The sequence below is a fragment of the Microbacterium marinum genome (assembly GCF_014204835.1).
Lineage (GTDB): Bacteria > Actinomycetota > Actinomycetes > Actinomycetales > Microbacteriaceae > Microbacterium > Microbacterium marinum.
In genome coordinates this window covers 2,764,449-3,124,335 of record NZ_JACHMD010000001.1, presented here as the reverse complement: position 1 = coordinate 3,124,335, position 359,887 = coordinate 2,764,449, and the positions used below count along the sequence as shown (strand labels likewise).

At 69.6% G+C, this 359,887-nt stretch carries 342 protein-coding genes, 6 tRNA genes and 6 pseudogenes (1 of these 354 running past the window's edge); 210 read left to right on the top strand and 144 right to left on the bottom strand.

Annotated features, from left to right (window positions below):
- Positions 1-230 precede the first annotated feature (230 nt).
- From BKA24_RS15370 to BKA24_RS15360, 3 genes and pseudogenes are all read left to right on the top strand, one after another.
- A pseudogene (locus BKA24_RS15370) lies at positions 231-1,382 on the top strand (IS3 family transposase).
- Positions 1,383-1,596: 214 nt separating this feature from the next.
- Complete coding sequence (locus BKA24_RS15365) at positions 1,597-1,899, top strand: DUF1540 domain-containing protein (protein ID WP_184220232.1); 303 nt, start codon at positions 1,597-1,599, stop codon at positions 1,897-1,899.
- A gap of 33 nt (positions 1,900-1,932) precedes the next feature.
- A complete protein-coding gene (locus BKA24_RS15360) occupies positions 1,933-2,862 on the top strand; it encodes a methyltransferase family protein (RefSeq protein ID WP_184220227.1) in 930 nt (309 codons plus the stop codon).
- Positions 2,863-2,869: 7 nt separating this feature from the next.
- Here the strand turns inward: BKA24_RS15360 and BKA24_RS15355 are convergent, their stop codons facing one another.
- Together BKA24_RS15355 and BKA24_RS15350 are read right to left on the bottom strand one after the other, a co-directional pair.
- On the bottom strand, positions 2,870-3,667 hold the full coding sequence (locus tag BKA24_RS15355) for a hypothetical protein (protein ID WP_184220224.1): 798 nt from the start codon (positions 3,665-3,667) through the stop codon (positions 2,870-2,872).
- Positions 3,668-3,711: 44 nt separating this feature from the next.
- The gene (locus BKA24_RS15350) at positions 3,712-4,077 is read right to left on the bottom strand and encodes a hypothetical protein (protein WP_184220221.1); all 366 of its coding nucleotides are present in this window, start codon (positions 4,075-4,077) and stop codon (positions 3,712-3,714) included.
- A gap of 99 nt (positions 4,078-4,176) precedes the next feature.
- Between BKA24_RS15350 and BKA24_RS15345 the strand changes: the two genes are divergently transcribed.
- From BKA24_RS15345 to BKA24_RS15330, 4 genes are all read left to right on the top strand, one after another.
- Positions 4,177-4,716 (top strand): YaeQ family protein, encoded by a 540-nt coding sequence (locus BKA24_RS15345; RefSeq protein ID WP_184220217.1) that lies wholly within the window; start codon positions 4,177-4,179, stop codon positions 4,714-4,716.
- A gap of 61 nt (positions 4,717-4,777) precedes the next feature.
- Positions 4,778-5,263, top strand: coding sequence for a transporter substrate-binding domain-containing protein (locus tag BKA24_RS15340; RefSeq protein WP_184220214.1), 486 nt, complete (start codon positions 4,778-4,780; stop codon positions 5,261-5,263).
- Positions 5,260-6,243 carry a cation diffusion facilitator family transporter gene (locus BKA24_RS15335; RefSeq protein ID WP_184220211.1) on the top strand — a complete coding sequence of 328 codons (984 nt, stop codon included), beginning with the start codon at positions 5,260-5,262 and terminating at the stop codon, positions 6,241-6,243. Before BKA24_RS15340 ends, BKA24_RS15335 begins: the two co-directional genes overlap by 4 nt.
- A gap of 72 nt (positions 6,244-6,315) precedes the next feature.
- A complete protein-coding gene (locus BKA24_RS15330) occupies positions 6,316-7,524 on the top strand; it encodes a fatty acid desaturase family protein (protein WP_184220208.1) in 1,209 nt (402 codons plus the stop codon).
- Between the two features lie 45 nt (positions 7,525-7,569).
- Here BKA24_RS15330 and BKA24_RS15325 read toward each other — a convergent pair whose 3' ends face one another.
- Positions 7,570-8,145, bottom strand: a complete 576-nt coding sequence (locus tag BKA24_RS15325) for a nitroreductase family protein (protein ID WP_184220205.1) — start codon at positions 8,143-8,145, stop codon at positions 7,570-7,572.
- Positions 8,146-8,216: 71 nt separating this feature from the next.
- Here BKA24_RS15325 and BKA24_RS15320 point away from each other — a divergent pair, with 71 nt between their 5' ends.
- The 8 genes from BKA24_RS15320 to BKA24_RS15285 all read left to right on the top strand — a co-directional run bounded on the left by BKA24_RS15320 (position 8,217) and on the right by BKA24_RS15285 (position 15,742).
- Entirely contained in the window at positions 8,217-8,612 is a 396-nt protein-coding gene (locus tag BKA24_RS15320; protein WP_184220202.1) for an SRPBCC family protein, read from the top strand.
- A gap of 45 nt (positions 8,613-8,657) precedes the next feature.
- Positions 8,658-9,185 (top strand): gluconokinase, encoded by a 528-nt coding sequence (locus tag BKA24_RS15315; RefSeq protein WP_184220906.1) that lies wholly within the window; start codon positions 8,658-8,660, stop codon positions 9,183-9,185.
- Positions 9,182-10,183, top strand: coding sequence for a substrate-binding domain-containing protein (locus BKA24_RS15310; RefSeq protein WP_184220199.1), 1,002 nt, complete (start codon positions 9,182-9,184; stop codon positions 10,181-10,183). The genes BKA24_RS15315 and BKA24_RS15310 overlap by 4 nt, the downstream gene beginning before the upstream one ends.
- 118 nt (positions 10,184-10,301) lie before the next feature.
- A complete protein-coding gene (locus tag BKA24_RS15305) occupies positions 10,302-11,876 on the top strand; it encodes a carboxyl transferase domain-containing protein (protein ID WP_184220195.1) in 1,575 nt (524 codons plus the stop codon).
- 5 nt (positions 11,877-11,881) lie between these two features.
- Entirely contained in the window at positions 11,882-13,861 is a 1,980-nt protein-coding gene (locus tag BKA24_RS15300; RefSeq protein ID WP_184220191.1) for an acetyl-CoA carboxylase biotin carboxylase subunit, read from the top strand.
- Positions 13,858-14,364, top strand: coding sequence for a MaoC/PaaZ C-terminal domain-containing protein (locus tag BKA24_RS15295; protein WP_184220188.1), 507 nt, complete (start codon positions 13,858-13,860; stop codon positions 14,362-14,364). Before BKA24_RS15300 ends, BKA24_RS15295 begins: the two co-directional genes overlap by 4 nt.
- On the top strand, positions 14,361-15,155 hold the full coding sequence (locus tag BKA24_RS15290; protein ID WP_184220185.1) for an aldolase/citrate lyase family protein: 795 nt from the start codon (positions 14,361-14,363) through the stop codon (positions 15,153-15,155). Before BKA24_RS15295 ends, BKA24_RS15290 begins: the two co-directional genes overlap by 4 nt.
- Before the next feature lie 14 nt (positions 15,156-15,169).
- Positions 15,170-15,742, top strand: coding sequence for a TetR/AcrR family transcriptional regulator (locus tag BKA24_RS15285; RefSeq protein ID WP_184220183.1), 573 nt, complete (start codon positions 15,170-15,172; stop codon positions 15,740-15,742).
- Between the two features lie 128 nt (positions 15,743-15,870).
- Here the strand turns inward: BKA24_RS15285 and BKA24_RS15280 are convergent, their stop codons facing one another.
- Complete coding sequence (locus BKA24_RS15280; RefSeq protein ID WP_184220180.1) at positions 15,871-16,776, bottom strand: LysR family transcriptional regulator; 906 nt, start codon at positions 16,774-16,776, stop codon at positions 15,871-15,873.
- An 88-nt stretch (positions 16,777-16,864) separates the two neighbouring features.
- Here BKA24_RS15280 and BKA24_RS15275 point away from each other — a divergent pair, with 88 nt between their 5' ends.
- Complete coding sequence (locus BKA24_RS15275) at positions 16,865-17,926, top strand: YeiH family protein (RefSeq protein ID WP_184220177.1); 1,062 nt, start codon at positions 16,865-16,867, stop codon at positions 17,924-17,926.
- Positions 17,927-18,073: 147 nt separating this feature from the next.
- Here the strand turns inward: BKA24_RS15275 and BKA24_RS15270 are convergent, their stop codons facing one another.
- The 4 genes from BKA24_RS15270 to BKA24_RS15255 form a co-directional block, all read right to left on the bottom strand.
- Positions 18,074-18,676: a class I SAM-dependent methyltransferase gene (locus tag BKA24_RS15270; protein ID WP_343066145.1), complete on the bottom strand. Its 603-nt coding sequence runs from the start codon at positions 18,674-18,676 to the stop codon at positions 18,074-18,076.
- Positions 18,677-18,809: 133 nt separating this feature from the next.
- On the bottom strand, positions 18,810-19,430 hold the full coding sequence (locus tag BKA24_RS15265; RefSeq protein ID WP_246367117.1) for a DUF305 domain-containing protein: 621 nt from the start codon (positions 19,428-19,430) through the stop codon (positions 18,810-18,812).
- Positions 19,431-19,558: 128 nt separating this feature from the next.
- The gene (locus BKA24_RS15260) at positions 19,559-19,963 is read right to left on the bottom strand and encodes a four-helix bundle copper-binding protein (RefSeq protein ID WP_184220175.1); all 405 of its coding nucleotides are present in this window, start codon (positions 19,961-19,963) and stop codon (positions 19,559-19,561) included.
- Positions 19,964-20,062: 99 nt separating this feature from the next.
- A complete protein-coding gene (locus tag BKA24_RS15255) occupies positions 20,063-20,623 on the bottom strand; it encodes a WD40/YVTN/BNR-like repeat-containing protein (RefSeq protein WP_184220172.1) in 561 nt (186 codons plus the stop codon).
- Positions 20,624-20,704: 81 nt separating this feature from the next.
- On the opposite strand from BKA24_RS15255, the pseudogene BKA24_RS15250 reads away from it, so the two are divergent.
- The 3 genes and pseudogenes from BKA24_RS15250 to BKA24_RS15240 form a co-directional block, all read left to right on the top strand.
- Positions 20,705-22,345: pseudogene (locus BKA24_RS15250) on the top strand (heavy metal translocating P-type ATPase); the annotation flags it as partial.
- A gap of 140 nt (positions 22,346-22,485) precedes the next feature.
- A pseudogene (locus tag BKA24_RS15245) lies at positions 22,486-23,142 on the top strand (SDR family oxidoreductase); the annotation flags it as partial.
- A gap of 55 nt (positions 23,143-23,197) precedes the next feature.
- A complete protein-coding gene (locus BKA24_RS15240) occupies positions 23,198-23,893 on the top strand; it encodes an SDR family oxidoreductase (RefSeq protein WP_184220170.1) in 696 nt (231 codons plus the stop codon).
- A 16-nt stretch (positions 23,894-23,909) separates the two neighbouring features.
- Here BKA24_RS15240 and BKA24_RS15235 read toward each other — a convergent pair whose 3' ends face one another.
- From BKA24_RS15235 to BKA24_RS15215, 3 genes are all read right to left on the bottom strand, one after another.
- Positions 23,910-25,079, bottom strand: coding sequence for an ROK family protein (locus BKA24_RS15235; RefSeq protein WP_184220167.1), 1,170 nt, complete (start codon positions 25,077-25,079; stop codon positions 23,910-23,912).
- Between the two features lie 108 nt (positions 25,080-25,187).
- Complete coding sequence (locus tag BKA24_RS15425; RefSeq protein ID WP_343066144.1) at positions 25,188-29,534, bottom strand: endo-1,4-beta-xylanase; 4,347 nt, start codon at positions 29,532-29,534, stop codon at positions 25,188-25,190.
- A gap of 132 nt (positions 29,535-29,666) precedes the next feature.
- Positions 29,667-30,674 (bottom strand): LacI family DNA-binding transcriptional regulator, encoded by a 1,008-nt coding sequence (locus tag BKA24_RS15215; RefSeq protein WP_184220164.1) that lies wholly within the window; start codon positions 30,672-30,674, stop codon positions 29,667-29,669.
- A 133-nt stretch (positions 30,675-30,807) separates the two neighbouring features.
- Here BKA24_RS15215 and xylA point away from each other — a divergent pair, with 133 nt between their 5' ends.
- The 5 genes from xylA to arfA are packed head-to-tail and all read left to right on the top strand — an operon-like array spanning position 30,808 to position 36,746.
- Positions 30,808-31,995 (top strand): xylose isomerase, encoded by a 1,188-nt coding sequence (gene xylA, locus BKA24_RS15210; protein WP_184220161.1) that lies wholly within the window; start codon positions 30,808-30,810, stop codon positions 31,993-31,995.
- Positions 31,996-32,024: 29 nt separating this feature from the next.
- On the top strand, positions 32,025-33,425 hold the full coding sequence (locus BKA24_RS15205) for a xylulokinase (protein WP_184220158.1): 1,401 nt from the start codon (positions 32,025-32,027) through the stop codon (positions 33,423-33,425).
- Positions 33,422-34,123 (top strand): ThuA domain-containing protein, encoded by a 702-nt coding sequence (locus BKA24_RS15200; protein ID WP_246367451.1) that lies wholly within the window; start codon positions 33,422-33,424, stop codon positions 34,121-34,123. Before BKA24_RS15205 ends, BKA24_RS15200 begins: the two co-directional genes overlap by 4 nt.
- The gene (locus BKA24_RS15195) at positions 34,102-35,193 is read left to right on the top strand and encodes a Gfo/Idh/MocA family protein (RefSeq protein ID WP_184220152.1); all 1,092 of its coding nucleotides are present in this window, start codon (positions 34,102-34,104) and stop codon (positions 35,191-35,193) included. The genes BKA24_RS15200 and BKA24_RS15195 overlap by 22 nt, the downstream gene beginning before the upstream one ends.
- 41 nt (positions 35,194-35,234) lie before the next feature.
- Entirely contained in the window at positions 35,235-36,746 is a 1,512-nt protein-coding gene (gene arfA, locus BKA24_RS15190; RefSeq protein WP_184220149.1) for an arabinosylfuranosidase ArfA, read from the top strand.
- Between the two features lie 67 nt (positions 36,747-36,813).
- Here arfA and BKA24_RS15185 read toward each other — a convergent pair whose 3' ends face one another.
- Genes BKA24_RS15185 through BKA24_RS15170 form a run of 4 tightly spaced genes read right to left on the bottom strand, consistent with a single transcriptional unit; the run spans position 36,814 to position 42,308 of the window.
- On the bottom strand, positions 36,814-39,114 hold the full coding sequence (locus tag BKA24_RS15185) for a beta-xylosidase/alpha-l-arabinosidase (protein ID WP_184220146.1): 2,301 nt from the start codon (positions 39,112-39,114) through the stop codon (positions 36,814-36,816).
- A 1-nt stretch (position 39,115) separates the two neighbouring features.
- A complete protein-coding gene (locus BKA24_RS15180; RefSeq protein ID WP_184220143.1) occupies positions 39,116-39,991 on the bottom strand; it encodes a carbohydrate ABC transporter permease in 876 nt (291 codons plus the stop codon).
- 8 nt (positions 39,992-39,999) lie between these two features.
- Complete coding sequence (locus tag BKA24_RS15175) at positions 40,000-41,001, bottom strand: carbohydrate ABC transporter permease (protein WP_184220140.1); 1,002 nt, start codon at positions 40,999-41,001, stop codon at positions 40,000-40,002.
- A 17-nt stretch (positions 41,002-41,018) separates the two neighbouring features.
- Complete coding sequence (locus BKA24_RS15170) at positions 41,019-42,308, bottom strand: ABC transporter substrate-binding protein (protein ID WP_184220137.1); 1,290 nt, start codon at positions 42,306-42,308, stop codon at positions 41,019-41,021.
- 151 nt (positions 42,309-42,459) lie between these two features.
- On the opposite strand from BKA24_RS15170, the gene BKA24_RS15165 reads away from it, so the two are divergent.
- From BKA24_RS15165 to treZ, 6 genes are all read left to right on the top strand, one after another.
- Complete coding sequence (locus tag BKA24_RS15165; protein WP_184220134.1) at positions 42,460-43,473, top strand: LacI family DNA-binding transcriptional regulator; 1,014 nt, start codon at positions 42,460-42,462, stop codon at positions 43,471-43,473.
- Between the two features lie 23 nt (positions 43,474-43,496).
- Positions 43,497-44,201, top strand: a complete 705-nt coding sequence (locus tag BKA24_RS15160; protein WP_184220130.1) for a GTP pyrophosphokinase — start codon at positions 43,497-43,499, stop codon at positions 44,199-44,201.
- Between the two features lie 32 nt (positions 44,202-44,233).
- Complete coding sequence (locus tag BKA24_RS15155) at positions 44,234-44,707, top strand: glutaminase (protein ID WP_184220127.1); 474 nt, start codon at positions 44,234-44,236, stop codon at positions 44,705-44,707.
- 95 nt (positions 44,708-44,802) lie between these two features.
- The gene (gene glgX / locus BKA24_RS15150) at positions 44,803-47,013 is read left to right on the top strand and encodes a glycogen debranching protein GlgX (protein WP_184220124.1); all 2,211 of its coding nucleotides are present in this window, start codon (positions 44,803-44,805) and stop codon (positions 47,011-47,013) included.
- 33 nt (positions 47,014-47,046) lie between these two features.
- Positions 47,047-49,401, top strand: coding sequence for a malto-oligosyltrehalose synthase (treY, locus tag BKA24_RS15145; protein WP_184220121.1), 2,355 nt, complete (start codon positions 47,047-47,049; stop codon positions 49,399-49,401).
- Positions 49,398-51,116 carry a malto-oligosyltrehalose trehalohydrolase gene (gene treZ / locus BKA24_RS15140; RefSeq protein WP_184220118.1) on the top strand — a complete coding sequence of 573 codons (1,719 nt, stop codon included), beginning with the start codon at positions 49,398-49,400 and terminating at the stop codon, positions 51,114-51,116. The genes treY and treZ overlap by 4 nt, the downstream gene beginning before the upstream one ends.
- 13 nt (positions 51,117-51,129) lie before the next feature.
- Here treZ and BKA24_RS15135 read toward each other — a convergent pair whose 3' ends face one another.
- Entirely contained in the window at positions 51,130-52,506 is a 1,377-nt protein-coding gene (locus BKA24_RS15135) for an HNH endonuclease signature motif containing protein (protein WP_184220115.1), read from the bottom strand.
- Positions 52,507-52,698: 192 nt separating this feature from the next.
- Here BKA24_RS15135 and BKA24_RS15130 point away from each other — a divergent pair, with 192 nt between their 5' ends.
- Complete coding sequence (locus tag BKA24_RS15130; protein WP_184220895.1) at positions 52,699-53,514, top strand: tryptophan-rich sensory protein; 816 nt, start codon at positions 52,699-52,701, stop codon at positions 53,512-53,514.
- A gap of 11 nt (positions 53,515-53,525) precedes the next feature.
- Here BKA24_RS15130 and BKA24_RS15125 read toward each other — a convergent pair whose 3' ends face one another.
- The 4 genes from BKA24_RS15125 to BKA24_RS15110 are packed head-to-tail and all read right to left on the bottom strand — an operon-like array spanning position 53,526 to position 56,107.
- Positions 53,526-54,251, bottom strand: coding sequence for a glutamine amidotransferase-related protein (locus BKA24_RS15125; RefSeq protein WP_184220112.1), 726 nt, complete (start codon positions 54,249-54,251; stop codon positions 53,526-53,528).
- Positions 54,252-54,292: 41 nt separating this feature from the next.
- Complete coding sequence (locus tag BKA24_RS15120) at positions 54,293-55,048, bottom strand: LysR substrate-binding domain-containing protein (protein ID WP_184220109.1); 756 nt, start codon at positions 55,046-55,048, stop codon at positions 54,293-54,295.
- Positions 55,049-55,089: 41 nt separating this feature from the next.
- Positions 55,090-55,653: a thermonuclease family protein gene (locus BKA24_RS15115; protein ID WP_184220106.1), complete on the bottom strand. Its 564-nt coding sequence runs from the start codon at positions 55,651-55,653 to the stop codon at positions 55,090-55,092.
- A 46-nt stretch (positions 55,654-55,699) separates the two neighbouring features.
- Positions 55,700-56,107 (bottom strand): transferase, encoded by a 408-nt coding sequence (locus tag BKA24_RS15110; protein WP_184220103.1) that lies wholly within the window; start codon positions 56,105-56,107, stop codon positions 55,700-55,702.
- Positions 56,108-56,273: 166 nt separating this feature from the next.
- Here BKA24_RS15110 and BKA24_RS15105 point away from each other — a divergent pair, with 166 nt between their 5' ends.
- Both BKA24_RS15105 and BKA24_RS15100 read left to right on the top strand, forming a co-directional pair.
- A complete protein-coding gene (locus tag BKA24_RS15105) occupies positions 56,274-56,918 on the top strand; it encodes a YitT family protein (RefSeq protein WP_184220891.1) in 645 nt (214 codons plus the stop codon).
- Position 56,919: 1 nt separating this feature from the next.
- Positions 56,920-57,213 (top strand): putative quinol monooxygenase, encoded by a 294-nt coding sequence (locus BKA24_RS15100; protein ID WP_343066141.1) that lies wholly within the window; start codon positions 56,920-56,922, stop codon positions 57,211-57,213.
- 13 nt (positions 57,214-57,226) lie between these two features.
- On the opposite strand, the gene BKA24_RS15095 is transcribed toward BKA24_RS15100, so the two are convergent.
- From BKA24_RS15095 to codB, 5 genes are all read right to left on the bottom strand, one after another.
- Positions 57,227-58,000, bottom strand: a complete 774-nt coding sequence (locus BKA24_RS15095) for an Fpg/Nei family DNA glycosylase (RefSeq protein ID WP_184220100.1) — start codon at positions 57,998-58,000, stop codon at positions 57,227-57,229.
- Positions 57,993-62,801: an Lhr family ATP-dependent helicase gene (locus BKA24_RS15090; protein ID WP_184220097.1), complete on the bottom strand. Its 4,809-nt coding sequence runs from the start codon at positions 62,799-62,801 to the stop codon at positions 57,993-57,995. The genes BKA24_RS15095 and BKA24_RS15090 overlap by 8 nt, the downstream gene beginning before the upstream one ends.
- 68 nt (positions 62,802-62,869) lie before the next feature.
- Positions 62,870-64,534 (bottom strand): ABC-F family ATP-binding cassette domain-containing protein, encoded by a 1,665-nt coding sequence (locus tag BKA24_RS15085; protein WP_184220094.1) that lies wholly within the window; start codon positions 64,532-64,534, stop codon positions 62,870-62,872.
- A 327-nt stretch (positions 64,535-64,861) separates the two neighbouring features.
- Positions 64,862-66,397, bottom strand: coding sequence for an amidohydrolase family protein (locus BKA24_RS15080; protein WP_184220090.1), 1,536 nt, complete (start codon positions 66,395-66,397; stop codon positions 64,862-64,864).
- Entirely contained in the window at positions 66,394-67,737 is a 1,344-nt protein-coding gene (gene codB, locus BKA24_RS15075) for a cytosine permease (RefSeq protein ID WP_221417341.1), read from the bottom strand. Before codB ends, BKA24_RS15080 begins: the two co-directional genes overlap by 4 nt.
- A gap of 172 nt (positions 67,738-67,909) precedes the next feature.
- Here codB and BKA24_RS15980 point away from each other — a divergent pair, with 172 nt between their 5' ends.
- Entirely contained in the window at positions 67,910-69,004 is a 1,095-nt protein-coding gene (locus BKA24_RS15980) for a PucR family transcriptional regulator ligand-binding domain-containing protein (protein WP_184220087.1), read from the top strand.
- Here the strand turns inward: BKA24_RS15980 and BKA24_RS15065 are convergent.
- A complete protein-coding gene (locus tag BKA24_RS15065; protein ID WP_184220084.1) occupies positions 68,931-69,653 on the bottom strand; it encodes an alpha/beta hydrolase in 723 nt (240 codons plus the stop codon). The genes BKA24_RS15980 and BKA24_RS15065 overlap by 74 nt on opposite strands.
- A gap of 90 nt (positions 69,654-69,743) precedes the next feature.
- On the opposite strand from BKA24_RS15065, the gene BKA24_RS15060 reads away from it, so the two are divergent.
- Positions 69,744-70,412 (top strand): NUDIX hydrolase family protein, encoded by a 669-nt coding sequence (locus tag BKA24_RS15060; protein WP_184220081.1) that lies wholly within the window; start codon positions 69,744-69,746, stop codon positions 70,410-70,412.
- A gap of 3 nt (positions 70,413-70,415) precedes the next feature.
- Here the strand turns inward: BKA24_RS15060 and BKA24_RS15055 are convergent, their stop codons facing one another.
- The gene (locus tag BKA24_RS15055; RefSeq protein WP_184220077.1) at positions 70,416-71,492 is read right to left on the bottom strand and encodes a beta-eliminating lyase-related protein; all 1,077 of its coding nucleotides are present in this window, start codon (positions 71,490-71,492) and stop codon (positions 70,416-70,418) included.
- A 120-nt stretch (positions 71,493-71,612) separates the two neighbouring features.
- Between BKA24_RS15055 and BKA24_RS15050 the strand changes: the two genes are divergently transcribed.
- A complete protein-coding gene (locus tag BKA24_RS15050; RefSeq protein WP_281385756.1) occupies positions 71,613-73,043 on the top strand; it encodes an MFS transporter in 1,431 nt (476 codons plus the stop codon).
- 4 nt (positions 73,044-73,047) lie between these two features.
- Here BKA24_RS15050 and BKA24_RS15045 read toward each other — a convergent pair whose 3' ends face one another.
- Positions 73,048-74,460, bottom strand: a complete 1,413-nt coding sequence (locus BKA24_RS15045) for a DUF6421 family protein (protein ID WP_184220073.1) — start codon at positions 74,458-74,460, stop codon at positions 73,048-73,050.
- Positions 74,461-74,580: 120 nt separating this feature from the next.
- Between BKA24_RS15045 and BKA24_RS15040 the strand changes: the two genes are divergently transcribed.
- The 6 genes from BKA24_RS15040 (at position 74,581) to BKA24_RS15015 (ending at position 80,278) form a co-directional block, all read left to right on the top strand.
- Positions 74,581-75,060 carry an Lrp/AsnC ligand binding domain-containing protein gene (locus tag BKA24_RS15040; RefSeq protein ID WP_184220071.1) on the top strand — a complete coding sequence of 160 codons (480 nt, stop codon included), beginning with the start codon at positions 74,581-74,583 and terminating at the stop codon, positions 75,058-75,060.
- Between the two features lie 69 nt (positions 75,061-75,129).
- Positions 75,130-76,071, top strand: a complete 942-nt coding sequence (locus BKA24_RS15035; protein ID WP_184220068.1) for a diacylglycerol/lipid kinase family protein — start codon at positions 75,130-75,132, stop codon at positions 76,069-76,071.
- Positions 76,072-76,128: 57 nt separating this feature from the next.
- Complete coding sequence (locus tag BKA24_RS15030) at positions 76,129-77,325, top strand: histidine kinase (protein ID WP_184220066.1); 1,197 nt, start codon at positions 76,129-76,131, stop codon at positions 77,323-77,325.
- On the top strand, positions 77,322-77,963 hold the full coding sequence (locus BKA24_RS15025; protein WP_184220063.1) for a response regulator: 642 nt from the start codon (positions 77,322-77,324) through the stop codon (positions 77,961-77,963). Before BKA24_RS15030 ends, BKA24_RS15025 begins: the two co-directional genes overlap by 4 nt.
- A gap of 87 nt (positions 77,964-78,050) precedes the next feature.
- On the top strand, positions 78,051-78,812 hold the full coding sequence (locus tag BKA24_RS15020; RefSeq protein ID WP_184220060.1) for an ABC transporter ATP-binding protein: 762 nt from the start codon (positions 78,051-78,053) through the stop codon (positions 78,810-78,812).
- Positions 78,809-80,278, top strand: coding sequence for an ABC transporter permease (locus BKA24_RS15015; protein ID WP_425488715.1), 1,470 nt, complete (start codon positions 78,809-78,811; stop codon positions 80,276-80,278). The genes BKA24_RS15020 and BKA24_RS15015 overlap by 4 nt, the downstream gene beginning before the upstream one ends.
- A 3-nt stretch (positions 80,279-80,281) precedes the next feature.
- Here BKA24_RS15015 and BKA24_RS15010 read toward each other — a convergent pair whose 3' ends face one another.
- Complete coding sequence (locus BKA24_RS15010; protein ID WP_246367115.1) at positions 80,282-80,875, bottom strand: hypothetical protein; 594 nt, start codon at positions 80,873-80,875, stop codon at positions 80,282-80,284.
- 75 nt (positions 80,876-80,950) lie between these two features.
- On the opposite strand from BKA24_RS15010, the gene BKA24_RS15005 reads away from it, so the two are divergent.
- Together BKA24_RS15005 and BKA24_RS15000 are read left to right on the top strand one after the other, a co-directional pair.
- The gene (locus tag BKA24_RS15005; RefSeq protein ID WP_184220056.1) at positions 80,951-83,413 is read left to right on the top strand and encodes a beta-glucosidase; all 2,463 of its coding nucleotides are present in this window, start codon (positions 80,951-80,953) and stop codon (positions 83,411-83,413) included.
- On the top strand, positions 83,410-84,045 hold the full coding sequence (locus BKA24_RS15000; RefSeq protein WP_184220053.1) for a 2-phosphosulfolactate phosphatase: 636 nt from the start codon (positions 83,410-83,412) through the stop codon (positions 84,043-84,045). Before BKA24_RS15005 ends, BKA24_RS15000 begins: the two co-directional genes overlap by 4 nt.
- Positions 84,046-84,051: 6 nt before the next feature.
- On the opposite strand, the gene BKA24_RS14995 is transcribed toward BKA24_RS15000, so the two are convergent.
- The 4 genes from BKA24_RS14995 to BKA24_RS14980 all read right to left on the bottom strand — a co-directional run bounded on the left by BKA24_RS14995 (position 84,052) and on the right by BKA24_RS14980 (position 87,384).
- Positions 84,052-84,540 carry a SprT-like domain-containing protein gene (locus BKA24_RS14995; protein ID WP_184220049.1) on the bottom strand — a complete coding sequence of 163 codons (489 nt, stop codon included), beginning with the start codon at positions 84,538-84,540 and terminating at the stop codon, positions 84,052-84,054.
- 29 nt (positions 84,541-84,569) lie between these two features.
- Positions 84,570-85,097, bottom strand: coding sequence for a hypothetical protein (locus BKA24_RS14990; protein ID WP_184220047.1), 528 nt, complete (start codon positions 85,095-85,097; stop codon positions 84,570-84,572).
- 82 nt (positions 85,098-85,179) lie between these two features.
- A complete protein-coding gene (locus BKA24_RS14985) occupies positions 85,180-86,043 on the bottom strand; it encodes a spermidine synthase (protein WP_184220044.1) in 864 nt (287 codons plus the stop codon).
- A 21-nt stretch (positions 86,044-86,064) separates the two neighbouring features.
- Complete coding sequence (locus BKA24_RS14980) at positions 86,065-87,384, bottom strand: HNH endonuclease signature motif containing protein (RefSeq protein WP_184220041.1); 1,320 nt, start codon at positions 87,382-87,384, stop codon at positions 86,065-86,067.
- 265 nt (positions 87,385-87,649) lie between these two features.
- Here BKA24_RS14980 and BKA24_RS14975 point away from each other — a divergent pair, with 265 nt between their 5' ends.
- The 3 genes from BKA24_RS14975 (at position 87,650) to BKA24_RS14965 (ending at position 91,363) form a co-directional block, all read left to right on the top strand.
- Positions 87,650-89,323 carry an ABC transporter substrate-binding protein gene (locus tag BKA24_RS14975; RefSeq protein ID WP_184220038.1) on the top strand — a complete coding sequence of 558 codons (1,674 nt, stop codon included), beginning with the start codon at positions 87,650-87,652 and terminating at the stop codon, positions 89,321-89,323.
- Between the two features lie 82 nt (positions 89,324-89,405).
- Positions 89,406-90,410 carry an ABC transporter permease subunit gene (locus tag BKA24_RS14970; protein WP_184220035.1) on the top strand — a complete coding sequence of 335 codons (1,005 nt, stop codon included), beginning with the start codon at positions 89,406-89,408 and terminating at the stop codon, positions 90,408-90,410.
- Positions 90,407-91,363: an ABC transporter permease gene (locus BKA24_RS14965; RefSeq protein ID WP_184220031.1), complete on the top strand. Its 957-nt coding sequence runs from the start codon at positions 90,407-90,409 to the stop codon at positions 91,361-91,363. Before BKA24_RS14970 ends, BKA24_RS14965 begins: the two co-directional genes overlap by 4 nt.
- Before the next feature lie 200 nt (positions 91,364-91,563).
- Here the strand turns inward: BKA24_RS14965 and BKA24_RS14960 are convergent, their stop codons facing one another.
- From BKA24_RS14960 to galT, 3 genes are all read right to left on the bottom strand, one after another.
- On the bottom strand, positions 91,564-93,246 hold the full coding sequence (locus BKA24_RS14960) for an ABC transporter ATP-binding protein (RefSeq protein ID WP_184220027.1): 1,683 nt from the start codon (positions 93,244-93,246) through the stop codon (positions 91,564-91,566).
- A 74-nt stretch (positions 93,247-93,320) separates the two neighbouring features.
- Positions 93,321-94,499, bottom strand: a complete 1,179-nt coding sequence (galK, locus tag BKA24_RS14955; protein WP_184220023.1) for a galactokinase — start codon at positions 94,497-94,499, stop codon at positions 93,321-93,323.
- On the bottom strand, positions 94,496-95,677 hold the full coding sequence (gene galT / locus BKA24_RS14950; RefSeq protein WP_184220020.1) for a galactose-1-phosphate uridylyltransferase: 1,182 nt from the start codon (positions 95,675-95,677) through the stop codon (positions 94,496-94,498). Before galT ends, galK begins: the two co-directional genes overlap by 4 nt.
- Positions 95,678-95,780: 103 nt before the next feature.
- On the opposite strand from galT, the gene BKA24_RS14945 reads away from it, so the two are divergent.
- On the top strand, positions 95,781-96,719 hold the full coding sequence (locus BKA24_RS14945; protein ID WP_184220875.1) for a LacI family DNA-binding transcriptional regulator: 939 nt from the start codon (positions 95,781-95,783) through the stop codon (positions 96,717-96,719).
- A gap of 201 nt (positions 96,720-96,920) precedes the next feature.
- Here BKA24_RS14945 and galE read toward each other — a convergent pair whose 3' ends face one another.
- From galE to BKA24_RS14930, 3 genes are all read right to left on the bottom strand, one after another.
- Positions 96,921-97,898: a UDP-glucose 4-epimerase GalE gene (gene galE, locus BKA24_RS14940; RefSeq protein ID WP_184220017.1), complete on the bottom strand. Its 978-nt coding sequence runs from the start codon at positions 97,896-97,898 to the stop codon at positions 96,921-96,923.
- Positions 97,899-97,981: 83 nt separating this feature from the next.
- Positions 97,982-99,622 carry a phosphoglucomutase (alpha-D-glucose-1,6-bisphosphate-dependent) gene (gene pgm / locus BKA24_RS14935; protein WP_184220014.1) on the bottom strand — a complete coding sequence of 547 codons (1,641 nt, stop codon included), beginning with the start codon at positions 99,620-99,622 and terminating at the stop codon, positions 97,982-97,984.
- 102 nt (positions 99,623-99,724) lie between these two features.
- Complete coding sequence (locus BKA24_RS14930; RefSeq protein WP_184220011.1) at positions 99,725-100,642, bottom strand: LysR family transcriptional regulator; 918 nt, start codon at positions 100,640-100,642, stop codon at positions 99,725-99,727.
- 72 nt (positions 100,643-100,714) lie between these two features.
- Between BKA24_RS14930 and BKA24_RS14925 the strand changes: the two genes are divergently transcribed.
- Both BKA24_RS14925 and pheA read left to right on the top strand, forming a co-directional pair.
- Positions 100,715-101,641: an EamA family transporter gene (locus tag BKA24_RS14925; protein WP_184220008.1), complete on the top strand. Its 927-nt coding sequence runs from the start codon at positions 100,715-100,717 to the stop codon at positions 101,639-101,641.
- Positions 101,638-102,615: a prephenate dehydratase gene (gene pheA / locus BKA24_RS14920; RefSeq protein WP_184220005.1), complete on the top strand. Its 978-nt coding sequence runs from the start codon at positions 101,638-101,640 to the stop codon at positions 102,613-102,615. The genes BKA24_RS14925 and pheA overlap by 4 nt, the downstream gene beginning before the upstream one ends.
- A 22-nt stretch (positions 102,616-102,637) precedes the next feature.
- Here pheA and BKA24_RS14915 read toward each other — a convergent pair whose 3' ends face one another.
- The 3 genes from BKA24_RS14915 to BKA24_RS14905 all read right to left on the bottom strand — a co-directional run bounded on the left by BKA24_RS14915 (position 102,638) and on the right by BKA24_RS14905 (position 106,399).
- The gene (locus tag BKA24_RS14915) at positions 102,638-103,681 is read right to left on the bottom strand and encodes an LLM class flavin-dependent oxidoreductase (protein ID WP_184220002.1); all 1,044 of its coding nucleotides are present in this window, start codon (positions 103,679-103,681) and stop codon (positions 102,638-102,640) included.
- 128 nt (positions 103,682-103,809) lie between these two features.
- On the bottom strand, positions 103,810-105,180 hold the full coding sequence (locus BKA24_RS14910; RefSeq protein ID WP_184219999.1) for a cryptochrome/photolyase family protein: 1,371 nt from the start codon (positions 105,178-105,180) through the stop codon (positions 103,810-103,812).
- Positions 105,181-105,241: 61 nt separating this feature from the next.
- On the bottom strand, positions 105,242-106,399 hold the full coding sequence (locus BKA24_RS14905) for a diacylglycerol/lipid kinase family protein (RefSeq protein ID WP_184219996.1): 1,158 nt from the start codon (positions 106,397-106,399) through the stop codon (positions 105,242-105,244).
- Positions 106,400-106,507: 108 nt separating this feature from the next.
- Here BKA24_RS14905 and serS point away from each other — a divergent pair, with 108 nt between their 5' ends.
- The 7 genes from serS (at position 106,508) to BKA24_RS14870 (ending at position 112,280) form a co-directional block, all read left to right on the top strand.
- Positions 106,508-107,785 carry a serine--tRNA ligase gene (gene serS / locus BKA24_RS14900; RefSeq protein ID WP_184219992.1) on the top strand — a complete coding sequence of 426 codons (1,278 nt, stop codon included), beginning with the start codon at positions 106,508-106,510 and terminating at the stop codon, positions 107,783-107,785.
- Positions 107,786-107,859: 74 nt separating this feature from the next.
- Entirely contained in the window at positions 107,860-108,681 is an 822-nt protein-coding gene (locus BKA24_RS14895) for an HAD-IIB family hydrolase (protein ID WP_184220871.1), read from the top strand.
- 108 nt (positions 108,682-108,789) lie between these two features.
- Positions 108,790-108,874: transfer RNA gene (locus BKA24_RS14890), tRNA-Ser, on the top strand.
- A gap of 20 nt (positions 108,875-108,894) precedes the next feature.
- Positions 108,895-110,238 (top strand): LCP family glycopolymer transferase, encoded by a 1,344-nt coding sequence (locus BKA24_RS14885; RefSeq protein WP_184219989.1) that lies wholly within the window; start codon positions 108,895-108,897, stop codon positions 110,236-110,238.
- A 66-nt stretch (positions 110,239-110,304) separates the two neighbouring features.
- Positions 110,305-110,396 (top strand) — tRNA-Ser (locus tag BKA24_RS14880).
- A gap of 169 nt (positions 110,397-110,565) precedes the next feature.
- The gene (locus BKA24_RS14875) at positions 110,566-110,889 is read left to right on the top strand and encodes a transposase (protein ID WP_343066140.1); all 324 of its coding nucleotides are present in this window, start codon (positions 110,566-110,568) and stop codon (positions 110,887-110,889) included.
- 71 nt (positions 110,890-110,960) lie between these two features.
- Entirely contained in the window at positions 110,961-112,280 is a 1,320-nt protein-coding gene (locus BKA24_RS14870) for a DNA alkylation repair protein (protein WP_184219984.1), read from the top strand.
- Positions 112,281-112,337: 57 nt separating this feature from the next.
- Here BKA24_RS14870 and BKA24_RS14865 read toward each other — a convergent pair whose 3' ends face one another.
- Positions 112,338-113,537, bottom strand: coding sequence for an ROK family transcriptional regulator (locus tag BKA24_RS14865; protein WP_184219981.1), 1,200 nt, complete (start codon positions 113,535-113,537; stop codon positions 112,338-112,340).
- A 146-nt stretch (positions 113,538-113,683) separates the two neighbouring features.
- Here BKA24_RS14865 and BKA24_RS14860 point away from each other — a divergent pair, with 146 nt between their 5' ends.
- Positions 113,684-116,149, top strand: coding sequence for a glycoside hydrolase family 2 protein (locus BKA24_RS14860; protein ID WP_184219978.1), 2,466 nt, complete (start codon positions 113,684-113,686; stop codon positions 116,147-116,149).
- An 11-nt stretch (positions 116,150-116,160) separates the two neighbouring features.
- Positions 116,161-117,030 carry a LacI family DNA-binding transcriptional regulator gene (locus BKA24_RS14855; RefSeq protein ID WP_184219975.1) on the top strand — a complete coding sequence of 290 codons (870 nt, stop codon included), beginning with the start codon at positions 116,161-116,163 and terminating at the stop codon, positions 117,028-117,030.
- A gap of 143 nt (positions 117,031-117,173) precedes the next feature.
- Here the strand turns inward: BKA24_RS14855 and BKA24_RS14850 are convergent, their stop codons facing one another.
- Genes BKA24_RS14850 through BKA24_RS14830 form a run of 5 tightly spaced genes read right to left on the bottom strand, consistent with a single transcriptional unit; the run spans position 117,174 to position 122,573 of the window.
- Positions 117,174-118,331 carry an SGNH/GDSL hydrolase family protein gene (locus BKA24_RS14850; RefSeq protein WP_184219971.1) on the bottom strand — a complete coding sequence of 386 codons (1,158 nt, stop codon included), beginning with the start codon at positions 118,329-118,331 and terminating at the stop codon, positions 117,174-117,176.
- Positions 118,328-119,197: a carbohydrate ABC transporter permease gene (locus BKA24_RS14845; RefSeq protein WP_184219968.1), complete on the bottom strand. Its 870-nt coding sequence runs from the start codon at positions 119,195-119,197 to the stop codon at positions 118,328-118,330. Before BKA24_RS14845 ends, BKA24_RS14850 begins: the two co-directional genes overlap by 4 nt.
- 5 nt (positions 119,198-119,202) lie before the next feature.
- The gene (locus tag BKA24_RS14840; RefSeq protein WP_184219965.1) at positions 119,203-120,144 is read right to left on the bottom strand and encodes a carbohydrate ABC transporter permease; all 942 of its coding nucleotides are present in this window, start codon (positions 120,142-120,144) and stop codon (positions 119,203-119,205) included.
- Between the two features lie 2 nt (positions 120,145-120,146).
- Entirely contained in the window at positions 120,147-121,436 is a 1,290-nt protein-coding gene (locus BKA24_RS14835; protein WP_184219962.1) for an ABC transporter substrate-binding protein, read from the bottom strand.
- 45 nt (positions 121,437-121,481) lie between these two features.
- On the bottom strand, positions 121,482-122,573 hold the full coding sequence (locus BKA24_RS14830) for a zinc-dependent alcohol dehydrogenase (protein WP_221417340.1): 1,092 nt from the start codon (positions 122,571-122,573) through the stop codon (positions 121,482-121,484).
- A gap of 229 nt (positions 122,574-122,802) precedes the next feature.
- Here BKA24_RS14830 and BKA24_RS14825 point away from each other — a divergent pair, with 229 nt between their 5' ends.
- Together BKA24_RS14825 and BKA24_RS14820 are read left to right on the top strand one after the other, a co-directional pair.
- Positions 122,803-123,588, top strand: a complete 786-nt coding sequence (locus tag BKA24_RS14825) for an IclR family transcriptional regulator (RefSeq protein ID WP_184219959.1) — start codon at positions 122,803-122,805, stop codon at positions 123,586-123,588.
- Positions 123,569-126,070, top strand: a complete 2,502-nt coding sequence (locus BKA24_RS14820) for a hypothetical protein (RefSeq protein WP_184219956.1) — start codon at positions 123,569-123,571, stop codon at positions 126,068-126,070. The genes BKA24_RS14825 and BKA24_RS14820 overlap by 20 nt, the downstream gene beginning before the upstream one ends.
- A 108-nt stretch (positions 126,071-126,178) precedes the next feature.
- Here the strand turns inward: BKA24_RS14820 and BKA24_RS14815 are convergent, their stop codons facing one another.
- The 6 genes from BKA24_RS14815 to BKA24_RS14790 all read right to left on the bottom strand — a co-directional run bounded on the left by BKA24_RS14815 (position 126,179) and on the right by BKA24_RS14790 (position 133,696).
- Positions 126,179-127,033, bottom strand: a complete 855-nt coding sequence (locus tag BKA24_RS14815; protein ID WP_184219953.1) for a fumarylacetoacetate hydrolase family protein — start codon at positions 127,031-127,033, stop codon at positions 126,179-126,181.
- Positions 127,033-128,061: a Gfo/Idh/MocA family protein gene (locus BKA24_RS14810; protein WP_184219950.1), complete on the bottom strand. Its 1,029-nt coding sequence runs from the start codon at positions 128,059-128,061 to the stop codon at positions 127,033-127,035. Before BKA24_RS14810 ends, BKA24_RS14815 begins: the two co-directional genes overlap by 1 nt.
- A complete protein-coding gene (locus BKA24_RS14805; protein WP_184219947.1) occupies positions 128,058-128,870 on the bottom strand; it encodes an amidohydrolase family protein in 813 nt (270 codons plus the stop codon). Before BKA24_RS14805 ends, BKA24_RS14810 begins: the two co-directional genes overlap by 4 nt.
- The gene (locus BKA24_RS14800; protein ID WP_184219944.1) at positions 128,867-129,979 is read right to left on the bottom strand and encodes a mandelate racemase/muconate lactonizing enzyme family protein; all 1,113 of its coding nucleotides are present in this window, start codon (positions 129,977-129,979) and stop codon (positions 128,867-128,869) included. The genes BKA24_RS14805 and BKA24_RS14800 overlap by 4 nt, the downstream gene beginning before the upstream one ends.
- A 103-nt stretch (positions 129,980-130,082) precedes the next feature.
- Positions 130,083-132,701 (bottom strand): glycoside hydrolase family 5 protein, encoded by a 2,619-nt coding sequence (locus tag BKA24_RS14795; RefSeq protein WP_184219941.1) that lies wholly within the window; start codon positions 132,699-132,701, stop codon positions 130,083-130,085.
- A 326-nt stretch (positions 132,702-133,027) separates the two neighbouring features.
- Positions 133,028-133,696, bottom strand: coding sequence for a GntR family transcriptional regulator (locus BKA24_RS14790; RefSeq protein WP_184219938.1), 669 nt, complete (start codon positions 133,694-133,696; stop codon positions 133,028-133,030).
- Positions 133,697-133,770: 74 nt separating this feature from the next.
- On the opposite strand from BKA24_RS14790, the gene BKA24_RS14785 reads away from it, so the two are divergent.
- From BKA24_RS14785 to BKA24_RS14770, 4 genes are all read left to right on the top strand, one after another.
- Positions 133,771-136,605, top strand: coding sequence for an FAD-linked oxidase C-terminal domain-containing protein (locus BKA24_RS14785; protein WP_184219935.1), 2,835 nt, complete (start codon positions 133,771-133,773; stop codon positions 136,603-136,605).
- 330 nt (positions 136,606-136,935) lie between these two features.
- Complete coding sequence (locus tag BKA24_RS14780) at positions 136,936-137,322, top strand: DUF1304 domain-containing protein (RefSeq protein WP_184219932.1); 387 nt, start codon at positions 136,936-136,938, stop codon at positions 137,320-137,322.
- 4 nt (positions 137,323-137,326) lie between these two features.
- Complete coding sequence (locus BKA24_RS15665; protein WP_184219929.1) at positions 137,327-138,322, top strand: Gfo/Idh/MocA family oxidoreductase; 996 nt, start codon at positions 137,327-137,329, stop codon at positions 138,320-138,322.
- Positions 138,319-139,227 carry a DUF6807 domain-containing protein gene (locus BKA24_RS14770; RefSeq protein ID WP_184219926.1) on the top strand — a complete coding sequence of 303 codons (909 nt, stop codon included), beginning with the start codon at positions 138,319-138,321 and terminating at the stop codon, positions 139,225-139,227. The genes BKA24_RS15665 and BKA24_RS14770 overlap by 4 nt, the downstream gene beginning before the upstream one ends.
- Before the next feature lie 4 nt (positions 139,228-139,231).
- Here the strand turns inward: BKA24_RS14770 and BKA24_RS14765 are convergent, their stop codons facing one another.
- The gene (locus BKA24_RS14765; RefSeq protein ID WP_184219923.1) at positions 139,232-139,882 is read right to left on the bottom strand and encodes an alpha/beta hydrolase; all 651 of its coding nucleotides are present in this window, start codon (positions 139,880-139,882) and stop codon (positions 139,232-139,234) included.
- Positions 139,883-140,084: 202 nt separating this feature from the next.
- Between BKA24_RS14765 and BKA24_RS14760 the strand changes: the two genes are divergently transcribed.
- From BKA24_RS14760 to BKA24_RS14750, 3 genes are all read left to right on the top strand, one after another.
- The gene (locus BKA24_RS14760) at positions 140,085-141,230 is read left to right on the top strand and encodes a zinc-dependent alcohol dehydrogenase (RefSeq protein ID WP_184219920.1); all 1,146 of its coding nucleotides are present in this window, start codon (positions 140,085-140,087) and stop codon (positions 141,228-141,230) included.
- A 20-nt stretch (positions 141,231-141,250) separates the two neighbouring features.
- The gene (locus BKA24_RS14755; RefSeq protein ID WP_184219917.1) at positions 141,251-141,826 is read left to right on the top strand and encodes a hypothetical protein; all 576 of its coding nucleotides are present in this window, start codon (positions 141,251-141,253) and stop codon (positions 141,824-141,826) included.
- An 83-nt stretch (positions 141,827-141,909) separates the two neighbouring features.
- Positions 141,910-142,716 carry a lytic transglycosylase domain-containing protein gene (locus BKA24_RS14750; RefSeq protein WP_184219914.1) on the top strand — a complete coding sequence of 269 codons (807 nt, stop codon included), beginning with the start codon at positions 141,910-141,912 and terminating at the stop codon, positions 142,714-142,716.
- A 14-nt stretch (positions 142,717-142,730) separates the two neighbouring features.
- Here BKA24_RS14750 and BKA24_RS14745 read toward each other — a convergent pair whose 3' ends face one another.
- Positions 142,731-142,919: a hypothetical protein gene (locus BKA24_RS14745; RefSeq protein ID WP_184219911.1), complete on the bottom strand. Its 189-nt coding sequence runs from the start codon at positions 142,917-142,919 to the stop codon at positions 142,731-142,733.
- Between the two features lie 478 nt (positions 142,920-143,397).
- On the opposite strand from BKA24_RS14745, the gene BKA24_RS14740 reads away from it, so the two are divergent.
- The 3 genes from BKA24_RS14740 (at position 143,398) to BKA24_RS15660 (ending at position 144,422) form a co-directional block, all read left to right on the top strand.
- On the top strand, positions 143,398-143,610 hold the full coding sequence (locus BKA24_RS14740; RefSeq protein ID WP_184219908.1) for a hypothetical protein: 213 nt from the start codon (positions 143,398-143,400) through the stop codon (positions 143,608-143,610).
- Positions 143,611-143,720: 110 nt separating this feature from the next.
- Positions 143,721-144,023 carry a hypothetical protein gene (locus BKA24_RS14735; protein ID WP_184219904.1) on the top strand — a complete coding sequence of 101 codons (303 nt, stop codon included), beginning with the start codon at positions 143,721-143,723 and terminating at the stop codon, positions 144,021-144,023.
- 72 nt (positions 144,024-144,095) lie between these two features.
- A complete protein-coding gene (locus BKA24_RS15660) occupies positions 144,096-144,422 on the top strand; it encodes a hypothetical protein (protein ID WP_246367112.1) in 327 nt (108 codons plus the stop codon).
- 24 nt (positions 144,423-144,446) lie between these two features.
- Here the strand turns inward: BKA24_RS15660 and BKA24_RS14725 are convergent, their stop codons facing one another.
- From BKA24_RS14725 to BKA24_RS14715, 3 genes are read right to left on the bottom strand one after another with little or no spacing between them, the layout of a single operon-like run.
- Positions 144,447-145,187 carry a glycosyltransferase family 2 protein gene (locus tag BKA24_RS14725; protein ID WP_343066139.1) on the bottom strand — a complete coding sequence of 247 codons (741 nt, stop codon included), beginning with the start codon at positions 145,185-145,187 and terminating at the stop codon, positions 144,447-144,449.
- Entirely contained in the window at positions 145,184-146,500 is a 1,317-nt protein-coding gene (locus tag BKA24_RS14720; protein ID WP_184219901.1) for a PIG-L family deacetylase, read from the bottom strand. Before BKA24_RS14720 ends, BKA24_RS14725 begins: the two co-directional genes overlap by 4 nt.
- On the bottom strand, positions 146,497-147,525 hold the full coding sequence (locus BKA24_RS14715) for an acyl-CoA dehydrogenase family protein (protein WP_184219898.1): 1,029 nt from the start codon (positions 147,523-147,525) through the stop codon (positions 146,497-146,499). Before BKA24_RS14715 ends, BKA24_RS14720 begins: the two co-directional genes overlap by 4 nt.
- A gap of 182 nt (positions 147,526-147,707) precedes the next feature.
- Here BKA24_RS14715 and BKA24_RS14710 point away from each other — a divergent pair, with 182 nt between their 5' ends.
- Genes BKA24_RS14710 through BKA24_RS14700 form a run of 3 tightly spaced genes read left to right on the top strand, consistent with a single transcriptional unit; the run spans position 147,708 to position 148,854 of the window.
- A complete protein-coding gene (locus tag BKA24_RS14710) occupies positions 147,708-148,259 on the top strand; it encodes a ferritin-like domain-containing protein (protein WP_184219895.1) in 552 nt (183 codons plus the stop codon).
- Positions 148,260-148,267: 8 nt separating this feature from the next.
- Positions 148,268-148,600, top strand: coding sequence for a DUF7882 family protein (locus tag BKA24_RS14705; RefSeq protein ID WP_184219892.1), 333 nt, complete (start codon positions 148,268-148,270; stop codon positions 148,598-148,600).
- Positions 148,597-148,854 (top strand): hypothetical protein, encoded by a 258-nt coding sequence (locus BKA24_RS14700; protein ID WP_184219889.1) that lies wholly within the window; start codon positions 148,597-148,599, stop codon positions 148,852-148,854. The genes BKA24_RS14705 and BKA24_RS14700 overlap by 4 nt, the downstream gene beginning before the upstream one ends.
- On the opposite strand, the gene BKA24_RS14695 is transcribed toward BKA24_RS14700, so the two are convergent.
- Positions 148,841-149,167, bottom strand: a complete 327-nt coding sequence (locus BKA24_RS14695) for a DUF7882 family protein (protein ID WP_184219886.1) — start codon at positions 149,165-149,167, stop codon at positions 148,841-148,843. The two genes, BKA24_RS14700 and BKA24_RS14695, sit on opposite strands and share 14 nt — an antisense overlap.
- Before the next feature lie 57 nt (positions 149,168-149,224).
- Between BKA24_RS14695 and BKA24_RS14690 the strand changes: the two genes are divergently transcribed.
- A complete protein-coding gene (locus BKA24_RS14690) occupies positions 149,225-149,548 on the top strand; it encodes a DUF7882 family protein (RefSeq protein ID WP_184219883.1) in 324 nt (107 codons plus the stop codon).
- A gap of 218 nt (positions 149,549-149,766) precedes the next feature.
- Here the strand turns inward: BKA24_RS14690 and BKA24_RS14685 are convergent, their stop codons facing one another.
- Together BKA24_RS14685 and BKA24_RS14680 are read right to left on the bottom strand one after the other, a co-directional pair.
- A complete protein-coding gene (locus BKA24_RS14685) occupies positions 149,767-150,120 on the bottom strand; it encodes a DUF7882 family protein (protein WP_184219880.1) in 354 nt (117 codons plus the stop codon).
- A gap of 35 nt (positions 150,121-150,155) precedes the next feature.
- Entirely contained in the window at positions 150,156-150,296 is a 141-nt protein-coding gene (locus BKA24_RS14680; protein WP_184219877.1) for a hypothetical protein, read from the bottom strand.
- 116 nt (positions 150,297-150,412) lie between these two features.
- Between BKA24_RS14680 and BKA24_RS14675 the strand changes: the two genes are divergently transcribed.
- Both BKA24_RS14675 and BKA24_RS14670 read left to right on the top strand, forming a co-directional pair.
- A complete protein-coding gene (locus BKA24_RS14675) occupies positions 150,413-150,676 on the top strand; it encodes a hypothetical protein (RefSeq protein ID WP_221417337.1) in 264 nt (87 codons plus the stop codon).
- A gap of 1 nt (position 150,677) precedes the next feature.
- Positions 150,678-151,184: a MarR family winged helix-turn-helix transcriptional regulator gene (locus BKA24_RS14670; RefSeq protein ID WP_184219874.1), complete on the top strand. Its 507-nt coding sequence runs from the start codon at positions 150,678-150,680 to the stop codon at positions 151,182-151,184.
- A 70-nt stretch (positions 151,185-151,254) separates the two neighbouring features.
- On the opposite strand, the gene BKA24_RS14665 is transcribed toward BKA24_RS14670, so the two are convergent.
- Positions 151,255-151,818: a flavin reductase family protein gene (locus tag BKA24_RS14665; RefSeq protein ID WP_184219870.1), complete on the bottom strand. Its 564-nt coding sequence runs from the start codon at positions 151,816-151,818 to the stop codon at positions 151,255-151,257.
- Between the two features lie 171 nt (positions 151,819-151,989).
- On the opposite strand from BKA24_RS14665, the gene BKA24_RS14660 reads away from it, so the two are divergent.
- The 12 genes from BKA24_RS14660 to BKA24_RS14605 all read left to right on the top strand — a co-directional run bounded on the left by BKA24_RS14660 (position 151,990) and on the right by BKA24_RS14605 (position 165,154).
- Positions 151,990-153,354 (top strand): LLM class flavin-dependent oxidoreductase, encoded by a 1,365-nt coding sequence (locus BKA24_RS14660; protein WP_184219867.1) that lies wholly within the window; start codon positions 151,990-151,992, stop codon positions 153,352-153,354.
- Between the two features lie 36 nt (positions 153,355-153,390).
- The gene (locus tag BKA24_RS14655) at positions 153,391-154,932 is read left to right on the top strand and encodes an ABC transporter substrate-binding protein (protein WP_184219864.1); all 1,542 of its coding nucleotides are present in this window, start codon (positions 153,391-153,393) and stop codon (positions 154,930-154,932) included.
- A 7-nt stretch (positions 154,933-154,939) separates the two neighbouring features.
- Positions 154,940-155,983 carry an ABC transporter permease gene (locus BKA24_RS14650; RefSeq protein ID WP_184219861.1) on the top strand — a complete coding sequence of 348 codons (1,044 nt, stop codon included), beginning with the start codon at positions 154,940-154,942 and terminating at the stop codon, positions 155,981-155,983.
- Positions 155,980-156,864: an ABC transporter permease gene (locus BKA24_RS14645; protein WP_184219858.1), complete on the top strand. Its 885-nt coding sequence runs from the start codon at positions 155,980-155,982 to the stop codon at positions 156,862-156,864. Before BKA24_RS14650 ends, BKA24_RS14645 begins: the two co-directional genes overlap by 4 nt.
- Positions 156,861-157,682 (top strand): ABC transporter ATP-binding protein, encoded by an 822-nt coding sequence (locus BKA24_RS14640; protein ID WP_184219855.1) that lies wholly within the window; start codon positions 156,861-156,863, stop codon positions 157,680-157,682. Before BKA24_RS14645 ends, BKA24_RS14640 begins: the two co-directional genes overlap by 4 nt.
- On the top strand, positions 157,675-158,505 hold the full coding sequence (locus tag BKA24_RS15975) for an ATP-binding cassette domain-containing protein (RefSeq protein WP_184219852.1): 831 nt from the start codon (positions 157,675-157,677) through the stop codon (positions 158,503-158,505). The genes BKA24_RS14640 and BKA24_RS15975 overlap by 8 nt, the downstream gene beginning before the upstream one ends.
- A gap of 67 nt (positions 158,506-158,572) precedes the next feature.
- The gene (locus BKA24_RS14630) at positions 158,573-159,265 is read left to right on the top strand and encodes an alpha/beta fold hydrolase (protein ID WP_184219849.1); all 693 of its coding nucleotides are present in this window, start codon (positions 158,573-158,575) and stop codon (positions 159,263-159,265) included.
- Positions 159,262-160,575, top strand: coding sequence for an aminotransferase class I/II-fold pyridoxal phosphate-dependent enzyme (locus tag BKA24_RS14625; protein ID WP_184219846.1), 1,314 nt, complete (start codon positions 159,262-159,264; stop codon positions 160,573-160,575). The genes BKA24_RS14630 and BKA24_RS14625 overlap by 4 nt, the downstream gene beginning before the upstream one ends.
- Before the next feature lie 11 nt (positions 160,576-160,586).
- Positions 160,587-161,642 carry an LLM class flavin-dependent oxidoreductase gene (locus BKA24_RS14620; protein WP_221417336.1) on the top strand — a complete coding sequence of 352 codons (1,056 nt, stop codon included), beginning with the start codon at positions 160,587-160,589 and terminating at the stop codon, positions 161,640-161,642.
- Between the two features lie 153 nt (positions 161,643-161,795).
- A complete protein-coding gene (locus BKA24_RS14615; protein ID WP_184219843.1) occupies positions 161,796-162,785 on the top strand; it encodes a pyridoxal-phosphate dependent enzyme in 990 nt (329 codons plus the stop codon).
- Positions 162,782-163,939 (top strand): cystathionine gamma-synthase, encoded by a 1,158-nt coding sequence (locus BKA24_RS14610; RefSeq protein ID WP_184219840.1) that lies wholly within the window; start codon positions 162,782-162,784, stop codon positions 163,937-163,939. Before BKA24_RS14615 ends, BKA24_RS14610 begins: the two co-directional genes overlap by 4 nt.
- Positions 163,940-164,170: 231 nt before the next feature.
- A complete protein-coding gene (locus BKA24_RS14605) occupies positions 164,171-165,154 on the top strand; it encodes a Gfo/Idh/MocA family protein (RefSeq protein ID WP_184219837.1) in 984 nt (327 codons plus the stop codon).
- A 13-nt stretch (positions 165,155-165,167) separates the two neighbouring features.
- Here the strand turns inward: BKA24_RS14605 and BKA24_RS14600 are convergent, their stop codons facing one another.
- Positions 165,168-165,779: a DnaJ family domain-containing protein gene (locus BKA24_RS14600; RefSeq protein ID WP_184219834.1), complete on the bottom strand. Its 612-nt coding sequence runs from the start codon at positions 165,777-165,779 to the stop codon at positions 165,168-165,170.
- A gap of 92 nt (positions 165,780-165,871) precedes the next feature.
- Between BKA24_RS14600 and BKA24_RS14595 the strand changes: the two genes are divergently transcribed.
- The 12 genes from BKA24_RS14595 to BKA24_RS14540 all read left to right on the top strand — a co-directional run bounded on the left by BKA24_RS14595 (position 165,872) and on the right by BKA24_RS14540 (position 177,394).
- Positions 165,872-166,480 (top strand): PadR family transcriptional regulator, encoded by a 609-nt coding sequence (locus tag BKA24_RS14595; RefSeq protein ID WP_184219831.1) that lies wholly within the window; start codon positions 165,872-165,874, stop codon positions 166,478-166,480.
- Positions 166,477-167,193 carry an ABC transporter ATP-binding protein gene (locus tag BKA24_RS14590; RefSeq protein ID WP_184219828.1) on the top strand — a complete coding sequence of 239 codons (717 nt, stop codon included), beginning with the start codon at positions 166,477-166,479 and terminating at the stop codon, positions 167,191-167,193. Before BKA24_RS14595 ends, BKA24_RS14590 begins: the two co-directional genes overlap by 4 nt.
- 106 nt (positions 167,194-167,299) lie before the next feature.
- A complete protein-coding gene (locus tag BKA24_RS14585) occupies positions 167,300-170,203 on the top strand; it encodes an FtsX-like permease family protein (protein ID WP_184219825.1) in 2,904 nt (967 codons plus the stop codon).
- A 194-nt stretch (positions 170,204-170,397) separates the two neighbouring features.
- Entirely contained in the window at positions 170,398-170,958 is a 561-nt protein-coding gene (locus BKA24_RS14580) for a hypothetical protein (RefSeq protein WP_184219822.1), read from the top strand.
- Between the two features lie 110 nt (positions 170,959-171,068).
- The gene (locus tag BKA24_RS14575; protein ID WP_184219819.1) at positions 171,069-171,911 is read left to right on the top strand and encodes a sulfurtransferase; all 843 of its coding nucleotides are present in this window, start codon (positions 171,069-171,071) and stop codon (positions 171,909-171,911) included.
- A 26-nt stretch (positions 171,912-171,937) separates the two neighbouring features.
- Positions 171,938-172,972 carry a zinc-binding dehydrogenase gene (locus BKA24_RS14570; protein ID WP_184219815.1) on the top strand — a complete coding sequence of 345 codons (1,035 nt, stop codon included), beginning with the start codon at positions 171,938-171,940 and terminating at the stop codon, positions 172,970-172,972.
- Positions 172,969-173,925: an aldose epimerase family protein gene (locus BKA24_RS14565; RefSeq protein ID WP_184219812.1), complete on the top strand. Its 957-nt coding sequence runs from the start codon at positions 172,969-172,971 to the stop codon at positions 173,923-173,925. The genes BKA24_RS14570 and BKA24_RS14565 overlap by 4 nt, the downstream gene beginning before the upstream one ends.
- A gap of 34 nt (positions 173,926-173,959) precedes the next feature.
- Positions 173,960-175,426, top strand: a complete 1,467-nt coding sequence (locus BKA24_RS14560; RefSeq protein WP_184219809.1) for a serine hydrolase domain-containing protein — start codon at positions 173,960-173,962, stop codon at positions 175,424-175,426.
- Between the two features lie 169 nt (positions 175,427-175,595).
- Entirely contained in the window at positions 175,596-176,240 is a 645-nt protein-coding gene (locus BKA24_RS14555) for an asparagine synthase (protein WP_184219806.1), read from the top strand.
- A 66-nt stretch (positions 176,241-176,306) separates the two neighbouring features.
- Positions 176,307-176,379: transfer RNA gene (locus BKA24_RS14550), tRNA-Arg, on the top strand.
- 137 nt (positions 176,380-176,516) lie between these two features.
- Positions 176,517-176,957, top strand: a complete 441-nt coding sequence (locus BKA24_RS14545) for a MarR family winged helix-turn-helix transcriptional regulator (protein ID WP_246367111.1) — start codon at positions 176,517-176,519, stop codon at positions 176,955-176,957.
- A 14-nt stretch (positions 176,958-176,971) separates the two neighbouring features.
- Positions 176,972-177,394 (top strand): organic hydroperoxide resistance protein, encoded by a 423-nt coding sequence (locus BKA24_RS14540; RefSeq protein ID WP_184219803.1) that lies wholly within the window; start codon positions 176,972-176,974, stop codon positions 177,392-177,394.
- Position 177,395: 1 nt separating this feature from the next.
- Here the strand turns inward: BKA24_RS14540 and BKA24_RS14535 are convergent, their stop codons facing one another.
- Entirely contained in the window at positions 177,396-178,832 is a 1,437-nt protein-coding gene (locus BKA24_RS14535) for an alpha-amylase family protein (protein ID WP_184219800.1), read from the bottom strand.
- Positions 178,833-178,908: 76 nt separating this feature from the next.
- Between BKA24_RS14535 and BKA24_RS15815 the strand changes: the two genes are divergently transcribed.
- Positions 178,909-179,037: a hypothetical protein gene (locus BKA24_RS15815; protein WP_281385755.1), complete on the top strand. Its 129-nt coding sequence runs from the start codon at positions 178,909-178,911 to the stop codon at positions 179,035-179,037.
- Positions 179,038-179,042: 5 nt separating this feature from the next.
- On the opposite strand, the gene BKA24_RS15970 is transcribed toward BKA24_RS15815, so the two are convergent.
- Positions 179,043-181,097, bottom strand: coding sequence for a prolyl oligopeptidase family serine peptidase (locus BKA24_RS15970; protein WP_184219797.1), 2,055 nt, complete (start codon positions 181,095-181,097; stop codon positions 179,043-179,045).
- Between the two features lie 136 nt (positions 181,098-181,233).
- Here BKA24_RS15970 and BKA24_RS14525 point away from each other — a divergent pair, with 136 nt between their 5' ends.
- Entirely contained in the window at positions 181,234-181,686 is a 453-nt protein-coding gene (locus BKA24_RS14525) for an Hsp20/alpha crystallin family protein (protein ID WP_184219794.1), read from the top strand.
- Between the two features lie 78 nt (positions 181,687-181,764).
- Here BKA24_RS14525 and BKA24_RS14520 read toward each other — a convergent pair whose 3' ends face one another.
- Positions 181,765-182,193, bottom strand: a complete 429-nt coding sequence (locus BKA24_RS14520; RefSeq protein ID WP_184219792.1) for a MarR family winged helix-turn-helix transcriptional regulator — start codon at positions 182,191-182,193, stop codon at positions 181,765-181,767.
- 35 nt (positions 182,194-182,228) lie between these two features.
- Between BKA24_RS14520 and BKA24_RS14515 the strand changes: the two genes are divergently transcribed.
- From BKA24_RS14515 to BKA24_RS14505, 3 genes are all read left to right on the top strand, one after another.
- Positions 182,229-184,013 carry a DUF2207 family protein gene (locus tag BKA24_RS14515; protein ID WP_184219789.1) on the top strand — a complete coding sequence of 595 codons (1,785 nt, stop codon included), beginning with the start codon at positions 182,229-182,231 and terminating at the stop codon, positions 184,011-184,013.
- A 312-nt stretch (positions 184,014-184,325) separates the two neighbouring features.
- Positions 184,326-186,041 (top strand): long-chain-fatty-acid--CoA ligase, encoded by a 1,716-nt coding sequence (locus BKA24_RS14510; protein WP_184219786.1) that lies wholly within the window; start codon positions 184,326-184,328, stop codon positions 186,039-186,041.
- An 82-nt stretch (positions 186,042-186,123) separates the two neighbouring features.
- Positions 186,124-187,014, top strand: a complete 891-nt coding sequence (locus BKA24_RS14505; RefSeq protein WP_184219783.1) for an aldo/keto reductase — start codon at positions 186,124-186,126, stop codon at positions 187,012-187,014.
- A 10-nt stretch (positions 187,015-187,024) separates the two neighbouring features.
- On the opposite strand, the gene BKA24_RS14500 is transcribed toward BKA24_RS14505, so the two are convergent.
- From BKA24_RS14500 to BKA24_RS14485, 4 genes are all read right to left on the bottom strand, one after another.
- Positions 187,025-187,705, bottom strand: a complete 681-nt coding sequence (locus BKA24_RS14500; protein ID WP_184219780.1) for a PhzF family phenazine biosynthesis protein — start codon at positions 187,703-187,705, stop codon at positions 187,025-187,027.
- A gap of 94 nt (positions 187,706-187,799) precedes the next feature.
- The gene (locus BKA24_RS14495; protein ID WP_184219777.1) at positions 187,800-189,125 is read right to left on the bottom strand and encodes an HNH endonuclease; all 1,326 of its coding nucleotides are present in this window, start codon (positions 189,123-189,125) and stop codon (positions 187,800-187,802) included.
- Positions 189,126-189,209: 84 nt separating this feature from the next.
- Positions 189,210-190,829 (bottom strand): RecQ family ATP-dependent DNA helicase, encoded by a 1,620-nt coding sequence (locus tag BKA24_RS14490; protein WP_184219773.1) that lies wholly within the window; start codon positions 190,827-190,829, stop codon positions 189,210-189,212.
- The gene (locus BKA24_RS14485; protein ID WP_184219770.1) at positions 190,826-190,972 is read right to left on the bottom strand and encodes a hypothetical protein; all 147 of its coding nucleotides are present in this window, start codon (positions 190,970-190,972) and stop codon (positions 190,826-190,828) included. Before BKA24_RS14485 ends, BKA24_RS14490 begins: the two co-directional genes overlap by 4 nt.
- Before the next feature lie 49 nt (positions 190,973-191,021).
- Here BKA24_RS14485 and BKA24_RS15810 point away from each other — a divergent pair, with 49 nt between their 5' ends.
- Both BKA24_RS15810 and BKA24_RS14480 read left to right on the top strand, forming a co-directional pair.
- Complete coding sequence (locus tag BKA24_RS15810; RefSeq protein ID WP_281385754.1) at positions 191,022-191,150, top strand: hypothetical protein; 129 nt, start codon at positions 191,022-191,024, stop codon at positions 191,148-191,150.
- A 33-nt stretch (positions 191,151-191,183) separates the two neighbouring features.
- On the top strand, positions 191,184-193,268 hold the full coding sequence (locus tag BKA24_RS14480) for a S9 family peptidase (RefSeq protein WP_184219767.1): 2,085 nt from the start codon (positions 191,184-191,186) through the stop codon (positions 193,266-193,268).
- A gap of 80 nt (positions 193,269-193,348) precedes the next feature.
- Here the strand turns inward: BKA24_RS14480 and coaBC are convergent, their stop codons facing one another.
- Positions 193,349-194,569, bottom strand: coding sequence for a bifunctional phosphopantothenoylcysteine decarboxylase/phosphopantothenate--cysteine ligase CoaBC (gene coaBC / locus BKA24_RS14475; protein ID WP_184219764.1), 1,221 nt, complete (start codon positions 194,567-194,569; stop codon positions 193,349-193,351).
- A 42-nt stretch (positions 194,570-194,611) separates the two neighbouring features.
- Between coaBC and BKA24_RS14470 the strand changes: the two genes are divergently transcribed.
- Together BKA24_RS14470 and BKA24_RS14465 are read left to right on the top strand one after the other, a co-directional pair.
- Positions 194,612-195,316: an NRDE family protein gene (locus BKA24_RS14470; RefSeq protein WP_184219761.1), complete on the top strand. Its 705-nt coding sequence runs from the start codon at positions 194,612-194,614 to the stop codon at positions 195,314-195,316.
- Positions 195,317-195,349: 33 nt separating this feature from the next.
- Positions 195,350-195,988, top strand: a complete 639-nt coding sequence (locus BKA24_RS14465) for a YdeI/OmpD-associated family protein (protein WP_184219758.1) — start codon at positions 195,350-195,352, stop codon at positions 195,986-195,988.
- A gap of 3 nt (positions 195,989-195,991) precedes the next feature.
- Here BKA24_RS14465 and BKA24_RS14460 read toward each other — a convergent pair whose 3' ends face one another.
- On the bottom strand, positions 195,992-196,915 hold the full coding sequence (locus BKA24_RS14460; RefSeq protein WP_184219754.1) for an NAD(P)/FAD-dependent oxidoreductase: 924 nt from the start codon (positions 196,913-196,915) through the stop codon (positions 195,992-195,994).
- Positions 196,916-196,981: 66 nt separating this feature from the next.
- Between BKA24_RS14460 and BKA24_RS14455 the strand changes: the two genes are divergently transcribed.
- Entirely contained in the window at positions 196,982-197,533 is a 552-nt protein-coding gene (locus BKA24_RS14455; RefSeq protein WP_184219751.1) for a helix-turn-helix domain-containing protein, read from the top strand.
- Positions 197,534-197,565: 32 nt separating this feature from the next.
- Positions 197,566-198,144: a DinB family protein gene (locus BKA24_RS14450; RefSeq protein ID WP_184219748.1), complete on the top strand. Its 579-nt coding sequence runs from the start codon at positions 197,566-197,568 to the stop codon at positions 198,142-198,144.
- A gap of 56 nt (positions 198,145-198,200) precedes the next feature.
- Here BKA24_RS14450 and BKA24_RS14445 read toward each other — a convergent pair whose 3' ends face one another.
- The 7 genes from BKA24_RS14445 to cofE all read right to left on the bottom strand — a co-directional run bounded on the left by BKA24_RS14445 (position 198,201) and on the right by cofE (position 204,249).
- On the bottom strand, positions 198,201-198,551 hold the full coding sequence (locus BKA24_RS14445) for a hypothetical protein (protein WP_184219745.1): 351 nt from the start codon (positions 198,549-198,551) through the stop codon (positions 198,201-198,203).
- 50 nt (positions 198,552-198,601) lie between these two features.
- The gene (gene pgi / locus BKA24_RS14440; RefSeq protein ID WP_184219742.1) at positions 198,602-200,284 is read right to left on the bottom strand and encodes a glucose-6-phosphate isomerase; all 1,683 of its coding nucleotides are present in this window, start codon (positions 200,282-200,284) and stop codon (positions 198,602-198,604) included.
- A 42-nt stretch (positions 200,285-200,326) separates the two neighbouring features.
- On the bottom strand, positions 200,327-200,533 hold the full coding sequence (locus BKA24_RS14435) for a hypothetical protein (protein ID WP_184219739.1): 207 nt from the start codon (positions 200,531-200,533) through the stop codon (positions 200,327-200,329).
- Positions 200,534-200,606: 73 nt separating this feature from the next.
- Positions 200,607-201,464 (bottom strand): hypothetical protein, encoded by an 858-nt coding sequence (locus BKA24_RS14430; protein WP_184219736.1) that lies wholly within the window; start codon positions 201,462-201,464, stop codon positions 200,607-200,609.
- Positions 201,461-202,171, bottom strand: coding sequence for a LuxR C-terminal-related transcriptional regulator (locus BKA24_RS14425; RefSeq protein ID WP_184219734.1), 711 nt, complete (start codon positions 202,169-202,171; stop codon positions 201,461-201,463). Before BKA24_RS14425 ends, BKA24_RS14430 begins: the two co-directional genes overlap by 4 nt.
- Positions 202,159-203,427: a sensor histidine kinase gene (locus tag BKA24_RS14420; RefSeq protein WP_184219731.1), complete on the bottom strand. Its 1,269-nt coding sequence runs from the start codon at positions 203,425-203,427 to the stop codon at positions 202,159-202,161. The genes BKA24_RS14425 and BKA24_RS14420 overlap by 13 nt, the downstream gene beginning before the upstream one ends.
- Positions 203,428-203,490: 63 nt before the next feature.
- Positions 203,491-204,249, bottom strand: coding sequence for a coenzyme F420-0:L-glutamate ligase (cofE, locus tag BKA24_RS14415; RefSeq protein ID WP_184219727.1), 759 nt, complete (start codon positions 204,247-204,249; stop codon positions 203,491-203,493).
- Positions 204,250-204,281: 32 nt separating this feature from the next.
- Between cofE and cofD the strand changes: the two genes are divergently transcribed.
- On the top strand, positions 204,282-205,262 hold the full coding sequence (gene cofD, locus BKA24_RS14410; protein ID WP_184219724.1) for a 2-phospho-L-lactate transferase: 981 nt from the start codon (positions 204,282-204,284) through the stop codon (positions 205,260-205,262).
- Positions 205,263-205,844: 582 nt separating this feature from the next.
- On the opposite strand, the gene BKA24_RS14405 is transcribed toward cofD, so the two are convergent.
- From BKA24_RS14405 to BKA24_RS14380, 6 genes are all read right to left on the bottom strand, one after another.
- The gene (locus tag BKA24_RS14405) at positions 205,845-206,234 is read right to left on the bottom strand and encodes a heavy metal-responsive transcriptional regulator (protein ID WP_135948800.1); all 390 of its coding nucleotides are present in this window, start codon (positions 206,232-206,234) and stop codon (positions 205,845-205,847) included.
- A 50-nt stretch (positions 206,235-206,284) separates the two neighbouring features.
- Positions 206,285-207,724, bottom strand: coding sequence for a dihydrolipoyl dehydrogenase family protein (locus BKA24_RS14400; RefSeq protein ID WP_246367110.1), 1,440 nt, complete (start codon positions 207,722-207,724; stop codon positions 206,285-206,287).
- Between the two features lie 163 nt (positions 207,725-207,887).
- Positions 207,888-208,550 carry an organomercurial lyase MerB gene (gene merB, locus BKA24_RS14395; protein ID WP_135948798.1) on the bottom strand — a complete coding sequence of 221 codons (663 nt, stop codon included), beginning with the start codon at positions 208,548-208,550 and terminating at the stop codon, positions 207,888-207,890.
- Between the two features lie 59 nt (positions 208,551-208,609).
- Positions 208,610-210,046 carry a mercury(II) reductase gene (gene merA, locus BKA24_RS14390; RefSeq protein WP_184219721.1) on the bottom strand — a complete coding sequence of 479 codons (1,437 nt, stop codon included), beginning with the start codon at positions 210,044-210,046 and terminating at the stop codon, positions 208,610-208,612.
- A gap of 216 nt (positions 210,047-210,262) precedes the next feature.
- A complete protein-coding gene (locus BKA24_RS14385) occupies positions 210,263-210,811 on the bottom strand; it encodes a TlpA family protein disulfide reductase (RefSeq protein WP_184219717.1) in 549 nt (182 codons plus the stop codon).
- Positions 210,808-211,845 (bottom strand): cytochrome c biogenesis protein CcdA, encoded by a 1,038-nt coding sequence (locus BKA24_RS14380; RefSeq protein WP_184219712.1) that lies wholly within the window; start codon positions 211,843-211,845, stop codon positions 210,808-210,810. The genes BKA24_RS14385 and BKA24_RS14380 overlap by 4 nt, the downstream gene beginning before the upstream one ends.
- 296 nt (positions 211,846-212,141) lie before the next feature.
- On the opposite strand from BKA24_RS14380, the gene BKA24_RS14375 reads away from it, so the two are divergent.
- A protein-coding gene (locus BKA24_RS14375; protein WP_246367438.1) for an IS5 family transposase occupies positions 212,142-212,988 on the top strand; the annotation gives its coding sequence in 2 pieces (ribosomal slippage) (positions 212,142-212,447 and positions 212,449-212,988; 846 coding nt in all).
- Here BKA24_RS14375 and BKA24_RS14370 read toward each other — a convergent pair.
- Positions 212,969-213,358, bottom strand: a complete 390-nt coding sequence (locus BKA24_RS14370) for a hypothetical protein (protein ID WP_343066137.1) — start codon at positions 213,356-213,358, stop codon at positions 212,969-212,971. The genes BKA24_RS14375 and BKA24_RS14370 overlap by 20 nt on opposite strands.
- On the opposite strand from BKA24_RS14370, the gene BKA24_RS14365 reads away from it, so the two are divergent.
- The 3 genes from BKA24_RS14365 to BKA24_RS14355 are packed head-to-tail and all read left to right on the top strand — an operon-like array spanning position 213,336 to position 215,335.
- Positions 213,336-213,605 (top strand): recombinase family protein, encoded by a 270-nt coding sequence (locus BKA24_RS14365; protein WP_221417334.1) that lies wholly within the window; start codon positions 213,336-213,338, stop codon positions 213,603-213,605. The genes BKA24_RS14370 and BKA24_RS14365 overlap by 23 nt on opposite strands.
- Positions 213,606-213,652: 47 nt before the next feature.
- Positions 213,653-214,324 carry a DUF2188 domain-containing protein gene (locus BKA24_RS14360; RefSeq protein WP_184219706.1) on the top strand — a complete coding sequence of 224 codons (672 nt, stop codon included), beginning with the start codon at positions 213,653-213,655 and terminating at the stop codon, positions 214,322-214,324.
- Between the two features lie 30 nt (positions 214,325-214,354).
- Complete coding sequence (locus BKA24_RS14355) at positions 214,355-215,335, top strand: zeta toxin family protein (protein ID WP_184219703.1); 981 nt, start codon at positions 214,355-214,357, stop codon at positions 215,333-215,335.
- A 520-nt stretch (positions 215,336-215,855) separates the two neighbouring features.
- Here the strand turns inward: BKA24_RS14355 and BKA24_RS14350 are convergent.
- The 4 genes from BKA24_RS14350 to BKA24_RS14335 form a co-directional block, all read right to left on the bottom strand.
- The gene (locus BKA24_RS14350; RefSeq protein ID WP_184219700.1) at positions 215,856-216,854 is read right to left on the bottom strand and encodes a matrixin family metalloprotease; all 999 of its coding nucleotides are present in this window, start codon (positions 216,852-216,854) and stop codon (positions 215,856-215,858) included.
- A 141-nt stretch (positions 216,855-216,995) separates the two neighbouring features.
- Positions 216,996-217,190 carry a MerR family transcriptional regulator gene (locus tag BKA24_RS14345; RefSeq protein WP_184219697.1) on the bottom strand — a complete coding sequence of 65 codons (195 nt, stop codon included), beginning with the start codon at positions 217,188-217,190 and terminating at the stop codon, positions 216,996-216,998.
- 91 nt (positions 217,191-217,281) lie between these two features.
- Complete coding sequence (locus BKA24_RS14340; RefSeq protein WP_184219694.1) at positions 217,282-218,283, bottom strand: IS481 family transposase; 1,002 nt, start codon at positions 218,281-218,283, stop codon at positions 217,282-217,284.
- The gene (locus BKA24_RS14335; protein ID WP_019157638.1) at positions 218,280-219,461 is read right to left on the bottom strand and encodes a Cmx/CmrA family chloramphenicol efflux MFS transporter; all 1,182 of its coding nucleotides are present in this window, start codon (positions 219,459-219,461) and stop codon (positions 218,280-218,282) included. Before BKA24_RS14335 ends, BKA24_RS14340 begins: the two co-directional genes overlap by 4 nt.
- Positions 219,462-220,028: 567 nt before the next feature.
- Between BKA24_RS14335 and BKA24_RS14330 the strand changes: the two genes are divergently transcribed.
- Together BKA24_RS14330 and BKA24_RS14325 are read left to right on the top strand one after the other, a co-directional pair.
- Complete coding sequence (locus BKA24_RS14330; RefSeq protein WP_184219691.1) at positions 220,029-221,669, top strand: ABC-F family ATP-binding cassette domain-containing protein; 1,641 nt, start codon at positions 220,029-220,031, stop codon at positions 221,667-221,669.
- A complete protein-coding gene (locus BKA24_RS14325) occupies positions 221,666-222,931 on the top strand; it encodes an MFS transporter (protein WP_071329986.1) in 1,266 nt (421 codons plus the stop codon). Before BKA24_RS14330 ends, BKA24_RS14325 begins: the two co-directional genes overlap by 4 nt.
- A gap of 101 nt (positions 222,932-223,032) precedes the next feature.
- Here the strand turns inward: BKA24_RS14325 and BKA24_RS14320 are convergent, their stop codons facing one another.
- From BKA24_RS14320 to BKA24_RS14305, 4 genes are all read right to left on the bottom strand, one after another.
- The gene (locus BKA24_RS14320; protein ID WP_071329987.1) at positions 223,033-224,127 is read right to left on the bottom strand and encodes a hypothetical protein; all 1,095 of its coding nucleotides are present in this window, start codon (positions 224,125-224,127) and stop codon (positions 223,033-223,035) included.
- Positions 224,128-224,870: 743 nt separating this feature from the next.
- On the bottom strand, positions 224,871-225,146 hold the full coding sequence (locus tag BKA24_RS14315; protein ID WP_246367108.1) for a helix-turn-helix domain-containing protein: 276 nt from the start codon (positions 225,144-225,146) through the stop codon (positions 224,871-224,873).
- Between the two features lie 50 nt (positions 225,147-225,196).
- Complete coding sequence (locus tag BKA24_RS14310) at positions 225,197-226,339, bottom strand: tyrosine-type recombinase/integrase (RefSeq protein WP_071330019.1); 1,143 nt, start codon at positions 226,337-226,339, stop codon at positions 225,197-225,199.
- A 93-nt stretch (positions 226,340-226,432) separates the two neighbouring features.
- Positions 226,433-226,696: a glutaredoxin domain-containing protein gene (locus tag BKA24_RS14305; protein WP_343066136.1), complete on the bottom strand. Its 264-nt coding sequence runs from the start codon at positions 226,694-226,696 to the stop codon at positions 226,433-226,435.
- A 157-nt stretch (positions 226,697-226,853) separates the two neighbouring features.
- Here BKA24_RS14305 and BKA24_RS14300 point away from each other — a divergent pair, with 157 nt between their 5' ends.
- The 4 genes from BKA24_RS14300 to BKA24_RS14285 all read left to right on the top strand — a co-directional run bounded on the left by BKA24_RS14300 (position 226,854) and on the right by BKA24_RS14285 (position 228,750).
- Positions 226,854-227,474: a hypothetical protein gene (locus BKA24_RS14300; protein ID WP_184219688.1), complete on the top strand. Its 621-nt coding sequence runs from the start codon at positions 226,854-226,856 to the stop codon at positions 227,472-227,474.
- Positions 227,475-227,685: 211 nt separating this feature from the next.
- Complete coding sequence (locus BKA24_RS14295) at positions 227,686-228,303, top strand: hypothetical protein (RefSeq protein WP_184219685.1); 618 nt, start codon at positions 227,686-227,688, stop codon at positions 228,301-228,303.
- Between the two features lie 76 nt (positions 228,304-228,379).
- Positions 228,380-228,589 carry a hypothetical protein gene (locus BKA24_RS14290; RefSeq protein ID WP_184219683.1) on the top strand — a complete coding sequence of 70 codons (210 nt, stop codon included), beginning with the start codon at positions 228,380-228,382 and terminating at the stop codon, positions 228,587-228,589.
- The gene (locus tag BKA24_RS14285) at positions 228,586-228,750 is read left to right on the top strand and encodes a hypothetical protein (RefSeq protein ID WP_184219680.1); all 165 of its coding nucleotides are present in this window, start codon (positions 228,586-228,588) and stop codon (positions 228,748-228,750) included. Before BKA24_RS14290 ends, BKA24_RS14285 begins: the two co-directional genes overlap by 4 nt.
- 190 nt (positions 228,751-228,940) lie before the next feature.
- Here BKA24_RS14285 and BKA24_RS14280 read toward each other — a convergent pair whose 3' ends face one another.
- Complete coding sequence (locus BKA24_RS14280) at positions 228,941-229,246, bottom strand: hypothetical protein (protein ID WP_184219677.1); 306 nt, start codon at positions 229,244-229,246, stop codon at positions 228,941-228,943.
- A 166-nt stretch (positions 229,247-229,412) separates the two neighbouring features.
- Positions 229,413-229,637 (bottom strand): hypothetical protein, encoded by a 225-nt coding sequence (locus BKA24_RS14275; protein WP_184219674.1) that lies wholly within the window; start codon positions 229,635-229,637, stop codon positions 229,413-229,415.
- On the opposite strand from BKA24_RS14275, the gene BKA24_RS14270 reads away from it, so the two are divergent.
- The 3 genes from BKA24_RS14270 (at position 229,611) to BKA24_RS14260 (ending at position 231,248) form a co-directional block, all read left to right on the top strand.
- Positions 229,611-230,027, top strand: coding sequence for a hypothetical protein (locus BKA24_RS14270; protein ID WP_184219671.1), 417 nt, complete (start codon positions 229,611-229,613; stop codon positions 230,025-230,027). The two genes, BKA24_RS14275 and BKA24_RS14270, sit on opposite strands and share 27 nt — an antisense overlap.
- Before the next feature lie 47 nt (positions 230,028-230,074).
- The gene (locus tag BKA24_RS14265) at positions 230,075-230,401 is read left to right on the top strand and encodes a hypothetical protein (RefSeq protein ID WP_184219668.1); all 327 of its coding nucleotides are present in this window, start codon (positions 230,075-230,077) and stop codon (positions 230,399-230,401) included.
- Positions 230,402-230,699: 298 nt separating this feature from the next.
- Positions 230,700-231,248: a DUF6461 domain-containing protein gene (locus tag BKA24_RS14260; RefSeq protein WP_184219664.1), complete on the top strand. Its 549-nt coding sequence runs from the start codon at positions 230,700-230,702 to the stop codon at positions 231,246-231,248.
- 249 nt (positions 231,249-231,497) lie between these two features.
- Here BKA24_RS14260 and BKA24_RS14255 read toward each other — a convergent pair whose 3' ends face one another.
- On the bottom strand, positions 231,498-232,061 hold the full coding sequence (locus BKA24_RS14255) for a DUF305 domain-containing protein (protein WP_246367107.1): 564 nt from the start codon (positions 232,059-232,061) through the stop codon (positions 231,498-231,500).
- A complete protein-coding gene (locus BKA24_RS14250) occupies positions 232,013-232,414 on the bottom strand; it encodes a four-helix bundle copper-binding protein (protein ID WP_184219661.1) in 402 nt (133 codons plus the stop codon). The genes BKA24_RS14255 and BKA24_RS14250 overlap by 49 nt, the downstream gene beginning before the upstream one ends.
- Before the next feature lie 406 nt (positions 232,415-232,820).
- Here BKA24_RS14250 and BKA24_RS14245 point away from each other — a divergent pair, with 406 nt between their 5' ends.
- The 3 genes from BKA24_RS14245 (at position 232,821) to BKA24_RS14235 (ending at position 234,955) form a co-directional block, all read left to right on the top strand.
- Positions 232,821-233,105 (top strand): transposase, encoded by a 285-nt coding sequence (locus BKA24_RS14245; protein ID WP_184219658.1) that lies wholly within the window; start codon positions 232,821-232,823, stop codon positions 233,103-233,105.
- Between the two features lie 44 nt (positions 233,106-233,149).
- Positions 233,150-233,977, top strand: a complete 828-nt coding sequence (locus tag BKA24_RS14240; protein ID WP_343066135.1) for an IS3 family transposase — start codon at positions 233,150-233,152, stop codon at positions 233,975-233,977.
- 111 nt (positions 233,978-234,088) lie between these two features.
- A complete protein-coding gene (locus tag BKA24_RS14235) occupies positions 234,089-234,955 on the top strand; it encodes a F510_1955 family glycosylhydrolase (RefSeq protein ID WP_184219655.1) in 867 nt (288 codons plus the stop codon).
- A gap of 147 nt (positions 234,956-235,102) precedes the next feature.
- Here BKA24_RS14235 and BKA24_RS14230 read toward each other — a convergent pair whose 3' ends face one another.
- From BKA24_RS14230 to BKA24_RS14210, 5 genes are all read right to left on the bottom strand, one after another.
- Positions 235,103-235,702: a cadmium resistance transporter gene (locus BKA24_RS14230; protein WP_184219652.1), complete on the bottom strand. Its 600-nt coding sequence runs from the start codon at positions 235,700-235,702 to the stop codon at positions 235,103-235,105.
- Entirely contained in the window at positions 235,699-236,196 is a 498-nt protein-coding gene (locus BKA24_RS14225; RefSeq protein ID WP_343066134.1) for a signal peptidase II, read from the bottom strand. Before BKA24_RS14225 ends, BKA24_RS14230 begins: the two co-directional genes overlap by 4 nt.
- Before the next feature lie 44 nt (positions 236,197-236,240).
- The gene (locus tag BKA24_RS14220; RefSeq protein ID WP_343066133.1) at positions 236,241-238,151 is read right to left on the bottom strand and encodes a heavy metal translocating P-type ATPase; all 1,911 of its coding nucleotides are present in this window, start codon (positions 238,149-238,151) and stop codon (positions 236,241-236,243) included.
- Positions 238,148-238,507: a Cd(II)/Pb(II)-sensing metalloregulatory transcriptional regulator CmtR gene (cmtR, locus tag BKA24_RS14215; protein WP_184219644.1), complete on the bottom strand. Its 360-nt coding sequence runs from the start codon at positions 238,505-238,507 to the stop codon at positions 238,148-238,150. Before cmtR ends, BKA24_RS14220 begins: the two co-directional genes overlap by 4 nt.
- A 429-nt stretch (positions 238,508-238,936) precedes the next feature.
- Positions 238,937-240,283, bottom strand: a complete 1,347-nt coding sequence (locus tag BKA24_RS14210) for an aminotransferase class I/II-fold pyridoxal phosphate-dependent enzyme (RefSeq protein ID WP_184219641.1) — start codon at positions 240,281-240,283, stop codon at positions 238,937-238,939.
- 118 nt (positions 240,284-240,401) lie between these two features.
- On the opposite strand from BKA24_RS14210, the gene BKA24_RS14205 reads away from it, so the two are divergent.
- The 13 genes from BKA24_RS14205 (at position 240,402) to cofC (ending at position 255,683) form a co-directional block, all read left to right on the top strand.
- Positions 240,402-241,250 (top strand): nitrilase-related carbon-nitrogen hydrolase, encoded by an 849-nt coding sequence (locus tag BKA24_RS14205; protein ID WP_184219639.1) that lies wholly within the window; start codon positions 240,402-240,404, stop codon positions 241,248-241,250.
- 24 nt (positions 241,251-241,274) lie between these two features.
- A complete protein-coding gene (hydA, locus tag BKA24_RS14200; protein ID WP_184219636.1) occupies positions 241,275-242,711 on the top strand; it encodes a dihydropyrimidinase in 1,437 nt (478 codons plus the stop codon).
- Positions 242,712-242,735: 24 nt separating this feature from the next.
- A complete protein-coding gene (locus tag BKA24_RS14195; RefSeq protein ID WP_184219633.1) occupies positions 242,736-243,752 on the top strand; it encodes a TIGR03842 family LLM class F420-dependent oxidoreductase in 1,017 nt (338 codons plus the stop codon).
- Positions 243,749-244,630: an ABC transporter permease gene (locus tag BKA24_RS14190; protein ID WP_184219631.1), complete on the top strand. Its 882-nt coding sequence runs from the start codon at positions 243,749-243,751 to the stop codon at positions 244,628-244,630. Before BKA24_RS14195 ends, BKA24_RS14190 begins: the two co-directional genes overlap by 4 nt.
- 31 nt (positions 244,631-244,661) lie before the next feature.
- A complete protein-coding gene (locus BKA24_RS14185) occupies positions 244,662-245,456 on the top strand; it encodes an ABC transporter ATP-binding protein (protein WP_184219627.1) in 795 nt (264 codons plus the stop codon).
- A gap of 7 nt (positions 245,457-245,463) precedes the next feature.
- Positions 245,464-246,228 carry an ABC transporter permease gene (locus tag BKA24_RS14180; protein ID WP_246367105.1) on the top strand — a complete coding sequence of 255 codons (765 nt, stop codon included), beginning with the start codon at positions 245,464-245,466 and terminating at the stop codon, positions 246,226-246,228.
- A gap of 56 nt (positions 246,229-246,284) precedes the next feature.
- A complete protein-coding gene (locus BKA24_RS14175; protein WP_184219624.1) occupies positions 246,285-247,457 on the top strand; it encodes an ABC transporter substrate-binding protein in 1,173 nt (390 codons plus the stop codon).
- Positions 247,458-247,528: 71 nt separating this feature from the next.
- On the top strand, positions 247,529-248,833 hold the full coding sequence (locus BKA24_RS14170; protein WP_184219620.1) for an aspartate aminotransferase family protein: 1,305 nt from the start codon (positions 247,529-247,531) through the stop codon (positions 248,831-248,833).
- 24 nt (positions 248,834-248,857) lie between these two features.
- Complete coding sequence (locus BKA24_RS14165; RefSeq protein ID WP_184219616.1) at positions 248,858-250,366, top strand: CoA-acylating methylmalonate-semialdehyde dehydrogenase; 1,509 nt, start codon at positions 248,858-248,860, stop codon at positions 250,364-250,366.
- 10 nt (positions 250,367-250,376) lie between these two features.
- Complete coding sequence (gene cofG, locus BKA24_RS14160; protein ID WP_184219612.1) at positions 250,377-252,635, top strand: 7,8-didemethyl-8-hydroxy-5-deazariboflavin synthase CofG; 2,259 nt, start codon at positions 250,377-250,379, stop codon at positions 252,633-252,635.
- Complete coding sequence (locus BKA24_RS14155) at positions 252,632-254,086, top strand: FAD-dependent oxidoreductase (protein WP_184219610.1); 1,455 nt, start codon at positions 252,632-252,634, stop codon at positions 254,084-254,086. Before cofG ends, BKA24_RS14155 begins: the two co-directional genes overlap by 4 nt.
- Entirely contained in the window at positions 254,083-255,087 is a 1,005-nt protein-coding gene (fgd, locus tag BKA24_RS14150) for a glucose-6-phosphate dehydrogenase (coenzyme-F420) (RefSeq protein WP_184219607.1), read from the top strand. The genes BKA24_RS14155 and fgd overlap by 4 nt, the downstream gene beginning before the upstream one ends.
- Positions 255,084-255,683 carry a 2-phospho-L-lactate guanylyltransferase gene (gene cofC / locus BKA24_RS14145; protein ID WP_184219604.1) on the top strand — a complete coding sequence of 200 codons (600 nt, stop codon included), beginning with the start codon at positions 255,084-255,086 and terminating at the stop codon, positions 255,681-255,683. Before fgd ends, cofC begins: the two co-directional genes overlap by 4 nt.
- Before the next feature lie 30 nt (positions 255,684-255,713).
- On the opposite strand, the gene BKA24_RS14140 is transcribed toward cofC, so the two are convergent.
- Positions 255,714-257,072: an HNH endonuclease gene (locus BKA24_RS14140; RefSeq protein WP_184219601.1), complete on the bottom strand. Its 1,359-nt coding sequence runs from the start codon at positions 257,070-257,072 to the stop codon at positions 255,714-255,716.
- A 72-nt stretch (positions 257,073-257,144) separates the two neighbouring features.
- On the opposite strand from BKA24_RS14140, the gene BKA24_RS14135 reads away from it, so the two are divergent.
- Positions 257,145-257,975, top strand: a complete 831-nt coding sequence (locus BKA24_RS14135) for an aldo/keto reductase (protein WP_184219599.1) — start codon at positions 257,145-257,147, stop codon at positions 257,973-257,975.
- A gap of 14 nt (positions 257,976-257,989) precedes the next feature.
- Here the strand turns inward: BKA24_RS14135 and BKA24_RS14130 are convergent, their stop codons facing one another.
- Both BKA24_RS14130 and BKA24_RS14125 read right to left on the bottom strand, forming a co-directional pair.
- Positions 257,990-259,159 (bottom strand): RtcB family protein, encoded by a 1,170-nt coding sequence (locus BKA24_RS14130; protein ID WP_184219596.1) that lies wholly within the window; start codon positions 259,157-259,159, stop codon positions 257,990-257,992.
- Positions 259,160-259,446: 287 nt separating this feature from the next.
- Positions 259,447-260,235 carry a siderophore-interacting protein gene (locus BKA24_RS14125; protein WP_184219592.1) on the bottom strand — a complete coding sequence of 263 codons (789 nt, stop codon included), beginning with the start codon at positions 260,233-260,235 and terminating at the stop codon, positions 259,447-259,449.
- A gap of 108 nt (positions 260,236-260,343) precedes the next feature.
- On the opposite strand from BKA24_RS14125, the gene BKA24_RS14120 reads away from it, so the two are divergent.
- Genes BKA24_RS14120 through BKA24_RS14105 form a run of 4 tightly spaced genes read left to right on the top strand, consistent with a single transcriptional unit; the run spans position 260,344 to position 264,101 of the window.
- Positions 260,344-261,324 (top strand): siderophore ABC transporter substrate-binding protein, encoded by a 981-nt coding sequence (locus BKA24_RS14120; RefSeq protein ID WP_184219589.1) that lies wholly within the window; start codon positions 260,344-260,346, stop codon positions 261,322-261,324.
- Positions 261,324-262,316 (top strand): ABC transporter permease, encoded by a 993-nt coding sequence (locus BKA24_RS14115; protein WP_184219587.1) that lies wholly within the window; start codon positions 261,324-261,326, stop codon positions 262,314-262,316. The genes BKA24_RS14120 and BKA24_RS14115 overlap by 1 nt, the downstream gene beginning before the upstream one ends.
- On the top strand, positions 262,309-263,349 hold the full coding sequence (locus tag BKA24_RS14110; RefSeq protein WP_343066132.1) for an iron chelate uptake ABC transporter family permease subunit: 1,041 nt from the start codon (positions 262,309-262,311) through the stop codon (positions 263,347-263,349). Before BKA24_RS14115 ends, BKA24_RS14110 begins: the two co-directional genes overlap by 8 nt.
- Positions 263,346-264,101 (top strand): ATP-binding cassette domain-containing protein, encoded by a 756-nt coding sequence (locus BKA24_RS14105; protein WP_184219583.1) that lies wholly within the window; start codon positions 263,346-263,348, stop codon positions 264,099-264,101. The genes BKA24_RS14110 and BKA24_RS14105 overlap by 4 nt, the downstream gene beginning before the upstream one ends.
- On the opposite strand, the gene BKA24_RS14100 is transcribed toward BKA24_RS14105, so the two are convergent.
- Entirely contained in the window at positions 264,098-264,313 is a 216-nt protein-coding gene (locus BKA24_RS14100; protein ID WP_184219580.1) for a hypothetical protein, read from the bottom strand. The genes BKA24_RS14105 and BKA24_RS14100 overlap by 4 nt on opposite strands.
- Positions 264,314-264,364: 51 nt before the next feature.
- On the opposite strand from BKA24_RS14100, the gene BKA24_RS14095 reads away from it, so the two are divergent.
- Positions 264,365-265,192: an alpha/beta fold hydrolase gene (locus BKA24_RS14095; RefSeq protein WP_184219577.1), complete on the top strand. Its 828-nt coding sequence runs from the start codon at positions 264,365-264,367 to the stop codon at positions 265,190-265,192.
- 2 nt (positions 265,193-265,194) lie between these two features.
- Here BKA24_RS14095 and BKA24_RS14090 read toward each other — a convergent pair whose 3' ends face one another.
- Together BKA24_RS14090 and BKA24_RS14085 are read right to left on the bottom strand one after the other, a co-directional pair.
- Positions 265,195-266,130 carry a DNA-3-methyladenine glycosylase family protein gene (locus tag BKA24_RS14090; protein WP_184220831.1) on the bottom strand — a complete coding sequence of 312 codons (936 nt, stop codon included), beginning with the start codon at positions 266,128-266,130 and terminating at the stop codon, positions 265,195-265,197.
- Positions 266,131-266,191: 61 nt separating this feature from the next.
- Positions 266,192-266,908 carry a winged helix-turn-helix domain-containing protein gene (locus BKA24_RS14085; protein ID WP_184219574.1) on the bottom strand — a complete coding sequence of 239 codons (717 nt, stop codon included), beginning with the start codon at positions 266,906-266,908 and terminating at the stop codon, positions 266,192-266,194.
- Between the two features lie 431 nt (positions 266,909-267,339).
- Between BKA24_RS14085 and BKA24_RS14080 the strand changes: the two genes are divergently transcribed.
- The 5 genes from BKA24_RS14080 (at position 267,340) to BKA24_RS14060 (ending at position 273,755) form a co-directional block, all read left to right on the top strand.
- Entirely contained in the window at positions 267,340-267,639 is a 300-nt protein-coding gene (locus tag BKA24_RS14080; RefSeq protein ID WP_184219571.1) for a GNAT family N-acetyltransferase, read from the top strand.
- Positions 267,640-267,702: 63 nt separating this feature from the next.
- Positions 267,703-267,894: a hypothetical protein gene (locus BKA24_RS14075; protein WP_184220942.1), complete on the top strand. Its 192-nt coding sequence runs from the start codon at positions 267,703-267,705 to the stop codon at positions 267,892-267,894.
- A gap of 70 nt (positions 267,895-267,964) precedes the next feature.
- Positions 267,965-269,440 (top strand): MFS transporter, encoded by a 1,476-nt coding sequence (locus BKA24_RS14070; protein ID WP_184219568.1) that lies wholly within the window; start codon positions 267,965-267,967, stop codon positions 269,438-269,440.
- A gap of 170 nt (positions 269,441-269,610) precedes the next feature.
- Complete coding sequence (locus BKA24_RS14065; RefSeq protein WP_184219565.1) at positions 269,611-270,768, top strand: exonuclease SbcCD subunit D; 1,158 nt, start codon at positions 269,611-269,613, stop codon at positions 270,766-270,768.
- Positions 270,765-273,755 carry an AAA family ATPase gene (locus BKA24_RS14060; RefSeq protein WP_184219562.1) on the top strand — a complete coding sequence of 997 codons (2,991 nt, stop codon included), beginning with the start codon at positions 270,765-270,767 and terminating at the stop codon, positions 273,753-273,755. Before BKA24_RS14065 ends, BKA24_RS14060 begins: the two co-directional genes overlap by 4 nt.
- 7 nt (positions 273,756-273,762) lie before the next feature.
- On the opposite strand, the gene BKA24_RS14055 is transcribed toward BKA24_RS14060, so the two are convergent.
- Complete coding sequence (locus tag BKA24_RS14055) at positions 273,763-274,422, bottom strand: response regulator (protein ID WP_184219559.1); 660 nt, start codon at positions 274,420-274,422, stop codon at positions 273,763-273,765.
- A 1-nt stretch (position 274,423) separates the two neighbouring features.
- A complete protein-coding gene (locus BKA24_RS14050; protein ID WP_184219556.1) occupies positions 274,424-275,920 on the bottom strand; it encodes a sensor histidine kinase in 1,497 nt (498 codons plus the stop codon).
- Between the two features lie 90 nt (positions 275,921-276,010).
- Between BKA24_RS14050 and BKA24_RS14045 the strand changes: the two genes are divergently transcribed.
- The 3 genes from BKA24_RS14045 (at position 276,011) to BKA24_RS14035 (ending at position 277,965) form a co-directional block, all read left to right on the top strand.
- Entirely contained in the window at positions 276,011-277,180 is a 1,170-nt protein-coding gene (locus BKA24_RS14045) for a phosphotransferase (RefSeq protein WP_184219553.1), read from the top strand.
- Between the two features lie 46 nt (positions 277,181-277,226).
- Positions 277,227-277,709: a hypothetical protein gene (locus tag BKA24_RS14040; RefSeq protein ID WP_184219550.1), complete on the top strand. Its 483-nt coding sequence runs from the start codon at positions 277,227-277,229 to the stop codon at positions 277,707-277,709.
- A 76-nt stretch (positions 277,710-277,785) separates the two neighbouring features.
- Positions 277,786-277,965: a hypothetical protein gene (locus BKA24_RS14035; protein WP_184219547.1), complete on the top strand. Its 180-nt coding sequence runs from the start codon at positions 277,786-277,788 to the stop codon at positions 277,963-277,965.
- A gap of 38 nt (positions 277,966-278,003) precedes the next feature.
- Here BKA24_RS14035 and BKA24_RS14030 read toward each other — a convergent pair whose 3' ends face one another.
- Positions 278,004-278,561, bottom strand: a complete 558-nt coding sequence (locus BKA24_RS14030; protein ID WP_184219544.1) for a phosphorylase family protein — start codon at positions 278,559-278,561, stop codon at positions 278,004-278,006.
- A gap of 110 nt (positions 278,562-278,671) precedes the next feature.
- Between BKA24_RS14030 and BKA24_RS14025 the strand changes: the two genes are divergently transcribed.
- Positions 278,672-279,277, top strand: coding sequence for a 4'-phosphopantetheinyl transferase family protein (locus BKA24_RS14025; protein WP_184219541.1), 606 nt, complete (start codon positions 278,672-278,674; stop codon positions 279,275-279,277).
- On the opposite strand, the gene BKA24_RS14020 is transcribed toward BKA24_RS14025, so the two are convergent.
- Positions 279,274-281,352: an NAD(+) synthase gene (locus BKA24_RS14020; protein ID WP_184219538.1), complete on the bottom strand. Its 2,079-nt coding sequence runs from the start codon at positions 281,350-281,352 to the stop codon at positions 279,274-279,276. The genes BKA24_RS14025 and BKA24_RS14020 overlap by 4 nt on opposite strands.
- An 82-nt stretch (positions 281,353-281,434) precedes the next feature.
- Here BKA24_RS14020 and BKA24_RS14015 point away from each other — a divergent pair, with 82 nt between their 5' ends.
- Entirely contained in the window at positions 281,435-284,923 is a 3,489-nt protein-coding gene (locus tag BKA24_RS14015; RefSeq protein WP_184219535.1) for a TM0106 family RecB-like putative nuclease, read from the top strand.
- 58 nt (positions 284,924-284,981) lie between these two features.
- Here the strand turns inward: BKA24_RS14015 and upp are convergent, their stop codons facing one another.
- Positions 284,982-285,614 (bottom strand): uracil phosphoribosyltransferase, encoded by a 633-nt coding sequence (gene upp, locus BKA24_RS14010; protein WP_184219532.1) that lies wholly within the window; start codon positions 285,612-285,614, stop codon positions 284,982-284,984.
- A gap of 67 nt (positions 285,615-285,681) precedes the next feature.
- On the opposite strand from upp, the gene tadA reads away from it, so the two are divergent.
- A complete protein-coding gene (gene tadA, locus BKA24_RS14005; protein WP_184220828.1) occupies positions 285,682-286,119 on the top strand; it encodes a tRNA adenosine(34) deaminase TadA in 438 nt (145 codons plus the stop codon).
- Between the two features lie 6 nt (positions 286,120-286,125).
- On the opposite strand, the gene BKA24_RS14000 is transcribed toward tadA, so the two are convergent.
- Entirely contained in the window at positions 286,126-287,238 is a 1,113-nt protein-coding gene (locus BKA24_RS14000; protein WP_184219529.1) for an alpha/beta fold hydrolase, read from the bottom strand.
- A gap of 104 nt (positions 287,239-287,342) precedes the next feature.
- Between BKA24_RS14000 and proC the strand changes: the two genes are divergently transcribed.
- A complete protein-coding gene (gene proC / locus BKA24_RS13995; protein WP_184219526.1) occupies positions 287,343-288,179 on the top strand; it encodes a pyrroline-5-carboxylate reductase in 837 nt (278 codons plus the stop codon).
- A gap of 51 nt (positions 288,180-288,230) precedes the next feature.
- Here the strand turns inward: proC and BKA24_RS13990 are convergent, their stop codons facing one another.
- Both BKA24_RS13990 and BKA24_RS13985 read right to left on the bottom strand, forming a co-directional pair.
- Positions 288,231-288,902, bottom strand: a complete 672-nt coding sequence (locus tag BKA24_RS13990; protein WP_184219523.1) for a potassium channel family protein — start codon at positions 288,900-288,902, stop codon at positions 288,231-288,233.
- Complete coding sequence (locus BKA24_RS13985) at positions 288,895-290,337, bottom strand: TrkH family potassium uptake protein (protein WP_184219520.1); 1,443 nt, start codon at positions 290,335-290,337, stop codon at positions 288,895-288,897. The genes BKA24_RS13990 and BKA24_RS13985 overlap by 8 nt, the downstream gene beginning before the upstream one ends.
- Positions 290,338-290,405: 68 nt before the next feature.
- Here BKA24_RS13985 and BKA24_RS13980 point away from each other — a divergent pair, with 68 nt between their 5' ends.
- From BKA24_RS13980 to BKA24_RS13960, 5 genes are all read left to right on the top strand, one after another.
- Positions 290,406-290,813: an ArsR/SmtB family transcription factor gene (locus BKA24_RS13980; RefSeq protein WP_184219517.1), complete on the top strand. Its 408-nt coding sequence runs from the start codon at positions 290,406-290,408 to the stop codon at positions 290,811-290,813.
- Between the two features lie 95 nt (positions 290,814-290,908).
- On the top strand, positions 290,909-291,100 hold the full coding sequence (locus BKA24_RS13975; RefSeq protein ID WP_184219513.1) for a helix-turn-helix domain-containing protein: 192 nt from the start codon (positions 290,909-290,911) through the stop codon (positions 291,098-291,100).
- 82 nt (positions 291,101-291,182) lie between these two features.
- Positions 291,183-291,281, top strand: coding sequence for a 30S ribosomal protein bS22 (locus BKA24_RS13970; RefSeq protein ID WP_003792170.1), 99 nt, complete (start codon positions 291,183-291,185; stop codon positions 291,279-291,281).
- Positions 291,282-291,383: 102 nt separating this feature from the next.
- Positions 291,384-291,641, top strand: coding sequence for a glutaredoxin family protein (locus tag BKA24_RS13965; RefSeq protein ID WP_184219510.1), 258 nt, complete (start codon positions 291,384-291,386; stop codon positions 291,639-291,641).
- Positions 291,638-291,937, top strand: a complete 300-nt coding sequence (locus BKA24_RS13960; protein ID WP_184219507.1) for a Dabb family protein — start codon at positions 291,638-291,640, stop codon at positions 291,935-291,937. Before BKA24_RS13965 ends, BKA24_RS13960 begins: the two co-directional genes overlap by 4 nt.
- Before the next feature lie 9 nt (positions 291,938-291,946).
- On the opposite strand, the gene BKA24_RS13955 is transcribed toward BKA24_RS13960, so the two are convergent.
- The 6 genes from BKA24_RS13955 to aspS form a co-directional block, all read right to left on the bottom strand.
- Positions 291,947-293,059: an ABC transporter ATP-binding protein gene (locus BKA24_RS13955; protein ID WP_184219504.1), complete on the bottom strand. Its 1,113-nt coding sequence runs from the start codon at positions 293,057-293,059 to the stop codon at positions 291,947-291,949.
- On the bottom strand, positions 293,056-293,862 hold the full coding sequence (locus BKA24_RS13950) for an ABC transporter permease (RefSeq protein WP_184219501.1): 807 nt from the start codon (positions 293,860-293,862) through the stop codon (positions 293,056-293,058). Before BKA24_RS13950 ends, BKA24_RS13955 begins: the two co-directional genes overlap by 4 nt.
- Positions 293,850-294,809: an ABC transporter permease gene (locus tag BKA24_RS13945; RefSeq protein WP_184220825.1), complete on the bottom strand. Its 960-nt coding sequence runs from the start codon at positions 294,807-294,809 to the stop codon at positions 293,850-293,852. The genes BKA24_RS13950 and BKA24_RS13945 overlap by 13 nt, the downstream gene beginning before the upstream one ends.
- Entirely contained in the window at positions 294,788-295,927 is a 1,140-nt protein-coding gene (locus tag BKA24_RS13940; protein ID WP_184219498.1) for an ABC transporter substrate-binding protein, read from the bottom strand. The genes BKA24_RS13945 and BKA24_RS13940 overlap by 22 nt, the downstream gene beginning before the upstream one ends.
- A 138-nt stretch (positions 295,928-296,065) precedes the next feature.
- Entirely contained in the window at positions 296,066-297,223 is a 1,158-nt protein-coding gene (locus tag BKA24_RS13935; RefSeq protein WP_184219495.1) for a mechanosensitive ion channel family protein, read from the bottom strand.
- Positions 297,224-297,294: 71 nt separating this feature from the next.
- The gene (gene aspS, locus BKA24_RS13930) at positions 297,295-298,635 is read right to left on the bottom strand and encodes an aspartate--tRNA(Asn) ligase (protein ID WP_184219491.1); all 1,341 of its coding nucleotides are present in this window, start codon (positions 298,633-298,635) and stop codon (positions 297,295-297,297) included.
- Between the two features lie 161 nt (positions 298,636-298,796).
- On the opposite strand from aspS, the gene BKA24_RS13925 reads away from it, so the two are divergent.
- From BKA24_RS13925 to BKA24_RS13895, 7 genes are read left to right on the top strand one after another with little or no spacing between them, the layout of a single operon-like run.
- Positions 298,797-299,519, top strand: coding sequence for a DedA family protein (locus tag BKA24_RS13925; RefSeq protein WP_184219488.1), 723 nt, complete (start codon positions 298,797-298,799; stop codon positions 299,517-299,519).
- 23 nt (positions 299,520-299,542) lie between these two features.
- The gene (locus BKA24_RS13920; RefSeq protein ID WP_184219485.1) at positions 299,543-300,172 is read left to right on the top strand and encodes a histidine phosphatase family protein; all 630 of its coding nucleotides are present in this window, start codon (positions 299,543-299,545) and stop codon (positions 300,170-300,172) included.
- Positions 300,169-300,768 (top strand): TlpA family protein disulfide reductase, encoded by a 600-nt coding sequence (locus BKA24_RS13915; RefSeq protein ID WP_184219482.1) that lies wholly within the window; start codon positions 300,169-300,171, stop codon positions 300,766-300,768. The genes BKA24_RS13920 and BKA24_RS13915 overlap by 4 nt, the downstream gene beginning before the upstream one ends.
- Positions 300,765-301,568, top strand: a complete 804-nt coding sequence (locus BKA24_RS13910; protein ID WP_184219479.1) for a cytochrome c biogenesis protein CcdA — start codon at positions 300,765-300,767, stop codon at positions 301,566-301,568. The genes BKA24_RS13915 and BKA24_RS13910 overlap by 4 nt, the downstream gene beginning before the upstream one ends.
- Entirely contained in the window at positions 301,549-303,330 is a 1,782-nt protein-coding gene (resB, locus tag BKA24_RS13905; RefSeq protein WP_343066129.1) for a cytochrome c biogenesis protein ResB, read from the top strand. Before BKA24_RS13910 ends, resB begins: the two co-directional genes overlap by 20 nt.
- A gap of 27 nt (positions 303,331-303,357) precedes the next feature.
- On the top strand, positions 303,358-304,374 hold the full coding sequence (gene ccsB, locus BKA24_RS13900; protein ID WP_184219475.1) for a c-type cytochrome biogenesis protein CcsB: 1,017 nt from the start codon (positions 303,358-303,360) through the stop codon (positions 304,372-304,374).
- Between the two features lie 26 nt (positions 304,375-304,400).
- Positions 304,401-305,072 carry a GDSL-type esterase/lipase family protein gene (locus BKA24_RS13895; protein WP_184219472.1) on the top strand — a complete coding sequence of 224 codons (672 nt, stop codon included), beginning with the start codon at positions 304,401-304,403 and terminating at the stop codon, positions 305,070-305,072.
- Between the two features lie 73 nt (positions 305,073-305,145).
- On the opposite strand, the gene BKA24_RS13890 is transcribed toward BKA24_RS13895, so the two are convergent.
- Both BKA24_RS13890 and BKA24_RS13885 read right to left on the bottom strand, forming a co-directional pair.
- Positions 305,146-307,449, bottom strand: coding sequence for a YhgE/Pip domain-containing protein (locus tag BKA24_RS13890; protein WP_184219469.1), 2,304 nt, complete (start codon positions 307,447-307,449; stop codon positions 305,146-305,148).
- Complete coding sequence (locus BKA24_RS13885) at positions 307,446-310,310, bottom strand: MMPL family transporter (RefSeq protein ID WP_184219466.1); 2,865 nt, start codon at positions 310,308-310,310, stop codon at positions 307,446-307,448. Before BKA24_RS13885 ends, BKA24_RS13890 begins: the two co-directional genes overlap by 4 nt.
- Before the next feature lie 110 nt (positions 310,311-310,420).
- Between BKA24_RS13885 and BKA24_RS13880 the strand changes: the two genes are divergently transcribed.
- Positions 310,421-311,017 carry a TetR family transcriptional regulator gene (locus tag BKA24_RS13880; RefSeq protein ID WP_184219462.1) on the top strand — a complete coding sequence of 199 codons (597 nt, stop codon included), beginning with the start codon at positions 310,421-310,423 and terminating at the stop codon, positions 311,015-311,017.
- Positions 311,018-311,055: 38 nt separating this feature from the next.
- Here the strand turns inward: BKA24_RS13880 and BKA24_RS13875 are convergent, their stop codons facing one another.
- Together BKA24_RS13875 and BKA24_RS13870 are read right to left on the bottom strand one after the other, a co-directional pair.
- Complete coding sequence (locus tag BKA24_RS13875) at positions 311,056-312,048, bottom strand: o-succinylbenzoate synthase (protein ID WP_184219459.1); 993 nt, start codon at positions 312,046-312,048, stop codon at positions 311,056-311,058.
- A gap of 70 nt (positions 312,049-312,118) precedes the next feature.
- Entirely contained in the window at positions 312,119-312,535 is a 417-nt protein-coding gene (locus tag BKA24_RS13870; protein ID WP_184219456.1) for a hypothetical protein, read from the bottom strand.
- Between the two features lie 166 nt (positions 312,536-312,701).
- On the opposite strand from BKA24_RS13870, the pseudogene BKA24_RS15420 reads away from it, so the two are divergent.
- Positions 312,702-314,051: pseudogene (locus tag BKA24_RS15420) on the top strand (HNH endonuclease signature motif containing protein); the annotation flags it as partial.
- On the opposite strand, the gene BKA24_RS13860 reads toward BKA24_RS15420, so the two are convergent.
- Both BKA24_RS13860 and BKA24_RS13855 read right to left on the bottom strand, forming a co-directional pair.
- Positions 314,028-314,840 carry a DUF1206 domain-containing protein gene (locus tag BKA24_RS13860; protein WP_184219449.1) on the bottom strand — a complete coding sequence of 271 codons (813 nt, stop codon included), beginning with the start codon at positions 314,838-314,840 and terminating at the stop codon, positions 314,028-314,030. The pseudogene BKA24_RS15420 and the gene BKA24_RS13860 overlap by 24 nt on opposite strands.
- Before the next feature lie 87 nt (positions 314,841-314,927).
- Positions 314,928-315,344 (bottom strand): glucose-6-phosphate dehydrogenase, encoded by a 417-nt coding sequence (locus tag BKA24_RS13855; protein WP_184219446.1) that lies wholly within the window; start codon positions 315,342-315,344, stop codon positions 314,928-314,930.
- A 145-nt stretch (positions 315,345-315,489) separates the two neighbouring features.
- Here BKA24_RS13855 and BKA24_RS13850 point away from each other — a divergent pair, with 145 nt between their 5' ends.
- From BKA24_RS13850 to BKA24_RS13840, 3 genes are read left to right on the top strand one after another with little or no spacing between them, the layout of a single operon-like run.
- Positions 315,490-316,392 (top strand): 1,4-dihydroxy-2-naphthoyl-CoA synthase, encoded by a 903-nt coding sequence (locus BKA24_RS13850; protein WP_184219443.1) that lies wholly within the window; start codon positions 315,490-315,492, stop codon positions 316,390-316,392.
- A 7-nt stretch (positions 316,393-316,399) separates the two neighbouring features.
- Positions 316,400-317,575 (top strand): AMP-binding protein, encoded by a 1,176-nt coding sequence (locus tag BKA24_RS13845; protein WP_184219439.1) that lies wholly within the window; start codon positions 316,400-316,402, stop codon positions 317,573-317,575.
- 5 nt (positions 317,576-317,580) lie between these two features.
- Entirely contained in the window at positions 317,581-318,552 is a 972-nt protein-coding gene (locus BKA24_RS13840; RefSeq protein WP_221417742.1) for a 1,4-dihydroxy-2-naphthoate polyprenyltransferase, read from the top strand.
- Between the two features lie 9 nt (positions 318,553-318,561).
- On the opposite strand, the gene BKA24_RS13835 is transcribed toward BKA24_RS13840, so the two are convergent.
- A complete protein-coding gene (locus tag BKA24_RS13835) occupies positions 318,562-318,822 on the bottom strand; it encodes a DUF4229 domain-containing protein (RefSeq protein WP_184219433.1) in 261 nt (86 codons plus the stop codon).
- Positions 318,823-318,886: 64 nt separating this feature from the next.
- Between BKA24_RS13835 and BKA24_RS13830 the strand changes: the two genes are divergently transcribed.
- The 3 genes from BKA24_RS13830 (at position 318,887) to BKA24_RS13820 (ending at position 322,034) form a co-directional block, all read left to right on the top strand.
- Positions 318,887-319,285 carry a PLDc N-terminal domain-containing protein gene (locus BKA24_RS13830; RefSeq protein ID WP_184219431.1) on the top strand — a complete coding sequence of 133 codons (399 nt, stop codon included), beginning with the start codon at positions 318,887-318,889 and terminating at the stop codon, positions 319,283-319,285.
- Between the two features lies 1 nt (position 319,286).
- Positions 319,287-321,068 carry a 2-succinyl-5-enolpyruvyl-6-hydroxy-3-cyclohexene-1-carboxylic-acid synthase gene (gene menD, locus BKA24_RS13825; RefSeq protein ID WP_184219428.1) on the top strand — a complete coding sequence of 594 codons (1,782 nt, stop codon included), beginning with the start codon at positions 319,287-319,289 and terminating at the stop codon, positions 321,066-321,068.
- A gap of 102 nt (positions 321,069-321,170) precedes the next feature.
- Positions 321,171-322,034, top strand: coding sequence for a polyphosphate kinase 2 family protein (locus BKA24_RS13820; RefSeq protein WP_184219424.1), 864 nt, complete (start codon positions 321,171-321,173; stop codon positions 322,032-322,034).
- 14 nt (positions 322,035-322,048) lie between these two features.
- Here the strand turns inward: BKA24_RS13820 and BKA24_RS13815 are convergent, their stop codons facing one another.
- Positions 322,049-323,299 (bottom strand): isochorismate synthase, encoded by a 1,251-nt coding sequence (locus BKA24_RS13815; RefSeq protein ID WP_184219421.1) that lies wholly within the window; start codon positions 323,297-323,299, stop codon positions 322,049-322,051.
- A gap of 75 nt (positions 323,300-323,374) precedes the next feature.
- Here BKA24_RS13815 and BKA24_RS13810 point away from each other — a divergent pair, with 75 nt between their 5' ends.
- The 4 genes from BKA24_RS13810 to BKA24_RS13795 all read left to right on the top strand — a co-directional run bounded on the left by BKA24_RS13810 (position 323,375) and on the right by BKA24_RS13795 (position 327,677).
- Positions 323,375-324,151: a demethylmenaquinone methyltransferase gene (locus BKA24_RS13810; protein ID WP_184219418.1), complete on the top strand. Its 777-nt coding sequence runs from the start codon at positions 323,375-323,377 to the stop codon at positions 324,149-324,151.
- On the top strand, positions 324,148-325,209 hold the full coding sequence (locus tag BKA24_RS13805; RefSeq protein WP_184219414.1) for a polyprenyl synthetase family protein: 1,062 nt from the start codon (positions 324,148-324,150) through the stop codon (positions 325,207-325,209). Before BKA24_RS13810 ends, BKA24_RS13805 begins: the two co-directional genes overlap by 4 nt.
- 61 nt (positions 325,210-325,270) lie before the next feature.
- Positions 325,271-326,644, top strand: coding sequence for an FAD-dependent oxidoreductase (locus BKA24_RS13800; protein ID WP_184219411.1), 1,374 nt, complete (start codon positions 325,271-325,273; stop codon positions 326,642-326,644).
- A gap of 7 nt (positions 326,645-326,651) precedes the next feature.
- Positions 326,652-327,677, top strand: a complete 1,026-nt coding sequence (locus BKA24_RS13795; RefSeq protein ID WP_184219408.1) for an alpha/beta hydrolase — start codon at positions 326,652-326,654, stop codon at positions 327,675-327,677.
- Here BKA24_RS13795 and BKA24_RS13790 read toward each other — a convergent pair.
- Positions 327,619-328,830 (bottom strand): Bcr/CflA family efflux MFS transporter, encoded by a 1,212-nt coding sequence (locus BKA24_RS13790; protein WP_184219405.1) that lies wholly within the window; start codon positions 328,828-328,830, stop codon positions 327,619-327,621. The genes BKA24_RS13795 and BKA24_RS13790 overlap by 59 nt on opposite strands.
- 80 nt (positions 328,831-328,910) lie before the next feature.
- On the opposite strand from BKA24_RS13790, the gene BKA24_RS13785 reads away from it, so the two are divergent.
- Positions 328,911-329,102, top strand: coding sequence for a YegP family protein (locus BKA24_RS13785; RefSeq protein ID WP_184219402.1), 192 nt, complete (start codon positions 328,911-328,913; stop codon positions 329,100-329,102).
- 11 nt (positions 329,103-329,113) lie between these two features.
- Here BKA24_RS13785 and BKA24_RS13780 read toward each other — a convergent pair whose 3' ends face one another.
- Positions 329,114-329,713, bottom strand: a complete 600-nt coding sequence (locus tag BKA24_RS13780) for a TetR/AcrR family transcriptional regulator (RefSeq protein ID WP_184219399.1) — start codon at positions 329,711-329,713, stop codon at positions 329,114-329,116.
- Between the two features lie 101 nt (positions 329,714-329,814).
- On the opposite strand from BKA24_RS13780, the gene BKA24_RS13775 reads away from it, so the two are divergent.
- Both BKA24_RS13775 and BKA24_RS13770 read left to right on the top strand, forming a co-directional pair.
- Positions 329,815-330,639: a sugar phosphate isomerase/epimerase family protein gene (locus BKA24_RS13775; protein ID WP_184219396.1), complete on the top strand. Its 825-nt coding sequence runs from the start codon at positions 329,815-329,817 to the stop codon at positions 330,637-330,639.
- Positions 330,636-331,766 carry a Gfo/Idh/MocA family protein gene (locus BKA24_RS13770; protein ID WP_184219393.1) on the top strand — a complete coding sequence of 377 codons (1,131 nt, stop codon included), beginning with the start codon at positions 330,636-330,638 and terminating at the stop codon, positions 331,764-331,766. Before BKA24_RS13775 ends, BKA24_RS13770 begins: the two co-directional genes overlap by 4 nt.
- A gap of 63 nt (positions 331,767-331,829) precedes the next feature.
- On the opposite strand, the gene BKA24_RS13765 is transcribed toward BKA24_RS13770, so the two are convergent.
- The 3 genes from BKA24_RS13765 to BKA24_RS13755 form a co-directional block, all read right to left on the bottom strand.
- Positions 331,830-332,276: a BLUF domain-containing protein gene (locus tag BKA24_RS13765; RefSeq protein ID WP_184219390.1), complete on the bottom strand. Its 447-nt coding sequence runs from the start codon at positions 332,274-332,276 to the stop codon at positions 331,830-331,832.
- The gene (locus tag BKA24_RS13760) at positions 332,273-332,524 is read right to left on the bottom strand and encodes a hypothetical protein (protein WP_184219387.1); all 252 of its coding nucleotides are present in this window, start codon (positions 332,522-332,524) and stop codon (positions 332,273-332,275) included. Before BKA24_RS13760 ends, BKA24_RS13765 begins: the two co-directional genes overlap by 4 nt.
- Before the next feature lie 151 nt (positions 332,525-332,675).
- The gene (locus BKA24_RS13755) at positions 332,676-333,164 is read right to left on the bottom strand and encodes a YajQ family cyclic di-GMP-binding protein (RefSeq protein WP_184219384.1); all 489 of its coding nucleotides are present in this window, start codon (positions 333,162-333,164) and stop codon (positions 332,676-332,678) included.
- Between the two features lie 49 nt (positions 333,165-333,213).
- Here BKA24_RS13755 and BKA24_RS13750 point away from each other — a divergent pair, with 49 nt between their 5' ends.
- The 4 genes and pseudogenes from BKA24_RS13750 to BKA24_RS13735 form a co-directional block, all read left to right on the top strand.
- Complete coding sequence (locus BKA24_RS13750; RefSeq protein WP_184219381.1) at positions 333,214-333,534, top strand: hypothetical protein; 321 nt, start codon at positions 333,214-333,216, stop codon at positions 333,532-333,534.
- A gap of 49 nt (positions 333,535-333,583) precedes the next feature.
- Entirely contained in the window at positions 333,584-334,072 is a 489-nt protein-coding gene (locus BKA24_RS13745) for an FBP domain-containing protein (protein ID WP_184219378.1), read from the top strand.
- Between the two features lie 87 nt (positions 334,073-334,159).
- Positions 334,160-334,241 (top strand) — tRNA-Tyr (locus BKA24_RS13740).
- 169 nt (positions 334,242-334,410) lie between these two features.
- Positions 334,411-334,608, top strand: a pseudogene (locus BKA24_RS13735) (integrase core domain-containing protein); the annotation flags it as partial.
- Positions 334,609-334,897: 289 nt separating this feature from the next.
- On the opposite strand, the gene BKA24_RS13730 reads toward BKA24_RS13735, so the two are convergent.
- Complete coding sequence (locus BKA24_RS13730) at positions 334,898-335,209, bottom strand: putative quinol monooxygenase (RefSeq protein ID WP_033107114.1); 312 nt, start codon at positions 335,207-335,209, stop codon at positions 334,898-334,900.
- 107 nt (positions 335,210-335,316) lie between these two features.
- Between BKA24_RS13730 and BKA24_RS13725 the strand changes: the two genes are divergently transcribed.
- The 3 genes from BKA24_RS13725 to BKA24_RS13715 all read left to right on the top strand — a co-directional run bounded on the left by BKA24_RS13725 (position 335,317) and on the right by BKA24_RS13715 (position 338,713).
- Positions 335,317-336,276, top strand: coding sequence for a GlxA family transcriptional regulator (locus tag BKA24_RS13725; protein ID WP_184219375.1), 960 nt, complete (start codon positions 335,317-335,319; stop codon positions 336,274-336,276).
- Positions 336,277-336,662: 386 nt separating this feature from the next.
- Complete coding sequence (locus BKA24_RS13720) at positions 336,663-337,580, top strand: VOC family protein (RefSeq protein WP_184219371.1); 918 nt, start codon at positions 336,663-336,665, stop codon at positions 337,578-337,580.
- 125 nt (positions 337,581-337,705) lie between these two features.
- Positions 337,706-338,713 (top strand): hypothetical protein, encoded by a 1,008-nt coding sequence (locus tag BKA24_RS13715; protein ID WP_184219368.1) that lies wholly within the window; start codon positions 337,706-337,708, stop codon positions 338,711-338,713.
- Between the two features lie 6 nt (positions 338,714-338,719).
- Here BKA24_RS13715 and BKA24_RS13710 read toward each other — a convergent pair whose 3' ends face one another.
- The gene (locus BKA24_RS13710) at positions 338,720-340,291 is read right to left on the bottom strand and encodes a phytoene desaturase family protein (protein WP_184219365.1); all 1,572 of its coding nucleotides are present in this window, start codon (positions 340,289-340,291) and stop codon (positions 338,720-338,722) included.
- A gap of 34 nt (positions 340,292-340,325) precedes the next feature.
- Between BKA24_RS13710 and BKA24_RS13705 the strand changes: the two genes are divergently transcribed.
- The 5 genes from BKA24_RS13705 (at position 340,326) to BKA24_RS13685 (ending at position 343,302) form a co-directional block, all read left to right on the top strand.
- On the top strand, positions 340,326-341,114 hold the full coding sequence (locus tag BKA24_RS13705; protein WP_184219362.1) for an inositol monophosphatase family protein: 789 nt from the start codon (positions 340,326-340,328) through the stop codon (positions 341,112-341,114).
- A gap of 130 nt (positions 341,115-341,244) precedes the next feature.
- Complete coding sequence (locus BKA24_RS13700) at positions 341,245-342,486, top strand: peptidoglycan DD-metalloendopeptidase family protein (protein ID WP_184219359.1); 1,242 nt, start codon at positions 341,245-341,247, stop codon at positions 342,484-342,486.
- A 64-nt stretch (positions 342,487-342,550) separates the two neighbouring features.
- Positions 342,551-342,622 (top strand) — tRNA-Thr (locus tag BKA24_RS13695).
- 37 nt (positions 342,623-342,659) lie between these two features.
- A tRNA-Met gene (locus tag BKA24_RS13690) sits at positions 342,660-342,733 on the top strand.
- A 248-nt stretch (positions 342,734-342,981) separates the two neighbouring features.
- The gene (locus BKA24_RS13685) at positions 342,982-343,302 is read left to right on the top strand and encodes a hypothetical protein (RefSeq protein ID WP_184219356.1); all 321 of its coding nucleotides are present in this window, start codon (positions 342,982-342,984) and stop codon (positions 343,300-343,302) included.
- A gap of 56 nt (positions 343,303-343,358) precedes the next feature.
- Here BKA24_RS13685 and BKA24_RS13680 read toward each other — a convergent pair whose 3' ends face one another.
- Positions 343,359-344,015, bottom strand: coding sequence for a TetR family transcriptional regulator (locus BKA24_RS13680; RefSeq protein ID WP_343066128.1), 657 nt, complete (start codon positions 344,013-344,015; stop codon positions 343,359-343,361).
- Positions 344,016-344,071: 56 nt separating this feature from the next.
- Here BKA24_RS13680 and BKA24_RS13675 point away from each other — a divergent pair, with 56 nt between their 5' ends.
- The gene (locus BKA24_RS13675; RefSeq protein ID WP_184219350.1) at positions 344,072-345,550 is read left to right on the top strand and encodes a DHA2 family efflux MFS transporter permease subunit; all 1,479 of its coding nucleotides are present in this window, start codon (positions 344,072-344,074) and stop codon (positions 345,548-345,550) included.
- A 6-nt stretch (positions 345,551-345,556) separates the two neighbouring features.
- Here the strand turns inward: BKA24_RS13675 and BKA24_RS13670 are convergent, their stop codons facing one another.
- Entirely contained in the window at positions 345,557-346,564 is a 1,008-nt protein-coding gene (locus tag BKA24_RS13670) for a LacI family DNA-binding transcriptional regulator (protein WP_184219346.1), read from the bottom strand.
- 160 nt (positions 346,565-346,724) lie between these two features.
- Here BKA24_RS13670 and BKA24_RS13665 point away from each other — a divergent pair, with 160 nt between their 5' ends.
- Genes BKA24_RS13665 through rhaS form a run of 4 tightly spaced genes read left to right on the top strand, consistent with a single transcriptional unit; the run spans position 346,725 to position 351,444 of the window.
- Positions 346,725-348,251, top strand: coding sequence for an ATP-binding cassette domain-containing protein (locus tag BKA24_RS13665; protein WP_184219343.1), 1,527 nt, complete (start codon positions 346,725-346,727; stop codon positions 348,249-348,251).
- Positions 348,248-349,291: an ABC transporter permease gene (locus BKA24_RS13660; RefSeq protein ID WP_184219340.1), complete on the top strand. Its 1,044-nt coding sequence runs from the start codon at positions 348,248-348,250 to the stop codon at positions 349,289-349,291. The genes BKA24_RS13665 and BKA24_RS13660 overlap by 4 nt, the downstream gene beginning before the upstream one ends.
- On the top strand, positions 349,288-350,361 hold the full coding sequence (locus BKA24_RS13655) for an ABC transporter permease (protein ID WP_184219337.1): 1,074 nt from the start codon (positions 349,288-349,290) through the stop codon (positions 350,359-350,361). The genes BKA24_RS13660 and BKA24_RS13655 overlap by 4 nt, the downstream gene beginning before the upstream one ends.
- A 36-nt stretch (positions 350,362-350,397) precedes the next feature.
- Entirely contained in the window at positions 350,398-351,444 is a 1,047-nt protein-coding gene (gene rhaS, locus BKA24_RS13650) for a rhamnose ABC transporter substrate-binding protein (protein ID WP_184219334.1), read from the top strand.
- Between the two features lie 185 nt (positions 351,445-351,629).
- On the opposite strand, the gene BKA24_RS13645 is transcribed toward rhaS, so the two are convergent.
- Positions 351,630-351,890, bottom strand: a complete 261-nt coding sequence (locus BKA24_RS13645) for a hypothetical protein (RefSeq protein WP_184219331.1) — start codon at positions 351,888-351,890, stop codon at positions 351,630-351,632.
- 142 nt (positions 351,891-352,032) lie between these two features.
- On the opposite strand from BKA24_RS13645, the gene BKA24_RS13640 reads away from it, so the two are divergent.
- Positions 352,033-352,536 carry a metallophosphoesterase family protein gene (locus BKA24_RS13640; RefSeq protein ID WP_184219326.1) on the top strand — a complete coding sequence of 168 codons (504 nt, stop codon included), beginning with the start codon at positions 352,033-352,035 and terminating at the stop codon, positions 352,534-352,536.
- A 49-nt stretch (positions 352,537-352,585) separates the two neighbouring features.
- A complete protein-coding gene (locus tag BKA24_RS13635) occupies positions 352,586-353,866 on the top strand; it encodes a M18 family aminopeptidase (RefSeq protein WP_184219323.1) in 1,281 nt (426 codons plus the stop codon).
- A gap of 6 nt (positions 353,867-353,872) precedes the next feature.
- On the opposite strand, the gene BKA24_RS13630 is transcribed toward BKA24_RS13635, so the two are convergent.
- Positions 353,873-355,096 (bottom strand): DNA polymerase domain-containing protein, encoded by a 1,224-nt coding sequence (locus BKA24_RS13630; RefSeq protein WP_184219320.1) that lies wholly within the window; start codon positions 355,094-355,096, stop codon positions 353,873-353,875.
- 91 nt (positions 355,097-355,187) lie between these two features.
- Complete coding sequence (locus BKA24_RS13625) at positions 355,188-356,219, bottom strand: aggregation-promoting factor C-terminal-like domain-containing protein (RefSeq protein WP_184219317.1); 1,032 nt, start codon at positions 356,217-356,219, stop codon at positions 355,188-355,190.
- A gap of 230 nt (positions 356,220-356,449) precedes the next feature.
- Between BKA24_RS13625 and BKA24_RS13620 the strand changes: the two genes are divergently transcribed.
- The 4 genes and pseudogenes from BKA24_RS13620 to BKA24_RS13605 all read left to right on the top strand — a co-directional run.
- Positions 356,450-357,019 (top strand): PadR family transcriptional regulator, encoded by a 570-nt coding sequence (locus tag BKA24_RS13620; protein WP_184219314.1) that lies wholly within the window; start codon positions 356,450-356,452, stop codon positions 357,017-357,019.
- 6 nt (positions 357,020-357,025) lie between these two features.
- Positions 357,026-358,735 (top strand): AarF/UbiB family protein, encoded by a 1,710-nt coding sequence (locus BKA24_RS13615; RefSeq protein ID WP_184219311.1) that lies wholly within the window; start codon positions 357,026-357,028, stop codon positions 358,733-358,735.
- Positions 358,736-358,792: 57 nt separating this feature from the next.
- Entirely contained in the window at positions 358,793-359,350 is a 558-nt protein-coding gene (locus tag BKA24_RS13610; protein ID WP_184219307.1) for an NYN domain-containing protein, read from the top strand.
- 341 nt (positions 359,351-359,691) lie between these two features.
- Positions 359,692-359,887: pseudogene (locus tag BKA24_RS13605) on the top strand (IS3 family transposase); it runs 954 nt beyond the window's last position.

The following is a 359,887-nucleotide window of genomic DNA, read 5'->3' as shown; positions in this document are numbered from 1 at the left end:
CTCGGCTCAATGCCGGGGCTTTTGTCGTTCATCGGCGAGTAGCGTGAGATGGTGTCCGTCTCTCTTCACGTATCCGCACTCGATGCGATCCCCTCGACGACGCTCTACGAGATCCTGTGGCTGCGCGTCTCGGTCTTCGTCGTGGAGTGGGCTGACCCCGTTTCGTAGGTCCGGTGGTTCTGCGAGTCGTCCTGTCGCCCGGAGTCGCGGGCAGGGAGACTGGTCAGATCATGTCAAACAGCAGGAAGCGTCACACCCCGGAGCAGGTCGTCCGCAAGCTCGGGCAGGCCGACAGGATGCTCGCCGACGGGCAGGATGTCGCCGCGGTGTGTCGGGAGCTCGGCGTGTCCGAGCAGACGTACTACCGGTGGCGGAACCAGTACGGCGGCCTCAAGGCCGACGACGCAAAGCGCCTGAAGGAGCTGGAGAAGCAGAACGCCACCCTCAAGCGGCTACTCGCCGAAGCGGAGCTGGAGAAGGCGGCGCTGAAGGAGTTGGCTGAGGGAAACTTCTAGGCCCGGGCAGACGTCGCGCCGCCGTCTCGCAACTGCTCAGGACACTGCAGGTGAGCGAACCGGATGGCGTGCCGCCTGGCCGGGCTCTCACGCTCCGCATACCGGCGCCCGCTCAAGGGCGAAACCACCGACGATCCGGACATGGCGCTGCGGGACTGGCTGCGCGCCTGGGCGAAGAACCATCCCCGCTACGGGTATCGGCGGGCGTATCACGACGCCCGCGCCGAGGAGTGGGTGGTGAACCACAAGAAGATCCAACGGCTGTGGCGCGAGGAGGGACTGCGCGTCCCGCAGCGGCGTCGCCGCAAACGCGTCGGGTCCTCGACCGTCGACGCGCCGACGGCGGATGCGCCGAACGTGGTGTGGGCGGTGGACTTTCAGTTCGATGCCGACGATCACGGCCGACCGATCAAGATCTGCTCCATCGTCGACGAACACACCCGGGAGTGCATCGGCGGCCTCGTGGAGCGCTCGATTACCGCCGACCGACTCACCGCCCACCTCGAGGACCTCGTCGCTGCCCGGGGCGCCCCGGCGGTGCTCAGGTCGGACAACGGGCCGGAGTTCATCAGCGAGGCGATGGCCGACTGGGCCGGCACCCGCACCGGCTTGAGCTACATTCCTCCGGGCTCGCCGTGGCGCAACGGGTACGTCGAGTCGTTCAACAGCCGGATCCGCGACGAGTGCCTCAACATCAACAGCTTCTATTCGCTACTGCACGCGCAGGTTGTGATCGGCGACTGGAAGGACGAGTACAACCACCACCGCCGGCACTCCTCGCTCGGCTACCTACCCCCAGCTGAGTACGCTCGACAGTGCACCCATCAAATGGAAACCGACGACTCACAGAACGTCCGGACCGAATGAAGGGGGCGGCTCACGTGCATGACTCGATGATACCCCCTGGGGGTATACAACGGAGCGGTCGCCGCCATATTCCTGGGCCCCAGCGCGGCGATCAGGTGAGGCTAGCCTTTGTCAGAAAACGCCATTGATCGGGAAGAAATCCCGGACTTAGGCTGTCCAACCCCACGGGGGTGCGGCGTAGGGTCGGGTCCACGACGACTCTCTGGAGGCCATCATGAGCACCACCCTCGACGATCTGCCCCGTGTGTCCGAGTGTTCTGCGCTCGGCTGTTCGTACAACGACCACTCGCACTGCCACGCGGCAGCGGTCACCATCGGTGGCGCGCCGGGCGACGCCGAGTGCGCCACGTTCATCCCGCTCGGGACGAAGGGCGGCCTCGACAAGATCGTCAGTCACGTCGGCGCATGCCAGCGGGCGGAGTGCGTCCACAACGAATCACTCGAGTGCACCGCGACCGCCGTCCGCGTCGGGCCGGGCGCCGAATCGGCGGACTGCCTCACCTACGAGCACGCGTGATCTGACCGGCGCCGCGCCGTGTAGGTTCGGCGCATGGGGTGGGGACGCGCGTACTTCGCACTGCAGGCGTGCGCCGGTGCGCTGTGGTGGATCACGGTCTTCACGATCCCGGCCGTCCGCCACGCCACGCTCGGCGGACTCGATCCGTGGCTGGTCGCTGCCGCGGATGTCCCGCTCTTCGTCGTCGGCTCCGCCATCGCCGCGACCGGCAGCCGCGCCGCAGCGCTGATCACGACCAGCTGGACCGGTCTCGTCACCCTGGGCCTGGCCGTGTACGCGACCGCCACGACGCTCGCGGGGTGGGGCGCCGTGCTCATGATCGCGGCAACGGCGGCATCGGTTCTCGCTTCCCTCCTCGTCTGGCGCGAACGCATACCCACCGAGTGGCTCCTCGTCGGTCCGTTCCGGAGCAGAGAAGCGGATGCCGATGCCTCACCGGCCCGCAACGTTCTGGCGACCGCGATGCAGATCGTCGTCTTCTGGGGCGTCTGCCTCGGGATCATCCCGCTCGTCATCGCGGCTGCCGAGGAACGCTGGCGCCTGGAGCTGGGCGTGCCACCGGAGGTCCCGATCCTGGGGGTCGTGCTGTTCGTCGCCGCGAGCGCGCTGGGTCTCTGGTCAGCCGCGGCGATGTCGACCCTCGGCGGCGGAACTCCGCTGCCCATCGAGACGGCGCGGCGGCTCGTCGTGCGCGGACCGTACCGCTTCGTGCGCAATCCCATGGCGATGGCCGGCATCGCACAGGGTGTCGCGGTGGGGATGATGCTGTCTTCGTGGCTGGTGGTGGTGTACGCGCTCGCCGGTTCGTGGGTGTGGAATCACGCCATCCGCCCGCACGAGGAGCGAGACCTTGAACAGCGGTTCGGGGATGACTTCCGCACCTATCGGGCTGCGGTCCGGTGCTGGTGGCCGGCGTGGCATCCCGCCTCCGCCTCGATCGCGCCACGGGTGCCGTCGCGCTGACGTCGGCTCAGACTTCGGCCGGGGGTGGGGGATCGGCGGCGAACACGTCGACCGTGTCACCGTTCAGCACGAACTGCAGCGACGTTCCCCGCGGGAACCTGTCTTGGAGAGCCTGCGGAGATCCTTCGCTCACGACCATCGTGGCTGCCGGGGCGAATGCACCGGTCGAGCATCCCTGGGCGAACAGGCCGTCGTAGTCGGTCGGGTTGGGATCGTCGAGCACGTCGGACGCGATCACCATCACGCAGGTGGCATCGCTGTAGCGCTCCTCGTAGGTGAACGTGTAGGCCGTCACGCCTTCGAACGAGGCGAACACGATGGTGTCGAGGCCGTTGCCGAAGAACATCTCGGGGATCTCGCCGTTCTCGTCCACGTCGAGCGCCGTGAGGTACGAGATGCGCGGGTCGGCGGCGCCGCCGACGGCGGGCCATGCCGTCCGGGCGGTCATCGCGGCCGTGACACCGACGGCGATCGCCGCGACGGCGGCGAGTGAGCCCGCCCAGGTGAGCGCGCGGAGCGCGGTGCGAACACGGGGCGATCCCGCCGGCGGGTCTGAAGGCGGCGTGACAGTGAGGCTCGGTTGGGTGGGAGGCGGCTCCGCGGACGCCGGGGGAGGGACCGTCGCGGCCCGGGAAGGCGCTGGCGCCGCGGGCGTGGCCGGCTTCTTCGGCTCGCGATCGGCGCGCTGCTGCGCTTCGAGTTCGGCCAGGCGAGCCTGGGCGTGAGGGTCGGTGGCGATGTCGGCGTGGGCGCCGTACGCCCGCTCGCGCAGGCGGGTCAGCTCCGACGCCGCAGGATCATCCATGACTGCATCGTCGCACACGGCGTCCGGGCCGGGGAGAACCTCACTCAGGCGTCGAGCCGGGACTCGTATTCGAGCTCGGCCGCGACGGCGGCCTGGGACTTCGTCTGCAGGAAGGTGCACAGCGCCGAGACCATCGCGAGCTCCGTGGCGAGCTCGAGTGTGCGTCCGGCACCCATCTTGAGGTCCTCTTCGCGGGCCTCGAAGGTGATGCCCCAGTGGATGGACCCGAGCGGTTCGGGCTGGATATAGGTGAGCGTCAGGGAATCGAGCAGGTTCAGCGCGATGAGTCCGGTATCGAGACCGTCGGTCCCGTCCTGGGGCACGACCTTGACGCGCTGACTGATCGAGTACCCGAGATCGGCGAACTCGTCGAGCCAGAGCTCCAGCATCTCTTGGCTGTGGAACGGCATGCGAACGACCACCCTGTGTCGAGGACCGATGGCGACAGGACGTCGCCGGGTCCATTATGTCCTGTCCCGGCAGGAATCCGCCGCCCGTAAGCTCGAACCATGGCCATCGGATCCGTGATGCACACGTTCACTGTGGACCTCGCGGACGTCGATCGCGGTGTGTACGAGCAGCTGTCGCTGCGGGTGGCGCGGCATCCCTCGGAGACTGCCCCCAACGTGCTCCTGCGCGTCCTTGCCTACGCGCTCGAGTACGAGGAAGGCATCGCGCTCAGCGAGGGGATCGCCGCGACGGACGAACCGGCCGTGCTCGTCCGCGACCTCACCGGTCGGACCACCGCGTGGATCGAAGTCGGTGCGCCGGATGCCGCGCGGCTGCATACCGGCAGCAAGCTGGCCGACCGCGTCGCGGTGTACACCCATCGGGAGATCTCGCGGCTGCTGCCGATCTGGGCGGGGAAGACGATTCACCGTGCGGCTGAGATCCCGATCTACTCCTTCGGGCGCGGATTCCTCGACGACGCCGCGGGGGCGATCGAGCGACGCAACGCGCTCTCCGTGTCGGTCACCGAGCGGCAGCTCTACCTCGAGCTGGGCGGGCGCACCTTCAGCTCCGAGATCAGCGAGCACCGCCTCTCCTGATCCGTCAACCCCGCCTCGGCTTGTGCGCGGCCTGGCTAGGGTGGCGCCGGGAGGAACGACCATGTCACGGGATCCGCGGTGGGGTGTCGTTGCGGCATCCGCTCTGCTCATCGTTGTGTTGGCGGGGTGCACGCAGATCCCCGCTGACGTCGACGGCACCGTCGATCGTCTCGCGGAGGGCGGTTCGCTGCGCGTAGGCGTCACGGCCAATCCGCCGTGGACCGAGACCACCGGCGATGAGCCGTCCGGCACGGAGGTCGACCTCGTCGAGGCGTTCGCCGCGGAGCACGGGGCGGACATCGAGTGGTCCGAGGGCGCCGAAGCTGTGCTCGCCGAGGCGCTGCGCGCGGGTTCGCTCGATGTCGCCATCGGCGGATTCGTGGACACGTCGCCGTGGACCGACAAGGCCGCGTTCACAGATGTCTACACGGAGGTCACCGGCCCCGGAGGCGTCACGGAGAAGCACATCATGTTCACACGCCCCGGCGAGAACCGTCTGCTGGTCATGCTCGAGGTGTTCCTGCGAGAGAACGGCGCGGCTTCATGAGCGCGCGGGGCGCTCTGGCCTCCGACCTGCCCGCCGAGCAGCAGCGCGCGCTCCGACGGGCCGTCGGCTTCGAGTGGGGGACGATCGCCTTCCTCGCTGTCGCGATCCCCGCCGTCGGCATCGTCACGGGAAGTTCGCAGGCGATGCGTGCGGCCTGGATCGAAGACATGCTGTCACTGGCCCCGCCGCTGGCCTTCCTGGTCGCGGTGCGGGTCGTGTCGAAGCCGGCCACCCCGCGCTACCCGTACGGCTTCTTCCGCTCGGTGGGTGTCGCCCACCTCGTCGCGGGCGTCGCTCTCTTCACGATGGGGGCGTACCTGCTCGTCGACTCGGTCCTCACCCTCCTGCGGGGCGAGCGTCCCCCGATCGGCTCGGTGGAAGTGTTCGGCCAGAGCGTCTGGCTCGGCTGGCTGATGACGGGCGTGATGGCCCTGACCATCCCGCTCCCGATCTATTTCGGACGCCAGAAGATGAAGCTCGCGCGTCAGCTGCACAACAAGGTGCTGTACGCCGATGCCGACATGAACAAGGCGGACTGGATGACCGCCGTCGGCTCCATCGTCGGTGTCGGCGGGATCGGGCTGGGGCTGTGGTGGGCGGATGCCGCCGCCGCGATCTTCATCTCGGCGAGCATCCTCTGGGACGGGGTGAAGAACACGAAGGGATCCATCGCCGATCTCATGGACACCCGCGCGACCACGTTCGACGACGAGAAGCACCACCCCGACATCGACAAGGTCCACGACTATCTCGCCTCGCTGCGATGGGTGGACGGCGTGCGCACCCGCACGCGCGATCAGGGGCAGTTCTTCCACGTGGAGGCGTTCGTCACGCTCCGGCGCGGACGGATGCCACGGCTGGAAGACCTGACCCAGGCGCAGGAGGGCGCGCGGGCGCTGGACTGGAAGATCCACGACGTCGTCATCGTCCCGGTGGCGGAGTTCCCCGAGAACACCGAGGCGCGCTCTGACGAAGGCTGATCCCGACCATTGCGCACGGCTGGCAGTCCGCTGGCAAGGTCATCCGCATGGCCGGTGCATTCCCCTCGGGGGATGTCGGGGCGCGTACCGTTGCGATCAGCGATCGGCATCCGCCTGTGGCTCCCCGATCCGCCGACGCCTCGTCTCGGGTCACAACCCGAAGCAGGTGCTTTCATCGCCTCCACCGCCCTCGAGCCCCGGCTCGGTCCCGTCCGTCAGACCTACTCCGGGACGACGGAGTTCCCCCCGATGGCCCGCGCCTACACCGACGTGTCGCGCGTCGTGAAGGAGACCGGTCTCCTCGCCCGCACGCCCTGGTTCTACGCCTTCGTCGGAACGCTCCTCGTCCTCGGCTTCGGCGGTGCGATCACCGGATTCATCCTGCTCGGCGACAGCTGGTTCCAGCTGCTGATGGCGGCGGCGCTCGGCATCCTCCTGACCCAGGTCGCCTTCCTCGCGCACGAGGCGGCGCACCGCCAGGTGCTGACCTCGGGCCCCGCGAACGACCGGCTCGCCCGCTTCCTGGCCAGCGGCGTCGTCGGCATCAGCTACGCGTGGTGGACCGGCAAGCACACCCGTCACCACGCCAACCCGAACCGCGTCGGCAAGGATCCCGACATCGAGATCGACACGATCTCGTTCCTCGACACGGATGCCGCCTCCGCTCGCGGCCTGCGCCGGGCGATCACCAAGCGCCAGGGCTGGCTTTTCTTCCCGCTCCTCACGCTCGAGGGCCTCAACCTCCACTACCTGGGCTTGAAGCACCTCATGACGGACAAGGACGTGAAGGCGCGCTGGCTCGAGCTCGCCCTCATCCTCGTCCGCCTCGCCAGCTTCGCCGTTCCCGTCTTCCTGCTGTTGCCGCTCGGCATGGCATTCGCCTTCCTCGGTATCCAGCTCGCCGTCTTCGGTGTTTACATGGGGGCTGCTTTCGCCCCGAATCACAAGGGGATGCCGGTCATCGCGCCCGACGCGAAGCTCGACTTTTTCAGCAAGCAGGTGCGCACCTCCCGCAACATCCGCGGCGGCTGGTGGGCGACCTGGCTGATGGGAGGGCTCAACTACCAGGTCGAGCACCACCTCTTCCCGAACATGCCGCGCCCGCACCTCGCGCGCGCCCGCGGCATCGTCATGGACCAGTGCCGCACGCTCGGTGTGCCCTACACCGAGACGAGCCTGGGAAGGTCGTACGCGATCGTCATCGACTACCTCAACCGCGTCGGCCTCGCTGCACGCGATCCGTTCGACTGCCCGGTCGTCTCGACCTATCGCCGCGCGTGAGTGAACGAGAACGCCCCGCCTCGAGAGGCGGGGCGTTCCTCCGTTTCAGCGCGGCAGCGCGCCGAGGAAGGGCGTCGGGTCGAGGACCGGGCGGGGCGTGGCGCCCAGCCGCGCGCGCAGCTCGGAGTCGATGCTCCCGACGTAGAGCCACCCCATCAGCAGCTCGTGGTCCGCGAGGCCGTGCAGTTCTCTGACCTCGGCGGCGTTCACGGCCATCCCGGTGCGCCACATGACGCCCCATCCCGCGCGCCACAGAGCGAGCTCGAGCAGGTGGCCCGCGCCGGCGGCGGTCGCGTGCTGCTCCCACTCCGGCACGCCGGGGTGCGGACGCGGACTCGCGATGACCGCGATCAGCAGGTCCGCGCGGAACGGCTTCGTGTTGACCTCCCCGGGCTCCCGTTCCGTCCCGGCGGCGGCATCCAGGGCGGCGCCGAGGCGCCCGCGGTCCTCACCGCGAAGGGTGAGCAGCCGCCACGGTCGAAGGGCTTTGTGATCCGCGACCGGGGTCACCGCCGCGAGGAGATCGCGCAACTCGTCGTCACTGGGGGACCCGGGGCCGACCTTGGCGAGCGACCGCCGGGTCGCCATGGCGTGCAGCACGGGATCGGTGAAACGCGGCATCCCGCCATTGTCCCCCGCGAGCGCGCGGTGCGGGCGGGACGCGTGTCCACGGACCCCGGTAGCCTGCGGGCATGACCTGGACAGCCCGGCACATCTCCCGCTCCATCGATCGCGATCCCGCCGATGTCGCGGCGTTCGCCGGAGACCCGGCGAACCTCCCGCAGTGGGCCGCGGGTCTCAGCACCGGCATCCGCCGCGACGGCGACCGTTGGCTCGCGGAGTCCCCGATGGGGGACGTCGAGGTGTCCTTCCCTGGGCCGGTCGAGTTCGGCATCCTCGACCACGACGTGACCCTCCCCGACGGCACCCGGTTCCACAATCCGCTTCGCGTGCTGCGCAACGACCGCGGGAGCGAGGTCGTCTTCACGCTCTACCGCATGCCGGGTGTCAGCGATGAGGACTACGAGGCGGACGCCGCGCGCATCGAGGGCGACCTCGATGAGCTGGCCGCGATCCTCGAAGAGTGACGCCGGGCCCGTGACGCGGGCTGACAAGATGAAGCGGTGGAGTCGATGAGTGGTGGGCGCGCGCGTGCGATCGTCGTGATGGGCGTGTCCGCCGCCGGCAAGTCCACCATCGCCGCTCGTCTCGCCGGTGAACTCGGATGCCGCTGGATCGACGCGGACGACCTCCACCCGGCATCCAACGTGGCGAAGATGGCCGCGGGCGAGCCGCTCACCGACGACGATCGCTGGCCGTGGCTGGACGAGGTCGGTCGTCGATTGGCGAACGATGCGGGGCGCGGCATCGTCATCGCGTGCTCCGCACTGCGTCGGGCGTACCGCGACCGGATCCGTCGGCTCGCGCCGGAGGCGGTGTTCGTCCACCTGACGGCGGCCCCCGAGCTGCTCGAACGTCGCGCGGCTGCGCGCACCGGCCACTTCATGCCCGCATCTCTGCTCGCCTCTCAGATCGCACTCCTCGAGCACCTCGATGACGACGAGGTCGGGGTGGCGGTCGACGTCGCAGCGGACATCCCGGCCATCGTCGGGACGGCGCGGGACTGGATCCTCGCTCGCGAGCGTGGCGCGTCGTCGTGAGCGGGGAAGCAGAGGCTCCGCGACCCGCGGCGACGATCTACGACGTCGCGGCGCGCGCGGGCGTCAACCCCTCGACCGTGTCGCGGGCGCTGAGCAAGCCGGGGCGGGTCAGCGCGGCGACCGAGGCCCGCATCCGCCGCGCGGCGGAAGAGCTCGACTTCCGCGTCAATCCCATCGCCCGCGCGCTGCTGACCGGACGCACGCGCACGATCGGCCTGGTCGTCGCCGATGCGACCAACCCCGCCGTTTTCGGCATCGTTCGCGGCGCCGAGGAGGTCGCGAGCGCGCAGGACTACACCCTCGTCATCGCCGAGTCTCGGGGTGACCCCGATGCCGAAGTGGCCACAACCGACCGGCTGCTCCTCAGCGTCGACGGTCTGATCCTCGCCACCACCCGTCTGCCCGACGAGCGAATCCGTTCCCTCGCCGCCCGGAAGCCCGTCGTCCTCGTGAACCGCAGGCTCGACGGCGTCGATGCCGTCCTTCCCGACGTCGAATCGGGCGTCACGGCGCTGGTTGCGCATCTCGACGCCCTGGGCCATCGCTCCGTCGTCTACCTCGCAGGCGCGCACGGCTCGTGGATCAGCGAGCGCCGCTGGGGCGCCGTGCAGCGTGCGGCAGCCGCGCGCTCGATGTCCGTCGCGCAGTGGGGGCCTCACGCACCGACCATCGACGGTGGCCGGGCGCTCGCGCCCCGGATCCTCGACGAGTCGCATACGGCGGTGGTCGCCTTCAACGACCTCATGGCCATCGGCGCGATGCAGGCGGTGGTCCAGCGCGGCGGGGCGGTGCCGGGCGACGTCAGCATCGCCGGGTTCGACGACATCTTCGGGAGCGAGTTCATCGTCCCCGCACTCACCACCGTCCGCACGCCGTTCGAGGCGGCCGGCCGGAACGCCGCCGGGGCGCTCCTGCAACGGTTCGACGGCGTCTCGTGGGAGCCCGAGCTGCTCGGGACCGAGCTCATCGTGCGCGACTCCACGGGCCCGCGGCGCTGACGCGCTGCCCTCGATCAGCCCTTCCCCGCCGCACCGCACGGTGTTATCGTTCAGTCGAGTTATCGACCGATAACTCGACTCGAGCGCCCGCTCACGCACCACGGAGGTGCCGTCGACGATGACAGCCCCCACCCGCGCGCCCCTGCGCTACGCCGACCTGATCGACGATCTCCACCGGCGTCGCGAGCGCGCTGTCCGCGGCGGACCGGAACGCGCCCGCGAGCGTCACGTCGCACGCGGGAAACTCCTCCCGCGAGACCGGATCGACACCCTGCTCGACGACGGCAGCCCCTTCCTCGAGGTCGGCGCCCTCGCGGGCGACGGGCTCTACGACGACGAGTGCCCCGCCGGCGGGGTCGTCGCAGGGATCGGACTCGTGGCCGGCAGGCACGTCATGGTCGTCGCCAACGACGCGACCGTAAAGGGCGGAACCTACTACCCGATCACGGTGAAGAAGCACCTCCGCGCGCAGGAGATCGCCGCCGAGAACCGGCTTCCGTGCGTCTATCTCGTCGACTCGGGCGGTGCCTTCCTGCCGATGCAGGACGAGGTCTTCCCCGACCGCGACCACTTCGGGCGCATCTTCTACAACCAGGCGCGGATGTCGCGGGACGGCATCCCGCAGATCGCGGCGGTGCTCGGATCGTCGACCGCCGGCGGCGCCTACGTCCCCGCGATGAGCGACGAGACCGTGATCGTGCGGAACCAGGGGACGATCTTCCTCGGCGGACCGCCGCTCGTGAAGGCGGCGACCGGCGAAGTCGTCTCGGCGGAGGACCTCGGTGGCGGTGAGGTGCACACCCGCGTCTCGGGCGTCACCGACCATCTCGCGGAGAACGACGAACACGCGCTCGAGATCGTCCGGCGCATCGTCGCGACGCTCCCGGCTCCGACCCCGCTGCGTGAGGAACCTCTCGCCGTCGTCGCCCCCGTGGCCGACCCGACGACGCTCCCCGAGGTGGTGCCCGTCGAGCTCACCGTCCCCTACGACGCTCGGCAGATCATCGACCGCATCATCGACGCGGGCACGTTCTCCGAGTTCAAGCGGGAGTACGGCGAGACGCTCGTCACCGGCTTCGCCCGCCTTCATGGTCACCGCGTCGGCATCGTCGCGAACAACGGCGTGCTGTTCTCCGAATCCGCGCTCAAGGGCGCGCACTTCATCGAACTCTGCGATCAGCGCGGCATCCCGCTGCTGTTCCTGCAGAACATCACCGGCTTCATGGTCGGCCGCGAGTACGAGTCCGGCGGGATCGCGAAGCACGGCGCGAAGATGGTCAACGCCGTTGCCTGCGCTTCCGTCCCCAAGCTGACCGTCGTCGTCGGCGGATCGTTCGGCGCCGGCACTTACTCCATGTGCGGGCGGGCGTACTCGCCCCGGTTCCTGTGGCTCTGGCCCGGCGCGCGGGTCTCGGTCATGGGCGGCCCGCAGGCGGCATCCGTGCTGTCGACCGTGAGGCGGGAGCAGATCGAGGCGCGCGGCGAGCAGTGGTCGGCGGATGACGAAGCCGCCTTCCAGGCGCCGATCCGCGAACAGTACGAACAGCAGGGGAGTCCGTACTACTCATCGGCCCGCCTCTGGGACGACGGCGTCCTCGACCCGGCTGAGACGCGCGACGTGCTCGGGCTCGCGCTCGACGTCTGCCTCCGCGCCCCCTTCGATGCGCCGGGCTACGGCGTCTTCCGGATGTGATCCGTATGTTTTCCACCGTTCTGATAGCCAACCGCGGCGAGATCGCCTGCCGGGTCATCCGCACCCTCCGAGAGCAGGGCATCCGCTCGGTCGCGGTCTACAGCGACGCGGATGCCGGTGCGCGCCACGTCGCCCTCGCCGACACCGCCGTGCGGCTGGGGCCTGCTCCCGCCGCGCAGAGCTACCTCGACATCGACGCCGTCATTGCCGCGGCGCGGCAGACGGGCGCTGAGGCGATCCACCCCGGGTACGGCTTCCTCGCTGAGAACACCGCCTTCGCCGCCGCGTGCGAACAGGCGGGCATCGTCTTCATCGGTCCGTCGGCGGAGGCCATCCGCGTCATGGGCGACAAGATCACCGCCAAGCACGCCGTCGAAGCCCGAGGAGTGCCGACGGTGCCCGGGGTCGCGCGGGCCGGCATGACGGACGAAGAGCTGATCGCCGCGGCGGACGACGTCGGATATCCGCTCCTGATCAAGCCGTCCGCCGGTGGCGGCGGCAAGGGGATGCACGTCGTGACCGAACCCGAGCGCATGCCCGCCGCGCTCGCCGCCGCGAGACGTGAGGCGGCCGCCGGATTCGGAGACGACACCCTCTTCCTCGAGCGGTATCTCCAGAACCCGCGTCACATCGAGGTGCAGATCGTCGCGGATGCGCACGGCGCGACCGTGCATCTCGGCGAGCGGGAGTGCTCGCTGCAGCGTCGCCATCAGAAGGTCATCGAGGAGGCGCCGTCGCCCCTCCTCGATCCGCAGACCCGGGAGCGGATCGGGCAGGCCGCCTGCGAGACCGCGCGCAGCGTCGCCTACCGCGGGGCCGGCACGGTGGAGTTCATCGTGGCGGGCGACCGGCCCGATGAGTTCTTCTTCATGGAAATGAACACGCGCCTGCAGGTCGAGCACCCGGTCACCGAGGAGATCACCGGCATCGACCTCGTCGCCGAGCAGCTCCGCATCGCCGCGGGGGAGCCGCTCTCGTTCGACCAGGGCGATGTCCGCCTCCGCGGCCACAGCATCGAGGCGCGGGTGTACGCGGAGGACCCCTCCGCCGGATTCCTGCCGACCGGCGGCCGGATCCGCCGGGTGCGGCATCCCGAGGGGCGCGGCATCCGTGTCGACACGGCGATGGTCGACGGACTCGACGTGTCGGTGGACTACGACCCGATGCTGGCGAAGGTCATCGCCACCGCGCCGACGCGCGACGAGGCACGGCGGCGGCTGCTCGCAGCCCTGAGCGACACCGTCGTGCTCGGATTCGAGACGAACGTCGCCTTCCTTCGGGGGCTGCTCGAGGTGCCCGCGGTGGTGCGAGGCGATCTCGACACCGGTCTGATCGAGCGGGAGCTCGATTCCCTGATCGCCGTGGAGATCGACGACGACGTCTTCGCGCGCGCCGCCCTGCTGCTCGACGATGCGCTCGACCGCGCCGACGATCCGTGGCGACGGCGCGACGGGTGGCGGCTCGGACCTCCGGCGCCGCGCCGGTACGACCTGGAGTCGGGCGGTGAACGCCGTCTCATCGAGCTCCGCGGCACCGGTGGAACCCTGACGCTCTCGGTCGACGGCGCCGAACAGGCGGCCGCGGTGACCCCGGGGGCTGCCGGGGCGGTGAGCGTGCGCGTCGGCGACCGCACCGCGTCGGTGATCGCCGACGTGGGCGCCGACCGCGTGCGCCTGGCGTCGGACGGTGCCGTGCACGAGGTCCGGCGGCTGCGCGCGGACCACCGTCGCGGTGACGACGATGCCGTCGCCCCCGAACTGGTGTCTCCGATGCCGGGGGTCGTCATCCTCACCCCGGGCGCGGACGGCGCGACCGTCGCTGTCGGCGATCCGGTGGTGGTGGTGGAGGCGATGAAGATGGAACATGTGGTGCGGGCGGAGATCGCCGGCGTGGTCTCGCTGCGGGTCCGTCCCGGAGACAGCGTGACCCGTGGGCAGTCGCTCGCCGTCATCGCGCCCCCGACAGGTGAGGAGGACGGCGCGTGAACGACCAGAACGCCCGGCGTATCGTGCAGCGCGGGCTCTACTTCGACGAGCTCGACGAGGGCGCCGTGTACGTCCACAGCCCCGGTCGGACGGTGACCGAGGCCGACAACGTGCTGTTCACGACGCTCACGATGAACACGCAATCACTTCACCTGGATGCCGCCTGGGCCGAGCAGACCGAGTTCGGGGAGCGGCTGGTCAACAGCATGTTCACCCTCTCCACCCTCGTCGGCCTCTCGGTCGCGCAGCTCACCCAGGGGACCATCGTCGCCAACCTCGGATTCTCCGAGATCGCCTTCCCCGCGCCGGTGCGCCACGGCGACACCCTCTATGGCGAGACGCTCGTGGTGTCGAAGCGGCTCTCGTCGTCGCGGCCGGGGCAGGGCATCGTCGAGTTCGCGCACACCGCGCGCAACCAGCACGGCACGGTCGTCGCGACCGCGAGGCGTTCGACGCTCATGCGCTGCGCGCCCGCTGACCCGGCTCCCGGGGGCGCGTCGTGATCGCCGGGCCCGCCCTCCTGTTCTGCCCCGCCGACCGTCCCGACCGCTACGGTAAGGCGGCGGCGGCCGCCGACAGCGTCATCCTCGACCTCGAAGACGCCGTCGCCCCAGGAGACAAGGCCGCCGCCCGCACCCATCTGGCCGGTGCCGACCTCGACCCTGATCGCACGATCGTGCGGATCAACCCGGCGGAGACCGTCGAGTTCACCCTCGACCTCGATGCGCTCCGCGCGAGCCCGTTCCGCACCGTCATGCTCGCCAAGGCCGAGGATTCCGCCGCGCTCGACGCGCTCGGGGAGTACCGCGTGATCGCGCTCTGCGAGACGCCGGGCGGGGTGGAGAACGCGGGCGCCGTGGCGCGGCATCCGTCGGTCATCGGACTGATGTGGGGTGCGGAGGACCTGGTGGCGGGCATCGGCGGTCGCTCCAGCCGATTCGACGACGGCCGGTATCGGGACGTCGCACGCTATGCGCGGTCGCGGGTTCTGATCGCCGCCGCTGCCGCCGGCAAGGAGGCGATCGACGCCGTCCACCTCGACATCGCCGACATCGAGGGGCTCGCCCTCGAGGCGACGGATGCCGCGGCGTCGGGATTCGCGGCGACGGCGTGCATCCATCCCTCGCAGGTCGGGGTGATCCGCCAGGCGTACGCGCCGGCGGACGCCGACGTCGAGTGGGCGGAGGCCGTGCTGGCGGAGGCGGTCGGGCAGCCCGGGGTGTTCCGCTTCCGCGGTCGGATGATCGACGAACCCGTGCTGCGGCAGGCGCGGCGGACCCTGGCCGCGCGATGACCGACGAGGCGCCCATGACGTGGCGCGCGACGCAGAAGGCGAACCGTCGCGCCGAGCTCATGGCCGCAGCCGCCCGGCTGTTCGCCGAGCGGGGCTTCGGTGCCGTGTCGACGGCGGACCTCGGCGATGCCGTCGGGATGAGCGGGCCGGCGCTCTACCGGCACTTCGCGAGCAAAGAGGCGCTGCTGTGCGCACTGCTGCTCGACGCGAGCGGACGTCTGCTCAACGGGGGGCGGGCGCTGACCGCGACGATCGGCGATCCGCAGTGGGCGCTCACGGCGCTGATCGACTTCCATCTCGACTTCGCCACGACCGACGCCGATGTCATCCGGGTGCAGGACCGTGAGCTCGGCAATCTCCCTGCCGACGTCAACCAGCAGGTGCGCCGGCTGCAGCGCGAATACGTGCAGGAGTGGGATCGGCCCTTCGCCGTGCTCCGCCCGGATCTCGCCCCTGCGCAGCGGCAGACGAGGTTGTTGGCCACCTTCGGCCTGTTGAACTCGACCCCGCACTCCGCCGTGGCGAGCGCCGACGACACGAGGGGGATCCTCGCCGGCATGGCGGCGCGAGCGCTTCTGGGCGATTGACGGGGACCACCGGAAACGTCCCGATGGTGTTTCGGTGCGTCCCCGGTTTCGGTGGGGTTATCGGTGCGCCGGATGCGGGTGTGTCGGAGGGCTGAGGGCGCGTGCTGAACGGTCACCGAAAACCATCGTTACCGGTCAGTTCGCGCGATGACGTCCAGGAAGTCCCGTATGTGAGGGGGCGGAGTCGTCCCGGCCCAGATGGCGGTGAGCGGGCGGGTGATCTGGAGATTGTTGATCCGAACTCGCACGAGTCGGCCGGCGCGGGCGTCCTCGGACACGGCGAGGGAGCTCAACGCGCCGGGGGCTATGCCGGCCATAATCGCGCTGCGAACGCCGAGCGTGGTCGTCAGCACGGCTGCGGGCTCGGCTGCGAGGGGAAAGCCCGCCTCGGTGAGGGCGTTCTCGAGCGCTTGTCGGGTGCCGCTGCCGGTCTCGCGGAGCACCAACCCAGTGCCCGCCAGTTCACGGACGGACACCCGGCGGGTCTTCGCCCATCGGTGACCGTGCTGCACAACGACTTCGATGGTGTCGTAAGCAACAGTGACTGACCGGAGGCCGGCGGGAACGACAGGGGTCTCGATGAGCCCGAGGTCTGCGGTTCCCTCGCGTATGGCCTCGACGACCGTGCTGCTGTTGGCGGCTGTGAGCTGAACGACCGGGCCGTCATCGCCGTGAGAGATGCGCCACCGGGCGATCCATTCCGGTAGGAGGTGTTCTGCGATCGTGAGGCTCGCGGCGATGCGCATCATCTTCCCGCGATCCGTGCGGAGCGAATCGACAGCATCCGAGAACTCATCGGCCGCCGTCAGCAGCGTTGTTCCCCAGCCGACAATCAGCTCGCCCGCCGGAGTCAATCGCGAACCCCGTGCAGAACGCACCAGGAGTCGCACGCGCAAATCTTTTTCCAGTTTCCGGATGCGCAGAGACACCGCCTGCTGACTCACGCCCAACTGCGCGCTTGCCGCCGACATGCTGCTTTCCTTCGCGACGAGCGCCAAGACTCGCAGTGCCTCCAAGTCCGGCTCGTGGCGCATCTTCCGCCTCCCAGCCACAAGCATAACTTGTATAGCGGACCGTATCTGCCTCTACTCGCGCAAGCGAGTCCCAGGAAACGATGGATGCATGACCCATGCCCAGGACATTGCGACTGCCCGACCGGAACACACGCTGCTTGCCCGAGTCCGCGCGCTCCTGCCCGGGCTTGTCCTCTGCCTCGCCGCGGCCGGAGCATCGTACGGGGTCAGCCTGCTGCTGCCGGGAGTCAGCCCGCTCATTATCGCGATCGTGCTTGGCGTACTCCTGGCCAACGTCGTCCGGCTGCCAGCGGCAGCCTCCGACGGCATCGACTTCTCCGCGAAAAAGCTCCTGCGCGCCGGCATCGTCTTCCTCGGACTCCAACTGGTACTGACCGACATCCTCGACCTCGGAGCCCCGATGCTGGTCGTCGTCGTGTGCATTGTCGCCGGCGGACTGTTCGGCACCGTTCTCCTGGGGAAGCTGCTACGGGTTCCATCCGGGCTCTCGCTGCTCATTGCCTGCGGATTCTCCATCTGCGGCGCGGCAGCCGTGGCGGGCGCGGCAGGGGTCACCGATCCGGACGACGAGGCCGAGGAAGACACCATCACCGCGGTCGCCCTCGTGGTGATCTTCGGAACGCTGATGATTCCCCTCGTCCCACTGATCACGGACCTGCTTGGCCTGGGCTCCGAGACGGCCGGGATGTGGGCCGGGGGTTCCATCCATGAAATCGCGCAAGTCGTCGCCGCTGGAGGCATCATCGGCGGCGGAGCGCTCACGGTCGCGGTCATCGTCAAACTCGCCCGAGTGCTGCTGCTCGCCCCTGTCGTGGCCATCCTTAGCATCCGGCAGCGCCGTCTCAGCCGTACGGCAGGCGAACCCAGTCAACAGAGGTCGAGTTCGAAGCTGCCGCCCATCGTCCCGCTGTTCATCATCGGGTTCATCGCCATGGTGCTCCTGCGTTCCTTTATCCCTCTGCCGGACTTCGTGCTGACGACCGGCGGGCTGCTGCAGACAGGGTTGCTGGCTGCAGCGATGTTCGGACTCGGCTGCGGCGTCAAGATTCGGAACCTCATCAAGGTGGGCCTCAAGCCCTTCGCCCTGGCCGCGCTCTCCACCCTCCTCGTCGCCACCATCGCCTATTGCGGAGTCACCCTCGCCGGCTGAACATGGCTGGCACCAGGGCGTCACTACGCGCCGCAAACGATCGTTTGTGGGACATGCTCGCGTCCGTCGGCTGGATGCGTTCGCAAACCCGTGCCGTATCGAAACCCACTTATGGGACGTTTGGTTTCGGGTCACACTTTCGGACCATCAGGACGACGAGACCCGTCGTTCGCAGACGATCGCACCCACGGGCCGCTGGTCACGTGCTTCCCGGACGTGTGTTTCCAACACGTCGAATCCACCCTCCGCCAAGATCTGCCGCAGTTCTTGGGCCGGCCATCGAAAGGCCCGCACAACCGCGTGATCGAACGGCTCGAGGGAGTGCCCGCTGAAGAAGCCGAGGACGAGCTGCCCGCCCGGCCTGAGGACGCGTGCGAACTCAGCAATCGGCACCGCAATCGCGTCGGGTTCGTAGTGAATCGTGGAGAACCACGAGAGCACGCCGGCGAGGGTCCCATCGGCTTCGTCGATGGCGTCGATGCTTCGAACGTCGAACCGGATGCCCGGGTAGGTCGACCGGGCGTGATCGATGAACGAAGGCACGAGGTCGATGCCGCGCGCGTTGAGCCCGAGTTGAGTCAGGTGGTTGGTCCAGTGGCCCGGACCGCACCCCGCGTCCAGGACTCGTCCTCTGACGCGTTCGGCCCAGGAATCGATGATCTGTCGGTCTGAAGGGTGCACTGCTGACATCGAGCCGAGCAGCTCCGTGTACTCTGCAGCACGCGCGCCGTATGCCTCGGTCGTCGTCACCCGTTGAGGGTATCGATGGGGCGGTGTTGTAGGTTTCCGCAACCGCCCGAAACTGATCGTTTACGGCGCAGCCAACGTGGTGACGCTCGCTTCTAGGTCATCACCGCGCTCGGGTAATGCAGTTCGAGACCAGCTACTCGTTGGGGCATTCTCGCAGGGCTGTCTCATCGAACGTTGGGGCGGGACGGGCCTGCGCCTCTTCTGGGGTTTCAGCGATTCCGTTGCTCGCAATGTCGTCGATGAGCCAGTTCATTTCGAGGATTTCGTTGCGCTGTGCTGCACTGATTTCGGCGGCGAGTTCGCAGACACGGACGTCCTGGATCTGCGCACGCTCGGAGCGGGTGATGGCGAGGGAGTGGTGGGGGATCATCGCGTTCATCCACGCGGTGTCGTCCACGGTGATCTGACTGCGGTCAAGGGCGACTCCGCCGGCGAGCAGCAGGACGCTGGCGGTGGCGACGGCGATGTTCGCTTTGACGCTCTTGTACATGTTGAGCATCCACGCCAGCATCACCAACCCCATCGCACCGCCCATGGTCAGGGCCATAAAGACGCGGCTTTCGCTGAAGCGGACGTGGCTCCACTCCCAGGAGCCGACGAACATCACCCAGTACATGACAACCATCCCGGTGAGGATCATCGCCCCGAACCGGAGGTACATCTTCCAGGGCCTGGAATGACTCTGCTGGCTGTGATCGTCGGTCGCTGCGCTTTGGTCGTTCTGCTTGGGGTCGTGGTGGTCGTCCGCGGTCATGACGTCTCCTATTCGGTTGGGAAGGGGTGCGGCGACGCTGACGGGCGGGCGATTGCAGCATCGACCGTCCTGTCAGCGACCGCCAATGGCAGGTTGCGCTCACAGGGCGACTGCGAACCTGAGCCGACTTAGAGAGCGGCGAGAAGGTCGGTGCATGCCTGCTCGCAGCGGCGGCAGGATTCGGCGCACACGCGGCAGTGCGCGTGCATGTCTGCGTGCTGTTCGCACTCGGCGGCACAGGACGCGCAGGCGGTGCGGCAGGCTTCGAGCAGGGCGCGAACCGTCACAACATCCGGCGCGGTTTGGCGGGAAAGCACTGCACCGGTGGCGGCGCAGATATCTGCGCAGTCCGAGTTCTTCCGAATGCATGTAAAGAGCTCCGCGACCATGTCTTCTCCGAGGCATGCATCTGCGCAGGCGGTACATGCCTGGGTGCATTCGACGCACGCCTCGATACAGCGCAGAAGGGCGTCCTGTGCTGCGGCGAAACCGACTTTCGGGTGGGTGGCGAGCATCTGATCTGCAACAGTCATGGCTGCTTTCCTTCCTTCGGGGACCTTCCCCGCATGTGGTCACGCTAAAGCGAGGTCGAGGGTCGACGTAGGGGGTTGAGGTCTTTCGATGAATGGTGGTTAGGTGGAGGGCAGCAGGCTGAGTCCGCTGTCGTCGACGATGAGGATGTCGCCGGCGTCGGTGACGGTGATCGCTTGCGCGTTACCGTGCGCCGTGCCGATGTTTCGCCACGATGGATCGCGTGTCGTGCTGCTCCACAAGATGCCTTTGCTTCCCACGCCGATCAGTTGCTGGCCGTCCGGTGACACAGCGATGAGAGACATGATCGGGCTGTCTGGCAGCGGCACGAAGGTCGCCCCGTGGTCCGAGCTGACCTGGGGTCCGTCCGGCGTCGTAGCGATGATGCGTCCGGTGGCGTCGACGACGAGTGCAAAGGCGAGCAGGGTCGCCCCTGTGGAAGTCCATGTGGCGCCGAGGTCGGCGCTTGCCAGCATCTGGGCGCTGCCGGTTTCTTGTCCGTACAGCGTGCCGTCTGGTCCGGCGGTGAGCACGTGAAAGTCCTTCTCGCCGGTGAACGACACCGGCTCCCAGGTGGTTCCGCCGTCACGGCTACGGATGATGCCGAGGTTCCCCTCGCCGAGGTTCGACCTGAATGCCGGCGGTACGTCGCGCGTCACCATTCACAGCGCCGGGCCGATCGACTCTGACGCAGTGAAGGCCGCGGTCGAGGAGGCCGGCTACACCCTGGCAGGTAGCCCCGCATGAGCACGGTCGACGTCGAGCTCGATATCTCCGGGATGACGTGCGCATCGTGCGCCACCCGGATCGAACGCAAGCTGAACAAGCTTCCCGGTGTGGAAGCGACGGTGAACTACGCCACCGAAAAAGCACGCGTTCGCGGGAACGACGTCGACCCCGCCACCCTCATCGCCACGGTCGAATCCGCCGGTTACCAGGCAGCCCTACCCGCACCGCCGGCAAGCGATGACCACGCCGAGGAAGCGCGCAGCTCGGAGGGTGACGAGGTAGGGGCGCTGCGGCGCCGGCTGCTGATCAGCACTTCACTGTCGTTGCCGGTCGCGGTGCTGTCGATGGTCCCGGCGTTGCAGTTCGAGTACTGGCAGTGGCTGGCCCTCACACTCACCGCCCTGGTCGCGGTATGGGGGGCGTGGCCCTTTCACCGGGCCGCGGCGGTCAACGCCCGTCACGGCGCGGCGACCATGGACACCCTCATTAGCGTCGGCGTGATCGCCGCGTTCGGATGGTCCCTCTACGCACTGTTCTTCGGCGGGGCAGGCATGCCCGGGATGACGATGACCTTCACCCTCATCGGCACCCCGCAGGCCGGCGGCCACGAGATCTACCTGGAAGTCGCGGCGCTGGTCACCGTCTTCATCCTCGCCGGCCGGTACGCCGAAGCACGCGCGAAGAAGTCATCGTCGGAGGCGCTGCGGGCACTGCTGGAGATGGGCGCGAAGCACGCCACACAGCTCGTCGACGGTGCCGAACGGACGGTGCCGGTCGCGCAGCTTGCGGTAGGAGACACCGTGCTTGTCCGACCGGGGGAGAAGGTTCCCTCGGACGGGCTGGTGATCGATGGTTCCTCCGCGATCGACGCCAGCATGCTCACCGGAGAATCGGTGCCCGTCGAGGTCACTACTGGCTCCCGTGTCGTCGGCGCGACCGTGAACGTCGGCGGTCGCCTCACCGTAGAAATCACCCGGGTCGGCGCGGACACGGAGCTTGCCCGTATGCGCCGGCTGATGGAGGAAGCCCAGACCGGCAAGGCCAAGGTGCAGCGCATCGCTGACCGCGTGTCTGCCGTCTTCGTCCCCATCGTCATCGGACTGGCCGTGGCCGCGTTCCTCGGCTGGACAATCGCGGGAGCCTCGCTCGAGCTGGCCTTCACCGCGGCGGTTGCCACCCTGATCATCGCGTGCCCCTGCGCACTCGGGCTCGCCACCCCCACCGCGCTGCTGGTCGGGACCGGCCGCGGCTCCCAGCTGGGCATCCTGATCCGCGGACCGCAAGTGCTGGAGCAGACGCGCACCGTCGACACCATCGTGCTCGATAAGACCGGCACGGTCACCACCGGTCAGATGACCGTCACCGACATCCGCCCCGCCCCCGGCGTCACCCGCGACGAGCTGTTGCGCGTTGCCGCCGCGGTCGAGGCAGGGTCTGAGCACCCGGTCGCCCGCGCCGTCACCGCCACCGCCCCCACGGGCGCCTTCGCAGACAGCTTCGCGTCGCACGCCGGGTTCGGCGTCCAAGGGATCGTGGACGGATCCGCCGTCGTTGCGGGCCGGGCGTCCTGGCTGGCGCAGCAGTGGGGCATCCACCCGCCGGCCGAAGCCGCCGCCGAGGTGGGGGCTCTCGCGCCCGCTATCTCGTCGACTACCAGCTCGTCGAACGCCGTTCCGATGGCACCGAGTACTGCTTAACCGGGAGCGGACCGATCGTCGCTGTCGAGTAGGCCTCGTCGCCGACGAGTCGACGCGGGCAACTCGCGAGGTCGTGGCGGTGCCGTTACCCTCAACCCATGGCTCTCGCACTCGTGACCGGAGCTGCGCGTGCCGACAGCATCGCCGCCGGCATCGTTCCCCGCTTGGTGGCGGACGGGTGGGAGGTTGTGATCAGCGACCTGGGCAGCGGCGACTACCCGTGCGATCTGTCAGACCCGTCGGCCCCGACCGAGCTCATCGAACGGATCACGCGCGAGCGGGGTCCGCTGTCTGCCCTCGTCCTCAGCCATGCTCACGACGTGGAATCCGGCATTCTCGACACCACCGCCGCGAGCTTCGACATGCACGTCGCCGTCAATGCCCGGGCAACCCTGCTGCTCATCGCCGCGTTCGCTCGCGAAGTCGACGAGGGCGGTGGAGCGATCGTCGCATTCACCAGCGATCACACAACCGGCAACCTCCCGTACGGCGCATCCAAGGGCGCACTGGACCGGATCGTCATATCCGCTGCGCGTGAGCTCGGCGCAAAGGGCATTTCGGCCAATGTCGTGAACCCGGGTCCGATCGATACCGGCTGGATGGACGACGAGACGCGAACAGCGCTGACGGCGCACCACCCACTGGGCAGAGCCGGCACACCCAAGGACATCGCGGGCATCACCGCTTTCTTACTCTCTGACGAAGGGCGCTGGATCAGCGGTCAGCTCCTTCACACCGACGGCGGCTTCTCCGCGCGTTCTGAGGGCCAGCCCGAAGTCACGGGCACGTGGTGGATGGGAGGATGGGAGGATGCCGCACACCATCGTCGTCACCGGTGCCGGCTCGGGCATCGGCCGCCTCCTCGCAGAGCGCCTCGCCGCCCGCGGCGACCGACTCATCGTCACCGCCCGCAGCGCCGCTCGCGCCGAGGAGCTCACCGCCGCGCTGCCGGGATCCCGCGCCGTGATCGCCGACCTCGCGCAGCCTGAGCGGCTCGCAGCGGCGCTCGAGGCAGCCGACCTGCCCGAGCACATCGACGCGATCGTGCACGCCGCCGGCATCGTCGACCTCGGGCACGTCGCCGACCTGCCCGTCACGTCGTGGAACGAGCAGCTCGCCGTCAACCTCGTCGCGCCCGCCGAGCTCACCCGGCTCCTGCTGCTCCGCGTTCGTGCGGCGCGCGGCCAGATCGTCTTCGTGAACTCCGGCGCCGGGCTCACCGCGCATCCCGAGTGGGCGGCGTACGCGGCATCCAAGCACGGGTTGAAGGCGCTTGCCGATGCGCTGCGCGGCGAAGAGGCGCCGCACGGCGTGCGCGTCACGACGATCTACCCAGGCCGCACTGCGACCCCGATGCAGGCGAAAGTGCACGAGCAGGAAGGCGCCGCCTACGACCCCAGCGCCTGGATCGACCCGGCATCCGTCGTCACGGCCACCCTCACCGCCCTCGACCTGCCGCGTGATGCGGTGATCAGCGACCTCACGGTCCGTCCCGGACCGCGCTGATCCGAGCGAGACTCCGTCAGGCCGGCGACGGGTTCGCGAGCACCTCGGCGAAGACCGACTCGGCGGCACCGATGAGCAGTCGGTGCTCGGCGAGCTCCGCAGGGAGAATGCGCAGGTCCTCGCCGCACGCGGGCATCGCCTGAGCTCTCACGGCCTGAACCAGCGCGTCGTTGTCGAGCTCCGCGAGCACCGAAAGGAAGCCGCCCAGCACGATGGCTGACGGGTTGAGCACGTTCACCGCGTTCGACAGCGCGGTCGCGATGATGCGCCGTTGCCGATCGATCTCGCCGGCGACCGACGGCGTGCCCGCCGCTGATGTCAGAGCGGATGCCAGCTCTCGGTCGTCCGCCCGGGTGAGCCCGACGACGGCGAGGAGTCGGGCGCGGCTCACCTCGTCCTCGAGGACGCCGTCGCGGGCACGGCGATCGGCGAGGGTGGCGATGCCGGGACGGTTCTGGCCGAACTCGCCGGCGTAGCCGCCGGCGCCGAGCACCGGCATCCCGTTCACGATGATGCCGCCGCCGATACCGCTCGCACCGCCGTTGAGGTAGACGACCTGATCGATGCCGCGCGCGGCGCCGAACAGGTGCTCAGCGAGCGTGCCGAGGGTCGCGTCGTTGCCGACGACGACGGGGAGTCCGGTCGCCTGTGCGACGATGTCGCGGAGCGGCGTGTCGACCCAGCCGAGGTGCGGAGCGTCGCGGACGAGTCCGTCGTCGCTGCGGACCAGGCCCGGCACGGCGAGTCCGACGCCGAGAATGCGGGCGTCGGCCAGTTCGCTGGCACGCCAGGTGTCGACCTGCTCGGCGACGAGGCGAGCGGCGTCATCCGGGCTCAGCACGGCGTCCTGCGGCAGGACGACGACAGCGCGGATCTCGCGGTCGAGGCCGACGGCGGCGATCTCGAGGGCGTCCACTTCGGGGTTCACCGCGATCGCGACGACCCGCGGATGCACGGCGACCATGGGGGAGGGGCGGCCGACGCGGTGCGACGGATCCGGTGCGCGCTCCTCGACGAGGCCGAAGGTCACGAGCGTGCCCACCAAGTCGGCGATCGTCGACCGGTTGAGGCCGGTCGCTTCGGTCAGCGCGGCACGCGACTGCGGTCCCTCGCGGTGCACGATGCCGAGGATGCCGCCCAGGTTCGCTCGCCGCACGGACTCGATCGTTCGACCCTGCTCGCTCACGTGATCACCATAGCCAAGCGCTCCGCCCGCACCGAGGTTTGTTGCCCTCTGCGGCAAAATCGCGGAGGGAGCCCCGGCGTCCGGGACCCCCTCCGCGATGATCCGCGGTCAGGCGACGCGGCGCTTGCGGATCACCGACAGCAGACCGCCCGTCGTCACGAGGAGCGCGCCCAGCAGAGCGACGCCCCAGGGCAGCTGACTGCCGGTGGCGCCGAGCGCCCGCCCCGCCACCACCGTGATCGGAACGCGGATGTCCGCCAGCCCCGCGGAGGTCACGACGAGCGTGTGCGCGCCGAGCTCGAAGTCAGCCGGAATGGCCACCGTGAAGGCGATCTCGCCGTCCTCGTCTGCGGCGGGGATGCCGCGAACGACGATCGGGTCGCTGAACAGGGTCGCGCCGATCCGCTGCCCGGGCTCCAGGCCGCTCACGCGGACCTCGAGCTCGTCGCCGCGGGAGACCCGACCCGAGCCGACGTCGATCTGCGCCCACTCCTCGTCGGCCCCTGGTTCCTCCGGCTGACCGGGTTCGCCGGGTTCGCCGGGCTCGCTCGGCTGACCGGGTTCGCCGGGCTGACCAGGTTCGCCGGGCTCACCGGGCTCGCCAGGTTCGCCGGGTTCGCCGGGTTCGCCGGGCTGACCGGGTTCGCCGGACTCCGTCACGAGGTGCGCGACGCCCCAGCGGGCCGTGGTCTGGTAGCCCGTTCCGGTCGGCTCCGCCCAGGTGTGAACGGCGAAGCGGGAGCCGCCGCGTCCGTCGTTGACCTGGAAGTCGATGCCGTGGAACGTGTCTTCGCCACCGAGCGGCACGTCGCTCTGACCGCCGGACTGCCCGACGAGCGCGACCGCCGCCTCCACCACGTAGCCGTCGGCCGACCTGGCCGTCGCACTGTCGAGCAGGCGCGCCTGCTGCAGCGCGGCATCACCCGTGCCGAAAGAGACATCGTTGTCGGCAGTGATGCGGATCTGCGTGTCGTTCGGCCCGTAGGGGCCGTTCTTCGCGTTGCCGAGATCGAGGAAGATCTCCACGCCGTCGCGGTTCCACGGGTCGCTGTTGGACCCGTCGATCTCCGCGTCCGTCACCTCGAACAGGGCGTACAGCGTGTTGCCCCGCCACATCGTGCGCACGTCCGCCTGGGCGCCGTCGGCGCTGCCCTCGACGCGCGTCGCGGTGCGAGCCGTCGCGGCGTCCGCCCACGCGGGATCCACCTCGCCGTCGATCTCGACCTCGCCGCCCTGGGGGATCTCCAGGAACGATAGCGGCTCCAGGTAGGTGAGCCGGCCGGTCGCGCCCGCCTCGTTCCACGAGCCGACGACGTCGCCGCCGGCCACGATCCGCAGATCGAAGGCGGCCGTGGCGCCGACCGTCGGTGCGGTGTGCGGCAGGTGGATGACCGAGAGGAACTCCCCGTCGACCTCGGCCGTGCGTCCCTCGAGCGCGCCGTTCCCGCCGTAGCGGACCTCCTCGTCGCCGTACGTGAAGTCGATCCGGTCGGGCTCGACCTCGCTCCGCACCAACACCGTGAGGTGATCGTCGTTCCAGCGGGTCTGGAAGCCGCCACCGGCCGAGCCGATCAGCGTCTTCTCGGGCAGGTTCCGCCACGCGATCGACTCCGTGAAGTCGTCGTCGAGCGGGACGTCGCCGCCGAACACGTCCGCGGTCGTGACGAGGGCGGGGATGCCGTCCGCGTCGTCGATGGCGCCGTAGTACGCCGGCTTCGCCGCGAGGTCGCCCGTGAACAGCAGGGGCGCCTGCTCTGCGCGCCACGACCGGGTGTCCGTCAGACCCCAGACGGTGACGGCGAACAGCTTCTCGGCGGCGGGGGCCGCAGCGTGGTAACTGCGGAACAGCCGGAACGCGTCGCGGTAGTAATAGCCCTGCCGGATGATGTTCGGTTCGGTCGCCGGGTTGACGGTGACGTCGAGCTCGGTGACCTCCTGCGCGAGGCCCAGGCCCGCGAAGCGGTCGAGCGCACCCGCGAGTGCCGAGACGGGCGTGTTCACCGAGACATGGAACTGGTGCCCCACGCCGTCGATCGGGACGCCGTCATCCACCAGCCGGTTCACGAGCGCCGCGTACTGCGCGCCCTTGCGGTCCTGCTCGGTGTTGTAGTCGTTGATGAACAGCTTCACCGGGCGGTCGGTCCCGGGCGCGGCGTACCGGTCGTTGAAGGCCTCGTCGGCGAGCCGGAAGGCCAGACCGATGTACTCCTCGCCGAGCACATCGTGCCAGCGACTCGTGCGCAGGCCGTCCGGGGTCGCCTGGTCGGAGATGACCTCGTTGACGACGTCCCACGCCACGAGCGGGTTCGTCGGCGAGCCGAACAGTCCGTAGTCGTCCGCGATGGAGGCGGCGACATCATCGATGTGCGTCGCGAGACGGTCCCGCAGCAGCTCCTTGTCGGCGGCGGATGCCGTCAGCTCACGCCCGTCGGCATCCTGGAAGAACCAGGCCGGGGTCTGCGAGTGCCACAGCAGGACGTGCCCGTACAGCCGGAGGTCGTTCTGCTGCGCGTAGTCGAGCAGCGCGGTGGCCTGCGAGTGCCGCGTGAAGCGGCGATCCTCGTCGTACCAGGCCTCCACCTTCATGTGGTTCTCGGGGCTGATCTGGTCGAAGTGGTGCTCCAGGAGGTCAGCCGCCGACCCGGTCGTCTCGCGCTCGTCGATCGCGACGCCCACCGGGAAGTCGACGGTGTCCTTCAGCGGGACGAGGCTGAGGTCGATGTCGTTCTCCTCGGGCACCGCGACCGTGATCTGGTCGACGAGGAAGGTCGACGTGTTGCCGGAGTTGTAGCGCGCTTCGACGTACAGCTCGGCCGCGCTGTCGTAGCCGGGGATCGTGATGTCACCGCTCACGGTGGTCCACTCGCCGGCGGAGGCGCTGTCGGCCTGCAGCAGGTTCGTGAACGACACGGAGCCGCCGTTGACGGTGCGCATCGAGACGGTGAGGCCCTGTCCGCGGTCGGCACCCGGCGCGAAGCGCACCTGAGCGGAGAAGCGGTAGGTCTGGCCGGGGAGGAGCGTGTCGACGACGTCGAGCTGCATGCCGTCGCCCTCGTGCGTGCGGTCGGAGACCTGTGCCGCGTACGCCGTGCCCGCGGCGCCGCCCGCGACCGCCGAGACCGTCGGGTTCGAGTCGCCCGAGCCCGCGCGTGCGGTCCAGGCGCCGACGGTACCGTCGTCGAAGTCGTCGTCCACGAGGACGGTGCCGGGCGCCGGCGTGCCGGGCTCGGTGGGGTCGGTCGGGTCTGTGGGGGCGTCCGCACCGGGGGTCCCGGTGGGGAGCGTGAACTGCCATCCGGCGGCGAGACGCTCGTCGACGACGGTCCGGACGGCTTGCAGCGACGGGTCGCGGTCGCCGCCGCCGTCGTGGACGAGGACGACCTGCCCCGGCTTCATCGCGGTCCGCAGGTTGGCGGTGAGGACGTCCGCGTCGGTCTCCTCCCAGTCCGAGATCGTGTTCACGACGGCGAGGGGCTGCATGCCGAGCGAGACGGCGACGCCGGGCGTCGCGCCCCAGCTGCCGTTGGGAGCGCGGAAGAACGGCACGGCTGCGGTGGGGTCGCCCAGCGCGTCACGGATGATGCGCAGGTTCTCGACGAGATCGGTGCGGATGCGATCCGCGGACCACGAGCCCATGTCGGCGTACCCGGTCGTGTGGTTGCAGAGCGTGTGACCCTCGGCGACCATGCGCTTCAGCAGCGCGGCGCCCCCCTCGGCCTGGATGTTCTGACCGATGACGCAGAAGACGGCTGAGATGTCCTTCTCGCCGAGGTAGTCGAGCAGGGCCGCGGTCGTCGCGCCGTTCGGGCCGTCGTCGAAGGTGAGCGCGGCGACGTCTCCGGTGCCGAGAGCCGTCGCGACGGGAGTGGTGGTGGGATTCACCGCGCCGCCGGGGACGACGTCGGGATCGGGCCCGGGTTCGGTGGCGGCGGGGCCGGTGATCAGCACGTCGTCCACGAGAAAGGTATAGCCGCTCGTCCCGGCGATGTCGCCCGTGCCGAGGTAGATCTTCGTCTCGTCGGCGGCTGCCGCAGGGCTGGTCCAGGTGCCCGCGATCGTCGTCCAGGCATCCGCCGTCACGGCGCTGTTGCCGATCCAGCTGTAGCCGGGAAAGCCGACCCAGCGGGCGGACGTCGCCGGTGTGCCCGGCGCGAGCCGGACCTTCGCGCTGACGGTGTACTGCGTCTCCGGCTCGAGGACGCCGGGAGCGGTCTGGATGCCGACATAGTCGGCTGTCCGATCGTTGACGACGAGTGCGCCGTCGGCGAACGTCAGTGTCCCGGCGCCTCCGCCGCTCTGGGCGAGGCCGGCGCCGAGGGTGCCGTCGTCGAACGAGGCGGACACGATCGGTGGAGGCGGCTCGGCGGCCGCTGCGGCAGGGGCCAGGGGCGCGGCGATGAGGGCTGTTGCCGCGAGGACGGCGGAAACGGTCAGGCGTCGGGGGCGGGGGTTCACGAGCGCTCCTTTGCGCGGGTTATTTGTCGGCGCCGCAAACATATGCAGGTCCGCCGCCCGCAGGACCTGCCGAGACGGAACCGTTACGAAACCTGAGCCCCGAGTTTCGGACGGTTCGCGCGATCCGGTGCGTCAGGCGGCCACGGGTGCCGAACTGCCTCGGACGACCAGACGCGCGGGCAGGTCGATGCGCCGAGAATCGGCGACCCCGCCTTCCGCGAGATGGAGCACCATGCGCGCCGCCTCGGCCCCCATGCGTGCGAGTGGCTGGTGCACGGTGGTGAGCTGCGGGCTCATCCACCGAGCCAGGGCGATGTCGTCGTAGCCCACCACCGAGAGATCCGTTGGCACGGCCAGCCCTGTCGCGGTCGCGGCGGCGATCACCCCCAGCGCCTGCAGGTCGCTGCCGGCGAAGACGGCGGTGGGCCGGTCCCGCCGCGCCAGGAGCTCACGCGCGTGCACTTCGCCGCCTGCCGGGAGGAAGGTGCCGAAACGCACCCAGTCCGGGTCGACGGGAAGACGGGCGGCGGCCATGGCCTCCCGGTAGCCCTCGAGGCGGGCGACGGAGCACATCATGTCGCGCGGACCGGTGATCGCGGCGATCCGACGATGCCCCAGCTCGATGAGGTGACGCGTCGCCGCGAACGCGCCGTCGCGATTCGCTGAGCCCACCGAGGGGACCCCGGGCGAGGGATCGCCTGACGGGGCGATGATGGCGAACGGCATCCCCCGTGCCCGCAGCTTCTCTCGCTGCTCCCGGGGAAGGTCGGCGAACATGAGCACGACGCCCGCCGGGCGGCGCAGCAGCACGCCGTCGAGCCACTCGTCCGCGGGGGCATGACGATCTCCGCTCACGGTGAGGATCACGGAGAAGCCCGCCTCGTGCGCGGTGCGCTCGATCCCGCCGGTGACCTCGAGCGACCAGCCCGCGTCGAGATCGGACAGGACCACTTCGATCGTGCGGGAGGGGGATGCCGCGGGGCGGCGCCGGTAGCCGTGGCTCTGCAGCAGCCTCTCGAGGCGCGATCGCGTGCCTGCCGAGACATCGGTGCGGCCGTTGAGGACCTTCGACACGGTGGCTTTCGAGACGCCTGCTTCGGCGGCGATCATCGCGAGCGTGACGCGGGGGTGATCGGACATCGGCTTCCTCACGTCGACGGGAGATGGCGGACCCGATCATGCCACCTCGCGCCGGAGGAATGGAGGGTTGGCGCGCCGCCGGGGATGGGATACGTTGTTGTCAGCAACATTTACCGGCTCGCGAAGGAGCGTCATGCCCACCCCCACCCCCGCCGACAAGTTCAGCTTCGGTCTGTGGACCGTCGGTTACAACGGCGCCGACCCGTTCGGTGGCCCGACCCGCCCCGCTCTCGACGTCGTGCACGCGGTCGAGAAGCTCGCCGAGCTCGGCGCGTACGGCCTGACCTTCCACGACGACGACCTGTTCGCCTTCGGGTCCACCGACGCCGAACGTCAGACGCAGATCGACCGCCTCAAGGGTGCGCTCGATGCAACCGGACTCATCGTGCCGATGGTCACGACCAACCTGTTCAGCGCCCCCGTCTTCAAGGACGGCGGTTTCACCGCGAACGACCGCGACGTGCGCCGGTACGCCCTTCGCAAAGTGTTCCGTCAGCTCGACCTCGGTGCCGAGCTGGGCGCCAAGACGTTCGTGATGTGGGGTGGCCGCGAGGGCGCCGAATACGACTCCGCGAAGGACATCCGGCAGGCGCTCGAGCGCTACCGCGAGGCCGTCAACTTGCTCGGCGATTACGTCACCGACAAGGGTTACGACATCAAGTTCGCCATCGAGCCGAAGCCGAACGAGCCGCGCGGCGACATCCTGCTGCCCACGCTCGGTCACGCCATCGCCTTCATCGACTCGCTCGAGCGTCCCGAGCTCGTGGGCCTCAACCCCGAGGTCGGCCACGAGCAGATGGCGGGCCTGAACTTCGCCGCCGGCATCGCGCAGGCGCTGTACCACGGCAAGCTCTTCCACATCGACCTCAACGGTCAGCGCGGCATCAAGTACGACCAGGACCTCGTGTTCGGTCACGGCGACCTGCACAATGCGTTCGCGCTCGTCGACCTGCTCGAGAACGGCGGCCCCGGCGGCATCCCCGCGTACGAGGGCCCCCGCCACTTCGACTACAAGCCGAGCCGCACCGAGGACGAGACCGGCGTCTGGGAGTCCGCGGCGGCGAACATGCGCACCTACCTGCTGCTCAAGGAGCGGGCGGCGGCGTTCCGCGCCGACCCCGAGGTGCAAGAGGCGCTCGCCGCGGCCAAGGTGGACGAGCTGTCGACACCGACCCTGAACCCGGGCGAGACCTACGACGACTTCCTCGCCGACCGTTCGGCCTACGAGGACTTCGACCCGGCGGCCTACTTCGGCGGCAAGGGCGGCGGGTTCGTCCGACTGCAGCAGCTCGCGACCGAGCACCTGCTCGGCGCTCGCTGACCCGCCCCGCCCCGTCGGAGAGTGACCTGATGGTCCTGGTGATGGGCGTCGATTCGTCGACGCAGTCGTGCAAGGTCGTGATCGCGGATGCCGCGACCGGCGCCATTCTCCGGACGGGGCGGGCCACGCACCCGGACGGCACGTCCGTCGATCCCGAGGCGTGGTGGATCGCGCTCCAGGCGGCGATCGCGGACGCCGGCGGAATGGGGGACGTCGCCGCCTGGTCGATCGGCGGCCAGCAGCACGGCATGGTCGCGCTCGACGACGCGGGCCGCGTCGTGCGTGACGCGCTGCTGTGGAACGACACCCGTTCGGCGGGCGCGGCATCCGACCTCACGACCGAGCTCGGCGCCGAGCAGCTCGCGCAGCGCAGCGGGCTCGTCCCCGTGGCATCCTTCACGATCACGAAGCTGCGCTGGCTGCGGGATGCCGAACCGGACAACGCCGCGCGGGTGGCGGCCGTCGCGCTCCCGCACGATTGGCTCACATGGCGGCTGCGGGGCTTCGGGCCCGACCGTCCCGACCTCGCCGAGCTGATCACCGACCGCTCGGACGCATCGGGGACCGGGTACTGGGACCCGTCCAGCGGCGACTACGACCGCGACCTGCTCGTCGCCGCCCTCGGTCGCGACGCGATCCTGCCGCGCGTGCTGCCGGCCCTCGGTCATGTGGCCGACGCCGACGGTCGCCGCGTCGCCCCCGGCGCCGGCGACAACGCGGGCGCGGCGCTCGGCGTGGGCGCCCGCGCCGGCGACGTCGTCGTCTCGATCGGCACGTCGGGGACCGTCTTCGCCGTCAGCGAGACGCGCACCGTCGACCCGACCGGAACGGTCGCCGGATTCGCGGACGCGTCCGGCCGGTTCCTGCCGCTCGTCGCGACCCTCAACGCGGCGCGGGTGCTCGATGCGACCGCGCGGCTGCTGGGCGTCGACCACGACGGCCTCACCGACCTCGCCGCCGCCGCTGAGCCCGGTGCCGGCGGCGTCGTCCTCGTGCCGTGGTTCGAGGGCGAGCGGACGCCGAACCTGCCGCAGGCGCGTGCGTCGCTGTCCGGCCTCTCGCTGGAGAACACGACCCGCGAGAACCTGGCCCGCGCCGCCGTCGAGGGGATGCTCGCGGGTCTTGCGACCGGCCTCGACGCGATCCGGGCGCTCGGCGTGACCGCAGAGCGCGTCCTCCTCGTCGGCGGCGCCGCGCGCAATCCCGCCGTCGCGGCCGCGGCCGCGCAGGTCTTCGACGTTCCCGTCGCCGTCCCCGCCCCCGGCGAGTACGTCGCCCGCGGTGCCGCGCTGCAGGCCGCGGCCGTCCTCGCCGGCGCCTGGCCGGAATGGTCCGTCGACATGGATCGGGAGGCCGCATCCGACCCTCGCCCGCTCGTGCGCGAGCAGTACGATCGCGTCGCGCTGCGCCGCGCGGAGGAGGCCCGCTGACCGGGCGTCACGCGCTCGTCGTCCGCGGCGGGTGGGACGGGCACCACCCCGTCGAGGCGACCGAGCTGTTCCTGCCGTTCCTGCGGGAGCAGGGCTTCGAGGTGCGGGTCGAGGACAGCCCGGAGGTGTACGCCGACGGCGCCGCGATGGCGGACGTCGACCTCATCCTCCAGTGCGTGACGATGTCGACCATCTCGCGCGAGGCGAGCAAGGGGCTGCGCGACGCCGTCGCCGCGGGCGCCGGGTTCGCCGGCTGGCACGGCGGGATCGCCGATTCCTTCCGCAACGAGGCCGACTACCTCCAGCTCGTCGGCGGCCAGTTCGCGACGCACCCCGGGCGTCAGCCCGACGAACGCCCCGGCGACGAACGCGACAACTACCTCGACTACGTCGTCGAGATCACCGATCTCGGCCGCGCGCACCCGATCACCCAGGGGATCGGCGACTTCGCGCTGCACACCGAGCAGTACTGGGTGCTCCACGACGACCTCATCGACGTGCTGGCTACGACGACGCATCCGACGCAGAGCTACCACCCGTGGCATCGGCCGATCGTGAGCCCCGCCGTGTGGACGCGCGAGTGGGGCGCCGGGCGGATCTTCGTCGCCACGCCGGGCCACTCACCGGACGTCCTCCGCCACCCCGATGTCCGCACCATCATCGAGAGGGGCCTGCTGTGGGCCGGCCGCACGCCGTAGGCATCGTCGGGCTCGGGGTCATCTCGCGCCAGTACCTCGACACGTTCGCCGCCGGAAGTGCCGTGCGAATCGTGGCCGTTGCGGATCTGGATGCCGCGCGCGCGGCCGAGGCAGCGGCATCCCTTCCGCACGCCCGGGCGATGTCGGTCGATGACCTGATGGCCGGTGGCGAGGTGCAGACGGTGCTCAACCTGACGATCCCTGCTGCGCACGCGGACATCGCCCGCGCCGCGATCGCGGCCGGCAGGTCCGTCTACGGCGAGAAGCCGCTGACGATGACGGTCGCGGAGGGGCGGGATCTCGTGGCGGCCGCGGATGCCGCCGGCGTGCGGTTCGGCGGCGCCCCTGACACCGTCCTCGGCACCGGGGTGCAGACCGCCCGCCGGCTCATCGACGACGGCGCGCTCGGGCGGCCGGTCGCGGCGACCGCGACCTGGATCTCGCCGGGGCACGAGGCGTGGCATCCCGCCCCCGACTTCTACTACGCGCCCGGCGGCGGGCCGCTGTTCGACATGGGGCCGTACTATCTGACGAGTCTCGTCCATCTGCTCGGGCCGGTCGTCGCCGTCTCGGGCGCCGGGCGCCGCATGCGCGCCGAGCGGACGATCGCGACGGGCCCGCGCGCCGGCCGGACCGTGCCCGTCGAGGTCGACACGCATGTCAGCGGACTCCTGGAGCACGCGAGCGGAGCGGTCTCGACCATCGTGACGAGCTTCGACGGCGTCGCGACGTCCGCGCCGCCGATCGAGGTGCACGGTGATGCCGGATCGCTCATGGTCCCCGACCCGAACATGTTCGACGGCGACGTCCGCATCCGCAGACTCGGCGGGGTGGACTGGGAGACCGTCGCGCCGTCGGCGGGCTACGTCGGCGCCGGTCGCGGCGTCGGGCTCATCGACGCGTTCACGTCGCCGACGGGCCCCCGCGCCGACGCTCGCATGGCGCTGCACGTCCTCGACGTGATGGAGAGCCTGCTGCGGTCCTCGCGCGAGAACCGCCGGGTCGAGATCGACACGCGCGTCGACGTGCCGCCCCTCGTCCCGCTGACCCCGCCGGAGCGCTGGCGGTGACCGTCAGCGGGGCCCCGATCCCGTCCGAACGGAAGACCGGAATGACCACTGCACGCGTGACCCTCGACCCTCGCCTGTCTGTGGGAGAGGTGGACCGCCGACTCTTCGGCTCCTTCGTGGAGCACCTGGGACGCTGCGTGTACGACGGGCTGTACGAGCCCTCGCATCCCTCCGCCGACGAGGACGGCTTCCGCACCGACGTCATGGCCCTCGTGCGCGAGCTCGGCGTCACCACCGTGCGGTACCCGGGCGGCAACTTCGTCTCGGGCTACCGCTGGGAGGACGGTGTCGGTCCCCGGGAGGAGCGTCCCCGTCGCCTCGACCTCGCCTGGCACTCCACCGAGACGAACGAGATCGGCCTCGATGAGTTCGCTCGCTGGGCGCGCAAGACCGACACCGAGCTCATGTACGCCGTGAACCTCGGGACGCGTGGCGTGCTCGAGGCGCTCGACGTGCTCGAATACGCGAACGTCCCCGGCGGCTCGTTCTGGTCGGACCGCCGCGCCGCGAACGGCACGCCCCAGCCGCACGGTATCCGGATGTGGTGTCTCGGAAACGAGATGGACGGCCCCTGGCAGCTCGGCGCGAGCACGCCGGCCGAGTACGCCGAGATCGCATCGAAGACGGCGAAGGCGATGCGACAGGTCGACCCCGGCGTCGAGCTCGTGGTCTGCGGCAGCTCGGGCGCGCAGATGCCCACGTTCGGCGAGTGGGAGCGTGTCGTCCTCGAGCGCACGTACGAGGACGTCGACTTCATCTCGTGCCACGCGTACTACGAGCCGAAAGACGGCGATGACGGCAGCTTCCTGGCATCCGCGACCGACATGGACCGCTTCATCGAGAGCGTCGTCGCGACCGCCGACGCCGTGGGGGCGGCCCGCGGCAGCGACAAGCGGATCAACATCTCGTTCGACGAATGGAACGTCTGGTATCAGTCGCGGTTCACCGAGGTCGACAAGATCACCGAGATCGACCAGTGGCCCGTTGCGCCGCGTCTGCTGGAGGACAGCTATCGGGTGATGGATGCCGTCGTCGTGGGCAACCTGCTGATCTCCCTCCTGCGTCACGCCGACCGGGTCAAGGCGGCGAGCCTCGCCCAGCTCGTGAATGTGATCGCGCCGATCATGACCGAGCCCGGCGGTCCCGCCTGGCGTCAGACCACGTTCTTCCCCTTCGCGGAGTCCGCCCGTCTCTCGCGCGGCCGCGCACTCGACGTCCGGCTCGACTCGCCCGAGTACGACACGGCGCAGTACGGTCGCGTTCCGATTGTCGATGCGGTCGCCACGCACGACCCCGCCACGGGGTCGACGGCACTGTTCGCCGTCAATCGCAGCCTCGACGAAGAGGTGACGCTCGAGATCGACCTCACGCTGCTCGGAGAGGTGACCACGATGACCGCGCAGGTGCTCGCCGACGACGACATGCACGCGCGGAACACGCTCGAGGATCCGGAGCGTGTCGCGCTCCGCGAGCTCCACCTCGACCGGAGCGCCGACGGCGTCGTGAGGGTCGCACTGCCGCGGGTGTCGTGGGTCGTGGTCACGCTGCGGTGATCTGGTCCCCAGAAGCCAAGAGGGCCCCCGCCGTGCGAACGGCGGGGGCCCTTGTGGCTCTCGAGGACTATGCGGACGTCGCACCCACGAGCGTCACCACGTCGGCCGTCGCGATGCGGGGCTCGTCCGGATCGATGACATGCACGGGGCCGGTGAACTCCACCGACGCGACCGTCTCGCGGTCCGCGCTGGACGGCCCGACCCACAGGTCGACGCGTCCCGGCTCGACGGCGCGGCGGGCGTCGCGTCCGGCATAGGCGAATCGGGATGCCGGGACCTCGAACCGCACACGTGCGGATTCGCCGGCGCCGAGCGTGATGCGGTGGTACGCGAGGAGCTGCGCGACGGGCCGCGTCGTGCTGCCGACCACGTCGTGGCCGTAGAGCTGCACGACGTCGGCGCCGGCCACGCGGCCGGTGTTGCGCACCGTGACGGACACGGTGAGAGCGTCGGTCGTGGCGGACTGCTCTGCCACCTCGATGTCTTCGTGTGAGAACGTCGTGTAGCTGAGACCGAAGCCGAACGAACGGACCGGCGTCGGGTCGGCGCTCGTGATGTCACTGCGACCGCCCAGCTTCGGGTGGAGGTAGGTGAAGGGCTGGGCGCCGGCGGACCGCGGCAGCGATACCGGGAGGCGGCCCGAGGGGACGGTCCGGCCGGACACGATGCCGGCGATGGCGTCGGCGCCCTCTTCGCCGGGGAAGAAGGCCTGGAGCACGGCGGCCGGGCGCTCCACACCGTCGAGGGCCCACCCGATGGCGTACGGGCGGCCCGAGAGGACGACCATGACGACAGGAGTACCCGTCGCGATGACCTCCTCGACGAGCTGTCGCTGCACGCCGGGCAGCTCGAGGTCGTCGACGTCGTTGCCCTCGCCGACCGTGCCTCGGCCGAAGAGGCCTGCGCGGTCGCCGACGACGACGACGGCCAGCTCGGCTCCCCGGGCAGCGGCGACGGCCTCGGCGATGCCGGACGGGTCGTCGCCTTCGACGTCGCAGCCGGCGACAGTCTCGACAGCGGCATCCGGGTACTCCGCGCGCAGCGCGTCCTTCAGAGTCGGGATCTCGATGCCCGCGGGAGTGCCGGGGTGGTGGGCGAGCACATGGTTCACGAAGGAGTAGCAGCCCATGAGCGCGTCGGACGAGTCGGCGTTCGGACCGATGAGAGCGATGCGGCGGACGGGAGCAGCGGGCAGGGCCCCGTCGTTCGACAGCAGCACGACCGACTCCGCCGCGAGCCGCCGGGCGAGGTCGCGGTGGCGCGGAGCGTCGAGGTCGATCTCCGTCGGCGCCGTGTCGAAGGTCTCATCCAGCAGCCCGAGCCGCTCCTTCTGCTCCAGGACGCGCAGCACAGCGAGGTCCAGGACCGACTCGTCGAGGATCCCGTCGCGGACGCGCTGCAGCAGCGGGGCGGCGTAGGCGTCTCCCGTGGGGAGCTCGACGTCGATGCCGGCGCGCAGCGCCAGCTCCGCCGCCTCGCCGAGATCTGCGGCGACACCGTGGGTGGACTGCAGGAACGCGACGGAGAAGTAGTCCGAGACGACGGGGCCGGCGAACCCGAGCGAGCCGCGCAGGACGTCACCGAGGTAGTGGCCGCTCGCGGCGACCGGCTCGCCGTCGATCTCGGCGTAGGAGTTCATGACCGAGCGGGCTCCGCCGTCACGCAGAGCCATCTCGAACGGCGGCAGGAAGACGTCGGCGAGCTCGCGGGGACCGGCATGGACGGGCGCGTGGTTGCGCGCCGCCTGCGACGCCGAATATCCGACGAAGTGCTTCAACGTGGCATCCACCCCGCTCGACTGCAGGCCGCGGACATAGGCGGTGCCGACGGTGCCGACGAGGTACGGGTCTTCGCCGATGCACTCGTCGACGCGTCCCCACCGTGGATCGCGGATGACGTCGAGCACGGGGGCGAGGCCCTGGTGCACGCCGAGCTCGCGCATCGACGCGCCGATCGCCTCGGCCATCTCGGCGACCAGTTCGGGGTCGAATGACGCTCCCCATGCGAGCGGGGTGGGGAAGGTCGCCGCCTTCCACGCGGCGAGTCCGGTCAGGCATTCCTCGTGCACGATCGCGGGGATGCCGAGACGGGTCTCCGTCTTGAGGCGCCGCTGCTCCTGCCAGAGCCAGTCGGCGCGCTCGACCGGGTCGACCGGCCGGGTGCCGTAGACGCGGGTCAGGTGCCCCAGCCCGTGCGCGGTGGCATCGGCGTAACGGGTGGTCGTGACCATCTCGTCGGCGAGTGGGGCGACGACCTCGCCGCCCTGGTCGACCCAGTAGCCGACGAGCTGCGCGGCCTTCTCGTCGAGCGTCATCTGTGCGAGCAGGTCGCGCACGCGCGCGGAGCCCTGCGTCGGGGAATCGGTCATGTCAGCCCTTCACTGCGCCGGTGAGACCGCCGACGATGCGCCGCTCGAACAGGCTGAAGAAGACCAGAGCGGGGAGCATGGACAGCGACGTGAACGCCAACACGCGAGCGGTGTCGACGGAGTATTGCGAGGAGAACGCCTGCACACCCAGGGGGAGGGTGAACTGCGCCTCGTTGTTGAGGATGAACAGCGGCAGGAGGTAGGCGTTCCAGCTGCCGATGAAGGCGAGGATGCCGACCGTGATGACACCCGGGACGGCCAACGGCAGCACCATGCGCCAGAAGAACGACAGGCGTCCGCAGCCGTCGAGATAGGCGGCCTCCTGGATCTCGTCGGGGATGGCGCGGAGGAACGGGACCAGGATGATGATCGTCGTCGGCAGTGCGAACGCGATCTGCGGCAGGATGACCCCCGGAAGGGTGTTCATGAGTCCGAGCGAGCGCACCACGATGTACAGCGGCGTGATCGCGACGGTGATGGGGAACATCAGGCCGGCGGCGAAGAGCGCGTAGAGGACACCCCGGCCGCGGAAGCTGTACCGAGCGATGACGTAGCTGGCGGCCAGTCCGAGTGCCACGGCGCCGACCGTCGTCGCGAGGGCGACGAGCGTCGAGTTGCCGACCTGGCTCCAGAACTGTCCGCTGGTGATGACGCCGACGTAGTTGTCGATGTTCCACGGGTCGGGGAATCCGGCCGGGTCCACCGTGATCGCGGAGTTCGAGCGGAAGCCGCCGATGATGATGTAGATCACCGGTCCGAGCATGAGCGCGATGACGAGGAACGCGATGAAGTAGACGGCGGGGGAGCCCCACGGCAGCTTCGGACGCGGCGCGCGGCGCGGGGCGGCGCCTGCCGGTGGAGCCGTGGTCAAGGTCATGGTGGCGCTCACTGAACGCCCCTCTCTGTGATGGCACCGGCGGTGTCGCGGCGGAGGACGGAGCGCTGGTAGATCAGCGCGACGATGAGGGAGATCACGAAGATCACGACGGCGACGGCGTTTCCGTAGCCGAAGTTGCCGGCATTGCGGCCGGTCACGACCATGTAGATCGCCATCGTGTTGGTGCCAGCGACGGAGGAGACGTACTGCCCCCAGATGATGTAGACGAGGTCGAACAGCTGGAGTGCGCCGATGATCGACAGGAACGCCCAGATCCGCAGGGTCGGGGCGAGCAGCGGCAACGCGATGCGGCGCTGGATCTGCCAGTAGGAGGCGCCGTCGATGGCGGCCGCCTCGTAGAGCTCCTCGGGGATGCCCTGGAGCCCGGCGAGGAAGAGGATGACGGCGAACCCGACGTACTTCCACGTGAGGATCGCCATGAGTGTCCAGATAGCGATCGACGGGTCGGCGAGCCAGTCCTGCGCGAGGCCGCCCAGGCCCAGCTTCTCGAGCATCCCGTTGGCGGCGCCGTTGGTCGACAGCAGGAGGCTGAACCCGGTGCCGACGACGACCTCGGCGATGACGTAGGGGACGAAGATCAGGACGCGGATGACCGACTGGCCACGCATCTTCCGGTTCAGCAGCAGCGCCAGGAGGATGGCGATCGGTCCCTGCAGGACGATCGACATCAGGACGATGAAGCCGTTGTGGGCGAGCGCGCTCTGGAAGTTCGGGTCGCTGAAGATCGTGATGTAGTTCTGCAGACCGACGAATTCCGTCGCCGGGCCGAACCCGGACCAGCGGAAGAACCCGTAGTAGGCCGCCATGGCGACCGGCAGGATGACGAAGCCCAGGAAGAACACCACGGCGGGTCCGGCCAGCAGCAGCACCTCGAGGCGCCCCGCCCAGCCGAGACCGCGCGGCTTGCGGCGTACTCGCGGCACGGACGGGGGCGGCGTGATGCCGCCCCCGTCGTGCTGCGCGAGATCGGATGCGTCCGTGTCGGACATCTCGCGGGTGTCCATACTCAGCCTTGCGCGCCTGCCGCGGTCACGGCCTCGATGAACTTGCCCGAGTCGCTGTTGCCCGCGAGCAGGTCGACGACCGCCACGTTGAGCGCGTTGCCCACGTTCTGGCCGAGGACCGTGTCGAGCCACTGCGACACGAACGGAGCGTTGTTGTACGCCTCGAGGATCTGCTGCAGGTAGGGCTCGGTGACCTCTTCCTGTGCAACGGAGTTGACCGGCGGCGACTGGAAGGCCTGGTAGTACGCCTTCTGCTGCTCGGAGCTCGCGATGAAGTTGAGGAAGTCGGCGCACTCCTTCGGCGCCTGCGCGGCGCAGGAGTAGCCGTCGACGCCACCCATGATCGAGCCGGGCTCGCCATCACCGCCGTCGAGCTCGGGGAAGGGGAACCAGGCGAGGTCGGGGAGCGGCTTCTCGTCCGGAGTCAGCGACGCGATCACGCCGGGGTTCCAGGCGCCCATGAGCTCCATCGCGGCCTTGCGGTTGGCGATGAGGCCGGCCGAGCTGCCGGCGCCCTGCTGGGCGGCGGTGGTGAGGAAGCCCTCGTTGAACGGCTCCGTCTCCGCGAAGTCGATGAGGTCGTCCGCGGCCCGCGTCCAGCACTCGTCGCTGAAGTCCTTCGAGTCGCCGGTCTCTTCGATCACCTTCGGGCTGCACTCGCGGATCGCGAAGAAGTAGTACCAGTGCGCCGCCGGCCACGCATCCTTCGCGCCGAGGGCGATGGGCGCGATGCCGGTGCCCTTCAGCTCGCCGACCGCGTCCTTGAGGTCGTCGATCGTGGTGGGGTTCTCGGTGATGCCCGCCTCGTCGAAGGCGTCCTGGCTGTAGAAGAAGCCGCCGGGCAGGACCGACAGGGGCATCGCCCACACCTTGTCCTGATACGTCTCAGCGGCGAACGAACCCTCGGAGATCTCGCCCCGGATGTCATCCGAAATGAGGTCCGTGAGGTCCATCAGCTGGCCGGCGTTGACCATCGCGGTCATCTTGCCGCCGCCGCGCTGTAGGAAGATGTCGGGCGGATCGCCCGCGTTGAGCGCCGTCTGGAGCTTGCCGTCCATGTCTTCGTTCTGGACGGACTGCATCTTGATCGTGACGCCGTCGTTCTCCTCTTCGAATGCCGCGATGGCGTCCTTCCAGAACTGCTGGCCGGGGCCGGTCGTCGAGTTCTGCCACAGGGTCATCTCGACGTTGCCGTCGCTCCCCGTGTCGCCGCCCCCCGCGGCACATCCGCTCATCACGAGCGCTGCGGCGGCGAAGGCCGCGGCCCCCATTGCGAACCGTCTGGTCCTCATGTGATCACCATTCTCTTCGTTGAGTGCACGCTCGGTCATCGAGGTGCCGATGGCCCGACGGTGCATGTCGGGTACTTCGCCATTCTGAGAATTGTTGCCGCTGGCGTCAAACGTTTTCGAAAAGGTTTTCCATCGGGGTACGCTTCGGTCCATGAAGCGCCGTGCGACGATCCACGATGTCGCCGCCGCGGCGGGCGTGTCCGTGGCGACGGTGTCCAAAGCCGTCAACGGTCGGTACGGTGTGGCGCCCGACACCGTTCAGCGGGTCCTGACGGCGGTGGCCGACCTCGGGTATGAATCGAGCCTCGTCGCCAGCAGCATGCGCGCGCGGCAGACCGGCGTCGTCGGCGTCCTCGTCGCCGACTTCGAGCCGTTCTCGGCAGAAGTCCTCAAGGGCGTCGGTGCCGCCCTCCGCGACTCCCGGCTCGACCTGCTCGCCTACAGCGGGTCGCGGCAGGTGTCCAGCGAAGGGTGGGAACGCCGCTCGCTGAGCCGCCTCAGCGGCACGCTCGTCGACGGAGTCATCATGGTCACTCCCACGGTCGTCAACGTGTCCGCCGAGGTTCCGGTGGTCGCGATCGATCCCCACACCGGTCCCGCCGATCTGCCCACCGTAGAGTCCGACAGCTTCGCCGGAGCGCGGCACGCGGTCGCCTACCTGATCTCGCTCGGCCACCGCCGCATCGGGTTCGTCGCCGGCCGCCCCGACCTGCGGTCGTCGATGCTTCGGGAAGGCGGGTATCGCCGTGCACTCGACGACGCCCGCATTCCGTTCGACACCACCCTGGTGGGCGTCGGGAGCTACGACCAGGACATCTCCCGCGAAGCGGCGACACGGCTGCTCCGTCGCCACGACCGCCCCACGGCGGTGTTCGCCGCGAACGACGTGTCGGCCCTCACCGTCGTCCGCGTCGCGCACGAACACGGGCTGTCCGTCCCTCGCGACCTCTCCGTGGTCGGCTTCGACGATGTCCCCGACGCGTCGCAGGCGACCCCGGCCCTCACCACCGTGCGCCAGCCGATGCAGCGTCTCGGCGCCGAGGCCGTCACTCTGCTCCTCGAATTGATGGGCGGCGGCACGCCGGAGCAGACCCACTTGCGCCTGCCCACGGCGCTCGTTCCGCGCGCCACGACCGCGCCACCGCAGCTCACAGCACCCTCGTAGGCCGCCCCCGTACCGTCGGAGCCATGCCCACCCCGCTCGACGAGCAGCAGATCACCGTGTCGGCGGCATCCCTCCGGGCGATGCGCGACGAGTTCCAGCGTTTCCTCATGGAGTATCGCTTCGGGCTCCAGGAGGTGGAGACCAAGATCTCGATCCTCCGCGAGGAGTTCCACGAGATGCACGACTACAACCCGATCGAGCACGTCTCGAGTCGGGTGAAGACTCCCGACAGCCTCGTGGAGAAGATCCAGCGCAAAGGCATCGACCCCGACTTCGAGTCAATCCGCTCCGGCATCACCGACATCGCAGGCATCCGCATCACCTGCAGCTTCGTGACCGACGCCTACCGGCTGTTCGACCTCCTCACCGCGCAGGACGACATCCGTGTGCGCGAGGTCAAGGACTACATCGCGGTGCCGAAGGAGAACGGCTACAAGAGCCTGCACGTCATCGTCGAGGTGCCCGTGTTCCTCTCGACCGGTCGGGTCGACGTGCCGGTCGAGGTGCAGTTCCGGACGATCGCGATGGACTTCTGGGCCAGCCTCGAGCACAAGATCTACTACAAGTACGAACGCCAGGTTCCGGCCGATCTCCTGGCGGGGCTGAAGGATGCCGCGGACACCGCCGCCGAGCTCGATGCCCGAATGGAGCGGCTTCACCGCGAGATCCGCGGCGGGCAGCCGCCGCAGCCCGAGGGCGCGGGCGCGGGCGCAACGATCTTCGTCTGACAGTGCGGCTCGTGCGGGTCGACAATGGGACGATGACGGATGCCACGACCGATGCGATCCTGAACGCTGCACGCGAGCGGCTGGCCGGATCGCCGCGCGAGCGGCTGGGCGACTGGGCGGCATCCCGTCGATTGCTCGGCCTGGGTCGGGCGCCGCGCATCGTGCCCGTCACGGACGCCTGGCATGTCGGGGTGCTTCTGATCGGCGATGACCGGGTGTTCGCGACGGGGGAGATCCTGCGCGCGCGTCACGATGCGGTGCGCGGGTACACCGCCGAGTCGCAGCGTGCGCGCTCCGATCGTGCCGCCGCAGCACATCGGGGCGGTTTCGCGGAGGGGGAGGTCGTCCACCTCGGGTGGGAGGAGCTGGACCCCGCGGCGGTCGACCGAGGTGAACGCTCGGGAATCCTGTCCCTCGCGGCGGGCGTCCCGCAGGTGCGATGGAGCGCGTCCGGAGCGACGCGTGCTCTCGCGGAGTACCTCGACGATCTGCTGTCGTTGCGCTGAGTCGATCTCCTGCCTCGCGAGGACGTCGTGTCAAGGGCCCCAGCCCGGACACATAGCGTGGATAGTGTGGCCTTCCACCTAACTGGGGAGAACGCATGCAGGTATGGCCCGGATCCGCCTATCCGCTGGGAGCCACCTTCGACGGGAACGGGACGAACTTCGCCCTGTTCAGCGAGGGCGCCGAGAAGGTCGAGCTCTGCCTGTTCGACGAGAACGGTGAGGAGACGCGCGTCGAGCTGATCGACGTCGATGCCTTCGTCTGGCACGCCTACCTCCCGTCGGTGCAGCCGGGGCAGCGCTACGGCTACCGCGTCCACGGCCCGTACGACCCGGCGAACGGTCAGCGGTTCAACCCGAACAAGCTCCTGCTGGACCCGTACGCGAAGGCGGTCGACGGCCAGATCGAGTGGGACCAGTCGGTCTTCAGCTACACCTTCGGCGACCCCGACTCGACCAATGACGACGACTCGGCCGCGGCCATGATGAAGGGCGTCGTCGTCAACCCCTACTTCGACTGGCAGGGCGACCGCCAGCCGAAGACGCCGTACGCCGAGAGCGTCATCTACGAAGCCCACGTGAAGGGCCTCACGATGACGCACCCCGACATCCCCGAGGACATCCGCGGCACCTACAGCGCGATCGCGCATCCCGTGGTCATCGAGCATCTCAAGAAGATCGGTGTGACGGCGCTCGAGCTCATGCCGGTGCACCAATTCGTGAACGACTCGACGCTGCAGGAGAAGGAGCTCTCCAACTACTGGGGCTACAACACGATCGCGTTCCTCGCGCCGCAGAACACGTACTCCGCCGCGGGCGGCGTCGGCCAGCAGGTGCAGGAGTTCAAGGCGATGGTCCGTGCGCTGCACGCCGCGGGCATCGAGGTGATCCTCGACGTCGTCTACAACCACACCGCCGAGGGCAACCACATGGGCCCGACGCTCTCGATGCGCGGCATCGACAACGCGGCGTACTACCGCCTCGAAGACGACGACAAGCGGTACTACACCGACTACACCGGCACGGGCAACAGCCTCAACGTCGGCAACCCGCACACGCTGCAGCTCATCATGGACTCGCTGCGGTACTGGGTGCTCGAGATGCACGTCGACGGCTTCCGATTCGACCTCGCCTCCACGCTCGCTCGCGAGTTCTACGACGTCGACCGACTGTCGGCGTTCTTCGAACTCGTGCAGCAGGACCCGGTAGTGAGCCAGGTGAAGCTGATCGCGGAGCCCTGGGACATCGGCCCCGGCGGCTACCAGGTCGGCAATTTCCCGCCGCAGTGGACGGAATGGAACGGGAAGTACCGCGACACGGTTCGCGACTTCTGGCGTGGCGAGCCCTCCACCCTCGGCGAGTTCGCGCTGCGGCTCACCGGGTCGGCTGACCTGTACGAGCAGGACGGGCGTTGGCCGGTGGCATCCATCAACTTCGTCACCGCCCACGACGGATTCACGCTGCGCGACCTCGTCTCGTACAACGAGAAGCACAATGAGGCCAACGGCGAGGACAACAACGACGGAGAGTCCCACAACCGGTCGTTCAACCACGGCGTCGAAGGTGCCACGGACGATCCCGAAATCCTCACCGTGCGGGCGCGCCAGCAGCGCAACTTCCTCGCGACGCTCCTGCTCAGCCAGGGCGTGCCGATGATCTCGCACGGCGACGAGCTCGGCAGGACCCAGGGCGGCAACAACAACGGCTACGCGCAGGACAACGAGATCACCTGGATCGACTGGAGCTCCGTCGACCAGCCCCTGGTTGAGTTCACCTCGGTGCTCGCCCGGCTGCGGCGGGACCACCCGACGTTCCGACGCCGGCGCTTCTTCGACGGACGTCCGGTGCGTCGCGAAGAAGGCTCGCCGCTGCCCGACATCGCGTGGGTCCGCCCCGACGGCTCGGAGATGCAGCCGGAGGACTGGGACTCGGGCTTCGGCCGCGCCGTCGGCGTGTTCCTCAACGGTGACGGCATCCGCGAGCGTGACCGCCGTGGCGAGGAGATCCACGATCGTCACTTCTTCGTGTACTTCAACGCGGGCGATGAGGCCGTCGACTTCACCATCCCCACCGCGACGGCGAGCCCGCGCTGGGAGGTGCTGGTCGACACGGCCGGCGGGGCGGCGGACAGTCCCGTGATCGAACCCGGCGGTTCGGTGACGGTCGGGGCGAAGGCCCTCGTCGTCCTGCGCGACCACGAGGAGGAGATCGTCGAGTCCGACCCGTCGGTGGCGGCGTCGCTCGCAGCCCTCACGGGAACGATCGATGTGATCCCTGCGCAGGCGCCTCCGGCCGAACTGCCGCACTGACAGCCGACCCTCTCGACGGAACAGAAGGATGCCGTGACCCGCTCACCCCATCGCCCGGCGCCCGTATCGACCTACCGGCTGCAGATCCGGCGCGGATTCGACCTCAACTCCGCCGCCGAGCTGGCGGACTACCTCCGACAGCTCGGCGTGGACTGGGCGTACCTGTCGCCCCTACTCACGGCGACGAGCGGATCGGATCACGGCTACGACGTCGTCGATCCGACGACCATCGACCCCGAGCGGGGCGGCGCGGCGGGCCTCGATCGCTTCTCGGCAGCCGCGCGTGACGCGGGACTCGGCGTGCTCGTGGACATCGTGCCGAACCATCAGGGCGTCTCCGACCCGAGGCAGAACCCATGGTGGTGGGACGTGCTCCGGCAGGGGCAGGCGTCGCCGCACGCGGCGGCGTTCGACATCAACTGGGCGCTCGGCGGACGGGTTCGACTGCCCGTCCTCGGCAGTGAACTCGAGGTCGCCATCGACGCCGGCGAGATCACGATCGACACGGATGCCGGTGTCGTGCGCTACTTCGACCATGAGTTCCCGCTCGCGGACGGGACAGGGGAGGGGCCCGTTGCGGAGGTGCTCGAGCGGCAGCACTACGAGCTGCTGTTCTGGCGACGCGATGCCGAGCTGAACTACCGGCGGTTCTTCGCGGTGACGACGCTCGCCGGTGTCCGCGTCGAAGACCCCGCGGTCTTCGACGCGACCCACGTCGAGATCGTCCGCTGGATCCGCGAGGGACTCGCCGACGGCCTGCGGGTGGATCACCCCGACGGACTCGCCGACCCCGGCGGCTACCTCGACCTGCTGGCCGCCGCGACCGGCGATGCGTATGTGCTCGTCGAGAAGATCCTCGAGCACGGCGAAGACCTTCCCGCCTGGTGGGCGACCGACGGCACGACCGGGTACGACGCGATGGCCGCTCTCGACTGGGTGCTGACCGATCCGGCCGGTGAAGCGCGGCTGGCTCGTCTCGACGCGCACCTGCGCGGCCGCGATGAGCCGGACTACGACGATGTCGTCCATGAGGCGAAGCTCGCGTGGGCGACCGGCGGACTCCGGGCGGAGCTGCTGCGGCTGACGAACCTCGTCGCTCCCGCGGACCGGGGCGGCGCAACGGACGGGGGGTGGGAGGACGCGCTCGCCGAGATGCTGGCCGCGTTCCCGGTGTACCGCGCGTATCTCCCGGCGGGAGCGGATCACGTGGCGGACGCGGTGTTCACGGCGTCCGAACGTCGGCCCGATCTCGCGCCGGTGTTCCGGACGATCGCGGCGCGACTTGCCGTCTCCCCGGAGGGCGAGTTCACCCGCCGCTTCATGCAGCTCACGGGACCCGTCATGGCCAAGGGCGTCGAGGACACCACGTTCTACCGCTGGACGCGGCTCACCTCGCTGACCGAGGTGGGCGGCGACCCGCACCACTGGACCGCCGGAGTGGACGCGTTCCACGCGGCATCCGCTCGCCGCCAGTCGACGTGGCCGAAGGCGATGACGGCGCTGTCGACGCACGACACGAAGCGCAGCGAAGACGTGCGGGCCCGGCTCGCGGTGCTCTCGGAACTGCCGGAGCGCTGGGCCGAGGTGCTGGGCGAGCTGCGCGCCGTCGCGTCGACGGACGACGGCCCGCTCGACAACCTGCTCTGGCAGGCGATCGTCGGGGCGTGGCCCGCGAGCCGCGAGCGACTGCACGCGTACGCCGAGAAGGCGTCGCGCGAGGCGGGGTTGAGCACGACGTGGACCTCTCCCGATGAGGCGTTCGAGGAGCGGATGCATGCGATGGTGGATGCCGCGTTCGGCGACGCCCGTCGGATCGTGGAAGCGTTCGTCGAGGAGATCACCCCCCACGGTCGGTCGAACTCGCTGTCGATGAAGCTGCTGCAGATCGCCGGTCCCGGCGTCCCTGACGTGTATCAGGGCACGGAGCTCTGGGACCACAGCCTCGTCGATCCCGACAATCGCCGCGAGGTCGATTTCGAGGAGCGGCGGCGCCTGCTGGCCCGTCTCGACGAGGGATGGATGCCGGGGATCGACGCATCCGGCGCGGTCAAGCTCCTGGTGACCTCGAGGGCCCTGCGGCTGCGTCGAGACCAGCCCGAGCTGTTCACGCGGTACACGCCGATGACCGTCGTCGGTTCGGCCGAAGAGCATGCCGTCGCGTTCGACCGCGGCGGCGCGGTCGCCGTGGCCACCCGTCTGCCCGTGGGCCTCGCCGCCCGAGGCGGCTGGGGCGACACGCTGCTGCTGCGCCACTCGGGTCCCACGGTGGACGTCCTGACCGGACGTCGCTTCGAGGGCACCGCGGTGCGGCTGGCGGAGCTGTTGGAAACCTATCCGGTGGCCTTGCTCGTGCCGGTCGACGAGATCCAGGAAGGGAACGTCTCATGATCGAGGTGTGGGCTCCGCGTCAGGAGCGGGTGCGACTACGTCGCCCCGGGCGGGAGGACGTCGCCCTGCACGCGGCGGCGGACGGCTGGTGGCGCGCCGACGTCGAACTCGCGGACGGTGACGAGTACGGGTTCGTCCTGGGCGACGCCGAGAGCGTGCGACCCGACCCGCGCTCGCGGCGTCAGCCTCGGGGCGTGCACGAGGCGTCGGCCTGGTACGAGCCGGCATCCTTCCCCTGGACCGATGGCGACTGGACCGGCCGGCAGCTGGCGGGAGGGCTGATCTACGAACTCCACCTGGGCACGTTCACCCCGGAGGGGACGTTGGATGCCGCGATCGCCCGATTCGATCATCTCGTCGACATCGGGGTGACCCACATCGAGCTGCTGCCGGTGAACGCCTTCAACGGAACGCACAACTGGGGGTACGACGGTGTGCTCTGGTACGCCGTGCAGGAGACCTATGGCGGACCTGCGGCGTATCAGCGATTCGTGGATGCCGCGCATGCGGCGGGCCTCGCGGTGATCCAGGACGTCGTCTACAACCACCTCGGCCCGAGTGGCAACTACCTGCCGGAGTTCGGGCCGTACCTGCGCGACGGGTCGCGGAACACATGGGGCGACAGCCTGAACCTGGACGAGTCGGCGGTGCGCGAGTTCATTGTCGAGAACACGTTGATGTGGCTGCGGGATTATCACGTCGACGGTTTGCGGCTCGATGCCGTGCACGCCCTGCACGAGTCCGGCGAGCAACCGGTGCACATCCTGCAGGAGATCGCGGAGCGTGCCGATGCGCTGAGCGCGCACGTCGGGCGGCCGTTGACGTTGATCGCAGAGAGCGACCTGAACGATCCGGTGATGTTCCTGCCACGCGAGGCCGGCGGGTACGGTCTGGCGGCGCAGTGGTCGGACGACTGGCACCACGCCGTGCACGTCGCGCTCACCGGCGAGACGGTCGGGTATTACGAGGACTTCGCCGATCCCGAGGCGCTGCCGAAGGTGTGGACCGAGGGGTTCTTCCACAACGGGACCTACTCGTCGTTCCGTGAGCGGGATCACGGCAAGCCGGTGCCCGACGACGCGGCATCGTGGCGCCTCGTGACGTACGCGCAGGATCACGATCAGATCGGCAACCGTGCGGCGGGCGACCGTCTGACGGCGACGCTGTCGGCCGATCGGCTGGCGATCGCGGCGGTGCTGACGCTGACCGCGCCGGGCACGCCGATGCTGTTCATGGGCGAGGAGTGGGGCGCGTCGACGCCGTGGCAGTTCTTCACCTCGCACCCCGAGCCCGAGCTCGCCGAGGCGACGGCGAAGGGGCGGATCGCAGAGTTCGTGAAGATGGGGTGGGACGAGAGCATCGTGCCGCTGCCCAATGATCCGGCGACCTTCGAGCGGTCGAAGCTCGATTGGGACGAGCGGGAGAAGGGTGAGCACGGTCGTCTGCTCGACCTGTATCGGAGTCTGGCCCGGTTACGGCGCGAGCGGCCCCAGCTGACGGATCCCGGTCCGGGTGGCCGGGATGCGGAGGTCGAGGTGCGCGAATCGGGTCGGCGCTATGTGCTCCGGCGCCGGGATGTGCGCATCGTCGTGAACCTGACGGATGAGCCGTGGGAGGTTGCGGGCGGTGACGTGTGGATCGCGACGCGCGAGCCCGACGCCGCGGGCGAATCCCTCGTCATCGCGCCGGAGTCGGCGGTCGTCATCGGTCGGTGAGCGGGCGGCGGGCTCAATAGGGTGCTCGGCCGTCGTCGTGCGTGGGTGCGGCAGGGGTGAAGGCGACGGCCGGGGTGGGTGCGTCTTCGCGGTAGGTCCTGCCAAGGGGTGAAGTCCATTCGAGGACGCCACCCTTGAGTTGTCGGACCCTCCAGGCGGTGAACTGCTTCATCGAGTGGTGGCGTTGGCAGAGATGCGCGAGATTCGTCGTTTCCGTCGCCCCGCCGAGCGCCGCGTCGTGGGTGTGATCGACTTCGCAGCGGATCGCCGCGGTGCGGCATCCGGGGAATCGGCAGTGCTGGTCGCGGGCTTGCAGGTACCGGCGCATCGCACTGGGTACTCGGTACGAGTCCACGGCGAGCACGGTGCCGGTGATCGGGTCGGTGACGAGTCGTTCCCACGTGGGCGTCGACCCGGCGAGCAGCCGCGCGGTGGTCGGGTCGATGGGGGAGCGGCCGACGAGGTCGCACGCTTCGTCCGCACCCGCGAGCGCCAGGGCGGGGATGACGACCTGCACTCGTGCCCGGATCGCACCGAGCGGACCCGCGGTCGTGTCGCGCGTGTCGTCGAGGGCGGGCGTGCCCGCGAGGAGCAGGTCGGCGAACACATCGGCACGGACCTGGTCGGCGGACCGGGCGTCGGTCGTGATCGCCTCGTGCCGGTCGTGGGCGTCGATCCCCGCGTCGTCGACGGCACCCGCAGTGCGGTCGCCGCTTGCGGCATCGGCCCGCTCACCGCGGGTGTCGATGATCGCCCGCGCCATCTGTGTCAGCCGATCATGCACGCCCTCGACGATTGCCGTCGGAAGCGTCGCGACCAGATCGGACATCCCATCGCGCCCAGGGAGGACCCGTACGCACCGTCCCGCGGTCGCCTCCGCGTGGCGTTCGGTGAACGACCGCGGGTGCATCCGCTGCGCCAGGATCTCGAGCTCCGCTCGCACGCGGTTCGGTGTATCCCGCTCGCACCGGGTGATCGCCGCGGTCTCGAACTCGGCTCGCAGCTCCGGCGGAACGACCGACCCGGTCTCGACGATGACGAGCACGTGGCCTCGCGTGATGGCACCCGTCTCCCACGCGGCCAGGGCGCCCGGGAAGTCCTCCACGATCACGCGGGCATCGCTGATCCGGCGTTGCACGGTCCGGTCGGCGACCCGCATCACGCCGCCGAGTTCCGCCGCGATCGATCGGAGGATCATGTCGTGCTCTCGCACCCGACCCGGCGACCCCGCCGACTGGGTCTCCGCGAGCCGACCCGCCGCGGCGAGCACCCGGATCTCACGGATCTGCGCCGCCGCGACCTGCCGCCCGGCGGACTCGACCTCATGCACGAACCCAGCCAAAGACGCGAGGAACGCGTCCGATCCGGGAGTCTCCGCCGTGCTGGTCATACCCTCATTCTGGTGAGGGCCTCCGACATTCCCGCCCGCATTTCCACCACCCGAAACGCCCGATCAGATGAGAGATCGCTCATCTTCACGCGCGGCCCAGAGGCGGGCCGATCCGCCCCGTGGTAGGCCGATGCGCGCGTGTTGTCAACGATGCTGACCCATCCACGCTCCGCGCATACCGTGAACCGCATGATGAGTTCCGCCGCGGCATCCCGTTCCGACATCACCCGTCAGATCGTCGTCATCTCGGCAGTCGTCTTCATGATCATCGCGGCCATGTTCGGCGCCGGCGTGCTCGGGGGTACACCCGTGCAGGATCTGCAGGGCGGCGCGTTGTCAGCGAACGCCACAGTGCTCGCGCCGGCGAGTTCCGCGTTCTCCATCTGGAGCCTCATCTACCTGTTCATGATCGCGTACACCGTGTGGCAGGCCCTGCCCTCGCAGCGCGACAGCGAACGTCAGCGTCGCGCGGGCTACCCGATCGCCCTGACCGCCGTCCTCAACGGAGCGTGGCTCCTCGCCGCGCAGTTCACGACCCTGATCCTGACGGTCATCACGATCGTGCTGCTTCTCGCCGCGCTCGGGGCGACCATCCGGATCCTCGTGCGCACCCCGCCGCGGACGATCGCCGAGACCCTCTTCACCGACGTCACCGTCGGACTGCACCTCGGATGGGTGACGCTCGCCACGGTGGCCAATACGACCGCGTGGCTCACTGCAGAGGTCGCCCCGAGTTCATGGGCCGAAGTCGCCGACGCGTGGGGCATCGCGGTCCTCGTCGTGGTGGTGCTCATCGCCGGTGCCACCGCGATCGCCACGGGCGGACGACTCGCTCCGGCGCTGGCCTCGGCATGGGGGCTGCTCTGGATCGGTGTCGGTCGATTCTCGGGCGAACCCGAGTCGACTCCCGTGGCCATCGCTGCGTGGGTCGCGGCCGCCATCGTCGTGCTGGTCCCGCTCGTCATGTGGGCGACGGGTCGCCGGGGCGAGCTCGCCCTGCGCCGCTGACGCGCGCCGATTCAGAACGCTGTCGCGAAAGCGCGCAGAAGGCGCTGCGCTTCGAGGAGATCCGCGGCGAGCACGCGCTCGGCGACGAGGTCGTACTCGCTCGCGTCGAAGTATCCGTGGTTCCGGTAGATCGTCATGCGTTCGGTGAACGCGACGCCGGTCGGCTCGGGGTGGAACTGCGTTGCGTACAGGCGATCGCCGACACGGTAGGCCTGCACAGGACAGTCGTCGTTCCGGGCCAGCAGAACCGCGCCGTCCGGCAGCCGTGCCGTCCCCTCCTTGTGAGCGGTCAGGGCCGTGAAGGCCGGGGCGATGCCGCCGAAGAGGGCATCGACGCGTCCGTCATCGGTCAGCTCGATCGATGTGGGGCCCGTGCCCTCGGGATAGTCGCGCGTCACCTCGCCGCCCAGAGCACGCGTCGCGACGCCGATCCCGAAGCAGGTGAACAGCGCGGCAGTCCGGCCGGCAGCGGCCTCGAGTGCCACGGCCTCGAGCCCCGCCTCGATCTGACGCTGCGCCGCCGACTTCGCGGCGTCGTCGTCGGTGGTGTTGAACGGGCTGCCTCCCACGACGAACCCGCGCCAGCGGGTGAACACGTCGGCCGGGAGCGGCTCCTCGACCAGGTTCCAGCGCTCGAGACCGTCGGCGTCGAGCTGCATCGCCGCGGCGAACGACGCATACTCCCCATCCGCGGCATCCACCTGCGGGCGGACGCAGAGGTAGACGAGCGGAGCCATGGGTCGATTCTAAATCGCCCCCGGGGCCCGACCCGGCGGCGTCAGCGCGAGGAGTTCGCGGTCCGGCCGCGCACGATCCCCACGAAGGCGTCGACCAGGGGGGTCGTCGCATCGACCGGCCACGCGAGGGCGACCGACGAGGTCGGTGCGCCGACCAGCGGGCGGAACGTGACGTCTTTGCGGTGATGGAGCCGGGCCAACGACATCGGCACGACCACCACTCCGACGCCCGTCGCCACGGTCTCGATCGCCTCGCCGGTCGTGGCGGGGTTATCGAACCGAGGCGATGCGGTTCCCTCGAGACGGATGCCGAGGACGTCGTCGCCCGGCACGATCACGACCTCCCCCTCGAGGTCGGCCTCGGTGAGCTCGTCAGCGGCGGTCAGCGGGGAATCCACGTCGCAGACCACGACGGTGACCTCGTCGTAGAGCGGAATCACATGGAGACCGTCGGCGTCGAGGGGAAGCCGGACGATCGCCGCATCCACCTCTCCGCGGGCGAGAGCGGAGCGCTGATCCGCGACCGTGAGCGAGGTGAGGTCGAGGGCGACATGCGGCATCCGCTGCTTCCACGTGTCGATCCACTTGCCGGGGGTCGCTCCGGGGACGGCGCCGAGGCGGAACGGGCCCGCGGGCGTCGGTGTCGCCGGGGCCTCACGGTCGTTCCGCTTCGGGGTGCTCTTTCGGGCGGAGCCGCCGGACGGGCGGGCGCCTCCGCTCCGGGAGCCGCCTTTGCCGGCCGCTCCGCCTCGGCGTGGCGATCCACCCCGACTGGACGATCCACCGCGCGCTGCCATGGGCTCAGCGTAGCCGCGACGCCTCCGCATGCCGGTGTCGGTCAGCCGCAGGCGCTCCAGCCGCCGGTGCCGTCTCGCCGTGCGGCATCCTCCTCCGCAGCGAACAGCTCGGCGTGGGCGACGTTCGGCTCGATGCGGAGCGCGACGGCGTGCCCCTCGCGGACGAGCGTCGCGTTCACGAACTCGCCCTCCCGCGACCAGAGGTAGACCAGGAGGCGGTCGTAGCGATCGCGTGGCTCAGCATCCACGTCGATCCACACGCGGGATCCCTCGGGGAGCAGATCGCGCAGCCGGTCGCGGGCCGCCTCCGCCCCGCACTCGGGCGTCGGCGTGCCCTCGGGGGTGTCGATGCCGATCAGGCGCATCCGCACGGATTCCGTGGTCCCGGCGACCCGCCGCGCCCCGGCATCCACCGGTCTCGCCTCGATTGTGTCTCCGTCGAAGACGTACTCCACCGTGAACACGGATGCCGAGTCTGGCAGCGCCACGTTCTCCGTCGTCTCCGGTTGCGCCCGTCCGCCCTGACCCGTCAGGACGGCGAAGAGAACCAGCGTGAGAAGCAGAACGCCGGCCGCTCCGAGGAGCAGCCGGCGACGGGTGGACATGGGGCGATGCTAACGGCGTCTTCCGACGCCATCGGCTCAACGGCGGTCAGGCTGCGAGTCGCAGACCGCGTCGGTCGGTGGCGATCCGCTCGCCGTCGCCGACGCTCTCGTCGTCTCCGATGAGCGATTCACCGGCCACGCGGGCACCCGCGCCGATGAAGGTGCGGACGCCGATCTTCGCGCCGGGGCCGATCGCCGCGCCGGGGCCGATGTGCGCGTGGGGGGCGATCTCGGCGTTCGGGCCGATCACGGCATCCGGCTCGATCCAGACGCCGCGGCCGATGTGTGCGCCGGCGGCGATCTGGGCGCCGGGTTCGACGTAAGCCCCTGCTTCGACGAGCGCGCTCGGGTGCACCTTGGCGCCGTTCGCGATCAAGCCGCGTCCGTTGACGTGCTTGCGGTAGCGCAGCGTCTCGCCTCGGTCGTTCTCGATGTCGATGTAGTTCTTACCCACGGAACCTCCTTGCCGGGTACAACGCGCGTACGTACATTTCATTCCCTCAGATGGATGCGAAACACGGGGTTGACCGCGAGGTATATAGGGTGTTGCGGTGACCGACGCCCGAGACCCGCTCTCCGACCCCGCCGCAGCGGGGGATCTCTCCCCGGCGGGTGATGCCATCGACGTCGCCGCACCCGAAACGGGCCCGTCTCTCGTCTTCGAACAGAAGGCGGCGCCGCACACCCTGCTCGACGATGTGGTGGGCTTGCTGACGGGAACGTTCACCGTGTCGCTCGGGCTGTTCCTCCTCGACCTCAGCGTCGCCGTCACCGGGGGCACAGCGGGGCTCTCGCTCCTGCTCGGCCACGCGGTGGCATGGCCGTTCTGGGCCCTCTTCGCCGCGGTGAACCTGCCTTTCGCGGCGCTCGCCGTCTGGAAGCGGGGCTGGGCGTTCTCGCTGCGCACCGCCGTCTCCGTCGCGCTCGTCTCGGGCTTCTCTGTGGTGATCGAACGCCTCCTGCAGGTCGAATCGATAGACCCCGTCTTCGGCACCCTCGCCGGCAACCTCCTGGCGGGAATCGGCCTGCTGATCGTGTTCCGTCACGGGTCGAGCCTCGGCGGCATCAACGTGGTCGCTCTCGTGATCCACGACGCCACCGGCATCCGCGTCGGGTGGACGATGATGGTCTTCGATGTCCTCATCATCCTGCTCGCACTGCTCGTCGTCCCCTGGCCGAACGTGCTCATGTCCGCGGCCGGAGCCGTCGTGTTGAACATCGTCCTGGCACTCAACCACCGGCCCGGCCGCTACATCGGGCACTGACGTGGATATCGGCGGCGTGCGTCTGACCGGTCGGCTCATCTGCCGGTCGGAGGAGGAGGCCGACGTCGTCCGCCGCCACCTCGCCGAGCACATCGAGCTGACGCTCGCCGAACCCGGCTGCGTGCGATTCGAGATCACGCCGCTCGGCGGGGGCCGGGCGTGGTCGGTCGAGGAGCTCTTCGTCGATGAAGCCGCGTTCCGCGCGCATCAACGCCGCATGGCCGACAGCGAGTGGGGCAGGGCGACGGCGGGGCTGGAGCGCCGCTACCGCATCGTGGGTCTTTCGTCGGACTGAACTCCGAGAGGCGTCACGGCTGACAAACCGGACACCAGAAGATGATCCGCTCGCTCGTGGCGCGCGAGCCGAGTTCCGAACCGCGGATCAGCGTGCCGCAGCGCCGGCAGGGCTTGCCCTCGCGGCGGTAGACCCAGGTCTGCTGCCCCGGCCGGTTGTCGCCGGTGAAGGTGCGCCCCTGTCGATCGCGGTTCGCCTGGATCATGCGTGCGCCGGTCTCGATCAGCCCGGCGACGTCAACCTCTGCGGCCAGGGCGGTGGGACGGATGCCGCGCACGAAGAGGAGCTCGTTCGCGTACTCGTTGCCGAATCCCGCGACGTTGCGCTGATCGAGGAGGGCGACGTGGATGGCGCGCTGATCCGCCGCGACGCGTGCTGCCGCGTCTGAGGGATCCCAGTCAGCGGCGAGCGGATCGGGGCCGAGGTGCCCCACGACCCGAGCTTCTTCGGCCGTCGGGAGGACTTCGACCATCGCGAGCTCGAAACCGACCGCGTCGGCCGGCTTCGTGCCCACGATCGCGCGAGCCTGATACGCGGGCGCCCGCCAGCGTTGCCCCGGTCGGTAGACGTGCCAGCGGCCCTCCATCTTCAGATGGGAGTGCAGCGTCTGATCACCGATCCGCATCAGGAGGTGCTTACCGCGAGGGACGACGCCGTGGACGACCTCGCCCCGCAGGTCGGCGACGGCGCTGCGGGGCACGCGGATCTCGAAGCGCGTGACCTCGTGGCCTGCGAGCGCTTCGTCGAGCCGACGGGCCGCACGGAAGACGGTGTCGCCCTCAGGCATGCTGCGGTTCCCGTGACCCACGACGCAGCGTGAGGCCCTTCGGGGATTCGACGAAGCCTGCGTCGCGCAGCGCCCGACCCGCCGGGTGGGAGTAGACGAACGTGCCGCTCACCTGCTCGATGGTGAGTGTGTCGAGGCGGTGCGTCCTCACCGTCTCGACGAGGCTCCGCGCGGCGGCGGCAAGAACATCCTCGGCTTCGGTGAACACGAGGGCGGTGCGACCACCGCGCTCGAGGTACAGGACGAGCGCGCCGTCCACGAGGACGACGAGGCCTCCCGCCTTCCGGCCCGGTCGGTGCGTGACGCCCTCGAGCGAGGGCCAGTTCAGCGCCGCACCGTAGGGGTTCGCCGGATCGGTCGCCGCGAGCGTCCGCGCGGCGAGCGGTGCCGGCTCGGGCACCGAGGCGAACTCGCGCAGGCGATCGACGGTGGCCGAGGTCGCGAACTGCGCGGCGCCGAGCTTCTCCACGAAGTAGCCGCGTCGGCAGTGCCCGGCATCCTCGAATCCCGCCAGGATCCGGTACACCTGGGCGAACCCGCCGGGGACGCCCTCTGACTGCACCGATCCGCGGGTGACGACGCCGTAGCGTTCGAGCAGGAGTCCCGCCGTCGCGGTCGCGCGCAGCGTCGCGTCGTCGTCGGGTGTCGGGAGCAGCGACCAGCGTCCGCCGACGAGTGCGGGGCGCTGCGGCGCGGTCCTGCCGGTCGCCGCGAGGGGCGTGCCGCGGAACATCCGGGTGCGGGGCGTCCGCCGCGTGACCCGGTGGGCCTGAGCCCCGCCGCCGAGCAGGCTTCGCACCGGGGCGAAGGTGTCGTTGGTGACCCGCCCCGACCAGGTGAGGTTCCACAGTGCGTCGATGACGGTCTGTTCGTTCGGCGCCTCGACCATGCCGGCGAGTTGCACGGCGAAGTACGCGCCGCCGGCCGTCAGGGCGTCGAGGATCGACTGCTCGAAGGGGGTCACCTCGTCGGCCGACGGATCGAGGGTGAGTGTCGCCGCGTCGGCCGGGTGGAGGGCGATCCACCCGTCGCGCCCGGGCAGTGAGCCGTGCCCCGACCACAGCACCTCGCCGGTCGCGGTGAGCTCGTCGAGCAGAGCGGGGGAGTAGCCGCGCACCCGGGAAGGCAGGATCAGCGATTCCCACGCGCTCGCCGGCAGCGGGACCCCCGCCAGCTGCTCCACGACCGCCAAGACTCCGTCGACGCCCTCCAGCGGACGCGTCAGGTGCTGCCACACCGGCAGGAAGCGACCCAGAGCCTCGGGTGCGACAGGCTCGACACTGCCGCGGATCGCGGCGAGGGAGCGCATCCGGATCCGCCGGAGCACTTCGCTGTCGCACCACTCGAGATCGTCGGTGTGCGCGGAATCGGCGGGCAGGAAGAACCCGCTCGCGAGCCGCCCCTGCGCCTCGAGGCGTTGGAGCGTCTGCCGCGCCACGGCCCCGCCGATGCCGAGCCTCGTCGCGACCTCCGACGTCCGGAACGGACCGTGCGTCCGTGCGTACCGTGCGACGAGGTCGGCCAGCGGGTCGGGGAGCGGTTCGACGAAGGCGGTCGGGATGCCGACCGGCAGCGCCGCGCCGAGGGCGTCACGCAGTCGACCGGCATCCTCGATACCGGCGACGCGGACCTCGCCGCCGATCGTGACGCGGATGGCGCGCCGGGCGTCGACGAGTTCGGCGAGCAGACCGGCTGCTTCGGCCTCGGTTGCGGGCGCGCGCGTCGACGACGTGTCGGACTCGGCTTCCGCCGCGGGGGATGCCGCGGCATCCGATTCGCCCTCGAGGAGAGCGCCGGTAGGGCTCTCGAGCCTCTCGGCGACTTCCTTCGCGGAGAGTGGTCCCAGCAGCCGGAGGAGGTCGGCGACACCTTCCATCCCGCGGACGCGCCGGGTCGGATCGAGGCGCTGGAGCTCGCGCTCATACTGTGCAATCACGCCGGGATCGAGCAGCTCGCGCATCTCGATCTTGCCGAGGAGTTCGCTCAGCAGCGCCGGATCCACCGACAACGCGGCCGCGCGCCGTTCGGCCAAGGGGGAGTCGCCCTCGTACATGAACGCGCCGACATATCCGAACAGCAGGTCGCGTGCGTACGGTGACGGCGAGCTCGTCGTCGTCTCGACCAGTCGGATCCGGCGGTCGCCGATGCTCCGTGCGATGCGGAGCAGCGCCGGGAGGTCGTAGACATCCTGGAGCACTTCGCGCAGCGTCTCGAGGATGATCGGGAACGTCGGGTGTTCCTTGGCGACTTCGAGCAGCTGTGCCGATCGTTGCCGCTGCTGCCAGAGGGGCGAACGCTTGTTGGGGTTGAGGCGCGGCAGGAGCAGCGCGCGGGCGGCGCATTCGCGGAAGCGCGACGCGAAGAGCGCCGACCCTCCCACCTCGGACGTGACGAGCTGTTCGAGCTCGTCGGGATCGAAGACGAAGAGGTCGGCTCCGGGAGGTTCGGCGTCGGTGTCGGGAACGCGGGCGATGATGCCGTCGTCGCTCGCCACGGCGGCGCCTTCGACGCCGAGGCGCTCGCGGATGCGTGCATTCACGGCCAGCGCCCACGGCGCGTGCACATGCATGCCGTACGGGGAATGCAGGATGACGCGCCAGTCGCCGACCTCGTCGCGGGACCGCTCGACGGTCAGCGTCTTGTCGGTGGGCAGACTGCCGGTGGCCTCGCGCTGCTCGCCGATGTAGGCGAGCAGGTTGCCGATCGCATTGTCGTCGAGGCCGGACTCCCGGAGCCGCTCGGTGGCCTTCTCGGGCTTCGCTGTAGAGAGCTCGCGCGAGAACTTTCCGAGCGCCTCGCCCAGCTCGGCGGGCCTGCCGAGCCCGTCGCCGTGCCAGAACGGGAGCTTGCCCGGCTGGCCGTATGCGGGCAGCACGTTGACGCGGTCGTGGGTGATTTCGACGATCCGCCAGCTCGTCGTGCCGAGCGTGAACACGTCGCCGACACGCGACTCGTAAACCATCTCCTCGTCGAGCTCACCGACACGGGCATTGCGAGTCTCTCCGGAGATGAAGACGCCGAACAGGCCGCGGTCGGGGATGGTGCCGCCGCTGGTGACGGCGATGCGCTGCGCACCCGGCCGGCCGGTGACCGTTCCGGCATCCCGATCCCACACGACGCGGGGGCGCAGCTCGGCGAATGCGTCGGACGGATACCGTCCGGCCAGCAGGTCGAGCGTCGCCTCGTAGGCCGAGCGGGGAAGCGAACGGAAGGGAGCGGAGCGCTTGACGGTCTCGAACCAGCCCTCGACGTCGAGGGTGCCGACGGCGGACGCCGCGATCGTCTGCTGCGCGAGGATGTCGAGCGGGTTCTGAGGAACGGCGATCGCCTCGATCTGCCCGGCGAGCATGCGCTCGGTGACCACGGCGGTGTGGAGGACGTCGCCGCGATGCTTGGGGAAGAGCGCGGCGCGGCTGACCTCGCCGACTTGGTGGCCGGCGCGACCGACGCGCTGCAGACCGGATGCCGCGGACGGCGGTGCCTCCACCTGGATCACGAGATCCACGGCGCCCATGTCGATGCCGAGCTCGAGGCTGCTGGTCGCGACGACGCAGCGGAGCACCCCGGACTTGAGCTCGTCTTCGACCTGCGCGCGCTGCTCCTTCGAGACCGAGCCGTGGTGCGCCTTCGCGAGGATCGCCTCGACGCCCGCCGAAGCTCCGGCCTGCGCCGCCCTGACCGCTCCTCCAGACGGCGCATTCGCGCCGCCCGGAGCCTCTGCTACCGGGACCCTCATTGCGGCGGGCACCGTCTGGTCGGCGAAGTCGATGCCGACCCGCTCCGCGTAGATCTCGTTAAGCCGTCCCGTCAGTCGCTCGGCGAGCCGCCGGGAGTTGGAGAACACGATCGTGGAGCGGTGCGCGAGGATGCGGTCGACGATCGCTTCCTCGACATGCGGCCAGACCGATCCCGTCATCTCCGAGGACTGCGGGGGTGTGTACCAGTCGCCGCTGTCGCCGTCATCGTCGTCGGGGTCGACGCTCTCGCTCTCCGCCTCCGCCGCGTCGCCGGGCGGGGGCGGCGGGTTGGTCATGTCGCCGATGGGAACGACGACCGACAGATCGAAGGCCTTGCTCGCCTTGGGCGCGACGATCTCGACGGGCGCTGCGCCGCCGAGGAATCGCGCCACCTCGTCGATGGGCCGGACGGTCGCCGACAGGCCGATGCGCTGCGCCGGACGATCGAGCAGCGCGTCGAGCCGTTCGAGGCTCACCGCGAGGTGTGCTCCGCGCTTGGTGGCAGCGACCGCGTGGACCTCGTCGACGATGACGGTATGGATGCCGCGCAGCGTCTCCGCCGCCTGCGACGTCAGCATCAGGTAGAGCGACTCCGGTGTCGTGATGAGGATGTCCGGCGGGTCCGCGAGCAGCCGGCGCCGATCCGCCGACGGTGTGTCGCCCGACCGCACGCCGACGGATACGTCCGGCGCGGGCAGGCCGAGCCGCCGGGCCGACTGGCCGATGCCCACGAGCGGCGACCGGAGGTTGCGCTCGACGTCGACGCCGAGGGCTTTGAGGGGCGAGACGTAGAGGACCCGGGTGCGGGGGGCGCCGGCATCCGCCCGCTTCTTCTTCTTGTCTGACGCCGGGGCGGGCTCGTTCGCCTTGTCGCGGAAGATGCGGTCGAGCGCCCAGAGGAACGCGGAGAGGGTCTTGCCCGATCCGGTCGGCGCGACGACGAGAGCGTGCTTGCCCGCCGAGATCGTCTGCCAGGCGCCCGACTGCGCGTTCGTCGGCGCCGCGAAGGCGCTGCGGAACCAGTCCTGCGTGGCAGGGCTGAACCGTTCGAGCACGTCCGACATCCGACCATCATCGCGCGAACCTCCGACATCGCGGTGGGGGTTGCGGTGGGGCGTCACCGCGGCACCGCTCACACCTCGGTCATCACCCCGTCCCGCAACTCCAGGGTCAGGTTCGGGTCGATCCGCGCCAGAAAGGCGTCGTCGTGGCTGACGACCAGAACCGCACCCCGGTAGGCGGCGATGGCCTCGACGAGCTGGTCGACGGTGTCGAGGTCGAGGTTGTTCGTCGGCTCGTCGAGCACCAGCAGGTGCGGCGCCGGCTCCGCCAACAGCAGCTGCGCCAGAGCGACCCGGAAGCGCTCGCCCCCGGAGAGCGCCGACACGGGCCGGTGCACGGCGTCGCCGCGCACGAGGAACCTCGCCAGCCGATTCCGCAGCTCGACATCGCCCGCGCCCGGCGCCGCGGTGCGGATGTTCTCCAGGACGGATGCCGCTTCGTCGAGCCCGTCGACCCTCTGCGAGAGGTACCCGACCCGGTCGGTGTGCGCGACGGCGTGTGCTGAGTGCAGGGGAATCGCACGGTCGGGTCGCCCCGCGGCGGCCTCAGCACCGGCTGGACCTGCATTCGGCGCATCGTCCGCACCTCCCGCCGACGCGACGAGCCGCTCCAGCAGCGTCGTCTTGCCGGCCCCGTTCGGGCCGATCAGCGCGACGCGTTCCGGCCCCTGCAGCACCCACGACCGCTCGCCGTCGCCGAGGGTGGCGATGCGACGACCCGACCCGACCTCGGGGTCGGGCAGATCGATCCGCACCGCGTCATCGTCGCGCACCCGCCGACCGGCGGTGTCGACGGCTGCTCGCGCGGCATCCACCTTCTCATTCGCCTCCATGCGCAACCGCCCCGCGGTCACCTGCGCGGCGCGCTTCTTGGCGCCGAGCACGATGCGCGGCGCCGACCGCTCGAAGGCGGCCTTCTTGCCTTGCGCGTTCCGGGTCGAGATCGCGGACTCCACCTGCTGCCGATCGCGCTTCTCCCGTTTGAGGAGCTGTCGCGCGGCCGTCTCCGCCTGGGCGGCCGCGGCCTGCTCGGTGTCGAGCCAGGCGCGCCACTGCGAATAGGGACCGCCGAAGACCGACAGGTCGCTGCCGTACAGCTCGGCGGTGTCGTCGAGATCCTCCAGGAGCGCGGTGTCGTGGCTCACGACGATCAGCGTGCCGCGCCAGCCGCGCACCAGCTCGCGGACGCGTGCGCGGGCGTCGCGGTCGAGGTTGTTGGTCGGTTCGTCGAGTAGGGCGATCTCGGCGCCGCGCAGACGGATGCCGATGAGCGCGGTGAGCACAGCCTCCCCACCCGAGAGCTCACCGACGCGGCGGTCCAGCGCATCGGCCGGGAGGCCGACCTCCGCGAGTCCCGCGCGCGCCCGCGCCTCGACGTCCCAGTCGTCGCCGACCGCGTCGAAGTGACGCTCATCCGTGTCGCCGCGCTCGATCGCGCGGACCGCGTCGAGCGCACGTGCGACGCCGAGGAGCTCGGCGACGCGGCGCCCCGTGTCGAGGGTCAGCTGCTGCGGCAGCAGATCGACGCGCCCGCTCGTCGAGATGGTGCCCGACGTCGGTTGCAGTCCGCCGGCGATGAGGGCCAGCAGGGTGGACTTCCCCGATCCGTTGCGACCGACGAGGCCGGTGCGGCGCACGCCGAAGGCGCCGGACACGTCGCTGAGCGCGACGGACCCGTCGGGCCAGGTGAAGGACAGGCGGTCGAGGGTGACCGCAGAGGTGAGGGTATGGGGCATGAGCGCCTCCCGTGTTCAGGGGTGCGCAGACGCGTGTGCCCACGATCCGCGACGCAGCGCTCGATGCGTCCGGGCAGCACCGAGGTGCTGCGTCGAAGGGCGACGGTCCGCGCTGGTCGATGATCTGATCACCGGGCGGACCGTCGGATTCGTCCTCGAGGAGGGTCGACGGGTCAGCGCGGGATCACAGCGCGATCGCGTCGATTGCCTTCAACGGCTCTTCCTCACACTCGGGACAGGACGTCGACCATGGTAGCGACGACGGCGAACGGATGCCAGAGGTCGGCGCCTCCACTCGGCACCGACCCCTGGCATCCGACCCCATGGTCACACCGGTTGGTGCACCCAGGTCCGCTCGTCCCCCGTCCAGCGGTTGACTGCCGTGGGCATGCCGGACGCCTGCTCGTACATCCGTGAGAACGCCGGCGCGAAGGCGTCGTTCACTCGGTCCAGGCGGTCCTGCTCCTCGCGGATGCCGGGCATCTCGGCGCGGAACGACGCGATGACGGCGTCCTCGTCGATGAGCGTGAGACGGCCGTCGAGGACGGTGGTGACGCCGTCGACCATCACCCGGACAATGGAGGATCCGTTCTCGCTGTAGACCAGGTGATTCTCGAGCCGGTTCGTCGGCAGGAAGGCGAGCGTCTCGGTGTCGAACATGACGAGATCTGCGCGCTTACCGACCTCGATCGACCCGACCGAGCCGTCCAGGACGGCGCTGCGCGCACCGCCGATCGTCGCCGCACGCAGAACCTCGTCGACGGTCGACCAGCGGGTCAGGTCGGGTTCGGTCACTTTGTGCAGCAGAGCGGCCGTCTTCATGACCTCCATGAGCCGGGGGGTGTCGCTCGAACTGCACCCGTCTGTGCCGAGACCCAAGTTGACCCCCGCATCGTGGTAGCGCCGCCAGGGCAGCACACCGGAGCCGAGCTTCAGGTTCGAGATCGCATTGTGCGAGACCGACGTGCCGCGACGCGCGATGCGTTCGATGTCCTCGTCGGTGACCCAGATGCCGTGAGCGAACGTCGTCCGCTCGCTCATGGCGCCGATCCCATCGAGGTGTTCGACGAGGGTCTGTCCGCCGTAGAGCTCATCGCCGGTGACCGCCTGGGTCTTCGTCTCCAGGACGTGGATGTGCACCTCCGCGTCGTACTCCGCGGCCAACTCGGTCGCGCCGACCAGCAGGTCGTCGGTGCACCGCTGCGGCCCGGATGGCGCCAGCATGTACCGCACCCGTCCGCCGGCCGCCCCGTGGTGGCGCTCGAAGGCCGTCCGCGAGTAGTCGAGGTACTCGTCGGCCGACAGCACGGGTTGTGCCCGCACCTGACGCACGAGGTCGTCGGGGAGCCAGTCGGCCACGAAGGGCAGTGTGTCGACGAACGGCCGGTTGATGACGTGGCCCGACACGTTCGCCCGGATGCCGATGCTTTCGTACGCGCCGGCGACCGCGGCGAGCTGGTCGAGGTCCTGCCCCGGGGTTTCGAGGACGTCGTCGACGAGCGTGGTGACGCCGTTCTTCATGGATTCCATCGCGAACATGAGTGTCCGCAGGCGCACGATGTCGGGACTCGTCGGTGTCCCACCGAGGATCGGGTAGGCGTAGAGCATCCAGAGCTCGAGCGGCATGTTGTCGTAGCGACCTTTGTAGAGGTACTCCCACGAGTGCGTGTGCGCGTTGACGAACCCCGGCGTGACGAGCATCCCGGTGCCGTCGATGACCTCGTCGCCGACCTGGGCGGGGAGGTCCGTGCCGATCTCGGTGAAGACCCCCCCGTCGATCCGGATGTCCCGACTCACCGGGGTCGATCCTGTCGCGGCATCCATCGTGATGACCTGTGCGCCTCGGATGAGGGTGCCGGTCATGCGGACACCTCCGTTCCGACCGTGGTGGATGCCGCGTCGCCGACGACGGCGTCCGTCGGGGCCTTTCCGAAGCGACGCGCGAGGGCGTGGCAGACGGGAGCCGCGATGATCGCGACGACGATGCCCTGTACGGCGGGGCTGCCGATGCCGGTGAACGCGCCGAATGCGGCGGCCGCCGTGCCGAGCAGGTAGGCGACGATGCCGGGCCACACGAACATGCCCACCCTGGTCACGTCGGTGCCGGGGTCGCGTCGACGCCACACGAAGAGGTAGGTGCCGATGATGACGCCGCCGAGCGGCGGGATCACGGTGCCCAGGGTCACGAGGAAGCCGGTGAGAGCGTTCGCGACGCCCGTCACGGCGAGCGCGATTCCGACGATCACGCCGATGATGATGAACGGTCGCTTGTCGTTGCGGTTCGCGAGCTCGGCGCCGGCGACCCCGAAGGCGTAAGCGGTGTTGTCGTTCGTGGTCCAGAGGTTGAACGTCAGCAGCAGGACGCCCATGAGCGCGAGTCCCATCGTGAACAGGAGCGCCGTGAAGTCCGGTTCGCCGAAGGCGATCGCGCCGATCCCGCCGAAGACGAGCATCGCCGTCTCGATCACCAGGAGGACGCCGAGGCAGATGAGGAAGGCAGTGCGTGGGCTCTTCGCGAACCGAGTCCAGTTGCCTACCTGCGTGCCGCCCGAGATGAACGTGCCGATCATCATGGTGATCGCCAGGCCCGGCGACAACGTGCCGTCGCCGCTCGTGGCGAACATGGCACCCCATCCGCCGACCTCGTCGACGGAGACGACCGTGATCCAGATGCAGAGCGCGAACATGAGCGGGACCGACACCCAGGAGAGGATCTCGATGCCTTTGAATCCCCAGTACGCGGTCGTCGCCATCACCAGGCCGCCCACGATCGCCAGGGGCCACGAGACCTCCCAACCGATCGCGGACGCGAGGAGGTCGGCGAAGATGCCGACGGTGATGCCGTACCACCCGATCTGCGTGCCGCCCAGGACGATTGAGGCCCACTTGCCGCCGACCCGTCCGAGCGACAGTCGGGCGAGGAGGACCGTGGAAAGCCCCGTCGCGGCACTTGTCGCGCCGAGCGTGGCGATGTAGAGGGCGAGCACCACCGACGCGACGGCGGCGAGCCCGACGAACGCGGCGAACCCGAACGCACCGGCGACCTGGCCGCCGGTGACCATCGTCGGGGTGAAGAAGATGAAGCCGGCGACGACGACGAGGATGGCGAACCATCCTTGCCGGGCGCTGTGGGGGACGCGGCCGAGCGGGTAGTCGCGGTCGACGCGCTCCGGGGCGGCGGATGCCGCGGTGGTCGAGGTCATGAGCACTCCTTTCCGAGTGGTCACATCCCACGCGTCCTGTGTTTCGATCCCGTTGCACGGCGCAGAAGAGTGGATCCGGTGACAGCGGGCCGGGTCGGGGGGTGTGTGAATCTCCACCTGTCCGAAACGACGGTGTCATCGGAGGGAAATCGGCGGGTCGTACGGTGACGACGTGCTCCCGACCCAATCGCGCCTCGTCGCGGAGGTCGACGTGCTCCGGGTGGGCGATCTCCTTCGCTGGGGGCACCCGCGGATCGATCTCGTCGGCGAGTCGGTGGGTCTCGACCGCGCCGTGCGGTGGGGGTTGCCCACCGACCTGCTCGACCCATCGCCGTATCTGCGTGGCGGGGAGCTCGTCCTGACGTCAGGGATTTCGATTCGGGATGCCGCGTCTCAGCGTGCGTTCGTGCGGTCGGTCCGGCGCACTCGTCCCGCGGCCATCGGCTACGCCTTGGGAGTCGTGGAATCGGCGGTGCCTCCGGCGTTGATCTCAGCGGCGAACGCCGCGGGGTTGGCGGTGCTGTCGGTGCCTCCAGATGTGCCGTTCGTCGAGATCACCCGACGGATCGCCCACGAACAGCAGCGGCACGACGCCGAGGAGCTTGCGCGGGAATCGGTGGGAGCGATCTTCGACATGGTCCGCCGCGGCCACGCCAGCGCTGTCGTTCTTCGCGAGCGCCTCATCCACGTGCTTGGGGACGTCCCCGGGGTGTGGGTCCTGGCAGCAAGGGGGCGCGTGCTGCGCCCCCTTGACTCGGCTCTGGTGGGAACGACCGGCGGATTCTCCGTCGCTGTCGTGCCCGCGACGCAGCCAGGTCCGCCTACCGACGATCTGCTGGCGGGGGATGTGGGGTGGAGCGGCCCGGTCGATCCGGCCGCCCTCGCGGGAGCGTTGCGTGAGGCGATCGCGGCGGCGTCCCTCGCGGCACGGCACGGAGCGCCTCGGGGCCCCCGAGATCTCGCGACATGGGAGGGTCTCATCGAGCGACTCACTCCCGAGCAGCTCGCTCCATTCCGCGATCGCCTGCTCGCCCCTCTCATCGACTATGACGCACGTCACCGGACCACCCTTCTCGAGACGGTCGAGCGATTGTGTCAGCGAGACGGATCCGTCATCTCCGCGGCGAGCGATCTCTTCGTGCACGTGAACACGGTGCGCAAGCGGGTGGAGCGCATCGAAGCGTTGACCGGGCTCAACCCGCTGGAGACCCGGGGCCGGGCGGCCTTCCTCGTGGCGCTCGTCGCTCGAGGAGCCGGGGCCAGCTGATCGCCGCCAGCCGCTTCTCGAGGAACACGCGAACGTCGGCGAGTTCGTCCTCCGAGACGCTGTGGGCGAGGTCCGCGTAGACGCGACCGCTGAGATCGACGTGATCGGGAAGCCACTGCGCGGTGTGGGCGACGAGGTCCGCCGCGATCACCTCGTCCCGCGAGCCCCGGCCCCAGAACACGGGCGGCCGGGCCGCGGCGAGTTCCTCATCCCCGTCCACCGCGCCAGGCAGCGCGAACCCCGCGAGCACCACCGCGAAGGCTGCGGCGTCCGGGCGCGTGCGGAGCGCCTGAAGCGCCATCGCGCCGCCCTGCGAGAACCCGAGCAGACCCACCGGCGCGGCATCCCCCCGCACGTCGTCGAGCCACTCGAGTAGCCCGGTCACCGCGGCGGCGACCTGGTCGGGGTCGCGGCGCTGCGGCCCGTCGATCGGGAACCAGGAGTGCCCCGGCACGGGGAACGGCGGCGACAGCGGTGCGCGGACGGATGCCACGACGAAGGCGTCCGGCAGATAGGGGAGGAGCCCGAACAGGTCCTGCTCGTTCGAGCCGTACCCGTGCAGGAGCACGAGCAGCGGCCGCCCCGCGCGTTCGTGAGGCGGCGCAGACCAGAGCACGGCGTCGGGATCGAGGGAAGCGGCGGCGACCATGGCTCCATCCTGCCGCAGGGTCCCGGTCGCGTGGGTGGGCGCCCGGCCCGGCGTCGGGCGCCCCGGCATCCCCTCGGGTATACATGAGGCATGGCCGTCCGCACCCCCGATCCCGACCCCGACGAGCGCGACGACGACGGGTCGCAACGGGATCCGCTGCGTGATCTCGGGGCGGCATTCGGGCGGTCGGAGCGGCAGAGCGCCGACGCGTCCTTCGGAACGCCCGGCGGCGGAGCGGCGGGCAACCCCGCCTGGCTCACCGACGTCGAACTGGCCGAGGCGCGACGCCGGCTGCCGATGCTCTACGTCGAGGCGATCCCCGTCCGCACCGACGGGATGGGCGCCGTCACCGAGATCGGTGTGCTGCTGCGCGCGACGCCGATCGGCGAGATCACCCGCACCATCGTGTCGGGGCGGGTCCGCTACGGCGAGACGGTGCGCGATGCGCTGTTCCGTCACCTCGAGAACGACCTGGGGCCGATGGCCTTCCCGCTCCTGCCGCCTCAGCCGGTGCCGTTCACCGTTGCGGAGTACTTCCCGATCCCGGGCGTCAGCGCGTTCCACGACGACCGCCAGCACGCCGTCTCTCTCGCGTTCGTCGTTCCGGTGACCGGCACGTGCGAGCCGCGTCAGGACGCGCTCGAGGTCACCTGGATGACCCCCGAGGAGGCGTCCTCCGACGCGCTCGCCGCCGAGATGGAGGGCGGCCGGTCGACGCTGCTCCGTCTCGCGCTCGCCTCGGTCGGCGCGCTCCGGTAGGCCTCAGCCGCGCGCACCGCCGGTCAGCCGGGCGAGTTCCGCGATGAACGCGTCGACGTCGGATTCGGTGGTGTCGAACGAGCACATCCAGCGGACCTCGTTCTTCGCGGCATCCCAGTCGTAGAAACGGAACGTCTCGCGGAGCGCATCGGCGACACCGTCGGGGAGTGTCGCGAAGACACCGTTCGCCTGCGTCGGCTGGCTGAAGGCCACGCCGGTGATCGATCCGTCGGCGATCCCCGCCTCGACCGCCGCCCGCAGACGCGCCGCCATGGCGTTGGCGTGGCGCGCGTTGCGCAGGTACAGGTCGCCCTCGTACAGCGCGATCAGCTGCGCCGAGACGAAGCGCATCTTCGACGACAGCTGCATGTTGAGCTTGCGGAGATAGGGGAGGCCCTGGGATGCCGCGGGGTCGAGGACGACGATCGCCTCGGCCGCGAGCGCGCCGTTCTTCGTGCCGCCGGCGCTGACGAGGTCGACACCGGCATCCTTGGTGAAGGCGCGGATCGGCAGGTCGAGGGCGGCCGCGGCGTTGGACAGGCGCGCGCCGTCGAGGTGCAGGCGCATGCCGCGGGAGTGAGCGTGGTCGGCTAACGCCCGGATCTCGTCGGGGGTGTAAAGGGTGCCGAGTTCGGTGGACTGCGTGATCGACACGACGAGCGGCTGCGCGCGGTGCTCGTCGCCCCAACCCCACGCTTCCAGGTCGACGAGCTCGGGGGTGAGCTTGCCGTCGCCAGTCGGGACGTTCAGAATCTTGATGCCCGCGACCTTCTCGGGTGCGCCACCCTCGTCGACGTTGATGTGGGCGGTGGATGCCGCGACCACGGCGCCCCACCGGGGCAGCATCGACTGCAGGCCGGTGACGTTCGCCCCGGTGCCGTTGAAGACCGGGAACGCCTGCGCGTCTTCGCCGAAGTGGTGCGCGAAGACCTCCTGCAGCCGTGCGGTGTACACGTCTTCGCCGTAGGCGATCTGGTGGCCGTCGTTGGCGGCAGCGATGGCCGCGAGCACGTCGGGGTGGACCCCGGAGTAGTTGTCGCTGGCGAAGGAACGGACCGTGCGGTCGTGGATCGTCGTCACCGTCCCAGCCTAGATCGAGGCGGGCTGGCGTCGGCGGCGCGGTGCACTCCGGTGCCGCGCCGCCGTATGCGCGTGGATGGGTCATTGTCGATGTCGGAGCCGCGACCTACCCTCGGACCCATGACCGACGCTGAGTCGCGTTCTCCCACTCCGGCCCGCACCGTTCCCTCGAACGGAATGCGGACGTTCCTCCACGTGCTGGTGAACACCGCGGTGGCGAACGTCACGACGAGCTTCCTCTGGTTCGCGCTGACCTTCTGGGTCTATCTCGAGACGAAATCGGTGCTCGCGACGGGCATCATCGGCGGCGCGTACATGCTGCTCCTCGCCGTGTTCGGGATGGTGTTCGGCACCCTCGTCGACCGCTTCCGCAAACACTCCGTCATGGTGTTCTCGGCGGTGTTCACCCTGGCCGCGTTCCTCGCTGCCGGGGCCATCTACCTCGCGCAGCCCGAATCCGCGATCCTCGACCTGGGGCGTCCGTGGTTCTGGCTCTTCGCCGGCGTCATCCTCACCGGCGCGGTCGTCGAGAACCTCCGCAACATCGCCCTCTCGACGACCGTCACCCTCCTGGTGCCCACCGAACGCCACGCGAACGCGAACGGCCTCGTCGGGACGGTCCAAGGCATCGCCTTCATCGTCACGAGCGCGCTGTCGGGCCTGGCCGTGGGCATCGTCGGTATGGGCTGGACCCTGGTGATCGCACTCGGTCTGACCGCACTGCCGCTCGTGCACCTCCTGATGCTGCGCATCCCCGAGGAGCGCCCCGTCCCCGACCCGGGGTCGAAGATCCTCGACGTGCGCGGCGCCGCCGCGGCGATCCGCGCCGTGCCCGGCCTGTTCGCCCTGATCCTCTTCTCCACCTTCAACAACCTCGTGGGCGGTCTGTACATGGCCCTCATGGACCCGTACGGGCTCGAGCTCTTCGCGGTCGAGATCTGGGGCATCGTCTTGGCGGTGACCGCCACCGGCTTCCTCATCGGCGGGGGCATCGTCGCCGCGAAGGGGCTTGGTCGCAACCCGATCAGGACACTCTTGCTGGCGGTGGCGGGCATGGGCCTGCTGGGAGCGGTGTTCACCCTCCGGGAGTGGTGGTGGCTGTACGCCCTCGGCATCTGGGCGTACATGACGCTCGTGCCGATCATCGAGGCGGCAGAGCAGACCGTCATTCAGCGCGTCGTCCCGTTCGAACGTCAGGGTCGTGTCTTCGGCGCCGCGACGGCGCTGGAAGTCTCCACCGGCCCGATCACGTCGTTCGCGATCGCGCCCATCGCTGAGTTCTGGATCATCCCGTATCTGCGGACGGCCGAGGGGGAGCGCGCGTGGTCATGGCTGCTCGGCGAGGGCGAGGTGCGGGGGATCGCACTCATCTTCCTGGTCGGCGGGCTCGTGATGGTGGCGGCGGCCCTGGCCGCCTTCCTCACGCGCTCCTACCGGATCCTCTCCGCCGAGTACGCCACCGCACCGTCCACGGTCGCAGCCGAGGACGGCACGCCAGCGCACGCCCCACCCTCCTCCCGGCACGCCGCCGGAGGAGTGGCGGGCGACTGAGCGCTCAGTCGTCGGTGCCGCGGATGCCCGCCGTCGACGCGATCACAGGGCGCATCTTCTTCTCGAGCGCCTCGAAGAACATCGACAGCGGGAACTCGTCGTCGAGGACCGCGTCGGTGTAGCCCTTCGGCGGGCCGGCGAGCACGTCGTCGGACAGCCCTCGCGCCCACCGCGACGCGGGGTGCGGCGTCACCGTCGAACGCACGAGGTCGTAGGCGGCCAGCCAGTGCGCCACCTTGGGTCGGTCGATCGACTCCCAGTACAGCCGGTCGATCGCGTCCGCGAGCTCGATGACGGCATCGGGAACGCGCTCCCACTCGAACGCGAGCGACGTGTCGGTCCAGTGGAGAACGCCGCGGCGGTGCAGCCAGGCGAACAGCAGCTGCCCGCCCAGGCCGTCGTAGTTGCGCTCCCGCGTGCCCGTGATGGCGAAGCGGAAGATGCGGTCGAAGATCACGGCGAACTGCACGAGGCCCGCCTGGTCGAGCGTCTCGGCCTCGATGCTCGTCAGCTCGGATGCCGCGGAAAGGCGCCGTTCGATGGCGACGCACTCCCTGAAGGCGGTGAGGTCGCACCGGAGCTCTTCCAGTGAGTACAGGAAGTACGGCATCCGCTGCTTGATCATGAACGGGTCGAACGGCAGGTCGCCGCGCATGTGCGTCCGGTCGTGGATCAGGTCCCACATCACGAAGGTCTTCTCGGCGAGGGCCTGGTCGTCAAGGAGCCGAGCGGCGGCGTCGGGGAGATCGAGGCGGGTGATCTCCGCAGCGGCGCGGACCACCCGGCGGTAGCGAGCCGCTTCACGGTCCTGGAAGATCGCGCCCCACGTGAAGGTCGGAACCTCGCGCATCGCGACGGTCTCGGGGAAGAGCACCGCAGAGTTGGTGTCGTAGCCGGGTGTGAAGTCGAGGAGGCGGAGCGACACGAACAGCCGGTTCGTGTAGGTCGTCTCGACCTCGGCGATGAACTCGGGCCAGATGACCTCCACGAGCACCGCCTCGACGTGGCGCCGACGCGACCCGTTCTGCGTGTACATCGGGAAGACGACGAGGTGCCGCAAGCCGTCGACGCGGTGCTCCTGCGGCTGGAACGCCGTGAGCGAGTCGAGGAAGTCGGGAACGCCGAAGCCTTCGGCATCCCATCGCTCGAAATCGGCGACGCTCGCGCGGAGGTAATCGCCGTCGTGCGGGAAGGCCGGTGCGAGGGCACGGATGCCGGAGATGATGGCGTCGACGTGCGCGCGGGCCGATTCGTGGTCTTCCGGGCGGGGAACCGAGCCGTCGGCATCCTGCAGTGCCTGCAGAGCCGTGGCGGCGGACTTCAGGAGGCGCCACGCGTGGGAGTCGATGACGGCGCGGGGGTCTTCGACCACCTCGGGCATTCCGATGATCGTCGGGGTGGGGGTGACGGTGCTCATGTATGACCTCCTTACGGCATCGAGGGACGGTTTCAGCGCGATTCTACGGGAAGATTTACGGCGTATGCGACCTTTGTGCAGGAAGAAGCGCGCGTGGTTCGGGTGCGGTAACGTCGCACCGTGGCATCCGACGACCAGACATCCGCCCGCGCATTCGGCGACGACGCGGATGCCGCGATCCTCCGGGAGCTCGCCGTGAACGCGCGGGCCACCCTCGCCGACCTCTCCGCCGTCTCGAAGCTGTCGGTGTCGGCCACCCAGGCCCGGGTGCGTCGCCTTGAGGCGAAGGGGGCGATCACCGGGTACCGCGCGATCATCGACCCCGAGACGGTCGGCAAGCCGCTCGCCGCGTTCGTCGAGATCACGCCGTTGGATCCCGGTCAGCCCGACAACGCACCCGAGCTGATCGCCCACCTCGATGAGATCGAGGCGTGCCATTCCATCGCGGGGGATGCCGCATACATGCTGTTCGTGCGCGTCGCGACGCCACGCGATCTCGAGCGCCTCATCCGCGACATCCGTTCCGCGGCGTCGGTGAACACGCGCACGACGGTCGTGCTGCAGTCGTTCTTCGAGCATCGCCCGCTCGGTCCTGCCTGAGCCCGCCGGCGGGGTCGCCGTGCTGTCAAGAGGTGGCCACCCGAGCGACGGCCGGCTTAGCGTGACGGGATGAGCGAGAACCCGATCGGCGCTGAGGTCCTCGTGATCGCGAACTCGCGTTCGGGCGCCTCGCTCGGGCGCCCTGACCGGGTACCCGACGTCCGGCGCCGGCTGCCGGGCGCGACGGTGCACGAGCTGGGCGAGAACGAGACGCTCGACGACGTGGTGGCGAAGGCGGTCGCGGGGTCAGACGCGCCGCGTGTGCTGGCCATCCTCGGCGGGGACGGCTCGGTCTCCCGCGCCGCTCATCTCGCGCGCCGGCACGACCTCACCCTCCTCGTGCTGCCGAACGGAACCTTCAATCACTTCGCGCGCTCGGCCGGCATCGAAGACGTCGACGCCGGACTCGACGCGTACGAGCACGGCGCGGTCCGCAGCGTCGTCGTCGCCGAGGTGCGCATCGACGACCGAGATCCCGTCACTGTGCTCAACGCCGTCTCCCTCGGCGCATACCCCGAGCTCCTGGTAGAACGCGAGCGCCGCTCGAGTCTCGGCAAATGGTGGGGCGGTGCCGTGGCCGCGTGGCGGGCCCTGCACGACGCACACGCCGTCGGCATCGCTCGACGCGGACGACGAGCCTCGGTCTGGTCGGTGTTCATCGGTGTGGGGCGCAACGATCCCGAGCGCATCGCCATGATGCAGCGAGCGACGCTCGACGACGCCGTCGTCGACGTCCGCATCCACCACGCTCGCGGAACGCGCATGCGGGCGGTGGCATCGCTCGCGTTCGGCCGACGCTCGATCTCGGTGCTGCGCGCGGTCCGCCTCATGCCGCCGGCATCCGATCTCGAACGGATCGTGTCGGCAGACATCGACCTCGAGGTCCGCGCCGGGAGCGCCCCTGACATCTACGTGCACGACGGCGAGCTCGAGCAGGTCGGACAGGACGGGTTCCGCCTGCGCGTCTCGGCGATCGACCAGGGGCTGCGCGTCTACCTGCCCGGGCGCTGACGCACGATACATCGCTGGGTGGATGCCGCCTGGCGCGCCGCCGCGTAACGTCGAAGGGTGTTCCGCCAGCTCCGCCCCCTCCAGGTGGTCTTCGACGTCCTGGTCGCGCTCGGCTTCGCGCTCGTCGCGCTGCCGGCCGAACTCGTCACGTCGGCTGCCCCGGGGACGGAGTGGGTCGCCGTCGTCCTCGTGCTCATCATGGGCGCGGCGGTGGCGGTTCGCCGACTGTCGCCGGGGCTGTCGCTCGGCGTGGCGTGGACTGGCGCGCTGCTGCAGATGACGGCGGAGCGGAACCCCGGCTTCGTCGACATCGCGATCTTCGCGGTGCTGTACGTCACGGCGGCGTACGGCTCGCGCGTCGTGTTCTGGGCGGGCCTCGCCTCGGTCGGCGTCGGCTCGGCGGCGATCACGATCTACCTGTTCCGCTGGGGTCTCATCGGCCAGTTCTCGTGGTCCGACCTCCCCTCCGCCGTCGCCATTCTCATCGCGGCGCTGTTCGCGCTGGGGCTCGCGTGGACCAGCGGCGCCCTCGTGCGCAACGTCCTCCGTGGCCGCGCCACGCGAGCCGCACAGGTGCGCGCCGAAGCCGAGACAGCGGCGGAACAGGAGCGCACCCGGATCGCGCGGGACATGCACGACATCGTCGCCCACTCGCTCGCCGTGATCATCGCGCAGTCCGACGGCGCTCGCTACGCCGCCGCGGCCGATCCCGCCGCCCAGTCGGCGGCGCTCGGCACGATCTCGACGACGGCGCGGTCGGCGCTGTCGGATGTCCGCCTGCTGCTGACCCAGCTGCGTCACTCCCAGTCCGACGGCCCGCAGCCGACTCTCGCCGATCTCGAACAGCTGTACGCGCAGGTGCGCGCGGCCGGGGTCGAACTGCGTGTCGACGTCGATCCCGCACCGCGCGGGGAGGTGCCCGCGTCCGTGGAGCTCGCGGTCTACCGCATCCTCCAGGAGGCACTGACCAACGCCCTGCGCCACGGCAGTGGTGGACCCGTCGACGTATCGCTCGCCTGGTGGGGCGATCGCGTCGATCTGCGGGTGCGCAACGAGGCGGCATCCGAACCCGGCGCCGAGCGCCGGGTGCCCGGGCACGGCCTCATCGGCATGCGCGAGCGCGCGCAGCTGATCGGCGGCCGCCTCGATGCCGGTCCCGACGGCTCCGCGTTCGTCGTGTCCGCCACCCTTCCCGTTCGTGCGGACGATGGGCTGAGCGCCCCCGCCACTGATTCCCCGCGAGAGTTCTCATGACCGTGATCCGTGTCGTCCTGGTCGACGATCAGGCGCTTTTCCGTGCCGGCATCCGCATGGTGGTCTCGTCGCAGCCCGATCTCGAGGTGGTCGGCGAGGCGTCCGACGGCGCGCAGGCGCTCGAGGTGGTGCGCGCCACCCGCCCGGACGTCGTGCTGATGGACATCCGGATGCCGGTGATGGACGGCCTGACCGCGACGGCGACGCTGCTGGGCGACCCCGATCCGCCGAAGGTGGTCATGTTGACGACGTTCGACCTCGACGAGGCGGCGGCGCGAGCGATCCAGCAGGGGGCGAGCGGATTCCTCCTGAAGGATGCCGATCCGGAGTTCCTCCTCGCGGCGATCCGCACCGTGCACGCCGGTTCGTCGGTGATCGCCGCCGCCGCGACCCGACAGCTCTTCGCTTCCCTCGGGCAGCCCACGCGGGCCGTGCCTCCGGCGTACGCCGACCTCACCGATCGGGAGCGGGAGATCTTCGCGCTCGCCGCCCGCGGGCTGTCGAACGCCGAGATCGCCGCGCGCGAGTTCTTGTCGGAGGCGACGGTGAAGACACACGTGTCCCGCATCCTCGCGAAGCTCGCGCTGCGCGACCGCGTGCAGCTCGTCGTCTTCGCGTTCGAACACGGCCTCGCCTGACGCCGGAGGCGGATCATCCTCGCGATGTACGTGCGAGCGACGAGCGACCGACGCGAGGAGATGCGTGTCCTTCGTAGCGTCGAAGACATGCAGATCACCACCTCCGACATGGGCCTCGCCGCCCGCGTCCAGAACCTCACGAAGACCTTCGGCGCGGGCGAGTCGACCGTCCGCGCCCTCGACGACGTCACCGTCGGAATCCGTCGCGGCGAGTTCACCGCCATCATGGGCCCCTCCGGATCGGGCAAGTCCACGCTCATGCACATCATGGCGGGCCTCGACAACCCGACCGCGGGGCGCGTCTGGATCGGAGACACCGACATCACCGGCCTCTCTGACATCGACCTGACCATCCTGCGCCGCCGCCGTGTGGGCTTCGTGTTCCAGGCGTTCAACCTCGTGCCCACCCTCGACGCGATCGGCAACATCATGCTGCCGTTCGACCTCGACGGGCGCCGGCCCAGCGCGCTGGAGCGTTCGCGCATCGACGGTCTCGTGGAGACCCTCGGGCTGACCGCCCGTCTGCGCCACCGTCCGCATCAGCTCTCGGGCGGCCAGCAGCAACGCGTGGCCATCGCGCGAGCCCTCGCCACGTCGCCCGACCTGCTGTTCGCCGATGAGCCGACGGGGAACCTCGACTCGCGCTCGGGCCGAGAGGTGCTCGCGCTGATGGCGAACGCCAGCCGCGACCACGGCCAGTCGATCGCGATGGTCACCCACGATCCCGTCGCCGCCTCGTACGCCGACCGCGTGCTGTTCCTCGGTGACGGGCGGATCGTCGCGGACAAGCCCCGGCAGACCGCCGAGCAGATCTCCGCCCACATGCTCGCGGCGGAGGCCGCAGCGTGACCGCCACGACGACGGTGCCGGCGCGACCGGCCGCCCTGAGCGAGCCAGCGCCGAGCAGCCGATTCAGCTGGCTGCGCGAGCGCGGCATGGGGGCGACCGTCCTCGTCGCTGCGATCTCTACGGCCTTTGGAGTCGTCCTCCTCTCCGCCACGGGGTACATCGCCGCGGTCTTCCGGGCCAATGAGGAATACGGCGACTCCGGAACAATGGCGGCGGTCATCGGCATCCTCAGCATCATCCTGCTGGCGGTCGCCGTCTACGTGGCGGCGATCGTCACGGCGAACACCTTCGCGACGATCATCGCCGGCCGCACCCGGCGCATCGCGCTCCTGCGTCTGATCGGCGCGACGGCGCGGTCGCAGCGCACCGAGGTCGCTCGCCAGGGGTTCATCGTGGGCGCGATCGGCGCCATCGTCGGGCTCGTCGTGGCGACCGTGGGGACGGTCGTGGCGATCCCGTTCCTGGACCGGCTCGTGGGCGTCGCCACCGACTACGCGGTGCTCCAACCCGCTCTCCTCCTGCCGGCCGTCTCGGTGGCTCTCACGACCTGGGCCGCTGCGTGGGCGGGTTCGCGGCGCGTGCTGACCGTGACGCCGCTGCAGGCCCTCGGCGGATCCGTCGAGCAGACCCACGACGAGCTCGCTCACCGGCGCGGGCGCAACGGTGCGAGTCTCACGCTCGGGATCATCGGCGTCGCTCTGATGGTCGGCGGCATCCTCCTCGGCATGCTGTCGCCGATCGGTGTCGTCGTCGCCTTCTTCGGCGGACTCTTCTCGTTCACCGGGGTGACGCTCGGCGCGACGGCGATCATGCCGCGACTCCTCCACGCCACAGGGCGCCTGTTCGGAGACTCGGTCACGGCTCGCCTAGCCGCGCAGAACGCCATCCGCTACCCCGAGCGCTCCAGTCGGATGGCGATCGGCGTCGTCATGGGGGTCGCTCTCGTGGTCATGTTCGCCGTGGCGTCCGAGTCGGCGAAATCCCTCGTCACGGCCTCGGGCGGCGGGACCCCCGACGTCGCCTTCGAACAGATGATGGATTCGTTCTCGACGGTCATGATGAGCCTCGTCGCCGTCAGTGCCGTGATCGCGGCGGTCGGTCTCGTGAACCTCCTCACGATCGGGGTCGTGCAGCGCCGCCGCGAACTCGGCCTGCTGCGCGCGCTCGGGCTGACCTCGCCTCAGATCCGCCGCATGGTGCTCATCGAGGCGGCGCACGTCACCGTGACCTCCCTGGTCTTCGGGCTCGCGCTCGGAATCGCCTACGGCTGGGTCGCGGCGCAGTCGCTGCTCGGCTCGGTGGCCATGCCCCCGCTCTGGATGTCGCCGACGTTCGTCGCTCCGGCCATCCCGTGGCTACCGGTCGTGATCGTGATCGTCGCCACCGCCGCGCTCACCCTGGTGGCTGCGGTCGTGCCCACCCGCATCGCGACGCGCACGGCGCCGGTCGAGGCGCTCGCCGACTGATCGTCAGCGGTCTGCAGATCCGGGCCCGCCGTCCCCGTCCCGGGGTGCGGCGGGCTCGGTCGTTGCGGCGGTGTTTGCGGCTTCGGTGCTCGCGGCGTCCGGGGTCGGCTCCGGTTCGTACGACCAGGTCGGCGCGAGGGCGCGCAGGCGCATCGCTCGGTACTGCCACGTCGCCCACAGGAGAGGCCAGAGCGGTCCGGCGGCGATGCCGCCGATGACGAGACGATCGCGCCACAGTGTCTTGTCGGGGTGGCCGGGGACAGCGCTGACCGCCATCTGGTGATCCCAGACGTCGAGCTGGGAGAGGGGGCCCGTCAGCGGGATGCCGCTGTCGCGCAGGATGCGAACGGGGCCATGCGAGTCCTCCGTGTAGCGGTCCTCGACGTGGATGAGCTGGCGTCCAATGTCGAGGGCGCCGAGCGCGCGCAACTGGACGGGAACGTCGGCGCCCGACTCGAGCGAGGTCGCCGGCTGAGCCTCGAGCGGCACCATCTCGATGAGCGGGCCGTACAGCTCGGCGATGGCTCGGGAGGAGTGGAGGGCTCGCCAGGCGGCATCCGGTGTGCAGTCGAGTTCGAGCTTCAGAAGGATCCGCATGGGTCGAGTCTCGCATCGGACGGTTCGACGGAGTACTGTGGGAGCGCTCCCATCCTCATTTCCCGAAGGACCGCCATGCCGCTCGACCCCGCCATCGAATCGGGCGACCGCTCGCACACCCTCGCCCCCGTCGAATCGGTCGCACAGATCTCGACCCTCCTCCTCGACACGGATCCGACCCTCGACCCTGCGCTCGCGCGGACCGCGCGTCAGGCCGCCGCCGAGGGTGTCGTACTCCTCCGCAACGACGGCACGCTGCCGCTCGAGGGCCACCGGGTAGCCGTCTTCGGCCGTGTGCAGATCGACTGGTTCGCCGTCGGGTACGGCTCGGGTGGAGACGTGAAGGTCCCCTACATCTGGAACCTGCTCGCGGGCCTGCGCGACGCCGGCATCCAGGTCGACGGCGAACTCGCCGACCGGTACGCGTCGTGGGCGGCGACCCACCGGCCCACCTTCACCGCAACGTGGGGCCAGTGGCCGCACCACTTCCCCGAAATGCCGATCTCCGCAGGCGACGTCGCGGCGGCGGCCCTGCGCGCCGACACCGCCGTCGTCGCGATCGGTCGCGCGGCCGGAGAGGCGCGGGAGAGCGTGCTGGAACCCGGCAGCTACTACCTGACCGCCGACGAGCGTGCCCTGCTGGATGCCGTCACCGACGCATTCGCGCACACCGTCGTCGTGCTCGACGCCGGCAACGTCATGGACCTGTCGTGGCTGGCCGACTACGACCGGCGCATCGGCGCCGTGCTGTACGCGTGGCAGGGCGGGATGGAGGGCGCCCGCGCCGTGGCCGGTGTCCTCGCCGGAGAGCTCGCGCCCAGCGGGAAGCTGACCGACACGATCGCGCGGCGCTACACCGACTATCCGAGTGCGCCGAACTTCGGGCACCCGGACGCGAACGAGTACGTCGAGGACGTCTTCGTCGGATACCGCTACTTCGAGACGTTCGCCCCGGAGCGCGTCCTCTTCCCCTTCGGCTACGGCCTCGGTTACACGACCTTCGCCGTGACGGTGGTCGATCAGGAGAAGGATGCCGCGTCGCTCCGGCTGACGGTCGAGGTGACGAACACCGGGTCGCGGGCGGGCAAGGAAGTCGTCCAGGTCTACGCGGGTGGCCCCGACGGCGCGCTCGGCAAGCCGGCACGCGCGCTCGTTGCCTTCGCCAAGACGGCGCTCCTTCAGCCGGGCGAGCGTGAGCGGCTCGAGCTGACGGTCCGTCGCGACCACCTCGCCTCCTACGACGACGGCGGCGCGACCGGGCATCGCAGCTGCTGGGTGCTCGAGCCGGGTGAGTACCCGGTGTTCGTCGGCACCGACGTCCGCTCGGCGGCGCAGGTGGCGGCCTTCCACGTCGCGGATTTGCACGTCGTCCGGCGGCTGACAGAGGTCGCCGCGCCGGTCGTCCCCTTCGAACGTCTCACGCTCGGCCGTGAGGTCGACGGCTCGGCGGTGATCGCGCGTGAGCCGGTACCCACCGCGACCGCGTTGCGCCGTGATCGCATCACGGCAGGTCTCCCGCGGGAGATCACTCCGACCGGCGACCGGGGGATCGGGCTCGACGCGGTCGGGTCGGGCGCGGCATCCCTCGACGAGTTCATCGCCCAGCTGAGTGACGACGAGCTCGCGCTGCTCGCGCGCGGGGACGTGACGATGCACAGTCCGCTCGGCGCTCCGGGCAATGCGGGAGTGCTCGGCGGGGTGTCGGAGTCGCTGCGCGCCAAGGGTGTGCCGCCGATCACCACGACGGACGGACCGAGCGGGCTTCGGCTGTCGGCGTACGCATCGCTCCTGCCCTCGGGCACCGCGCTCGCCTCGACCTGGAACACCGATCTCGTGCGCGAGCTGGCGGCGCTGCACGGCGAGGAGATGCTCCGGAAGGGGTCGGACGTGCTCCTGAGCCCGGGGATGAACATCCACCGCGATCCGCTGTGCGGCCGCAACTTCGAGTACTTCAGCGAAGACCCGGTGGTCACCGGCTCGATCGCCGCGGCCGTCGTGGGCGGCGTGCAGTCGGTCGGGGTGTCGGCCTGCCCCAAGCACTTCGCCGCGAACAACCAGGAGACCAACCGCACCCGCAACGACTCGCGGGTGTCGGAGCGCGCCCTCCGGGAGATCTACCTGCGCGGTTTCGAGATCTGCATCCGCGAGGCGAAGCCGAAGACGCTGATGACCTCGTACAACCAGATCAACGGGGTCTGGGCGCACTACCACCACGACCTCGTCACGACCGTCCTGCGCGACGAGTGGGGCTACGAGGGCGTCGTCATCACCGACTGGTGGATGGAGGATGCCGTCGACCCCGACTTCCCGGCGCTTCGCGACAACGCGTACCGGGTGCGGGCGCAGGTGGACGTGCTCATGCCCGGAGGCGTGAAGACCGAGGCGGGACCCCAGTCGTACGCCGACGACACGATCCTGGAATCGCTGGCTGCGGACGACGGGCTCACGCGTGGTGAGCTGCAGCGGACCGCCGGAAACGTCCTGCGGCTGGCGCTCGCGCTGAAGCCGGTCGTCGCCGCTCGTACCCTGGAGGGATGACCGACTTCACCCAGTCCCGGTACCAGCTGCGTTTCGACTGGGGCGTCGCGGGCCTGCGGCGACTCGGCCCTTCCGATGTCGTCGTCGTGGTGGATGTGCTGCGCTTCTCGTCGACGGTGTCCGCCCGCGTCGCCGCCGGCGAGACGGTGCCGCACGACGAGAGCGCGCACGCCGTGTCGCTGAACGGTGCCGCAGTCGCCTCCGCGGCGGCGGAGCAGGGCGCCGTGGTGATGCTCGGCTCCCTCCGCAACGCTGCGGCGGTCGCGGCGGCGGTGCTCGTCGAGCAGAGCGCGCGCGGGGCCCGAACGAGCGTCAACATCGTCGCCGCCGGCGAGCTGTCGGGGCGCGAGCCCGGCGCCGAGCTGCGGTTCGCGGTGGAGGATCAGCTCGGCGCCGGTGCGGTACTCGCGGCGCTCGAGGCGCGGGGCGTCGACCATTCGTCGCCGGAGGCAGCCGCGGCATCCGAGGCCTTCCGCGGACTGCGGGGAGCGGTGCGGCACCTGTTGACCGCCTGCGGTTCGGGTCAGGAGCTGCTCGCCGAGGGCAAGCGCGATGAGGTCATCGCGGCAGCGACGATCGACGCCGACGATGCGGTGCCGGTGCTGCGGGATGGCGTGTGGTCGCGCGCGTGAGCGGGATCAGCGGGGAGCGAGTGCCGCTCGCCGTGTCGCCGCGCTGATCTCGCGACGACGCCAGCTGATGAGATGACGCTCGTCGAACGTCGGCGCGCAGATCGCGCACGACGTCGCTCGGGTCGCGCGCCGGTGGCGGTAGGCGATGTGGCCGGCGGGGCAGACGCCGACCCAGGGCGCCAACTCGGTGGCGGTCTCGCCGCGGTGCGTCACCCCTCCGGTGTAGCCGAGGCTGCGGGCGATGCGCTTCCAGTCCGCGCCGTGCCCGGCGGCGGGGCCGGCGAGGGCGTGCGCGATCTCGTGGAGGATCGTCTGCCGGTTCGTCTCGTCGTCGTAGCGGGCGGAGAGGTATCGCGACAGCGTGATGCGCTTGCGCAGGTAGTCGCAGGCTCCGGCCCGGCGCTTGGCGTTGTCGAAGGCGAACGACCACGAAGCGTCGAGGTGCGTCCGCAGGAGCTCCTCCGCCTCGCGGCGGACGTCGGTCGGGTCGGTCATGCGACGACGGTAGAGGAGGGGTGGGACACTCAGCTGGCGACCGAAGCGCCGGCGCGTCGCCGGTCGGCGGCCTCGATGGCGAGGAGGGTCGATTCGAGCTGCTCTTCGGGGGCGCCCGCTTCTTGGCGGAGGAACAGCGCCTTCTTGAAGTCGGCTCGCGCCGAGGGGTAGTCGCCGGCGTCGTACGAGGTCTTGCCGCGGTGCTGGCACGCGAAGGCCGCGAGCGCCGCCCAGCCCTGGCCCTCTGCTTCTTCGACGCACATGTTCAGTTCGTGGATGGCGGCGGCGTAGGCGCCGCGGAACTGCTGGATCGTGGCGTGGAGCACGCGGGCGCGCAGGAGGTCCTTGCGGGTGCCGGCCATGCGCGCGAGACGGACGGACTGCTCGGAGACGACCAGCGCGTCGTCGAGACGGTCGAGGACCTTCAGCAGCCAGACGCGCTCGAGCATGGCGGCGAGGCTGCGCTGCTCGCCGAGCTCGGCGAGGCGGTCCCGGCACTGGTCGAGGTCGACGATCTCGCGAAGGGTCTCCGGGTCGTATCCCTTGATGTAGCTCACGGCGACTCCTCCCGAACGCACCCGACGTGTCTGTCCAGTGTCGCCCGAGCGAGGCGGATGGGGCGAAGGGCGCGCCGCGCGCTCAGCGTTCGAAGACGGATGCCGCGGGCTTGGGCGACGGCTGCGCGTCGGCGTCGGTGACGATGCGGGCGCCGCGCGCGAAGGTGTCGAGCTCGTCGCCGTGCGCGACCTTGGCGGGGTGGGGGCCGGCGGCCATGAGGCGGGGGAGCCACTCCATCGGGAGTGGTGAGGCGGAGGCAGCGATGACGATGTTGCCGAATCGTCCGCTCTTGAGCGTGCGCACCTCGGCGAGGGCGACGACGTGCTCGAGGACGGAGCGCACGGTGGCGACCTGGCGGCGGGCGAACGCGAGACCGTTGCCGTCGGCGATGTTGATGAGGAGAATGCCGCTCGGGGCGAGGAGCCCGGCGAGGATGCGGTAGTACTCGACGGTCGTGATGTGGGCGGGTGTCTGGGCTCCGGCGAAGACGTCGGAGACGATGAGGTCGACGATGCCGGTGAGGCCGGCGGGGAGGCGGGCGGCGACGTCGCGGGCGTCTCCGATGCGGACGCGGAGCTGGCCTGTGCGGGGGAGGGGGAGGTGTTCGCGGACGAGGTCGACGAGCGCCTGTTCGAGTTCGATGACCTGCTGGCGGGAGCCCGGTCGGGTGTGCTCGACGTAGCGGGGGAGCGTCATGGCGCCGGCGCCGAGGTGCACCGCCGTGAGGGGCTGGCCGGGGAGCCCCAGCTGATCGATGACCGCGCCCATTCGGGCGACGTATTCGAAGTGCAGGTGGGACGGGTCGTCGAGGTCGACGTGCGACTGCGGTGTCGTCTCGACGACGAGTTCCCACCCGCCGGCGAAGCGACCGGGGATGATCCGCGCCGATCGGCCGTCGGAGAGTCGCACGCCCGGGACGTCGTCGGAGTCGCGCGTTCGGGCCATTGCTCCACGCTAGCCGGTCGCTCAGAAGGGTGCGGTGCCGGTGTCGATGTCTCGCGGGGGTGCGGCAGGGGTGAAGGCGACGGCCGGGGTGGGTGCGTCTTCGCGGTAGATCCTGCCGAGGGGTGAGGTCCATTCGAGGACGCCACCCTTGAGTTGTCGGACCCTCCAGGCGGTGAACTGCTTCATCGAGTGGTGCCGTTGGCAGAGATGGGCGAGGTTCGATGTCTTCGTCGCGCCGCCGAGCACCGCGTCGTGGGTGTGGTCCACTTCGCAGCGGATCGCCGCGGTGCGGCATCCGGGGAATCGGCAGTGCTGATCGCGAGCTTGCAGGTACCGGCGCATCGCCGACGGCACCCGATACGAGTCCACGGCGAGCACGGTCCCCGTGATCGGGTCGGTGACGAGTCGTTCCCAGGTCGGCGTCGACCCGGCGAGCAGCCGTGCGGTCGCGGGGTCGATGGGGGAGCGCCCGACGAGGTCGCACGCTTCGTCCGCACCCGCGAGCGCCAGGGCGGGGATGACGACCTGCACTCGTGCCCGGATCGCACCGAGCGGACCCGCGGTCGTGTCGCGGGTGTCGTCGAGCGCGGGCGTGCCCGCGAGCAGGAGGTCGGCGAACACATCGGCACGGACCTGGTCGGTGGAACGGGTGTCGGTGCCGATGACGTCGCCATCTGCCCGCTCACCACGGGTGTCGATGATCGCGCGCGCCATCTGGGTGAGCCGGTCGTGTACCCCTTCGACGATCGCCGTCGGGAGCGTCGCGACCAGGTCGGACATCCCGTCCCGCCCGGGCACTACCCGCACACCGCGCCCTGACGCGGCCTCCGCGTGCCGTTCGGTGAACGATCGCGGGTGCATCCGCTGGGCGAGGATCTCGAGTTCGGCGCGCACCCGGTTCGGGGTGTCCCGCTCGCACCGGGCGATCGCCGCGACTTCAAACTCGGCTCGCAGCTCCGGCGGAACGACCGACCCGGTCTCCACGATCACGAGGACGTGACCGCGGGTGATCGCACCGGACTCCCACGCCGCCAACGCGCCCGGGAAGTCCTCGACGATCGCGCGGGCATCGCTGATCCGGCGTTGCACGGTCCGGTCGGCGACCCGCATCACGCCGCCGAGTTCCGCCGCGATCGAGCGGAGGATCATGTCGTGCTCCCGCACCCGACCCGGCGACCCGGCCGCCTGGCTCTCCGCGAGCCGGCCCGCCGCAGCGAGAACCCGAAGTTCACGGACCTGCGCCGCCGCGACCTGTCGCCCGGCGGATTCGACCTCATGCACGAACCCGGCCAAGGACGCGAGGAACGCGTCCGATCCGGGAGTCTCCGCCGTGTGGGTCATACCCTCATTCTGGTGAGGGCCTCCGACATTCCCACCCGCGTTGTCGCCACTTCAACCCCAGGCCAGATGAGAGAATTCTCACCCGTGGCATCCTCTCGACCTCCGCGGGAAGACAGCGCGTGCGACCGTCGAGCGGAGCGTCAGAAACACGATTGAGACCCAGATGTAACCGCTACGGCGGGAACGGCGGGGTAGCGTCGGGCGCATCCCCTCGGCAGGCGTACAGTCGCGCCCGCCGACGAGCCTTACGGAAGGTGCACAGCACATGCTCTCCACTCACAGAAAGCGGGTGGTCGCGAGCGTCGCGACGCTCGCAATCGGTGCGCTCGCGCTCAGCGCGTGCGGCAGCCAGCGTGGTGGCGGCGACGACAACGCCGCCCCCGACGACGTCGACGGGACGTTCGTCTTCGCCGCGTCGGCCGACCCCGCCAGCCTCGACCCGGCATTCGCCCAGGACGGCGAGACCTTCCGCGTCTCGCGTCAGATCTTCGAGGGCCTCGTCGGAACCGAGCCCGGAACCGCCGACCCCGCACCGCTCCTCGCGGAATCGTGGGAGTCCAGCGAGGACGGTCTCACGCACACCTTCACCCTGAAGGAAGGCGTGACCTTCCACGACGGCACGCCGTTCAACGCCGAGGCCGTCTGCGCGAACTTCGACCGGTGGTTCAACTGGGAGGGCCTGGCCGCCAGCGAGGCGCTCGGCTACTACTACAACAAGCTCTTCAAGGGCTACGCGTCGAACGCCGCTGACGCCGTCTACAAGTCGTGCGCCGCCGACGGCGACGCCACGGCGACCATCACCCTCAACAAGCCGTTCGCCGGGTTCATCCCCGCGCTCTCGCTCCCCGCCTTCGCGATGCAGTCGCCGACGGCGCTCGAGGAGTACGCGGCCGACGAGGTCGGCGGCACCGCCGAAGCCCCGACCCTCAGCGAGTACGCGACCGCCCACCCGGTGGGCACCGGTCCGTACGAGTTCTCGGAGTGGGCCCCGGGCGAGCAGCTCACGCTCACCGCGTACGACGACTACTGGGGCGAGGCGGGACAGATCGACGAGATCATCTTCCGCGTGATCGACGACCCGACCGCCCGTCGCCAGGCACTCGAAGCCGGCTCCATCGACGGGTACGACCTCGTCGGGCCCGCCGACACGGCCGCGCTCGAGGAGGACGGCTTCACGATGGTCTCCCGTCCCCCGTTCACGATCCTCTACCTCGCCTTCAACCAGGCGATCGAAGAGCTCCAGGACCCGACCGTGCGCGAGGCGCTCTCGTACGCGATCGATAAGGACGCGCTCATCTCCCAGGTCCTCCCCGAGGGCACCGAGAAGGCGACGCAGTTCATCCCCGACAGTGTCAACGGATACAACCCCGACGTCACCACGTACGACTACGACCCCGAGAAGGCCAAGCAGCTCCTCGCCGAGGCCGGGTACGACGAGTCGAACCCGCTGACGCTCGAGTTCAACTACCCGGCGGACGTCTCGCGCCCCTACATGCCGGACCCGGAGCAGATCTTCACCGTGCTGTCGAAGCAGCTCGAAGAAGTCGGCGTCGTCACCGAGCCCGTCACCGACACGTGGAACCCGGATTACCTCGAGAAGATCACGGCTACCGCCGATCACGGCATCCATCTGCTGGGATGGACCGGTGACTACAACGACACCGACAACTTCGTCGGCGTCTTCTTCGGCCAGAAGTCCTCGGAGTGGGGCTTCGACAACCCGGAGCTGTTCGCAGCCCTCGATGAGGCCCGCGGCATCCCCGACCTCGAAGAGCAGTCCACGCTGTACCAGGACATCAACGAGATGGTCGCGGAGTTCATCCCCGGCGTCCCGCTCGCTCACCCGGCCCCGACCCTGGCCTTCGACCCCCGTGTCGAGAGCTACCCGGCCAGCCCCGTGAACGACGAGGTCTTCAGCGAGATCGTCCTCACCGAGTAAGACGTACCAGGCGGCATCCGTCGCCTGACCGGTGCGGGGCGGGGGTCATCCCCGTCCCGCACCGCCCATCGAAAGCGACACTGTGCTCCGAACCATCGGCAAACGGCTCCTGCTGCTGATCCCCACCCTGCTCGGCATGAGCATCCTGCTGTTTTGGTGGGTCCGCTCACTCAAAGGCGGGCCAGCCGTCGCCCTCCTCGGCGAGAAGGCGACCCCCGAGGCCATCGCCCGGGTCAACGAGCTCTACGGATTCGACCGACCCATCGTGGAGCAGTACTTCACGTGGATCGGGCGCCTCCTCACCGGCGACTTCGGCAACTCGATCCAGACCGGGCGACCGGTGCTCGAAGAATTCCTGCGCCGCTTCCCCGCGACGATCGAGCTCTCGGTCGCGGCGCTCATCATCGCGGTGGGCGTCGGCGTGCCCCTCGGGTACTGGGCAGCGCGACGGCACGGCAAGGTCGCCGATCACGCCGCCGTCGTCTTCAGCCTCATCGGCATCACCATCCCGGTCTTCTTCCTGGCGTTCATCCTGAAGTACTTCTTCGCCGTCCAGCTGGGATGGCTGCCGTCCGATGGCCGCCAGAACCCTCGCATCGACGCGACCCACTACACGAATTTCTACGTGCTCGACGGCCTGATCACCGGCGAATTCGATGCCGCGTGGGACGCGATCCTGCACCTCGTCCTGCCCGCCCTCGCCCTCGGCACGATCCCGCTCGCGATCATCGTGCGCATCACCCGCGCGTCGGTCCTCGAGGTGCAGAACGCCGACTACGTCCGCACCGGAAAGGCCAAGGGCATCCCGGGCGCGCTCCTGCGGAACCGCTTCATCCTCCGGAACTCGATGCTCCCTGTGGTGACGACCATCGGCCTGCAGGCGGGGCTCCTGCTCTCGGGCGCGATCCTCACCGAAACGGTCTTCGCCTTCCCGGGCATCGGCTCGTTCCTCGCGAGCGCCATCTTCAACCGCGACTTCCCGGTCCTCCAGGGGTTCATCATCTTCATCGCGATCGCGTACGCACTGATCAACCTGATCGTCGACGTCTCTTACAGCCTGATCGACCCGAGAGTGAGGGTCTCATGAGCGCCGTCCTTCCCCCCGCTGCCGACGGCAGCGCCGCCTCACAGGCGGGAGTCGACCTCGCCCCCGCCGCCGGCGGAGCTCCGCGCGGTGGCTTCTGGCACGACGTCTTCCGCCGCCTGCGCCGCAACCCGACCGCCTGGATCGGGGCCGTCATCGTGTTGCTGTTCGTGCTGGTCTCGCTGCTCGCGCCGCTCCTGGCGCCGTACGCCGAGACCGCCCTGCCGGGTGCGCGCCAGATCACACCCACCTCCATCCCGGGCCCCGGCGAAGTCGACGGGTTCCCCCTCGGACTCGACCGCTTCGGCGGCGACGTGCTCTCCAAGCTCATCTGGGGCGCGCAGTCGTCGCTCCTCATCGGTGTCGTCTCCACGGCGTACGGACTCATCGGCGGGATGCTGCTGGGCCTCATCGCCGGCACCTTCGGCGGCTGGGTCGACAACCTCATCATGCGACTCGTCGACATCCTGCTCTCGGTGCCGAGCCTGCTCCTCGCCGTCTCGATCGCGGCCATCCTCGGCCAGAACCAGAACTCGGTCATGATCGCGATCGGTGTCGCGCAGGTGCCGATCTTCGCGCGCCTGCTCCGCGCCTCGATGCTCCAGCAGCGCTCGGCGGACTACGTCCTCTCGGCGCAGACCCTGGGCCTCGGCCGCGGCCGCATCACGATGAGCCACGTCCTCCCCAACGCGGTGGGCCCGGTGATCGTGCAGGGAACCCTCTCCCTCGCGACCGCCGTCATCGACGCCGCAGCCCTGTCGTTCCTCGGCCTCGGCGGTGGACGGCCGGAAACCGCGGAATGGGGGCGCATGCTCACCTACGCGCAGGCCGAACTCGCGATCGCCCCGTGGCTCGCGTTCCTCCCCGGCATCTGCATCGCCGTCACCGCGCTCGGGTTCACACTGCTGGGTGAGGCGCTGCGTGAGGCCATGGATCCGCGGACGCGCGGGCGCTGATCCCTGGCGGCTGGTACCGCTCCGCGATCCCGCCGCGGTTGACGCCGCTTCGCGATCCCGGCGCGGTTGACGCCGCTTCGCGATCCCGGCGGGTCGGACAACAGGGCCCCTACCCCGACTGTCCGTCCCACCGGGATCGCTTCGCTGCCCGGACGGGCGATTGTCTGCGGGGCGCGTTCGCCGTGCGAGAGGAAGCGTCGTCAGACGGCGATGTCGAGTTCGTTGCCGGGGATCGAGGCGAGCAGGTTGCGCGTGTAGGGGTCGCGGGGGTTCGTGAAGATCTCTTCGCTGGATGCCGCTTCGACCAGCTGCCCGTCCTTCATGACGCACACGTAGTCGCTGATCAGCCGCACGACGGCGAGGTCGTGCGAGATGAAGAGGTAGCTGAGGCCGTACTCGTTCTGCAGGTCGCGGAGCAGCGTGAGGATCTGGTCCTGCACGAGCACGTCGAGCGCGGAGACCGGCTCGTCGCAGACGATCAGCTCGGGCGACAGGGCGAGCGCACGGGCGATCGCAACGCGCTGACGCTGCCCACCCGACAGCTCTGACGGGTATCGGCGGAGCGTCGACTCCGGCAGGGCCACATCGTCGAGGAGCTTCCGCACGCGCGCCGCACGCTCCTTCGCCGAACCGCGCTTGTAGAACTCGAGCGGCTCCGCGATGATCCGCTCGATCGTGAACATCGGATTCAGCGACGAGTACGGGTCCTGGAAGATCGGCTGCACCTTCTGGCGGAACTCGCGCAGCTCCCGCCCCTTCAGCGAAGCCACATCGACCCCGTCGAAGCGGATGATGCCGTTCGTCGGCTCGACGACCTTCAGCATCATGCGAGCGGTGGTCGTCTTGCCCGACCCCGACTCGCCCACGATGGCGACCGTCCGGCCGCGGGGAATCGCGAAGGAGACGTCCTTGACGGCAGCGAAGTCATCCTTCTGCCCGCGCACCTTGTAGAGCTTGGTGAGGTCTTCGACCTCGACGATGTTGTCGCGGGCGGATGCCGCGGGCGCCGAAGTCGCGGCATCCCCCGCCGAGGAGGGGGCGGCGAACGCCTCGGGGCGCAGTCGCGCGACCGCGACGGACGGCGCGGCCTGCACCAGCGACTGCGTGTACGGATGCTGCGGGCTCTCGAGGATCTGGCGGGCCGGTCCCTGCTCGACGATCCGTCCGCGGTGCATCACCACCACCCGCGACGCGCGCTCGGCGGCGAGACCGAGGTCGTGGGTGATCAGCAGCACCGACGTGCCGAGCTCGGTGGTCATGCGGCCGAGCTGGTCGAGGATCGTCTTCTGCACGGTCACGTCGAGCGCGCTCGTCGGCTCGTCGGCGATGAGCAGGCGCGGGTTGCACGCGAGGCCGATCGCGATGAGCGCGCGCTGGCGCATGCCGCCCGAGAACTCGTGCGGGTACTGCTTCGCCCGGTCCGCGGCATTCGGCAGACCCGCGGCGGCGAGGGTCTCGACGACCTTCTCGTCGACGTCCTTCTTCGTGGCGAGCCCGTGCGCGAGGAGGGTTTCGGCGACCTGGGTGCCGATCTTCGACGTCGGGTTGAGATTCGACATCGGGTCCTGCGGGACGAGGCCGATCTCGGCGCCGCGAACCGACCGCATCGTCGCCTCGGACGCTCCCACGAGCTCCTGGCCGTCCAGCCGGATGCTGCCCGCCGACACGCGACCGTTCCCGGCGAGGAGGCCGATGATGGCCATCGCCGTGGTCGACTTGCCCGACCCCGACTCGCCGACGATCGCGACGGTCTCGCCGGCGGCGATGTCGAGGTCGACGCCCTCGACGGCGTGAACCGTCCCGTCAATGGTCTCGAAGTCGACCGCCATGTCGCGGACCTGGAGGAGGGGGGCGCCGGCGCCGGGGGTCGTCTCGAGGGGCATGGGTTCCATCCTGCCCCGTGGCATCCGTTCCCGCACCGATTGGCGCGGGGCTTTACGGACTCGTAACGCCGCGATCAGCCGTCGCGGCGTGCACCGTCGGCGGGCTGCACCGTGAACACGTGCGGTTCGGCGTGACCTGCCGCGGCGAATGCCGCCACGACGGCCGCACCGACGCGCTCGACGTCGCCCCGCTCGACGAGGGCGATCGCCGCGCCACCGAACCCGCCGCCGGTCATGCGGGCGCCGAGTGCGCCGTGCGCCAGGGCGGTCTCGACGGCGAGGTCGAGTTCGGGGACCGAGATCTCGAAGTCGTCGCGCATCGATTCGTGCGACGCGTAGAGCAGGTCGCCGATCGCACGGGGGCCCTTCTCGCGGAGAGTGGCCACCGTGTCGAGGACGCGCTGGTTCTCGGTGACGATGTGGCGCACCCGCCGGTAGGTCACCTCGTCGACGAGCTCCGCCACGCGGGGCAGCTGATCGATCGTCACATCGCGCAGCGCGGGCACCCCCATCGCCGCCGCGCCGCGCTCGCACGCCGCGCGACGCTCGCCGTAGCCTCCGGTCGAGTGCGCGTGCGAGACGCGTGTGTCCATCACGAGGAGTTCGAGGCCCGCCCGGGTGAAGCCGAGGTCGATCACCTCGGCCTCGAGGCTGCGGCAGTCGAGGAAGGTGCCAGCGTCGGGCCGGCCCAGCATCGACGCCATCTGGTCCATGATTCCCGTCGGGGCGCCGACCGCCTCGTTCTCGGCGGTGCGTCCGGCGCGGGCGAGCGCCACCCGGTCGAGGCCGAGGCCCCACACGTCGTTCAGCGCGGAGGCCGTCGATCCCTCGATGGCCGCCGAAGACGAGAGCCCGGCACCGACGGGGACGTCGGAGGCGAACGCGAGGTCGACCCCGCTGACGGATGCCGCATCGACTCCGGCTGCGGTCAGCAGCGCCCACGCGACGCCGAGCGGGTATCGGGCCCACTCGACGATCTCGTCGCGGCGGGCGGGGAACAGGGCGTCGAGGTCTTCGAGGGCGACCTCGACGGGCACCGGGTCGAAAGTGGAGACGACCCGGATGCGCGCGTCGCCGCGGCGCCCGAGGGCGACGGAGGTGCGATGCGGGATCGCGAAGGGGAGCACGAATCCGTCGTTGTAGTCGGTGTGCTCACCGATGAGGTTCACGCGGCCCGGAGCCGACCAGAGGCCGAGCGGCTCGTCGCCGTTCAGGGAGGAGAAGAGGGCGTAGGCCTCGCCGGCAGCGGTCACAGCGTGATTCCTTCGATTGCAGTGCGGAGGCGTGCCGCGGCATCCTCCGGGGGGATGTCGCCGATCCAGGCGCCCATGGCGGCCTCGGATCCGGCGAGGAACTTGAGCTTGTCGACGGCGCGACGGGGGCTCGTGAGCTGGAGGCTCAGACGCACGGTGTCGCGTCCGACGCTGACGGGGGCCTGGTGCCACGCGGCGATGTAGGGCGTCGGCGTGCCGTAGAGCGCGTCGAGGCCGCGCAGCAGTCGCAGGTAGAGGGGCGCGAGTTCGTCCTTCTCAGCGTCGTCGAGCGCCGCGAAATCGGGCACGTGGCGGTGCGGCAGCATGTGGATCTCGATAGGCCACCGGGCCGCGAAGGGGACGAAAGCGGTCCAGTGCTCGCCGCGCAGCAGCACGCGCGGGCCAGCCTGCTCGAACTCGAGGATCCGCTGGAACATGTCGGGCGCCGTGCGGTCGATGGAGTCGAGCAGGCGTGTGGTGCGCGGGGTGACGTACGGGTACGCGTAGATCTGGCCGTGGGGGTGCTGGAGGGTCACGCCGATGGCTTCGCCGCGGTTCTCGAAGGGGAAGACCTGCTCGATTCCCGGGAGCGCCGACAAGGCGGCGGTGCGGTCTGCCCACGCCTCTATGACGGTGCGCGCGCGGGTGACGGTCTGCGTGCCGAACGACCCGGTGCGCTCGGGGGAGAAGCAGACGACCTCGGTGCGCCCGACGCTCGTGCGGGTGCGGCCGAGCCCCAGGTGGGCGAGGTCATCCAAGCCGCGCGGAGGGTCGACTGCTGCGGGGGCGTCCTCGGTCGCGTCGGCGAGGGCCGGTCCGAAGGAGGGCGACTTGTTCTCGAAGACGGCGACGTCGTAGACCGAGGGGATCTCCGAGGGGTTGGTGCTCGTCTGCGGCGCGAGCGGATCGAGCTCGGCGGGCGGCAGGAAGGCGCGGTTCTGTCGGGCTGCGGCGATCGACACCCAGTCGCCGGTGAGGATGTCCTGACGCATCGTCGCGGTGTCGGGCCGCGGCGCCAGGTCGCGCGCGTCGATGGCGCGCTCGGGTCCGAGGGTCGTGCCGGGGTCGTCGAAGTAGATCAGCTCGCGACCGTCGGCGAGGCGGGTGCTGCGCTTCACGACGCCCGCGCCGAGCGCGGTGGTCGTCGCGGGGGTGGGCTGCGACTCCGGAGTGTTCACGTCAACACGCTAGCCGAGGCGCTGTGTTATCGTCAACATCACGCGGATCTCCCGAGTCGTGTCCGGGCCGCGCCGGGAGGATGCCGTGCAGCGACGCGTCTCGATGGCCGACGTGGCCGCGACAGCCGGCGTGTCCGGCCAGACCGTCTCGCGCGTCGTCAACGGCAGTCCGCGCGTCGACCCCGAGACCCGCGCCCGCGTCGAAACGGCGATGGCCGACCTCGGCTATCGCCCGCACCGCGCCGCGCGCGCCCTGCGCACCGGGCGCTCCGGCACGATCGGCGTGATCGTCGCCACCCTCGCGACGGTCGGGAACTCCCGGATGCTCGAGGCCGTGGCATCCGCCGCCGCGCAGCGTGAGCTCGCGGTGACCCTCATTTCGCTCGCGGAACGGGCCGACATCGCCGCCGCCTTCGATCGTCTGCACGACCTCGGTGTCGACGGGGCGATCGTCCTTAACGAGGCGACCGCCATCGCGCAGGGCGTGGTGCCGCCAGAGGGTCTCGCGCTCGTCGCGGTCGACTCGCCGGGAGGGTCGTTCGCGACGGTCCACTCCGACCACGCGGGCGGCGCCGAGGAGGCGACGCGACGGTTGCGGGACGCCGGTCGTCAGGCGATCGCCCACGTCGCCGGCCCCGAGGGATCGTTCGCCGCAGCCGAGCGTGAGCGCGGCTGGCGCGCAGCGCACGACGGGGCGCCGGCGCCGGAGCCCGTGCGCGGCGACTGGGGCGCGGCATCCGGTCATGCCGCCGGAGTCACCCTCGCTGCGCACGCCGACGTGGACGCCGTCTTCGCCGCGAACGACCAGATGGCGCTCGGTGTCCTCCGCGCGCTCGCCGAGGCCGGACGCGACGACGTCGCCGTGATCGGATTCGATGACGTGGCGGATGCCGCGGACTACCGCCCGCCGCTGACCACCGTCCGGCAGGACTTCGCGGCGCTGGGTGAGGCCGCCGTCGCCGCGCTCGCGGCGACGCTCGACGGCGCGCCGCCCACCCGGACGGTCGTCCCCACGACGCTCATCGCCCGCGCCTCCGGCTGACGCGCCCGCGCGCCCCCTCTCGCGAGCGCACCGCGTCTCGCGCGAGCGAGGCCCGTTCGCTGCGCTCGAGAGCGCCCCTCCGCGCCGACAGCGCCCGGTATTGCCGCGCAAGAGGCGACGCGCTCGGCACAAACCGGCGCATTCGCGACCGGGCAGCGCGCGGCGACAGTCAGCGCGCGGCAGCGCCAGCCAGCGCGCCGGTCAGCGCGCGGCGCGGCGGGCGTCCCAGCCGGTGCGGACCATCTCGTCGAGCGTGTAGCGCATCTTCCAGTCGAGGTCGCGGGCGGCGAGTTCGCCGGTGGCGACGATGCGGTCGGGATCGCCGGCGCGACGCGGCGCGATCTCGGGCGTGAAGTCGATCCCGGTCACGCGCGCGACGGCATCCATGATCTCCCGCACCGAGAGGCCGTTCTGCGAGCCCAGGTTGTACGCCGGCTCGACGGAGCGCCCGTCGGCAAGGCGCTGCGCGGCCACGACGTGGGCCGAGGCGATGTCGGCGACGTGCACGTAGTCGCGCACGTTGGTGCCGTCGGGGGTGTCGTAGTCGTCGCCGTTGATGCGCGGCGTCTTCCCCTCCAGCAGCATCTCGAACACGATCGGGAAGAGGTTGTGCGGGCTGGTGTCGTAGACCGTCGGGTCGCCCGAGCCGACGACGTTGAAGTAACGCAGCGACGTGTGACGCAGGGGAGTATCGGATGCCGCGGTCGCGACGCCCTGCGCGGCGATCAGCCATTCGCCGATCAGCTTCGACTCGCCGTAGGGCGAGGCGGGGCGCTTGGGGAGGTCCTCGGTGACGAGGGGCACGTCGGGGGTGCCGTAGACGGCGGCGCTCGAGGAGAACACGAGGTTCGAGACGCCGGCATCCGCCATCGCCGCCAGGACCACACGGGTGCCCTCGACGTTCTGTTCGTACGTGTGCAGGGGACGCTGCACCGAAACGCCCGCGTACTTGAAGCCGGCGACGTGGATGACGCCCTCGGCGTCGTGCTCGCGCAGGGTGTCGGTGACCAGCTGCTGGTCGAGGATCGTGCCACGCACGAAGGGGACACCCTCGGGAATGAACGACTCGTGGCCACTCGAGACGTCGTCCAGGACGACGGGGTTCAGCCCCGCCTCGGCGAGCGCGCGGACGATGTGTGCGCCGATGTATCCGGCGCCTCCGGTGACGAGCCAACTCATGGTCCCGAGCCTACTGGGGTGACGAGCACGCTCCCGACGGATGCCGCGCGGTCAGGACCCCAGCCCGCTCAGGACCCCAGCGCTCAGGACCCCAGCGCGGCGGCGACCACGGCCCGGGCCTGCTCCTGCACCTCGGCGAGGTGCTCGGGACCCTTGAGGCTCTCGGCGTAGAGCTTGTAGACGTCCTCCGTGCCCGACGGGCGTGCGGCGAACCACGCGAACTCGGTCTGCACCTTCAGGCCGCCGATCGCCGCGCCGTTGCCGGGCGCGTGCGACAGCTTCGCCGTCACGGGGTCGCCGGCCAGCTCGCTCGCCGACACGGCGTCGCCCGACAGCTTCGAGAGCGCGGCCTTCTGCTCCGCCGATGCCGGGGCGTCGACACGCTGGTAGGCGGAGGAGCCGTACTCGGCCTCGAGCTCCGCGTACCGCTGCGAGGGGGTCTTGCCGGTGACGGCGAGGATCTCGGCGGCCAGCAGGCACAGCAGGATGCCGTCCTTGTCGGTGGTCCACACGGTGCCGTTCTTGCGGAGGAACGACGCACCAGCGGATTCCTCGCCGCCGAACGCGACCGAACCGTCGATGAGGCCGGGCACGAACCACTTGAAGCCGACCGGCACCTCGACGAGGGTGCGCCCGAGCGACGATGCGACACGGTCGATGATCATCGACGAGACGAGGGTCTTGCCGATCGCGGCATCCGCGGGCCACCCCTCGCGATGGCGGTACAGGTAGTCGATCGCGACGGCGAGGAAGTGGTTCGGGTTCATGAGACCCGCGTCGGGCGTGACGATGCCGTGCCGGTCGGCGTCGGCGTCGTTGCCGGTGAGGATGTCGAACTCATCGCGCCGCGAGACGAGCGAGGCCATGGCCGACGGGGACGACGGATCCATGCGGATCTTCTCGTCCCAGTCGAGGGTCATGAACTTCCAGGTCGGGTCGACCTCGGGGTTCACGACGGTCAGGTCGAGGCCGTAGCGCTCGCCGATCAGCGCCCAGTACTCCACCGAGGCGCCGCCGAGGGGGTCGGCGCCGATGCGCACGCCCGCCCGCGCGATCGCCTCGACGTCGATGATCGAGGCCAGGTCGGCGACGTATCCCTCGCGGAAGTCATAGTCGCCGAGCGCATCGGCGTCGATGTCGGCGTGGCGGACGCGCTTCACGTCGGCGAGCCCGCCTTCGATGAGGGCATTCGCGCGTTCGGCGATCCAGCCGGTGGCGTCGGTGTCGGCGGGCCCGCCGTGCGGCGGGTTGTACTTGAAGCCGCCGTCGCGAGGCGGGTTGTGCGAGGGGGTGACGACGATGCCGTCGGCGCGGCCCGGGTCGCCCTCGGCGCGACCGTGGTTGTACGCGAGGATCGCGTGGCTGAGCGCGGGGGTCGGCACCCACGCGTCGCGCGAGTCGACGCGGACGTCGACGCCGTTCGCGACGAGCACCTCGATCGCGGTGCGCTCGGCCGGCAGGGACAGCCCGTGGGTGTCGCGTCCGAGGAACAGGGGACCGGTGATCCCCTGCGCGGCGCGGTACTCGACGATCGCCTGCGTGGTGGCGAGGATGTGGTCCTCGTTGAAGCTCGTGGACAGCGACGAGCCGCGGTGTCCGCTCGTGCCGAACGCGACGCGCTGCGCCGGGACTGCGGCATCCGGCTTGCGATCGTAATAGGCGGCGATCAGCTCGTCGACATCGATCAGGTCAGAGGATTCGGCTGGCTGTCCGGCGCGGCTCATGCACTCAGTCTGCCAGGTGGTGGCCCGCACGGGTCGTTCGTGTCGGAGCTCTTGCGGTGATCACCAGCGTGTGCTCAGCCGGGCGGCGGATGCCGCGATCGCTCAGCCTGCGAGATCCGCCGCCCGCGCGACCACCGCGTCGAGCACGGCGCGGAGCGCGGGGGAGTCCGCCTGGGTGCGTCGGTGCACGGCGAGGATGTCGCGCGTCGACGCGGGCGCGACGGTGGGGATCGCGACGAGGTCGGGGCCGAGCTCGCCTCGCCCGAGCCGGGGGACGAGGGCGACGGCGACGCCGGCACGGGCGAGTTCGAGGTGGTTCTCGAACTCCATCGACTCGTGCACGATGCGCGGCGCTCCGGACACCCCGTCGAAGAGGCGGCGCAGCCATTGCCGGCAGATCGTCGCGTCGAACGTCGCGACCCACCGCTCGTCGCCGAGGTCTTCGGGGCGGAGCTCGGCGCGGCCCGCGAGCGGGTGGCTCCGGTGGAGGATCACGTCGGCCACGTCGGTGAACAGCGGCGTCGCGACGAGCGGTTCCGGCAGCGACAGCGCGACGCCGCCCCACTGGTGCACGATGCCGAGGTCGCGCTGGCCGGATGCGACGAGCGCGACCGTCTCCCACGGCTCGCTCTCGCGCAGCGGCAGGCGGAGGTCGGGGTGGGCGTCGGCGAGCTCGGCGAGCAGGGGAACGAGCATGCCGCGGACGACGGTCGAGAACGCGGCGAGCCGCACCTCGCCGGAGAGGCTCCCGTGCGCCTCGCCGGGTGCCTGCAGGTCTGCGCGAACGCGCTCCAGGTCGGCGAGGATCGGCGTCGACGCGACCACGAGCCGCGTGGCGGCCTCGGTGAGGACGACGCCGCGCCCGGCGCGTTCGAGGAGCGCGACCCCGATGTCGCGCTCAAGGCGTTTGACCTGCTGCGAGACCGCCGAGGGCGTGTATCCCAGGACGGATGCCGCAGCCGCGACGGATCCGCTGGTCGCGATGGTCCGCAGTGAGACGACCGCCTCGAGATCGATCATGCAGAGATGCTACCGAATCCAGCGCAGAAAGCATTGCTTGTGCTTCATTGTTAGACGGGATGGACTGACGCTGTGACCCGCCGAGACATGCTCCTCGCCGCCGCCGTGGCATCCCTGTGGGGATTCAACTTCGTCGTGATCGACTGGGGGATGGCGGGGATCCCGCCCCTCCTGTTCGTCGCGATCCGCTTTGCCGTGGTGTCGCTCGCGGTGCTGTTCGTCCCGCGGCCCCAAACCGGGTGGCGCGCGGTCGTCGGGGTGGGCCTGTTCATGAGCCTCGGCCAGTTCGGGCTGCTCTACACCTCGATGGCGCTCGGACTCAGCCCGGGGCTCGCCGCGCTGCTGCTGCAGGCGCAGGCGGTGCTCACGATCGTCATCGCCGCGTGCGCGCTTCGCGAACGTCCTACACCGCCGCAGGTCGTCGGCGTGGGGCTCGGCGTCGTCGGCCTCGCGATCGTCGCCTTCGGCCGCGGCGGTGACGCGCCCGCGATCGCCGTCGTCCTCTGCCTCGGCGGCGCACTGTCGTGGGCGATCGGCAACGTGATCGCGCGCCGGGCGGGAACGGTTCGCGGGGCCGGGCGGCTCGGATCGCTCTCCCTGACGGTCTGGTCGGCGCTCGTCGTGCCGGTTCCGGCGCTCGCGCTCTCGTTCGCGATCGAGGGCCCCGACCGGATCGGCTCGGGTCTCGCGGCCTTCGGGTGGTCCGCGACGCTGTCCACCCTGTATACGGCGGTGCTGTGCACGATCGTCGGCTACGCGATCTTCAACGAACTGCTCGGGCGCAACCCCTCAGCGGCGGTCGTTCCGTGGATACTCCTCGCACCGATCGTCGCGATGGCCTCGGCCGCCGTGCTGCTGGGCGAGGTGCCCACAGCGGCCGAATCTATCGGGGGAGTGATCCTCGTCGTGGGTGTGCTCGTCACCGGCATCCGTCCGCGTCCCGCGCCGCCGACGGCACGGATCGAGCGGGAGAGGCAGGCCACTAGGCTGTCCGCGTGACACCCGAGTCCCCCGCCGCCGACGTCGATGCTGCGCCCGTCCGGCGCACGTACAGCTTCCTCGGACCCGCCGGCACCTTCACAGAGGCGGCCCTCGCGCAGGTCCCCGAAGCCCGCGACCAGAACTGGCGCCCCGTCCGCAACGTCGGCGAAGCGCTCGCCGACGTCGTCGAGGGGCGATCGGATGCCGCCATGATCGCGATCGAGAACTCCGTCGACGGCGGCGTCTCGACGACCCAGGACGCCCTCGCGACCGTCCCCGGGCTGCGCATCGTCGGCGAGTACCTCGTCCCCGTCGAGTTCGTGCTCGTCGCGAATCGCGGCGTGCGGCTCGAAGACGTCTCGGTGATCGCCGCGCACCCCGTCGCCTACGCCCAATGCCTCGCGTGGCTCTCCGCGCAGCTGCCCGAGCACTCGCACATCCCGGCCACGAGCAACGTCGCCGCGGCCGTCGGGATCGTCGAAGGCGCGATCAACGCCGACGCGGCGATCGCGCCTCCCGGCATCCTGAAGCTCCACGACCTCGACCTGCTCGCCGAGAAGATCGGTGACAACCCTCATGCGGTCACCCGCTTCGTGCTCGTGAGCCGCACGGTCGCGCCGCCCGCCCCGACAGGCGCGGACAAGACGTCGCTGATCGTCGAACTCCCCGAGGACCACCCGGGCGCGCTGCTCGAACTGCTCGAGCAGTTCGCCACCCGCGGGATCAACCTGTCGCTTCTGGCCTCACGTCCGATCGGCGACGCCCTGGGCCGGTACCGGTTCGTCATCGATGCCGACGGTCACATCGAGGACGAGCGGATGGCCGACGCGCTGCTGGGGCTCCGCCGGTTCTCGCCGCGCGTGCTCTACCTCGGCTCTTACCCGCGCGCCGACCGCGCGATCGTCCGCTATCCCGACCGCTACTCCGACGACGTGTTCGTGGAGGCGCGGGACTGGCTGCGCGGATTGGTCTCGGGCGAGCCCGAGGCCTGACCACGCGCCTCGCCGGCCGCCGTCAGGCGGCCAGCAGCTCCAGCGTGCGGATCCGGGATGCCGCGGCATCCATCGGCTCGTCGTCGGTCGCGGCGGCGACCGGCGAGATCATGACCTCGTCCACGCCGTAGCGCGTCGCGAACTCGGCGAGACGGGTGCGGGTGTCGTCGGCGGTCCCCACGAATGAGCGCGAGAGCATTGTCTCGAGCACCGGCGCGGCGAGCCCGTCCACGGCTTCTGCAGCGGCGGCCTGCTCGACGGTCTCGAGGGCGACCAGCGGACGACCTCCCCGCAGCCGCGCCATCATGCGCGCCTGGGGGAGCATCTGCGCGCGGGCCTGCTCGTCGGTGTCGGCGACCACCGCGTTCGCGGTCAGGAAGGTGCGGGGAGCGGCCAGCGTTTCGGAGGGCTGGAACTGCGTACGGTACAGCTCGAGCGCGCGGTCCAGACCCTCGCCGGAGAAGTGGTTCGCGAAGACGTAGGGAAGCCCCATGCTCGCGGCCAGCTGCGCGGAGTAGTCGCTCGACCCGAGCAGCCACACTTCGGGCGCGGTCGTCGCCGCAGGGGTCGCGTGGACGTCGTAAGTTCCCCCCGAGGTGAACCGCAGCGACGCGCCTTCGGGGGAGACCAGCGAGTGGATGTCGCGGATGTGCTGGGGGAACCGCTCGACGTCGCTCGTCGTGCCCGACTGTCGCAGCAACTGCGTGATGACCGGATCGGACCCGGGCGCGCGACCGATGCCGAGGTCGATGCGACCCGGCGCCAGGGCCTCGAGAGCGGCGAACTGCTCCGCCACCACGAGCGGCGAGTGGTTGGGCAGCATCACGCCGCCCGAGCCGACCCGAATGCGGCGCGTGCGAGCGGCCGCGGCGGCGATGAGCACCGGCGGGGTGGTCGAGGCGACCGCGGGCATGTTGTGGTGCTCGGCGAACCAGTAGCGCCGGTAGCCAAGCTCATCGGCCCGCGCGGCCACCGCGAGAGACGCGGTCACCGCCTGCGCGCTGGTCTGTCCGGTGCGGACGGGGACGAGGTCGAGAACGGAGAGGGCCGGGGTCGCAGTGCTCATATCCTCCACTGCAACCCCGGCCCGGTGCGTCGCATTCCGCGCCGCACGGTCAGCTCACTTCTTGATCGCGACCGCCCGTCGTGGGAGTACCGCGGCCGCGGGTCGCGAGATGAAGGCGCCATCCGTCGTCAGGACGTGCGCGACCGGGACGCCTGCTTGACCTTCTCGTACGCGGCCAGCGCGTCCTTCCGGGTCGCGCCGAGGTCGACGATCGGCTGCGGAGGCTGCCCGTCCTCCGCGCGGTACTCCGGCGCCCACTCGCCGACGTAGTGTCCTTCGGCGTCGAACTTCTTCGCCTGCAGCTCGGGATTGAAGATCCGGAAATAGGGTGCCGCGTCGGCGCCCGACCCGGCGACCCACTGCCAGTTGAACGGGTTGTTCGCCGCGTCGGCGTCGACGAGGGTGTCCCAGAACCACTCCTCTCCGCGCCGCCAGTCGATCATGAGGTTCTTGATGAGGAAGGATGCCGTGATCATCCGCACCCGGTTGTGCATGTAGCCGGTGCGCCAGAGCTCCCGCATCCCGGCATCCACGATCGGGAAGCCCGTCCGGCCCCGTTGCCAGGCGCGGAGCGCGGCGGGGCTCAGCCGCGGCCACGGGAAGGCGTCGAACTCGCTGCGCAGGTTCTTCGTCGCGAGGTCGGGGAAGTGGAAGAGCGTGTGCCACGCGAACTCGCGCCAGCCGAGTTCGGAGAGGAACCCGCTGGAGTCGCCGGATTCGATGCTCGCGTGCCAGATCGTGTGCGGGCTGAGCTCACCCCAGCGCAGACGCGGGGAGAGCAGCGAGGTCGCCCCGGCGCTGGGGCGGTCGCGTGCCCGATCGTACGAGTCGACGTCATCTCGCAGGAACTCGCGGAGGCGGCGGCGAGCGGCCGGCTCCCCGGGCTCCCACGTCTCGCGCAAGCCTTCCGCCCAGTCGGGTTCGGTGGGCAGCAGGTCCCAATCGGCGAGGTCATCGGATGCCGGGGTCCGGCTTGGGCCCTGGATCTTGCGCGGCTCGGGGAGCGGTGAGCGCGGGGCGGGCTGGGCGAGGCAGGCCCGCCAGAACGGGCTGTAGACGGAGAAGTGGGTACCGGCTCCCGTCGTGATCGTCCACGGCTCGAACAGGAGCGAGCCCGCGAAGGAGCGGACCTCGATGCCGTCGTCTCGGAGCGACTGCTTCAGGCCGGCGTCGATGTCGCGCTCGGGCCCGCCGTATCGCCGGTTCCAGAAGACGGCGCCGGCGCCCAGGTCCGCGGCGGTCTCGCGGACGATCCGGTCTGCGGGACCTCGGCGGAGAATGAGGCGACCGCCGCGTTCGCGCAGCCGCTCCTCGAGCGAGGCGAGTGAGTGGTGGAGCCACCACCGGGCTGCCCCGCCGAGGGGACGGATGTCGCGGGACTCCTCGTCCAGGACGTACAGCCCGACGATCGGCTCGTCACGGTCGATCGCCGCGCGCAGCGCGGGGTGGTCGGCGAGCCGGAGGTCGTCGCGGAACCAGACGATCGAAGGAGACGGCATCCCCTCATCCTGGCCAGCGGCACCCGCTGGCGCCGCCCCTTGACGGATGCCGACGGATCGGTCAGGCGGTGATGCGGTGGCCGCGCGGCACGGCGAGGGTGAGGGCGCCGGCGGCGACACGGACGGCGACGTGGGTGGCCTCGCCGAACTCGTCGCCGTCGAGCTGGACCGGGTGGGCCTCTTCGGCAGCCAGGTCGATCCCTGTGCCCTTCGTGTAACGGACGGAGTTGTCGGCGGTGCGGAGCGAGAGGATCCGGCGCCCCGCGCGGAACTTGCGGAGCACGCTGTTGTCCCACGCCAGACGTCGCCACACGAGTAGCCACCCGAACGCGCTCCGCGGCTGCAGGATCGCGATGTCGAGTTCGCCGTCGGTGATCGAGGCTTCGGGGATCAGCTCCAGGCCCGCGGGCAGCGACCCGCAGTTCGCGAACAGCACGCTCTGCACATTCGCCCGGTGCAGACGATGCTGCGGCACCTGGTACATCACCGGGAAGGGCTTCGCCTGCGCGAGCGAGCGGGCGGCGCCGTCGACGTAGGCGACCCAGCCCACCTTCTTCTTCAGGTCGCTACGGGTGTTCGCGATCATCGCGGCATCCAGCCCCATCCCGCCCATGACGACGAACGCGTGCTCGCCCGTTTCGCCGTCGGGTCGGCGGATGCGGGCGAGGCCCACGTCGATCGCGATCGTGTCGCCGTCGAAGGTGGCCGCGACCATCGCCTCCGTGTCATCGAGGGGCAGGCGGAGGTTCCGGGCCAGCAGGTTGCCGGTTCCGCTCGGGACGATCGTCAGCGGCACCTTCTTCCCCGTCATCGCCTCGCTCACCGCACGCACGGTGCCGTCACCGCCGGCGACCAGCACCGCGTTCACTCCCTCGTCGAGGGCCTGGCGCGTGACGTCGTCACCGAGGTCGTCGACGGTGGTCTCGTAGAAGAGGGGCTCCGACCATCCGGCATCCTTCGCGAGGGATGCCACGAGCTCGCGCAGTTCGTCGCCGTCGACCTTGGTCGGGTTGTAGACCAGCGCCGCCTTCGGGTTCGGTCTGCCCGGCTCGTCGTCCATCGGCTCGGGCTGCCCCGACTCGTCGACCCGGCGGGCTTCGCCCGTCTCGCCGTCGGTGGTGTCGGGGGAGACGTCGCCCGGTTCGCGGATGACGTCGCCCTCCTCGGTCGGGTCGTGCTCGTCGTCGGGGCCGGTCGTCGTGCCCTGGTCGGTCGCCATGCGTACAGAGTAATGATCGCGATCGATCGGTCCGCGCCCCTTGCGCGACGGCGCGAGAGCGCCCATGGGTCTGAGAGTCCGTGCGGAGGCCGCGACTAGACTCGGGATGTGATCGATCTCGCTCTCCTCCGTGACGACCCCGCTCTCGTGAAGCGCTCGCAGGAGGCGCGCGGCGAATCCCCCGACACCGTCGACGCCGCCCTCGAAGCCGACCGCGAACGCCGTGCCGCGATCGCGTCGTTCGAAGAGCTTCGCGCGGCGCAGAACGCCCACGGCAAGACCGTCGCCAAGGCTCCCAAGGAGGAGAAGGCGGCCCTCGTCGCCCAGGCCAAGGAACTCAGTGATCGGGTGAAGGCGGCGCAGCAGGCAGTCGCTGCAGCCGAGGATGCCGCGACGGCTGCGCTCGCGAAGATCGAGAACATCGTGCTCGACGGTGTGCCCGCCGGCGGTGAGGCAGACTTCGTGACGCTTCGCACCCACGGCGAGCCGGTCGCGTTCGACTTCGAACCGCGCGATCACCTCGCGATCGGCGAACTGCTCGGAGCCATCGACATGGAGCGGGGTGCGAAGGTGTCGGGGGCGCGCTTCAGCTTCCTGACCGGAATCGGCGCACGACTCGAACTGGCGCTCATGAACCTCGGCATGGAGCGTGCGCTCGCCGCGGGCTTCATCCCGATGATCCCGCCGACCCTCGTGCGTCCGGAGGTCATGCGCGGCACCGGATTCCTCGGGCAGCACGCCGACGAGGTGTACCACCTCGACGACGACGACCTCTACCTCGTCGGGACCAGCGAGGTGCCCCTCGCCGGGTACCACATGGACGAGATCCTCGACCTCGAGGCGGGCGCGAAGCGCTACGCGGGCTGGTCGACCTGCTACCGGCGCGAAGCCGGCTCGCACGGCAAGGACACCCGCGGCATCATCCGGGTGCATCAGTTCAACAAGCTGGAGATGTTCGTCTACACGACGCCGGAAGACGCCGAAGCCGAACACGAGCGTCTCGTCGAGATGCAGGAGCGGATGCTGCAGGACCTCGGCCTCGCGTACCGCGTCATCGACGTGGCCGCCGGCGATCTGGGCTCCTCCGCAGCGCGGAAGTACGACGTCGAGGCGTGGGTCCCGACCCAGGGCGCCTACCGGGAGCTCACGTCGACCTCGAACTGCACCACCTATCAGGCGCGCCGTCTCGACATCCGTCACCGACCGGCGGTCGAGGGCGGGGGCGCCCGCACGGCTCCGGTCGCAACGCTCAACGGCACGCTCGCGACCACCCGCTGGATCGTCGCCCTCCTGGAGACCCACCAGCGCGCCGACGGCTCGGTCGTCATCCCCGAGGTCCTCCGCCCGTACCTGGGCGGCCTCGAGGTGGCGGAGCCCGTCGCGTGAGCCCGGAGACGGAGCCCGCCGCGGGCGAGGTCGAGGTCGTCGAGCCGGGTGAGGCCGCGGACGTCGTCGACGAGATGGCCGAGGATGCCGCGGCATCCCCTCGCGAACGACTCCTGATCGCGCTCGACATCGACGGCACCGTCCTCCTCGAAGACGAGTCGTACAGTCCCGGCGTGGTCGACGCGGTCGCCGACGCCCAGAACGCTGGTCACGAGGTCATGCTCGCGACGGGGCGCTCGTGGGAGGGCACCCGCCACATCCTCGCGCACCTCGCGATCACGCCCGAGTACGCCGTGTGCTCCAACGGCGCGGTGATCCTGAAGCGCGTGGGAGACGGCCCCGAGTACGAGCGCTTCCACACCGAGCAGTTCGACGCGACGGAGGTGCTGCGGCTGCTGCGTGACCACCTTCCCGACGCCCACTACATGGTCGAGCTGCCCGACGGCCGGCGCCTCTACACCGACCAGATGGACGACTGGAACCTCGCGCGCGCCGACCGCGTCCCGTTCGAGGAGCTGTCCGCGCAGCCGGTCTCGCGCGTGGTCGTCGTCTCCGAAGACGACACCGACCACGACTTCGTCGAGCTCGTCTCCCGCATCGGCCTCAACGAGGTCTCCTACGCCGTCGGGTGGTCGGCATGGCTCGACATCGCCCCGCAGGGCGTCGACAAGGCGACGGCCCTCGAGAAGGTGCGCGACTGGCTCGGGGTGCCCGCGGCATCCGTCATCGTCATCGGCGACGGTCGCAACGACATCGGCATGTTCCGCTGGGCCCGTGCGCACGGCGGCCGGGCGATCGCGATGGGGCAGGGGCCGGAAGAGGTCCGCATCGAGGCGTCCGAGTCGACAGCCTCGGTCACCGAAGGCGGCGTCACCGCGATCCTTCGCGGACTCTGACGCCCGGTTCGTCTTTCAGCGGCTGTCCAGGCGTTCCCGCGAGAATGGGTGCTGTTCTGGGGTCGGCTAGACTCGACGCCGTTCGTCGTGCGCCGTGAGGCGCCGTCGGGAGGGTTGTCCGAGCGGCCGAAGGATCCGGTCTTGAAAACCGGTGGGCAGCAATGTCCCGTGGGTTCGAATCCCACACCCTCCGCAGTGTCTGAAAGGTGATCCGTGAGCGCACAGCCCGAGGCGAAGGCGTCGAAGTTCCGACGCCAGCCCGTTGCCCGTCACGGTGTGCTGTCCTCGCCGAACCCGCTCGTGCAGGTGCTGACGATCCTCGGGGCGATGCTCGCCGTCGTGGTCGTCAGCGTCGGCGCGGTCGGCGCGTTCTATGTGTGGGATGCCGCGCGGGCCCTGGGTGACAGCGGTGTCTCGATCGGTGATGACGGCGAACTGCCGCCTCACATCGGCGAGATCGAGGGCGGCGTCAACATGCTCGTCGTCGGAACCGACTCGTGCGAGGGCCAGGACCTCAAGCTCTTCCCGCGCTGCGCCGACGACGACGGCGGTGAGCGTAACGACGTCACCATGCTCGTCCACATCAGTGACGAGCCCCGCCGTGTGACGGTCGTCTCCTTCCCCCGCGACATGATCGTGCCGATCCCGTCGTGCGAAGACCCCGAGACGGGCGGCTCGTATTCCGCGATGAGCGCCCAGATGATCAACGCGTCGTACATGTACGGCGGCCTCGGGTGCACCGTCTCGACCGTGGAAGAACTCACCCGGATCGACATCCAGTTCGCGGCATCCATTCGATGGACCGGTGTGATCAACATGTCCGACGCCATCGGCGGCGTCGACGTCTGCGTCAGCAGTGACATCTCCGACCGGCACACCGGCCTCTCGCTGAAGGCGGGCGAGAACACCCTGGTCGGTGCCGAAGCCCTGCAGTTCCTCCGCATCCGTCACGGAATCGGAGACGGATCCGACCTCGGCCGCATCTCGAACCAGCAGCAGTTCATGAGCTCCCTGGTGCGCAAGCTCCAGTCCGGCGAGGTGCTGTCGAACTACTCGACGCTCCTGAACCTCGCGAACACCGCCGTGCGCCAGGTGAACGAGAAGCAGCTCGTGCTCAGCGAATCGCTCACCAACCCGCAGCGGATGGTGCAGATCGCGATGGCAGTGGCCGATGTGCCCTACGAGGACATCGTGTTCGTGCAGTACCCGACCGTGTACGCGCCCGGTGGTGGCCGTGTGCTGCCGGTGACCTCGGCGGCGGACGTGCTCTTCACCGCACTCGAAGAGAACAAGCCGATCCGCGTGACCGGCAACGCGAGTGGCGGCAACGGTGTCGAGGTCGTCGGCGAGGCCGAGAAGCCGACGCCCACCGAGACCAGCACGCCGGCCCCCACGGAGAGCGCAGAGGCGCCGTCATCGGAGGCTCCGGACGCGGGTGAGACGCCCGACGCCGAGGAGACCCCCACGCCGACCGAGACGGGCGAGGCCGTCGACCTGCCGTCGGAGATCACGGGTCAGTCCGCCAACCAGGTCACCTGCACCGTCGCGGAGCAGTGATCGCCGGTTCGGCGTCACCGCGTCGAACGGTTATGCTTGCGGGGTGCATCCGCGCGTCGGATGCCTGGAGACGTCGCATAGTCAGGCCTAGTGCACCACCCTGCTAAGGTGGAGTCCCCTCACGGGGACCGAGGGTTCAAATCCCTCCGTCTCCGCCATTAATGCCCCGGCCCTCCCTTGGAAACACTGGGATCGCGGGCCATGGCTTTCGCATAGAGTTCGGTTTTGCGTAGGGATTGTGTAAGACCGTGGAGTCAGAGCTTTGTGCGAAGTCTCTGACTCGCCCCGGCGCGTCCGGAGACATGATTCCTTGGATGGATCTGTCTCATGGGACGTCCCTGTAAGTATCCGCGCGAGCTTCGTGAGCGCGCAGTCCGTATGGTCGCCGAGCTGCGGCCCGACTATCCGAGCGAGTACGCGGCGATGACCGCGACTGCGCAGATGCTCGGCATCGGGTCCCCGGAGACGATCCGGACCTGGATCCGCCGCAACCAGGTCGACGCCGGCGAACGGCCCGGCGTCACAACCGAGGCCGCGGAGGCGATCAAGCGACTCAAGCGGGAGAACGCCGAACTACGGCGCGCCAACGAGATTCTGAAGGCGGCCTCGGCTTTCTTCGCGGCCGAACTCGACCGGCCACAGAAGCGATAGTCACGTTCATCGAGGACCACAAGGACCGTCGCGACGGTGGTCTGCGGTGGGGTGTCGAGTCGATCTGCGACGTGCTCACGCAGCACGGCGTGAAGATCGCCCCATCGACCTACTACGACGCTCGCGGTTGCGGTCCGTCGCCTCGTGAGGTGTCGGATGAGCGGTGGAAGCCGATCATCCTCGGCACCTGGGAGAAGCAGCGGAAGGTGTTCGGCGCCCGCAAGCTCTGGCTCCGGTTGCGGCGCGACGGGCATGACATCGCCCGCTGCACGGTCGAACGGCTGATGCGGGAGCTCGGGATCGCGGGTGTGGTCCGCGGGAAACGCAAGCGTCCCGTCGACACGGCGCTTCGGGAGAGCAGGCCGGCTGACCTCGTCGCCCGCCACTTCTGGCGGTTCCGCACCTACCAGCTCTGGGTAGCCGATTTCACCTACGTCTGGACGTGGTCCGGATGGGTCTACGTCGCGTTCGTGTTCGACGCGCACTCCCGCCGCATCCTCGGCTGGCGCGCCGCCACGAGCATGACCACCCCGCTTGTGCTCGACTGCCTCGATATGGCGCTGTGGACCCGCCGTCGCGAGGGCGTCGCCGGGTTCGCGGGGCTCACGCACCACACCGACGCAGATGAGATCGTCGCGGCGCTACGGGCGCACGCGTCGCCGGTCGAAGCGGCGGGCCTGGCCAGGTACTTTAAGACAGGTCCGGGTGAGTACGGCGAGGGCGATCGATTCCTCGGCCTGCATCTGAGCACCGTGTCTGCGATCGCGAAGGAGAACCTCGGGCTGCCGGTGGCCGAGCTCGAGCGCCTGCTCGAGAGTCCCTATCACGAGGTGAGGACCACGGCTCTGAGCATCATGCATCAGGAGGCCTCCCGGGCGCGGACCGTCGAGGCCCGGCGTGCCGAGCTCTTCGAGCTGTATCTCCGACGCCATGACCGGATCAACAACTGGGACCTGGTCGATCTCGCCTGCCGATGGGTGGTCGGAGGGTACCTGATGGACAAGCCACGAGACATCCTGTACCGGCTGGCGCGCTCGGCGAATGTCTGGGAACGCCGAACAGCCATGGTGAGCTGCTGGGCCTTCATCCGGGCCGGCCAGGCCCACGACGCCGTGGCGATCGCCGAGATCCTGGTCGACGATCCGCACGACCTCATACGCAAAGCGACGGGCTGGATGCTGCGCTCGATCGGCGAGGTAGACCCGCCAGTCCTGGTGGCATTCCTCGACCGGCACGCTGCCTCGATGCCGCGCACGACTCTGCGCTACGCCATCGAGAAGTTTCCGCGTGACGAGCGCGCGCAGTGGATGAGCGTGAGAGCCAAGCATGCCGGGACGCCCAGAAGCGCGGCGAAAGCGAAGCCGCAACGCGACGCCGCTCCCCTCGTGTGACCGATCCGCAGCCGCGCGCTGTCCACGCCCTCGTCCTACCGGCAGCAGCAGCGTCTATCAGCGCGCCGCGACGATGCCCGGCGGCATGCCCACGCCGATCATCTCCTCGTGCAGCACAAGTGCTGCGGCGCCGAGCGCCGGAGCGTCGCGGACGCTGACGGACGCCTGGACGATCACCGGTGGCCTGCCCCGGCGGCGCGATCGCTCGTCGAGAGCAGTCTGGATGCCGGTGATGAACAGCGACATCGCGCTGCCGAATCCGGTACCGGCCAACACGATCCGCTCCAGATCCAGCATGTCGGTCATGCTCGCGGCCGCGGTTGCGAATGCATTCACCGATGGCGCGAGCGCGGACACCGCGACGGGATCGCCTGCCACTGCCGCAGCGTTGAGGCGTGCGGCACTAACCTGCCGGCCGACCGCGGAGCTGTAGCGGCGCAGTGAAGCAGCCGGTCCTGCCACCGCGACAAGGCACCCTCTGGCTCCGCACGTACAGGAGGGACCGGCGGGGTCGATGAGCATGTGACCGAGGTCGCCCGCGTGACCGTGCGCACCGCGCAGCGTGCGACCCTGCAGCACGGCGCCCACACCGATCGCATCTTCCATGAGGATGACGGCGAAAGCCTCCGAGTCGGCTACGGCCCCGCTCCACCGCTCGCCGATCGCCGCCGCGATCGCCTCGCACTCCGCGACGGCGTCCACGGCGGTGTACTCGACGAGCCGGTCCTGCAGGGGGAAGGATGCCCACGCTTCGAGAAGTTCCTGGGTGTCCGGCGACTGTCTGAACCCGTCGAACGAACCAGGCACGGCGACGCCCGCGCCAACGACGAGATCACGGTCCAGCCCCAGCGAGTCGATGAGGTCCAGAAGGCCTATGGCGAGGCGCTCGATGTACTCGTCAGGATGCGCCCGGCCGATGCCGGCCATGCGCGACCGGCCGACCACGGCTCCCCACATGTTCGACACCACGAGCACGGTCGAGCCGAATCCCAGCTGGATCCCGACGCCGAAGCGCGCGCCCGCGTCGACCTCCAGCAGCACGCGGCGCTTGCCGCCCGTCGATTCCCCCCTTCCGGTCTCGAGGACGAGGCCGTCCTCGAGCAGCCGGCGGACGACATTGGTCATCGTCGCAGCAGTGAGGCCCGTCGCCTCGGCCAGCTCGCCTCGGCTGATCGGGCCGCGTGTGCGGATCGCTTCAAGGATGAGTCCACGCGTGTTCGTACGTTGTGCGCGGACCGCATCGGACGCCTTGATCATGCACTTCCCTTCACGCCTGCCGACGGGGGGGCGACGCTCAGTGTATCGATCGCACACGGCGGTGAGCGCACTGCATGAGTGACTAATTTCACTTGCTTTATAAAGTCCACTAGAGTCGGCCCATATTCCCGACGAGGAGAACCACCATGCATCATGACCTGGCCACCGGCTGGACTGTCCGTCTCGTCACGGGCGAGGCACCGGATGACCTGGCGAGCCGCCTGGATGCCGTGCCGGCCGAAGTCCCCGGAGTGGTGCACACCGATCTGCTCGCGGCCGGGCTCATCACGGATCCTTTCGTCGACGACGCCGAGGCATCGCTGCGCTGGATCGGCGAGAGCGATTGGGAGTACCGCACGAGCTTCGACTGGTCCGACACGGGCGACACCCGCGTCGACCTCGTCGCAGAGGGTCTCGACACCGTCGCCCACGTCGAGCTCAACGGCGTCACCGTTGCTCGCACCGTCAACCAGCACCGCAGCTATCGGCTCCCCGTCGCAGAGCTGCTGCGCCCAGGCTGCAATGACATCGTGATCACGTTCCGCTCACCGTATGCCTACGCACGCGAGCAGGAGGATCTGCTCGGCAAGCGTCCGCACTCGTACGAGAACCCCTTCAACGCCATGCGCAAGGCCGCATGCAACTTCGGCTGGGACTGGGGTCCCGACCTCGCCTCGGTCGGGATCTGGAAGCCGATCGGCATCCACTCCTGGTCCGGCGCGCGGATCGCCGCGGTGCGTCCCCTTGTCGACGTCATCGACGGGGTGCCGACCGTGACCGTCCATGTCGACGTCGAGTGGGCTGACACCGAGCCCGCAGCCGGCGCGGAGCTCGCGGTCGAGGTGGCGGGTCAGACGGCGCTCGTGGCCCTCGGCCCCGGGCAGACCTCTGCATCCACAACGATCGACGCGCCCGGCGCCGCCCTGTGGTGGCCGCGTGGCTACGGCGAGCAGACCCGTCACGAGCTCGACGTGCGCCTGCTGAGCGAAACAGGCGACGAGCTGTCCCATTGGACCCGCCGGATCGGGTTCCGCAGCGTCGAGATCGACGTCGCGCCCGACGAGCAGGGCAGCGCGTTCCGCATCATCGTCAACGGTGAGGACGTCTACATCCGCGGCGCGAACTGGATCCCGGACGACGTGTTCTTCCCGCGCATCACTCGCGACACGCTGCAGAAGAGCATCACCGATGCCCTCGAGTCGAACATGAACATGCTGCGGGTCTGGGGAGGGGGCATCTACGAGTCGGAGGACTTCTACGATCTCTGCGACGAGAACGGCATCCTCGTCTGGCAGGACTTCCTGCTCGCCTGCGCAGCCTATGCGGAGGACGACGCGCTGTGGTCGGAGTTCGAAGCCGAGGCCGTCGAGGCCGTGACCCGACTCACCGCGCATCCGAGTCTCGTGGTGTGGAACGGCGGCAATGAGAACATCTGGGGCTACATCGATTGGAACTGGCGCTCGCAGCTGGGTGCCATGACCTGGGGCGAGGGGTATTACATCGATCTGTTTCCTCGCATCGTCCGGCAGCTCGCGCCGAACACGCCCTACTCCGAGGGCAGCCCGTTCTCGTTCAGCCGCTACGTGCACCCCAACGACGATGCGCACGGCACCATGCACATCTGGGACGTGTGGAACCGCGTCGACTACACCCACTATCGCGACTACCGGCCGCGGTTCGTGTCGGAGTTCGGCTTCCAGGGGCCGCCCGCCTGGTCAACCCTGGAGTACGCCGTACACGACGAGCCGCGCGATCCTTTCGGTCCGAACATGCTCGTGCATCAGAAGGCCGATGACGGCAACGGCAAGCTGCAGCGCGGCCTCGGCGAGCACCTGCCGCAGCCGGACTCTTACGAGGACTGGCACTGGACGATGCAGCTGAATCAGGCGCGGGCGGTGGCCTACGGTATCGAGCATTTCCGGTCGCTGTTCCCGTTGAACCGCGGATCGATCGTCTGGCAGCTGAACGACTGCTGGCCCGTCGTGTCCTGGGCGGCCGTCGACAGCATGCGCCATCGCAAGCCGCTCTGGCACGCGCTCCGACGCGTCTACGCCGACCGGCTGCTGACGATTCAGCCCCGCGAAGGGGCTCTGGTTGCGGTGCTGCACAACGACGCCGCGGAAGCCCTGTCGACGACCGTGACACTGACACGCCGCTCGCTCCTCGGCGAGATACTCGCCCAGGAGCGAATGCCCGTCGAGGTCGATGCCCGCAGCGCGACAGTGATCACCGTTCCCGCATCCATCGCATCCGTCGCCGACTCTTCCGCCGAGTTCGCCGCCGTGATCGCAGACAGTGGCGAGCGGGCATTCTGGTATTTCGCCGAAGACCCTGCACTCCTTCTGCAGTCGGACGCCGTCGCTGCGTCCGCGACAGAGGTGCCTGGCGGGTACGCGGTCCGCGTCGAGGCTCGGAGTCTGGTCAAGGATCTGACGGTCCTCGCCGACAAAGTGGATGCCGGGGCCCGGGCCCAAGACGGGCTGCTCACACTGCTGCCGGGCGAGGTCGCGGAGATCCGGGTTCAGGCCCGGCCCGGCCTGGAACCCGCGGCGTTCACGGATCCGAGGGTGCTGCGCTCGGCGAACGATCTCTGCGATCCGCGGAATGCGTGATACTGCTGAGCATGATCACGAGGACGAGGAGCGCCGCTGACCGGGAGCGGACGGCGGTCGGGCTCGTGCTGCGCCGGTCGGTGAGGACGCTGGGGATCGAGGCCTTCTACAACGACTTCATGGCAGGCCTCGAAGACGTGCTCACTGCGCACGACTGGGCACTCATCCTGCAGGTCGTGCCCGATATGTCATCTGAACTCGATGCCTATCACCGCTGGCACGAAAGCGGCCGGGTCAGCGCGGTCCTGCTGGTCGACGTGCTCGTCCCAGACGACCCGCGGCTGGAGCTCGTCGACGAACTCGGTTTCACAGCTCTGGCGCTTGCACATCCCGACGACGCCGGTGGCCATGCCGTGTTGTGGACTGACGAGTCTGCGGTGATTCAGGGGGCCGTCGACCACCTCGTCGCGCTTGGCCACCGGCGCATCGGCAGAGTCGCCGGTCCCGCCGGATTTTCGCATACCCAAAGAAGGACGGCGGCGTTTCTTTCAGCCGTGGTCGACGCGGGCGGCTCACCGTCGGTGGTCAGTGCCGACTTCTCGCGGGAGGGCGGTGCGGCCGCCGTCAACGAGTTGCTGGACGTCGACGGCGCCCCGACGGCGATCACGTTCGACAACGATGTGATGGCCGCAGGTGCCGTCGAGGGTCTCACCGCGCGCGGCGTACGCATCCCCGAAAATGTCGCCGTGCTGGCCGGCGACGATTCCGTGCTCTGCCGCATCACCCGCCCGCCGCTGACTGCCATGAGCCGTGACATCCATGCATTCGGCCAACTGTCTGCCCGGACCCTGCTGCGGCTCGCCGAAGGCGGAGCGCGCACCGTCATCGAGGCTGACCCCCCGGTGCTGATCGTCCGCGATTCCACCGCGGTACCGCGCTGATCGTCACCCGGATATGCGAGAGGGCGCACCTTCCGGGGGCCCTCTCGGACTCTGTGCGTCAGCCTTGGAAGGCGTCCTCCATCCGCTTCAGCAGATCCTCTGGACACGCGGGATCTTCTCGAGGACTTCTTCTCGAAGATCGGTCAGGTGAGCTGACGGCTCTCTTCGACGACCGCCGCCTCGAACACGAACTCGCGCGCCGCCTCGGCGATCGCCGCGTGACCCTCAGGGCTGGGGTGGACACCGTCCTCTGTGAGACGGGGCCGCCACAGCCCGGGCTCGGCCTCGACGGCTGCGGCGAGATCGAACACGGCGTCGAGCGGGGCGGGAACGGTCCGCAGCCAGTCGTTGATGATGAGGCGGGTGTCATTGCCGTGATCGAGCCGCTGCCCCTCGAGCGTGTGCCAGCCGTCGATGCTCGTCGTCGCGGGCGGCACCGTGGTCGCGATCAGGCGCGGCGCAACGGTGGCCAGCACGCCCCAGTGATTTAGCATCCGCTCTCGCACCTCCTCGACCCCCGGCCCCCCGCAACGGATGTCATTCGTGCCGAGCGCCGTGATCACGGCGGTCGGCAACGACCACTGCACCTGCGCCAGCCGCAGCGCCAGCTGCGCCGGTGTCATGCTGTTCTCGAGACGCGCGCCGCTGACCGAGATGTTCATCACATCGCTGCGTCCGTCGAACCGGCGGCGCACCCAGCCGAAGTGCTCGGCGCCGCCTCGGCGGTCGCCGAAGCCGACCCCGTTCGAGTCGCCCACCACGAGCAGCAGCGACCCTGCAGTCGGTCCCTCGGCGAGCAGCTGCCACGGCCCGTATCCGTAGACGGATGCCGTGGGCACGGCCCGGCCGCGAAGGTCTCCCACCGCGACCCCTTCCCCCGAGGAGGCGTCTGTGCTCGAACCGAGCGGGAACCGCCCGCCTCGCGCCACTGAGACGACCGTGCAGGTCGACAGTCGCATCCGATCCGTCCCCACACCGCCGTGCGGATCGAGCGGCACGGGGTCGGACAGCACGGTCTCTCCTGGTTCGATCCTGACGTGATCGCGTCCGTCGAACGTCACCGGCAGGATGCCGCCCGCCCGCACCTCGGCACGGACCCGGATCGGGTCGGTACCGGGCAGGCTGTCGCCGTCGGTGTCGTACCAGTTCGCGAAGACGAGCCGGATGCTGTCGGCGGGCCTCAGCAGCTCGTGCGTGAACAGCGTGCTGAGGGTCTGCGTCGTGCCGTCCGAGAGGTTGCGGCCGTCACCCACGCGCACCGGCTGGTGCGTCGTGGACGCGATGGGGACGAGCGCGCTCATCCCTTCAGTCCGCCGGCGAAGCCGTGGATGATGTGCCGCTGCAGGAAGAAGTAGACGATGAGCACCGGCAGCGCCGCGATCACCATGCCGGCGAAGATCAGGCCCCACTCACTGGCGAACTCGCCCTGGAACGAGAACACGGCGACAGGCAGCGTGCGGTTCGCCGAACCGGACACGTACAGCAGCGGAGTGAGGAAGTCGTTCCAGATGTTGATCGCGTTGACGATGATCACGGTGCCGGTGACCGGCCGCAGCAGCGGGAACACGACATGCCAGAACGAGCGCCACCAGCCGGCACCGTCGATGCGCGCCGCCTCTTCGTATGTCGACGACTGGGCCCGCAGGAACCCGGTGTACAGGAACACCGTCAGGGGCATCATCGACCCCGCGTAGAAAATGATCAGCGACCAATAGCTCTGCAGCAGACCGGCGTCGCGCATCAGGTTGTACAGCGGCACCATGCCGAGCTGGCCGGGGATCATCAGGCCGAGCATGAACAGCATCAGCTTCGGCGTGCTGGTGCGGCGGTTGCCGCGTGCGATGGCGTACCCCGCCATTGCGCCGACGATCACGACGAGGGTGATGCTGACGCTCGTGATGAGCGCGCTGTTCAGCAGCGCCCGGCCGAGGTTCGCCTGTGACCACGCCGTGGCGTAGTTGTCGAGGAACAGCCCCTTGGGCAGGGCGACCGACGACTCGGCGATCTCGACCGGCGTCTTGAACGACATCGTCAGCATGATGTACAGCGGGAACAGGTACGCCACGGTCACCAGGACCATGACCACTTCGAGCAGCGGACGACCGTAGCCGTGTCGGATCCGCCGTCTGCGGGGCGCAGCCTCGCTCTTCGGGACAGTGAGGGTCATGGTACTCAAGCCTCCTGCTCCCCTCGGCGGGTCATGCTCATCTGCACGAAGACGATGGCTGCGACGATCATGGTCAGTACGAGGGCGATGGCCGAGCCGTAGCCCTGCTTGCCGTACACGAACGCCTCCTGGTACATGATGAGCGACAGCGTCTGGGTCGATACCCCGGGGCCGCCGCCGGTCATCACGAAGATCTGATCGAACAGCTTGAGCGACGAAGTCATGGTGAGCACGGTGGCGATCGTGGTCGCCTGGCCCAGCAGCGGGCGGGTGATGCTCCAGAACCTGCGCATCGGCCCCGCGCCGTCGACAGCGGCGGCTTCGTAGAGCTCGTCGGGGATGCCCTGCAGTCCGGCGAGGTAGATCACCATCGACATGCCGACGTGATGCCAGATGACGCTGCCGATGATCGACCACAGGGCGATGTTCGCGTCACCGAGCCAGCTGGCCTTGAAATCACCCAATCCCAGGAAGTCCATCGCGGAGTCGAGCGGACCGTTCGGCGTGTAGATGTACTGCCACAGCAGACCGGTGATGATCGGGGGCAGCATCATCGGGGCGAAGAAGATGGTGCGCAGCAGGTTGCGTCCGCGGATGGCGCTGTTCAGCGCGACCGCCAGCAGCAGACCCAGCGTGGTCTGCACGATCGTGAGGGTGACGGCGATCGTGAGCGTGTTCAGCAGCGCGGCGCGAGCGGCCTCGTTCTGCAGGATGGTGACGAAGTTCTCGAAACCGACCCAGTCGCCGCCGCGCAGCGTTCTGGCGTCGGTGAAGGCGAGCACGCTGCCCGCGACGCTCGGGTACAGCACGACGACGATGTAGAAGATGAGGGCCGGCAGCAGAAACCACTGCGGCACCCGGTTGAGGCGGAACACCCGGTTCTGCTTGCGGGCAGGTCGCTCCGAGGAGCCCTGCGCCTCCGCAGGGCTCCTCGGGATGGCGGTCATCGTCAACGCTTGACTCCGGCATAGGCGGTGTCGAGGTCGGCGAGCAGCCCGTCGATGTCCTTATCGCCCTGGACGACCTGCTGCAAGCCTGCCATGAGCGCCGCGGCGACCTCTCCGCCGGGCCAGATGTGGTTGGCGAACGGCGTGGTGCGCTCCTCATCCAGGTAGACCTGGATGGCGGTGTTGAGCTGGTTGTCGACCGGCGTCGCGTTGGTCAGCGCGGGGATGGCGCCCTGCGCCTCGGCGAATGCCGCCGCGTTGTCGGGCTGGGAGATGTGGTCTAGGAACGCGAGAGCGGCATCCGGGTTCTCGGTCTTGCTGCTGACGACGAGGAAGTCGGGGCTGAACGGGATGAACGTGTCGTCAGCCGAGTTCGTGGCGGGAAAGGCGAAGATGCCCAGGTTGTCCCAGCCGCCCTCGGTCATCTTGGCGAGGTTCGGCGAGGCGCCCGAGGGCATGATGACGATCGCGGCATCGCCGTTGCCGACCGCCTGCATCGCCGGGTCACCAGGGGTGCCGAGCGGGTCGGCGGTGGTGTAGCCGTCGTCGATCAGGCTCACGATCTTCTCGAAGGTCTCGCGCCACCCGTCCGACTCCGCGAACGTGGTCTTGCCTGCGTCGAGCTCTTCGTAGAAGTCAGGCTCGGCGCCGTTGACCAGGGAGGCCGAGAGCGCGTAGGTGATGAACTGCGTCACGTAGTTGTCGGCGAAGCCGAGCGAGATCGGCACCTTGCCTGCGGCCTTGAGCTTGTCGGAGACCTCGATCAGCTCATCCCACGTGGTGGGCGGGGTGACGCCGACCTCCTCGAAGACGCTGATGTTGTAGAAGGCGAGGATGGCCTGCCCGAACGTGGGGTAGGCGTAGGTGCCACCCTCGTAGACCTGCAGCGAGTCGAACGCCTTCGGCACGTTCGCGGTCCAGTCCTCACCGGAGAGGTCGCGCACGGCGCCGATGGCGGCGAGGTTGAGCACCGAGGACGGTGCCGCCCAGCCCGGCGCGGAGCGGAAGATGTCGGGTGCGGTCCCGCCGTTGATCTGCAGCGAGAGCTGCTCGTTGAGCGCGCCCGCCTCGGCGAACGTGGTCTCGAAGCCGACCCCGGTCTCCTTCTCGAACGATTCGATGAGCGCGCCGATGCCGACGTCGCTCGTGGTGGCGATGCTCAGCTCCCCACTCACCTCACCGGTGCTGTTGGGCGCCTCCTCGCTCTGCGCGGAGCAGCCCGTGAGGGCCAGCGCCGCGACGAGTGACACCCCGGCGAGCCGGGTGAGACGACTCGACATGAACTGTGACATGCGATCCTCCATTGGATGATTGGTAACTCGGGTCGTGCAGGACGGTTAAGAGGAAGCCGGTGGTCCGGCGCTCTCGGGCTTCGCGGGGAACTCGATGATGATCTTCCCGGCGAGGCGTTCGGGGTCGGTGAGCTCTTCGAAGGCCGCAGGACCGTCGTCGAGCGGGACCGCTCGCTCGATCAGCCGATCGAGGGTCTCGGGCACCGTGGCCGCCCAGGCCGCCGTCTCGGCGAATTCCTCGGCGGTGTAGCAGAAGGCGCCGACGAGCGAGCGCTCCTGTGTGGTCAGGGGGTATGCCTGCAGTTCGACGGCGGGCGCATCCATCCCGACGAGCACGACCGTGCCACCGGGAGCTGTCAGTTCGAGCGCGGTGAGGATGGTCTCGCTCGCACCGACCGCGTCGATCGCGGCATCCGCTTCTCCGGCGCCGAGCGGGGCGCTCGCGGTGAACGGATCGAATGTCTCTGCGCCGATGTCCTCGAGCAGCCGCCGGCGCGCCTCGCGCGGTTCGCCGACGATCACGCGGGCGGCCCCCAGACGGATGCAGGCGAGCGCGGCGGCCTGACCGATCGGTCCTCCGCCGATGACGGCGACGGTGTCTCCAGCGCTCACGCCCGCGCGCCGGGCGGCGTGGTAGCCGACGGCCAGCGGCTCGACGAGTGCCCCGTGCAGCAGGATGCCGTCGAACGGGATGAGGTTGCGCTCGGGCACGACGAAGAACTCCGCGAAGGCACTGGACAGAGTCGGGTCGACACCGAGCACGCGCCGCTGCGGGCAGATGTGCTGCTGGCCGCGTGCGCACCAGTCGCACGCCTGGCAGGCAAGCGTCGGATTGACGACGACTCGCTCGCCCCCCGTGAAAGATGTCACGCCTGCGCCGACGGCATCCACGGTGCCGACCGCTTCGTGACCCATGACCTGCCCGGGAAAGCGCCGGCCGTTTGCGCCGGTGAAACCGTGCAGATCCGAGCCGCAGATGCCGACGCCGTGCACACGCACCCGCACCTCGCCATCGCCGACGACGGGGACCGGCCGCTGCGCCACGACCATGCGACCGTAGTCCTCGAGGACGAGCGCGCTCATCGTCGCCGCCGGGGCGGCGGCGTGCGTCGCGGTGGTGGGGAGGGGCAGAGACATTGTTCACCATTCTGTTCCACATCTGGAACCGGATTTTCATATGCTGTATCGTGCAGACTAAGCCCGAAAGCCGACGCGGCGCAAGCCGCACTCGCCGTAGCTATCCGGCAGGACCGCCGGGCGCTCGGTCGAGCAGCGGTTCGGTGGACATCGCCGATGGGTGCCCAGTAGGGTTCCCAGTACCGTTCAGCCAAAGCAACAGCCATTCGACATATCGAACGGAAGATGAATGCCAGACGACGCCTCCTCGAAAATCACCGCGCCGGCCGCAGACCGGGCCCTGCGCGTTCTCGAACTGCTCGCGGACGCCGAAGAGGGCCAGACCCTCACGACCATCGCGTCGAGCCTGGGACTGCCCAAGTCGAGCGTGCATCACGTGCTGGGAGCCCTCATCGATCGCGGCTGGGTGGAGCGCGACGCCGACCTGCGGCTGAGTCTGGGACTGCGCGCCTGGGAGGTCGGGCAGGCCTATGACCACGCGCAGACGCTCAGCCAGCGGGCACGAGGCTTCATGGACGAGGTGCGCGACCAGATCGACGAGACGGTCCGCCTGGCCGTGCTCTCCGGACAGGGGCAGGTGTGCATCGCCAAGAGCCCCGGTTCGCACACGCTCGTGTTCGACCAGCGCATCGGCGCGCGGCTTCCCGCGCACGCCACCGGACTCGGCAAGGCTCTGCTCAGCGGCCTCGACGAAGCCCAGCTCGACGCCCTCTACCCCCACGGCGAGCTGGAGCAGTTCACCGAGACGACCATGGCCGACCTGTCCGCGCTGAAGGCTGATCTGGTCCGCGTGCGGGAGCTCGGCTACGCCGAGGATCACGGCGAGTACATCCTCGGCATCCGCTGCGTCGCCGTGCCCGTGCTCTCCCGAGACGAGCAGATCGTCGCGGCCCTGTCGGTCAGCGGACCCGTCCACCGTTTCGACGACGAGCACATTCACGCCGCACTCACGGCTCTGCAGGACGCCGCACAGAAGCTCCGGAAGCGCATCAGCGATGACATCTCGCAGTCCTGAGCGCATTCCGGCCCGCGCGCGACGTCTCGCGTCGGAGCTGGCGACCGTCACCCTCGAGACCTCACTCAAGCCCTTCGACGCCTTCGACGACGCCTCGCTGCGCGCCGGCGTCGAGGAGATGTTCACGCAGTGGAGCACGCTGCTGGCCACCGCCGCCGAGTGCTCGCTGCTGCTGTGGATCTCGGACGGCAGCGAGATCCTCGACTGGGCGGGCGACCTCGACGCGCCCGTCGTATGGGCCGACACCATCGGCTTCAACAACGTTGACGCCGAGCCCTACGGCGAGCACAAGGAGCCCGAGCGGGTGGCGGTGCGCTACCGCGACGATCCGCCCGCGCTCGACTACGACCGCATCCGCTCGCTCGTGCGGATCATCCGCGAGACCGGCGAGCGCCGCGGCATCCCGACCCGCGTCGGCGCCACCTTCGACCCCGGGCCGGAGTTCGCGGCCTCGGCGTTCAAGTTCCGCCGGCATCCTGAGATCCTCGCCCGCGGCGCCGATGTCGGTATCGGGCCGATCATCGAGATGGTGCGCCATTTCTCGGTGCTCGACGGCGACGACCATCACTATGCCGCGTACCCCGACGGCATCCCCGCCGGCACCCGCTTCGGCGAGTTTCTCGGGCGGCAGGCCGAGGACTACCTCGCAGCGATGGGCTTCGACTACCTGTGGCTGTCGAACGGCTTCGGCTTCAGCGGCTACGCCTGGTCGGAGCTGGGCGAATCGTTCGACGGGGCGGAGTTCCACACCGACCGCACGGCTGGCCTGCGGGCGCGGGCGCTGGAGTTCTGGGACGACCTGCGCCGCGAGCTGTCCGTGCCCATCGAGGTGCGCGGCACGAATCAGAGCGCCGGCATCGACATCGGAGCCGACAGTGTGCCTGCCCTGGAGATCTACGAGCGCGGCCACATCGCCGGTCCGCCTCCGAACTCACCGTGGGGTCCGCTGAACGAGGACTTCGGCATCGAGATCTGCGGGTACCTGTCGCGCATCGCGATGCTGCCGAGGGGCTCAGAGGGGTACCGGTTCCGCTTCTACGCCAACGACCCGTGGTTCTGGCAGCAGCCGTGGTGGGACTTCTATCACCGCGAGACCTTCGACATCCACCTGCCGCTGAGCGTCGCCCGGGTGACCGGCGACGGCATGATCCAGCCGCCCCGCGAGGTGAACATCCTCTCGATCGACACCGCGCATGGCGTGCTCGACGAGCGGTGCGCGCGTGAGGTGGGCACCGCGATCGCCATCGACCTCGAGACCCGGCCCGACGCGGCCGGCCCGCTGGTCTGGGTGTATCCGTTCCGGGAGTACCACGAGGCCATGGCCGCCGACCCCGAGACGATCGCGCGGCCGTACGCGGAGGACTGGTACCTGTCCGCGGCGATCACCGCGGGACTGCCGCTGAACACGGTCGTCAGCACCGATGAGGTCGCCGGCGCGCAGAGGTCGGGTGCGCTCGCGAGCAGCATCCTCATCGTGCCCGCGGGCGCGCTCACCGCGCACGTCGTCGCCGCGCTGCACGCACACCGGGATGGTGGCGGTGACGTCGTCGTCTACGGATCGCTGCGTGGGGTGTCCGAGGAGGCGCTCGGGCTGCTCGGGCTGGACCGGGCGGATGCGGGCGATGCCGCGGCGGTCGTCGAGGGCGACCTCGCGCTGGTCACCGACCTCGTCGGCGACCGTCTGCCGGGCGGGCGCCGCGGGATGCTGCGGCACAACGCTCTGCTGTCCGACGGGCCGATCGATCTCGTTCATCCGGTCGACGGCGTTCGGCTGCTGGCCCGGGTGCGCATGCCTGCCGGGACCGAGGCGCCGTACGCGACCGTGCACGGCGGTGACGAGGGCACTGGAGCGCCGGGGGCGGCGATCTGGGTGCGCGGCTCGGCGCCGTTCGACTACTCCGAGGCCGATGAGCGCGGCGTGCGCCACCGCGTGCTCGTCGACCGCGCACGCTTCGACGACAGCGCGGCGCTGCTGCGCGATGCCGTGGCGACGCTCGGCGTCTCGGTCGCGCACGAGCTCCGCTCGGCGGACGCCGCGCGTGCTGTCCTCGGCATCCGTCGTCATGCCGGGGCCCACTGGCTGAGCGGGTACGTGCCGGATACGACTGTGCGGCTGCGCTTGTCGCTCGCGGACGGAGCGCCGCTGCTGACCCATGCCGAGGCGTGGTACGAAGACGGGGTGGCGACGTATCAGCTCGCGAAGTCCGTTCACGCCGAGTGTCGCGTGTTCGTCACCCAGGAGGCTTCGGGGATGATGCGCTGCCGCGAGATCGCCCCGTTCCCGGCGGACCGCACGCGCGGCCTGCGCGTCGAGGGACTGACGAACGCGCGCGTGATCATCGCTCTGCCCCCGGGTTCCGCCGCGGGAGCGCGCGTGGAGACGCCGCTGTCACCGGATGCTTTCGTGTTGCGGGTCGACGGCACGGACCGAATCGAGATCCGCCAGGTCTCCGGCCACCTCAGCGTGGCCTGGCAGGAGTGAGCTGCCGCGCACACGGTCGCCGGTGCTGATCACCGGGCACGCGGTCCGGCTCGAATGCGCGCACCGGCCCGGTGCCGGGGTGGTCAGCCTCGGCACCGGCGGCAGCGCTCATCGCTCGGCGACGATCTCCTGCCGCTGAGACCCGAGCCCATCGATGCCGAGTTCGACGACATCTCCGGTGCGGAGGTACGCGAAGCGGCCCGACAATGCGACTCCCTGCGGCGTTCCGGTGTTGATGAGGTCGCCGGGCTCCAGACGCATGTACTGCGAGAGGTGGTGGATCAGATGCGGGACATCGAAGATCATGTCTGCGGTCGACGAGTGCTGACGCGATTCGCCGTTCACACGCGACCACAGCGTGAGGGCATCGAGCGCGGGTGAGTCCTCGAGTGGCACGAGGTAGGGCCCGAGCGGGTTGAACGTGGGTGCGCACTTGCCCTTGCTCCATTGGCCACCCGATTCGGCGACCTGCCACGCCCTCTCGCTCACGTCGTGGCTCACCACCAGCCCCGCGATCACCGAGAGAGCCTCCGCGGCAGAGGCGAGACGGTGTGCCGGTCGCCCGATGACGACGCCCAGTTCCACCTCCCAGTCCAGCTTCGCGGCGCCCGTGGGCAGTTCGACATCGTCGTCCGGCCCGATGACGGTGTTCGGGTGCTTGAAGAAGATGATGGGCACTTCGGGTGGACTGTCGCCGGACTCGGCCGCGTGCGCGGCGTAGTTCTGACCGACGCACACGACGGCGGTCGGCCGGGCGATCGGCGCTCCGCGGCGCAGCGCGGCGTGGTCGAGCTCGGGCAGGGTGCGGGCGTCGAGTGCTGCTCGGACTCTGCTGATGCCGTCGGATGCGAGGAAGTCGCCGTCGATGTCATCCGTGATGTCACGCGCGTCGAAGACACGACCCTCGTCGTCCTCGACTGCGGGGATCTCGCGCCCCACCGGACCCAGTCGTAGCAGTTTCATCAATGATCTCCCTTGTCGCGGCTCATTGGCGCGGGCAGTGGACGGACGGATTCGAGTCGACCGGTGCGCGCCGCCGTCTGCAGCGCGTCGATGAAGGCGACCGTGGCTGCCGCGGGACGGACCGGGGACGGGTTGGGTCCACCCCCGAGGATGCTCACGAGCGTGGACACGGGGCCTGCAGCCGGGTACGGGGCTTCGTGATGCGATGGCGCGGCGCAGCGCATGCCGCCTTCGGTCGAAAGGGTCGCTCGGCCCCACAGCAGATCGTGGCTGATCGATCCCTGATCGCCGATGTAACGCACGACCTGACGCAACGCGGCCCCGTCGGCCAGGGCACCCGTGGACGTCCCCGCCCCCTTCGCGCCGCCGCTCAGCGCGAAGACGAAGGCGTCGTCGACATCGACCGCGGTGCCTCGGTTCGCCACGATCCCGGCGACCCGCGTCGCCTCCTGGCCGAGCGACGACAGCGCGGCGGCGACGGCGTGCGACAGCTGCGTCGCCGCCTGACCGCCGTTCTCGGCCGAGTAGGCGGATCGTGAGTCTTCCGCGTGCGCGCGGTACAGTCGGCCGGCACGGGAGCTGAACTCGATGGCGACGTGGAGCAGCTCACCGATCAGCCCCTCGTGGAACCACTCCCGCACCCGGGCCGCCGCGTTGCTGAACTGCGCGGTGTAGCCGACCAGCAGGGGGACTCCGGTGCGTTCCGCTGTCGCGACGAGAGCGAAGGCATCGTCGACCCGGGTCGCGAGGGGCTTCTCGACGAGGACGGCGATGCCCCGCTCGAGATACGCAGTCGTCAGCTCGGCATGCGTGGCGTGCGGGGTGGCGATGACCACCGCGTCGACGTCGGACATGTCGGGAGATGTTGACCACGATGCCGCGTCGAAGCGTGCGGCGGCCTGGGCTGCGCGCTCGCCGTCGATATCCACGATGCGTGCCAGTGCCACATCCGGGTGAGCCGCCAGGGCAGGAAGATGGTGCGCCTGCGCCCACTCGCCCGCGCCCAGGACAGCGATACGACGGATCATTCGGGCTCCTCGAAGAAGAGGCGGCGCGCGTTGTCGCCGAGGACGGCGCGCTGCTCGGCGGGGTCGAGCACGGCTGCGACCGCCTCGAGATGGACACGCGGATCGAAGCCGCGCCGCTGCGCGACGGGGTGATCCGACCCCCACAGCACGCGCAGCGGACCGAACAGGTCGACGGCGGCGCGGGTTCGCGCCGCCAGCGTCCGTGCGGAATCGGCAGCGGATGCGTAGTACGCGCCGGATGCCTTGACGTAGACGTTGTCGCAGGCCGCAAGCGCCCGCAGGTCGTCGACGTCGTCATGGCCGCTGAATGCGAGATGGTGCAGGACGATCGGCAACCCGGGGTGTCGGCGCGCGGCGCCGATGACGGCATCGCGCCAGCCCGGTGGCGCGTGAAGACTGAGCGGAGTGGCGTGCTCAGCGAGCAGAGCGAGCGCGACGTCGGTCGCGGGCTCACCGAACCAGCCGTCGTCGGCGTCACCGAGGTAGTGCGCGACCGCCTGCGGGCGCATCTCCCGCAGGATCGCGCCGAGACGGGCGTCCGCGTCCGGAGCGTGGTAGGTGGGGAGCCAGCGCGAGTCCCAATCCGCCGCGATGGCGAACACCCCGTCGAACGCCGGGGCCTGAGCGGTGAGCCATTCGTTGTTGTCGCTGTTGCCGGTCAACCGCGCCGCGACGACGAGTGCTGACGAGACGCCCCACGACACCAGTTCTCGCCACGCGCGCTGCAGCGACGCGTGCTCCTCCGGCTGGGCCACAGCGGGTTCGTAGGGCCAGGTGCGCCAGGCGTGGCAGTGGGAGTCGATGATCATGCGAGGCCGACCTGCGCGGGGTCGATCCCGACGCCCGGACCGTCGCGGACCGTGGGCACCTCTGCAGTGCCATCGACACCGACGAGCACCTCGAGCCATGCACCGGGCCCGAACGCGTTCACCAGGTGCGTAGCCCAGGGCTGCAGGCCTGCAGCGTGCGGTGCGAACAGCATCCCCGCGTCGACGGCCTGCCGACCCAGAGTCCGGGCGACTTCGAGTCCTCCGCACCACGTGACGTCGAACTGCGCGACATCCACGCAACCCGCCTCCACCAGGCGACGCCCTTCGCGCAGTGTGAAGACATGCTCGCCTGACGCCACTCGCGCCGGCAACGTCGTCCGCAGCATCCGATGCCCGTCGACGTCGAGCGGGTGCAGTGGCTCCTCGATCCAGTCCAGACCGAGATCCGAGGCACAGTGGACGACACGCCTGGCGAACTCGGCATCCCACGACATGAAGCAGTCGATGGAGAGCGGCACATGCTCAGGGACGCGCTCGCGCGTGGCCTCGAGGTCGGCGATCACGCGCGTGATCGCCGACCGGCCGTCGGCCGGGCCGAACCGGGCGGGGATCTTCACGGTTCGAGCCCTGGCGATCAGCTCGGGCTCGAGGACGTCGAACAGCGAGTGATCCGGGACCGTGAGGTAATAGGGAACATCCGATTCCGATCCGCCCAGCAGGCGCACGAGCGGGAGTCCCGCCGCCCGTGCGGCAAGGTCCCACAGCGCGAGCTCCACGGCGGCGATCCCCATCGAGGCGATGCCGCCGGCAGCATACGGCTGGGTGGCCCGGTCCAGCTCGGCCACTCGTTCCGAGATGGCCAGTGGATCCCGGCCATGCAGCAGGCCGGCGAGGTGTTCGAGGATCAGTGCCTCTGTGACACGACCACCGCGGGACTGTCCGATGCCCCAGACCTCGCTGTCATCCGTGCGCACGAGCACCCAGATGAGATCGGCGCCGGGGCCGCGCCATGACGACCGTCGTTCCGCATGGCGGGGGAACACTCCCATGGGCGTGGAGATGCGGGTGTCATCCAGGCTCGTTCCGCGGGTGAAGGGCGCGACGGCTGTGACGACCTTGGTGATGCGCATGCCGGCTCCCTGCTGCATCCGTGCTGACTCCTTGAATAGGACAACGTAGTGGGCTTTCTCGCCAGATTCAATCTGTGGATCCGCGATTCGGCATATCGAACCGCGGATCCACAGTTCGCGATCACTCGATCCGCAGGATCGCGCTGCGCCACTTCGGCAGGTCGATGGAGATGCCGCGGGTCCACAGCGTGTTCGCATCCCCCCGGTACCGCGTCTCGCCGGACTCATCCACGAGAGAGAACACCCCATCCCGGCGAACGCGGGGAAAGATGCGCTTCTTGCCACCGGCGCCGCTGCGGCGATAGACCACGAGGTGCTGAGGACCGTACACGAGCTGCAGGTGCGCGCTCGTCCGGCGATCCTCGGCGACTCCCGCCTTGCGGAGGAAGGAGCCCAAGGCGTTGGTGGTGAGGGCCTCCGCGTCGTTCAGCCAGAGGATGGGCCTGTCGAAGCCGTCCCGTTCGAGCACCTGCCGCACGCGCTGGTCGAGATTCCGGCGGTCCGCGACGACCGCCTTGTAGTCGAAGGCCGCGTCCATTCCCTCCACCTGTTCCAGTCCGGATGGCACTTGGGTGAGCAGCGTCTCGATGATCTCGTCGTCCGTCAGCAGATGCCAGATCGGCAGGTGCAGGTCGAGCGCACGGCGGACGAAGGGAACGACGGCGAAGTTGTGCCCGTTAGCGGGCGGCACTGCTGCGGGATTCTGGATGAATGCGACCTCGGCGCCAGACCAGTCGACAGGACCAGCCGAATATACGGCCGAGAAACGGCGATAGTGCTTTTCGAACAGATCCTCAAAGGGCACGAAGTCGTTGAGGTTGTGCCAGAGGCTCCAGTGCAGCTGCCCGGCGGCACCCGCTGCGTAGTACTGCACCAGGCCCGCCTCCATCATGTAGTCCGCCGCCTGGACGCGATCCATGTCGGGCAGGAAGGAGTCGAAGCCATAGTGACCGCCCTCACCGTTGTAGACCGGATGCTTCGACGTCGAGTACGGGGCGAACAGCGCTGGAATGGCGTAAGCGAAGGTCGCGTCGATGTCACGGGCCAGCCACGGCGAATGGCGCGTCGGGGCGTCGGGGCGCGTCGGCACCGGCGCATTGGGCAGATAGTGATGAGGCGCATTCGCGTCCACCACGTTCGAGAACTGCCACGTCGGCGCCGCGGTGGAGACGTCGTGCCCGTAGGCGGGAGGCATCGCGAAGGTCAGGCGATCTGGGTCGCCCGCCTTCACCGCCAAGGATGCTTGCTCCGTCAGTCGCCGCCAGTTCGACTGAATCGACATGTATGCCGCGTGCGGCTCGTTGTGCGGGACCTCGATACCGAGGACGTTCGGTGACCCCTTGTAGTGAGAAGCGATCCACGTGAGGGATTCGAACAGCACGGTGCGGTGCTCAGCATCCGCCAGGTCGAGTTCACCGCTCTGCGTGGACGAAGGAGCGAGGTAGGAGATGGCCGTCCCCGGCTTCCCTGTTCCGCGATCGGCGGGCGTGCCTCCCTGCCAGTAGTCGTAGGGGTCGGTGGGAAAGCGGTGCCAGTCGAAGATCACGCGGATGCCGTGCTCGCCGGCACGTGCGACGAAATGGTCAAGCATCTTGATGAACTCGGTGTTCAGCCCGCGTTTGCGCAACTCACCCGCCCACCCGACGTCGCCGGGGAAGACGCCCTTCGCCGGTTGCACCAGGCTCACGGCGAGTGGCACTCGGATGGCACCCAGTCCCCAGCTGGCCATGAGGCTGATGTCGGCATCGAGGCTCGACCACAGCGCACGACGCGGATAGCTGAGAAGGAACAGATCGTAGTTGAAGCCGGTGAACCCGAACGGAGAGTCGCGATCCCGGAACTTGCCGTCATGGATCGTTATCGGCGTCAGTTCGCGCGGCGCGCGGACCTCGACAAGGAACGCCTGTGAGACGCCGAGATGCTCGATGCGGATCTCGGCCCGCCCCGGGGCCACCGGCGCGAGGGTGCCGAACCTGTCGATCGTGATCACCGCGTTGTTCGAGGAGCTCAGTCTGGAGTGCTGTGTGACGTCACGCGCTTCGCGGTCGGGGTACGTGGCCCGCACCGTGAGGGGAACCGGGTCGGCGTCGCCCACCAGCAGCACCGGCAGACCCGAGGTCTCGAGGGATGCAGGCCTCTGCTCTTGCACGAGGTGATCGACCTGCACGTCGTCGACCCAGAGGTCACCCGTCGGGTCTGCGGCGTTGGCGAGGTGCTCCTTCCAGACTTGGATCTGGAGTGTGACCGCGTCGGAGAACCCGACGATGTTGTTCCACCTGTCCATCTCGACACCGACCCACGTTCCGGGCGTGGGCTGCACGGCGGCATACGCCTGCCTGAGGACTCGCCCTCCGCTGACGAGTCGGACGGCGACGCGAGTGACATTGCGAGCGGTGACCTTGAATCGGACCTTCGTGATATCCAGGTGGTCCAGTGACTTGATCAGCGCCACATACCGTCCGGATTCCGAGAAGTCCGCCGTAAGCCGCCCCGAGAAAGCGCCCTCGGCGGCACGCTCCTCATCTCGCACGAATCCACCTGCTGCGGTTCCGTACTCGGGGCCGAATGACACCGACCACGGCTCATGCCGGGACTCGAACCTGCCGACGATGTCGGTCCATGTCGTAGGGTCGGCGGCTGCAGCCGCCGACATGGGCGCTCCGAAGTTGCCGAGGACGGATGTCGTGACGACCGCTCCCATGCCGATGAGCAGGGTTCGTCTTGAGAAGTCGATGGCCATGCCGATCTCTCCATTGTGATCCGTGGTGCTGGACGGTTGTCGGCCTGAGCCTAGTGCGAAAGCACTCTATTGTTCAATAGGTTCAACGTGGGTTCCATATGTGGAACAACCCGACGAACGTCCCCTGTCTCTTCACCGGAGAGACGCGCGAACCGGAAGGCCCTTGCTGTGGTTGATCTCCGCGCGGGCCGCCGTCCACACGCGTCAAGGCACGCCAACGGGAGTCGAGCAATGCGGGTCGGAGCAGCATTGGCGCGGGGCGCGAAGGCAGCGTGGTCCGTGCCCGCGAGGCGGAGTTCGCGGAGATGGAAGGGAATCTCGAGCGCTTACGGGCCTGGTGTGGTCAGCGCGCTGATGAGGCTTTCCGCCGCCGAGTGCAGGTGCTCATCGAGCAGGCGGGCGGCGAGATCCGAATCGCCGACCTGCACGGCATCCAGGATCTCGGCATGCTGTCGGGCGATGACGGAGGCCCCGAGCAGCCGCCGCTCCTGCACTTGAGCCATGCACAGTCGGACCTCGTCGAGCACGCTGCGGTACATGCGGGCGGTGCGCTCGCTGCCGAGCGCGTCGATGAGCGCGGTGTGGAAGCGCAGGTCGGGGTCGACCGTCTCGGCGCTCGGCCCCGGGGGCATTGCCTGGATCTCGGCGTTCGCGGCGATCGCTGATGCCGGGATCGTGCGAGAGGCCGAGAGCTCACGCAGGGCCGCGCTCTCGAGCCGCGCCCGCGTGCGATACACATCGTGCACGGTCGCCGAATCGATGTCGACCACCCGCGCGGTGCGGTGCGCGATGCGCACGAGCAGTCCCGCCGCGACGAGCTGCTCGATCGCGGCCTTGGCGCTGGGGCGGGCGACTCCGTAGGCCTGGGACACCGCCGCCTCGGTGAGCGGTTCCCCCGAGCGGATCTCGCCCGCGAGGATGCGGGTCCGCAGCCGTGCGGTCACGGCGTCGACCACGCCGACGACGTCCAGTGCTGCCTCCGGGATCGCTGCCATGCGCTCAAGTCTAGCGATCGCCCGATCCAGCGGTATACTTGTCAGACAATTCACGTCGCCGTCGAGGAGGATCCGTGCGGACGTCGCTCACCTTCCCGCTGGATCGCGCACTCCTGTCGCCCTCGACCGAGGTGAAGGATCGGTCGATCGATCGGTTCGCGCAGGCTCATGACGCCTCGCACTACCTCCTGGTCCCTGACGCCGTGCTCTCGCCGTCCTCGGCATCCGATGTGGCGGATGTCTTCCGCGCGGTCCGCGCGGCCGGCCGTACGCTGACGTTCCGCTCGGGAGGCACGAGCCTGTCCGGCCAGGGGGTGAGCGGGGACATCCTCGTCGACACTCGCAGCGCGTTCCGGAACATCGCGGTCGAGGATGACGCGCGCATCGTCCGAGTCGGTCCGGGTGCGACCGTGCGCCAGGTCAACACGCGCCTCGCGCGTTTCGGTCGCAAGCTCGGTCCGGATCCGGCCAGCGAGATCGCCTGCACGATCGGCGGTGTGATCGCGAACAACTCCAGCGGCATGGCCTGCGGCACCGTGGAGAACTCCTACCGCACCGTCGAGTCGCTGCTACTCGTGCTGCCCAGCGGAACCGTCCTCGACACCGGTGCTCCCGACGCGATCGAGACGCTGACCGCCGTCGAGCCGGCGATCGCGGAGGGACTGCTCGCCCTGCGGGAGCGGCTGCTCGCCTCGCCGGAGCGCGTCGAGTTCGTGCGCCGGCAGTTCTCGATGAAGAACACGATGGGTTACGGCATCAACGCGCTGCTCGACTTCGACGACCCGGTGAAGATCCTTGAGCACCTCGTCATCGGCTCTGAGGGCACGCTAGCCTTCGTCGCAGAGGCGAGGTTCCGCACGATCGAGGTGCGCCCGGCGATCGCGACCGGTCTGCTCGTGTTCGAGACGCTGTCGGACGCCATGGCCGCCCTCCCCCGGCTCGTCGAGCTCGGGCTCGCAACGATCGAACTGCTGGATGCCGCCTCGCTGCGCGTCGCGCAGGGGCTCAGCGACGTGCCGCGCGCGATCGCCGACATCCCGGTGGATCAGCATGCGGCGCTCCTCGTCGAGGTGCACGCGGCGGACGCGGATGCTCTCGTGCACGGCGCCGACATCGTGCTGTCGCACATGCGCGCCCTTCCGCTGGTCGTCGAGGCCGGGCTCACGACGGATGCTGCGGAACGCGCGGCGCTCTGGCACGTCCGCAAGGGTCTTTATACGGCGGTCGCGGGTGCGCGCCCGTCCGGCACGACCGCGCTGCTGGAGGACATCGTCGTGCCGGTGGACCGTCTGCTGTTCACGTGCGAGCGGCTGATCGAGCTGTTCGAGGAGCACGGGTACGACGGCTCGGTGATCTTCGGACACGCCAAGGACGGCAACGTGCACTTCCTCCTGAACGAGCGCTTCGACGATGCCGACAGCATCGCGCGCTACCGGCGCTTCACGGACGACCTCGTCGAGCTCGTGCTCGGTCAGCAGGGGTCGCTCAAGGCAGAGCACGGCACCGGCCGCATCATGGCGCCGTTCGTGCGGCGCCAGTACGGCGACGAGCTCACCGACCTCATGTGGGGCATCAAGAAGCTGCTCGACCCCGACGGCATTCTGAATCCGGGAGTCGTGCTGTCGGAGGATCCGGAGTCGTACCTGAAGGACCTCAAGCGCGTGCCAACCGTCGAGAAGGAGGTCGACCGCTGCGTCGAATGCGGGTACTGCGAGCCGACCTGCCCCAGCAAGAGCCTCACGCTCACCCCGCGGCAGCGGATCGTGCTCCGCCGCGACATGGCCTGGGCGGAGGAGCAGGGTGACACTGAGCTCGTGAAGGAGCTCCGCGTCGATTACGACTACGACGGTGTGCAGACATGCGCGGTCGACGGCATGTGCGGTGTCGCTTGCCCCGTCGACATCAATACCGGTGACCTCGTGCGGCGGCTGCGCGCCGAGCAGGCGTCGTCCGTCGCGGACGGCCTCTGGGATGTCGCCGCCAAGGGGTGGAGAGCGGCCGCGCGCGCCGGCGGACTCGCGCTCACCGTGGCCGATGCGCTTCCTGCACCGCTCGTCACCGGGGTGACCAAGGTTGGACGCGCCGTGCTCGGTGCCGACATCGTTCCCCTGTATGACGCGGGGCTGCCGGGTGGCGGATCGAAGCCGCTTCGGGCGGACAGCCCGGCGGACGCCGAGGTCGTGCTGTTCGGCGCGTGCATCGGCACGATGTTCGGCCCGGAGGATCACGGAATCGGCTCGAGGGACGCCCTGCGCGAGCTACTGTCGCGCGCCGACATCCCTTTCGTCGTCCCGCAGGATGCTGGTGGGCTCTGCTGCGGGACGCCCTGGAAGTCGAAGGGGTACCTGTCCGGATATGACCGGATGACCGACCGCGTGCTCTCCTTGCTCTGGAGCGCCAGTCGTGGCGGCGAGCTCCCGGTCGTGTGCGATGCGGCATCCTGCACCGAGGGACTCCATGTCATGCTCGCCAAGGCCGCAGCCGCGCATCCGGAGTACGCGTCCCTGGTGATCGAAGACGCGACGACCTACGTGGCGCGCGAGGTGCTCCCGAAAGTGGAGGTATCGGCCAAGCTCGACCGCATCGCCGTGCACCCGACATGCTCGACCACCGCGCTCGGTGCCACCGGCGCGCTCACGGCGCTGGCGTATGCCGTGGCCGACACCGTCTTCGTCCCCGAAGGGTGGGGATGCTGCGCCTTCGCCGGCGACCGAGGGATGCTGCACCCCGAGCTCACCGCGAGTGCGACCGACGTGGAGGCGTTCGAGGTCGCGGCAGCGGCGGACGATCTCGGTGGCTTCGATGCGTACGTGTCGGCCAACCGCACGTGCGAGATCGGCATGAGCCGCGCGACCGACCGGCCATATGAGCACGTGATCGAAGTACTCGAGCGCCTCACGCGACGGTGAGTACCCGCAGGGCTCCACCCTGCCAGGTGGAGTCCCTGTAAGGGGACCGAGGGTTCAAATCCCGCCGTCTCCGCAGAACTTCTTGGCCCGGTATCCCCTGAAAACACTGGGAGACGAGAGCGCGAATCGTTGGACGGCGAGAACCTCGAGCGGGGACGAGTACCGAGCAGCGTTCTGATCTAAAAGAGTGGCGAAAGATGTTTGCGAGGCTTTTCCAACGCGGCGAGCGCGCAACGAAATGAGTATCTGAGATTGTGAGACTCATGAAGGCAGTTCAGCCGCGCGGAAAGCGAGGCGGCAGGCCACCGGGCGGAGTGGGATGATGACGGGATGATCATCGTCGGGCTCGTGCTGGCAGCCGTCGCCGCCGCCATCCACGTGTACATCTTCTTCCTCGAGTCGATCGCGTGGACCGGAAAGGCCGCGCAGAAGACCTTCGGCACCGATCAGCGAACCGCCGAGGTCACCAAGCCACTCGCGTTCAACCAGGGGTTCTACAACCTCTTCCTCGCGATCGAGATCGTGCTCGGCATCGTGTTCGTCGCGATCGGGTGGAAAGCGGTCGGCGCCACTCTGGTGTTCGTCGGCGCCGGGTCGATGGTCGCCGCCGGCCTCGTTCTGCTCCTCTCCGACCGCACGAAGACGAGCGCAGCCCTGAAGCAGCTGGTCCCGCCGCTCCTGGGCATCGTGGCGCTGGCCATCGGAATGGCGCTCTGAACCCGTGAAGCTCGCTGTCATCGGCGCCGGTCAGATCGTCGCCGACTTCCTCCCGCACGCATCGGCGGTCGAGGGGCTCACCGTCACCGCCATCCTCGGCACACCGCGCAGTCGCGAGAAACTCGATCGGCTGGCCGCCGAGTTCGGCATCCCCACCGCTCACACCGACTACGACGAGTGCCTCGCCGATCCCGAGGTGGACACCGTCTGGATCGCGCTGCCCAACGCGCTGCACTTCGATCACGCCCGACGGGCGCTCCTGGCCGGGAAGAACGTCATCTGCGAGAAGCCGTTCGTCCTGCGCGCGGCCGAGCTCGCCGAACTCCGACAGCTGGCGACGGAGCGCGACCTCATCCTCGTCGAGGCGATCAGCAATCAGTACCTCTCCAACGTCGAATGGATCCGCCAGAACGTGGGCAGGCTCGGCGATCTGCGCGTCGTCCAGTGCGAGTACTCGCAGTACTCGTCGCGATACGACGCGTTCCGGGAGGGAAAGGTTCTGCCCGCGTTCGATCCGGCGATGGGCGGCGGAGCGCTCCTCGATCTCGGCATCTACACGCTTCACATCGTGGTCGGGCTGCTCGGCTGTCCCGAGTCTGTGGACTACGCCGCGCACATGGAACGGGGCGTGGACACCTCGGGCGTCGTGACTCTCCGCTACGGCGACCTCACCGCGGTCTGCGTGTGCGCGAAGGATTCGCCGGGTCCGTCGCGAACGAAGATCCAAGGGACCGAGGGTTCGATCGTCGTCAACGGCGCTCCGAACGTCATCCCCACGGTCGAGCTGCACCTGCGCGGCGAAGAAGTCGAGATCATCGATCGGAACGCGCACGAGCATCGGATGGTCGAGGAATTCCGGGCCTTCACGCGCATGATCGGCGAGCACGACATCGTCGAGCGCGACCGCCGACTCGATCACAGCGCCGCAGTCCTCGATGTCGCACTCGCGGCGCTCGACTCCGCGGGCATCGCGTTCGCCGACCAGGAGAACCGCTCATGACCTCATCGCCTCGCCTCGACCTCGAGGTCGATGAGACCTCGGCATCCTTCCGGGCGGGGAATCTCGAACTCGGGCGGTACGTGATCGTCCCGGATTCCCCCCAACTCGAATCGCCGAAGCCGTACCTCGACCCGCTGCGGACCAGGGCGGGCCACGTCGTCACGCTGTTCCGCCCCTGGGATCACGTGTGGCACAAAGGGCTCGCCTGGTCGCTGCCCGTCGTGGGTGACGAGAACTTCTGGGGCGGGCCCACGTATCTCCGCGGCGAGGGCTACCGCCAGCTCCCGAACAACGGCGCCCAGGTCCACCGCGCGGTGAGCGAGGCGACGGTGGTCGACGGCGTGGCACGGTTCGGCCACACGCTCGACTGGACGGCCCAGGCCGGCGCGCGCCTCTTCACCGAGGACCGCACCCTCACGGCGCGACTGCTGGGCGGCGACGCGTGGGCCCTCACGATCGAGATCGGCATGACCAACGACACGGATGCCGCGATCGCGCTCGGCTCGCCCACGACGCGAGGTCGCGAGAACGCCGGGTACGGTGGGCTCTTCTGGCGCGGACCCCGCTCCTTCACCGACGGCGTTTTGGTCACGGCGACGGGAGAGGGGACGGGCGCGGAGTTCCGCGGCCGCCGCTCCGAGTGGATGGGTTTCGCCGGCCGGCACGACGTTATCGATGCGACGTCGCTCGTCGTCATGGTCGACGGTGCGGACAACCCGAACCACCCGCCGCAGTGGTTCGCCCGCTCGGAGGAATTCGCCGGACTGAATCCGGCACCGTTCTTCAGCGACGAACTCGAGATCCCCGTCGGCGGCACCGCGACCTTCCGGTACGCGATCGGCATCGCGGATGCCGGGTCGGAGCGCGCCGCATCGCTCGCCGACGAGCTACGCGCGATCCTGTGAGAAGTCAGTCGATCCAGCCGCGCGCCCGCAGCCACTGCTCGCACGCCGTGGTCCAGCCCTCGGCGGTGCCGGCGTCGGGTGCGAGACCGAGGCCGTGCACACCGCTCTCGTAGACGTGGAGCTCGTAGGGGACGCTCTGCGCCGACAGGGCTGAGGCGAGAAGCAGGGAGTGCGCGACCGGCACAGCCTCATCGTCGGCGGTGTGCCAGATGAAGAAGGGCGGCGTGTCCGCGGTGACGAGGCGGTCGGCGGAGGTCTGCGTGCGCAGGATCGGCGCGGCGTCATCGCCGAGCAGTTGGACGCGCGACCCTCGATGGGAGTCGAGCTCCATGGACACGACGGGGTACGCGGTGATCGCCAGGTCCACCCGCTCGTCGGGTGTCGCACCCGGCGCCACCGCCGCGAAGGCGGCCGCGTGCCCGCCCGCCGAGAAGCCGAGCAGTCCGACTCGGGTCGCGCCCTGCGACCGCGCGGCGGTGATCGCCCCGCGGATGGCGCGCAGCGGTTCGGGGTGGCGGGTGCGGACGGGGTAGGCGAAGACACTCGCGGTCAGCCCCAGGTCGCGCAGCCACTGCGCGACGGGCTCGCCCTCGTGGTCGGCGTGACGCTCGTACCCGCCTCCGGGAAGAACGATGATGTGGTCGCCGTGCGGCATCCTGCTCCCTCTCGACGTCGATGCGGTGCGTCCGAGCCTACGTGAGAAAACGTTCCCCCTCCCGGGTTCGTCCCGGGCCGTGTGGGGTATCGGTTCAAGTTGGGGCGACGACGTCCGCGACTGACACGTCGAAGACGCGGGCGCAAGCCCCTCCCTTCCTCCTGTCATCCCCGCGAGGCTCGCCGGGACCCCAGGAGGACTGATGAAGGCGATGACCTATCGCGGGCCCTACAAGATCCGCGTCGACAGCAAACCCGATCCCGTGATCGTCCACCCCAACGACGCGATCGTGAGGGTCGAGCTCGCATCGATCTGCGGCTCCGACCTGCACCTCTACCACGGCATGATGCCCGACACCCGGGTGGGCCACACGTTCGGCCACGAGTTCGTCGGCCGCGTCGAGCAGGTGGGCCCGTCCGTGCAGAACCTGTCGGTCGGGGACCGCGTCATGGTGCCGTTCAACATCTCCTGCGGGTCGTGTTTCTTCTGCGCGCGGGGGCTCTACTCGAACTGCCACAACGTGAACGCGAACGCCACCGCGATCGGCGGCATCTACGGCTACTCGCACTCGACGGGCGGATACGACGGTGGTCAGGCGGAGCTCGTCCGTGTGCCGTTCGCCGACGTGGGGCCCATGGTGATCCCCGGCGACATCGCTTCGGAGGACGCGCTCCTGCTGACCGATGCGTTCTCGACGGGATACTTCGGTTCACAGCTCGCCGACATCACGGAAGGCGACACGGTCGTGGTGCTGGGGGCGGGTCCCGTCGGCCTCGCGGCGGCGCGCTCGTGCTGGCTGATGGGTGCGGGCCGGGTCATCGTCGTGGACCACATCCCGGACCGCCTAGAGAAGGCCGCGGAGTTCGCCTTCGCCGAGACCGTGCACTTCGGCCGGGAATCCGACATCGTTCTGGCTCTCAAGAAGATGACCGACGGCCTCGGGGCAGACGCGGTGATCGACGCGGTCGGCGCGGAGGCGGACGGCCATGTGCTCCAGCACGTGACAGCCGCGAAGCTCAAGCTCCAGGGCGGATCGCCGGTGGCGCTGAACTGGGCCATCGATGCGGTCCGGAAGGGTGGGACCATCTCGGTGATGGGCGCCTACGGACCGCTGTTCAGCGCCATCAAGTTCGGCGACGCCATGAACAAGGGGCTCACGATACGGGCGAATCAGGCGCCGGTGAAGCGTCAATGGCCCCGGCTGCTGGAGCACATCCGGGCCGGCCACATCGCCCCGCGCGACCTCATCACGCACCGCTTCGAGCTCGACGACATCGCCGAGGGCTATCACGTCTTCTCGTCGAAGCTCGACGGGATCATCAAGCCGCTCGTCACATTCGGCGCCTGACCGGAGCAAGAGGAGGAGACATGCCTTACACCGCAGACAAGCCCGGTGCTGTTCCCGACCCCGAGGAGCTGCGTCGCCGCATCCCGGGCTGGGGTGCCGATCTCGACCCCGCCGACCGTCCCGCGTTCCCCCGCGAGCAGCCGGGCATCGACACGGGAGCGCGATGGACGCTTCCCGAGCAGCAGCCGCACGGCGCCGGACGTGAACGGTCCATCGAGCACGAGCGACTCACGCCCGTTTTCGGAACGGCGCAGCCGTTGCACGGGGTGTCCGGCGCGATCCGGCGGCTCGCTTACACGAGGTACAGCGAAGCTCAGACCGCGCACTGGATGCTCCTCGTCGCCGGCGACAGGGTGGAGGCGGCGGGCGCTCACCTCCGCTCTCTGTTCAGCCGTCGACCGGACGAACCGGTGACGCAGTCGGGCGTGCGGGGAGAACTCGGACGGCGTCCGGTGGCTTCTCGACTGGGTCAGGGTCGGGTCGATCTGAAGCACACCTGGCTCGACCCGGTGCTGGTGGTGGGCCCCTGGGTCGCCGCAGCGTATGTCGCGTTCCGGCTCGGGCGCGCGGTGTTCCTGCCTGCACAACGTCGCTAGGCGGCGCGGAGCGCGGTGGCGGCGCCCAGTCTTCCGACGCCTCCGCGGGGTACGCTGTGCCGTCGGTCGCAGAGGAAGGCAGCATGGCGCGCACACGGAGACGCTCCCGCTCACGCAGGCGGCGCTGGCGTTCCCTCACGCGTGGCGCGGCATTCATCGCCGCACTGTTGCCGCTGGCCGCGCTGACGATCCTTGCTGTGCACTATGCGGGCCTCGTGACCGACAACGAGGAGGTCGCTCCTGTGCGCGCGCCACTGCCCGCGCCTCCCGCGCAGGCCGCGTCCGGTGCAGCCGCGGGAGAGGGGGAGCCGTCGGACGAGCTCGCGGTTCGTGTGCCGGACCCGCAATGGGTCGAGCGGGTCGCCGAGGTCACCGGCATCCCGTCCCGCGCACTTCAGGCGTACGCGAGCGCCGACCTGACTCTCGCGGCGGAGCAGCCGGACTGCGGAATCGCCTGGAACACGCTCGCCGGCATCGGGTCGGTGGAGTCCGGGCACGGCAGTCACGGTTCGTCCGTCCTCGCCTCCGACGGATGGGTCAGCCCGCGCATCGTCGGGCCAGCGTTGAACGGCGACGGCGTCGCTGCGATCCCCGACACCGACGGTGGAGCGTGGGACGGCGACGATGTCTGGGATCGAGCGGTCGGTCCCCTGCAATTCATTCCGGAGACCTGGCGGCACTGGGGGGCAGACGGCAACCTCGACGGGGTCCGCGACCCCAATCACATCGACGACGCGGCACTCGCCGCCGCCCGGTACCTGTGTCAATCGGGCTCGATGGACGGGACCGAAGCATGGCGGGCAGCCATCCTGCGGTACAACCCGCTGACGGCCTACGTCGACTCGGTCGCCGCGCGCGCCACCGAATACGCGACACTCGCGCTGGAGTGACGCGCGCCGTTCGATCAGTCCTTGCGATTCAGGGCAGAACTCGAGTCGGCCGAGTCGGGATCGACACCCGGTTCGATGCCCTCGACGGGAACGCCTTCGTCATGCGCTGCAGCGTCTGACGCCGCCTCGATGGGGTCCTCATCGGGCAGTTCGCCCCCGGGAATCGGTTTGGTCGGATCATGCTGGTCGCGGTGGTCGGTCATGTCTCCTCCTTCTCACGGATGCCACGACGCTAAGCGCCGAGCTCATCGCCACGGAGGGGGTTGACCACCTGATGCGAACCGGACAAGGGAAGGCCCCGGCGATAAGCCCGATCGCCGGGGCCTGTTCATAAGCGTGGGAGTTGATCGGTGACCCGAACACCTTTCGTCTCGACCGTGCCGCCTACTTACCTTGCACGAACACGCTAAACGAGCATGGCGGTCAGGTGAGAGGCATTGACTTTCCGAGTTCGGCCCTGCTATATCTCCGGGGCGTGAACAGCCATGAAATGCGTTGTCAAGCCCCTCTGTGGTGGGCATCCGCCGACGGAGGGTGTGATGACACCGCGGTCATCGAGACGCTCACCGACGAGCGACTCCCGCGATATTCATGGAGGTCGTCACCATGCCCCCGGACCCGGCTGATCGCATCCGCATCCATCCCCTGGGCGAAGGTGCCTGGCGGGTGTGCGATACGTCGGTGTCACCGAACGACGCGGAGAGCGTCCTCGCATACGTCGAACGGAAAGGTGAGCGATACCGCGTGACCTGGGTGCGCGGTGGTCGCAGCGCCGTGAGCTTCGAAAGTCTCGACGACATCCTTCGCGCCGCAGCCGCTCGCGTGAACGCGGAGACATCACGGCGTCGCAAGCCGGTGACCATCGCCCATCGTCCGCCGCTCGCAGCCATCTGAGCGGGGTACTCGACGCGCATCCGGCTGTCAAGGACTTGGTGCATCGACGACTCTGGGCGATGTTGGTCAATCAAACCAGTGCACGCCGTAGCCCGACGGAGGCAGACCCGATGAAGCGCATCGACATCTCGTACGGTGGCCAGTGGTTCAGCATCGGCAACCGCTCCCTCGAGGATGTGCACGAAGAGATCCGGGCGGGAATCCTCGCCGGGCACCATTGGCTCGAGGTGAACGACGGCGAGGGTCAGCCCCGGCCCGCATATCTCTCCATCTCGCCCGGGGTGCCCATCGCCGTGGTCCCGACCCCCGAGCCGCACGATCCGCCGAGTGAGACCGCCGTCGACGTGCTCGACCCCGAGATCGCCGGTCCGCCGCCGGAGTGGACCGGTCCCACTCTCCGCCCCCGCAGCTGACGTGCGATAGACGCGGCATCGGCACAGGTCAAGGCCTTGTCGTGCCTGGCGGCCACGTCGCACAGTGATGTCATGGACGACGACCAGAAGGACATCACCCGCGAAACCCCCGCGCAGGCACGACCGGGCGACCACTACGGCCAGCATGAGCCGACGGATGCCATCTCGGTGAGCGACACGCAGTCCGACCGAGCCGGCGATCGGATGCAGGATCTGCCCGCCATGTCGCAGAACCGGGCGGACGTCTCCGAGAAGATCGAGGGCGTCCTGGTTCAGACACGAGCCGACGTCACTGGTCACGATGACGTCGACGCCCGTGCACTGCTGGCCGAGCGCCTCGGTCAGGCGGGCATCGCCCTCACCAGCGACGAGTTCGACGAGATCGCCCGGCGCCTCTGACTCGCACGAGTGCGGCGGCGTTGCCTACAGGAGAGAGATCTCCCGAGGGAGCTGCGCCTCGGCCGCCACAGCAGCGGTGAGGTCTTCGCGCAGGTAGCGTGCGTAACCCTCGGGGGCACGGCCCTGCGCGCGCCCGCTGGTTCGGACCCACGCGGCATCCGAGGCCACGACGCGTGCGCCCGCTGACCGCACGCGGTCCATGAGCCGCACGTCTTCGTGTGCGGGGATGCCGGGGAATCCACCGGCGCGCAGGAGGACGTCGGCGCGGAGGCCGAGGTTGGCACCGTGCACGTGGCCGTTCGCCGTCCCCGGGGTATGGGTCGCCCACCACGCCTCCGTCTGCTCGGGACTGAGGTCGTCGAAGTTCGGGCGGACCGTGCCGACCACCGCGTGCGCGCCGCGGCGTGCGAGGGCGAGCTGGTGGGTGAGCCAATGCGGCGGCACGGAGGAGTCCGCATCCGTGTGAGCCGTCCAGACGTGTCGGTGGCCGACGTCGACGAGCTCTCCGAGCCCGGCGGCGACGCCGGCCGCCCGTGCGACGCCGACACTCCGAGCGTCGGTCTCCACGACGCGCACCCCCGCCGCCCGCGCGATCTCCGCGGAATCGTCCGTGCAGGCGTCGAGGACGACCACCACCTCGATCCGCTCCACCACGCCGCGAGCGGCGAGTGTCGCGATCTCAAGCGAGGCGAGACACGACGCGAGGAGTTCCTCCTCGTTGTGCGCCGGCACCACGACCACGAGCGCATCGATCCGGCGGCTCACGCGAGGCCCTCCGCCGCGGCGACCGAGGGGACGCCGTAAGGGGTCCAGGCCTCGAGGATGAAATCCTCCTCGACGTGCCGGGCGAGGCGCTGCAGCCCGCTGCGCCCGATGGCCCGGTGCACCGCTGCGGCATCCAGCACGGCGTCGGGGATCGTGCGCCGCCAGTGGCACGCGATCACCACCCCGTCCTCCCGCAGCCCCTCGACGATGCGTTTCACCGCCGTCGTCAGATCGTCGTGAGACCAGTAGTAGCCGAGCTCCGACAGCACCACGAGATCCCATGTGCCCTCGGGCCAGTCTCCCGGGAGCACCCGCTCCTCGACGATCGCCTCGGGCACGCGGTCGCGCGCGCGGGCGACGGCTGTGGGGGAGGCGTCGACGGCCACGATCTCGTCGGAACGTGCCGCCAGTTCGGCCGTCAGCGCCCCCGTCGCGCACCCGAGTTCGAGGGTCCGGGAGAAGCGCCGCCTCGGGAGGGTCGCCGTGAGCAGGGCGCGCTTGCGCTGCTCGTACCAGCGTGAGTCGAATCCCCACGGATCGTCGTGCGTCCGGAAGTACTCCTCGAAGCGCTCGGGATCCACCGAGGGTTCCGGCGCCGCACTCCCCGCGTCGATGAAGAGCTCATGATCGCGTTGGAAGTGGGCGAGCATGCTGCCGTGCAGGATCGGGTCGTCACGATCGCCGCCCTGCTGCGAGGAGTGCTCCGCGATCGCAGCCGACTTCGCGGCGATCGCGCGCGGAGTCAGGGCGAGACGCTGCCAGGGACCGGGATCGGGGGATGCCGGGTCGCCCCAGTGCCAGTACCAGATCGGGATGCCGATGACGCGAGCACCGTGCGCGATCGAACGGACGGTCTCTCCCAGCACCCGATGATCGCGGTGACCGTCGCCCCACCACGTCACGGCGATGAGGGTGTCGTCGGGGTCGAACGTGGCGAGCTCGGCGGTGAGCAGGGAAATCAGCCGACGGGTGTTCTCCCGCAGGCCCCCGTCAGGGAGCGCGAGATGCCGGACGCGGGCGCGTGGCGCCAGTCGGTACAGGGCGGCGGTCAGCTCTCGACGTCGTTCCAGACCGGCTCCACGCCGCTCGGGATCGGCGGCCTCGCCGTCGGTCGCGACGATCACGGTGATGTCGAGGCCGGCTGCGGCTGCGGTCGCGAGGAGCCCGCCGGCGCCCAGGGTCTCATCGTCGGGGTGCGCGGCCACGACGACCAGACGCGACTGGGTGAGGCTGAGAGGCTCGGCGTCGATGTCGACGGAGCGCCACGACGTCTCGGGCGTCCCGGGGTCACGGTGATCGAACGCGACGCTCACGATCGCACCGCCGCAACTCCCAGTCGCGCCAGATCACGCTCGGCGTGATGCTGACGGAGGTAGATCCGGAGATCCGCGACGCGGCCGGCATGGGCGGCATCGGTCGTCAGCGGTGCCGGGCCGAGCGCGCGATCGGCCAGGGCGATGATCTCCTCCGCGGCGTCGGCCACGACGGCACGCACACGAGCCGCCAAGAGCTTCGATGCGGCCGGGTCGGCGCCGGCGTCGATCCGCGCCGCGGCGTGTTCGAGAGCGAGCCGGGCGGTCCACTGCGCGGCATCCGCCCGTCCGGCGTAGACGTGCGCGGCCTGATCGGCACGCTCGCTGCGTGCGGCATCCGCGATGGCCGTCACGAGCGGTGCCGCACCGCCCCACCAGATCGCGGCGACGCCGATGCCGCCCCAGCTGAAGCCGGGTCGGTGCAGGTACCACCCGATGTCGCCGATCGGCTGGACCGGTGCCGCGTCGAAGTCGACGGGTGCGCTGACGACGCGTTGCAGTCCGCGCGAGACCCACGGGCCGGTGCGGGGGCGCACGCCGGGGTCGCGGAGGTTCACGGCGAACAGCTGCCGGTGCTCGTCGTCGACCCAGGCCGTGACCAACGCGTGGCTGAGCGTTCCCGCGAGCGAGCACCACGGCTTGGTGCCGGACAGGCGCCAGCCGTCGGACTCCCGACGAGCCTGCAAGTGCACTCCCGCGCCCTCGGCGGCGAACACGCCCCAGGTCGCGGGAGAAGCGGCATCCGACATCCCGTCCAGCCGCCCGAGGTCGGCGCCGTCCGCACGGGCCTGGGCGAGGATCGCGATCGCATCGAGGTGCGGTTCCACGATGCGAGCGGCTTCGACGCTCCGTGCAGCGAGGCCGGCGAGGGCATCCCAGAGGACGAGCGTCTGACCGCGCCCGGGAAGCGGCAGTTCCCCGCTCGCGTGCGCGGCGACGCGGAGGATCTCGGCAACGTCGGCATCGACTGGGACGGAATCGAGCGGGGAGGCCTCGAGCGCGCTCGAGGCAGGGGTGTGCGGCATGGGTCCTCCACCGCACAGCTTCGCGTCCACCGGCGCGATCCGTGCGGGGCTTGACGCGCTCGCCCCGACTGGTTATCTGGCAGTTATCACCGGGCTCTGATGGGCGCAACCCCGATGCCGCCAACCCGCCGGGCGTCTAGCGTTCACATCACAAACACACACCTGTGAGAGAAGGGACCCCCGTGGCCACGACGACGCAGAAGAAGACCGACTCCACCCCGCGCAACAACCGACGCGCTTCCGGAGCCCGCCTGACCGACGAGCAGAACGCCGAACGCGGATTCTCCGCATCGCAGGCGCTCAGCGACAACCTCCAGAAGGTTCTGGTCGATCTGCTCGAACTCGCCTCGCAGGGCAAGCAGGCGCACTGGAACGTGGTCGGGAAGAACTTCCGCGACACCCACGTGCAGCTCGACGAGATCATCGACGCCGCGCGCGGCTTCAGCGACACCGTCGCCGAACGCATGCGAGCCCTCCACGCCGTGCCCGACGGGCGCAGCGACACCGTCGCCGAGCAGACGACGCTGCCGGAGTTCCCCCACGGCGAGGTGCTGACCACCGACGTCATCGACCTGATCACCGAACGCCTCGAGGCGACGATCGGGACCTGCCGCGACGTGCACGACGACGTCGACGAAGAAGACCCGACGAGTGCCGACATCCTCCACGAGATCCTCGAGACTCTCGAGCAGTACGCCTGGATGGTCAGCGCCGAGAACCGCACTCCGCGTTAAGAGCAGGCATGGGCAAGTTCATCTACGAGGGTGCCATCAAGGTCGATTTCGACGATCGCGAACTCGCCCATCTTCAGCTCGTGATCGGATCGAAGCTGGCGCGAGGGGAGTCCTTCCACTTCACGTGGAAGGACGACCCCTCGATCGGCGACGGGCGCACCAGCGTGTGGCTGCATCCTCGCTGCACGCTCGTTTTCAAGTTCTACCGGGCCGGACGGCCGCAGCTCAATCGAGCGTGGATCGAGGCCCTCGCCTCCAGCGCGAACTCGCCGACCGGTCTGACCCTCGTGCCCGAGCCCACCCGGGCCGCGGACGACGACCGAGAGGCGGCGCTGCTGTGAAACGAATAGACATCCACTACGGCGGGGAACTGTACAGCGTGGGCGACACGTCGTACGAGGAGCTCGTGGAGCAGATCCGCCAGGCTCTCGAGAACGGCCACGGCTGGATCGACGTCAACGATGGCGAGGGCGCTCCTCGCCCCGCGCATCTGCTGATCGCGCCGGGCGTACCGATCTCGCTGATTCCGATCCCGGAGCCTCCCGGCGATGAGCAGGGCGAGGTCGACCCGGCGGTACCGTTCAGTCCGAGCTGACGGCGGAGTCGTCCTCGAACATCTGAGGGTCGAGTTGGATGCCGCCGGATGAGTTGGCGGATGCCGCAAGTTCCTCAATCCACTGCCGGTTGAGCTCGGGCGGCTCCGGGTGGTCGAACACGAACCGCAGCGGGATCGATGGGTGGAGCCAGATGGTCGTGCGGCCGCGCGGGAAGTCGTCGGGGTGCTGCCAGGAGACGGTGAAACTCTCCGACCTCCGCAGCTTTGTGGAGATCACGATCTTCAGGTGAGCGAGTGCGCGGTCTTCAATGCGGATGGGCATCGCCGAGCCGCCGTAGTAGATCAAGCCCATGGCCCCACCATAATGGGAGAGCGCACGCGGCGGTGTCGCGGCGCAGAGAGGATTCCGGTGGGAAAGTTCATCTACGAGGATTCCATCAAGGTCGACTTCGAGGACCGCACGCTCGCACACCTGCAGCAGGTCATCGGCAACAAGCTGCGACGCGGGGAATCGTTCCACTTCACGTGGCGCGACGATAAGAGCATCGGGGAGGGGCGGACCTCCGTCTGGCTGCACCCGCACGCGTCGCTCGTATTCAAGTACTACGGCAGCCGCCAGTCTCGCATCAACCGTGCGTGGTCGGAGGCCCTGATGTACACGGCGAACTCGCCCGCGGGGCTGCACCTGGTCCCCGAGCCTGCCGACGTGGGAGAGGGTGAGCCCTCGGCCTGATCCAAGGCGACGCATTCCGGGTGGTAATCCTGGGTGCAAAAAAGTGCCGCAACGCGCTGTTCTGCTGGGGCTGGATCAGCGCGCTGCGGCACGGGCCGCCGGCGTGGGGGCGTGCCGGCGAAGTCAGACCAGGAGAGGCTTGGTGCCGAACGCGGCCGTGAACTCGGCGGCGAGAGCCTCTTCGTAGGCGTCGGCTTCGTCTCGCAGATCGCCGTCCATCAGGCCGCCACCTCGGTGCGGGCCTTCTGGGGGCGGGCTGCGGACAGCTCGGGGATGTCGATGTCGGCGTCGAGGACAAGCCCGCCGTTCGAGGTCGCCTGGTCCGCCATCTCGCGGAGGGTTGCGGGGTTCAGCGGCATCGCCTCTGCCTGGTCGTAGACGAAGCGCAGCGGGATGGCCGGCTGCAGCCACAGGGTTGTGCGTCCCTGACCATCGGACTCCGTGCCCTTCCATGAGACGACGAAGCTTTCACTGCGGCGCAGCTTCGTGGTCGCGACGGCGGCGAGGTGGGCGAGGACGCGGTCCGGCATGACGATCGGCTCGTCGACGTTTCCGTAGTACAGGCTTCCCATGACTTCCTCCTGGTGTGGTCTTGCGGTGCTGTTTGTCAAACGTGGGTGGAACGGCGGCGGCGGCGCAGCAGCCCGTCGAAGAGCCCGCCTCGCCACCAGTCCCGCTGTTCGGGGACGAGCGCGACGCCCAACTGAGCGAACGGTGCGTTCACGGGCTGGTAGATCGTCGTCATCATGTCTCTCATCCTAAATCACTAGCTAAGCAATACATCTAGTGGCTTTCACATCTCTTGTCTATCATCATTTCTGACAAAGCACGCAACTTTCACAGTTGCGAGATATGATGGGAAACATGCCGATGACCATGATCGATACCCCGAGGCCCGCACCCGCGACCGCCGGGCTCGTCGACGCCTCCCGCGGGACGGCGACGTGGCACGAAGTCGAGAAGGGCTTCTGGGTCGGCAACATCCCCGGCCGGTTCCTCGGAACGGTTGAACACGGCCACACCGGTTACATCGCCCGAGATGACACCGGTGCCAGGGTAGGTAGGTACTCGGACGCGGTGGAGGCTCGCGCTGCACTGAGTGAACGAGGGAAAGAGCCGAGGAGCTGACATGCCTCAGTCGATCGTTCGACACGAACATGTACATCTGTATGCGGCGCAGCCGCAGACCGACGCCGGCCGTGAGCTGAGCAACGCGATCCTGGAGCTTCGCCACGCGGAGCAGGTGCAGGCCGATCGCTCGCAGCGCATTTCCGGTCTCGGGGGGATCGACCTCTCCGCGTTGCGCTACCTGGTGCAGGCTCGGCGGGAGGATCGTGAGGTCAGTCCGAAGGATCTGATCGTCATGCTCGGCACGTCCAGCGCCACGGTCACGAACGTCATCGAGCGTCTCGTCGGCAAGGGATACGTTCTCCGCCAGCAACACCCGACCGACCGCCGCGCCCATTACCTGGTGCCTACGGATGCCGCGACGGCTCTCGTCGACGAGGTGTACGGCGGCCACCACGGCGCCGTCGTCTCCGTCATCGACGACCTCGACGAGGAAGCGGTGGTCACCGCCACCGCAGTGATCCGGCGCATCGCCGTCACGCTCGACGACCTCGCGAAGCGGTCCTGACCCGCACCCCCACCGTCACAACGACGAAGCCCGCACCCCCTCGAGGCGTGCGGGCTTCGTCGTTGCGGCCTCACAGGGCGCTGTGGGCGCCCAATCGGTGCCAGGTGCGGTTGTGATAGACGAGCGCGTCGCCGTGCTCGCCGCCCGCGACGTCGCGCGAGACCTGGGACTGGAGCGCGTGCGCGGCCACGACCGTGGAACCGCCGGCATCCATGCGGTCGATGACGGCGCACCGGACCCACGCGCGCACATCGTGGTAGACCGGCTCGCCGGTCACGAGGCGCGACCAGCGGTGGGTCTCGGCGAACCGATCCACGCCGCTGGTCGCGCCCAGTCGAGCGATGTCGATGTCGTGTGCGTCCAGGAGGTGGACGACCACGGTCTCCGCGCGGGCCAGCACCGCCGACGCTGACGACTGGGATGACACGGAGAAGATGAGCAGGGGAGGCTCCGCGCTCACCGACGACACCGAGGTCGCGGTCAGCGCGACCGGCCCGTCACCCGCGTCGGCGGTGATCACCGCGACACCGCCGGGATGACCGCGGAAGACGGCCTTGAACTCCTCCGGGCTCAGCGACGCGCCGAACGAACGCTCGCGGGCCTCGGGGGTGACGGCAGCAGAGGACTGACTCATGCTCCGCGACGTTAGCGACCGATGCGCGCCGATGCCGCCTCGGAGGTCGCCGCGACGTCATATGCCGACATGCGGGTACACACATCGACACAACGTCGCGCCGATGACGGGGAGCCGGTTTCATCGGTGATCACCCCACCCCCGCTGATCGGCAACGAACGGAGCGCACTCATGCCTCGGCACCTCACCTTCGGCGTCATCCTCACCGGTACCGGCGGGCCCGGCGAGCACAATCGCTGGCTTGACCCGGAGATCCCCGGCGATGCGAGCGTCGACCTCGACTGGTACACCGAGCAGGCACAGGCCGCCGAAGCGGCGGGCCTCGACCTCGTCTTCATCGTCGACAGCCAGTTCATCACCCCGGACTCGCCGCCCCACTATCTGAACCGGCTCGAGCCGCTCACCCTCCTCTCGGCGCTCGCCGCGCGCACGGAGCGTATCGGGCTCGTCGGCACCGCGACGACGTCGTACAACTCGCCGTACAACCTCGCCCGCCGCTTCGCGTCGCTGGACCTGATCAGTCGGGGCCGTGCTGGATGGAACGTCGTGACCAGCGGGGATGCCGGGACGGCAGGCAACTACGGACTCGACGAGCACTACGACTATGCGACCCGTTACGGCCGCGCGGCCGAGCACATCGAGGTGTCGCGGGCTCTCTGGGACTCCTACGAGGACGACGCCTTCCCCCGGGACCGGAGCACCGGCGTCTTCCTCGACCCGGACAAGCTGCACACGACCGACCACCGCGGAGAGCACTTCCGCGTCGCGGGTCCCCTGAACATCGAACGTTCGCCGCAGGGCCAGCCGGTGATCTTCCAGGCCGGCGACTCCGATGAGGGACGAGACCTGGGCGCGAAGTACGCCGACGGCATCTTCACCCACGCGGCATCCATCCCCGCCAACCGTGCCTTCGCCGACGACATCCGGGCTCGGGCCCGCGCTTTCGGGCGGAACCCCGAGCACGTCGTGATCCTGCCGGGAGCGAAGATCATCGTCGGCGACTCCGACGAGGAAGCCCGCGACGAGGAACTCGCCCAGCACCGGCTGTCGAACACGTTCGAGCAGGCCCTCGGCGAACTCGGGCGTCCCTTCGGCTGGCACGACTTCCGCCAGTACGACCTCGACGCACCGTTCCCCGACGTCCTCGTGCACGCCGAACGGAGCTTCCGCACGCAGGCGACGTCGATCGTGGAGCACGCCACCCGCGAGGGACTCACCCTCCGTCAGGTCGTCGAGCTGCACGCGGCGCCCCGGCGCTCGCCGTTCGTCGGCACCGCGACCACGGTCGCGGATGCGATCGAGGAATGGTTCCGGGCGGGAGCCGCCGACGGCTTCAACATCTACGTGTCCAAGCCCTCGCAGTTCCGCCGCTTCATCGACGAGGTCCTGCCGGTCCTCCGAGCGCGGGGTCTCGCCCGCGACGGCTACACGGGCACGACGCTGCGCGAGCACCTGGGGCTGCCCGTCCCGGCGAACCGCCACACCGCCGAGCGTGACACCGCCGCCGTCGCGGCGCGACAGCCGGCATCCGTCTGACCTTCCTCCCACCCCCCGACCCGCACGGAGACCTTCATGACCCGCACGACCCGACGACTCTCCTTCCTCGCCGCCACCGGCACGGCAGCGATGGTGCTGAGCGCCTGCGCCTCCGGGGGAGGCGGCGACCTCGCCGCGTCCGAGGGCGAGACCGAACTCACCCTCGCCCTCGCCCTGCCCACCTCGTGGGACCCGGTGACGAGCCGGACCGGCTACGACATCAACACGATCTCGCTGCCCTACGCGTCGCTCACCCGACTGGACGAGAACGGCGACGTCGAGCCCAGCCTCGCCGAGTCGTGGGAATACAACGAGGACGGCACGGAGGTCACGTTCACGCTCCGGGAGGGACTGACATTCAGTGACGGGGAGCCTGTGGACGCCGCCGCCGTCAAGGCGTTCTACGACCGAGGCACCTCGCAGGAGGACTCCCACCTCATCGACCAGCTCGCCGACCTCGAGGAGGTGACGGTCGACGACGACCTCGACGTCACCTTCCATCTCGCCGAGACCGACTATCAGATCCCGTACTTGGTCGCGGGTCGGACCGGCGCCATCGCCAGCCCCAAAGCCGGGGAGGACCCCGCTGAGCTCGCGATCTCGCCCGTGGGGGCCGGCCCGTTCATCCTCGAGGAGTTCGTCGCCGAGTCGCACGCCACCTTCGTGAAGAACCCCGACTACTGGGATGCCGAGAACATCCACATCGACAAGCTGGAGCTGAAGCCGCGTCTCGATGCATCGACCGTCGTGGCATCCATTCAATCCGGTGCGGTGGACGCCGCCGTCATCCCGGCGACGCAGGTGCAGGCCGCGGAAGCCGCCGGGATCACCGTGACCGTGGAGACGGCCCTGACCTCCAGCGACGCGTCGATCAATCTCAATCAGGCGCCCTTCGACGACCCCGCCGTGGTCGAGGCGCTCCGGTACACGTTCGACCGTCAGGCCTACGTGGATGCCGTGACGGCAGGCCTCGGCTCCGTCACCCATCAGCCGTTCCCCGAGGGATACCTCGCCTTCAACCCCGAGGTCGAGGACCTCTGGGACTACGACCCCGAGAAGGCGAAGCAGATCCTCGCCGATGCCGGCTACGGCGAGGGCGACCTGTCGATCACCATCACCGCTCAAGCCGGCGGGGAGGTCGCTGCGGAGCTGACCCAGGCGCAGCTGAAGGCGGTCGGGATCGCCAGCACCATCGAGGTCGTGCCGGCCGGGTCGACCACCTGGCAGGACGAGGTCTACGTGGCCAAGTCGCCCCAGCTCGCCCTGGACGGCACGATCGGTCGTGAGTCGCCCGTCGCGAACCTGCTCGCCACGTACGGGCCGGAGGGGATCATGAACCTCAGCGGGCCGCACGCGTCCGACGAGTTTCTTGAGGCGCTGGACGCGGTCCGAGCCACGCCGCTCGACGACCCGGACTACCAGAAGGTCCTGTGGGAGGCCGTCCGCATCGGCGTCGAGCAGTCGCCGACCAACTACCTCTACAACTCGCCGTGGATCTTCGCGACGAGCGACAAGGTGGGCGACCTCAACCTGCTGCCCTCCCAGGTCCGCTGGGAAGGCGTCGAGATCGACGGCTGATCCGATCATGTCGACCACCGACACCGCCACGGCGGTCGCCGCCCGACCCTCGCGCCCCCTCGGGCGTCTGCGGGCCGGGCGCGCGGCGCGCCGCGCACTCCTCATCGTCGGCCGAGCGCTCGGCATCGTCGTGCCGGTGTTCGTGCTCGCGACCATCGTGACGTTCGCGCTGGGGGCGGCGAGCGGACTGAGTCCCGCTGCGGCGCTGTCGGGCGACGAAGCCAGCCCGGAGCGCATCGCGGCGATCGAGGCGGAGCTGGGTCTCGATCAGCCGATCATCGTGCAGTACTTCGCGTGGATGAGAGGGCTGCTCACCGGCGATCTGGGGGTGAGCTGGTACAACCACTTCCCGGTCGCCGGACTGATCGGAGAGCGGTTCGCGATCACCGCCTCGATCGCCGGGCTCGCGCTCGTCCTCGCCATCGTGCTGGGTGTCGGGCTCGGCGTCCTCGCGATCGCCTTCCGCGGTCGTGCCGTCGACCGCGCCGTCACCGCCGTGTCGACCGGTCTGTCGACGCTGCCGCCGTTCGTCGTGTCGATCGGGCTCATCGTGCTGCTGAGCGTCTGGCTGCGGCTGCTCCCGTCATCGGGATATGTGCCGCCGACGGAGGACCCGGTGCTCTGGTTGAAACTCATCCTCATGCCGGCGATCGCGCTGAGCCTCGACCCGGCGGCCGAGATCGCCCGTCAGCTGCGGACCGGTGTCGTGCACGTGTACGAGCAGAACTACATCGTCGGCGCGCGCGTCCGCGGCCTCTCTCCCGCGCGCATCCTGTGGGTGCACGCGATCCGGAACGGTGCAGGGCCGACGGTGGCGATCCTCGGCATGAAGATCCCGACGCTGCTCGGCGGCGCCGTCGTGACCGAGACGATCTTCAGCATGCCCGGGTTCGGGATGCTCGCCGCCGACTCGGCGCTGCGCGGCGACGTTCCCGTCGTGCAGGGCACCCTCGTGGTCGCGGTCGTCCTGGTTCTCGCGTTCAGCCTGCTCGTGAACGGTCTGCTCGGCTCCCTCCAACCCGCCACCAGACGAGAGGCGCGTGACGCATGACCCGGCTGCTCCGATCGACGTCCGCGAAGGTCGCCGTTGCGATCCTCGCCCTCGTCACCGTCCTCGGCCTGTTCGGCCCCCTCCTCGCCCCGCACGACCCGCTCGCGCAGGACACGTCCCGGATCCTGCAAGGACCCTCGGCCGCGTCGTGGCTCGGCACCGACGCCCTCGGCCGCGACGTGCTCAGCAGGCTGCTCGAGGGGGCACCGATCTCGCTGACCGCGGCCCTGCTGGCTGTCGTCGTGGGCCTCGTGCTCGGCGTCGTTCCCGGCCTGCTGTCGGTGCACCTGGGTCGGGTCTTCGAGTGGACGACCCTCCGTCTCATGGACACCCTCATCGCTCTGCCGTTCCTCGTCTTCGCGATCGCGATGACGGCGCTGCTGGGCAACGGGGTCACGCAGGCGATGGTCGCCGTCGGCATCCTCATCTCCCCGGGCTTCTACCGCGTCACGCGAGCCGCGGCGCTCAGCGTCGCCCAGTCGCAGTACGTCGAGGCCGCCGTGCTGGTGGGGGCATCGACCGGGTGGATCCTCCGCCGCCACGTGTGGCGGCACGTCCTCCCGGCCGTCGCCGTCACGACGGCGAGCATGACCGGGGCCGCGCTCGTGATCGTCTCGTCGCTCACCTTCCTCGGCATCGGGGTCGTGCCGCCCACCCCCACCTGGGGCGGACTGCTCGCGACCGATCTGCAGTACCTGTACGCGCGGCCGTGGGGCCCGGTCGTCCCGGGCCTGCTGATCGTCCTCACCGTGTGGGCTCTCAACGCGCTCGCCGACGCGCTGCGCGACGCCTCGTCGGCGAAGGCGCGTCGCGACGACGCGGCATCCGAGGCGGACGAGACCACCCCCGCACCCGCACTCGTCCCGGAGGGAGCACGATGACCGCCACCACACCCCTGCTCGAGATCGCAGGGCTCCGCATCAGCGCGGCAGGCCGCCCCGTCGTGAACGGCGTCGACCTGGTCGTGGGCCGAGGCGAAAGCGTGGGGATCGTCGGCGAATCGGGCAGCGGCAAGTCGTTGACCTGCCGCGCCGCGCTCGGCATCGTGCCTGACACGCTCACCGTCAGCGCCGACCGCCTCGCCTTCGACGGCATCGACCTCGCGGGCCTCTCCGAGCGGCGATGGCGTGCCGTCCGCGGCGGACGGATCGGCGCCGTCTTCCAGGACCCCGCGTCGTACCTGAACCCCTCGCTCACCGTCGGTCGGCAGCTCGCCGAGGTGCTCCGCGTCAAGACGCAGCGCTCCCGGGCTGACGCGCGGCGCGAGGCGGTCGACGCGCTCGACCGCCTCGGCCTCCGCGACCCGGCCCGGGTCGCGACCCGATACCCGCACGAGCTGAGCGGCGGGATGCTGCAACGCGTGCTCATCGCCATCGCGATCATCGAGCAGCCCGACCTCCTCATCGCAGACGAGCCCACGACGGCGCTCGACGCGACCGTGCAGGCCGAGGTGCTCGACGTCCTCGCCGACCTCCGGCGGGACAGCGGTCTGGCGCTGCTGTTCGTCTCGCACGACCTCGCCGTGGTCGCCCAGGTGTGCGAGCGGATCCTCGTGATGAAGGACGGGGTCGTCGTCGAATCCGGCGCAACGGTCGACGTGCTCGCCGACCCGCGGCATCCGTATACGGCGTCGTTGATCGCAGCGCACCGCGAATACGGCCTCGACCGCATCCGACACGGGGAGGACGTCCGTGTCTGAGCCCATCGCACGCATCGCCGACGCGACGGTCGGCTACTCCCGTCGCACCCCGATCCTCCACGACGTCTCGCTGGAGATCGGGGCGGGGGAGGCCGTCGGTCTGATCGGCGAGACCGGATCGGGCAAGACCACGATCGCGAGGACCCTGCTCGGGCTGACATCGGTCATCTCCGGCACCGTCACCGTCGGCGGCCACGACCTCGCCGGTCTCCGCGGGCGAGCGCTGCGCGGGTTCCGCCGGCAGGGCGTCGTCCAGTACGTCTTCCAGGACCCGCAGCGGAGCCTCGACCCCGACCTGCCGGTCTCCGACTCGGTCGCCGAGGGCCTCGACGTTCGCGGTCGGATGCCCGCGGACCAGCGTGCCCGGCGCATCGCCGACGCGCTGACCCTCGTGGGCCTCGATCCCGCGCTGGCGCGGCGGGTGCCCGGCGACCTCTCGGGCGGGCAACGGCAGCGCATCGCTCTGGCCCGCGCGCTCGTCCTCGAGCCGCAGCTGCTGATCCTCGACGAACCGGTGAGCGCGCTCGACGCCGCGAACCGCGTGCACGTGCTCGATCTGCTCCGACTCTCCTCGGTAGAGCGCGGCTTCGCGCAACTGTTCATCTCGCACGACCTCGGCTCCGTCGCCGGCGTGACCGACCGTCTCGCCGTCGTCTATCACGGGCGCATCGTCGAGCAGGGTGCCACCACGGAGCTCATCGCCCGCCCGCGGCATCCGTACACGAGACTGCTCGTCGAATCGGCGCCCACCCTCGAGACCGCGGGCGCCGACCGGGAACGCCGCGCAGCACTGCGCGCGGAGGTCGCGGCGGGGCTCGACTGACCGCTGCGTCCGCAACAGTGCGCAACAACTCCGCGGCGCCCCTGTCGCCTCCGATGGAATGGACACCATGACCGCCACCTCCCTCGCCCCTGCCCTCTGGGAACCGCCCGCCGCCGTCCGCGTGCGGGGCGCCCTCGCCGTCATCGCGGGAGCCGGGGAAGGCGTGCGCGTCTACGAGCGCTTCGGCAAGCGGCTCAGCTCCGACGGGTACACCGTGGCCGTGTTCGAGACGGCGCAGGCGACGGATGCCGCGACATGGCTGGCCGGCGCGAGTGTCGAGCCGCGCGTGGTCGTCGGCTCCGACCTCGGGGCGGCGGCGGCGTTGCGCCTGGCCGCGGAGTCCCCGATCGACGGCGTCATCGTGGCGGGTCTCCCGTCGCCCGCCGGAGCGGCGGAGGACGCGGGCGCCCCGGAGGCGCGAACGGCCTGCCCCGTGCACCTCGGAGTACTGGGTGAGGCGGGCGCGCGAGCGACGACGCCCGCACCGCACATCGATCTGCCGGGCGCCGAGGAGTTGGCCGCCCTGACCTCGCCGGTCCTCGCGGTCCACGGCGGCGCCGACCCCCTGACGCCGCTGGCCACGGCGCGCGAGGCGCTCGCCGTCGTCCCGACGCTGGAGTTCGTCGAGACGGTCGGCGGGCTGCACGATGCGCTCAACGACCAGTCGCACCGCTCCGTCGCCGCGACGATCGTGCTGTGGCTCGAGCGTCTGCGGGGTGCCGGCGTCGAGGCTCCGATCGTGCGGGAGGTCGCCGCGTGAGTGACGGATTCGCCTCGATTCAGGTGCAGGCCGGCTACACGCCGGGCACCCCGCAGAACGCGGTCGCACCGCCGATCTACCAGACGACCGCGTACGAGTTCGCGTCGCTGCAGGATGCCGCGGACATCTTCGCCCTCCGGAAGGTCGGCAATCTTTACAGCCGGGCGGGGAACCCCACGCAGCTCGTCTTCGAGGAGCGGGTCGCCGCGCTGGAGGGCGGCCGCGCGGCTGTCGCGGTCGCGTCGGGCCAAGCGGCGGTCGCGATCACGCTGCTGGCGTTGGCCAAGTCGGGCGAGCACATCGTCGCGGCACGGCAGCTCTACGGCGGAACGGTCGATCTGCTGCAGGACACGTTCGCCGACTGGGGCATCGAGGTCGATTTCGTCGATCAGGACGATCTCGACGCGTGGCGGGCCGCGATCCGCCCGACGACCCGCGCGCTGTTCGCCGAGTCGGTGACCAATCCGACCGCCCAGGTGCTCGACGTCCGCGCGGTCGCCGACATCGCCCACGCCGCCGGTGTGCCGCTCGTGGTCGACAACACCGTGGCCACGCCGTTCCTGCAGCGACCGGGTGAGCACGGCGCCGATCTCGTCGTGCACTCGGCGACGAAGTACCTCGGCGGCCACGGCACGTCGATGGGCGGCGTCGTCGTCGACATCGGGTCCTTCGACTTCGGCGCCGAGCCGACGCGCTGGCCGCAGCTCACCCAGCCGTACGCGCGCGTCGGCGACGTCGTGCTCTGGGAACGCTTCGGCCCGTCGGGACAGGCGTTCGCGGCCCTCGTGAAGACGAAGTACGTCCACGACCTCGGTCCTTCGCTCTCGCCGTTCAACTCCTTCCAACTCCTTCAGGGACTCGAGACGCTCGATCTGCGGATCGCTCGTCACACGGCATCCGCGCTCGCCGTCGCACAGTTCCTCGCCGAGCACGCGTCGGTGAGCGCCGTGCACCACCCGGGGCTCGGGTCGAGTCCGTGGGCGGATGCCGCGGCCCGCTACCTCCCGCGCGGTGCCCCCGCCGTGTTCGCCTTCGACCTCGAGCCGTCGGGGGACACCGACGCTGATCGGTCGCGCGTGCACCGATTCGTCGACGGCCTCCGCCTCGTCAAGCTCGTCGCCAACATCGGCGACGCGCGCAGCCTCGTCGCGCATCCGGCATCCATGACCCACAGCCACCTGACGGACGAGCAGTTCGCCGAGGTCGGCATCTCGAAGACGACGATCCGGCTCTCGATCGGACTCGAAGACCCCGCCGACATCATCGCCGACATCGCTCAGGCGCTCGCGGCATCCGACCCCCACGCCTGAGGAGGCGGCACATGAGCATCGACCTCGGCTATTGGACACCCGTCTACGGCGGCTTCCTGCGCAACGTCACCGACGAGGAGGGGATGGCGGCGACCTGGCAGTCCATTCGCGACATCTCCGTCACCGCCGACCGACTCGGGTTCCACACCACCCTCGTGCCGGAGCTATACCTCAACGACCGCAAGGGCCTCGAGGCTCCGAGCCTCGAGGCATGGTCGCTCTCGTCCGCGATCCTCGCCGTCACCGACCAGCTGCGCGTCATGACGGCCGTCCGTCCCGGGTTCCACCTGCCCGCCGTCCTCGCCAAGACGGTGTCGACGCTCGACTCGATCGCTCCCGGCCGGATCGCGCTGAACGTGGTCGCCGCGTGGTGGGCCGAGGAGGCGAAGCAGTTCGGCGGACGCTTCACGACCCACGACGCCCGCTACGTGCAGGCGGAGGAGTTCGTGCAGGTGCTGCGCGGGCTCTGGGAGCGCACGCCATTCGACTACGACGGCGACTACTACCAGCTCGAGGGGACGATCGTCGAGCCGAAGCCGTCGTCGTCGCCGGTGATCTTCGCCGGCGGCGAGAGCGAGGCCGGCAAGGAATCGATCGCCCGCTTCTCGGACGCGTACGTCATGCACGGCGGCACCCTCGACGAGGTGCGCGCGAACGTCGCCGACATCAATGAGCGATCGCAGCGCATCCACGGGCGCGGCATCCGTGAGATCGGGATGCCGGCGTACGTCATCGTCCGCGACACCGAGGCCGAAGCGCAGCGCGAGCTGGAGCGCGTCACCACGGTCGACCCGAACTCCCCGGGGTACGCCTCGTTCGAGGAGTTCCAGCGGAACTCGAAACTCTCGCTCGAGCTCACCAAACGGGAGTATTCCGTCGGCACCCGCGGCCTGCGGCCGAACCTCGTCGGAACGGCCGAGCAGGTCGCGGAGCGGATCCACCAGTACGCGGATGCCGGGATCACCCTGCTGCTGATCCAGTCGTCGCCGCTGAAGGAAGAACTCGAGCGCATCGCCGAGCAGGTGTTCCCCCTCGTCCCGCAGAGATCCGCCGCCCTCGTCCGATGACGGGATCGACGGTCGCGGGCCTCCTCGGGTACGCTGGCGGTGTGCTGACCCGTCGTTGTTGTTGTCGCTGAGCGCCGTTCCCCGGCGCCTCCTCCGCGACCCCAACGACCTCCGCGCCTCTGCGTGCGCGGCACCCCGTCAGGAAGAAAACACGTGCGTTACGCCAGTCACATCGCCGATCTCGTCGGCAACACCCCCCTCGTTCGTCTGAACTCCGTCACCGAGGGCATCGCTGCCACCGTCCTCGCCAAGGTGGAGTACTTCAACCCGGGCAGCTCGGCCAAGGACCGCATCGCGCGGAACATCATCGACGCCGCTGAGCGCGACGGACTGCTCCAGCCCGGCGGCACCATCGTCGAACCCACGAGCGGCAACACCGGCGTCGGTCTCGCGCTCCTGGCTCAGCAGCGCGGCTACCGCATGATCTTCGTCGTCCCCGACAAGTTCGCGGGGGAGAAGGTCGCCGTGCTGAAGGCGTACGGCGCCGAGGTCGTCATGACCCCGACGAGTGTCCCGCCGGAGCACCCCGACTCGTACTACAGCGTCTCCGACCGCCTGGCCGCCGAGATCCCAGGGGCGTTCAAGCCCAACCAGTTCGCCAACCTCAACGGCCCGCGCGGTCACTACGAGACCACCGGCCCCGAGATCTGGCGCGACACCGAAGGTCAGGTGACGCACTTCGTCGCCGGCGTCGGCACCGGCGGCACCATCAGCGGCACCGGGCGCTTCCTCAAGGAAGCCACCGACGGCGAGGTCGTCGTCGTCGGCGCCGACCCGGAGGGCTCGATCTACTCCGGCGGAGACATCCACGGATACCTCGTCGAGGGCGTCGGCGAGGACTTCATGCCCGCCACCTTCGACCCCACCGTCGTCGACGGCTATGAGCGTGTCGGTGACGCGGAATCGTTCGCGATGACCCGTCGCCTCGCCCGCGAGGAGGGGCTGCTCGTCGGCGGCTCGTCGGGCATGGCCGTCGTCGCGGCGCTGCGGGTTGCCCGCGACCTGCCCGCCGACGCGGTCGTCGTGGTCCTGCTGCCCGACCACGGCCGCGGCTACCTCAGCAAGATCTACGACGACGACTGGATGCGCGAGCGCGGATTCGCCGTCACCACCGATTCCGAGACCACCGGGAGCCTCGCATGAGTGCACGATCCTCCGCCCGCGGCTTCGCGAGCCTCGCCGTCCACGCAGGTCAGGACCCCGACGCCGCAACCGGGGCAGTGATCCCGCCCGTCCACTTCTCGACGACGTACGCGCAGGACGGCATCGGCGGGCTTCGCGGCGGCTACGAATACGGCCGCAGCGGCAACCCCACCCGCACCGCGCTGCAGACCCAGCTCGCGGCGATCGAAGGCGGCGCGCACGCCCTGTCGTTCGCCTCGGGCCTCGCGGCGGAAGACGCGCTGCTGCGCACAGTACTCCGTCCCGGCGACGAGGTGCTGCTGGGGAACGACGTCTACGGCGGAACATTCCGTCTCATCTCCCGCGTCCTCGGTGACTGGGGAGTGGGTCTGCGTGTGGTCGACATGAGCGACCTCGACGCGGTCCGCGCGGCCGTCGCCGAGCGGGCGCCCCGCATCCTGTGGGTCGAGACCCCCTCCAACCCGCTGCTGCGCATCACCGACATCGCCGGGCTCGCCGCCGTCGGCCACGACGCCGGTGCGCTCGTCGTGGTGGACAACACCTTCGCGACCCCGGCACTGCAGCGTCCGCTCGCCTTCGGCGCCGACGTCGTCGTCCACTCCACCACCAAGTACCTCGGCGGCCACTCCGACGTCGTCGGCGGCGCCCTCGTGCTCAATGACGACGCGCTCGCCGAGAAGATCGGGTTCGTCCAGTTCGCCGTCGGCGCCGTGTCCGGCCCGCTCGACGCGTGGCTCACCACCCGCGGCATCAAGACGCTCGCGGTGCGGATGCGCCAGCACAGCGAGAACGGTCTCGCCGTGGCATCCTTCCTTCAGAACCACGAGCGCGTCGCCCGGGTGTACTACCCCGGACTCGACTCGCACCCGGGTCACGAGCTCGCCGCGCGGCAGATGTCGGGCTTCGGCGGCATCGTGTCGCTCGCCCTCGAGTCGGGCGAGGCGGCACGCCGCTTCGCGGAGTCGCTGCAGCTGTTCACCCTCGCCGAGTCGCTCGGCGGGGTGGAGTCGCTCGTGAACTACCCTGACGCGATGACGCACGCCTCCGTCCGCGGGACGGAGGCGGCTGTGCCCGTCGAGGTCGTGCGTCTCTCGGTCGGCATCGAGGATGCCGCCGACCTGCTCGCCGACATTGAGCAGGCCCTGCAGGCCTGACGTCGGCCGGTCCGTGGGGCGAGGTCCACGCCGGCAACGGCGGCTCGTCCGTGGGGGGAGGTCCGTGCACAACGGCGGACCGCGCCGTGCGACACGCCGCCAGGCGTCGGCGCTGGCGGCGTGGCATGGCAGCGGATCCGCCGTTGTGCACACCGGCCGGACGGGTGCCGCGTCGCGGCGTCGGATGACGGGTACGCCGGATGCCACGTCGCCGGCCGATAGCGTGGCGGCATGACGTACGCACAGTGGGCGGTCCTCGGGGCCGGCGCGATCAGCTCCGACTTCATCGAAGGGCTGCGGCACTCGAAAACGGGACGGCTTCACGCCGTCGCTGCCCGCGACGCCGAGCGCGCCCGCGAGTTCGCCGGCGTGCACGGGGCGGATGTCTCGGGAACCTACGACCAGATCCTTGCGCGCGACGACGTCGACGCGGTGTACGTCGGCACGGTGCACACGACGCACGTCGACCTCGTTCTCGCTGCCCTGGCCGCGGGCAAGGCGGTGCTGTGCGAGAAGCCGCTCGGCGTGGATGTCGAGCAGACGGATGCCGCGCTCGCGGCGGCCGCAGCGGCAGGACTCCCGCTCGTCGAAGCCTTCAAGTACCGGTTCGGTCCGTTCCCCGACCGGATGCGGGAGCTGGTGGCGACAGGCGCGCTCGGGGAGATCGGGCGGGTGGAGTCCTCGATCGGGTTCGACGCGCCCACCCGCAGCGGTCGGCTCTTCGACCCGGCGACGGCGGGAGGCGCGATCCTCGACGCGGGCTGCTATCCGGTCTCGCTCGCGGTGGGGGTCGCGGCCTGGGCGGGGGAGGACGTGGCATCCGCACGCATCGTGTCGGCCGAGGGGGCGATCGGTGCGACCGGAGTGGACGAGGTGGCGTCTGCGGTCATCGAGATCGGTGCCGTCACTGCACGCGTCCGCACCGCGATCACCGAACAGCTGCCGCGGGTCGCGACGATCATCGGGTCGTCGGCCGTGCTCGAGGTTCCGAACGTCTGGGGGAGCCGGATCGAGAGCACCGGCATTGCGACCCTGCACCGGACCGGCGGCGCCTCGGAACAGGTGGAGACACAGACGGTGCAGCCGATGGGCGCCGAGGCGGACGCGGTGATCCTGGCCCTGCGGGAGGGGCGAAGCGAGGTGCCCGAGATGCCGTGGGTTCAGACGCGAGCGACGGCTCGACTGCTCGCGCAGTGGCGGCGGGCGCTGGGCTGACGCGCCCGGCCGGTCACGACGACCGGCGGCGCCACCACCGTCGCGGCTGTGCGGGCGTCTCCGACGAGGTGGATGCCGCGGCCTGCTCCGTCGCGCGGGCAGTCCGCCGCTCCCGCCACCGTGTCACCTCGGTATCGGGGTCGCGGGTCGGGGTGACGACCGGGGGCCCGCCCTGCAGCTGTCGGCGCGCCTCGACGACGCGCCGGGAGAAGTCGAGCGTGTACTCGCGGACGTCGTCTTCGCGGGTCATGGTGTCGACGTGCGCGTCGAACTCGGCGTGCTCGATGCGCAGGCGAAGTGCCGGAGGGCCGAGGCCGGTGAGCTGCTCGGTGCGGATCTTCCGGCGGATCCACCAGTCGGGATCGTTGGTCGCACCGAGGCCTTCGATGGGTTTGCCGGCCCCGGGTGGGTCGTCGAACTCGCCGCGGCGGATGGCCTGCTGAATGACCGTCTCGACGTACAGGACGCGGTCGTGTGCGGTCGGGGTTCCCGCATGCCCGGTGCCGGAGTCGGCAGGCCGCTCGTCCGAAGGGTTCTCGTCGTCGGTTCCGCCCGAGTCCCGATCGGTGCGGTAGCGGGCCGCGGCAAGGCGGGGATCCTCGCTCCGTCCGCGGTCGTCGGCCATTCATCCAGCGTATGACGGGAGATGCTTGCGCTGGCGTTGCCCGGTATGCATATACTCAGAAAACACATACCCGGTATGCAGCGAGGAGCACGATGTCGGTTCGTTCGAGCCTCTTGGCCATCCTGGATCAGGGCGCCTGCTACGGCTATCAGCTCCGTGCCGAGTTCGACCGACGCACGGGGTCGACCTGGCCGCTGAACGTGGGGCAGATCTACAACACCCTCGAGCGACTGGAGCGCGACGGCCTCGTCGAGAAGGGCGACGTCGACGAGCAGGGGCACGTGTACTGGCAGATCACGGATGCCGGTTCCGCCGAGGTCCGCGAATGGCTGGCGGCTCCGGTCGAGCGAGCTCAGGGCACGCGTGACGAGCTGGCCATCAAGCTCGCCGTCGCGGCTACTCTGCCCGGCGTCGACCTGACGGCGGTGATCCAGACGCAGCGCCGCGCGTCGCTCCGCCAGCTCCAGGAGCTCAACCGGGCGAAGTACGCCGGGGCGAGCCCTGACGGCCCCGAGGAGCTGGCGTGGTCACTGGTCGTCGACTCGATGATCTTCGCGGCGGAGGCGGAGGCGCGCTGGCTCGACCACACCGAGCAGCGACTGGCCCAGCACCCGCGCCGCACGATGGGGCTGGAGCTGTCGACCGAGACACCCAAGCGTGGCCGACCCGCGCGGTCCGAGGCGACGGAGGCCGTGCGATGAGCGTTCCCGTCCTCCAGCTCGTGGGGGTCACCCAGCAGTACGGCGAGGGGGAGACCAGCGTCTCGGCCCTCTCGGGTGTCGACCTCTCCGTCGACAAGGGTGAACTCGTCGCGATCATGGGGGCGTCCGGTTCGGGCAAGTCGACGCTGCTGTCGATCTCGGGCGGTCTCCAGAAGCCCACCACGGGCGAGGTCATCGTCGAGGGGACGTATCTGTCCACGGCATCGGCCCGCGACCTCGCGCAGCTGCGGCGGCGCTCCCTGGGTTTCGTGTTCCAGGACTTCAATCTCATCCCGACCCTCACGGCTCTCGAGAACGTGACGCTGCCGCTGGAGCTCGACGGCTTCCGAGCCCGTGCGGCGCACCGTGCGGGTCGGGATGCTCTTGCCTCGGTGGGGCTCGAGGACAAGCTCGCCTCGTATCCCGACGACCTGTCCGGCGGCCAGCAGCAGCGCGTCGCGATCGCGCGCGCCGTCGTCGGCGGACGCCGCCTGATCCTCGCGGACGAGCCCACCGGGGCCCTCGATTCGGTGACGGGCGAGCAGGTCATGAAGATGCTCCGCGCGCGGGTGGACCAGGGCGCCGCCGGCATCCTCGTGACCCACGAAGCCCGGCACGCCGCGTGGGCGGACCGCATCGTGTTCTTGCGCGACGGCCGGATCGTCGACCAGTCGCAGCGCGCCGGCGCCGACGCGCTGCTGGCGGAGGCGTGATGACGACCTGCAGAACTCCACCGGATCGTGTCGTGGACGGCACATTCGGGCTGTGACGGACGCCGGGGGGGGACGAAGACGGTGGAGTTCTGCAGGGGGATGAGCGATGACTGAAGTGCAGGAGCGGCGTCGGACGGATGCCGCGACGCCAGCGACCCGCGTGAAGCCGCCGAAACGATCGCGCAGCGCGCGGCTGCGGGTGTCGGCACGTATCGCGCGGCGGCAGGTGCGACGCACCTGGGTGTCGTCGCTGCTGATCATGACCCTCATCGCGCTGCCGATCGCGGGCATGGCGGGCGTCGCGGTGTACGTCGACAGCATGATCGGGACTCCCGAGGAGCGGGCCGACGTCGAACTCGGTCGGATGCAGGCGTGGGTGGGGGCGGCCGGCGTCCCCGGTGAGGGCTTCTGGCAGGCGCCCGATCAGGTGTGGATGACCGGATACGGCTCGGACTTCTCCGGTGAGATCCCGGAGGGCGAGTTCCCGACCGATCCGACCTCCGCGCTTCCCGCCGGGACACGCACCGTGGCGATCTCGCAGGGCGAGATCCGGATCGAGACCGCCGAGGGGATGGGTCTGGTCACCGCATGGGGCGGCGCAATCTGGGACGACCGATTCGAGGGGAAGTTCGCGCTGGTCGACGGGCGTGCGCCTGCGGCATCCGACGAGGTCCTCGTCACCGCAGCGACGCTCGACAGGATCGATGGTCGGATCGGCGGAGAGATCGTCCTCGCGGAGTCAGGCGACGCGTACAAGATCACCGGCACGTTCGACGACGCCTCGATGCCGCACGATCGAAGCGGCGTCGCGTTCGTCGACGCCGACCGCTTCGGCACGCCCGCGTGGTACCTGCCCGAGCTCTCGCTCGACTGGCCGGCCGTGCAGGAGCTCAACGAGGCGGGCTTCGTGGCTTACTCGCGCGAGGTGGTCCTCGACCCGCCGGCCTTCTCGCTGCCCGACGGCAACATGTACGTCGACTCTGCGACGCAGCAGCTCTACAGCGTGCTCGCGCTCGCCGCGGGCCTGGGTGCCGGTGGTGTGGCCGCCGCCTACATGGTCGTCATGCTCGCGGGTGCCGCCTTCGCTGTCAGCGCCCGCAGGCAGCAGCGCGCGCTCGCCATCGCGGCCAGCGTCGGTGCGGATGCGAAGGATCTCAGACGCACGGTGCTCCTCCAGGGCACCGTGTTGGGGCTCATCGCCGGCGGCGTGGGGCTCGCCGCCGGCGTGGGGCTCGGAGCGCTCGTCATGGCCCTCACCGACAACGGCTCGGCGACGATGTTCTGGGGCTTCCACGTGCCGTGGCTCCTGCTGGTCGGCATCCTCGTCTTCGCTGTGCTCGTCGGCACCGCTTCGGCTCTCGTCCCGGCACGTGGCGTGGGAAGGTCCGACACGATCAGCGCCCTGCGCGGCGCTCGTCGTCCACAGAAGGTCACGGCGGCCCGCCCGTTGTGGGGATCGTTGCTGATCCTCGTGGGTGTCGCGATCACCGTCGTCTGCGGCATCGCGGCGGGCGCCGTCACGGCGAGCACGACCCTGGCCTACGACTCGCCGCTGCGGTGGCTGCCGTTCGTCGGCATCATCGGCGGACCGATCCTCGCCCAGATCGGGATCATCCTGTCGGGTCGGTGGCTGCTGTGGCTCGCGTCGCGCCTGCTGTCGCGACTCGGGATCGCGGCGCGCATGGCCTCGCGCGACGCCGTCGCCAACGGTGCGCGCACCGTGCCGGCCTTCGCGGCGATCGGCGCCACGGTCTTCGTCGGCGTGTTCGCGATCGGCCTGGGCGTGATGAGTGTCGAGCAGTCCGCGCGCAGCTACATGTACAGCGCGCCGATCGGCACGGCCATCACCACCCTCTACCCCGCCGGGGAAGCGCCCCTCGACGCGGCGACCGCCGGGACGGCCGCAGACGCCGCACGCGATGCGATGGTCGCCGCGGGCGTGGTCGAGACGACGACGGTGTCGCGTCAGGAGGAGTATTGGGCCGAAACCGCCTCGGAGATTCCAGCCGATGCCCTGCGCGCGACCGCGCTCATGCCCGAGCGGGTGTTGCGCGAGCGAGGCGAGGACGCCGCCGGTATGGGGTGGAGCTGGGGTGAGCTGAACGGTCCGCAGAACAACCTGACGGTCGTTCCTGCCGACGGACTCGAGACGGTCCTCGGTGTCCGCGTGAGCGCGGAGGAGCGAGCCGCCTACGAGGGCGGAGCCGCCTTCGTCCTCGACGCCGGGTACGTCACCGACGACACGATCGCCGTCGGCGCGTGGACGGAACGTCAGTGGGTCTTCGGCGGTGCCCCGGAGAACTATCCCATCGACCCTGCGACCCTCGCCAGGGACGACGGAACCGTCTTCGAACCCGAGCCCGCGGAAGACGCCGCCTGGGAGCGCCGGCTCGACGCGATCGTCGTCGACGCGCCGGAATCGGGAGTGACGGTCGCCATCTCGCCGGAGACGGCGGCGGACCTCGGGATCACCGTCGTCGAACGGCACCTCTTCGGACAGTTCGCGGAGCCGCCGACCCAGGACGACATGGACCGGCTCTACGCCCTCGTCGACGGCACCTCGACGGATGAGTACGGCGTCTCCTCCTGGGTCGAGACCGGCCCCTCGGGGGCCGAGAGCTGGCTCATCCCGCTGCTGATCGGCGTCGCCGTGCTCGTCGTCGGAGCGAGCGCCGTCGCCCTCGGCCTCGCCCGCTTCGAGCGTCGACCCGACGATGCGACCCTCGCCGCTGTCGGGGGAACGCGCGGCCTGCGTCGTCGCATCGGCTTCTGGCAGGGGCTCGTCATCGCGGGCTTCGGCACGTTCGCGGGTGCGACCGCCGGCATCCTCCCGCCCATTGGCTTCTGGCTGCAGTCTCAGACCGCGGGGCAGGGCGCGATGGACCTGGCCGACATCCCGTGGTGGCTGCTCGGCACGCTCGTCGTCGCCCTCCCGCTCGGGATCGCCGCCGTCAACTGGCTCGTGTCACCGCGCACCCCGGCACTGACCCGTCGCAACGTCATCGCCTGAGTCCGGCGTTCCGCCGCCGGATCGGCCGAGTCAGGGAACTGCCAGGAATCCGCGACATCCGTGTCAGGGCGGCGATCGCAGCACGCCCAGAAGAGCGGATGCCGCTGAACCGCGGCATCCGTCCAATCCGATCTCCCGCCCCTTCCGGACAACCCATCGTGCGAAAGCCGCACTGAAGGAAGGAAGACAGACTCATGCGTACCAACCTGAAGCGGAACCTCGTCATCGGCTCGACCGGCCTCGCCGCCGTCGCCCTCACCGCGGGCTTCGCCCTGCCGGCGAACGCTGCCGAAACCGAGAACACGACCACCGACACCACCACCGCGACCGAGGGCTTCACCGACTTCCTCGACGCCCAGGACACGCTCCAGACGTGGCTGAGCGACGTCGTCAGCGCGAACGGCAACAGCGGTGGCATCTCCACCGGCGACGTCAACCTCGGTGACGTCTCGACCGGCGACATCGGCTCCGGCAACGACGCACCGATCGGTTCGGGCAACGACGTGACCGCGCCTCTCGGCTCGGGCAACGACACCTCGGTCGACGCTCCCGTCGGCTCGGGCAACGAGGTCGGCTCCGGCAACGACGTCTCCTCGAACGTGGGCGACGTGGGCGCTGAGGTCGGCGACGTCACGAGCGACCTCGGCACGGAGACCGGCGACATCGTCACCGACGTGACGAGCGATGTCGACGACGCCGTGGGCGACGTCTCGTCCGACGTGAACGACCTGGTCGACGGCATCCTCGGCGACTGACCGCTCCAGGATCGGTTCCGATCCGACAGCTTCCCGCACAGCGCCGGAGTCCTCACAGGGCTCCGGCGCTGTCGCGTGAGCGGAACTCGCAGCCGCAATAGGGTCGCCTCATGATCGATGCCCGTCTCATCTCCCCGACCGACCTGACCGAACTCCGCGCGTCCGACGCGCCGCTGACCGTCCTCGACGTCCGCTGGCGGCTCGACCGGCCCGACGGACGGCCGGAGTACGAGGCGGGGCACATTCCCGGCGCGGTCTACGTCAGCCTCGACGACGAGCTCGCCGCCCACGGCGACGCGACCGACGGGCGGCATCCGTTGCCGGCGATCGCTGACCTGCAAACCGCCGCCCGCCGCTGGGGCATCGACAAGGGGGACACGGTCGTGGTCTACGACGACTGGCTCTCGTTCGGCGCGGCGCGCGCCTGGTGGGTGCTGACGGATGCCGGTGTCCCCGACGTCCGCTTGCTCGACGGCGGACTCGCCGCGTGGCGTCAGGCGGGGCTCCCCCTGGCAACGGGGGAGGAGTCGGCGGCACGCGGCGACATCGCGCTCACGCCCGGCCACCGGCGACGCCTCGACATCGACGAGGCCGCCGGTCTTCCCGAGCGCGGCGTGCTTCTGGACGTGCGCGCCCCGGAGCGCTACCGCGGCGAGAGCGAGCCGATCGACCCGCGTGCGGGACACATCCCCGGCGCGAGGAATCTGCCCGTCGGAGGCAACCTCGACGCCGACGGCCGATTCCTTCCCGCGGAGCAGCTGCGCGCGCGGTTCGCCGCGCAGGGCGTCGAAGACGACACCGAGCTGGGCCTGTACTGCGGGTCGGGGGTGTCGGCCGCGCAGGCGGTATTCGCCGCTCGGCTCGCCGGGTTGGCTCCGGCCCTGTACGTGGGATCGTGGAGCCAGTGGTCGAACCACGCGGATCGCCCCGTCGCGACCGGCGACAGCGCGTGACGCGGCATCCGTAGTTGAATCGGATCATGCGAGCTGCGTACATGTACGGTCCCGGCGACGTCCGGGTGATCGACGCCCCCGAACCGCGGATCGAGCAACCGACCGATGCGGTGCTCCGGACGATCGTCGCGTGCGTGTGCGGCAGTGACCTGCACCCGTACCACTCGATGAAGCCGAACACCGCCGGACGATCGATGGGGCACGAGATGGTCGCCGTCGTCGAGGAGATCGGAGCTGACGTGCGCACCGTCGCACCCGGAGACGTCGTCATCGTGCCGTTCGTCTTCTCGTGCGGGGTGTGCGACTTCTGTCGCGAAGGGCTGCAGACCTCGTGCCGGGTCGCCGGCCTGAGTGTCCCCACGGGTGCCGGCGGGGCGCAGGCGCAGTATCGCCGGGCGCCCTTCGCAGACGGGACCCTGTACCGCGTCGACGTGACCGAAGACGACGAGCGGATGCCGGGGCTCCTCACCCTGAGCGACGTGTACGGCACCGGCTGGCATGCCGCCGTGACCGGCGGGGTCCGGGCGGGGAAGGACGTCGTCGTGATCGGCGATGGCGCGGTCGGGCTGCTGGCCGTCCTCTCTGCGCGGCAGCTCGGCGCGGAGCGGATCGTCCTGATGGGTCGGCATCGCGCCCGGACCGACCTCGGTCGTCGCTTCGGTGCGACCGACGTCGTCGCCGAGCGCGGTGAGGACGGGGTCGCGGCGGTCCGCGATCTCACCGGCGGTGACGGCGCGCACGTCGTCGTCGACGCCGTCGGGCACCTGCCGGCGTACGAACAGGCCCTCGGTGTGGTCCGCGCCGGCGGAACCGTCACGCGGGTCGGCGTGCCGCAATACTCCGACGGACCCGTCGGGCGGGTGCAGTTCGAACGCAACGTCACGATCGCCGGCGGTGTGGCGCCGGTGCGTGCCTACATCGACGCCCTGCTGCCGGGGGTGCTGGACGGTACGGTCGATCCCGGGGCCGTGTTCGATCGCGAGCTCCCCCTCGACGACGCCGCCGAGGGCTACCGTCTGATGGACGACCGCGACGCCCTGAAAGTGATGCTCCGCCCGTGACCTCTGCCCCTCCGCCCGCCTCGGGCATCCAGTACTCGCTGCGCTCCGGCGCCTACGAGGCCGTCATCGCCTCGGTCGGCGCGTCGCTGCGCGTGCTGCGCCACGACGGGCGCGACCTCATCCTGTCCTTCGACGCCGACCGGGTGCGCCCCGACTACCGCGGCGCGACGCTCGCGCCGTGGCCGAACCGCATCGTCGGCGGCACCTACACGTTCGCCGGTACGGAGTACGTCACCGCGCTCACCGAGCCCGAACGGTCGCAGGCGCTCCACGGTCTGGCCGCGTGGCTCGACTACGGCGTCGTCGCGCAGAGCGATGACGCCGTCACCCTCGAAGCGGTCATCCAGCCACAGACCGGCTACCCGTGGCGTGTCCGCGTCGAGACGACGTACGCCCTCGGCGCCGACGGGCTGACCCAGACCGTCCGTGCCATCAACCAGAGCGCGACCGACGCCCCCTTCGGCACGGGCCCGCACCCCTACCTCGTCGCCGGACCTGCGCCGCTGGACGAATGGACGCTTCGCCTCCCGGCGGCATCCGTCCTCGAGGTCACCCCCGACCGGCTCAGCCCGGTCGCGCTGCACCCCGTCGCCGACCACGACCCGGAGCGCTTCGACCGCCGCGAGCCGCGTCCGCTGGGCGGGGTCCAGCTCGACCACGCGTTCACCGATCTCGAGACGGATGCCGCGGACGGCGCCGTCCTGCGCCTCACGGATCCGTCCGGCGTCGGCGTGGAGGTCGCCTGGGGTGCGGAGTGCCCGTGGGTGCAGGTGTACACGGGTGACAAGCCCGACGGCGCCGCGAACCCCGACCACCGCACCGGCGTCGCCGTGGAGCCGATGACCTCGGCCCCCGACGCGTTCAACGCCGACCGCTACCCCTACGACACCGGGCTCGTGACACTCGCGCCGGGTGTGGAGTTCGCGGCATCCTGGCGGATCTCGTCATTCTGAGCGGACGCCCGCGCCCGCTTCGTACGATGGGACGATGACGTCGTCGTCCGCTTCCCTGCCCCGGTCCGCTCCGTCCGCGCAGGGGGTGGATGCCGCCGGCGTCGACCGGTTGCTCGACGCGCTCGAGGCGAGCGACCACGAGCTCCACAGCCTCATGGTGCTCCGGCACGGACACGTGGTCGCCGAGGGGTGGTGGGCGCCGTACGCCGCCGACCTGAAGCACCTCGTGTACTCGCTGTCGAAGACATTCACGTCAGCGGCAGCCGGACTCGCGATCTCGGAGGGGCGATTCGGGCTCGACGACCGGATGGTCGACCACTTCCGGGAGCTCGTGCCCGACGGCGTCGACGAGAAGTACGACCGCTACCTCGTACGGCACGCGCTGTCGATGTCGAGCGGCCATGAGCAGGAGACGCTCGACCGCGCGGCGGCGGCATCGCAAGGTGATCTGCTGGCCGGCTTCTTCGCGGTACCGCCCGAACGCGAGCCGGGGACGCTGTTCTGCTACAACCAGCCCACGATCTACGGAGTCGGCCGGCTCGTCGCGAAGACGACGGGTGGCGGCATCCTCGATTATCTGCGTCCGCGATTGCTCGATCCCCTCGGCATCGACGAGGCGCAGTGGATGATGATCGGCGACGTCGAGATGGCGTTCTCCGGGATCCACGTGCGCACCGAATCCCTCGCCAAGACCGGACAGCTCGTGCTCGACCGTGGCCGGTTCGGCGACGCGCAGCTGCTGCCCGAGGCGTGGGTCGCGCAGGCGACGTCGCTGCAGACGGAGAACGACGCCGCGCACCGCGCGCCGGGCGCGGCCGATCCGGTGGACTGGCAGCAGGGGTACGGCTTCCAGTACTGGATGAACCGGCACGGATTCCGCGGCGACGGCGCCTACGGGCAGTTCATCATCGTGTGGCCCGAGCAGGATGCGGTCGTTGTGACCACGGCGGAGACGGTCGACATGCAGGGCCTTCTCGACCTCCTCACGACCCACCTGGTGCCGGCGATGTCCGGTGCCGGGACGACGGAAGCGGATGGCGCGCTCGCCGAGCGCCTCGCAGGGCTCGCGCTGCCGCTCCCCGGCGATGCCGGTGGCACGTTCGAGGGGGCGTTCGACGTCGAGGTCGGGGCGACCGTGCCGGGACCGTTCTCGAGCGGTGGTTCGGTTCCCGGTGCCGAGCGACTCGAGGTGTCGCCGATCGCGGACGGCTGGCTCGCGCGGCTCCGTGGCGACGGGGTCGACGTGACATTGCCGATCGGGCGCGGCGCCTGGGCTGCAGGGGAGTGGCCGGCTCCCGAGGCCGGACTCGATGCGGTGCCGTTTCGCAGCACCGCCGGCGTCGACGCCGACGGCTCGTGGCATGCCGAGCTCCGAATGATCCAGACCCCGCACACCCTGCTCGTCGACATCGAGCCGGGCGGGGTGGCCCGCCTCGCCTGGCGGTACCCGCCGCTACGCGGCGACGGACCGGCCGGGCACGCGCTGCCGCACCGGGCGTGAGCAAGCCAAAGGCCCCCGGGAGTCAGCTCACCGGGGGCCTTCGACGCCTGCCACGCTACGCGCGGGGAGCGTCTCGGCCCACGGCTTGTCGGGCGGGCCGACCGGTGCTAGGAGATGCGCCCTCGGTGCTCAGCCGCCTCCCGCGTAAGATCGATGCCGAGGGGTGAACGTGACGGACAATGAGCGGGTCAAGACCCGGGACGTCGTCGCCGAGGGGCTCTACATCGCGTCCGCGGCGACGCGATTGGCGTTGAAGAACCGCATCCTCGTGCACATCCTCGTCGACGGAGACGACTTCGACCCCGATGCCTTCCTGCCTGACGCCCGGGAAACGCTGCTCGGCTTGGCCGCTGAAGCCGAGGCGGATGCCGCGCGCACCGACCGCGAGCGGAAGGCGGCACGCAACCGCTACTCCGACTCGAGCGGCACGCACGACTACCGGCGTCGCGACGTACGCAACCTGCGTCGGCGCGTGAAGCAGTCGCAGCACGTCGCCCGGGAGCTGCGACTGCGCGCCGCCGACGACGCGGAGCTGCGCAAGCTCGTCGCGGACGCGCGCGAAGCGGCGTGGGGTGAGGTGTCGAAGAACATCGACCGCTCGCTGCGCATCTCGGCCGCGCGTCCCGACCTCGACGCCGACTACGAGCGCATGCGCGGCGCGCGGATGCAGGCCCTCCGCCTCGTCGATCTGCCGAAGCTCCGCGCGCATCGGCGGAGCGTCGCTAAGCAGCAGGCGCTGCGCGCGGAAGGGGTAGAGCCGCCGCCCGTGGAGACCGCCGACCGTGGCGCTGTCGACCTCAGCGAGCTCGAGTAGCCGCGCCGATTTCGGGTCGGGCCGTGCGTGGGGTACTCTGGTCCTCGGCCCTGAAACACGGGCCATGCGCCCGTAGCTCAATGGATAGAGCATCTGACTACGGATCAGAAGGTTAGGGGTTCGAGTCCCTTCGGGCGCACACTGTGTTGAGACAGTCCTGAAAAGCCCCGCTCCGGCGGGGCTTTTCCCGTTGACGCACGCGGGCGGGGAACTGTGGCGCTCGCGTCGTCGCCGTGACAGGTTGTGCGCAACTCAATTGCGTGCAACTCTAGGGGTATGAGCGTGATCGACGACATGGTCTGCTTCGGCATGTACTCGGCCAGCCACGCGTTCGGCCAGGCGTACCGCCGGGTGCTCGCGCCGTGGAAGCTGACCTACCCGCAGTACCTCGTCCTGGTCGCCCTGTGGGATGCCGAGCCTCGAACGGTCTCGGAGTTGGGGGAGCAGCTCTTCCTCGACTCGGGCACGCTGTCGCCGTTGCTGCGCCGCCTCGAGGCCCGTGACCTCGTCGCCCGCACCCGACGCCCCGAGGACGACCGCGTCGTGGAGATCACGCTGACCGCGGCGGGTCGGGAGATGCGCGCCGAGATGCGCGACGTCGGCGTCGAGATCGCCCGCTGCACGGGACTCACCGGCGACGGCGCACGCGCGGTGCTCGACGCCGTACACGCGCTCAACGCCGCCATCAGAGCCAACAACGAGGCCGCGGCCTCCTGAGGAAAGGAACAGTCATGGACGCCATCTACACCGCAGAGGCACTCGCGATCGGCGACGGCCGCAACGGCCACGTCAGCACGCGCGACGGACTGATCGACACCGATGTCCGCATCCCCACCGAGATGGGCGGGCCCGGCGGCGCTCCGAACCCCGAGCTGCTCTTCGCCGCGGGCTACGCGGCGTGCTTCCACAGCGCGCTGCAGTCCGTCGCCCGCGCCGAGAAGGTGAAGCTCGAGGACACGAGCGTCGGCGCCCGGGTGCACATCGGCTCGAACGGGCAGGGCGGGTTCGGCCTCGCCGTCGAGCTCGAGGTCGTCATCCCGCACCTCGACCCGGAGCAGGCGCAGCGGATCGCCGACGCCGCGCACCAGGTCTGCCCCTACTCCAACGCGACGCGCGGCAACATCGACGTCACCGTCCGGGTGGTCGAGGACTGAGTCAGCTCCGCGGGACCACGCGGAGCCAGCGCACCTCGTAGGGTGCGAGCTCCAGGTCCTCCGCGAGGTCGATGCGGATGCCGTCGACGAGGTCTTCGGCATCCGCATCGAATCCCGAGAAGGTCACGGCGGGGATGGATGCCGCGGCGGAGCCGACGTTGGCGATGACGAGGACCACCCCGTCATCGCCGGGGCGCTGGAAGGCCACGATCGATTCGGCGGGCACTTCGAAATCCACCAGGCAGGAGCCGTCGAATTCGGGTGTCGTGTGGCGCACGGCGATCAGCTTGGTGATCGTCTGGAAGACGCGCCCGGCGGCGGATCCGGTGTCGTGGCGAGCCGCGTAGAGGTCGCGAGGCTTCTGACCGCGGTGCAGCCATCGCGGATCGTCTCGCCGTTCCGGGTCGTCGCGGTGGCTGTCGTCGTTGAGCTGCCCGACCTCGTCGCCCAACCACAGCATCGGCACACCGGGAAGGCTCAGGGCGAGGGCGTGCGCCAGGGCGACGCGCGCTTCGGCGTGCGGGTCGTCGTCGCCGAGCCCGGCGAGAGACGCCGTGGTTCCCGCGAGCCCGCCGTCGGCGGCGACACCCCGCCCGGAGCGCTCGTAGAAGGCCGTCAGCGCGTCGCCGTCGCCGGCCCAGTGCACCGCGTCGGCGTCGCGGATCGAGGTGATCCCCGTCGCGCCCGAGCGCCACGACACGGCCCGGCGCAGCGCGGCCGCGTCACCGGTCGCGAGCGCTTCCCACAGCGGTGCCGAACTCTGTGAGGGTGCGAGGACCTGCACGCCGGGCGCGCCGATGGCGAGCACGGCAGACGCGAGCGCGGCGGCATCCGTATCGGAGATGACGAACACCTCGACGCCGCATCCGGCGAGATGCGACACGTCGCGGGCGAAGGTCACGGGGTCGTCGCCGCAGGTCACGTCGACAGCGAGCGAGATCCCGGCCAGGCGCAGGTCGGCGGCCAGGGCGGAGAGGCGGTCCATCGATCCCAGGCCGGGGTCGATGCGGGTGAGGTCGGGGCGACCGTCCGTGCCCGGTGCGAACGGCGAGAGGACGTGGAGGAGTGAGACCCCGAGATGCCGCAGGTACGGGATCTCGTCGCGAAGGCCCGCGAGGTTGCCGGCGTACCGGTCGGCATAGCAGGCCGCGCCCAGCGCGTACCGCGACGACAGCCGCTGCGGATCGGCCGCGCGCTGATCGCCGTGCACCTTGAGGTCGAGCGTGCGCGTGTGCCAGGCCTCGAGGGCGATCTCGACGAGGGCGTCGAGCCGCTCGGCGCCATCGGCTGCCCCGCCGAAGAGGCGCGACGCGGCGCGGTGCAGGTCGGAGAAATGCACCTCAAGCCGTGCGCGGGCCGGGTCACCCGGACGCGTGGCGCTTTCGGTCTGAGCGAGGACGCGGGCCAGATCGTCCTCGACGGTGCCGATGGTGCTCATGGCGGTGGATCCTCCCGAACCCCACACTAGAGGGGAGGCGTGCCGACGGTGGTGTCACGCCACGGAAGGAGCGGGCATGAGTCTCGCGCAGATCGCCCGCTTCGACGGTGCCGGGCTGCTGTTCTTCGACCTCGACGAGTGGCAGGCGTTCATCCGCGACAGCGAGGGCAACACGATCGGATTGATCGCGTTCCAGCGGCCCTGACCCGCTCAGGAGTCCTTGGCCACCGTCGCGTCGAGGAAGGCGTGGATCGTCGCGTGCAATGACGCGGTCGCGGCCGAGTCGATGGTCCCCGCGTGCCCTCCCTCGACCGGCTCGAGGTAGTGCACCTCGGCGTCGGTCTCGGCGTGGAGACGTGCGGCCATCTTCCGCGCCTGTGCCGGGCCCACCCGGTCGTCGCTCGCGGCGGCATAGATGAGGGATGCCGGGTACGCGCGGCCCGGCTCGATGAGGTGGTACGGCGAGAAGGACTGCACGAAACGCCAGTCGTCGGGGTCGTCGGGGTCGCCGTACTCGGCGATCCAGCTCGCACCGGCGGAGAGTCGCGTGTACCTGCGCATGTCCAGCAGCGGCACGCCGCAGACGATCGCGCCGAAGTCGTCGGGGTACAGCGTCAGCATGTTCCCCACCAGCAGCCCGCCGTTGCTGCGCCCGTGGCAGGCGACGCGGTCGGGGGTCGTGATGCCCCGCGCGACCAGGTCGCGCGCGACGGCGGCGAAGTCCTCGTACGCGCGGTGACGGTTCTCCCGGAGCGCCGCGAGATGCCACGCGGGCCCGAACTCGCCGCCCCCGCGGATGTTGGCGACGACGAAGACCCGGCCCTTCTCCAGCCACGCCGGGCCCACGATCGCGGGGTACTCGGGCGTGAGGGCGTGCTCGAACCCGCCGTAGCCGCTCATCAGGACGGGGAGGATGCCGGAGCGCTCACGGGGTCCGACCTCGAAATACGGGACGCGGGTGCCGTCGGCCGACACCGCCCAGTGCTGGCGCGCGACCAAACCGCTGGTGTCGAACGCGGCGCGGCCGCGTGCCACGACGCGTGGCGCGGGCGTCACGGCATCCGTCACGATCAGGGTGGCCGGGGTCAGGAATCCGCGTGCGACGATCCACAGTTCGTCGTCGATGTCGGCGTCGAGGGTGGCGATGCTCGCGCTGAACAGGTCGTCGGATCCGAGGCCCAGGTCGATCTCGAGGCGGTCGTCGCCGGCGGGATCGAGGGAGACGATGCGGCTCTGCACGTCGTCGAGGACGGTCAGGATCAGGCGCCGACGCGTCCAGGTCCAGGTGTCGAGCACCGTGCCCGCCGTAGGTGTGAACGCGACCCGCAGGTCCGAGCCGTCTCCCTCGGTGAGGGTCGTGACGGGGCCGATCAGCAGGGTTCCGGCGGCATGCGTCTGCCCGGCTACCTGCCAGGGCGTGGTCGTCCGCACGGCCGCGAGGTCGCCGTGGACGTCGACGACCGCGTCCTGAGGCGCCGCGAGGAGCGTCGCGGTTCCGTCGCGCCACGCCCACGTCTCGGAGGAGAAGAAGTCGTGCGCCACGACGATGAGCGGGGTGGCGTGCCCGTCGGTGTGGTCGACGTGCACGAACACGCCCACATCCGACGCCGCCCCCGAAAGGATCGGCGGGGCGTCGTCGAGGACGGTGCCCCGGTGCCAGACGCGCGCGGTGATCGGGTAGCCGGAGTCGGTCACACCGCCCCCGTGGAGGGCGGTGGCGACCAGGAGCGTGTCGCTGTCGATCCACGCGACACGGTGCTTGTGCGCGTCGAGTGAGAAGGGGCTGTCGTCGACGAAGCGAGCCGCCGCGAGGTCGTACTCGCGGACGACGGCGGCGTCACCGCCGTCGGGGCTCAGGCGGACGAGCGCACGATCCGATCCCGCTGGCGCGTGCGTCGCGCCGGCGAATGACCAGGTGCGCCCCTCCTCCCGCCCGAGCGCGTCGATGTCGAGCAGCACCTGCCACTCGGGCGACCCGGCGGCGAACGCGGCGCGCGAGGTGCGGCGCCACAATCCCCGCGGGTTGTCCGCGTCGCGCCACAGGTCGTACATCAGGTCCCCGTGTCGGCCAGGGACGACGAGGCGGTCGGGATCGTCGAGGATCCGCGTCAGGCGCTCCTCCAGTGCCGACCGGGTCGTGCCGGCGAACGTCTCGTTCGTGCGGTCGGTCTGATCGGCGGCCCACTCGAGCGCTCGCGGGCCCGAGACCTCCTCGAGCCAGAGGAACGGGTCGGCGGGTTCGGGGGCGATCTCGTGCGGCGTCACCCCGTCAGCCTAGGTCTCGACGGGGCGACGTTCGCCCTCGGAGAACCATTAGCACTCGCCGCCATCGAGTGCTAATCTGATCTCACTTGAGTCACACCGACTCAACTTTCGGACCAGATTGGACAAGGAGAGAATCATGGCCACGTACGACCCGTTCCGTGACATCGACCGCTTCGCGTCGACCCTCTTCGACCCGCGCCGCGGCCCGCGACGGATGCCGATGGACCTGTACCGCGACGGCGATCACTACGTCCTCACCGCGGACCTGCCCGGCATCGACCCCGGCTCGGTCGACATCGACGTCGATGGGCAGCTGCTGACCATCCGCGCCGAGCGGACGCTGTCCTCCGGCGACGGCGTGAAGTGGATCACCCGCGAGCGCGAGGCGGCCAGCTTCCTGCGTCAGCTGAACCTCGGTCAGGGCATCGACACCGAGGCGATCGCCGCGTCGTACAGCAACGGCGTGCTGAGTGTGACCATCCCGGTCAGCGAGAAGGCGAAGCCCCGCAAGATCGAGGTCGTCGCCGACGGCTCGCCGTCGACGATCACCGCGTCGGAGTCCGACCAGCCGCAGCCGATCGACCAGTGACCGCCCGGCGGCGTCCGCGCCGCCGAGCGACGAAGGCCCCGCATCCGAACCGGATGCGGGGCCTTCGCGCGTTCGAGGTCAGAGCCCTCGGAGTTTGGTGGTCAATGCCTTCAGCTGTGCGAGCTCTTCGTCGGAGAGGACAGCCATCCGATCCGCGATCGTGCGGCCGTGGACGGTGGCGACGCGACGGAACGCTCCCGCACCCTTCTCCGTCGCCGTGACGATCGCGCCGCGGCCGTCGGACGGGTCGGGGCACTTGGTGATGAGTCCGCGGCTGACCATGCGGTCGACGAGTCGCGAGACGCTGGGCTGGCTGATGAGCATGTTCGCCGTCACGTCGCGCAGTCGCGCGGACTGGTCCTCGCCGCGGGTGACCGTCAGGAGGACGTCGTATTCGGCCTGAGCGAGGTCGTCGCCGTCGAAATCCTGCTCGAAGTCGTTCATGAGCTCGTGCTGAGCACGGAACAGACTCTCCCACGCGGCGACGGCGAGGCGGCGGTCTGTCATGGCGTCCACTGTATCGCCGCTCATAGGGTGGCTGAGTGACGACTTCTCGGGGGCTCGGTCGGTTCGCGGCATCCGTGCTGCTGGTGGTGCTCGGTGTGATCGTGTCGGTGCCGGCATCGGCGGCCGATGTCGACGACTTCCGCTTCGCGAGTCTCGACGCCGAATACACGCTCACGCGCGACGACGACGGCGTCAGTCGCATGCGGGTGGTGGAGGATTTCGTCGCCGTCTTCCCCGATGCCGATCAGAACCACGGCATGCGGCGGGTGATCCCCGACGAGTACCGGGGTCGTCCGCTCCGCCCCGACGTCATCTCCGTCACGGACGGGAACGGCAGGGAGTGGGACGTCGAGACCGATGACGTCGACAACGGGATCGAGATCGTGGCGCGCGACGACGCCTTCCTGCGCGGTGAGCAGCGCTTCGTCTTCACCTACACCCTCGATGGGGTGGTGAACGACTTCCCCGACACCGGCCTCGAGCTCTACTGGGACGTGAACGGCGTGGACTGGAAGCAGTCGTTCGATCGTGTGACGTCGCGGCTCGTTGTCGGCCCGGAGCTCGCGGATGCCGTCGGTGTGAGCGCCTGCTACGCGGGCCGCCAGGGTGCGACGGACGCCTGCGAGAGCGTAGATCTCGTCGAGACGAACGACGGGGTGAGCGTGACGGCGACGGCGCGCGACCTCGGCCCGGGGGAGACGTTGACGATGGCGGTCGGCTTCGAGGAGGGGACGTTCGTCGCCCTCGACACCTCGTATACGGGGTCCCCGTGGAGTGGGGTGCAGCTTGCGGCTCTGCTCGCCCTGCTCGGCGTGCTCGGCTGGGCCCTCGCGCTCCTGCGTGGCGTCCTCCGCGACGCGCCGGGGCGCCCCACCGTCGTGGCCGAGTTCACACCTCCGGCGGGCGTCGACGCCCTGGAGTCGGCGGTGTTCCTCGCGAAACCCGGCAAGGCGATTCCCGCCGAGGTGCTGGAGCAGGCGGTCGCGGGGTCGATCCGCATCATGGCGGGGGAGAAGCCGCGCTGGGGGCAGTCGAAGCTGGTCGCCGAGCTGGTGGACCCGACGCGCGCCGACGGCGATGGGCGCCTGCTGCTCGAGGGGCTGTTCCCGACGGGCGTCATCGGCGAGACGTACGAGTTCGGCAGCCAGGACACCCGGCTCTCGAAGACCGCTCAGCGGATCCTCTCCGAGGCGAGCGCAGCGTTGAAGGCGCGAGGCCTGTACCGCCCGGTGCCGCTGTGGCGCCGCCTGGCACCCCAGATGTCGGGGTTCATCCTCGCCGGTGTCGTCGTCGTGTGCAGCATCGTCATGCTGGATGCCGCGGTCGATCCACTCTGGCCGGTCCTCGCACTGATCGTCTCGATCCTCCTCGCGATCGCGGTGCTGTTGCTGACGCTCCACACGCCGCTGACCGAGGCGGGTGCGGAGGTGCGCGACCACCTCGCCGGGCTGCGACGTTTCATCGAGTGGGCGGAGGCCGACCGGATCCGGACGCTGCAGTCGCCCGAGGGGGCGGAGCGGCGCCCGGTGGACGTCGGAGATGCGCGCGAGATGCTCCACCTCTACGAGACGCTGCTGCCCTACGCCGTCGTGTTCGGACAGGAGGCGGAATGGTCGCGCCGGCTCGCCGTGCTGTACGACTCGAACGGTCTCGCCGCGCCGACCTGGTACGCCGGCGCGACCGCTTTCAACGCCGCGTCGTTCTCCGCGGGTATCGGGTCGCTGTCGGCGGCCGCATCGTCGTCGTCATCGACGGGCGGCTCGGCGGGCGGCGGTGCGGCCGGGGGCGGCGGTGGTGGCGGGGGCGGCGGCGGAGTCTGACCCGCGGCCTTCGCCTGGCACGGGCGTCCCGGACAGAGTAAGGGCCGGTCGGAGAGGCATCCGACCGGCCCTTGTCCCTTGCACCAAGAGTGTCCTGCAATCACATGTCGGTAGCTGCCACAGCAAAACAACTACCGTGCTGACGACTGTATAACGACGAGGTAACGGTGACAAGGAATTCCCGTTATGAATTTGTAATGTTCCCGATCGGCGCCCGCTGAGCGCCCATCGAGGGGTTCCGGCGGCGCCGTCAACCCCAGCAGATCCAGAGGCGCCGCGCCCTACTCTGGCGTGACCGACGAAGGAGATCCCGTGCCTGAATCCGCCGACACCACGGCATCCGCTCTGCAGGGTCGTCCCTGGCTGCACGCGTACGCCGCTGGCGTCCCCCACGACATCGATCCCGTCGACGAAACGCTCGTCGCCCTGCTCGAGAACGCCGTCTCCCGCTACGGATCGAAGACGGCGCTCGAGTTCTTCGGAGCCGAGACGTCGTATGCGGAACTGGGTGAGCAGGTGTCCCGCGCAGCGAACGCCCTGCGAAAACTGGGGGTGGAGAAGGGGGACCGCGTCGCCCTGGTGCTGCCGAACTGCCCGCAGCACGTGGTGGCGTTCTACGCGGCGCTGCGGATCGGCGCGATCGTCGTCGAGCACAACCCCACGTACACGGCACGCGAGCTGCGTCACCAGTTCGAGGTGCACGAGGCCGTCGTCGCGATCGTCTGGGACAAGGTCGCCGACCTCGTCGCCGAGTTCCCGAAGGACGTCGCACCGTCGGCGATCGTCTCGGTGCGCATGACCGACGCGCTGCCGTGGGGCAAGCGCCTCGCGTTGCGTCTGCCGGTGCCCGCGGTGCGGGAACGGCGCGACGCGATGACCGAGAAGCCGACGGCCAAGGGCATCATCCGCTGGGATCAGTTCGCCGCCGCGCGCCGCCTCCCACGCAAGTGGCCGGCGCCCGCGCTCGACGACACCGCGCTGCTGCAGCTGACCAGCGGGACGACGGGAGTGCCGAAGGCGGCCATCCTCTCGCACCGCAACCTGCGCTCCAACGCCGCGCAGGGACGTGCGTGGGTACCGGGTCTGCGTGAAGGGGAGGAGACCTTCTATGCCGTCCTGCCGATGTTCCACGCGTACGGACTGACGCTCTGCCTCACCTTCGCCGTGTCGATCGGTGCGCGCATCGTCCTCTTCCCGAAGTTCGATGTCGACCTGGTGGTCGGGGCCCTCAAGAAGTCGCCGCCCACCTTCCTCCCGGGTGTTCCGCCGATCTACGACGCGCTGTCACGGGCGAGCAGCCGCAAGGATGTCGACCTCTCGAGCATCCGGTTCGCCATCTCGGGTGCGATGAGCCTGCCGATCCCGACGGTGACCCGGTGGGAGGAAGCGACCGGCGGCCTGCTCGTGGAGGGGTACGGCATGACCGAGACGTCGCCGGTCGCGCTCGGGAACCCGATCGGCCCCACCCGCCGGCCGGGCACGGTGGGCGTGCCGTTCCCGAGCACCGAGATCCGGGTGGTCGACCCCGACGACCCTGCCGTCGACCGCGACCTCGGTGAGGCCGGAGAGCTGCTCGTGCGCGGTCCGCAGGTGTTCCAGGGGTACTGGCGCCGCCCCGAGGAGACCTCCGCGGTGCTCCTCGAGGATGGATGGCTGCGCACCGGCGACATCGTGACCGTGTCGGAGGACGGTTTCGTCACGGTCGTCGACCGGGTCAAGGAGCTCATCATCACCGGAGGCTTCAACGTGAGCCCCAGCGAGGTCGAGCAGGTGCTGGCGCTGCACCCCGATGTGGAGGCGGCCGCCGTCGTCGGCGTGACCCGACCCTCGGGCGGCGAGGACGTGGTCGCCGCGGTCGTGGTGAAGCAGAACGCGGTGTTCGACGCCGCCGGCCTCAAGGACTTCGCGCGCACGCACCTCGCCGCGTACAAGGTGCCCAAGCGGGTCGTCCAGGTGGACGATCTGCCTCGATCTCAGATCGGCAAGGTGCTGCGCCGTCAGGTGCGTGAACGGCTCACGGTGCGCTGAGCGGCTGTCAAGCCCGGAGGAGGGTCGGCCCAGTGCTGGCAGGCTGGATGCCGATACGACACGCCACCGTCGAAGGAGACCCATGAAGCAGCGCACGCTCGGACCGTTCACTGTCTCGGCCATCGGACTCGGCGCCATGCCGGTGTCGATGAACAACGACAAGACCTACCCGTCGCACGAGGATGCCGTCGCGACCGTCCGGGCTGCTCTCGATGCCGGCGTGACGCTCGTCGACACGGCCGACATCTACGCCCCGAGCTGGGACACGATGGGCCACAACGAGAAGATCGTGGCCGACGCGCTCGGCGGGTGGGGCGGTGACCGCTCGTCGATCACCGTGGCCACCAAGGGCGGCATCACGCGGTCCGAGGGCGAGCAGTGGGGCCGTGACGGGTCGATCGCCTACCTGCGGTCGGCGGTGGAGAAGTCGCTCCGCAACCTGCAGGTCGACGTGATCGACCTGTACCAGTACCACCGCCCCGACCGCTGGATGGTCTACGGCGAGGTCATGGAGAACCTGAAGACGCTGCAGCAGGAGGGCAAGATCCGCGCCGTCGGCATCTCGAACGCGAGCGTCGAGGAGATCGAGATCGCCGAGCAGGTGCTCGGCGAGGGGAACCTCACGAGCGTGCAGAACGAGTTCTCGCCGCGGCATCCGGGCAGCTTCGACGAACTGCGGTACTGCGCGAAGCGTGGGATCGCCTTCCTCCCGTGGAGTCCGCTCGGCGGGACCGGTGGCGGTGCGCGCGCCGTCGGCTCTCGTTTCGCCGCGTTCGCGGAGATCGGCGAGGCGCACGGTGTCAGCCCTCAGCAGGTGGTGCTGGCGTGGGAGCTCTCGCTGAGCGACACCGTGATCCCCATCCCGGGCGCGAGCCGCGCGGCATCCATCACAGACTCGGCGAAGGCCGCCGATCTCGAGCTTTCCGCGGACGAGCTCGCACGGTGCTCGGCCGCCGTCGGCATCGAGGTCTGACTCAGCGAGGTCAGTGGACGGCGACGGTCCGTTCGCGGGCGATCCGTCCGCCGACCTCGACCTGTTGGCCGAGGTAGCGCCGGTGGGTGAAGATCTGCGATCCGGTGCCCTGCCGGATGTCGAGGTCGGCGCCGAGGGCCGCGGTCAGTCGGATCGCGGCGGCGCCGGTCGCTTCGTCCTCTCGGATGCCGAGAGCCGGTGCGAACATCCTCGAGCGGATGCGCCCTCGGTCGGGGGAGGACCACGCCCAGACGTAGTGCGCGCCGAAGGCGTAGGCGTCGGGGTCGACGGCATCCACGTCGGCGGGTGAGTCGAGCTGCTCGAGCTCGAAGGCCGGCGCCCAGTCGACCATGGCATTGACGAAGACGCGATCACCGTCCGGGCGCACGCGCGCAACGCCGGCGGGCACGATCACGGAGGTGATGTCGTCACCGGCGGAGCGCAGCCAAGAGGCGAGCCCGACCGTGGGGTGACCGGCGAACGGCAGCTCGGTCGTCGGCGTGAAGATGCGCGCCCGGACCTCATGTGCGTCGACGTCGTCGATGAAGACGGTTTCGCTGAAGCCGAGATCGGCGGCGATCTGCTGCTCCTGCCGGCGCGTGGATGCCGATGCCCAGATGATCCCGAGGGGATTGCCGTGGTTCCCCTCGGCGTCGCAGAACACGTTCACGACGGTCGCGGAGATTCCCATGGGAGGCATTGTCGCAGGGTCGAGGGGCGGTCCGACGTCGCGTCGAGGCGCATCGCTCCGCCTGCGCGAGCGCGTGAAGAGCGCGGCAGCGGGATCAGAAGGGTGCTCGGCCGGTGTCGTGCGGGGGTGCGGCAGGGGTGAAGGCGACGGCCGGTTGCGGTGCGTCTTCTCGGTAGGTCCTGCCGAGGGGTGAGGTCCATTCCAGGACGCCACCCGACTGTTGTCGGACCCTCCAGGCGGTGAACTGCTTCATCGAGTGATGCCGTTGGCAGAGATGGGCGAGGTTCGATGTCTTCGTCGCGCCGCCGAGCGCCGCGTCGTGGTTGTGGTCGACTTCGCAGCGGATCGCCGCGGTGCGGCATCCGGGGAATCGGCAGTGCTGGTCTCGGGCTTGCAGGTATCGGCGCATCGCGGACGGGACTCGGTAGGAGTCGACGGCGAGCACGGTGCCGGTGATCGGGTCGGTGACGAGCCTCTCCCACGTGGGCGTCGACCCGGCCAAGAGCCGTGCGGTCGCGGGGTCGATGGGGGAGCGCCCGACGAGATCGCACGCTTCGTCCGCACCCGCGAGCGCCAGGGCGGGGATGACGACCTGGACGCGGGCGCGGATCGCGCCGAGCGGACCTGCGGTCGTGTCGCGGGTGTCGTCGAGGGCGGGCGTGCCCGCGAGGAGCAGGTCGGCGAACACGTCCGCACGGACCTGGTCGGTGGAACGCGTGTCGGTGCCGATGACGTCAGCATCCGCTGCGGCATCCGCCCGCTCGCCGCGGGTGTCGATGATCGCCCGCGCCATCTGCGTGAGCCGGTCGTGCACCCCTTCGACGATCGCCGTCGGAAGCGTCGCGACGAGATCGGACATCCCATCCCGCCCAGGAACCACCCGCACACAGCGCCCCGCGGCTGCTTCCTCGTGGCGTTCGGTGAACGACCGCGGGTGCATCCGCTGCGCGAGGATCTCAAGCTCCGAGCGCACCCGGTTCGGCGTATCCCGCTCACACCGGACGATCGCCGCCGTCTCGAACTCGGCCCGCAGCTCCGGCGGAACCACGGAACCGGTCTCGACGATCACGAGCACGTGGCCGCGCGTGATCGCCCCGGTTTCCCACGCGGCCAGAGCGCCCGGGAAGTCCTCCACAATGACCCGTGCCTCGCTGATCCGGCGCTGCACGGTCCGGTCCGCGACCCGCATGACCCCGCCGAGTTCCGCCGCGATCGACCGGAAGATCATGTCGTGCTCCCTCACCCGACCCGGCGACCCGGCCGACTGCGTCTCCGCGAGCCGGCCCGCCGCAGCGAGAACCCGAAGTTCACGGATCTGGGCCGCTGCGGCCTGCCGCCCGGCGGACTCGACCTCATGCACGAACCCGGCCAAAGACGCGAGGAACGCGTCCGATCCGGGAGTCTCCGCCGTGCTGGTCATACCCCCATTCTGGTGAGGGCCTCCGACATTCCGACCCGCGTTTCCGCCTCCTGAAGACCAGATCAGATGAGAAAACCCTCACGATCACGCGACCGCTCGCAGCAACTCCTCCTGCTCGACGATCTCCTGTGACAGCAGCTTGTAACCCTCGCTGTCGAAGAAGACGCGCAACCGGTCATCCTCGACGGCGACGACCGTCCCGAGACCCCACTCGCGGTGCTCCACCTTGTCGTCCACCCGGAAGCCGGGCGACGACGCGGCATCCGACTCACCGAAGGTGAAAGCCGACCCGCTCGCGCAGGTGTCGCACGCACCGCAGGGCTCGGCGAGGTCCTGACCGAAGTAGCCGAGCAGCACCTGCCGACGACACCGACGGGTTTCGGCGTACTCGCGCATCGCATCGATCCGCGACCGGTCGATGCGCTCGCGCGCCTCGACGCGCTCGAGAGCCGCCGCCACGGCCGTACGCGTCTGAACATTGCTGCGAAGCGCAGCTCCGGTGCGATCGAGCCGGACCGAGCCGGTGTCGACGAGAAGCGACAGCAAGGCCGACACCCGTCGGGGCGACAGCTGCGCGGCACTCGCCAACTCCGCCTTCCGACGGATGCCGGACCGCAGCGCCTCCACGAGCGCGCGCAGTTCGTGCCCGTCGGGATTCTTCGTCGCGAAGTAGCGGCGCAGGGCCAGGTCTTCCTCCCGGTAGTGCAGGGTCGCCTGTGCCGGCTCGCCGTCCCGTCCCGCCCGACCGAGCTCCTGGTAATACGCGTCGACCGACTCGGGGATGTCGGCGTGGACGACGAACCTCACGTTCTCCTTGTCGATACCCATCCCGAACGCCGAGGTCGCGACGACCACGTCGAGGGAATCGTCGAGGAACGATTCGTGCACCTCCCTGCGCTCCGCGGCGCGGAGGCCGGCGTGGTAGGCGCGGCTGCGCAGACCCTTCTCGGCCAGCGCGTCCGCGTACTCTTCGGCCGCTCGCCGCGTGGCGACGTAGAGGAGCCCCGGTCCGGTCAACGAAGCGACGTCGGCGATCACGGCGTCCCGCTTCTCCCGATCCTCCGAATGGCGGCGGACGTCGAGACGGATGCCGGGCCGGTCCACGTCCCCCAAAAGGAGCGCGGGACCGCGCAGTCCGAGTCGCTCGACGATCTCCTCCCGAACCGGCGTCGACGCCGTTGCAGTCAGCGCGACGATCGGCGGGCGACCGAGGCGTTCGGCGACGGCTCCGAGACCGAGGTAGTCGGGCCGGAAGTCGTGCCCCCACGAGGCGATGCAATGAGCCTCGTCGACGACGAACAGCGAAACCTCGAGGGTCGCGAGGGCTTCGACCACCTCGTCGCGAGCGAGCTGTTCCGGCGCCAGCAGCACGTAGCCCGCCTCGCCGGAGCGGAGCCGATCCCACCCCGCCTCCCGGGCACGCGCGCTGCGCGCGGAGTTCATCGCCACCGCACCCGGTGCATCGGGCGCGTCCTTCAGCCGCGTCAGCTGATCCTCCTGCAGCGCGATCAGCGGCGACACCACGACGGTGACCCCGCCGCGCATCGCGCCGGCCACCTGGTAGACCGCGGACTTACCCGACCCGGTCGCCCACACCACGAGGGCGTCGCGGCCTTCCACGAGACCCTCCACCGCCGTCACCTGCTCGGGACGGAGCTCCGACCAGCCGAAGCGCTCTCGCGCGACCTGTTCGACGGCGCTCACGCGTCGGCCACCCGACCCCCGCCGGTCGCGCCACTCGTCCCGTCGGCTTCGACCTCACCGTCCTCCATCTCGTCGGTGAAGTCGGCGCCCTCCAGGGCGTTCTCCGGCGCGGCATCCGTGCGGTCAGCGTCTCGATCACTCATCACGACAGGATCACCGCCGCCACGGACCTGGCCGACACCCTTGACACGGATGCCGCACCCCTGCGTGACCGGCCCCGTCGGCATCCGCGTTCCCGCCGCGACCCTGGCATCCATCGCCGCCACCAATCTGCACGGAGGGATCGCGACCGTCGTGACCACGGCCGACCTGCTCGCCTGAGCCGCCCGCGCGCGCCCGGGTTAGCGTGGAGGCATGGCGCAGACTCCGTTCTCCTCCCTTGACGACTACATCGCCCTGCCCCGCGTCGACGCGGTGGTCCTCGCGCCCGACGGCACCCGTGCCGTCCTGACGGTGGCGACCCTCAACAAGGACAAGACCGGCTACGACCGGGCGCTGTGGGAGATCCCTACGACCGCCGGCGGCACCGCGCGTCGGCTCACCCGCTCCGCCAAGGGCGAGGCAGGCGCCGCCTTCACGGCGGCCGGCGACCTCCTCTTCGTGAGCGCCCGACCCGACGCCGACGGCGACGGTGATGAGGATGCCGCCCAGCTGTGGCTGCTCCCCGCCGGCGGCGGGGAAGCCCGCGCCATCACCCGCCTCGCGGGCGGCGTCTCGGCCATCGCGGCCGTCGCCGACGCGGCATCCGTCGTCGTGCTCTCAGCCGACCTGCTGCCCTCCGCCGACTCGATCGAATCCGACGCGAAGCTGCGCGCCGAGCGGAAGAAGCGCAAGCTGTCCGCCATCCTCCACACCACGTACCCGGTGCGCTACTGGGACCACGACCTCGGTCCCGCCGAACCGCACCTGTTCGCCCTCGACACCGGCGCCCTCAGCGACACGATCTCATCGCTCGCGGCATCCGACATCGCCGACGCGGAACCGGATGCCACGACCCCCTACCCCGCCTCCCTTCCGCGTCCGCGCGACCTGACGCCGGCGCCCGGTCGCACGGCCGACACCGCCGGTGCGGCGCTCACCCCCGACGGTCGCACCCTCATCGCGGCGATGCGCGTCGCGCAGGGACGGGCGGAGCGCTTCGCCCTCGTCTCGATCGACGTCGCGTCGGGCGAGCGCACCACCCTGCTCGGGGAGCGCTCGACGTATTTCGAGGCCCCGACGGTCAGCCACGACGGCCGCTCGATCGCCTACATCCGCGCGCGTTTCTCCGACCCGACCGGTCCGGCCGACCAGGAGCTCTGGGTGGCGGGCATCGACGGCTCGTCGCCGCGCCGGCTCGCCGAGGGATGGGACCGTTGGCCGACGAGCGTCGCCTTCGACCACGACGACGCCGCCCTCATCGTCACCGCTGATCAGGACGGCCGCGGACCCGTGTTCCGCGTGCCGCTCGACGGCGGGGCCCCGCAGCAGCTGACGACAGACGAGCACTCGTATTCGAACGTGTCCGTCGACCGCGCCACCGGCGCGCTCGTCGCGCTCCGCTCGTCGTGGATGGTGCCGCCGCATCCGGTCCGCATCGAGATCGACGGCACGGTCACCGTCCTCGCGACCCCTGCCCCGTCGCCGACGCCCGCCGGGACGATGACCGAGGTCGAGACGACGGCGGAGGATGGCGCGCGCGTGCGCGGCTGGCTGCTGCTGCCGGAGGGAGCCGACACGGCATCCCCCGCTCCCTTGCTGCTCTGGATCCACGGTGGTCCCCTGAACAGCTGGAACGCGTGGAGCTGGCGGTGGAGTCCGCAGCTCGCGCTCGCCCGAGGCTACGCCGTGCTGCTGCCCGATCCCGCTCTCTCGACGGGCTACGGCCTGGACTTCATCGCTCGCGGATGGAACAGCTGGGGTGGGAAGCCGTACACCGACCTGATGTCGATCACCGACGAGGTCGTCGCGAGGCCCGACATCGATGAGACGAAGACCGCCGCGATGGGCGGATCGTTCGGCGGGTACATGGCCAACTGGGTCGCCGGTCACACCGACCGGTTCCGCGCGATCGTGACGCACGCGAGCCTGTGGGCCCTCGACCAGTTCGCCGGGACGACGGACAGCTCGTCGTACTGGCAGGAGATCTTCACCCCCGAGGGGATGACCGAGAACTCCCCGCACCGATTCGTGAAGGACATCTCGACGCCGCTGCTCGTGATCCACGGCGACCGGGACTACCGTGTGCCGATCGGCGAGAGCCTGCGCCTGTGGTCGGAGCTCAACGAGCACTTCGGCGAGGACGACGGCACCACCGTGCATCGCTTCCTGTACTTCCCCGACGAGAACCACTGGGTGCTCAAGCCCCAGCACGCCGTCGTCTGGTACGAGACGGTGTTCGGCTTCCTGGGCGAGCACGTGCACGGCACGCCCGCGCCGAACGTCGCCGGGCTCGGCTAGGGCGAGGTACCGGGGACACGAGCCGACGGGCGGGATGCCGCGGGACGGCATCCCGCGTCCCTCGAGCCGGCGTGGGGTGGTCAGCGCAGTCGCAGCACCGCGTCCCACAGGGCGTCGGCGACTTCGCGCTTCGAGCCCGATGCGCGAGAGACGACCTCATCGGTTCCGTCGACGAACAGAACGGTGTTCTCGGTCGCCTCGAACCCCTCCTGCCAGCCGACGCGGTTCACGGCGAGCAGGTCCACGCCCTTTCGGGCGCGTTTACGGATGCCGCGCTCGCGGAGTTCGTCGTCGGTGTCGGCGGTCTCAGCGGCGAAACCCACGACGGTCTGCCCGGGGCGCCGAGCCTCGACGAGACCCACGAGGATGTCGGGGTTCTCGACGAGGTCGAGCGTGACGGTGCCGTCCTCCTTGCGGATCTTCACATCCGAGACCTCCGGCACGGAGAAATCCGCGACGGCCGCGGCCATCACGATCACGTCCGCTCGGTCGGCGGCGGCACGGACGGTCGTGTCCAGCTCGGCGGCGGTGCCCGCGCGTTGGATGTCGACGGCGGGATGCCGCTGCGCGTCGCCGAGGACACCGTCGTCGACGTGCGCAGCGACGAGCGTGACTCGGGCGCCGCGTTCGGCCGCCGCGACGGCGACGGCGACGCCTTGGCGTCCGCTCGAGCGGTTGCCGAGGTAGCGGACCGGGTCGATCGGCTCACGGGTGCCGCCGGTGGAGATGACCACCTGGAGCCCCGCGAGATCGCCCGTGGGAGAGGGGGTCGGCGCGGCATCCGCTGCCGCAAGGGCGGCAGCCACGATGTCGTCGGGCTCGACCATCCGACCGGGCCCACTGTCGCCGCCGGTCAGCGCACCGTCGGCGGGACCGACGATGTGGACGCCGCGGTCGCGAAGAGTCGCGATGTTCGCCTGCGTCGCGGCGTGATCCCACATCGCGGTGTGCATCGCGGGTGCCACGACGACCGGCGCGGTCGTGGCGAGGAGCGTCACGCCGAGGAGGTTGTCGGCGATGCCGGCGGCCATCTTCGCGAGGGTGTTGGCGGTGGCGGGCGCGACGATCACGAGGTCGGCTTTCGTGCCGAGGGCGACGTGGCGCACCTCGGCGACGTCGTCGTGCACGCTCGTCGTGACAGGATTGCGGCTGATCGCCTCCCAGGTGGCGGTCCCGACGAAGCGCAGAGCGTCGTCGGTGGGAACAACGTGCACCTCGTGCCCGTTGGTCACCAGCGCACGGATCACGTGCACGGTCTTGTAGGCGGCGATCCCGCCGGAGACTCCCACGACGACGAACATGGTCCGATCCTGCCACGGCGGCGGACCGGGAAGGCGGGAACGGTGTGCACAGTCATCGTCCACGTCCCCTCCGATGCCGGCGCGGCCGTCCGGCTGCTGGCCGTCCGCGACGAGGACCCTGCTCGCGCGTGGGATCCGCTGGGGGCGTGGTGGCCCGAGCGGCCCTCCCTCGTCGGGGTGCGTGACACCCGTGCCGGTGGTGCGTGGCTGGCGGCCGACCCCGGCGCCGCACGCCTCGCGGTGGTGCTGAACCGCGCCGACCTCCTGGACGATGCGGATGCCACCGGCTCCCGCGGCCACATCGTGCTCGATGCGGTCGCCGGTGAGCCGCTGCCCGCGTCGCCGCCCATGCACGGCTTCAATCTCGTCGAGGTGACGCCGGGGCGCGCCCGCGTGTCGATGTGGGACGGCGACAGCGTGCGCACCGTGGATCTGCCGCCGGGAGTGCACATGATCGCGCACGACGACGTCGACGACTCGCAGACCGCGCGCATCGTCGCGTGGCGGGATGTGTTCGGCGAGCCCGGCGACGGGGAGCGGTGGTGGGAGGGCTGGCTCGCGCAGCTCGCGGGGACCGCTGAACTCGAGCCCACAGACGACCGCGCGATCATCCGCGACAACCGTCCTTACGGGTACCCGACGCTGTCGCTGCTGGTGTGCGCGGCATCCGTGTCGACGGAGGGCGCGCAGGTCGTGTACGGCGAGCTCGACGAGCCGGGTCGCTGGAACGCGCTCGACCTCCGCTGACGCGTGTCGCCGGCCGCTGCTAGCGTCGCGGGCATGACGGCATCCGATCCGGTTCCGGTGTTCTTCGCATCGGCGGCGGAGTTCCGCGCGTGGCTCGAGGCGAACCACGAGAGTGCGACCGAGATCTGGACCGGCTTCTACCTGAAGGGCGATCCGCGTCGCGGGCTGACGTGGGCGGATGCCGTGCCTGAAGCGCTCTGCTTCGGGTGGATCGACTCGGTGTCGCGCCCCGCCGGGGACGGCGCTCGCATGCAGCGATGGACGCCGCGGAAAGCGGCATCCATCTGGAGTGCCGTGAACATCGCCCACGTCGAGCGGCTGCAGGCGGAGGGGCTCATGCGACCGGCGGGCATCGCCGCCTTCGAGCGTCGCACCGAGGACAAGTCGGGCATCTACTCGCACGAGCAGCGCAACGACCTCACCCCCGAACAGGCGGCTGCGCTCGCCGCGAATCCGGCGGCGCAGGCCTTCTGGGAGGCGGCGATCCCGTCATACCGGCGCGCCGTGGCGAACTGGCTGCAGAGCGCGAAGCGCGAGCAGACCCGCGCCGACCGCCTCGCCGCGACCGTCGCCGCGTGCGCCGCGGGCGAGCTCGTCTCGTTCCAGCAGTACGGCAAAGCCCCGGCCTGGCTCGCTCGCGCCGCGGCGGCAGCGGCGGCGGCGCGGGACTGAGGGTCAAGCCACGGCGTCGGCGGCGTCGGCCTGGACGAGCGCCGCGTTGATCGCGGCACCGGCCATCGATCCCTGGCCCATCGACAGCGGCACGTTGCCGTAGGGAGCGACGAGGTTCCCCGCTGCCCAGACCCGTGGATGGCTCGTCGCGCCGAGCACGTCGACCGCGAGCGGCGCTCCGGGCTGGTCGGCGCGCGCGAGCCCGAGTCCGTCGGCGAAGGCGAGCTGCAGCCGCGGCACGGGCGCCGTGAACAGCGCGTCGATCTCGTGGGCGACGCCGTCCGCGGTCTGTACCGCGACGAGGTTCCCGTTTCTCTCGATGAGCTCGTCGACGGGCGATGAGACCTGACGGATGCCGCGTGCGTCGAGCCGCGCGGCCACATCATCGTCGACCGGCCCGAGCTCCGCAGTGAAGGCGATCAGGTCGTCAGTCCACTGCCGGACGAGTTCGATCTGGTGGAGGCTGGCGGGCGAGGTCGCCATGACGCCGAGACGCCGCCCGGCGACTTCGAATCCGTGGCAGTACGGGCAGTGCAGCACCCCACGGCCCCACTGCTCGCGGATCCCGGCGACGGCGGGGAGGTCGTCGGCGACGCCGGTGGCGAGAAGCACGGCACGCGCGGTGTCGACGGCGCCGTCCGCACGTTCCACGACGAGCAGATCGCCGTCTTCGCGGACCGCGGCGACCGTGGCATCCGTGATCTCGACGCCGTAGGCGCGTGCCTCTGCGCGTCCAAGCTCGTACAGCTCGGCGGGGGAGCGGCCGTCGTGCCCGAGCACGCCGTGCATGTGCGCCGCGAAGCGGTTGCGCGGCGACCCGGCGTCGAGCACGAGCGTGCGGCGGCGGGCGCGGCCGAGCATCTGCGCGGCGGAGAGTCCGGCGGCGCCTCCGCCGATGATGATCGCGTCCCAGGGTGATGAAGTCATGTCTTCAGCCTGATCGGGGGTCACTGATTCGGCACGCTCTGTTGCGGAAATGGCAAACTGAAGCACATGGCCGCAGGCATCGAACACGTGGGGCCCCGACTCCGTGCCGCACGGCAGGGACGGGGCTGGACGCTCGCCGAGCTGGCAGAGCGGGCCGGCATGTCGACGAGCACGCTGTCACGGCTCGAGTCCGGGCAGCGACAGGCGAGCCTCGAGCTGCTCGTGCCGCTCACCGGGCTTCTCGGCGTGCGGATCGACGATCTCCTGCGGGAGCCGCCCGACCCGCGGGTCCGGCGCCGGGTGCAGCGTCGCGAGGGGATGACCGTCGCTCCGTTGACGCTCGAGCACTCGCCGGTGCAGACCTACAAGATCACCTTTCCCGCGGCATCCGTCAGCCCCGAGCCCCGCGTGCACGACGGCTCGGAATGGTTCTTCGTCCTGAGCGGCGTGATCAGGCTCGAACTCGACGGCGCCGAACACCTCATCGGCGCGGGCGAGGCTGCGGAGTTCGACACGAGGTTGCCGCACAGCATCAGCGCGACGGCCGCCGGCCCTGCCGAGGTGGTGAGCATCTTCAGCGCATCAGGAGAGCGGATCCACACGCGCGGCGCCGGGTGAGGATGTCCGCGACGCGGAGTACCGTCGGGCGCATGAAGATCGACGAGCTGTTCCTCCAGGCGGATGCCGCGTTGCGCTCCGTCATCGACCGCATCGACCCGGCAGATCTCGCGAAGCCCGCGCCGCCCGAGTGGACCACGCGCCCCGACCCCACCTATCGGGACATCGTCTTCGCGCATGCGCACGACGAGGTGTGGATCCCTGGCGTGCTCGCGGGGAAGGCCGCCGCCGACGATGACCCGTTCCGCGATGCCGATCTGCTCGGCGACGACCCGATCGCCGCGTATGACGAGATCAACGACACGGCGACCGCCGCCGTTCGATCCGGCGAGTGGACCGATACGTTCCGCTTCACCTACGGCGACTACTCTGCCGACGAGGGCTTCGCGCACCTCGCGACGTACCGGGCGTTCCAGGCGTGGCTCATCGCCAAGCACCTCGGCATCGCGTTCTCGCTCTCGCCCGAGCTCATCGCCGGTCTGAACGAGCACGTCGTGCCGCACGCCGACGAGTGGCGCCAGTTCGGCGTGTTCCCGCCCGCGATCGACCCGCCCGCAGATGCCGACGACGAGACGCGCCTGCTGTGCGCCGTGGGCTACTGGGAGCCCTGACGCTGGGCCCTCACGGCCGCGGTGACGTTGTCTACAGGATCGAACCGAGAGCGCGCTCAGTCCTCCACTTCCACCGTCACGATGAATCCGCCCTCCGACCGGTCGACGACGCGACCGGTGTGCAGCTCGATGATGTCACCGCGATCGCCCGAACCCATCTTTCGTAAGGAGGGTCCGCTCGGCAGGTGGGTGATCGGGATGCGGGATCCGTCCTCCTGGAGCGCCTCGAGCTCGACTACGGTGCCGGCCACGACGACCGTCTTGATTCCCGTGAGGTCGTGATGTGTCTCGGTCCACGGACCGTCGACTGCCGGGATGACCGTCCACCGCACCTCGGTGTGACGGCGGACTTCAGGGCCGCAGCAGTCGTGCTCCCAGTCGCCGACCTCGATTTCGATACGTTTCACTGAACGCTCCTCGCTTCGGTCATCCCCGCTTTGGGATGCCGCGGCCCCGCTCAGGCGCGGTGGTCGCGGTAGTACTCCAGGAGTGCTTTGGTCGAGGCGTCCTGCGACTCGAGCGCGGCACTGTCGCCCTCGATCGCCGGGGCGATCTGCAGCGCGAGCTGCTTGCCGAGCTCGACACCCCACTGGTCGAAGGAGTTGATGCCCCAGATGACGCCCTGCGTGAAGGTGATGTGCTCGTAGAGTGCGACGAGCTGGCCGAGCACGGCGGGCGTCAGCGACGGCGCGAAGATCGACGTCGTCGGACGGTTGCCCGGGAACGTCCGCGCAGCGACGAGCGCGCCGGTGGTGCCCTCGGCCTCGACCTCCTCAGCCGTCTTGCCGAACGCGAGCGCCTTCGTCTGGGCGAGGAAGTTCGCCAGGAACAGCCCGTGCACGTCGCGGCCGCCGTCGGCGAGCGGGTAGGCGGGGTTCGCGAACGCGATGAAGTCCGCCGGGATCAGCCGCGTGCCCTGGTGGATGAGCTGGTAGAACGCGTGCTGACCGTTGGTGCCGGGCTCGCCCCAGAAGACCTCGCCGGTGTCGCTCGTGACGGGCGTGCCGTCCCAGCGCACCGACTTGCCGTTCGACTCCATCGTCAGCTGCTGCAGGTACGCGGCGAACCGGCTCAGCTGCTGCGCGTAGGGGAGCACGGCGTGCGACTGCGCGCCGAGGAAGTTCGTGTACCAGACGTTGAGGAGGCCCATCAGGACGGGCACGTTCTGCGCGAGCGGCGTCGTGCGCACGTGCTCGTCGACGGCGTGGAATCCAGCGAGCAGCTCGCGGAACGTGTCGGCGCCGAACTCGATGACGAGCGACAGGCCGATCGCGGAGTCGACGGAGTATCGGCCGCCCACCCAGTCCCAGAAGCCGAACGCGTTGGCCGGGTCGATCCCGAAGTCGGCGACCTTGTCGAGCGCGGTCGAGACGGCGACGAAGTGGTGCGCGACGGCATCCTTCTTCTGTTCGTCGCTGCCGTCGATGGCGCCGGATGCCGCGAGCCCCTCCCACAGCCAGTCGCGGGCGAGCCGTGCGTTGGTGAGGGTCTCGAGCGTCGTGAACGTCTTCGACGCGACGATGAACAGCGTGGTCTCGGGGTCGAGGTCCTTCGTCTTCGACGCGATGTCGAACGGGTCGATGTTCGACACGAAGCGCGCGGAGATACCGGCATCCGCGTACGGCTCGAGCGCGGCGGAGATCATCACGGGGCCGAGGTCCGACCCGCCGATGCCGATGTTGACGACGGTCTCGACCTTCTTGCCGGTGATGCCCGTCCACTCACCCGAGCGCACGCGCCCGCCGAATTCGGCGAGAGCCGCGAGAACGTCCTGAACGTCGGTGTCGATGTCCTGTCCGTCCACGGTCAGGCTCGGCAGCGCGTCCTTCGGGCGGCGCAGCGCGGTGTGGAGGACCGCGCGGTCCTCGGTCGTGTTGATGTGCTCGCCGGCCAGCATCGCGGCGTAGCGCTCGGCGACGCCGGTCTGTTCGGCGAGGCGTACGAGGGCGGCGACGATCTCATCGTCGACGAGGTTCTTCGACAGGTCGACGTGCAGATCTGCGACATCGAGGGTGAGGCGATCGACGCGGCCGGGGTCGGCGGCGAACCATCCGCGCAGATCGGGCGTGAAGCCGGCCTTCAGGGCCTCGAGCTCGGCCCAGGCGGCGGTGGTGGTGGCGTCGATCGGTGCAGTGGTCACAAGGTCAACGGTAGCGCCGCACCTCAGCCGGTGGCGACGCGGTTACGCGTCGAGACTGCCGGGTGAGGGCGTGGCCAGGCGACCGTCGACGAGTCGGACGATCGCGCCGGCGTGACCCAGCTCGTCCACGTCGTGGGTGATCGTGATGACGGCGGCGCCGCGCGCGGCTCGCACGGCGAGGGCGCCGCGCAGAACGAGGCCGTGGTATTCGGCTCCTGACGACGCGGCATCCACTGCTCGACCCGACACGAATGGTCGCTTCCCGACGGGGGAAGCGACCATTCGTGTCGGCTCGGCGCAAGGGCGCCCGGGGTGCCGGGTATCAGGGCAGGGGGCGGAGGGTCGCGCTGCCGGCGGCCACCTGCACGTCGATGGTTCGCGGTGAGGTCGACGAGGTGGACAGCTCGTTGTCGAGCGCGCCGGCCGACACATCGGAGGTGACGTCGTACGACTCGTCGGGGAGGGTCGCCACCAGGGTGCCTGCGCTGACGTCGATGGTCAGGTCGCGTGGGGCGGCGCCGTCGAGCGTGGCGAAGATTTCGCCGGCGCCGATCGTCAGCGATCCCTCGTCGACACCCTCGACGGCGACATCCGCACGTCCGGCGCTCACGTCGACGCGGAGGGTGGATGCCGTTCCGGTCACGTTCGCCTCGCCGGCGCCGACGTGGATCTCGAGGTCACCGTACGTGCCGCCCGCCGTCACCGAGCCGGCGGACACCTCGAGGCGGCCGTCGAGCTGCGTGGTCTCGTACGCCTCGGGCAGCGTGAGGGTGGCGCGGTCGCTTTCCCAGTCGACCCGCCAGCCGACCCACCACGGGGAGCCGTTCTCGACGCGGAGCTCGTCGCCCCGGCGCTCGAGGCGCCAGTCGCGGCGGTCGCCGTCGACCTCGAGGGTCGCTTGGTCGACATCGGCGTAGACGACGGTGAGGTCGCCCGCCGACACGTCGACCGAGAGGGTCTGGATGCCGGTGGCATCCGCCACCCGCGATCCGGCACCGTCACGCCCGCCGGCCGCCCAGAAGGCGGAGGCCAGTCCCGAGACGACGGCGCCGAGGATCAGCGCCCCGCCGATGACGATCGCGAGGATCGCGATGACGCGGGCGGAGGTGCGGGGCGGTGCGGGAGGCGGCGGGGTGGCGCCGGGGGTCGCCGCGGTGGGCGGGTTCAGATCGATGCTCATCGGACTGCTCCGTTCGGGGGAGTGGGGATGTCGGTGCGGCCGGTGTCCGCGGAGGGGAGGCCGCCGTGTTCGAGGTGGACGAGCGCGGCGAGCACGCGGCGGTTGCCGTGATCGTCCTGCTCGAGGCCGAGCTTCTGGAAGAGGGACGTGATGTGCTTCTCGACGCTCGCCTCCGAGACGAAGAGGGTCGCGGCGATGGCGTGGTTGCTCTTGCCCTCGGCGATGAGCGCGAGGACGGATCGCTCCCGGTCGGTGAGGCGCGCCATCCGGTCGTCTCGCGATCGCCGTGTCAGCAGCTGCGCAACGACCTCGGGGTCGAGGACGGTGGCGCCGGCGGCGATCCGGTCGACGGACTCGAGGAAGTCCCGCACGTCGGCGACTCGGTCCTTCAGCAGGTAGCCGAGGGCGGCGTTCTGCCCGGTGATGAGATCGCTGGCGTAGCGCTCCTCCACATACTGGCTCAGGACGAGCACCGGGAGGGCGGGATGCTGGGTGCGCAGGTCGAGCGCGGCCCGGATGCCCTCGTCGGTGAACGTGGGAGGGAGCCGGACGTCGAGGATGCAGAGCTCGGGAACGGTCGTCGAGACTCGTTCGACGAGGTTCCGCGCGTCGGGCAGGGCGGCGACCACGGTGTGGCCGGCGTCTTCGAGCACGCGCACCAGGCCTTCGCGCAGCAGGGTGGAGTCTTCGCAGATCAGGATGCGCACGGGACGCTCACCTCCAGGGCGGTCGGGCCTCCGACGGGGCTGTCGAGGCGGGCGGTGCCGCCGGCGGCGACGATGCGGTTCATGATGCCGTCGAGTCCGCCGCCGGGCAGGACGGTGGCCCCGCCGATGCCGTTGTCCTCGACACGGGCCCAGAGGGTTCGGCCGTTCGCCTCGTCGCGGCTGCGGACGACGACGCGGACGTCGGTAGCCCGGGCGTGCTTGGCTGCGTTGGTGAGCGACTCCGCGATGACGAAGTAGACGGCCGCTTCGGTGGTGCTGCTGCAGCGGCCGTCGACGCGGACGTCGAGGGCGACGGGCACATGCGACCGGGCGGCGAGGGCAGACAGGGCGGCGTCGAGACCGCGGTCGTCGAGAACGGAGGCGTGGATGCCGCGGGCGAGCTGGCGCAGTTCGGTGATCGCGGCTTTCGTCGAGGTGTGCGCCTCGTCGATCAGCGCCCGAGCGGCCGCCGGATCGGTGTCGATCTTCTGCTGCGCCATGCCGAGTGTCATCCCCACCGAGACCAGTCGCGGCTGCACCCCGTCGTGGAGGTCGCGCTCGATGCGGGTGCGCTCCACCTCGCTGGCACGAACGGCGCCGGCGCGCTGCATGCCCGCGGTGCGGGCCTGCTCGGCGAGCATGGCCTCCTTCGAGGGAACGAGGACGGCGCGGGTGATGATCCCGTCGAGGAGGGCGACGCCGAACAGGATGCCGAGGGAGAGGAGCGCCCCGCCGATACCGCCGACGACGAGCCAGCCGTCGGTGACGGCGATGCCGGTGAAGGGGAGTCTGCCGGCCGACCGGTCGTAGAGGGGCGAGAGCGCGAGGCCGATGCTCGAGATCGTGCCCCACACCGCGCCGACCACGACCCAGCCGAGGACCGTGGCGATCGCCGCGCTGCCGATGCCCCGCCACATCGCGGCATCCGTGAACTGCACCCACAGGGTGCGGAGGAATCCGGTGAAGCCGGGCTGGCCGCTGGTGCGCGGCCGGAGCGGGGGCAGGCCGTAGCCGTAGAGACCTTCGACCCGTTCGTGTTCGATCCAGGATGCCGCCCACGCGATGTACAGGGAGGCGATGAGCAGGAGCGCCCCGAAGCCGAGCACGAGGAGGGTGCCGATGCCGGTGGAGAAGAGCGTGGCGATGATCGTCACGAAGGTGATGCCCAGGGGTGCGATCGCGGCCAGCTGGGCGAGGGCGCCGAGCCGCACGAGCACGCGGTGGCGCCGCACCAGCGGGGGAGTGTCGGAAGTCATGTCACCAACGTAGGACGGCGCACGAACCGTCACATCGGGGCGGTCCCGAGACCTCGTTTCGGGTTATCCCCCGGATCCGTCGGCGCGTCCACGGGCGTACGCCTCGCGAGTGCCCTCGCTGAAGAGGTCGCGTTCGGCGGGACGGACGATCGAGCGTGCCCCCGGCAGATCGAGGCCACCTACCAGGTCGGCGCGACCGCGGACGACGGCCACCGGCATCCCGCTGGTTTTGCGCTTCACGAGATCGCCGGCCGCGGCGAGCTCGTCGGCGACGCACGGCAGGGTCACCGCGAGAGGGCGGCCGGAGGCATCCGTTCCGCCGCGGAGGTCTTCCATCACGACGACTCCGGCGGCCCCGATCGCGCAGTCCGTCTGCCCCTCGCGCCATGCGCGCCCGAGCGTGTCCGAGACGATGACGCCGACGTGGGCGCCGGTGCGGGATCGGATGCCGCTCGCGAGCGCGCGGGCGGAGGCGTCGGGATCGACGGGCAGCAGCAGGATGAGCCCGTCGGGGGTGTTGCTCGCGTCGACGCCCGCCGCGGCGGCGACGATGCCGAGCCTGCTCTCGACGATGCGGACGGTTCCGGCCTCGTTCTCGGCGACGACACGTACGGTCTCCTCGGCGATCGCTGCGTCGCGGTCGGCGGCAGGGCGGTAACGTCCCTCGGCCTTCGAGACGATCTTGCTGGTGACGACGAGGATGTCGCCGTCGGCGAGGCGTCCGCGCGCAGCAGCGACGATGGTGCCGACCAGGTCGTCGCCCGCCTGAACCTCGCCGATGCCGCTCAGGGGCCAGATCGTGAGCGCATCGGAGTCGGGCATGGCGTCAGGATACGTCGCCCTACGCTGAGGAGATGACCACCGACGACCTCACCGTCAGCACCCGCGTCGTCCTGCTCGCCGGCGGCGTCGGCGGCTCCACCTTCGCGGGTGGTCTGCGCGACGAGGTGCGGGAGCGCGGCGGTGAGCTCACCGTCGTCTGCAACACCGGCGACGATCTGTGGCTGAGCGGCCTGCGCTTGCAGCCCGACGTCGACTCGATGCTGTACTCCCTCGCCGGGGTGAAGGACCTCCGTCAGGGGTGGGGTCGCGCGGGGGACTCCCGTCGCGTCGCTGATGAGCTCGCGGCGTGGGGTGTCGGGTGGGATTGGTTCCTCCTGGGCGACCTCGACCTCGGCGCGCACATCGCCCGCACCTCATGGCTCCGCGAGGGGCTGACCCCCAGTCAGGCGATCGCGCGCCTGCAGACCCGATGGGATCTCGGCGCGACGCTGCTTCCGATGACCGATACGGAGGTCGACACCCATGTCGTGCTGGATTCCGGGCGGATGCACTTTCAGGAGTGGTGGACCCGGCACCGCGCTCGGCTCGAACCGGTGCGCTTCGAGAATCCGGGGATCGCGGCATCCGTGCCCGCGCCGGGCGTGCTCGAGGCGATCGCGGGGGCGGACGCGATCCTCGTCGCTCCGTCGAACCCCGTCGTCTCTATCGGTCCGATCCTCGCCGTGCCGGGCCTTGCCGATGGGCTCCGAGCCGCGTCCGCGCGGGTCGTGGGCGTCTCGCCGATCATCGGCGACGCGCCCGTCCGCGGCATGGCCGACGTCTGTCTGCGCGTCGCGGGCGTCCCGTGCACAGCCGCCGGAGTCGCCGGGCACTACGGTGCGCGCGCTGACGGCGGAATCCTCGACGCATGGCTCATCGCGGAGGAGGACGCTGCGGCCGCGGCATCCGTTGCCGCTCTCGGGATCGCGTCGCACGTCGAGCCGTTGTGGATGTCGGATGCCGTCCGCACCCGCGCGCTGGCCGTCGCCGCGCTCCGAGCTGTGGGGCATTGACGCTCGGCACAAGACCGGTGAGGTCTGACAAGCGGGAGAGCGACCGCTTCTCAGTCTGGGGTGACCGATCGAATCACCCGGAGATTTGGTGCTGCATCGGTGAGGTATCGAGTCGCGCCGAAAACGCTCGCACCGACGTTTCGGCGGATGAGGTTTCGGCAGGGGTATTCGGTTGATCGATTCTCGGCGTGAATCGCAGCGCTAAATGGCGTGGTTTATGTAACGCTTTAAGGCCTGCTAATCAGGTGGGTGATCGGATCTGAGCTTCCGCAGACGACAGGTTCTACGTCCGGCTGACGGCGGGTTTCATAGGCACCCCTGGCGCAACAAACGTTTTGTCGTGAAATCCTAGACCCCGCCCTAGAGGGCCTGTGATTGAAGAGTCGGTCTTACGATGGACAATGGTCCAAACCAGCGACACCAGTGCGCACTGTTCGTGCTGTGGGCGGCGTCTGCCGTTGAGCAGGTTGCACGCGTTGGCGGATGGCGCGGCTTACGTCTGCCGGCGGTGCGGCTTATGGATTGCGGTCCGTCGTCGCTGAGTGATTCCGTTGAAACGTCTGGTTGTGGATGTGCCGATTATCAAAGGTAGCTACAGATGACTTCGGCATTGCACTGAGCGGGGTCGGCGGCCGCCGCGGTTCCGTGAAGGCCGGCAACGGTTTCTCTGAGCGCGGTGAGTTCGGCGATGTGCCTGTCCAGGTTCGTCAGGTGCTCGGCAAGCTGATCACGCACGTGGCCGCACGGCGCCGTGCCAGCATCCCGGATTTGGAGGATGTCGAGGATTTCGGCCAGAGTGAGGCCGGCAACTTGGCTGCGCCGGATGAATTCAAGCCTGACGATCGTGTCCTCTGGATAGTCGCGGTAGCCGTTGGTGGCTCGGTCGGCCTGCGGCAGGAGCCCTCGCTCCTCGTAAAACCTCAAGGCCTTGGTCGTCACGCCGGAGGCCGCCGCTACTTCACCGATACGCATGCTTCACCTCGTTCTCGAAAGACTCCGTAATCTTCCATTTTGCTGGAAGATCACGAAGGTGATGGGGGTCTTGTGGTGTGCCAATTCCTTCGTGCTCCCGCCTGTACGTTTCTCGACCCGGTTAGGGGGAGGTCGAGTTGTTCGAGGGCGACCTGGTAGGCCTCGTGGTAGGTCGGGAATTGGGCGACCTGGTCCAGGAGCGTGTCGATCGGCAGTTGCGTGCGGATGGCGAGGGAGGCGTGGTGGATCCACTCTCCGGCCATGGGGCCGACGGCCCAGGCTCCGATGAGGATCTTCCGGTCGGCGTCGGCGAGTAGGCCGAGGTGCCCGCGGGGGTCCTGCTCGTAGGTCCAGGGTCGGGCGATGGCGTCGGCGAGGTCCAGTTCCGTGGCGATGGTGCGGATGCCCTGCTTCGTTGCCTGTTCCTGGGTTAGTCCGGCGCCGGCGATTTCGGGGTCGGTGAATACGACACGCGGTATGCCGTCGTAGGTGGCCGGGTGGGGTCGGCCGAGGATGGCGTCGGCGGCGATCCGGCCTTGGTACTTCGCGACGTGGGTGAAAGGCATGATGCCGGTGACGTCGCCGATGGCCCACGTGTTTTCGCCGGCGCGGCAGTGGTCGTCGATCTGGATTTCTCCGTGGTCGCCGAGGGTTACGCCAGCGTGTTCGAAGCCGAGTCCTTCGGTGCGTGGTGTGCGGCCGGTACCGAAGATCACGACGTCTGCTGCCACCTCACCGGCTGGATCGCCGTCGCGTGTCTGAAGCTCGATGATGCTGTCGGCTCCCTCGCGCCGCGCCTGGACGGCGGAGGTGGCCAGCCGGATGTCGATGCCGGCCTCCTGCAGGTACTGGTGGGCAAGTTCCCCCACCCGGGGCCCTTCGCGGTCCAGTAACCTCTCGCCGCGGTGGATCAGGGTGATGGCCACTCCGAAGCGGGCCAGGAACGTCGCGGTTTCCACGCCGACGGCGCTGCCGCCGATGATGACCGCCCGCTCGGGGAGCGTGCTGGTGGTGTAGGTTTCACGGTTCGTCCAGGCCGTGATCTGGTCGATGCCGTCCAACGGTGGGATCACGGCGTCGGAGCCGGTGGCGATAATGATGTGCTCGGCTGTGATCTCGCGGTCTCCAGCCTGGATCCGGCCCGGTCCGGTAATCCGAGCTTCGTCCTTGATCACCACGGCGCCCTCTTTGATGTACCCGTCGACCTGTGCCTGGTCATCGAGGTTCCGGATCATGTAGTCCCGGTACTTTGCAGTGGCAGCCCAGTCCAGTTCGGCGCCGGAGACACCGGCGGCCCGTTGAACTTCCGTGCGCGCTTCCGGCGGCCGCAGGACGGTCTTGGAAGGGATACACGCCCAGTAGGCGCATTCCCCGCCGATTAGTTCCCGCTCGAAGACCACGACGTTCTTCCCGGCTTTCAGAAGCCGGTCGGCCGCGACCTCCCCGCCTGGGCCCAGACCGAGGACGGCAACATCGAAATGTTCACTCATGGGAATTTCTCCTTCAGATTCAGCGGATCTTTCCCGGCTCTTTCCGGTCCTTCGTCAACATCTCGCACCGGCCCCGGCCCGCCTCCTGCACCGGTACTGAACCCGTGCAAGCCCTCCAGTTGCCAGTGGTGGTCCGGCGGGTAGTGGTGGGTGGTCGGTTGGTTCAGCAGGCGCAGCTTTGGACGCCGTTGCTTACCTGGTCGGTGGCGGGCCCTGGTGTGTGGGTGAGCATCTTCTCAGCCATGGAGGATCCGAGTTCGTAGGCCTCTTTGACAGGCATGATGGTGCCGCCGGGGTGGGTTTCGAGCCAGGGCGCGGCTTCCTCGGGTGAGGCGAAGAAGTGGACCTGGTTGCAGAATGATGAGCGGACGGAGCTGATGTCCTCCGGGTTCACCAGGGACACCACGGCGGTGGCCGGCTCCACGCTGGTGACACCCATCGCTGTGACAGCCACCCGTACCGGGGTGCCTGTGGCCTGATGTGAGGATTCGATACGCGCGGATGCGCCCAGCAGGGTCGGGAAGATCAGGGTGTCCAGCGCGCACCAGGTGTAGAGTTGCTCACCGTTTACCTCGAACCGGTGCTGCGTGGGGCGCTGCGTCAGGCCCTGCCCGATGATCCGCCCGGACCCGTCGTACTCCGTGTCGCCCATCGCCTTGAGGGCAGTGCGGACTTCCTCCCCGGCACGGCCGGTCGCCGCGGCGAGGTCGCTCACGTCGACCGGGTCGCCCAGGGCGAGGAGTTTCAGTAGGGGCATCCACAGCCAGGGCTCCATCCCCGTCTCGTTGGACGCGAGCCGGTCAGTGACCTCGCTGATGCTGTTCATCGCAGTCTTTCCTTTCAATGCATGGTGTGTCAGTGCTTCTTGATGGGTGGTTCAGGTGTTCAGGCGGCGCAGCAGGAGAGTTTAGAGACATCCGTCCTGAAGGACTGGGCGACGATCTTGATGCCCTCGGCCATGGTCAGGTACGGGCTCCACAGGTTCGCGACCTGATCGACGGTCATCCCGGCCTGCAGGATGTACACGCCCGTTGCAGCGAGGTCACCGGCTTCCTTCGCGACAGCAGTGATACCGACGATCCTGCCGGTGTCGGCGTCCGCGACCATCTTGATGAATCCGCGGGTGTCCCGGTTCACCAGGGCGCGGGGTACATGTTCCAGCGGTACAACCCGGCATTCGCACCTGATCCCGGCGTCTCTTGCCTGCTTGTCGGTCATGCCGACAACCGCGAGGTTAGGGCTGGTGAACGTGACGCGGGGCAGGTGGCTGTAGTCCACGGCGCGGCCGGCGTCGCTGAAGGCGTTGTCGACCATCAGGGTGCCGTGGGATGCGGCGACGTACACGTATTCGGGGTGCCCGGTCACGTCCCCCGCAGCCCAAACGCGTGGGTTAGAGCTCACCAGGGTGTCCTCGACGACGACTTCCCCCTTGTCCCCGGTCTTCACGCTCACCCCGGCCAGGTTTAGCCCGTCGGTGACCGGGCGCCGACCCGTGGCGATGAGGACCTTGGAGGCCCGGAGGGTTTCGCGCCCGCCGGCGATGTCGGCCTGGGCGGCAATGCCGCCGTCCGTGTCCTGGGTGATGGAGGAGACGGTGGAGCGGCGGATGACCCGGATGCCCTCGTCGGCGAAGACGCTCATCAATGCCCTGGATGCTTCGGGTTCCTCACCCGATGCCAGGCGAGAGCGCACCAGCATGGTGACCTTCGAGCCGAGGCGGGCGAAGAGTTGGGCCTGTTCCAGGGCGACGTACCCGCCGCCGATGACCAGCAAGGACTCGGGTACCTCGTCGAGTTCCATGGCCGTGGTCGATGTCAGGTAATCGACCGTGTCCAGACCATTGATCGGTGCGGCCCACGGGGTGGAGCCGGTCGCGACCAGATAGTGGGCGGCCGTGATCGTCTCCCTGGTCCCGTCCTGCGCGGTGACCTCCAGCGCAGGGTCCGCGGCGGTGCCGGTGAATACAGCATTGCCGTGGCGCAGCTCCCACCCGTAGTCCGCGACGAGGTCCACGTACTTATCGGAGCGCACGTTCTCCACCAAGGCGCGCTTTCCCGCGATGAGTGCTTCCATGTCCACGGGTCCCGCGGTGGCGGTGAGGCCGGGGAACCTGCCGGCGTCCTGGGCGGTGTGGCGTGCCTCGGCTGCGGCGAGCAGAGCCTTGGAGGGGATGCATCCGGTGTTCACGCAGGTCCCGCCCACGGCCCCGCGTTCGATCATGACGACCCGTTTGTCGAGGTTCGTTGCCCTGATCGCGGCAGCGAACGCGCCACCACCGGAACCGATGATCGCCAGATCGAAATGCGGTACTGCCTCGCTCATGCGAATCTCCCTACACTGCCATCGGGCACCGGTTCATTGCGTGACGGCAGAAGCTGATGGCTGGTTTTCCAGTGGTTGATCTTCAGTCTGCACCTTCCCCTACGGGGGAAGGTCAAGGGTTCTCTGAACGGACGACGGGCAGCGGGCCGTGGTTGACTCACCCCCTTGGAACTGCATTGCCTCTCACCGGAGGGTTCCCTGGTGGTGGTCCTGCGGTCAGGGCAGAGTCTCCTCGAGGAACGTCTGCAGGGCCTCGGTCCTCATCGGTTGCGCATCAGCACGGGCAAGGACTTCACTGTCCGGGGCGATGACCACGGTCGAGTCCAGCGAAATAATCTCGTACTTCTTGGACAGCTGGCCGGTCTGATCGACGACATAGGGGTGCTCGGGGAATCCTGCCAGTTCACGGAAAGCGTCGACCTCGGCTTTCGTGTTCTCAGGTGTCACGTCGACGGCCACGAACTGTGCCCGGTCGGCGTACTCGGCTTCCAGCTCCTTCATGCTTTCTGCTTGAGGGACACAGGTGAAGCACCAGCTCGCCATGAAGTACAGGACTGTGGGTCGTTCCCCGGGCACGGCGACGGGTTCGCCCTCCGTGGAGGTCGTCTCAATCCTCTCCACACCGTTTCCACTGGCTCCGCCTGTAGTCGTGCCAGCTCCGGCCCCCCGGTTCAGCGCCGTGAGGGCGAGGACCACCACGAGAATCGCGACCGCCATCAGCGCCGTGATGCTGAGGATGGTCCGGCGATTCCTGGTGACTGTCATGGGGTTCCTTGCTGTTGGCTGCGGTCGATGACCGGATCAGTGATTGCAGGGGCACAGCACGCATCCGTACCGGCATCGGCGATAATGTGACCGGCTGCCGACCCGCCGTCGAAGCGGCCGTTAAGTTCGGGGTTGAGACTCGTATTGGTGTCGGCGCTTCGGGTTCTTGTGGTGCTGCGGCGGCGCAGGGACACAACGGCCACGGCGAGGATGGCGAGCACGGCCGCGATTGTGATGACCGGCCACGTGTCCGTGATGAACCCGGACAATCCTGCGCTGGCCGCGGTGACGGCCGGGCTTAGGAGCCCGCCGGCCCGCCCTCCGCTGAGAGCCGGAACCCAGTAGAGCAGCAGGTAGATTCCGGCCAGGATCAATGCCACCCCGCCGAGGCGGTTGATGTAGGGCAGCAGCCGGCGCACATGGCGGGCCACTGCGTCGCGCGCCACCGCAGCGCCCAAGGAGAGAAGAATCAGCACGACCGATGAACCCGCGGCGTAGGCGGCGAACACGGCCAGCAGCCCGAGCAGACTCCCCGTGGACACAGCTTGCGCCACGACAGCGAGCAACAGGGCCAGACTGCACGAAAGCGCAGCTACCGCGTAAGCCACACCGTAGCTGAAGACCCCTTTGAGTCCCGAGCCGGTCCCGGCTGCCCTGAGGAATCGGTTCAAATTCACGCGCGTCCCGGGCAGCTGCCAACCCAACAGCATGCCGAGACCGGCAATGACGATCACGGCGCCCATGAGTGCTGCGGCCCATGGCAGGGCGAAGGCAATGGACCGTAGTCCGACCGCCATGAGCAGACCGGCGGTCACAAATACCAGGGCAAATCCGCCGCTCAGCGCAACGCCTGCCCAAAGCCCCGCCAGCAGGGGCCGCTTGGGCCCGGCACCTTTACCAGTATCAGGACCGCCAGGGTCGCTGGTGCCGGAGCTGATGAAGTACGCCAGATAGGTCGGAAGCATCGCGAATCCGCACGGATTCACAGTCGCGAGCATTCCGGTGACAAAGGCCAGACCCAACGCCCCGGTCACGTACCTGACCCCCCGGCGGAGGTAGCCGGTGCCACAGGTGCCATAGGTGCCAAGGAGGCATCCGCGCGTGAAGAGGGGCCTTGGTTGATGTCAGGCGTGCAGCAGTCACCGGTCGTCTTCGTGCTGCCGGTGCTGCGCCTCCGCAACACCCACAGCAAGAAGCCCGCGGCGGCGATTCCTGCAGTCATGGGCATCCACGAACCACCTAGGGCGTGTTGATCAAGAGGTTCCGCTCCTCGGTGGGTGAGTCTTGAACGGTGACGCGACAGGAGATCTCTGACGAGGTGTGGGCCGTGATGGAGCCGTTGATGCCGACGGTGACCGGTCGGTCGCGGCCGTGGACGGATCACCGGCTCGCTATCGAGGGGATGGCGTGGAAGTACCGGACCGGTGCGCCGTGGCGTGACGTTCCGGAACGGTTCGGGAAGTGGAACTCGATCTACAAGCGGTTCAACCGGTGGGCCGGGGACGGCACCTGGCAGAAGCTGCTCACCGAGGTGCAGAAGCAGGCCGACGCCGCTGGGGAAATCGACTGGGTCGTCTCGATCGACTCCACGATCGCGCGCGTGCATCAGCACGGCGCGACCCTCGCCCGGGACACAGGGGGCTGTGCCGAATCACAAGAATCCGTGGTCCGAGCCGCCTGATCACGGGATCGGACGCTCCCGCGGCGGGCTGACGACCAAGCTGCACCTGGTCTGCGACGGCCGCGGCCGGCCGCTGAGCATGATGATCACCGCCGGGAACATCAACGACACCACGATGATGAGCGCGGTGCTGGAGAACATCCGCGTTCCCCGCGACGGGAAGGGCCGCCCCCGCACCCGCCCCGACCGGGTGCTCGCCGACAAGGGGTACCCCTCAAGGGCGAACCGCGCCTGGCTCCGCGACCGGAGGATCGCGGCGACCATCCCCGAGCGGGACGACCAGATCGCGCACCGCCGCAAGAAGCCGGGCCGGCCGATCGCTTTCGGCGACAAGCAGAAGGAACGCTACAAGGGACGCAACGTCGTAGAACGCCGCTTCAACCGTCTCAAGCAGTGGCGCGGCATCGCGATGCGCTCGGAGAAACTCGCCCGCAACTACCGAGCCGCCGTCAGCCTCGCCGCGGCGCTGATCTGGATCAAGACCGATCTCCGCTGAGCGCTTCGCGCTCCTGCAGCGTGCGCTCAAGCTGTCCCACCGTCGGCGCACCCGCAAAGCCGCGCTCGGTCAGATAGACCCTGCACGCCAAGTCGGCAGTGTTCCCCTGGGACGGGAACAAGTCCTGACCGTCCAGAAGAATCGTGGGCGAGCCCGCGAAACCAGAGCTCACCGCCTCAGCCTCGGTGCGGATCAACACGAACTCCACCGGAACATCGCCCCGTCCGATCGAGTCGAGCACCAGCCGTACTCGATCGCCCGCCTCCTGCCAATTCGGGCAATCCTCGATATGCAGCACCTGGATCCTCGACGCACGCCAGGTGAACATCGTCAGCCTTACCGAGCCCATGATCGACACCACCACGCCCATGGGCCGCGCCCTCTACGGAATCGTCGCCGTCTTCGCGCAGCTCCGCGTCGACACGATCCGAGACAACACGACACGCGGCCTCGACTACGCCCGCAGCCAGGGCCGCGTCGGCGGCCGCCCGAGCGTCATGACGCCCGAACGGATCGCGACCGCCGAGCGCATGCGTGCAGAGCAGCAGAGTTGGGCGAGTATCGCCCGCGTTCTCGGAGTCGGAGCCACCAGCGTGCGACGAGCTCTTGACCGATAGCGCTACCTATCACCCCCTGATAGAATGTTCTATAGGAGGTGGTCGCCATGACGATCGCAGAGATTCCCGCCGAGGCGCGCGCGGCAGTTCTCGCACGCCGCCGGAAGGAAATCGACGAGCTGGACTACCGACGCGAACTGCGACGCCTCGAGCAGTGCGGATACAGCCAGCGCGACATCGCCAGGTGGCTCGGGATCGCGCAGCCGTCCGTGCTCAGCGCGCTCCGCACCGCATCGAAGGTGACGATGCCGCTCGACGGATTCTCCGGTGCCACTCCCTACGAGATTTGCCAGCGCTACGCCGCCGGCTTCATCGACCGCGCAAAGCTCGTCGACGAGCTCACTCGGTTCCCCTACGTGAAGGGCGGGCAGACGGACGGGTACGACTCGTTGATCGTCGACCCCGCCGGCACGTGGTCGGAGGTCAGTGACGCCGCACGCCGCGGACTCATCGAGGACGACGTCTACGAAGAGGTGTTCAACCGCCGGCACGGCATCGAGCCTGATGTTGCGTCGAGTCACGTAACCCAGGCCGCTGCCGTCCAACGAGGCCGGGAGGTAGCCGGCAAGAACGGCGGGGGAGAGCTTTCCGTGCACGGAAGGAACGGCCTCACGGCCAGCATGGGCGGGACGAACAACGTGTCCAGTGTGCACGGGAAGGATGCGACTACTGGTCGCATCTTGAAGACCGGCGATACCCGCCGCGCACGGAGGCCATAGCGCGTGGCTTCTGACGCAGTTACTCGCCACATGGAGACGGTGCGCGAGCTGTCTAAGCCTGGGCAGGCACTCGCGCCGAACGCCCCCACGGCAACGACGAACAACCCCGCGTGGTGGATCGACGGCGAACCGACTCCCTCGCGCCTGCGGCTGCACACGCGATTGCTCCAGGAGACTCGCGACGCCGCTCCCGACGTCGAGCAGCAGCGCCGCGCGATCGTGCTCGCCGGGCCTCCGGGCGCCGGCAAGAGCACCGTCCTCGAGCACGTGCTCGGAGAGTACCGCGGAAAGTACCTCGTGATCGACGCGGACGAGTTCAAACGATCGCTTCTGAGTGAGGCGCAGGCGGATGGGAGCTACGACCAGTGGCTCGTACCTGATGCCATCCGGGAACGCGAGGCGGAGAGGGAGAGGTTCTATCCGCTCGAGCTGGCATCCCTCGTACACGAGGAGTCATCCCACCTCGCCAAGAGCTTGCGCACTGATGCGATCGCCGCGGGCGACAACATCGTCATCGACACCGTCCTCAGCAACGAGTCCGACGCGCTCGCGCTCGGGCAGCGCCTCCACGCGGCCGGCTACGACGTTCGCGTGATCGACGTCGAGGTGCCCTATGAGCTCTCGGAAGAGCGGATCCGCGCGCGGTGGGAGTACGCGTACACAGCAGCCTTGGACGGAGGCGATTCGTTGGGCGGGCGATGGGTTCCCAGCGAGTACGCGCGAGACGTGTTCGACGGCCCAGGCGGCAGGTCGAAGCCCGAAGCCGCGGCCCGCGCTCTCGCTGAGGCGACCCCCGCCGTCAGCCGCTACCGCGTCTACCGGACGACAACCGAAGAGGCTCGCAAGGCCGAGGCGGAGGGGCGCCGCGCAGAGCCGTCGCTGGCCGTCGATATGACTCGCGTTGGTGCGGAGCGAACCCTCGTGCCGACAGCGTCTGTGCAGGCACTGAGACGGACGCCCAGTCGCGGAGCACGTCAGGGTCGTACTGACGACGCCACCCTAGAGCGCTGACGGCGAAGAGGTGGACCGACCGGGCTAAGCCCGGTCGAGGCAAATGTCGCGTCTTCCTCGGGAGCTCGGGTCGCCGCCTCCACCACTTGGCCTAGATTCTCGCTTGGATTGTGGTCGGCGTGGTGCGCCGATTCGTCCTCGGACTCTATCCAGCCATGGACGGACTGATCGAGACATGGGAGGTCTTCATCGGCGCTCTCGCCGCGGTCGGTCCGTGCGGAAGCCACAATTGGGGTTCTGGAGAGAGGAGCGCCTCGCCGGATTCGTCGCGCCCGCGACATGCAGCGAGGGAAGCCCAGGGCCGACGTGACGAAAGGTGGACCTTGGCCGGAGGCCCACGTCGCCGGAGTCAGGACACGTTGACTCGCAACGCCCACAGGAAGACGCTATACGGGATACGATCGCTGGTCGTTCGTTCAGGGCACTATCCGGTTGCCCAGGTTGCCCGTCACGTAAAGCGCAACGAGTGCTGCGACAACGACTACGACAACGATTCCGAGCACTATTGCCACTCGTTTACTCACGGGTATCTCGCCTTCATTCCGGCCAGGTCTCCGTTGCCGAGCTTGCGCTGTGAAGTGAGGCAGGTGGGTGACTCAGGCATCATGACCTGCTGGGTCGCTAGAGCTACATGGTTCAGGCCGAAAAAGTGACCGGCTTCGTGGGTCATCACTCCCTGCAGGTCGTAGGCGCCGGAGCATCCTGTGACTGACGAACCGGTGTACCAAGAGCGGCTGGAAGTGTCGATTCTGATATCTGCGTTGATGATTTGGCCGGATGTGCGCCATGTGCATGTGCCCGCGAGTGTCCCGCTGGAAAGCGGGCCGCCATCGAGGACGTTCTTGAGGTCGTTAGCAAGGCAGAGTGAATCGTTGATGTTGGCTGACGTGCTCGTGGTGCCTTGATATGCGTGCGCGGCGCTGTTTGGCTTGTTTTGACCGCATGCTCCGATGCCGTCTGCCATGGCAGTGAACGCGCCCGCAACTCGCGCCTGGCCGCCGAAGCTGGGAGTTTTGTACCACCACTTTGCTGTGGAGAGCCAGCGTTCATTTGAGATTGAGTACGCGTAGCTGTCGCATTTCGGGCTGGTTGCCAATGGAGTCACCACGGGGTCGAAGACAGGGTTCTCGGCCAGCGAAAACTCCGCGGCTACCGAGGGTGAACCCTGGATCTCGACGGCGTCATGCGTCATCGAGAGCGTGGCGATCTCTCCGTCTTCAGATTGAGCGACCGTGAATTCGGGGACTTCCACCCCCGGCTCTGCCGATGTGGCGCTGTAAGTGACCGAAGTCCCCCTTTCCGGAAGCACAGCGCCGACACCCGAGGCATCGTCTCGGATGATCAGGTCGCCTAGATCGGTGCAATTAGCTACCTCATCCAGCTCGCTAGCCCAAATCTGCCCGGATTCCACAGCCTCATCACATGCGAACGTCTCAGCGGCGGCTGGCGTTGGCAGAAGAAAGAACGAGGCTGCGATCGCGGCGACGCCTAGTTGTACACCAAGTCTTGATGATGTCATGTTCCCCCCCAGGAAGCCGTCCTAATGGCGGCCGTCGTCTGGGACTCTAGGGGAGCTCATGGTTCCCTGTCGACACTCAGTTGGATGAATGAGGTAATCCTCCCCATGTCGCCGTCCAAGTGATGCAGTAGAGGCCGTCGATCAATCCGACTCACTCATCGCTGCCACCACGCTCTCCCGCACGTACCGGATGAGCCCTCGCCCGACGTCGTAGAAGTCGGGTCCCGCGCCAGCTGCTCGCATCGTCCGAAGTTCGGACAGGTCGACTCGCAGCGCCTCCGCGGCCTCCGCCGGCGTGAGCAGCAGCGGACCGTCGGCGACCGCCCCCGCCCTCATCGAGCAGCTCGCTTCTTGACCGGCGGAGAGTCAATATTGAGGGTTGCGCTATTCGCAAGCACGTCGATCCGCTCATGCCTTTGAGCGACAGCTAGCTGTATGAGGCCAGCACGTTGTTGACGTGCGTCGGCGTCGCCAGTGCGGGTGGTTGTCCGTCGTGTGCGCCGTGGGGTCGGTGGTAGTTGTAGTGCTGGTTCCAGACATCGAGTGCTGCGGCGCGTTCGTGTTCTGAGCGCCAGGTGCGTGCGTAGAGGAACTCCTCGGCGAGGATGCGGTTGTAGCGTTCGATCTTTCCGTTGTGTCGCGGCGTGTAGGGCGTGATGCGCTGGTGTCGGCTCTCGCCCATGGCAGCAGCGAATGCGCTGGCCCGGTAGCAGGCGCCATTGTCGGTCACGATGCGCTCAATGTGGGTGATGCCGTGCGCGGCGAACCATGCTCTCGCGCGATCGAGGAACGCAACTGCGGTCACTGCTTTCTCATCGGACAGTGCTTCCGTGTAGGCGAGTCGGGAGTATCCGTCGATCGCAGAGTGGAGAAACACGTATCCAGTCTTGGCACCTCTCTTCTTCGTCCGCGCGACCTTCTTTGCTTCGATGCTGCCCTTGCCGTGCACGCGCCAGCCGCCGCCGTCCGGGATGCGTCCTGTCTTCTTCACGTCGATGTGCATCATGTGTCCGGGGCGCTCAGCGACGATCTTCTGCGGTTCTCGGTTCGTTGCACCGGTCGGGTCGATGATCTTCCGGCGATTCAGCCCGAGGTGTGCGAGTAGGCGCGTGACCGTGCGGCGGCTGACGGAAATGCCACGCTGATCCAGCTCGAACGCGATACGTGAGGCTGACCACTTGTGATGGCGTCGCATGGCTTCGATCATCACCACGACTTCGTTCCGCGTTGCCGTTGGCTGACGGATTGGGGTAGACGCACGATCATGCAAGCCGACCTCACCGAATCGGCGGTATCGTCCGACCCATTTGGATGCGGTGGCTCGGGAGATGCCCATCTCGGCGGCGACATGCGCGAGGGGTCGAGTCCGACAGCGTTCGATAAGTCGGCGACGACCCTCGACCGTCAATGGCGAGTTCGCATGCGTCACTTGACCACTTCTCTCTCGGCGGGTGCGACCAGTCGAAGAACGGGAATTGCGAGCAGCAATGCGGCTGCGGTTACGATGACGGCCACCCACACCGGCCCGAGCGCGCCGGGCATTACACCGAGTGCGGCAGCGGCGAGGACTGGACCTGCTGCTGCACCGACGTTGAGTGCCGCGGTCGCATACGAACCCGCCATGGTGGGCGCACTCGCCGCCGCATAGAGCACTCGCGTGATCAGCGTGCTCCCGACAGCGAACCCCAACACCCCCTGAGCGAATACGAGCCCGAGCAGGGCAACGGGGTTCGTCGCGAAGAGCGCCAACGCGACCCACCCGAGCACAAGAACGCTTCCACCGCCCACGATGACGATTCCGGGTCGGGCATCCGACAGGCGTCCCGCAACGGTGACTCCGATGAAGGAGCCGACGCCGAAGAGCACAAGCGCTACCGACACCCACCACTGGCTCATGCCGGCGGTATCCGTAACAATCGGCGCAAGGAAGGTCAGCGTCGCGAAGGTTCCGGCGTTCACCAGGGCAGCCAGCAGCATCGTCAGAAGGAGGCGCGGGGAGGCAAGCTGGGCTAGCTCCACCCGCAGCGAGGTCGAGAACGACTCCTCCCTTGGCGAGTCGTCAGCTTGAGCGGTGAAGCCCGCGGCGATGCCGATCGCAGCGGGGACGCAGAGAAGAGCGATCGCCCAGAACGTCGACTGCCAGCCGAGTGCCGTACCAAGCAGAGTACCCGCGGGCACGCCGGCGACGGTTGCGACGGTGGTGCCCGCCAGCAGAATCGCCACGGCCCGACCTTTGGCGTCGGGTGCCACGAGTTTCGTCGCCGCACCCAGCGCGACCGCCAAGAAGCCTGCGTTGACGACCGCCGCGATCACACGCGTGATGAACAGAACAGTGAAGTCCGGTGTGAGTGCCCCGACGACATGGGACAGCGCGAACACGATCACACAACCCAAGAGTGTCGCTTTCACGGGGAGGCGACGAGTGAGCGCGGCCATCGCAGGTGCGCCGATCACCATCCCTGCCGCGAACGCCGATGTCAGGAGACCAGCTGTCCCCACGGAAACGGCGAAGTATGCGGAGATGTCCGGCACGAGGCCGGCGAGCATGAATTCGGAAGTACCCATGGCGAAGACCACCAGGGCAAGAAGATAGAGAGCAAAAGGCATCGAGATAGCTCCGAAGCGAGAGTACGAACAAGAGAACGTCTCGTCACCACGGTCAGCGCCCAAAGGACACCCGAATGTCGTGCTGCGCGCAGCACTGAACGGCAGAGAGCTAGGGGCTCAGCGGAGGTGAGGGGCTGACGGCGTGACCGAAAGCCCCTGAGTGTCCGATTCAGGGCTCGACATACGCCTCATCGTAGCCGTCTGCGTCGCCACCCCCAAAGAACGTCAACAACCTCATGGCCAGCAACAGCTAGCAGATCGTCGTCCGCCGAGTGTGGTGGGCTTGTACCTCTCCTCTGTTGCGGAGATCTCCGGGCAGGCGCGTCCCGCTGACGAGAGCCACAAACTCCAGGCGGAGTCTCTTCGGTGGTTGCTCTGATCACGTCGTTCGATACACTCGGAATGTGCATTTGTACTTCCTGTGACGGCTGAGTAAGGCCTACCGCGCTCGTTGAGTCATCCGAGCCTGCGGCGGCCGCTCGTTCTCGACCCTGCACGGGTCGCCGTCACCTTGCGCACCCTCGCACGCTTCATAGCCGTGCGGTGCGTCGTTTCCGAAGGATACGAATGCTCTCCCTCAACACCCCTCTACCAGCGCGCCATCGCGCGCAGCTCATCGCCTCCGACGTCTCCGTAACGCGCGGAGCCACCCCCGTCCTCAGCCACGTCGACCTCACGGTCACGGCCACCTCGCGAGTAGCGATCGTGGGCGAGAACGGCCGGGGGAAGTCGACGCTCCTGCACGTCCTCAGCGGCGCTCTCACCCCGGACAGCGGAGTAGTGCAGCGACTCGGGACGGTCGGCATAGCCGAACAAGAGATGCCGACCGGCGGCAACCGCACAGTGGGCCAGGCGGTCGCGGAAGCGATCGCGCAGCCGCTCGCCGCCGTTGCGGCCCTCGATTCGGCCGCGGTGTCACTCGCCGCAGGCGTCCCCGGCGCCGAAGAACGATACGCCGCCGCATTGGAACACGCCGAAGTCCTCGATGCGTGGGATGCCGAACGGCGGGTGCAGATCGCGTTGGAAGCACTCGACGCCGAAACGGAGCCATCCCGGCGCCTGGACGACCTCTCCGTCGGGCAGCGCTATCGAGTCCGTCTGGCGTGCCTGCTCGGCGCCGACGACGATTTCCTGCTCCTCGACGAACCCACAAATCACCTCGATCGAAGCGGCCTCGAGTTTCTGACCACGCAACTGCGGTCGCGAAACGGCGGCGTGGTCGTCGTCACCCATGATCGCGCGCTGCTCTCCGACGTCGCGGAGACGATCGTGGACCTCGACCCGACCCCGGATGACCGGGTGCGCGTGTACGGCAACGGTTATGCCGGCTACCGCGAGGGCCGGCGCGCCGAGCGCGAACGGTGGGAGCACGAATTCGAGCGACAGCAGACCGAGCTCGCGCGGCTGCAGGACAGTCTCAGCTCGGCGCAGAACCGACTCGTCTCGGGGTGGCGACCAGAGAAGGGAACCAACAAGCACGGACGGGCCACGCGCGCGGGCGGGCTCGTGCAGAGCGTGCATCGCCGGCAGGAGCAACTCGAAGCGCACGCGGTGACTGTTCCCGAGCCGCCGCAAGTGTTTCGCTTCCCGGAGCTTGCGACCCGAACCGGAGCGGTGCTGTTGAGCGTGGAGGACGTGACCGTGACCGGCAGGCTTACGCGCCCGGCGGCGTTCTCTCTGTCACACCGCGGGCGTCTCGTAGTGACCGGACCCAACGGGGCCGGCAAGTCCACACTGCTGAGCGTCGCAGCGGGAGACCTCCGCCCGGACACCGGCACCGTTCGTCGCCCGCAGAACGTGCGGCTCGCTTTTCTGCGCCAAGAGTCGGAGCTGCCGCTGGATCGTCGCGCGAGCGAGTTCTACGCAGCCCACGTCGACGCGCTCGTTCCATCGCGTGAGGCAGTCGGTCTCTCGCAGCTCGGGCTCCTGCGCGCCCGCGAATCGAGCAAGCGGATAGGTGAGCTGTCGATGGGCCAGCAACGGCGCCTCGAGCTGGCCCTGGTGCTCGCCACCAAGCCGCACGTGCTCTTGCTCGACGAACCGACCAACCACCTATCGATCGCGCTCGTCGACGAACTGACCGACGCGCTCAACGCCACCCAAGCGGCTGTTGTCGTATCCACCCACGACCGGCAGCTTCTCCGCGACGTCGAAGGCTGGCCGGCACTGCAACTGGAAGCTACGACCGAAAGCGAGGCGCTCGTATGACCCGCGAGACTCCCGACCGGCTGCGGGCGCTGCGCCCTCTCGCTACCCGCGACTACCGGCTGCTGTTCGCGGCCGTCGGTATCGAAGTCTTCGGCACCGGCATGTGGACCATCGTCATGGTGTTTCAGGTGCTCGCACTCGACGACAGCCCCCTTGCCCTGTCAGCCGTCGCTACCGGGCTCAGCCTCGGCCTCTTCGCTTTCTCGGTCCTCGGCGGGGTGGTAGCCGATCGCTTCTCGAAGCGGCGGATCATCATCACCGTGCAGGGACTCACCGCGGCGGTCATGGCCGCCGTCGCGGTGCTGTCCCTCACGGGCGCGATCGAGTTGTGGCATGTCGGGCTCGCCTCGTTCGCCATGGGCGCGGGTAGTGCGTTCTTCTACCCGGCCTACAGCGCCTACCTCCCCCAAGTACTACCGCCCGAACAACTGCTCGCCGCAAACGGGCTCGAAGGGGCTCTCCGGCCCTCGATGGGGCAGGGCCTCGGACCCGCCCTCGGAGGGATCATCGTCGGGGCGTTCTTCCCCGCCATCGGAGCGGTCATCGTCGCCGCGTCCTACGCAGTCGCGTTCGTCATCACACTGTTCCTCAGCCGCCGGGAGGAAACCACCGAACCGGAACAGTCGCAGCAACGCACGAGCGTGTGGGGCGACCTCAAAGCCGGGGTCCGCTACGTCGCCCGCACCCGCTGGCTGCTATGGACCCTGATCTTCGGATCATCCCTCGCGCTCATCATCCAGGGCCCAATCGAGGTACTTCTCCCCTTCCTCACCCGCGACCGATTCGACGACGCCGAAGCAACGTTCGGACTACTACTCGCCGCCTACGGAATCGGAGGCGCCATCGGATCGCTCATCGTGTCGTCACTCAAACTGCCCCGGCGATACCTGACACTGATGATCGGCCTCTGGGGCGGCGGAACCCTCCCGCTCGTGCTCATCGGCCTCGCCAACAACCTAATAGTGATGCTCGCCACACTGTTCGCGGTCGGAGCTGCCACAGGAGCCGGCGTGGTGATCTGGGGCACACTGCTTCAACGCCTCGTGCCACCCGAAATGATCGGCCGTGTCGCCAGTCTCGACTTCTTTGTCTCCATCGCGTTCATGCCCGTCTCGATCGCCATCGCCGGGCCCCTATCGCTGATCGTGCCGATACCAGCCATCTTCATCGTGGCCGGCGTCGCGCCGACGCTGCTCGCCATCGTCGCGCTTCTAGCCGGACGCATGCGGGACGTCGAGACGAGACACCCCCTGGACACTTGACCCAGCGCCGCACTGCGTCCCTGATTGTTAGCGTCCTGGAAGGAATTGACTCGGCTTGGAGTTCTCGGGCCGCGGCTGCCTGAACCCACTCCGATGTGCCCTCAGCGGGGGAGGAAATCTGCTCTCGCGGCGACGAACTCGGAATTGTCGCGTTGCGAGAACTGCGACCATCGGCTCGCTGTCTGCGGCGTGATTCCCATCTGAACGGCCACGATAGCGGCGGGGAGGTCGCTAGCGAGGGCGAGCATGGCGTAGTTCCGGGCGATCCGCGGGCTGACCCCGGCCCGCGCTATCCACCGTCCGAGGGTCGTGGGATGGATCGGCTCGTGGTGTCGTCGGGGAGATGGGAATAGATACGATCCCTCACCGGCTCGCCGAGTCGCCCCCGGATTCTGCTCAGCTTCTTTCACGAGCTGCGCGAAGAGTTGAGCGACCGAGTTCGGGATCTCGATGGGTTCTGTCGATAGCGCGAGATACGTTCGTCCTCCGGCTGTACTGGTGTCGACAGTGGTGAGCCGGTGGATGCGGTCGGTTCGAGCTCCGTAAAGGAGCACGAGCAGCGCGGCAACCCTGGTCGCGAGGCTCACCGTGTCGTCCGACCCGGCGATAAACGTGCGGACCAGAGCGTGATGCTCGTCCTCCCCGCTGACCTCGCTCGGCCTGGCCTGCTGTCCGCGCTCGACGCGGAGTCCCGGATACTGGCCGGTGGACCTGAGCCACGAGATGAACGGTGCGATGTCGCCGGTGCGGGCTGCGTTGCCGCCGACCCACCGGTCTAGGACCTCCTGTGTCAGCGCGGAGAAGCCCGCCCCTTCTTGCTCGACGTGCTGCAGGAGTCGCGCGGCCGCGCGGATCCGTTCACGCGCGGAATCTGCGACACCGACCGTGGTACGGCGGCGTCCTGCCCGCCGCCGCACAGTCCGCAGCACCTTCCATTGTGCATAGGGAGTGATCTCGGCGGCATGGTGTGAAGGAAGCTGGATCAGGTACTCGTCGACCCATGTTTCGAGCCGCTCAGTCTGCTCATCTCGTACCGGGAGAACGCCGACGTCGACCAGGAGCGCACGGAGATGATGTCGCGCCTGCCCAGGCGGACACGCGTCAACGCGCGCATGCGTGATCGACTCTTCCGACCCGATCGCTCGGAGCAGAGCTCTCGGGGTGGGCTTGAGCAGCCATCTCATGGTCGAGTCCACGCGACCTCGATAAACGAGCGCGTCCGGGAGCCCGGCCAAACGCCCGGGGATCACCCCCGTCGCGGACGCGAGGAGGTCGCCGGCGGCTCGAACGACGGAGCAGCGGATGCAGGTGTTCTCGAAGTGCTGCTCACCCGGGGCGCCACACGTGGCACAGACGTAGTCGCGCGTCGACCCTGCACACGGCCCGCAAACGCGCTCCCCTCGGTCATCGCGACCGATGAGCGCTTTCACCTGCCCACAAGACCCGCAGCCGTCGGGGTGGCGGAGCTCGCGTCGATAGCACACGCCGCATATAGACCCGAGGGGCCAGGTCGTATGAACCGCGCGCTTCTCACCGCAGATGGCGCACTCGGCGATGGGGGTGCGGTAGCAGCTGTGGCACAGATCTGCTACGCCATTCTGGTGGCGGGTTGCGACGCGTCGCTCCCGTCCGCATTGTCCGCACGCTCTGACCGGTGCGGAGTAGCAGCGCTGGCAGAGATCCTGACCGTCCACGATGGCGGTGACGTGATCGACACGGCCGCATCCCGCACACGCCCGCTTAGGGCGCGCGCAGTGCCCGCAGAGTGGTGCGCCGTCCTCGGCTCGAGCGCTGGGCGCACGGATGCGACCACAGCGCGAGCACTCCATACGTCGGCTGACGTTGTAGCACGGTCGGCAGAGCCCTCCACCGTCGGGGAGTCGTTTCACCCGCGGGGCGCGGCTTCCGCACTCGGAGCAAGGATGCTCCGGCACCACGGTCATTTCGAATGCCCGGGCCGATTGATCGTCGTTCGGCGGGCGGATACTCGGCTCTTCCGCGGGATGACTTCCCCGGAAGCCTTCCTGGCGGACGCCTCGACGATGCGGGGTTCGATGAGGTCGTTGGGTGTGCACTCAAGGATGTCGCACAGCGCGATCAGCGTAACCATGCTCAGGCGCTGCGGCTGACCCGTCACCAGCCGGTAGGTCTGCTCCCGGGAGAGCGCGACACCACGCTCAGCGAGCAGCGGCTGCAGGTCCGTCGTGGCGAACATTCCACGCTCCGCCATCTTCGCTCGCAGATGCCAGACGTAGTCCATCTCTTTCACCGTGCTGCCTCCTCGAAGTCGGCGCCGTAGCGGGTGTGAATAGCTTGGGTGAGCAGCCGGTTCCGGTACTCGTTAGAGACGCCGACGTAGATCGCGGTCGTCGAGGAAAACGAGTGCCCCACCTGCTCCTGAATGAACCGCTCCGGGTAGTCGAACTCCACCAGGTGCGTCACGTACGAGTGCCGCAACGAATGCAGATCCAACGAAGAGTCGATCCCCGCGGCATCACGAGCTGTACAGAACGCTTCGTTCGCCGCACGCCTGCTCAGCCTCGTGCCCCGTTCGGTCACCCACAGAGCAGGCGACGAACTCGACGATGACGACAACGCCGGCCGAACCTCATCGAGGTAGTGCGCCAGCGTCTCCGCGATCCAGCCCATCTCCGGAACGGTGAGCACCGTGCGCCGCTTCGACGGGCCCCCGCGGCTCGCTTTGCCATGGCGCACCGACAGTGCACCGAATCGGTCTAGGTGCGGCAGCTTCGCGTTGCGGCGGAGATCCACGAGATCAAGCATGACCGCCTCACGTCTTCGCAACCCGAACGCATAGACGCACTTGAGAAGCGCGGCGTCCCGCACGGCCTGAACCGCACCCTTTCGCCGTCGCGACAGGATCCGTGCGGCGAGCCCGTCGGCCGCATCGAACAGCGCCTGGACTTCGTCGAATGTCAACGGTCGCCGCGCGGCATCGCCCTCGTACTCGCTGACATGCACAATCGAGTTGTCCTCATGGAACACCTGTCTGGGTGCAGCGCCAAAACGCGCTTCACACTCGGACAGCCAGGGATATCGAGGATCAGTGATGTACTCGCAGAACATCTTGATGTCGATCTCGTATCCACGCAGCGTCGATAGCCGCAACGGCTTCACGCCCGAGCGCAGCTCACTGATCCACGCCTCCGCCTCCGCCGGCGTCCATTGCCACGGGTACATACCCGTGAAGTCCACGAACCGGCGCACGAGCCGCTCTCTCGCCGCAATCGTCGGAGCCTTCAAGAAGCGAGCAATCTGCTGGGCTCGCCACCCATTCAACATCCCGTCGAGCACGGCTCCCTCAGGGTCAAGATGAATGACATTCCGCGCGGAGACGAGCCGCTGCGCAGACGATGGATCAACTTCCAGCACATCCTCATGATGCATCCAATACAACATTGATGCAAATGAAGTACTCTGGGTGATCAAGAGTGGCGCAGAGACCCCCGGCCCCCTCGACATCCTTCTTGAGCTCAGGCTCTACCGCGCGGGCGATCGCGCTTCGCGCGTTGCATCGGATGGCAATATTGCTCGTTTGGCGACGTCGTCGATCTTGTCGGGACGGAACCCCGACCATGACTGATCGACCGTTTCCACGACGGGCGCCTGCAGGAACCCGGCTGCCTTGAGCCTCGCCAGCGCCTCGGGATCGGTTGACAGGTCGACGACCTCGCACTCGATCCCGGCGGCTTCGAGTGCGCGCATCGTGGCCGTGCACTGCACACACCCCTCGTTCGAGTACACGGTGAGCGGTTCACACGCCCATTCTCCCGCGCAACTCGCGGCGGCTGGCCACCCCGCACCTTCTTGATCAACACGCCCTAGCGGCCGGTCAATAAAAGTGGTGGAGATTCTCCCAAGTCGCCTCTATGGCAGAGGTGCATGTATTGGGGGGATTTCAATGAAGAAAAGAACGGCCGCAACCACATTCGCTGTCATTGCGGCGCTCGCGATCGGGCCATCAACGGCCGCGATCGCTGACGACGGCTCTACACCAACCAACGATGAGAGCAGCTACAGCTACACGGCACCCCTGGACATCGTGGCCTACGATGCGGAGGTCGCTGAAGCCCACGGGTATCGCATTGAGACCGACGAGAACGGCGAGCAGTACTCGGTGCCGGTCACGCCGGAGGCCATCGCGGAGCAGGAGCGCGACGAGGCGGCAGCCGAGTCGATGGTGCAAGCCCGCGGAACGGTCTACGGCAACTGCGGCACTTCCTCCCTTACAGGGTTCAAGAGCCGCAACGACACCGTGACGTTCAGCACGAGCTTCGCCATCTCTGGTTCTGTCGCAGAGTACGACTGGCGGGTGAACGTATACGGGTTCATCAGCAACAACTACTGGAGCACTTCGGGCTTTGGCCCCCTCGCCGGCGGCACGAAGTCGTGGACTGGTGCCATCCCTGGAGTTGTCGGGCCGGGAACCGCGAGGGTTCCAGCCAACTCTGCACAGGCAGCGGTGATCAAGACCAACGGTGCTGTGTGCTGGTCGGGAGGGCCTTCATTCGGCTTCGATTGACATCGACATCACGCACAGAGGGGTTCGGCATGCCGAGCCCCTCTGTTTCGTCATTGGGGATCATTCCGGCTCACTCAACCGCGGGCAAGCCGAAAACGTCCGCCAGAACCCGGTAACGGGTGGCGTTTGCGGCGCGCCATATTGAGAGCGTCGCGAGAGATCGCCAGAAACGATCGTTTCCGGCCGACGCGCCTTGCGCAATGATGATCGCGTGAGATCGCAGCGAGAGATTGCCGGGACGTGGTCTTGGCGCGCTCGCCTCCCGCTCGTAGTGTCGGTCGCGCTCCTGACTGGAATCGTCGTTGGTTGCGCCGCAGATCCGACAGACGCTGGCCTGCAGAAAGGCATCATCTACTCCGTTGACACGCTTATCGACGATGCGAGGTCGGAACTCGCGATTGGGCGGTTCGGCGACGTGGATGAGTTCGTCCGCGCTAATGGGATCAGCCTTGACGACGCGTCAGCGAATAGGGACTCCACTGGTCTGCCCTGGCTACTCGCGCAGAATGTCGACGCCGCGGAACTCGAGGCGCGTTTCGCTGCCTTCCCTGCCTCGGGCGTCCGCGACCCGATCGTGCTCGGCGTCGCCGCCGGGAGGGCTAGCGGCACTGTGCACCTGTTCGTGCGGATGGGCACTACAGACAGTGTGGGATTTGGTTCATATCTGTACGTCTACTTTGTCTGCGTCGACGTGGACATCGATCTCGATAGCAAAACTGCAAACGGTCACCGAGTAGGTTGCCCTGCGTTGCCGGCGGCTCTGACAAAAGATGCGAAGGAGCTCCCAAATGAGGCCGCAATCCTCGGTCAGGATTGGCCGCAACAATAGGCCTCGACACCGCCCGCGGACTGGCTCGACGATTGTGACGGGATCGCTACGCCTGTATACCTGCCATCATCGTCCAATGACCCTACGGTTAATTGTCATCCTCCTGCTCCTCATTGGCGGAGGAGGCGTCGGCGTGGGCTTCGGCCTGGCGATCGTGTTTGACCTTCCGTGGGGATGGCTGCTCGTCGCCGGGGGCGCGATCGCCCTGATTCCGGGGTTCATTCTCTTCGTGCGACTGAGACAGCGTGACGCGCCGCAGACGACTCCCGGAGACCACCGACCGTGACCGGTTCACAGAAGTGGGGCGGATTGGTGATGGGGATTCTCTTCGCGCTGATCGGCCTGCTTCTCGGATCCTCATTCGCGGGATTGGTTCTGATCATTGGCGGTGCGATCATCGCCGCCGTTCACGCGGGGTTGCTCCTCCTCGCTCGTCGCAAAAGGTGAGCGGCACAGCTGGCCGTCTTCGCCAGCCCGCACTGTTATAGCCGCGCCAGAAGCGTCGGCCAGGACCCAGTAGCGGTTGCCGTTTGCGGCGCCCCGAGTTCACCATCTCGAGAGCATCCGCCGAAAACGATCGTTTCTGGCGACCGCTTTCGCGATATCGGTCGTGCGCATGGTTCGTTCCGAGGCACTCTCACAAGTTGCACCATGAAAGGCGGCTGACCACCCACGGGGCGGTCACGGCAGACCGTTCTGCTTCCTCACCCCGCTCGAGGGTCTCTATGTCCCCGACTGCGGGATTCCATTCGAGAACGTGGCCCCAGCCGACGACGAACCAGGACTCGGACGACTGTTCGTGATCGTCACCACCGCAGGCGGCGATCCAGTCGCCGTCATACTCCCGGATGACGAGAAGGACAGGGCGAGAGCGATCGAGAACGTGCGAGCAGACGTAGGAGGCCAGATCAGCCGCCTGTGCGCTGGGAGCTTCAGCACTCATGCCCCGATCCTCCTACGGTTCGCTACGTTAGGTGCACTTCGACGACGTGCGCGTCTGCCCGAGCGTTAGAGCCGACCAGCCTGAGGGACTGCAAGGAAAACGATCGTTCGCACCGATGTGTCCCGGACACTGTGGATCTGTGTCGGAGGCACGCTGCCAATAGGTCTCATCTCAGGTTCAGGCAGCGGCCGGTAGCTTCATCGGTCAGGATGATGCCGTGCGCAAAAAGAACATTCGCCGCAAGCTCCGCGAAGCTGTCCGCGGGTCCAATCTCGTCAGGATTGATCGCGTCTCTCGCCCATCGCAGACGGTCGAAGGATTCATCGTCAGCGTCGGCAAGCGCTGGGTGCTTATCCAACAAACAATGGATGGCGGCTTCTTCGACGGACACGTCGCGATCCGAATCGACGAGATCCAGCGCGTGCGCGAAGACTCGAGCTTCGAGTCCGCATTCGCACGCACACAACCGGAGTGGCCGCCCGCGCAACCCCACGGCTCGCGAGACCTGGACCTCGACACGACGCCCGGCCTGCTCGCATCACTGACCAGCTCAGGGCAGTTGTTCGGCATTGAGCGGAGCAAAAAGTACGACGCAACGTGGATCGGCGTCCTCGACGAAGTCTCCCCGCCCTGGCTCTACATGCTCGAAGTGCGACCGGACGCCACGTGGCACGACGTTCCCTACGGGTACCGTCTCCGGACAATCACCCTCGTCTTCGTGGGAACGCACTACCTACGCGGCCTCTCGGCGGTCGCCGAACCGGCCCCAATCACTTCCTGACATCCATCGACACTCCGGACAAGGTCGGACTCGATCTGCCGCGCGCGATGTCAGACATTGCCGGGGCCGGTCGGAGACACAAGACTCGAACGACGCGAATCGAGTGGATCGAGAATCCGCAGTCGCTGCGCATCGGCGACGGTTCTGTCCTGACGCGCAAGCATCGGCTCACGGGTTCCAGGGCACGTCAGCTCAGCGGGTCGCGGCGCGTGGTCACAAGCGACTTCCCTCACCTGGAAGATGTCACTGACGACCGCGACCGGATCCAAGCGATGCTCAGCGATTACGCGGAGGAGTCGGAATTGTCCACCTACACCGCCTCCCTCTACTCGGGCGACGGGAAGGTGATTGTCGTCTTCGACTATGCCCACTGACTCATGGCCAGGTTCCGTCCGGCGTCACCGCCGACAGAGTCCGAGAGACCTCACCAGAAACGATCGTTTTCGGCGGCGCAGCTTCCATCGACACGGCTGCCCGCGTTGATACCAGGCAACTTCAGCTGAGATCGCGGTGGATCTCGGCAGTCGCGGTTGTCGCGGGCCGAGCAGGAGGGAGAGAACCCGCCTTGTCGCCCGGCTGAACGCCGCGTGTGCCGTTGTCATCAGCCAGAATGAGGAGGAGCCATCGATGAGAACGGCATGATCGCGCGGCATTGCACAACGGAGGATCTCGATGTCTGACTACCCATGGGCTGACAACGGCGAACTCGTCGCATGCATCTCCGTCGCTGTAGCGCCCTCGACTGAAGACGCTATCTGTGCCCTCCAGCCGGACCCCGTGGAGGTGATGAGCTACGACGAAGCACGAGACGTTGCGTGGAACGGGAGCGAAACGGACGTCGTGAACGCCATCACAATCGAATCGGGACGCCACGTCATCATCTGGGAAGAGAACGGATACCTTGGGTCGACCGAAGAACCGTTCCAACGTCTCGCCGAGCCCGGTCCTGCCGGCAGCCTGTTCGTGAACGTCAACGCTGTCTCACGACTGATGCTCGGCCGTGGAGGCAGGATCGAAAGAGAGTTTGGCCCGCTGTTCCGACGCGACAGCGACGAGGGCGAGGGTGCCCCCCTCGCCGCCGAGGCATCCCTCGACTGGAGCATGGGCCACTACCTCTCCTCCTCCCTACGTCTGATAGCCAGCTACACCGGCCTCGATGAGCCGTTCGACCCCGAATGGTTGGACTCTTCCCGGGCCCGCCACTGGCTCCTGCGATACTGACCGGGTCGCTTCTCGGAACGACTCAGCACGCGCCCTGAACCTTCTCGAGTCGGCCGGAAACGTCCGCCGAAACATGGTTGCGATCATGGTTTCCGGCGCGATAGTCCAACCAGACACGGCACCCATACCGAAAACGATCGTTTACGGCGGTCTCGCCAAACCTCCACGCGTACCGCGTGCGGGGTCAACCTGGACACCGCTGGACCCGCGGCGGGTCCGGAGTCCGAGCGCGCCCCCTCTGACAACTGACTAGTTGTTGAGCCGCTCGAGGATGTCGTTCATCTGGTCGATCTCTTCTTGTTGTGAAGAGATGATCTTCTTGCACAGGTCTTGGATTTCCGTGTCGCTGATGTCTGACTGCTCACATACCAGAATCGCTCGCGAATGGTGCGGGATCATGGAGCGGAGGAACTGGTCGTCACCGACGAAGGCTTCTGCGCGGCCCATGAAGAACGCGACGAGAAATAGTGCGGCGAAGCCTACGAGCAGCCCGACGTTCACTGCCTTGTTCGGGAACATCTTCCACATGACGATGAGCATGATGATGCCCATGGGGAACACCATCATCAGAGCCATGTATAGGTTGCTGATGTTGAGGAAGAGGTCATCGAGGACGTTGATCATCGCGAACGTGAGGAAGTACATCACGACGAAGCTGAGCGTCAGGGAGATGGCGAGTTTGAGGTAGCCCGACATCCCGCCGTGGTCTTGTTCGTGCGATTCCGGTACGGGCGGGCGTGCACCGTTGTCGGCGTGGTGTTGTGTCATAGCGTCTCCAGCAGAGCGGTGCAGGCTTGTTCGCAGCGCCGGCATGCCTCGGCGCAGATGATGCAGTGCTCGTGCATGGTGTGCTGTTCGCACTCGTTGACGCAGCTCGTACAGGCCGTTCGACAGGCTTCGAGCGCGGCGCGGGTGAGGTTGGCGTCGTACCCGGTGTGACGGGAGAGGATGCGGGCTGTGGCGTCGCAAAGGTCTGCGCAGTCCAGGTTTGTGCGGATGCATTTGGTCAGGTCAGCGACCATGTCCTCGCTGAGGCAGGCGTCGGCACACGCGGTGCATGCTTGCGCGCATTCCAGACACGCGTCGATGCACTCAGCGAGCTTCTCCTGATCGATTCCGCCTAGGTCTTTCGGGTAGGTGCGGAGCATTTCCTCGGTAGTAGACATGAGGGGGTCCTTTCGTGAGCCACGAGTTTCGTGAGCCACGAAGCTACGCTCGCGTCCTCCACTCATTGAGGCCCTTGAGTACCCCGCCGGGGCGTGGTAGCTGTGGCGGGCCGCGTTCGCGAGTCTCCGCCGCGACTCCGGATACTCGGGACAGTACGGCCGACGAATCGCGTGGCGCAGCGTGAGTGACGTGCAGACAAGTACTCACGTCGGGAATGGAACCGGAACCACTTGAGTTGCATACCCCCAGGGGGTATCTTCGAATCATGAACGGGTGTGACGGAAACAAGGACGATCTGCGCAAGCGGTTGAACCGTGTCGAGGGTCAGGTGCGAGGGATGGAGCCTGACCCGCTTTTCCGGACGCCTGAGTTGAGGCGATGATCGTCTCGGAAGGAGTCCGTGAGATGCCTGCTGCCCACCCGCCGGAGTTCCGGCGTCGAGCCCTGGATCTGGTCGCCCAGGGAAGTCCCGTCGCGCAGACCGCGCGTGATCTCGGGATCAGCGAGTCCTGTCTGCGGAACTGGATGAATCGGGACGCGGTCGACTCTGGCCGCAAGCCCGGCATGACCAGCGATGAGCACCGTGAGCTTGTCGAGTTGCGGCGCCGGAACCGTGTGCTGGAGATGGAGATTGAGATCCTCAAGCGCGCGTCGGCCTACTTCGCGAGGGAGAACGCGCTCCCAAAATAGGGTTCCGGCTGGTCCAGGAGCTCGCCGCGGACGGTGTTCCCGTCGTGGTGGCCTGCCGGTTCCTGAACGTCTCGAAGTCTGGCTTCTACGAGTGGGTGCGTCGACCGCCATCACCGCGGGCTCTCGCGGATGCGGAGCTGACGATGACGATCCGTCGCATTCACGCTGATTCCCGCGAAACCTATGGTGCTCCTCGCGTGCTGGCGGAGTTGCGACTCGGGCTCGGCGTTCACGTCGGCCGGAAGCGCGTCGCGAGGCTGATGCGGCGGGAGGGGCTGGTCGGTGTCTCGCATCGCCGCAAGCGGCGCGGCTGGAAGCCGGACACCGCCACGCACGAGGACCTCGTGAAGCGGCAGTTCCGCGCCGACGCGCCGAACCGGCTCTGGTTCTGCGACATCACGCAGCACCGCGCGAGGGACGGATGGGTTTACTGCGCCGCCGTGATCGACGCGTTCAGCCGCCGGATCGTGGGCTGGTCGATCTCGGATCGGATCACTGCAGAGATCGTTGTTGACGCGCTCGAAATGGCCCGGTGGCGCCGCCGCCCCGAGCCCGGAACCGTGGTCCACGCGGATCGAGGAGCGCAATACACCTCGTGGCTCTTCGGGCACCGACTCCGCCAAGCGGGTCTCCTCGGCTCGATGGGCAGAGTCGCCTCAAGCGTCGATAACGCCCTCATCGAGAGCTTCTGGTCAACGATGCAGCGCGAGCTACTGGATCGCACGTCCTGGGACTCAAGGACGCAACTCGCGTCGGCCATGTTCGAGGGGATCGAGGGGTTCTACAACCCTCGCCGCCGGCACACCAGCCTCGGCAACCTCAGCCCCGCCGAATACGAAGCCCTTCACACCGCCGCCGAAATCGCGGCATGATCAACACACAAGAACCGTCCGGGAAACCGGGTCAGGCTCCCAACCCTGTGATCCATGAGGTGGGGTGCGGGACTCCCGCACCCCACCCAGTGATCTGTTGCGCACACCATCATGCGAACCCTCACGAACTCTCCCCTGCCCACTATCCGTCGACCACGCCGTGCAACGCTAACGATCGCGACCACACTCGCGGCCAGCATCGCGCTGGCCGGGTGCACAGCGCCCGCCGAGCCCACCACCGGACACGACCACGCCACCACCATCGAACACGTCCACGCGATCGTGCCTGACCCCGCCGGAGACGGCTACCTCATCGGCGCCCATGACGGGATCTACACCGCCACACTCGACGGCGAAATCGGCGACCGCGTCCCGAACACCGACTTTGACGCGATGGGCCTCACCGCCATCGGGGATACCCTCATCGCGTCTGGACACCCCGGGCGAACAACGGCCCCCGAACTCGGCTCCCCCAACCTCGGAATCATCCAAAGCGACGACAGCGTCCGATCCTGGTCGCCGGTCTCGCTCACCGGCGAGAAGGACTTCCACGTCCTCGCCGCCGGCCCGGACAACACCCTGTACGGGCTTGCGTCAGACTCCATCGAACTACTCCGCAGCGACGACACCGGACAGACATGGTCGCCAGCCGGGGAAGTCGTCGCGGTCAGCCTCGCCATCGACGCCACCGGGCAACTGTTCGCCGCCACCCCAGACGGGCTGCAGGTCAGCACCGATGAGGGTGCCACGTTCACTACCCTGAACGATGCACCGCTGCTCTACCTCCTCGCCGCCTCCCCCGATAGCAAGCGCCTCGTCGGTGTCGGCAACGGTGGACAAATCTGGGTCAGACCCGCAGCAAACGCGGAGTGGGCACCCGCCGGCACCACCCACGGTGCCGCACAGGCGATCACCATCACGAACGACGGTGACATCTTGGTCTTCGATCAGAGCGGACTCACCGCGCTGCCCCGCTGAGCACGATGGTTCACCGAAACTGCCTGCCGAAACAGGATTCCGGCAAACAGTAGCGGCAAGCTCCCGAGCGCCCAGGGACTGCACCGACCAGAATCGATCGTTTACGGGGCACCGCAGGCGGCAAGCTCAATGTCGTTGCGCGTGGTCTCAGAGCCCGAATGCTCCCCCGCTGATCAGGATGAAGACGCCAAGCCCGATGAGGACGAGCGGGAACAGGATGTGTTCCCAGCGCTCCAAAATCTCGGCGATCGGACGTCGTGTGGCGATGAACTTGGCGACGATGACGAGCACAGCGACGAGCGCGAGGAACACGACGCAGTATGCGACTACAGCCGCGGGTCCGACGTTGAGGAATACGGGGACGTAGACGCCGATGTTGTCACCGCCGTTAGCGAAGGTGACCCCGGCCACGGCCCAGATCGCGACCTTCTTGCCTTCGATCTTTCCCTCGTCGTCATCGTCATCGTGCCGGCGACGCCATGCTTGCCACGCTGCCCATAACCCCAACGCCAGCGGGATGAGGCCGAAGTATGGAATGACTTCGGGGGGCAGGAAGGCTCCGGCGCCGAGAGCGACGAGTACGGCAGCACCGAGAATACCGACGAATCCCAGGTACTGACCCACCAGGATTCGAACCGTCGTGCCGCGTTGCCCCGCGCCGCGGGCGAAGAAAAGGGACAGCACGATGATGTCGTCGATGTTTGTGGCGAGGAACAAGCCGATCGCTTGGAGGATAGAGAGAATCATGTGTTCGCTTTCCGGAGGTAGAGCAGCAGGCCAAGCCCCACGCCAACGCCGAGGATGACGTCGGCTAGGTTGCCGATGAAGAGGTTGCCGTAGGCCAGGAAGTCTGTGACGTGGCCGCGGCCGAATCCGGGCGGGGCGAGAAGCCGGTCTAGGAGGTTGCCGACTGCGCCTCCCCACAGCAGTCCGATCGCGACCGCCCATCCTGCGGTGCGGGCGCGTGTGGCAGCGATGAGCAGGGCAATGGTTGCCGCAGCCGCGATGAGGGTGATCAGCCAGGTCGAGCCGGATCCCAAGGACATGACGGTGCCGGGGTTGAAGGCGAGTTGTAGGCCGAGCCAGTCTCCGAGGAGCGGGACACGGTCTTGCTCGCTGAGCTCTGCGAGAGCGAGTGCTTTGGTGCCTTGGTCGATGAGCACCGCACCTGCGGCGACGGCGACCGCGAGCAGGAACAGTCGGGGTCGCACATGCGGGCTGAGAGGGCCCGCGGAACTCACCGAGGCATCCGCCGTTTCCGAGGCAGGGCCATCAACGTGCCCGGTCATGCTCTTGTGCGTCGTGCTGCGCGGAGGCCGTTGAGGATCACGATGACCTCGGCGACCTCGTGGACGAGCACGACGGCGGCGAGCCCGAGCATGCCGGTGATCGCCAGCGGCAGCAGGACAGCGATGATCGCGATGGAGAGCACGACGTTCTGGTTGATGATGCTGCGGCCGCGGCGGGCGTGAGCGAGGGCCTGCGGGATGAGACGCAGGTCATGTCCGGTGAATGCGACGTCGGCTGACTCGATCGCGGCATCCGCGCCCTTGGCCCCCATCGCGATTCCTAGGTCGGCGGCTGCGAGAGCGGGGGCGTCGTTGATGCCGTCTCCGATCATGGCGGTGGGCTGCGACTTCGACAGTTTCGTGACAGCGGCAGCCTTGTCCTCGGGACGCAGTTCGGCGCGCACGTCGCTGATGCCGGCTTGGGCAGCCAGAGCTGCGGCGGTGCGGGTGTTATCACCGGTGAGCATCGTCACTCCAACTCCACGACGATTCAGTGTGGCGATGACCTCAGGCACTTCGGGACGCAGTTCGTCCCGCACCCCGATCGCACCGACTGGTTTGTCGCCGCGATGCAGGATGACGACGGTCATCCCCTCGGATTCCATTGCCTGAACGTCGGTGGCCATCGTACCCGCGTGCAGCCACCGCGGGCTTCCCACGGCGAGACGTGCGCCGTCAAGGGTGCCGGCAATGCCGTGCCCGGCGGTCTCGACGACGTCTGCGGCGGCCCGTGCGCCGGGAACCGCACTGGTGATCGCTGCGGCCAGGGGGTGCGTGCTGTGGCCCTCCAGGCTCGCCGCCCACGCGAGTACATCAGCCTCAGTCGCCCCCGCGACAGTGACGACGCGCGCCACGGTGGGCTCGTTGCGGGTCAGGGTGCCGGTCTTGTCGACGGCGAGATGGCGGATGCCACCGAACCGCTCGAACGCGGCCCCAGACTTTACGACCACGCCGAACTTGGAGGCCGCACCGATCGCGGATACGACGGTCACCGGGACAGCGATCGCCAGAGCGCACGGCGAGGCTGCGACCAGCACGACCAGAGCGCGGGTGATCCACAGCTCAGGGTCGCCGCTCAGCAGCGACCCGAGCACCCCGACCAGCACGGCGAGGATCATCACGCCGGGAACGAGAGGGCGGGCGATCCGGTCGGCCAGGCGGGCACGGTCGCCCTTCTCAGCTTGGGCCTGCTCGACCAGATCGACGATCGTGGTGAGCGAGTTGTCGGTACCGGCGGCGGTAGCCTCAACCTCGAGGACGCCAGTGGTGTTGATCGATCCGGCCGACACGTCGGTGCCGGGATCGACCTCGACCGGGATCGACTCGCCGGTGATTGCGGACGTGTCCAGGCTGCTTCGACCGGCGCGCACGATGCCGTCCGTGGCGATCCGCTCACCCGGCCGGACCACGAGCACGTCACCGACCTGCAGCTCCTTCGCCTCGACCTCCGCCGTGACGTCGCCGCGCTTGACGAGTGCAGTGTCGGGCACGAGCTTCAACAACGCCCGCAACCCTGCGCGGGCGCGGTCCATCGCTTTGTCTTCCAACGCTTCCGCGATGGAGTACAGGAACGCCAGCGCGGCAGCCTCCTCGACATAGCCGAGGATCACCGCGCCGGTCGCGCTGATCGTCATCAGCAGCCCGATGCCGACCTTGCCCTTGGTGAACAGCTTGCGCAGCGCGCCCGGCACGAACGTGTAGGCGCCCAGCAGCAGACCGATCCAGAACAGCACCAGCCCCGCGGTCTCCGCGCCGGTCCACTCGCACACCAGACCGGCGACGAACGCGACGCCAGAAGCGATCGGGATCAGAACACTGGCGCTCCGATACCACGGCCTGTCATCATCATCATCATCATCATCGTCGAGATCGACGTGCTCGACCTGCGAGCCCGTGACCGCGCTCACGCCCGCACTTCCCCGACGACGCAGCCCTCAACCCCGCAGTTTGGGTCCATGCACGGCACGCTCTCGTCAACCGCGAGCGTCACGTCAACCAGCGCCGTCAGCCCGCGGGCAAGGTGCGGATCTGCGACCTCGTAACGGGTCTGCCGTCCCTCGGGCTCGGCCACCACGATCCCGCACCCCCGCAGACACGTCAGATGGTTCGACACGTTCGAGCGCGACAACCCCAACTCCCGCGACAACACGGCCGGGTAGCTCGGGCCGGACAGAAGGCTGAGGAGGATGCGAGAACGAGTCGGGTCGGCCATCGCCCGTCCCAGTCGGTTCATCACGTCAAGGCGATCTGCAATAGTCAGCATGTGATGACTATACACTGTGCAATGAACCGTTTGGGCATCCCCTCACCGCATCAAACGGTCTTCACCGGCTCGAGAAGCTCACCTTGCCCGACAGGATCGACTCACAGTGACGGAAGACTGTCGTGGTCTTGATGAAACCGGGACTCACGCTGCCGTCCACTCCCGCGGAGAGGTCCTGGGATGGTCATTCCGGACCCTGAGCCCCGAGTCCTGGGACGCCGACGCAGTGCGTCCGCTGCGCGAGGCCGTCTCCGAGAAGATCCAGACCGCGCTCCTCAACCGTTGAGCTGACTGGAGCGGAGCGCCAGAGCTCGATGCGCCCACCGAATACGCCTGCCCAAACCCGCTTACGGCGCACGTTCTGGACCCCTGCTCGGCGCTGTACGAGTCACCTCGCCGCAAACGATCGTTTTCGGCAGGCCCCTGCTCTCAGCCGACCGCCGGGGCCTCCGCGGCCTCGGCGAGCGCCTCGGCGACCAGCCGCACGTTCTCCGTGACGACGCCGGCGGTCACGCGCACGTGGGGCGTCGCCGACGCATCGCCCGGCGCGCGGTACGGGATTCCGGCTGACACCGCGATCCCCGAGGTGGCCAGTCGCATCCGCGCCGCACGCTCGTCGGCCACCGGCAGCCACAAGTTGATGCCATCGGGATCGCCGACATCGACGCCCAGTTTGCGGAGCGCCGTCGCCATCCGGTCGAGGCGATCGCGGTAGATGAGCCGCGCGGTCCGCACGCGCGCGACCGATCCGGGATCGGTCAGGAGCCCGAAGAGCACGGTCTGCAGCAGTCGTGACGTCCAGCCAGGGCCCAGCATCCTGCGCGCGATGAGGCGTTCGACGACGCGGGCGGGTCCGCCGAGGGCGGCGATCCGGAGGTCGGGGCCGTGCGACTTCGAGAAGCTGCGGACATGCACCACTTGGCCTGGGATCCATCGGGCGAGGGTCACGTCCGGTGCCGAGCAGATGAGCGCCGAGTGGTCGTCTTCCACCACGGTCACGCGGCGACCGTCGGGAGAATGCATGATGAGCTGCGCGAGCACGCGCGCGCGCTCGACGGTCATCGAGATGCCGGTCGGATTCTGCGCGCGTGGCTGCAGGACGATCGCCGCGGGCTTGCGGGCGAGTGCACGCGAGAGCGAGCCGGGGGTCACGCCATCCCGATCGAGTGTGAGGGGGATGGGCTCCGCGCCGAGCGCCTCGAGCAGATCGAAGAAGTAGGGGAACCCCGGGGACTCGATCGCCACGCGGTCCCCGAAGCGGACGACCTGCTCGAGCGTCCGGGAGATGCCGTCGAGGGCGCCGTCGACGACGGTGAAGGTCTCGACGCCCGGGGCGGGCCAGGTCTCGGCGATGTGGTCGTGCAGTTCGGGGAGCACGGGGAGGTCGTGGTAGCGGCCGGTGTCGGCGCGAGGGGCGACCCGTGAGAACGCGCCTTCGAGTGCGGGCAGCATCGCCGGGTCGGGAGTTCCGTGCGAGAGATCCAATCGCACCGGCTGCGAGGTTCCCGCCAGCCCCTGCACCCGTGGACTCAGCCACTCCCGCGGCTCAGCACGCACGAAGCTCCCGGCCCGGCCGCGCGAGACGATCGTGCCGGCGTCCGACAGGGCCCGCCACGCGGCGGCGACAGTCCCCGCCGAGACGCCGAGCGCGGCCGACATCTCCCGCACGGTCGGCAGGCGCTCGCCCGGTTCGAGCGAGCCGTCGGCCACGAGCCGGGCGATCTCGCCCGCCATGCCCAGGGGCGTGCGGCTCTCCAGCGCTTCGGGGCGCAGCATCCGTCCTCCTGCTCGCCGAATCGAAGGTGTCCAGAGGATTAACGGCCCCGACACATCCGGAAACTGTCGAGAAATGTTCAAGCAGGACAGTAACAGAACCGAGGGAAGGAAGGCCGAGATGGCAACGGTGAGGGCGGCGATCACGCAGACGACGTGGACCGGCGACAAGGAGTCGATGCTCGACAAGCACGAGCAATTCGCGCGGGAGGCCGCAGCGCAGGGCGCCCAGGTGATCTGCTTCCAGGAGCTGTTCTACGGTCCCTACTTCGGCATCACGCAGGAGAAGAAGTACTACCGGTACGCCGAGCCCGTCGACGGCCCCATCGTGCAGCGCTTCGCGGCGCTCGCGAAGGAGCTCGGCATGGTCATGGTCCTCCCCATCTACGAAGAGGCGCAGACGGGCATCTACTACAACACGGCGGTGGTGGTGGATGCCGACGGCACGATCCTCGGCTCTTACCGCAAGCACCACATCCCTCACGTGGAGAAGTTCTGGGAGAAGTTCTACTTCCGTCCGGGCAACATCGGCTACCCCGTCTTCGACACCGCCGTCGGGAAGGTGGGTGTCATCATCTGCTACGACCGGCACTTCCCCGAGGCGTGGCGCGAGCTCGGACTGAACGGCGCCCACCTCGCCTTCAACCCGAACGCCACCAAGCCGGGCCTGTCGAACCGCCTCTGGGAGGTCGAGCAGCCGGCCGCGGCCGTCGCCAACGGGTACTTCGTCCTGGCGCCGAACCGCGTCGGCCGGGAGGACAACGAGTACGGCGACGACGCGGTCACCTTCTACGGCACGAGCCAGATCGTCGACCCGCGCGGCAACTACGTCGGCGAGCTCGGGTCGGGCACCGACGAGGAGATCCTCATCCGCGACCTCGACATGGACCTCGTCCGCGAGATGCGCGACGACTGGCAGTTCTACCGCGACCGCCGCCCCGACTCGTACGCCGAGATCGTCGCCCCGTAACCTCGCCCGCACCCCGGAGGACACATGCCCACCACCCTCATCACCGGCGGTACCGTCGTCTCCTCGACCGGTCGCGGCCCCGCCGATGTCCTGATCGACGGCGAGACGATCGTCGCCGTGCTGACGCCCGGTTCCACCCTGCTCGGGCACGATCTGGCGGCATCCGTCGACAGTGTCATCGACGCGACGGGAAAATACGTGATCCCCGGCGGCATCGACGCGCACACGCACATGCAGCTGCCCTTCGGCGGCACGAGTGCGTCGGACACCTTCGAGACGGGCACCCGCGCCGCCGCATGGGGCGGCACGACCACCATCGTCGACTTCGCGGTGCAGCGACAGGGCGAGCGAGTCGAAGACGGGCTCGCGGCCTGGCATGCCCTCGCGGCGGGGGAGTGCGCCGTCGACTACGGCTTCCACCAGATCATCGGCGGTGTCGACGAGCACTCGCTCGCGGCGCTCCCCACGCTGATCGACGAGGGCATCACGAGTTTCAAGATGTTCATGGCCTACCCGGGGGTGTTCTACGCCGACGACGCGCAGATCCTCAAGGCGATGCAGGTCTCGGCCGACACCGGCCTCTTGACGATGATGCACGCCGAGAACGGGCCCGTCATCGACGTGCTCGCCGAGCAGCTCGTGAAGGCCGGCAACACCGACCCCTTCTTCCACGGCAAGGCCCGCGTGTGGCAGGCCGAGGAGGAGGCGACCCATCGCGCGATCATGCTCTCGAACATCACCGGTGCCCCGCTGTACGTCGTGCACGTCAGCGCGAAGCAGGCCGTCGAGCAGCTCGCCTGGGCGCGCGACAAGGGCCAGAACGTCTTCGGCGAGACCTGCCCGCAGTACCTCTACCTGTCGCTCGAGGAGCACCTCGGGGCGAAGAGCGAGGAGTGGGGATCGTTCGAGGGCGCGAAGTACGTGTGCTCGACCCCGCTGCGCTCCCGCGCCGAGGGCCACCAGGACCACATGTGGCAGGCGCTGCGCACGAACGACCTGCAGATGGTCTCCACCGACCACTGCCCGTTCTGCATGAAGGACCAGAAGGAGCTCGGCCGGGGCGACTTCCGTGCGATCCCCAACGGCATCGGATCGGTGGAGCACCGTCTCGACCTCATGTACCAGGGCGTCGTGACGGGCGAGATCACCCTCGAGCGCTGGGTCGAGCTCACCAGCACGACTCCGGCGCGCATGTTCGGCATGTACGGCAAGAAGGGGGTCATCGCCCCGGGTGCCGATGCGGACGTGGTCATCTACGACCCGAACGGGCACACCTCGATCGGGTACGAGAAGACCCACCACATGAACATGGACCACTCCGCCTGGGAGGGATTCGAGATCGACGGGCACGTCGACACCGTGCTCTCGCGCGGCAAGGTCATCGTCGACGACGGCGCCTACCTCGGTCGAAAGGGCGACGGCCGCTTCGTCAAGCGCGGTCTCAGCCAGTACCTCATCTGACCCGAACCCCGAAAGAGAGCATCCATGGACTTCGGCGTCGTCCTGCAGACCAACCCGCCCGCCTCGCGCACCGTGCAGCTGTCCGCGCTCGCCGAGGCCCACGGCTTCAGCCACGTCTGGACCTTCGACTCGCACCTCCTCTGGGAGGAGCCCTACGTCGTCCACTCGGCGATCCTCAACGCCACCAAGCGCATCACTGTCGGGCCCTTCGTCACGAACCCCGCCACCCGAGACTGGACGGTCACGGCATCCGTCTTCGCGACGCTCAACGAGATGTACGGCAACCGCACGATCTGCGGCATCGGACGCGGTGACTCGGCGGTGCGGGTCACCAACGGCAAGCCCGTCACCATGCGGGAGCTGCGCGAATCGATCCACGTCATCCGGGAGCTCGGGAATTCCCGGCCGGTGGAGTACAAGGGTGCGACGCTGCAGTTCCCGTGGAGCCGCGGCTCCGAACTCGACGTCTGGGTCGCCGCGTACGGCCCCATGGCGCTCAAGCTCACCGGCGAGGTCGGGGACGGGTTCATCCTCCAGCTCGCCGACGTCGACATCGCCGCGTGGATGATCAAGGTCGTGCGGGATGCCGCGGAGGCGGCCGGTCGCGACCCCGACTCCATCGCCTTCTGCGTCGCCGCCCCGATGTACATCGGCGACGATTGGGAGCACATGCGCGAGCAGTGCCGGTGGTTCGGTGGCATGGTCGGCAACCACGTCGCCGACATCGTGTCGAAGTACGGCACCGAGGGCGATGTGCCGCAGGCACTCACCGACTACATCGCCGGTCGCACCGGCTACGACTACAACTCGCACGGCAAGAGCGACAACGACCACGTCGACTTCGTCCCCGACGAGATCGTCGACCGCTTCTGCCTGCTCGGCACCGCTGAGGACCACATCGCCAAGCTCGAGCAGCTTCGCGCCCTCGGCGTCACCCAGTTCGCCGGCTACCTCCAGCACGACAACAAGGAGGAGACGATGCGCGTGTACGGCGAGAGCGTGATCCCCGCCCTCTCCGAGCACATCACGGCCAAATCATGACCCGTCGCTCCGCAGCCGCATGGGGGTGGGGTGCGCTGGGCGTGCTCGCCCTCGTCGCGCTGTGGGAGGCGTACAAGTGGCTGGGTCCGGTCGACGGTGTCGTGATCGGCGGCGACGGCGGCCTGCGCATCCTGCCCCGCACGCACGACCGTGCGATGCCGCACGTCACCGACATGATCGCGCGGCTGTTCGACCCCACGAGCGGCGCCGACACCCCGCCGCTGTGGGCGACGGTCGCGGGGGCGGGGCTGGTCACGCTCGGCATCGCGCTCGTCGGCTGGATCATCGGCGTCGTGGTCGGCGTGGCCTTCGCACTGCTGATGCAGCGCTGGCGCATCGTCGAGCGCGGTCTCCTGCCCTGGATCGTCGTATCGCAGACGGTGCCGCTCATCGCGTTCGCGCCGCTTGTCGCGCGGATCGGATCGCAGATCGATCGCGCTGGTCTCCCGTGGCCGGAATGGCTCTCGGTCGCCGTCATCGCCTCCTACCTCGCGTTCTTCCCCGTCTCGATCGGCGCGCTGAAGGGCCTGTCGTCTCCCGACGCGATCCATCTCGACCTCATGCGCAGTTACGCGGCCGGCTACGGACAGACGCTCCGACGCCTGCGGTTCCCGTCCGCTGTCCCGTATCTGATTCCTGCCGTCCGTCTCGCGGCCGCGAACGCCGTCGTCGGCGCCATCGTCGCCGAGGTGTCGATCGGCCTGCGTGGAGGACTGGGACGGATGCTGCTGCAGACCGCCCAGTCCGCGTCGGCCGATCCCGCCTTGCCGTGGGGCCCGCTCTTCGGCGCGGTCCTGCTCGGTCTGGTCGTGGCGGGAGTGGTCGCGCTTACGGCGTCGGGTCTGCGCCGGTACCGCCGCGGCGAGGCATCCGCATGATCTTCCGAGCCCTACCGAGAGGAATTCCCGCATGAGCGAGATCGCCGTCCGCGCCGCAGGCGTCGGTCGCACCTTCGGCGGCCGCCGCACGACGGAGGTGCACGCCCTCACGGGGGTCGATCTCGAGATCGCCGCCGGCGAGTTCGTGTCGCTGATCGGGCCGTCCGGGTGCGGCAAGTCGACCCTTATGCGGTTGATCGCCGACCTCGACCAGCCCACCGCAGGCTCGCTGGAGGTCTTCGGCAAGACACCCAAGAAGGCTCGCCTCGACCAGGACTACGGCATCGCCTTCCAGCAGGCGGGGCTGCTGCCCTGGCGGACCGTCCTCGAGAACATCGTGCTGCCCCTCGAGCTGCACGGAGTCGGCGGCGCGGAGCGACGGGCCCGCGCCGCGGACCTCGCCGAGATGGTCGGCCTCACCGACTTCGGGCGGCGCTACCCCGACGAGCTGTCCGGCGGGATGCAGCAGCGCGTCGCGATCGCTCGTGCGCTCGCGTCGCAGCCCAAGCTCCTGCTCATGGACGAGCCGTTCGGCGCGCTGGACGAGATGACGCGCGAGCGGATGCAGACCGAGCTCACCCGCATCACCGCAGAGACGGGGGCCGCCGTCGTGTTCGTGACGCACTCCATCCCCGAGGCCGTCTACCTCTCCGATCGGGTCGTCGTGATGTCGCCTCGCCCGGGACGCATCACCGATCTCGTGTCGATCCCGTTCGGCGGCGACCGTCCAGACTCGCTCCGCGAATCGCCCGAGTTCTTCCAGAAGGTGACCGAGGTGCGCGAAGCGCTCCACGGGGCACCCGTCGCCCGCGCGAACGAGCGGTGAGCGCGCGATGACGATGACCGAGCGGGTCGCCCGCATCGCCGCGCCGGTGGCCACCGGCATCCTGCTGCTTCTTGTGTGGCAAGTGCTGTCGGGGGTCAAGATCGGGCGGCTGGCGCTGATCCCCGCACCCGCCGACGTCGCCGAGACTGCGACGCGCATCGGTGGTGTCGTCGCGGAGGATGCGCTCGTCACGGGCGGGAACACGCTCGTCGGACTGGCTACGGGGACGGCCCTGGGCGTCGCGCTTGCGGCACTCGCCGCGTGGCTGCGGCCGGCTGATGGCATGCTCGCGCCCGTGGTCGCGGCCATCGCGGTGGTACCGATCGTCGCGCTCACCCCGCTGCTGAACACGATGTTCGGCGCGTCGGCCCAGACCGGTCGGCAGATGGTCGCCGGAATCGCCGCATTCGTCCCTGTCTTCGTAAACGTGTTGCGAGGACTCCGACAGTCGCGCCCCGTCCAGCGCGACCTGTTCCTCGCCTACGCCGCAACGCCCGGTCAGCAGTTCCGGGGGCTCACACTGCCCGTGGCACTGCCCTACCTCGTCACCGGCATCCGTATCGCCAGCTCGGTCGCCGTCATCTCCGCCCTCGTCGCGGAGTACTTCGGCGGACCGACCGACGGCCTCGGCACCGCGATCGCCAGCTACGCCAAGACCGGCAACGCCGCCGTCGCCTGGACTTACGTCGGCGCCGCGATCGCCGTCGGTCTCGTCTTCTTCCTCGTCACCGTGCTCATCGAGCACCTCGTGACCAGGCGGAGGCCGGTCTGACGCCCGTCTGACCGGCCGGCTCCACCCGCACCATCCGAACTCCCGAAAGGAACACCATGCGACACAGCACCCGACGCCGGTTCGCGGTCGTCACGACCGTGACCGCCGGCGCACTCGCCCTGTCCGCGTGCGCGGGCACCACCAGCACCACCCCCGCCGGCAGCGACGACGACTTCGAGCCGCTCACCGAGATCAGTCTGCAGCTGCAATGGCTGCCGCAGGCGCAGTTCGCCGGCTACTACGTGGCCCAGGAGATGGGCTACTTCGAGGAGGAGGGCTTCGACAGCGTCGACATCGTGCCCTCGGGCGGCGATATCGTCCCGCAGGACGCCCTCGCCGCGGGCGACGTCGACTTCGCCGTCGCGTGGGTCCCGAAGGTCCTCGGCACCATCGAGACCTCGGGCGTCGAGCTCACCGACATCGCTCAGGTCTTCCAGCGCTCGGGGACCACGCAGGTGTCGTGGAAGGGCGACGGCATCACCTCGGTCGGCGACTTCGAGGGCAAGCGCATCGGGTCGTGGGGCTTCGGCAACGAGTGGGAGATCTTCGCCGCGATGGCTGCCGACGGCGTCGACGCTTCCACCGTCTCCATCACGACGCAGGACTTCTCGATGAACGCCCTGCTCGACGGTGATGTGGATGCCGCGCAGGCGATGACGTACAACGAGCTCGCCCAGGTGCTCGAGACCGTGAACCCCGAGACAGGGGAGCTCTACACGCTCGACGACCTCGACGTGGTCTCGTACGAGGACACCAAGGGCGCCATGCTCCAGGACGCGATCTGGGCCGACACCCAGCGCCTCGAGGAGGACCCGGCCTACGCCGACGCCGCCGTGCGCTTCCTCAAGGCCGTCACAAAGGGCTGGCTCTACGCCCGTGACAACGTCGAAGAGTCCGCGGAGCTCGTGTGGGACGTCGCCTCGAACGCCGAAGCCGCCTTCCCGGTCGGCCCGGTGCACCAGCTGTGGCAGCTCAACGAGGTCAACAAGCTCATCTGGACCGACGCACCGTTCGGGACGATCGAGCAGGACAAGTGGGATCAGACCGTCGACGGCGCCCTCGCGGCAGTCAACCAGGACGACATGAACCTCATCACCGAAGAGCCCCCGGCATCCGCCTTCTCGAACGAGTACATCGAGAAAGCGCTCGCGGAGCTCGAGGATGAGGGTGTCGCCCTCGACGGCGAGTACGCGCCGATCGAGGTCGCCCTCACCGAGGGCGGACAGTAACCGCATCACCACGACGGTCCCGGGGCGTGCGTCCCGCGCCCCGGGACCGTCCCCTACCCCTGGAGCATCCGATGGCTACCGATGACCTCGACACCCGCACCCGCGAGCTCGACCGTGCGCACGTCTTCCACTCCTGGTCCGCGCAGGCCCTCATCGACCCCTTCCCAATCGCGGGCGGGTCGGGGACCACCGTGTGGGATCACGCCGGCACCCGCCTGCTCGACTTCTCGAGCCAACTCGTCAACGTCAACATCGGGCACCAGCATCCGGCTGTCGTCGACGCCATCACGGCGCAGGCCGAGCTGCTGACGACCATCGCGCCCTCGACCGCGAACCTCGCCCGTGGCGAGGCCGCGAAGCGGATCGTGGACCTCGCGCCCGACGGGTTTTCGAAGGTGTTCTTCACCAACGGTGGCGCGGATGCGAACGAGAACGCGATCCGGATGGCGCGCCTGCACACCGGGCGGGACAAGGTGCTCTCGCGCTATCGCAGCTATCACGGCAACACCGGCGCCGCGATCGCGGCCACCGGCGACTGGCGCCGCATCCCCAACGAGTACGCCCGCGGCCACGTGCACTTCTTCGGCCCCTACCTGTACCGGTCCGAGTTCTGGGCGACGACCCCCGAGGAAGAGTGCGAGCGGGCGCTGCACCACCTGCGCCGGGTGATCGAGGCGGAGGGGCCGGCGACCATCGCTGCCATCCTGCTCGAGTCCATCCCCGGCACGGCGGGCATCATGGTCCCGCCTCCCGGCTACCTCGCCGGTGTCCGCCGGCTCGCCGACGAGTACGGCATCCTGCTCATCCTCGACGAGGTGATGAGCGGGTTCGGGCGCACCGGACGCTGGTTCGCCTTCGAGGGGCACGACGTCGTGCCCGATCTCATCACCTTCGCCAAAGGCGTGAACTCGGGGTACGTCCCCATCGGCGGTGTCATCATCTCGGATGCCATTGCGGCCACCTTCGACGAGCGGGTGTTCCCCGGCGGCTTGACCTACTCCGGGCACCCGCTGGCGGCGGCATCGATCGTCGGAGCCCTCGACGCCATGCAGGACGAAGGAATCGTCGAGAACGCCCGCCGCATCGGCGAGGACGTCCTCGGGCCGGGCCTGCGGGCGCTCGCCGAGCGGCATCCCGTCATCGGCGAAGTCCGCGGCGAGGGTGTCTTCTGGGCACTCGAGCTCGTCGCCGACCCGGTCACGCGCGAGCCGGTTGCACCTGCCGTCATCGGTGCGCTGAAGAAGGACCTGATGGCACGGGGTCTGCTGCCCTTCGCCGCCGACAACCGCATCCACGTCGTCCCGCCCTGCGTCGTCACCGACGACGAGGTGCGACGCGCCCTCGACATCTACGACGCGGCCTTCGCCGCGCTCTGACCCGCACCGCATTCCGGAGGAATCATGACCGACCAGACTTCCACGCCCGTGCTCGAGCACTGGGTCGACGGCGCCCCGTGGAGCGGCGACTCGGGCCGCACCGGCCCGATCCACAACCCCGCGACCGGCCGCGTGAGCGGGCAGGTCCGCCTGGCGACCAGCGCCGACGTCGGCGTCGCCGTCGAACGGGCCGCCACAGCCCTCGCCGGCTGGCGCGACGCGAGCATCGCCAAGCGGCAGGGCGTCATGTTCTCGTTCCGCGAGATCCTGAACGCCCGCAAGCAGGAGCTCGCCGAGATCCTCACCGCCGAGCACGGCAAGGTCCTCTCCGACGCGCTCGGTGAGATCGCCCGCGGCCTCGAGGTCGTCGAGTTCGCCTGCGGATCGGGGCACCTCCTCAAGGGCGAGTACTCCGACAGCGTCTCGACCGGTGTCGACGTCTACACCCTGAAGCAGCCGGTCGGGGTCGTCGGGGTCATCAGCCCGTTCAACTTCCCGGCGATGGTGCCGCTCTGGTTCCTGCCGATCGCGCTCGTCGCGGGCAACACGGTCGTGCTCAAGCCGAGCGAGAAGGACCCCACCGCGTCGGACTGGATCGCGCGCGCGTTCGCCGACGCGGGGCTGCCGGGCGGTGTGCTGAACGTCGTCCACGGCGACAAGGAGGCCGTCGACGCCATCCTCGACCACCCCACGGTCGGCGCGGTCTCCTTCGTCGGATCGACGCCGATCGCTCGCTACATCTACGAGCGGGCGAGCGCGAAGGGCAAGCGCGTGCAGGCTTTGGGCGGCGCGAAGAACCACATGCTGGTGCTGCCGGATGCCGACCTCGACCTCGCCGCCGACGCCGCCGTGAACGCCGGATTCGGTTCGGCGGGAGAGCGGTGCATGGCCGTCTCGGTGCTGCTCGCGACCGAGTCGATCGCCGACGCACTGGTCGGCAAGATCGCGGAGCGCGTCGCGACGCTCCGCACTGGCGACGGCACACGCGGCTGCGACATGGGGCCGCTCATCACCCGAGAGCACCGGGACAAGGTCGCCGGGTATCTCGGTGTGGCCGAAGCCGACGGCGCCGAGATCGTCGTCGACGGCCGCGACGTGGTGCCGGATGCCGACGGCGACGGCTTCTGGCTCGGCCCGACACTCATCGACAAGGTGCCCACCTCGTCGGCCGTCTACACCGACGAGATCTTCGGCCCGGTGCTGTCGGTCGTGCGGGTCGCCGGCTACGAGGAGGGTCTCGCGCTCATCGAGGCGAGCCCGTACGGAAACGGCACCGCGATCTTCACGAACGACGGCGGCGCCGCCCGTCGCTTCCAGCGCGAGGTGAGTGTCGGCATGGTCGGCGTGAACGTGCCGATCCCCGTTCCCGTCGCGTACCACTCCTTCGGCGGCTGGAAGGCGTCGCTGTTCGGCGACGCCAAAGCGTACGGACCGCAGGGCTTCGCGTTCTTCACCCGGGAGAAGGCGGTGACCTCGCGCTGGCTCGACCCGTCGCACGGCGGCCTCAACCTGGGCTTCCCACAGCACGACTGAGAGATCCGCCATGCCCCACCTCGACGACACCCTCACCGAGCCGGACGAGGCCGAGCGCCTGCTCGCCGTGACCGGACGGGAGCTCGACGCGCTCATGATGCGCGCCGCAGCCGTGCGCGACACCGGCCTCGCGGCGGCGGGGCGGCCCGGCATCGTGACATACTCCCGCAAGGTCTTCCTGCCGCTGACGACGCTGTGCCGCGACCGGTGCCACTACTGCGCCTTCGTCGACACACCCGCGCAGCTTCTGCGGAAGAAGGCGCCGGCGTATCTCGACGACGCGCAGATCCTGCGTATCGCGCGGGCGGGGGCGGCGCAGGGGTGCAACGAGGCGCTGCTGACCCTCGGCGACCGTCCCGAGGAGCGCTGGCCGGAGGCGCGGGCATGGCTCGATGCCCACGGCTTCGCGTCGACGATCGACTATGTCGCGCACGCTGCGCGGCTCGTGACGGCCGAGACCGGCATGCTCGCCCACGCGAACCCCGGCGTCATGACGCCGGCCGAGCTGGCGACGCTCCGTCCCGTCGCGCCGTCGATGGGCATGATGCTCGAGACGACGTCCCGCGCCCTGTTCGAGACGCCCGGTGCCGCGCACTACGGTTCGCCCGACAAAGACCCGGCACTCCGATTGCAGGTGATCGAGGATGCCGGTGCGGCACGCGTGCCGTTCACGTCCGGCATCCTCGTGGGCATCGGGGAGACGCTCGCCGATCGCGCGGCGTCGCTGTTCGCGCTGCGCGACGCGCACGCCCGTCACGGTCACCTGCAGGAGGTGATCGTGCAGAACTTCCGGGCCAAGCCCCGCACCGCGATGCACGACGCACCCGATGCCGACCGCGACGCGTATCTCGCGGCCGTCGCGGTCGCCCGCCTCGTGCTCGGCCCGGCGATGCGCATCCAGGCGCCGCCGAACCTCAGCGACACCGCCGAGCTCGCGCTGCTGCTTCGTGCCGGGGTCGATGACTGGGGTGGTGTCTCGCCGCTCACCGCCGACCATGTCAATCCGGAGCGGCCGTGGCCTCACCTCGATGACCTTGCGGCGCACACGGCCGCCGCAGGCTTCACGCTCACCGAGCGGCTCACCGCCCACCCCGAGTTCGTGCGGGATGCGCGCGAGTGGATCGACCCTGCGCTGCACCGAGCGGTCACGCGTCTCGCCGACCCGGGGACCGGGCTCGCCGCGACCGATCGGCCTCGGTCGTCCGGTCGACGCCGCGCCGACGACCTGCTCGATCGCGCGGCCACCGCCCCGCGCGACCTCGACGCCGCCGAGTGGGAGCGGTTGCTCGTCGCCGAGGGGCAGGGCCTGGAGCACCTCATCGCCGTCGCCGACGAGGTGCGCCGTCTCACGGTGGGCGACACCGTCAGCATCGTCGTGAACCGGAACCTCACGTCGTCGGGGCTTCGGACTGCGGCATCCGGACTCGGGGAGTTCACCCTCGACGACGCTGCCGACATCGCCCGCGACGCCGCCGCGCTCGGGGCGACCGAGCTGTGCATCCAGGGTCGGATGGAGGCCGCGCTCCCGCCGTCCGCCTACCTCGACCTCGTCCGCACCGTGCGGTCCGCGACCCCCGAGCTGCACCTCCACGCCTACCGGCCGCAGGACATCGCCGACCTCGTCGACCGTGGCGGGATGCCGCTCGCTGAAGCGCTGCGGCAGCTCCTCGCCGCCGGCATCGACACGTTCCCCGGGACCGGCGTGAAGGTGCTCGACGACGATGTGCGTCGCCGCGTCGCGCCGGACGACCTCGACGTCGACCGCTGGCTCGAGATCGTCCGCGCCGCCCACGGCGCGGGACTCCGTTCCACATCGGTGCTGTTCTACGGGCACGTCGAGACCGCGGCGCAGCGCGTCGCGCACCTCCTGACACTGCGTGGCATCCACGACGAGACCGGCGGCTTCAGCGAGTTCGTTCCGATCCCGCTGCCGGGTCACGGGGCGGCGCTCGCCGACCGTGCGCCCCTCGACGAGCACCGCGCGATGGTGGCGGTGTCGCGGCTGCTGCTGAACGACGGCATCCGACACGTCCAGATCCCGTGGACGCGCCACGGTGCCGCGACCGCCGCAGAACTGCTCCGCGCCGGTGGCGACGACCTGGGCGGCACGCTCCTCGATGGCCGGGTGCGCCCCGACACCGGCATCGAGCAGGGGCTCGAGCTGCCGCTGCACGCGGCGGAGCGGCTCGTGTCGGGACTGTTCCGGCGCCTTCGGATGCGGACGACCGACTATGGCACGCCCACCGCGACCCGTGAGCGGGCCGCGTGACCGGGCACGTCGACGCGGTCGTCGTCGGGGCGGGGTTCGCGGGCGTCCTCGCCGCGATCGAGCTGCGCGAGGCCGGGCGCGAGGTCGTCGTCGTCGAACGCGCCGACCGGGTCGGCGGCACGTGGCGCGACAACGTCTACCCGGGGGTGGCGTGTGACGTGCCGGCGCATCTGTACAGCCTCGAACGGCACCCCAACCCCGACTGGACGGCCGAGTTCGCTCCGGGGGCCGAGATCGCCGCCTACCTCGAGCGGGTCGTCGACGACAGCGGCATCCGGGCATCGATCCGATTCGGGAGTGCGCTGACGGATGCCGCGTGGGACGAGACCGCGCAGCATTGGCGGCTGGCGTTATCAGGAGGTGGGCCGCAGACGGCAGATGTGCTCGTTCTCGCCTGCGGCCGTCTCGCCGAACCGCACGTGCCCGACATCCCCGGCCTCGCGGGCTTCCGCGGAACCGTCATGCACACGGCCCGATGGGATGCCTCGGAGCCGGTCGCGGGCACCAGGATCGCCGTCGTCGGCACCGGGTCCAGTGCGGCGCAGCTCGTGCCCGAGCTCGTCGCGGCGGGTGCCGAGGTCGTGCTGTTCCAGCGCTCACCCGCGTGGATCCTGCCTCGCGGCGGGCGCCGCTATGACGCGGCCGACCGCGCCGCGTTCGCCGCCGACCCCGGCCGCATCGCGGCGCTGCGCGCCGAAGCTCTCGGTGGAGATGACGAGCGCTTCTCGGCGCGGGCAGGCGAGACCGCGGCATCCGCTCGTGCCGTGCGCACGGCGCAGGCGCACCTCTCGGGACAGGTGCGCAGCCGAGGGCTGCGCCGACGGCTGACCCCGACCGACCCGTTCGGGTGCAAGCGGGTCGTTCTGTCCGACACGTTCTACCCTGCGGTCGCGTCGCGCGCCGTGACGCTCGAGGCATCGGCGCTGGCCGCGGTGCACGGCGACACGCTCGTGGGTTCGTCGGGCGTTCGCCACCGGGGAATCGACCGCATCGTGCTGGCGACCGGGTTCGAGACGAGCGAGCAGCCGTTTGCCGCTCTCGTACGCGGTGAGGGCGGCGTGACCCTCGCCGAGCACTGGGCGCACGGCATGACCGCCGTCGGCACGGTGGCGGTCGCGGGCTTTCCGAACCTGTTCGTGGTGAACGGTCCGAACGCGGCGTTGCCGCACTCGTCGTCGCTGCTCGTGCTCGAACGGCAGGCGGCGCTCGTGCGGGAGCTGACGGCAGCCGGCGGCGTCGTTCGCGCGCGGCCCGAGGCGGAGCGTGCCGCCACGGCGGCGATCGCCGACCGTGTCGAGGGCACGCCGTGGGTCGCCGGATGCCGCAGCTGGTATCGCGACGCACGCTCGGGCCGGGTCACGCTGCTGTGGCCGGGCACGACCGACGACCTCGACTCCGCGATGCGCGCCGCCGTGCGCGACGCGTTCACCGTGACGGAAGGAGCCCGATGACCATCCGCTTCGGCTACAAGGCGTCGGCTGAGCAGTTCGGCCCGGCGAAGCTGCTCGAGTACGCGGTCGCCGCCGAGCAGGCGGGCTTCGACAGCGTCTACATCTCCGACCACTTCCAGCCGTGGATGCACGACGGCGGGCATGCGCCCGCAGCGCTGCCCTGGCTCGGTGCTCTCGGTGCGCGCACCTCCCGCATCGTCATGGGCACGTCTGTGCTGACGCCCACGTTCCGGTATCACCCGGCCGTCGTCGCGCAGTCGGTGGCGACGCTCGCCGTGCTTTATCCCGGCCGCGTCGTCCTCGGGGTGGGGACGGGAGAGGCGCTCAACGAGGTGACCCTCGGGCTCGACTGGCCCGAGGGGCCGGAGCGGTTCCAGCGGCTCAAGGAGTCGATCGGTCTGATGCGCGAGCTGTGGGAGCGTGAGCGCGTCACCTTCGACGGCTCCTTCTACCGGGTATCGGATGCCACGGTCTACGACCGCCCGGACGAGCCGATCCCCGTGTACATCGGCGCCGCCGGTCCCGCCGCCGCGCGGCTGGCGGGGCGGATCGGCGAGGGGTTCATCACGACGAGCGGCAAGGATCCCGCTCTCTACACCGAGACGCTCCTGCCCGCGGTGGACGACGGCATCGCGAAGGCGGGACGGGCGTCGAGCGAGGTGGACAGGATGATCGAGGTGAAGGTGTCGTATCACCCCGACCTCGAGGCGGCGCGTGAGCGCACCCGGTTCTGGGCACCGCTCGCGCTGTCGCAGGAAGAGAAGATGGGCATCCACGATCCGCGCGAGATGCAGCGTCGCGCCGCCTCGCTGCCGATCGAACGCGCGGCATCCCGCTTCATCGTCTCGGACGATCCGGACGAGCACGTCGAGCGCATCGCCGCGTACGTCGAAATGGGGTTCCGGCAGCTCGTCTTCCACGATCCGGGCGACGACCAGCTCGCCTTCCTGCAGCGGTATGCCGACGACATCCTGCCGCGGCTGCGGAAGAGGTTCGCGTGAGCGGGGCGTGGACGGTGATGATCCCGGTGAAGCCGTTCGCCGAGGCGAAGTCCCGGCTCGGGGTGGTCGGTGAGGCGCGCTCCGACCTTGCCCGGGCGCTCGCGCTCGACACGATCGAGGTCGCCGCGCGGACGTCGGGCGTGGAACGCGTCGTCGTGGTGACGGCAGACGACGGCATCGCGCGGCTTCTGCCCGCGGGCGTCGTGCTCGTGCGGGAGCGCGAGGCGAGCGGCATCGACGCGGCACTGGAACTCGCGGCGTCGCGCATCGGGCTCCGTCGCCACCGCGCGGCGCTCCCGGCCGACCTGGCCGCGCTCGCACCGGCCGAACTGGCCTCCGCGCTCGCGATCGCCGCCGCGGTGCCGCGGGCAGTGGTGGCGGATGCCACGGGCGCCGGGTCCACCCTCGTCACCGCGCGGGCGGGGACAGTGTGGGCGTCGGCGTACGGTTCCGACTCCTTCGCGCGCCATCGTGAACTGGGATGCCAGCCCTTGCCGGTGCGCGCGACGTCCGGGCTGCGGCGAGACCTCGACACCCCAGACGACCTCACCGAACTCCTGCCGCGTGCCGGCGTCCGGCTGCGCGGCGTCGCGTAGCCGTTGCGCTCGCGCTCCGGAGTCGACGTGTCAGAACGGTGCGGCTTCGGTGGATCGAGTGTCGGCAGGAGTGAAGGCGACGGCCGGGGTGGGTGCGTCTTCTCTGTAGATCCTGCCGAGGGGTGAGGTCCATTCGAGGACGCCACCCGTGAGTTGTCGGACCCTCCAGCAGGTGAACTGCTTCATCGAGTGATGTCGCTGGCACAGGTGGCAGAGGTTGCCGCAGTCGGTCTTGCCGCCGAGGGCGCGGTCGTGGTTGTGGTCGATCTCGCACCGGACCGCCGCCTGCCGGCATCCCGGGAACCGGCAGTGCTGGTCGCGGGCTTGGAGGTACCGGCGCATCTTCTCGGGAACCCGGTACGAGTCGACCGCGAGCACCGCACCGGTGACGGGGTGGGTGACGAGGCGCTCCCACTGGGTGTTCCCTGCCGCGAGTACACGGGCGGTGGCTGGGTCGATGGGGGAGCGTCCTACGAGGTCGCAGGCGTCGTGGTCGTCCCCCGCGAGCGAGTGCGCGGGGATGACGACCTGGATGCGGGCGCGGATCTTCCCAAGGGGACCTGCGGAGGTGTCCTTCGTGTCGTCGAGCGCGGGTGTGCCCGCGAGGAGGAGGTCGGCGAAGAGATCCGCACGGACCTGGTCCATCGTGCGGGCATCGGTGGCGACGATCTCCGCGCGCGATGCGTCGTCGTCATCGCACCCGACACCGAGGCCCGCCGCAGCGGCGCGCTCTCCGCGGGTGTCGATGACCGCCCTACCCATTCGGGTGAGGCGGTCGTGGATGCCTTCCGCGATCGCCGTCGGCATCCTCGCGATCAGCTCCGACATCCCGTCGCCGCCGGGCACGATCCGCACGCACCGACCTGCCGAGGCTTCCTCGTGGCGTTCCGAGAACGACCGCGGGTGCAGGTGTTGCGCCAGCATCTCCAGCGCCGGGCGGACCCGGTTGGGGGTGTCGCGTTCGCACTTCGGGATCGCAGCGTCCGCGAACTGGCCGCGCAGGTCGGGCGGGAGAACCGAGCCGGCGGCGACGATCGCGAGGACGTGGCCGCGGACGATGCGGCCCGCTTCCCATGCCTCGAGCACGGTCGGGTAGTCCTCCACGATCGTGCGGGCCTCGTCGATGCGGCGTTGCATGGTCCGGTCGGCGACCCGCATGATCGCGCCGAGTTCAGCTGAGATCGACCGGAGCACCATATCCTGTTCGCGGACCCGTGCGGGTGAGCCGGCGGCCGTCTTCTCGGCCAGCGCAGCCGCGGCGGCGAGCAATCGCATTTCGCGAATCTGCACGGCTGCGGAATCCTGAGCCAGGCCCGCCATCCCGTGAGCGAGCCCGGCGAGAGATGCCGTGAAGGCGTCCGATCCGGGTGTCTCTGCGGGGCTGCTCATACCTCCATTGTGGTGAGGGGTTCCGACATTGAGTGGGCTGATTCAAGCCCCCACCGGGCGTAGCGTGAGGGCATGGTCACGATTCCCACCGTCTCGCTGAACGACGGCACCGCATTCCCCCAGCTCGGCCTCGGCACCTACAACCTCCGGGGCGGGGAGGGCACGCAGGCGATCGTCTCGGCGATCGAGGGCGGCTACCGTCTGCTCGATTCCGCGGTCAACTACGAGAACGAGCGCGAGGTCGGCGAGGCGGTCCGGCGCAGCGGCATCCGTGACGAACTGCTCGTGACCACCAAGGTGCCCGGCCGGGACCACGGCTACGACGAGACGATCGCCAGCGCCCGCGGCTCGCTCGAGCGCCTCGGACTGGACCGCATCGACCTGTACCTCATCCACTGGCCGAACCCGAGCGTCGACAAATTCGTCGACACGTACCGGGCGATGATCGACCTGCAGAAGGACGGTCTCGTCGGGTCGGTGGGCGTCTCGAACTTCACCGAGCCGATGCTCGCCCGCATCATCGAGGCGACCGGCGTCGTGCCCGCGGTGAACCAGGTCGAACTGCACCCCTACTTCCCGCAGGCGCATCTGCGGGCGTTCCATGCTTCGCAGGGCATCCGCACCGAGAGCTGGAGCCCGCTCGCCCGTCGGTCCGAGCTGCTGAGTGAGGAGGTCGTGATCGAGACGGCCGCCGCGCACGGCGTGACTCCGACGCAGGTCGTGCTCCGCTGGCACGTGCAGCTGGGCAGCACTCCCATCCCGAAGTCGGCGGACCCCGTACGGCAGGCCGAGAACGCGGACGTCTTCGGCTTCTCGTTGACGGATGCCGAGGTCGCGGCGATCTCCGCACTCGAGCGCGGTCGCCTGTGGGACGGCGACCCCGACACCCACGAGGAGATGTAGGGGCCGCCGCCCGCTCAGTCGCCCTTCACGTTGACGAGCTGGCGCAGCGTGTGCCGGATCTCGACCAGGTCGGCGGCATCCGCCATGACCCGGTCGATCGGCTTGTACGCCTGCGGGATCTCGTCGATGAAGGCGTCCGTGTCACGGAACTCGATGCCGACCATCGCCTCTCGCAGCTGGTCGTGCGTGAACGTGCGCCGTGCCGCCGACCGGGAGTACTCGCGCCCCGCGCCGTGCGGGGAGGAGTTCAGCGAGAGCGGGTTGCCCAGCCCCGACACGACGTAGGACGCGGTGCCCATCGAGCCCGGGATGAGTCCGGGTCGACCTGCGTCCGCCTGGATCGCGCCCTTCCTCGACACCCACACCTGCTTCCCGAAGTGCTGCTCGCTCTCGGTGAAGTTGTGGTGGCAGTTGATCCGCTCGTGCTCGATCACGTCCTCACCCATCACCTCGGACAGCTGGCACGAGACCCGGTCCATCATCTCCTCCCTGTTCAGGAGCGCGAAGTGCTGGGCCCAGCGCAGCTGCCGGATGTAGTCCCGGAACTCCGCGGTCCCCTCGACGAGGTACGCGAGGTCGCGGTCGGGCAGGTCGATCCACCACTGCTTCGCCAGGCGCTGCGCGATGGCGATGTGGTGCGTGGCGATCTTGTTGCCGACACCGCGGGACCCCGAGTGCAGGAACATCCACACCGCGTCGGTCTCATCGACCGAGATCTCGATGAAGTGGTTCCCCGACCCGAGCGACCCGAGCTGGTTGCGCCAGTGTCCCGCGTGAGACGCGGGGTCGAACTCGTTCTTCGCGGCGAGCTCCTCCAGCTCGGCGATCCGCGGCTCGGCGGTCGCGACGATCTTCCGGTTGTCGCGACCTGCCGACAGCGGGACGGCCCGCTCGATCTGCTCGCGCAGCGCCACGAGGTCGCGCTCGACGAGCTGCGACTTCGTGAACTGGGTGCGGACGGCGATCATCCCGCATCCGATGTCGACGCCGACGGCGGCCGGCATGATCGCGCCCAGCGTCGGGATGACCGATCCGACGGTCGCACCCTTTCCGAGGTGCGCGTCGGGCATGAGCGCCAGGTGCGGGTGGATGAACGGCATGCGTGACGAGGTCCGAGCCTGCTCGACGGTCTTCTCGTCGATGATGCTCGCCCACGACAGCAGCCTGTTCGAGAGCTTCTCCATGGTTCCTTTCCTTCGTGGAGTGGCCGGGATGTCCACGCGCGGAGAGGAACACGCGAAAAACGCCCCGGACCTTGACGGTGCGGGGCGTCTGACGGTGATGGCGTCAGGCGTCGCGCGCCGGAGGGTACGACTCGTACCGGAACGGGCGGTTGCCCTCGTTCCGCTGGAGCAGATCACGCGAGTGCGCGGTCATGAGTCGTCCTCCGGGTTTCGCCACGCCGGTCGGCGCAGCCCTGCAACGTTAGCGGCCCGGGCGTGTCGGCGTCAACGACACGCCCGGGCGTCGCTCAATGCGGGGCGTGGTACTCCGCCTCGCCCGACTTCCAGTAGCCCTTGGCGACGAACTCGTCCGTCGACAGCCCCCACCGGTCGACGAGCAGAGCGCGCGCGGGCTTCACGATCGCCTGTTCCGCAGCGACGAACGCGAAAACCGAGCCTGATGGTCGATCCGCCGCACCGATTCCACCGAGCGTCGCGGCCAGCGCGGTGCCGGGGAAGGCGTCGCCGCGGTGCACCTGCGTGACCGTCACGTCGACCGGTGCGGCGATTGCCAGCTCGTGCGCGGCATCCGTCGTCTCGATGAGCACGCGCCCGACGGCGTCGTCGCCCATGAGCCCAACGAACCGGCGGATCGCGGGGACCGCGGTCTCGTCGCCGGCGAGGAACCACGCGTCGGGCCGCCCCTCGAGCACCATTGACCCGCGCGGCCCGCCGACAGCGACCGAAGCGCCGATCGGTGCGGATGCCGCCCAGGGAGCCGCGACGCCCTCGTCGCCGTGCACCGCGAACTCGACGTCGAGCCACCCTTCCGCGGCGTCCCACGCCAGCGGCGTGTACTCGCGGTTCGGTGCCGCGCGCACGGCCTCGAGGTCAGCGGCGTCCGCGTCGGCGAAGAACAGCCGCATGTGGTCGTCGCTCCCGGGGGAATCGAACCCGATCAGGTCTTCTCCGGTGAGTCGGACGCGCACGTAGGTCGGGGTCTCCCAGGTGCGTGCGGCCAGTGTCGCCCGGCGGAACCGCAGGTCGAGCGGGCGACGCTCCAGCCGGAAGGAGGGGGTGGATTTGACGGAGCTCATGAAGGTAAGGCTACCCTCAGTTGTTCGGCATTCGTCCGGCATCCACCTTTCCGACAGACCGCCGGCGTGCTGATACACGCATGGGCATCTGAGCTGAGGAGCACCTGCATGCGCACATCCCGTCCCCTCGTCGCCGCCTCGATCGGCCTCGTCGCCGCCATCGCCCTCGCGGGCTGCGCGTCGACGACCGAGCCCGCCGCGAACGACGAAGACGCCACGACGATCACCGTCACCGACAACCACGGCGAGCAGACCGTGACCACCCCGCCGCAGCGCGTCGTCGCCACCGACAACCGCACGATCACGCTCCTCGACAGCTGGGGTGTCGAGATCGTCGCCGCGCCGCTCGACATCTTCCCCGAGGGCCTCTCGTACAAGGAAGAGGGCTCCGAGGTCATCAACCTCGGCAACCACAGCGAGCCCGACCTCGAGGCCGTCGTCGCAGGCGACCCCGACCTGATCGTCAACGGCCAGCGCTTCTCGGGCTACTACGCCGACTTCGGGACCCTGGTCCCGGATGCCACGATCGTCGAGCTCGACCCGCGCGAGGGCGAGCCCTTCGACGAGGAGCTCAAGCGTCAGGTCACCGTCCTCGGCGAGATCTTCAACAAGCAGGACGAGGCCGCCGCGCTCGTCGCCGACTTCGACGCATCGATCGAGCGCGTCATCGCCGCGTACGACGCGTCGGAGACCGTCATGGGCGCGATCACCTCGGGCGGCGAGATCAACTACGCCGCGCCGACGACCGGCCGCACCCTCGGCCCGGTGTACGACATCCTCGGCCTCACCCCGGCGCTCGAGTCCGACGGCTCGACCGACCACCAGGGCGACGACATCTCGGTCGAGGCCGTGGCCTCGTCGAACCCCGACTGGCTGCTGGTGATGGATCGGGATGCCGCGGTGAGCGTCAACACCGATGAGGCGTACACGCCCGCGAACGACCTCATCGGCTCGTCCGAGGCACTGCAGAACGTGACCGCGGTCGCCGAGGGTCACGTCGTCTACATGCCCGCGGGCACATACCTCAACGAGGGCATCGAGACGTACACGCAGTTCTTCAACGACTTCGCGGACGCGCTCGAGTCCTGATGTCGACCACGGTCCAGGCGCCCGTCGGGAGCCGACGCTCTCGCGGGCGCCTGTTCACGTGGCCGTTGCTCATCGGCGTCGTCCTCGTCGGTGGACTCGTCGTCCTTTCGCTGTTCGTCGGCGTGTACGACGTCTTCGGCGCACCGGACGGCGCCGAGATGTTCGCGATCACGCGGATCCCCCGCACGGTGGGCCTCATCCTCGCGGGCGCCGCGATGGCGATGTGCGGCCTCGTCATGCAGCTGCTCACGCAGAACCGGTTCGTCGAGCCGACGACCACCGGCACGACCGAGTGGGCGGGTCTCGGCCTGCTCCTGGTGATGCTGCTGTTCCCCGACGCGCCGCTGATGGTGCGGATGCTTGGTGCCGTGGCCGCAGCCTTCATCGGCACCATGCTGTTCTTCCTCTTCTTGCGTCGCGTGATGCTGACGTCCTCGATCATCGTCCCGATCGTCGGCATGATGCTCGGCGCCATTGTCGGCGCGGTCTCGACCTTCATCGCGCTGTCCACGAACATGCTGCAGAGCATGGCGATCTGGTTCACCGGCTCGTTCACGTCGGTGCTGCGGGGCCAGTACGAGCCGCTCTGGATCGTCCTCATCGTGGTCGTGGCGGTCTTCATCGCGGCCGACCGCTTCACGATCGCCGGGCTCGGACAGGACATCGCCACGAACGTCGGCGTGAACTACGCCCGCGTCGTTCTGGTCGGGACGACGCTCATCGCGATCGCCGCCGGCGTCGTCACCGTCGTGGTCGGCAATCTCCCCTTCCTCGGGCTCATCGTCCCGAACGTCGTCTCGATGATCCGAGGTGACGACCTCCGATCGAACCTGCCGTGGGTGGCGCTCGGCGGCATCGCGCTCATCACCGCGTGCGACATCCTCGCCCGCGTCGTGAACATGCCCTTCGAGGTCCCGGTGTCGCTCATCCTCGCGATGATCGGGTCGGTCGTGTTCATCACCCTTCTCCTCCGGCAGCGCCGCCGTGGTTGACGTCTCCGTGAGGCGGGATGCCGCGCCCCGCACCGCCCGCTCGGGCGCCTTCCCGACAGCGGATGCCGCCCGCCGGTACCGCCTGCTCATCGCGGTGTTCGCCGTCGCGGCGGTGCTCGTCGCCGCCGGCATCCTGTGGTGGGACAACCCGGCGCCGGTCGGCACATCGGGGTTCTGGCGGATCGTCGAGCTGCGGGTCTCGAGCGTCGCCGTGATCACGGTCGTGGCGACCTGTCAGGGCATCGCGACGATCACCTTCCAGACGGTCACCGCCAATCGCATCGTCACCCCGTCGCTCATGGGATTCGAGTCGCTCTATACGGCGATCTCGACGGCGGCGATCTTCTTCTTCGGCGCAGCCGGCGCGATCGCACTGCAGGGCGCCGGCCCGTACCTCCTGCAGATCGTCGTGATGCTGGTGTTCTCGGGCATCCTCTACGGCTGGCTGCTGTCGGGGCGGTACGCGAACGTCCAGATCATGCTGCTCGTCGGGATCATCCTCGGCGGCGCGCTCGCCGCGTTCTCGACGTTCCTGCAGCGGCTGCTCACTCCGACCGAGTTCGACCTGCTGACCGCGCGCCTCATCGGCAGCGTCGCGAACGCCGACGTCACGTACTTACCGATCGCCGTTCCACTGCTCGCCGTCGCGGTCGCGGCGCTGTGGATCGGCGGTGGGCGGTTGAACCTGCTCGGCCTGGGTCGTCCGGTCGCGCTCAGCCTCGGGTCGTCGCACCGCCGCGACTCGATCCTGGCGCTCCTGATGGTGTCGATCCTCATGGCGGTCTCGACCTCGCTCATCGGCCCGATGACGTTCTTCGGCTTCCTCGTCGCGATGCTCACCTACCAGCTGGCTGACACCTTCGACCACCGCAGGATGTTCGCGATGTCGGCGCTCGTCGGGTTCGTCGTGCTGGGCGGAGCGTACGTCGTGCTCAAGCACGCCTTCTACGCCGCCGGCTCGGTCGGCATCATCGTCGAGATCGTCGGCGGCACCGCCTTCCTCATCCACCTGCTCCGAAAGGGACGCTTGTGATCTCGCTCACCGCCGTAGAGAAGCGCTACAGCACCGACGTCGCGATCGGTCCGGTGACGCTCGATCTCCCCGCGGGTGGCGTCACTGCGCTCATCGGGCCGAACGGTGCCGGCAAGTCGACGCTCCTCACGATGATCGGGCGGCTGCTCCCCACGGACGGTGGCACGATCTCGGTCGGCGGGCACGACGTCGCCCACACGAAGTCGCGCGAGCTCGCGAAGGTCGTTGCGATCCTGCGGCAGGAGAACCACTTCGTCACCCGACTCACCGTCCGTCAACTCGTCGGGTTCGGCCGCTATCCCCACTCGCAGGGGCGCCTCACGGCGGCGGACGAAGCGGTCATCGACCGCTCCATCGACTTCCTCGGCCTCGAAGGGCTCGAGGGGCGCTACCTCGACGAGCTCTCCGGCGGGCAGCGGCAGCGCGCGTACGTCGCGATGGTCCTCGCGCAGGACACCGACTACGTGCTCCTCGACGAGCCGCTGAACAACCTCGACATCCAGCACGCCGTGCAGATGATGCGGCACCTGCACCGCGCGGCATCCGAGCTCGGGCGGACGATCGTCGTCGTCCTGCACGACATCAACTTCGCGGGTCACTACGCCGACCGGATCTGCGCCATGAAGGACGGCCGTGTGGTCGCACTCGGCGGTCCCGAAGAGATCATGCGCCCAGATGTCCTCTCGGACATCTTCGACACCCCGGTCGATGTCGTCGACGGTCCGCGCGGTCGCGTGGCCGTCTATTACTAGAGTTGCGCCCCGTCGTCGTCGCGGTCGTAGATACCCTCGTTGCGCCCGCGCCGCGATTCGTAGGCGATCAGCCAGCCGATGGAGATCGCCGCGGCGAGGACGAGGCCGACCCAGACGTTCTGCAAGGCGAGCCCGAACAGGATGCCGCCGGCGAACAGCAGCACGGTGCCGAGCGCCCAGAACCCGCGGCCTCGGGGTCGTCGCTGTGCCATGTCGACCAGCCTAGGTCGCGCCGCAGGCGCCGGGGCGTTAGCGTGGCGCGGATGAGGCTCGATCTTCCGGAGGTCCCCGACCACGTCGTCCACGCGAGCGTCGATCGCCCCGGCGCCGGCAGGCCCGTCCTGTTGTGGCATCACGGCTCCCCGCAGACGGGAGCCGTCCTGCCTCCCGTGCAGGCCGCAGCGGATGCCGCGGGTCTCGACGTCGTCTCGGTCGCCCGCCCGGCGTACGGCGGGGCCGCGCGGAGCCTCGGTCGCACGGTCCGCGACGTCGCCGTCGGTCTCGCGCGTGTTCTCGAGGCCCTCGACCTCCGCGACGTCGTCTCCGTCGGCGCCTCGGGCGGGGGACCGCACGCGCTCGCCGTCGCCGCCGTCTCACCCCGCCGGGTCGCCGGTGTCGTGACGCTCGCCTCGATTGCGCCATATCGTCCGGGCGACGACGCATGGTTCGAGGGGATGGCGGATCCCTCGGGGCTCCGCGCCGCCATCGACGGGCTCGGCGCCCGCACCGCCCACGTCGAGGTGGACGAGTTCGACCCGACCAGTTTCGTCGAGGCCGACTACCGTGCGCTCGAGACCACCTGGGCTTCGCTCGGCACCGACGTCGCGGCATCCGATCAGTGGGGACCCGACGGGCTCGTCGACGACGACCTCGCGTTCACCCGGCCCTGGGGATTCGACCTCGCGGAGGTCGAGGTACCCGTGATCGTCGTGCAGGGCGGGCTCGACCGCGTGATCCCGCCCGCGCACGCGACGGCGATCGCCGAGGCCCTGCCGCACGCGCTCCTCCAGCGCATCCCCGACGCCGGGCACATCGCCGTCCTCGATCACCTGCCCGCGGCGCTCGCCGCCCTCGCGGATCTGCGGCGCTGACCTCAGCGGTTCCGGTGATCCTCCGGGTGCAGTCGCGGGCCGCGCCGCGGCTCGACAACGCCGCTCGCGCCGATCAGCCTGATGACGCGCTGCCGATGTCCACGCCACGGCTCCAGGAGCTCCCGCATCCCGTCGTCGTCAACCCGTGAACCGGTGAGCGCGTAACCGACCTGGTGGGCGACGTGGTAGTCGCCGAAGCTGACGGCATCCGGGTCGCCGAAGGCGCGGATGCGGGTCTCCGCACTCGTCCAGACGCCCACGCCCGGCAGGCTCGTCAGCACGCGGTCGCGATCGTCTCCGGTGGTCGCCTCAGCCGCCGCACGTTCGATCGAGGCGCGGCGCCGGGCCGCGGCGACGACGGTGCGGGACTGCGGAGGCTCGAGACCGGCGCGATGCCAGGCCCAGCTCGGGATCATCCGCCATTCAGCCGGAGTCGCGTACATCGGCTTCGGGGTCGGGCCGGGAGCGGGCTCGCCGTAGTGTGTGACGATCCACCGCCATGCACCGAAGGCCTGGAGCCCCGTCACCTTCTGCTCGAAGACGCTGCTGGCGAGCGCGTCGAACACGAGGTCGGTGGCGCCGATGCGCAGGTCGGGCCGGCGTCGGTGCACCTCATCGATGAGCGGATGCCGCGACGCGTCGAACCCCTCCGGGTCGTCGTCCGACCCGCAGAGCCGCGGCAGCTGGTCGAGCGCCCACGCTGCGCCCGCGCCCCACGCTGCCGCGCGGACGGTGCGCAGCCCTGGGCGGATCGCGATCGTCGCGATCCCCTCCGGTGAGCGGACCGCGCGCCACACGACGCCGTCGGCTGTGGTCTGCGTGGGGTCGTGCGCACCGCGCTGCTGGTAGCGGATCGCGCCGAGGACGTCGGTGGGCTGCCGAGGTCGGTACTCGGCCTCGAGGGGTCGGAGCGTGCGGGACGGCGCAGGATGCGGCATCCGTTCGCGCAGTCCCGACCTCATGCCGACACCCTACGTCGGGGTGCTGACAGCGGGAGCGTCAGAAGCGGTCGGGCGAGGGGGTGCCGTGGCCGTAGCGGATGACGACGTCGGCGTGCCGGTCGAACCGGTAGCCGATGCCGCGAACGGTACGGACGATGTCTTCGTACCGGCCGAGCTTCGACCGCAGGCGGCGGACGTGCACATCGATGGTGCGCTCGCCGGGTGCGTCGTCACCGTCGCTGTGGCTCCACAGCGACGAGACGAGCTCGGTGCGCTCGATCGTGCGGCCCTCACGGAGCACGAGGTACTGCAGCAGCTCGAACTCCTTGAACGTCAGCGCGGCGGTCTCGCCGTCGATGTGCACGCGGCGACGGGAGATGTCGATCGTGACGCCTCCTGGGACGTGCTCGTCGAGCGGCTCCTCCGGCTTGGTGCGGGCGACGGCGGCGGGCTCGTGGAGGGCGAGGCGCACCACGTCGACATCGCGTCCCCCCGCGCTCGCCGGAGCGAGAGCGACCGTCGCGTGGGTCTCGGCGGAGGGTGCCAGCTCGGCGATCGTGCGGCGGAGCGCGTCGACGAGCACGGACAGGCTGACACCGTCGGTGGCGGCCTTGACCTCGTCGAGGCCGACGTAGAGGGCGAACCCGCGCGGTGACGTGCCGGCGGGCAGGCCCGTCGGTGCGGGAGCGGCAGGAGCGGCGGCGGGAGTGATGTCCTCGACGGCGCGGAGGTGACGGGCGGTGGCGGGGTGGGTGAGAAGAGCGGAGGTCGACATGGCGATGTCCTTCAGAGGAGGAACCCGGGAATCGTCGGGTTCAGTGGTGTTGCGCGGTGGCCCCCTTCGAGGCCGATGTGCGAGACACCCGGCATCCGCGTCGTGTGCGGAACGGCCGGAGCCTCGGGGGTCTGCGCGACGTCGTCTACAGATACGACGGGCGACCCGACGGGATTACCGTGTCAGCGGCACATTCGGCAACACATGACAGCACGCTGCGGCATCATGATGCCGGCAGTTCCGTTCGCCTCCAGGGCGGACAGAGTGCGTGCGAAGTCAGTCATGTGGCCGATTATGACGAATCGCGTCGCAACGTGTCAAACCGCCCGGTGTTCGAGCGGCGATCGTGACGGAATGTGACAGATTGCTCAGTCCTGCGGCATCCCGACCTGATCGACGCCGATGTCCCTCGACGGGCGTAGCGTGAGGGGATGGGCGATCTTCGGTTCACCGATGAGAAGGATGCCGCGCGGTACACGCTCCACCGCGGCGATGACCTGGTGAGCGTGCTCGACTACAACGACGATGGGCGCTCGGTCGCCCTGACCCGCGCGTACACGATCCCGACCTTCCGAGGCCACGGGTACGCGGGAGAACTCGTCGGGCGGGCCGTCGCCGACCTGGAAGCGCGGGGTGACCGCACCGTCATCCCGGTCTGCTGGTACGTGTCGGACTGGTTCGCCGAGCACCCCGAGCATGCCGGGATGCTGCACGCGCGCGGCACCGTCTAGACCGGCGACACCGAGCGGGTCAAGCCCGTCGCCGATGGCGGCCGCGCGGCGCAGACTCGAACCATGGACGACCGCGAGCACGCACCGCAGACCGACGATGAGAAGGAGCGCGCCGACGCCCCCGACCGGGGCCGCGTCGTCGCGGATCCACCGACCGACCAGGATGAGGCATCCGACGCATTCGTGGAGAGCGCGGAGATCCAGCAGGGGCTCGACCCCGACGTCCTCACCGACGAGCAGGCCGACCGCCGCTGAGCGCGCGCGGCATCCTGAGGCCTCGTCGGCCGACCCGGTGCACCGTGACGCGGACTAGCCTGGGGAGGCTATGACAGACGCCACCACCGCCAGCATCCCCCTCTCCTCTTCTCACCGCTGGCGGGCGTTCTGGGTCTGCGTGTCAGTCGCGGCGTTCACGATCCTCGACCTCAGCAAGATCAACGTCGGCCTGCCCGCCATCGAGGAGTCGCTGGGTGCGTCGTCGACGCAGCTGCAGCTCGTGGTGTCGGGCTACATCCTCACGTTCGGTCTGGCGCTCGTACCCTTCGGGCGGCTGGGCGACCAGCGCTCCCGCAAGGTGCTGTTCATCCTCGGACTCAGCCTGTTCACCATCGCCAGCGCCCTCTGCGCCCTCGCGCCGACCGTCGAGATGCTGCTGGCGGCACGACTGCTCCAGGGCATCGCCGCCGGCATCCAGATGCCCCAGGTGATGGGGACGATCCAGCAGCTGTTCGTCGGCAAGGAGCGCGGCCGCGCTTTCGGGCTCTTCGGGGCGACGATCGGCATCGCCACCGCCTTCGGACCCACACTCGGCGGACTCATGGTCGCCGCAGGCGGCTGGCGCTGGATCTTCTGGTTCAACGTTCCGCTGTGCCTCGTCGTCCTCGCCGGCGTCATCTGGCTGCTGCCGCAGACCCGGCGCGCGACACCCGGGAAGCTCCAGCTCGACCCGGTGGGTATCGTCCTGTTCGCGCTCACGATCCTCGCCCTCATGTGGCCGTTCCTGTTCACCACCGGATCACCGGAGGACGATCCGAACCGCTGGTGGCTCCTCAGCGCGTTCGCCGTGTTCGCCGCCCTCTTCTTCTGGTGGGAGCGTCGGTACGCGGCATCCGGCAAACAGCCGCTGATTCCGTTCGCGATGTTCCGCATCCCCTCGTTCCGCAACGGAACGCTCGTGATCATCGCCTACTTCACCGCGATCCCGCCCATGTTCCTGCTGACCACCCTCTTCCTGCAGACGGGAGTCGGGATCTCGCCCGTCTTCGCCGGCATGGTCTCCATCGGATTCGCGGTCGCGAGCGCCGCCACCTCCTACTACGGCGGACTCCTCGTGACGCGATTCGGCCGACCGCTCGTCACCGCCGGCCTCGGCGTGGTGCTGGTGAGCGTGGTCGCTCTGGCCGTCGTCGCCTACACGCTCCCGCCCGAGGTGGTGCCGTACGGCATGGCCGCAGTGCTCCTGGTCGCCGGCGCCGGTGGCGGCCTCGTGATCGCCCCCAACCAGACCATCACCCTGTCGGAGATCCCGGTGCGCGAAGGCGGCCTCGCGGGTTCCGTCGGGCAGTTGGGCCAGCGCGTGGGCACGTCGGTGGGCACGGCGATCGGCCTGTCGCTGTTCTACGCGACGATCTTCCAGGAATCCGACTCCGGCCTTTCCTCGCTCGCGGTCTACCACGACGCGTACGCCTACGGCATGGCGGCCGTCGGGGCGTTCCTCGCCCTCGCGTTCCTCATCTCGGTGATCGACCTCGTATCGACCCGCCGGCGACGCGCTGGCGACGTGCCGCAGGCCGCGAGCTGACGGCACTGCTGCTTCAGGTGGCAGTTCTCGAACGCGGCGGTCGTGCAGGTGGCAGTTCTCGTCGGTATGGATGCCGCGTAGCGGCGTGTCCTGCCACCTGAGCGGCGCCGTCTCGGCCGGCGGCGGCACGCCTCGCGAGCGATGTCGGAGGCCCGATCTACCGTGAGGGCATGCGCATCCTGCACACCTCGGACTGGCACATCGGGCGGACCTTCCACGGTCACAGCACCCTCGATGCGCTTCGTGGTGTCCTCGATGCGCTGACCGATCGCGTGCGCGAGCTGGGCGTCGACGTCGTCATCGTCGCCGGCGACGTCTTCGACTCGGCGACCCCTGCGGCCGCCTGCTACACACTGCTTTCCGACAGTCTCCGAGCGATCGCCGATGCCGGTGCGACGGTCGTGGTGACCAGCGGCAACCACGACTCCGCGGCACGGCTGGGCTTCCAGGCAGGACTGCTGCGCGACGGCATCCACGTCCTGACGGATCCGGATGCCGTGGGGACGCCGCTCACTCTCACGGACGACCACGGTCCGGTGCACATCTACGGCATCCCGTACCTGGAGCCCGCGCTCCTGCGGCATCGCGACGACGGGTGGGCGGGCGTGCGGACGCAGGCGGAGGTGCTGGGGCACGCGATGGACCGCATCCGGGGCGATCTTGCCGCCCGCGGTGGACGCTCCGTCGCGATCGCGCACTCCTTCGCGGCGGGCGTCGAGCCCACCCCGCAGCTCGAGCGCGACATCCAGCAGGGCGGACTCGACATCGTTCCGGTGTCCACGTTCGACGGCGTCGACTACATGGCACTCGGGCACATCCACGGCCGCCAGCGGGTCTCGGATCACGTGCGCTACGCCGGAGCCCCGCTCCACTACAGCTTCGGCGAGGGCGACAAGCCTCGGGGTGCGTGGATCGTCGACCTGGATGCCGCGGGTCTTTCCGCCGTCGAGTGGGTGGACCTCCCGATTCCGCGGCGCCTGGTCACCCTTCGCGGCGCTTTCGCCGACATCCTCTCCGATGAGGCGTACGCGGAGCACCGCGAGGCCTGGGTGTGCGTGGAGTACACCGACGACCTGCCCGAGCCCGACCCGCTGCGTCGCCTGCAGGAGCGGTTCCCGTTCTGTGCCCGCGTGGCGCACACGCCCGCTGCGGCGCGGGAGGAAGCCCGCACGACGTACGTCGAGCGGGTGCGCGCTGCGCGCACCGACCGCGAGCTCGTCGAGGCCTTCCTCGTCCACGTCCGCGAGGGGGAGGGGGCGTCGGATCGCGAGGACGCCCTCTTGGAGGACGTGCTCGAGCAGCGGGTGCGCGCGGAGGCCCTCGCGTGAAGCTGCATCGTCTCGACCTGACGGGGTTCGGTCCCTTCCGCGAGACGCAGACGGTCGACTTCGATGCGTTCGACGGCGACGGGCTGTTCCTGATCACGGGCCGGACCGGCGCCGGCAAGTCGAGCATCCTCGACGGGGTGAGCTTCGCGCTCTACGGGTCGGTTCCGCGGTACGACGGCGGCGACCGCCGGCTGCGCAGCGATCACAGCTTCCTCACCGATCCGACCGAGGTGCGCCTGGAATTCACCGTCGGCGGAGCGCGGTGGCGGGTCACGAGGGCGCCCGAATACGAGCGGCCCGCCAAGCGCGGCGGCGGCATGACGGTCGAGCCCGCGCGAGCCGAACTCGACGAGTGGGTCGACGGGCGATGGGTGGGGCGCGCGGCGAAGCTCCGCGACGTCGGTCAGCTTCTCGATGAGGTGCTGGGCCTGACCGCCACCCAGTTCCAGCAGGTGATCCTCCTCGCCCAGAACAAGTTCTCCCGCTTCCTCCTCGCGGGCAACACCGAACGACAGCAGCTGCTCCGGACCCTTTTCGGGACCCGTCGGTTCGAGGAGTATAAGGACGCTCTCGACGAGCGTCGGCGTGACGCCCGCTCCCGACTGGATGAGGGTGGGGCACGCGCGCGCACCCTCCTCGACGTCGCCGAACAGGCTGTCGCGGCGGCCGCGCTCGGAACCGACGATGCGCCTCCGGCCGAAGACGACATCGCGACCCGTGGCGCCCTCCTCGAGCGCGCGGTCGACCGCGCCGCCTACCGCGTGGAGGCGCGCGGTCACGAACGGGATGCCGCGGTCGCAGCGGCGGAGGCGGCTGCCACGCGACATGCGCAGCTCACCGAACGGGCCGCACTGCTGGCCGAACTCGGTGCCGCACGCGCTGAACTCGCCGCGCGCGAGACAGAGGCTCCTGCCGTCGATCTCCTTCGGGCGCGGCTCAAGGAGGCCCGGCGCGCCGAGGACGTGCGCGCGGCGCTCGACGCGGTCGACCGTGCGGCGACAGCGCTCGCGACGGCAGAGCGGGAGCACACGGCAGCCCTCGGCGACTGGATAGAGCACGGGGGCGATCCGGAAGACGACCTCGACGCCCGGATCGAGACGCTCACCGCGGACATCACCCGTTCGCAGGCAGCGGCCGATGCGGAGCGTCGGCTGCGCGACCTCGACGAGACCGCCGCCCAGCGCGCTGCGGAGCTCGCGGCCATGGTGGCGGCGCTCGCCGAGATCGAAGCCCAGATCGCCGCAGTGCCGCCGCGGAGGTCCGCCGTCACCGAGGAGCTCGCCGCATCCCGCGTCGCCGCGTCCCGGGTCGACGACCTCGCGGCAACGCGCGCGGCGCTGGCGTCACGCCTCGAGTCCGCCCGGACCCTCGAACGTCTCACCCCCGAAGCTGCCGCCGCAGAAGCGGCGTACGCCGAGGCGAGCGCGGCATCCGAGGCGGCGGTCCGACGAGTGAGGGATCTGCTCCAGCGGCGCCTCCGGGGGTACGCGGGGGAGCTCGCGGCATCCCTCGATCCCGGTGAGCCGTGTCCGGTCTGCGGCGCCGTCGAGCACCCCGCCCCGGCCGTCCACGCTGACGAACCGGTGAGCGACGACGACCTCACGGCGGCCGAAGCGGCGCGTGACGCCGCGACCGCGGCCGAGCGCGTCGCGGGGTCGGCCGCCGGGGCCGCACGTGAGGCTCTCGCCGTCGCGGCGGCGACCGCGGCCGGTCACAGCGTCGCGGCCGTCTCGACCGAATTGGCAGCACGGGAGAGCGACCTCGCCGACGCCACGGCGGCCGCCGGCCGTCTCGAGGCGCTCGCGACCTCGTTGGCAGGGCTCGACGAGCTCGAGACCGCCGCGCGCGGTGAAGCCGCCGCTCTGACAGAGCGACTGTCGTCGGCCCGCGAGGAGCAGGCCGTCGCCGATGCCGAGCGCACCGCGATCCGCCGCGACGTGGAGTCGGCGCGCGGCGCCCACCCCTCTGTGCGTGACAGGATCGCGGCCGACGACGCGCACCGCGCCCGCGCCCGCGCTCTGATCGACGCGAGACGATCCGCCGCGGAGCGTCGCCGCGGACACCGCGAAGCCGCCGCCGACCTCGACGCACGTCTGGCCGCCGCGTCGTTCGCCGATGCCGACGCGGCACGCGAGGCGATGTTGAGCGCCGACGAGCGCGACGCGCTGGACGCACGCCTCGCAGACCACGCCGCCGCCCTCGCCGCCGCGCGGTCGCGAGCCCTCGAGCTCGAACTGCAGACGGTCGACATGACGGTCGGTGACGGCGAGATCGCAGCCTCCGCCGCAGCCGTCGCAGAGGCCGAAGCGGTGCGCGACGCCGCGATCGCCGCTGCCGCATCCGCGGCGTCGGCGGCGTCGGGCCTGCGCGACCTCCTCCTCCGCATCGACGAGGCGACGGCCGCGATCGCCGGCCTCGCCGACGAAGCGGCGGCCACCCTGAGGCTGGCCGACACCGTCGCGGGACGCGCGCCGAACACCATGAAGATGGACCTCGAAACCTTCGTCCTCGCCGCCGAGCTCGAGGAGATCGTCTGCGCGGCGAACCTGCGGCTCCAGGAGATGTCGTCGGGCCGGTACACCCTGCATCACTCCGATGCCCGCCAGGCCAGGGGCGCCGCATCGGGCCTCGGCATCGAGGTCCGCGACGCGCACACCGGACGGCAGCGATCGCCGCAGTCCCTCTCCGGAGGCGAGACGTTCCTCGCATCGTTGGCTCTGGCGCTCGGGCTCGCCGAGGTCGTCACCTCCCGCGCCGGCGGCATCCGACTGGACACGCTCTTCATCGACGAAGGCTTCGGATCGCTCGACCCCGAGACCCTCGACCTGGCCATGCGGACGCTCGACGAACTGCGCGCCGGCGGTCGCGTGGTCGGCGTCATCAGTCACGTCGAGACGATGAAGGAGCAGATCCCCGCGCAGATCGTCGTGGCGGCATCGTCCGATGGGCCGAGCCGCATCCTCCAGGACGCGGTCGTCGCGGGCTGAGCGAACGTCAGGTCAGCCGGTACCCGACGCCGCGCACGGTCTCGATGCGGTCCTGCCCGAGCTTCTGACGCAGGTATCCCACGTACACATCGGCGACGTTGGACCCGGGGTCGAAATCGTAACCCCAGACCCGACTCAACAGCTGCTCACGGCTGAGCACCTGGCCGTGGTTGCGGACGAACTCTTCGGCGAGGGCGAACTCCCGCGCCGACAGCTCCACCCGTCGGTCGCCGACGCGCGCCTCGCGCGTGCGGATGTCGAGTGTCAGATCACGGTGCGACAACGTCGGCATCGCTCCGGTGTCGTCGTCCTTGCGCATCCGCAGACGGATGCGGGCCAGCAGCTCGTCGAAGCGGAACGGCTTCCCGAGATAGTCGTCCGCACCACCCTCGAGTCCCGCGACGGTGTCCTTCACATCGACCCTCGCGGTGAGCATGATGACGGGCATTCGCGACCCGCTCCCGCGGAGCTGTTCGAGCACCTCGAAGCCGTCCATCCCGGGCAGGTTCACATCGAGGACCAGGAGGTCGAACTCGTCGGTCTGCGCGAGGTGAAGCGCCATCGTGCCATCCGGGGCGATACGCGTCGCGAAACCGGCGGCACGCAGCCCCTTCTCGACGAACCCGGAGATCCGGGCTTCGTCCTCGGCGATCAACACGGAGGCCACGTCACGCATCCTCTCGGACCAGCGGGGGGAGCGGTGGCGCCGGTGCCACCGCGGGGAGCGCGGCGTCGGTCGGGACGGGTTCTGCGCCCTCGTGCGGGATCGCGATGAGGAAGACCGCACCGCCTCCCGCCGCATCTGCGACCCGCGCATTTCCACCGTGGGCACGCGCGATGACCTGCACGATGTTCAGCCCGAGGCCGCTGCCACCGTTCTCGTCGCCTCGATGGAACCGTTCGAACACGAGCGGCTTCGCCTCGTCGGGAACACCGGCGCCATGGTCGCGGACCCAGAATTCCACGGCGCCCGGCACGACGCGGCTGCCGATCACGATGTCGCCGCGGCCGTGCGTCACAGCGTTCTGCGCCAGCTGCAGCAGCGCCTGCGTCAACCGATCGGCATCCGCTTCGATCACGACGTCGGCGATACTCCCAGGGATGACCGACGCTCCCGCGAGCGACGACGCCTTTCGAACGACCTGCTGCACGAGGTCCCCGGCGTCCACCGGCATCGTCTTGATCGGTGAGGGACCATGCAGGGATGCCGCGCTCGCGAGGTCCTGCACGAGCCCTGCCATGCGATCGAGCTCGTCGACGGCGAGGTCGCGTGAGGACACGGCATCCGCGGGGTCGTTCGGATCCATGACCTCCAGGTTGCCGCGAACGATCGTGATCGGCGTTTTCAGTTCGTGTCCGACGTCGTTCAGCAGCTGCCGCTGCGAGTCGAGCGCCGCATCGAGGCGGTCGAGCATGGCGTTGATCGTCTCGGCGAGATCGGCCACATCGTCGCGGCCGTCGATGGGAAGCCGCTCATCGAGCGATTGGCCCGACACGCGTTCGGCCGTCTCACGCATGCGTCGCAGCGGGCGCAGGAGACGGGTCGACACGATGAAGGCGACGGCGGTGACCACCAGCAGTGCGCCACCGGCTGCCCAGAGGTAGGCCTGGCCGGCATGACCGAGCTCAGCCAGTTCCGCGTCGATGTCGTAGGCGAGGACGAACACCGTCTCTTCGGCGGCGGTAGCGCCATCGACCGCGATAGGGGCGGCCAGATAGCGCCACGCGACGCCGTCCGCGAGATACGACCCGATGATGGGATCGCCTTCTGCGACGGCCCCGGCGGCGTCCGCTGCGAACCCCGGCGCGGACGTCAGGTCCACATCGAGTCGGATACCCGGCTTCATCACCGCGCGCCCGCCGATGAGGCCGAGCGCGCCCGTATTGTCATCGGGGCTCATCCGCTGCACGACGTCGTAGAGGGCGGAGTCTGCGGCGTCCCAGGTACCGCGGCCGTCCGCCCCGTTCTCGACGATGAAGCGGGCGGAGTCGAGGTTGTCGTGCAGGCGATCGTCGATGTTGCGGAGGATGTTGGCCCGCTCGACGAAGAACACGGTGATGCCCACCGACGCCAGCCCGAGGGCCGCGACAAGCGTGATCGCCGTCACGATGCGCGTCCGTACCGACACGGCGAAGCGCCGGCGGTGGTGTGCGGGCTGATCCATGTCTTCAGTATCACGAGTCCGGGCGCGCGCCCGGTGGAGTCTAAGAGAGGTCTCACACCGCCCTTGCCCGGCGCGTGGTGGGATCGAGGTGTGTCCGATGTCCGCGATTGCGAAGCCGACCTCCTCGGCGATGCGCTCGACCTCGACCCCACCACGCTCACAGTGATCAGCCGCGAGCCGCTGGGTCGCGGCGTCGTGGCGGGCTACCGGATTCCCGCAGAGTCGGAGGCGATCGCCTACGTCGACACCTCGCTCCTCGACGTCGCCGCCGAAACCGGGCTCGCGCTCGAGGGTGTCGCCCGTGTCTGGATGCATCCGGCCGATCCTCATCTGCCTGCGCTGGTGCCCGCGGCCTTCGGGCATGCAGCGCAGGAACTGCTCGCGCGCATCGGCATCGCGGCGACGGGGTCGCCGGAGATGATCGCGTATCGCCCCGGCCGTCGAGCAGTTCTGCGGGTCGCTGGGCCCGCGGGCGACCATGCGTGGGTCAAGGTGGTCCGCCCGTCGCGCGTGGAGCGCATCGTCGAGGTGCACGCCGCTCTCCGCACAGCGGGCCTTCCCGTGCCCGCCGTTCGCGGGTGGTCACCCGAGGGGCTGCTGGTGCTCGATGGCGCCGAGGGTATCGCCGCGACCGACGCCCCGTGGCATCCGCTCGCGCTCCTCGACCAGATTGATGAGCTCCGTGAGCGACTGGCCGTCGCAGAGCTGCCCGGGAGGGCGCGCACCTCCCTCCTCTCCCGGCGGGACTGGTACGCCGAGCGGCTTGTGCGGGCACTTCCAGAGCACGCGGACGATATCGTCTCGATCGCCGCGTCGATCGGAGACGATGCGCCGGATGCCGCGCGGGTCGTCATCCATGGTGACCTGCATCTCGGGCAGCTCTTCCTCGAAGCCGGCACCGGACGGATCAGTGGGCTCATCGATGTCGACACCGCCGGCCGGGGCGACCCCGTCGACGACCTCGCGGCCTTTCTCGGCCACATCGTCGCCAGCGCGACCCTCACCGCGCACCTGCGTGATGCCGGTCACGTGTGGGCATTGGCGGACGCGGCATGGGAGCGGTGGGGCCACGAGTCGCGCGCGGGTGCACTGTCGGCGGTGCACCTGCTGGGCCACGCTCTCGCCGCGACCCAGCTGGGTGACGGCGACCGTGCGTTCGGTCTGCTCGCTGTCGCGCGCACGCTCCTGGTGGACGTCGACCAACCTAAGGTCCCTCTCATCGGCGCCTTCGAGGCGGCTTACGACCGCCGAGCACGCTGAATGCAGCGCGGTCGTACGATCGCGGCCCCCACACGGAGGAGACATCATGAAGAATAAGAAATGGGTCGTATACGGCGTGACCGGAATCGTCGGGATCGGCATCCTCGCCGGTGGCGCCGGCGCTGCCGCGGCAGCCATGGATCTGCGCGCCGCAGACGGCACGACCATTCCCGGTGGTGGACTCACCGGAAAGAACGGAACCCTGCTCGAACGTCCCACCATCCAGCTGAGCGTCACCGGCTCGGCGGTCACCGTGGTCTCGGCTCCCTCGCCCACACCTGTGGCGAGCGCCGTGTCCCCGGCCACGCCTGCGTCGCCGGTCTCGGCTGCCTCGCCGGCCACGCCCGCGTCGCCGGTCTCGGCTGCGTCGCCCGTGTCCGCCGCGTCGCCAGTCTCCGTCGCGTCGCCGGTCTCGGCTGCGTCGCCCGTGTCGGCGCCGAGCCCCGCGACGCCGCCGTCAGCCGCATCCCCCGCCAGCCCCGTCTCGGCAGCGAGTGCGGGCTCGGTGGCGTCCGCCGGGTCGAACTGACGAACGTCGTCAGCCACGACGCCCTCCGCTCTCGAGCCGAGGGCGTCGTGCCGTCCACATTCCGTAGGCTGGGGGCATGAACAGAGGCCTGCTGTGGACCATCCTCGGAGTGATCGCGGCGATCGTGATCGCGTGGTTCATCGTCGACATCGCGCTGAAGGCCGTCTTCTTCATCGCGAAGCTCGCGGTCGTCGCCGTCGTCGCGCTGATCGTCTTCCTGCTGCTGCGGTGGGTGTTCCGCCGCCGCGACGCCTGAGGGCGGGGCCTGACCGCGACGCCTGACGGCGAGGCGCCTCACACGTCGTAGAGGTCCCCGACCCGCTGCCGCAACTGCACGCTGCACGCGGCCACGGCGGCGCGCCAGTCGGTGATCGCATCGTCCTGCGCGTTGTCCGAGACCGCCTTCAGCACACGGATCGGGATGCCGAACTGCTGCGCCACCCAGATGTAGGCGTACGTCTCCATATCGACGAGCGAGCCGCCCAACTCGCGGATCGCGGCCACCGTCGCGGCATCGTCGACGAAGTGATCGCCGGTCGCGATCGTCGCCCCCTCGCGGCCCGCGATCGTCACGATCGGAGGAAGCGACACGTGCTGACCCGCGATGCCGTCGACGTCGGAGACATCGTGCTGGATGGCGGCCGTCACATCGTGCACGCCCACCGTCGCGGCATCCACTGCGCCGGCGGTGCCGACGACCAGGATCTCGTCATACACGTCGGCATCGAGGGCACGCGTGAGCGCATAGGTCGCCTGCAGCTTGCCCGGCCCGGTCACCAGTCGCGCGAACCCTTCGAGTTCGGCGGGGAACGCGACGAGTTCGGATTCGAGGGCAGCGACCAGGAGCTTCACCCCACCATTGTCCCACCCGTCGATTTCCCCCGGCCCGCGGGGTGCCGCGACCTCGCCCCGGTCGGACAGGATGGGAAGGCGCGGAGATGTCCGTGCGGGATGGAGACGACATGACGTTCAGCTCGGTCGACCTGCAGGCGCCGGACGGCATCTCAGCCCGGCTCGGATGGGACCCGCGGACGAGCGTGCACGACCGGCGGCGCCTGCTGGCCCGGGAACTCGTGGCCGCGCGGCTGGGATGCGACCCCGCTGAGGTGCGGGTCGACCGCGAGGCGCCGCGGGGATTCGGCTACCACCGCCGTCTCATCGCCACCCGCGACGGCGTCGACCTGCCGCTCACCATCATGACCGCGAGTCACCGTGCGGCGACCGTCGTCGCCGTGTGCGAACCCGACGTGCGCATCGGCCTCGATCTTCGCGACGCCACCCCCGACGCCCGCGAGCTGTCCATCATGCGTCGGCACAGTCACCTCTTCGACGAGTCGAACGTCCTCGATCTGCTGGACCATTGGACGCGGGTCCAGGCCGTCCTCGAAGCCGACGGCCGCGGCACGAGGGTGCTGCCGGAGCGGGTCAAGCTCGGGACGGGTCGCCACACCGGCTGGATCCCCGACCGCGACGCGGTCTACACCGTCACCGACCTCTCCCGGGACGGCTGGGTGGTCACGATCGCCCACGCGGCTCCCGAGGCGCCGCGCCGACGGCTGTTCGGCTAGGCCGACGCCGCTCCCGGCGCGGCGAGGGCCGCGTCGAGCTCGGCGAGCCACGCGCGGGCGTTCCCGTCCGAGGGGGCACGCCAGTCCCCACGCGGCGACAGCGACCCGGCGGGGGAGACCTTCGGCGCGTTCGGGACGGCGCTGCGCTTGAACTGGGCGAACCCGAAGTACCGCTGCAGGAAGACTCGCAGCCACCGCACGACGGTCTCGCGGTCGTAGGCGTAGCGAACGTCGCTCGGGAAACCGGCCGGCCACGCGCCCGCATCCGCATCGTGCCACGCCTGCTCGGCCAGGAACGCGATCTTCGACGGCCGCAGGCCGTAGCGGAGCACGTGGAAGAGCGTGAAGTCGTGCAGCGCGTAGGGTCCGATGGTCGCTTCGGTGGACTGCACCTCGCCGTCTTCGCCGGCCGGCACCAGCTCGGGGCTGATCTCGGTGTCGAGCACGGCCTGGAGGACCTCTTTGGCGCGATCGGTGAGGGTCGTGCCCGACTCGTCGCTGTGGGCGATGACCCAGCGGATGAGGTGCTGGATGAGGGTCTTGGGGACGCCGGCGTTGACCCCGTAGTGCGCCATGTGGTCGCCCACGCCGTAGGTCGCCCATCCGAGGGCGAGCTCGGACAGGTCGGACGTGCCGATCACGATGCCGCCACGCTGGTTCGCGAGCCGGAACAGGAAGTCGGTGCGCGCACCGGCCTGCACGTTCTCGAACGTGACGTCGTACACGGGCTCGCCGCGACCGAAGGGGTGATCGATCCCCTTGAGGATCTCGGTGGCCATCGGGCGGATGTCGATCGTCTCGATCGTGGCGCCGATGGCCTCGGCCAGCGCGATGGCATTCGATTTGGTGTGGTCGCCGGTGGCGAACCCGGGCATCGTGTAGGCGAGGATGTCGCTGCGCGGGCGGCCCATCCGGTCCATCGCCCGCGCGACGACCAGCAGCGCGTGCGTCGAGTCGAGTCCGCCGGACACGCCGATCACGGGCTTCGGCTGCCCGATGGCGCGCAGACGCTGCTCCAGTCCCGACACCTGGATGTTGAACGCTTCGTAGCAGTCGAGGTCGAGGCGGGCGGGGTCGTCGGGCACGAAGGGGAAGCGGTCGAGCGGGCGACGAAGACCGGTGACGGATGCCGCGGGCTCGAGGGTGAACTCGATCACGTCGGGCCACGTGCCCACCTCACGCCTGTTGTCGTCGAAGGTGCCCTGACGGAGGCGGTCCTGTCGGAGCCGATCGAGGTCGATGTCGGCGACGGCGATCCGCGGGCCGTCGGGGAAGCGCTCCGTCTCGGCAAGGAGGGTGCCGCCCTCGTAGATCATCGTCTGCCCGTCCCACGACACGTCGTTCGTGGACTCGCCCTGACCGGCGGCGGCGAAGACGTACGCCGCGAGACAGCGCTGAGACTGGGACTGGACGAGGGCGCGGCGGTCCTCGGCACGCGCGATCGTGATGGGGCTTCCGGAGAGGTTGAGGAGCACGGTGGCGCCGGCGAGGGCTGCGCGGGAGGACGGCGGCACCGGCACCCACATGTCTTCGCAGATCTCGGCGTGGACGACGAGCCCCGGGACGTCCGTCGCGCGGAACAGCAGGTTCGCACCGAACGGAACGGGCGTGCCGAGGAGCTCGATCGCGTCGGGCGCGTTGTCACCGCCGCGCGCATACCAGCGCGCCTCGTAGAACTCCCGGTAGGTGGGCAGGTGCGATTTCGGCGCGACGCCGAGGATGCTCCCGCGATGGATCACCACGGCGCAGTTGTAGAGCCGGGACTCGACGTGGAGGGGCGCACCGACGACGAGGACGGGGGCGAGGTCGGCGGATGCCGCGACGATCCGCTCGATGGCCGTGAGCGTGGCATCCAGGACGGGGTCCTGCATGACGAGGTCTTCGATCGCGTAGCCGGTGAGGCAGAGCTCGGGGAACACCGCGACGGCGACTCCCTCGGCGTCGCACTCGGCGGCGGCGGCGAGCACGGCGTCGGCGTTGCTCAGCGGGTCGGCGATCGCGACTGGGACGGTGCAGGCCGCCACGCGCGCATAGCCGTGCCGGTACGGGTTCTCGAAGGGCAGGTCCTCGCTCACCGCCCCAGTCTCGCAGGTGCCCGAGTCGAGCGGGCAAGGGGGTGTCGGAGGCGGCGATTAGGGTCTAGAGCGGAAGGGTGACATGCGATACATCGACGACGACGGCCGGATCGTCTGGAGCGCGAGCGACCTCAAGGCGGCAGCCGAGTGCGAGTTCGCGTGGCTCCGAGCGATCGACGCGAAGCTCGGCAGACTTCCGGCGGTCGATGACCCCGAAGACCTGACCCTCGCTCGAGCGGGGCGCCTGGGCACCCAGCACGAACTCCGGGTCTTGGAGGAGTACCGCGCACGCTTCCCCGGCCGGGTCGTGGAGATCCCCGAGACGCGTTCGTCGGATGCCGCAGCCCTCGCCGCCGCGGTCGCCGCCACGGATGCGGCCCTCGCCGACCCCGATGTCGCCGTCGTCTACCAGGCGGCGTTCGCGACCGACGAGTTCGTGGGATTCGCCGACTTCCTGGTGCGCGATGACGACGGCAGCTGGATCGTGCAGGACACCAAGCTCGCCCGCCGCGCGAGAGTCACCGCGCTCATGCAGCTGGCCGCATACGTCGATCAGCTCGACCGACTCGGCGTCCCGCGCTCCGACCGGGTGCAGCTGCTCCTCGGCGACGGCTCCGTGTCGGAGCACGCCGTGCGCGACCTGCTGCCGGTGTTCGGGCTGCGTCGCGATCGACTTCGGGCACTCATCGCCGACCGCGATGTCCCCGCGGGCGCGGCGGGCGCCTCGCTCGCCTGGGGTGACGAGCGCGGCGCACTCCGCGTCGTCGCGTGTGGGCGCTGCGCCACGTGCGACCTCGAGGTCATCGCGCAGCGCGACCTCCTCCTCGTCGCCGGCATGCGGCCGGTGCAGCGCGATCGGCTGCGGGCGGCCGGTGTCGTCACGATCGACGCGCTCGCCGCCGCGCGCGAGGCGCCGCCGCGCATGTCGTGGGACACCTTCGCGGGCCTCCGCACCCAAGCCCGACTGCAGCTCGAGAGCCCGGCGGGCGGGGTCGCGCCGGTGGCATCCGGCGTCCCGGTCGCGGTGCCGACCTTCGAGGTGGTCTTCCCGAAGGCGCTCGGAGCACTGCCGCGGCCGTCGCGTGGCGACCTGTTCTTCGACTTCGAGGGCGACCCGCTCTACACGGAGGGTGCCGGCGCGAACGGCGTCACGAACTGGGGCATCGACTACCTCTTCGGATGGGTCGACCTCGACGAGCAGTATTCGGCGCTGTGGGCGCACTCGTTCGCCGAGGAGAAGGCCGCGCTGGAGCAGTTCCTCGACTTCGTCGCCTTGCGTCGGCAGACCCACCCGGATCTGCACATCTATCACTACGCACCGTACGAGCCGTCCCATCTGCTCGCGATGGCGGCGCGCCACGGCGTCGGCGAGGCGGCTGTCGACCGGCTGCTCGCCGAGGGTGTCTTCGTCGACCTGTACCCGATCGTGCGGCGCGCGCTGCGGGTCGGATCGCGGTCGTACTCGATCAAGAAGCTCGAACCGCTCTACATGGGTGACGAGGTGCGCACGAGCGACGTGCAGCGCGGCGACGACTCGATCGTCCGCTACGTGGAGGCCCGCACCCTGCAGGATGCCGGCGACGCGGCATCCGCGCAGGAGATCTTCGACGATCTCGCCGACTACAACCGGTACGACTGCGTGTCGACGCGGCGGCTGCGCGACTGGCTCGTCGACCGCGCGCGGGAGGCGAATCTCGTGCCGTCGCGCGAGCCCGACGCGGGGGAGGTCGTCTACGAACCGTCGCACCGCGCCGAGGCGCTGTCACGGCTCGCCGCCGACGCGGGCGACGAGACCGCCGCCGAAGCGCTGCGGCTCGGAGCCGCGGCGATCGACTACTACCCGCGCGAGTCGAAGACCTTCTGGGCGACGCACTTCCTGCGGCTTCGGGAGCCGGTGTCGGTCTGGGAGGACACCCGCGACGTCGTGGTGGTCGACCGCGACCGCTGCCGTGTCGTCACCGACTGGCACCTGCCCGAGGGTGCCCGCGTGCACCGCCGCATCGTCGAGATTCGCGGCGACCTCGCCCCCGGGACGCGGCTCGTCGAGGGGCAGAGCCCGTACGCCGTCTACGAGGTTCCGGCACCGTTCCCGATCGAGACGAGCCCGCGCTGGATCCACGCCGCGCGGACGGTGAAGGTCGTCGACGTGCTGGACGACGGCGTGGTGATCGAGGAGAACGCGTACCAGGGGTTCACGTGGCAGGAGCTGCCCGTCGCGCTCACGCCGCAGGCGCCGCCGATGGCCGGGAGCCAGCAGGCAGCGATCGACGAGTGGGCGGACGCCGTGCTCGCGGCGGGCGGCGATCTGCCGGCCGACCCCGCGAGCGACCTGCTGCTGCGTCGGCCACCGCGTCTCGCCGGTGGTGCTGCGCTCCCGCGCACGGGCGACGACATCGACGACATCGCCGCTGCCCTCGTCGCGCTGCAGGACAGCGCGCTGTCGGTGCAGGGGCCTCCGGGAACGGGGAAGACGTATGTCGGCTCGCACGTCGTCGCGCGGCTCGTCCGCGAGCGCGGCTTCCGGGTCGGGGTCGTGGCGCAGTCTCACAACGTCGTTGAGCACATGCTCGATCGGATCGTGGATGCCGGTGTGCCGAAGGCGCAGGTCGCGAAGGCGCCGAAGGGCCCGGCGACCGGCGCCGAGTCGTTCACCGTCATCGCGAAGAACGGCATGGCACCGTACATCGCCGAGCAGCAGGCGGGTTTCGTGGTCGGCGGCACCGCGTGGGACCTCACTCACGCCGGCCGGATCGGCCGTCGCAGCCTCGACCTGCTCGTGATCGACGAGGCCGGGCAGTTCTCGCTCGCATCGACCATCGCGGTGTCGATGGCAGCCTCACGGGTGCTCCTGCTCGGCGACCCGCAGCAGCTCCCGCAGGTGAGTCAGGGCACGCATCCCGAGCCGGTCGACACGTCGGCGCTCGGGTGGGTGATGGACGGTGCCTCGGTGATCCCGCCGGAGCGCGGTTACTTCCTCGCGCAGACCCGGCGGATGCGTCCCGAAGTCGCCGGACCCGTCTCCGAGCTGTCGTACGCCGGACGCCTCGCGGCACACCCCGACACCTCGGTGCGGACGCTCGACGGCGTGGCATCCGGGGTCATCACCGTACCGATGGCGCACACGCGAAATGCGACGCAATCGCCCGAAGAGGCCGAGCGGGTCGTCGAACTCGTCCGCGGGCTGCGCGGCCGGGCGTGGAACGACGGGACGGGGGTGCGGCCGCTCGAGGACCGCGACATCATCGTGGTGACCCCGTACAACGCGCAGCAGGTGCTCGTCGAGGAAGCCCTCGCCGCAGCCGGCTTCGCCGACGCTCCCGTCGGGACGGTCGACCGTTTCCAGGGCCAGGAAGCCGCGGTCGTGATCGTGTCGCTCGCGGCGTCATCCGGTCGCGATGCGCCGCGCGGGCTCGAGTTCCTGCTGCTGCAGAACCGGATCAACGTGGCGGTGAGCCGCGCGATGCACACCGCGTACGTCGTCTACAGCACCGGGCTGCTCGACGACCTGCCACGCACCCCAGAAGGCGTCGCCCGCCTCAGCGCGTTCGCCCGGCTCGTCGGCGCCGCCTGACCGTTGGATCCGTTGCCATCGATCACGCCGCACGGATGCCGCGCCGCGCGGCGTCGCGTCAGACGGTGCCGTACAGGCGGTCGCCCGCGTCGCCGAGCCCGGGCACGATGTAGCCCTTCTCGTTGAGGCGCTCGTCGAGGGATCCGAGGACGAGGGTCACGTCGCGGTCGCCGACCTGCTTCTCGATCGCTGCGAGGCCTTCCGGAGCCGCGAGGATGCAGACTGCGGTGACGTCCTGCGCGCCGCGGGCGAACAGGAAGTCGATGGCCGCACCGAGGGAGCCTCCGGTCGCCAGCATCGGGTCGAGGACGAAGCACTGACGATCGCTGAGGTCGTCGGGCAGGCGCTCGGCGTAGGTGTAGGGCTCGAACGTCTCCTCGTTGCGGGCCATCCCGAGGAAGCCGACCTCGGCGGTGGGGAGGAGCTTCGTCATCCCCTCGAGCATTCCCAGCCCGGCCCGGAGGATGGGGACGACGAGCGGACGCGGCTCGCTGATCTTGACGCCCGTCGTGCGGGTCACGGGGGTGTCGATCTCGATCTCCTCGACGCGGACGTTCCGCGTCGCCTCGTAGGCGAGGAGGGTGATGAGCTCTTCCGTCAGCTGGCGGAACACCGGCGACGAGGTGCGCTTGTCGCGCAGCACCGTCAGCTTGTGGGTGATGAGGGGGTGGTCGGCGACGTGCACACGCATGCGACCAGGCTACCCGGGCTACGCTGACGGCGTGAGTCTGCCTGTCCGCCCCGCCGACGACGCGGCCATGCGGCGGGCGCTGGCGCTCGCCGACGAGGCCGCGCACCACGCGGACGTCCCGGTCGGGGCGGTCGTCATCGCCGAAGACGGTGCCGTCCTCGGGGAGGGGCGGAACCTCCGCGAGCGCGACGGCGATCCGCTCGCGCACGCCGAGATCGTGGCGCTGCGGGCCGCGGCATCCGCTCTCGGATCCTGGAACCTGGAGCACTGCACCCTCGTCGTGACGCTCGAGCCGTGCGTCATGTGTGCGGGGGCGATCCTGCAGGCGCGGGTGGGCCGCGTCGTGTTCGGCGCGTGGGACGAGAAGGCCGGCGCCGCCGGGTCGATGCACGACCTGCTGCGCGATCGCCGTCTGCCGCACCGCGCCGAAGTCGTGGGCGGACTGCGAGCGGAAGAGGCCGCGGCACGACTCACCTCATTCTTCGAGGCGCGCAGGCGCCCCTGAGCGGAGTCAGTCCGAGGAGCTGAGGATGATCGCCTCGGTCGGCGGCGCTGGATGCTGCGGAGCGCCGATGTAGCCGATCAGCTCGAGCAGCGCGCGACGGAACTCGACGGGGCGCTCGAGGTGGGGTGCGTGGCCGACGCCCTCGAGCGCGAGCTCGCTCACCTGTCCGCCCGCGTTCGCATAGGCCTGCAGCACGTCGCGCGTCTGCGACACCATCGGCTGCGCCGGTGCGATCTCCTCGCCGGGCCAGTCCGGGACGATGCCGAGTGCGCCGAGATGGTTGATGTCGGAGAACGATGCGTCCGAGACGACCGCATCGGCGTCGCCGTGCACCCACAGGATCGGAGGCTTCTCCTCGAGGTCGACGATCGACGACACGTTGAAGTACTTCGGCGCGAGGGTGTTTCCGACGCCGATCCGACCCGGGGCGAAGCCGGGCCAGTGCTCGCTCGCCGCAGAGTCGCCCGGGAAGTTGCCGGTCGCCGTGGAGGTCGAGAGCATCGACTCGACCCAGATGTCCTCGTGCTCCGTCGTGTACCCCGGCGCGACGAAGCCGTTCCGGAAGATGTTCCGCGGCGACGTGGGGGCCTCGTCGCTCGCGTCGCGCTGGTTCAGCCGTTCGACGAAGTCGGGGTTGGTGCCGCCCGCGCCGCACCCCGCGTCGTCGTCGGTCAGGCGGCTGCCGTCCCGGCGGGTGCCGCCGAAGCCGTAGGGGGAGGCGGGCGCCTGCAGGGTGAGCGAGCGCACCGGGTGCTCGAGCGCGTACTGCATGATGACGGCCCCGCCGAGGCTCCAGCCGACGAGGTGGGCCGACTCGATGCCGAGTTCGGTCAGGGTCGCGTGCAGGTCGTCGCTGAAATCGCGGACGCCGCGGGTGGCGTCCACGGGCATGTGCTCGGTGTCGCCGAAGCCGCGCAGGTCGACCGCCAGCACGCGGAGCTCGGCAGGCAGATCCTGCATGAGCTCCTGCCAGAACAGGCTCGACGCGACGTTGCCGTGGATGAAGACGATCGTCGATTCGTCGGCGGTTTCGGGGCTGTCGCCGGTGCGCTCGAGGATGTTGACGCTCAGGCGGTCCGTGTCGATCAATCGGGACGTGATTCCGTCGAGGAGGGTCATGCCCCGATGATAGGCCCGCTTCTTTTGCGCTCCCAGGCTCTTGCGTCGGGCGGGAGAGTGCGTCAGGCAGGCAGCTCGCGGGCGGCGGATGCCAGGATGGAAGCATGACGCACCACCCCCTCCCGACCGTCGCCATCCTCGGAGCAGGCTCGATGGGCGGTGCGATCGCCCAGGGCATCGCGCGCTCGGGAGGTGGGATCGCGGTGACGGTGACGAACCGTTCCACGGCGAAGGCCGCCGAACTCGAGGGCCTCGCCGGTGTGACGAGCCTCGCCCTCGCCGACGTGCCGACCGCGAACACCGATGCCGCGGCATCGGCCGACATCGTCCTCATCGGCGTGAAGCCGGCGATGGTGCCCGACCTCCTCCGTGAGATCGAGGGTCACCTCCGGCCCGGCACGCTCATCGTGAGCCTCGCCGCAGGGGTGACGATCGCGACGTTCGAGTCGATCGTCGGAGACGCCATCCCCGTCGTGCGCTCGATGCCGAACACTCCCGCCGTGGTGGGGAAGGCCGTCACCGGCATCGCGGGTGGGACGACCGCGACGCCCGAGCACCTCGCGTCGGTGCGCCGTCTGTTCGAGACGTGCGGCGTCGTCATCGAGGTGCCGGAGGAGAAGATCGACGCGCTCTCGACGATCTCGGGTTCCGGCCCGGCCTACGTGTTCCTCCTCGTCGAGGCGCTCACCGAGGCCGCCCGCGGAAAGGGCTTCGACGAGGCCGACGCCCGCGTGATGGCGGAGCAGACCTTCATCGGCGCGGCAGCGCTGCTGGCGGCCTCGGGCGAGGACCCCGCGGAGCTCCGCCGCCGCGTCACGAGCCCGAAGGGCACGACCGAGCGCGCGATCGGCGTCCTGCAGACCGGCAACCTCGACGGGCTCTTCGCCCAGGCGACGGATGCCGCTCTCGCCCGCGCCCGGGAGCTCGCCGCCGGCGCGTGAGCGTGGCGAAGCGATCCGCAGTCCTCAGCCTTCGCTGAGCGTGGGTGACGATCAGCGGTCGAGCGAGGCGAACCGCTCGATGTCGGAGTTGGTGCCCGAAACGATGATCAGGTCGTGGTTGGTGACGACGGTGTTCGCCTCGGCATAGCGGAACGGCTTGCCCGGGCTTTTCACGCCGACGACCGTCACGTTGTACTTCGACCGCACGCCCGACTCGTTCAGGCCGACGCCCCGGATGAAGCGCGGCGGGTACATCTTGGCCAGCACGAAGTCGTCGTCGAACCGGATGAAGTCCAGCATCCGGCCGCTGACGAGGTGCGCGACGCGCTCGCCGGCCTCGCGCTCCGGATAGATCACGTGGTTCGCGCCCACGCGGGACAGGATCTTGCCGTGCGACTGCGAGACGGCCTTCGCCCAGATCTGCGGCACCTTCAGATCGACGAGGTTGGCCGTGATCAGCACCGACGCCTCGATCGACGATCCGACGGCGACCACGGCCACCTGGAAGTCCTGCGCACCGATCTGCTTCAGCGCCTCGATGTTGCGCGCGTCGGCCTGCACCGCGTGAGTGACCCGCTCCGACCACTTCTGCACGAGGTCGAGGTTCCCGTCGATGGCGAGGACGTCGCGATCGAGGCGGTCCAGCTCGCCCGCACAGGCGGCTCCGAATCGGCCGAGACCGATCACCAGGACGGGGGCGTCGCTGCGCAGCTGCTCAACCAACGATGGGCCTTTCGACGGGCAGCGAGTAGAGCTGCGAACGACTGGTCGCGGCCACGGCCGCGGCGAGAGTCACTGTACCAACGCGCCCCATGAACATCGTGGCGGCCATGACGTAGACGGCCGGGTCGGGGAGTTCCGCGGTGAGGCCGGTCGACAGGCCCACTGTTGCGAATCCGGAGATGACGTCGAAGAGGACGTCCTCGACGGGCGCACCAGTCATGCGGGTGATGACGATCGTCGAGAGCGCGACGATCGTGGCGCCCCAGGCGACAACCGAGAGCGCAACGCGCTGGACGTCGCTGGGGATGCGGCGGCCGAACGCCGAGACGCTCTGGCGGCCTTTCGCCTCGGACCATACCGCGAGGGCGAGGACCGCGAGTGTCGTCACCTTGATGCCACCGGCGGTGGATGCCGAGCCGCCGCCGACGAACATGAGCATGCAACCGACGACGAGCGACGCGCCGCCGAGCGACCCCACATCGACGACCGCGAAGCCACCGGATCGGGTCATCGCGGAGAGGAAGAACGCCTGGAACGTGGTATCCCACGCGTCCATCGACCCGAAGGTCTTCGGGTTGTCGTACTCGAGGATGAGGAACGCGGCGGCGCCGACGACGAACAGCACCGTGGTTGTGATGACGGTGAGCTTCGCGTGGAGCGTCCAGCGGCGCAGGTGCCAGCGTTGCCGCGCGAGGGCGAAGATCACCGGGAAGCCGATCGAACCGAGGAACACACCGGTCATGAGCAGTGTCATGAACAGGTAGTTCTGCTCGAAGGGGATGAGCCCCTCGGCGTTCGGGGTGAAACCCGTGTTCGTGAACGCCATCGCCGAGTAGAACGGTGCTTCCCACAGTGCAGTGAGCGGGTCGATCCCGCTCGCGAGCATCGTCGGATAGATCAGGATCGCGAGGGCGGCCTCGATGACGAGCGTCGAGAGGGCGACCGTCGACAACAGCGCACCCACCTCACCCAGGCGGACCGTCTGCCCCTCGTTGACGGGTCCGCCGTGCGCGCGCAGGGGGTTGCTGTCGCCCGCGGCGAGGAGCTTCGCGCGCAGGCCGAGGCGCTTCGCGATGACGAGACCGAGGATCGACGCGAGGGTCAGCACACCCATCGCCCCGACGTTCACGCCGATGTAGACGAGCACGTGACCGAAGGGCGACCAGTGCGTGCTCATGTCGACGGTCGACAGGCCCGTCACGCAGATCGTGGACACGGCCGTGAACAGGGCGTCCGCCAGCGGAGTGGGCCGGCCGTCCGCAGCCGCGATGGGCAGCGAGAACAGGGCCGTGAACAGCAGGATGAGGGCCGAGAAAATGAGGACGGCGAAACGGGACGGCGAGGCGGTGGCCAGATCCTTCAGCGCGGAGAACACGCGTCGATGCCAAGCCGGGCCGCCCCGGGGGGCGCGCGCATCGACGGTCGTTCCCGCCATCTGGCGCCCCTTCCTCGTTCGGATGGTTGTCATGGTACTCCGGCGCTCGCGCGGGCTAACCTAACGTCATGGCGGACATCTTCGACGTGATCGCCGACGGCACCCGTCGGGACATCCTTCAGCTGCTGCGTGAACGCGGGGAGTCCGGGCAGGACGGGACGAGCGTCTCGCAGATCGTGTCGACCCTCGGTGTCAGCCAGCCGACCGTCTCCAAGCACCTCAAGGTGCTTCGGGAGGCCTCCCTGGTCTCGGTGCGCGAGGTCGGGCAGCACCGCTACTACAGCCTCTCGCCCGCCCCGCTCGACGAGGTCGACGACTGGCTCCTGCCCTTCCTCACCACCGGCGAAGACGGCGTCGGGTATGCCCCCGTGCCCCTGCCGGAGAGTGCCGCACACGCGGCGGAGGTCGTCGGGCGCGCCGCGGCATCCGCCAAGCACGCCGTCACCAGCGTGTTCAGCAAGCTGCCCGGGCGCTGAACCGGCGGATCACAGCCGTCACATCGGTTTACACCGGTCACACGCAGGCCCTACTGTTAGGTGATTCATCACAGGGGACTCATAAGGGGACACAGATGTCGGGCATCTCGGATGTGCGCTTTCTCACCGTTGCGGAGGTGGCGGACCTCATGCGCGTGTCGAAGATGACCGTCTACCGCCTCGTCCACTCCGGAGAGCTCCCCGCAGTGCGCTTCGGTCGCAGCTATCGGGTTCCCGAAACGGCGGTCACCGAGGCACTGCAACGGCCTATCGCCGACGTCGGCTAGACTGATCCGAGGCATTTTTTCCGTTGTGCCGTTCCCGGACGCGAACACCGCGCGTCCAGACCCCGATCTAGTGAGGTTTCCCGTGGGTTCAGTCATCAAGAAGCGCCGCAAGCGCATGGCGAAGAAGAAGCACCGCAAGCTGCTTCGCAAGACTCGCCACCAGCGCCGCAACAAGAAGTAACGCGGCACCGCAACACCAAGCGCCCCCGATCGGTCCGCCGATCGCCGGGGCGCTTCGTGTTTCCTGCGCTCGCCGGTGCGTGCGCAGGGGAGAATGGATGCCGTGACCTCGCTGACCCTCATCTCGAAACCCGACTGCCATCTCTGCGACGTCGCTCGCGAGATCGTCGAGACTGTTGTCGCCGATCTGCCCGAGGGCCGGGTCGCGATCGAGGAGCTCTCGATCGCGGACGACCCCGCGCTGTACGCGCAGTGGTGGGAGAAGATCCCCGTCGTCCTCGTCGACGGTGAGCTGCACGCGCACTGGCGCGTGTCGGCCGACCGTCTGCGCGCCGCCCTCGCCGAAGGAGTCTCCGCATGATCCGTCACGTCGTCGTCTGGGCCATGGCCGCCGAGGATGCCGCTGTCCGCACCGAGCATGCGACCGAGGTGGCGCGCCTGCTGCGCGGGCTCGTCGGCGTCGTCCCCGCGATCCGGTCGCTGTCGGTGGGCGTCAACGACCCCGCCGTCGCCGGCAACGCCGATGTCGCCGTCGTGATCGACCTCGACGACCTCGCCGCGCTGGAGGCGTATCAGACGCACCCGGCGCACCAGGCGGTCGTGGGTTACATCCGCAGTGTCACCGGCGGCCGGATGGCGGTCGACTTCACCCTCTGATCGGGCGCATCAGTCTGCGGCACGCACCGTCACCGGCACGGGTGCGAGGGCGATCCGCACCCGCTGACCGAACTCGAGGCGTTCGCCGGCGGGATGCTGCAGTCGCACGAGCGTTCCGTCGTCGGTGCGCACGAGGGTGCGCCGGATGCTGCCGAGGAACGTGCTCTCCTCCACGACGGCCGCGACACCCTGACCCTCGCCGACGAGACGGACGTTCTCGGGTCGCACCAGCACCTCCACGTCACCGGTGGCGGCTTCGCCCTGCACCGGCAGCACCGAGCCCCACACGGTGACCGCGTTCCCCCCTCCGACACCGGCGACCGCGCTCGACAGCCCCACGAACGCCGCGACCCGGGCGGAAGCGGGCCTCAGGTAGAGGTCCTCGGGCGTGCCGATCTGCTCGATGCGCCCGGCATCCATCACCGCGATGCGGTCGGAGACGGCGAGAGCTTCCTCCTGGTCGTGCGTGACGAACACGGTCGTCGTCCCGAGTCGCAGCTGGATGCGGCGGATCTCATCGCGCAGCTGCACGCGGACCTTCGCGTCGAGGGCGGACAGCGGCTCGTCCAGGAGAAGCACGCGCGGCTCGGTCACCAGTGCCCGGGCGAGGGCGACGCGCTGCTGCTGACCACCGGACAGCTGATGGGGATAGCGGTCGGCGAGGTGCCCGAGGCCGACCAGATCGAGCGCCTCGCCGGACCGGCGGCGTGCCGAGGCGGCATCCACTCGTCGGCGGCGCAGGCCGAAGGCGACGTTCTCGATCACCCGGAGGTGGGGGAACAGCGAGTACGCCTGGAAGACCATGCCGATGTCGCGTTTGTTGGTGGCGACGCGGGAGACGTCGGTGCCGGCGAACGCGACCGAGCCCGCTGTCGCGCGTTCCAGTCCCGAGATCACCCGCAGCGCCGTCGTCTTTCCGCAGCCCGACGGGCCGAGGAGCGACACGAATTCGCCCGGGGCGATGTCGAGGTCGACGCCGTGCAGCACCCGGGTCGTGCCGTAGTCCTTGACGATGCCGCGCAGTTCGACCCGCGTGCCTTCTCCGGCTCCCGCCAGCAGGGCGTTGTCCGCGGTGCGCGGCAGGGGCCGGCCCGCGTCCGTGGCGGTGGTCGTGTCGGTCATGGGTTCTTCCTTCCGGCGCCGACGCGTCCCGCGCGGCCGATGATGAGCAGCAGGAGGAACGCGAAGGCCAGCGCCAGGAGCGTGAAGATCGCGGACGCCCAGGCATCCTGCTTGTTGATGACGACGAGACCCGTCTGCAGCACCTGGCGGTTCAGCAGCGACGCGATCGTAAACTCGCCGAGGACGACGGCGACCGAGATGAGGGATGCCGCGAGCAGGCCCTGGCGGAGGTTCGGCGCGATGATCCTCAGGAGCACCGACGGCCATCCGGCGCCCAGGGTGCGAGCCGCCTCCGACAGGGTGCGCAGGTCGATCGCGTCGATCGATGCCTGGATCGAACGATAGGCGAAGGGGAGCACGAGCACGCCGTAGGCGAAGGCCAGCGTCCAGGCGCCCGTCCCGAACGTGCGACCGATCTGCAGGTAGATGGGCGCGAGACCCACGACCAGGACGATCGCCGGGATCGTGATCGGCAGGAGAGCCAGGAACTCGAACGCACGGCGCAGGCGCGGGAAGCGAAGGGAGACGAGCACCATCGTGGGGGCGAAGAGGAACAGCACGATCGCGACGGTGACCAGGGCGAGGGTGAGGGAGTTCACGAGCCCCGTCCAGACCGGGCGGTACTTCGACGCCAGCTCCGGGTCGAACAGGGCCGCCCAGCGGCTCAGTGTCCAGCCGTCGGGGGAGGAGATCGTGTAGAGCACCGTGGCCACGAACGGCACCGCGAAGACGCCGCCGACCACGACCCCGATGATCCACCGCGTCGCGCGCGAGGGCGCGAGCAGGCCGCTCACGACTGCCACCGCGCGGCCCGGCGCTGGATGAGCGCGTAGACGGCCATCACCACACCCACCACGAGGATCATGCCGAGCGCCAGCGCACCCGCCAGGTTCTCGCGTCCGAGGACGGTCTCACTGGTGAGGGCGGTGCGGATCTGCAGCGGGACGATCTGCGACCCCTGGCTGGCCAGCGCCGCCGCCGTGGCGTACGAGCTGAAGGCGTTCGCGAACAGCAGCAGGAAGCTCGCGAGGAACGAGGGGGCGAGCACGGGGAAACCGATCGTGGGCCAGAACGAGGCCCTCGTCCCGCCCAGCGTCAGGTGCGCCTCGACCCACTGCGGCTTCAGGGCGGCCAGCGCCGGCATGAAGGTGATGACCATCAGCGGCACCTGGAACACGACGTAGGCGGGGATGAGCCCCGGCAGGGCGTAGATCCATGCGCCCCCGGCGAAGATGTCGAGGCCGAACACATCGTCCAGCAGACGCGTCACCACGCCCTGCGTGCCGATCGTCGCGACGAGCACGAAGGCCAGCATGACGCCGCCGAACTGAGCGAGCACCCCCGACGCGGCATCCACCGTCGTGCGGACGAATCCGGTCTCGGGCAGCCCCAGCATCGCGAAGCAGACGAGCGCACCTGTGGCGGCGCCGATGGCGGCGGTGAGGAGGGAGACCCACGTCGAGTTGCCGAAGGTGGCGAGCACCACGGGGTCGACGAGGGCGGCGATGTTGTCGCCGGTCAGCGCGCCGTCGCCGTCGAAGAGGCCGGTCATCAGCGCGAGCACCGTCGGGAGCACGAGGAACGCGCCGAGGTACGCCGCAAACGGCACGAGCCCCAGCCACGCCCCGCCTGGGCGCCGTGCCGCCCGAGGGGCGGGAGCGGTGTGCTCCCGTCCCTCGGGAGAGGGGGTCGGGGAACCCGCGAGCGGGTTCCCCGACGTCAGCGTCGTCACTGGACCGCGGCGGCCCAGTTCGCGCCGAGCAGCTCACCGGCGGCGGTGGACTGCTCCTCGGTCGGGACGACCGTCTCGGCGGGGGCCTCGGGCAGTGCCGCGGCGAGGTCCTCGTCGATGGTGCCGGCCTCGATCATGGCTTCCATCCGCACGGGGCGGGCGCCGCCCTTCAGCCACAGGTTCTGGACCTCGTCGCTGTAGAGGAACTCCTGCCACAGGCGCGCGGCGGCCGGGTTGGGCGCGTCGACGTTGATGGCCTGGTTGTAGTAGCCCGCGTAGCCGGTGCCGTCGAAGACGACCGTCTCCCAGGTGGGGACGTCGGCCTTGTGGGCGGCGTTCAGGTAGTCCCAGTCGAAGACGACCGGCGTCTCGCCGCTGGCGACCGTGGCGCTGGTCACGTCGAGCTTCAGCATGTTGCCGGCCGCGTTGAGCTCGGAGAAGAAGTCGATGCCGGGCTGGAAGTCGTCGAGCGAGCCACCGGACTGGACCGAGGCCAGGCCGACGGCCGCGAAGGCTGCGCCCGCCGCGGTCGGGTCGCCGTTGATGGCCACGGCGCCGCGGTAGTCGTCCCCGAGCAGGTCGGCGAGCTCCGCGGGTGCCTCGAACTTCGCGGAGTCGTAGCCGACCGACATGTACCCGCCGTAGTCGCCGACGAACAGGCCGGTGGGCTCCTTGAGCGCGTCGGGGATGTCATCCCAGTTCTCGACCTGATACGGGGCGAAGTGATCGGTGCTCTGGAGGGCGACGGTCAGGCCCAGGTCGAAGACGTCGGGAGCGGTGTCGAGACCCTTGTTGGTCTCGGCGGCGGTGATCTCCTCGGCGCTCGAGACGTCGGGGGACTGCTCGTTGATCGTGATCTCGGGGTAACGCTCGGCGAAGAGGTCGAGAATCTCGCCGTAGTTCGCCCAGTCGCGCGGCAGCGCGATGACGTTGAGGTTGCCCTCGGCCTTCGCTGCGGCTTCGAGCTCTTCGAAGCTGCCGAAGTCGGCGACGCTGGTCGCTGTGGATGCTGTGGACTCGTCGCCGGCGGCGGCGTTCTCGGTGTCGGGGGAGCCGGCGCACGCGGCGAGCGAGAGCGCGGCGATCGTGGTGAGTGCGAGCGCAGCGTACGCGCGGCGCGGGTGGTTGCGGGACATCGTTTTCCTCTCGGGTGATCCGGCGCCGCTCGGGAGGGCGACGTCGGAGGGGACGAGGGGAAGCTACGGCGCGCGGGTGACCCGGGCGGGCCGCTGCGGTGAACGATCGGTGACGCCCGGGTGGCGAGACGCCGCGGCTCAACGCGGGTCGGTGTCCACCGTGGGGATGGCGTTCGTGAAGGTCTGCGCGCGGCGTTCCGCGTCGGCATTGCCGGTGAACAGGCCGTCGGCGGCCGGCGCGGCATCCGTGTCGTGGGTCGAGGTGGGCGCGGGTTCGGTGACCATCACGCGCTGCACCGGGAGGGCCGCCGGCATGGTCTGCTGCACCCACACCACCATGGCCTCCCGCACGAGGCACCGTAGGTCGAACAGGGTGGGTGCGTCTTTCGCGGTGACGAGGATGCGGACCCGCACCGCGCCGCCGGTGGCCTCGGTCACCTGGAGGACGGACGCGCGGCCGTCCCACAGGTCGGTCTGCGCGAGCACGGCGCCCAGATGCTCGCGCATCAGCGCGGGCGACACGCGCCAGTCGAGGTCGAACTCCACCGCTCCCAGCAGCTCCGATCCCTTCCGGGTCCAGTTCTGGAACGGCGTCGTCGTGAAGTACGTGCACGGCAGCACGAGTCGTCGGTCGTCCCACAGATCGAGCACGACGTAGCTGAGGGTGATCTCGCCCACGCGCCCCCACTCGCCCTCGGCGACGACGACGTCGTCGACGCGGAGCGCGTCGCTGAAGACGAGCTGCAGCCCCGCGAAGACGTTCGCGAGGACCGACTGCGCGGCGAGCCCCGCGACCACCGAGGCGATGCCGGCGGATGCCAGGACGCTCGCGCCCACCGCGCGGACGGCGTCGAAGGTGAGGAGCACCGCACCGAGGGCGATGACGACCACCAGGACGATCGCGAGACGCCGGACGATCAGCATCTGCGTGCGGATGCGGCGCGCGACCCGGTTGTCGGGCACGTCGATGCGGTACCGGCCGAGGGCGACGTCGGTGACGACGACCACGAGAGAACCGAGCAGCCAGGCGCTCGCTGCGATGGCCGCAATGGTGAGGACGTGGACGAGGGTGGGGAGCAGTTCGCGGTGCGGGAAGGCGATCTGCGTCGCCGCCCACAGGCCCGCTATCAGGAGGATCGTGCGGAACGGATGCCGCGCGTGCCGGACGAGGACCCCGGCCCATTCACGACGACGAGCGATGATCCGCACGGTCAGCGACACGAGTGCCGCGACGATGACCGCGGCGACGATCGCGATGGCGACGGCGATGCCGTACGTCAGCCAGTTCTCCCACATGACACGTGGCTCCCTCCGGGTCGGAGGGAGCCACGTTACGGAATGCGTGTTTCCGTCTGCAAAGCCTTGCGTTACGGGGCGAGCCGTGTCGGTCCGCGGAAGAGGTACGTGACCTCGCGGATCGACGATTCGCCGAGCAGCAGCATGAGCACGCGCGCGAGGCCCATGCCGAAGCCACCGTGCGGCGGGGCGCCGTAGCGGAAGAAGTCGAGGTAGAAGTCGAGGTGCTCGGGGTCGAGACCCTTCTCCTTCGCCTGCTCGATCAGCACGTCGACGCGGTGCTCGCGCTGCGCGCCCGTGGTGATCTCGACACCGTTGAACAGCAGGTCGTACGACTTGGTGAGCCCCGTCTCCTCGTCGCGCATGTGGTAGAACGCGCGGATCTCGGGGTGGTAGTCGGTGATGAAGACGAACTGGTGGCCGTACGTTTCGGCGACGTGCGCCGAAATCTGGCGCTCGCCCTCGGGGTCGAGATCGCCGTCGGTGCGGGGGATCTCGTAGCCACGGGCCGCGACGATCTCGCGCGCCTCGGCCAGAGGGATGCGCGGGAACGGGGTGGCAGGCACCTGCACGTCGACACCGAACAGCTCGGCGATCTCGGCGCCGTGCTTGTCCTTCACCGCCTGGAACGCGAACTGCAGGAGCTCTTCCTGCATCGCGGCGACGTCTTCGTGCGAGTCGATCCAGCTGATCTCCGCGTCGATCGAGGTGAACTCGGTCGCGTGGCGCGATGTGAACGACGGGTCGGCGCGGAACACGTCTCCGATCTCGAAGATCTTGCCGAAGCCGGCCGACTGCGCCATCTGCTTGAAGAACTGCGGGCTCTGCGCGAGGTAGGCCGTCTTGTCCTCGAAGTAGGGCACCTCGAACAGCTCGGCGGCGGACTCCGACGCCGAGGCCATGAGCTTGGGGGAGTGGATCTCGATGTAGTCGCGCTCGATCCAGTAGGTGCGCATCGCGTGCTCGAGGGTCGTCTGCACACGGAAGATGAGGTTGTTGCGACGCTGACGCAGGTCGAGGAAGCGCCAGTCCATCCGCTTGTCGAGACCGGAGTCGGCCGCGATCGGGGTCTCCGGCAGAGCGGATGCCGCGATCTCGAGCCCCGCGAGCTTGATCTCGACGCCGCCGAGCTTGACGCGCTCGTCGTGCTTGAGCTCGCCGGTCGCCGTCAGGAAGGTGCCGGTGCTCAGTTCGGAGATGAGAGAGGTGAGCGCGAGCGCTGCGGCATCCTGTTCGGTGCCGTCCTCCGTCGGGCGAATGGCGGGATTCACCAGCTGCACGGCGCCGGTCTCATCGCGCAGGATGACGAACTGCACCTTCTTCTGATCACGGACGGTCTCCACCCATCCGGAGACGGAGACGAGGCCGTCTTCACGGGACTGCAGCTGCTGGACGAGAACGCGTTCACTCACGAGGGACGAGTCTACGCGGGGCGCCGGTTCGGGAAGCCCTCCCGGTGTCGTACGGCCATCCCCCAGGTGCGGCAGGGGAGGCCCGCATAGCCTGGAGGTTCAGGGGGACCGGTCTTCGACAGAGGACGGGCATCCGATCACCGAGCGCGAGAAGGCACCCGATGACCGAACAGATGCAGGCGGCGACGATTCGCGCGGCGGCACAATCCGACGGATCGTGGCTGTCCGCGCTCGCCGACTGGGTGGTGTCGCTGATGGAGATCATCGGCCCGCCGGGAGCCGCGGTCGCCGTCGGCCTCGACAACCTCTTCCCGCCGATCCCGAGCGAGGTCGTGCTGCCGATGGCGGGTCTGGCCGCCAGCCGGGGTTCCTTCACGCTCTTCGAAGCGATCGCCTGGACGACGTTCGGGTCGGTGTTCGGCGCCTACATCCTGTACTTCCTCGGCCGGTGGCTCGGAGCCGAGCGTCTCGCGCGCATCGCCGATCGCCTCCCGCTGGTCAGCGGCGAAGACGTCGAGAAGTCCGTCGCGTGGTTCGAGCGCCACGGCTCCGTCGCGGTGTTCTTCGGGCGCATGGTTCCGCTGTTCCGCAGTCTCATCTCGATACCCGCAGGCGTCGCGAAGATGCACTGGTGGAAGTTCGGCCTCCTGACGACGGCCGGAAGCCTCATCTGGAACTCGATCTTCGTGCTCGCAGGCTTCCTCCTCGGTGAGAACTGGCACATCGTCGAGCAGTATGCCGAGATCTTCCAGATGATCGTCATCGTCGTCGTGGTGGTCGCGATCGTCTGGTTCGTCGTGGTCCGCGTTCGGGCGGTCATCCGCGACCGCCGCGAGAGGGATGCCGACGCGAGCGGTGCCTCCGACGATTCAGGCTCCTCATAGGCGCTCCCTCGTAAACTTGCAGGGTGCCTGCAGCCCGACTCCACCTCGTGCGCCACGGAGAGGTCCACAACCCCGACCGTGTGCTCTACGGACGGCTGCCGGAGTTCCATCTGAGCGATGACGGCCATCGCATGGCCCGCGCCGCCGCAGAGCACGTGAAGAGCTCCGGCCGGCCCGTCCGCTCGCTCGTCTGCTCCCCGCTGGAGCGCACGCGCGAGTCTGCGGCCCCGTTCGCGGAGCTGTTCGGAGTGAAGCCTGTCGTCGATGCGCGAGTCATCGAGCCGACGAACGTCTTCGAAGGCCGCCGGATGCAGCGTGCGCTGCGCAACCCGATCAACTGGTGGCACCTGCGCACCCCTGCCCTCCCCAGCTGGGGCGAGCCCTACCTCGACGTCGTCGACCGCATGCAGGCGGCGATGCGGGACGCCTGGAACCGAACGCCGTCGGGTGACGCCGTCATCGTGTCCCACCAACTACCGATCTGGATCACCCACCTCTCCGTCGCCGGGCTCTCGCTGCGACACGACCCTCGCCGGCGCCGCTGCGATCTCTCCAGCATCACGAGCTTCGAGCTCGTCGGCGACGTGTGGCGTGAGGTCGATTACGCCGAGCCCGCGTCGACGGCGGGAGCGGTGGACGTAGGAGCCGTATGACCCGCCGCATTCTCGCCGCCATCGGCGTCCTCGCCCTGGCCGTCGGCCTCGCGGCCTGCACGGGGCAGAACGACGACCTCGCGGACACGTACCGTGAAGGCCGCAACCAGGGCTTCATCTCCGGCGACGGCCGTATCACCGAGATCCCGCTCGACGAGCGCGGCGACGCGGTGGAGTTCACCGGCACCGCTGTCGACGGGTCGACGATCTCGAGCGCTGACTATGCCGGAGAGGTCCTGGTCCTGAACTTCTGGTACGCCCAGTGCGGTCCGTGCCGCGCCGAGGCGCCCTTCCTTCAGTCCGCCTACACCGATACGCAGTCGGACGGGGCAGAGTTCCTCGGGATCAACATCTACGACGGGCCCGAGCAGGCGGCATCCTTCGACGAGACGTACGACATCACCTACCCGTCGATCCTCGCCCGGGGAGACGTCGATCTGAAGCTCGCGTTCGCCGACTGGACCTCCCTCCAGGCTGCGCCGACGACACTGGTGCTCGACCGCGAGGGCCGGGTGGCGGCCAGCCTGTTCGGACAGCTCGAGAGCGCCTCCATTTTGAAGACCCTCGTCGAGGACACCCTCGCGGAGGGGCAGTGAACCCCGGCGCCATCGTCGCCGACGGTGCACTCTGGATCGCCATCCCCCTGGCGGCACTGGCGGGACTCGTGTCGTTCCTCTCGCCGTGCGTGCTGCCGCTCGTCCCCGGTTACCTCGGCTTCCTCGGCGGCGCGGTCGCTCCGCGCGACGCGCGCCGGGAAGCGGCGGCCTCGGGCGGTGCCTCGACGGCTGTCGCCACAGCATCGCGCACGCGCGCCCCGGGGAGAGGGCGCCTGCTGTTCGGCGTCCTCCTCTTCATCGCGGGCTTCACCGTCGTCTTCCTCGCGATGGGGGTCTTCGCGGGCGCGATGGGTCGGGTCTTCATCGAGTACCAGGACGTCATCACGCGCGTCCTCGGCGCCGTCGTCATCGTGTTGGGCCTCGTCTTCGTGGGCGTGTTCGGTTTCGCGCAGCGCATCTACCGACCCCAGCTCCGCCAGAACCTCGGGCTCGTCGGCGCGCCCCTGCTGGGCGTTGCGATGGGCATCGGCTGGGCGCCGTGCATCGGCCCGACGCTCGCGACGATCCTGAGCATGGCGTACACGCAGGCCGATCCCGCGCGCGCGGGCGTCCTGGCCGTGGCCTACTCGCTCGGACTCGGCGTGCCCTTCATCCTGCTCGCCCTGGGCGCGACCTGGGCCACACGATCGGTGGCGTTCGTCCGACGCCACATCCGCGTCGTGAACATCGTCGGCGGCGTCCTGCTGATCGCCCTCGGCATCCTCATGGTGACCGGGGTCTGGACCGCGGTCATGTCCGCTTTCGCAGGGATGGTGAGCGGTGTCCCGACCTTCCTCTGACCGACCCGTCGACGGCCCGCTGCGTCCCAGCGACCACCTCGACCACGGGGACCGCCTCGAGAACAGTGATCGCCTCGCCGCCACCGGCGGCTCGTCGTCCGACGGTGCCCCGACGCAGCCCCAGCTCGGCATCGTGGGGTGGCTGCGCTGGGGATGGCGTCAGCTCACGAGCATGCGCACCGCGCTGGTGCTCCTGCTGCTGCTGGCCATCGCCGCGATCCCGGGTTCGCTCGTGCCGCAGCGCAGCGCCGATCCGAACGGCGTCTCGCAGTGGCGGGTGAACAACCCCGACCTCGTCGACCTCTTCGAGGCGCTGCAGCTGTTCGACGTGTACACGTCGGTGTGGTTCTCGTCGATCTACATCCTGCTGTTCATCTCGCTGATCGGCTGCGTGCTGCCGCGCACGAAGCATCACTGGAAGGCGCTGCGCCAGCGGCCGCCGCGCACGCCCGCGAGGCTCTCCCGACTCGACGATCACCTCGAGACGACCGCTGAGGTCCCCGAGGGTGAGGATGCCGCGTCGCACGCGTCGCACGCGATCGACCTCGCCCAGGCGCAGCTGCGCTCGGCGCGATACCGGGTCGAACGGTACGACCGCGACGGCGTGGCCTCGGTCTCGGCCGAGCGCGGATACATCCGCGAGACGGGCAACCTGCTCTTCCACGGCGCCCTCGTCGGCATCCTGATCTCCGTCGGGATCGGCGGCGGCTTCACCTACACCGGGCAGACCGTGATCACCGAGGGCGACGGCTTCGTGAACTCCCTGGGGCTCGGGTACACCTCGTTCAACCCCGGCCGGTTCGTCGACCGCGAGAACGGGCTGACGCCGTACTCCATCTCGCTCGACCGGTTCGATGTGACCTACACGCCGATCGGCGAAGCCGGCCAGGGGCAGTCGGGCGACTTCCAGGCGCACGTCACGACGCGCTTCCCGGGTGAGGCGCCGAAGACCGACGTCATCCGGGTGAACCATCCGATCACGATGGCCGGCGACCGCATCTATCTGATGGGCAACGGGTACGCGCCTACCATCACCGTCCGCAACGCCGAGGGCGAGGTCGTCTTCGGTGAGTCGGTGCCCTTCCTCCCGCAGGACGGCAACATGACCTCGCAGGGCGTCGTGAAGGTCGCGGACGGCATCGTGGGCGCCGACGGCTCCGCGGAGCAGCTGGGCCTCGTCGGCTTCTTCTACCCGACTGCGGGAAGCCTCGACACCGGCGCGCTCACCTCCATGTACGGCGACCTCCTCAATCCGCGGATGACCTTCTGGGTCTACGCGGGCGACCTGGGCATCGACGACGGCACGCCTCGGTCGGTGTACGCCCTCGATCCGACGGGGATGGAACAGCTCGCCGGCGGCGATTCCGGCCTGGCCTCCCTCGAGCTCGTCCCCGGTGAGACGGTCGACCTGCCGAACGGTCTCGGCACGATCACCTTCGAGGACGCGACCGCCGAAGGCGCTCCCGAGGCGGTCAAGCGCTACATCTCCCTCTCGGTGCACAACAACTCCGGGGCCATCTGGGTCCTCGTGTTCGCGATCCTCGCCCTCGTCGGACTCTTCGCCGCCCTCTTCGTGCCCCGTCGTCGGATGTGGGTCAAGGCGACCGCGGACGGTGACACCGTCCGACTCGAGTACGCGGGGCTCGCGCGCGGTGAGGACCCCGCCATCGCGCTCGCCGTCGCCGACCTCGAACGCGAGCATCGTGCCGCTCTGCAGGGCGAGACCGCAGCGGCCCGTGACCGTCAGGCGAACGTAAAATGAACGAACCCCACCCTTCGGAGGACCTCCATGTCTCTCGATGATCTGTCGGTGCTGCTGCTGTGGACCGCTGTCGCGATCTACACCCTCGGCTTCATCGCCTTCACCGTCGACCTCGCCCGCCGCTCTGAGCTGGCGATCCAGGCGCAGGACGCGCGGGTCAAGGAGCGCACCCTGGTGGCCGCCGGGGGCCAGACGATCGATGAGATCCGGGCCGAGGAGGCTGCCGCGAAGGTCGCGCTCGAGGCCCGACCGTCCGAGCGCGGCCGCTTCCTCTTCGCGCGACTGGGCGTCGTGATGACGGTCGTCGCCTTCCTCTTCCACGTGGGGGCCGACGTGACCCGTGGCATCGCCGCGGGCCGCGTGCCGTGGTCGAACAACTACGAGTTCGCCCTGACCGGCACGATGCTGGTCGTCGCCGTGTTCCTCGGCGTCCTCGTGAAATACGACCTGCGCTTCCTCGGCGCCTTCGTCAACGGTCTCATCGTCGTGCTGCTGGGTGGCGCGGCGCTCGCGTACTACGTCGAGGTCGTCCCGCTCTCCGACCCGCTCAAGAGCATCTGGCTCGTCATCCACGTCTTCGTCGCCTCGCTCGCGTCGGCCTTCTTCGCCATCGCGTTCGCCCTCTCGGTGGTGCAGCTCCTGCAGTCCCGCCGTGAGCGGCTCGCACTGGCCGCTGTGGGGTCGGATGCCGCACCTCGCACGCGAATGCCCTTCCTCCGCACCCTGCCGAGTGCCGAGGTCCTCGAATCGCTCGCGTACCGCTTCGCGATCATCGGCTTCGTCCTGTGGACGTTCACCCTCATCGCGGGGGCGATCTGGGCGAACGACGCGTGGGGCCGGTACTGGGGCTTCGACACGAAGGAGGTCTGGACCTTCGTGATCTGGGTGCTGTACGCCGGGTACATCCACGCCCGAGCCACGCGCGGGTGGCGCGGCACCCGGTCGGCCTGGCTCTCGATCGTCGGCTTCTGCGCGGTCCTGTTCAACTTCACGATCGTGAACCAGTTCTTCAAGGGCCTCCACTCGTACAGCGGTCTCAGCTGAGCGGCCGTCTGCGCGCACGCTGGGTTGTGGCCGCCGCGGTCGCGGTCGTCGCGGCCGGTGTCGCCGTGACCGCGGTGGTGATCGCGCGCCCGGGCGAGCCGCCGGGGTGCGACGACATCCGCGCGTATCAGCAGCAGTACGGCGAGATCGAGACCCTCGGCTCCGGCCCCGACGGCGTGACGGTGCTCGGCGACTCGTACTCAGCGGGCGACACGCTCGATGATCGCGGCCACCGCTGGACGGACGTCCTCGTCGAACTGGACCCGGAGGTGACGGTCACGCTCGACGCGGTCCCCTTCACGGGATACGCGAATCGGGGCGCCTGCGGGCCGAACTCGTTCGTGGATCGCATCGCTCGCGCAGCATCCGAGGGGGAGACGCTGATCATCCAGGGCGGGCTCAACGACGTCTTCGCCCGTGCCACGACCCTCGAGGCGGCCGTGGACGAGGTCTTCGGTGCGGCCGATGTCGCCGACGCAGTCGTCGTCATCGGGCCCCTGGACGTTCCGGCGAGGGACGGGGAAGTGCAGGTGGATGCCGCGCTGCGCACGGCCGCCGAGGAGCACGGCTTCGTCTACGTGTCGGCGCTGGAGTGGGAGATCCCGATCGCCGAGGACGGCGTTCATCCGACCGAAGCGGGGGACCGGCGGTACGCCGAGCGCGTCCGCGACGAGCTCGCGGACGCGCGGCTGCCCTGACCTCTGCCGCCTGACCCCGCGGAGACGACGATGCCCCCGTCCAAGAGGACGGGGGCATCGCGCGTGGAGGCGCTCAGGCGGGCTGCGTGAGGACCGCGCGGGCCGACGTCGACCGGTGCCGGGTGACGGCCAGGACGGAGCCGAGGATCGCGAGCACAGCCCAGATGACGAGGCCCACCGCGCCGGTGGCCGCGCCGTCGGACTCGGTCAGCGCCGCGAGCATGGCGTGATACGCGGGTGCGGTGGGGAGCAGTCCCGCGATGTCGGCGAGGGCGCCGGGAACCGTCGAGACGATTCCGGTCGCGATGACGAGGACGCCGACGAGCGCGGCGATCCAGCGTCCCACCCCACCGGCGAGGGCGACGAGGGCATGGTTGACGGCGGCGAAGGCGACCCCGGCGACGACACAGAGGGCGGCGAACACCGACCACGCGCCGACCTCGTACCCGGCGGCGAGCTGCACGACGACGGCGACCAGCAGGCCCTGCGCGGCGCCGAGAGCCGCGCCGGGAGCGAGCGCGCGCAGCGCGAGCACGGCCGACGGGCGCCGCGAGCCGAGCGCGGCGCGCGGCACGGCCTGCAGGACGAGGAACGACGCGAGGCCGCCGAACCAGAGCGCGAGCGTCGCCAGCAGGGGCACGGCCGACGCGCCGAAGAACGAGGTGCTGGTGCCGTCGGCGACGACCGGGTTCGCGACCACGGCGGCGAGGTCCTTCGCCTCGCTGTCCGTGTAGGTCGGCACACCGTCGACGGCCTGACCGAGGCCGTCGGCGAGCTCGTCCGTGCCGTCGGCGAGCTGCGTGACCCCGCCGGAGAGCTCACCGGCACCGTCCGAGAGCGCTCCGATGCCGTTCGCGAGTTCGTCGGTGCCGGATGCCGCGGTGCCGGCGCCTGCGGCGAAGGTCTGCGCTCCGGTGGCGAGCTGTGCCGCGCCCGAGGCCAGGCCGTCGGCGCCGGTGGCGATCTCCGCTGCGCCGTCAGCGAGGCGGCCGACACCGGTCGCCGCTTCGTCGGCGCCCGAAGAGAGGTCGGCGGCACCGCCGGCGAGACCGCTCGCCCCGCCGGCGAGGCGGTCGGCGCCGTCAGCGAGGCCGTCCATGCCCGCCGCCAGACGCTGCGCGGCCTTTGCGTACTCGGAGAGACCTGCACTCAGGGTCGGGCCGAACTGGGCAAGCTGGTCGATGTCGGCGGCGAGCTGCTCGGAGTCGCTGACGGCCTCCTGCAGGCCGGGAAGCGCGGCCTCCGCGTCGTCTGCGGCATCGGTCAGCGAGGCGCACAGATCAGCGCTGCCGCCTTCGGCGAGGCAGGAGTCCGCGGCATCGCGAAGCGCCTGCACGGCGGTGCCCACGGCGGCACTGTTCTGCTGACCGTCGGAGGTGAGGGCTTTCAGCCCGGCGACGACCGAGTCGGGGATGGCCGGGATGGCTGCGGTCTGCCCGGCGGCCGCGGCCAGACCGTCGGCCAACTGCTGTGTGCCGTCGGCCACGGGGCGCGCGCTGGCGGCCCAGGTCTCGAGACCGTCTGCGGTCGCGGCGGCGCCGGAGGAGAGCTGCGCCGCTCCGTCTGCGAGCTGGCCGAGGCCGCCCGCGGCGGCGTTGGCGCCGGTGGCCAGCTGATCGGCGCCGCCGGCGAGAGCGGCGGAGCCGGTGCCGAGTGCCTGGATGCCGCTGGAGAGGCCCTGCGCACCGCCGGCGAGCTCCCGGATGCCGTCGGCCAGAGAGTAGCCGCCGGTTGCGGCGGTGCTGGCGCCGTCGGCGAGCTGGGTGGCGCCGTCGGCGGCCTCACTCGCGCCGTCGGCGAGCTGGGTGGCGCCGTCGGAGGCCTCGCCCAGCTGCTCGCCGAGGGTGGTGAAGCCGAGCAGCACGTTTTCGAGGTAGGTCTCGGTGAGCTGCTCGCCGAGGACCGATGCCGCGGTCTGGGTCACCTGGGTCGTGATGGCGTCGTCCACGATCTTGCTGTCGGGCGGGGTCGTCAGTGAGATGGTCGCCTTCTCGGGGCTGCCGCCCGGAGCCGTCGAAGTCGCGGCGGCGGAGAAGTTCTCGGGGATGGTGACGATGGCGTCATAGGTGCCGTCCGCGAGACCTTCTTCGGCATCCTCGGTGTTGCTGATCGTCCAGGTGAGGTTGCTGTCGAGGTCGTCGGAGCCCTCGACGAGCCCGGCGGTGAGCAGGCGGCCGAGCGGCGTCGTCTGCCCGTTCACCTCGACCGGCTCGTCGTCGTTCACGATGGCGGTGTTCATCGCGTCCAGACGTTCGGTCGGGTTGTACAGGGCGGCGACGAGGATGCCGCCGATGATCGCCGGCAGCAGGAGCACGCCGAGCAGCGTGAGCCAGGTCACCGGGCGTCGGTTCTGTGAGCGTTCGAACGAGAGGGTCATGAGGGGATCACCTGGGTGTCGGCGGCGGCGGGAGCAGGGGTGCGGGTCTCGAGGACCAGCGTGTCGGTGGGAGTGCGGTGCGCGTCGGCGAGCACACTCCGTGCGGAGGCGAGGTCGCGGGCGGAGGCCACGATCGTGAGTGCGTGACCCCGTGCGGTCACCCCGGCGGCGGCGTCGCGGATGAGCGCGGCGGCCTGATCGCGGTCGCTGCCGCTGAGGGTGTCGAGACCGGCGATCGCGACGAAGCGGGTGCGACCGGCGAGGGCGCGACGCTGCTCGGTCAGGGGAGCGTCCGAGCCGGAGAGCTCCGCGACGCCGACGTGGGCTCGCACCCACGCGGCTCGGCCCGGCAGCAGATGCCCCGATACCCGCAGGAGTCCCTCCGTGGGCGCGACGCGTCCGGCGACGGCGAGGAGGAAGGCGCGCGCACTGTGGGGGTCGTCGGCGGTCACCAGGAGCGTGCCGCCGTCGGCGAGGCGCACCGAGGCATCGCGGAACAGCACGATGTCGCTGCCGCCCGGTCCTTCGGCGCGGACCTCCAGACCGTCCGCGGCGAGGGCGCCGGTGTAGTCGGGCTCGGGCCAGTGGGCATGGGCGCGCTCGTGCTCGACCGCCTCGCCCTCGATGTCGACGTGGGGGAGCAGCCGCTCGAGCCAGCGCGGCATCCACCATGCCTTCTCTCCGAGGAGAGCCATGACGGCCGGGACCAGGGTCATACGCACGAGGAAGGCGTCGACGGCGATGCCCACCGCGAGCCCCAGCGCGATCGGTTTGATGGAGCTGTCGCCTTCGGGGACGAAGGCCGCGAACACGGCGAACATGATCACCGCCGCGGCGACGACGACGCGGGCCGAGGCGGTGAAGCCGCTGCGCACCGCGGCGATGGCCGTGGCCCGGTCGCCGCGCCCGCCGCGGGCGCGCCGGCCGTGGACGAAGTCCTCGCGCATGCGCGAGACGAGGAACACCTCGTAGTCCATGGCGAGGCCGAACAGGACGCCCATCAGGATGATCGGCATGAAGCTGATCACCGGGCCCGTGCGGGTGACGTGCAGCGCCTCGGCCAGCCAGCCCCATTCGAAGACGGCGGCGACCGCACCGAACGCGGCGAGGATCGACAGCAGGTAGCCGAGGGTCGCCTTCAGCGGCACCCAGATCGACCGGAAGACGATCATCAGCAGCACGAACGACAGGCCCACCACGAAGATGCCGAAGGGCAGCAGCGCGGCGCCGAGCCGGTCGGAGATGTCGATGCCGACGGCGGTGAAGCCGGTGACCTTCAGGTCGACACCGTATTCGTCGAGCCACTCGTCGTGGTGCGAGCGGAGCTCGCGCACGAGGTCGGCGGTGGCGGGGTCGTCGGGCGCAGTGGTGGGGACGATCTGGATCAGCCCGGTGTCGGCCGTCTCGTTGGGGGTGGCGAGGGCGACGCGCTCGACGCCGGGGATGTCCTCGACCTCGGCTTTGAGATCCTCCATGAGACCCAGCGGGTCGGTGCTCGTCACGATCGTGCCGGCCATCACCAGCGCGCCGTTCGACCCGGCGCCGAAGTACTCCGCGTTCAGGTCGTAAGCCTGCCGCGCCTCGCTCGAGGTCGGCTGGACGCCGGCGTTGGGCAGCGCGAGGTGCAGGCTCGCCGACGGGATGGCCATGATGCCGAGTCCGACCACGACGGCGACCGTCGTGATGATCGGATGCCGCGTCACGAGCATCACCCAGCGGTTGGGGCGCATGGGGGTCGCCTTCGGAGCGGGCTCGGGAGCTTCGGCGTCGGCGTTCGCGGCATCCGTCGAGCGAGCGCGGCGACGGGTCGGGAAGCCGCGCTGGAGAGTGCGGCCGCCCCATCCCGCGACGCGTCCCTTGGCGAAGCCGAGGAGTGCGGGGGTGAGGCTCACCGAGACCACGACCGCGATCGCGACGGCGACGGCGGCCGCGATACCCATGGTCGACAGGAAGGGGATGCCGGCCAGGCTCAGCCCCACGAGGGCGATCATGACGGTCACCCCGGCGAAGACGACGGCGGAGCCGGCGGTGCCGGTCGCGCGTGCGGCGGACTCCTCGGGATCCATGCCGGCGCGCACCTGGTCTTGATGTCGCGACACGATGAACAGCGAGTAGTCGATGCCGACCGCGAGTCCGAGCATGACGGCGAGCATCGGGGTGGTCGAGGAGATCGTCGTGACGGCGGTCGAGACGTAGATGAGGGCGACGGCCAGGCCGACGCCGATCAGCGCGCTGATGAGCGGGAACCACGCCACCGCGAAGGAGCGGAACGTGACGATGAGCACGAACAGGGCGATGAGGACGCCGACGGCCTCGATGATCGAGAGCGCCGGGACGGAGGTGGCGAACAGATCGCCGCCGAGCGCCGACGTGGTCCCCTCCGGTGCGTCGACTCGGAAGTCGGCGACCAGCTGTTCGACGTCGGCGATCGTGTCATCCGACACGTCCATCGCCTGACCATCGAACTGGAGCTGAACGAGGCCTGCGCGTCCGTCGTCGGAGATGAGACCGTCGACCATCTCGTCGTAGGGAACGGTGACGTTCGAGACCCCGTCGACGTCGGCCAGGCCGTCCGCGAGGGTTTCGACCTCGTCGCGCAGGGGCGCGTCATCGACGCGGCTGCCCTCGGGGGCGACGACGACGAACTGCGCGCTCGCGCCGCTCGCCTGCGGGAACGTGCGGTTGAGGAGCTCGATTCCCTCCTGGGCCTCGGTCCCCGGGATGGAGAAGGAGTTGTCGGTGCCCTTCATGAGCAGCGCGACGCTGCCTCCGACGAGACCGAGCAGAAGGATCCAGGCGATGAGCACGCGCCAGGCGTGCCGGTACGACCAGCGGCCGAGCGAGAACAGCAGAGTGGACACGGGGCGCTCCCAAGAAGAGGATTCAGACGAGTTCGATACAGCGCTGTATCCGATACACAGGTGTATCCTAATCCCGTTCGTGGCGTTCGAGTCTGGGGAGTGGGTGTGAAGTGGCACGCAGCCGTGAGAACACGAGAGCGCGTCTGTTGGAGGCCGCCCACGACGTCTTCGCCGAGGTAGGACTGGGGGCGGCGTCGGTCGAGGCGGTCTGCGAGCGTGCCGGGTTCACGCGCGGGGCGTTCTACTCGAACTTCGAGACGAAGGACGAGCTGTTCCTCGCCCTGATCACCCAGCTCGCCGAGGACAAGCTCGACGAGGTCGCGGTGCGGGTGCGCACCCTGTCGGGGCGTGACGATCCCGTCGACCTCGTGCGACAGATCGCCGACATCTCCCTCGCCGAGCGGATGGAGCCTCAGCTGCTGAGCGAGATCCGCACCCAGGCGCTCCGCGACGACAATCTGGCGGCCGCCTTCCTCGCCTGGCGGGAGCAGATGCGCGTGCGCGTCGAGGCGATCATCACCGACGTGACCTCGGCACACGGCATCCGACTCCGGATGCCGTTGCCCGACGCCGCGCAGCTGCTGCTCGATGTGTCGGAGGAGTGCTCGATCCGCTCCTCGCTCGAGCGGAAGTCCAAGCGCAGCGCGAACGAGGCGCTGCAGTCGCGCCTGCAGCAACTGGTCGCGCTGCTCGTCGAGGCGGCCTGAGCGCTCTGCTGGGCGAGGCGGACTGACGGCTCCGCTGGTCAGTCCTCGCGGGCGGACAGCACCGCGTGGCAGCGCGAGAGACGATCGAGCCACCACTCGCGACGCTCGCGGTCGGCGGCGTGGCGCGCGAGCAGATCGGGTTCCGCGGAGACTCGCCTCACCGGAACGGAGCCGCCCTGGGGGCGCAGCGGGTCGCTCGTCACGTCGGCCGCGAGCAGCGATGCCGTGCCCAGCCCGCAGTCGACGTCGAGGTCCGGCAGGGATGCCGCGAGGGCGACGCCCATCGCGAGGCCGACGGACGTGTCGAGGGCGCTGGAGACGACGGCGGGCAGCCCCGCCTCGGCCACGATGCGCAGCGCGCGCTCGACGCCTCCGAGCGGCTGCGCCTTCACGACGAGGAGGTCGGCTGCGCCCGCGCGAGCGACAGCGAGCGGGTCGCTCGCCTTGCGGACCGATTCGTCCGCGGCGATAGGGATGCCCATGTAGGTGACGCGGCGGCGCACCTCCGCGAGCTCGTCCACCTCGGCGCACGGCTGCTCAACGTACTCGAGGTCGTAGGCGGCAAGCGCGTGGATCGCGTGCTCGGCCTCGTCCATGTTCCAACCCCCGTTCGCGTCCACTCGGATGCGGCCTTCCGGTCCCATCTGCTCGCGCACCGCGCGCACCCGAGCGACGTCGTCGTCGAGTCGCTGCCCGCGTTCGGCGACCTTGACCTTCGCGGTGCGGCATCCGTCGAAGCGAGACAGCACATGCGGCACCGACGCCGCGGACACCGCGGGCACCGTGGCGTTCACTGGGATCTCCGAGCGCTCAGCGCGAGGTGAGGGGTGCCAGCCGAAGTCGATTGCCCCCGCGAGCCAGGTGGCGGCCTCCTCGTCGGCGTACTCCGTGAACGGGGAGAACTCGGTCCATCCCTCGGGTCCCTCAAGCAGCAGAGCCTCGCGGAGGTCGACTCCGCGGAACCGCGTCACGAGGGGAAGCGCGACGACCCGCGCGGTGTCGAGCAGATCGGACAGCGGCGGGAGCGTCATGCTCACATCCTGCCGCGCGGCTGCGCCGGCGGCATCCTTTCGGCGCCGCGTGGTGCGCGTCGAGCGGGTGTCAGGGTCGCCAGCGGACGGGATCATCACAGAGGGTGGTGGTGCGTGCGTCCGTGTCGAGACACGCCCCGTCGACAAGGATCCGTTCGCCCAGCGATTCGCCGAGGGAGACGTTCAGGGCCACGCCGTTGTTGCCCTGGCATTCGCCGTCGTCCGTACCGTTGTCGGCGACCGGAGTGGTCACGACGACCCGATCGCGTTCAGATCGGACGAGCGGGTTGAGCACCTCCCCGGTGACGCCGCTCGCACATTCAAGCCGCGAGACGACGATGTCGATCGACGTGCTGTCGCGGCTCGGTTCTGACTGCAGCTGCCACACGCCGGTCTCGCCGGACGGACGGGAGTCGACTGTTCGCGCGCATCCGGGCACAGACACGGTGAGCAAGATGACCGCCAGGAGGACGCCGATGGTTTTCACGTCTGAGGAGTGTCGCACTGCGCCCGTTCGTCTCGGAGGGTGCTGCTCGCCGAGAGACGACTTCGGACGGAAGGTTCGTTGAAGATGAGGCTTTTCTCATCTGGTCTGGGGTTCAGGTGGCGACAACGCGGGTGGGAATGTCGGAGGCCCTCACCAGGATGGGGGTATGACCAGCACGGCGGAGACTCCCGGATCGGACGCGTTCCTCGCGTCTTTGGCCGGGTTGGTGCATGAGGTCGAGTCCGCCGGGCGGCAGGTCGCGGCGGCGCAGGTACGTGAACTTCGGGTTCTCGCTGCGGCGGGCCGTCTCGCGGAGAGCCAGGCGGCGGGGTTGCCGGGTCGGGTGCGGGAGCACGACATGATCCTCCGCTCGATGGCGGCGGAACTCGGCGGGGTGATGCGGGTCGCCGACCGGACCGTGCAGCGCCGGATCAGTGAGGCGCGCGTGATCGTCGAGGACTTCCCGGGAGCGTTGGCCGCGTGGGAGACGGGGGCGATCACGCGAGGCCACGTGCTCGTCATCGTCGAGACCGGGTCGGTCGTTCCGCCGGAGCTGCGGGCCGAGTTCGAAGCCGCGGCGATCGCCCGGTGTGAGCGGGACACCCCGAACCGGGTCCGGGCCGAGCTCGAGATCCTCGCGCAACGGATGCACCCGCGTTCCTTCACGGAACGGCACACCGAGGCCGCGGCAGGGCGCTGCGTGCGAGTGCTGCCGGGCCGGGATGGGATGTCGGACCTCGTCGCGACACTGCCCACCGCGATCGTCGAGGGCGTGCACGACCGGCTCACGCAGATGGCGCGGGCGATCATCGACAGCCGCGGCGAGCGGGCGGATGGCTTCACCGTCGCGGATGGCGCGAGAACGGACGGAGTTGGTAGCGCCGAGGTCGACGGCGGCGACCGGCACGACGTGATCGGCACCGACACCCGTTCCACCGACCAGGTCCGCGCCGACGTTCTCGCCGACCCCCTCCTCGCGGGCACGCCCGCCCTCGACGACACCCGCGACACGACCGCAGGTCCGCTCGGCACGATCCGGGCACGAGTGCAGATCGTCATCCCCGCCCTCGCCCTCACCGGTGCCGACGAAGCGTGCGACCTCGTCGGCCGCTCACCCATCGACCCGACCACCGCGCGGCTCCTGGCCGGGTCGACACCGACCTGGGAGCGGCTCGTCACCGACCCGATCACCGGGACCGTGCTCGCCGTCGACTCCTACCGAGTCCCGTCGGCGATGCGCCGATACCTGCAAGCCCGAGACCAGCACTGCCGATTCCCCGGATGCCGCACCGCGGCGATCCGCTGCGAAGTCGACCACACCCACCCCGGCCGTCGCCTTCACCCCTGCCGCACCCACCCACGACACCGGCCGAGCACCCTTCTGAGGTCGCCGAGGCCTGACAGCGCGTCACTCCGTACCACGAGCCCTGGGCCCGCGGCATCCGTGCGGGAGCAGCACGCGCCGCAGCCCGGACTCCGCCGCACGCTCCTGTCAGAGCCGGGCGAACCGCGCCCGGAAGAACGCGTACACGCCGTAGGCGATCCACCCCGCACCGATGAGGATGAGCACCACCACTCCCGCCGGCAGGTCGATGAACGAGCGCAGCGCACCGTCGAGCCCCGTCGACTTCTCGGGATCATTGGTGATCGCGCCGACCAAGAAGAGCACCCCCACCCCAGCCAGAGCCAATCCGCGGGCGACATAGCCGACCGTCCCGAGGACGCGAACAGCGCGGCCAGCGGCACCACCCGGCACCCGAAGATCGCGCTCGAACCGGCGGGTCACACCCTTGAACACGAGATATCCGGCGATCCCGATCATGACCAGACCGATCGCCACGACGAGGAACACCCCACCCGGCACAGCCAGAAGATCGGCGGTCAGCGAACTCGTCGAACTCGACGAATTCGCCGAACCCCCGGCGGCGAACACGCCCGCGGAGAACGCGATCGCGAGATACACGATCCCCTTCGCGCCGTTCTTCACCATGTGCTTCGCGCGATCGGCACCCGACGACACGGACTGGTCGAGGAACGCGCTGAGCAGATGCCACACCCCGAGGGCGGCAAGGCTCACGGCCGCCGCCCACAGCAGGAACACCCCGCCCGGGGCACTCGCCAGCTGCTGCAACGCACCGGACTGGTCGGCCTGCTCCCCGCCCGACCCTCCCGTCGCGAGCGAGATGGCGATGATGCCGATCAGCACGTGCACGACACCGCTGGCAGCGAAGCCCGCACGGGCCACCGCCCGGAAGGCGCTGCTGTTCTTCGTCGCGTGTGCTGCTCTGTCGGCGGAGGGCGTCATCGCGCCAGCCTAATGACGGCTATCCGCGGCGATCACGCCGATGCGCCGCCACCCACCGATGGTGTAGGGACAGCCTGCCGCGACCGGTCAGACGACCTTCTGCCCGCACATCCCGCACACGCCCGTCGCGGACACCTCGACGAAGCAGTCGGGGCACATCGCGCGGACCACATCCAGCGACGGCGCCGGGCGCTTGGGCGCCGTGGTGCGCTCCGGACGAGCAGCCTTCGGTGCCGACCCGCGGGGCTTGCCCGGGTTCGCGACCGACGCCGCGGGCGGGGGCGGGGACGACGGCTTGTGCTCCGCACAGTAGTAACGGACGAAGCCGGCGTGATTGTTCGGATGCCGGTGCTTCACGACCCACAGCTCCGACCGGTCACGCGGCTCGGACGACGCCGGGCAGCCGACACAGCGGGTCGCTTCGCCGGGGACGGCATCGGCTGCGAGCAGCGGCACCTCGAAGGGAAGAGCGTCCCGCCAGTCGGATGATCTCGTGATCTTCATGGCGGTCCTTCCGCGGCATCCGTCGGGTGAAAGCCGCTCTACAAGCTTCGCACGGTCACGGCACCGCGGTCGCCGGTCGTCGGGTGAACAGTTCCCGGCGAACGATGCCCGAGGGCGCGACCTGCCCCGAGCGTAGGCTGGCGGGGTGACCGTCTCCGAGCTCTTCGACCCGTCGGAATGGACCGTCGCGCCCGGCGCCGACGACTACACCGACATCACCGCGCACGTCTCCCTCGACGGGCGCATCGCCCGCATCGCGTTCGACCGCCCCGAGGTGCGCAACGCCTTCCGGCCGCACACCGTCGACGAGCTGTACCGCGCCCTCGACATCGCGCGGCAGGACCCGAAGATCGGGGTCGTCCTCCTCACCGGCAACGGCCCGAGCGCGAAGGACGGCGGGTGGGCGTTCTGCTCCGGCGGCGATCAGCGCATCCGCGGTCGCGACGGCTACACCTACGCCGCTGATGACGCGACGACCCCAGACCCGGCGCGCGCCGGACGCCTGCACATCCTCGAGGTGCAGCGTCTCATCCGCTTCATGCCCAAGGTCGTCATCGCCGTCATTCCAGGCTGGGCCGCCGGCGGTGGGCACTCCCTCCACATCGTCTGCGACCTGTCGATCGCGAGCGCCGAGCACGGCAGGTTCAAGCAGACGGATGCCGATGTCGGATCGTTCGACGCCGGTTATGGCTCCGCGTACATGGCGCGTCAGGTCGGCCAGAAGATCGCGCGCGAGGTGTTCTTCCTCGCGGAGGAGTACTCCGCGCAGCGCGCCTATGAGATGGGCGCCGTGAACCGCGTCGTGCCGCACGCCGACCTGGAGCGCGAGGCCATCTCGATGGCCCGCACCATCCTCGGCAAGTCGCCGACCGCGATCCGCATGCTGAAGTTCGCGTTCAACGCCATCGACGACGGCATGGTGGGCCAGCAGGTGTTCGCCGGCGAGGCGACCCGTCTCGCCTACGGCACCGACGAGGCCGTCGAGGGGCGCGACGCGTTCCTCGAGAAGCGCGACCCCGACTGGTCGCCCTACCCGTACCACTACTGAGCGGGCGATGCGCGACCTCATCACCGTCGGCGCCGAGCCGCGCGACGTCCTGCGCGGCCTGCGGGCGACGCTCGACGGCGCGGGCCCGGCGCTCGCGCTCGGCGACACCGAGCCGCCGCTGCGGCACGTGCCCGGAGGCACCGCGCTCGTCATCGCGACGTCCGGGTCGAGCGGCATCCCCAAACGCGTCGTCCTGAGCCGCTCTGCGCTCATCGCGAGCGCGACGGCGACCGCGGCGCGCATCGGCGAGGGGGCGTGGCTGCTCGCGCTGCCGCCGACCTACATCGCCGGGGCACAGGTGCTCGTGCGCAGCCTCCTCGCCGGGCACGAGCCGTCACTGCTGGCGGGCGCATTCTCGGTGGGGGCGTTCACGGCCGTCGCGGCCTCGATGCGTTCGAGCGTGGGCGGCGCTCCCGTGCCCCGCTTCACCTCGCTCGTGCCGACCCAGCTGTCCGACCTCGTCACGGCGGGCGAAGCGGATGCCGGCGTCGCAGCAGAGCTGCGCGGCTTCGAAGCGATCCTCGTGGGTGGGCAGGCGCTTGCACCGTCGCTGGCCGAGCGGGCCGCCGCATTGGATGTCCGCGTGGTCCGCACCTACGGGTCGAGCGAGACCAGCGGCGGCTGCGTCTACGACGGCGTCCCGCTCGACGGCGTCGGCATCCGCATCGTCGAAGGCGAGGTGCAGCTGACCGGACCGATGCTCGCCGACGGCTACCTCGGCGAGACCGACCGAACCGACGACGTCTTCGTCCGAGACGGCGGCGGCACGCGCTGGTACCGCACCGGCGACGCCGGCACGTTCGAGGGGGGCATCGTGCGGGTGACCGGACGCCTCGACAACGTCATCGTCTCGGGTGGGGTGAATGTGTCGCTGGATCGCGTGGAGGGCATCGTGCGCATCCAGCCCGGGCTGGATGCCGCGGTCGTCATCCCGATCGAGGATGCGCGGTGGGGTCAGGCATCCGCCGTCGCGATCACCCGTGATGCACTCGCGGGTCGGCACGTGTCGGACGTCCTCGCGGAGCTCCGCGACGCTGTCGGCGAGGCCGCGGGCGCGCCGGCTCGTCCGCGAGCCCTGCTGGTGCTCGACGAGGTCCCCCTGCTGCCCAGCGGCAAGCCCGACCGGGGCGCGCTCCGCGTCCTGTGGGGCGACCGCGAGGGCGCACATCGACACGGGCAATAGGATCACTGCTCGTGGCATCCCGAAAGCGCACCCCCTCACGTCCCGCTCGCCGCTCCGGCAACCCGGCGAAGCCGAAAGCGACGGCCGCCCCGCAGAAGCTCGCGCCGGTGACCGCGCGCGACTGGATCGGCGCCGCACGGCTGCGCACGCTCCCGCTCGCGGTGAGCCCGATCCTGGCCGGAACCGGAGCGGCTGTCGTGGTCGACGGGCTCTTCCACTGGGTGCTGGCGCTGTCCTGCCTGCTGGTCGCGGTCGCGCTCCAGGTCGGCGTGAACTTCGCGAACGACTACAGCGACGGCATCCGAGGCACGGACGACCACCGCGTCGGGCCCGCCCGCCTGACCGCGTCGGGCCGGGTCTCGCCGCGCGCCGTCCTCACCGCCGCGCTCCTGTCCTTCGCGGTCGCCGCGATCGTGGGGATCGCGGTGGTCGTGCGCACCCAGCACTGGTGGATGCTCGCCGTCGGCGCCCTCTGCATCGTCGCGGCCTGGTTCTACACCGGCGGCAAGCGCCCCTACGGGTACTCCGGCCTCGGCGAGGTGTTCGTCTTCGTCTTCTTCGGTCTCGTCGCCACCACCGGAACGACCTTCGTCCAGGTGAGCGCCGTGCCGTGGGAGTCGTGGCTCTCCGCGATCGCCGTGGGCTTCCTCGCGTGCGGTGTGCTGGTGACGAACAACCTCCGGGACATCGCTCAGGATGCCGTGGCCGGCAAGCGGACGCTGAGCGTGCGCATCGGCCGACGCGGATCGCAGGTGCTCTTCACCGTCTTCATGCTGCTGCCGTTCGTCATCGCCGTCCTCATCGCGCAGCTCTACCCGATCGCGTGGGTGAGCCTCCTGGCGCTGCTCGCCTCGCTGTCGGCGACCCTCATCGTCTGGACCTACCGCACACCGCGCGAGCTGATCACCGCGCTGCAGCTGAGCTCGCTGACCTCGGTGGCCTACAGCGCCGTGCTGCTGTGGGCCTTCATCGGCTGAGCCGGGAGCTCAGTCGGTCGCGGCGTCCTCGACGGATTCGTCTCTGGCGTTGCGGCGGCGCTCCTCACGCCGCTCGGAGAGCCCGGTCGACACCTCGTCGAGAGGCCGACGCAGGAAGAGCATCGACAGGCTGAGGCCGATCAGCGCCGCGAAGATCGCGGCGAGCCAGTAGTGCTCCCGCAGGATCGGGAACAGCATCATGACGCCGAACGGCACGAAGAAGGCGAGCAGCCGCAGCAGCGAGTAGACGAAAGCGGAGCGGGCGCGCATGCTCCCATTCTACGACCGCACGGGTGAGCGCCCTCCGCGAGCGCGCCCCGCTTAGGATGGAGTCATGGCGCGCGTGTACCTCGTTCTGGCGCTGCTGCTGACCGCGTTCTGGGTCTACAGCATCGTCGACTGCGCGCTCCAGCCGCCGACCCGTCACCGCGGCGTGAGCAAGCCGATCTGGCTCCTCATCGTCGTGCTGCTTCCGGTCGTCGGCGGCGTCCTCTGGTTCCTGATCGGCCGCACCCGCCGTTCCAGCGCGCCCCGTTTCCAGGCACCCGACGACAACCCGGAGTTCCTCGGTCGGATCTCCACGGTCAGCGATCAGGACGAGCGCATCCGGCGCCTCGAAGAGGAGCTGGCCGCGCTCGACTCCGAAGCCGACGACCCGCGCGATCGCGGCCACGTCGACCCGCCCTCGACCGACGACGACTCGGGCGAGCAGACGCGCGGCGGCCGTTCCTGAGATGACCGCGCCCGACACGGGAGGGCGCGCGCCCGCCGCCGACGCCGCTGCCGCGCTCCTGCGCCGCCTCGTTTGGCGCGGTGTCCGCCATCTCGTCGTCGCCCCCGGCTCCCGCTCCCAGGCGCTCGCCCTCGTCGCCGCGGAACTCGAACGACGTGGCCGAGCCGATGTGCACGTGCGGATCGATGAGCGCGTCGCAGGCTTCACCGCTCTCGGTGTCGGCCGCGAGACACGCGTGCCCGCGGTCGTGATCTGTACGTCCGGCACCGCCGTCGCGAATCTCCTGCCCGCGGTGCTCGAAGCCCACCACGCCGGCGTTCCCCTTCTGCTGCTGACGGCTGACCGTCCGCCCGAACTGCGCGGGGTCGGGGCCAACCAGGCGACGCGGCAGCCGGGCATGTTCAGCGCGTACGTGCGGTTCGAAGCCGACCTCCCCGTTCCCGAGCTCGTCGACGACGTCGACGGTGAGCAGTCGGCCGCTCTCGCGGCGGTCGCCGATGCGGCCTTCGGCGCGGCGATGGGGGCGGGCAATCGGGCCGCCGGCCCCGTGCACCTGAACCTGCCCTACCGCGAGCCGCTCTCCGGCGTGCTTCCCGACTGGCTGACGGATGCCGCGGCATCCGTCGTCGGCGCCGAGGTCACCGCGGAAGCGCCCGACGAGATGTGGGGCGCGCACTACCAGGGTGGAGGCGGGATCGGAGCCGCCGACCTTCCCGACGATCCGGCGGTGGCGACGCCGCTGCCGCGCGGACCGCGCACCGTGGTGATCGCAGGAGCCGATGCCGGCGCCGGTGCCGAGGAGCTCGCCCATGTCGGCGGCTTCCCGCTCATCGCCGAGATCGTGAGCGGAGCCCGCTTCGGGCGCCACCTCGTCCACGGCTATCGGCACCTCCTGTCGGACGACGCCCTCGGCGGCCGCATCGAGCGGGCCGTCGTGTTCGGGCACCCGACGCTCAGCCGCGAGGTGACTCGGCTGCTCAGCCGATCCGATGTCGAGGTCTGGGCGATCCGTGGCCCCGGCGAGCCCCTCAATCTGAACGGCTCCACCACCGCGGTGGACGCGGTGTCCGTCCCGGCGGGTGACGCCGACCGCGAATGGCTCGGAGCGTGGATGCGCGCCTCACGGGAGCACGCGGTCGATCTCAGTCCGGCCGCCCCCGACGCGGACGCGTTGGCGTCGACCGTTCCCGCCGAGCGCATGAGCGCGCTCTCCGCCGAGCTGGGCGCCATCCGAACGCCGTTGGATCGGGCAGGCCTGGTCGACGCCGTGTGGCGAGCGAGCTGGCCGCACGACCGTCTGCTCTTCGGCTCCTCGCGCCTGGTCCGCGTCGCCGATCAGCTGCTCGGCGGCAAGAAGGTGCCCGTCCACGCCAACCGCGGCCTCGCCGGCATCGACGGCACGATCGCCACAGGAATGGGCATCGCGGTGGCGGCCCAGCGCGGGTCGTCTCCCGGGGTGACACGGGTGCTGCTGGGCGATCTCGCCTTCCTCCACGACGTCGGAGCCCTCCTGCTCCCCCCTGCCGAGGGTGAGCCGCGGATCCAGGTCATCGTCGGCAACGACGGCGGTGGCACGATCTTCGACGGACTCGAGGTGCATGACGTGGCGTCGCCCGACGCCTTCGACCGGGTGTTCTTCACGCCGCAGACGGCGCGCCTCGAGGAGCTCGCCCGCGCGTACGGGTGGGAGTACACCCGCGTCGCCACGCGCGGTGCCCTCGACCAGGCGCTCACCGCACCGGTCGGAGGTCGGCAGATCATCGAGGTCCCCCTCGCCCGCTGAATTCCTGGCTCGCTGAATTCCACTTGCCCGCTGATCGCAGAGCCGTGGCATCCGCCCCGTCAACGGGGTGCGTGACGGCACCGTCATCGCCATGATGAGGGGATGACAGCGACGAGTCAGAAGAACTGGACCGGCGACCCCGCGCAGCTGTTGCGAGTGGGGGAGGGATTCCGACTGCACGACGTCGACCCCGCGGCCACCCCCGGCTACGAGGGCGGCAAGAGCGCCGCGAAGGCCGACCTCGCGGACGGCGCCGAGCAGTTCGACGAACTGCAGGAACGGCTCTTCGCGCAGAGTCGCCTCGACGACGGAGCACCGTCACTGCTGCTCGTACTCCAGGCGATGGACTCGGCAGGCAAGGGCGGCATCGTCCGTCACGTCATCGGTGCGACCGACCCGCAAGGGGTGCACCTCAAAGCCTTCAAGAAGCCCACCCCCGAAGAGCTCGCCCACGACTTCCTGTGGCGCATCGAGCGCGAGGTGCCCGAGGCGGGGTACATCGGCGTCTTCGACCGCTCGCACTACGAAGACGTGCTGATCGGTCGTGTGCGTCAGCTCGCTCCGCCCGACGAGATCGAGCGCCGCTACGAGGCCATCGTCGATTTCGAGCAGCGCCTCACCGATCGGGGCGTCCACATCGTCAAGGTCATGCTGCACATCTCATCCGACGAGCAGAAGGCGCGGCTCGGCGAACGGCTGGAGCGTCCCGACAAGCACTGGAAGTACAACCCGGGCGACGTCGACGAGCGTCAACTCTGGCCCGCCTACATGGACGCCTACCAGACGGTGTTCGATCGCACCTCCACGGCGAACGCACCGTGGTTCGTCGTTCCCGCGAACGCGAAATGGTACGCCCGCCTCGCGGTGCAGGCGTTGCTGCTCGACGCGCTCGAGCGCATCGACCCGCAGTGGCCCGCGGCCGACTTCGACGTCGAGGCCGAGAAGGCGCGACTCGCGGCGACCTGAGGGCGCCGGCGCGGTCAGGCCAGCGCGTCGACGATCGGTCGGAACTTGACCCGCGTCTCGAGCATCTCGGTCTCGGGGTCGCTGCCGGCGACGATGCCCGCGCCGGCATGTGCGACGAACGGGATGCCGTCGTCGGACGCCCCGTTCACGTCGAACTGCGCGCAGCGCAGCGCGATGGCCCACTCGCCGTCGCCCTGCGCATCGATCCAGCCGACGGGTCCGGCATAGCGGCCCCGATCGAACGGCTCGATCCGGCGGATGGCCTCGAGCGCTGCCTGCGTCGGTGTGCCGGCGACGGCCGCCGTCGGGTGCAGCACCGCGACGAGGTCGAGCGAGGACGCCCGCCCCGACAGGCTGCCCTCGACATCCGTCGCGAGGTGCCAGACATTCGGCAGCTTCAGCATGAACGGTTCGGGCTCGGCGACCAGTGCGGTCGTGTGCTCGCGCAACGCCGTCAGCACACTCTGCACGGCGTACCGGTGTTCGTCGAGGTCCTTGGGGCTCGTCGCGAGGGCGACGGATGCCGCGGTGTCGGCGTCCGCATCGGCGCCGCGGGCGGCGGTTCCCGCCAGGACCCGTGCGGTGACGGTGCCTCCCGACACGGTCACGAGGGTCTCGGGGCTCGCCCCGATGGTGCCGTCGACGGCGAAGGTCCACGTGTCGGGGTACGCCGATGCCAGCGCACGGACGAGCCGGCGCAGGTCGGAGCCGGCGGGAACGGTGCCCACCAGGTCGCGGGCGAGGACGACCTTCGCGACCTCGCCGGACGCGATCGCCTCGAGGCCGGCGCGCACCTCGCCCTGGTAGCCGTCGGGCGTGCAGGCCCCGGGGCCGACGGTGGCCGACCAGTGCGGGCCGAACGCGATCGCCTGAGGCTCGTCGCGTTCCGGTTCGCCTTCGACGAAGACGTGGGTGACCCAGCTCGTGTCCCCGCGGCGCCCGATGATCATGCGCGGCACGGCGAGGGCGGCGCTCGCCGAGCTGTTCGCCGGGTCGAAGGGCAGCGTGCCGAAGGCGACGAGGCCCGACCCGGCGAGGCGGACCTTGTCGTCGATCTCCGATGCGGCGGTGACCTCGCGCCACCACTGCGCGGCGGCTGCGCCGGCGGGGAGTTCGGCCGCGCGCCCGACGCCGATGAGAAGGTCACCGCGGCGCGACCACACGGTGGGATCTTCGGGGGAGGCGTAGATCAGCGGTTCATCGACCGGTTCGATCCGCCGGGTGACGGCACGCAGCCGCGGGATGCCGAGCGCAGACGAGGTCACTCCTTCAGCCTAATCCGGCTGGTCAGCCGAGCCGCGGCGGGCCCCGGGCAAGCCCGCCCCGATTAGGCTCGGTACGTGACCGACGAACCGACCCGCGCCGCCTCCACCCGTGCCGATCTCGGCAAGGATCCGTCGCGCGTGAGCGGCATGTTCGACGAGGTCGCCGCCGGGTACGACCGCACCAACACCGTCCTCAGCCTCGGCAACGACAAGCTGTGGCGGGTCGCGGCGACGCGTGCCATCGCGCCCCGGCCGGGCCAGCGGATCCTCGACCTCGCCGCGGGGACCGGTGCGAGCTCTGTCGCGCTCGCCCGTTCGGGCGCCGACGTGGTCGCCGCGGACTTCTCCGCCGGCATGATCGCCGAGGGGCGGCGTCGCCACGGCGGCATCCCGAACCTGAGCTTCACCGAAGCGGATGCCACGGCTCTGCCGTTCGCCGACGACGAGTTCGACACCGTGACGATCTCGTTCGGCCTTCGCAACGTCAATGACCCCGACAAGGCCCTGGGCGAGATGCTCCGCGTGACGAAGCCCGGCGGGACGCTCGTCGTGTGCGAGTTCTCGCACCCGCAGGCTCCACTCATGCGGACCCTCTACTCGTTCTACAACGATCGGGTCCTGCCGATCGTCGCGAAGGCCGTCAGCACGAACGCCGACGCCTACGACTACCTCAACGAATCGATCCGCGATTGGCCCGACCAGGCCGCGCTCGCCGCGCGCATCCGAGGGGCGGGCTGGGACTCGGTCGAGTATCGCGATCTGACCTTCGGCATCGTGGCGCTTCACCGCGCACGCAAGGGGGAGTCTGCGGGCGACCGGGCCGAGGGCCGGACGGGTACGCTGGAGGAATGACTCCCCGTCCCGCGACTCCGGGTTCGCAGTTCGCGAGCCGCCTCGGTGTCACCGAGCGGATCTTCGCGGGCCCGCGGCTGCGCAAACTGCTCACGACCGTCGAGGTCGGACTCGACCAGGTCGAGGAGCGCCTCGCTGGTGAGCTCACGGTGGGGGATTCCCTCGCCGACGTCACGTCGCGCTACCTGTACGAGGCCGGTGGCAAGCGTCTGCGGCCGATGCTCTCGATCCTGACGGCTCAGCTCGGCTCCGGCGTGACCGACCACGTCATCGCCGGTGCGGTGGCCCTCGAGATGACCCACCTCGGTTCGCTGTACCACGACGACGTCATGGACGAGGCGGACCGCCGTCGCGGCGTTCCCAGCGCCCACGCCGTCTGGGGCAACAGCGTCGCGATCCTCACGGGCGACCTGCTCTTCTCCCGGGCGAGCCAGCTGATGGCGACGATCGGCGAGCGGGCGATCCGCATGCAGGCCGACACCTTCGAGCGCCTCGTCCTCGGGCAGATGCACGAGACGGTCGGCGCGCAGGCGGGGGATGACCCGGTCGATTTCTACCTGCAGGTGCTCAGCGACAAGACCGGCTCCCTCATCGCCGCGGCGGCTGAGGCCGGCGTCGTCTTCTCCGACGCCCCCGACGAGTACGCCGCACCGGTGCGCGAGTTCGGTGAGCGCGTGGGTGTTGCGTTCCAGCTCCTCGACGACGTCATCGACCTCTCCGCAGACGCGGAGGAGACCGGCAAGGTGCCCGGCACCGACCTGCGTGCGGGCGTCCCGACGATGCCGTACCTGCTGCTCGGCCGCGCCGGCGACCCCTCGTCGCAGGCGCTCAAGGCGACCATCGACGACGGGGTGGCGCGTATCGCCGACGGAGCGGACCCCGCCATCCTCGACGCGCCGCTCGCCTCCCTCCGCGAGCACCCGGTCACCGAAGCGACGCGGACCCTCGCGCACCAGTGGGCCGACCGCGCGGTCGCCGCGCTGGCGCCGCTGCCCGACGGTGTCGTCCGCGAGTCGCTGACCCGGTTCTCCCAGGTCATGGTCGACCGCTCCAGCTGATCTTCCGGCGCACCGGCGCCCTTCGTCACGCCCGTCCCGCGGGCTCTCGGAAAGGACACCCATGACCAAGCTTCGGCTGGCCATCGTCGGCGCAGGACCCGCCGGCATCTACGCGGCGGACATCCTCCTCAAGGCGGAGCGCAAGTTCGACGTGTCGATCGACCTCTTCGACCACCTCCCGGCGCCCTACGGTCTCGTCCGCTACGGCGTCGCCCCCGACCACCCGCGCATCAAGGGCATCATCAATGCCCTCCGCGACGTGCTCGACCGCGGTGACATCCGCATCTTCGGCAATGTCCGCTTCGGTACGGACATCACCCTCGCCGACCTGAAGAAGCACTACAACGCCGTCATCTTCAGCACCGGTGCGATCAAGGACGCCGACCTCGACATCCCCGGCATCGACGCCGAAGGGTCGTTCGGCGCCGCCGACTTCGTGAGCTGGTACGACGGTCACCCCGACTTCCCCCGCGAATGGCCGCTGGATGCGGCATCCGTGGCGGTCCTCGGCAACGGCAACGTCGCCTTGGATGCCGCGCGCATGCTCGCCAAGCACGCCGACGACCTGCTGCCCACCGAGATCCCCGCGAACGTCTACGACGGGCTCAAGGCGTCGCCGGTCACCGACGTCCACGTCTTCGGTCGTCGGGGACCCGCTCAGGTGAAGTTCACCCCACTCGAACTGCGCGAGCTCGGCGAGCTGAACGACGTCGACATGGTCGTCTACGACGAGGACTTCGACTACGACGAGGCGTCGAAGACCGCCATCGCGTCGAACAAGCAGGTCATGGTCATCGACCGCGTGCTGCAGTCGTGGCGTCAGCGTCCCAGCGTCAACAACGCCGGGGGAGAGGCAAGCCGTCGCCTGCATCTGCACTTCTACGCCCGTCCCGTCGAGATCGTGAAGGATGAGGCCGGCCATGTGGCCGCCATCCGCTACGAGCGCACGCGGCCCGACGGCTCCGGTGGTGTCGAAGGCACCGGCGAAATCCGAGAGGTCGCCGTCGGCCAGGTCTACCGCGCGATCGGCTACTTCGGTTCCCCGCTGCCCGACGTGCCGTTCGACAAGCGCCACGGCGTGATCCCGAACCACGAGGGTCAGGTCATCGAGAAGGGCTCCAACGAGCGCGTGCCTGGCGTGTACGCCACCGGGTGGATCAAGCGCGGTCCGGTGGGTCTGATCGGCCACACCAAGTCCGACGCGATGGAGACCGTCCGCCACGTCATCAACGACCAGGCGTCGTGGTGGGCGCCCGAGCAGCCCGAGGAAGAGGCGGTCGTCGCCCTTCTCGCCGAGCGGCAGGTCGCGTGGACCGACCTCGACGGCTGGCACCGGCTCGACGAGCACGAGGTCGGCCTGGGCGCACCGCATGGGCGCGAGCGGATCAAGGTCGTCGACCGCGACGAGATGGTGCGGGTCTCACGCGGGGAGTGAGGCTCCGATGAGCGGCGAGTGGGAGACGGACGTCCTCGGGCGTCCGTTCCAGTCCCTGACGCTGCCCCTCGGCACCGACCAGGAGGGCGAGATCGTCGCGACGCTCGTCCGCCTCGAGCCGCCGATGATCGCGCGGCTCACGGGGCCGCTGCGCGACGTCGACGTCCTCTATCTGCACGGCTGGTCCGACTACTTCTTCCAGGTCGAGCTCGGCCGCTTCTGGACGTCGCACGGAGCGCGCTTCCACGCGCTCGATCTGCGCAAGTACGGCCGCAGCCTGCGCCCCGGGCAGACGCCCGGTTTCGTGACGTCGCTCGAGGTGTACGACGCCGACATCGCCACGGCCCTCGACGCGATGGGCCACGGCCTCGACGGTGCGCCGTCGCGGCGTCGGCTCGTGATGATGGGGCACTCGACGGGCGGCCTCACCGCCACGCTCTGGGCATCGCGGCACCACGGGCGCCTCGCGGGGCTCGTCCTCAACAGCCCGTGGCTCGAGCTGCAGATCGGCACCCTCGGTCGCCAGGCGCTGTCGCCCCTCGTGCAGATGCGGGCGCGCGTCGATCCGTTGGGTGCGCACCCCGTCGTCGACCTCGGCTTCTACACCCGCGCGCAGACGGAGGTCGGCGCGCTGCCCGTCCGCGGCTACCGGCGCGAGTGGCGGCCCGAGCGCGGATTCCCGACGCACCCGGGCTGGCTCGCCGCGATCGTCGAGGGGCACCGTCGGGTGGCAGCGGGCATCGACGTGGGCGTTCCGACCCTCGTGATGCTGTCGACCGCATCGACGAATCCGTTCGCGTGGAATGCCGAGATGACCGGCAGCGACTCGGTGCTCGTCGTCGACGACATCGCCCGCGCCGCCACCCGGATCGGGCGCGACATCACGCTCGCGCGGATCGAGGGCGGCATCCACGACCTCTTCCTGTCGCGTCCGGGTCCTCGCGAGCAGGCCTACCGTGCGCTCGAGCGGTGGCTCACGACGGGTGCGATCGGGCGCTCGCGCGGTTCGAGGCGATCCCGAGCGTCAGGCTGAGCAGCGCGCCGACGAGCATGACGCACGCCATCGGCACCGCGGTCTCCTCGCCCCACAGGCCCACCACGGGGGTGATGAGCGCGCCGGTCGCGAACTGGCACGCGCCCATGAGGGCCGCGCCCGCGCCGCGGTTGCGGGGCGTCGCCCGGGCGAGGCCGAGCGCGTTCGCATTGCCGAACGTGAGACCCGCCGCCCCCATGGTGGCGAAGGCGCAGCCGAGGAAGAGCGTGATCGACAGGATGCCGGTGGCCGCCGAGACCGTCATGACCGTCGCGGACGCGACGCCGAGCGCGGCGCCGACCACCAGCATCCGTTCCGGTCCGATGCGCGGTGCGTAGGTCGCGTTGATCAGATTCGCGACGAGCAGCGCGACCCCGCCCCCGGCGAAGCCGAGGCCGTAGAGGAAGGGCGGCATCCCGAGGATCACCTGGGCGACGAAGGGAGATGCCGCGACGTAGGCGAACAGGCCCGCGAACCCGGCGACGTACGCACCGGTGTAGCCGAGGTAGATCGGGTCCCGCACGAAGTGGGCGAACGACGATCGCATGGCGCGCAGCCCGCCGGTGTGGCGGAGCTCGCGAGGCAGTGACTCCGGCACGACGAGCCAGGCGAGCACGAGCATCAGGACGGCGATGACCGCGAGGGCCGTGAGCACCCCGCGCCACCCCGAGAACGAGGCGACCAGTCCACCGATCGGGGGAGCGACGAGGGGGCCGAGGCCGCCGACCGTCGCGATCAGACTGAGGGCCCGGACCGCGGTGCGGCCCGTGCTGAGGTCGACGGCGATGGCGCGGGCGATCACGACGCCGGCCGCTCCCGCCAGTCCCTGCACGAGCCGCAGGGCGATGAACACCTCGATGGTCGGCGCCGCGATGAGGGCGATGCTCGTGAGGGTGAAAGCGCTCGTCGCGAGCAGGAGCACCCGTCGACGTCCCCACATGTCCGAGAGCGGTCCGAGCAGCAGCTGGCCGACACCGAGGCCCAAGAGGAACGCCGTCAGCGTCAGCTGCACCGTCGCGGGCGCGGCGTCGAGCTCGCGGGCGATCTGCGGCAGCGACGCGAGGTACATGTCGATCGCGAACGGGCCGACGGCCGAAAGGAAGCCCAGGACGACGACGAGTCCGCGTGTGAGCCGCGGGGCGGAGCCGGTCACGGGCGATCGCCCCGCGGTGCGTGCGCCGCGAACGCCGCCGCCGCTAGCATGGGCCGCACACGGGGACGAGGGGTGCACTCATGGTGGAGCGCATTGTGTACGAGCGCGGCGACGGCCGGTGGGGCTGGGTGCTGCGCGACAAGGATCAGGTCATCGCGTCGGACGGCAGTGCCGGTTACCTCAGCGAGGCGTACGCGCGCCAGATGTCCGACCGCGTGCTGTCCGGCTCGTATGCCGCGGCGCGGGTGTCGGTGCGGCGCATGCACCACTGAGCGGATGCCGCTCATGCCGGTGGCCGCAGCAGGGCGCCGAGCGTCCGCAGAGTAGATTCGAGCCCGACGGAGGGTTCGAGGAGCCACTGGATCTGAAGACCGTCCGACGCGGCGATGATGAGGGCCGCGAGATGCTCGGCCGGCACGTCGTCACGCACCGTGCCCTCGGCCTGCTGGGCCCGCAGGCTCGCGGTCAGTTCGGCGCGCAGGCGCTCGAAGCGGGTGGCGAAGAACTCCCGGCCGACTTCGCTGCGGCTCTCCAGCGACGCGGCGAGGAGCGTCGAGTACAGCGTGACCAGCCCCGGCACCTCGACGTTGCGGGTTGCGGCATCGATCATCGTGTCGATGCCCGGAACGAGGGCGGCGGGCTTGTCGCGTCGCGCCTCGGCGTGCGCGTAGACGGCCACCAGCAGCTGTTCCCGCGAGTCGAAGTAGTGGAGCAACGCCGCGTGCGAGACGCCGATCTCCTCGGCGATCTTGCGCAGCGACGTGCCGTCCGCCCCACGCGCGCGGAACACCTCGATCGCGCGGTCCAGGATCTCCTGGCGGCGCGCGACGCCCTTGGGCTGCGATCCGCGGCGGCCGATGACCGCGTCGTCTGCGTCTGCCATGCGATCAGCGTACGACAAAAACCTCCACGTGGAGGTTTTGGTGGTATCGTCAGGGCCACGCCGCGCTGCGGCATCCGACAACGACGTACGAAGGAAGACCCATGGCTCTGCCACTCGCTTCGGTCCAGCTGTACTCCCTTGCGAAGGAGTTCAGCGCCGACATGTCCGGTTCGCTCGACAAGCTGGCTGCGATCGGCCTTCGCAACGTCGAAGCGTTCGATTTCGTGAGCCGTCCCGCCGAGATCCGCGCGGCGCTCGATGCCAGCGGCCTCGTCTCGCCCACCGGGCACGCCCCGCTCCTCTCCGACGAGCTGTGGACGCCGGACGGCGCGATCCCGACGCCCGCCCCCGAGGTCGTCTTCGAGGCGGCAGCCACGATCGGCATCAAGACGGTCATCGACCCGTTCGTCGCGCCGGAGCGCTGGCTCACCGAAGACGGCGTCGCCGACATCGCCGAGCGCCTCAACCGCGCCGCCGACAAGGCAGCCGAGTTCGGCCTGGCCGTCGGGTACCACAACCACGCGCAGGAGTTCGTCGCCGACTTCGACGGACAGAGCGCCTACGCGCGATTCATCGAACTCACCGACGACCGCGTCGAGATCGAGCTCGACCTGTTCTGGGCGCTCACCGGCGGGCAGGACGTCCCCGCCCTGGTGAAGAGCCTCGGCTCGCGCCTGGTCGCCGTGCACGTCAAGGACGGCGTCGTCCCCACGTCCAACCCGTGGGCCCCCGGCGCCGGGAGCTTCGGCTCCGACACCCTCGACCAGCGCCGCGCCGGCACGGGCGACGTGCCCCTCGCCGAGTCGCTGAAGGCCAACGGCGAGATCCGTTTCGCCGTCATCGAGTACGACAAGGCGCCCGGCGACGTGTTCGAAGACATCGCCGCCTCGTACGCCTTCCTGCGCGACGGCGGGTTCATCGCATGACCGGCCCCGTCGGAATCGGCGTCGTCGGCGCCGGTGTCATCAGCCAGACCTACCTCGAGAACCTCACCTCGTTCCCCGACGTGAAGGTCGTCGCGATCGGCGACATCATCCCCGAGCGCGCCCAGGCCAAGGCGCAGGAGCACGGCGTGCCCGCGTGGGGCACCCTGGAGGAGGTCCTCGCCAACCCCGAGGTCGAGCTCGTCGTCAACCTGACCATCCCGCAGGTGCACATCGAGGTCTCCTCGGCCGCGATCGCTGCAGGCAAGCACGTCTGGACCGAGAAGCCCCTCGGCCTCGACCGCGAGGGTGCGCGCCGACTGCTCAGCGACGCTGCGGCGAAGGGCGTGCGCGTCGGTTCGGCTCCCGACACGATCCTCGGCCCCGGCTTCCAGACCGCCAAGCGCGCCATCTCGGAAGGCGTCATCGGGACGCCGCTGTTCGTGCAGACCGCGTTCCAGACGCAGGGCCCCGACCTGTGGCATCCCGAACCCGCCTTCCTGTTCGCGAACGGTGCCGGCCCCCTGCTCGACATGGGCCCGTACTACTTCTCCGCGCTCGTGAGCCTGCTGGGCCCGATCGCCGGTGTCGCGGCACGCGGCTCGAGGTTCCGCACGGAGCGTCAGATCCACACCGGTCCCCGCGCGGGCGAGACCTTCCCGGTCGAGGTTCCCTCCTCGGTCCAGGTCGTCTCGACCTTCGAGGGTGGTCAGCACGGAACGCACCTGCTGAGCTTCGACTCGGCGCTCGAGCGGCACGGGGTCGTGGAGATCCACGGCACCGAGGGCTCCATGGTGCTGCCCGACCCGAACCGCTTCGACGGCCGCACGGCGTATGTGAAGCCCCTCGGTGTCTTCCGCGACGGGATGAAGACCGACCAGGAGTGGATCGAGGTCGAGCAGCAGGGCACGGTCGTCGGCCGCGGCCTCGGCGTGCTCGACATGGTCCGCGCCATCGCGGAGGACCGGCCGCACGTCGCCACCGGCGACCTCGGCTTCCACGTACTCGATGTGCTGCTGTCGGCGCAGGCCTCGGCGGAGACCGGCGCCTACCTCGAGATCGACAGCACGGTCGCGCCCGTGCCTGCGGTTCCGGTCGACTTCGACCCGTTCGCTCAGACGCTGGTCTGATCTTCTCGCGACGACGACGCCCCCGGCCGATCCGGTCCGGGGGCGTCGTCGTTCGTTGGGGCGTCAGCTGCGGTGCCTCGCGCGGACGCGGAACCACAGGCTCAACTCGCGTGCGGCGCGGAGCGTGACCGACGCGTCACCGCGCTCGAGGTCGTCGAACGTGTCGCGGAAGCCGTCGGGCGCCTGCTCGTGCGGTTCGGTGATCTGCTCGTAGCCCATCGTCCAGTCGGCGAAGTTGCGATGCTCGACGAACTCGTCGATCAGGACACGGATGCCGGTGTGGCGGTCATCCGCCTCGATCGTCTCGAGGAGATCGCGCACCGCCTGCTCGGGGCCTTCGAGGATCTGGACGAAGCGTCCGCCTCGGTACAGGAGCATGCCGGTCACTCCGCGGTGCTCGTTCGCCGCTCGGCTCTGCGCCAGCAGTTCGCGCAGCCGCCCCTCGTCGAACCGATCCCGCGCATGGCTGGAATAGACGACAGACAGCAATGCCTCGTCGTGGTCGGTCATCGCGTCTCCCGGATCGTGAAGATGCCCGCCGCGGCCTGCGAGAGTGCGGGAGCAGCCGCCACGGCGCGCATCGCGGCCACGAGGTCGGCGAACTGCCCGATGGCCTCGGAGCGCATGTTGAACGCGAGGAAGCGCCCGTCGCGCTGACGGTCGATGTATCCGAGGAAGTTCCCGTCGCGGCTGGCGACATGGAAGCCGTCTTCCACTCGCGACCACACGGTTCCGGCGTCGGCCTTCCGGTCAGGCACGAGTGGCCGATCGTCGACTTTCTGATCGGGCTCGGTGGGGCATGAGGATCCTGTTCGTCGCGTGCCCGCCCCGGGTCGAGCGGTGCACGCCAGTCACGGTACCCGCGAGGCCCGACACGAACTCGGCCCTTGACGAGGGCGCCCCGATGCCTCAGCGGTAGTTGACGAACTGCAGGTCGACGTCGAGGTCGGCGGCCTTGAGGAGGCGCTGCACTTCCTGGAGGTCGTCGCGGGACTTCGACTGCACGCGCAGCTCGTCGCCCTGGATCTGCGACTTGACGGACTTGGGACCCTCGTCGCGGATGAGCTTGCTCACCTTCTTCGCGTCCTCCGAGGAGATGCCCTCCTTGAGGGTGGTGACGAGGCGGTACTCCTTGCCCGATGCCACCGGCTCACCCGAGTCGAGGCTCTTCAGAGAGATACCGCGCTTGATCACCTTGGACTGGAACACGTCGAGGACCGCTTTGGCGCGCTCCTCGCTGTTCGCCTTGATGAGCACCGACTCGCCGCTCCACTCGATCGAGGCTCCGGTGCCTTTGAAGTCGTAGCGCTGCTCGACCTCTTTGCGAGCCTGGTTGAGGGCGTTGTCGGCCTCCTGGCGATCGATCTTGGAAACGATGTCGAATGAGCTGTCGGCCATGCGCCGAGTCTAACGAGGTGGCATCCGGGTCGGCCCTATGCTGGCGCGTGTGAGCAGTGCGCAGCCCGTTTCTCTGACCGCTCAGCGCGCCTGGGGGATCGGCGGCGTGGTGATCGAGGTCATCTCGATCGTTCCCCCCGTGCTGTCGTTCATCCTCGCCGTGACCGTCAACCCCGATTACGGCTGGATCATGCTCATCAGCCTCGCGGCGACGGTGGCGGGCGGGGTCATCGGGATGCTCGCGGGAATCGTCGGGCTCGTCTACGCGGGTATACGGCGTCGTGGGTTCGTGTGGCCGATCGTCGCTGTCGTCCTCGGCATCGCCGTCGTCGCCACCGTGTCTCTCGTCTTCGGCGTCGCGCGCGTCTGACCACGTCGTCGCGGCCCGGTCACGCGCTGCGCGTTCGTAGACTTGCCGCATGCGGCCGCTGACAGAAGACCAGCTGCGCGACGTGCTCGTCAACGCGACGCAGGACGAGCGCGAACGCCTGGAACTGCCCCACGACTTCGCCCTCCTCGAGTGGGACCACCTCGACTTCCTCGCCTGGCGCGACCCCACCACCCGCAGCCGCGGATACGTCGTGGCGGAACTCGGCGGCGAACCCACCGGAATCGTGTTGCGTGCTGCGAGCGGCTCCTCGCAGGGGCGGTCGTCGATGTGCAACATCTGCCACACGATGCAGCCGGGCAACCAGGTCACCATGTTCACAGCGCGCAAGACGGGGGATGCCGGTGATCGCGGCGACAGCGTGGGCACCTACGTCTGCGCCGATCTGACCTGCCACGAGAACGTGCGCATCGCGGGTCCTCTCGCGCCGAGCGAGATCCGCGCGAGTGTGGACCGGCGGATCGACGGCACTCGGCACCGTCTCGAGTCGTTCGTCGAGCGGGTGGCAACAGCGGCCTGAAGCCGTGGTTTTCGGTGGCTCCGATCGGAGGGTAAGATAGGTGATCGCGCCTCCGGTCGACTGCACAAGCCGGGCGGGTGCGCACCTGGCGAGTTACCCAAGCGGCCAAAGGGATCTGACTGTAAATCAGACTGCATTGCATTCGGGGGTTCGAATCCCTCACTCGCCACCCGACCGAGAGAGGCCCGGAATCACGCAGAACGTCGTGAGTCCGGGCCTCTGTCATTGAGTGGGGGGGGCGACGCGATCCCCTCCGCGTGGCGCGGGAAGGCTCAGCTTCCGGCGGTCGATAGCATCACCAAGCGCCTCATATTGATGACTGCGAGCATCATGGTGGCAACGCCCTCGCCGAGATGGTGAACGGCTACTACAAGACCGAACTCGTCCGCGGACCCGCACGCTCAGGACCGTTGAAGACAGTCGAGGACCTCGAGCTCGCGACCCTCGGATGGGTGCACCGGCACAACACGCAGCGCCTCCACGGATACCTCGGTGACGTCCCGCCCGTCGAGTTCGACAACGCGTTCTATGCGTTGTCCCCAACGCTGCGACGCGCAACGCGTCTCCCGTCACGGCAACGGATCGCAACCAAGACCCGCCCACAACGCCTCGCGGGACGGAGGGCAAGTTGCCACAGTTGCGCTGCCATGGAGCCGCGCTGGCTCTCTCGATGACCACCGGTGAACCAGTGCCGCTCCAGGCTTGCGCCTGGTGTTGCCTGGCCTCACCGTGATCGGCCCGTCGGGGACCGTCGACATGGTACGGGTGTCGAGGCGGTCGGGTCCGACGGCTCGGCGGGGCGCGATCGTCTCGTGCGTTGGCGGACTACGGGAGCTTGGACGCGAGGACGTCGGCCGCCAGGATCTCGGGTGCTGCGCCGAGGAGGTGCTGGTTGGCCATCAGGGCTGCGACGATGGCGCCGTTGGCGTGGGCGTCGCGAGCGGCCTCGTCGGGGAATGCATCGAAGATCCAGAAGGTGTCGGCGTGGGTCCTGACCGCGAACCAGACAATCGTTCCTACTTCTTCGTTGGCGAGTGCGACAGCGCCGGCGAGCAGATCGGCGACCGCGTCGTGCTGTCCATCGGCCGCGACGATCTTGGCGACGAAGGCATACGGAAGTGATGCGGGTGTGGACATGAGGGACTCTCCTTGCAGTCGGGGTTCTTCGTGGGACGAGTTCAGCGTATGACGAGCGAGGGCCGGTGGGCAGTGGCGTATACGGCAGTATTGCTATCGTTTACGTCATGCGTATCGGACTGATCGCGATCGACGGCTGCTTCGGTTCGGCTATCGCGTCGATCATCGACATCGTGCGGGTGGCCGAGGGTGCCCGCCGCGATGTCGACCCGCGGATCGACCCGATCGAACTCGCCATCCTCGGACCGAAACGGCGAGTGACCACGACGGCATCGATGACACTGTCGGTGGACCACCCGCTGTCGGAGTCCGGAGAGTTCGACGTGGTCGTCGTCCCTGCGCTTGGAACCCTTACGGCCGCCGCTACCAACGACGTCCTCCAGAGCCGAGATGCTCGTTCGGTCATCGCCTCGCTCGGGCGCCTCGACGAGGCGACCACCCGGATCGCCGCGGCGTGCACCGGCGTGTTCGCCGTCGCCGAGACCGGACGGATGCATCATCGGCGGGCGACGACCAGCTGGTTCCTGGGGCCGGAGTTCCTGAGGCGCTATCCGACCGTCGCCCTCGATCTCGACACCATGGTCGTGGTCGACGGGAACCTCGTCACCGCCGGCGCCGCCTTCGCCCACATCGATCTCGCGCTCTCACTCGTGCGATCGATCAGCCCCGACCTGGCCCAACATGTCGCCAAGCTCCTCATCATCGACGAGCGCCCGTCGCAGGCGGCCTTCGTCGCCTACGAACATCTCCGGCACGAGGACCCGATCGTCGTCGAGTTCGAACGCTTCGTGCGCGCCCGCCTGGACGAACCGTTCAACATCACCTTCGTCGCGCAGTCGCTCGGCACCAGCCGGCGCACCCTCGAACGACGAGTCCGTGCGGCGCTCAACCTCACTCCGCTCGGCTTCGTCCAACGGCTTCGCATCGAACGAGCTCGGCACCTCTTAGCAACCACGGACCTCACCTCCGCCGAGATCGCGCTACGGGTCGGCTACGCGAACGCCGAGACCCTGCGCTCCCTCCTGCGCAGGGAGCGGCGCCGTTCCCGACCTATCGCCATGCCTTAGAACCACCTCTCAGCACGTCGCGTCGACGCTCCCGCGTCGCGGGCGGTGCGCGAGCGGTCGAAGCCGGGGCAAGCACTCGCGCCGAACGCCCCCACGGCGACCACAAGGAACCCCGCGTGATGGATAGACGGCGAGGCGACCCCGTCGCGTCTACGGCTGCACACGCGATTGCTCGAGTAGGCCTGGGACGCCGCCCCCCGACGTTGGTCAGCAGCGCCGCTCGTCCCGTGATCTCTCGGGGGAGCCCGCGCTCGTCTTGCCCGTGTCAGACATGGTCACCTGCAGCGAGGTCGAGGGACGCTCGCCCACGGTGAAGTGCACACCGGGAATGAACGGTGCCAGGCGGTCGTTGTACCTGCAACTACCTACCCTCCGGAGATGCGACCATGGCAACGCCTGCCGTCCACGACAAGACCCTCAACCCCAACACGGGGATGGATGCCGTCACGCTGCGCGTCGGTGATCTCGAGACCATGTCCTCCTACTACGCGGGCGCCCTCGCATTGGAACCGATCGAGGAGCGGTCACGCGGCACCGAGGTGCATCGCGTGCTCGGCCGCGGACGCACCCCGATGGTCCGCCTCATCGGCACCCCCGGACTCCCGGCTGTCGACCCGCGGCAGGCCGGACTCTTCCACACGGCGTTCCTCTTCGACGACGCGCCCGCGCTGGCCGCGACGGTGTACCGGGCCGCCCAGGATCCGCGCAGTCGCTTCACCGGCTCGAGTGACCACCTCGTCAGCGAGGCGTTCTACTTCACCGACCCGGAGGGAAACGGCATCGAGCTCTACGTCGACCGCGCTCGGGACCAGTGGCGGTATGCGGCAGGCGAGCTGCAGATGTCCACCCTCTATCTCGACCCGAACGCGTACCTGCGCGAGCACCTCACCGAGGATGCCCTGTCCGGCGTGGCCGACGCGGACGGAAGAGTGGGCCACGTCCACCTGCAGGTCGGTGACATCGCGGCCGCCCGCGCGTTCTACGTCGACGCTCTCGGCTTCGAGACCACCGTCGCAAGCTACCCCGGCGCGTTGTTCGCCTCAGCCGGCGGATACCACCACCACGTCGCCATGAACACGTGGAACAGCGGCGGAGCGGGCCCCCGGGCGGCCGGCCTCGGACTCGGGGACGTCGCGATCACCGTGCCCTCGAGAGAAGACCTCGACGCCCTGGCATCCCGTCTCGTCGATCGCCATCAGCCCTTCGCGGACAGCGGGCGCGACATCGTCGTGGCCGACCCGTGGGGCACGCAGGTGACCGTGGGACTCCCCGACCGGGGCGTCGACGACCTGCTCGATCGGTGACGCCGGCCGCCGCTGGATCGGCGGCGAGAGCGCGCTCACCACGGCCTGTGGATGACATCCGTCGTGCCGCTCGCGTCTGACAGGATGGGGGCAATTGCGGGCGCCGCCCGCCGAAGGGAACGACGATGAGCGAACCGATCACCGCCCCCGGATCGACGAAGATCTTCCGTGCCGCCATCTGGGTCGCGATCGGCGCCCTGATCGCCGCAGCGCTCGTGTGCGTCGTGTGGGTCCTCATCGGCGACTCCAACGGCATCGTCGGTCAGGCGTTCCTGACGATCCTGCTGCTGGCGGGATTCGCCGGCATCGCGATCCTCGAGTCCGCGCTCGCGGCGCGCCGCCAGGCATGGTTCACCCTCGCCAGCATGCTGTCGTGGGTGCTCGCGCTCCTGGTGGGCGCCTTCATGATCTGGATGCCGGAGGCTCCCGGCGCCTACGCGGTCGGCATCGAACGCTTCTTCAAGTTCCTGCTGATCCTGTTGATCCTGCAGGGCGCCCTCCTGCACATCCGGCTGTTCACCAAGGCCTTCGCGCGCTACCAGACGACCTTCACGAGCGTCGTCGCGTACGTGACCATGGGTCTGCTGGTGATCCTCGGGATCATGCTGATCCTGCCGCTCATGCTCGCCGAGTTCTTCGACTTCCTCCCGATCTACTGGCGGGTCGTCGTCGCCCTCGCGATCCTGGTCGCTGTCGGGACGGCGCTCGTGCCTCTCGTGAATGCTCTCTTCGCGCCGAAGAAGCCTCGCCCCGTCGACCAGGCACCCGCGGGCCAGTACGCCTACGGTTCCGCCTACGCCGCGTCCGCCACCCCGCAGGCACCGGAGGCTGCGCCGCAGCCGCAGGCCTGGCCGACGTACGCCGACGGGCGCACGCCCCTGCCGGTGCTCCCCGACGGCAGCCCCGACTGGAACGCCTACTACACGGGATGGCCCACCTACCCGCAGCCGCAGGCTGTCGCGCCGACCGAGCCCGTCGCGGCGGATGCGCCGCCGCAGCAGCCTCAGTCGCCTCAGCCTCCGGCTCCGCAGCCGAACACCGCGGCTCCGGCCTACCAGCCCGCGCCTCCCGTGCCGAACCAGCCCGACTACCCGGCCGCACCGCCGGCACCGCCGGCGCCGCCGCAGCAGTGAGCTCCGTCAGCGGCTGAGGATCTCCAGGGCGGCCATGGCCGCGTTGTGGCCGCCGATGCCGCTGACGGCGCCGCCTCGTCGCGCGCCCGACCCGCAGACGAGCACCCGATCATGCGCCGTGGCGACGCCCCATCGCTGTGCCGGGGTGTCGAGCGGTGCGTCGTCGGGTGCCCACGGCCACGACAGGTCACCGTGGAAGATGTCGCCACCGGCCATGCCGAGTGCATCCTCGAGGTCGGCGGTCGTGCGCGCCTCGATGCACGGGGAGCCGTCGGGCGCTTCGTAGACGACATCGGAGATCGGCTCGGCGAGCACGGAGTCGAGCGAGCGCTGAGCCGCCTGCAACAGCGACGCCCGATCGGCGACGCCGTCGGCGACGAGACGGTGCGGAACCTGCAGTCCGAACAGCGTCAGCGTCTGCGCGCCCTCGTCGCGAAGCTCGGCACCGAGGATGCTCGGGTCGGTCAGTGAGTGGCAGTAGATCTCGGCGGGGAGGGGATCGGGGATGCCGCCGCTCGCGGCTCGCGCGTGCGCGGCATCCAATTGGGTCAGCGTCTCATTGATGTGGAAGGTGCCGGCGAAGGCGGCGCGGGGATCAACGGTCGCGTCGTGGAGGCGGGGGAGGCGCCGGAGCAGCATGTTGACCTTCACCTGGGCGCCCTCGGGACGCGGGGGTTCCGCGCTCGGGGTCGCGGCGCCGCCGGAAGCCAGCAGCCGGTCGAGGACCGCGAGGCCGACGCCGCTGAGGACGAGCGTCGCGTGCAGGGTGGAGCCGTCGTCGAGGGTCACCTCACCGTCGGGGGTCACCGATACGACGGTGGACCCGGTCCGGATCTCGGCGCCGGCGGCGCGTGCGGCGCGCTCGAGGGCGCCGCTCACACTCCCCATCCCGCCGATCGGCACGTCCCAGTCCCCGGTGCCGCCGCCGATGACGTGGTACAGGAAGCAGCGGTTCTGCCGGAGCGAGGGGTCGTCCGCCGTCGCGAACGTCCCGATGAGCCCGTCGGTGAACGCGATGCCCCTCGTGACGTCAACGGTGAGGGCGTCGCGGATGAGCTCGCCGAGGGGGCGCTCGGTGACCGCCTCCCAGAGGTCGTCGTCGCCGAGAGCCGCCCGGGCGTCGGCTGCGCGCACGAGGGGAGAGGTCACCGTGGGGAAGAGTGTGGTCGCCAGGGGACGCAGGCGGTCGTAGAAGTCGGCGAAACGCTCCGCCTCGCGCGGGTCTCCCGTGGCGCGCGCGAAGCTCGCCATCGTCGCTGCCTCATCGCCACCGTCGACGAGGACGCCGCGACCGGGGTCGCCCGGGAGCGGTGTGTACGAGGAGTAGCGACGCCGCTTCAGTCGGATGTCGAGCCCCAGGTCTCGGATGATCGAGGAGGGCAGCAGGCTGACGAGGTAGGAGTACCTCGACAGGCGCGCATCGACGCCTTCCCACGGCTGCTCCGACACGGCCGCCCCGCCCACGTGCGAGAGGCGTTCGAGCACGGTCACGCTCCGTCCGGCGCGGGCGAGGTAAGCGGCGGCGACGAGGGCGTTGTGCCCGCCGCCGACGATGATGACGTCACGGGTGCTGGCCATGATGCTCACCGTAGTGCGAGATAGCGTGGGACCCATGGATGCCGCCGCGCTCGCCGATCTCGCCCTCGACATCGCCCGCGAGGCCGGTGACCTGGCTCGCCGTCGACGTGAGGAGGGGGTCGCGATCGCCGCGACGAAGTCGGCGCTCGCCGACATCGTCACGGAGGCCGACCGCGAGGTGGAGCTTCTGATCCGTGCGCGCCTGGACGAGGCACGTCCGGACGACGGCTTCTTGGGGGAGGAGTCGGGGGCGGAGCGAGGTGTTTCCGGAATCACCTGGGTCGTGGATCCGATCGACGGCACGGTGAACTACGCCTACGGGATGCCGCACTACGCCGTCAGTATCGCGGCGGTCGAAGGCGAGCCCGACCCCGTGACCTGGTCGGCATTGGCGGGCGTCGTCCACAACCCCGCGACGGGCGAGATGTTCTCTGCGGTGCGCGGCGGCGGCTCATTCCTAGGCTCGCGGCGGCTCGCGGTGAGCGAGGTCGGAGAGGCCGGCGGGCTCGTCGCGACCGGCTTCGGGTACGACCCGGCGACCCATGCCGGCGACCTCGCGCGCGTCGCGACAGTGATGCCCCTGCTTCGCGACCTTCGGCGGGCGGGCGCGGCATCGCTCGATCTCGCGTACGTGGCATCCGGTCGCCTGGACGGCTACTTCGAACGAGGGCTGCACCCGTGGGATCACGCCGCCGGCGCGCTGCTCGTCGAGGAGGCCGGCGGCGTGGTCACCGGGGCGCCGGGCGGACGGCCGGGGCGGGCCATGACGGTGGCCGCCGGAGCGACCCTCCATGCCCGCCTGGTCGAGGCGATCGGACTGTGACCTACGCACATGCCTTTTTCAGCGCCGTCGTGTAGCGTGGTTACCTGATCGTTACCTTCGCTGCCCGAGCGGAGAGATCCTGAAGCCCGAAGCCGCGGCGCCAGCCGCATGATTCCGAGAGCCTGCGCGTTTGACCCTCGACACCCCCGCGACCGACGCCTCCGGCGCCCGTCGTGACCGGCGACCCGCCGTGTCCGGCGGCGGTTCGCTGACTCGTGCCGAGTACCGTCGCATCGCGGCGGAAGCCGAGGCCGCCCGGCTCGAGGCGGAGCTCGCGGCGACCATCGAAAGCCCCGTCGCGTCGACGCCCGCGCAGATCGTCGTCGACACGGTCGCCGCAGCGCTTCCGCTGCGCCGTCGCGTCCGCGCTGCGCAGGAGGTTCCGCCCGTTCCGGCCCCGGCCTCTCACGCGCCGGAGTTCCTCGACGAGACGGTGATCCTGCCCTCGGCGACGTCGACGCACCTTGCCGCCGAGCAGCCGGGTCCGCGCATCGACGACGAGTTCGAGCTCGCCGCCCGCGTCTTCTCCTTCACCGGCGAGACGCCGATCCAGGTGGCCCGCGCGGCCGTCGACGCACAGGAGACGCCGGTCGCCCGCGTGCGCACCGGGGGAGCGCCGAAGGCCCGACGCGCCAAGGTCGCCTTCGGGCGCCTCGCTGCGGCATCCTTCTCCGTCTCCGTCGTCGGCATCGTCGGCGCCTTCGCCGTCGTCACGACCACTCCCGTCTCGGTCGTCAGCGCGTTCGGCCCCGCGGCATCCGCTGACATCTCGCTCGTTGCGCCCGAGAAGGCCAGTGCGAAGACCGAGATCCAGGCGTACGTCGCCGCTTCCGACGCCAAGTCGAGCGACCTGGCCCGCTCCGACCAGTACGACATCGAGTCGATGGCGGATGTGGCGGCGGATTCCGGTGTCACCCAGTTCGCCGGTACATGGGTGAACGATTCGGAGTCGAACATCCAGTGGCCGTTCCCGGTCGGTGTGCCGATCTCGGCCGCGTTCGGGTCGTCGTCGTACCTCTCCAAGTTCGCGACGCCGCACCGCGGTGTCGACCTGACGCCCGGCCAGGGTGCCGAGATCCACGCGGTCGCTGCGGGCACCGTGCGTATCGCGACGGAGAGCGGCGGTGACTACGGTGTGACGGTCGTCATCGACCACATCATCGACGGTCAGCTCGTCTCCACCCGCTACGGGCACATGGAGTCCGGCTCCCTGCGCGTGTCGGCGGGCGAGACCGTCGAGGTCGGCGACGTGATCGGCACCGTCGGGTCGACGGGCAAGTCCACCGGCCCGCACCTCCACCTCGAGGTGCTCCTCGGCGGGACCCAGCGGGTCGACCCGATGGCGTGGATGTACGAGCATACTGCGGAGTGATCCGCGTTCGGGAGGATGCCGCGGCTCTGGTATCCTCTTCTAGTTGCCTGCTCGCAGGCAGCACGCCCCGATAGCTCAGTGGCAGAGCACTTCCATGGTAAGGAAGGGGTCGTCAGTTCAATCCTGACTCGGGGCTCGCAGCACCGGAGGGTCCGCCCTCCGGAAAGCTCTGCGGCGGGGTAGCTCAGTTGGTGAGAGCGCACGACTCATAATCGTGAGGTCGCGGGTTCAAGCCCCGCTCCCGCTACGCAAAACCCCCGGCTCCACCCGGGGGTTTTGTCATTCCAACCAGCTGAGCGGTCCCCAACCCCCGAGGGTTCCGGTGCGGCTCGCTCTCTCTCGAGCGCCGAGGCGATTGTCGTCGGGCTGTCTGTGCACCTTCTTCGCGGTCTGCCGTGTGCTCCTGACTCCTCGCATCCTCGAGGAACGGCGCCTGCGCTGAACCAGTGTCGGCGCGACCTGGCATCCTCAGCCGGAGAAGAGGAACGACGGTCGATGGGCACGAACAGGCGATACGCCGGCGCGGTGGACGCGAAGGCGAACGAACGCATTCTGCAGACCGTGGCCCGTGACCAGCAGCTCCAGTCGCTGACACCGGTCGAACTGCGTCTGGACGAGGTGCCCCTCACCGTGGACCCGCGGCCGCGCAGGCAGGTGAAAGCATGGGTCCGATTCGGGGAGACCCCGGTCCGGGTCGACGCTGTCGCCGCACGCTGGACGCCGGATGCCGTGGGGATCGTGTTCCGGGTCGATGATGTCGAGCATCGGTGCTGGGTATGGGTCGGCGCCGTGGATGAGGTCAAGCGAACATCGTGACCTCGAATCGAGTGCCAGGACATCGCAGTGTGCCCTTGAGCCTCCCGCGGCGCGGCTCAGTGGGGAGCGGGGTCGTTCAGCTGTTCGGCCAGGGATGCCACGCCGCGGCGCAGCTCGAGGTAGATCGCGTGCACGCTGGCCGCGGTTCCCGCTTCGGCACGCCCGGCCCACTCGTCGAAGGCGAGGCGGACGATCAGCGCGACGGCGGCGATCGCTGCCCGCGTGGTGAGGACGTCGGCGTCCGCGCCCGCGGCGTCGACGGCGGCGTCGGTCAGCCGATCCGTCTGCTCCGCTTCGTTGCGGAGCGCCAGCGCAAGAAGGGTGGGCTCGGCTCCGACCAGCCGTCGGAAGCGGAGAGCCCGCCGGTGCTCGCCGGGGTGCGCGTCGAAGTCGGCGAGCAGACGTAGCCAACTGTGCTCGATCGCGCGGATGAGCGTCTCGCCGCGGGCGATCGCATCGGTCATCGCGCGGACGAGCTCGGCGGCATCCTCCGAACTCGGGAACACCGCCGCCTCCTTCGTCGGGAAGTAGCGGAAGAACGTGCGGGGAGAGGTGCCGGCGCGCGCCGCGATGTCGTCGACGGTCGTTCCGTGAACGCCGTGCTGCTCGAAGAGCTCGAGGGCCGCGTCCGACAGCTCCCGCAGCGTCTCGCGTCGGCGGCGCTCGCGGAGGCCGGGCGTCGCAGCGTCGTCGGTGATCGAATCGGGAGCCACGGATGAATTCTTGCACAACGCGCCAAACTGGCAGTGACTGCCAGTTAAGATGAACCGTGACTTTGAGCGCTTCCCGTCCTGAAACGGCATCCGTACCCACGGCCCCGGAGGCCTCGCCCCGCACCGGACCCGTCATCGCCCTCCTCGTGGCGGCGGCGTTCGTCGTGATCCTCAACGAGACGATCATGGGCGTGGCGCTTCCCCGGCTCATGGCCGACCTCGACATCACGGCCGCCACCGCGCAGTGGCTGACGACCGGCTTCCTGCTGACGATGGCCGTCGTCATCCCGCTGACGGGCTACCTCCTGGCTCGCTTCCCCCTGCGCGGCGTCTTCCTCACGGCGATGACGCTGTTCGCGGCGGGAACCCTGATCGCGGCGCTCGCTCCCGGCTTCGGCGTGCTGCTGGCCGGACGCGTCGTGCAGGCCTCGGGCACGGCGATCATGATGCCGCTGCTCATGACGACGGTCCTCAACGTCGTCCCCGCCTCGCACCGCGGCCGGATGATGGGAGTGATCAGCATCGTGATCGCCGTGGCGCCTGCCGTGGGCCCGACGGTGTCGGGCCTCATCCTCTCCGTGCTCGACTGGCGCTGGATGTTCTGGCTCGTGCTGCCGATCGCCCTGCTCGCCCTCGCCCTTGGCGCACTGTGGGTGCGCAACGTCACCGAGACGCGGGAAGCCCGCTTCGACGTGCTCTCGGTCATCCTCTCGGCGCTCGGATTCGGTGGCCTCATCTTCGGGCTCAGCTCGATCGGTGAATCGGCGTCGGGCCACGCGCCCGTCCCGGTGTGGATCCCGCTCGTCGTGGGCGCGGCGTCGCTGGTGGCTTTCGTTGCCCGGCAGCTGGTGCTGCAGCGCACCGACGCTGCCCTGCTCGACCTGCGGGTGTTCCGCTCACGTGCGTTCCGGCTCGCGGTCGTCCTCGTGGTCGTCGTGATGGCGGCGCTGTTCGGCTCGCTCATCCTCCTGCCGATCTACCTCCAGCAGGTCCTCGGTCTCGACACCCTCGCGGTGGGCCTCATGCTCCTGCCCGGCGGCATCCTGATGGGTCTCATCGCTCCCGTCGTCGGCGGCCTCTTCGACCGCTTCGGCCCGACCCCGCTCGTGATCCCCGGCATGATCGTCGCCGCCGCGGCGCTGTGGAGGATGACGACCTTCGACAGCGCGACAACCGTGGGCTGGGTGATCACTGTGCACGTGACGCTGAACCTCGGCCTCGGCTGCGTCTTCACCCCGTTGCTCACCTCGGCGCTGGGCTCGCTGCCGCACGCGCTGTACTCGCACGGCAGCGCCACCGTCGGCACCCTGCAGCAGGTCGCCGGCGCCGCCGGAACCGCCCTGTTCGTCACGCTGATGTCGGTGGGCGCGGCATCCGCTCTGCAGAACGGGGTGGATGCCGTCCAGGCGACAGCCGCGGGCGTGCACACGGCGTTCGTGGTCGGCGCGATCGTCGCCAGTGCGGCGGTGATCCTCGCCTTCTTCGTCCGGAAGCCGTCGGAGATCGCGCCGGGGGAGGCCGTCCTGGCCCACTGAGACCGCTCAGCCCGCGGTCGAGGCCCTCACGATCAGCTCGGGGGGGAATACGGTCTGCCGCGGGATGCTGTCGGGATCGTCGGCCTCTTCGAGGACGATGCGCAGCGCGGTGCGTCCGATCATGCGACTCGGCTGCCGGATCGAGGAGAGCGGGACGGCCGCCGCGCCCGCGAAGGGGATGTCGTCGAAACCGATGATGGCGATGTCGTCGGGAACGCGGGCGCGTCCGTCGACGACCAGCGCCTGAAGCAGCCCCAGCGCGAGAAGGTCGTTCGCAGCGAAGAGGGCGTCGGGCCACTCGCGCCGCGAGCGGGCGAGCAGACGCGCGCCCGCGGCGGCGCCCTCGTCGACGGTCATGGCGCCCGTCGCGATCACTTCGAGGTCGACGTGCGAACCGGCGTTCTCCGCGGCGGCGCGGGCTCCGGCGAGACGGTCATTGACCTGCCGGATGTCGAACGGGCCGCCGACGAAGGCGATGCGTCGTCTGCCCGTATCGATGAGGTGGTCGACGGCGAGTCGTCCTCCTGCGACGCTGTCGACGGAGACCGAGGAGAACCGGCCGTCGCCGCTGAAACGGTCGACGAGGACGGCGGCGATGCCGCTCGCCCGGAGTCGCTGGAGTCGTGCGGTCACATCGCCGTAGGGGGCGATGAGGAGTCCCCGCACCTGCTGCTCCTGGAACAGGTCGAGGTACATGCGCTCACGCGAGACGTCCTCGTCGGTGTTGCCGTACAGGATCGCGATGCCGTGACGTGTCGCCTCGTCTTCCGCGCCGCGCACGACGTCGTTGTAGAACGGGTTCTGCCCGTCGAGGACGACGAATCCGACCGTCGTCGAGACTCCTGCTCGCAGCTTGCGTGCGGCGTCGTTGCGGATGTAGCCGAGCTCTTCGATCGCTCGCGTGACCCGTTCGACGGAATCGGACGAGACTTCCTCCGGGCGATTGAGCACGTTCGAGACGGTGCCCACGGAGACGCCGGCGCGTTCGGCGACATCCCTGATGCGGACCGGCATGGCACCTCCTCGTTCCACCGGGTCACGATTCGGTCACTCTGGGCGGGTGACTTGACCGTTGCTGTTGCTTTCCATACAGTAGCGTGAAATCACCCTGAATCGATTCAGGCAATGATCAACCACTTTCACCCGAAGAGCAACCCTCGATGAGGAGGCACCTGTGGTCCTCGATGCCGACCCGCAGACCGGAGCAGTCGCGCTCGAACTCACGCGCGTCGTGAAGTCGTTCGGCCCGGTCGTCGCACTGCGCTCGGGAAGCCTGCGCCTGCGCTCCGGCTCCATTCACGCCCTCATCGGCGAGAACGGTGCCGGCAAGTCCACGCTTGTGAAGATCATCGCCGGGCTCTACCGACGGGACTCCGGCGACTTCCTCCTGGAAGGCGAGTCCGTCGACTTCACCAGCACCGCGCAGTCCAAGGCCGCGGGCATCGCGGTGATCTATCAGGAGCCGACCCTGTTCCCCGACCTCTCGGTCACCGAGAACATCTTCATGGGTCGGCAGCCGACGGGGCGCCTCGGCCGCATCGACCGCAAGGCGATGCGCGACGAGGCCGCGCAGATCTTCCAGCGTCTCGGCGTGGGGCTCGATCCCGAGCGCATCACCGAAGGGCTCTCGATCGCCGACCAGCAGATCATCGAGATCGCGAAGGCGATCTCGCTGGACGCGAGAGTGCTCATCATGGATGAGCCCACCGCCGCCCTCTCCGGGGTCGAGGTGGAACGCCTCTTCGCCGTCGCGCGCAGCCTCCGCGATGAGGGTCGCGCGCTGCTGTTCATCTCCCACCGCTTCGACGAGGTCTTCGCCCTCTGCGACACCGTGACCGTCATGCGCGACGGGGCATACGTCGAGACGACGCCGCTCGCCGAGACCACCGTGGACGACCTCGTGCGCCAGATGGTGGGCCGCGACGTGACCGAGCTGTACCCGAAGCTGCCGTCCGACGTCGGTGAGGTGGTCCTCTCCGTCGAGGGCCTCACTCGCCGTGGCGTGTTCAGTGACGTGTCCTTCGACCTGCGGGCCGGGGAGATCGTCGGGCTCGCGGGTCTCGTCGGTGCCGGCCGCAGTGAAGTCGCCCGCGCCATCTTCGGCGTCGACTCGTACGAGTCCGGGTCGGTCATCCTCCACGGAGCGTCGCTCCCCAAGGGCAACCCGCAGAAGGCGACCGCCCGCGGAATCGCCCTCGTCCCCGAGGACCGGCGCCGGCAGGGCCTCGTGCTCGACGACGGGGTGTCCCGCAACGTCACGCTCGCCATCCGCTCCAAACTCGCGAAGTGGGGGCTGATCTGGAACGGCCTCGAGAACGCCGCGGCGCGGGTGTGGGCGAGCCGGCTCGAAGTCAAGACTGCTGCACTGGATGCCGAGACGGGCACGCTCTCGGGTGGCAACCAGCAGAAGGTCGTCATCGGCAAGTGGCTGGCGACCGAGCCCACGGTCCTCATCGTGGATGAGCCGACCCGTGGCATCGACGTCGGAACGAAGTCCGAGGTCCACCGCCTCCTCAGCGAGCTCGCCCAGCAGGGCCTCGCGATCCTCATGATCTCGTCGGAGCTCCCGGAGGTGCTCGGCATGGCCGACCGGGTCCTCGTGATGAGAGAGGGCCGCCTGACCGGCCAGTTCACCCGGGCGGAAGCGACACCCGAAGCAGTGATGTTCGCAGCGACGGCGGACGCGGAGGACGCAGCATGACCACCACCACCACTCCACGTCAGACCGCGCCCGGATCGAGCGGCGCCGCGAAAGCCGTGCGCCACCTCGCGACAGCACGCGAGACCGGGATCGCCGTCGCCCTGATCCTTGTGGTCGTGGCGGCCACGGCATCCAATCCGAGCTTCCTCTTCTCGCCGGACGGCTTCCGCGACCTGCTGCTGACGCCGTCGCTCCTGCTCCTCGTCGCCGTCGGACAGGCGATCGTCATCATCACGAGGAGCGTCGACCTCTCCGTAGGTTCGGTCGTCGGGCTCACGGCCTACCTGACCGGACGCCTCTTCATCGACCTCGAAGGGATCTCTCCCCTCGTCGTCTTCGTCGCCGGTGTCGTCCTCGGTGCGCTGCTCGGAGCCGTGAACGGGTTGCTCGTCGCGTGGGCCAAGGTGCCCGCCCTCGTCATCACCCTCGGCACGATGTATGTCTACCGCGGCATCAATGTGGCGTGGGCCGGGAGCGACCGGATCAACGCGTCCGACCTGCCCCGCGACTTTCGGGGCCTCGGCACCGATCAGCTCCTCGGAGTGCCGATCCTGACGATCATCGCGGTCGTCGTGCTGCTGGCCGCCGCCTGGTACCTGCGCAACATGCGCAGCGGGCGCGAGTTCTACGCCATCGGTTCCGACCCGGCAGCCGCGCACCTCTACGGCTTGAAGGTCACCCGACGGATCGTCACGGCGTTCGTCGTCTCGGGAGCCCTCGCGGGTCTCGCCGGTGTGCTCTACGCGGCCCGGTACGGAACCGTCAGCTCGGCGGCCGGCACCGGCTGGGAGCTGCAGGCGATCGGTGCGGCCGTGATCGGCGGGGTGGCGATCTCGGGCGGTGTCGGAACGGTGTGGGGCGCCGCGATCGGCGCCTTCCTCCTCCTCACCATCAACCGTGCCCTGCCCATCCTCGGCATCGACGACTTCTGGCAGCGCGCCGTCGTCGGCGTGCTCATCCTCGGGTCCATCGTCCTCGACCGCGTCCTCGCGGTGAGGCAGCATCGACGACTCATCGCTCAACGGGAGGACAGCCGATGACCGCGGTCACCACCGACACCGTCGCGCCGCGCACCTATCAGGACCACGGGCGGCCCCTGTGGCGGCGTGCTCTGCTCACCCGCGAGGCGGCGATCATCGGCATCCTCGTGCTGGTCGTCGTCGTCGCCCTCGGCACGGTGCGCAACTTCGACAGCCCGCTCACCGTCACCTACCTGCTCCGCGACATCGCGCCGATCCTGCTGATCGCGCTCCCGATGACGCTCATCATCATCACCGAGGAGATCGACCTCTCGGTGGCGAGCATCGTCGGGCTGTCGAGCGTGATGACCGGCATCCTCACGCAGGCGGGTCTGCCGTTCCCGGCCGCTGCCGTCGTCGCGATCCTCGTCGGCGCGATGGCCGGAGTCGTCAACGGCTTCCTCGTGACCGTGGTGGGGCTCCCCTCCCTCGCGGTGACCATCGGCACGCTCGCCCTCTTCCGCGGGATCGCGGTCGGTCTGCTCGGGACGACGGCGATCACCGACTTCCCGGAGGAGTGGACCGATCTCGCCAAGGCGAACATCCCGGGCACGCCCATCCCGCTGATCGTCGTCCCGTTCGTGGTCCTCGCCCTCGTGTTCGCGATCCTGCTGCACTTCACGCCTTTCGGCCGGTCGCTGTACGCGATCGGGCTCAACAAGGAAGCGGCGCACTTCTCCGGCATCGACGTCGGGCGCACGAAGTTCACGCTGTTCGTGCTCTCCGGAGCGGTCTCGGGTTTCGCCGGCGTCTACTTCACCCTGCTCTACTCGAACGCGCGCGGCGACAACGCCATGGGAATGGAGCTGCAGATCATCGCGGCGGTCCTCCTCGGAGGCGTGTCCATCTTCGGCGGCCGCGGTGCCCTGCACGGCGTGATCGCCGGCGTGCTCCTCATCGGCACGCTCGGCAGCGCGCTCCGCCTCGCCGGCGTCACCAGCGACATCATCAACGTCATCACGGGCGTGCTCCTCATCGTCTCCGTGGTGTCCGCAAGCCTCCTCGCCTGGCTGCACCGGAGCAGATCCGCAGCCATCGGACGGAGAAAGGGACGACGCAGCGCCGCCGGCGCCGCCGCCCCGACCCGATAACCACGCGAACCCATCGCACCAAGGAAGGAAACAAAGATGTTCGGATTCACGCGCACGCGGCGTGCAGGCGTCGTCGCCGCGATCGCCGTCGGTGCCACCCTCGTGATCTCAGGCTGCACGGCCGGAGGCGGCAACGCACCCGGCGGCGACGGCGGAGATGGTGACGGAGGCGACGTCTCGATCACGATGCTGCCGAAGAACCTCGGCAACCCCTACTTCGACACCTCCAGCTCGGGTGCCGAGGAGGCGGTCGAGGAGTTCGGTGGCAGCTTCGAGGAGGTCGGTCCCTCCGAGGCCAGCCCCACCTCGCAGGTGCAGTACATCCAGACCGCCGCGCAGCAGGGTGCCAGCGCCCTCATCGTGTCGGCGAACGACCCCGAAGCCATCTGCGACGCTCTCGACGAGGCGCGTTCGGCCGATGTGAAGGTCGTCACGTTCGACTCCGACACCAACCCGGAGTGCCGCGACCTGTTCATCAACCAGGCGACCTCCGAGGGCATCGCCAAGGTGCAGGTCGACCTCATCGCCGAGCAGATCGGCGACGCCGGGCAGATCGCCGTGCTGTCGGCATCCGCGAACGCCACGAACCAGAACGCCTGGATCGAGCTGATGGAGGCCGAGCTCGCCGCGAGCCACCCCGACATCGAGCTCGTCGAGGTCGTCTACGGCGACGACGACGACCAGACCTCGTTCGACAAGACCGCGGCGCTCCTGCAGACCTACCCCGACCTGAAGGGCATCGTCTCGCCGACGACCGTCGGGATCGCGGCTGCCGCGCGCTACCTCTCGACCTCCGACTTCAAGGGCAAGGTCGCGCTGACCGGTCTCGGCACGCCGAACCAGATGCGCGAGTACGTCGAGGACGGCACGGTCACGGCATTCGCGCTGTGGAACCCGGCCGACCTGGGCTACCTCGCGGCCTTCGCCGCGCAGGCGCTGGTCTCCGGTGACATCACCGGCGCAGAGGGCGATTCGTTCGAGGCCGGCAAGCTCGGCTCGTACGAGGTCGGTGCCGACGGCGCCGTGCTCCTCGGCGACCCGTACGTGTTCGACGCGGAGAACATCGGCGACTTCGACTTCTGAGAAGCCGTCGCTCCAGAGGGGTCCCGTGCGCAGGCACGGGGCCCCTCGTCGTCTCAGGGGAAGAGCAGCCCCCGTGCGAGACGACGGGCACGATGCAACTCCGCCGGTCTGCCGGCCGCGTTCTTCGCCGCGGCGCTGATCGGCGCGGCGGGCGTCGTCCTGCCCCCGCCGCGCCGCCTCGGCGGTCAGATGTCTTCGGGGGAGAGGTCGCCTTCGCCGTCCTCGCCCAGTTCGGCGACGACGGGGTCCTCGCCCTGAGATTCGGGCTGAACCTGCGACGCGGGGTAGCTCTCGTCGTCAATCGGTTCGGCTGTGGCCAGGCCGTCGAACTCCGCGTCCGCCGCCGCCGTGTCTCCGACGGTTGTGTCGCCGAGGGGCGCATCGTCGGGATCGAGGACGATGCCGTCCGGGTTCGCGTTGGAGGTGGTGTCGTCGATTCCGCTCATGGTGTCTCCTTCGTGGGCTGCCTCGACGGGGCCCGCTCGGTGTGGGGTCGCCGCTCCGGCTCCCGTCCACGAGTGTGCGCGCTCGCGCGGACCCCGTTCAGGGGGTGTCGTCGCTCGGGGCTTGCCGCTACCCTGACGAGCCATGCCCACCCGCCTGCTCCTCGTTGCCGACACCCACATCCCGGGTCGCGCTCGGCACCTGCCCGCTGCCCTCCTGCGCGCGGCCGATGCCGCCGATCTCATCGTGCATGCCGGTGACTGGGTGTCGGAGGCGGTGCTGGACGAGCTGCTCGGGCACGGCGAGGTGATCGGGGTCTACGGCAACAACGACGGCGATGATCTGCGGGCGCGTCTGCCGGAGGTGGCGCGTCGCGTCGTCGAGGGCGTGCGGCTCGCCGTGGTGCACGAGACGGGACCGGCGCCGCGACGTGAGCAGAGGATGGATGCCGCGTTCCCCGACACCGACCTGCTGGTGTTCGGGCACAGCCACATCCCCTGGGACTCCACGACGCCCGCCGGTCTCCGGCTGCTGAACCCGGGGTCTCCGACGGACCGGCGGCGGCAGCCGCACCGGACCCACATGATCGTCGACCTCGCTGAGGGCGCGGTGACCGCGGTGGAGCTGGTGGCGATCGATCCGGAGTGACGCGCCGAACTACGATCGAGGGGTTCGCCCGTTCCGTCCTGGAGGCCGCATGCCCGCCGACGCCCTCGCCCACGCCGATGATCTCGCGGACTTCGTCGCCGCGTCGCCGTCGAGCTTCCACGCCGCCGCGGAGGTCGCCCGTCGCCTTATCGATGCGGGTTTCCGGCAGCTCTCGGAGAGTGAGGCCTGGCCGGCGCAGGCCGGTGGCCGGTTCCTCGTCGTCCGCGACGGCGCCGTCCTCGCCTGGGTGGTGCCGAAGGATGCCGGTGCCGCTACCGGCGCACGCATCTTCGGGGCGCACAGCGATTCGCCGGCGTTCAAGCTGAAGCCGCGGCCGACTACGGGCTCGCACGGGTGGTTGCAGGCGGGCGTGGAGATCTACGGCGGTCCTCTGCTCAACTCGTGGCTCGATCGCGAGCTGCGGCTGGCGGGCCGGCTCGTGCTCGACGACGGCACGAGTGTGCTCGCGGCGACGGGGGCGCTGCTGCGGCTGCCGCAGCTGGCGATCCACCTCGACCGTGAGGTCAACGACGGCCTCGCCCTGGATCGGCAGCGTCAGACGCAGCCGGTCTGGGGCCTCGGCGAGTCCGACTCCGCCGATCTCCTCGGGGAGCTCGCCGCGACGGCCGGCGTCGACGCGGCGCGCATCCGCGGGTACGACATCGTGACGGCGGACGCCGCCCGCGGCGCCGTCTTCGGGCACGACGACGTGTTCTTCGCGTCGGGCCGTCTCGACGATCTGGCATCCGTTCACGCCGGCGTCGTCGCGCTGGAGCGTGCCGCCGACGGATTCGACGCGCCGCACATCGCGATGCTCGCCGTCTTCGACCACGAGGAGGTCGGCTCCGCCACCCGGTCCGGTGCCGCCGGGCCGTTCCTCGCGGATGTGCTCGAACGGGTGCAGCTCTCGCTCGGCGCGGACCGCGAGCAGCAGCTGCGCTCGCTGGCGTCGTCGTGGTGCGTCTCGAGCGATGTCGGCCACGCCGTGCACCCGAACTACCCCGACAAGCACGACCCGGTCGTGCAGCCCCGCCTCGGGTCGGGCCCGATCCTCAAGATCAACGCGAACCAGCGCTACGCCACCGACGGCGCAGGCGCCGCGGCGTGGAACGGCTGGTGCGCAGCCGCCGGGGTCGGCAGCCAGGAGTTCGTGTCGAACAACGCCGTCCCGTGCGGCTCGACGATCGGACCGATCACGGCGACGCGGCTGGGCATCGCGACGGTCGACGTCGGCATCCCGATCCTGTCGATGCACTCGGCACGCGAGCTCGCCGGGGTCAGCGACCTTGCCGACCTGGCCCGCGTCGCCGAGGTGTTCTTCACCGCCTGAGCCGGATCAGCGCGAGCGGCCCTGCCACGGGTCGTAGTCGACCTCGAGCGGCTCCTGCGCGGGGCGCTCCGCCTCGGGGACGTGCTGCAGGTTCACCCGCACGCGGTACCAGAGTGAACTCGACCCGCGCATCCCGTCGACCATGACGTCGGCGGGGGAGAGCTGCGGGACGACGGACGGATGCCGCTCCTTCCACGTCTCGAGGCCGGCGAGGGCCTCCTCCTTCGTCGCGGCGCGGGAAATCTCGATGAGCGGCATCGTCGACTGCCGCCGCCCCGATCCGTCACCCGACCGCGGCGCCTTCTCGGCCGGGCCCATCTTCTCGGCCAGTGCGAGCATTCGGTCGAGGGAGCCCGGGGCGTCGTCGATGCCCGCGTGCGGGTCGCCGCGCTCCGCGAATCGCTCCCGCACGGTTGCGACGGTGAACTGCTCGGGCCGGATGGTGCGCAGCTCGTCCCAGTCGACGGGCGTCGAGACGCGGGCGTCGGGGAGTGGGCGCACCGAGTAGGCGGACGCGACGGTGCGGTCTTTCGCGTTCTGGTTGAAGTCGACGAAGACACTCTCGCCGCGCTCCTCCTTCCACCACTGCGCGGTCGCGAGCCCCGGCGCACGGTCCTGCACCTCACGGGCGAAAGTCTGTGCGGCGAGACGCACGTCGGGATACTCCCAGTGCGGGTCGAGGCGGACGAGGATGTGGATGCCGCGCGACCCCGATGTCTTCGGCCATCCGACGAGGCCCATGTCGTCCAGCACGTCGCGGGCGACGAACGCGACGTCGACGATCTGCGACCAGTCGACGCCGGGCATCGGGTCGAGGTCGATGCGCAGCTCGTCGGGGTGGTCGAGGTCGGCCGCGCGCACCGGATGCGGGTTCAGGTCGAGGCAGCCCAGGCCCACGAGCCAGGCGAGGCCGGCGGCATCCGTGATCACGGACTCTTCCGCGCTCGTGCCGGACGCGTAGTGAAGAGTGGCCGAGGAGACGAAGTCGGGCCGGTTCTCGGGCACGCGCTTCTGAAAGAACGCCTCGTGGTCGATGCCCTTCACGAACCGCTTCAGCACCATGGGGCGGTCGCCCGCGCCGCGCAGGGCGCCGTCGGCGACGGCGACGTAGTACTCGACGAGGTCGAGCTTCGTCAGCCCGGGCTCAGGGAAGACCACCTTGCCGGGGCTCGAGATCCGCACCTCGTGACCGTCGATGTCGAGCGTGACCGCGTCGTCCTTCTTCGCCATGGTGCCGGTCTACTCCGGTGGAACGACGGATGCCACGGGGTTGCGTCCGCCGAAGCGGTCCGCAACCCCGTGGCATCCGAGGTGTTCTGGCTCAGTACCAGCCGTTGGACTGGGAGTGGCCCCACGCGCCGCACGGGCTGCCGTAGCGGCCGTCGATGTAGCCGAGACCCCACGCGATCTGCGTCGCGGGGTTGGTCTGCCAATCGGACCCGGCCGTCGACATCTTGCTGCCGGGGAGGGCCTGGGGGATTCCGTAGGCGCCGCTGGAGGGGTTCGAGGCCTGGTAGTTCCAGCCGGACTCCTTGTTCCACAGCGACACGAGGCAGGAGAACTGGTCGTCGCCCCAGCCGTAGTTGCCGAGCATCGCGCGTGCGGTCGCCTGCGCCTCGCCGGCGGAGGTGCCGCTGGCGGCCACGCTGACCGACGGTGCGGAGGTGTCGGCGCTGGTCTCGGATGCCGCAGCCTCCTCGGCAGCGGCCGCCTCTTCAGCGGCGGCTGCCTCTTCGGCGGCCTTCGCCTCGGCCTCGGCCTTCGCCTTGGCTTCAGCCTTCGCCTTGGCTTCGGCCTTGCGCTTGGCTTCGGCCTTGCGCTCCTTCTCCTTCTCGATCGCCGCGTCGAGCTGACCGCGCAGGGCGCTGGTCTCCTCGGCGACGTCCGCCGTCTCGGCGACGACGTCACCGGTCGCGCCGGCGATGTCGAGGAGCGGAATCTGCTCGACGGTCTCGAGGTGCTCGACCGCCGCCTCGAGGTCGGAGGTGTCGACCGTCGTGTCGTCGGCGGCGACCTCGAGCTTCGATGCCGCGATGTCCTTCGTGACATCGCTCGACGCGGCGATGGCGGCGTCGGCCTCGGCGATGGCCGTTTCGACGGTGGTCGCGAGCTTCGTGTCGGCGCTGCCGCCGAGGGTCTGGGGGAGTGCCGTGCTGAATGACGCGAGCGCGAAGGTGACCTGCGGCTCATCGGCGTGGGCTGTGCCGGGCGCCGGTGCCATCGCGGTGGCGGTCGCCGCGATCGCGAGGGACGCGGTCAGAGTCGAGGCGACGAGGAAGGGGCGGCGCCGCAGGCGGCGGACGGCCTGGCGGGTGGTTCGGCGGGCAGGGGTTGCGTGGGAATCAGTAAGCATGCAGTGGAGCGTTTCGTTTCGGGAAAGCACGTCAGAACGACGTGTGCACCCGTTCGGGCGGGCACAAGTCAGCGAGTCTGGCTCACCTTTCTGGGCGTTACCCGAACGTTACCTGGACGGCCCCCGACCGGACCTCGTCGAAAAAGTCCTGATCCGGGGCAGCAGGCCCCTTCCGAAACGTCGTCGAGCGATATATCGTTCAGTATCGGTCACGATACGAAGGAGCTGTCATGAGCACGTCATTCGGTGGAACCGGGTTCGGCAAAGGCACCGGACCGTTCGGGCTGGGAGACCTCGGCGCGGGCGTCTGGGAGGCCCTCGATCAGATGCGCACGGCGTTCGAGCCGCGCCCCTCATCCCCGCGTATGAAGAGCGGCGACGTGCGCGCCGCCGTCCTCACGCTGCTGGCCGAGAAGCCCATGCACGGATACCAGATCATCCAGGAGATCGACGAGCGCAGCGGCGGCAGCTGGAAGCCCAGCGCCGGCAGCGTCTACCCGACCCTGCAGCTGCTCGCCGATGAGGGTCTCATCACAGCCGAGGAGGCGGGCGGCCGCAAGACCTACTCGCTGACGGAGGCGGGACGGATCGACGCGGATGCCGCTTCGCAGAGCTCTGCGCCGTGGGAGAGCACCTCGCGGGAGAGCGGCCGCAAGACCGCGCTGCCCAAGGCCGGTGTCGAGCTCGCCCAGGCGGCGGCGCAGGTCGCGCGCACCGGAACGCCGGAGCAGGTGCAGCAGGCGGTGGAGATCATCGACGACGCGCGTCGTCGGCTCTACGCGCTGCTCGCCCAGGGCTGATCCGGGGTGGCCTCGGATCGTCCCGCGCGCTCGGCGGTGCCGGACGAGCGGGCGGCGAAGGCGCGGTATCGCCGCATCCTGCGGTTCGCGGGGGTGGCGCTCGCCGTCACGTGGTGGTTCGAGCTGTTCCTGCCGCGCATCGGCTTGGGAGCGCTCGCCGCGCGCGGGCGCACCGCCCGGCTGCAGCGCATTGCGCGGCGGTTCCACGCGCTCGCGGTCGACCTCGGCGGCCTGATGATCAAGGTGGGGCAGTTCATGTCGTCGCGCCTCGACGTGCTGCCGCCCGAGATCACCTCCGAACTGGAGGGGCTGCAGGACGAGGTGCCGGCGGTGCCGCTCGCCGGCATCCGATCGGTCGCGGAAGCGGAGCTGCAGGTGCCGCTGCCCGTGGCGTTCGCGTCGTTCGAGCCCGAGCCGGTCGCTGCGGCGTCGCTGGGGCAGGCGCACCGCGCCGTGCTGTCGGCGGAGGACGCCGAGCTCGCCGGGCTGTCGACGGTGGTCGTGAAGGTGCAACGCCCCGGCATCCAGCTCATCGTCGACACCGACCTGGCGGCGCTGCGCCGGGTGGGGCGGTGGCTGAGCCGGGTGAAGGTGGTGTCGAGCCGGGTGGATGCGCCCGCGCTCGTGGAGGAGTTCGCGGCGACGAGCCTCGAGGAGATCGACTACCTGCACGAGGCCGCCAACGGCGAGCGGTTCGCCGAGAACTTCGCCGGCGACGAGCGGGTCGCGGTTCCCGCGGTGGTGTGGGAGCGGACGTCGCGGCGCACGCTGACGCTCGAGGATGTCACGGCGATCAAGATCACCGATCACGAGACGCTGCGGGCGGCGGGCATCGACCCTGCCGAGGTGGCATCGGTGTTCGCGTCGGTGATGTTCGACCAGGTGTTCACGCACGGGTTCTTCCACGCCGATCCGCACCCGGGCAACATCTTCGTGACTCCGTTTTCGACACTGGACGCCACGGGGCCCGGCTGGACGCTCACGTTCATCGACTTCGGGATGATGGGCGAGGTGCCGCCGTCGCTGCGCCGGGGCCTGCGGCGGCTGATGGTCGCGACGGCCGCGCGGGATGGGGCGGCGCTGGTCGCCGCGGTGCGCGAGGTGGGCGTGCTGCTGCCGTCGGCCGACACGACCGAGCTCGAGCGGGCGATGACGCAACTGTTCGCCCGGTTCGGCGGGATGGGGTTCGCGCAGCTGCGCGAGGTCGATCCGCGCGAGTTCCGCGCGTTCGCGATCGAGTTCCAAGACGTCGTGCGGGCGCTGCCGTTCCAGCTGCCCGAGAACTTCCTGCTGATCGTGCGGGCGATGTCGCTGACGTCGGGTGTGTGCAGTGCGCTCGATCCGGATTTCAATCTGTGGGATGCCGTGGAGCCGTACGCCGCTCAGCTGGTGCGCGACGAGGGCGGCAACGCCGTGCGCGACGTGCTGGAGCGTGGCGCCGCGATCGCCGGAACGCTCGCGCGCATGCCGGGGCGCCTCGAGAAGCTCGTCGCGCGGGTGGAGGAGGGGCAGGTGTCGTTCACCGATCCGCGGCTGGAGCGGCGCGTGGGCCGGTTGGAGCAGGTGGGGCGGCGGCTGCCGTCGTCGATCATGTTCGCGGGGCTTGTCGTCGGGGGAGCGTTGGTGCGCCCGGAGGACGGGGTGCTCGGGGGCGTGTTGCTCGTGGCATCCGTCGTGCCGCTGCTGCACGCGGTGTTCGCGGGGCGCGGGCGGTAGCGGGGCGGGCGCCTCGTAGGATGAGGCGGACGCGCTTCGCGCGTGGAGGAGGATGCCGTGGCGGCTGACCGCAAGACCTGGGTGCTCATCGACGGCGAGAACATCGACGCGACGCTCGGCGGCTCGATTCTCGGGCGGCGCCCGCAGTCCGATGAGCGTCCGCGGTGGGACCGGATTCTGACCTTCCTCGCGCGGGAGTGGAACCAGGAGGTGCAGGGCCTCTTCTTCTTGAACGCGTCGACGAACCTGCCGATGTCGTTCGTGCAGGCGCTGCTCGCGCTCGGCTACACGCCGGTGCCGCTGTCGGGCGATGCGGACGAGAAGGTCGTCGACATCGCCATCCAGCGCACGCTCCGCGCTTTGCGGGACCGTTCGGACGATGTGGTGCTCGTGAGCCACGACGGCGACTTCGTCGACGACGTCGGCGCGCTCGCCGATGGGTCGCGCCGTCTCGGCGTGCTGGCGTTCGAGGAGTTCCGCAACGCCGGCTTCGCGCAGATCCCCGGACTGCGGTTCTTCGACCTTGAGTTCGACGCCGGCGCCTTCGACGCGCAGCTGCCGCGCGTCCGCATAATTCCGATCGACGAGTTCGACCCGGGGATGTTCCTGCGGTAGGCGTCTGCGGCTTTGCTGTGAGCATCCCGCTCGCGTCCGGGAGCGGGCTGTGCGGGGACTCGCTGGCGCTCAGGGCCTCGGTACTTAGGCGTCCGATGTCGGTCATTCAAGTTGGTCGACCGCGCGGCGCCCCGCCGTCAGGGCAAGCCGATCCGTCGGTAGCCATTCGACCAGAGGCAGCTCGTTCGGCCGCGGCCAACGGATCTCGTCATGGTCCTCGCCGAGGACAGGGGCCTCCGCGATCAGGGTTGCCAGGAATGGGCTGACCCCGTTTCGTAGGTCCGGTGGTTCTGAGAGTTGTCCTGTCGCGCGGAGTCGCGGGCAGGGAGACTGGTCAGATCATGTCGAACAGCAGGAAGCGTCACACCCCGGAGCAGGTCGTCCGCAAGCTCGGGCAGGCCGACAGGATGCTCGCCGACGGGCAGGATGTCGCCGCGGTGTGTCGGGAGCTCGGCGTGTCCGAGCAGACGTACTACCGGTGGCGGAACCAGTACGGCGGCCTCAAGGCCGACGACGCAAAGCGCCTGAAGGAGCTGG

Excerpts from the sequence above, each read along its gene's own strand:
- BKA24_RS15365 (WP_184220232.1), top strand. The coding sequence starts at position 1,597 with ATGAGCACCACCCTCGACGATCTGCCCCGTGTGTCCGAGTGTTCTGCG.
- BKA24_RS15360 (WP_184220227.1), top strand. The coding sequence starts at position 1,933 with ATGGGGTGGGGACGCGCGTACTTCGCACTGCAGGCGTGCGCCGGTGCG.
- BKA24_RS15355 (WP_184220224.1), bottom strand. The coding sequence starts at position 3,667 with ATGGATGATCCTGCGGCGTCGGAGCTGACCCGCCTGCGCGAGCGGGCG.
- BKA24_RS15350 (WP_184220221.1), bottom strand. The coding sequence starts at position 4,077 with ATGCCGTTCCACAGCCAAGAGATGCTGGAGCTCTGGCTCGACGAGTTC.
- BKA24_RS15345 (WP_184220217.1), top strand. The coding sequence starts at position 4,177 with ATGGCCATCGGATCCGTGATGCACACGTTCACTGTGGACCTCGCGGAC.
- BKA24_RS15340 (WP_184220214.1), top strand. The coding sequence starts at position 4,778 with ATGTCACGGGATCCGCGGTGGGGTGTCGTTGCGGCATCCGCTCTGCTC.
- BKA24_RS15335 (WP_184220211.1), top strand. The coding sequence starts at position 5,260 with ATGAGCGCGCGGGGCGCTCTGGCCTCCGACCTGCCCGCCGAGCAGCAG.
- BKA24_RS15330 (WP_184220208.1), top strand. The coding sequence starts at position 6,316 with ATGTCGGGGCGCGTACCGTTGCGATCAGCGATCGGCATCCGCCTGTGG.
- BKA24_RS15325 (WP_184220205.1), bottom strand. The coding sequence starts at position 8,145 with ATGCCGCGTTTCACCGATCCCGTGCTGCACGCCATGGCGACCCGGCGG.
- BKA24_RS15320 (WP_184220202.1), top strand. The coding sequence starts at position 8,217 with ATGACCTGGACAGCCCGGCACATCTCCCGCTCCATCGATCGCGATCCC.
- BKA24_RS15315 (WP_184220906.1), top strand. The coding sequence starts at position 8,658 with ATGAGTGGTGGGCGCGCGCGTGCGATCGTCGTGATGGGCGTGTCCGCC.
- BKA24_RS15305 (WP_184220195.1), top strand. The coding sequence starts at position 10,302 with ATGACAGCCCCCACCCGCGCGCCCCTGCGCTACGCCGACCTGATCGAC.
- BKA24_RS15300 (WP_184220191.1), top strand. The coding sequence starts at position 11,882 with ATGTTTTCCACCGTTCTGATAGCCAACCGCGGCGAGATCGCCTGCCGG.
- BKA24_RS15285 (WP_184220183.1), top strand. The coding sequence starts at position 15,170 with ATGACGTGGCGCGCGACGCAGAAGGCGAACCGTCGCGCCGAGCTCATG.
- BKA24_RS15280 (WP_184220180.1), bottom strand. The coding sequence starts at position 16,776 with ATGCGCCACGAGCCGGACTTGGAGGCACTGCGAGTCTTGGCGCTCGTC.
- BKA24_RS15275 (WP_184220177.1), top strand. The coding sequence starts at position 16,865 with ATGACCCATGCCCAGGACATTGCGACTGCCCGACCGGAACACACGCTG.
- BKA24_RS15265 (WP_246367117.1), bottom strand. The coding sequence starts at position 19,430 with ATGACCGCGGACGACCACCACGACCCCAAGCAGAACGACCAAAGCGCA.
- BKA24_RS15260 (WP_184220175.1), bottom strand. The coding sequence starts at position 19,963 with ATGACTGTTGCAGATCAGATGCTCGCCACCCACCCGAAAGTCGGTTTC.
- BKA24_RS15255 (WP_184220172.1), bottom strand. The coding sequence starts at position 20,623 with ATGGTGACGCGCGACGTACCGCCGGCATTCAGGTCGAACCTCGGCGAG.
- BKA24_RS15240 (WP_184220170.1), top strand. The coding sequence starts at position 23,198 with ATGCCGCACACCATCGTCGTCACCGGTGCCGGCTCGGGCATCGGCCGC.
- BKA24_RS15215 (WP_184220164.1), bottom strand. The coding sequence starts at position 30,674 with ATGTCCGATCACCCCCGCGTCACGCTCGCGATGATCGCCGCCGAAGCA.
- xylA (WP_184220161.1), top strand. The coding sequence starts at position 30,808 with ATGCCCACCCCCACCCCCGCCGACAAGTTCAGCTTCGGTCTGTGGACC.
- BKA24_RS15205 (WP_184220158.1), top strand. The coding sequence starts at position 32,025 with ATGGTCCTGGTGATGGGCGTCGATTCGTCGACGCAGTCGTGCAAGGTC.
- arfA (WP_184220149.1), top strand. The coding sequence starts at position 35,235 with ATGACCACTGCACGCGTGACCCTCGACCCTCGCCTGTCTGTGGGAGAG.
- BKA24_RS15185 (WP_184220146.1), bottom strand. The coding sequence starts at position 39,114 with ATGACCGATTCCCCGACGCAGGGCTCCGCGCGCGTGCGCGACCTGCTC.
- BKA24_RS15180 (WP_184220143.1), bottom strand. The coding sequence starts at position 39,991 with ATGACCTTGACCACGGCTCCACCGGCAGGCGCCGCCCCGCGCCGCGCG.
- BKA24_RS15175 (WP_184220140.1), bottom strand. The coding sequence starts at position 41,001 with ATGTCCGACACGGACGCATCCGATCTCGCGCAGCACGACGGGGGCGGC.
- BKA24_RS15170 (WP_184220137.1), bottom strand. The coding sequence starts at position 42,308 with ATGAGGACCAGACGGTTCGCAATGGGGGCCGCGGCCTTCGCCGCCGCA.
- BKA24_RS15165 (WP_184220134.1), top strand. The coding sequence starts at position 42,460 with ATGAAGCGCCGTGCGACGATCCACGATGTCGCCGCCGCGGCGGGCGTG.
- BKA24_RS15160 (WP_184220130.1), top strand. The coding sequence starts at position 43,497 with ATGCCCACCCCGCTCGACGAGCAGCAGATCACCGTGTCGGCGGCATCC.
- BKA24_RS15155 (WP_184220127.1), top strand. The coding sequence starts at position 44,234 with ATGACGGATGCCACGACCGATGCGATCCTGAACGCTGCACGCGAGCGG.
- glgX (WP_184220124.1), top strand. The coding sequence starts at position 44,803 with ATGCAGGTATGGCCCGGATCCGCCTATCCGCTGGGAGCCACCTTCGAC.
- treZ (WP_184220118.1), top strand. The coding sequence starts at position 49,398 with ATGATCGAGGTGTGGGCTCCGCGTCAGGAGCGGGTGCGACTACGTCGC.
- BKA24_RS15135 (WP_184220115.1), bottom strand. The coding sequence starts at position 52,506 with ATGACCAGCACGGCGGAGACTCCCGGATCGGACGCGTTCCTCGCGTCT.
- BKA24_RS15130 (WP_184220895.1), top strand. The coding sequence starts at position 52,699 with ATGAGTTCCGCCGCGGCATCCCGTTCCGACATCACCCGTCAGATCGTC.
- BKA24_RS15125 (WP_184220112.1), bottom strand. The coding sequence starts at position 54,251 with ATGGCTCCGCTCGTCTACCTCTGCGTCCGCCCGCAGGTGGATGCCGCG.
- BKA24_RS15120 (WP_184220109.1), bottom strand. The coding sequence starts at position 55,048 with ATGGCAGCGCGCGGTGGATCGTCCAGTCGGGGTGGATCGCCACGCCGA.
- BKA24_RS15115 (WP_184220106.1), bottom strand. The coding sequence starts at position 55,653 with ATGTCCACCCGTCGCCGGCTGCTCCTCGGAGCGGCCGGCGTTCTGCTT.
- BKA24_RS15095 (WP_184220100.1), bottom strand. The coding sequence starts at position 58,000 with ATGCCTGAGGGCGACACCGTCTTCCGTGCGGCCCGTCGGCTCGACGAA.
- BKA24_RS15090 (WP_184220097.1), bottom strand. The coding sequence starts at position 62,801 with ATGTCGGACGTGCTCGAACGGTTCAGCCCTGCCACGCAGGACTGGTTC.
- BKA24_RS15085 (WP_184220094.1), bottom strand. The coding sequence starts at position 64,534 with ATGCCCCATACCCTCACCTCTGCGGTCACCCTCGACCGCCTGTCCTTC.
- BKA24_RS15080 (WP_184220090.1), bottom strand. The coding sequence starts at position 66,397 with ATGACCGGCACCCTCATCCGAGGCGCACAGGTCATCACGATGGATGCC.
- codB (WP_221417341.1), bottom strand. The coding sequence starts at position 67,737 with ATGACCTCGACCACCGCGGCATCCGCCGCCCCGGAGCGCGTCGACCGC.
- BKA24_RS15065 (WP_184220084.1), bottom strand. The coding sequence starts at position 69,653 with ATGGTCGCCGCCGCTTCCCTCGATCCCGACGCCGTGCTCTGGTCTGCG.
- BKA24_RS15060 (WP_184220081.1), top strand. The coding sequence starts at position 69,744 with ATGGCCGTCCGCACCCCCGATCCCGACCCCGACGAGCGCGACGACGAC.
- BKA24_RS15050 (WP_281385756.1), top strand. The coding sequence starts at position 71,613 with ATGACCGACGCTGAGTCGCGTTCTCCCACTCCGGCCCGCACCGTTCCC.
- BKA24_RS15045 (WP_184220073.1), bottom strand. The coding sequence starts at position 74,460 with ATGAGCACCGTCACCCCCACCCCGACGATCATCGGAATGCCCGAGGTG.
- BKA24_RS15035 (WP_184220068.1), top strand. The coding sequence starts at position 75,130 with ATGAGCGAGAACCCGATCGGCGCTGAGGTCCTCGTGATCGCGAACTCG.
- BKA24_RS15025 (WP_184220063.1), top strand. The coding sequence starts at position 77,322 with ATGACCGTGATCCGTGTCGTCCTGGTCGACGATCAGGCGCTTTTCCGT.
- BKA24_RS15020 (WP_184220060.1), top strand. The coding sequence starts at position 78,051 with ATGCAGATCACCACCTCCGACATGGGCCTCGCCGCCCGCGTCCAGAAC.
- BKA24_RS15010 (WP_246367115.1), bottom strand. The coding sequence starts at position 80,875 with ATGCGGATCCTTCTGAAGCTCGAACTCGACTGCACACCGGATGCCGCC.
- BKA24_RS15005 (WP_184220056.1), top strand. The coding sequence starts at position 80,951 with ATGCCGCTCGACCCCGCCATCGAATCGGGCGACCGCTCGCACACCCTC.
- BKA24_RS15000 (WP_184220053.1), top strand. The coding sequence starts at position 83,410 with ATGACCGACTTCACCCAGTCCCGGTACCAGCTGCGTTTCGACTGGGGC.
- BKA24_RS14995 (WP_184220049.1), bottom strand. The coding sequence starts at position 84,540 with ATGACCGACCCGACCGACGTCCGCCGCGAGGCGGAGGAGCTCCTGCGG.
- BKA24_RS14985 (WP_184220044.1), bottom strand. The coding sequence starts at position 86,043 with ATGGCCCGAACGCGCGACTCCGACGACGTCCCGGGCGTGCGACTCTCC.
- BKA24_RS14980 (WP_184220041.1), bottom strand. The coding sequence starts at position 87,384 with ATGACCCACACGGCGGAGACTCCCGGATCGGACGCGTTCCTCGCGTCC.
- BKA24_RS14975 (WP_184220038.1), top strand. The coding sequence starts at position 87,650 with ATGCTCTCCACTCACAGAAAGCGGGTGGTCGCGAGCGTCGCGACGCTC.
- BKA24_RS14965 (WP_184220031.1), top strand. The coding sequence starts at position 90,407 with ATGAGCGCCGTCCTTCCCCCCGCTGCCGACGGCAGCGCCGCCTCACAG.
- BKA24_RS14960 (WP_184220027.1), bottom strand. The coding sequence starts at position 93,246 with ATGCCCCTCGAGACGACCCCCGGCGCCGGCGCCCCCCTCCTCCAGGTC.
- BKA24_RS14945 (WP_184220875.1), top strand. The coding sequence starts at position 95,781 with ATGGCCGACGTGGCCGCGACAGCCGGCGTGTCCGGCCAGACCGTCTCG.
- galE (WP_184220017.1), bottom strand. The coding sequence starts at position 97,898 with ATGAGTTGGCTCGTCACCGGAGGCGCCGGATACATCGGCGCACACATC.
- pgm (WP_184220014.1), bottom strand. The coding sequence starts at position 99,622 with ATGAGCCGCGCCGGACAGCCAGCCGAATCCTCTGACCTGATCGATGTC.
- BKA24_RS14930 (WP_184220011.1), bottom strand. The coding sequence starts at position 100,642 with ATGATCGATCTCGAGGCGGTCGTCTCACTGCGGACCATCGCGACCAGC.
- BKA24_RS14915 (WP_184220002.1), bottom strand. The coding sequence starts at position 103,681 with ATGAGCACTGCGACCCCGGCCCTCTCCGTTCTCGACCTCGTCCCCGTC.
- BKA24_RS14910 (WP_184219999.1), bottom strand. The coding sequence starts at position 105,180 with ATGCCGTCTCCTTCGATCGTCTGGTTCCGCGACGACCTCCGGCTCGCC.
- BKA24_RS14905 (WP_184219996.1), bottom strand. The coding sequence starts at position 106,399 with ATGGCGACCGACCAGGGCACGACGACCGGCCCCGACGACGAGCACGAC.
- BKA24_RS14895 (WP_184220871.1), top strand. The coding sequence starts at position 107,860 with ATGGCCGAGGATGCCGCGGCATCCCCTCGCGAACGACTCCTGATCGCG.
- BKA24_RS14875 (WP_343066140.1), top strand. The coding sequence starts at position 110,566 with ATGGGACGTCCCTGTAAGTATCCGCGCGAGCTTCGTGAGCGCGCAGTC.
- BKA24_RS14865 (WP_184219981.1), bottom strand. The coding sequence starts at position 113,537 with ATGATCAAGGCGTCCGATGCGGTCCGCGCACAACGTACGAACACGCGT.
- BKA24_RS14860 (WP_184219978.1), top strand. The coding sequence starts at position 113,684 with ATGCATCATGACCTGGCCACCGGCTGGACTGTCCGTCTCGTCACGGGC.
- BKA24_RS14855 (WP_184219975.1), top strand. The coding sequence starts at position 116,161 with ATGATCACGAGGACGAGGAGCGCCGCTGACCGGGAGCGGACGGCGGTC.
- BKA24_RS14850 (WP_184219971.1), bottom strand. The coding sequence starts at position 118,331 with ATGAGCGCGCTCGTCCCCATCGCGTCCACGACGCACCAGCCGGTGCGC.
- BKA24_RS14845 (WP_184219968.1), bottom strand. The coding sequence starts at position 119,197 with ATGACCCTCACTGTCCCGAAGAGCGAGGCTGCGCCCCGCAGACGGCGG.
- BKA24_RS14840 (WP_184219965.1), bottom strand. The coding sequence starts at position 120,144 with ATGACCGCCATCCCGAGGAGCCCTGCGGAGGCGCAGGGCTCCTCGGAG.
- BKA24_RS14835 (WP_184219962.1), bottom strand. The coding sequence starts at position 121,436 with ATGTCACAGTTCATGTCGAGTCGTCTCACCCGGCTCGCCGGGGTGTCA.
- BKA24_RS14830 (WP_221417340.1), bottom strand. The coding sequence starts at position 122,573 with ATGTCTCTGCCCCTCCCCACCACCGCGACGCACGCCGCCGCCCCGGCG.
- BKA24_RS14825 (WP_184219959.1), top strand. The coding sequence starts at position 122,803 with ATGCCAGACGACGCCTCCTCGAAAATCACCGCGCCGGCCGCAGACCGG.
- BKA24_RS14820 (WP_184219956.1), top strand. The coding sequence starts at position 123,569 with ATGACATCTCGCAGTCCTGAGCGCATTCCGGCCCGCGCGCGACGTCTC.
- BKA24_RS14815 (WP_184219953.1), bottom strand. The coding sequence starts at position 127,033 with ATGAAACTGCTACGACTGGGTCCGGTGGGGCGCGAGATCCCCGCAGTC.
- BKA24_RS14810 (WP_184219950.1), bottom strand. The coding sequence starts at position 128,061 with ATGATCCGTCGTATCGCTGTCCTGGGCGCGGGCGAGTGGGCGCAGGCG.
- BKA24_RS14805 (WP_184219947.1), bottom strand. The coding sequence starts at position 128,870 with ATGATCATCGACTCCCACTGCCACGCCTGGCGCACCTGGCCCTACGAA.
- BKA24_RS14800 (WP_184219944.1), bottom strand. The coding sequence starts at position 129,979 with ATGCAGCAGGGAGCCGGCATGCGCATCACCAAGGTCGTCACAGCCGTC.
- BKA24_RS14795 (WP_184219941.1), bottom strand. The coding sequence starts at position 132,701 with ATGGCCATCGACTTCTCAAGACGAACCCTGCTCATCGGCATGGGAGCG.
- BKA24_RS14790 (WP_184219938.1), bottom strand. The coding sequence starts at position 133,696 with ATGGCAGCGATCCCGGAGGCAGCACTGGACGTCGTCGGCGTGGTCGAC.
- BKA24_RS14780 (WP_184219932.1), top strand. The coding sequence starts at position 136,936 with ATGATCATCGTCGGGCTCGTGCTGGCAGCCGTCGCCGCCGCCATCCAC.
- BKA24_RS14770 (WP_184219926.1), top strand. The coding sequence starts at position 138,319 with ATGACCTCATCGCCTCGCCTCGACCTCGAGGTCGATGAGACCTCGGCA.
- BKA24_RS14765 (WP_184219923.1), bottom strand. The coding sequence starts at position 139,882 with ATGCCGCACGGCGACCACATCATCGTTCTTCCCGGAGGCGGGTACGAG.
- BKA24_RS14760 (WP_184219920.1), top strand. The coding sequence starts at position 140,085 with ATGAAGGCGATGACCTATCGCGGGCCCTACAAGATCCGCGTCGACAGC.
- BKA24_RS14755 (WP_184219917.1), top strand. The coding sequence starts at position 141,251 with ATGCCTTACACCGCAGACAAGCCCGGTGCTGTTCCCGACCCCGAGGAG.
- BKA24_RS14750 (WP_184219914.1), top strand. The coding sequence starts at position 141,910 with ATGGCGCGCACACGGAGACGCTCCCGCTCACGCAGGCGGCGCTGGCGT.
- BKA24_RS14745 (WP_184219911.1), bottom strand. The coding sequence starts at position 142,919 with ATGACCGACCACCGCGACCAGCATGATCCGACCAAACCGATTCCCGGG.
- BKA24_RS14735 (WP_184219904.1), top strand. The coding sequence starts at position 143,721 with ATGAAGCGCATCGACATCTCGTACGGTGGCCAGTGGTTCAGCATCGGC.
- BKA24_RS15660 (WP_246367112.1), top strand. The coding sequence starts at position 144,096 with ATGGACGACGACCAGAAGGACATCACCCGCGAAACCCCCGCGCAGGCA.
- BKA24_RS14715 (WP_184219898.1), bottom strand. The coding sequence starts at position 147,525 with ATGCCGCACACCCCTGCCTCGAGCGCGCTCGAGGCCTCCCCGCTCGAT.
- BKA24_RS14705 (WP_184219892.1), top strand. The coding sequence starts at position 148,268 with ATGGGCAAGTTCATCTACGAGGGTGCCATCAAGGTCGATTTCGACGAT.
- BKA24_RS14695 (WP_184219886.1), bottom strand. The coding sequence starts at position 149,167 with ATGGGCTTGATCTACTACGGCGGCTCGGCGATGCCCATCCGCATTGAA.
- BKA24_RS14685 (WP_184219880.1), bottom strand. The coding sequence starts at position 150,120 with ATGGGAAGCCTGTACTACGGAAACGTCGACGAGCCGATCGTCATGCCG.
- BKA24_RS14680 (WP_184219877.1), bottom strand. The coding sequence starts at position 150,296 with ATGATGACGACGATCTACCAGCCCGTGAACGCACCGTTCGCTCAGTTG.
- BKA24_RS14675 (WP_221417337.1), top strand. The coding sequence starts at position 150,413 with ATGCCGATGACCATGATCGATACCCCGAGGCCCGCACCCGCGACCGCC.
- BKA24_RS14670 (WP_184219874.1), top strand. The coding sequence starts at position 150,678 with ATGCCTCAGTCGATCGTTCGACACGAACATGTACATCTGTATGCGGCG.
- BKA24_RS14665 (WP_184219870.1), bottom strand. The coding sequence starts at position 151,818 with ATGAGTCAGTCCTCTGCTGCCGTCACCCCCGAGGCCCGCGAGCGTTCG.
- BKA24_RS14660 (WP_184219867.1), top strand. The coding sequence starts at position 151,990 with ATGCCTCGGCACCTCACCTTCGGCGTCATCCTCACCGGTACCGGCGGG.
- BKA24_RS14655 (WP_184219864.1), top strand. The coding sequence starts at position 153,391 with ATGACCCGCACGACCCGACGACTCTCCTTCCTCGCCGCCACCGGCACG.
- BKA24_RS14650 (WP_184219861.1), top strand. The coding sequence starts at position 154,940 with ATGTCGACCACCGACACCGCCACGGCGGTCGCCGCCCGACCCTCGCGC.
- BKA24_RS14645 (WP_184219858.1), top strand. The coding sequence starts at position 155,980 with ATGACCCGGCTGCTCCGATCGACGTCCGCGAAGGTCGCCGTTGCGATC.
- BKA24_RS14640 (WP_184219855.1), top strand. The coding sequence starts at position 156,861 with ATGACCGCCACCACACCCCTGCTCGAGATCGCAGGGCTCCGCATCAGC.
- BKA24_RS14630 (WP_184219849.1), top strand. The coding sequence starts at position 158,573 with ATGACCGCCACCTCCCTCGCCCCTGCCCTCTGGGAACCGCCCGCCGCC.
- BKA24_RS14620 (WP_221417336.1), top strand. The coding sequence starts at position 160,587 with ATGAGCATCGACCTCGGCTATTGGACACCCGTCTACGGCGGCTTCCTG.
- BKA24_RS14610 (WP_184219840.1), top strand. The coding sequence starts at position 162,782 with ATGAGTGCACGATCCTCCGCCCGCGGCTTCGCGAGCCTCGCCGTCCAC.
- BKA24_RS14605 (WP_184219837.1), top strand. The coding sequence starts at position 164,171 with ATGACGTACGCACAGTGGGCGGTCCTCGGGGCCGGCGCGATCAGCTCC.
- BKA24_RS14600 (WP_184219834.1), bottom strand. The coding sequence starts at position 165,779 with ATGGCCGACGACCGCGGACGGAGCGAGGATCCCCGCCTTGCCGCGGCC.
- BKA24_RS14595 (WP_184219831.1), top strand. The coding sequence starts at position 165,872 with ATGTCGGTTCGTTCGAGCCTCTTGGCCATCCTGGATCAGGGCGCCTGC.
- BKA24_RS14590 (WP_184219828.1), top strand. The coding sequence starts at position 166,477 with ATGAGCGTTCCCGTCCTCCAGCTCGTGGGGGTCACCCAGCAGTACGGC.
- BKA24_RS14585 (WP_184219825.1), top strand. The coding sequence starts at position 167,300 with ATGACTGAAGTGCAGGAGCGGCGTCGGACGGATGCCGCGACGCCAGCG.
- BKA24_RS14580 (WP_184219822.1), top strand. The coding sequence starts at position 170,398 with ATGCGTACCAACCTGAAGCGGAACCTCGTCATCGGCTCGACCGGCCTC.
- BKA24_RS14575 (WP_184219819.1), top strand. The coding sequence starts at position 171,069 with ATGATCGATGCCCGTCTCATCTCCCCGACCGACCTGACCGAACTCCGC.
- BKA24_RS14570 (WP_184219815.1), top strand. The coding sequence starts at position 171,938 with ATGCGAGCTGCGTACATGTACGGTCCCGGCGACGTCCGGGTGATCGAC.
- BKA24_RS14560 (WP_184219809.1), top strand. The coding sequence starts at position 173,960 with ATGACGTCGTCGTCCGCTTCCCTGCCCCGGTCCGCTCCGTCCGCGCAG.
- BKA24_RS14545 (WP_246367111.1), top strand. The coding sequence starts at position 176,517 with ATGAGCGTGATCGACGACATGGTCTGCTTCGGCATGTACTCGGCCAGC.
- BKA24_RS14540 (WP_184219803.1), top strand. The coding sequence starts at position 176,972 with ATGGACGCCATCTACACCGCAGAGGCACTCGCGATCGGCGACGGCCGC.
- BKA24_RS14535 (WP_184219800.1), bottom strand. The coding sequence starts at position 178,832 with ATGAGCACCATCGGCACCGTCGAGGACGATCTGGCCCGCGTCCTCGCT.
- BKA24_RS15815 (WP_281385755.1), top strand. The coding sequence starts at position 178,909 with ATGAGTCTCGCGCAGATCGCCCGCTTCGACGGTGCCGGGCTGCTGTTC.
- BKA24_RS14525 (WP_184219794.1), top strand. The coding sequence starts at position 181,234 with ATGGCCACGTACGACCCGTTCCGTGACATCGACCGCTTCGCGTCGACC.
- BKA24_RS14520 (WP_184219792.1), bottom strand. The coding sequence starts at position 182,193 with ATGACAGACCGCCGCCTCGCCGTCGCCGCGTGGGAGAGTCTGTTCCGT.
- BKA24_RS14505 (WP_184219783.1), top strand. The coding sequence starts at position 186,124 with ATGAAGCAGCGCACGCTCGGACCGTTCACTGTCTCGGCCATCGGACTC.
- BKA24_RS14500 (WP_184219780.1), bottom strand. The coding sequence starts at position 187,705 with ATGGGAATCTCCGCGACCGTCGTGAACGTGTTCTGCGACGCCGAGGGG.
- BKA24_RS14495 (WP_184219777.1), bottom strand. The coding sequence starts at position 189,125 with ATGACCAGCACGGCGGAGACTCCCGGATCGGACGCGTTCCTCGCGTCT.
- BKA24_RS14485 (WP_184219770.1), bottom strand. The coding sequence starts at position 190,972 with ATGAGTGATCGAGACGCTGACCGCACGGATGCCGCGCCGGAGAACGCC.
- BKA24_RS15810 (WP_281385754.1), top strand. The coding sequence starts at position 191,022 with ATGCCGCACCCCTGCGTGACCGGCCCCGTCGGCATCCGCGTTCCCGCC.
- BKA24_RS14480 (WP_184219767.1), top strand. The coding sequence starts at position 191,184 with ATGGCGCAGACTCCGTTCTCCTCCCTTGACGACTACATCGCCCTGCCC.
- coaBC (WP_184219764.1), bottom strand. The coding sequence starts at position 194,569 with ATGTTCGTCGTCGTGGGAGTCTCCGGCGGGATCGCCGCCTACAAGACC.
- BKA24_RS14465 (WP_184219758.1), top strand. The coding sequence starts at position 195,350 with ATGACGGCATCCGATCCGGTTCCGGTGTTCTTCGCATCGGCGGCGGAG.
- BKA24_RS14460 (WP_184219754.1), bottom strand. The coding sequence starts at position 196,915 with ATGACTTCATCACCCTGGGACGCGATCATCATCGGCGGAGGCGCCGCC.
- BKA24_RS14455 (WP_184219751.1), top strand. The coding sequence starts at position 196,982 with ATGGCCGCAGGCATCGAACACGTGGGGCCCCGACTCCGTGCCGCACGG.
- BKA24_RS14450 (WP_184219748.1), top strand. The coding sequence starts at position 197,566 with ATGAAGATCGACGAGCTGTTCCTCCAGGCGGATGCCGCGTTGCGCTCC.
- BKA24_RS14430 (WP_184219736.1), bottom strand. The coding sequence starts at position 201,464 with ATGAGCATCGATCTGAACCCGCCCACCGCGGCGACCCCCGGCGCCACC.
- BKA24_RS14420 (WP_184219731.1), bottom strand. The coding sequence starts at position 203,427 with ATGACTTCCGACACTCCCCCGCTGGTGCGGCGCCACCGCGTGCTCGTG.
- cofE (WP_184219727.1), bottom strand. The coding sequence starts at position 204,249 with ATGCCCGACTCCGATGCGCTCACGATCTGGCCCCTGAGCGGCATCGGC.
- cofD (WP_184219724.1), top strand. The coding sequence starts at position 204,282 with ATGACCACCGACGACCTCACCGTCAGCACCCGCGTCGTCCTGCTCGCC.
- BKA24_RS14405 (WP_135948800.1), bottom strand. The coding sequence starts at position 206,234 with ATGCGTATCGGTGAAGTAGCGGCGGCCTCCGGCGTGACGACCAAGGCC.
- BKA24_RS14400 (WP_246367110.1), bottom strand. The coding sequence starts at position 207,724 with ATGAGTGAACATTTCGATGTTGCCGTCCTCGGTCTGGGCCCAGGCGGG.
- merB (WP_135948798.1), bottom strand. The coding sequence starts at position 208,550 with ATGAACAGCATCAGCGAGGTCACTGACCGGCTCGCGTCCAACGAGACG.
- merA (WP_184219721.1), bottom strand. The coding sequence starts at position 210,046 with ATGAGCGAGGCAGTACCGCATTTCGATCTGGCGATCATCGGTTCCGGT.
- BKA24_RS14385 (WP_184219717.1), bottom strand. The coding sequence starts at position 210,811 with ATGACAGTCACCAGGAATCGCCGGACCATCCTCAGCATCACGGCGCTG.
- BKA24_RS14365 (WP_221417334.1), top strand. The coding sequence starts at position 213,336 with ATGATCGACACCACCACGCCCATGGGCCGCGCCCTCTACGGAATCGTC.
- BKA24_RS14370 (WP_343066137.1), bottom strand. The coding sequence starts at position 213,358 with ATGGGCGTGGTGGTGTCGATCATGGGCTCGGTAAGGCTGACGATGTTC.
- BKA24_RS14360 (WP_184219706.1), top strand. The coding sequence starts at position 213,653 with ATGACGATCGCAGAGATTCCCGCCGAGGCGCGCGCGGCAGTTCTCGCA.
- BKA24_RS14355 (WP_184219703.1), top strand. The coding sequence starts at position 214,355 with ATGGAGACGGTGCGCGAGCTGTCTAAGCCTGGGCAGGCACTCGCGCCG.
- BKA24_RS14350 (WP_184219700.1), bottom strand. The coding sequence starts at position 216,854 with ATGACATCATCAAGACTTGGTGTACAACTAGGCGTCGCCGCGATCGCA.
- BKA24_RS14345 (WP_184219697.1), bottom strand. The coding sequence starts at position 217,190 with ATGAGGGCGGGGGCGGTCGCCGACGGTCCGCTGCTGCTCACGCCGGCG.
- BKA24_RS14335 (WP_019157638.1), bottom strand. The coding sequence starts at position 219,461 with ATGCCTTTTGCTCTCTATCTTCTTGCCCTGGTGGTCTTCGCCATGGGT.
- BKA24_RS14330 (WP_184219691.1), top strand. The coding sequence starts at position 220,029 with ATGCTCTCCCTCAACACCCCTCTACCAGCGCGCCATCGCGCGCAGCTC.
- BKA24_RS14325 (WP_071329986.1), top strand. The coding sequence starts at position 221,666 with ATGACCCGCGAGACTCCCGACCGGCTGCGGGCGCTGCGCCCTCTCGCT.
- BKA24_RS14315 (WP_246367108.1), bottom strand. The coding sequence starts at position 225,146 with ATGTTCGCCACGACGGACCTGCAGCCGCTGCTCGCTGAGCGTGGTGTC.
- BKA24_RS14310 (WP_071330019.1), bottom strand. The coding sequence starts at position 226,339 with ATGCATCATGAGGATGTGCTGGAAGTTGATCCATCGTCTGCGCAGCGG.
- BKA24_RS14300 (WP_184219688.1), top strand. The coding sequence starts at position 226,854 with ATGAAGAAAAGAACGGCCGCAACCACATTCGCTGTCATTGCGGCGCTC.
- BKA24_RS14290 (WP_184219683.1), top strand. The coding sequence starts at position 228,380 with ATGACCCTACGGTTAATTGTCATCCTCCTGCTCCTCATTGGCGGAGGA.
- BKA24_RS14280 (WP_184219677.1), bottom strand. The coding sequence starts at position 229,246 with ATGAGTGCTGAAGCTCCCAGCGCACAGGCGGCTGATCTGGCCTCCTAC.
- BKA24_RS14270 (WP_184219671.1), top strand. The coding sequence starts at position 229,611 with ATGGATGGCGGCTTCTTCGACGGACACGTCGCGATCCGAATCGACGAG.
- BKA24_RS14265 (WP_184219668.1), top strand. The coding sequence starts at position 230,075 with ATGTCAGACATTGCCGGGGCCGGTCGGAGACACAAGACTCGAACGACG.
- BKA24_RS14260 (WP_184219664.1), top strand. The coding sequence starts at position 230,700 with ATGTCTGACTACCCATGGGCTGACAACGGCGAACTCGTCGCATGCATC.
- BKA24_RS14255 (WP_246367107.1), bottom strand. The coding sequence starts at position 232,061 with ATGCCGGCGCTGCGAACAAGCCTGCACCGCTCTGCTGGAGACGCTATG.
- BKA24_RS14250 (WP_184219661.1), bottom strand. The coding sequence starts at position 232,414 with ATGTCTACTACCGAGGAAATGCTCCGCACCTACCCGAAAGACCTAGGC.
- BKA24_RS14245 (WP_184219658.1), top strand. The coding sequence starts at position 232,821 with ATGCCTGCTGCCCACCCGCCGGAGTTCCGGCGTCGAGCCCTGGATCTG.
- BKA24_RS14235 (WP_184219655.1), top strand. The coding sequence starts at position 234,089 with ATGCGAACCCTCACGAACTCTCCCCTGCCCACTATCCGTCGACCACGC.
- BKA24_RS14230 (WP_184219652.1), bottom strand. The coding sequence starts at position 235,702 with ATGATTCTCTCTATCCTCCAAGCGATCGGCTTGTTCCTCGCCACAAAC.
- cmtR (WP_184219644.1), bottom strand. The coding sequence starts at position 238,507 with ATGCTGACTATTGCAGATCGCCTTGACGTGATGAACCGACTGGGACGG.
- BKA24_RS14210 (WP_184219641.1), bottom strand. The coding sequence starts at position 240,283 with ATGCTGCGCCCCGAAGCGCTGGAGAGCCGCACGCCCCTGGGCATGGCG.
- BKA24_RS14205 (WP_184219639.1), top strand. The coding sequence starts at position 240,402 with ATGGCAACGGTGAGGGCGGCGATCACGCAGACGACGTGGACCGGCGAC.
- hydA (WP_184219636.1), top strand. The coding sequence starts at position 241,275 with ATGCCCACCACCCTCATCACCGGCGGTACCGTCGTCTCCTCGACCGGT.
- BKA24_RS14195 (WP_184219633.1), top strand. The coding sequence starts at position 242,736 with ATGGACTTCGGCGTCGTCCTGCAGACCAACCCGCCCGCCTCGCGCACC.
- BKA24_RS14190 (WP_184219631.1), top strand. The coding sequence starts at position 243,749 with ATGACCCGTCGCTCCGCAGCCGCATGGGGGTGGGGTGCGCTGGGCGTG.
- BKA24_RS14185 (WP_184219627.1), top strand. The coding sequence starts at position 244,662 with ATGAGCGAGATCGCCGTCCGCGCCGCAGGCGTCGGTCGCACCTTCGGC.
- BKA24_RS14180 (WP_246367105.1), top strand. The coding sequence starts at position 245,464 with ATGACGATGACCGAGCGGGTCGCCCGCATCGCCGCGCCGGTGGCCACC.
- BKA24_RS14175 (WP_184219624.1), top strand. The coding sequence starts at position 246,285 with ATGCGACACAGCACCCGACGCCGGTTCGCGGTCGTCACGACCGTGACC.
- BKA24_RS14170 (WP_184219620.1), top strand. The coding sequence starts at position 247,529 with ATGGCTACCGATGACCTCGACACCCGCACCCGCGAGCTCGACCGTGCG.
- BKA24_RS14165 (WP_184219616.1), top strand. The coding sequence starts at position 248,858 with ATGACCGACCAGACTTCCACGCCCGTGCTCGAGCACTGGGTCGACGGC.
- cofG (WP_184219612.1), top strand. The coding sequence starts at position 250,377 with ATGCCCCACCTCGACGACACCCTCACCGAGCCGGACGAGGCCGAGCGC.
- fgd (WP_184219607.1), top strand. The coding sequence starts at position 254,083 with ATGACCATCCGCTTCGGCTACAAGGCGTCGGCTGAGCAGTTCGGCCCG.
- BKA24_RS14140 (WP_184219601.1), bottom strand. The coding sequence starts at position 257,072 with ATGAGCAGCCCCGCAGAGACACCCGGATCGGACGCCTTCACGGCATCT.
- BKA24_RS14135 (WP_184219599.1), top strand. The coding sequence starts at position 257,145 with ATGGTCACGATTCCCACCGTCTCGCTGAACGACGGCACCGCATTCCCC.
- BKA24_RS14130 (WP_184219596.1), bottom strand. The coding sequence starts at position 259,159 with ATGGAGAAGCTCTCGAACAGGCTGCTGTCGTGGGCGAGCATCATCGAC.
- BKA24_RS14125 (WP_184219592.1), bottom strand. The coding sequence starts at position 260,235 with ATGAGCTCCGTCAAATCCACCCCCTCCTTCCGGCTGGAGCGTCGCCCG.
- BKA24_RS14120 (WP_184219589.1), top strand. The coding sequence starts at position 260,344 with ATGCGCACATCCCGTCCCCTCGTCGCCGCCTCGATCGGCCTCGTCGCC.
- BKA24_RS14115 (WP_184219587.1), top strand. The coding sequence starts at position 261,324 with ATGTCGACCACGGTCCAGGCGCCCGTCGGGAGCCGACGCTCTCGCGGG.
- BKA24_RS14100 (WP_184219580.1), bottom strand. The coding sequence starts at position 264,313 with ATGGCACAGCGACGACCCCGAGGCCGCGGGTTCTGGGCGCTCGGCACC.
- BKA24_RS14095 (WP_184219577.1), top strand. The coding sequence starts at position 264,365 with ATGAGGCTCGATCTTCCGGAGGTCCCCGACCACGTCGTCCACGCGAGC.
- BKA24_RS14090 (WP_184220831.1), bottom strand. The coding sequence starts at position 266,130 with ATGCCGCATCCTGCGCCGTCCCGCACGCTCCGACCCCTCGAGGCCGAG.
- BKA24_RS14085 (WP_184219574.1), bottom strand. The coding sequence starts at position 266,908 with ATGTCGACCTCCGCTCTTCTCACCCACCCCGCCACCGCCCGTCACCTC.
- BKA24_RS14080 (WP_184219571.1), top strand. The coding sequence starts at position 267,340 with ATGGGCGATCTTCGGTTCACCGATGAGAAGGATGCCGCGCGGTACACG.
- BKA24_RS14075 (WP_184220942.1), top strand. The coding sequence starts at position 267,703 with ATGGACGACCGCGAGCACGCACCGCAGACCGACGATGAGAAGGAGCGC.
- BKA24_RS14070 (WP_184219568.1), top strand. The coding sequence starts at position 267,965 with ATGACAGACGCCACCACCGCCAGCATCCCCCTCTCCTCTTCTCACCGC.
- BKA24_RS14065 (WP_184219565.1), top strand. The coding sequence starts at position 269,611 with ATGCGCATCCTGCACACCTCGGACTGGCACATCGGGCGGACCTTCCAC.
- BKA24_RS14050 (WP_184219556.1), bottom strand. The coding sequence starts at position 275,920 with ATGGATCAGCCCGCACACCACCGCCGGCGCTTCGCCGTGTCGGTACGG.
- BKA24_RS14040 (WP_184219550.1), top strand. The coding sequence starts at position 277,227 with ATGAAGAATAAGAAATGGGTCGTATACGGCGTGACCGGAATCGTCGGG.
- BKA24_RS14035 (WP_184219547.1), top strand. The coding sequence starts at position 277,786 with ATGAACAGAGGCCTGCTGTGGACCATCCTCGGAGTGATCGCGGCGATC.
- BKA24_RS14025 (WP_184219541.1), top strand. The coding sequence starts at position 278,672 with ATGACGTTCAGCTCGGTCGACCTGCAGGCGCCGGACGGCATCTCAGCC.
- BKA24_RS14015 (WP_184219535.1), top strand. The coding sequence starts at position 281,435 with ATGCGATACATCGACGACGACGGCCGGATCGTCTGGAGCGCGAGCGAC.
- upp (WP_184219532.1), bottom strand. The coding sequence starts at position 285,614 with ATGCGTGTGCACGTCGCCGACCACCCCCTCATCACCCACAAGCTGACG.
- tadA (WP_184220828.1), top strand. The coding sequence starts at position 285,682 with ATGCGGCGGGCGCTGGCGCTCGCCGACGAGGCCGCGCACCACGCGGAC.
- BKA24_RS14000 (WP_184219529.1), bottom strand. The coding sequence starts at position 287,238 with ATGACCCTCCTCGACGGAATCACGTCCCGATTGATCGACACGGACCGC.
- proC (WP_184219526.1), top strand. The coding sequence starts at position 287,343 with ATGACGCACCACCCCCTCCCGACCGTCGCCATCCTCGGAGCAGGCTCG.
- BKA24_RS13985 (WP_184219520.1), bottom strand. The coding sequence starts at position 290,337 with ATGGCGGGAACGACCGTCGATGCGCGCGCCCCCCGGGGCGGCCCGGCT.
- BKA24_RS13980 (WP_184219517.1), top strand. The coding sequence starts at position 290,406 with ATGGCGGACATCTTCGACGTGATCGCCGACGGCACCCGTCGGGACATC.
- BKA24_RS13975 (WP_184219513.1), top strand. The coding sequence starts at position 290,909 with ATGTCGGGCATCTCGGATGTGCGCTTTCTCACCGTTGCGGAGGTGGCG.
- BKA24_RS13960 (WP_184219507.1), top strand. The coding sequence starts at position 291,638 with ATGATCCGTCACGTCGTCGTCTGGGCCATGGCCGCCGAGGATGCCGCT.
- BKA24_RS13955 (WP_184219504.1), bottom strand. The coding sequence starts at position 293,059 with ATGACCGACACGACCACCGCCACGGACGCGGGCCGGCCCCTGCCGCGC.
- BKA24_RS13940 (WP_184219498.1), bottom strand. The coding sequence starts at position 295,927 with ATGTCCCGCAACCACCCGCGCCGCGCGTACGCTGCGCTCGCACTCACC.
- BKA24_RS13935 (WP_184219495.1), bottom strand. The coding sequence starts at position 297,223 with ATGTGGGAGAACTGGCTGACGTACGGCATCGCCGTCGCCATCGCGATC.
- BKA24_RS13925 (WP_184219488.1), top strand. The coding sequence starts at position 298,797 with ATGACCGAACAGATGCAGGCGGCGACGATTCGCGCGGCGGCACAATCC.
- BKA24_RS13915 (WP_184219482.1), top strand. The coding sequence starts at position 300,169 with ATGACCCGCCGCATTCTCGCCGCCATCGGCGTCCTCGCCCTGGCCGTC.
- ccsB (WP_184219475.1), top strand. The coding sequence starts at position 303,358 with ATGTCTCTCGATGATCTGTCGGTGCTGCTGCTGTGGACCGCTGTCGCG.
- BKA24_RS13890 (WP_184219469.1), bottom strand. The coding sequence starts at position 307,449 with ATGACCCTCTCGTTCGAACGCTCACAGAACCGACGCCCGGTGACCTGG.
- BKA24_RS13875 (WP_184219459.1), bottom strand. The coding sequence starts at position 312,048 with ATGACGCTCCCGCCGCTGTCCGATCTGCTCGACACCGCGCGGGTCGTC.
- BKA24_RS13860 (WP_184219449.1), bottom strand. The coding sequence starts at position 314,840 with ATGACGCCCTCCGCCGACAGAGCAGCACACGCGACGAAGAACAGCAGC.
- BKA24_RS13855 (WP_184219446.1), bottom strand. The coding sequence starts at position 315,344 with ATGAAGATCACGAGATCATCCGACTGGCGGGACGCTCTTCCCTTCGAG.
- BKA24_RS13845 (WP_184219439.1), top strand. The coding sequence starts at position 316,400 with ATGCGCGACCTCATCACCGTCGGCGCCGAGCCGCGCGACGTCCTGCGC.
- BKA24_RS13835 (WP_184219433.1), bottom strand. The coding sequence starts at position 318,822 with ATGCGCGCCCGCTCCGCTTTCGTCTACTCGCTGCTGCGGCTGCTCGCC.
- BKA24_RS13830 (WP_184219431.1), top strand. The coding sequence starts at position 318,887 with ATGGCGCGCGTGTACCTCGTTCTGGCGCTGCTGCTGACCGCGTTCTGG.
- menD (WP_184219428.1), top strand. The coding sequence starts at position 319,287 with ATGACCGCGCCCGACACGGGAGGGCGCGCGCCCGCCGCCGACGCCGCT.
- BKA24_RS13820 (WP_184219424.1), top strand. The coding sequence starts at position 321,171 with ATGACAGCGACGAGTCAGAAGAACTGGACCGGCGACCCCGCGCAGCTG.
- BKA24_RS13805 (WP_184219414.1), top strand. The coding sequence starts at position 324,148 with ATGACTCCCCGTCCCGCGACTCCGGGTTCGCAGTTCGCGAGCCGCCTC.
- BKA24_RS13800 (WP_184219411.1), top strand. The coding sequence starts at position 325,271 with ATGACCAAGCTTCGGCTGGCCATCGTCGGCGCAGGACCCGCCGGCATC.
- BKA24_RS13795 (WP_184219408.1), top strand. The coding sequence starts at position 326,652 with ATGAGCGGCGAGTGGGAGACGGACGTCCTCGGGCGTCCGTTCCAGTCC.
- BKA24_RS13785 (WP_184219402.1), top strand. The coding sequence starts at position 328,911 with ATGGTGGAGCGCATTGTGTACGAGCGCGGCGACGGCCGGTGGGGCTGG.
- BKA24_RS13780 (WP_184219399.1), bottom strand. The coding sequence starts at position 329,713 with ATGGCAGACGCAGACGACGCGGTCATCGGCCGCCGCGGATCGCAGCCC.
- BKA24_RS13775 (WP_184219396.1), top strand. The coding sequence starts at position 329,815 with ATGGCTCTGCCACTCGCTTCGGTCCAGCTGTACTCCCTTGCGAAGGAG.
- BKA24_RS13770 (WP_184219393.1), top strand. The coding sequence starts at position 330,636 with ATGACCGGCCCCGTCGGAATCGGCGTCGTCGGCGCCGGTGTCATCAGC.
- BKA24_RS13765 (WP_184219390.1), bottom strand. The coding sequence starts at position 332,276 with ATGACCGACCACGACGAGGCATTGCTGTCTGTCGTCTATTCCAGCCAT.
- BKA24_RS13755 (WP_184219384.1), bottom strand. The coding sequence starts at position 333,164 with ATGGCCGACAGCTCATTCGACATCGTTTCCAAGATCGATCGCCAGGAG.
- BKA24_RS13745 (WP_184219378.1), top strand. The coding sequence starts at position 333,584 with ATGCGGCCGCTGACAGAAGACCAGCTGCGCGACGTGCTCGTCAACGCG.
- BKA24_RS13730 (WP_033107114.1), bottom strand. The coding sequence starts at position 335,209 with ATGTCCACACCCGCATCACTTCCGTATGCCTTCGTCGCCAAGATCGTC.
- BKA24_RS13725 (WP_184219375.1), top strand. The coding sequence starts at position 335,317 with ATGCGTATCGGACTGATCGCGATCGACGGCTGCTTCGGTTCGGCTATC.
- BKA24_RS13720 (WP_184219371.1), top strand. The coding sequence starts at position 336,663 with ATGGCAACGCCTGCCGTCCACGACAAGACCCTCAACCCCAACACGGGG.
- BKA24_RS13715 (WP_184219368.1), top strand. The coding sequence starts at position 337,706 with ATGAGCGAACCGATCACCGCCCCCGGATCGACGAAGATCTTCCGTGCC.
- BKA24_RS13710 (WP_184219365.1), bottom strand. The coding sequence starts at position 340,291 with ATGGCCAGCACCCGTGACGTCATCATCGTCGGCGGCGGGCACAACGCC.
- BKA24_RS13705 (WP_184219362.1), top strand. The coding sequence starts at position 340,326 with ATGGATGCCGCCGCGCTCGCCGATCTCGCCCTCGACATCGCCCGCGAG.
- BKA24_RS13685 (WP_184219356.1), top strand. The coding sequence starts at position 342,982 with ATGGGCACGAACAGGCGATACGCCGGCGCGGTGGACGCGAAGGCGAAC.
- BKA24_RS13670 (WP_184219346.1), bottom strand. The coding sequence starts at position 346,564 with ATGCCGGTCCGCATCAGGGATGTCGCCGAACGCGCCGGCGTCTCCGTG.
- BKA24_RS13660 (WP_184219340.1), top strand. The coding sequence starts at position 348,248 with ATGACCACCACCACCACTCCACGTCAGACCGCGCCCGGATCGAGCGGC.
- BKA24_RS13655 (WP_184219337.1), top strand. The coding sequence starts at position 349,288 with ATGACCGCGGTCACCACCGACACCGTCGCGCCGCGCACCTATCAGGAC.
- rhaS (WP_184219334.1), top strand. The coding sequence starts at position 350,398 with ATGTTCGGATTCACGCGCACGCGGCGTGCAGGCGTCGTCGCCGCGATC.
- BKA24_RS13645 (WP_184219331.1), bottom strand. The coding sequence starts at position 351,890 with ATGAGCGGAATCGACGACACCACCTCCAACGCGAACCCGGACGGCATC.
- BKA24_RS13640 (WP_184219326.1), top strand. The coding sequence starts at position 352,033 with ATGCCCACCCGCCTGCTCCTCGTTGCCGACACCCACATCCCGGGTCGC.
- BKA24_RS13635 (WP_184219323.1), top strand. The coding sequence starts at position 352,586 with ATGCCCGCCGACGCCCTCGCCCACGCCGATGATCTCGCGGACTTCGTC.
- BKA24_RS13630 (WP_184219320.1), bottom strand. The coding sequence starts at position 355,096 with ATGGCGAAGAAGGACGACGCGGTCACGCTCGACATCGACGGTCACGAG.
- BKA24_RS13625 (WP_184219317.1), bottom strand. The coding sequence starts at position 356,219 with ATGCTTACTGATTCCCACGCAACCCCTGCCCGCCGAACCACCCGCCAG.
- BKA24_RS13620 (WP_184219314.1), top strand. The coding sequence starts at position 356,450 with ATGAGCACGTCATTCGGTGGAACCGGGTTCGGCAAAGGCACCGGACCG.